Annotated in this window: 370 protein-coding genes, 2 tRNA genes and 1 riboswitch (2 of these 373 only partly in view); of the genes, 140 read left to right on the top strand and 232 right to left on the bottom strand. The window is 39.1% G+C overall.

The annotated features are described in order from the left end of the window. From ABDV71_RS05870 to ABDV71_RS05840, 7 genes are all read left to right on the top strand, one after another. On the top strand, nucleotides 1–46 hold the 3' portion of the coding sequence (locus ABDV71_RS05870; RefSeq protein ID WP_343531480.1) for an ATP-binding cassette domain-containing protein. Its footprint begins 1,439 nt before the window's first position; only the last 46 of its 1,485 coding nucleotides appear in the window; the start codon falls outside the window, past its left edge; it ends in the stop codon at nucleotides 44–46. 136 nt (nucleotides 47–182) lie between these two features. After that, nucleotides 183–1,259, top strand: coding sequence for a 3-isopropylmalate dehydrogenase (gene leuB, locus ABDV71_RS05865; RefSeq protein WP_343531479.1), 1,077 nt, complete (start codon nucleotides 183–185; stop codon nucleotides 1,257–1,259). 18 nt (nucleotides 1,260–1,277) lie between these two features. Beyond that, nucleotides 1,278–2,450 (top strand): 2-isopropylmalate synthase, encoded by a 1,173-nt coding sequence (locus ABDV71_RS05860; RefSeq protein WP_343531478.1) that lies wholly within the window; start codon nucleotides 1,278–1,280, stop codon nucleotides 2,448–2,450. Nucleotides 2,451–2,480: 30 nt separating this feature from the next. Continuing rightward, entirely contained in the window at nucleotides 2,481–3,731 is a 1,251-nt protein-coding gene (gene ilvA, locus ABDV71_RS05855) for a threonine ammonia-lyase IlvA (RefSeq protein ID WP_343531477.1), read from the top strand. Nucleotides 3,732–4,249: 518 nt separating this feature from the next. Then, a complete protein-coding gene (locus ABDV71_RS05850; protein WP_343531476.1) occupies nucleotides 4,250–4,666 on the top strand; it encodes a hypothetical protein in 417 nt (138 codons plus the stop codon). A 627-nt stretch (nucleotides 4,667–5,293) separates the two neighbouring features. Continuing rightward, nucleotides 5,294–8,416: a TonB-dependent receptor gene (locus ABDV71_RS05845; RefSeq protein ID WP_343531475.1), complete on the top strand. Its 3,123-nt coding sequence runs from the start codon at nucleotides 5,294–5,296 to the stop codon at nucleotides 8,414–8,416. Between the two features lie 12 nt (nucleotides 8,417–8,428). Further along, nucleotides 8,429–10,153 carry a RagB/SusD family nutrient uptake outer membrane protein gene (locus tag ABDV71_RS05840; protein ID WP_343531474.1) on the top strand — a complete coding sequence of 575 codons (1,725 nt, stop codon included), beginning with the start codon at nucleotides 8,429–8,431 and terminating at the stop codon, nucleotides 10,151–10,153. Between the two features lie 83 nt (nucleotides 10,154–10,236). Here ABDV71_RS05840 and ABDV71_RS05835 read toward each other — a convergent pair whose 3' ends face one another. From ABDV71_RS05835 to ABDV71_RS05820, 4 genes are all read right to left on the bottom strand, one after another. Beyond that, nucleotides 10,237–11,229, bottom strand: coding sequence for an ABC transporter ATP-binding protein (locus tag ABDV71_RS05835; RefSeq protein WP_343531473.1), 993 nt, complete (start codon nucleotides 11,227–11,229; stop codon nucleotides 10,237–10,239). 252 nt (nucleotides 11,230–11,481) lie between these two features. Further along, nucleotides 11,482–12,285 carry an outer membrane beta-barrel protein gene (locus ABDV71_RS05830; RefSeq protein ID WP_343531472.1) on the bottom strand — a complete coding sequence of 268 codons (804 nt, stop codon included), beginning with the start codon at nucleotides 12,283–12,285 and terminating at the stop codon, nucleotides 11,482–11,484. Nucleotides 12,286–12,362: 77 nt separating this feature from the next. Beyond that, nucleotides 12,363–13,121 carry a hypothetical protein gene (locus ABDV71_RS05825; protein WP_343531471.1) on the bottom strand — a complete coding sequence of 253 codons (759 nt, stop codon included), beginning with the start codon at nucleotides 13,119–13,121 and terminating at the stop codon, nucleotides 12,363–12,365. Continuing rightward, nucleotides 13,102–13,671: an RNA polymerase sigma factor gene (locus ABDV71_RS05820; protein WP_343531565.1), complete on the bottom strand. Its 570-nt coding sequence runs from the start codon at nucleotides 13,669–13,671 to the stop codon at nucleotides 13,102–13,104. Before ABDV71_RS05820 ends, ABDV71_RS05825 begins: the two co-directional genes overlap by 20 nt. A 381-nt stretch (nucleotides 13,672–14,052) precedes the next feature. Between ABDV71_RS05820 and ABDV71_RS05815 the strand changes: the two genes are divergently transcribed. After that, nucleotides 14,053–14,424: a DoxX family membrane protein gene (locus tag ABDV71_RS05815; protein WP_343531470.1), complete on the top strand. Its 372-nt coding sequence runs from the start codon at nucleotides 14,053–14,055 to the stop codon at nucleotides 14,422–14,424. Between the two features lie 44 nt (nucleotides 14,425–14,468). Continuing rightward, on the top strand, nucleotides 14,469–14,795 hold the full coding sequence (locus ABDV71_RS05810; protein WP_343531469.1) for a YegP family protein: 327 nt from the start codon (nucleotides 14,469–14,471) through the stop codon (nucleotides 14,793–14,795). Between the two features lie 57 nt (nucleotides 14,796–14,852). Here ABDV71_RS05810 and ABDV71_RS05805 read toward each other — a convergent pair whose 3' ends face one another. The 7 genes from ABDV71_RS05805 to ABDV71_RS05775 all read right to left on the bottom strand — a co-directional run bounded on the left by ABDV71_RS05805 (nucleotide 14,853) and on the right by ABDV71_RS05775 (nucleotide 22,645). Then, the gene (locus ABDV71_RS05805) at nucleotides 14,853–16,736 is read right to left on the bottom strand and encodes a mucoidy inhibitor MuiA family protein (RefSeq protein WP_343531468.1); all 1,884 of its coding nucleotides are present in this window, start codon (nucleotides 16,734–16,736) and stop codon (nucleotides 14,853–14,855) included. A 131-nt stretch (nucleotides 16,737–16,867) separates the two neighbouring features. Further along, complete coding sequence (gene lepB / locus ABDV71_RS05800) at nucleotides 16,868–18,061, bottom strand: signal peptidase I (protein ID WP_343531467.1); 1,194 nt, start codon at nucleotides 18,059–18,061, stop codon at nucleotides 16,868–16,870. Nucleotides 18,062–18,324: 263 nt separating this feature from the next. Further along, on the bottom strand, nucleotides 18,325–19,518 hold the full coding sequence (lepB, locus tag ABDV71_RS05795; RefSeq protein WP_343531466.1) for a signal peptidase I: 1,194 nt from the start codon (nucleotides 19,516–19,518) through the stop codon (nucleotides 18,325–18,327). A gap of 6 nt (nucleotides 19,519–19,524) precedes the next feature. Next, on the bottom strand, nucleotides 19,525–20,265 hold the full coding sequence (gene dapB, locus ABDV71_RS05790) for a 4-hydroxy-tetrahydrodipicolinate reductase (RefSeq protein ID WP_343531465.1): 741 nt from the start codon (nucleotides 20,263–20,265) through the stop codon (nucleotides 19,525–19,527). Continuing rightward, nucleotides 20,262–20,933 (bottom strand): DUF5683 domain-containing protein, encoded by a 672-nt coding sequence (locus ABDV71_RS05785; protein WP_343531464.1) that lies wholly within the window; start codon nucleotides 20,931–20,933, stop codon nucleotides 20,262–20,264. Before ABDV71_RS05785 ends, dapB begins: the two co-directional genes overlap by 4 nt. After that, a complete protein-coding gene (locus ABDV71_RS05780) occupies nucleotides 20,933–21,832 on the bottom strand; it encodes a ParB/RepB/Spo0J family partition protein (RefSeq protein ID WP_343531463.1) in 900 nt (299 codons plus the stop codon). The genes ABDV71_RS05785 and ABDV71_RS05780 overlap by 1 nt, the downstream gene beginning before the upstream one ends. Before the next feature lie 9 nt (nucleotides 21,833–21,841). After that, entirely contained in the window at nucleotides 21,842–22,645 is an 804-nt protein-coding gene (locus ABDV71_RS05775) for an AAA family ATPase (RefSeq protein ID WP_343531462.1), read from the bottom strand. Between the two features lie 177 nt (nucleotides 22,646–22,822). Between ABDV71_RS05775 and ABDV71_RS05770 the strand changes: the two genes are divergently transcribed. Continuing rightward, nucleotides 22,823–23,344 carry an NAD(P)H-dependent oxidoreductase gene (locus ABDV71_RS05770; RefSeq protein ID WP_343531461.1) on the top strand — a complete coding sequence of 174 codons (522 nt, stop codon included), beginning with the start codon at nucleotides 22,823–22,825 and terminating at the stop codon, nucleotides 23,342–23,344. Between the two features lie 130 nt (nucleotides 23,345–23,474). On the opposite strand, the gene ABDV71_RS05765 is transcribed toward ABDV71_RS05770, so the two are convergent. Together ABDV71_RS05765 and ABDV71_RS05760 are read right to left on the bottom strand one after the other, a co-directional pair. Next, nucleotides 23,475–24,545, bottom strand: coding sequence for a DUF2891 domain-containing protein (locus ABDV71_RS05765; RefSeq protein WP_343531460.1), 1,071 nt, complete (start codon nucleotides 24,543–24,545; stop codon nucleotides 23,475–23,477). Between the two features lie 102 nt (nucleotides 24,546–24,647). Continuing rightward, nucleotides 24,648–25,100 carry a hypothetical protein gene (locus ABDV71_RS05760; RefSeq protein ID WP_343531459.1) on the bottom strand — a complete coding sequence of 151 codons (453 nt, stop codon included), beginning with the start codon at nucleotides 25,098–25,100 and terminating at the stop codon, nucleotides 24,648–24,650. Between the two features lie 144 nt (nucleotides 25,101–25,244). Between ABDV71_RS05760 and ABDV71_RS05755 the strand changes: the two genes are divergently transcribed. Next, nucleotides 25,245–26,876, top strand: a complete 1,632-nt coding sequence (locus ABDV71_RS05755; protein WP_343531458.1) for an ABC transporter substrate-binding protein — start codon at nucleotides 25,245–25,247, stop codon at nucleotides 26,874–26,876. 14 nt (nucleotides 26,877–26,890) lie between these two features. On the opposite strand, the gene ABDV71_RS05750 is transcribed toward ABDV71_RS05755, so the two are convergent. The 8 genes from ABDV71_RS05750 to ABDV71_RS05715 all read right to left on the bottom strand — a co-directional run bounded on the left by ABDV71_RS05750 (nucleotide 26,891) and on the right by ABDV71_RS05715 (nucleotide 33,723). Next, nucleotides 26,891–27,109 (bottom strand): cysteine-rich CWC family protein, encoded by a 219-nt coding sequence (locus ABDV71_RS05750; RefSeq protein WP_113647172.1) that lies wholly within the window; start codon nucleotides 27,107–27,109, stop codon nucleotides 26,891–26,893. A gap of 182 nt (nucleotides 27,110–27,291) precedes the next feature. Further along, nucleotides 27,292–29,670: a ribonucleoside-diphosphate reductase subunit alpha gene (locus tag ABDV71_RS05745; RefSeq protein ID WP_343531456.1), complete on the bottom strand. Its 2,379-nt coding sequence runs from the start codon at nucleotides 29,668–29,670 to the stop codon at nucleotides 27,292–27,294. A gap of 143 nt (nucleotides 29,671–29,813) precedes the next feature. Continuing rightward, nucleotides 29,814–30,785, bottom strand: a complete 972-nt coding sequence (locus ABDV71_RS05740) for a ribonucleoside-diphosphate reductase small subunit (RefSeq protein WP_343531455.1) — start codon at nucleotides 30,783–30,785, stop codon at nucleotides 29,814–29,816. Nucleotides 30,786–31,163: 378 nt separating this feature from the next. Next, the gene (locus tag ABDV71_RS05735; RefSeq protein ID WP_343531454.1) at nucleotides 31,164–31,553 is read right to left on the bottom strand and encodes a septal ring lytic transglycosylase RlpA family protein; all 390 of its coding nucleotides are present in this window, start codon (nucleotides 31,551–31,553) and stop codon (nucleotides 31,164–31,166) included. Between the two features lie 149 nt (nucleotides 31,554–31,702). Then, a complete protein-coding gene (rplI, locus tag ABDV71_RS05730) occupies nucleotides 31,703–32,146 on the bottom strand; it encodes a 50S ribosomal protein L9 (protein ID WP_343531453.1) in 444 nt (147 codons plus the stop codon). Between the two features lie 10 nt (nucleotides 32,147–32,156). Then, nucleotides 32,157–32,420: a 30S ribosomal protein S18 gene (gene rpsR / locus ABDV71_RS05725; RefSeq protein WP_097132857.1), complete on the bottom strand. Its 264-nt coding sequence runs from the start codon at nucleotides 32,418–32,420 to the stop codon at nucleotides 32,157–32,159. Continuing rightward, nucleotides 32,420–32,779, bottom strand: a complete 360-nt coding sequence (gene rpsF, locus ABDV71_RS05720; protein ID WP_113647177.1) for a 30S ribosomal protein S6 — start codon at nucleotides 32,777–32,779, stop codon at nucleotides 32,420–32,422. Before rpsF ends, rpsR begins: the two co-directional genes overlap by 1 nt. Before the next feature lie 353 nt (nucleotides 32,780–33,132). After that, entirely contained in the window at nucleotides 33,133–33,723 is a 591-nt protein-coding gene (locus tag ABDV71_RS05715; RefSeq protein WP_343531452.1) for a hypothetical protein, read from the bottom strand. A gap of 173 nt (nucleotides 33,724–33,896) precedes the next feature. On the opposite strand from ABDV71_RS05715, the gene ABDV71_RS05710 reads away from it, so the two are divergent. Then, entirely contained in the window at nucleotides 33,897–34,766 is an 870-nt protein-coding gene (locus ABDV71_RS05710) for an AraC family transcriptional regulator (RefSeq protein WP_343531451.1), read from the top strand. A 123-nt stretch (nucleotides 34,767–34,889) separates the two neighbouring features. After that, nucleotides 34,890–36,710: a DNA polymerase III subunit gamma/tau gene (locus tag ABDV71_RS05705; protein WP_343531450.1), complete on the top strand. Its 1,821-nt coding sequence runs from the start codon at nucleotides 34,890–34,892 to the stop codon at nucleotides 36,708–36,710. On the opposite strand, the gene ABDV71_RS05700 is transcribed toward ABDV71_RS05705, so the two are convergent. Then, a complete protein-coding gene (locus ABDV71_RS05700; protein ID WP_343531449.1) occupies nucleotides 36,707–37,105 on the bottom strand; it encodes a hypothetical protein in 399 nt (132 codons plus the stop codon). The two genes, ABDV71_RS05705 and ABDV71_RS05700, sit on opposite strands and share 4 nt — an antisense overlap. 476 nt (nucleotides 37,106–37,581) lie before the next feature. Then, a complete protein-coding gene (locus ABDV71_RS05695; protein ID WP_343531448.1) occupies nucleotides 37,582–38,829 on the bottom strand; it encodes a hypothetical protein in 1,248 nt (415 codons plus the stop codon). 177 nt (nucleotides 38,830–39,006) lie between these two features. Between ABDV71_RS05695 and ABDV71_RS05690 the strand changes: the two genes are divergently transcribed. From ABDV71_RS05690 to ABDV71_RS05680, 3 genes are all read left to right on the top strand, one after another. Continuing rightward, nucleotides 39,007–39,492: a hypothetical protein gene (locus tag ABDV71_RS05690; protein ID WP_343531446.1), complete on the top strand. Its 486-nt coding sequence runs from the start codon at nucleotides 39,007–39,009 to the stop codon at nucleotides 39,490–39,492. An 82-nt stretch (nucleotides 39,493–39,574) separates the two neighbouring features. Further along, on the top strand, nucleotides 39,575–39,946 hold the full coding sequence (locus ABDV71_RS05685) for a hypothetical protein (protein WP_343531445.1): 372 nt from the start codon (nucleotides 39,575–39,577) through the stop codon (nucleotides 39,944–39,946). A gap of 174 nt (nucleotides 39,947–40,120) precedes the next feature. After that, a complete protein-coding gene (locus ABDV71_RS05680) occupies nucleotides 40,121–40,651 on the top strand; it encodes a ferritin (RefSeq protein ID WP_343531444.1) in 531 nt (176 codons plus the stop codon). A 287-nt stretch (nucleotides 40,652–40,938) separates the two neighbouring features. On the opposite strand, the gene ABDV71_RS05675 is transcribed toward ABDV71_RS05680, so the two are convergent. The 3 genes from ABDV71_RS05675 to ABDV71_RS05665 form a co-directional block, all read right to left on the bottom strand. Then, nucleotides 40,939–41,535, bottom strand: coding sequence for a DinB family protein (locus ABDV71_RS05675; protein WP_343531443.1), 597 nt, complete (start codon nucleotides 41,533–41,535; stop codon nucleotides 40,939–40,941). Between the two features lie 285 nt (nucleotides 41,536–41,820). Beyond that, nucleotides 41,821–42,420: a Crp/Fnr family transcriptional regulator gene (locus ABDV71_RS05670; RefSeq protein WP_343531441.1), complete on the bottom strand. Its 600-nt coding sequence runs from the start codon at nucleotides 42,418–42,420 to the stop codon at nucleotides 41,821–41,823. Beyond that, a complete protein-coding gene (locus ABDV71_RS05665) occupies nucleotides 42,402–45,344 on the bottom strand; it encodes an FAD-linked oxidase C-terminal domain-containing protein (protein ID WP_343531440.1) in 2,943 nt (980 codons plus the stop codon). The genes ABDV71_RS05670 and ABDV71_RS05665 overlap by 19 nt, the downstream gene beginning before the upstream one ends. 258 nt (nucleotides 45,345–45,602) lie before the next feature. On the opposite strand from ABDV71_RS05665, the gene ABDV71_RS05660 reads away from it, so the two are divergent. The 3 genes from ABDV71_RS05660 to ABDV71_RS05650 are packed head-to-tail and all read left to right on the top strand — an operon-like array spanning nucleotide 45,603 to nucleotide 49,200. Then, nucleotides 45,603–47,183, top strand: coding sequence for a helicase HerA-like domain-containing protein (locus ABDV71_RS05660; RefSeq protein WP_343531439.1), 1,581 nt, complete (start codon nucleotides 45,603–45,605; stop codon nucleotides 47,181–47,183). A 50-nt stretch (nucleotides 47,184–47,233) separates the two neighbouring features. After that, nucleotides 47,234–48,133 carry a sugar phosphate nucleotidyltransferase gene (locus tag ABDV71_RS05655; RefSeq protein ID WP_343531438.1) on the top strand — a complete coding sequence of 300 codons (900 nt, stop codon included), beginning with the start codon at nucleotides 47,234–47,236 and terminating at the stop codon, nucleotides 48,131–48,133. After that, nucleotides 48,124–49,200, top strand: a complete 1,077-nt coding sequence (locus ABDV71_RS05650) for an aminoglycoside phosphotransferase family protein (protein ID WP_343531437.1) — start codon at nucleotides 48,124–48,126, stop codon at nucleotides 49,198–49,200. Before ABDV71_RS05655 ends, ABDV71_RS05650 begins: the two co-directional genes overlap by 10 nt. A gap of 109 nt (nucleotides 49,201–49,309) precedes the next feature. On the opposite strand, the gene ABDV71_RS05645 is transcribed toward ABDV71_RS05650, so the two are convergent. From ABDV71_RS05645 to ABDV71_RS05620, 6 genes are all read right to left on the bottom strand, one after another. Continuing rightward, entirely contained in the window at nucleotides 49,310–50,590 is a 1,281-nt protein-coding gene (locus ABDV71_RS05645; protein ID WP_343531436.1) for a secretion protein HlyD, read from the bottom strand. A 33-nt stretch (nucleotides 50,591–50,623) separates the two neighbouring features. After that, nucleotides 50,624–52,828, bottom strand: a complete 2,205-nt coding sequence (locus ABDV71_RS05640; RefSeq protein ID WP_343531435.1) for a peptidase domain-containing ABC transporter — start codon at nucleotides 52,826–52,828, stop codon at nucleotides 50,624–50,626. Between the two features lie 9 nt (nucleotides 52,829–52,837). Next, nucleotides 52,838–54,031, bottom strand: a complete 1,194-nt coding sequence (locus tag ABDV71_RS05635; RefSeq protein ID WP_343531434.1) for a thioredoxin family protein — start codon at nucleotides 54,029–54,031, stop codon at nucleotides 52,838–52,840. Between the two features lie 428 nt (nucleotides 54,032–54,459). Next, the gene (locus ABDV71_RS05630) at nucleotides 54,460–56,055 is read right to left on the bottom strand and encodes a thioredoxin domain-containing protein (RefSeq protein ID WP_343531433.1); all 1,596 of its coding nucleotides are present in this window, start codon (nucleotides 56,053–56,055) and stop codon (nucleotides 54,460–54,462) included. 174 nt (nucleotides 56,056–56,229) lie between these two features. After that, nucleotides 56,230–58,137, bottom strand: a complete 1,908-nt coding sequence (gene dnaK / locus ABDV71_RS05625) for a molecular chaperone DnaK (protein WP_343531431.1) — start codon at nucleotides 58,135–58,137, stop codon at nucleotides 56,230–56,232. Nucleotides 58,138–58,572: 435 nt separating this feature from the next. Further along, nucleotides 58,573–59,772, bottom strand: coding sequence for an SAM-dependent methyltransferase (locus tag ABDV71_RS05620; protein ID WP_343531430.1), 1,200 nt, complete (start codon nucleotides 59,770–59,772; stop codon nucleotides 58,573–58,575). 266 nt (nucleotides 59,773–60,038) lie between these two features. Between ABDV71_RS05620 and pepE the strand changes: the two genes are divergently transcribed. After that, nucleotides 60,039–60,734 carry a dipeptidase PepE gene (gene pepE / locus ABDV71_RS05615; RefSeq protein WP_343531429.1) on the top strand — a complete coding sequence of 232 codons (696 nt, stop codon included), beginning with the start codon at nucleotides 60,039–60,041 and terminating at the stop codon, nucleotides 60,732–60,734. A 20-nt stretch (nucleotides 60,735–60,754) separates the two neighbouring features. Further along, nucleotides 60,755–61,318, top strand: coding sequence for a GNAT family N-acetyltransferase (locus ABDV71_RS05610; protein WP_343531427.1), 564 nt, complete (start codon nucleotides 60,755–60,757; stop codon nucleotides 61,316–61,318). Between the two features lie 83 nt (nucleotides 61,319–61,401). Here the strand turns inward: ABDV71_RS05610 and rplQ are convergent, their stop codons facing one another. From rplQ to ABDV71_RS05450, 32 genes are all read right to left on the bottom strand, one after another. After that, the gene (rplQ, locus tag ABDV71_RS05605; protein WP_343531426.1) at nucleotides 61,402–61,956 is read right to left on the bottom strand and encodes a 50S ribosomal protein L17; all 555 of its coding nucleotides are present in this window, start codon (nucleotides 61,954–61,956) and stop codon (nucleotides 61,402–61,404) included. Nucleotides 61,957–62,090: 134 nt separating this feature from the next. Next, complete coding sequence (locus ABDV71_RS05600) at nucleotides 62,091–63,083, bottom strand: DNA-directed RNA polymerase subunit alpha (protein ID WP_113649325.1); 993 nt, start codon at nucleotides 63,081–63,083, stop codon at nucleotides 62,091–62,093. 80 nt (nucleotides 63,084–63,163) lie between these two features. Beyond that, nucleotides 63,164–63,772 (bottom strand): 30S ribosomal protein S4, encoded by a 609-nt coding sequence (gene rpsD / locus ABDV71_RS05595; protein ID WP_343531425.1) that lies wholly within the window; start codon nucleotides 63,770–63,772, stop codon nucleotides 63,164–63,166. A 65-nt stretch (nucleotides 63,773–63,837) separates the two neighbouring features. After that, complete coding sequence (rpsK, locus tag ABDV71_RS05590) at nucleotides 63,838–64,227, bottom strand: 30S ribosomal protein S11 (protein ID WP_343531424.1); 390 nt, start codon at nucleotides 64,225–64,227, stop codon at nucleotides 63,838–63,840. 75 nt (nucleotides 64,228–64,302) lie between these two features. Further along, entirely contained in the window at nucleotides 64,303–64,680 is a 378-nt protein-coding gene (gene rpsM, locus ABDV71_RS05585; protein WP_113661946.1) for a 30S ribosomal protein S13, read from the bottom strand. Between the two features lie 74 nt (nucleotides 64,681–64,754). Then, nucleotides 64,755–64,871 (bottom strand): type B 50S ribosomal protein L36, encoded by a 117-nt coding sequence (ykgO, locus tag ABDV71_RS05580; protein ID WP_113649321.1) that lies wholly within the window; start codon nucleotides 64,869–64,871, stop codon nucleotides 64,755–64,757. Nucleotide 64,872: 1 nt separating this feature from the next. Next, nucleotides 64,873–65,091 (bottom strand): translation initiation factor IF-1, encoded by a 219-nt coding sequence (gene infA / locus ABDV71_RS05575; RefSeq protein ID WP_079643278.1) that lies wholly within the window; start codon nucleotides 65,089–65,091, stop codon nucleotides 64,873–64,875. A 72-nt stretch (nucleotides 65,092–65,163) separates the two neighbouring features. Further along, nucleotides 65,164–65,952, bottom strand: coding sequence for a type I methionyl aminopeptidase (gene map, locus ABDV71_RS05570; RefSeq protein WP_343531423.1), 789 nt, complete (start codon nucleotides 65,950–65,952; stop codon nucleotides 65,164–65,166). A gap of 20 nt (nucleotides 65,953–65,972) precedes the next feature. Then, complete coding sequence (gene secY / locus ABDV71_RS05565) at nucleotides 65,973–67,313, bottom strand: preprotein translocase subunit SecY (protein ID WP_343531422.1); 1,341 nt, start codon at nucleotides 67,311–67,313, stop codon at nucleotides 65,973–65,975. Between the two features lies 1 nt (nucleotide 67,314). Next, nucleotides 67,315–67,761 carry a 50S ribosomal protein L15 gene (rplO, locus tag ABDV71_RS05560; RefSeq protein ID WP_113638050.1) on the bottom strand — a complete coding sequence of 149 codons (447 nt, stop codon included), beginning with the start codon at nucleotides 67,759–67,761 and terminating at the stop codon, nucleotides 67,315–67,317. Nucleotides 67,762–67,869: 108 nt separating this feature from the next. Continuing rightward, the gene (rpmD, locus tag ABDV71_RS05555) at nucleotides 67,870–68,049 is read right to left on the bottom strand and encodes a 50S ribosomal protein L30 (protein WP_097132832.1); all 180 of its coding nucleotides are present in this window, start codon (nucleotides 68,047–68,049) and stop codon (nucleotides 67,870–67,872) included. 4 nt (nucleotides 68,050–68,053) lie between these two features. Continuing rightward, nucleotides 68,054–68,572, bottom strand: coding sequence for a 30S ribosomal protein S5 (rpsE, locus tag ABDV71_RS05550; RefSeq protein ID WP_113649317.1), 519 nt, complete (start codon nucleotides 68,570–68,572; stop codon nucleotides 68,054–68,056). Between the two features lie 17 nt (nucleotides 68,573–68,589). Beyond that, nucleotides 68,590–68,943: a 50S ribosomal protein L18 gene (gene rplR, locus ABDV71_RS05545; protein ID WP_343531421.1), complete on the bottom strand. Its 354-nt coding sequence runs from the start codon at nucleotides 68,941–68,943 to the stop codon at nucleotides 68,590–68,592. A gap of 5 nt (nucleotides 68,944–68,948) precedes the next feature. Next, nucleotides 68,949–69,506 (bottom strand): 50S ribosomal protein L6, encoded by a 558-nt coding sequence (gene rplF, locus ABDV71_RS05540; protein WP_343531420.1) that lies wholly within the window; start codon nucleotides 69,504–69,506, stop codon nucleotides 68,949–68,951. A gap of 15 nt (nucleotides 69,507–69,521) precedes the next feature. Beyond that, the gene (gene rpsH / locus ABDV71_RS05535; protein ID WP_343531564.1) at nucleotides 69,522–69,923 is read right to left on the bottom strand and encodes a 30S ribosomal protein S8; all 402 of its coding nucleotides are present in this window, start codon (nucleotides 69,921–69,923) and stop codon (nucleotides 69,522–69,524) included. A 162-nt stretch (nucleotides 69,924–70,085) separates the two neighbouring features. Further along, entirely contained in the window at nucleotides 70,086–70,355 is a 270-nt protein-coding gene (gene rpsN, locus ABDV71_RS05530) for a 30S ribosomal protein S14 (protein ID WP_113661953.1), read from the bottom strand. After that, complete coding sequence (gene rplE / locus ABDV71_RS05525) at nucleotides 70,355–70,921, bottom strand: 50S ribosomal protein L5 (protein WP_343531419.1); 567 nt, start codon at nucleotides 70,919–70,921, stop codon at nucleotides 70,355–70,357. The genes rpsN and rplE overlap by 1 nt, the downstream gene beginning before the upstream one ends. Then, nucleotides 70,921–71,262 (bottom strand): 50S ribosomal protein L24, encoded by a 342-nt coding sequence (gene rplX, locus ABDV71_RS05520; protein WP_343531418.1) that lies wholly within the window; start codon nucleotides 71,260–71,262, stop codon nucleotides 70,921–70,923. Before rplX ends, rplE begins: the two co-directional genes overlap by 1 nt. Nucleotide 71,263: 1 nt before the next feature. Continuing rightward, nucleotides 71,264–71,632: a 50S ribosomal protein L14 gene (gene rplN, locus ABDV71_RS05515; RefSeq protein ID WP_113638058.1), complete on the bottom strand. Its 369-nt coding sequence runs from the start codon at nucleotides 71,630–71,632 to the stop codon at nucleotides 71,264–71,266. A gap of 1 nt (nucleotide 71,633) precedes the next feature. Further along, nucleotides 71,634–71,888 (bottom strand): 30S ribosomal protein S17, encoded by a 255-nt coding sequence (gene rpsQ, locus ABDV71_RS05510; RefSeq protein WP_113661956.1) that lies wholly within the window; start codon nucleotides 71,886–71,888, stop codon nucleotides 71,634–71,636. Between the two features lie 13 nt (nucleotides 71,889–71,901). Further along, the gene (rpmC, locus tag ABDV71_RS05505) at nucleotides 71,902–72,114 is read right to left on the bottom strand and encodes a 50S ribosomal protein L29 (protein ID WP_343531417.1); all 213 of its coding nucleotides are present in this window, start codon (nucleotides 72,112–72,114) and stop codon (nucleotides 71,902–71,904) included. 74 nt (nucleotides 72,115–72,188) lie between these two features. Next, entirely contained in the window at nucleotides 72,189–72,611 is a 423-nt protein-coding gene (gene rplP / locus ABDV71_RS05500; RefSeq protein ID WP_113661958.1) for a 50S ribosomal protein L16, read from the bottom strand. A 34-nt stretch (nucleotides 72,612–72,645) separates the two neighbouring features. After that, nucleotides 72,646–73,479 carry a 30S ribosomal protein S3 gene (gene rpsC / locus ABDV71_RS05495; protein WP_113661959.1) on the bottom strand — a complete coding sequence of 278 codons (834 nt, stop codon included), beginning with the start codon at nucleotides 73,477–73,479 and terminating at the stop codon, nucleotides 72,646–72,648. A 5-nt stretch (nucleotides 73,480–73,484) separates the two neighbouring features. Beyond that, nucleotides 73,485–73,847 (bottom strand): 50S ribosomal protein L22, encoded by a 363-nt coding sequence (gene rplV, locus ABDV71_RS05490; protein ID WP_113649309.1) that lies wholly within the window; start codon nucleotides 73,845–73,847, stop codon nucleotides 73,485–73,487. A gap of 7 nt (nucleotides 73,848–73,854) precedes the next feature. Further along, entirely contained in the window at nucleotides 73,855–74,121 is a 267-nt protein-coding gene (rpsS, locus tag ABDV71_RS05485; RefSeq protein WP_113649308.1) for a 30S ribosomal protein S19, read from the bottom strand. Then, complete coding sequence (gene rplB, locus ABDV71_RS05480; protein WP_343531416.1) at nucleotides 74,121–74,945, bottom strand: 50S ribosomal protein L2; 825 nt, start codon at nucleotides 74,943–74,945, stop codon at nucleotides 74,121–74,123. Before rplB ends, rpsS begins: the two co-directional genes overlap by 1 nt. Nucleotides 74,946–74,970: 25 nt before the next feature. Beyond that, nucleotides 74,971–75,261: a 50S ribosomal protein L23 gene (gene rplW / locus ABDV71_RS05475; RefSeq protein ID WP_113661961.1), complete on the bottom strand. Its 291-nt coding sequence runs from the start codon at nucleotides 75,259–75,261 to the stop codon at nucleotides 74,971–74,973. Nucleotide 75,262: 1 nt separating this feature from the next. Then, entirely contained in the window at nucleotides 75,263–75,892 is a 630-nt protein-coding gene (rplD, locus tag ABDV71_RS05470; RefSeq protein WP_343531415.1) for a 50S ribosomal protein L4, read from the bottom strand. A gap of 5 nt (nucleotides 75,893–75,897) precedes the next feature. Further along, on the bottom strand, nucleotides 75,898–76,515 hold the full coding sequence (gene rplC / locus ABDV71_RS05465; protein WP_343531414.1) for a 50S ribosomal protein L3: 618 nt from the start codon (nucleotides 76,513–76,515) through the stop codon (nucleotides 75,898–75,900). 246 nt (nucleotides 76,516–76,761) lie between these two features. Continuing rightward, nucleotides 76,762–77,151 carry a DUF1634 domain-containing protein gene (locus ABDV71_RS05460; protein WP_343531413.1) on the bottom strand — a complete coding sequence of 130 codons (390 nt, stop codon included), beginning with the start codon at nucleotides 77,149–77,151 and terminating at the stop codon, nucleotides 76,762–76,764. A gap of 2 nt (nucleotides 77,152–77,153) precedes the next feature. Then, a complete protein-coding gene (locus ABDV71_RS05455; protein ID WP_343531412.1) occupies nucleotides 77,154–77,990 on the bottom strand; it encodes a sulfite exporter TauE/SafE family protein in 837 nt (278 codons plus the stop codon). Between the two features lie 480 nt (nucleotides 77,991–78,470). Further along, complete coding sequence (locus ABDV71_RS05450) at nucleotides 78,471–79,727, bottom strand: prephenate dehydrogenase (protein ID WP_343531411.1); 1,257 nt, start codon at nucleotides 79,725–79,727, stop codon at nucleotides 78,471–78,473. 163 nt (nucleotides 79,728–79,890) lie between these two features. On the opposite strand from ABDV71_RS05450, the gene ABDV71_RS05445 reads away from it, so the two are divergent. Continuing rightward, entirely contained in the window at nucleotides 79,891–80,568 is a 678-nt protein-coding gene (locus tag ABDV71_RS05445; RefSeq protein ID WP_343531410.1) for a hypothetical protein, read from the top strand. A gap of 21 nt (nucleotides 80,569–80,589) precedes the next feature. On the opposite strand, the gene ABDV71_RS05440 is transcribed toward ABDV71_RS05445, so the two are convergent. The 10 genes from ABDV71_RS05440 to ABDV71_RS05395 all read right to left on the bottom strand — a co-directional run bounded on the left by ABDV71_RS05440 (nucleotide 80,590) and on the right by ABDV71_RS05395 (nucleotide 96,529). Then, nucleotides 80,590–81,783 (bottom strand): M14 family zinc carboxypeptidase, encoded by a 1,194-nt coding sequence (locus ABDV71_RS05440; protein WP_343531409.1) that lies wholly within the window; start codon nucleotides 81,781–81,783, stop codon nucleotides 80,590–80,592. A 26-nt stretch (nucleotides 81,784–81,809) separates the two neighbouring features. Next, nucleotides 81,810–82,751, bottom strand: coding sequence for a hypothetical protein (locus ABDV71_RS05435; protein ID WP_343531408.1), 942 nt, complete (start codon nucleotides 82,749–82,751; stop codon nucleotides 81,810–81,812). A 16-nt stretch (nucleotides 82,752–82,767) separates the two neighbouring features. After that, the gene (locus ABDV71_RS05430) at nucleotides 82,768–83,433 is read right to left on the bottom strand and encodes a hypothetical protein (protein ID WP_343531407.1); all 666 of its coding nucleotides are present in this window, start codon (nucleotides 83,431–83,433) and stop codon (nucleotides 82,768–82,770) included. 132 nt (nucleotides 83,434–83,565) lie between these two features. Then, nucleotides 83,566–85,125 carry a RagB/SusD family nutrient uptake outer membrane protein gene (locus ABDV71_RS05425; protein ID WP_343531406.1) on the bottom strand — a complete coding sequence of 520 codons (1,560 nt, stop codon included), beginning with the start codon at nucleotides 85,123–85,125 and terminating at the stop codon, nucleotides 83,566–83,568. A gap of 12 nt (nucleotides 85,126–85,137) precedes the next feature. Then, the gene (locus ABDV71_RS05420; protein WP_343531405.1) at nucleotides 85,138–88,494 is read right to left on the bottom strand and encodes a SusC/RagA family TonB-linked outer membrane protein; all 3,357 of its coding nucleotides are present in this window, start codon (nucleotides 88,492–88,494) and stop codon (nucleotides 85,138–85,140) included. A gap of 208 nt (nucleotides 88,495–88,702) precedes the next feature. After that, nucleotides 88,703–89,905: a FecR domain-containing protein gene (locus ABDV71_RS05415; protein ID WP_343531404.1), complete on the bottom strand. Its 1,203-nt coding sequence runs from the start codon at nucleotides 89,903–89,905 to the stop codon at nucleotides 88,703–88,705. 22 nt (nucleotides 89,906–89,927) lie between these two features. Then, nucleotides 89,928–91,970: a T9SS type A sorting domain-containing protein gene (locus ABDV71_RS05410; RefSeq protein WP_343531403.1), complete on the bottom strand. Its 2,043-nt coding sequence runs from the start codon at nucleotides 91,968–91,970 to the stop codon at nucleotides 89,928–89,930. A 139-nt stretch (nucleotides 91,971–92,109) separates the two neighbouring features. Continuing rightward, nucleotides 92,110–92,703 (bottom strand): sigma-70 family RNA polymerase sigma factor, encoded by a 594-nt coding sequence (locus ABDV71_RS05405; protein ID WP_343531402.1) that lies wholly within the window; start codon nucleotides 92,701–92,703, stop codon nucleotides 92,110–92,112. Nucleotides 92,704–92,927: 224 nt separating this feature from the next. Further along, nucleotides 92,928–93,812, bottom strand: coding sequence for a PorP/SprF family type IX secretion system membrane protein (locus ABDV71_RS05400; RefSeq protein ID WP_343531401.1), 885 nt, complete (start codon nucleotides 93,810–93,812; stop codon nucleotides 92,928–92,930). Between the two features lie 47 nt (nucleotides 93,813–93,859). Next, nucleotides 93,860–96,529 carry a gliding motility-associated C-terminal domain-containing protein gene (locus ABDV71_RS05395; protein ID WP_343531400.1) on the bottom strand — a complete coding sequence of 890 codons (2,670 nt, stop codon included), beginning with the start codon at nucleotides 96,527–96,529 and terminating at the stop codon, nucleotides 93,860–93,862. A gap of 242 nt (nucleotides 96,530–96,771) precedes the next feature. Here ABDV71_RS05395 and ABDV71_RS05390 point away from each other — a divergent pair, with 242 nt between their 5' ends. Next, nucleotides 96,772–97,662 (top strand): hypothetical protein, encoded by an 891-nt coding sequence (locus ABDV71_RS05390; RefSeq protein ID WP_343531399.1) that lies wholly within the window; start codon nucleotides 96,772–96,774, stop codon nucleotides 97,660–97,662. Nucleotides 97,663–97,714: 52 nt separating this feature from the next. On the opposite strand, the gene ABDV71_RS05385 is transcribed toward ABDV71_RS05390, so the two are convergent. The 5 genes from ABDV71_RS05385 to ABDV71_RS05365 all read right to left on the bottom strand — a co-directional run bounded on the left by ABDV71_RS05385 (nucleotide 97,715) and on the right by ABDV71_RS05365 (nucleotide 111,793). Further along, nucleotides 97,715–99,394 carry an IPT/TIG domain-containing protein gene (locus ABDV71_RS05385; RefSeq protein ID WP_343531398.1) on the bottom strand — a complete coding sequence of 560 codons (1,680 nt, stop codon included), beginning with the start codon at nucleotides 99,392–99,394 and terminating at the stop codon, nucleotides 97,715–97,717. Between the two features lie 3 nt (nucleotides 99,395–99,397). Then, nucleotides 99,398–101,368, bottom strand: a complete 1,971-nt coding sequence (locus tag ABDV71_RS05380; RefSeq protein WP_343531397.1) for a hypothetical protein — start codon at nucleotides 101,366–101,368, stop codon at nucleotides 99,398–99,400. 97 nt (nucleotides 101,369–101,465) lie between these two features. Further along, nucleotides 101,466–107,957, bottom strand: a complete 6,492-nt coding sequence (locus tag ABDV71_RS05375) for a carboxypeptidase-like regulatory domain-containing protein (protein ID WP_343531396.1) — start codon at nucleotides 107,955–107,957, stop codon at nucleotides 101,466–101,468. Between the two features lie 2 nt (nucleotides 107,958–107,959). Then, entirely contained in the window at nucleotides 107,960–109,666 is a 1,707-nt protein-coding gene (locus ABDV71_RS05370; RefSeq protein ID WP_343531395.1) for a hypothetical protein, read from the bottom strand. Nucleotides 109,667–109,804: 138 nt separating this feature from the next. Beyond that, nucleotides 109,805–111,793 (bottom strand): tetratricopeptide repeat protein, encoded by a 1,989-nt coding sequence (locus tag ABDV71_RS05365; RefSeq protein WP_343531394.1) that lies wholly within the window; start codon nucleotides 111,791–111,793, stop codon nucleotides 109,805–109,807. 197 nt (nucleotides 111,794–111,990) lie between these two features. Between ABDV71_RS05365 and ABDV71_RS05360 the strand changes: the two genes are divergently transcribed. Then, complete coding sequence (locus ABDV71_RS05360; protein ID WP_343531393.1) at nucleotides 111,991–112,716, top strand: LytTR family DNA-binding domain-containing protein; 726 nt, start codon at nucleotides 111,991–111,993, stop codon at nucleotides 112,714–112,716. 81 nt (nucleotides 112,717–112,797) lie between these two features. On the opposite strand, the gene rpsJ is transcribed toward ABDV71_RS05360, so the two are convergent. The 5 genes from rpsJ to ABDV71_RS05335 form a co-directional block, all read right to left on the bottom strand. Next, on the bottom strand, nucleotides 112,798–113,103 hold the full coding sequence (gene rpsJ / locus ABDV71_RS05355) for a 30S ribosomal protein S10 (protein ID WP_084237698.1): 306 nt from the start codon (nucleotides 113,101–113,103) through the stop codon (nucleotides 112,798–112,800). A 147-nt stretch (nucleotides 113,104–113,250) separates the two neighbouring features. Next, nucleotides 113,251–115,374 carry an elongation factor G gene (fusA, locus tag ABDV71_RS05350; protein WP_343531392.1) on the bottom strand — a complete coding sequence of 708 codons (2,124 nt, stop codon included), beginning with the start codon at nucleotides 115,372–115,374 and terminating at the stop codon, nucleotides 113,251–113,253. Between the two features lie 89 nt (nucleotides 115,375–115,463). Further along, the gene (rpsG, locus tag ABDV71_RS05345; protein ID WP_113649283.1) at nucleotides 115,464–115,931 is read right to left on the bottom strand and encodes a 30S ribosomal protein S7; all 468 of its coding nucleotides are present in this window, start codon (nucleotides 115,929–115,931) and stop codon (nucleotides 115,464–115,466) included. 17 nt (nucleotides 115,932–115,948) lie between these two features. Beyond that, nucleotides 115,949–116,362 carry a 30S ribosomal protein S12 gene (gene rpsL, locus ABDV71_RS05340; RefSeq protein ID WP_010599925.1) on the bottom strand — a complete coding sequence of 138 codons (414 nt, stop codon included), beginning with the start codon at nucleotides 116,360–116,362 and terminating at the stop codon, nucleotides 115,949–115,951. Between the two features lie 407 nt (nucleotides 116,363–116,769). Next, nucleotides 116,770–117,228 (bottom strand): hypothetical protein, encoded by a 459-nt coding sequence (locus ABDV71_RS05335; RefSeq protein WP_343531391.1) that lies wholly within the window; start codon nucleotides 117,226–117,228, stop codon nucleotides 116,770–116,772. A 136-nt stretch (nucleotides 117,229–117,364) separates the two neighbouring features. Here ABDV71_RS05335 and ABDV71_RS05330 point away from each other — a divergent pair, with 136 nt between their 5' ends. After that, a complete protein-coding gene (locus ABDV71_RS05330) occupies nucleotides 117,365–118,777 on the top strand; it encodes a HAMP domain-containing sensor histidine kinase (protein WP_343531390.1) in 1,413 nt (470 codons plus the stop codon). Here the strand turns inward: ABDV71_RS05330 and ABDV71_RS05325 are convergent, their stop codons facing one another. The 8 genes from ABDV71_RS05325 to ABDV71_RS05290 form a co-directional block, all read right to left on the bottom strand. Continuing rightward, nucleotides 118,778–118,960, bottom strand: coding sequence for a hypothetical protein (locus ABDV71_RS05325; RefSeq protein WP_343531389.1), 183 nt, complete (start codon nucleotides 118,958–118,960; stop codon nucleotides 118,778–118,780). It lies immediately after the preceding gene. Between the two features lie 6 nt (nucleotides 118,961–118,966). After that, a complete protein-coding gene (locus tag ABDV71_RS05320; protein ID WP_343531388.1) occupies nucleotides 118,967–120,082 on the bottom strand; it encodes an acyloxyacyl hydrolase in 1,116 nt (371 codons plus the stop codon). A 36-nt stretch (nucleotides 120,083–120,118) separates the two neighbouring features. Further along, the gene (locus ABDV71_RS05315; RefSeq protein ID WP_343531387.1) at nucleotides 120,119–120,838 is read right to left on the bottom strand and encodes a ThuA domain-containing protein; all 720 of its coding nucleotides are present in this window, start codon (nucleotides 120,836–120,838) and stop codon (nucleotides 120,119–120,121) included. Between the two features lie 4 nt (nucleotides 120,839–120,842). Next, nucleotides 120,843–121,067, bottom strand: coding sequence for a VF530 family protein (locus ABDV71_RS05310; RefSeq protein WP_343531386.1), 225 nt, complete (start codon nucleotides 121,065–121,067; stop codon nucleotides 120,843–120,845). Between the two features lie 67 nt (nucleotides 121,068–121,134). Next, the gene (locus ABDV71_RS05305; protein WP_343531385.1) at nucleotides 121,135–123,945 is read right to left on the bottom strand and encodes an outer membrane beta-barrel protein; all 2,811 of its coding nucleotides are present in this window, start codon (nucleotides 123,943–123,945) and stop codon (nucleotides 121,135–121,137) included. 233 nt (nucleotides 123,946–124,178) lie between these two features. Beyond that, complete coding sequence (locus tag ABDV71_RS05300) at nucleotides 124,179–126,149, bottom strand: M1 family metallopeptidase (protein WP_343531384.1); 1,971 nt, start codon at nucleotides 126,147–126,149, stop codon at nucleotides 124,179–124,181. Between the two features lie 80 nt (nucleotides 126,150–126,229). Beyond that, nucleotides 126,230–126,946 carry a hypothetical protein gene (locus ABDV71_RS05295; RefSeq protein WP_343531383.1) on the bottom strand — a complete coding sequence of 239 codons (717 nt, stop codon included), beginning with the start codon at nucleotides 126,944–126,946 and terminating at the stop codon, nucleotides 126,230–126,232. A 60-nt stretch (nucleotides 126,947–127,006) separates the two neighbouring features. Continuing rightward, nucleotides 127,007–127,360, bottom strand: a complete 354-nt coding sequence (locus tag ABDV71_RS05290) for a Spx/MgsR family RNA polymerase-binding regulatory protein (RefSeq protein ID WP_343531382.1) — start codon at nucleotides 127,358–127,360, stop codon at nucleotides 127,007–127,009. A gap of 138 nt (nucleotides 127,361–127,498) precedes the next feature. On the opposite strand from ABDV71_RS05290, the gene ABDV71_RS05285 reads away from it, so the two are divergent. From ABDV71_RS05285 to ABDV71_RS05275, 3 genes are read left to right on the top strand one after another with little or no spacing between them, the layout of a single operon-like run. Further along, nucleotides 127,499–130,993 (top strand): response regulator, encoded by a 3,495-nt coding sequence (locus ABDV71_RS05285; RefSeq protein ID WP_343531381.1) that lies wholly within the window; start codon nucleotides 127,499–127,501, stop codon nucleotides 130,991–130,993. 5 nt (nucleotides 130,994–130,998) lie between these two features. Further along, on the top strand, nucleotides 130,999–131,820 hold the full coding sequence (locus ABDV71_RS05280) for a protein-glutamate O-methyltransferase CheR (protein ID WP_343531380.1): 822 nt from the start codon (nucleotides 130,999–131,001) through the stop codon (nucleotides 131,818–131,820). Between the two features lie 11 nt (nucleotides 131,821–131,831). Then, nucleotides 131,832–133,421 carry a response regulator gene (locus ABDV71_RS05275; RefSeq protein WP_343531379.1) on the top strand — a complete coding sequence of 530 codons (1,590 nt, stop codon included), beginning with the start codon at nucleotides 131,832–131,834 and terminating at the stop codon, nucleotides 133,419–133,421. A gap of 5 nt (nucleotides 133,422–133,426) precedes the next feature. Here the strand turns inward: ABDV71_RS05275 and pth are convergent, their stop codons facing one another. The 3 genes from pth to ABDV71_RS05260 form a co-directional block, all read right to left on the bottom strand. Then, nucleotides 133,427–133,987, bottom strand: coding sequence for an aminoacyl-tRNA hydrolase (gene pth / locus ABDV71_RS05270; RefSeq protein WP_343531378.1), 561 nt, complete (start codon nucleotides 133,985–133,987; stop codon nucleotides 133,427–133,429). Between the two features lie 159 nt (nucleotides 133,988–134,146). Further along, complete coding sequence (locus ABDV71_RS05265; protein ID WP_343531377.1) at nucleotides 134,147–134,725, bottom strand: 50S ribosomal protein L25/general stress protein Ctc; 579 nt, start codon at nucleotides 134,723–134,725, stop codon at nucleotides 134,147–134,149. An 89-nt stretch (nucleotides 134,726–134,814) separates the two neighbouring features. Beyond that, a complete protein-coding gene (locus ABDV71_RS05260) occupies nucleotides 134,815–135,756 on the bottom strand; it encodes a ribose-phosphate pyrophosphokinase (protein WP_343531376.1) in 942 nt (313 codons plus the stop codon). Nucleotides 135,757–136,134: 378 nt separating this feature from the next. Between ABDV71_RS05260 and ABDV71_RS05255 the strand changes: the two genes are divergently transcribed. Beyond that, nucleotides 136,135–139,254 carry a DUF2723 domain-containing protein gene (locus ABDV71_RS05255; RefSeq protein WP_343531375.1) on the top strand — a complete coding sequence of 1,040 codons (3,120 nt, stop codon included), beginning with the start codon at nucleotides 136,135–136,137 and terminating at the stop codon, nucleotides 139,252–139,254. A gap of 378 nt (nucleotides 139,255–139,632) precedes the next feature. On the opposite strand, the gene ABDV71_RS05250 is transcribed toward ABDV71_RS05255, so the two are convergent. From ABDV71_RS05250 to ABDV71_RS05225, 6 genes are all read right to left on the bottom strand, one after another. Then, a complete protein-coding gene (locus tag ABDV71_RS05250) occupies nucleotides 139,633–140,598 on the bottom strand; it encodes an acetyl-CoA carboxylase carboxyltransferase subunit alpha (protein WP_343531374.1) in 966 nt (321 codons plus the stop codon). 546 nt (nucleotides 140,599–141,144) lie between these two features. Next, nucleotides 141,145–142,734: a carboxypeptidase gene (locus ABDV71_RS05245; RefSeq protein WP_343531373.1), complete on the bottom strand. Its 1,590-nt coding sequence runs from the start codon at nucleotides 142,732–142,734 to the stop codon at nucleotides 141,145–141,147. 244 nt (nucleotides 142,735–142,978) lie between these two features. Beyond that, nucleotides 142,979–144,235 (bottom strand): ectonucleotide pyrophosphatase/phosphodiesterase, encoded by a 1,257-nt coding sequence (locus ABDV71_RS05240; RefSeq protein WP_343531372.1) that lies wholly within the window; start codon nucleotides 144,233–144,235, stop codon nucleotides 142,979–142,981. A 120-nt stretch (nucleotides 144,236–144,355) separates the two neighbouring features. Beyond that, nucleotides 144,356–145,627: a DUF1501 domain-containing protein gene (locus tag ABDV71_RS05235; protein ID WP_343531371.1), complete on the bottom strand. Its 1,272-nt coding sequence runs from the start codon at nucleotides 145,625–145,627 to the stop codon at nucleotides 144,356–144,358. Between the two features lie 8 nt (nucleotides 145,628–145,635). Next, entirely contained in the window at nucleotides 145,636–147,618 is a 1,983-nt protein-coding gene (locus ABDV71_RS05230; RefSeq protein ID WP_343531370.1) for a DUF1800 domain-containing protein, read from the bottom strand. A gap of 245 nt (nucleotides 147,619–147,863) precedes the next feature. Continuing rightward, nucleotides 147,864–149,057: a serine hydrolase domain-containing protein gene (locus ABDV71_RS05225; RefSeq protein WP_343531369.1), complete on the bottom strand. Its 1,194-nt coding sequence runs from the start codon at nucleotides 149,055–149,057 to the stop codon at nucleotides 147,864–147,866. Between the two features lie 193 nt (nucleotides 149,058–149,250). On the opposite strand from ABDV71_RS05225, the gene ABDV71_RS05220 reads away from it, so the two are divergent. Next, the gene (locus ABDV71_RS05220) at nucleotides 149,251–150,210 is read left to right on the top strand and encodes a GNAT family N-acetyltransferase (protein ID WP_343531368.1); all 960 of its coding nucleotides are present in this window, start codon (nucleotides 149,251–149,253) and stop codon (nucleotides 150,208–150,210) included. 169 nt (nucleotides 150,211–150,379) lie between these two features. Here the strand turns inward: ABDV71_RS05220 and ABDV71_RS05215 are convergent, their stop codons facing one another. Genes ABDV71_RS05215 through ABDV71_RS05205 form a run of 3 tightly spaced genes read right to left on the bottom strand, consistent with a single transcriptional unit; the run spans nucleotide 150,380 to nucleotide 156,099 of the window. Then, complete coding sequence (locus tag ABDV71_RS05215; RefSeq protein ID WP_343531367.1) at nucleotides 150,380–151,792, bottom strand: efflux transporter outer membrane subunit; 1,413 nt, start codon at nucleotides 151,790–151,792, stop codon at nucleotides 150,380–150,382. A gap of 2 nt (nucleotides 151,793–151,794) precedes the next feature. Continuing rightward, nucleotides 151,795–154,950 carry an efflux RND transporter permease subunit gene (locus ABDV71_RS05210; RefSeq protein ID WP_343531366.1) on the bottom strand — a complete coding sequence of 1,052 codons (3,156 nt, stop codon included), beginning with the start codon at nucleotides 154,948–154,950 and terminating at the stop codon, nucleotides 151,795–151,797. 33 nt (nucleotides 154,951–154,983) lie between these two features. Then, nucleotides 154,984–156,099 carry an efflux RND transporter periplasmic adaptor subunit gene (locus ABDV71_RS05205; protein ID WP_343531365.1) on the bottom strand — a complete coding sequence of 372 codons (1,116 nt, stop codon included), beginning with the start codon at nucleotides 156,097–156,099 and terminating at the stop codon, nucleotides 154,984–154,986. Nucleotides 156,100–156,586: 487 nt separating this feature from the next. On the opposite strand from ABDV71_RS05205, the gene ABDV71_RS05200 reads away from it, so the two are divergent. Next, nucleotides 156,587–157,396: a universal stress protein gene (locus ABDV71_RS05200; protein ID WP_343531364.1), complete on the top strand. Its 810-nt coding sequence runs from the start codon at nucleotides 156,587–156,589 to the stop codon at nucleotides 157,394–157,396. Between the two features lie 250 nt (nucleotides 157,397–157,646). Here ABDV71_RS05200 and ABDV71_RS05195 read toward each other — a convergent pair whose 3' ends face one another. Both ABDV71_RS05195 and ABDV71_RS05190 read right to left on the bottom strand, forming a co-directional pair. Beyond that, a complete protein-coding gene (locus ABDV71_RS05195; RefSeq protein WP_343531363.1) occupies nucleotides 157,647–158,399 on the bottom strand; it encodes a LytTR family DNA-binding domain-containing protein in 753 nt (250 codons plus the stop codon). Continuing rightward, nucleotides 158,389–159,495 (bottom strand): histidine kinase, encoded by a 1,107-nt coding sequence (locus ABDV71_RS05190; RefSeq protein WP_343531362.1) that lies wholly within the window; start codon nucleotides 159,493–159,495, stop codon nucleotides 158,389–158,391. The genes ABDV71_RS05195 and ABDV71_RS05190 overlap by 11 nt, the downstream gene beginning before the upstream one ends. Before the next feature lie 161 nt (nucleotides 159,496–159,656). Here ABDV71_RS05190 and ABDV71_RS05185 point away from each other — a divergent pair, with 161 nt between their 5' ends. Then, a complete protein-coding gene (locus tag ABDV71_RS05185; RefSeq protein ID WP_343531361.1) occupies nucleotides 159,657–160,340 on the top strand; it encodes a GNAT family N-acetyltransferase in 684 nt (227 codons plus the stop codon). A 21-nt stretch (nucleotides 160,341–160,361) separates the two neighbouring features. Here the strand turns inward: ABDV71_RS05185 and ABDV71_RS05180 are convergent, their stop codons facing one another. Together ABDV71_RS05180 and ABDV71_RS05175 are read right to left on the bottom strand one after the other, a co-directional pair. Next, nucleotides 160,362–161,240, bottom strand: coding sequence for a hypothetical protein (locus ABDV71_RS05180; RefSeq protein WP_343531360.1), 879 nt, complete (start codon nucleotides 161,238–161,240; stop codon nucleotides 160,362–160,364). A 101-nt stretch (nucleotides 161,241–161,341) separates the two neighbouring features. Further along, nucleotides 161,342–162,211 carry an AraC family transcriptional regulator gene (locus tag ABDV71_RS05175; RefSeq protein WP_343531359.1) on the bottom strand — a complete coding sequence of 290 codons (870 nt, stop codon included), beginning with the start codon at nucleotides 162,209–162,211 and terminating at the stop codon, nucleotides 161,342–161,344. A gap of 230 nt (nucleotides 162,212–162,441) precedes the next feature. On the opposite strand from ABDV71_RS05175, the gene ABDV71_RS05170 reads away from it, so the two are divergent. From ABDV71_RS05170 to ABDV71_RS05160, 3 genes are read left to right on the top strand one after another with little or no spacing between them, the layout of a single operon-like run. Then, nucleotides 162,442–163,203 carry a YafY family protein gene (locus tag ABDV71_RS05170; protein WP_343531358.1) on the top strand — a complete coding sequence of 254 codons (762 nt, stop codon included), beginning with the start codon at nucleotides 162,442–162,444 and terminating at the stop codon, nucleotides 163,201–163,203. A gap of 51 nt (nucleotides 163,204–163,254) precedes the next feature. After that, nucleotides 163,255–163,713 carry a GyrI-like domain-containing protein gene (locus tag ABDV71_RS05165; RefSeq protein ID WP_343531357.1) on the top strand — a complete coding sequence of 153 codons (459 nt, stop codon included), beginning with the start codon at nucleotides 163,255–163,257 and terminating at the stop codon, nucleotides 163,711–163,713. A 6-nt stretch (nucleotides 163,714–163,719) separates the two neighbouring features. Further along, complete coding sequence (locus tag ABDV71_RS05160) at nucleotides 163,720–164,085, top strand: DUF1801 domain-containing protein (protein ID WP_343531356.1); 366 nt, start codon at nucleotides 163,720–163,722, stop codon at nucleotides 164,083–164,085. A gap of 72 nt (nucleotides 164,086–164,157) precedes the next feature. Here the strand turns inward: ABDV71_RS05160 and ABDV71_RS05155 are convergent, their stop codons facing one another. From ABDV71_RS05155 to carA, 8 genes are all read right to left on the bottom strand, one after another. Continuing rightward, the gene (locus tag ABDV71_RS05155; RefSeq protein ID WP_343531355.1) at nucleotides 164,158–165,699 is read right to left on the bottom strand and encodes a T9SS type A sorting domain-containing protein; all 1,542 of its coding nucleotides are present in this window, start codon (nucleotides 165,697–165,699) and stop codon (nucleotides 164,158–164,160) included. A gap of 344 nt (nucleotides 165,700–166,043) precedes the next feature. Beyond that, nucleotides 166,044–166,688 carry a DNA alkylation repair protein gene (locus ABDV71_RS05150; protein ID WP_343531354.1) on the bottom strand — a complete coding sequence of 215 codons (645 nt, stop codon included), beginning with the start codon at nucleotides 166,686–166,688 and terminating at the stop codon, nucleotides 166,044–166,046. A 138-nt stretch (nucleotides 166,689–166,826) separates the two neighbouring features. Further along, complete coding sequence (locus tag ABDV71_RS05145; RefSeq protein ID WP_343531353.1) at nucleotides 166,827–167,855, bottom strand: S41 family peptidase; 1,029 nt, start codon at nucleotides 167,853–167,855, stop codon at nucleotides 166,827–166,829. A 253-nt stretch (nucleotides 167,856–168,108) separates the two neighbouring features. Further along, a tRNA-Pro gene (locus tag ABDV71_RS05140) sits at nucleotides 168,109–168,185 on the bottom strand. Between the two features lie 131 nt (nucleotides 168,186–168,316). Then, nucleotides 168,317–168,877: an NAD(P)H-dependent oxidoreductase gene (locus ABDV71_RS05135; RefSeq protein ID WP_343531352.1), complete on the bottom strand. Its 561-nt coding sequence runs from the start codon at nucleotides 168,875–168,877 to the stop codon at nucleotides 168,317–168,319. Between the two features lie 64 nt (nucleotides 168,878–168,941). Then, the gene (locus tag ABDV71_RS05130; protein WP_343531351.1) at nucleotides 168,942–170,075 is read right to left on the bottom strand and encodes an ABC transporter permease; all 1,134 of its coding nucleotides are present in this window, start codon (nucleotides 170,073–170,075) and stop codon (nucleotides 168,942–168,944) included. 46 nt (nucleotides 170,076–170,121) lie between these two features. Continuing rightward, nucleotides 170,122–170,886 (bottom strand): ABC transporter ATP-binding protein, encoded by a 765-nt coding sequence (locus ABDV71_RS05125; protein WP_343531350.1) that lies wholly within the window; start codon nucleotides 170,884–170,886, stop codon nucleotides 170,122–170,124. 235 nt (nucleotides 170,887–171,121) lie between these two features. Next, nucleotides 171,122–172,234 carry a glutamine-hydrolyzing carbamoyl-phosphate synthase small subunit gene (gene carA, locus ABDV71_RS05120; protein ID WP_343531349.1) on the bottom strand — a complete coding sequence of 371 codons (1,113 nt, stop codon included), beginning with the start codon at nucleotides 172,232–172,234 and terminating at the stop codon, nucleotides 171,122–171,124. A 342-nt stretch (nucleotides 172,235–172,576) separates the two neighbouring features. Here carA and panB point away from each other — a divergent pair, with 342 nt between their 5' ends. Then, a complete protein-coding gene (gene panB, locus ABDV71_RS05115; RefSeq protein WP_343531348.1) occupies nucleotides 172,577–173,392 on the top strand; it encodes a 3-methyl-2-oxobutanoate hydroxymethyltransferase in 816 nt (271 codons plus the stop codon). Nucleotides 173,393–173,613: 221 nt separating this feature from the next. Next, entirely contained in the window at nucleotides 173,614–174,300 is a 687-nt protein-coding gene (locus tag ABDV71_RS05110; protein ID WP_343531347.1) for an RluA family pseudouridine synthase, read from the top strand. 1 nt (nucleotide 174,301) lies between these two features. Here ABDV71_RS05110 and ABDV71_RS05105 read toward each other — a convergent pair whose 3' ends face one another. The 5 genes from ABDV71_RS05105 to ABDV71_RS05085 all read right to left on the bottom strand — a co-directional run bounded on the left by ABDV71_RS05105 (nucleotide 174,302) and on the right by ABDV71_RS05085 (nucleotide 176,963). Then, nucleotides 174,302–174,760 (bottom strand): hypothetical protein, encoded by a 459-nt coding sequence (locus ABDV71_RS05105; protein WP_343531346.1) that lies wholly within the window; start codon nucleotides 174,758–174,760, stop codon nucleotides 174,302–174,304. 67 nt (nucleotides 174,761–174,827) lie between these two features. Continuing rightward, nucleotides 174,828–175,565: an SDR family NAD(P)-dependent oxidoreductase gene (locus ABDV71_RS05100; RefSeq protein ID WP_343531345.1), complete on the bottom strand. Its 738-nt coding sequence runs from the start codon at nucleotides 175,563–175,565 to the stop codon at nucleotides 174,828–174,830. Next, a complete protein-coding gene (locus tag ABDV71_RS05095) occupies nucleotides 175,565–175,999 on the bottom strand; it encodes a DUF6691 family protein (protein WP_343531344.1) in 435 nt (144 codons plus the stop codon). The genes ABDV71_RS05100 and ABDV71_RS05095 overlap by 1 nt, the downstream gene beginning before the upstream one ends. Before the next feature lie 2 nt (nucleotides 176,000–176,001). Continuing rightward, a complete protein-coding gene (locus ABDV71_RS05090; RefSeq protein WP_343531343.1) occupies nucleotides 176,002–176,565 on the bottom strand; it encodes a YeeE/YedE thiosulfate transporter family protein in 564 nt (187 codons plus the stop codon). 50 nt (nucleotides 176,566–176,615) lie between these two features. Further along, nucleotides 176,616–176,963: a hypothetical protein gene (locus ABDV71_RS05085; RefSeq protein WP_343531342.1), complete on the bottom strand. Its 348-nt coding sequence runs from the start codon at nucleotides 176,961–176,963 to the stop codon at nucleotides 176,616–176,618. Between the two features lie 427 nt (nucleotides 176,964–177,390). Here ABDV71_RS05085 and eno point away from each other — a divergent pair, with 427 nt between their 5' ends. The 3 genes from eno (at nucleotide 177,391) to ABDV71_RS05070 (ending at nucleotide 179,638) form a co-directional block, all read left to right on the top strand. Continuing rightward, nucleotides 177,391–178,686, top strand: a complete 1,296-nt coding sequence (gene eno, locus ABDV71_RS05080) for a phosphopyruvate hydratase (protein WP_343531341.1) — start codon at nucleotides 177,391–177,393, stop codon at nucleotides 178,684–178,686. A 111-nt stretch (nucleotides 178,687–178,797) separates the two neighbouring features. After that, a complete protein-coding gene (locus ABDV71_RS05075) occupies nucleotides 178,798–179,097 on the top strand; it encodes a septum formation initiator family protein (RefSeq protein ID WP_343531340.1) in 300 nt (99 codons plus the stop codon). Nucleotides 179,098–179,137: 40 nt separating this feature from the next. Then, a complete protein-coding gene (locus ABDV71_RS05070; protein ID WP_343531339.1) occupies nucleotides 179,138–179,638 on the top strand; it encodes a hypothetical protein in 501 nt (166 codons plus the stop codon). 231 nt (nucleotides 179,639–179,869) lie between these two features. Here ABDV71_RS05070 and ABDV71_RS05065 read toward each other — a convergent pair whose 3' ends face one another. Next, nucleotides 179,870–180,481 (bottom strand): trimeric intracellular cation channel family protein, encoded by a 612-nt coding sequence (locus ABDV71_RS05065; protein WP_343531338.1) that lies wholly within the window; start codon nucleotides 180,479–180,481, stop codon nucleotides 179,870–179,872. A 2-nt stretch (nucleotides 180,482–180,483) separates the two neighbouring features. Next, on the bottom strand, nucleotides 180,484–182,568 hold the full coding sequence (locus ABDV71_RS05060; protein ID WP_343531337.1) for a hypothetical protein: 2,085 nt from the start codon (nucleotides 182,566–182,568) through the stop codon (nucleotides 180,484–180,486). Nucleotides 182,569–183,120: 552 nt separating this feature from the next. Here ABDV71_RS05060 and ABDV71_RS05055 point away from each other — a divergent pair. Next, a complete protein-coding gene (locus tag ABDV71_RS05055) occupies nucleotides 183,121–183,858 on the top strand; it encodes a L,D-transpeptidase family protein (RefSeq protein WP_343531336.1) in 738 nt (245 codons plus the stop codon). A gap of 43 nt (nucleotides 183,859–183,901) precedes the next feature. Here the strand turns inward: ABDV71_RS05055 and fabG are convergent, their stop codons facing one another. The 5 genes from fabG to ABDV71_RS05030 all read right to left on the bottom strand — a co-directional run bounded on the left by fabG (nucleotide 183,902) and on the right by ABDV71_RS05030 (nucleotide 187,570). Continuing rightward, a complete protein-coding gene (gene fabG / locus ABDV71_RS05050; protein ID WP_343531335.1) occupies nucleotides 183,902–184,645 on the bottom strand; it encodes a 3-oxoacyl-[acyl-carrier-protein] reductase in 744 nt (247 codons plus the stop codon). A gap of 85 nt (nucleotides 184,646–184,730) precedes the next feature. Continuing rightward, nucleotides 184,731–185,000, bottom strand: coding sequence for a GIY-YIG nuclease family protein (locus ABDV71_RS05045; protein WP_343531334.1), 270 nt, complete (start codon nucleotides 184,998–185,000; stop codon nucleotides 184,731–184,733). A 109-nt stretch (nucleotides 185,001–185,109) separates the two neighbouring features. Next, nucleotides 185,110–186,231, bottom strand: a complete 1,122-nt coding sequence (locus ABDV71_RS05040) for an agmatine deiminase family protein (RefSeq protein WP_343531333.1) — start codon at nucleotides 186,229–186,231, stop codon at nucleotides 185,110–185,112. Beyond that, nucleotides 186,231–186,584: a four helix bundle protein gene (locus ABDV71_RS05035; protein WP_343531332.1), complete on the bottom strand. Its 354-nt coding sequence runs from the start codon at nucleotides 186,582–186,584 to the stop codon at nucleotides 186,231–186,233. The genes ABDV71_RS05040 and ABDV71_RS05035 overlap by 1 nt, the downstream gene beginning before the upstream one ends. Nucleotides 186,585–186,694: 110 nt before the next feature. Next, nucleotides 186,695–187,570, bottom strand: a complete 876-nt coding sequence (locus ABDV71_RS05030; protein WP_343531331.1) for a carbon-nitrogen hydrolase — start codon at nucleotides 187,568–187,570, stop codon at nucleotides 186,695–186,697. Nucleotides 187,571–187,989: 419 nt separating this feature from the next. Between ABDV71_RS05030 and ABDV71_RS05025 the strand changes: the two genes are divergently transcribed. Continuing rightward, the gene (locus tag ABDV71_RS05025; RefSeq protein ID WP_343531330.1) at nucleotides 187,990–189,069 is read left to right on the top strand and encodes a TlpA disulfide reductase family protein; all 1,080 of its coding nucleotides are present in this window, start codon (nucleotides 187,990–187,992) and stop codon (nucleotides 189,067–189,069) included. Nucleotides 189,070–189,163: 94 nt separating this feature from the next. Here the strand turns inward: ABDV71_RS05025 and ABDV71_RS05020 are convergent, their stop codons facing one another. The 6 genes from ABDV71_RS05020 to ABDV71_RS04995 form a co-directional block, all read right to left on the bottom strand. Further along, nucleotides 189,164–190,144, bottom strand: a complete 981-nt coding sequence (locus tag ABDV71_RS05020) for a YpdA family putative bacillithiol disulfide reductase (protein ID WP_343531329.1) — start codon at nucleotides 190,142–190,144, stop codon at nucleotides 189,164–189,166. 137 nt (nucleotides 190,145–190,281) lie between these two features. Next, entirely contained in the window at nucleotides 190,282–191,697 is a 1,416-nt protein-coding gene (locus tag ABDV71_RS05015) for an MBL fold metallo-hydrolase (RefSeq protein ID WP_343531328.1), read from the bottom strand. A 298-nt stretch (nucleotides 191,698–191,995) separates the two neighbouring features. After that, complete coding sequence (locus ABDV71_RS05010; RefSeq protein WP_343531327.1) at nucleotides 191,996–193,012, bottom strand: type I asparaginase; 1,017 nt, start codon at nucleotides 193,010–193,012, stop codon at nucleotides 191,996–191,998. 476 nt (nucleotides 193,013–193,488) lie between these two features. After that, nucleotides 193,489–194,256: a TatD family hydrolase gene (locus tag ABDV71_RS05005; RefSeq protein ID WP_343531326.1), complete on the bottom strand. Its 768-nt coding sequence runs from the start codon at nucleotides 194,254–194,256 to the stop codon at nucleotides 193,489–193,491. A 105-nt stretch (nucleotides 194,257–194,361) separates the two neighbouring features. Further along, entirely contained in the window at nucleotides 194,362–195,381 is a 1,020-nt protein-coding gene (locus ABDV71_RS05000; protein ID WP_343531325.1) for an FKBP-type peptidyl-prolyl cis-trans isomerase, read from the bottom strand. A gap of 151 nt (nucleotides 195,382–195,532) precedes the next feature. Beyond that, nucleotides 195,533–196,543, bottom strand: coding sequence for a DHH family phosphoesterase (locus ABDV71_RS04995; RefSeq protein WP_343531324.1), 1,011 nt, complete (start codon nucleotides 196,541–196,543; stop codon nucleotides 195,533–195,535). Nucleotides 196,544–196,818: 275 nt separating this feature from the next. Between ABDV71_RS04995 and ABDV71_RS04990 the strand changes: the two genes are divergently transcribed. The 4 genes from ABDV71_RS04990 to ABDV71_RS04975 all read left to right on the top strand — a co-directional run bounded on the left by ABDV71_RS04990 (nucleotide 196,819) and on the right by ABDV71_RS04975 (nucleotide 199,055). After that, the gene (locus ABDV71_RS04990; protein WP_343531323.1) at nucleotides 196,819–197,238 is read left to right on the top strand and encodes a nucleoside-diphosphate kinase; all 420 of its coding nucleotides are present in this window, start codon (nucleotides 196,819–196,821) and stop codon (nucleotides 197,236–197,238) included. 118 nt (nucleotides 197,239–197,356) lie between these two features. Beyond that, the gene (locus tag ABDV71_RS04985) at nucleotides 197,357–198,136 is read left to right on the top strand and encodes an FKBP-type peptidyl-prolyl cis-trans isomerase (RefSeq protein ID WP_343531322.1); all 780 of its coding nucleotides are present in this window, start codon (nucleotides 197,357–197,359) and stop codon (nucleotides 198,134–198,136) included. Between the two features lie 80 nt (nucleotides 198,137–198,216). After that, nucleotides 198,217–198,819, top strand: a complete 603-nt coding sequence (locus ABDV71_RS04980) for a hypothetical protein (RefSeq protein WP_343531321.1) — start codon at nucleotides 198,217–198,219, stop codon at nucleotides 198,817–198,819. Nucleotides 198,820–198,878: 59 nt separating this feature from the next. After that, nucleotides 198,879–199,055 carry a hypothetical protein gene (locus ABDV71_RS04975; protein ID WP_343531320.1) on the top strand — a complete coding sequence of 59 codons (177 nt, stop codon included), beginning with the start codon at nucleotides 198,879–198,881 and terminating at the stop codon, nucleotides 199,053–199,055. A 1-nt stretch (nucleotide 199,056) separates the two neighbouring features. On the opposite strand, the gene ABDV71_RS04970 is transcribed toward ABDV71_RS04975, so the two are convergent. Then, nucleotides 199,057–199,347: a DUF721 domain-containing protein gene (locus tag ABDV71_RS04970; protein ID WP_113648093.1), complete on the bottom strand. Its 291-nt coding sequence runs from the start codon at nucleotides 199,345–199,347 to the stop codon at nucleotides 199,057–199,059. After that, complete coding sequence (recF, locus tag ABDV71_RS04965) at nucleotides 199,340–200,443, bottom strand: DNA replication and repair protein RecF (RefSeq protein ID WP_343531319.1); 1,104 nt, start codon at nucleotides 200,441–200,443, stop codon at nucleotides 199,340–199,342. The genes ABDV71_RS04970 and recF overlap by 8 nt, the downstream gene beginning before the upstream one ends. A 127-nt stretch (nucleotides 200,444–200,570) precedes the next feature. Here recF and ABDV71_RS04960 point away from each other — a divergent pair, with 127 nt between their 5' ends. From ABDV71_RS04960 to ytxJ, 3 genes are all read left to right on the top strand, one after another. After that, nucleotides 200,571–201,239 (top strand): tetratricopeptide repeat protein, encoded by a 669-nt coding sequence (locus ABDV71_RS04960; protein WP_343531318.1) that lies wholly within the window; start codon nucleotides 200,571–200,573, stop codon nucleotides 201,237–201,239. Between the two features lie 140 nt (nucleotides 201,240–201,379). Continuing rightward, on the top strand, nucleotides 201,380–201,871 hold the full coding sequence (gene ribH / locus ABDV71_RS04955; RefSeq protein ID WP_343531317.1) for a 6,7-dimethyl-8-ribityllumazine synthase: 492 nt from the start codon (nucleotides 201,380–201,382) through the stop codon (nucleotides 201,869–201,871). A 217-nt stretch (nucleotides 201,872–202,088) separates the two neighbouring features. Next, nucleotides 202,089–202,424: a bacillithiol system redox-active protein YtxJ gene (ytxJ, locus tag ABDV71_RS04950; RefSeq protein WP_343531316.1), complete on the top strand. Its 336-nt coding sequence runs from the start codon at nucleotides 202,089–202,091 to the stop codon at nucleotides 202,422–202,424. A 129-nt stretch (nucleotides 202,425–202,553) separates the two neighbouring features. On the opposite strand, the gene ABDV71_RS04945 is transcribed toward ytxJ, so the two are convergent. The 3 genes from ABDV71_RS04945 to ABDV71_RS04935 all read right to left on the bottom strand — a co-directional run bounded on the left by ABDV71_RS04945 (nucleotide 202,554) and on the right by ABDV71_RS04935 (nucleotide 205,586). Continuing rightward, nucleotides 202,554–204,071: a malate:quinone oxidoreductase gene (locus tag ABDV71_RS04945; RefSeq protein ID WP_343531315.1), complete on the bottom strand. Its 1,518-nt coding sequence runs from the start codon at nucleotides 204,069–204,071 to the stop codon at nucleotides 202,554–202,556. 45 nt (nucleotides 204,072–204,116) lie between these two features. Next, nucleotides 204,117–204,521: an OsmC family protein gene (locus ABDV71_RS04940; protein WP_343531314.1), complete on the bottom strand. Its 405-nt coding sequence runs from the start codon at nucleotides 204,519–204,521 to the stop codon at nucleotides 204,117–204,119. Nucleotides 204,522–204,692: 171 nt separating this feature from the next. After that, complete coding sequence (locus ABDV71_RS04935; protein WP_343531313.1) at nucleotides 204,693–205,586, bottom strand: helix-turn-helix domain-containing protein; 894 nt, start codon at nucleotides 205,584–205,586, stop codon at nucleotides 204,693–204,695. A 446-nt stretch (nucleotides 205,587–206,032) separates the two neighbouring features. Between ABDV71_RS04935 and ABDV71_RS04930 the strand changes: the two genes are divergently transcribed. From ABDV71_RS04930 to lipA, 13 genes are all read left to right on the top strand, one after another. After that, the gene (locus ABDV71_RS04930) at nucleotides 206,033–207,238 is read left to right on the top strand and encodes an aminotransferase class I/II-fold pyridoxal phosphate-dependent enzyme (RefSeq protein ID WP_343531312.1); all 1,206 of its coding nucleotides are present in this window, start codon (nucleotides 206,033–206,035) and stop codon (nucleotides 207,236–207,238) included. A gap of 1 nt (nucleotide 207,239) precedes the next feature. Further along, nucleotides 207,240–208,361, top strand: coding sequence for a hypothetical protein (locus ABDV71_RS04925; RefSeq protein WP_343531311.1), 1,122 nt, complete (start codon nucleotides 207,240–207,242; stop codon nucleotides 208,359–208,361). Between the two features lie 41 nt (nucleotides 208,362–208,402). Further along, nucleotides 208,403–209,395 (top strand): NAD(P)-dependent oxidoreductase, encoded by a 993-nt coding sequence (locus ABDV71_RS04920; RefSeq protein WP_343531310.1) that lies wholly within the window; start codon nucleotides 208,403–208,405, stop codon nucleotides 209,393–209,395. A gap of 120 nt (nucleotides 209,396–209,515) precedes the next feature. Beyond that, a complete protein-coding gene (locus ABDV71_RS04915) occupies nucleotides 209,516–210,829 on the top strand; it encodes an inositol-3-phosphate synthase (protein WP_343531309.1) in 1,314 nt (437 codons plus the stop codon). A 230-nt stretch (nucleotides 210,830–211,059) separates the two neighbouring features. Then, the gene (locus ABDV71_RS04910) at nucleotides 211,060–211,515 is read left to right on the top strand and encodes a phosphatidylglycerophosphatase A (protein ID WP_343531308.1); all 456 of its coding nucleotides are present in this window, start codon (nucleotides 211,060–211,062) and stop codon (nucleotides 211,513–211,515) included. 5 nt (nucleotides 211,516–211,520) lie between these two features. After that, nucleotides 211,521–211,895: a GtrA family protein gene (locus tag ABDV71_RS04905; protein ID WP_343531307.1), complete on the top strand. Its 375-nt coding sequence runs from the start codon at nucleotides 211,521–211,523 to the stop codon at nucleotides 211,893–211,895. Between the two features lie 2 nt (nucleotides 211,896–211,897). Next, the gene (locus tag ABDV71_RS04900) at nucleotides 211,898–214,456 is read left to right on the top strand and encodes a DUF5686 family protein (RefSeq protein ID WP_343531306.1); all 2,559 of its coding nucleotides are present in this window, start codon (nucleotides 211,898–211,900) and stop codon (nucleotides 214,454–214,456) included. A gap of 131 nt (nucleotides 214,457–214,587) precedes the next feature. Beyond that, nucleotides 214,588–215,877: a DUF4833 domain-containing protein gene (locus ABDV71_RS04895; protein ID WP_343531305.1), complete on the top strand. Its 1,290-nt coding sequence runs from the start codon at nucleotides 214,588–214,590 to the stop codon at nucleotides 215,875–215,877. Nucleotides 215,878–215,881: 4 nt separating this feature from the next. Next, on the top strand, nucleotides 215,882–216,508 hold the full coding sequence (locus tag ABDV71_RS04890; protein WP_343531304.1) for a sterol desaturase family protein: 627 nt from the start codon (nucleotides 215,882–215,884) through the stop codon (nucleotides 216,506–216,508). 80 nt (nucleotides 216,509–216,588) lie between these two features. Beyond that, nucleotides 216,589–217,530: a phosphatase PAP2 family protein gene (locus ABDV71_RS04885; RefSeq protein ID WP_343531303.1), complete on the top strand. Its 942-nt coding sequence runs from the start codon at nucleotides 216,589–216,591 to the stop codon at nucleotides 217,528–217,530. Next, nucleotides 217,530–217,964, top strand: a complete 435-nt coding sequence (locus tag ABDV71_RS04880) for a GNAT family N-acetyltransferase (RefSeq protein ID WP_343531302.1) — start codon at nucleotides 217,530–217,532, stop codon at nucleotides 217,962–217,964. The genes ABDV71_RS04885 and ABDV71_RS04880 overlap by 1 nt, the downstream gene beginning before the upstream one ends. Before the next feature lie 166 nt (nucleotides 217,965–218,130). Then, nucleotides 218,131–220,212 carry a tetratricopeptide repeat-containing sensor histidine kinase gene (locus ABDV71_RS04875; RefSeq protein ID WP_343531301.1) on the top strand — a complete coding sequence of 694 codons (2,082 nt, stop codon included), beginning with the start codon at nucleotides 218,131–218,133 and terminating at the stop codon, nucleotides 220,210–220,212. 93 nt (nucleotides 220,213–220,305) lie between these two features. Beyond that, nucleotides 220,306–221,199, top strand: a complete 894-nt coding sequence (gene lipA, locus ABDV71_RS04870; protein ID WP_113662079.1) for a lipoyl synthase — start codon at nucleotides 220,306–220,308, stop codon at nucleotides 221,197–221,199. A 416-nt stretch (nucleotides 221,200–221,615) separates the two neighbouring features. Here the strand turns inward: lipA and ABDV71_RS04865 are convergent, their stop codons facing one another. The 5 genes from ABDV71_RS04865 to ABDV71_RS04845 form a co-directional block, all read right to left on the bottom strand. Next, a complete protein-coding gene (locus ABDV71_RS04865) occupies nucleotides 221,616–226,004 on the bottom strand; it encodes a pectinesterase family protein (RefSeq protein WP_343531300.1) in 4,389 nt (1,462 codons plus the stop codon). A 75-nt stretch (nucleotides 226,005–226,079) separates the two neighbouring features. Then, complete coding sequence (locus ABDV71_RS04860) at nucleotides 226,080–229,700, bottom strand: T9SS type A sorting domain-containing protein (RefSeq protein WP_343531299.1); 3,621 nt, start codon at nucleotides 229,698–229,700, stop codon at nucleotides 226,080–226,082. A 75-nt stretch (nucleotides 229,701–229,775) separates the two neighbouring features. Next, nucleotides 229,776–230,837: a T9SS type A sorting domain-containing protein gene (locus tag ABDV71_RS04855; RefSeq protein WP_343531298.1), complete on the bottom strand. Its 1,062-nt coding sequence runs from the start codon at nucleotides 230,835–230,837 to the stop codon at nucleotides 229,776–229,778. Nucleotides 230,838–231,129: 292 nt separating this feature from the next. Further along, nucleotides 231,130–232,620, bottom strand: coding sequence for an NAD(P)H-hydrate dehydratase (locus ABDV71_RS04850; RefSeq protein ID WP_343531297.1), 1,491 nt, complete (start codon nucleotides 232,618–232,620; stop codon nucleotides 231,130–231,132). A gap of 22 nt (nucleotides 232,621–232,642) precedes the next feature. Beyond that, a complete protein-coding gene (locus ABDV71_RS04845) occupies nucleotides 232,643–234,559 on the bottom strand; it encodes an AAA family ATPase (RefSeq protein ID WP_343531296.1) in 1,917 nt (638 codons plus the stop codon). 750 nt (nucleotides 234,560–235,309) lie between these two features. Here ABDV71_RS04845 and yiaA point away from each other — a divergent pair. Both yiaA and ABDV71_RS04835 read left to right on the top strand, forming a co-directional pair. Then, on the top strand, nucleotides 235,310–235,717 hold the full coding sequence (gene yiaA, locus ABDV71_RS04840; RefSeq protein WP_343531295.1) for an inner membrane protein YiaA: 408 nt from the start codon (nucleotides 235,310–235,312) through the stop codon (nucleotides 235,715–235,717). Between the two features lie 164 nt (nucleotides 235,718–235,881). Further along, nucleotides 235,882–237,102 (top strand): cellulase family glycosylhydrolase, encoded by a 1,221-nt coding sequence (locus ABDV71_RS04835; protein ID WP_343531294.1) that lies wholly within the window; start codon nucleotides 235,882–235,884, stop codon nucleotides 237,100–237,102. A 108-nt stretch (nucleotides 237,103–237,210) separates the two neighbouring features. Here ABDV71_RS04835 and ABDV71_RS04830 read toward each other — a convergent pair whose 3' ends face one another. Continuing rightward, nucleotides 237,211–237,927: a LytTR family DNA-binding domain-containing protein gene (locus tag ABDV71_RS04830; protein WP_343531293.1), complete on the bottom strand. Its 717-nt coding sequence runs from the start codon at nucleotides 237,925–237,927 to the stop codon at nucleotides 237,211–237,213. After that, on the bottom strand, nucleotides 237,902–239,005 hold the full coding sequence (locus ABDV71_RS04825; protein ID WP_343531292.1) for a sensor histidine kinase: 1,104 nt from the start codon (nucleotides 239,003–239,005) through the stop codon (nucleotides 237,902–237,904). Before ABDV71_RS04825 ends, ABDV71_RS04830 begins: the two co-directional genes overlap by 26 nt. A 201-nt stretch (nucleotides 239,006–239,206) precedes the next feature. Between ABDV71_RS04825 and ABDV71_RS04820 the strand changes: the two genes are divergently transcribed. Continuing rightward, nucleotides 239,207–241,573, top strand: a complete 2,367-nt coding sequence (locus ABDV71_RS04820; protein WP_343531291.1) for a TonB-dependent receptor — start codon at nucleotides 239,207–239,209, stop codon at nucleotides 241,571–241,573. A 338-nt stretch (nucleotides 241,574–241,911) separates the two neighbouring features. Here ABDV71_RS04820 and uvrA read toward each other — a convergent pair whose 3' ends face one another. The 6 genes from uvrA to ABDV71_RS04790 all read right to left on the bottom strand — a co-directional run bounded on the left by uvrA (nucleotide 241,912) and on the right by ABDV71_RS04790 (nucleotide 264,982). Further along, a complete protein-coding gene (gene uvrA / locus ABDV71_RS04815) occupies nucleotides 241,912–244,755 on the bottom strand; it encodes an excinuclease ABC subunit UvrA (protein ID WP_343531290.1) in 2,844 nt (947 codons plus the stop codon). A gap of 711 nt (nucleotides 244,756–245,466) precedes the next feature. Next, nucleotides 245,467–250,593: a LamG-like jellyroll fold domain-containing protein gene (locus ABDV71_RS04810; RefSeq protein WP_343531289.1), complete on the bottom strand. Its 5,127-nt coding sequence runs from the start codon at nucleotides 250,591–250,593 to the stop codon at nucleotides 245,467–245,469. A gap of 198 nt (nucleotides 250,594–250,791) precedes the next feature. After that, nucleotides 250,792–251,715 (bottom strand): helix-turn-helix domain-containing protein, encoded by a 924-nt coding sequence (locus ABDV71_RS04805; RefSeq protein ID WP_343531288.1) that lies wholly within the window; start codon nucleotides 251,713–251,715, stop codon nucleotides 250,792–250,794. A 152-nt stretch (nucleotides 251,716–251,867) separates the two neighbouring features. Continuing rightward, nucleotides 251,868–261,989: a choice-of-anchor Q domain-containing protein gene (locus tag ABDV71_RS04800; protein WP_343531287.1), complete on the bottom strand. Its 10,122-nt coding sequence runs from the start codon at nucleotides 261,987–261,989 to the stop codon at nucleotides 251,868–251,870. Nucleotides 261,990–262,598: 609 nt separating this feature from the next. Continuing rightward, nucleotides 262,599–264,380, bottom strand: coding sequence for a hypothetical protein (locus ABDV71_RS04795; protein ID WP_343531286.1), 1,782 nt, complete (start codon nucleotides 264,378–264,380; stop codon nucleotides 262,599–262,601). A gap of 77 nt (nucleotides 264,381–264,457) precedes the next feature. Then, entirely contained in the window at nucleotides 264,458–264,982 is a 525-nt protein-coding gene (locus tag ABDV71_RS04790; RefSeq protein ID WP_343531285.1) for a hypothetical protein, read from the bottom strand. A gap of 507 nt (nucleotides 264,983–265,489) precedes the next feature. Here ABDV71_RS04790 and fabV point away from each other — a divergent pair. Then, nucleotides 265,490–266,692, top strand: a complete 1,203-nt coding sequence (gene fabV / locus ABDV71_RS04785) for an enoyl-ACP reductase FabV (RefSeq protein ID WP_343531284.1) — start codon at nucleotides 265,490–265,492, stop codon at nucleotides 266,690–266,692. A gap of 439 nt (nucleotides 266,693–267,131) precedes the next feature. Here fabV and ABDV71_RS04780 read toward each other — a convergent pair whose 3' ends face one another. Beyond that, nucleotides 267,132–268,655, bottom strand: coding sequence for a SulP family inorganic anion transporter (locus ABDV71_RS04780; RefSeq protein ID WP_343531283.1), 1,524 nt, complete (start codon nucleotides 268,653–268,655; stop codon nucleotides 267,132–267,134). Nucleotides 268,656–268,770: 115 nt separating this feature from the next. Here ABDV71_RS04780 and ABDV71_RS04775 point away from each other — a divergent pair, with 115 nt between their 5' ends. Continuing rightward, nucleotides 268,771–269,658, top strand: coding sequence for a pirin family protein (locus ABDV71_RS04775; protein ID WP_343531282.1), 888 nt, complete (start codon nucleotides 268,771–268,773; stop codon nucleotides 269,656–269,658). 39 nt (nucleotides 269,659–269,697) lie between these two features. After that, nucleotides 269,698–270,267, top strand: a complete 570-nt coding sequence (locus tag ABDV71_RS04770) for a hypothetical protein (RefSeq protein ID WP_343531281.1) — start codon at nucleotides 269,698–269,700, stop codon at nucleotides 270,265–270,267. Between the two features lie 352 nt (nucleotides 270,268–270,619). On the opposite strand, the gene ABDV71_RS04765 is transcribed toward ABDV71_RS04770, so the two are convergent. Next, complete coding sequence (locus tag ABDV71_RS04765; protein ID WP_343531280.1) at nucleotides 270,620–271,666, bottom strand: ferredoxin--NADP reductase; 1,047 nt, start codon at nucleotides 271,664–271,666, stop codon at nucleotides 270,620–270,622. Between the two features lie 427 nt (nucleotides 271,667–272,093). After that, nucleotides 272,094–272,876 (bottom strand): lytic transglycosylase domain-containing protein, encoded by a 783-nt coding sequence (locus tag ABDV71_RS04760; RefSeq protein ID WP_343531279.1) that lies wholly within the window; start codon nucleotides 272,874–272,876, stop codon nucleotides 272,094–272,096. Between the two features lie 228 nt (nucleotides 272,877–273,104). On the opposite strand from ABDV71_RS04760, the gene ABDV71_RS04755 reads away from it, so the two are divergent. Together ABDV71_RS04755 and ABDV71_RS04750 are read left to right on the top strand one after the other, a co-directional pair. Then, nucleotides 273,105–274,361 (top strand): pseudouridine synthase, encoded by a 1,257-nt coding sequence (locus ABDV71_RS04755; RefSeq protein ID WP_343531278.1) that lies wholly within the window; start codon nucleotides 273,105–273,107, stop codon nucleotides 274,359–274,361. A 76-nt stretch (nucleotides 274,362–274,437) separates the two neighbouring features. Beyond that, nucleotides 274,438–275,535, top strand: coding sequence for a lactonase family protein (locus ABDV71_RS04750; protein ID WP_343531277.1), 1,098 nt, complete (start codon nucleotides 274,438–274,440; stop codon nucleotides 275,533–275,535). 256 nt (nucleotides 275,536–275,791) lie between these two features. Here ABDV71_RS04750 and bshA read toward each other — a convergent pair whose 3' ends face one another. The 3 genes from bshA to tilS form a co-directional block, all read right to left on the bottom strand. After that, complete coding sequence (bshA, locus tag ABDV71_RS04745; RefSeq protein ID WP_343531276.1) at nucleotides 275,792–276,922, bottom strand: N-acetyl-alpha-D-glucosaminyl L-malate synthase BshA; 1,131 nt, start codon at nucleotides 276,920–276,922, stop codon at nucleotides 275,792–275,794. A 115-nt stretch (nucleotides 276,923–277,037) separates the two neighbouring features. Next, nucleotides 277,038–277,523 (bottom strand): hypothetical protein, encoded by a 486-nt coding sequence (locus ABDV71_RS04740; protein WP_343531275.1) that lies wholly within the window; start codon nucleotides 277,521–277,523, stop codon nucleotides 277,038–277,040. 3 nt (nucleotides 277,524–277,526) lie between these two features. After that, a complete protein-coding gene (tilS, locus tag ABDV71_RS04735) occupies nucleotides 277,527–278,855 on the bottom strand; it encodes a tRNA lysidine(34) synthetase TilS (protein ID WP_343531274.1) in 1,329 nt (442 codons plus the stop codon). Between the two features lie 70 nt (nucleotides 278,856–278,925). Between tilS and ABDV71_RS04730 the strand changes: the two genes are divergently transcribed. Then, a complete protein-coding gene (locus tag ABDV71_RS04730; RefSeq protein ID WP_343531273.1) occupies nucleotides 278,926–281,175 on the top strand; it encodes an OstA-like protein in 2,250 nt (749 codons plus the stop codon). Nucleotides 281,176–281,228: 53 nt separating this feature from the next. Here ABDV71_RS04730 and ABDV71_RS04725 read toward each other — a convergent pair whose 3' ends face one another. Then, complete coding sequence (locus ABDV71_RS04725; RefSeq protein ID WP_343531272.1) at nucleotides 281,229–282,194, bottom strand: 2-oxoglutarate and iron-dependent oxygenase domain-containing protein; 966 nt, start codon at nucleotides 282,192–282,194, stop codon at nucleotides 281,229–281,231. 233 nt (nucleotides 282,195–282,427) lie between these two features. Between ABDV71_RS04725 and msrA the strand changes: the two genes are divergently transcribed. Both msrA and ABDV71_RS04715 read left to right on the top strand, forming a co-directional pair. Next, nucleotides 282,428–283,027 (top strand): peptide-methionine (S)-S-oxide reductase MsrA, encoded by a 600-nt coding sequence (msrA, locus tag ABDV71_RS04720; protein ID WP_343531271.1) that lies wholly within the window; start codon nucleotides 282,428–282,430, stop codon nucleotides 283,025–283,027. 2 nt (nucleotides 283,028–283,029) lie between these two features. Beyond that, nucleotides 283,030–283,419: a DUF1398 family protein gene (locus tag ABDV71_RS04715; protein WP_343531270.1), complete on the top strand. Its 390-nt coding sequence runs from the start codon at nucleotides 283,030–283,032 to the stop codon at nucleotides 283,417–283,419. An 84-nt stretch (nucleotides 283,420–283,503) separates the two neighbouring features. Here ABDV71_RS04715 and ABDV71_RS04710 read toward each other — a convergent pair whose 3' ends face one another. Further along, nucleotides 283,504–284,460 (bottom strand): outer membrane beta-barrel protein, encoded by a 957-nt coding sequence (locus tag ABDV71_RS04710; protein ID WP_343531269.1) that lies wholly within the window; start codon nucleotides 284,458–284,460, stop codon nucleotides 283,504–283,506. Between the two features lie 203 nt (nucleotides 284,461–284,663). On the opposite strand from ABDV71_RS04710, the gene ABDV71_RS04705 reads away from it, so the two are divergent. The 4 genes from ABDV71_RS04705 (at nucleotide 284,664) to ABDV71_RS04690 (ending at nucleotide 288,473) form a co-directional block, all read left to right on the top strand. Beyond that, nucleotides 284,664–285,260 (top strand): TetR/AcrR family transcriptional regulator, encoded by a 597-nt coding sequence (locus ABDV71_RS04705; RefSeq protein ID WP_343531268.1) that lies wholly within the window; start codon nucleotides 284,664–284,666, stop codon nucleotides 285,258–285,260. A 4-nt stretch (nucleotides 285,261–285,264) separates the two neighbouring features. Beyond that, nucleotides 285,265–285,894: an NAD(P)H-dependent oxidoreductase gene (locus ABDV71_RS04700; protein ID WP_343531267.1), complete on the top strand. Its 630-nt coding sequence runs from the start codon at nucleotides 285,265–285,267 to the stop codon at nucleotides 285,892–285,894. 132 nt (nucleotides 285,895–286,026) lie between these two features. Next, nucleotides 286,027–287,109 carry a glutamate 5-kinase gene (gene proB / locus ABDV71_RS04695; protein ID WP_343531266.1) on the top strand — a complete coding sequence of 361 codons (1,083 nt, stop codon included), beginning with the start codon at nucleotides 286,027–286,029 and terminating at the stop codon, nucleotides 287,107–287,109. A gap of 119 nt (nucleotides 287,110–287,228) precedes the next feature. Continuing rightward, the gene (locus ABDV71_RS04690) at nucleotides 287,229–288,473 is read left to right on the top strand and encodes a glutamate-5-semialdehyde dehydrogenase (protein ID WP_343531265.1); all 1,245 of its coding nucleotides are present in this window, start codon (nucleotides 287,229–287,231) and stop codon (nucleotides 288,471–288,473) included. Nucleotides 288,474–288,544: 71 nt separating this feature from the next. Here the strand turns inward: ABDV71_RS04690 and ABDV71_RS04685 are convergent, their stop codons facing one another. The 3 genes from ABDV71_RS04685 to ABDV71_RS04675 all read right to left on the bottom strand — a co-directional run bounded on the left by ABDV71_RS04685 (nucleotide 288,545) and on the right by ABDV71_RS04675 (nucleotide 294,798). Beyond that, nucleotides 288,545–290,035 (bottom strand): family 10 glycosylhydrolase, encoded by a 1,491-nt coding sequence (locus ABDV71_RS04685; RefSeq protein ID WP_343531264.1) that lies wholly within the window; start codon nucleotides 290,033–290,035, stop codon nucleotides 288,545–288,547. A 199-nt stretch (nucleotides 290,036–290,234) separates the two neighbouring features. Further along, the gene (locus tag ABDV71_RS04680) at nucleotides 290,235–292,535 is read right to left on the bottom strand and encodes a glycoside hydrolase family 3 N-terminal domain-containing protein (protein ID WP_343531263.1); all 2,301 of its coding nucleotides are present in this window, start codon (nucleotides 292,533–292,535) and stop codon (nucleotides 290,235–290,237) included. A 13-nt stretch (nucleotides 292,536–292,548) separates the two neighbouring features. After that, entirely contained in the window at nucleotides 292,549–294,798 is a 2,250-nt protein-coding gene (locus tag ABDV71_RS04675) for a hypothetical protein (RefSeq protein ID WP_343531262.1), read from the bottom strand. A gap of 179 nt (nucleotides 294,799–294,977) precedes the next feature. On the opposite strand from ABDV71_RS04675, the gene ABDV71_RS04670 reads away from it, so the two are divergent. Beyond that, nucleotides 294,978–295,715 carry an NUDIX domain-containing protein gene (locus ABDV71_RS04670; RefSeq protein WP_343531261.1) on the top strand — a complete coding sequence of 246 codons (738 nt, stop codon included), beginning with the start codon at nucleotides 294,978–294,980 and terminating at the stop codon, nucleotides 295,713–295,715. Between the two features lie 164 nt (nucleotides 295,716–295,879). Here the strand turns inward: ABDV71_RS04670 and ABDV71_RS04665 are convergent, their stop codons facing one another. The 9 genes from ABDV71_RS04665 to murQ form a co-directional block, all read right to left on the bottom strand. Further along, nucleotides 295,880–298,327 (bottom strand): outer membrane beta-barrel protein, encoded by a 2,448-nt coding sequence (locus tag ABDV71_RS04665; protein WP_343531260.1) that lies wholly within the window; start codon nucleotides 298,325–298,327, stop codon nucleotides 295,880–295,882. 126 nt (nucleotides 298,328–298,453) lie between these two features. Further along, the gene (locus ABDV71_RS04660) at nucleotides 298,454–298,870 is read right to left on the bottom strand and encodes a tail fiber domain-containing protein (protein ID WP_343531259.1); all 417 of its coding nucleotides are present in this window, start codon (nucleotides 298,868–298,870) and stop codon (nucleotides 298,454–298,456) included. A gap of 120 nt (nucleotides 298,871–298,990) precedes the next feature. Continuing rightward, on the bottom strand, nucleotides 298,991–299,305 hold the full coding sequence (locus ABDV71_RS04655; protein ID WP_343531258.1) for a hypothetical protein: 315 nt from the start codon (nucleotides 299,303–299,305) through the stop codon (nucleotides 298,991–298,993). A 122-nt stretch (nucleotides 299,306–299,427) separates the two neighbouring features. Continuing rightward, nucleotides 299,428–300,381: a methylenetetrahydrofolate reductase gene (locus ABDV71_RS04650; protein ID WP_343531257.1), complete on the bottom strand. Its 954-nt coding sequence runs from the start codon at nucleotides 300,379–300,381 to the stop codon at nucleotides 299,428–299,430. 55 nt (nucleotides 300,382–300,436) lie between these two features. Then, nucleotides 300,437–300,739 carry a GIY-YIG nuclease family protein gene (locus tag ABDV71_RS04645; RefSeq protein WP_343531256.1) on the bottom strand — a complete coding sequence of 101 codons (303 nt, stop codon included), beginning with the start codon at nucleotides 300,737–300,739 and terminating at the stop codon, nucleotides 300,437–300,439. Nucleotides 300,740–300,804: 65 nt separating this feature from the next. After that, nucleotides 300,805–304,506, bottom strand: coding sequence for a methionine synthase (gene metH, locus ABDV71_RS04640; RefSeq protein ID WP_343531255.1), 3,702 nt, complete (start codon nucleotides 304,504–304,506; stop codon nucleotides 300,805–300,807). A gap of 151 nt (nucleotides 304,507–304,657) precedes the next feature. After that, nucleotides 304,658–304,761, bottom strand: a riboswitch (SAM riboswitch). A gap of 117 nt (nucleotides 304,762–304,878) precedes the next feature. Beyond that, on the bottom strand, nucleotides 304,879–305,634 hold the full coding sequence (locus ABDV71_RS04635; protein WP_343531254.1) for a Bax inhibitor-1/YccA family protein: 756 nt from the start codon (nucleotides 305,632–305,634) through the stop codon (nucleotides 304,879–304,881). 37 nt (nucleotides 305,635–305,671) lie between these two features. Beyond that, a complete protein-coding gene (locus ABDV71_RS04630; protein ID WP_343531253.1) occupies nucleotides 305,672–306,238 on the bottom strand; it encodes a hypothetical protein in 567 nt (188 codons plus the stop codon). Between the two features lie 124 nt (nucleotides 306,239–306,362). Continuing rightward, on the bottom strand, nucleotides 306,363–307,166 hold the full coding sequence (gene murQ, locus ABDV71_RS04625) for an N-acetylmuramic acid 6-phosphate etherase (protein ID WP_343531252.1): 804 nt from the start codon (nucleotides 307,164–307,166) through the stop codon (nucleotides 306,363–306,365). Between the two features lie 163 nt (nucleotides 307,167–307,329). Here murQ and ABDV71_RS04620 point away from each other — a divergent pair, with 163 nt between their 5' ends. The 5 genes from ABDV71_RS04620 (at nucleotide 307,330) to ABDV71_RS04600 (ending at nucleotide 314,689) form a co-directional block, all read left to right on the top strand. Next, the gene (locus tag ABDV71_RS04620; RefSeq protein WP_343531251.1) at nucleotides 307,330–308,937 is read left to right on the top strand and encodes a S41 family peptidase; all 1,608 of its coding nucleotides are present in this window, start codon (nucleotides 307,330–307,332) and stop codon (nucleotides 308,935–308,937) included. A gap of 691 nt (nucleotides 308,938–309,628) precedes the next feature. Beyond that, the gene (locus tag ABDV71_RS04615; protein ID WP_343531250.1) at nucleotides 309,629–309,976 is read left to right on the top strand and encodes a PadR family transcriptional regulator; all 348 of its coding nucleotides are present in this window, start codon (nucleotides 309,629–309,631) and stop codon (nucleotides 309,974–309,976) included. 45 nt (nucleotides 309,977–310,021) lie between these two features. Beyond that, the gene (locus ABDV71_RS04610; protein ID WP_343531249.1) at nucleotides 310,022–311,626 is read left to right on the top strand and encodes a PspC domain-containing protein; all 1,605 of its coding nucleotides are present in this window, start codon (nucleotides 310,022–310,024) and stop codon (nucleotides 311,624–311,626) included. A gap of 208 nt (nucleotides 311,627–311,834) precedes the next feature. Next, entirely contained in the window at nucleotides 311,835–314,285 is a 2,451-nt protein-coding gene (locus ABDV71_RS04605) for an outer membrane beta-barrel protein (protein WP_343531248.1), read from the top strand. 44 nt (nucleotides 314,286–314,329) lie between these two features. Continuing rightward, entirely contained in the window at nucleotides 314,330–314,689 is a 360-nt protein-coding gene (locus ABDV71_RS04600) for a hypothetical protein (protein ID WP_343531247.1), read from the top strand. Nucleotides 314,690–314,829: 140 nt separating this feature from the next. Here the strand turns inward: ABDV71_RS04600 and ABDV71_RS04595 are convergent, their stop codons facing one another. From ABDV71_RS04595 to ABDV71_RS04580, 4 genes are all read right to left on the bottom strand, one after another. Beyond that, nucleotides 314,830–317,547, bottom strand: coding sequence for a carboxypeptidase regulatory-like domain-containing protein (locus ABDV71_RS04595; protein WP_343531246.1), 2,718 nt, complete (start codon nucleotides 317,545–317,547; stop codon nucleotides 314,830–314,832). A 241-nt stretch (nucleotides 317,548–317,788) separates the two neighbouring features. Beyond that, a complete protein-coding gene (locus ABDV71_RS04590) occupies nucleotides 317,789–318,943 on the bottom strand; it encodes an NAD(P)/FAD-dependent oxidoreductase (RefSeq protein WP_343531245.1) in 1,155 nt (384 codons plus the stop codon). Between the two features lie 33 nt (nucleotides 318,944–318,976). Next, nucleotides 318,977–319,729 carry an AraC family transcriptional regulator gene (locus ABDV71_RS04585; RefSeq protein WP_343531244.1) on the bottom strand — a complete coding sequence of 251 codons (753 nt, stop codon included), beginning with the start codon at nucleotides 319,727–319,729 and terminating at the stop codon, nucleotides 318,977–318,979. Nucleotides 319,730–319,762: 33 nt separating this feature from the next. After that, the gene (locus ABDV71_RS04580) at nucleotides 319,763–320,161 is read right to left on the bottom strand and encodes a VOC family protein (protein ID WP_343531243.1); all 399 of its coding nucleotides are present in this window, start codon (nucleotides 320,159–320,161) and stop codon (nucleotides 319,763–319,765) included. Nucleotides 320,162–320,293: 132 nt separating this feature from the next. Between ABDV71_RS04580 and ABDV71_RS04575 the strand changes: the two genes are divergently transcribed. Further along, nucleotides 320,294–321,148, top strand: a complete 855-nt coding sequence (locus ABDV71_RS04575; RefSeq protein WP_343531242.1) for a hypothetical protein — start codon at nucleotides 320,294–320,296, stop codon at nucleotides 321,146–321,148. Between the two features lie 65 nt (nucleotides 321,149–321,213). On the opposite strand, the gene ABDV71_RS04570 is transcribed toward ABDV71_RS04575, so the two are convergent. From ABDV71_RS04570 to ABDV71_RS04535, 8 genes are all read right to left on the bottom strand, one after another. Next, nucleotides 321,214–322,098 carry a hypothetical protein gene (locus tag ABDV71_RS04570; RefSeq protein ID WP_343531241.1) on the bottom strand — a complete coding sequence of 295 codons (885 nt, stop codon included), beginning with the start codon at nucleotides 322,096–322,098 and terminating at the stop codon, nucleotides 321,214–321,216. Between the two features lie 52 nt (nucleotides 322,099–322,150). Next, nucleotides 322,151–322,555: a hypothetical protein gene (locus tag ABDV71_RS04565; protein WP_343531240.1), complete on the bottom strand. Its 405-nt coding sequence runs from the start codon at nucleotides 322,553–322,555 to the stop codon at nucleotides 322,151–322,153. A gap of 60 nt (nucleotides 322,556–322,615) precedes the next feature. Beyond that, a tRNA-Pro gene (locus tag ABDV71_RS04560) sits at nucleotides 322,616–322,689 on the bottom strand. Between the two features lie 22 nt (nucleotides 322,690–322,711). Further along, nucleotides 322,712–325,207, bottom strand: a complete 2,496-nt coding sequence (locus ABDV71_RS04555; RefSeq protein ID WP_343531239.1) for a YfhO family protein — start codon at nucleotides 325,205–325,207, stop codon at nucleotides 322,712–322,714. A gap of 83 nt (nucleotides 325,208–325,290) precedes the next feature. Then, nucleotides 325,291–326,214, bottom strand: coding sequence for an alpha/beta hydrolase (locus tag ABDV71_RS04550; protein WP_343531238.1), 924 nt, complete (start codon nucleotides 326,212–326,214; stop codon nucleotides 325,291–325,293). A gap of 62 nt (nucleotides 326,215–326,276) precedes the next feature. Next, nucleotides 326,277–327,351 (bottom strand): peptide chain release factor 2 gene (prfB, locus tag ABDV71_RS04545; protein ID WP_343531237.1). Its coding sequence is split into 2 segments (ribosomal slippage): nucleotides 326,277–327,290 and nucleotides 327,292–327,351, totalling 1,074 coding nucleotides; the frame shifts between segments, so codons are not numbered across the junction. 282 nt (nucleotides 327,352–327,633) lie between these two features. Then, the gene (locus ABDV71_RS04540; RefSeq protein WP_343531236.1) at nucleotides 327,634–328,938 is read right to left on the bottom strand and encodes an amidohydrolase; all 1,305 of its coding nucleotides are present in this window, start codon (nucleotides 328,936–328,938) and stop codon (nucleotides 327,634–327,636) included. Between the two features lie 138 nt (nucleotides 328,939–329,076). Further along, nucleotides 329,077–329,571, bottom strand: a complete 495-nt coding sequence (locus ABDV71_RS04535) for a hypothetical protein (protein ID WP_343531235.1) — start codon at nucleotides 329,569–329,571, stop codon at nucleotides 329,077–329,079. A gap of 185 nt (nucleotides 329,572–329,756) precedes the next feature. Here ABDV71_RS04535 and pgi point away from each other — a divergent pair, with 185 nt between their 5' ends. The 7 genes from pgi to ABDV71_RS04500 all read left to right on the top strand — a co-directional run bounded on the left by pgi (nucleotide 329,757) and on the right by ABDV71_RS04500 (nucleotide 335,869). Next, nucleotides 329,757–331,403, top strand: a complete 1,647-nt coding sequence (gene pgi / locus ABDV71_RS04530) for a glucose-6-phosphate isomerase (protein WP_343531234.1) — start codon at nucleotides 329,757–329,759, stop codon at nucleotides 331,401–331,403. 178 nt (nucleotides 331,404–331,581) lie between these two features. Then, on the top strand, nucleotides 331,582–332,136 hold the full coding sequence (locus ABDV71_RS04525; protein ID WP_343531233.1) for an RNA polymerase sigma factor: 555 nt from the start codon (nucleotides 331,582–331,584) through the stop codon (nucleotides 332,134–332,136). Between the two features lies 1 nt (nucleotide 332,137). Continuing rightward, nucleotides 332,138–333,301, top strand: a complete 1,164-nt coding sequence (locus ABDV71_RS04520) for an outer membrane beta-barrel protein (RefSeq protein WP_343531232.1) — start codon at nucleotides 332,138–332,140, stop codon at nucleotides 333,299–333,301. Nucleotides 333,302–333,330: 29 nt separating this feature from the next. Next, entirely contained in the window at nucleotides 333,331–333,696 is a 366-nt protein-coding gene (locus ABDV71_RS04515) for a cytochrome c (RefSeq protein ID WP_343531231.1), read from the top strand. A gap of 4 nt (nucleotides 333,697–333,700) precedes the next feature. After that, on the top strand, nucleotides 333,701–334,243 hold the full coding sequence (locus ABDV71_RS04510) for a YceI family protein (RefSeq protein ID WP_343531230.1): 543 nt from the start codon (nucleotides 333,701–333,703) through the stop codon (nucleotides 334,241–334,243). A 3-nt stretch (nucleotides 334,244–334,246) separates the two neighbouring features. Then, nucleotides 334,247–335,206 (top strand): DUF5777 family beta-barrel protein, encoded by a 960-nt coding sequence (locus tag ABDV71_RS04505; protein ID WP_343531229.1) that lies wholly within the window; start codon nucleotides 334,247–334,249, stop codon nucleotides 335,204–335,206. A gap of 138 nt (nucleotides 335,207–335,344) precedes the next feature. Further along, a complete protein-coding gene (locus ABDV71_RS04500; protein WP_343531228.1) occupies nucleotides 335,345–335,869 on the top strand; it encodes a DUF4251 domain-containing protein in 525 nt (174 codons plus the stop codon). Nucleotides 335,870–335,969: 100 nt separating this feature from the next. On the opposite strand, the gene ABDV71_RS04495 is transcribed toward ABDV71_RS04500, so the two are convergent. The 4 genes from ABDV71_RS04495 to ABDV71_RS04480 form a co-directional block, all read right to left on the bottom strand. Continuing rightward, nucleotides 335,970–337,046: a glutaminyl-peptide cyclotransferase gene (locus ABDV71_RS04495; protein ID WP_343531227.1), complete on the bottom strand. Its 1,077-nt coding sequence runs from the start codon at nucleotides 337,044–337,046 to the stop codon at nucleotides 335,970–335,972. Further along, nucleotides 337,024–337,389: a YraN family protein gene (locus ABDV71_RS04490; RefSeq protein ID WP_343531226.1), complete on the bottom strand. Its 366-nt coding sequence runs from the start codon at nucleotides 337,387–337,389 to the stop codon at nucleotides 337,024–337,026. Before ABDV71_RS04490 ends, ABDV71_RS04495 begins: the two co-directional genes overlap by 23 nt. 88 nt (nucleotides 337,390–337,477) lie before the next feature. Beyond that, nucleotides 337,478–339,442 carry a DNA primase gene (dnaG, locus tag ABDV71_RS04485; protein WP_343531225.1) on the bottom strand — a complete coding sequence of 655 codons (1,965 nt, stop codon included), beginning with the start codon at nucleotides 339,440–339,442 and terminating at the stop codon, nucleotides 337,478–337,480. A gap of 129 nt (nucleotides 339,443–339,571) precedes the next feature. Beyond that, nucleotides 339,572–340,234, bottom strand: a complete 663-nt coding sequence (locus tag ABDV71_RS04480; RefSeq protein WP_343531224.1) for a GDSL-type esterase/lipase family protein — start codon at nucleotides 340,232–340,234, stop codon at nucleotides 339,572–339,574. A gap of 96 nt (nucleotides 340,235–340,330) precedes the next feature. Here ABDV71_RS04480 and ABDV71_RS04475 point away from each other — a divergent pair, with 96 nt between their 5' ends. Next, the gene (locus tag ABDV71_RS04475) at nucleotides 340,331–340,831 is read left to right on the top strand and encodes a hypothetical protein (RefSeq protein WP_343531223.1); all 501 of its coding nucleotides are present in this window, start codon (nucleotides 340,331–340,333) and stop codon (nucleotides 340,829–340,831) included. 3 nt (nucleotides 340,832–340,834) lie between these two features. On the opposite strand, the gene ABDV71_RS04470 is transcribed toward ABDV71_RS04475, so the two are convergent. The 5 genes from ABDV71_RS04470 to ABDV71_RS04450 form a co-directional block, all read right to left on the bottom strand. Then, entirely contained in the window at nucleotides 340,835–341,785 is a 951-nt protein-coding gene (locus ABDV71_RS04470; protein ID WP_343531222.1) for a hypothetical protein, read from the bottom strand. A 77-nt stretch (nucleotides 341,786–341,862) separates the two neighbouring features. Continuing rightward, nucleotides 341,863–343,044 carry a M20 family metallopeptidase gene (locus ABDV71_RS04465; protein ID WP_343531221.1) on the bottom strand — a complete coding sequence of 394 codons (1,182 nt, stop codon included), beginning with the start codon at nucleotides 343,042–343,044 and terminating at the stop codon, nucleotides 341,863–341,865. Between the two features lie 99 nt (nucleotides 343,045–343,143). Next, nucleotides 343,144–343,572, bottom strand: coding sequence for an SPOR domain-containing protein (locus ABDV71_RS04460; protein WP_343531220.1), 429 nt, complete (start codon nucleotides 343,570–343,572; stop codon nucleotides 343,144–343,146). 318 nt (nucleotides 343,573–343,890) lie between these two features. Further along, on the bottom strand, nucleotides 343,891–347,193 hold the full coding sequence (secA, locus tag ABDV71_RS04455) for a preprotein translocase subunit SecA (RefSeq protein WP_343531219.1): 3,303 nt from the start codon (nucleotides 347,191–347,193) through the stop codon (nucleotides 343,891–343,893). A gap of 261 nt (nucleotides 347,194–347,454) precedes the next feature. Beyond that, the gene (locus ABDV71_RS04450) at nucleotides 347,455–347,757 is read right to left on the bottom strand and encodes a hypothetical protein (protein WP_343531218.1); all 303 of its coding nucleotides are present in this window, start codon (nucleotides 347,755–347,757) and stop codon (nucleotides 347,455–347,457) included. A gap of 367 nt (nucleotides 347,758–348,124) precedes the next feature. Between ABDV71_RS04450 and purD the strand changes: the two genes are divergently transcribed. Beyond that, entirely contained in the window at nucleotides 348,125–349,396 is a 1,272-nt protein-coding gene (purD, locus tag ABDV71_RS04445; RefSeq protein WP_343531217.1) for a phosphoribosylamine--glycine ligase, read from the top strand. 246 nt (nucleotides 349,397–349,642) lie between these two features. Further along, nucleotides 349,643–350,344 carry a hypothetical protein gene (locus ABDV71_RS04440; protein ID WP_343531216.1) on the top strand — a complete coding sequence of 234 codons (702 nt, stop codon included), beginning with the start codon at nucleotides 349,643–349,645 and terminating at the stop codon, nucleotides 350,342–350,344. Nucleotides 350,345–350,717: 373 nt separating this feature from the next. On the opposite strand, the gene ABDV71_RS04435 is transcribed toward ABDV71_RS04440, so the two are convergent. Further along, entirely contained in the window at nucleotides 350,718–351,869 is a 1,152-nt protein-coding gene (locus tag ABDV71_RS04435; RefSeq protein WP_343531215.1) for a redoxin domain-containing protein, read from the bottom strand. Between the two features lie 101 nt (nucleotides 351,870–351,970). Next, entirely contained in the window at nucleotides 351,971–353,152 is a 1,182-nt protein-coding gene (locus ABDV71_RS04430) for a formimidoylglutamase (RefSeq protein WP_343531214.1), read from the bottom strand. Between the two features lie 130 nt (nucleotides 353,153–353,282). Between ABDV71_RS04430 and ABDV71_RS04425 the strand changes: the two genes are divergently transcribed. The 4 genes from ABDV71_RS04425 to ABDV71_RS04410 all read left to right on the top strand — a co-directional run bounded on the left by ABDV71_RS04425 (nucleotide 353,283) and on the right by ABDV71_RS04410 (nucleotide 358,035). Next, the gene (locus ABDV71_RS04425) at nucleotides 353,283–354,245 is read left to right on the top strand and encodes an NAD-dependent epimerase/dehydratase family protein (protein WP_343531213.1); all 963 of its coding nucleotides are present in this window, start codon (nucleotides 353,283–353,285) and stop codon (nucleotides 354,243–354,245) included. A gap of 7 nt (nucleotides 354,246–354,252) precedes the next feature. Further along, a complete protein-coding gene (locus tag ABDV71_RS04420; RefSeq protein WP_343531212.1) occupies nucleotides 354,253–355,551 on the top strand; it encodes an HAD-IB family phosphatase in 1,299 nt (432 codons plus the stop codon). Nucleotides 355,552–355,888: 337 nt separating this feature from the next. Further along, complete coding sequence (locus tag ABDV71_RS04415) at nucleotides 355,889–356,854, top strand: tryptophan 2,3-dioxygenase family protein (RefSeq protein ID WP_343531211.1); 966 nt, start codon at nucleotides 355,889–355,891, stop codon at nucleotides 356,852–356,854. Nucleotides 356,855–356,967: 113 nt separating this feature from the next. Beyond that, entirely contained in the window at nucleotides 356,968–358,035 is a 1,068-nt protein-coding gene (locus tag ABDV71_RS04410; RefSeq protein ID WP_343531210.1) for a branched-chain amino acid aminotransferase, read from the top strand. 70 nt (nucleotides 358,036–358,105) lie between these two features. On the opposite strand, the gene ABDV71_RS04405 is transcribed toward ABDV71_RS04410, so the two are convergent. The 6 genes from ABDV71_RS04405 to ABDV71_RS04380 all read right to left on the bottom strand — a co-directional run bounded on the left by ABDV71_RS04405 (nucleotide 358,106) and on the right by ABDV71_RS04380 (nucleotide 368,555). Then, entirely contained in the window at nucleotides 358,106–359,704 is a 1,599-nt protein-coding gene (locus tag ABDV71_RS04405) for a SusD/RagB family nutrient-binding outer membrane lipoprotein (RefSeq protein WP_343531209.1), read from the bottom strand. Nucleotides 359,705–359,722: 18 nt separating this feature from the next. Continuing rightward, entirely contained in the window at nucleotides 359,723–363,076 is a 3,354-nt protein-coding gene (locus ABDV71_RS04400; RefSeq protein ID WP_343531208.1) for a SusC/RagA family TonB-linked outer membrane protein, read from the bottom strand. 109 nt (nucleotides 363,077–363,185) lie between these two features. Continuing rightward, nucleotides 363,186–364,238, bottom strand: coding sequence for a FecR domain-containing protein (locus ABDV71_RS04395; RefSeq protein WP_343531207.1), 1,053 nt, complete (start codon nucleotides 364,236–364,238; stop codon nucleotides 363,186–363,188). Nucleotides 364,239–364,335: 97 nt separating this feature from the next. Beyond that, nucleotides 364,336–364,893: a sigma-70 family RNA polymerase sigma factor gene (locus ABDV71_RS04390; protein WP_343531206.1), complete on the bottom strand. Its 558-nt coding sequence runs from the start codon at nucleotides 364,891–364,893 to the stop codon at nucleotides 364,336–364,338. Nucleotides 364,894–364,953: 60 nt separating this feature from the next. Continuing rightward, complete coding sequence (locus ABDV71_RS04385) at nucleotides 364,954–366,753, bottom strand: hypothetical protein (protein WP_343531205.1); 1,800 nt, start codon at nucleotides 366,751–366,753, stop codon at nucleotides 364,954–364,956. Between the two features lie 95 nt (nucleotides 366,754–366,848). Continuing rightward, nucleotides 366,849–368,555 carry a hypothetical protein gene (locus tag ABDV71_RS04380; RefSeq protein WP_343531204.1) on the bottom strand — a complete coding sequence of 569 codons (1,707 nt, stop codon included), beginning with the start codon at nucleotides 368,553–368,555 and terminating at the stop codon, nucleotides 366,849–366,851. A 138-nt stretch (nucleotides 368,556–368,693) separates the two neighbouring features. Between ABDV71_RS04380 and ABDV71_RS04375 the strand changes: the two genes are divergently transcribed. The 9 genes from ABDV71_RS04375 (at nucleotide 368,694) to ABDV71_RS04335 (ending at nucleotide 380,585) form a co-directional block, all read left to right on the top strand. Then, nucleotides 368,694–370,232, top strand: a complete 1,539-nt coding sequence (locus ABDV71_RS04375; RefSeq protein WP_343531203.1) for a MiaB/RimO family radical SAM methylthiotransferase — start codon at nucleotides 368,694–368,696, stop codon at nucleotides 370,230–370,232. Nucleotides 370,233–370,311: 79 nt separating this feature from the next. After that, nucleotides 370,312–371,547 carry a sigma 54-interacting transcriptional regulator gene (locus ABDV71_RS04370; protein WP_343531202.1) on the top strand — a complete coding sequence of 412 codons (1,236 nt, stop codon included), beginning with the start codon at nucleotides 370,312–370,314 and terminating at the stop codon, nucleotides 371,545–371,547. 3 nt (nucleotides 371,548–371,550) lie between these two features. Continuing rightward, the gene (locus ABDV71_RS04365; protein ID WP_343531201.1) at nucleotides 371,551–372,060 is read left to right on the top strand and encodes an LptE family protein; all 510 of its coding nucleotides are present in this window, start codon (nucleotides 371,551–371,553) and stop codon (nucleotides 372,058–372,060) included. 33 nt (nucleotides 372,061–372,093) lie between these two features. Beyond that, nucleotides 372,094–373,479: a hypothetical protein gene (locus tag ABDV71_RS04360; RefSeq protein ID WP_343531200.1), complete on the top strand. Its 1,386-nt coding sequence runs from the start codon at nucleotides 372,094–372,096 to the stop codon at nucleotides 373,477–373,479. 14 nt (nucleotides 373,480–373,493) lie between these two features. Next, nucleotides 373,494–373,850 (top strand): preprotein translocase subunit SecG, encoded by a 357-nt coding sequence (gene secG / locus ABDV71_RS04355; RefSeq protein WP_343531199.1) that lies wholly within the window; start codon nucleotides 373,494–373,496, stop codon nucleotides 373,848–373,850. Nucleotides 373,851–373,946: 96 nt separating this feature from the next. Further along, nucleotides 373,947–376,598, top strand: a complete 2,652-nt coding sequence (locus ABDV71_RS04350) for a BamA/TamA family outer membrane protein (protein ID WP_343531198.1) — start codon at nucleotides 373,947–373,949, stop codon at nucleotides 376,596–376,598. A gap of 390 nt (nucleotides 376,599–376,988) precedes the next feature. Next, nucleotides 376,989–377,267, top strand: a complete 279-nt coding sequence (locus ABDV71_RS04345) for a co-chaperone GroES (protein WP_113647972.1) — start codon at nucleotides 376,989–376,991, stop codon at nucleotides 377,265–377,267. 126 nt (nucleotides 377,268–377,393) lie between these two features. Next, nucleotides 377,394–379,034, top strand: coding sequence for a chaperonin GroEL (groL, locus tag ABDV71_RS04340; RefSeq protein WP_343531197.1), 1,641 nt, complete (start codon nucleotides 377,394–377,396; stop codon nucleotides 379,032–379,034). Nucleotides 379,035–379,925: 891 nt separating this feature from the next. Then, on the top strand, nucleotides 379,926–380,585 hold the full coding sequence (locus tag ABDV71_RS04335) for an MgtC/SapB family protein (RefSeq protein WP_343531196.1): 660 nt from the start codon (nucleotides 379,926–379,928) through the stop codon (nucleotides 380,583–380,585). Here ABDV71_RS04335 and ABDV71_RS04330 read toward each other — a convergent pair. Together ABDV71_RS04330 and ABDV71_RS04325 are read right to left on the bottom strand one after the other, a co-directional pair. After that, on the bottom strand, nucleotides 380,568–381,461 hold the full coding sequence (locus tag ABDV71_RS04330; protein WP_343531195.1) for a HEPN domain-containing protein: 894 nt from the start codon (nucleotides 381,459–381,461) through the stop codon (nucleotides 380,568–380,570). The genes ABDV71_RS04335 and ABDV71_RS04330 overlap by 18 nt on opposite strands. Next, nucleotides 381,445–382,071 carry a hypothetical protein gene (locus tag ABDV71_RS04325; RefSeq protein ID WP_343531194.1) on the bottom strand — a complete coding sequence of 209 codons (627 nt, stop codon included), beginning with the start codon at nucleotides 382,069–382,071 and terminating at the stop codon, nucleotides 381,445–381,447. Before ABDV71_RS04325 ends, ABDV71_RS04330 begins: the two co-directional genes overlap by 17 nt. A 133-nt stretch (nucleotides 382,072–382,204) precedes the next feature. Between ABDV71_RS04325 and ABDV71_RS04320 the strand changes: the two genes are divergently transcribed. Then, a complete protein-coding gene (locus tag ABDV71_RS04320; RefSeq protein WP_343531193.1) occupies nucleotides 382,205–382,888 on the top strand; it encodes a S24 family peptidase in 684 nt (227 codons plus the stop codon). A 41-nt stretch (nucleotides 382,889–382,929) separates the two neighbouring features. After that, a complete protein-coding gene (locus tag ABDV71_RS04315; RefSeq protein WP_343531192.1) occupies nucleotides 382,930–384,357 on the top strand; it encodes an L-serine ammonia-lyase in 1,428 nt (475 codons plus the stop codon). Between the two features lie 62 nt (nucleotides 384,358–384,419). Here the strand turns inward: ABDV71_RS04315 and ABDV71_RS04310 are convergent, their stop codons facing one another. Genes ABDV71_RS04310 through ABDV71_RS04300 form a run of 3 tightly spaced genes read right to left on the bottom strand, consistent with a single transcriptional unit; the run spans nucleotide 384,420 to nucleotide 386,925 of the window. After that, nucleotides 384,420–385,037 carry an FMN-binding negative transcriptional regulator gene (locus ABDV71_RS04310; protein ID WP_343531191.1) on the bottom strand — a complete coding sequence of 206 codons (618 nt, stop codon included), beginning with the start codon at nucleotides 385,035–385,037 and terminating at the stop codon, nucleotides 384,420–384,422. A gap of 3 nt (nucleotides 385,038–385,040) precedes the next feature. Next, nucleotides 385,041–386,357: a carboxypeptidase-like regulatory domain-containing protein gene (locus tag ABDV71_RS04305; protein WP_343531190.1), complete on the bottom strand. Its 1,317-nt coding sequence runs from the start codon at nucleotides 386,355–386,357 to the stop codon at nucleotides 385,041–385,043. Then, on the bottom strand, nucleotides 386,347–386,925 hold the full coding sequence (locus ABDV71_RS04300; protein ID WP_343531189.1) for a sigma-70 family RNA polymerase sigma factor: 579 nt from the start codon (nucleotides 386,923–386,925) through the stop codon (nucleotides 386,347–386,349). Before ABDV71_RS04300 ends, ABDV71_RS04305 begins: the two co-directional genes overlap by 11 nt. 172 nt (nucleotides 386,926–387,097) lie before the next feature. On the opposite strand from ABDV71_RS04300, the gene ABDV71_RS04295 reads away from it, so the two are divergent. The 3 genes from ABDV71_RS04295 to ABDV71_RS04285 all read left to right on the top strand — a co-directional run bounded on the left by ABDV71_RS04295 (nucleotide 387,098) and on the right by ABDV71_RS04285 (nucleotide 390,691). Next, nucleotides 387,098–387,940: a DUF4349 domain-containing protein gene (locus tag ABDV71_RS04295; RefSeq protein ID WP_343531188.1), complete on the top strand. Its 843-nt coding sequence runs from the start codon at nucleotides 387,098–387,100 to the stop codon at nucleotides 387,938–387,940. A 72-nt stretch (nucleotides 387,941–388,012) separates the two neighbouring features. Beyond that, entirely contained in the window at nucleotides 388,013–389,920 is a 1,908-nt protein-coding gene (locus tag ABDV71_RS04290; RefSeq protein ID WP_343531187.1) for a von Willebrand factor type A domain-containing protein, read from the top strand. Between the two features lie 27 nt (nucleotides 389,921–389,947). Beyond that, nucleotides 389,948–390,691 carry a DUF4197 domain-containing protein gene (locus ABDV71_RS04285; RefSeq protein ID WP_343531186.1) on the top strand — a complete coding sequence of 248 codons (744 nt, stop codon included), beginning with the start codon at nucleotides 389,948–389,950 and terminating at the stop codon, nucleotides 390,689–390,691. Between the two features lie 518 nt (nucleotides 390,692–391,209). On the opposite strand, the gene ABDV71_RS04280 is transcribed toward ABDV71_RS04285, so the two are convergent. Further along, entirely contained in the window at nucleotides 391,210–392,757 is a 1,548-nt protein-coding gene (locus ABDV71_RS04280; RefSeq protein ID WP_343531185.1) for a trypsin-like peptidase domain-containing protein, read from the bottom strand. Nucleotides 392,758–392,990: 233 nt separating this feature from the next. Here ABDV71_RS04280 and dapF point away from each other — a divergent pair, with 233 nt between their 5' ends. From dapF to ABDV71_RS04255, 5 genes are all read left to right on the top strand, one after another. After that, entirely contained in the window at nucleotides 392,991–393,779 is a 789-nt protein-coding gene (gene dapF, locus ABDV71_RS04275; RefSeq protein ID WP_343531184.1) for a diaminopimelate epimerase, read from the top strand. Between the two features lie 233 nt (nucleotides 393,780–394,012). Next, nucleotides 394,013–394,585, top strand: a complete 573-nt coding sequence (locus ABDV71_RS04270; RefSeq protein ID WP_343531183.1) for a TetR/AcrR family transcriptional regulator — start codon at nucleotides 394,013–394,015, stop codon at nucleotides 394,583–394,585. Nucleotides 394,586–394,612: 27 nt separating this feature from the next. Continuing rightward, nucleotides 394,613–395,788: an efflux RND transporter periplasmic adaptor subunit gene (locus ABDV71_RS04265; protein ID WP_343531182.1), complete on the top strand. Its 1,176-nt coding sequence runs from the start codon at nucleotides 394,613–394,615 to the stop codon at nucleotides 395,786–395,788. A gap of 83 nt (nucleotides 395,789–395,871) precedes the next feature. Continuing rightward, nucleotides 395,872–399,045 (top strand): efflux RND transporter permease subunit, encoded by a 3,174-nt coding sequence (locus ABDV71_RS04260; RefSeq protein WP_343531181.1) that lies wholly within the window; start codon nucleotides 395,872–395,874, stop codon nucleotides 399,043–399,045. Between the two features lie 14 nt (nucleotides 399,046–399,059). Continuing rightward, nucleotides 399,060–400,469 carry an efflux transporter outer membrane subunit gene (locus ABDV71_RS04255; protein WP_343531180.1) on the top strand — a complete coding sequence of 470 codons (1,410 nt, stop codon included), beginning with the start codon at nucleotides 399,060–399,062 and terminating at the stop codon, nucleotides 400,467–400,469. A 402-nt stretch (nucleotides 400,470–400,871) separates the two neighbouring features. Here the strand turns inward: ABDV71_RS04255 and ABDV71_RS04250 are convergent, their stop codons facing one another. Then, on the bottom strand, nucleotides 400,872–403,163 hold the full coding sequence (locus ABDV71_RS04250; protein ID WP_343531179.1) for a helix-turn-helix domain-containing protein: 2,292 nt from the start codon (nucleotides 403,161–403,163) through the stop codon (nucleotides 400,872–400,874). 1 nt (nucleotide 403,164) lies between these two features. Then, nucleotides 403,165–404,991 (bottom strand): DUF4153 domain-containing protein, encoded by a 1,827-nt coding sequence (locus tag ABDV71_RS04245; protein WP_343531178.1) that lies wholly within the window; start codon nucleotides 404,989–404,991, stop codon nucleotides 403,165–403,167. Between the two features lie 133 nt (nucleotides 404,992–405,124). Between ABDV71_RS04245 and ABDV71_RS04240 the strand changes: the two genes are divergently transcribed. Continuing rightward, nucleotides 405,125–407,905, top strand: coding sequence for an outer membrane beta-barrel family protein (locus ABDV71_RS04240; RefSeq protein WP_343531177.1), 2,781 nt, complete (start codon nucleotides 405,125–405,127; stop codon nucleotides 407,903–407,905). A 16-nt stretch (nucleotides 407,906–407,921) separates the two neighbouring features. After that, nucleotides 407,922–408,707, top strand: coding sequence for a GLPGLI family protein (locus ABDV71_RS04235; protein ID WP_343531176.1), 786 nt, complete (start codon nucleotides 407,922–407,924; stop codon nucleotides 408,705–408,707). A 37-nt stretch (nucleotides 408,708–408,744) separates the two neighbouring features. Here ABDV71_RS04235 and ABDV71_RS04230 read toward each other — a convergent pair whose 3' ends face one another. From ABDV71_RS04230 to ABDV71_RS04220, 3 genes are all read right to left on the bottom strand, one after another. Beyond that, on the bottom strand, nucleotides 408,745–409,440 hold the full coding sequence (locus tag ABDV71_RS04230) for a response regulator transcription factor (RefSeq protein ID WP_343531175.1): 696 nt from the start codon (nucleotides 409,438–409,440) through the stop codon (nucleotides 408,745–408,747). A 1-nt stretch (nucleotide 409,441) separates the two neighbouring features. Next, nucleotides 409,442–411,286, bottom strand: coding sequence for a HAMP domain-containing sensor histidine kinase (locus ABDV71_RS04225; protein ID WP_343531174.1), 1,845 nt, complete (start codon nucleotides 411,284–411,286; stop codon nucleotides 409,442–409,444). Between the two features lie 226 nt (nucleotides 411,287–411,512). After that, nucleotides 411,513–411,884 carry a DUF3127 domain-containing protein gene (locus tag ABDV71_RS04220; protein ID WP_343531563.1) on the bottom strand — a complete coding sequence of 124 codons (372 nt, stop codon included), beginning with the start codon at nucleotides 411,882–411,884 and terminating at the stop codon, nucleotides 411,513–411,515. A 69-nt stretch (nucleotides 411,885–411,953) separates the two neighbouring features. Between ABDV71_RS04220 and ABDV71_RS04215 the strand changes: the two genes are divergently transcribed. The 8 genes from ABDV71_RS04215 (at nucleotide 411,954) to ABDV71_RS04180 (ending at nucleotide 419,753) form a co-directional block, all read left to right on the top strand. Continuing rightward, nucleotides 411,954–413,141 carry a class I SAM-dependent RNA methyltransferase gene (locus tag ABDV71_RS04215; protein WP_343531173.1) on the top strand — a complete coding sequence of 396 codons (1,188 nt, stop codon included), beginning with the start codon at nucleotides 411,954–411,956 and terminating at the stop codon, nucleotides 413,139–413,141. Nucleotides 413,142–413,253: 112 nt separating this feature from the next. Further along, nucleotides 413,254–413,490, top strand: coding sequence for a helix-turn-helix transcriptional regulator (locus tag ABDV71_RS04210; RefSeq protein WP_343531172.1), 237 nt, complete (start codon nucleotides 413,254–413,256; stop codon nucleotides 413,488–413,490). A 146-nt stretch (nucleotides 413,491–413,636) separates the two neighbouring features. Further along, nucleotides 413,637–414,284 (top strand): HD domain-containing protein, encoded by a 648-nt coding sequence (locus tag ABDV71_RS04205; RefSeq protein WP_343531171.1) that lies wholly within the window; start codon nucleotides 413,637–413,639, stop codon nucleotides 414,282–414,284. Between the two features lie 48 nt (nucleotides 414,285–414,332). Next, nucleotides 414,333–415,589 carry a putative DNA modification/repair radical SAM protein gene (locus ABDV71_RS04200; RefSeq protein ID WP_343531170.1) on the top strand — a complete coding sequence of 419 codons (1,257 nt, stop codon included), beginning with the start codon at nucleotides 414,333–414,335 and terminating at the stop codon, nucleotides 415,587–415,589. A 133-nt stretch (nucleotides 415,590–415,722) separates the two neighbouring features. Then, a complete protein-coding gene (locus ABDV71_RS04195) occupies nucleotides 415,723–416,478 on the top strand; it encodes a TIGR03915 family putative DNA repair protein (protein ID WP_343531169.1) in 756 nt (251 codons plus the stop codon). Nucleotides 416,479–416,612: 134 nt separating this feature from the next. Next, a complete protein-coding gene (locus ABDV71_RS04190; RefSeq protein ID WP_343531168.1) occupies nucleotides 416,613–417,665 on the top strand; it encodes an ATP-binding protein in 1,053 nt (350 codons plus the stop codon). A 146-nt stretch (nucleotides 417,666–417,811) separates the two neighbouring features. Beyond that, nucleotides 417,812–418,453 (top strand): DUF47 family protein, encoded by a 642-nt coding sequence (locus ABDV71_RS04185; protein ID WP_343531167.1) that lies wholly within the window; start codon nucleotides 417,812–417,814, stop codon nucleotides 418,451–418,453. Between the two features lie 7 nt (nucleotides 418,454–418,460). Continuing rightward, nucleotides 418,461–419,753, top strand: coding sequence for an inorganic phosphate transporter (locus ABDV71_RS04180; RefSeq protein ID WP_343531166.1), 1,293 nt, complete (start codon nucleotides 418,461–418,463; stop codon nucleotides 419,751–419,753). A gap of 155 nt (nucleotides 419,754–419,908) precedes the next feature. On the opposite strand, the gene ABDV71_RS04175 is transcribed toward ABDV71_RS04180, so the two are convergent. The 3 genes from ABDV71_RS04175 to ABDV71_RS04165 form a co-directional block, all read right to left on the bottom strand. After that, nucleotides 419,909–420,445, bottom strand: a complete 537-nt coding sequence (locus tag ABDV71_RS04175; RefSeq protein ID WP_343531165.1) for an ATP-binding protein — start codon at nucleotides 420,443–420,445, stop codon at nucleotides 419,909–419,911. Continuing rightward, nucleotides 420,429–421,046 carry a nicotinamide riboside transporter PnuC gene (gene pnuC / locus ABDV71_RS04170; protein ID WP_343531164.1) on the bottom strand — a complete coding sequence of 206 codons (618 nt, stop codon included), beginning with the start codon at nucleotides 421,044–421,046 and terminating at the stop codon, nucleotides 420,429–420,431. Before pnuC ends, ABDV71_RS04175 begins: the two co-directional genes overlap by 17 nt. 554 nt (nucleotides 421,047–421,600) lie before the next feature. Next, nucleotides 421,601–422,920 (bottom strand): sorbosone dehydrogenase family protein, encoded by a 1,320-nt coding sequence (locus tag ABDV71_RS04165; protein ID WP_343531163.1) that lies wholly within the window; start codon nucleotides 422,918–422,920, stop codon nucleotides 421,601–421,603. Between the two features lie 319 nt (nucleotides 422,921–423,239). Here ABDV71_RS04165 and carB point away from each other — a divergent pair, with 319 nt between their 5' ends. After that, complete coding sequence (carB, locus tag ABDV71_RS04160) at nucleotides 423,240–426,137, top strand: carbamoyl-phosphate synthase large subunit (protein WP_343531162.1); 2,898 nt, start codon at nucleotides 423,240–423,242, stop codon at nucleotides 426,135–426,137. A 210-nt stretch (nucleotides 426,138–426,347) separates the two neighbouring features. Here carB and ABDV71_RS04155 read toward each other — a convergent pair whose 3' ends face one another. Genes ABDV71_RS04155 through ABDV71_RS04145 form a run of 3 tightly spaced genes read right to left on the bottom strand, consistent with a single transcriptional unit; the run spans nucleotide 426,348 to nucleotide 428,785 of the window. Beyond that, on the bottom strand, nucleotides 426,348–427,268 hold the full coding sequence (locus ABDV71_RS04155) for a DUF3137 domain-containing protein (RefSeq protein WP_343531161.1): 921 nt from the start codon (nucleotides 427,266–427,268) through the stop codon (nucleotides 426,348–426,350). Nucleotides 427,269–427,283: 15 nt separating this feature from the next. After that, complete coding sequence (locus ABDV71_RS04150; RefSeq protein ID WP_343531160.1) at nucleotides 427,284–428,228, bottom strand: DUF3137 domain-containing protein; 945 nt, start codon at nucleotides 428,226–428,228, stop codon at nucleotides 427,284–427,286. Continuing rightward, nucleotides 428,228–428,785 carry a LemA family protein gene (locus ABDV71_RS04145; RefSeq protein WP_343531159.1) on the bottom strand — a complete coding sequence of 186 codons (558 nt, stop codon included), beginning with the start codon at nucleotides 428,783–428,785 and terminating at the stop codon, nucleotides 428,228–428,230. The genes ABDV71_RS04150 and ABDV71_RS04145 overlap by 1 nt, the downstream gene beginning before the upstream one ends. 556 nt (nucleotides 428,786–429,341) lie before the next feature. On the opposite strand from ABDV71_RS04145, the gene ABDV71_RS04140 reads away from it, so the two are divergent. Beyond that, nucleotides 429,342–430,922: a peptide chain release factor 3 gene (locus tag ABDV71_RS04140; RefSeq protein WP_343531158.1), complete on the top strand. Its 1,581-nt coding sequence runs from the start codon at nucleotides 429,342–429,344 to the stop codon at nucleotides 430,920–430,922. 33 nt (nucleotides 430,923–430,955) lie between these two features. Here the strand turns inward: ABDV71_RS04140 and ABDV71_RS04135 are convergent, their stop codons facing one another. Beyond that, entirely contained in the window at nucleotides 430,956–432,113 is a 1,158-nt protein-coding gene (locus ABDV71_RS04135; RefSeq protein ID WP_343531157.1) for a hypothetical protein, read from the bottom strand. Between the two features lie 345 nt (nucleotides 432,114–432,458). Between ABDV71_RS04135 and dctA the strand changes: the two genes are divergently transcribed. The 5 genes from dctA to ABDV71_RS04110 are packed head-to-tail and all read left to right on the top strand — an operon-like array spanning nucleotide 432,459 to nucleotide 438,100. Beyond that, a complete protein-coding gene (dctA, locus tag ABDV71_RS04130; protein WP_343531156.1) occupies nucleotides 432,459–433,706 on the top strand; it encodes a C4-dicarboxylate transporter DctA in 1,248 nt (415 codons plus the stop codon). 38 nt (nucleotides 433,707–433,744) lie between these two features. After that, nucleotides 433,745–434,632, top strand: a complete 888-nt coding sequence (locus tag ABDV71_RS04125) for a hypothetical protein (RefSeq protein WP_343531155.1) — start codon at nucleotides 433,745–433,747, stop codon at nucleotides 434,630–434,632. Between the two features lie 6 nt (nucleotides 434,633–434,638). Continuing rightward, a complete protein-coding gene (locus ABDV71_RS04120; protein ID WP_343531154.1) occupies nucleotides 434,639–436,000 on the top strand; it encodes a hypothetical protein in 1,362 nt (453 codons plus the stop codon). A gap of 19 nt (nucleotides 436,001–436,019) precedes the next feature. Beyond that, nucleotides 436,020–437,288 carry a hypothetical protein gene (locus ABDV71_RS04115; protein ID WP_343531153.1) on the top strand — a complete coding sequence of 423 codons (1,269 nt, stop codon included), beginning with the start codon at nucleotides 436,020–436,022 and terminating at the stop codon, nucleotides 437,286–437,288. 41 nt (nucleotides 437,289–437,329) lie between these two features. Further along, nucleotides 437,330–438,100: a lamin tail domain-containing protein gene (locus ABDV71_RS04110; protein WP_343531152.1), complete on the top strand. Its 771-nt coding sequence runs from the start codon at nucleotides 437,330–437,332 to the stop codon at nucleotides 438,098–438,100. Between the two features lie 303 nt (nucleotides 438,101–438,403). Here the strand turns inward: ABDV71_RS04110 and ABDV71_RS04105 are convergent, their stop codons facing one another. The 5 genes from ABDV71_RS04105 to ABDV71_RS04085 all read right to left on the bottom strand — a co-directional run bounded on the left by ABDV71_RS04105 (nucleotide 438,404) and on the right by ABDV71_RS04085 (nucleotide 447,830). After that, the gene (locus ABDV71_RS04105) at nucleotides 438,404–441,886 is read right to left on the bottom strand and encodes a hypothetical protein (protein WP_343531151.1); all 3,483 of its coding nucleotides are present in this window, start codon (nucleotides 441,884–441,886) and stop codon (nucleotides 438,404–438,406) included. Then, entirely contained in the window at nucleotides 441,849–445,547 is a 3,699-nt protein-coding gene (locus ABDV71_RS04100; protein ID WP_343531562.1) for an ATP-binding protein, read from the bottom strand. Before ABDV71_RS04100 ends, ABDV71_RS04105 begins: the two co-directional genes overlap by 38 nt. A 190-nt stretch (nucleotides 445,548–445,737) precedes the next feature. After that, nucleotides 445,738–446,622, bottom strand: coding sequence for an ACP S-malonyltransferase (gene fabD, locus ABDV71_RS04095; protein ID WP_343531150.1), 885 nt, complete (start codon nucleotides 446,620–446,622; stop codon nucleotides 445,738–445,740). 152 nt (nucleotides 446,623–446,774) lie between these two features. Next, complete coding sequence (gene folE / locus ABDV71_RS04090; protein ID WP_343531149.1) at nucleotides 446,775–447,407, bottom strand: GTP cyclohydrolase I FolE; 633 nt, start codon at nucleotides 447,405–447,407, stop codon at nucleotides 446,775–446,777. 12 nt (nucleotides 447,408–447,419) lie between these two features. Further along, on the bottom strand, nucleotides 447,420–447,830 hold the full coding sequence (locus ABDV71_RS04085) for a 6-carboxytetrahydropterin synthase (protein WP_343531148.1): 411 nt from the start codon (nucleotides 447,828–447,830) through the stop codon (nucleotides 447,420–447,422). A gap of 340 nt (nucleotides 447,831–448,170) precedes the next feature. On the opposite strand from ABDV71_RS04085, the gene mqnB reads away from it, so the two are divergent. The 3 genes from mqnB to ABDV71_RS04070 all read left to right on the top strand — a co-directional run bounded on the left by mqnB (nucleotide 448,171) and on the right by ABDV71_RS04070 (nucleotide 450,708). After that, the gene (gene mqnB / locus ABDV71_RS04080) at nucleotides 448,171–448,797 is read left to right on the top strand and encodes a futalosine hydrolase (protein WP_343531147.1); all 627 of its coding nucleotides are present in this window, start codon (nucleotides 448,171–448,173) and stop codon (nucleotides 448,795–448,797) included. A gap of 5 nt (nucleotides 448,798–448,802) precedes the next feature. Further along, nucleotides 448,803–449,663: a sulfurtransferase gene (locus ABDV71_RS04075; protein WP_343531146.1), complete on the top strand. Its 861-nt coding sequence runs from the start codon at nucleotides 448,803–448,805 to the stop codon at nucleotides 449,661–449,663. Between the two features lie 190 nt (nucleotides 449,664–449,853). Continuing rightward, nucleotides 449,854–450,708, top strand: a complete 855-nt coding sequence (locus tag ABDV71_RS04070) for a 1,4-dihydroxy-6-naphthoate synthase (RefSeq protein ID WP_343531145.1) — start codon at nucleotides 449,854–449,856, stop codon at nucleotides 450,706–450,708. A 214-nt stretch (nucleotides 450,709–450,922) separates the two neighbouring features. Here ABDV71_RS04070 and ABDV71_RS04065 read toward each other — a convergent pair whose 3' ends face one another. The 7 genes from ABDV71_RS04065 to ABDV71_RS04035 form a co-directional block, all read right to left on the bottom strand. Further along, nucleotides 450,923–451,306, bottom strand: coding sequence for a hypothetical protein (locus ABDV71_RS04065; protein WP_113647922.1), 384 nt, complete (start codon nucleotides 451,304–451,306; stop codon nucleotides 450,923–450,925). Between the two features lie 3 nt (nucleotides 451,307–451,309). Continuing rightward, complete coding sequence (locus ABDV71_RS04060) at nucleotides 451,310–452,545, bottom strand: ABC transporter permease (RefSeq protein ID WP_343531144.1); 1,236 nt, start codon at nucleotides 452,543–452,545, stop codon at nucleotides 451,310–451,312. Nucleotides 452,546–452,577: 32 nt separating this feature from the next. Beyond that, nucleotides 452,578–453,216 (bottom strand): MBL fold metallo-hydrolase, encoded by a 639-nt coding sequence (locus ABDV71_RS04055; protein ID WP_343531143.1) that lies wholly within the window; start codon nucleotides 453,214–453,216, stop codon nucleotides 452,578–452,580. Nucleotides 453,217–453,286: 70 nt separating this feature from the next. Then, entirely contained in the window at nucleotides 453,287–453,877 is a 591-nt protein-coding gene (locus ABDV71_RS04050; protein ID WP_343531142.1) for a gliding motility lipoprotein GldD, read from the bottom strand. 142 nt (nucleotides 453,878–454,019) lie between these two features. Continuing rightward, on the bottom strand, nucleotides 454,020–454,766 hold the full coding sequence (locus tag ABDV71_RS04045) for a shikimate dehydrogenase (RefSeq protein WP_343531141.1): 747 nt from the start codon (nucleotides 454,764–454,766) through the stop codon (nucleotides 454,020–454,022). Between the two features lie 78 nt (nucleotides 454,767–454,844). Continuing rightward, nucleotides 454,845–455,606: a phosphosulfolactate synthase gene (locus tag ABDV71_RS04040; protein ID WP_343531140.1), complete on the bottom strand. Its 762-nt coding sequence runs from the start codon at nucleotides 455,604–455,606 to the stop codon at nucleotides 454,845–454,847. Nucleotides 455,607–455,750: 144 nt separating this feature from the next. After that, entirely contained in the window at nucleotides 455,751–457,154 is a 1,404-nt protein-coding gene (locus ABDV71_RS04035) for a tetratricopeptide repeat protein (protein ID WP_343531139.1), read from the bottom strand. 240 nt (nucleotides 457,155–457,394) lie between these two features. On the opposite strand from ABDV71_RS04035, the gene ABDV71_RS04030 reads away from it, so the two are divergent. Continuing rightward, entirely contained in the window at nucleotides 457,395–457,862 is a 468-nt protein-coding gene (locus tag ABDV71_RS04030) for a hypothetical protein (protein WP_343531138.1), read from the top strand. Between the two features lie 132 nt (nucleotides 457,863–457,994). Continuing rightward, nucleotides 457,995–459,536 (top strand): aldehyde dehydrogenase family protein, encoded by a 1,542-nt coding sequence (locus ABDV71_RS04025; RefSeq protein WP_343531137.1) that lies wholly within the window; start codon nucleotides 457,995–457,997, stop codon nucleotides 459,534–459,536. Nucleotides 459,537–459,626: 90 nt separating this feature from the next. Here the strand turns inward: ABDV71_RS04025 and ABDV71_RS04020 are convergent, their stop codons facing one another. Further along, a complete protein-coding gene (locus ABDV71_RS04020) occupies nucleotides 459,627–460,289 on the bottom strand; it encodes a DUF2807 domain-containing protein (protein ID WP_343531136.1) in 663 nt (220 codons plus the stop codon). Between the two features lie 703 nt (nucleotides 460,290–460,992). On the opposite strand from ABDV71_RS04020, the gene ABDV71_RS04015 reads away from it, so the two are divergent. After that, nucleotides 460,993–461,373: the beginning of an SNF2-related protein gene (locus ABDV71_RS04015; RefSeq protein ID WP_343531135.1), read on the top strand. 2,517 nt of this gene lie beyond the right edge of the window; the window shows 381 of its 2,898 coding nt (coding positions 1–381); its start codon is at nucleotides 460,993–460,995; the stop codon falls past the right edge of the window.

Below are 461,373 nucleotides of genomic sequence, written 5' to 3'. Positions count from 1 at the left end.
CATTTATAAACAGAGAACGTACAAAGAAGAATTAGAAAGCGTATAGCACAGCCCGTAAATAACCCGTCATTTCGAACGAGGAACGAGGAGAAATCTCACGGCCAATTTCTTGATGCTAGATTTCTCCCTAAGGTCGAAATGACGACATAGCAATAAGTAGTACGCTCAAAAACATACAAATAATGAAAAAACACATTTTAGTAATACCTGGCGATGGCATTGGACAAGAAGTTACCCAATGGGGAAAAGCTGCTCTAGCGCAAATCGCAAAAAAATTTGGTCACGAATTTACTTTTGATGAGGCCCTCATGGGACATGCAGCTATTGAAGTTACAGGCAATCCCCTACCTGATGAAACCTTAGAAAAAGCACGTAAAAGTGATGCCATCTTGTTCGGAGCCATTGGTCATGTCATGTACGACAACGACCCATCGCTAAAAGTCAGACCAGAGCAAGGTTTACTTAAAATCAGGAAAGAGCTAGGTTTATATGCGAATCTGCGTCCTATTTTACTATTTGATGAGTTGCTGGAAGCCTCGAGCATCAAAGCACACATCTTAAAAGGAACTGATATTTTGTTTTTCAGAGAGTTAACCGGTGACGTTTACTTCGGAGAAAAAAATCGTTCAGAAGACAGAAATACAGCTTCAGATTTAATGATTTACCACAGATATGAAGTGGAACGCATTGCCCATAAAGCTTTCCAAGCAGCACAACAACGCAGCAAAAAACTATGTTCGGTTGATAAAGCCAACGTCTTGGAAAGTTCCCGCTTATGGCGCGAAACCGTACAAGAAATTGCCAAACAATATCCTGAGGTAGAAACGGAGCACATGTTTATCGACAATGCAGCCATGCAGCTGATTAAAAATCCGAAGAAATTTGATGTGGTCTTAACTGCCAACCTTTTTGGCGATATCCTAACAGATGAGGCTTCGCAAATTGCTGGCTCAATGGGCATGTTAGCCTCTGCTTCTGTGGGCGATGGCGTAGGTTTCTATGAGCCCATTCACGGTTCGGCACATGACATTGCTGGCAAAAACTTGGCAAACCCACTGGCTTCTATCCTATCGGCAGCGCTAATGTTAGAAATCAGCTTTGGATTAACAGAAGAAGCCAAAACATTGGTTAAAGCTGTAGACCAAGCCCTGAAAGACGGCTACAGAACTGGCGATATTGCCGACCAAAATACCGAAGCGAGCAAAGTATTAGGCACCCAAGAAATGGGACAATTAGTATTAAAGTATTTAGCACAATAACCTCTAACCCTTAAAACTATGTTACACGACCCAAATAGAGTACACATTTTTGACACTACCTTGCGTGATGGCGAGCAGGTGCCAGGTTGCCAATTGAGCACACCTCAAAAAATCGAAATTGCAAAATCGTTGGAACTACTAGGTGTAGACGTTATCGAGGCAGGTTTTCCTGTTTCTAGTCCTGGCGATTTTAACAGCGTAATTGAAATTTCTAAAGCAGTTAACGACCCTATTATTTGCGCGTTGACCAGAGCTAACAAAAACGATATTGATGTTGCCGCCAATGCTTTACGTTATGCAAAAAGACCTCGTATCCATACGGGTATAGGTTCTTCTGACATGCATATCAAAACCAAATTCAACAGCACTAGAGAGGAAATTTTAGAACGTGCCGTTGAAGCGGTTAAATATGCTAAGAAATACGTAGAGGATGTTGAATTTTACGCAGAAGATGCTGGCCGTGCAGATATTGAGTATTTAGCCAAAATGATTGAGGCTGTAATTGCCGCTGGTGCAACCGTCGTAAATATTCCTGACACTAACGGCTACTGCCTACCAGACCAATACGGTTCAAAAATTCTTTATTTAAAAGAAAACGTAAAAAACATTGATAAAGCAATTATCTCTTGTCACTGCCACAACGACTTAGGATTGGCTACTGCCAACTCCATTGCTGGTTTGCAAAATGGTGCCCGTCAGGTTGAATGTACCATTAACGGTATCGGCGAACGTGCTGGTAATACCTCAATGGAAGAGGTAGTGATGATTTTGAAAACCCATAAAGTATTAGGTTTACATACCAATATCAACACCCAAGGCATTTACGAAATTAGTCACCAGGTACGTAGCCAAATGAACATGCCGGTACAGCCCAATAAGGCAATTGTTGGCGCCAACGCATTTGCCCATAGTTCGGGTATCCACCAAGATGGTTTCTTGAAAAACCGTGAGAACTATGAAATCATTAGGCCAGAAGATGTTGGTTTCCCAGATGCCACCATCGTATTAACCGCTAGAAGTGGAAGACATGCCTTAAAACATCATTTAGATAGACTAGGGCACAGCTTAGATAAAGAACAATTAGCGATAGTTTATACGGCATTTTTAGATCTAGCAGATAAAAAGCAAGGGATAGAAGACACAGACTTAAATCAATTAGTGTCTTTACATTTAGCTACAAAGTTAAACTAATAAAATTTAAAGCCCTTTGGGGTTAAAACAATGGAATCAACAATAGAACATACTTTCGACTTCGATCAGGCATTTGCCACCTTACAAGGCGTTGTAAAAAGAACACCTTTAGAATTTAACACGGGACTTTCGTTAAAGTACAATGCCAATATTTATTTGAAGAGAGAGGATTTACAAATTGTACGTTCTTATAAATTACGTGGTGCCTATAATAAAATCAGCGGTTTAAATCCCGACCAATTAAAGAATGGGGTGGTATGTGCCAGTGCTGGTAACCATGCACAGGGTGTAGCCTATTCGTGCAAGAAACTAGGTATCAAAGGGGTAATTTTTATGCCAGAAATTACCCCAAAACAAAAAATTACGCAAGTAAATATGTTTGGTGGCGACCATATAGAAGTAGTTTTGGTTGGCGACACCTTTGATGATTGCTTAAAAGAAGCCTTAACTTATTGCGAAGAAAAATCAGCAACATTTATCCCTCCTTTTGATGACGAAAAAGTAATTGAAGGACAAGCGACCGTAATGATGGAAATTTATCAGGACCTACCTGATCTAGATGCCATTGTGGTTCCTATTGGTGGTGGTGGTTTGGCCTCTGGTGTTACAGCCTATCTGCAAACGGTTAAGCCTAGTGTTAAAGTTTTTGGCGTTGAGCCTTTGGGGGCACCTTCATTAAGCGAAGCCCTAAAACATGGTGGTCCTGTAACCGTCGAAAACATTGAACGCTTTGTAGATGGCGCGGCGGTTAAAAGAATGGGCTGGATTACCTACAAATATTGCAGTGATTTATTGAGCTCTACTTATCTAATTCCAGAAGGACAAATTTGCACCACCATATTAAAGCTGTATAATGAAGATGCCATTGTAGTTGAACCTGCTGGGGCCTTATCTGTAGCAGCCTTAGAACAGGTAAAAGATCAAATTGTAGGCAAAACTGTAGTATGTGTAGTGAGTGGTGGTAACAACGACATTGAGCGCATGCAGGAAATCAAAGAGAAGTCTTTACTTTTCGAAGGATTAAAGCATTATTTTATTGTACGTTTTCCGCAGCGCCCAGGAGCTTTAAAGCTTTTTGTAAATGAAGTTTTGGGGCCTCAAGATGATATTACCCGTTTTGAATTCATTAAGAAAACTAACCGTGAAAACGGACCGGCTTTAGTTGGTGTAGAGTTAGCTAAAAAAGAAGATTACGCAGGTATTTTACAACGTTTAAAGGAATTCAAGTTTGATGTGATTGAACTGAACCAAGATGCCACACTGTTTGAATATTTGGTTTAACCATTATCCTTCATTGCACGGAGAAACGACAACGTAATCTTACAACGGTATGTCATTCCGACGTTAGGAGGAATCTGTTATTCAGTGTTATTCGCATAAAGATTCTTCGCTTCGCTCAGAATGACAGAAAGATTGCCTCCGTACATTGCAGTGACCAAATGTAGCAGCAGAAACTTTTCCATTATTATTTTATACAAAGTGAATAGGAGACTAATATTGTCTCCTATTTTTATTTAAAATGCTCCCAAAAAACATTCATTTCAACAACTAAATTGTGTATCATTCAAAAAATAATTAAACATTTTTTTGTTACAAACCATCAGAAAAACAGCTCAAAAAGAGCTAAAACAAAGCTTTATAATTTTTGTTTGTCAATTTTTGGTTTTTGGTACAGCACTTACTAAAGTTTTGGCAACAGTTTTGATATATGCATAATAACACACAAATGAAATTTGAATTTGAAATATCCTAGCGCACACACGTAGGAGTTTCTAAACCAAAAACAAACAACACACAAGATGAAAAAACTAACCCTACTCCTACTTTGCATTGCCACACTAGGTTTGGTATCATGCCAGAAAGACACCATTATCAATCAAGAATTAAAAGCGAAAACATACAATTACGAAATTAAAACTTCAGATTGGAGGAGAAATTCAGATGGAAGCTACACCGCATCATGGATAAACAAAAAATTTGATGCCATCACCTTAGAAGATGAAGGTGTAATGGTCTATTTTGAACATCCAGTAAAACAAAGTAGCTTTATTCAGTTACCTTACACTTTTAATTATAGTGCTTACAGCTATGAATTATTTAATGGTGGTATTAACTTTGACGTACAAGACACCAATAATTTGATGAACAGTGTTCCACCAAATTATAACATACTAGTAAAGGTTGTAGTAGTCCCTTCGGAATACGAACCCAACTAAATTCCAAAAATTGGACTTTCAAAAAGGGGCGATGTTAAAAACATCGCCCCTTTTTTATAAAACATTTTTATCATTCAATAACTCTTCAATACTTCCTGAATTTTCTCGCCTTATTCTTTTTTGTTATAAAATCAATTTATAACACAGAACAGAAGGCTAACAACATCCTTATCCATTCCTCAAAAATCAAACGTTTGCGTTTAAAAACACACGAGAAAGTTACACATATATGCATATTTCACCTTATCCAAGCCAAAAGAATATATCGTGTCATTTGTCACCAGAAAAACATGGTGCCCAACGCAAGCGTTTGCGCTAAGTTTTAATTAAAACCTTACTTCTTCAAGCTTTAGATTTGCTAATACTTACTAACCAAACTATTAGACAGAACCAAACCTTCATTAACGTATGACCTAAGGTCCTTTTTCAATTGATAAGGAGAGGTTAAACTAAAAGCGAATGTTAGTCAACATTTAGGAGGTCTTTATTGCCTTCAAACATATGATTACGATTACTAACTAACCCACAATTAATAATAAACAACCAGCTTACAAAAAACACTAACTCTTATGAAGCAAACGGCTTCAACAACTAACTAGAGCCTTAAGAACAAAACTTTCAGTTCCAATGAAACAAAAGACAAACCAAACAAGAAACAATCAATTACAGAGATTAAAAGGAGGTAAACCTTTACATCTCTTTTTTGCTACTATGAAGGTTGCCACCATACTCGCAATAGGTATACCAACCTTCGCAAATGCAAAAGCTGTCATTGTTAATAAACATTTGAATGACATAGAGACAACTCCAATCCAACAAACCGTTTCAGGTACCATTAAAGATAACAACGGAATTGGTATACCTGGAGTTACTGTAACCGTAAAGGGGACTACAAAAGTTACCTCAACAGACAATACTGGTAATTTTAGCATACAAGCTAAAACGGGAGATGTTTTGGTCATTAACTTTATTGGTTATACTACTAAGGAGGTTACCGTAACAGGAGCTTCATTAGGGAATATCACCCTTAGCGAATCCTCTGAAACTTTGGGCGAACTGGTAGTAGTTGGTTACTCGGTTCAGAAAAAAGAAAGTCTTACCGGTGCTTTGAGTACCATCAGTGGCGAAAAGCTAAAAAATGTAACCTCACCTAACGTACAAAATTTACTTGCTGGTAAAGCACCTGGCGTATTCGTTGCTCCAGGCTCTGGCAGACCTGGTAGTGCAGGTTCGGTAATTATCCGTGGACAAGCTACCTTAAATGGCACCACCAACCCTCTTTGGGTAATAGACGGGGTTATTGTAGGCTCAAGCCCTGGCGAAATAAACCCAGAGGATATAGAAAACATCACCACGCTAAAAGATGCAGCTTCAACTGCCATCTATGGTTCTCAAGGTGCAAATGGGGTTATTATAGTAACCACAAAAAGAGCTAAAACCGGACAAATGACGATAGATATTGCTTCTAGAACTGGTGTTACCAACCTTACTAATGGTAACTTGGAGGTAATGAACGGCGCAGAATTGTATGATTACTTTGCTTCCTTTACTAACGCCAACACCATTAGCTTTCCACGTTGGAAACCAGAATTGCGCAATAGCAATTTTAGCTGGTGGGATTTGGCTACCAGACAGGGCTTTAACCAAAACCACAATATCACTTTTCAGGGCGGAACTGAGAAACTACAATCACTACTATCCATTGGTTTTTACGACGAATCTGGAGCGGTGAGAGGATATGATTACGAACGTTACAACTTTAGGTTAAACTCTACTTATAAACCTTTCGAATGGTTGACCATTAAACCATCTATTGTAGGTTCTCGCCGTGCGGTTGATGATAGACAATATTCAGTAACCTCTATGTATTCCAATTTGCCCTGGGATAGTCCTTACGATGCCAATGGTAATTTAGTACCCCACCGTTCTAGCCTTTGGGTAAACAGTGTAGGCACCAACTATCTTTATGATTTGCAATGGAACCACGGAGCTAATACCAATTATGAGTTTATGGGAAATTTCGATTTCGACATCAAAATCAACAAAAATTTCACCTTTGCCTCAGTTAACAACTACAGATTTAACACCTATTCTTCTAACAGCTATACCGATCCTCGCTCAAATGCTGGCGGAGGTATAGTAATGGGGCGTATCACCGAATATAGATCTGAATACGCACGACGCTATACTAACCAGATCTTGCGTTATAACGACTCATGGGGAAAACATAGCCTTAATGCCTTAGCGGGCTATGAATTTAACGATTATAGAGGTAAAACACTAGACGCTTACGGAACAGGTATTGTAGCTGGCTTTGAAGTATTGGATGTGACCTCAAAACCAGAGCGAACCAAAGGTGGAATAAGTGAATGGGCAGTACAATCGTTGTTATTTAACTCCAACTATGCTTATGATGGCAAATACTTGGCACAGGTATCACTACGTAGAGATGGAGCTTCAAATTTTGGCAAAAAATATGGTAACTTCTTCTCTGTAAGTGCTGGTTGGAACATCAACCGCGAAGAATGGTTTCAAGTAAAGCAAATTAACACCTTTAAACTTCGTGCTGCTTATGGTACAGTAGGTAACCGTCCTAGTGCATTATATCCACAATACGATTTATATGCGGTAAACCCAGCAGCGGGATACAATGGTGTTCCAGGACTTTTAATTAGCCAAGTGGGTAATAAAAATCTAACTTGGGAGCAAACCTATACTACCGGTGCAGGTTTAGATGTAAACGCATTTAACAACAGACTAAGATTAACGTTTGATTATTATATCAAGAAAACCGACGACATCTTGTACAACGTGCCAATTTCAGGCTTAACAGGGGTAACCTCAATATGGCAAAATGTAGGTAAAATGAAAAATAAAGGGATAGAAGTGGCACTTGGTGGCGATATTATCCGTACTAAAGATTTATCATGGAGCCTTGATGTAAACCTAGGCCACAATACCAACAAACTGACCGATATTTTCAAAACCAGAAATTTGGATGGTACCTACACGGCTAAGCCTATCACCATTGGCGACCAATTAGGTGTAGCAGGTTCTGCTAGCCGACGATTGGAAATAGGCATACCAGTTGATACTTATTACATGCCACAATGGGCAGGCGTAAATCCTGCCGATGGTAAGCCAATGTGGTACATCGTTACCAAAGATGCTAATGGCAATGAAACAGGAAGAACAACTACCAGTGACTATTCAAAAGCAACCCAAGAAAAAATAGGCAAAGCATCACCAGATGTATTTGGTGGAATTAACACTTCGTTTACTTGGAAAAATTTTGACGTAAATGCAGTTTTTGGTTATTCTATCGGAGGTCAATTATATAACTATTCACGCCAAGAGTATGATTCAGATGGAACCTACAACGATAGGAACCAAATGAAATTAATGGACGGCTGGAACAGATGGCAAAAACCTGGCGATGTGGCTACTCACCCTAGGGCAATGGCCAATAACCAAGACAACGGAAATAAAACTTCATCACGTTACTTAGAGAGCAGTGACTTTTTCAGAATGCGTTCGTTGGCTTTAGGATATAACTTCAATCTAAAAAAATACAAGGTTAGAAACTTAAGAGTTTACCTATCCGGAGAAAACTTATTTGTACTTACCAAATATTCAGGCGTAGATCCAGAGATTCCTGTATCTGATGACGGAACTATACTTTTCTCTGCAGGCCCAGGGGTATATCCAATGACCAGAAAATTCATGTTTGGACTTAATGTTTCATTCTAAAGAAGACAAAAAATGAAAAAGATATTAGCGATAATTTTTACAACAATAGCCCTATCATCTTGTGAAATTGATAGAGCACCATACGGATCCATGGAAGCCGAAAGGATCAACAAAAACCCAGAAGAATCTATTGATGGTTTATTAAATGGGGTATATGCCCAACTTAAAGCGTGGTCTGACCCAATGCACCGCTTAGGCGAATATGCTGGTGATAATATCATGATCAGAGGTTCATCCACAGATGCTTTTTACGAGTTTATTTCTTTTTCCAGAACACCTAATAACGGAAGGTTAACTACGTTTTGGGATAGTGGCTACAAAGCCATTGCACAGGCATCAAACATCATTAACATGATTCCGGCTGGGAAAAATGCAGCGCTCGACAGCAAATTGGGAGAATGCTATTACGTTCGTGGTATGATGTATTTTTATTTGGTTCGCGCTTTTGGACGTCCATACTATCAAAGTCCAGAAACTAACCTAGGCGTGCCAATTGTAAACGGTACACCTCCCGATGTGATCAATGCCAATTTGCCTGATCGATCAACAGTGAAAGCAACTTATGAGCAAGTAATTGCCGATCTGAAAAAAGCGGAAGAATTAATCACTGTAAATAAAGGGCCAATTTTTGCTTCTAAAGGTGCTGCACAAGCTATGCTTTCAAGAGTATACCTTTACATGAGCGGAACTTACGATAATCCAAATCAAACCTATGCGCAATTGGCTGTAGATTATGCTAATAAGGTAATCAGTGCTTCGAGCACCTATAGTTTATTACCAAGAGAGCAGTTTATGAAATACAACACTTTTACTCCAGAAAACAATAAAGAAACCATTTTTGCCATCAAACGTGTTGCGGCTGAATTCTCTGGTTTCGACCATTATTATGGCGTAGGTGGCATGTATTCGAATATTGGCGGTATGGGCTGGGGCGAAATGTATGCCAGTGCCAAATACATCAGCTTGCTAAATGAAACTGGCAGAAACGACTGGAGACCTGACAGCTATAAAATAGTAGATGCTAGAGCCGCATTTATTGAACCTACTTATTCAAAAAATACTTCAGGTGCTTATACCGAGGTTTTCAGATTCATTAAAGAAGATGCAGGCAATGTCTTGAACTATGCACAGTTAACAACAGTTCGTAACGGTGGTGTGATCAGTTGTGTAGAAGGTACCAGCCCAAATCAGGTATCATATACCCTTACTCCTATTAATGCTACGCAAGGTATTTATTCAATCAATTACAAAGATGGAAAAACGTACACTGGCTATATCGACTATTTCATTACATTAAACCGTGCCTATCCTCAATTTTATATTGTGAAATGTTCTAGAGAGGGGGAAGATTCTCAATTACATTCGCCAGTAATTAGCAGATTGGGCGAGGTTTATTTGAATAGAGCTGAAGCTTATGCCAAATTACAGAACTATGGCTTAGCACTTAACGACCTGAATACCATTAGAAATCGTTCTATCGTTAATGGAGGTTATGCTTCTCTCGATGCAACTAACGCAGGCGACAGAATTGATAAGGAAAGACAGTTGGAATTGGCCTATCAAGCAGAACGTAGTTTTGATGTTTTCAGAAATGGGAAACCACTTAGCCGCCCATATCCTGGTCCTCAAAACCAAACTACAAATATTGCTGCTACAGACTTTAGAGTGGTTTATTATATCCCTCAAAGTGCTATCAACTCATATCCAGGAAAATTAACTCAAAATCCTACTCAATAAAAATGTAGTTAAGGCCACAGATGCACAGATAGATATCTGATTAATCAGCATAAAATTTGTGTATCTGTGGTTAGTTAATAATGTTAAAATTCCAAAAAGCGGCCAATGTTTACATAAACTTGGTCGTTTTTTTTATGCTCGCCACTGTTCAGTTGCAAGGCCCTAATGTGCACTCCATTTCTTTCCAAAAGCAGTTCATCATAAAAGCCTTTGTAGTAAATATCTCTCACATTAAATTTCTTGGCCGACCAGCTCGCTTTTAGCTCAACCCATTCCGGATAAAAACAAATCTGCTCCTTAGTAACCTTAAGTTCTAACTGTTGTGCCTGTTGTTTAGAAAGTACGACAGCATTGCCCAACATCTTGGCAGTGTAGGTACTCGTTGGATAATTATATACTTCTCTTGGTTTACCTTCCTGCTGCAACCTTCCGTCTTTTAAAATCACCAAACGATCTGCCATGAACAAACCATCCGTAGCATCATGTGAAACCATAATAATGGTCAGTCCTGTTTCTTTAGAAAGGCGCTTGATGTCTGCCCGCAACTGATTTTTTAAAATAGCATCAACTTGCGAAAAAGGCTCGTCCAGCAACAGTACTTTAGTATCACTTACCAACGCTTTGGCAATGGCTACCCTCTGTTGTTCGCCCCCGCTCAGCTCAATAATCTTTTTGTTTTTTAAAGCGGTAATGCGCAGATGTTCCATTACCTCCATGGCTTTCTGCTGCTTTAAAGCCACATTGGTGTTTGAAAGCATAGAGGCAATATTATCGTATACCTTTGCATAAATGTTCAACGAAAAATCCTGCGTCACCATCTTCATATCGGCATGACCGGGAATAAGCTGTTCATCAGGTCCCTTCACACGCTTCCCATTGAATAGTACCTCGCCCCCATCTACCTTTAGCAGACCATAAATAGATTTTAATAAAGTGGATTTCCCACTGCCGCTCTCGCCAATAATGGCTACAATTTCTCCGACTTGAATATTGAAACTAACATCAAAAATACCAGATAATTGCTCAACCTGATGTTGTTTCGTTAAATTCCGTATGCTTAAGACTTGTTCACTCACGGTATAAAGATAGAGAAAGTCGGGAAGTAATGAAGTCAGGAAAGTCCGAAAGTTCTGGAGATGGAAAGTTGGGAAGCAAGGTAGATGGAAGTCCGAAAGTTGTATGCCGGCTCACTTAATAGACTAAGAACTTTTCGGACTTGCGGACTTCAAACAAAAAATCCTGCTTCTTTTTACAGAAACAGGATTGGTTCACTTGTGAGTATTAGTTTGTTTGGTTTTTATGCTATATCTAGTTTTCTGGCTTCCAGACTAGTTCAATCCAAAGGTTAAACCAAATGCCATGCTTTTTAATCCTTTTTGTGCTGAGGTTTCAAACATATCGTTGGCATAATATTTAGCGAATAAACCTAGACCTCCGTAGCCAATTCGTACAGTGCCTCCGTAACGGAAAGGTGCAAAGTGATAATCGTCTTTTATTTTTACTTTACCAAATTCGTCGCTGATCTGTTTAACTTTTCCACCAAGTAAAAATCCTATTTCTGGGCCAACTACAAATCTAAAGCGCTTACCATGATTATTTTCTTTAGTTCTAAATTCAAAATTTAACGGGACATGCACGTAACTACTAGAGAAACGGTTTTTGCTAAAAATCACATCCTCTTCCTTATACTCTAAAGTTGGTTTGTTTTTAAGGATGGTAATATCCCTATCTAAACGGATATGTGTCCAGTCAAAACCACCTGCCAAATAAATTTTAAAGTGGTTGCTAAATCTATAGCCAAACTGTAAAACGTCGAAAGAGATAGTACTTGTTTTCCAAGGCTTATAATCTAGGAAATCATTAACCGGCGACAAAGTAAAGCTTCCATTATCAATCAATTTAGCCAAACCGATATCCAAACGCGTAAAAGTAATCCCACCTACAAAGCGCCCCTTATTTTGATCAACCTTACCTGTGCTATCTTTCTTTTCACCTATGGTAATCCCAACGCCATAATTGATTTCAAACTTTTTGCGTGTAACGCTATCTTTAACCTCTTGTGCCTTTAAGCTTCCTGCTGCTATAAAAGTAAGTCCACTTACCAATATGGCTTTTAAAATTAGATGTTTCATTTGTGTGCTTGTTTATGTATTAAAGGTTGGAAGACCTAACGTTGCAACTTATTTCTATTCCTTTAAATTATTTTATTCTATTTTTTCTTATTCAACTTAACAAAACCAATGTTCAAACCTATTATCGATGAGTTATCATCGTCGTCCGTATTAAACTTGATCAGTTTCTTTTCTCTTTTATCAACCTTTTCAACCACATAATTGATCAAATCGCCCATGTTTCGTATCCCCTTTTTATTGGTCTCAATAGCTTGTTCTGGAGCATCTTCCTCAATGGTTTTCTCTACATTGGCAGCAATCATGTCATTGCTATGTTCTGAAACATTGTTTACTACTGGAACCACATTTGCCGAGTAGGCTACATCCAAAGCTTTTACATCTGCTCGTTTAATAGGTAGATGCTCGTTTTGTACAGATGGTTGCTCCGGAGTCATATTTTTTTCTGGCACCTCTACCAATTGTGCCATAACCGCTTGCGGCACCTCTCTTTGTTTAAGGCTACGGTTAGCTACGGTATGTGGCTTCACCTGTGTTGGTTCTACTGTTTGTGTTATTTCGTCCACAAAAACAGGCTGTTCTACTACAGGTTTTACTTCTGCAACCGTTGTAGCTGTATTTTGCAGATAAATCTTTTCGCCGCTTTGTGTAAATATAAGTACCGATGCCACCACCGCCACACTGGCAGCCGCTACCCACATGAATGGGAACGTGCGTTTACGCTTGGCAACTAATTGTCCTTCAATATTGGCCCATAAATTTGCCGAAGGTTCAACCTCAGCATTCATAAATTTGTCTCTAAACAAATTATCAAAATCATTATCCGGCATGTGTTGCATAACCAAAGCCCTCCAATTTTAAAATTTCCTGTTGTAAGATCGCCCTAGCTCTCGAAAGTTGCGATTTGCTTGCACCCTCTGTAATTCCCAATGTTTCGGCAATTTCCTTGTGCGAATACCCCTCAATCACGTACATATTAAATACCATCCTATAGCCGTCGGCCAGTTTCTGGATTAGTTTCATCAAATCCTGCATCCCTAAACTGCTAAAATCAAAACCACTCGAAGGTTGCTCATAAGCATCTTCAATAGGTACCACATTTAGTGAGCGCAAATTTTTTCGGTAGCTTTCAATGGCTGTATTGACCATAATACGACGTATCCATCCCTCAAATGACCCTTCTCCCTTAAACTCCCTTACCTTTTGAAAAATTTTTACATAACCCATCTGCAATACATCCTCGGCCTCCATCCTATCTTTAGCATATCGCATGCAAACCGCCAACATTTTCGACGCAGTTTGCCTATAGAGCATTTCTTGCATCTGCCTGTTGCCGGCCTTACAGCCTTCCATCAGCTCATCTAACGTATATATTTTAGCCACCTTCATTTGTTTGCTTGCATAAGGTAGATGTATATTTCTACCCAAAGGTTGCAAGCAGGTTAAAAAAATTTATTTTTTTCAAAGAAGTACGATTGCGTCATTAGTTGGCATAGCCGTTTATATTCTTTGAAAAGCAAAAATAGCAGTTCTTTGGTTATTTCGGCCCCGCTTTTTGTTTCTCCCGATGAAAAATCGGAATCCACTTCAATCGGGTTTAATTTGCACCGCTTAAAGCTTGCCGAAAAATAAAAAAATTAAGTTTTAGCCCTTTCAATCATTATTCACAATAAATTATTATATCTCTAAAAATTAAGCGATTAGCCTCATATATTTTCTAATCATTTTTATTTAACTTTATTAAACAAGTCAATAATTAAAACTAAAGTAATGAAAATTGTAAAGCTTATTTTATGTGTTCTTTTTGGACTAATGTTCATTAACGCAGGACTCGACAAGTTTTTTCACTACATGCAAGTACCTAAAATGGAAGGCGAAATCTTAGCAGTAGGCATGGCAATGGGTACTATTAAATGGTTAATTCCTCTAGTAGCCACTATAGAGTTATTAGGTGGCTTATTATTTGCCATTCCCAAAACCCGTGCTTTGGGAGCCATTGTCATTTTTCCAGTAATGGTGGGCATCATGTTACATAATGCGATTTATATGCCCGAAGGTTTAGGAATTGCCGGTGTGCTTTTCGTAATTAATCTATGGATGATTTTTGACAATTGGAATAAATACAAACCAATGGTTTCTTAACCATTGATCATAACACCGAATTTCTATTCTAAACATAAAACAATATGGGAAAATTTGTAATTTCAAAAAGGACGAACGGAGAGTACCAGTTCAACCTAAAAGCAAACAACGGACAGGTTATTTTAACCAGCGAAGGTTATTCCTCGAAAGCAGGTTGTGAAAACGGTATCGAGTCGGTACGCAAAAACTCTCAAGACGGCAATAAGTTTGAGAAAAAAACGGCATCCAATGGAAAATACCATTTCAATTTAAAAGCTACAAATGGACAAGTGATTGGTAGCAGTCAAATGTATGCCGACGAAGGTGGAAGAAACAATGGCATAGAGTCGGTTAAAACTAATGCACCCGACGCTACTGTAGTGGAGGAATAAAAATTCTTATAAGACTTACGAAGCCATAAAAGCTTCGTAAGTCTATCAAAATAATCCCTACTCAATATTAACCGGCCTATTTTTAGGATATTTCACCTGATATTTCAAGTCCAGCTTTTTCTGCTCATTAGGCTGTAACAAAAACTGCCAAATTAACTTCCCATTATTTTCGTCCAATTTGGCTTTCGAAAGCTCCTGCTTCTCAATACTAATATCGCTATTGGTTGAAACTGGAATCTGGTCCTCAATCGTTAAATTAATGGCTTGGCTTTTTCTGTTCTTCACATCAATTACAAAATGTCGGGCATCCTTTTGCGATGAACCAATAAACTGTCTTTCCGTATATCCTTTTTGCTTTTCACGTTTTACGGAAACGTTTTTATCTACGCCTAAAGATATGGTCAGCGTATCTGCCTGCTGCACGTCCAATAGTGTTTTACCCAAATAAGTTCCCTCAAAGAAAATATTGGCTTCGCCACTAATAAAGTTCACGTCATTAAAATCGGTAATCTTCGCTGTTAAAAAAGCATCCGCAGATACTTTTGGCACCGCATAATATTCATATGCCGCTTTAAAATCATAGTTGCCAATATCTACCGCAGCCTGTTTGCCATCGCTCAAAATAGTATAGGGCATTTTAATTTCAAAGCTAATATTAGTCTGTTTTTCAACGCTGGCTACTTCCAAGGGTACAGAAGAAATTGAGCCCAGCCTACCATTACTCACCTCAATCCCAGGCATTCGCCCTTGCAAAGCATCGTAAACTTTTTGACTACTTCCTGTTACTACCACTTCATGCAAAGCTTTTGTATCTGGCTTCATTCTCACATTTAACTGTCCGTAGGTAGCCGCTAGCTCCTGTGGTTCATAACCAATGTAAGAAAACTCTAATTTATTTGCACCAGCAGGCATCTGAATCGAATAATTGCCATCTTGATCGGTTACTGTACCCACCGACGAGTTTTTAACCCTTATAGCTGCTCCCGGCAGGGCAGCGTTATTGGTATAATCTACCACTTTGCCCTTAACTAAATTTGATGCCGCCGCTGTGGGGTTAAAAAGCGAATATCCGGCACTTAAATATCCCAATAAATAGGTCGGCAATTTGGGTTTTTCATTATGATCAGAGGGATTTCCAGAAGACAAGGTCAGCTTTACATTTTTCCAATCTTCGCCCGAGTTTTGGCTCACATTAGCTTTATAAACCAACTGTATTGGACTGGCCACATCAATAGCCCTAATGTCGTAAGTTGGATACCAACTGGCATTTTTCACCAAATAGGTTAAACTAAATTTACCTTTGGTGGCAGCTTTGGCCGAAACCTTAACCACTACATCGCTAGCATTGCCAATGGGCTTGCCATCAACTTCCGCAATTTGTCTGTTTAATTTTTGGAGTTGTTCCTCCAGTTGGCCTATTTCTTTTTCTATCGAAATTTGCTTGGCCTTTGCTTCGCTCAAACGTTGTTTCTGAAAATCCAATGCCGCTTTAAGCTTAACCAAATCGTAATTTACATTTGGCCCCATTACCGTTTGGTTCTTCATCAGCATTTCCTCTTCGGATTTGTAAACGGCAATTTCATTTCTCAAGGTAATGATCTTGTCGGCAATTCCTTCCGATTTTGCTTCCAATGCTTGCTTTTGTTCCGATTTTTTCTTTTCTAACAGAAAATTATTTTGGCGCGTAACCGATAGAATGGTAAAACTCCCGTCGCCCTTCGCTTGTAAACTTTGGGTTTCAATACTAGAGGAAAGTCCCGAAAAAACAAGAAGGCTTACCCCTTGGGGCAACTCTACCATATCTGATTGACGTTGCACCTGTGCACCGCTCATGAACACGGTAACGCCAGCTATTTTTGAATTAACATTGATTTGATTGTCTTGGGCAAAAGCCGCGATATTGAGAAAGAGCAGCAATGCAGAAAGTATATTTTTACTCATGTTGATTAAGTTTTATATCAACATGATGCAAGGTCATATCATTTTGCATAACGTAGGTATAAAAAGCATCACTTTTGGGTGATGCTTTCTACAATTGATGCTGAAATAAATTCAGCATGACGAATCTCTAGTTAATGGATGCCTTTCAAAAGCCTACTCCATCTTATTTTATTAAAGAATGAAGCTTCGCTATCTAAGCTCAACCAAATAAACAGTGCCTTGCCTACAACATGATCTTCAGGTAAAAAGCCCCAGTAACGGGAGTCTTTAGAATTATGTCTATTATCACCCATCATCCAGTAATAGTTCATTTTAAAGGTATATGATTTAGCAATTTTATCATTGATATACCATTCATTACCTTTTTTTTCCACCTTATTTCCTTCATAAGTTCTGATGGCCCTATAATACATTGGCATGGTCAAGCTATCAAGTTTAACTGTCCAACCCTTTTTAGGAATAACCACCGGACCAAAGTTGTCTATATTCCATTTGTAATTCTTATCATTTGGAAATAGGTCATCTTCTTCTGTTTCTGGCTTTACTTCAAGTGACACCTCTTCTACAAAATCATACTTTTTTAACTCCTTAGCCATTTCAGCCGTTCCATTGGCAACATATTGCCTTTCATCTAATTGTATCAGCTCGCCCGTTTTAAATCCTAAATCATCTAATAATTTCAGGTTAACATCGGCCGTTTTAAATCGAATCCTATAAGGCATTTGTGCGGTATTGCTAAAAACAGAAATCTTTCCGTTTACACTTACAATACCATGTTTTGAACTCACGGTATCTCCTGCAATGCCAATACATCTTTTAATGATATTTTCTCTTTTATCAACAGGTCTTGACGTAATGGTATACTGATCATTAATCGATTTCCAACCATATTCTTTAACCAGCTCATAATAACTTGGCTCTTGGTTTTCAATTGCCACGGTATCACCAACCGGAAGATTGAAAACCACGATGTCATTCCGCTTAATATCCTGCAGTCCGGGTAACCTCCTATATTTCCATTGAACACCATCCCAATAGGCTTTTGTATCAATTAAGGGCATGGTATGATGTGCAAAGGGAAAGGCCACGGGAGTCATGGGCACACGTGCGCCATAGTTCACCTTACTTACAAAAAGGAAATCGCCAACTAAAAGTGAGCGTTCCATAGAGCCTGAGGGAATGGTATAGGCCTCAATAAAAAATACACGGATAATCGTTGCGGCTACTACGGCAAATACAATGGCATCAACCCATTCTCTGGTTCTGCTTTTCTTTTGTTTTGGCTTGTCAGAATTATTTTTCTTTCGCCATAATCTTAAGTTCATCAATAGGAAAGTTTAGTTTCCTTATTAGAGATTCTCTGTTTCCTTTTGTTACAAAGCCAGTTACAACACTCCGAAAAACGAGGCCTTAATCAGCTTGCTTGATGAAATACCCCAAGACTTGCGAAGTTTTGGAACGATAAAACCCTCTACAAATTTAAGACTTACGAAGTTTTGAAAACTTCGTAAGTCTAATTTAAAGCCGGGCCACAAAAAAAGCATCACCTATTAAGATGATGCTTTTTTCTAATTGGTTGGTATGCTTTTTAATGGATGCCTTTAAAAATCCTGCTCCATCTTATTTTACTGAAAAACGAACCTTCACTATCTATACTTAACCAAATAAATAATGCCTTTCCTACAATGTGGTCTTCTGGAACAAAGCCCCAGTAGCGCGAATCGGCAGAAGCATGACGGTTATCGCCCATCATCCAGTAATAATTCATTTTGAAGGTATAGGTAGTCGCCTTTTGACCATTTAACATCCAGTCGTTACCTACCTTTTCCAATTTATTTCCTTCATAAATACGAATAGCTCTTTCATATAATGGCATGTTTAAGCTATCTAAAGTAACTGTCCATCCTTTTTTAGGGACTACAAATGGGCCATAGTTATCCAAATTCCATTTTCTGTTTTTATCATGAGGGAAAATCAATGGATCATACTCGTCTGGAGTAGTTAATTCTTCAGTCACTGATTTAATATAGGGAGATTTTTTCAATTCCTTAATCAAATCAGGCGTTCCTTCAAATCTGAAAACCGTTGGTAATGCCGTAGCTCCAATTTTGAAGCCCATGTCTTCAAAAAGCTTTAAATTTACCTCTGAAGTATTAAATTCTACATTGTACCCAAATCCACCTGTACCTACTAACGGCGATGGTGTACCGTTTACTACAGCTAAACCATTCCTCATCGCAATAGTATCACCAGCAATGGCTATACAACGCTTAATAAAATTCTCACGCTTATCAACTGGTCTGCTTACTACTTTAAATTGCGACCATATAGATTCTCTACTTTCTCCTCTTAGCTGCATTTGATAATAGTTATCATCTTGCCTTTCCAACACTACGGTATCTCCCTCCGGAAAATTGAAAACCACTACGTCATTGCGCTTGATTTCTTGGAAACCGGGTAATCTTCTGTATTTCCATTGTACGCCATCCCAATAAGCTTTGGTTCCAAAAAAAGGCATGGTATGGTGCGCAAATGGGAATGCTACCGGTGTCATGGGTACACGAGCACCATAATTTACCTTACTTACAAAAAGGAAATCGCCAACCAAAAGCGAGCGTTCCATAGAACCTGAAGGGATGGTATAGGCCTCTATAAAAAACACGCGGATAATCGTTGCGGCCACCACTGCAAACACAATGGCATCAACCCACTCTCTGGTTTTTGTTTTTTTCTTTTTAGGCTTATCTGAATCTTTTCTTTTTTGCCAGAATTTCCAATTCATTTCTTTCTATTTAAAATTAAATATATCAGCTATGCTGTAAAAACCTTTTTTATTTTGCAGCCATTCTGCGGCTACTACTGCACCCAAAGCGAAACCTGCCCTGCTATGTGCGGTGTGTTTAATCTCAATATCATCAACCTCCGAACTGTATACCACGGTATGAGTGCCTGGTACATTCTCAATTCGAAGTGATTCGATAAGGAGTTGGTCATTTCTCAATTTCTCTGAAATTGGCGTTCCTTCCAATTCGTTAACCCATTCCTTTTTGCTATCTATCTCCTCAATAATTCCTTCGGCAATGGTCATGGCCGTACCGCTTGGTGCATCCAATTTTTGGGTATGATGTATTTCTTCCACCTGCACTTCATAGGCAGGATAATTATTCATCAGCTTGGCCAACACCTTATTTAAATGAAAAAAGATATTGACCCCAATACTAAAATTAGAGCCATAAAGCAATGTATTGTTACTGGCTTCGCAATCGTTCTTAATTCGTTGCAATTCGCCATACCAACCTGTTGTGCCTACCACTACGGGTACGTTAGCTTCAAAACATTTATAAATATTGTCAACTGCAGCATGAGGTGCACTAAAGTCGATGGCCACATCGGCCTTTTTCAGGTTTTCGACAGTGAAATCATCCAGATTCTCAATTCCAATTTTAAGCACAATCTCGTGCCCTCTCTCCATGGAAAAGCGTTCGATAATTTGGCCCATTTTGCCATAGCCTAAAAGTGCTATCTTCATAATCTAAGCGTAAGTTTTAATGCCGGTGCAATATTGCTGTAGCCGTACATAGTGTTTGTGTTGATGATAGAAGGCGATAACTTGATTGATAAAGTTTCGTCGACATTGAAATATTTTAAACGAGCGGTTACATAGGCATCCAAAACATTCAGTCCGTATAAACCTACCAAGGAGATGATGACCACTTCTCGGTTACGTCTATAAATGTTTTTAGCTACGGTAAGCGCATTTACATCCGGATATTGGGTTAACCCATTATTAGGGTCAGGAGTTCCATTATGTGCCTGCCTATATTGTAATTCTCTAAGAAATCGCTTATAATTATTGTTGTTGTCGATATATGACATCACCAACATCGTTCCTCCAGCATAAATAGCTCCAATTTTACCAATGAGGTAAATTTTTTGGCCTACTCTTTTGCCTTGAGTCCTACCGTTCTTCACATCGTCAACCACTAAACCATAGTTATAGAGCTGTCCAAGTCCGGGAAATATCAGGGAGCGGTACACTGCTTTTTTTCCCGCTATTTTGCCTTGGTTGACATATTTTGCAGGAGCAATCGTATCTAATTTAGCTGTAGTATCTTGCTTTACAGGACTCACGGGATTTTGCGCATTTACATAAGCAAATGCGAAACATATAACCACAGAAAGCAAGAATGCTCGCATTACCAATCTAACAGTTCTAAAATTCGATTAAGATCATCGTTGCTCACAAAAGGAATTTCAATAGCTCCCTTGCCATTGTCTTTTACCTTTAGTTTAACGTTGGTTGCAAATTTTGAGGCTAGATCATTCTGTAGCTTTTGGTATTCAAAAGAAACTGCTTCTACTTTGGTCGGGGTTTTTACTTGCACATGGTGAATGCCGCGTACCAGTTCCTCTACCTTACGTACAGAAAGTCCTTTATCAATAATTTCCTGATGGATAAAAAGCTGCTTTTCTTCATCTTCCACCGAAATAAGGGCACGGGCGTGTCCCATCGATATTTTATTATCGCGAATGGAGGCCTGAATAGCTGGTGGTAATTTTAGCAAACGTAGATAATTGGCTACCGTGGTACGGTTTTTACCCACACGTTCACCTAATTGCTCCGCCTTTAGGTTACATTCGTCTATCATTTGTTGAAAGCTCAATGCCACTTCAATGGCATTCAGATTTTCACGTTGAATGTTTTCAATCAACGCCATTTCCAACATTTGCTGGTTATCCGCTGTACGGATATAGGCTGGGATTTCTGTTAAACCAGCAAGTTTAGAAGCTCTAAATCTACGTTCACCAGAAATCAATTGATATTTATCACCGTTTTTACGTACGGTAATAGGTTGAATCAATCCTTGTACCTTAATGGAGTCAGATAGTTCATTAAGTGCTACCTGATCAAACTCGGTACGCGGCTGATAAGGGTTTGTTTCAATATCAGCAATACTAATATGGCTAATACTGCCTACCTGCGGTGCTGCAGGTGCAGTTTCTACGGTAGGCTTAACGGCGTTTACCGTTTCATTATCATCCAAAAGAGCACTTAATCCTTTGCCTAATCCGGTTTTTCTTTGAAAAGATGTCATCTATATATGTTAAATACTTGCCGTTTTTACTTCCTGCTCTTCATCAAGCAATCCGTTTTTACGAACAATTTCTCTTGCTAAGTTTAAATAGTTGATTGCGCCCTTACTGTTGGCATCATGCATAATTACCGATATGCCGTAGCTTGGAGCTTCACTTAAACGGGTGTTACGCTGAATAATGGTTTCGAATACCAAATCTTGGAAGTGTGTTTTTACTTCTTCAACCACTTGGTTAGATAAGCGCAGCCTTACATCGTACATGGTTAAAAGAATCCCTTCTATTTCCAATGCTGGATTTAACCTATTTTGTACAATTTTGATGGTATTCAATAATTTGCCTAAACCTTCTAACGCGAAATACTCGCACTGAACCGGAATAATTACTGAATCGGCAGCAGTTAAGGAGTTAATGGTAATTAAACCCAATGATGGAGAACAATCGATAATGATAAAATCATATTGATCTCTTACTTTATCTAACACCGCTTTCATTTTATACTCGCGATCGGTAAGATTAATCATCTCGATTTCGGCACCTACTAAATCAATATGCGCCGGTAACAGTTCAAGGTTTGGCGTTTCCGTTTTTACAATGGCCTCGCTTGGTTCAACATCATTGATAATGCATTCGTAAATGCTGTTTTTGATGTTTCTTGGGTCAAAGCCAATGCCCGAAGTAGAGTTAGCCTGTGGGTCTGCGTCAACCAAAAGCGTTCTATATTCCAAAACGGCCAAACTAGCTGCTAAATTAATAGATGAAGTGGTTTTACCTACTCCTCCTTTTTGGTTTGCTAAAGCAATTATCTTACTCATTTATTCTCCTTGAAAACGCCACAACTTGTAATGGCTTAATTTTAAACTAAAAATCTTTAAAAAATGCTATTTTTGTGATGTTTAGGCATTTTTTAACAATTAGCTAAGATACGAACTAAAACTAAATATTAGTATCGGTGCTGTTTGTGTTTTACACATCTTATTAACAATTTTTCCATGGTAACCATCATCGCCGGCACTAATAGAACCAATAGCAATACGCTAAAAGTTGCCAAATATTATCAAAAGGAACTGGCTAAAAAGGGCTTACAAACCTCATTGCTTGACCTAAAAGATCTTCCAGCAAATTTTATTGCCGAGGATTTATATGGAAAAAAATCTGAAGCCTTTGAAAAGATACAAGAATTAATGACCAATACAAGTAAGTTTTTGTTCGTGATTCCTGAATATAATGGCAGCTATCCTGGTGTATTGAAAGCATTGATTGATGCTTGTGCTTTCCCTGAAAGCTTCTATGATAAAAAAGCTTGTTTGGTTGGTATTTCCTCTGGAAAATATGGCAATATTAGAGGGATTGAGCATTTCAATGGTGTTTGCGCCTACCTGCACTTGCATGTCATGCCTCTTCGCTTGCATATTTCTTACATTAAACAGGAAATTAATGAAAATGACGAACTCTTTAAAGAGGATACGTTAAAGTTTACCGACCAACAGATGGATAAGTTTATTGCTTATTAGTCAGAAAAGTAGAAAGACGGAAAGTTGCCCTAGCCACTAGCTCAGGTTAATTGATTAATCGTTTATTTGGTTAACTGAACACTAGCTACTAATACCTAGCTCCTAATTCCTAAACACTAGTATCTAGTCCCTACTTTTGCGCCAATGCATAAACCGCGAATGAAGCCAACCAATGATCGCCGCCATAGTTTCCTTTAAAAATCAAAGGCAAGGCATTTGCCAAGAAATGATTAGCGGTATCTTCAAAATGCTTTTTAAGCGCATGACTTTTTGGAAGCTGGGCGGAAACACCTTTCATGCACCAAGCTCTAGTAAACGAAAGGCCAACTAAATGCACCGTTTGATAATCACTTAAGTCGCTAACAATGGGCATTTCACTAATACGGTTGATGCTTCTTTCTTCATAAAAATTATCCAACCATTTGATGAAATCATCTTTAGCCAAAACCCTACGCATCAGATCTGCTATTTCCAAACTTGGCGAAAAGAAGTCGGCTCCATCAGGCTCCATATAAGCGGGTGTTTTTTGATTATCTAGATAAAATGTTTTGGCTTTATCCATCAACTGTATTTCAAAAAGCTTATCGTTTACCGCCCTGGCCCAATCTATCGCAAAAACCAAGGCAAAGGCTGTATTTCCATGTACACCTGTACGGTTTGGATAAGTTTGCTTAGGCAAATAAGCTTTCCAAAGTTCTAAAATCTGCTTGGTTAATGGTTGCAGGGCTGCATGCCATTTTTTCGCCATAGGATTATCCCATTCATATAATTCTTGATCCAATTTTAGCAACCAGGCCCAACCGTAAGTACGTTCAAATATTTTAGCAAGCTCGTATTTCTGAAAATAATCAGCTTCGGCCTGCATATTTTGTAGGGTAAACGTCTTGTTAAGTTTAGCAATGATTTCTGCTTTGTTTTTCAGATTGGGATAAGTACGCAGCAAATGGACCAACATCCAATGTCCATGTACCGAGCTATGCCAATCAAAACAACCATAAAATGCCGGATGTAATTCTGCTGGGGTCAACTTAGCATCCACTGCCGAGTTAATACTATGTGCCGTTTTGTTAGGATATTCCTTATCCATGCACCCTAGAGGTAATACAGAAAGTTTTTCGGCTGTTTCTTTATCTAATTTAGGAACAGTTTGGGCGAAGCTTAAAGAAGAAAGCATTAGCAAGAACAGTAATATTTTTTTCATACAGTAGCTATGATATGTTATTAAGTAATCTATTTTTTGCAATTAACGCCTTTTCCCTTCGCTTCTTTATCTTTATTTCTTGCTCCTTTATCTCTGTTTCAACTAAACCGTAAATCTAATCCATTTATCCCCTTCATAGCCAAAAATAAAATGCCCTGGATGGATCATTTCAGCGATATCTTCCACTAGGGAAACTGCCTCAAGCAGTTTGCTGGTCTTATAATCATCTGCTAAAAGACAAACCCGGTTAAATTTCACCGCGGGCCATTCTTCACTCATCAATACCGGAGCTGTCCTCATCAAATCATCAAGCTGTTTTCCTTGCTCATGGAAAATAATGTAAACCGCCTCTAGTGGCGAGGTAGTCAGCACGGCCCCACCTAATTCGGCAAAAGGTGCCAGCTCAATGTGAGGTTGCCCAAGGGTATCCAAAAAACAAACAGGCACTTTGTCCATGAACTTGATTTTGTGTTCAACAATGGCCAAACGTTCCAACAATTCCTCTCGCAATTCTGCATTGTTTTCGGCATTTATAAGCTCACTTAAAGACGACATTTATTTATGTTATTAGTTTACGGAATAAATTAACCATTAAGAGATTAAGAATATTAAGAAAAAGTAGTTTTGTTACCTCGAAAACTTAATGTACCTTAACTTCTTAATGTTTCTAATTGTACAAAAATAGTATTTCCCTTTTCGATGCGTACCATTAAGCTCAATATATTTTGTTTTTGCTGTATCATTATTCTATTCTCATGTAAAAACAATAAGGATAACGACAAGAAAGTATTCAACATCAATCTCGACCAGAACCTTACCTCGCTAGATCCTGCTTTTGCCCGTAACCAAAACGCGGTTTGGATGATCAACCAAATTTTTAATGGGCTGGTGCAGGTTGATAAAGATTTAAATACGGTCCCTTGTATTGCCAAATCGTGGCAGATTTCTAATGATGGGCTCACTTATACTTTTAACCTGCGCAACGATGTTTTTTTTCAGGATGACCCTTTGTTTAAAAACGGTAAAGGCAGAAAGGTGGTAGCTGATGATTTTGCTTATAGTTTTTACCGACTGATTGATCCTAAAGTAGCTTCTTCTGGCGGTTGGATTTTTAGTGACAAGGTGAAGGACCGCAGCAGTTTTTTGGCTTTAAACGATAGCACATTCCAAGTAACACTGGTAAAACCCTTCCCTGCTTTTATGAACTTATTGACCGCCCAATATTGCTCTGTTGTGCCTAAAGAAGTGGTAGAACATTATGGAAAAGATTTTAGAAATCACCCTGTGGGCACCGGGCCCTTTAAATTTAAATATTGGAAAGAAGATGAGGTATTGGTATTGCTTAAAAACGAAAACTACTTTGAGAAAGATAGCTTGGGCAATCGCATGCCTTTTTTAGATGCAGTGAAGGTGACCTTCATCAACGATAAACAAAGCGCCTTCATGAATTTCCTTAAAAAGGAGCTAGATTTCTTTTACAGCGTTGATGGCAGCTACCGTGATGATATTTTAACCAAAAGTGGTCAAATGACCAGCAAATACAAAGGTGAATTCCAATTGATCAAGGGAGCCTATTTATGCACAGAGTATGTAGGTATATTGGTTGATACCAGCAAAAGCATTGTTAAAAACTCGCCACTACGGTTTAAAAAGGTTAGGCAGGCTATTAACTACGCCATTGACCGTAAAAAACTGATCAAGTACCTACGCAATAGTATTGGTACGCCAGCCACTTCGGGTTTTATTCCCAGAGGGATGCCGGGTTTTGACAGCACCAAGGTAAAAGGCTATGATTACAACCCTACTTTAGCGGCCAAATTACTGGCTGAAGCAGGTTTCGCGAATGGCAAAGGAATGCCAGAAATAAAATTGAGCACTTCAACCACTTATAAAGACCTGATTGAATTTATTCAAGGAGAATTGGGTAACATTGGCATTAAGGCAAAAGTGGACGTAAGCCCAAGCGCAAGCTTAAGAGACTTGATGTCGAAAAATGAGGTGGGCTTTTTTAGAGGGTCTTGGATTGCCGATTATCCTGATGGAGAGAATTACCTGTCGGTATTTTATTCCAAAAATAAAGTCCCTTTTGGTCCTAACTATACAGGATACTTTAACAAAGAATTTGACAAGCTTTTTGAACAAAGCTATTATGAAAATGACCCTAAGAAACGTTTTGAGCTTTACCACAAAATGGACAATATGGTATTAGAAAATGCTTCGGTAGTGCCAATTTTATATGACCAGTCTGTAGTGATGCTACAAAACAACATTAGCGGCTATGTGATTAATCCCTTAAGTTTAATGATTTTAAAAGGAGTGAAAAAGAGATAAGCGGTCTGTTTGAGTTAACCTAATTCTTCCCGATACTCTTGTTGTAACTCCAACAGGCATTTGGCGCAAAGACAACCGTCATACAGTTCACTCACGTATTGCACTTCGTTAATGCTTAGCTGCACCACGCTGCACTGGCATTTGGTATAGGCATTGGCCTTGCACTCAATAGCAGTCCCACATCGCTCGCAAGCAATAATTTCGTGTTTACTATGTTTTTGAATGTTGTTCATTAGTTCATTGGTTCACTAGTTCACTTGTCATGATGTAGAATACTAATTAACCAATGACAAATAAACCAATGAACTAAAGGCAAAAGTACGGACAAAAAAATAAGGTTCTGAACTTTCGTCCAAAACCTTACTTTATTATTGCGTTTACCTAAAGCTTTTCGCTTTCGGCTTTAAGCTTAAGATTAACCTGAACAGCTAATGCAACCTTCTTCCATGGTACAAACCGGACCAGAAATAATTTCTTCTGCTGGATTGTCGATCACTTCTGGAATAACTGCCTCAATAGCCTTTCCTGCTTGATTTTCTACCGTAAACTTAACCGCTTGGGAAGCTGCTTGTGTGCGTAGGTAGTACATACCTGTTTTCAATCCTTTTTTCCAAGCATAGAAATGCATTGAAGTTAGTTTTGAAGTATTTGGTGCATTGATAAATAAGTTTAATGATTGAGATTGGCAAATATATGCACCTCTATCAGCAGACATATCAATGATATTCTTCATCTTAATTTCCCAAACTGTTTTGTACAGTTCTTTGATATAATCAGGGATTTCTGGAATGTCTTGAATAGATCCGTTAGCCAAGATAATTCTATCTTTCATTTGAGGGCTCCACAAACCTAAAGCTACTAAGTCTTTCAATAAGTGTTTGTTTACCACGATAAACTCGCCACTTAATACACGACGGGTGTAAATATTTGAAGTATAAGGTTCAAAACACTCGTTGTTTCCTAAGATTTGAGAAGTTGAGGCAGTTGGCATTGGTGCTACCAATAATGAATTGTACACCCCTGTTTTTACCACACGTTTGCGTAATGCATCCCAATCCCAACGGTTGCTTTCTGGCGTAACGTTCCACAAGTCGAACTGGAATTTACCTTTAGAAAGTGGAGAACCTTTGAAAGTTTTGTATGGACCATGTTTCACTGCCAAATCAGCCGAAGCGGTCATTGCAGCAAAGTAGATGGTTTCAAAAATATCTTTGTTCAATTGTTTAGCGGCATCGCTTTCAAAAGGATAACGCATTAAGATAAATGCATCGGCCAAACCTTGTACCCCTAAACCAATTGGACGGTGGCGCAAGTTAGAGTTTTCTGCCTCTTTTACTGGGTAGTAGTTATAATCGATGATTTTATTCAAGTTCAAGGCAGCTTGGTAAGTTACCTCGTATAGTTTTTGATGATCAAACTCACCATTAATTACGAAACGAGGTAATGCCAATGAAGCTAAATTACAAACCGCTACTTCATCTTTAGAGGTATACTCGATGATCTCGGTACATAAGTTAGAAGATTTAATGGTTCCTAAGTTTTGTTGGTTCGATTTGCTATTTGCAGCATCTTTATACAATAAATAAGGAGTTCCGGTCTCAATTTGCGAATCTAAAATAGCAAACCAAAGTTCTTGTGCTTTTACTACTTTACGTGCTCTTCCTTCTTGCTCATATTTAACATATAACTTGTTGAATTCTTCGCTATGGCAATCTGCTAAACCTGGTGCCTCATCTGGAGAGAATAAGCTCCAATCGCCGTTCTCTTCTACACGTTGCATGAATAAGTCGGAAATCCAAAGCGCATAGAACAAGTCACGAGCACGCATCTCTTCTTTACCATGGTTTTTACGCAAATCCAAGAATTCGAAAACGTCAGCATGCCAAGGCTCTAAATAAATAGCAAAGGCACCTTTACGTTTACCGCCACCTTGGTCTACATAACGAGCAGTGTCATTAAATACACGCAACATTGGCACAATACCGTTGCTTGTACCGTTAGTACCACCAATATAAGCTCCTGTTGCACGGATATTGTGGATGCTTAGACCAATACCACCTGCGCTTTGAGAAATTTTAGCAGTTTGCTTTAAAGTATCATAAATACCTTCAATGCTGTCGTCTTGCATAGTTAACAAGAAACATGATGACATTTGAGGCTTTGGCGTAGCTGCATTGAATAACGTTGGTGTAGCATGTGTAAACCAACGCTCACTCATCAGGTTATAAGTAGCAATAGCGCTTTCAATATCCTCTTTGTGGATACCGATAGCCACACGCATAAACAAATGCTGAGGACGTTCTACGATTGCACCGTTAACTTTAAGTAAGTAAGATTTTTCTAATGTTTTGAAACCGAAATAATCAAAGCCAAAATCTCTGTCGTAAATAATGGTACTGTCCAAAATTTCAGCGTTGTCTTGGATTACTTTCCATACGTCATCAGCAATTAAGGCTGAATCTTTCCCTGTTTTTGGATCAATGTAGTTATACAATAGTTCCATTGTTTTGGAAAACGACTTTAACGTATTTTTGTGCAAGTTAGAAACGGCAATACGTGAAGCTAACAAAGCATAGTCAGGATGTTTAGTGGTTAAAGACGCTGCAGTTTCAGCTGCTAAGTTATCCAATTCGGAAGTGGTTACTCCATCGTACAAACCTTCAATCACTTTTCTAGCTACATCAATTGGATCTACCAGTTCAGCATTAAAACCATAGCACAGCTTCTCTATCCTAGCTGTAATTTTGTCAAATTTCACCGCTTCTCTGCGGCCATCTCTTTTTATTACAAACATCCTTACTAAATTTTATGGTGCATATCTACATAGCGGCACCCGGTTTCAAAATATATTTAATGAGTGACTTTTGAATTTTAAATGAGGGAATGTGAAGATTACTACCTTATTCAATCACTCTCTCATTCAAAATTCAATCATTTCTAAAAGTCTTCGTCTAATGAGAAAGCTTGCGCTTTATCTTCCGAGGCAGTTAATACACCGCTTTTTTGGTAATCGCCTACACGTTTCTCAAAGAAATTGGTTTTTCCTTGCAATGAAATCATTTCCATGAAATCGAAAGGATTGGTAGCGTTATAAATTTTAGCATAGCCCAATTCTCCCAACCATCTATCGGCCACAAATTCAATATATTGTTTCATTAAATCTGCATTCATGCCAATTAGTTTAACTGGTAACGCATCGCTAATAAAATCCTTCTCAATTTCTACTGCATCTTTAATAATGGTGTGTACCTGTTCTTGGCTAAGTTTATTTTGTAGCATGCTATATAATAAACATGCAAATTCACAATGCGAACCTTCATCTCTTGAGATTAATTCATTACTGAAGGTTAAGCCTGGCATCAAGCCACGTTTCTTTAACCAAAAGATTGAACAGAAACTACCACTAAAGAAAATACCTTCCACTGCGGCGAAAGCCACTAATCTTTCTGCAAAAGTTCCGTTCTCAATCCAGCGCAATGCCCATTCTGCTTTTTTCTTAACAGCAGGCACCGTTTCAATGGCATGGAAAAGTCTATCTTTTTCTTCTGGATCTTTTACATAAGTATCAATTAGCAAAGCATAGGTTTCAGAATGGATGTTCTCCATCATGATCTGGAAACCATAATAACAACGTGCTTCTGGAATTTGAACCTCGCTCATAAAGTTAACGGCAAGATTTTCATTCACAATACCGTCGCTGGCAGCAAAGAAAGCCAAAATATGAGAAATGAAATGACGCTCGCCACTATTCAAATTCTCCCAATGCTTGATGTCGTCAGACAAATCAATTTCTTCCGCCGTCCAAAAGCTAGCTTCTGCTTTCTTATACATCTCCCAAATAGCGGGATACTTAATTGGCAATAGCACAAAACGGTCCTTGTTTTCCTTTAATAATAATTCTTCTTCCATAAACTCTCTTTTTACGTTGTTAGAAAATGTCTTGCTGCAGCATAAATGATATTCTTTAACAGTGAAACCGCCTAACAAACCGTACTTAGTTTACATAATTAAAAAAGTTGGGGTTATCTACTTTTTAAAACGAACTAAATAGCAATCAGTTATAACAATAATTGGGGTGCTTTCTATTAAAGAACTTCGTATAACAAATATAAAAGTTAGGGCTTTTTTTGGGCTACAAAGTTGTTAACATGTGCTTGATTTTATGGGGATTTCCAATCAAAATTCTGTCATAAACAGGGAAGAAAAAAGCTAATTATTTCTTTTTAAGCACTTATGAAATAAAAGTGAGTGTTAATAATTTTAAAATGAGTCTAAATCCTAGCACTTTTACTCCTGCACATATGAGATTTCCACACGGGCATAACCTAGGCGATATATCCCTATTTCTTTGGCCGCAGCCTGCGAAATATCCAAAGAAAATTTCTTGCTGAAAGGCCCTCTATCGTTCACCCTTACCTGTACACTTTTACCGGTATGCAGGTTACGCACGGTAATTAAGGTACCAAAAGGCAAAGTACGGTGGGCTGCCGTAAATTTTTTGGCTCGATAGCGTTCACCACTGGTGGTTTTACGCCCTTCAAACTTTTTGGCATAATAAGTGGTGAAAATGATTTTCTTAATGGTATCGGGAGCTTTAGATACGATGTTTTGTGCCTGGGCGGCAAAAACAAACAGGCATAAGCACAGTAATAATCTAACAGGTTTACAATATCTCATTAATACTCTATTTAGATTGCGGCCTTTCCATTAAAGGAGGGATAGCAAATATAGCAAAACGCATCATTTATAAAAAGATAGACACTCTACATAAAAACAAAAGCCCCTTCAGCTTACTGAAGGGGCTTTGTATTTTGTATAAGCTAAAATTACTCAGCTACTACTTCGAAAGGAACTTTTACTTTCACTTCTTTGTGTAAGTTCAAGTTTGCGATGTACTCACCTAAAGTTTTAGGCTCAGTTTCGAAAGTAATACGACGACGGTCAACTTCAAAACCTTTAGCTTTTAATGCGTCAGCCACTTGGATAGTGTTAACCGCACCAAAGATTTTTCCAGTTTCGCCAGCTTTAGCACCAATGCTTAATTTAACATCAGCCAATTGAGCTGCGATACCTTCAGCGTCTTTTTTAATTTTCTCTTGTTTAAAAGCAGCCTGTTTAAGGTTTTCTGCTAATACTTTCTTTGCAGAAGGAGTTGCCAAAATTGCAAAGCCTTGTGGAATTAAGTAATTACGACCAAAACCAGGTTTTACCGTTACGATATCATCTTTCTCACCTAGTGATTTGATATCTTGCTTTAAAATAATTTCCATTGCTCAGCTCCTATTTTAATTGGTCAGTAACGAAAGGCAACAAACCGATGTGACGGGCACGTTTTACCGCTTGAGCCACTTTACGTTGAAATTTCAAAGAAGTACCAGTTAAACGACGAGGTAAAATTTTACCTTGCTCGTTAACGAACTTCAATAAGAAGTTTGCGTCTTTATAATCAATGTATTTGATGCCATTTTTCTTGAAACGGCAATATTTTTTTCTGTTATCCTCCACTTTTGGAGCAGTAACATATTGAATTTGATCTCTTGCCATTACGCTGTAGCCTCCTCTTTCTTAGTTTTGTTAAAAGCTCCGCTACGTTTTTTCTCGTTGTAGGCAACCGCATGACGGTCTAATCTTACAGTTAAGAAACGTAAAACACGCTCATCGCGTTTTAACTCTAGCTCTAACTTGTTAATGATTTCACCGTTAGATTTGTACTCTGTAAGGTGAAAGAATCCGTTTGCTTTTTTGTCAATCGGATACGCTAATTTTCTCAAACCCCAATTATCTTCTGCGATAATTTCGGCTCCGCTATCAGAAATGATGCCTTTAAATTTAGCAATTGCCTCTTTTGCAGCTTCTTCTGACAACAATGGGGTAAGAACGATAACAGTTTCGTACTGATTCATTGTTTTATTTAATTAATTTTTTAATCTGTTCCGCTTAAAACGGGCTGCAAATGTAACAATATATTTCTATAAATCAAAGCGTTGTTTTAAATAAAGAAGCTATAAATAAATACAACCACATAGAAACATAGGCATTATCCTTACCAGTTATAGGGCATGATTTTAAAGAAGGAAAAAACACGACATTTTTTTTAACACTATTTAGTTTACTATGTGTCTATGTGGTTCAATGATGTAGCTTTCAATTTTTAGAGATTGTAAACACATAAACACTATTTTTCATATTTCCTGAAAACAAAAAAAGCACCGCCATTTGGCAGTGCTTTCACTCTCTCGTATATAAGTTGCTAAAACTAAAGCTTAATCGTTTCCGAGAACTCTTGGTTCCCAGTTCTCACCACAAAAGTAAGCTGTTTTGAAGGTGTTCTGCTTACATCGTATTTCCTAACCACCTTTGCTTCGCTAGTGTACACATCTTCATGAAGCTTTTCATTAAATTCATTATAAACATCCACTTGCACCTCTCCCTCGCCCACACCATTTAGATTAAGCGTTACTAGATCTTTTTCTTTTGCTAAACTTGGCTTTTTAAAGATCTTTACAACAGGTGTAGCTACGATTGCACTATCAGCGGTAATCTCAATTTGGTAAGTTACCGTTTTTAAAGGCGATTCCATTTTAAGGGTATAAAGCCCCAAAGGTAAAGCACTTAAATCGTAAGTTTTGAATTTGTTACCAACTGTTTTTAACCTTTGCTCATAAAGCACCTCATCAGTAGACGAGTATAAAGTAAGGTCAATATTTTGGGATTCATTGGTGATAAAGCTCACCCATTTGTTATTCTCTTTTGCTACTTTAACTAAAAGTTCCATGTCATCGGCTTTGGCAACATTCGCCATGAATACCGAGAGGATTACTAAACTAAATCTGAATAAATTTTTCATTGCTGATTTATTTAAAACGTTAATACTTATTTAACAAGAGCAAATTTAGCTAGTATTCAGATGCTTATTATGTTTCATATTTCCCAGTATATATGCTATTTTAACCCTTAACATTAAATTAACAACAAAAACAATCAATAATCCATATAATTTGATTAATTTAGCGTTAAGAAATGAAAAAAATCAAACCTAGCTTCGAAGCTATTGAACCTTCCTTTGGAAGTTCCTTTTACTATTCGAGATACCTGCAGAACACCAACAACAAGGCTCACGTTTGGCATTACCATCCGGAAGTGGAAATGGTGTTTGTACATGGCGGCTCTGGAAAAAGGCAAATAGGCAGCCATATCTCCTATTATACTGATGGAGATTTGATATTGATTGGCAGCAACCTACCTCATTGTGGTTTTACCGATGAAACTACGGGCAACACTAATGAAGTAGTGATCCAGATGAAGCCAGATTTTTTGGGCACTGATTTTTTAACGCTTAAAGAAACCAAGGGCATTGCTACTTTATTTGAAAAAGCCAAGTACGGTATTGCTTTTGGTGACGACACCAAAAAACTTGTTGGCCCTATCCTTGAAAAGATGAACAACATGTGGCCATTTGAAAAATTGCTGGCTTTACTGGGCGTGCTACGAGAATTGGAACAGGCGTTTGATTATAAACTACTGAATGCCCAAAATTTTTCCCTAGAAATGCAGGCCCAGGACAACGACCGCATCAGCATGATCTTTAACTATGTGAAAGATCACTTTACCGAAGAGATTAGCTTGGAGCAGGTTGCCGAAATGGCCAGCATGACGGTACCTTCTTTTTGCAGGTACTTTAAAAAGATGACCAAAAAAACCTTTACCAAGTTTGTGAACGAGTACCGTGTGGTGCACGCTTCGAAACTTTTGGCCGAAAAAAGAACCAGCATTGCCAATATTAGCTACGAAAGTGGTTTCCACAACTTTAGCCACTTCAATAAAATATTTAAGGAGTTTACGGGAAAGAGCGCCTCGCAATACAGAAAGGAGTTGAAGTCTATAATATAATCATACAGTTGGCGGTTTCCAGTTCACAATTTTCAGTTGCCATACAACAAAGTGAAATAGCGACTTTTCAACATTCAAACTTTTCAACTCTGCAACAATCAAATTTTTGCTATTTTCGTGCCAATGGAAAATTTCATCGTTTCAGCCCGTAAATACCGCCCCGCCACGTTCGAAACCGTGGTTGGTCAGCAGCATATTACTGGAACTTTAAAAAACGCCATTAAAAACAATCAGCTGGCGCAAGCTTTTTTATTTTGCGGACCAAGGGGTGTGGGTAAAACCACTTGTGCCCGTATTTTGGCAAAAACCATTAACTGCACCAGTTTAACGCCCGAACAAGAAGCTTGTGGCACATGCGAAAGCTGTCAATCGTTCCAATCGGGGCATTCCTTTAACTTTCACGAGCTTGATGCCGCCTCTAACAACTCTGTTGACGACATTAGAAGTTTAATTGAGCAGGTAAGGATTCCGCCACAAGCAGGAAAATACAAAATCTATATTATTGATGAGGTTCACATGCTTTCAACAAGTGCGTTCAACGCCTTTTTGAAAACCTTGGAAGAACCACCTCCCTATGCTATTTTTATTTTAGCAACTACGGAGAAACATAAAATATTACCTACCATTCTGTCTCGCTGTCAAATTTTCGACTTCAACAGAATTCAGGTAGAAGATATTTCCAGCCACTTGGCAAAAATTGCGGAACGAGAAAACATTGCTACAGACAATGACGGCCTGCATATTATTGCACAAAAAGCTGACGGTGGCTTGCGTGATGCACTTTCGATGTTTGACCAAATTGTTAGTTACACCAATAGGAATGTGACCTATAAGGCGGTAATTGACAATCTGAACATTTTAGATTACGATTATTATTTTAAGTTAACGGATTATATTACCGGCGGCGATGTAAGCAACACCTTATTATTATTTAATGAGATTTTGAATAATGGTTTTGACGGCAACAACTTTATTAATGGTTTGGCCGGCCACTTCAGAAACTTATTGGTAGGCAAGGACAACCAAACCATCAAGCTGCTCGAGGTGAGCGAAAATATTAAGCAGAAATATTTGGCGCAAAGTAACGGCACTAATTTGGGTTTCATTTTAACGTCGCTAAACTTGGCCAACCAGTGCGACCTTAACTACAAGAACAGCAAAAATCAGCGGCTTCAGGTAGAGCTGGCACTGATTAAAATGTGTCACATTCCTTCGGTAATTCAACTCGCCAATACAGCAACTGACCTAGATCAGGATAAAAAAAAAACTTTAGTTAAAAACGATATTCCTGCTTCAGCACCTGCTCAACGACCGGCCGTTGCACCTGCCCAACAAGTGCCCGTTGCCGCTCCAGTAGAGAAAAAAGAGCAACCAGCAGTAGCTCCTAAAACAGCGGAAACTGTCCCACCAAAAATAGAAGTTCCAAAAACTAGTGCGCCTACCGCTTCATCTATTAAGATAAAGCCTTTGCCAAAAAGCACTTCGGGATCTTTAATTCCTTCGCTTACCGATTTGAACAGCGGAATGGATTTAGATGACGAAGACAAGGGGCCACAATATGTAAGAGGAAATGAAAAACAAGCTTTTAGCCAGGCTCAATTTATGGCTTGCTGGCAACAATATGCGCAAAAAGCTAAAAAGGAAGACAAAATACACTTGTTTACCTTGTTAACGAGTAACGAGCCTATTTTGGACGGCATACATGTAACCGTTCTGATTGAAAATATTGCGCTAGAAAGTACACTACAAGACGAAAAAATCGACTTGCTCAACTTCCTTCGTGGAAACCTGAACAATTTCGATATACAGATATTCCCTAAACGGGTAGAGCCCAAGCAAAGCGACCGTATTTATACCAATAAGGATAAATATGCCTATCTGGTTGAAAAAAATCCGCAGCTGGAAGAGTTTCGCCAACGTTTTAATTTAGATCTGCTCCCTTAACCTGGCAAATCATTTTTCGGATAGCCTTCCTCATCCAAATCATCTCTAAAATCTTCTTCAGTTTGCGCCAAAATTTTATCTGCAGGATCAAGCAGTACACTTTCGCCTGTTTCATCAACTCGCATGCCGTTATCCTCTAATTGTTCGTCAACCTGTCCCTTTGGATCATACTCATTTCCCACGTAAGGATTAGATTCGTCGTAAGTAGAAATACTATCTTCGCCATTTGGAGCCGAAGTATCGTAAGGCAGGGGGTGATCGTAGCTTGACTCTTCTCCCTTTACGTCAAATTCGAAACTATTTTTATCCCTATTATAAGACAGTTCGTTGAAATCTTTGGTTTCGCCCAAATCGCTATCATGTAGCTTGTCTTTGGCTGGTTTTTGATTATCCATGGTCTATTTATTTAGTAATAGATAAACCTTAATTATTTGGGTTTTGTTTTGATAATGACGTTAATCATTTTTCTAAATAGCAGCGCAGTTGCAGTCGCTTTTTTGGAACTATCGTACTGCATTCCGCTGCAATCTTTTTGTTTGTCTTCAGCGCTGTCATTCCTCGTTCCTCGGAATCTCTTTCTTTCCTGCTGTGTTCTGATATCCTTCGCTGTGCTCTGGATGACAAAAAGGCAAAAACAAAAAGTATTTCCGCTACAATCAGGGCTAAGTGGCTAGGACGCTACACTAATCCAAGTTTTACAAAGCAATATGCCACCTTTAAACCAAACCTCGTAGGTTTAACTTCCATTTGTTATTGTTCTTCAATAGTAAAGTTGAGGGCTTCGCCGTTCCGAAACCTACGAGGTTTTTAAAAAGCAACAGCTAAACCTACGAAGGTTTAGAACCTAAATTGCAAAAACCTTTTTTAGAAATTATCTATTATACGGCCTTTCGTTAATCCAATTCAATTTTCTGTCTATCAATTCGAATTTCATTTTGGTCAAATTAATAGTTAAAGAATCATCATATAGCTTACCTTTTAAAAACAGCTTATCCCCCTCTCTTTTATAATCCAAATGATGTTTTGTATTAGGGTCATTATCAAAAACAAAAGTCATCTTTTTCTTCGTTGTATCAGTGGATATATCTACGTGCTCAAAGCCATTCACATCCTTGATGCCTCCATACTCTGGGGTTTGTAACAATAAAAGGTCCCATTTATTGATATTACTTTTACCTGCAACCTTAAATTCATCTACTTTATATGCCCCATACAAAGGCGATTTCGGTGCTCCTTCTCCATATTGGCGATAACCAGAAATCACCGTTGTGATGCCAGCCACCAGAGTAAAGCTTATTAGTAAATATTTAAGGGTATACTTTGCAATTCTTTTCCATCCACTTACAATTAATGGTGCATCTAAAGTTCTCAAAACCGTTGGCGCACCTTTAAAGAATAAATTAAATAAACGACCCATATTAGGCACCAACAAGAATAAACACATGACCACTAAAGCCGTAGATACTATTTTAACAGGAACGTCGTAGAAATAATTTACAGCCATTACATTGGCCGTGGTCATTAAAGTAATGATTGCACCAACGGTAACCGTTCTTCTGAAAAGAAGTAAGCCTGCCAATAATTCGGCTATGCCCATAAAGAGATTATACCCTTTAGAAAAACCCAGAAAAGTCCATGCCAAACCCATGGGTGAAGATTCACCATATGTGGAAATTAGCCTATACAAATTAGGTGGTGGAAATTGCAGTTGCACCACTTTCACCAAGCCATAATTGATTAACATTAAGCCAACATAAAAACGAACGCCTACGGTAATCCAATAATACAAACGATTATAATTTTCCCGCTTGGTATCCAAAACCGACCAAATCAAAGTGATCACAACACTTAAAACAGCTATAAAACACAATACCAGGTAATCATAAGTAGTATCTCCACTTCCATTGGTAAACACGGTTATGGGATAAGGGAGATGAAAAACATTTTCGCCTAACCACGGTATAAATTTATACATGATTGCATTTTGCATTTGGCCAACAAAATAGAATAATGGAAACGTGCCATTATTAAAGAAGAACATGAACAAGAACAAGATGCAAAAGGCAAATCTAAACATCAACTTCTCGAGAAAAGTCCATTGTAAAGCGATGGTATCCATAAATTTAGAAGGTTAACAAATTAAAGAAACGATATTTGACTTGTAAATCCAAGCAACACAAAACAATACGCCACCTTTAAATAATACGCTTATAAACTTTTGACGCCTATGGGTTTTGATTCAAAAATTGTCTATTTGGAAAAGACATGTTATATTTAACTAAGCAATTAGTTCATTATGAACAAGGCAAAATATATCATCATATTATTATTGTGTTTATTTAGCTATCTGATATTTACACAAATCCTATTTGCCGAAAACAACCTCATCGTATTAAAAGGCTCCCTAAATAAAACCCATCAATTTACGAAGAAGGAGAAAAACGGTAAGCAAGAAACTGAGTACGCCTACCTAACCTTCATGTTAAACGGCAGCAATAAGTTTTTTATTCTCAAATTAAATGTGGACTCGGTAAAGCAAGGGTTCAACATCTTCTCTGGTATCAACAAATCATTAAAATACGCTGGCCAAATTAAGGTCAAAATAAAAAAGTCAGATGTGTTAGAGGTGCGGCCTATCGTATATGAAGTATATGCAGACGAACAAAATATTTACCAACGAAATAAAAAACCATTTAGTAATACCTACCTATTTGTTATTTTGGGTTTAAACTTATTGATCATGATCATTCTATCTATTCCTCGCCCCTACAGAAACCGCTAGAAACCCTACGCGACATAAGTTTTATATTTTTATTTGTATTAAATCTAAATAATACTACTTTTGTATAAATATTTAACCTACTGTGCAAAAAATAGAAGAAGCATTATTTCCTGTTGCCACGTTTGAAGAAGTGTTTGCTACCCAAAGTGGCGCTATCTTCCAATCGGATTCAGAAAATTGCTGGTATGTTGATTTTGCAGGGAAATTAGCCCGCTTTGACTACAGAAATCTTCTTAAACTTAAAAAAGCAGTTTATCAGGTTGACATTGAAGAAAAGCTTTTGAGCAGCGACAAAACTGCTGATGTAGAGATTATTTTCATTTGCGCTTGCGACCACTCTTATGTACTTTCTTTATTGGAAATCATCAAACTCAAAGAACTGCTACAAGGCACCTTTGTAATGTTGGAACTTAACCACATTATCCACGACTGCCTTTATCGTTTAGTTTCTTAAAACTAAGACTTAGACTCTTTCCATATTATTAATAATTTCTTTTACAGAACATTATCGCTGTAACTTTGTAGTGTCAAAGGAAATAATTCACGAAACAAAATGACCTTTTACACAGTTTACAAACTGACTCTATCATAGCGTTTCACTACCGTTAAAAACTAAAGACACAAGGAAATGAAAGATATTATGCGTGTAAAGTGTTTACTATCATCAGACGTAGAAACACTGATCAACCAACAAATAAAAAAAGAAGCACATTCATCGTCTATTTACTTATCAATGGCTTCATGGTGCAACAGAAATGGTTACGATTTTTCTGCTGATTATTTCTTTAAACAAGCAGAAGAGGAAAGACAGCACCAATTGAAATTCTTCAAATATGTATTGGACATGGGCGGAACTGCAATTTCTCCGGACGTAACCAATATCAAGCAAGAGTACAACTCTTTCCGTGAAGTATTTGAAGAGGCTTTGGAACAAGAAATCAGCGTAACGCAATCTATTAAAAACATTGCCGCTCGTTGCCATAAGGAGCAAGATTATGTTACTTTGGAATTTTTGAACTGGTTCTTTAGAGAACAACGTGAAGAAGAGTACAAAGCACGTAGAGCGCTAGAATTGTTCGACGTAATTGGCGAAGAAGGAACGGGAAGATGGCAAATTGACAAGCACGTTGGCCAAATTTCTTACGACAGCGAAGCCTAATTAAAGTTAGAAGTAGAAAGTCAAAAGTTAAAATCTACGATAGTAACTATTTGGCTAGCTAAATAAATTTCACAACAAAACAATAATTAAAGGTGTGTACAACAAGTATGCGCCTTTTTTGTTTAATTTGAAATATAAGCCACAAATACACAGATAAAATCTCCAAATCCTCATAAAATCTGTGCATCTGCGGCTAAACATCACTTATGTCTAAAAAAGATAAAAAGAAAAAAGGCTCGAAACAGGACAAAAAGGACAAGAAAAAGAAAAACTGTTGCGAGAAATACCTAAGGGGCAAGCGCTGCAAAAACTGTCCTTTCGGTTAGGGCATTGTTATGGGCACGCTGTATGTTTCTAATTTGATGAATATGACGTTCATTGTGCATCACCATAAAAGCCAGCACATCACCCAATCTTAATTTAACCAACTTATTGATTGAAATAGGAATTTTGATTTTATTCACATCTACCCTTTCAAATGCCCTGATATACTTTAAAAAGGTTTCCTGTTGATTGATAAATTCCGTCACTTCTGCATAAACATCTGCTACCTTAGGTTGGTGCTGCTTGGCCGCCTTATATTTCTTATTGCCATTTTTTATATCCATTAACCCTATAAAATAAGTACCCAACCAGCTAGGAACATAAGCTGCTAAAGACATCTCGTTAGGTTTGGCTAAAACAGCTTTCATTTTGGGCAGGTAATAATGTCCGTAAGTATTCAAATGGGCCAAACATTGCGCGATGTTCCAACTTTGTTCATCTACAGCAAAAGTAAGGGCCTTTTCATCTAAATTTTGATATTGTTCAATAGCTAGATTTAAAATTGCTTCGGTACGTTGATATAAATCTGTTATAAATGCTTTCTTTTCTATTGCTTTCATCTATTTCATTCATTAATTGAACAAAGATATTTTAGCACAACAGCTTAATTGTTGGTATTTACCAAGATTAACTTGAGTTAGAGATAAACATTTTATAATTTTCATTATCTCCAATCTCAGCAAGTACTCTTCGTTCTACTAAAAACGAAGCCTGTTTGGCATGCACTCTTATGTGTCTATGTGGTTGTATTTTTTCTTTACCAAAAATGCAAAAGCTTCCTAGATGAACCACATGGGAACATAGTAGACCTGCGAAGCATTCCTTATCCCCGAACTAACATAAAGTTATATTTTCACCCTGTTCATCAGCTTACTGAAGTTGGTGGCATCTATTCCTAAATAACTGGCCAAGTACTTATGAGGAACCAAGCTAAGGATATGTGGGCTTCGCTTTAACAAGCTTCTGAACTTCTCTTCGGACGACATTAACTGTAGTTCGGCCAAACGGTCCAAAACCCCTCCCAGTGCTCTGCTTACTCCCAAATTAATCATTTGAGCAATTTCACTGTTAGCGAGCATTATTCTTTTTATTTCTAATGCTGGAGCTCTTAAAAAAGAGGAGGGAGTTAAAGTTTCATAAAAGAATTGGGATGGTTGCTCGGTCATCATAGCATTGAGTACCCCGCCAAAAGATGGCGCATAGGTAAAAATCAGCGTGGCTTCTTTCCCTTCACTATTCAAGGCATATACTCGCTGTACCCCTTCTAGCACAAAGTAAAGATACCTTTCCTGCTCCCCTTGATGGGTCAAGACTTCCTTTCTTTCGGCATGGTAAGTTTTCCAAGGCGACAGAAATTCTGCAAGGCTACTAACAGACAATGAGAAATGCTTTTTTACATAAGCCTCTAGCACACCAATATGTTGGTCTAATTCAGCGCTTCCCATAAAATCTCCACTGGATGTTTCGCAATCTTCTGCGCTCCATCTTTAATTTGATGCCTACAGCTTGTTCCTGCAGCGGCAATAATGGTATCGTCTTTTTGTTTACGCACTTCGGGCAGTAGCACCAGCTCTGCAACTTTCATAGAAACTTCGTAATGTTCGGCTTCGTAACCAAAAGAGCCCGCCATGCCGCAACAGCCTGAAGGAATCAGTTCCACTTTATAATTGCTAGGCATCGACAATATTTTCTCGGTTGGCGCAAGGGCATTCAATGACTTTTGATAGCAGTGGCCATGTAGTTTGATCAATTGATAGTCTGACGTGAACTGATCGGCCTTAATTTTATCTGCTTCAAACTCATTCAATAAAAACTCCTCTACCAAAAATGAGTTCTGCGCTAGGTGTTTGGCTTTCTGCACCAAATTGGCATCTACCAATTCAGGATATTCATCTCTAAACGTAAGCAGTGCCGACGGTTCTACGCCTAGCAAAGGTGCATCTATGTTTACTACTTCTGCAAGCAATGTTACGTTCTTATTGGCTAAAGCTTTCGCCTCACGCAACAAACCTTTTGAAAGATAGGTACGACCACTTTCCAAATGTGCTGGAATAATCACTTCGTAGCCCAATTTCTCGAGGAGCTTAATAGTGGTTATTCCAATTTCCACATCGTTATAATTGGTAAACTCGTCACAAAATAAATAAACCTTGCGGTCTGTAGTTTTTGGAGCTTGTTTTTTATCATATTGTTGTTTCCAACTGCGCAAAGTGGTCTTCCCTACTTTTGGCAATGAACGGTCTGGAGCAAAGCCAACTACTTTTTTAATCAACTTCCCTGTAAAGTTATTGCTGATTAATGCATTATAAATAGAAGGGACAATAGCTGCCAAACGTTGTGATTTGGTAAAATTGGCAATCATTTTGGTACGGAAAGGCACCCCATTCGCATCATAATAGTGCTGCAAGAATTCCGCTTTCATTTTGGCCACATCCACACTTGAAGGGCATTCTGATTTACAGGCTTTACAGCTCAAACATAAATCCATCACGTCCTTAATTTCCTCGTGATTAAATGGATTATCGCCCGTATCGTTGCTTAGAAATTGCCTTAAAATATTTGCACGTGCTCTTGTGGTATCTTTTTCTTGACGAGTAGCCATATACGACGGACACATGGTACCACCGCTGATATGGGTTTTCCTACAATCGCCAGAACCTGAGCATTTTTCTGCCAACCTTAAGATGCTTTCGCTCTTCGAAAAATCGAAAATGGTTTTTATAGGCTTAATCTGCTTGTCGGCTTCATAACGCAAAAATTCGTTCATTGGTGGCGTATCCACTATTTTGTTGGCATTAAATACCCCCAGTGGATCAAACAGTTGTTTTACTTCTTTCAAGAGTTCATAAACTTCTGCCCCCAATACATCTTTAATAAACTCGCCCCTTAAACGACCGTCGCCATGCTCACCGCTTAAGGAACCTTGATGCTTTTTCACTAGTGCCGCTGTTTCTTTCAAAACTGTTCTAAAAAGCTCTTTTCCTTCTGAGGTTTTAAGATTAATCATGGGTTCCACATGCAGCTCGCCAGCTCCGGCATGCGCATAATAAGATGCTTTTAGGTTGTATTTATCTAAAATCTGTTGAAGTTCCTCAATATAAACCGGTAAATCTTCAGGAGCTACGGCACAATCTTCTATCAGGTTTACCGGTTGATTATCACCAGGTAAATTTCTGATTAGTCCCAATCCAGCTTTTCTAACATCCCAAGCCAATTTAGTTTGTTGACCATACACTACCGGATAGGCATAACCTAAACCTGCCAACTTTAAATCGGCAATTAAAGCAGAAGTTTTAACATCAATTTCTTGTTGGGTTTCGGCAAAAAACTCAACCATGAGTAAAGCTTCGGGCTCACCCTCAATAAAAAAACGGTTATGTTGGTATACTGGATGGCCTTTGGTAAAGTCCATAATGTACTTATCTACCAACTCAGAAGCCATCGGCTGATGTTTCAAGATGATGATATTGGCCAACAGCGACTCTGCCAAAGAATTAAAATGTACACAAACCAATGCCTCTTGTTTAGGTGGCAAAGGCAGTAACTTTAATTTGGCCTCGGTCACAAAAACCAGGGTACCTTCTGAGCCAGCAATTAGCTCACACATGTTGAAATTTTCCTTTCCCTCTTCTGGAACAAGAAAATCTAAAGCATAACCGGTGTTTCGTCTAGTAAGGGTTTTCTTGGGATAGCCCTTCTCTATAGCTTCAATATTTTGTGGTTGATTAACCAACTCCGAAACTCCTTTATAAATTACGCCTTCCAAGCTATTCAGCTGGGCCTTTTCGGCAACCTTTGCAAGGGGTATTTCCTTAAATTCCACTTCTTGTCCATTACTCAAAAAGCCTTTTACTTCCAATAGATTTTGGCGAGTATCGCCCCACACAATAGAGTGCAGACCACAGGAATTATTCCCAATCATACCGCCAATCATGGCCCTGTTTGCCGTAGAAGTTTCTGGACCAAACATTAAGCCAAAAGGCTTTAGGGCAACATTCAGATCATCTCTAATTACACCTGGCTGCACCCTTACATATCGTTCCTCTTCATTGATTTCTAATATTTGATTCAAATATTTAGAGATATCTACAATTAATCCGTTACCTACCACCTGTCCTGCCAATGATGTTCCAGCAGCTCTTGGGATAAGCGTCAAATGATGTTCATTAGCAAAATCAATAAGAACTTTGATATCAGCAGTAGTTTTAGGGACAGCCACCGCCAAGGGTTTCTCTTGATAAACCGACGCATCCGTTGAATAAACAAGCTTTTGCGCTTCGTGAGCGGCTGATTGGTCGTAAAATAATTCTCCGCTAAAGCTAGTGCTTAGCTTTTGGAATGGGGCCGAAAGATGAGTATGATTTGACACAATGTAAAATTAAGCATTTTCGTAATGTTTTTTTTAAAATAAAAACTGCAAAAAACTGCACAAACCAGTAAATAAATTGAATGTGCTTTTTTACAATATTTATTATCACCCTCTTTAAATATTTAAGGTGTCCTAGATTATTCCTACACTATATTCAATCAACCTAGGTCTTTCCCCTATCCCATCTCTTAATGTTTTATAATTATTTAACACAATTTCTAATTGATTTTTGCTAATTTGAGATCTCAAAATAAGCTTATGAGTGACAACCAAAATACCTTTATCGAAAAAATAAAAGCCTCTTATTCACCAAGTGGCGAATATATTTATCTGGGCGCTGCGATGTTAGATGGTTTAGCCTTGGCAGCCGCCGAAGTAAATCTTCCCTTACGCATGATGAACCGACATGGTCTTATTGCCGGTGCTACCGGAACAGGAAAAACAAGAACCTTGCAATTACTAGCCGAACAGCTATCCGATGCAGGCGTCCCTGTTTTTATGCTAGATGTTAAGGGTGATCTTTCTGGCCTATACCAACCAGGAAGTACCAATCCGAAAATTGAAGAGCGAGCACAGCAACTCAACAAACCTTTTACACCAAGCGGTTTCCCTATCGAAATATATTCCCTAACAGGGAAATTGGGTGCTCAAATGCGTGCTACGGTAACCGAGTTTGGCCCGGTATTACTTTCTAAAATATTGGAGCTTAACGACACGCAATCGGGTGTTTTGGCAGTATTATTCAAATACGCCGATGACCATAAAATGCCTGTGGTAGACCTAAATGATTTGAAGAAACTACTTGGCTATCTTGCCGAAGGCGAAGGTGCAAAAGAAATCAAGGCTAGCTATGGATCAATTTCTACCGCTACCTCAAGCACTATACTCCGAAAAATTGTAGCTATAGAGCAACAAGGTTTGGGGGGAATTTTTGGTGAAACCTCTTTCGATATCCAAGACTTATTCAATCGTGTAGACGGCAAAGGGGTAATCAGTCTATTGAACATTGCCGATGTACAAAGCCAACCAGTACTTTATTCAACTTTCTTATTAAGTCTTTTGGCCGAAATTTATCAAACGATGCCCGAAGCCGGAGATTTAGACAAACCTAAATTGGTTTTCTTTTTTGACGAAGCACATTTATTATTTAATGATGCTCCGAAAGCTTTCTTAGAGCAAATCAATACGATTATCAGGTTAATCCGTTCAAAAGGAATTGGTGTATTCTTCTGTACACAATCACCTATGGACATCCCAGAGAGTGTACTTTCACAATTGGGTAACAGGGTGCAGCATGCCTTGAGAGCATTTACTCCTAATGACGTAGATGCCTTAAAGAAAACGGTAAATACCTACCCAAAATCGGAATTTTATGCCATCGATAAGGTCCTGACTTCTCTAGGTACCGGTCAGGCACTCATTACCGTACTGAATGAAAAAGGTATTCCCACCGAAGTTGCAGCAACATTGCTTACACCTCCTCGTGCAGTAATGGGACCAATGGCCGCAATAGATTGTGAAAAGCTTATGCAGGGAAGTCCCCTATTTAGTAAATACAAAGAAACGGTAGACCCAATCAGTGCTTATGAAATGCTGACCGATAAAATAAACGAAACACAAGCGAATGAGAATAAGGTAAAAGCTGAAGAAGAGGAACGTAAAAGAATTGAGCAGGAAAGCAAACCAAAACCAGGCGAAAAGAGTTTAGTGGAAGAGATTATGGGAGCCACCATTACTAGACAGATAGGGAAAGAAATTGTTCGCGGCATTTTTGGAATGCTGACGGGCAAAAAAACTCGCTCAACTAAATCATCTGGGGGTGGGCTTTTTGGATTCTAAAACTTAACTTTGGCCCACAACTAAATATTCATTTAAAAACTAAACAGTTAATGAAACCTACTTTATTGATCTTGGCTGCCGGAATGGCTAGCCGCTACGGTAGCATGAAACAAATTGACGGTTTTGGTCCTAATGGAGAGACCATCATCGATTATTCTATATATGACGCAATTAAAGCCGGATTTGGTAAAGTTGTATTTATCATTAAAGAAGAATTTGCCGACAACTTTAAAGCCATTTTTGACGAGAAACTAAAAGGGAAAATTGAAGTAGACTATGTTTACCAAAACTTTGACCTCAAACAATTTGGTATCGACGAAGAGATTTACCGTGAAAAACCATGGGGAACGGCACATGCTATCCTTTCGGGCAGAAAAACGATTAAAGAACCTTTCTGTGTAATTAACGCTGATGATTTCTACGGTTATGATGCCTTCAAAAAAATGGCCGATTTCCTTACTTCGGAAATTAATGATGCCAATTATGCTATTATCGGCTATAAAATTGGCAAAACCCTATCTGACTTTGGTTCGGTATCAAGAGGTGTATGCAAAGCTGATGAAGCAGGTAATTTGACCGAGATTGTAGAACGTACAAAGGTATACAAAAAAGGTGATACCATTGTGTACGAAGAGGATGGCAAAGAATACCCATTAGAATTCGAAACCCCAGTATCTATGAACTTTTGGGGGTTTACTCCAGCCGTTTTTAAAATTACCGAAGATCTCTTTAGAACCTTCGCCATGGAGAATAAGGACAAACCTAAAGCTGAATTCTTTATTCCTTTAATAGGCGAGCATCTGGTAAGCACCCAAAAGGCTTCTTTTAAAGTAGTGCCAACCGACAATCAATGGTTTGGCGTTACATATAAAGAAGACAAGCCGTTGGTTCAAGCAAGTATTGATGAACTTATCAAAAATGGCAACTACCCAGAGAAGCTATGGAATTAACAATTGATGAAAGTATTTTAAAATCTTACGGGCTCAATAACCAAAGCATTAAAATACAACAAATAGGTTCTGGGCACATCAACAGAACCTATTTACTAACACAAACAGCTGGTGAGCAAAAAAAATATGTACTACAAGAAATCAATACACATGTTTTTAGCAACCCGGAAGCCGTTGCCAATAACATAAAGCAGATTGCCGATTTTTTAGCACATAATTTCCCTAATTACCTTTTCCCTGCCCCATTAGCAACCAACAAAGGTGATACCATGGTGGTACATCAAGGTGCATTTTGGCGTTTAAGCCGCTTTGTTGACAACACCATTGCATTAGATACTTTAACGGCCCCACAACAAGCCTATCAAGCGGCGAAGCAATTTGGAAAACTTAGCAAACTGCTTAACGATTTTGATAGCAGTAAATTAGAAGCAGCCATTGTAGGTTTTCATGACCTTGTTTTACGTTTCGACCAATTCCAAACTGCTTTGGCCAAAAGTTCTCCTATACTACGAGAACAGGCTGAAAAAGAAATTGAAACCGCACTAGGCTTTAAATCTATCCTCACGGAATATCAATCATTAAAAGATAGTTTACCTGACAGGGTGATGCATCACGATACCAAAATCAATAATGTATTGCTAGCACAAAATACTTATGAAGGGGTTTGCGTAATTGATTTAGACACACTAATGCCGGGCAAGTTTATTTCTGACCTTGGCGATATGATGCGTACTTACCTTTGTGAGTTTTCCGAAAATGAAATAGACCTTTCCAAAATCACCATACGCAAAGATTATTTTGCGGCCATGATAGAAGGTTATTTATCTGAAATGGGAGATATGCTTACCACTTCGGAAAAAAACGCAATCTTATTTAGCGGAAAGTATATCATTTACATGCAAGCTCTCCGCTTTTTGGCCGATTTCCTTAATGGAAGTATCTATTATCCGATTAGCTATCCTTTGCAAAACTTAGACAGAACCAAAAACCAATTTAAGCTACTTATTGAATTGGTTAAAAATGAAGATGAACTTATCTTGATTATAGAAAAAAATTTAGCACAGTAGAAAATAAAAGCATTCCAATGTAGACCGGAGTGCTTTTTTATATTTTCAATCTTACTTTATATCTTCCAAGCCTGTGACTTTTTTTCTTTCTGCACTTACTTAATGGACGTTATTGCTCAAACAGCTTATTGATGTTTCTCAAAAATCGTTGTAACAATGAACTCTCCTTTGTAATGATTTCTGCATCTGCCATCATACCTTGTTTAAGTAAAATCGGGGTTTTTAAATCATTTTTCTGAAATTCTTTGAAATCAATCTTTGCAAAAAACACACTATCTTTTAGGGCCACCTCGGTCACATAGCTTATCTTTCCGTTAATTGCACCATATTCTTCAAATGGATAACTATGAAGTTTGATTAATACCCGCTGCCCCAACCCAACCTTTCCCATATTGTATTGGGGAATTTGCATTTCACCAAAAAAATTGGAGTTGCCTGGATTAATGATAAATAGTTCCTGATTGACACCTACATTCTGATTTTCCTGTAAAATACCTACATAACTTACCGTACCAGCTGTAGTAGCACTAATTACATAGTTACGCAACCAGCTTTCAGTTTCTGTAATCATACTGTTCAACGACTGTATAAATTTACTCTGTTCTTCTCTAATGGTATTTTCAAGTGTGGCCAACTCCTTTTGTTTGGCCAAATAACTAGTATTGTTGTTAATTAATGCTGTTGCTGTTTGCTCTAAAGGATACTTCCCTGAAAGGTATTTGTTTTCCTGTTGTTTAAATTCACTATTGGAGATTACATTTTTGCTCTTAAGCTTTTTATAATTTTCATACTCTTCCGCTATATTGGCAAATTCTTGCTGTTGAATCTGCTTTTGTTTCAATATCTGTTGTTGTAGTTTACCAAGTTCATTTAAGTCTTGCTGTAGATAGTTTTTTTGCGACAAATAAAAGCCCCCATGTTGGGTAGCAGAAAACCTTAAGAATTCTTGGTAAAAACTCTGGTAAGCGCCTTGAAGTTCGCCTAAATTCAGACCATCAGGTAGCTGCTTTATATTAACTTCTTCTATACCTACTTTTTGGCTCAATATAGCCAAGTAAGATTTAAGTTTAAGCACATCATCATGCTTTGCAGTACTTTCAATATAGGCAAGAGCTTGGTTACTTACTACCGATTGATTATCGTTCACCAAAATTTTAACCAATTTGCCTTGCTGATGGGCAATTACCCCTTTTGCGGCATTAAGTGCATTTACTTTAAGCGGGGCTTTTACAATATCAGGATAACGAATAAAAGCGGAGCCCAAAATAATGGCAAGTAAAATACAGAAAACCAAAGTAATTCCCCAGCGTAATATCCATCTTGGTACCGCAGTGATAATTTCATTTATTTCCTCACTATTCCGATTCAGTATTTCTTCACGTAATGGCATATATGATATTTTTTCCCTGAAAGTTTTGGACGATTAATCTCCCAACTCCAGTTGATTTTTAACTAAATGATAATAATCTCCACGCTGCTTAACAAGATGTTCGTGTGTTCCTTCCTCAATAATTTTACCTTTATCCAAAACCACAATATTATCAGCATTTTTAACCGTACTTAAACGATGCGCGACTACAACAACGGTTTTTCCTTTAAAAAAATCCTCTAAGTTTTGCATAATTATGCTTTCATTATTGGCATCCAAAGCGTTAGTAGCTTCATCAAAAAAGATATAAGCTGGATCTTTGTAAACTGCCCGGGCAATCAGTATTCTCTGTTTCTGTCCTTGGCTAATTCCATTACCCTCCGCTCCAATTTTTGTATTTAGTCCTAACGGCAAACTTTCTATCAGATCACTGATATTGGCTATTTTAATAGCATGCAGCAACTTTTCCATATTTGGATATTCATCTGCAACAGCAATATTTTTGGCAATGGTGTCTGAAAAAATAAAACCATCTTGCATCACCGTTCCACATTGATTGCGCCAATAACCATAACTAATTTGATCCAAGTAACCTGCCCCCACCTTGATCTCTCCTTTTTGAGGAATATAAAATCTCAACAGTAGTTTCAAAATAGTAGTTTTCCCACTACCGCTCATTCCTACAATGGCAGTAGTTTTACCCTGTGGGATATGCAAGTCAATATTATTTAATACCGGTTCGTTACCTGCTCCTGGATAAGTAAAACCAATATTCTGTAGGCTAATGGAATGATTGATAGGTAATGTTTTTACAAAGGTCTTATCCGTAGGCTCCTCGTCTTCCATTTGATGAACTTCATTTAATCTTTCCAAACTGATTTTCGCATCTTGCATTTGCTGGATAAAACCAAGTAGTTGTTCAATAGGGCTATTTACCTGACCAACGATATACTGAACGGCCATCATTCCGCCCAATGTTAATTGACCGTCTATTACCGCCTTAGCAACCAAAAAAGTAATTAATATATTTTTACCTTCATTAATAAAAAAAGCACCGGCTTGTTGTACCTGCCCCAACGAAAGACTTTTAATACTAAACCTAAACAAACCCGCCTGCAAATGCTCCCACTCCCAACGTTTCTGTTGTTCGCAGTTGTTCAGTTTTATTTCCTGCATCCCCCCTATCAATTGTACAATAGAACTCTGGTTTTTAGAAGAAATATCAAATCTTTTAAAATCAAGTGCTCTACGTTTCTTTAAAAAAGCAATTACCCACAGAGAATAAAGTACACTACTAACTAGAAAAACAAAAAATATATTGGTGTTATAATAGGCCAAAACCAATGTAAAAAACAACAGGTTAAATAGCGAAAAAATAGTAGTTAAAGTAGAACCGGTTAAAAAACTTTCAATACGTCTTTGATCATTCATGCGCTGCATGATATCCCCTGTCATTTTGGTATCGAAAAACCCCATTGGCAATTTCATTAGCTTAATAAGAAAATCTGTAAGGATTGAGATATTAACCCTTGTGCTAATGTGAAGCAATATCCAAGAGCGGATAAAATCTACGCTCATACGTCCAATAAACAACATGGTTTGTGCAATTAGCACAATGTAAACAAAGTTGAGGTTCCTCGTATTAATGCCAACGTCAACAACTGATTGTGTAAGAAAAGGGACTATCAACTGCAGCAAACTACCGACACCAAGACCTATAAAAAGCTGCACAATGAGCTGTTTATAACGATAAAGATAGCGTAGCAGGAAACTAAAATTTAAAGCTTCACTTTTATCACCCTCTTGTTCGTAAAATTGTGGGGTGGGCGACAATATCAAGGCAATGCCCTGGCTATGCCCATTGTTATGTGTACTCAGCCAATGTTGCAAAAATTCTTCTTCAGTATATTTAATCAGTCCCTTGGCAGGATCAGCGATATGCCAAATATTTCTCTTTGAAGAAGATTTAGCAGGAGCTTTAAAAAGTACGACAAAATGGTTTTGATCCCAATGCAAAATAACGGGCAACTCTGTTTCCCTTAGTTGTTGTAAGCTTAAACGACTACCCATGGTACGAAAACCTATTTTTTCCGCAGCCTCACTAATGCCAAACAGGGACACCCCTTCTTTATTGATACCAGCAATATCCCGTAATTTTTGCAAGCTGAAATTTTTACCATAATGCTTGGCTATCATGCGTAAGCAAGTAGGACCACAGTCCATTTGGTCGGGTTGTTTATAAAAGGGGAAGTTTTTCAAATTCAGTAATTATTTTCTATTTGCTTTAGCGAACAAAGCTTCGTAACGTTTTGCATACCCTGCATTATCATCTGCATTTCTAAGTCCTACTGCCCATTTTAAAGCGTAATTGAGGTTTTGATAATCTTCACAAAATGATATGAAGTATTGTGCCCAAGTATCGATTAGTGATAAATCGACCTGTGCATTTCCATTATAATACTCCCATAAAGAGAGGTTTAGATTCTTCCAGTCCTTTAGCCATCGATAATAAGCAGTTTTAGTATTGATCATCATTATTGCTGCTTGCTCAGGATATTTAGAACTGATCGTGTTTTTTATGCTATCCCAATCAACCTCATGATTTATTTGCCCTACATACGTTATCATACCAGAAGATGTTATTTCTTTTTTCCCTCCTTTTCTAAGTACGGGAACAATTTCTTCATCAAATACAATATCATTTATAATTTTAATCCTCGAGTCCTTACCGATAATCGAATCTACCTTAGCCGGATAATTAAGAAAAATACTATATCCAACGTCTTTACTGCTCGATAGACTTTGACTGATAAGCTCTATATTTTGTTTAGTTTGTAGGTTACTCTGTATTTTAAGATAAGCCTGAATATATTCGGGTAATCTTTTAAAATCATATACAGACCTTGCAGCTCCAATTAACTTCTTTAGAAAAACGGTATCCCTACTACCTTTTTCAAACGATTTCTGCATATTGATATATTGAGTCTCTTTATGCAACGCTTTACTTGCTTCCGCTATAAAACCATCAATATTATCATTTCCGCCTTTTATTACATGGACTAACTCTCCATCAGCATCCAAGAACAGGTAGGTAGGATATGAAGCTATAGCATATTCTTTTTCTATTCTCTGAGCCTCTTGATACCATTTTTTTACAATTTGACTATCCTTTGAAGTTCTGTCAATCTGAACTGCTACATTAATAAAATTTTCATTGAAAAAATCGCCAACCCGTTTATGAGTAAATACCCCCTCGGCCATTTGTTTGCATGGAGCACACCATGTAGTATAACAATCTACAAAAATATACTTGTCTTCTTTTCTTGCTTTCTCTGTAATCTGTTTCCAAGTTAATTCGCTTTCAAACGCTATACCCACAACCTTTTGTGCCAGACAATTTTTTCCAAAGAATAATAGCAGTAGAAAAAACTTCACACCTATAACAGTCCGCTTTTTAATCATCTTCTAAAAAATAAAAAACATAAGGAATAAGCATAAATGCCTATTCCTTATTGCATGCTATGAGCACTTAGTCAATGTTCCTCCGCTAGGACAAGTATGAGTTTCTGGGGTAGCACTGGAATCACAAGTGCTACATCCAGTTGGATTTGTATAGCAACATTTATATCCTTTTCCTCCTACTCCATCATCCTCCACCATTTCAGGAATAGTATTACCACCTAATACTTTTTTCATCTCAGCTCTGCTGAGTAAATTTTGCTTGTTCATAATTTTTGTAAATTTGATTGTTTAAGTTTTTGCAGGCCTTCCACGCTGGCCTGCATACGGCGGTAAAGGTGAACGCCCTTACTCGTTGTTGGGGCAGTGTCGCTTGCAATCGTGCTGCCCTTTTTTCCCTTTCAAATAAGGTTGTTCGAACAAGGGATATCTTAATTGATCAAGTACTGGATATCTTCTAACCTATATGGTTCTGGCAGTTTATATCCATTAATCAATATAGTGGGTGTAGAGGTAATTTCGGCCATTTCACACCATAGCTTTTGTTTTTTACTGGCGTCATTAACTTCATCTCCAATATGAATTTGATAATCTTTCGCCCAATCTTCATATTTCTTCTCACGTTGCGCATACCAATGATTCAACGCCTTTTCAACTAACGCCACATTATTCGTTAAACTTAATGCGGTAACATGGCGTGCTACCTTTGTTCTTTGGTCATCATCATGGTCTGCAGTGGTGAATACAATTTTAAGCTGTATATCATCCCTAGTTTTCAGCCATTTGTCTAAAGTTTCATGCGCTTTTGCACAAGGTCCACAAAACGGATTGCTCACCATAGTGATAATTGTAGGAGCTTCGGCATTGCCCAAAGTAATTGGTGCCAGTTCATTAGGCACTGCATAACGTGGTTGCTTAGTTAGGGCATGGGTAAATAGCTCACTGTTATACTTAAATTTCTTTAATTGTCCTTTAAGCAATTTATATTCTGCCTCTTTCTGGAATATTGGTTTTAAAATGGACCAAAACAATACTGGAGCGATGAAACATAAAGCTAATAAAGGCAAAATGGCAAAACTCAAAGCAGAGAAACCAAAGCTTAATGGCGAAAGACCAAAACTCAGAGCAACAATCAATTCCAGCCACAAAACAGCCTGTACCGTGCAGCACAACACACACCAATTCTTATGATTGTATTGGTAAGAGATAGACCAAAAAGTATATGGTAAAGAGAATACGTTCAACCAAACAATAAGGGGTAACGACGAGGGAACTAAAAGTAAAGACAAAAAACTACCTGCAAAATAGAAAAAACCTACTTCACTCCAGCTTAACCATGAAGTAGCCTTTGCTGCATCAGATTTTAAAATGCCATTACAATTGTTCTTTTTCCCTAAGCTACATAAATTTTGTATGAGAGGATTATTAGCATTGATACTATGAGCCAACAATAAAACAGAAATACCTATCCCGATAATTTTGAGCAACAACAACAATCCATAACCTACACCCATTTCTTTAAAATTGGCCGCTAGCAAAACTGTAATAACAATTGCTAAAATTGCCGCCGGTATTTTTAAATTCGAAATGGTCTGCTGTAATTGTTTACCAACATATCCTTCTTCGCCGCTTTCCTTTCCTACCTCTGCATATAGTAAAATACCACTCCATTTTTTTAAAAATTCCTCTTCAGTTATTTCCTTTCTCTTGAAATTTTCATCGCTATAAATTACCTTACCATTTACTATTTGATGAACCAGCATAAACAAGCCTCCATTAGCTGGAGTTTGTGCAATAAAAGGGAATTGTAGTTCTTCAGCTTTATATTCTTCCTTAGCTATACGATAAGCTGCATTTGGGATATACCATTCATTAAAGCAATCACTTACGGCCATTAAGCTCGGAAAATCTGGATGGTCTTCTAATTGATGAGTTAGGGTTTGAGTACTTATTTTTATCCCCAACTCTTTTAATAAGAGCCTAGGGACTTCAACCGCGTTAGCGATTGAGCGAGCAATTAATTTCATAAACTTTGGTTAGTTAAACCAATTTACTTAGTAAAAAATAAAAATGGCAAAGTGTGCAAAATTTGCACACTTTGCCATTCAGCAATTAAAAACCTTCGTTTACAAGCTTATAGCAAAGTATCAAAAAAAAAGTCCTGATATTACTACCAGGACTTCTCATTTTATAAGCTACGCTTATTTCTTATCGTCGTCTTTTACCTCTTCGTAATCAACATCAGTTACGGTATCGCCACCTTGTTGAGGCTCAGCTTGTGCTGCACCCTCTTGAGGTTGTCCTTCCTGACCTGCTTTATACATTTCTTCCGAAGCAGCATTCCATGCATTTTGCAATTCAGCTTGTGCAGCATCAATCTCTGCAAAGTTACGAGCAGCATGCGCATCTTTCAGTTTCTTCAAGCCATCTTCAATTGGAGCTTTTTTATCAGCAGATAATTTATCGCCAAACTCTTTCAATTGTTTCTCGGTAGAGAAAATCAATGCATCAGCAGCGTTGATTTTATCCGCCTCTTCTTTAGCTTGTTTATCCGCTTCAGCATTAGCTTCAGCCTCTTGCTTCATTTTTTGGATCTCAGCATCAGTTAAACCTGAAGAAGCTTCGATACGGATTTTTTGCTCTTTACCAGTGGCTTTATCTTTTGCACTTACGTGTAAGATACCGTTAGCGTCAATATCAAAAGCTACTTCAATTTGAGGCACACCGCGAGGCGCTGGTGGAATTCCATCTAACATGAAACGGCCAATTGTACGGTTTTGAGTTGCCATTGGACGCTCGCCTTGTAAAATGTGGATTTCTACAGAAGGTTGGTTATCAGCCGCAGTAGAGAAAGTTTCTGTCTTCTTAGTTGGAATGGTTGTATTCGACTCAATTAATTTGGTCATTACTCCACCCATGGTCTCAATACCTAATGACAATGGCGTAACGTCTAATAACAATACGTCTTTCACATCACCAGTCAACACACCTCCTTGAATAGCAGCACCAATCGCTACCACCTCATCAGGGTTTACACCTTTCGAAGGTTCTTTACCAAAGAAAGCTTTTACGGCATCCTGAATAGCAGGAATACGAGTTGAACCACCTACCAAGATAATTTCGTCAATATCACCTACTGATAAACCGGCATTTTTCAAAGCTGATTTACAAGGATCAATAGTGCGTTTGATCAAATCACCAGCTAACTGCTCAAATTTAGCGCGGCTTAAAGTACGCACCAAGTGTTTAGGGCCGCTAGCATCAGCAGTAATATAAGGCAAGTTAATTTCAGTTGAAGTAGTGCTCGAAAGCTCAATTTTAGCTTTTTCAGCAGCTTCCTTTAAACGTTGCAACGCCATTGGATCTCTATGTAAGTCCATACCGTTCTCGTTTTTAAACTCGTCAGCCAACCACTCAATCAAAACATGATCAAAGTCATCACCACCTAAGTGAGTATCACCATCAGTAGCTTTTACTTCAAATACACCATCACCAAGCTCCAATACAGAAACGTCGTGAGTACCACCACCGCAGTCAAACACTACAATTTTCATGTCCTTATGAGCTTTATCTAAGCCATAGGCCAAAGCTGCTGCAGTAGGTTCGTTAATAATACGTTTTACCTGCAAGCCTGCAATTTCACCAGCTTCTTTAGTTGCCTGACGTTGTGCGTCGTTAAAGTAAGCAGGAACGGTAATTACAGCCTCTGTAACCTCTTGGCCCAAGAAATCCTCAGCAGTTTTTTTCATTTTCTGTAAAACCATTGCCGAAATTTCCTGAGGAGTATATTTTCTATCATCAATTTCAACACGAGGTGTGTTGTTATCACCTTTAACCACTTTATAAGGCACTCTGGCAACTTCTTTTTCCACTTCGTTAAAGCTGCTACCCATAAAGCGTTTGATAGAATAAATCGTTTTTGTTGGGTTTGTGATTGCCTGACGTTTTGCAGGCTCGCCTACCTTGCGCTCGCCGTTTTCCGTAAAAGCAACAATAGATGGCGTAGTACGTTTACCCTCGCTATTTGCAATAACCACAGGCTCATTACCCTCCATTACAGCAACACAAGAGTTCGTAGTTCCTAAGTCTATACCAATTATTTTTCCCATTTTAATATATATTTTCTTAATTATTTTTTCGTTCTATTTCTTATTAACAAGCGATGTGCCAATAGGGTTTTGGCAGAATTTTGTCAAAAAAAGCGGTAAAAATGTAAACAGATATCCCAAAATATGCTGACAGCTTGGCAGAAAACAATTAAAATAAAAGCGTTAATTTTTAGAAAAGCAAAGCTTGGATCTTATCGATTTCGATAGCCCCCGCTGTACGCTGCTATCTTTTGTTTGATTGACATCCTGAACGTGAGTGAAGGATCTGTAAGCTAGAGCATCATACAAGTAGAATTCTTCGCTATGCTCTGAATGACACAAAACCCAATAAAAAGGATATCCGCTGCCATCAGGTTTAAAACACAGCAGCTTATACTACAAATAAGGCAACATAGTCAAAAACCTGTGTTATTGTGGATTTACAATGAGTAACGCCTAGATTTCCAGTAAACGCTCCAAATGATGGTAGCCAATACCAAAATATTGCTTGGTCTCTTTAATCCTTTGCAATACTTCATCCTTGTTTCTTGTTCCTTGTTCTTTACTCCTTAATCCTTGCTCTTTATTTTTAATTCCTACCACCAGCACATTTTTAGGCGTATGCACATCCGACACAAATTCAAATACCTTAGTTTTGTAGCCAAAATACTCCAAAATCAAGGCTCGTAACCCATCAGTTACCATTTCAGCCTGACGCTCCAAGAATATCCCATGCTTGGTCAAGAAATTTAACTCATTCTTCACTTTTCCTTTCTCCATTTCTCTACGAATCTGTTTATGGCAGCAAGGAGCCACCACAATTAAATCAGCATTAGCTTTAATTCCCTTATAAATGGCGTCGTCTGTAGCGGTATCACAGGCATGTAAAGCAATTAAAAGATTTATTGCTTCAGCGTCATAACTTTCAATCGTTCCTTCTACAAAAGAAAGTTGCTCAAACTTCGCATTAACCGCAATCTTATTACACAAATCCACCAAATCCTTTCTAAACTCAACCCCAACCACATTGGCCTTTTGCTGGTGGTTAAGCAAATAATCGTACAGCGCAAAAGTAAGGTAGCCCTTACCCGAACCCATATCAACCACGTTTTTAATGTTGCCTTTGGGAAATTCCTTAATTAAAGAGCTTAAGATTTCGATATATTGGTTAATCTGCTTGTACTTATCCTGAGCATTTTTAAACACCATTCCTTGCTCATCGGTAAGTCCCAGTTCATGAAGGTAAAGGTTGTCTTTTGCTAAAATCAATCGTTTCTTTTCTTTGTTATGAGACAAATCAGCTTCCTTTTTTTCTTCCAGTTGCCTGGTTCTTAAACGAAAGCTTCCTTTAGCAGTTCTCTCCAAGATTGTTTCTTCATTGACAGAAAATAAAGTAGCCACATTGAAATCACCAGCCAAATACCCTTCAATAAGTAATACCCCCTCTTCAATCTCAAAGTTTTTGAAAATATCTCGCGTTTTGTATCTATAATTGAAGGCCAATAACTGCTTGTTCTTAATCAAAACAGGTTTAACATATAGCTGTTTCAAACCCTCCTCTGTACCTTTGTAGTTACCCAAAGCTAACTTTACAAAAGTCGATTCCGCTATCACTTTTTTAATCTCATTTACAAAGGTTGTTTCGTGCTGATCCATCTTGATTAATACTGAAATGCAAAAATACGATTATACCTATAATAAATCGTCATGAGATAGTTAGTCCTAGCACCCACTTCGATTATCGTGATTACCAGCTTAACTGGCAATCGTAATGCGATCATAGACCATATCCGCTTTAAGATTATCTTCGATGAGCAAGTGGTTCCCGCCTTCGCCGGAATGATGTACAACGGAAAGTCATTTCTAAATTAAACACAGTAAATTTAGCTTCGTTATATTTGAAAAGAATTAATTAAACCTTTATGAATATTATTCTTGCTTCTACCTCCACCCTATTTGGCGAAACCTACCTAGCCTATCTTAAACCGGCACTTGTTAACCTTTATGAGGGAGTAAATGAAATTATTTTTATTCCTTTCGCTCGTCCAGGCGGAATTTCCCATGATGATTACACTGCAAAGGCTGCAGGTTTCTTTTCGGAGCTAGGCATTAAGGTTAAAGGTCTCCATGAATTTGAAGACAAAGTTACAGCAATTGAAGATGCTCAAGGTTTTTTTACTGGAGGAGGCAATACTTTTCTATTGGTAAAAACGCTACACGAGCTTAACTTGATGAGCATCTTAAAAACAAATATAGAAAATGGGAAACCATATTTGGGCTGCAGTGCCGGAACCAACATTGGAGGTTTAAATATGAAAACAACTAATGACATGCCTATTGTTTATCCTCCAAGCTTTGATTGCATGGGCCTAGTGCCGTTCAATATCAACCCACATTACTTAGATCCCCAACCGGAATTAAAGCATAACGGAGAAACCAGAGAGACTAGAATATTAGAATTTCTAACCCAAAATAACATTAAAGTGATTGGCTTGAGAGAAGGAAATTGGATCAGAAGAATCAATGACAAGATTACCCTAGAAGGTAATCTACAAGCGAGAATATTCGAACAAGGCAAAGCACCCTACGAAATTGGACCAGGGAGCATTTTGTCATAAAACGAAACTAAAATTCGATTATGTTGATTAGAAACGCAAAACGTGAAGAATCTAAAATCATTGCTAATTACATCTTCTTAGCGATGGAGGAAATTGCTTATCAATTTATAGGTGAGAAGTCAGCTGAAAAGGCGTTGCAATTTCTAAGTAGTTTGACAGAAGAAAACGGTAATCAATATTCCTATGAAAATTGCTGGGTGGTTGAATGTGAAAATGAAATTGTAGCTGCTGCATTGGTATACAATGGTGCGAAATTACACGAACTAAGAGAACCAGTGGCTCGAAAAATAAAATCGATGTTTAAACAAGACTTCAACCCTGAAGACGAAACTGAGGCTGGAGAATATTATATTGATTGTGTTGGAGTAAATCCAAACCAACAGGGAAAAGGCATTGGGTCAAAGATATTTCAATTTCTAATTGATGAATATGTTCTCCAACAAAATGAAACACTTGGTTTATTAGTGGACCAAGAGAATCCTAATGCCAAAAGATTGTATTTAAAATTAGGCTTTGAAGTTGTTGGCGAAAAAACTTTGGCGGGCAAAAAGTTGGAGCATCTCCAATTTAAAAAAAGAAGCTAACCACATTTAACAGGCAAAACACCTAAAAACAAAAAACCCCTTTAGGAAATCCTAGAGGGGTTAAGCATAATAAGTTAGTTACACTACGCTTTTTGCTCTTCTGCATCATCAGCAGCTGGTGCTTCAGGGGCTGCCTCTTCAGCAACTTCCTCTTTAACTTCAGCAACTGGAGCTGTTTCTTCTTTAACTTCTGCAGCAGGTGCGTCAGCTTTTTTAGCTTTTGATCTTCCTCTACGAGTAGTTTTCTTCTCAGCAGCAGCTGTATCTTTTCCGTATACTTCGTTGTAGTCTACCAATTCGATTAACGCCATTTCAGCGTTATCACCTAAACGGTTGTTTAACTTGATGATACGAGTATAACCACCTGGACGGTTAGCAACTTTAGCTGCAACGTCACGGAACAACTCTGTTACTACTTCTTTGTCTTTCAAGTAAGCAAATACCGTACGACGTGAGTGAGTAGTATCGTTTTTAGATTTAGTGATGATTGGCTCTACATAAACACGCAAAGCTTTAGCTTTAGCTAGTGTAGTAGTGATTCTCTTGTGAGTGATCAAAGAAGAAGCCATATTAGCCAACATCGCTTTTCTGTGCGAAGTAGTTCTTCCTAAGTGATTGTGTTTTTTACCGTGTCTCATTTTTTTGTTTATAAAGTGTGTACCGTCTCTTTGAACTTAATCTGAGGGAATTACACACAGTGAATTAATTTTAATTCTTTAGTAATATGTTATAAGTTATACGTGATACGTAAAACTTACAACCTATAACTTTCTTACTCTTCGTCTAACTTAAATTTAGAAAGGTTCATTCCAAACGATAATTGTTTAGATTTTACCAATTCTTGGATTTCAGTTAATGACTTTTTACCGAAGTTTCTGAATTTTAACATATCAGCAACATCGTAAGATACTAAATCAGCCAAAGTACGGATATCCGCTGCTTTTAAGCAGTTCAATGCACGTACTGAAAGATCTAGATCTACCAATTCGGTTTTAAGGATTTTACGCATGTGTAAGATTTCCTCGTCAACTTCCTTAGTTTCTTCTTTAGCTTGAGATTCCAATACCAAGTTCTCATCGGAGAACAACATGAAGTGTTGGATCAAAATTTTAGCTGCCTCTTTCAAAGCTTCTTCCGGATGGATAGAACCATCTGTAGAAATATCTAAAATCAATTTCTCATAGTCAGTCTTTTGCTCAACACGATAGTTTTCAATCGTGTATTTTACATTCTTCATTGGGGTGAAAATCGAGTCGATTGCAATCACACCAACTACACTATCAGAAACTTTATTCTCTTCTGCTGGTACATAACCACGTCCTTTGTTTACAGTTAACTCAACTTCCAAAGTAACGTTTTTCTCCATGTTACAAACAACCATTTCCGGGTTCAACACCTCGAAATTGTTTGAAAACTTGGTAATATCTCCCGCTAGGAATTGTTCTTGACCATTTACAATGATAAAGATTTTCTCAGAATCACCAGATTCACCAGTTTTCTTGAAACGAACTTGTTTCAAGTTAAGGATGATCTCTGTTAAATCTTCAACTACACCTTTGATAGTAGAAAACTCATGAGAAACGCCTGAAAAACGAATGCTGGTAATAGCATAGCCTTCCAAAGAAGAAAGTAAAATTCTTCTTAGGGCGTTACCAATTGTTACACCGAAACCGGGCTCTAAAGGACGAAATTCAAATTGACCATCGAAATCAGTTGATTTCTGCATGATTACCTTATCTGGCTTCTGAAATGCTAAAATTGCCATTTATTAATGTTTTTAGATCGTTTATTAATGTTGTGTAACGTAAAAACAGTTGAAGCCCAATAGGGCTTCAACCAAGTCTATTACTTAGAGTACAACTCTACAATAAGGTTTTCCTTAATGTTTTCAGGAATCTCATCACGGTTAGGGTATGATAAGAATTTACCTGATAATTCTTTAGCGTTCCAATCTAACCAAGAGTGCTTGTTGATTGCTCTGCCAGCTACTGAATTTGAAATCGCTTCAAGAGATTTTGATTTCTCTCTTACTGCAACAACATCACCAGCTTTTAATTGATATGATGGGATATTTACTAACTCACCGTTTACAGTAATGTGCTTGTGGCTAACCAACTGACGAGCACCTGAACGGCTAGGAGCAATACCTAATCTGTATACTGTATTGTCTAAACGTGCCTCTAACAATTGTAACAAGTTATCACCAGTGATACCTTGACGTGATGAAGCTTTAGTAAACAAGTTACGGAACTGCTTTTCTAATACACCGTAAGTGTATTTTACTTTTTGCTTCTCCATTAACTGTACTGCGTACTCAGACTGCTTTCCTCTTCTTTTTGAGGCACCGTGTTGCCCTGGAGGATAGTTTTTTCTTTCTAATGCTTTATCAGGGCCGAAAATTGGCTCTCTAAATTTACGGGCGATTTTGGACTTTGGTCCGGTATATCTTGCCATTGTTTTTGATTTTAAAGTATCATGCAACCTGTAGCTGCAGACTCTTAGCTTTAAAAATTAATTGATTAAACTCTTCTTTTCTTAGGAGGACGACATCCGTTGTGAGGAAGTGGAGTGATGTCTTTAATAGACAAAACTTCAATACCTGCTACTTGTAAAGTTCTGATTGCAGATTCACGACCTGAACCAGGACCTTTAACAAATACGTCAACTTTACGCAAGCCTAAATCATGAGCTACTTTACCGCAATCAGATGCAGCTTGACCAGCAGCATAAGGCGTGTTCTTTTTAGAACCTTTGAAGCCCATTTTACCAGCTGAAGACCATGAAATGGTTTGACCGTTGTTATTTGTTAAAGTAACGATGATGTTGTTGAACGTAGCATTGATGTGAGCTTGGCCAACTGGCTCAATCACAACAAGACGTTTTTTGGTAACTTTTTTACTTTTAGCCATGTTATTTTTTAACGATTTGACTTACGAACTTGAACTAACTCAGTAATCCCCTACCGTAAATCTGTAATCTAATTATTATTTAGATGCCTTTTTCTTGTTAGCAACTGTTTTTCTCTTTCCTTTACGAGTACGAGAGTTGTTTTTAGTACGTTGACCACGAACTGGCAAACCTTTTCTATGACGAAGACCTCTGTAGCAACCGATATCCATTAAACGCTTGATGTTTAATTGAACCTCCGAACGCAAAGCACCTTCTACTTTGATTTGGTCGTTGATAATGGTACGGATTGCAGACAACTCATCGTCTGACCAATCTTGTACTTTTTTATTGAAATCGATCCCTGCTTGGGTCAAAATGTTTTGAGCAGTTGATCTACCTACACCGTAGATGTAAGTTAGTCCGATCTCGCCTCTCTTGTTTCTTGGTAAATCAATACCTGATATCCTTGCCATATTTGTAAATTGTTTTTAAATGAACGACCGAACGGCGGGCCACCGTTGTACGGAATCGTTCCTAATGTTTTTAATTAACCTTGACGTTGTTTAAACTTAGGGTTTTTCTTGTTGATTACGTAAAGTTTGCCATTGCGACGAATAACCTTACAATCAGCACTACGCTTTTTAATTGATGACCTAACTTTCATTTTATTTGTATCTATAAGTGATTCGACCTTTTGTTAAATCGTAAGGCGACATCTCCAGTTTAACTTTATCTCCAGGCAAAATTTTGATGTAATGCATCCTCATTTTACCTGATATGTGCGCAATAATCTCATGCCCATTTTCAAGTTCTACCCTGAACATTGCATTCGATAATGCTTCTTTTATTACTCCGTCTTGCTCAATTGAGGCTTGTTTAGCCATATTCTATTGATTTTTACTTAATTAGCTGTCCACTAAACAGGGTTGCAAAATTAAATATTTTTTTTGAAATTTTTAACTTTTTTCTTTTAAAACTTCTTCAATCACCGAAAAAGTACTTAAAACATCTGCTTTACCCTTTTTTATTGCAACAGTGTGTTCAAAATGTGCCGATGGTTTATTGTCTTTTGTTGTTACCGTCCAACCATCTGACCAGAATTTAACCGCTGCTGTTCCCGCGTTGATCATGGGTTCAATGGCTAACACCATTCCTTCTTCCAGTTTCATTCCGCTTCCACGTTTACCATAGTTGGGAACTTCTGGTTTTTCGTGAAGCTGAACGCCAACCCCATGTCCTACCAATTCTCTCACCACTCCAAAACCATTGGCCTCGGCATGGGCTTGCACTGCATGGGCAATGTCGCCTATACGCATACCTACCACTGCCTTCTCAATTGCAAAGGCCAAGCACTCTTGTGTGACCTTTACCAGTTGCTTACGCTCTTCATCTATTTCACCTATAGAAAAAGTGTAAGCCGAGTCGCCAAAATAGTTGTTCTTGATTACGCCACAGTCTACCGATATCAAATCACCCTCTTGGATGACATAATCGTTAGGAAAGCCGTGAACGACTTGTTCGTTAGGAGAAATGCAAAGAGAATTAGGGAAACCACCGTAATTAAGAAAAGCTGGCACAGCTCCGTGATCTTTGATGAACTCGTATGCCAGCTTATCTAATGATATAGTTGTAATTCCCGGTTTGATTACCTTCGCCACTTCGGCAAGGGTTTTTGAAACCAGTAATGAACTTTCCCTAATTAGCTCAATCTCTTCTTGAGATTTGTAATGGATCTTCTTAGACATGCAATCTTATTGTTGCTTGCTTATAATGCAGCTCCGCTGGTACTTGTTACAGTTGGAACTCCCGAACGTCCGGTTACTCTTCCTGTTTTCATTAAACCATCGTAGTGACGCATTAATAAATAGCTTTCAATCTGTTGCAAAGTATCTAATACTACCCCTACCAAAATCAACAATGAAGTACCACCAAAGAAATGGGCAAACTCTTGTTGAATACCAACCTTAACGGCAATTGACGGAAGAATAGCAATAGCTGCCAAGAACAACGATCCAGGGAAAGTGATCTTAGAAATTACTTCATCAATAAAAGATGAAGTAGCCAAACCAGGTTTTACACCCGGAATGAAACCGCCATTTTTCTTCATGTCATCAGACATTTGAGTCGGGTTAACGGTAATTGCAGTATAGAAGAATGTGAATGCAATAATTAAAAACGCAAACGTTAAACTATAAGTTAACGAAGTAATATCCGAATATTGGTGCAACCAACTTTCCTGCAAATTAGGGAATAGTCCAATCAATGCACTCGGAACAAACATCAAAGCCTGAGCAAAGATGATTGGCATAACACCAGCTGCATTTACCTTCAACGGAATGTATTGTCTAACGCCACCTACTTGTTTGTTACCTACAATACGCTTAGCATATTGCACAGGCACTTTACGAACACCTTGTACAATTAGGATAGTAAACATGATGATTGCATACAATGCTACAATCTCTAATACCAATCTAATTAAACCGCCGTCATTACCTGCAAATACAGAACTGATTTCTTGGCTAATTGCAATAGGCAAACGAGCAATGATACCTACCATGATGATCAAAGACGTACCATTACCGATACCTTTATCAGTAATTTTTTCGCCCAACCACATCACAAATAAGGTACCCGCTGTAAGCACAATTGCCGACAAGAAATAGAAAGTAGTATGGTCAATCACAATTGCTTCTGGAGTAATTTGTGTTTTCACATAACCAATTGCTTGTACAATAGTAATGGCCACTGTTAGGTAACGAGTGTACTGCGTTAATTTTTTACGTCCGCTTTCACCCTCTTTCTGCATTTTTTGGAACGTAGGCACCGCAATTCCCAATAACTGCACCACAATTGAGGCAGAGATATAAGGCATTACACCTAACGCAACGATTGACGCTTTAGAGAATGCACCCCCAGCGAACATATCTAATAAACCTAATAGACCTGATTTTTGTGCATTTGATAGTTGAGCAGGATCGACACCTGGCAATACCACCTGACAAACTAGTCTATAGATTACAAGAATCATAAGCGTAAATAAAATACGCCCTTTTAATTCTTCAATTTTCCAAATATTACTTAAAGTAGTAAGTAGCTTCTTCATTTTATAGTTTTACGATTGAGCCTCCAGCAGCTTCGATAGCTTTTTGTGCACTTGCAGAAAAAGCGTGAGCTGTAACTTCTAATTTAGCTTTAACTTCGCCACGACCTAAGATTTTCACTAAGTCGTTTTTTGAAGCTAAACCATGCTCCTGCAATGTAGCAAAATTTATGGTGCTTAAGCTAAATTTTTCTGCTAATCCTTGTAATACGTCTAAGTTTACACCTACGTATTCAGTACGGTTAATTGGTTTGAAACCAACTTTAGGTACACGACGTTGTAAAGGCATTTGACCGCCTTCGAAACCAACTTTGGTTGAAGTACCTGAACGTGAGCCAGCTCCTTTGTGACCACGGGTTGAAGTACCTCCGCGACCAGAACCTTGACCGCGACCTATTCTTTTACTAGTTTTTACAGAACCTTTTGCAGGTTTTAAATTACTTAAGTTCATTTTTGAAACTTATTGTGTTGCCCCTTCGCTTTCACTAATCAGGAAACAACGATTAAACAAAAAAAATTTGCCTAAGATATAAATCTTAAGCAAATTCCGATAATAAATTTATATAGCTTCGATAGCTACTAAGTGATTAACTTTTCTAACCATGCCGATGATTGCTGCATTAGCCTCAACCTCAACACTTTGGTTTAATTTACTCAAACCTAAAGCTTTCATGGTTCTTTTTTGGCGCTCGCTTCTGTCGATAACGCTTTTTACCTGAGTGATTTTAATTTTCGCCATGATCTTATCCGTTAAAAACTTTGTTTAAATCAACACCACGGTTTTGTGCTACGGTGTAAGCATCACGCATTTTGGTTAATGCATCAACTGTAGCTTTTACCACGTTGTGAGGATTTGATGAACCTTTTGATTTTGCCAATACGTTGTGGATACCAGCACTTTCTAGCACGGCACGCATCGCACCACCAGCAATTACTCCAGTACCTACAGCAGCAGGCTTAATTAATACAAAACCACCAGAGTACTTACCGATTTGCTCGTGAGGTACAGTACCGTTCAAAATAGGAACTTTTACCAAGTTCTTTTTTGCATCGTCTACACCTTTTGCGATAGCCTCAGTTACCTCTTTAGCTTTGCCTAATCCGTAACCTACAACGCCGTTCTCATCACCTACAACTACGATAGCTGAAAAGCTGAAAGTACGACCTCCTTTGGTTACTTTAGCAACACGTTGGATGCTCACTAAGCGATCTTTTAATTCAATCTCGCTAGTTTTTACTCTTTTTATATTGATAGTTGACATTATATCTTATTTAATGATTAAAATACTAGACCACCTTCGCGGGCACCTTCTGCCAACGATTTAACACGACCATGGTATAGGTAACCATTTCTGTCGAAAACAACTTCTTTAACACCAGCTGCAATTGCTTTTTCGGCAACTAATTTACCTACTGCTACTGATTGCTCAGATTTGTTTCCTGAAGCATTGAAATCTTTAGATAAAGATGATGCTGCAACTATAGTTTTACCAGTTTCATCGTTAATGATTTGAGCATAAATACCTTTATTGCTTCTATAAACTGATAAACGTGGACGGTTTTCAGAGCCAGCAAGTCTTTTTCTGATACCTTTTTTAATACGCTCTCTGCGTGATAATTTTTTTCCTGCCATTTTAATTATTTTTTAGAAGCTGATTTACCTGCTTTTCTTCTTAACACTTCACCTACAAACTTGATACCTTTACCTTTGTAAGGCTCTGGAGCACGTAACGAACGGATTTTCGCTGCTACTTGACCGATCAATTGTTTGTCGATGCTCTCTAAAATAATTTTAGGAGTTTGACCTTTTTCTGATGTGGTCGTTACTTTAATTTCTTGAGGTAATTGGAACACGTAGTGGTGAGAATAACCTAATACTAAATCTAAGGTTTGACCTTGATTTGAGGCACGGTAACCAACACCTACTAATTCTTGCTCTAATTTATAACCTTGTGTTACGCCTACAACCATGTTATTGATCAATGAACGATACAAACCGTGTAAGGCTCTGTGTCTTTTTTGATCTGTTGGACGTTGTACGGTTAAAACACCTTCTTCTTGTGAGATAGTGATATCTTTATCTACTAACTGGGTTAACTCTCCTTTAGGACCTTTTACGGTTACTAAATTGTTGTTATCAACGGTAACGGTTACTCCAGCCGGGATGCTAATTGGGGCTTTTCCTATTCTTGACATTGCGTTATCCTCCTATTAATAAACGTGACACAATACCTCACCACCAATGTTCAATTTGGCTGCTTCTTTATCGGTCATTACACCTTTAGAAGTAGATAAGATTGCGATACCTAAACCATTTAATACTCTTGGCATGTTTTCAACGCCTGCATACTGTCTCAAACCTGGCTTGCTGATACGGGTTAACGTACGGATAGCTGGGATTTTAGTGATTGCATTATATTTTAACGCAATTTTAATCACTCCTTGAGCATTAGTGTCTTCAAACTTGTAGTTTGCAATGTAACCTTTGTCGAAAAGAACTTTAGTGATTTCCTTTTTAAGGTTAGAAGCGGGAATTTCTACGATTCTGTGATTTGCTTTAATAGCATTTCTTAATCTTGTAAGATAATCCGCTATTGGATCTGTATTCATTATTATTGAATTGTGATAGTGGTTTCCGTACGCGTCACCCGACTTCTGGACCTACTATCGGTTAATATTCTATTTTGTAGCTATATGCTAATGAGCTATAAGCTGTAAGGGCTGCAAAAATACAACTTACAACTTATAACTCAAAAACTTATATCACTTAAATAATTACCAGCTAGCTTTTCTAACTCCCGGTATCTTACCTTCTAAAGCCATTTCACGGAAAGTTACCCTTGAAATACCGAAGGTACGCATGTAACCACGAGGACGGCCAGTTAACTTGCAACGGTTGTGTAAACGCACAGCCGAAGAGTTTTTAGGTAATTTATCTAACGCTGCGTAATCGCCGGCTGCTTTCAATGCTGCACGTTTCTCAGCATATTTAGCTACCATTTTCTGGCGTTTAACTTCGCGAGCTTTTACTCCTTCTTTTGCCATTATTGTTCTGCTTTTTGATTTTTAAATGGTAATCCAAATTGTTTTAAAAGTTCCAACGCTTCAACATCAGTTCCAGCAGTAGTTACGAAAGTAATATCCATACCTAAAATTTTGTTGATTTTGTCGATGTTGATCTCTGGGAAAATGATTTGCTCAGTAACACCTAAAGTATAGTTACCTTTTCCATCAAATCCTTTATCGTTGATACCTTTGAAATCACGGATACGAGGCAAAGCCACAGAAATCAATCTGTCTAAGAACTCATACATGTTGTTATCACGTAAAGTTACACGTACACCAATTGGCATACCTTTACGTAATTTAAAGTTTGAGATATCTTTTTTAGACTTAGCACTAACCGCTTGTTGACCAGTGATGGTAGACAATTCAAGGATAGAGCTATCAATGATTTTCTTGTCAGCTACAGAGTAACGACCAACACCTTGGTTGATAGAAATTTTCTGCAACTTAGGAACCTGCATAACAGTTTTGTAGTTGAACTTATCTTTAAGAGCACCTACAATTTCCTCTTTATATTTGCTTTTTAATCTTGGTACGTATGCCATTATTTAATTTCCTCCCCTGAAACTTTAGCAACTCTAACTAATTTTCCGTCGGCATTTAATTTACGGCCAACACGAGTAGTTTTACCAGATTTTGGATCAACCAACTGAACGTTTGAAATATGAAGAGCAGCCTCTTTTTTAATTATACCGCCATTTGGGCTAGCAGCACTTGGCTTAGTGTGTTTAGATACAAGGTTTACACCTTCTACTACCACTCTGTTTTGAGATACAAGTACTTCTTGTACTTTACCTTGTTGTCCTTTAGAGTCGCCAGCAATAACTTTTACTAGGTCGCCTTTACGGATTTTTAATTTTGCCGGTTTGTTAACTTTGTTTCCCATTTTATAATACCTCCGGTGCTAATGATACAATTTTCATGAATTGTTTTTCACGCAGTTCTCTTGCTACTGGGCCAAAGATACGTGTGCCACGAGGCTCGTCTTGGTTGTTTAACAATACGGCTGCATTATCGTCAAAACGGATATAAGAACCATCTTTACGACGGATTTCTTTTTTAGTTCTAACTACTACTGCTTTAGAAACAGTTCCTTTTTTGATATTGCCTGAAGGCAAAGCACTTTTAACTGTTACAACAATTTTATCGCCAATTGATGCATAACGTTTGCCAGTACCACCAAGTACACGGATAACCAATACTTGTTTTGCGCCGCTATTGTCGGCTACGTTTAATCTTGATTCCTGTTGTACCATCTTATTTAGCTTTTTCTAAAATTTGTACCAATCTCCAGTTCTTGTTTTTACTCAATGGACGAGTTTCCATGATTTCTACAGTATCACCGATACCGCATTCGTTTTTCTCGTCATGAGCCATAAATTTGGTAGTTTTCTTCACGAACTTACCATAGATTGGGTGCTTCACTTTACGCTCCACTGCAACTACAACAGATTTATCCATTTTGTTGCTTACTACCAACCCGATTCTTGTTTTTCTTAAATTTCTTTCCATTGGGCTCTAAAAATTATTTAGTTTCTGTAGCTACTGCTGCTTTTTTAACAGCAGACAATTCAGTGTTTAAACGGGCTATAGTTTTTCTAGCCGCAGTAATACGGTTAGGATTTTCGATAGCCGAAATGGTATGCGCAAACTTCAACTTTGTTAAGTTTTGTTTTTCTTCCGCAATCTTAGCTACTAATTCTTCTTGAGAAAGCCCTTTGATTTCTGAGTTTTTCATCTTCTTATTTTTTATATGATGGGTCTAGCGGTTATAATAACAAGTTACTTACAACATTGATCCCATCTCTCTTTTTATGCTTCTACGTAATCTCTACGTACTACAAATTTGGTTTGAACAGGTAATTTCTGTGCAGCAAGTCTTAATGCTTCTTTAGCAATTGCCATAGGCACACCTTCTGCTTCGAAAAGGATACGTCCCGGTCTCACTACTGCTACCCAGTATTCAGGAGCACCTTTACCTTTACCCATACGTACCTCAGCTGGTTTTTTCGTTACCGGTTTGTCCGGGAAAATTCTGATCCAAACTTGACCTTCACGTTTCATGTAACGAGTTACCGCGATACGTGCTGCCTCGATTTGGCGACTTGTGATCCAAGTAGCTTCTAAAGACTTGATACCAAAAGATCCGAATGATAGCTCAGCACCACGAGTTGCTAAACCCTTCATCCTGCCTTTTTGCATCTTTCTGAACTTGGTTCTTTTTGGCTGTAACATTTTATTTAAATATTATCGTTGAACGATTTGTTAACTATTTGCGTGGGCCTCTGTTGTTGCCACCGCCTCTATTATCTCTTCCGCCTTGACCAGGACGACCGCCACCGCGTTTGTCGTTATTCCTTCTGTCGCCGCCGCCTCTGTTATCTCTTCCGCCATCGCGTCCGCCGAAGTTACCTTCTGGTCTGCCACCTTTACCAGGTGCGTTGTTTGCTGCGCCAATGTTTGGAGAAAGATCACGTTTACCGTATACTTCACCTTTACAGATCCATACTTTAATACCTATTTTACCGTAAGTAGTTAAAGCTTCTGCTAAAGCGTAGTCGATATCGGCACGGAAAGTATGCAAAGGAATTCTTCCTTCTTTGTACTGTTCTGTACGAGCCATCTCAGCACCACCTAAACGGCCAGAAGTCATGATTTTGATACCTTCTGCTCCCATTCTCATGGTTGATGCGATTGATGATTTCATTGCTCTACGGAACGAAATCCTAGCTTCTAATTGTTTTGCAACACCTTCTGCTACCAATTGAGCATCAAGCTCTGGACGTTTGATCTCGAAAATGTTGATTTGAATTTCCTTTTTAGTCAATTTCTTCAACTCTTCTTTGATCTTGTCAACTTCTTGGCCAGCTTTACCGATTACAATTCCTGGACGTGCTGTGTGAATAGTAACAGTGATACGTTTTAAGGTACGCTCGATTACTACTTTAGAAACACCGCCCTTTGCAATACGAGCTGAAAGGTATTTTCTGATTTTTTCGTCCTCAACTAATTTATCAGCATAGTTGTTGCCACCGAACCAGTTAGAATCCCAACCTCTGATGATTCCTAACCTGTTACCTATTGGATGTGCTTTTTGTCCCATTTCTGTTAATTAGTTTGAGTTTCAACGTTTTTACTATCTACTACAAGGGTTACGTGGTTTGAACGTTTACGAATTCTATAACCACGGCCTTGAGGTGCTGGTCTCAATCTTTTTAATTGACGACCACCGTCAACCATAATCGATTTAACGAATAATTGGCTTTCTTCAGGGCGAGAACCAGAGTTTTTTTGCTCCCAATTGTTGATGGCAGACAATAAAAGTTTTTCAACTCTTATAGCAGCTTCTTTATTGGTGTACTTCAAAATCTGTAATGCTTTCTCAACACGCTCACCTCTGATAAGATCCACAACTAAACGCATCTTACGCGGTGAAGTTGGGCAATTGTTTAATTTCGCTACTGCTTCCATCTTTTAATTATTTTTTCTTTTCAGAGTGGCCTCTAAAGGTTCTAGTTGGAGCGAACTCCCCTAGCTTGTGGCCAACCATGTTTTCTGTTACGTATACTGGTATAAATTTATTGCCGTTGTGCACAGCAAATGTGTGACCAACGAAATCTGGTGAGATCATTGATCTACGTGACCAAGTTTTGATTACAGTCCTTTTGCCTGAATCATTCATAGAGTTTACTTTTCTCTCTACGTTATGGTCAATATAAGGTCCTTTTTTAATTGAACGAGCCATTATTTCTTCCTTTTCTCTATGATGAAACGATTTGAGTATTTCTTAAGTGAACGAGTTTTGAAGCCTTTAGCTAAAACACCGTTTCTTGAGCGTGGGTGACCACCAGATGATCTACCCTCACCACCACCCATTGGGTGATCTACAGGGTTCATCGCTACTGGACGAGTACGAGGACGACGACCAACCCAACGGCTGCGACCTGCTTTACCCAACACTTCGTTTGCATGATCAGAGTTAGAAACTGTACCAATAGTGGCAAGACAAGTAACTAAGATAGATCTTACTTCACCTGAAGGTAATTTGATGGTAGCATATTTACCGTCTCTTGCTGCTAATTGTGCATAAGATCCAGCGCTACGTGCTAATTGAGCACCTTTACCTGGGTGTAATTCTAAATTGTGGATGATAGAACCTAAAGGGATGTTCGCTAATTTCAAAGTATTACCTACTTCTGGAGTAGCTTTATCACCCGAAAGCACTGTTTGTCCTACTTGCAACCCTTCTGGTGCAATGATATAACGCTTCTCGCCGTCTGCATAGTTTAATAATGCAATACGTGCGGTACGGTTTGGATCGTACTCAATAGTAGCTACAACTGCAGGGATATCAAACTTATCACGTTTAAAGTCAATTAAACGGTAAGATTTTTTATGACCACCGCCGATATAGCGCATTGTCATTTTACCTGTATTGTTACGTCCTCCCGATTTCTTAGAAGATACAACCAATGATTTTTCGGGCTTGGTTGCTGTAATCTCCGTAAAGCTTGCGCCTACCCTAAAACGGGTTCCCGGAGTGACTGGTTTAAATTTTCTTAAGCCCATAGTTATTAATTATTCAATTTTTATATTAAATATTCGCGTAATAATCTATTGTTTCGCCATCTTTCAATGTAACAATAGCTTTTTTGTATTTAGGGCTACGGCCAGTTACTAAACCTGCTTTAGTGTTTCTGGTTTTTGCCTTACCTTGTACTACCATTGTGTTTAGGGCTACGATGGTTACACCATACATTTGCTCAATGGCTTTCTTAATCTGCAATTTGTTAGCTCTGTGATCTACTTGGAAAGTAAAACGGTTAGCTTTTTCAGTCAATGCAGATGCTTTTTCGGTTAAAATTGGTCTTTGTAAGATTTCCATATTACTTGGCAAATGCCTCCTCCAATGTTTTAAGCGAGTTAGCAGTTAACAAAAGTTTACCAGCGTTCAACACATCATATGTGTTTAAATCACCAGCAGTAATCACTTTAGTTTTCTGGATATTTCTGCTTGATAAATAAATATTGTTGTTTTGCTCTGGTAACACTAACAAAGTTTTCTCGTTTGCTAAGTTTAGTGCGCTTACCAAGTTCACATAGTTTTTAGTTTTGATGCTATCAAAATTGAAGTCTTCTAAAACCACGATGCTGTTATCTTGTGCTTTATAAGCTAAAGCTGATTTACGAGCCAATGATTTTAGTTTTTTGTTCAATTTAAAACTATAGTCGCGAGGTTGAGGACCAAAAACACGGCCACCACCATTGAATAATGGCGATTTAATGCTTCCGGCACGTGCACCACCAGTACCTTTTTGTTTGTATAATTTACGGGTAGAACCAGCAATTTCGTTACGTTGCTTAGATTTGTGAGTACCTTGACGTTGGTTGGCCAAATACTGTTTTACATCTAAATAAATCGCGTGGTCGTTTGGTGTAACACCAAATACCGACTCAGGAAGTTGCACCTTGGCACCTGTCTCTTTTCCTGAAATGTTTACTACTTTAACTTCCATCTTGCTTACTTATCTAAGATTACGTAAGAACCTTTAGCTCCTGGAATGGAACCACTAACTACCACTAGGTTTTGCTCAGCGTAAACTTTCAACACTTGTAAGTTTTGAACTTTCACTCTATCACCACCTGTTCTACCAGCCATACGCATTCCTTTGAATACACGTGAAGGCCATGAAGACGCTCCCAATGAACCTGGTGCACGCATTCTGTTATGCTGACCGTGAGTTTGACCACCCACACCGGCAAAACCATGACGTTTTACAACACCTTGGAAACCTTTACCTTTTGAAGTTCCCACAACATCAACATAGTCACCTTCGTTGAAGATGTCTACAGTAACTGTGTCACCTAAGTTTAAAGCATTTTCAAACTCAGAGAACTCAACAAGTTTACGTTTTGGAGTTGTGTTCGCTTTAGCGTAATGACCTTTTAGAGGTTGCGTTACGTTTTTTTCTTTTGCTTCATCAAATCCCAACTGGATTGACGAATAACCGTCTTTTTCTTCGGTTTTAACTTGTGTAACTACACAAGGCCCAGCCTCGATTACAGTACAAGGAATGTTTCTTCCTTCTGCATCGAAAATACTGGTCATTCCTACTTTTTTTCCAATAATTCCTGACATTTCTTTAATTAAGTTAACACCCATCGAAGCAGTAGGGCTTCGTTCAAGGTGGATATACAATCCCCGCAAAGGGACGGCAAAGATAGACAAGAATTATTAATTTTCAAATAGTTAGCTAAAAAAAATTTAACCTTTAACAGTCCTCAGATTTTGAGCGATAGATTCGACTGTTATTTTTTGATGAAAATCAAACTTAAAAAACCTAATAAATTGGTTAATAGAACATTATTGAGATTTGATTTGATTCTAGTGAGCAAAACCTCCGCTCAAACTGATCATGATAATAGAAAGGACTATTAAACCTATCAATACATAGAGATAATCTTTTTCAATAAAGAAGCTGACTACCGCCATGATTACTCTTGCAATTGGCGTAAAAATCAACATTAAAAGTCCGAATTGTACAATTGCTACTCCTTTAAAAGTAACTACTTCTTCAAAAATTGCCGCCACGGTTTTAAGTGATACTTTATTGATATCGAATACGGCATAGTCGATTTTTTCACGTCCATGATCGAAAAGATAAATGATACCACCCAGTATCACGATGCCCATAGAAATATAGACTCCGGTCCGAAGTAAGTTACCTACAAGGGTTTGAATGTCTTTATCGGTGATTTGTTTTGTCTCTTGCATTATTAGAATCCACCAGAAAGTCCTTTATAAATCATTTGTATGGCCAAGATGGTTACTACCACTGCAAATACAATTTTCAATTTATCGGTTTTAGCCTTTACCAATACTTTTGCTCCAACAGTTGCCCCTATCAATACACCAATGCAAACAGGCATAGCAATTCCTGGATCTATTTGTCCACGATGCAAATAAACTACTGCACTTGCCGCAGCGGTAACCCCCATCATAAAATTGCTGGTAGTGGTAGATACTTTAAAGGGCAAACGCATGATATTATCCATGGCAATTACTTTTAACGCACCGCTACCAATGCCCAACAAACCCGACAAGGTACCTGCAAACAGCATCATAAAAAAGCCACCCGCTACATTTTTCACGGCATAAGGTGTTTCTACTCCTTGATTTGGGTAGGAACCGTTCAGTTTGAAAAATTTAGCACCTTTACTGCTATAGTCCAAAGTTGTATGGTCTACCTTCTTTTTCAAGGTCATCATTGAGGAGAATATCAGGATACAGCCAAAAATAACGGCCACATAAGCTGCATTCAAATAAACCGCAATAACCGCTCCTAAGATAGCTCCAACGGTAGTGGCAATTTCAAGGAACATGCCTATCCTCATATTGGTCAGTCCTTCTTTTACGTAGGCGGCAGCGGAACCCGTAGAAGTGGCAATTACCGAAATAATAGAAGCACCAATAGCATAGTGAATATCAACCCCTAACCCTAAAGTCAATAGAGGGATAATGATAACACCACCTCCAAGACCGGTCAAGGAACCTAAAAAGCCTGCTAAAAAAGCTCCCAGAAGTACTATTATGGTAAAAATTAATACCGACATGGCGGCAAATATAAACCACTTCCATTGGCTTTATGCAATAAAAAAGCAATAAAAGAATGTCTATAGAATACTTAGATTTTATAGGTTAATCGTCGAAACTGTTGGTTTGGTTAATCGAAAAAGAGTTATTAAGCTATTGTTTTCGCTGTTTACAAGCTAACTTGAAGTAGGTTAGAAAAAACACTTTCTACATATTACATTCAGACTTTTAAATTCAAAAAATCATTTTCCGCCTACTATTTTCGGCCCTGTCGCTTGAAACCATTGTATATATGCTTTGTATGTCCCTATGTGGTTCATTTAACTTTTAAGGGTTGTAAACTCGAAAATTGTTGTTAAAAAATACAACCACATAGAAACATGGAGCATCATTTTTAAATTATAGGGAGGCCGGCTGATTTTAGTAAAACGAAGAGGGTATGCTAGGGCTGCAGATAACGAAAAATCATAAAGCATAATCCTGAACTTGCGTTAATGAACTCAGGTCATCAATTGCTTGATCATTTCAGAACTAAGCTCTCTTCCAGCTAACAACCTATTGCTAAAAAAAGATTTAGCGGCTTCGAAATGTGCCTTATAGCCTTTCATATCTCCGTAACCGATTATGGAAGCCCATTCATGTACCGCCGTATGAAATTCGAGGTCGTCCTTCCTCATGTCCTTATCATAAAGGGCTGCCAATATAGTTTCTTCTAGTAGCTCTTCGTTTTTAAAAAGATATTCGGCGATGCCTAAACGCAAACGGAAAGGCGGTGTTTGGCAAATCAAATTATCGTAGGGATTAACATTCATTGCATGCCAAGCACAAACCATACTTAAAATGCTCAAGTGCGAATTTGGCTTTCTTTGATGGGTCTTATCTGCCAAGCTAAAGGCTCCCATCATTTCAGCGTTCAATAACATGGGTTTTTCATGGTCACTAAACACAAAGCTTTTGGCAGCATTTATTTTATTTCTAAAAGCTGTCTCTTTCTCTCCTATCATTAAAGCAAATAGGTCACTTTCCGTTTTGGCATATTCCCTTACCTGGGCTTGCGCATAAGGATTTAAAATGGCCAGTCCAGCGTAAATATGCGATTTGTAACTAAAGATTCGAAGCGTGGTCAATATTTTAATATTATCAATTCCGCCGGCATAAACTGGATTATCCCAAGGATAAAAGCCCGCATTTTTCCATGCAGAGCCCATACTTTCAAAACCCATATGTGTTACTGCTTGTGTGTCGGCCACTATTTTATCATGTAATCGATAACTATCCATTTCAATGATGTTGGAGCCTAACGCTTCATAAACTTTTAAAGCCTTTTGATAAACTTCATTTGTAGCTCTGTGACGAATAACCACCAGTGTTTGTCCTTCTGTATTAAAACCTGGGCCATGCAACGAATGACTGGTCACAATATGTGCATCTGTTGGCAAGTGTTTTTCAAAGGCAGCGATTTCGGGATGTTTTACGGAAGTTTGTCCCCCGACAATGGCTCCATATTTAGTAGACTTAGCAAATAAAGCTACCACCTCGTCAATTTTTTCCGCTTCTACGGCATAGATTATAAAATCTGATTTCCTAGAAACTTCGTGACCATCTGCTAAAACTTCTATGTTTAGAGATAAAAGCTCTTGTTGAAGTTCTTTCAACCGTTGGGGCACATCAGTTCCACAAACTTCATATCCGGCTTTGGTAAACGCTAGTGCATATAATTTGCCCATATCGCCTAAACCTATTATTCCTATGTGCATGCTACAAATTTATCATCGCATGATCATAAAAAAAATGACCCGAATCAATTGATTTCTTGATTAAACATCCTAACTTGAGCGAAATTAACGAAACATGCCAAGCTGATTGGCTATAATATTTATCTAATTATACTGTTTTAGTATAAACGATATTTACTAGATTATGAGACAAACCTTACTTTCTATCACTAGCATTTTATCTTTTACCTTTTGTTTTGGTAATGTTTTTGCCCAAACCCAAACACCTACCACCGTTCAAAAACCGATTGCCAATACCGTTAGAACGGGTGCCTGGGAACGCGATTCAATTAAAAATACCGACCCAAGTTTAAATGGACAATATCAATTTATGCTATCTCGTACCAGAACTTCGCCCGATGGTTATAAGATGGTAGCAAAATATAGGCTAGACCAGCTTTGGAAAAATGTGAGCGATACGTTGAGAAAAGAGCGGGCTGAAAGAAAAAGTCTTCAACAAAAACTTACCGAACAGGGAAAGACAGTTAATTATTTAAAGACTGAAATTTCCGGGAAAGATGCTTCAATAAATGAGAATACCAATAAATTAAACGAGATTAAATTTTTAGGTATCTCTTTTGATAAGGGTACTTACAACATTATTGTTTGGAGCATCATAGGGGTTTTAGTGATTGCATTAATCATCGTTGTTGCTCGTTCTGGAAAAAGTATCAGCGAAGCTAAACATCGTTCGCAATTATACAACGAAATTTCAGATGAATACCAAGCTTACAAATCGAAAGCCGTAGAAAAGGAACGTAAATTAGCGAGGGAGCTTCAGGATGAACGCAATAAATTGGAAGAGCTGAACAACAGGCGTTAGTTTCTATTACTAATTTATCACTTACTTTTGTAATTCCATCATAAGCACTTCTGCCACTTTGGTTGCTTTTTGCTTAATATATGCACGTGGCGTATTGTCTCCTACTTCGTAGGTCAGGGCTTCCGCATTTAAAACTTTACCCAACCAGGCTTTGGAAACATTCCCTCCATTTCCCGACGGTTTGACGACGGTTTTGTTCGCTCCCTCGAAATCATGCAGCCCTTTCACCCAAGCGTTGGTCAAACCTGGTTGATTAGTATCGGCTCTGTCTTCATTGGTGTATAGCACATCGTTGTAGGTAGAATGGAAGTCTAAAGCAAAATAGACTTTGGCATCTTGTTTTTTTACCTTAGTTAGCAAATAGTCCCTCACCGCTCTGGTTTCTGGCTGTTTAAAATCAATCCAATCTCTATTTAAATCCACTCCAGCAAAACTGTGTCGCCAATTGCCTTCATCCACTCCGTCTGGATTAATCATTGGAATGATTACCAGTTCATATTTTTTGATAAAGTCCTCTGCAAGTCGAGTATTTCCCAAGAGTGTTTCTACGAATTGGACCATAGCAAAATAGCCAGAAATTTCAGGCGGATGTTGGCGACTAAGTATCACTACGATTTTCTTTCCATCGCTTTTCTTAGAATTTAGCGCTATGATTGGTTTGCCTCCAATACTATAACCAATCACCTTTTTGTCGAGGGAGTATTTTCTTGCCAGTTGGTCCATCCACTGATAGGATTGATTTGAAGCAATTATCTCCTGCGCAGCTACCAATAAAGTGTCTTTTGATAAGGCCAATTTGAAGGATGCTTGGTTTTTTTCTTCACTCAATTTAACTTCGTTCAAGGTTTCCCATTGCACTCCGTCTGAACTTATTTTTGGCTGATATCGATGTTTATTCTCCGGGTATAACAGGTTGACATAAATATTTTTTTGTCCTTTGGACCAAACCTTAAATGCAAACCAAGGGCTTTGATTGATGGGTTTGTTTTCAGGTGCTATGGTAATATTAAAGGTGCTATCGTTCACTTTGCTCAATTGATTAAGCCTTGCCGACGGAAAATCGTTACTGAAGCTTATTCCTTCGTTTTGAAAATTAAATACCTTTTTTTCTTGAAGTTTAATTTTAATCAACGACGAATTCACCATTGTGCTTTGGTTTACTGTAGCTTTTTTTACAGAACAGCTCTGTAATGCCAACAAAAACATTGCACTCATATAGCATGGGTAAGCGATTTTCAATTTCATTTGTCTAAAAATAATCCGTAATGACTCTGCATGTATTTAATAATAGCATCCGCAATTTTAGTTCCTGATGCTTTGCGCTCAGTTGGGTTGTTCCTTAAATTGGGGCCGTGTGTTTCTAATTGTATGGCTGAAACTGCTCCTCCATTTTTAGAACCATAGGCTAAGGTACAATAACCTCCATTAAAATAGTCATCGGAATTGGGTTTTGGATCTTGTTTACTAGGTACCGCCCTAATCCCTTCATTTTCTAGGAGGGTTCCAAAAGCATAATCTCCCCTAATCAATTGCGAGAAAGGATATGCTGAAATGGTTGAAAGATGGTAAATGCTCGAAGTAGAAGCTAAACTATTCAGCCCAGCATCTGTCCCATTTAGATTAGTTTTAGATACAATATAACCTACTTCGATCCGAGGAATGCTATGGCCATGTCCATGCATATCCAAAAATAAGCCCTTGCCTACATTTTTTTGTACCATATCCTGTGCGCCTTTTAAGAAAGCATGATATTGTCTCCAAAGCTGGTTTGCGGCTTCTGTTTTATGATAAGCTTCTTCTAATGCTCTATTGGGTTCCATTCTGGACCTTGCTACGTCGTTAATGATGACATGTGGGTGTAAGCCTGTTTTTCTATACAAAGCATCGGCAATTTCAGTGGTCAACGCAGATACATATAAATCTCTAACGGTTACTGCATCGGGGTGATCTCTTAGTGGCCAATTATCGGGAATAATGGTTCCATCGTGGGGCGAAGCCAAAATAATTGGTGATTTCAGATCTCCGACGATAAATTTTACATAGTTGTTGGAACCGTAAACCGTAGTATTGGGCTGATAGCTAACTGTTCCAGATGGTTCCTTTTCGCCGTTGACATGCTTGCTCTTTTTACAGGATAGGATGAACAAACACATACCAATATATAGTAAACTGATCTTTTTCATTTGTTTTAAGCTTTGATTAAATAAGTGATTTCTTACCCCAAGTCGCTAAAATCTCTCCCACAATATTTCCGATGCCATAGGCAGGGTCTTCTTTGATATTTCTACCCCATTTAAATGGTTTAGGCACCTTATTATCGTGCCTGTAGCCTCTAATGTGTGTAAATTCATGTGCAATATGGCGGGCTAGTCTTCGTGCTAATTCTCCCTTTTCCTGTAGCCAATAATCATAAGTAGTAAATTGATGATTGCAGGCATAAGAGGCTCCCATGGTTCCTTTTTTATCGCCATTGTTTCTAATATTGATGAGGAGTTTTACTTCCTTTTCCTTCAATAGGTTTTGATAAACAGTCTCTCCAGTGATACGACCAGTTTTTTCATCGTAAACAGTTAAAAAGCAAGCTTTCTTTGATTTGCTATAAGCAGAATCATTATAACTTTGCTTAAACAAGGCATTTTTGAATTCATTTGAGTTGAAAACTTTTTCCAATAAGAACTGTGCTTTTTTGATGGTATCTGCAAAACCTTCTGGCACTTTTGCTCCTTCTTCTACTTTATAGGATACATCGAGTTTAAAGTTGGCAGTATCAGTTTGTTTTTTTGATTTACCTAATGATGGGGTCGCAAAAATATTAATGGCTAACAGCGCCAAAAAGATTAATAATAAAAGTCCTATTTTTTTCATTTTCCTCATTTTAAGGTTAATCATTAGTGATTTTCAGAGGTAATATAAGACAGAGGTTAGGTGCTGAAATAACGAGGAGGAGCATTTTACTCCCCCTGTTAAAAACATATTTGACTAAATTATTTAGCGGTTTTAAGGATTTTGTTTCATGTATGGATTGGCTTGCATTTCACGTCTTGGAATTAAAAACTGCCAACGTACATTGTCCGCATTTATAGGTGTAGTAACACCCACATTAGCCAATGTTGTTGTTGAGCCAGTTCCACTCCTATCCAAGGACAATTTTAATCTCTTAAGATCCAGGAATCGGAAGCCTTCGCCCCATAGTTCAATTCTTCTCTGCATCATGATCAAGCCATTGTTGTCATTTCCAATATCCGAGATATTGTCTGGGCGTGTATAGTTGGGATCTCTATTCTTGGCCAAAACATCGATAATGTCTGCAGCCTCATTAATAAAACCAAGTTTTGCTTTTGCTTCGGCAGCAATCAGATACATTTCCGCTACACGCATATAAGGAATATCGCCCGCACTTACCGCAGGATCAGATACTACAAACTTTTTCTGCATATAAAGCGCTCTAGTTTGGGAAGTTACTGGCTGTCCTGTAGAAGCATCTATCACTCCTGGAAAATTAACGTAATCATTAATATTATCGCAGAATAATTTTTTCCTAATGTCTGTATTGGCTAAAGAATTATAAAGAGAAATACTGATTTTTTTAGGGTTTGACCTGGTATGTGAGGAGTTAAAGTTAGAAGACATATAGGCAAAGAAAGAACCATAAGAAGGCAGTTGCTCTGGCAATTGATGTGCTCCCCACATCCACTCAGAGTTTTTCATGTCACTAAATCCATCTAAATATGCCGAGTTCGACATCAATGGATATCCTTTTAATGCTTCTTGTGCATAATAAGCGGCATCAGTCCAGTTTTGTTGGGTCAAAGCTACACGGGCTTTAATTCCCTGGGCCACACTTTTATCAATATGAGTTCTATATAATCCTCTTGGCGGCGCCCCGTCCAATAAAGCAATTGCCTGATCCAGATCTTTGTTAACTTGTATGTATACCTCTTCTACGGTATTCCTAGGTTGTGGATCTAAGGAATATTTGGTAACTACCGGCACTCCCAACTGTACTCTAGCTGAGGTGGTATTTGGAGACTGTATATCAGATAGTGTTGTTTTATCATATCTCATCCCAAAAAGCTGCACCAACATGAAATGTGCCCAACCTCTTAAGGCCAAACACTCTCCTTTAATTACATTTTTTTGAGCTTCTGTAGCATCTGGAACCTTATCAATACCTTCTAATAGAATATTAGCATTGGCAATGATGCGGTAATAAAGCCTATAAGAAAAATAAGGCAAATCATTCAATTCCGAACGATGGTCTGTCCATCGGTAGGCACCCCTAAAATATACGGTACCGGTAGCCGTATGTACAATGTCTTCACCCATGAAATCCATCACAATCATTATAGCAGGATGACCATCTTGCTCCTGATCTGAATATTGCATGTAAGTGGCACGGTAAATCCCATTAAGTGCAACTTTTACGTTGTTGATGTTATCGAAGATTTTAGCTGCATCTATCTGATCAGATGGCGTGGTATCTAAATAACTCTTTTTGCACGAGCCTAAAGTGAGCAAAAAGATAAGGACTGTTAAAACTGATAAATATCTTTTCATTATTGACAAATTCTATAATGTGATGTTAAGACCAAAGCTTACAATACGAGAAGGCGCATAGGTATACTCGGCATCCCCAGTATAGGTTTGCGTTGGGTCCATCCCCTTTCTCGCGGAAGTAATAAATAAATTTTCGCCATTTACGTAAGCTTTAACATTGGTAAGTTTTAACCTACTCAATAGCTTTTTAGGAAAATTGTAAGTGACTGAAACCGTACGTAAATTCAGGTAATCTGATTTTGTTAGCCAACGATCCGTATCTGAAATGGTAGTTGCAGTACTTAAAGCAGGGATATCGGTGATGTCACCTGGTTTTTGCCAACGTTTCAACATATCTACATGTAACGCCCTACCGTTGGTGGTGGTTCCTCCTCTAAACATTAAAGAGCGGTAGTCATTATCAAAGGTGTACCCTCCCACTTGATAGATCATCAATGCTTGCAATGACCAGCTTTTATAAGTAAATGTATTATTGATACTACCAAAGAAATCAGGAATAGCACTACCTGCATAATAATAAGCCGCATTGCTAATAGACGTAGTATAAGTTTGGCCGTTGTAAGTTGCCGGTGATACTGTTTTATCAACAGGTACATATAAATTGCTACCTGTTTGTGGATCTACGGCTACCCAATCTCTTAACCAAAATTCGTATAGCGATTTACCTGTTTCATATTTTTTAGTCCCACTAACTCTTCCTTCATAAGATGATGGCAGCGAAAGAATTTTATTCCTAAAGGTGCTCCAGTTCACGTCAACATTCCATTTAAAACCTTTGGTTTTAATTGGCACACCATTAAGTTGTACTTCTATCCCTTCATTACGCATGCTTCCAAAATTATCGTTGTAGGTAAGCAAACCAGAAGTTAGAGGTAAAGTTACAGCAAACAATAGGTTACTTGACTGACGGCGGAAGGCTTCGACTGTACCTCCAAACCTGTTATTAAGCACCGAAAACTCAACTGCTACGTCGGCATTTTGATTGGATTCCCAAACCAAGTTTTGATTTCCTGCTTGAGTAAGTAAGGCCCCAGGCTCAGTTCCATTATTATAACCTAAATCATATAGACGTTGATAAGTAAAGTAACTGCCCGTACGGTCGTTACCCACCTCGCCATAAGAAGCTCTGATTTTAAGCGCATTTACCCATTTCACTTTGAAGAAAGGCTCCCTGTCGATATTATAGGCGCCACTCACCGACCAAAAATTACCCCTTCTACTTTTTGGAGAGAATCTTGAGGAACCATCTCTTCTGAATGATCCGGAGAATAGGTAACGGCCTTTGTAGCTATAGTCTATTTTAGAAAGGTAACCTTCGGTTTTATAATCTCTATCATAAGAACTCAAAGCGGTAGTAGTAGTCATATTGTCCAACACTGGTAATCCAGAAACTCCTTCACTACGTCGAGAACCTGAAAGGTAATCGTAATAGTTCAAGTAGTTTTCGTGACCAACTAACACGCTAATTTTATGTTTATCAATGGTTTTGCTCCAAGTCAAAAGCTGATTAAAGTTCAAATAGGTAGTTAAGGTATTGGTTCTGGTGGTTCTTCCCACGCCCACTGCATCGCCCATTACACTGTTGTCGTACACGTTGCTGCGATAATTTCCAAGGTTAAAGCTAAAGGTGGAAGTAAACTTGAAATCCTTCCAAAAATTAGCCTCTACATTGGTTACCCCATTTAATGAATTTCTTCTTACCTGGTTTACATTATATAATGTTTCGTAAACCACGTTTCTTCCAGTGAAAAGAGGTCTGTAATCTCCAGGATCATAAATTTTATTCCCATTTCCATCCAAAATATAAGCACCTGTAACCGCGTCATGTTTGAAAACTGGATAAATTGGAGCCAGAATAAGATCAATATAAAATGGATTTTCATTAATTCCGCTACTTTCATTCGCCTGATCTGATTTAGTGTAAGTTCCAAACAAGTTCAAGCCAAACTTCAACCAACTCATTGGGCTAGAATTAACCCTTAATCTACCTGAAAAGCGTTTAAAATCTGAACCAATTACATAACCATTTTCATCTAAATAATTTAAAGACACATAATGATCGGTTTTACCTGCACCGCCACTTAAAGAAAGTGACAAATCGGTTCTCATTCCTACCCTCTCTAATTCGTTCCTAAATCGCACATCGTCCGGATAAAGTAATTTGGCTTTGGGATTGATTAAACCATTTTGTAATACAATCTCATCATCTGCTACATTGAAAGGATTCCATCCCACGTAATTTTTCAAATCGTTAGTAGCACTAGCTGCACTACCTGAAGTTCCATTTTTTAAGGCTTCCCAAACCACAGGAAAATATTGATAGGCATCTAAAGTCTCGTAATTAGGAAGCCCTCTTTCCGAGAATGCGTGGGTAAGTTTCGCCGTAATGTTACTTTTTCCGTTATTTATTCCTCTTTTAGTGGTAATTAACACCACACCATTAGCTGCTCTAGAACCATACAGGGCAGTAGCCGAAGCATCTTTTAGGATAGAAATATTATCAATATCTTCAGGATTGATATTGCTGATTACTCCTTCGTATGGCGCACCATCCAAAATATAAAGTGGGGCATTATCTCCTGTTACAGAACCAAATCCCCTAATACGAAGGTCTGGTCCTTCACCAGGTTGACCACTCCCTGCAGTAGTTTGCACCCCTGGAGAAGCACCTACAATGGCTGAATTAAGGTTACTGATTGGCCTTTGCTCAATATCTTTTGCCGAAATTTTAGTTACAGAATTGGTAAGTTCATTTCTTGTGGTGGTTCCAAACGCGATAACGACTTCATCTAACTGCTTACTATCTTTGGCTAAGGCAACTTGGTATTTATTAAGTGCTGTTAAAGTAATTTCTTTGGTTACATAACCGATGTAACTTAACACTAAAACTTTATCATTGGCTTTTACATTAATTGAAAAATTTCCTTCCCCGTTGGTCATTGTCCCAACGGCAGAACCTTTAACTCTTATGGAAACACCTAATAAGGGAATCCCATCTTCAGCATCTGTAATGTTACCGGTGATGATACGGTCCTGTTGCACAGTAGTTCCGGCGGATGTAGTTTCGTGACTCAGTATCGTTGGTTTCAAAGAGATGATTTTATCGTCAATGGTATAACTTAACGACATTCCTTTCAATACCGAGCTCAATACTACGTCAATAGGTGTATTGGAAAAATTTGCAGAGACTTTCTTGTCGTCAGACACTTCTTTACTGTTGTAAATAAAGTAGTAGCCCGTTTGCGACCTTAGCTCCTTAAATACTTCTTTTAAGGTGATGTTTTGTTTTTTAATACTTACGTTTTGCCCTAGGGTTTTGGCACTTACATGCAAGCTAAAAACAAATACAATTACGGCAATGATTCTCATAACCAGTAAGGCTTTTTTAAATAGTTGTTTTTGTTTGGTCGAAAAATCGCTGCTAAAAATAGCGCACGACAATCTACAATGTATTTTTTCTTTCATACATTTGTATATAAGGGATTTGAATAAATAGTGTTCGTTCTAGTTTATTATTTGTTTGGCCCACTGCTTTTCTCGGTTGCCGCCGGGAAAAGCTCTTTTGCCCTGATTATTTCTACTTTGTCATTTTCTTTTGGCAAGTAATTACATTGTTTTCTACTCCAAAAACTACATCTCCAGTTAATTCAAGTGCTTTTAATACCTTTGAAACATTCGCATTTCTTGGAATTACCCCAGTAAAAGAAATGTCTGGCTTTTCGCCCTCGTATTCAACCTTGACGTTATACCAGCGCATTAGTTCTTTCATGATTTCATCGATATTGGTGTTATTAAATACAAACAGATCATTTTTCCAGGCCATTACTTCTTCGACATTGGCCAAACGTTGTTTGGTATCCTCACTTCTTTCAGTATATAAAATTTGCTTTCCTGGGCTTAGTAACTCCGAGTGACCGCTTTTACTAAATTGCACAGACCCTTCCAATAAGGTAAGTTCCGAGCGATATTCATCTGGATAGGCCATCACATTGAAGTGAGTGCCCAATACTTTGATTTCGGCACTGCCATTCACCACATAAAATGGTCTTTTTTGATCTTTCTCAATTTCAAAATAAGCTTCGCCCTTAATTTCTACCTTGCGGGCATCCTTATCAAAAGCTACAGGGAATTTAATCGATGATGAAGCGTTAAGCCATACCTTACTACCATCAGACAACACCACGCTAAACTTCCCTCCTGCCGGAGTTGCCAAAGTGTTGATTTTTTGAGTCTCCTCTTTGCTACTACCTTTTACCAAATAAACGATTTGTCCTTTGGCGTCTTTCTCGATAGAAATATCACCTTGTGTAGCTAATTTTCCACCAGTGCTATTATCCAAGGTAATGGTTGAACCATCTGCGAGGGTTAAAATCGCTTTATTGCCGCCAGGCAAAACATCATTATGATAGGCTAAGGGTGCTTTTTTTACTATGCCCTTCTGGCTAACGTAGTAAAGTGAAAAGCTTCCTAGCACGAATAGAGCTGCGGCCGCAGCATATTTCCAAAAAGGGAATCGCTTACGACCATCCGACTTTTTTGGGCCAGTGATGTTAGCGTACATACCATCCCAATCTATTTCATGTACCAAAGCATCAGATTGAACTTTTTTATTATGTTCATCCATAAAGGTTAGTACTTGTTCCTTTGTTTCTGGATTATTGATGTAAGCAAACAGTTCTACATACTCTTCTTCTGTAATGCTTTTATCTACATACTTTTGGAAAAGTTCATTTAATCTGTTATTTGCTCCTTGTGTCATCTGATGCGCTTGATTGTTCATGTTTACAATTATTGTCGTTAATTTATTTCACAACCAATAATTTCTGCTTTTCTGCATTGGGTTTGCCTTTATTGATCCACAAAATGTAAGTGCCGGCTGGGATATTAGCCAGGTCGAACTTTACACTTCCTTTTGTACCCGTTTGAGCGTAGTTATTGGTTAATAAGGTTTTTCCTGTCAAAGATATTAGATTTAGAGAATTGACCTCATTTGATGAAGACGGATCTACCCAAATATATGCTTTGGCAGGATTAGGATATACGGTATTTTTTTCTTGGGCTAATTCGAAGGTTACAGCTCCAACTCCTAAAATTGTAGGCGTACCATTGTAATCGTATTGTGTTAGGCGGTAATAGTTAGTACCTGCTAAAGGCGCAAAATCAGTTACCGAATAGCTTAGTGCGGTAGCACTATTTCCAGCACCGGCAACTTCTTTAAAAAAAGTAAGATTACTTGCTGAGGTTCCTCTCTCGATCACAAATTTTCGGTTGTTTTGCTCACTAGCTGTTTTCCAAGTTAACAAAGAGGTTGAACCATTTTTTACCGCGTTATAAGAAAGTAAGCTAACAGGTAAAGTTCCCTGATATTCATACGCTCCTAAGTCAATTTCACTATGTTTTAGACGAAGATTTCCAGCCAAATCAGTATCTGTGGTCACATCACCTATTTCGTTATACAAAACTTGGCTACCTTTTTCTGTCGCAGCTCCTTCTATCAAGTTTAGAAAGTTTGGATCTGTTGAAACAATACTAGCAAATAACGAAGTTGGTGAAGGATTTACAATATTTCCATCAACACCATTAGTACCGTACACCTGACTAAGTGTATTTTTCATACTTAATGTAACAGTATTTCTAAAGATATCGCCATTTCCAGCTACAGTAGTATTTGAATTAAAAATGCTGTTGTATAATTTAACGCTTGATGAAGCAGAATTGGCCAAATGTAAGGCACCTCCACCTGTTCCTGCTTTTACATCATTTGCGTAAAAAGTAGCATTTGAAATAGAAAGTATAGAACCTGATGAATTGAAAAAGGCGCTTCCCCCTAAGGTACCGTTTGACTCATTACCCGAGAATACGGAGTTTAATATCTTAATCTCATTTTGTTCTCCTGCGGTTGTAGAACCAAAAGAAAATACGGCACCGCCATTACCCGTAGAACTATTACCAATAAATCTACAGTTAAAAAAATTCAACTTGCTCAAATTAGAAGCATAAATGGCACCACCTGCTGCACCTGCTTCATTTTGCACGAAAGAAACATTTTTAAATGTGGCACTAACAATACCTAATGTGGTTGACCCAAAACTGTATATCGCCCCACCATTATTGGCAGCACAGGTATTATTTTTAAATTCGACATTAGTAAACGAAAGAGAGCCACTATAGAAAAGATATACGGCACCAGAACTTTGATCTGACGAGCTGTTATAGTTATCTTCTATCTTTAGATTAGAAAATGTAGCATTGTTAGCATAATATAGAATGATCCCTGCAGCTCTAGAGCTAGGAATGCTACGTGTATTTACGGTTACCACAACCGCATTATTAGGTGCTGTGCTATTAACACCCGTGCCTGTTGCGTAACCTTTAGTAATGGTAAAACCATCCAAAGCTGCTCCAGTCATATCATTTGCGCCAATCACCACGTGATAAGTATTGTCAGTGTCAATAGCTGTACTGCCTATGTTACCGCTTAATATTGACGGATTTACAGCAAAATCTCGGGCAACTATTGAAGTTTGACCTACCGCGAAACCTCCATAAATTTTGACGCCAGCTCTCATCACAAACGAATTACGTCGATCATTAGGTGTAATTGTTCCCGTAGCATCTGCTCGGCGAGTTGGAAGATAAGTACCCGCACTTACCCAAACCTGACGATTAGGGGACGTCGCTTCATCAAGTGCAGCCAGCTCATCTATCATCAGTTGCAAATCGCCGGAAGCGCTGCCCCAGCTTGTACCATTGCCAGTGCCACCAGCCGTAACATAGCGGATGGTTTGCGCATAAAGGGAATGACAACTGAGCGCAATTAGAAGGAGTAAGTAAAATTTCTTCATAAATTGTTGGTTAGGTTTGTTGTTTGTCTTATATAGACTGCCAACTTTTAACGATGGACCGTTAAAAACCAACTTTTTGAAAAAAAATTATTGAACACTGTATTTTTAAGATAAAACAGGCCAAAAGAACAATGAAACTTTAGAAAATCAGTTTCCAAAGCAATAGCAATGACACTACAATATGATGTTTTGAAATATGGTATTTGAGATGTTTAAGTACTTCAACAATCACATTTTTAACGCGACTTTTAGAAAGTCCAACCGCTTGGGCAATCTCTTCATGGCTCATGTGCTGATTACGGCTCATATTAAAAATTTCCTGTTTTTGTAGCGAAAGGGTCTGTAAAACTTTATTGATTAAAAAAACGCTCTCTTTAAGATTGATCTGATCTTCGATATTATTTAAACTAACTGAAGTATTTATCCAAGCGTTGGTAATGGTCTTTTCCGTTCTACTGACTTTGTTGAGATAATCATAGGTCTTGTTACGAGCAATGGTGTAGATATAGTTACGTGGATGCTCAATGGAAAGCAGCTTTTCTCGATTTTGCCAAATGACCAAAAAAGTTTCCTGCACTATTTCCTCTGCATCAGCCTTGCTGTGGACAAAGGAATCTACAAAAGCCAAAATTTTGCCCCGATAAAGGCTAAACATCTTGTTAAATGCCAAAGAATTTCCATCATAGATTTCCTTTAACAATAGCTTCTCTGCTGTTAAATCGTACAAGGCCATTAAAATAAATATGAACTGATATCCTCCGGAAAGTATATCAGTTAGTTTGTGGTTTAGGTTATTATAAAATTAGCAATCCTTGCTCAAGATCCAAAACATTTTCGTTTTACTTATATAACTTTTTTGATAAAAACGCAAAAAAGCAGACAGTTTTCCCCTGACTACTCAAATTATTTTTTACAAAAAAAAGAGAACCTCGCAAAATGAGGCTCTCCTTAGAACTTTTATTTAGATAGATTAACTTTTAAACCTAATTCTACACCACCATAAGTGTATTTTTTCAGGTTATTGTTTATTGGCAACGAATATGACGCCTGCATTTGGTATTTTTTCAATATGTTAAAGCCCAATCCAAAGGACAAGCTGTTACTACTGTGATAAAAAGCCAAAAGATTAAATTTATCTTCGGCAAATCGAGCATTTACCCCAACATCAATTACATTGTCGTAGCCATCAAGGCCGCGATACAACACTTTAGGTGTTAATTTGATTGGACCATCTAACACCTGATAAGCTGCCGACACATAAAATGTACTGTAGTTATAGCCATCATTCACATTTTCTGAATAGATAAGGCTACGCAAATTCGGTGCTACAGCGCTCAGACTTAACTTTTCATCTTCATAACTCACCCCTAAATCTCCATCAAAAATATAACCCTGTTCGTTAAATTGTTGTGGGATTAAATCAGTTCCATCTCCAATAATATCGCTCATGTTTATTTTAAGTGATGATACTCCGGCCGACAATCCAAACCTTAAGTTTCCAGTTTCTGATGTCTTTACGTTATAAGCATAGGAAGCCGAAAATCTGTTGACATTTAAAAGTCCATCCTTATCAGTAACTACTGATAGTCCGAAACCATTTTTCCCTAAGCCGTAATCAACAGTAATGGTATTAGCAACACTTTGCCCGTTACTTCCAGTTAAGTTGTTTTTGTAAGAAAGCCCCACATTTAAACCCGCCCTTTTTCCCGCCGCTGCTGGATTGTACAGATACTCATTCAAATAGTACATCGACATTGGCGGACTTACCTGCGCCTTCAACTCAAAAGAGACAAAAAATAAGATGGCAGCAATAATGATATATGTAGTTTGTTTAGTTTTCATTGTTGTTTGGTTAAGCAAATTCCTTAATTCTAAAGCAGCAGCTCTTATTATCTTCCTTTCAAAATGGTTAACGTTCCTTTAATTGGTTTTAAACCCGCACCAATATTGATTTCGTAATAATAGGTCCCTGTGTTTAAAGGAGTCCCATTATAACTTCCGTCCCAATCACTTTGATAATTTGCCTTTTTAAATACGGTCTTACCAGTCTTATCATACACGGTTACCTCGTTCTTAGGATACATCAAACTCAAATCTGTAACAATCCATAAATCATTCTTCCCATCGCCGTTAGGCGTAAGAAGGTTATTTGCAATGACCGAGCCGCTATACAGTTTAAGGGTAACCGTAGTTTGCGGACTAGGGTTACTCGTACCCAAGCTATTACTAGCCACTACATGGAAAGTATGTTTTCCTGGAGCTAGCTCATCGATAAAAGTGTAAACCCACTCACCTTTATCATTTGACGTGGCCGTTACCGGGTACTCTTTATTATCTACATAGATGGTAATTACACTCAGAGGTTCTGCCAATCCGCTCAATTTTGGCCTGAAACTAGTCAATACACCGTTTGCTACCTTGGCAACAATAGGTGCTTGTGGATCTTCCATCAGGTTGTTCACAGAAATAATTACCCTCATTACCTGATCATCACCGACATCATTAAATACTTTAATGGTTAAATTGAAGCTTTTTATTTTTTCATAATCTACTTCTGTACTTTTATTGACGGTAATATTTCCCGTGGCGGCATTAATTGCAAATGCATCATTAACGTTACCGCTCATAATGGTCCAGTTAGAAAGCACGCCCGGTAAACTCGATACAGGTTTTGCCACGAAAGTTCCATTTGGAGAATTTTCATCTATGGCAACTTGCAAAGGCGGAACCGGAGCAGCACCATCAAACTCATAAGCACCCAAATCCAAAATGAGATTATTAACCCTCGAATTGCCTGCTAAATCAGTAGTAACGCCAGTAGGCAAAAGGTTATTTTGTCCAGCGTCTATAGCAGGGCTAAAATCTTGCAAACGTAAAAAATCAGGGCTATTAGGATCTTCACTTTCAAAAACCGGATCTTGCCCTACTATGTTATCATCTACACCATTAGTACCATATACATCGGTCATCGAAGACTTTATGGTTAGGTTTGCTGCTGTTGCAGTAAAAAAATCAACCGTAGTAGCATCAGTAGCCTGATTTTTATATACAATACTATTGTACACCGTAGCCTGTCCAGATGCGGTTACATAGACTGCTCCACCTTTAAAAGCCGTGGCTTTATTTGCATAAAAAGTAGCATTGTGGATTACTGGCGCAGCATTGGTAGAAACATAGATGGCTCCACCGCCAAGCGAATTACTTGCTGCTTCGTTATTATAGAATAGGTTACTGATCAATACGGGGCTCGCTAAATTACCTGCTACGCCGAATAAATAAATGGCCCCACCACTAGTTGCCGCTTTATTTCCTATAAATTTATTATTGTTCATTTGTGGGCTGTTGGCATTTAAATAAAGTGCACCCGCAGTAGTTGTAGCTTCATTATTTAAAAATGTCAGACCATTTAATACAGAAGGTAGTGTACTTGTTCCCAAATATATTGCGCCAGAAGAACTAGCCTTGTTTCCAGTAAAAGTACTTTCCGTTAAATTAAGGGTACCTGCCGTAAAATAAACCGCACCACCTGAACCTACCGAACTATTATTACTAAAAGTAGATTTGCTAATGGTAATGGTAGTAGCTAAACCATTGTTAATGGCTCCGCCATTAGTAGTTGCCGTATTATTAATGAAATTACATTCGTTAAAGGTCATGCTTGCCGAAGCAGAAAACATATGAATAGCACCTCCCGTAGTGGAAGATTTATTTCCATCGAAAGTACATCTCTCAAAAACTGGAGAAGCCGCTGTAGAAGCTACCACCGCACCTCCCGCCGTTGATTCGTTACCAATAAATTCAACCTCGGTAAATACTGGTTTAGAAGGAGTGGCTACGGCACTAAAGATAAAAATTGCACCGGCATTTGTACTTAAAGTTTTGTTATTGATAAACTTCACCTTCGTATAAGTTGGCGAGCCATATAAAATGTATATCGCACCAGCACTTTGGTCGGTTGACCCATTTACGTTATCTCTGATAATTAAATTTTCGTAAGCAGCGCTACTGTAATAATTAATAATGCCAGGAGAACGACTTGGAGGAATCACATTTCCATTTACTGTAATACCTCCCGTAGTACCTGTTCCACTAGTATAGCCTTTACTTACGGTGAAGCCATCTAACTTGGCAGTTCCCAAGTCGCCCGAAGCTACGACTACGTGGTAAGCATTATCAGTATCAATAGTTTCATCACCAAGATTACCGCTCAAAATAGTCACATTGGTATTGAAATTTCTTTGTAGTCTCGAGGTTTCCGTACCTGCAAAACCACCATAGATGGAAATATCTTTCTTTAAAACAAAGGCATTGTATCTGTCATTAGGCGTAACTGTAGCTACCGCATCAGCTTTACGGTTTGGTTTATAGGTACCTGCCGCTACCCAAATCTCATTCCCCGCTGCCGAAGCATTGATCACCGCCTGCAAATCTCCCGACGCTGCTGTCCAACTAGAACCATCGCCAGTGCCTCCTGGTTTTACATATCTAATTGTTTGTGCCGCCGCATCTACCCCCACCAATAGCGAGAAGAAAATAAGCAATAAGTAAAGTTTTCTCATATGAACTGCTAGTTTGTTAGTTGTTAGGTTGGTTCTAAAAAAATGCTCATTCTGTTTCTGACGAGTTTTTTCTTTCAAACTATATGATAGACTGTTACAAAATACAACAGGACCATTTTTATATGATTTTTTTTCAGAAGATATAAAATCGACAATTAACGCACTATTTTCGGTACCTTTTCAGGCAGCGGAAGTCTATAGTAAAAGCATTATGCTTTTATGACCTACTAAAATTTACATCAATGAGATTTTTTAAACTAAGCTTATTGCTATTATTGGTTTCGAGCTTTGCTTATGCCCAAAAATGGGAAGTTGGCAAAACCTACACCGACCAGGAAAAATGGACGGAGTTTACCGTCGGCAATTTACCGTTAATTATCAGCGTGCCTCATGGCGGCACCATTAGCCTAGCTGATGAAGCCACTCGTGATTGCAAAGGCGCGGTTACAGTTACCGATTCGAAAACGATTGAATTGGTAAAGGAAATTGAAAAAGTATTTTTAGAGAAATACAATGCGAGGCCTTTCATTATCCTTTCTAACCTTTCGAGGAAACATTTAGACCAAAACAGAGATATCGACGAAGCAACTTGCGGCAACAAGTCATTGGAAAAAACTTGGCATCAATTTCACGACAATATTGATACTGCCATTGCTTTAGCTGTTAAAAAATTTGGCAAAGCGATATATATTGACCTGCATGGACATGGGCATACCAAACAAAGATTAGAACTAGGATACAATTTAACGGCCAATGAACTAAGAAAAACAGACGCGGAAAAGAACCAATTGACGGAAAAATCTTCGATGGTTAATTTGCTTGCCAGCAATAAAAACCTAGACCTTGTACAATTATTGACTGGCGAGAATGCTTTCGGAACACTAATTACCTCCTCAGGTTTTGATGCAGTACCATCCAAACAAGATGTTGCTCCTTTAGAAGAGGATAAATATTTTAATGGTGGCTACAACACCAAAAGATACACTTCTACTAAATATCCTAATGTATTTGGCTGGCAGATAGAAAGCAATTTTAAAGGTGTGCGTGATGCCGCTGGCCGACCAGCTTTTGCAAAAGCTTTTGTTGAAACAATGACCCAATATTTCAAAATACATCTGAAGACCTCATTTTAGCACTTAAAAAGCAAAACGCCCCGAAATTTCGGGGCGCTTGCATTTTGTTAACCTAATTGACCTGAAAATAATTGAAAAATTTCTCTTTAGTACCCATTCTACTGTTCACCCTTACCTCTACTCCGTAGGTTAAATCATCGATATAATTATCGGTAAAAGTTGCCACCAATTGATTGTCTGACCAAGTGACTGCAGGCTGCACGTTCAGATAATTTTTTACGCCATTTTGTATTCTGTACACCCTTACCGAACGATTTTGATCTACGACGCTCCCAAAACCATCGCCAGTGATGGTAATGGTCCTACTCCCATTAACAGAAGCATAATTAAAATCACTTATATTTATATTCCTTTGGAAAGCCAATATAAAACTACCCCATTTATTATTTACCCTAATATCGTATCTGTTTTTAATAAAGGAGTTGGATTGGGTAGTGGTGACTACCGCAGCATTCCCGTTTACAGCAGCTCCATAGTTTGCTCCATCTATCAGAAGTTCAAAGTTGGCATTAGGGGCAGTTGCATTAAAGTGATTTCCGCTAACATTAAATATGAAATTATATAAACCTGCTGTTAATGGCACTATCGTACACGTAGCGGATAGTATAACAGGCTCTAAATATGTGAAACTTAAATTTCCGTTCGGGTAGCTGGCTTCTACATTTTGCAAGAAAATTTTTATTTGTTGGGTATTTTCTTGAGAAGACACAAAATTAGGTACCGTGAAGGTAACATTGTCATCGGCTACTGCAGTAACTTGTGCGTTTTGGGTACCAACCGTTACCCTAATCCTACTTGCATCGGTTCCAAAGCTGCCTCCTTTAATACTTACACTTGCGCCATCAATACCTGACACAGTTCTTAAGACTGGAGAAGTTTGATTTAAGCTATTGGCCACTATGTTTCTTAGGTAAGTGAACGCAATAGGATTACTGTTGATGCCATCAACGGTTACGATGATATTGCCATTGCTTGATGCTGGCACCCGCACATCTAATGTCGTACTACTTGCGGAAACAACGGCCGCGTTTACTCCATTGAAGGTAACTACTGGTGTAGCCCCTGCATCAAAGTATTTCCCGGTCAATCGTACCATATCTCCTTCAAAGGCCGTGTTTTTATCAATATTTTCAATATATGGAACGAACCTAAATACAGCACCAATATTCCCAACACCATTGGCTTTGACTTGAACAGCGCCATTTTTTGTGTAAGGTAATATAGCTTTTAGCTGTGTAACGCTCGATGCGGTAACGGCAGCTTTTATACCATTAATCGACACCTCGTTATTGGCTGCAACAGTAGAAAATTTACTGCCGTTGATGGTGATTTCAGTTCCGGCAACTCCAGTCAATGGGCTAATGCCCGCAATGATTGGTGCTTCATAATCATAAGTAAAAACTGGTCCAGAAATTACCTTAGCCCCTATTTTCAGACTAACATTTCCGGTACCCGCTTCGGAAGGAACAGAGGTTAAAATTACGTTACTGGTTGAGTTGCCAACAATGGTACCCTGTTTATTATTGAAAAACACGACAGCCTGATTGTTTATCTCAGGAAAATTACGTCCATAAATTCTGACAGGTGTATTTTCAGTGCCCCTTTCAGGACGTATACTATCAATCACCATCTGATTATCTACCTCTATATCATCATACTTTTTAGCGCATTGCATCAATCCAACCGCAATTAGCAGCAAGATGAAGCTTTTGATATGGATAATTTTTTTCATCGCTTAATTTCTTCTTATTGATTTTTCTACACTTGGATTACTTGTACCAAGCTTATTTTTTACCACAATGCGATAGAGATACAGCATACCTTTTTGCGCAGAAGTATCTAAATAACTATCGGTTTCCGCTTCACCAATTGCTCGATATCCGGTTTCTGTACTCGATTTCCGATAAACCACATGACTTACTTTTAATTCGGAATGTGCTGGCCAGCTTAAGTATACTCCTTGAGGTTTGTTCAGCAGATATAAATCAGCTGGAGGCGACAATAACTGATCGCCAGAAATGCTGATATTGGTAAGCGGAGAAAGCACACTTTGATTATTGGCCGTATTAACGGCACTCACGGCATAACTATAAGCATTGCCTGCTGTTGCCGTGCTATCTTCAAAATAAGCTAAATTGATGATTGCGGGACTTAACAGTTTAAATTCCTTTTCATTTTTGTTCTTCCGGTATAATCTATAGCCAATCAAGTTATCATACTTTTCGATTACATTGTCCCAATTCAGTTTTACCATCCCTTCTGCATATCTGGCATTTATCCCAGAGGGATACGGAACGAATGCTACTTTCAAAGGCTTAAATGGAACCAAGACGGATAGGTCACTCATTTTTTGAGAAATATTCATCAACTTAATTCCATACCAATAAGTTGCTTCGCCATCAAGGTTAGATAAGGAATCTACATAGATGTTAGTCCTTAAACCGCCAGAAACAAGTTGCATATTATCTTTTGAAGTGCCTCGATATACATAATAGGCAAATTGATCAACTTCCGGGTTGACATCCCAATACAGTTTTACCTGTGCGGTACTGTCCTGCCAAACCTTTAAACCTTGTGGTGCCATAGGAATTTCATTGGCATTTTTAACAGCAATGCTGGCCGTTGCAGGCGAAAGCATAGCATATCCCTTTACATTAACCAAAGTGGGCCTGATCTGGTAATGATAAACCACATTAGGCAATATCGCCCTGTCGAAATAACTTGTATCATTGGGTGACAACGTTGCAACTTCTACAAAACCCACATTGCTTTTCCTCGATTTTAAGATTTGGATGCCAGTGTAAACGCCCTCATTAGGCAAAGTTGACCAAGAAAGCCAAGCTCCCTTTAAACTGTCTTTAATTTTAAAATCGGAGATATTTTTTATTTTACTGAATGACCTGCTTAATGCTGTAGCTGTATCTGACGGCAAACCTTGGTTACCTGCAAAGTCTTCGGGAATTAAATAATATTGATATAAACGACCTGCAGCTACATTCTCTTGATAGTAAGTCTTAGAACTGTCCGCTACATCATAAATTAAAGTAGTGCTAGGCATTAACTGAAAAGCCTTTTCCGTATTTGCTCTGCGATAAACTTTACCCATAAAAGCTGGGGTACCTTGTAGTTTCGTGGCCCACGAAATCTGTACGGCACTATCTGTACTTACCAAATCCTGTAGTTCGTATTTAGCGAAAGGAACGCGTGCAATTTCTCCCAGTTTCTGTACAAACAAATTAGACTCTTGATCTTTAACATCCACCCTCACTACTTTGTAGGTAGTGGCAGGCTGATTGTTTTTGATGTCATTATCTTGCCAAAGTGCACCTATTCCAGTTAAAAAATCTTTGGATAGGAACATAAAACCGATTTTTTTTGGATCACCACTTAATAGGCCGCGATAAGCTTCTTCATCGGTTTTAGCATTAAAGGCATTTTTGATCTGCTGGGCCGTGCCTTCGCCCACCCTCTTCACAAACTCGGTGTAAGACGAGGGAAAGGTTAAAGTTTGTATTTTCTTGAAATTACCATTTCCTTTTTCGTCCTTATAAACGTCGAAACGCTTAACGGAACCAAGATACATATTGAACGAATTTTTATTATCGCCAGTGGCAATAAAACCATATACTGCATTTGGGCCTGGCATTACATTGCCCATTGGTACACCCAAAGCTTTATTTTCTTGTCTATTTTGGGCCTTTGCCATTAAACAAAAACATGTTAAAATGATCACTAACGTCTTCATATCCTTATTTTTTCCTTACCTATTTTTATTTTAGAAGTACGGTTCCTATCCTTCGATTTTAATTACATAATGGCGTACCACCCACAAAAACTCCTAAGCTTAAACCCGAATTTTGCTTATAGGAAATGGATGCTCCTCCAGATGCACATAGTTTAAATCCGGCACAAAATGGTTTGATTGTCCAATCGTTACAATCTGGATTACAGCCTCCCACCTTTAAGCTTACTGAGCCTGCAGCCCTACCGCCAACAAACCATCCATCGGTTTCATTTCGGCCACCCATAAACTCGTAACAGGCCTTATAACCGAATCCTGCACAAGCAATTTTTGCTACACAGAAATCAAAACCTCCACCAAATCGGCCGCTTAGCCCCAATAAATAATTGTTTTCGGCAAAGTTGAGTACTAGTTTGGCATTGGCTTCGGTGTAATACCATAAATGTGCACTGGCTATCAAGAAATCAAAACCTATGGCTCGGTCTTCTGGAATACCCATTTTTGCAGTGGTGTTGATGTAAACACCAGAAAATACATCTCGCACGTAACGGCTGTCTACATTCCGGAAATAGTAACTTATCCTATCGCCACGATTGGCTGGATTTTTCAGTCCGACGGCTAAAGCAAATTCGCCGTTAGACTGAATGAGCTTAAATAGATTGGCTTCTATACCACAACCTAAGAAGACAAAACGATCATCATTTTTTACACTAACCACTAAGTCCCCCTGTAACTTAGCTGATGCCAATCCTTTTATGGGTTCCACCTGTACATCTACCGCTATGGTGAAAACCTGTTGCGGAATATCCAGCTTGATACTTGCGTTGGCCAAATTAAGTGCCGTACCGACTACTACAGATCCATAACCTTCTATTACCGGGCCACTTCGTACCGTTAGCCCAATAGGATCTAGCTTCACAATTGCCCCCAAATTGGCAATAGAAAGCGCACCGTTAATGTCTACCATGAAATCTTTGGTGGCCGTGTTATATTGGAATCCGCCACCTACACGTTCAATGGTTACAAACCCTATGGGAATAACCACACCCGCACTAAACTTGGCCCCAAAGTCAATTCCTCCGTTTACTTTAAAATAATGGAAATCAATAGCGGCATTAACCGGTGTTCCGGGAATAAGCAACTTCCCTGCTCCCGCAAAACCGTTGTCTTTCATTTCCACTTCTACTTCCGTTTTTATCACCGGAATGTCTAGCGAGGCTTTGATTTTACCAACAGACACGCTAACGCCACCGCCATTATTCTTGAAAGAAATATCAGCTACAGAAAGTGATAACATAGGTACATCTACAGAAAATGCCCCTTGTATCCCGATAAATGGCATACTACCTGTATTATCGAACTTAATGGCCTGTACTTTTAGCTTGGCAAATGTTAAGTCGGCAGTGAAATTAGTTGGTGCGTCAACCAAGAAACGGCCATTGGTATGTACTTCGAAAACCGGAATATTGATTTCGGAAGTAATGAACTTGCTAAACTTAATTTTAGCTGAACCACCTAATTTGTAAACACTTGATTGATTAGGTACTTGGCCAAATGAGATGGCTGAATTTCCTCTTTTTAAATTGACGATATTGAACACATTGATTCCATTATCAGGAATGCTGAACCTACCGCCAAAAAATGCATCATTACTAATAGATAGATTAGAGAAATCAATAGTTGAGGTGCCAGATGCGGGGACCTTAATGACCAGGTTTCCTCCAATTTTAAAGCCATCTTCATTAAATAGTAGTGAGGCTATGTTTGCGTTCCAATCAGCAATTTTAATCGCCGGCAGATTGGTTTGCGCCATATTTACTCTACGTATTGAAAGATCGGTTCCAACTAAAAATTCTTCAATTTTAAATGTCGCGGCTTTTATTGGGCCCAAATCTGGCGTTTGCAAATTACCTGCGAAATGTAATCCTTCTTTATCTATATATGATTGAGCATTGTTTGCTATAAATTTGAAACCATACACTTTTCCCTGCCAACTTTCCTGAAGTCCTTTGATTTGATATTTTGTAACCGCTGTAGAACTGCCATTAGATGAAAAAGCCGTAATAATACTACTTGGCAAATTTTCAGGCACCAGTTTCACAAGATCATTTTGCATTGACCAGCCTCTGTTACCTTGTATCTGACTCATATTTGCCATCAGCTCTCCAGTAATTTTACCCCCAGCGCCATCAGCTTCTACCACTAAGCTGTTGCTAGCTTTTAGGGTTACCGGAATGAAATTCATCAGTTTGAAATTAAGACCAAGCTCATCGGTGGCTATCTTATTCCCTTCGGGAATGGCATTTCCCTGCGCATTGAAACTTACTTTGACATCGCTAAACTTCAACTGAATTTCTTGTGAGGTTTTTAAATCGGCAAAGGATGGTTTTAAATTTACAAATGCACCCGAAATGCGATATCCATTTCCTTCGGCAGTCATTTTATCTAATTCAACATCGAAACCTAAAATGGTAGAAATATTTTTTCCTCCACCATCGCCCATTTCAAAATCGAGCTGAATAGGTTGGTTAACGGCATTAGCAGCGGCAGTTTTTGAAACATAACCAGATTTGGATGCTTTTAGTTGGAAATTCCCTTTGGGGATGAAGAATATATAGGCGCCAGTCGCATCAGTAGTTGTAGTAAGATATGGCTTTTCTTCTACTTTAATATTAACCGATGGAACAGCCGTTCCATTGCTACGCACAAATCCGCTCACACTAATGCCTTTTTGCAGTTTAATTGTTCTTGGCTGTTCATCTCCGGTTTCGTTAATGAGCAAACTTTCCTCTGTAGTTACATACCCGCTTCCTACCGGAGGGACTACCGTCACTTTGGCATCACCCCCAAATCCAACATAAAACCATTCGCCTTTATTATCAGTTTTGGCCAACGTATCAAACAATTTAATGGTGGCGTTTGCTATTGGGTTGTTGGTGGTTTCGTCTATAATTTTAAACCTAATTTTCCCCTGTTTCTTTTTAAGGAAGCCAACATCACCTAAGTCTATAGAATTGAGGCTATTTACGCCATAGTTAGAACCTGTAAGTACATCGTTATAAATTTCTGCAGCTGCATTGAGGGCCGCATGATCTGTGATTTTACTACTCGAAGTAAAACTAGCAGAAGAGTAGTTGACCATTTGCCCGCTTCCATTTGTGATATTGGAAATATTAGGGCCTGTTTGTGCCGTAAAGTTGCTTAAACCCAAAGCATTAATTTTTTGGTTACTTTGTGAGCTTGCTACCCCAAACATTAAAGGAGAAAAGGTATTGGTATTACTTAGGGCATTTTTAACTGTCGGGGTATTGATCAATTGCAGTGTTAAATCAAGTGAATTAGCTTGTGTATTTTTCACTTCCCTACCTCGAGTATCTTCAAACACGTTTACAACTTGAACCAAGTGCTGTCCTTGCAAGATATTTCCCGGTAATTGCGCTGTCCCGGCATTACCTGATCCACTATTTTTTTCGGGAACAACCACTTGGATATCGGCATCGGCATATCCTTCTTTTTTAATTAGTAAACGATGTTTTCCTGCGAAGTAAGTAGCGGTAAACAAACCATTTTGCCCAGTAGTGAAAAAATCTGTAGAACCTGCAAAATTTAATCTGGCATTATTAATTGGTTGTTTATTTTCCGACACTACCCTACCCACAATTTGTACTAGCTCAGGTTTAATTTTAAAGGAAACGTCTTTCTGTTCACCGTACATGATTCTATTGATCACCATTTCATTACCCGGTGTTACTTGCAAGTTTTTAAACTCATTGGGTAATCTCAATAATCTTACAGTAAAGGTTTTGCCTTCTTTTAACTTAGGTAAATTAGGGATGGTATAATACCCTGCACTATCAGTAGTTGCAGAATAAGGTCCGTTGATGTACTGCGTAACCGGAGGCACGCTGATACCTGTTTGAAAGTTGCTCCCTAGTTGTCCACCTCCTAAAACAGATGAGGTTACCGAACTTGCATAATAGGAACTTGCAGTGGAGCTGACCAAACTATTTCCTTGCTGCGCAGAAGAATTGACTTGTTGCACGGTGTTGTTCGCCATTGATATTCCATTCACTAAAGTCATTTGATAAGATGTACCTAATGTACTTTGCATCGTACCGATCATAACTATTTGTTGTTCTACGTCATCTTGGTTAAACTCAACTTTTACAACAGCACCTTTTACGCCAGCAAAACCATTTTTGAGTACCAATTGCACTGAACCAGATACCGACGGTGGAGCAGCAACCAAACTGTAAGTGGGTTTAACATGTACCACATTCGTTGATGACAAAGCCACCTCTGCTACTCGAAGGCCTCCGCTAATTTTATTGGTATTTGTACCTGAACTTATTTGTACCGTATAATTTACTTGGTGAAATAACTTTCCAAACTTAAATTGTGCGGCGCTTTTAGCCGTTGTACTGTCAGCTGCAACCAACACCATATTCTTGCCATTTATGCGCTCTTTAAGCTTTTTTTCTGGCGATAAGTTTCCATCTTCATCCAAGAAAGGATAGGCCACTGCATCAGCTTCTTCACGATATATTTTCACCACTACCTTCTTGTTATCATTAGCAGTTCCATCAATATTTGGCAATTCTACTTTAGGCGAGTACCGATAGGTTTGTGCCAAGCAAATAATCTCTCCTAAATCTACATCTGGATTTTCCAACTGAGCTATTGGGATTATTTTAGTTTGTTCAAGCACTCCTTTGCTGATCACCACTTTTACCTGGCTAAATCGCTTTCCTCCCAAATAATCAGGATGGGTAAAATCGATAGCGAAATTCCCCTCACTATCTGTACGTCCTGATGCGATAAGGTTAGGTTCCAGTGTTGTTGGAGAAAAATTTGGTAAGGTATTGTTTTGCACTTGGATAGCATTTCCTGTAGCATTAGTACCTTTTACCCCTGTTGATGGCGTAGTGGGTTGCGTTGATGTAGCTTTAGATGGTTTTACATTGTTACCTGAGCTTGGGGTAAATGCGCCCAACCAAGCAACTTCATCTTTCTCCTGCTTGTCTTTTTCTTTATTCAAATTGGTATTAAAACCATTTAAAGTCATTTGTACTTCGCTAGGCACACCAATAATTTTAACAGTCGCTCCTGCAAACGGCTTTTTATCAGCTGGGGTAGACATTGAAACTTCATAACCAAAATCGAGCGCCTTTTGCCCCGTTACGAAAATATAAGACGACAATGGATTATTTTGCAACATGCCTCCGGTTACCGAATTTACATAAGCATTGCTACCTACAGCAGCCACCAAAGTACGATCAATGCTCATTGCATTTTGTAAATTCTGCGGGTTATCTGTTAGCGGATTAAAGGCATTGTAAACAAGCCCTCCAATTACCTGTCCCGTTGCCGGCCTATTGCTTCCAGAACTTGATGGAGCGGGTTGGCCGGTACCTGGGCTATTACCACCTATATTAAGGGTTTGAACTGCTAATCCACCTGTCGGAAAACTGGCTGGCATTTGTGCAACGGTGCCGAATGAATTATTGTTGACCGAATTTGCAAGAATGCTACCCGCACCTGCCACACTGATACCACCAACTCCTATAGCTCCCCTATAATTTTGCTCACTAGCCCTGAAAGCCCATAAAGCTTTGCCTTTGATGCTATTGGTGGTCATAGGCTTTTTAGGCCTTACTTCTTCTTTAGTTGTCGGGGTTTCCTTATTTGCTGCAGTTTGAGAAAGGTAGCTGAACGAAATTACCTGACTAATGCCATTATTTCTAAAAGTGAAACCACCACTTGGATCTAATGCCTGAACTGCAAGAACATATTTGCGACCAGGAGTTAACTGGGGATCTGCCGGACTATATACATAGGCATTCCCCATCACTTCTTTCTCAAAAAAGTAGGGTGCCACTGCGCTTAAATAAGCATCGTTTGGATTTCGATTACCCAATACTTCTATAATCCTAATCTTATATCTTACCGAAGGAGGAGCTCCTGGAGGAGTGGTCCAATTAATTGCGAAAATATTCCCAACAGTTGATTTTAGCTCATCGCCCTCCATTGGTTTGATAATTAGAGGAGGCTCTAAGCTTGTAATGCTAAATCTATTACTACAACCAATAGGCTCGTCGGCACTAAGTGGTGTATTTGTGGTATAATCAAAAGCTTGCATACACACTTGATAAGTGCCTTCGGGCAAACCATTCCCTCTTATAAACTGATCTTTGGTCATTCCTGTATAGGTCAATTGGTTATAATCAAACAGTGTAACCAGATCGGCACCGTTTAAATTCCGAACCTGACCTGGAGCCAAGGTAATGGGCGTTGGGCTTTTGTAGTTTCTGCCTACTTCTAGCCTAATGCCATTATCGCCCACTACCGAAGCGCGTAGTTGGATTTGCTGCGTGCCTGCAGATTGATTGGTTAGGGTAATCAATACCTGCTGTGGCCTTGCCTCGTAATCGGTAATGCGATGTGGATAAGGAGGCAAAATTCGAATGGAAACACCTACCTGCGCCATTAGAACTGGTACAAATACAAATATCGCTACTAAAGCAAATACTACAGAACAAGCTAATTTCTTCATAACTAAAATTTTAACTGATAAGCTAATTCACCCCTTAACTCGGTATATTTTTGTTGTAACCCGACTGAACTGGCTGGCGAGTTGTGCAGAAAATAAAATCCGAAATCTAAATGATGGCCTTTTCTAACCTGATATTTGGCATTTAAAGAACTGTTATAGATCATGCTTTTACCCAGTTCCTGTTTGCCAAAAGTCACTGCGTGATTAGTTGATAACCGAAGCAAGGATTTTAATAGCGCCATGTCGCCGCCAAGCGAAAACCCCGAATAAGTTTGTTCGATGCCCATTCCGCTTAACTGCATGGCGTTAACTCCTACATTCAAATTCAAACCTTTTTTAAGGAAACCAATGCTGTAATTTGCCATCAACTGCTTTGTATCCATGTTGCGGCTAACGGCATTATTAGCAAAAAATTGATTAAAATCGTTGAGGTTACTTAATATGGCAGACATAGAAATCATGTGACTATAGTTTTCGGTACTGAAAGTGTACCTTGGCATTAAACTGTACATCTGGGTAGTCTGTACAATTTTTAAACTATCGGCAAATCGAACCGTGTTCGGACTTTGGTTATTGGAATAGTTGCTGTAGCTGGCATCGAGCCCAAACTTATCGTTGAGTTGCAGCGTAGCATTTCCAGCACCGATGAATCTTTTATTGGTTGCATTTTTTTGGTTCTGGAGATTATCTTTCTGGATACCAATGCTACCATTAAAACTGATTTTATTTTTCCAGGCCACAAATGAGGGTGCAATGGTCCAAGCTTCTAAATCGGAGGTGATAAAATAGGTGCCCATCGATTTGAATTCTGGCTCAATACGACGATAGTTTAGTTTTAAGCCATATTGCTTGCTTCGATAGCCTATACCTGCACTAAAAGCAGTATAAAGTTCACTGGTAGCATTTACTGAAGCAAACCTTCTGATTTTTTTCAGTATCGGGTCTTCCAAAGTATCTGGTATGTTGCTATAAATATTCCGAGTGTATAAACTCACAGCGCCCTCACTTTCTATCATGAAGTATTTTAAGAAAGAGATTTGTCCTTTATAGCCTAAAACGGAATTCCCAGCAGGAGCTATTGGGTTGAATTGTGTATTTAGCTGACCTTTCGAAAATCCTAGGCTATCATCTTTGGCCCTTAAATAACTGATGTCGAAAAAACTCTTTGCTGTCCCATATCCTACTTTCACGGCATAACCTTTCCTAGTAAATGCCTGTGGGGCTAAGGATTGAGTTTCGGTATTAATTACGGTAGCTTTATTTAGTCGTCCGTACATAAACCCTAGTCGAAATTTTCCAGGATTTAACTCTACTCCTGCACCCAACATGGTATGTCCCCCTAAAGTGTAAGGCGAAAAGCTAAGATTGCGATAACCCGCATGTAGGGTAATCCATTTATAGGTTGGGCTAATACCAAATTGGTTAAAAGGCTGTTGAAAGTTTGTTTTTTTATCGGTATAGGTAACCGTGAAAGGAATGTCCCAACCGTAAAGGCTAAGCGTTGGACTTCCACTAATGATCAACGAAAGTGGATTGCGTCTTTGGGGAGCACCATTCATTTGGTAACCAATGGTACGGATTTCTAATGCTCCGCTATAACTAAATGGCTTTTGGTTCTTTAGGTTCGACAGATCTTGAGCATTAGCTTTGCTTCCAATGACCAGCAATGAGAGCGTAAAAACCAACTGTATCTTAATGAGTTTACACATGCGCTTAATCTTTGATTTTCAAAGCAGTACAGCTGCTTATCAATTCAAAGAAACGCCATTATTAAACTCTAAAAATCTCTATCGAGCAAATACAGATTTTCAACTAGTAAGATTACTGATTGAGTGAGTGAGTTAACTTTATTCAGTTGTTGGAACAAAAACCATTGGGAGTTTCAATACTGCAGTACATCCACCAGTTTCATTTTCAACCAGATGAAAAACTGCTTTGCCATTTTCAATAATGTTGTTTACCATCTCCAACCGATCAGAAATAGACTCTAAACCAATTGATTTTTCCTTAAACGGGTTTGCTTTCCGCGTTCCTTTTGATGCTTCCAAGCCCACCCCATTGTCTTCAACAGTAAAAACAAGCTGACCTTCCAGTTCTTCAAGTTTAACACGCAAAATTCCATTTTTCTCTTTCAGGTTACGAAGACCATGATGGATTGCATTTTCAATCAGGGGTTGTACCAACATAGGCGGTACGAGTAAAGTATTTGAGTGAGTGGCATTGCTTTCAAAAGAATAAGTAAATTCATCGTTAAATCGCATCGCCTCCAACTCCACATATAGTTTTAATGCCTTCCATTCCTTATCCAAAGGGACCATACTCTGTGTAGAGTTCTCCAAAATCAGCCTACTTAAACCTGCAAATTTCTGAATTAACTTAGCGGCCACGGCTGGCTCACTATCCATAATATAATATTCGATACTGTTGAGTACGTTAAAAATGAAATGAGGGTTCATTTGCGATCTAATGGCTTTGAGTTCACTTTCACATAACTTGTTAAGGTGTTGTAGTTCATTAGCTCTTCGCTCAGCTTCCTGGTTTTCTAAGTAATGCTTAAGCTTCAATCCCCTTAAACGAGACCGGAATAAGAATACACCAATCAACGCAATTAACAATATCGCTGCAATGGCGAAATACAATTTGTAGGCCCTAAATTTTAAGGTATTCAGTTCTATTTTTTTGTCTCGCAAATCCACCTCTTTTTGTGCTTCTAAACGAGCTATTTTATTCTTCATTTGTTGAGAATAAAGCGAATCGTTTAACTCGGAGTATCTCCTGAAATTATCATAGGCTTTTTTGAAATTGCCACGTTGTTCATCAACTTCGGCCAACGTCCCATAAAAATAGCTTTCCCAGTCTTTGCTCTTTGACTGTATGGAAATTGCCAAGCCTCTTTTAATTTCTCTTTCAGCAAGGTCCAATAGTTGCAGTTTATTTTTCGGCAAATCTGCACTTTTAGTTTTACTGGCCAAACCGTCTCTGGCAATACTTAAATAGGTATAACCTATATTGCCCAAATTCATCATTGAGTTGTAGTGCTTTGGGTTGATTTCTTCAAATATTTTCTGCGCCTCCAATTGATAAGAAAGTATTTTTTCGTAGTCTGGCACGTAAAGGATTGCCATTTCAGATAGCACAATGGCCTGCCCTATTTTATTCCCATGTTCCTTATAAACCTCAACTGATTGCAGATAGTACTTTTCTGCCTCCTTAGGTTTCCCCTCCATTGAATAATTATTGGCAATAGCGCTTAATGTACTCGCTACTTTTTCATAATTGTTTATCTTTTTATATATCTTAAGTGCTTGCTGCTGATATTCATGAGCTTTTGCAAAATTATTTTGTTTAAAATTAACTAATCCCAAATTCAACAAGCCTGTAGCAATAAGATTGTCTCTTTTACTCAATTCGGCGGCTTTGAAAGAAAGTAGATAATTTTCCATTGCATCTACCAAATTTCCTTGGTTACTATAAAAGGTGCCAATATTATTATACGCCTGTGCTTCGAGTCCTTTATCTTTTATTTTAAGTGCGATATCAAGTGCCTTCTCATAGTTCTCTAAAATACCCGTCTTATCGGCTCTATGGCTCATGGCTTCGCCTCTACCGATGTAGCAATAGCCCAAACCATATTTCCAATTCAGTTTTTGAGATAACTCAATGCCTTCGTTAAACAAACTAATTGCCTTCTTATAATCGTCATACTGATACTCCATACCTAAAGCGTGTAGTATTTTTATCCGATTAGTGTCCTGTTTGGCAATGCGAAGTTTGGTCTCAAGTGAGTCAATCGCCTTACGACCGTGCTGCTGCGCAGATATTGAGAAACCTAACATCAGCAAACTTATTATTAACGATAACCTCCTGTTTAACATGGCTTTATTTTTTATCAAATTAAGAAAAATGATTGATTAAGCCCATGTTTTATTACTAAATTAGAGTATCAATTGGCTCATTAAAAGCCGTACTATACTCAATCAGACAGAAAAGGTATAGCAACTTTGGGGATATTTGCTTGCAAACTGAGATGAAAATGACTGCCGTAATATTAGATGATGAAGTACGTGGGAGCAAGCTGCTGCAACAAAAATTGTCAGCTTATACTAATCAGCTTGAGGTCGTGGCAATTTATAACGACCCGCTAGAAGCGCTGGCAAACATTAGGGAAGTAAATCCGGATGTACTTTTCTTAGATGTTGAAATGCCGGAGCTTGACGGCTTTCAGTTTTTGGAAAAGTTAGGTTCAATCTCTTTTGAAGTCATCTTTGTAACAGCTTACAATTCTTATACACTCAATGCATTACGTATAAATGCTTTGGATTACTTATTAAAGCCAGTTGCCGACGATGAGCTTGCTGCAGCTGTAAAACGCCTTACCACACAACTATCGCAAAAACAAGCGCTAAAGGCAAATCCAGCCCGTAGGCTCCCATACAACAATAAGGTAGCGCTTTCTACTGCCGAGGGCGTTTATCTAATCAAAAAAGAAGACATTATTAGGGTAGAAGCCATGAGTAATTATAGTGTATTCTTTCTCACAGAAAACAAGAAGATAATGGTTTCTAAAACCTTGAAAGAGTTTGAGGCTGTTTTAGATGATATCTTTTTTTTAAGGGTAAACCGTTCAGCTATCATCAATCTGGAATATGTAACCAAGTATCGTAAAGGCGAAGGTGGCACCCTTGAGCTGAGCGACGGTTCTGAAATAGAAGTTTCGGCATCAAGAAAAGAGTCGGTATTAGAGCGGTTATTTGACTAAGACAAATGGGATTGTCGATATAAATAAAAAATCCCCGATTGAAAATTCAATCGGGGATTTTTTATTGTTGTATTAAAATCATTAAACTTTGATTTCTACTTCAACACCGCTAGGCAATTCAAGCTTCATTAAAGCATCAACTGTTTTTGAGTTTGAGCTATAAATATCTAAAAGACGTTTATAAGCACACAATTGGAACTGCTCACGAGCTTTCTTGTTTACGTGTGGTGAACGCAATACAGTGAAAACTTTTTTCTCTGTTGGCAACGGAATAGGTCCGCTAACTACTGCGCCTGTAGGCTTTACAGTTTTTACGATTTTCTCAGCAGATTTGTCTACCAAATTGTAATCGTAAGATTTTAATTTGATTCTAATTCTTTGGCTCATCTTATTTATTTAATTAAACCGATAGTTAGAGCTATTAATAACTAACGGCGGATTTATTTTTGAATTAAGGATAAAGGAACAAGGATTAAAGACCATATTGCATAGGCCTCATATCTTTTATCCTTGCTCTTTGCTCCTTTATCTTAATTAGTCTTCGATACCTTTAACTTTACCTTTAGACTTAGCAACAACTTCGTCTTGTACGTTTTTAGGTGCCGCTTCATAGTGGTCAAACTCCATTGTTGAAGTTGCACGACCTGAAGTGATAGTACGTAATTGAGTTACATAACCAAACATTTCCGAAAGTGGAACGTGTGCTTTGATTACTTGCGCACCGTTACGAGTATCCAAACCTTGCATTTGTCCACGACGACGGTTCAAGTCACCCATTACATCACCCATGTTTTCTTCTGGAGTTAAAACTTCAATTTTCATGATTGGCTCCATCAACACTGGTTTACACTTAGGCAATGCCTCACGGTAAGCCATTTTAGCAGCTAATTCGAAAGATAAAGCATCAGAGTCAACCGCGTGGAAAGACCCATCGATCAAACGAACTTTCATTCCTGATAATGGGTAACCAGCTAACACACCATTGCTCATTGAAGCTTCAAAACCTTTTTGAACTGAAGGGATATACTCTTTAGGAATAGCACCACCCACAATCTCGTTAACGAATTGAAGAGCTGATTTAGAGTTATCAAAATCTTCGTCTGCTGGAGAAATCACCACTTTGATATCAGCGAATTTACCACGACCACCTGATTGTTTTTTGTAAACTTCACGGTGTTCTGTAGAACCATGGATAGACTCTTTATAAGCTACTTGAGGAGCTCCTTGGTTAACTTCTACTTTGAATTCACGTTTTAAACGGTCAATTAAGATATCTAAGTGAAGCTCACCCATACCAGAGATTACCGTTTGACCAGTATCTTCATCAGTTTTTACTACGAAAGTTGGATCCTCTTCAGCTAATTTACCTAAAGCAATACCTAACTTATCTACGTCAGCTTGAGTTTTAGGCTCAATTGCTAAACCAATAACCGGCTCAGGGAAAGTCATCGACTCTAACACGATAGGGTGTTTTTCGTCCGATAAAGTATCTCCTGTTTTAATATCTTTAAAGCCTACTACCGCACCAATATCACCAGCTTCGATGAAAGGAATAGGGTTTTGCTTGTTAGCGTGCATTTGGAAGATACGAGAGATACGCTCTTTGTTACCTGAACGAGTGTTCAATACATAAGAACCAGCATCTAACTTACCAGAATAAGCACGGATAAAGCACAAACGACCTACGAATGGGTCAGTAGCGATTTTGAAACCTAATGCTGCGAAAGGCTCGTTTACAGAAGGTTTACGAGAAATTTCTTCACCTGTATCTGGGTTAGTTCCTTTTACTGCCTCTTGATCAAGTGGCGAAGGCAATAACTCCATTACTAGATCCAACATCGTTTGTACACCTTTGTTTTTGAAAGATGAACCACAAACCATAGGTACAATAGCGTTATCTAATACAGCCGCACGTAAAGCATCTAAAATTTCACGCTCAGTTAATGAGTTAGGATCTTCGAAGAATTTCTCCATCAAAGACTCATCGTAAGAAGCTACTGCTTCCAATAATTTCTCACGGTACTCGGCAACCTCGTCTACCATATCATCAGGAATTGGCACTTCAGTAAAGGTCATTCCTTTATCATGCTCATTCCAAACAATACCACGATTGTTGATCAAATCAACTACACCTTTAAAGCTATCTTCAGCACCGATAGGCAATTGCAATGCAACTGCATCAGAACCTAACATATCTTTAACTTGCTTAACTACTTTTAAGAAGTCAGCACCTGAACGGTCCATTTTGTTAACGAAACCGATACGTGGTACTTTATAGTTATCAGCTAGTCTCCAGTTGGTTTCAGACTGAGGCTCAACACCATCAACTGCTGAAAACAAGAAAACTAAACCATCAAGTACACGTAACGAACGGTTTACCTCTACGGTAAAATCCACGTGTCCAGGGGTATCAATAACGTTTACTTGGTATTTGTTGTTACGGTAGTTCCAGAAAACGGTAGTAGCAGCAGAAGTAATGGTTATCCCACGTTCAGCCTCTTGTACCATCCAGTCCATGGTTGATGCACCTTCGTGTACCTCACCAATTTTGTGGTTTACACCAGCATAATAAAGGATACGCTCGGTAGTAGTTGTTTTACCAGCATCGATGTGTGCAGCGATACCAATATTTCTTGTAAATTTTAAATCTCTTGACATCTTGTTTTGATATATGATTACACCGATTAAAAGATTTCACAGATATCAATCAGTGTAATCCAAAAATCAGTGTAATCAATTTATTTTTCTTAGAATCTGAAGTGAGAGAATGCTTTGTTGGCTTCAGCCATTTTGTGCGTATCCTCTTTTTTCTTAACTGCTGCACCTTCACCTTTAGCTGCCGCTACCATTTCACCAGCTAATTTCTCTTTCATGGTTTTTTCACCACGCTTACGCGAGTAGTTGATTAACCATTTCATACCCAATGCAGTTTTACGCTCTGGACGCACTTCTGTAGGTACTTGGAAGTTTGCACCACCCACACGACGAGATTTAACCTCTACAGCAGGGCTGATGTTTGCTAATGCACGTTTGAAGATTTCCAATCCGTTCTCACCTGATTTTTTCTCAGCCAATTCTACAGCATCATAAAAAATAGCGTAAGCGATAGATTTTTTACCGTCAAACATCATGTTGTTTACAAATCTTGTAACCTGAACATCGTTAAATTTAGGATCAGGAAGAATAATTCTCTTTTTCGGTTTTGACTTTCTCATTTCTTATTTCCTCCTAATTATTTCTTTTTACCTTTTGCAGGAGCCGCTGCTGCTTGTCCTGGTTTAGGGCGTTTAGTACCATATTTACTACGACGTTGGTTACGACCAGCTACACCTGATGTATCTAAAGCACCACGGATGATGTGGTAACGTACACCTGGTAAATCTTTCACACGACCACCACGGATCAAAACGATTGAGTGCTCTTGTAAGTTGTGACCTTCACCTGGAATGTAGGCATTCACCTCTTTACCATTGGTTAAACGTACACGGGCAACTTTACGCATTGCAGAGTTTGGTTTCTTAGGGGTAGTAGTGTATACACGGGTACACACGCCTCTTCGCTGTGGACAGCTGTCCAACGCTGGAGATTTACTCTTAAACTCCAGTGCTACTCTACCTTTTCTAACTAATTGTTGAATGGTTGGCATTTCTTGCTTTTTGTTTCTATTATTTATTTAATTTCCTTGCCGTTAGCAGTTTATAACTAGCCTACATTAAGGGACTGCAAAAGTAGAACAATTTCTTTTAACTATCAAGAGGTTACGATAAAAATTTTCTCATTTAAAAATACCTTAACACAAAATTTGCTTCAACTTAAAATAAGCGTACATTTTAGAAGAAAAGCAATTATAGTAGTTCTTGGCTTACAACAGTCCCGCTTTCTGTTACAATCTTTTTGTTTCCCCTTCACAAACCTTGCAGGTTTTGAAAACCTTGGAGGTTTCCTCTCGCTTACAAAAAGTATTTCCACCCCAATCGGGTTTATGATGAAAGATTGAATAAAAAACACCCCGCAAATTACCGCGAGGTGTCAACATTAGATTTCAATAAGTATTTAATTACAGTCTTTAAAGCTTTCTTTAATTTCCTTTAGCTTTGCCACCAACTTTTTCAACGTACTTGGTGCATTACCGTATTCAAAGGTCACTTTCTTAATTTTACCATCTATTTTCAGGGCCACCCATTCTGCTCCACCGTCTGCACAATCAGGGCAGCCAATTACTTCTGGCAACTTCTCAAAATCGTGTTGATTAACTAATTTCTTTAACTCGTTCAGTTCCTCCTCCGTCATCTTCTTCGTACAAGTCTTTATATCAGAATTAGTCTCGTGCTTTCTCTTAGAGAATTTCACTTCGTTTACACTCACAGCAATATCGTTCACACAATAGCCCACGCACATTCCAAAAGAGGTACCATAACCTATTTCCCGAATATTAGTATTTCCATTCTTCTCGCAAGAATTAAAACTAAAGATGGCCGCAATCAAAGCAATAAAAGCAAACGTATTTTTCATTTTTTATCTGTTTAAAACAATACGCTTGATTTATCTCAAACGCTACAAAAAGATTTGCCCATACTTTTGAGAACTAAATGGTTACTTTTTATATATTTAACTCATAAACCAAAAACCGCTCTCTTATTGCGCTCAAATGAATGTTGTTGTAAAATCAACCAAACGCATTATATATAACTATGTAATCTGCATATTTATTTCCATTGCTTTAATTGTTGGCCTTAACCACTATGGGCTCAAGGCGATAGATGGCATCAGGGCATTTACTTCTGGCGAGTCTATTTATATGAAGGCACAACAAGAAGCCTCTAGGCAACTTACCAATTATGTGTTCACCGCAAACCCCGAATATTACGCTAATTTTCTAACACAGCTTCAAGTACCTATTAATGATAGTTTGGCGAGGATATCTTTAGATAGCAACCTTCATCATTCTATCTCAAAAAAACATTTGCTATTGGGAAAAAATATTCCGGAAGACTTGGACAATATCATTTGGGTTTATCGAAATTTTAAATCGCTTTCCCAATTTAAAAAAGCCATTAGCATTTGGAAAGATGCAGATCAACTGATAATAAGTCTTGAAAACCAAGGGAAAGCAATTGATAAACAAATCAAACAGAAAACCATTTTTAATCCCGCAGAAAAGGAGCAATTGGCCCGAGGCATAGATAAAACCTGCAAATTGCTTACTCAAAAAGGTAATGAGTTCGACGAAACGCTTACTGAAAACTCAAGGCTGGTTAATAAAGCAGTACTTACCATCAATACATTAATGGCATTTATCATTTTCATCTGCATTGTTGGTATTTCTGTAAAATACATCCACAAGATATCGGTGTTGCAAAAAGACACTTTGGCACAAAACAAAGCGCTTCTGAAAACAAATGAGGAAATGGACCTTTTTACGCATAGCGTGTCACATGACCTTAGGTCCCCCATTACTTCGCTGAAGGGCATTATAGCCTTAGCCGAACTAGAAGAAGAAGAGAAGCAACGTAATGAATATTTTTCCCTGATGAAGCGGATACTTTCTCGACAGGACGACTTTATCTTGAAAATAATTCAGTTTTCCAAAAACAAGCGGACAGATTTACATATCCATGAAATACATTTGCCTTCTTTCTTCGAGCATCTTGTACAAGATCTTGAGCATAGTAGCGACATCGAGATAGACATTAAGCTGGATGTTGAAAACACTGTCATTTGCATTGACGCCTTCAGGCTGGACATTATCTGTAAGAATCTTATCTCTAATGCAATCAAATATGCGGATCCAAAGAAAGCAGCTCCTTTTATCAAAATTTCTGCAAAGACCCAAAAAGGATTGTTGAACTTAGTTTTTGAAGATAATGGCATCGGTATTGACCTAGAGCATCAACAAAAAATATTCAACATGTTTTATGTAACCACTCATCAGAATAAGGGCAGCGGCATTGGGCTTTACTTGGTTAAAGAAATGATTAACAAACTAGGTGGCGAAATCAAAGTAAGTTCTTCCAATGGCAACGGAAGCTCATTTACGATTACCATACCTACTCTGGCTTAGTTACTTTTTAATAGTAATGACACGACCTGTTACCAAAGTAAAGCTATAGATACGATACAACCCGTCATCAGTCATTTCAATACCTTCTACCAAACCAGTTTTACTAAAGGTATCAGTTACCAAATCGCCCTTTTTGATGTCGTTGAGTACTTCCAACGGTGTTTCTTCTGTCAATCTAATCATGCTATCTTATCTGGTGAACATCAATCCAAAACCTACATAATCCGCTTCAGTTTGGTGAATGTATATTTTCGACTGTAAGCCCAGCCAATTATTCAACTTGTACCTTACTCCCGCCGTCCAGTAAGTTTTAACTGGCAACAAACTATTGTAATGTATATAGTAGCCATATTTTGCTATAAAAGCTAATTTCCCCATCCATAGATCAGGACCAATAGCAGCTCCAACACGCCACCTATCTAAAGATGACGCCTTGGACTGAAAAGTTTCTAAAATTCGATTGGGGTCATATATAGTGTAGTAGTAAACGGCGTCAATCCCTGCACCTATAGCCAAATAAGATGTTAGATGATAATTATAGCCTCCATACAAACCTGTTTTATACAAACCATCTCTACTTTGGTACACTCCCCGTCTTCCTATGTTAATCCCAAAATCAAAGCTGTGCTTTTTGTAGCCTTCATCTTCAAAGGATGTCGTTTTTACTTCAATATTATTATTTAAAGCCCTAATTACACTTAGGCCAACACTTACTGTATTTAATCCATTATTTGGAACACGGGTGCCTCCATTTGAATAATGCAATATATCCAAATTAGCAGAAATGGCTGTTTTTTCGTTGATAGGCACACTAGCCTTTAAGCCCGCTTTAAGCCCAAAATTAAGTCGGCTGCCCACTATTGGATTTTGGTTGCTATACCATGATTCGCCAGCATACAGTATTCCGAAACCTGGTGTAAAGGCCAATTCAACTTTGTTTAAATCAAGAAGAGGAAAAGTCAATCCCCCTAACAAGCTATAGGCATCACCAAACTCTCCCTTTTGCGGATTTGCAATCCGGGTAACATTGGTCATGTGCTTGTAGTTGAAAATAACGTCAATGCTTTTTATGCCCAAATCGCTAGACCATTTCTTTGGACTCCTGTTCACATTGTAATGATAAATCAACTCCCCGCCATAGGTAGCCCCTTGCAGAAAATTTTTATCAGCACTAAAATTATCAATTGACCTTTGCAAATTTAACTCCAAGCTATGTGAATTACGCTGGGCATAAACAGAAGGTGCTACACTTATAGAAACAAAGAAAATAATGAGCTTGACAAAAGCAACAGAACGAATAGGCATTGTTTTAAACGGTTTTATATCTCCCAAAAATATAAATTATTTGCGCATAGCCCATTTAATCCCGGCTAAAAGCTGTTTGAGGAACAATGCATTAGAATAGGTTTCGGCGGCATGACCTAAACCGGTGTAGAACACTCTTCCACCTTCAAATTTATGATACCATACCATTGGATGATCATTACCCATTTTACCGCCCTTATAGGAGCTCTCATCCACACTTACCAATACTTTTACATTAGGGTTAAATGATTTGAAATTATACCATTCATCAGTATGTAGCCAATTTTCAGGAATTCCCTTCATTAATTTATCTTTAGGATTTACCGATACCAGTTTGGCCTGTTGAACTTTTGGGTGGTCAGTAAAAAAGGCACCTATCATTTTCCCGTACCATTCCCATTCGAAGCAAAAATCAGTAGCCGCATGTATGCCGACCAACCCACCACCTTTATTGATATAGCTTTTGAGTGCCTGTTTCTGCTCCTCTGTAAAAACATTAGAGCCAGTTGGATTTAAAAAAACCAATGCTTTATATTTCGATAGATTTTCTAAAGTGAAGCTATTTACACTTTCTGTAGTATCTACTTCAAAACTATTATTTGCCCCAAGGGCTTTAATGGCAATAATACCTTCTTTAATGGATTGATGACGAAAACTCTTCGTTAATGAAAAAACGAGCACCTTGTCTTTTGCATTAAGTTCATTGGGTTGAAAAAACAAGGTTAGCACTACAAATATGGCAAGTACACTTTTCATCATCTTAGTTTTTAAATGTTTCAATATAAAGTTGTTCAACTTGTTTTCTTGCCCATTCTTGTTTACGCAAAAATTTTAGGCTTGAAGCAACACTAGGATCCTTAATGAAGCAATTAAAACGTAAAAGATAACCAAGCTCTGCCCATCCATAATGTTCGCTCAAGCGAGTAACAATGTGCTCTAGCGTTTTACCGTGCAAAGGATTATTTTTCTGTTCAATATGGCTCATGTACAAAGTTAAAAGGATTGACATAAATGCAAAGCAGCATTTGCCAATCCTTTTAGTTTTACATGTTTTAACCAACCGTATTCCGAGGGTTTGACCGTGTATTGGTAGCCCCTGCTCTGGAAATTTTATAGTTTAACGACAGATAGAAATAGCGGGTAATGGTATTGAAGCGAACATCCTCCATGCGGCTTGCATTTACGGTCCTGTCAATATTTGTATTTTGGTTCAGAATATCAAAACCTCTGATTGCCAAAGTAATTTTACGCTTCATTAAAAACTGTTCCAATCCTGCGTTTAGCAAAAAAACGTTGTTATTGAACCCATCGGCCCTACCTGCAGTACCGTTATGCTGTAATTCAGCACTAATACGTAGGTTCTTCACAAATTCCCAACTTAAACTTGCATTATTGAAAAAACTAAAATATTTGTTATCAATTGCCGCAGGCTGTGAGTTGTTCACTTTGCTATATTGTACCCCCAGATAGATACCTGTATTTAACTTATCATCTATATCATAACTGAAGTTGGTATTTGGTCCAATGTTATATCTGTTGGTGATATTTTTTTCTTCATTGATGAAGGAAGAAGTATGTGACATAAAGAGGTTAAGTCCATATCCCATTCTTAAGCCTTTAATTTTAGTAGGTTGACCAAAGAAAGTTCCAGTTCTGATAAAATAGTTTCCATCTACATTTCTAGGCTGTACTTGCTGGCCACCCTTTACATAATTTATACTACTACCGATGTCATCAAAAGCATAGTTAATTAAGAAATAGCCATTCCAGTATTTATTGTTATCGGCGCTAAATGTATTGAAATTGATAGCCATACGATGATTTTTAACCGCCTCTAGATTTGGATTACCAATTCTTTGATATACTGGATTAGTGTTGTTTTGTATAGGTTGCAAATCATTAACAGAAGGCAGGTTCACCGAAGAGTTATAATTTAATTGTATGGTATGATTGGCTTTATTCTTAAAATTGATGGTCAATCGTGGTAAAATATTGTAATATTTTCTATCCAGATGGTTGGTATTTACGCCCGCGTTACTGAAAGTTGTGGCGTCCAAACCTGTTTGCTGTAATCCAAAGCCAAAATTATAAGTCCATTGCGTACGGGTGTGGATGAATCCAAATCGAGCAGCCTGCAACCAGTTTTTATTGTCGATGCTATTTGATAAATCGGGAACAACCGTTTCATATCTATCGGTAACTTCGTTATAATTAAAAGTTAGCTGCTGCGCATCTACCATACTTTGATTATAGATATAGCCTGCATTAGCACTCCATTTCTTACTCAACTGACGCATGTAGTTAAGGTTAGCCGTATAGGTTTTCGCCACATTTTCTTGGTCAGCTTGTTGATCAAGAAGCGTAGGGTCTGGTGTCCCGCTGGTATAGTCGGTAATCAAATATTTATTTATCCAATTTGCATGATAAGTATTTTGGGTTCCATTTAACCTTAATGAAATAGAGCCTTTGCCAAAACGACGAAGCACAGAAAATTCTCCAAAGAGTGCAGGTGTATTATTTTTTTGATTGAAATATTGACGTCCATCATTACTTTTTCCAGCGGCATCAAATGCTGATTTGAAGTTTCTATCATTAATGTTGGTTGTATAATTGAGAATAACATTAGGCCTAAATGTAATATCTGTCAATGAATCTGGATGATATTCTAACCTAAAATTAAATCGATGGGCTTCATTGTCAGAGTTACGGTTCAAAACTTCCGAAGTACGAAGTACATCATCTTTGTTAACGTCCTGAATACTCGAGAACCTATCGCCTATGCCTTTTGAAAAATAGGTAAAATAACTGCCGCTAATGGCCAGTTTATTATTTTTACCCCAGCTGTTGCTATAATTAAGCCCTCCACTGTGAGTAGTTACCTCTCCAATTGCACTATTATCGAACACACCAGAACCACCAATAGTAGTACGACCATTGTTTACATTGATAGAAAAACTGCCCCCTGCAGGTGGAGCAAAAATATTCCCAATGTTTCCGCCTGTAAAGCTATTAAGGTCCTCAATCTGGAAACTGGCATTGCTCACGTTATTGCTCATTCCTAATACAGCGAATTGTAGGTTCTTGTTGAAATGATTTGCGCTCAGGTAACTGTTATATCGATCCGTAGTACCTCCTGATAGGTTCGCATTTCCAAACCAGCCTTTCTTTTTATCTTCCTTGATGATCAGGTTTAATACCTTTTCACGCTGCCCATCATCTACTCCAGTAGCTTTTGCCTCCAATGTTTTACTATCAACTACCTGCACCTTAGCAATGGCATCTGCTGGTAGGTTTTTGGTCGCTGTTTTAGGATCCGTGCCAAAAAAGTCCTTACCGTCAACTGTTAACCTAGAAACCTTTTGCCCCTGTACCAGAATATTACCATCTCTATCTATCTCTACTCCAGGAAGCTTCTTCAATAGCTCCTCAACAGCCGCGTTAGGTTGCGTTTTAAATGCTCCAGCGTTATATTCGATGGTATCTGGCTTAATTTTCACATTAGCTTGCTGCCCAGTTACGTTTACTTCTTTTAAAGAGACAGCATCTTCAGTCATTGTTAAAGTTCCCAATTCCAAATTTTTAGCGTTTATTTCAATGGGCTTAACAATCGCTTTATACCCCAAAGCTGATATTTTGAGTACATACTTGCCGTTCTTTAAGTCCTTCAATAAAAAATCTCCATTATGGCCAGTAAGTGCCCCATTTCTTTTAGTGGAGTCTGATTGCTCGGTCAATAGCACCGCGGCATAACCAATAGGCTCATTGTTAGCAGTAGATAAAACTCGTCCACTTAACTGATGATTTTGTGCGAAGACTTTCGTAGTTAATAGGCAGCAGAGAATTAAAAATAAGCTCTTTTTCATTAAAGTTGTTTTGGTTAATAAAGCTGTATGGATACAACTTCAATAACAAGACGCAGAACCAAATAAAATGTGACACTTTTTTGAAAAATAAATTTTAAAAAGACGCCAAGTCAAAAAATTATTGCTTTTAAGCTAGCCCTATTTCTTATTTAATTTATTTTTTCGGAGATATACTTCTAACAAAAAATCCCGCAAGTAAACTTACGGGATTTAAGTATTTTAATTGAACTGTATCAATTACCTGCGGTCCATTTGTTATTTTCAACGTTACTGTCTGGCAAAACTTGTTGTGGATCTAACACGACTTCAACAACTTCTTCGGTTGTTGGATATCTTACGATCCAGCTAGTATTTTTCATCCAAACATCAACTGGAACCTTTATGATATCGGTTTTCCCACTTTTGGTTTTGATACCCAAAATAATCGGCATTGGCATTTTATCCAAGTTATCTACCTTGATAGTGTAACCTGTAAAGGTATTGTTTTTCAATTCCTTCACTTCAGCAATTCCCTGATCCATTTTCCAATTGTTGAGGAACCAACTTTTCCAAAACCAGCTCAAATCCTCTCCTGCTGCATTTTCCATCGTGCGGAAAAAATCATAAGGCGTTGGGTGTTTATAAGCCCAATTGTGGATATACTGTCTGAAAGCGAAATCAAAGCGGTCTTTACCTAAAATTTGGTCTCTAAGAATATGTAATGCCCAGCTTGGTTTAAAATATAAGTTAACCCCAATGTTAGGCTCTGCCATTCCATCTGGCATCAACATCATGTTTTCGTATTTCGGGTTTCCTATAATCGATTTGCCCACAGCATTCATATTCATGGTACGTGGTTTATATTCGCCATTGTTAAATTCAGTACTTGAAAGGTCGTTAATAAATGTATTGAAGCCTTCATCCATCCAACCGAATTTACGCTCATTAGAACCTACAATCATTGGGAACCAAATGTGTCCAAACTCATGGTCAATTACTCCCCAGGCATCTCCCTTTTTAGCTTTCCATCCGCAGAATACAATGCCAGGATATTCCATACCTCCAATATTAGACGCTACGTTTACTGCCATTGGGTATGGATATTCATACCACATTTTTGAGTAGTGCTCAATTGAAGCCTTTACATATTCTACTCCTCTTCCGTAGCTATCGGCACCATTACTTTCCACAGGATGAGCTGAAACGGCCAGAGATTTTTTACCGCTTGGCAAATTAATTCTTGCAGCATCCAATACAAAAGCTTTTGATGAAGCCCAAGCAGCATCACGTGTATTGGTCATTTTAAATTTCCAAGTCAATTTATCTTTTGCCGGACGAGATTTTGGATCTGTTACTTCCGCTTCCGATCTAATATGAATAGTTTTATCACTATTTTTTGCTTCGTTCCAGCGCTTAAATTGCTCGGCGGTAAATACCTCTTGTGGATTTAATAACTCGCCCGAGCCCATTACAATATGGCTTGCAGGCACTGTTACGTCGAAGGTGATATCACCATACTCGCAATAAAACTCTCCAGCTCCCCAATAAGGTAAAGTATTCCAGCCTAGTACATCATCGTACACACACATGCGAGGGAACCACTGTGCAATCGCAAAAATCTCTCCGTTTTGCGTAGTCAAATGCCCAGTTCTATCAGACCCTAATACTGGAACCGTATAAGAATAATCCATTTTGATGACCACAATGTCTCCATTTGCAGCCATAGGTTGGTCCAAACGGATCTGCATACGGGTATCTTCAACCAATGAAGTAAATTTTACAGGTTTTAATTTTTGAGAAACAGAAACATTACTGATTTCATAACCACCTTTAAATTTTTCCCCTTGAGCTCCATATCTACTGCGGGCAGGTGTAATCGCTAAGCCTCTAGATTTTTCATCAAATGAATTTTGATCTAATTGCAACCACAAATAAGGCAACTTCTCCGGGCTGTTGTTTTTATAGGTGATGGTAATGGTGGCTTTAACACGATTGGTTGCCTCATCTAGACTTGCACTAATGTTATAGTCAACCCTATTTTGCCAATATTTGGCGCCAGGAGCACCACTGGCGGAGCGGTATTCGTTTCCATTTTGAGTATAAAAAAGAGGCCCAAAAGCTTCTTCGGGCACATACTTAGCTGCTGGTTTATCCTGAGCAAAACTCAATTGCCCACATACAAGGGTTAGCAAGACCACTAAGGTTCTAGAAATTGTTTTCCGCATGTTTATGTTTGATATTTTGACGCTAAGTTATCTGAAAAGAAACAATATGCAAAAATGGCACACGAATATTACCAATCTTTCTAATTATTGCCTTTCAACTTAGGTAATGATGGTAGCTTACGAGCATCTGCTGGCAATTTTTGCCATTCGCTAAAGGTGGTAGCAATATAAAGTGTATAATTAAATGGCTTTTCGGCTTTTACCTGTTCTATTGTTGGACGATACATGCCAATGTAATCATCTAAATCCTTCTCTTTATATTTTACCAATTTCTGAATTACTTCTTTGTTAAAGTTTTTGGAAATCTCTTCGTTAATATCTGCCTCTTCTTCTAACTGTTGTTCTTTTTCTTGCTGCCTACGCCATTTGCCATACCCTAAGCCTAATCGTAATCCACCTCTATTTTTGGAATAATCCACTCTTCGAGCTGGTGTAGCTTCTGGATCCTTGGTATCCAAAAATGGAGAAACTTTGGTGGTCGTGATATTTACAGGATTCAAATTGTTGATCGCCATCCTTAAATAGGTATTCTTAGGAAAAAGATTAACCAAATAAATAGTGTCTGTTTGGTACCCTACTAGCGCATAAGTAAGTAAATCGCCTGTTTTAGCAGGAATAGCATAATGTCCATCTTTATCAGTAACTACCACTGCTTTTGTGGTGAGATTGCGTACAGCAACTCCCTGCAAAGCCGTACTACGCTGATCGTTGTCGAAAACGTTACCTGTCATAAAAGTCTGCGCCTGTACAAAAAAAGGCAACAACAACAAAACCAATAGAGATAGTTTCTTTAACATATTCAAATTTAATGTGCTTTATTCACTAAGCAGTTCTTTTAACAAAATTTAACACACCCATTACTTTCCAAAGAACCCCTGATATTCATCTTCCTTAAAACCAAGCAAAACGGCCTTTTCATTCACCTCAACAATTGGTCGCTTAATGGCACTAGTATTGGCTGTTAAGTAAGCAATAGTATGATCAGGCGAATTGATTTCAGCCTGCTCTTCTTTGCTTAATTTTTTAAAAGTAAGGCCTGCCTTGTTAATGACCTTTTCCCATCCAAAAACATTAAACCATTCTGTAAGTTTAGCAGGAGTAACACCTTTTTTCTTAAAATCGTGAAACTCATATGCTACATCATTATTTTTTAGCCAATCTTGCGCTTTCTTAACTGTATTACAATTGGGGATACCGTATAGTTTTGTCATTTTTATTTGCATTAGCTGGCTAAGTTAGCAAAAACAGTTGCTTTGAGTGCCACTTATCTATACCGTAAATTATTTTACATTATCTCAATACTCCTTTTATAACTATCTTAGCCCATATTTTTCTAAAAGAAATAGCATATGCTCAAATTTTCCTTTAAGCAGCAAATACTCACTGGCTTTGCCGTCTCTCTTCTTTTTGTATTGATTTCCTCCATAGCCTCTTATCTCAGCATAAGGTCTTTAAATGACAGTTACGGTTGGATTGACCATACACAAGAAGTAACCAAAACTGCAGAACGTTTGGAAATTGAACTTTTAAATGCTGAGACCGGCCTTAGAGGTTATGTTTTAACTGAGAAAGAATATTATCGTGAGCCTTACGTAAAGAGTATTGATAAAATAATGCCCTTAATTGATAAACTTCAAAATTTAGTAAGCGACAACAAGCCCCAAGAGGCAAAGATTGACAGCATGGCTGTATATGCAGCGCTTAAGGTTACCGACATGAAACAGATCATGACGAAAGCGGGCACACTTGGCTTTGAGGCGGCAAAACAACAAATTTTAACAGACAAAGGGCGCATTTACAAGAACAAGCTGCTACAATTTGCGGATCATATGGTAACCGAAGAGTACCGTTTATTGGATAAAAGAAGGCAGACTATGTCCGCAAGAAGTAGCCAAACCATTGCTATTGTTAGTTTAAGCTCACTGGTTATTTTTGGTTTAATCCTATTCTTGTTAAGATATATCAGAAAGACTTTTGACCAGCAAAAAGAGACGGAAAAACACATATTACTCACCAATGCAGAGCTAAAGGACCTTTCTACAAAAAATGAACAACATAACTGGATGTTGAGTAGTGAAGCAAAAGTAAATGATGTGATGAGGGGCGAATTTGACATGAATCAACTTGCCGAGAATATCATCACATCCATTTGCAATATTTTGAACTATCCAATTGGTGTATTTTACCTAGCTAATCGCTCACAAAAAACACTAACTGTTAGAGGAGCTTTTGCTATCCATGAAAACCTCGCTGACAGAAAATACCATTTCGGAGAGAGTTTGGCTGGACAGACTGCTCTAGAAAAGAAAACACGAATACTCACACCTGTTCCTGATGGGTATATGAAAATTAGCTCTGTTTTAGGGAATGCCAGTCCAAGCCATATTTTATGTTTGCCTATATTATTTGAAGAGGAAACCATAGCTGTTTTAGAGATTGGCCTTTTGGCCGAACCTACTGAGGTGCATATTACATTTTTAGAAAAAATCTCTAATGACATTGGTATTGCCGTAAACAGTATGGTGGCCAAGGTTAAGTTACAAGAGCTTTTCGAAAAAACCCAGCAACAGGCAGAGGAACTGATCAGTCAACAAGAAGAACTACGTGTAACCAACGAAGATCTTATCCATAAAACCGAGGAGCTACAGGCTTCCGAAGAAGAATTAAGGGTACAGCAGGAAGAATTACAACAAGCTAATTCGGAACTGGAAGAGAAAGCTCAATTACTTGAAGAAAAAAATGCATCCATTAACCAGGCCAAAGAGGCTATTGGCCTAAAAGCGGCGGAGCTTGAACTGAGCAGTAAATATAAATCGGAGTTTTTAGCCAACATGAGCCATGAACTACGTACGCCGTTAAATAGTATCTTAATTCTAGCCAGGATTTTAAAGGAGAACAAACTTAACAATTTGTCTGAAGAGCAAATCAAATATGCGGGAGTAATCCATAATGCTGGTTCAGATCTATTGGCTCTGATCAATGACATTTTAGATCTTTCGAAAATAGAATCGGGCAAGGTAGACCTACTTATTGAACAGATTAAGCCTAGAGTAATCAAAAGTCAAATTGAAGCCCTATTCAATGAACTTGCAAAACAAAAAGATATTCAGTTTGAATTTAAGATCAATGAAGACCTTCCTAATGCTATTGCAACCGATCAAACAAGATTAGAGCAGATCATTAAAAACCTATTGTCCAATGCCTTTAAATTTACCAGAAAAGGTGGCCATGTGACCGTTGAAGTTGGCTTAGCTCAAAAAGAACAAGTTAAATACAATAAATCACTTTTAGAACTGGATCAAAATCTGATTTATTTCGCTGTCACTGATAGTGGAATAGGTATCCCTAAGGATAAGCAGCAAATCATTTTTGAAGCCTTTCAACAAGAAGATGGCTCTACCAGCAGAAAATATGGAGGCACTGGTCTTGGGCTTTCTATCAGCAGAGAGCTCGCCAATTTATTAGGTGGAGAAATCCAATTAAAAAGCGAAGTGGGTGTTGGCAGCACGTTCACATTACTGATTCCTCAGGATTTGGCTATAGAAGGAGCCCTAAAAACCGTTACAGAAAAAGAAATGGCTATAGATTTTCCTTCAGAAGATAGCTCATCTCTGCCTGAAAATATGGAAACCGTTCCGCTAAAGCTAAGCAATGGCAATAAACTATTGATTGTTGAAGATGATGAAAACTTTGCCGAAATCTTAAAAGCCTATGCTATTGAAAAAGGTTTTGAACCCATTTTGGCACATAGTGGAGATAAAGGGCTTGAACTGGCCACTAACGAATTGCCTGATGCCATTGTATTGGATGTAATGCTGCCAGTAATGGACGGATGGACCATTTTGAAGAAACTAAAGGCAAACCCAGCCACACAACACATTCCTATCCACATGATGTCGGCCGGAGATGAAAAGCCCGCAAAAGCTAAAAAAGAAGGTGCCATTGGTTTCCTTAAAAAACCGGTAGAAAAAGAAAAACTGGACAATGCCTTCGAACTGCTTTCCAACCAGTATAAATACAATTTTCACAACGTATTGGTTATAGAAGACCAAGTATTGCAAAGCAATGAACTTACAGAGCAATTAATTAAGAAAGGCGCCAAGGTATCGCAAGCGTATACGGGCTCAGAGGCAAGACAAATGTTGGAAGAAAGTGTTTTCGACTGCATTATCTTGGATTTGAAACTACCTGACATATCAGGATTTGACTTGCTTGATGAGATTAAATCTAATCCAGATACTAAAAATGTTCCGGTAATTATCAATACTGCCATGGAACTCGACAAAGATAAAATGGCCAGTATCATGCGCTACTCACAGGCCATGGTGTTAAAGAGCAATAAATCTAACGACAGATTGCTAGATGAAGTGAGCCTGTTCATGAACAAACTGCAAGCAGATACTCCAGCTCGAGAGGAATCCCATAAAATAACAAAGACACCAAAAAACTACGCACCAACTATTGAAAAAGCATTAGAAAATAAAACGATTTTAATTACCGACGACGATATGCGAAACATCTTCGCTTTATCATCAGCATTACAAGACTATAAAATCAAGGTAATTATTGCCAATAATGGCATTGAAGCTTTAGAAAAGCTAGAAGAACATACTGAAATAGATTTAGTGCTAATGGATATCATGATGCCAGAAATGGATGGTTATGAGGCCATGAGAAAAATTAGGGCACAAAGGCATTGGGCCAATCTACCTGTAATTGCGCTTACTGCTAAAGCAATGAAAAGCGACCGCGAAAAATGTATTGAAGCAGGTGCCAGCGACTATATTTCCAAACCAGTTGATATCGACAAGCTCTTATCAATGCTAAGGGTTTGGTTAAGCTAAAAGATATGACAAAAGACGCTATTACAGACGAACAATTAGAAGATATTATTTTTGTCACCAGAAATATCTATGGATTTGATTTCGATGGATACTCTAGAGCATCTCTAAAAAGAAGAATCAATAGAATTATGGTGCTCAAAAGATTAGATTTTTTTGATTTAAGAAGCACCCTGACCAACAACAAGGACTTTTTTCACGATTTTTTGAATGAAGTTACCGTGAATGTGACTGAAATGTTTCGCGATCCAAAATTTTTCAAATCAGTAAAAGAGCAGGTTATTCCCTACCTTAGCTCCTATCAGCACATTAAAGTTTGGAATGCTGGTTGCTCTACTGGCGAAGAATTGTACTCTTTTGCTATATTATTTGAAGAGCAGGGTTTATATAAGCGTAGTTTTTTTTACGGCACAGATATTAACCACAAGGTATTGGAAATCGCAAAAGAGGGCATTTATGACCTGCAAAAAATGAAGCAATATTCCGAAAACTACCTTGCGTTAGGAGGTGGCAAATCCTTGGCCAATTATTATGTTGCGCAATATGATGCTGCCTCTATTTCCCGACAATTAAAAAAAAATGTACTGTTCTCCATGCACAATTTAGTTTCAGATGGTCCTTTTAACGAATTTCAGATCATCTCCTGCAGAAATGTGCTGATCTATTTTAACCCAGAGCTACAGAGAAGTGTTATCAATCTTTTCTATGAAAGCCTAGCTAATTTTGGCTTCCTCTGCCTGGGCGGAAAAGAAACTATCCGTGACCCACAACTGGCCAAAAAGTTTAAAGCAGTAGATAAAAAGAACAACATTTACCAAAAAATTAATTAATTTCCCTAAAAATGAGCAAGATAAACCTTTTAATTGTAGACGACAGGCAGGAAAACATCATTGCCCTAGAAGCCCTTTTAAATAGGAATGACATCAACATTATTACTACTACTTCTCCAAATGATGCACTTCGCATTTGTTGGGAAAAGGAGATTGCTATAGCACTTGTTGACGTACAGATGCCAGAAATGAATGGCTTTGAACTTGTAGAAATCCTTAAGAATAATACACGCACACAAGATATACTCATCATTTTTGTAACTGCAATTTCTACGGAACCTAAATACGCGATCAAAGGGTTAACCGCTGGTGCTGTCGATTATCTTTACAAACCGCTAGATCCATATATTACTTCGGCCAAGGTCGATTCATTTATACAATTGGTAAAAACCCAAATTGAAATCAAAACCAAAAACCTTCAGCTGGAAAAAATACAGGCCGATTTAATTAAGGCCAAAGAAGAAGCTGAGCAAGGTAAAAGAGCAAAAGAAAACTTTATGGCTAACATGAGCCATGAAATACGCACACCTATCAATGGAATTATTGGCCTGGTTCACTTACTCAAAAGAGAAAAACTGACCGATGAGCAAAACGAAATTGTCAATCTACTGGATGTGTCTTCAAACTCATTGCTGGGGGTAATCAACGATATCTTAGATCTTTCGAAAATAGAAGCTGGCAAATACAGCATCAACTTTGCGGAAACCGACATTAGAGACCTTGTTACAAAAGCAGCCAACCTACTTAACATTAAAGCCATTGAAAAAAACATTGGCCTAAAGTTGCTAATTGATGAAAGAGTTCCTCAATTTATCATGGCAGATTCATTACGCCTAAACCAAATTTTCATGAATTTGCTAAGCAATGCTGTTAAATTTACCAATGAAGGCGAGGTAGTTTTTAAAGTGGAGATTCTAGAAGAAAAGCCTAATAATGCTTTCCTTAGGTTTTCAATCATTGATACGGGCATCGGAATTTCTCCAGAAAACATCGAAACCATTTTCCATTCTTTTGAACAAGTGGAAAATGTACATACCAGAGTTTACGGCGGCACTGGATTAGGTTTGTCCATTGTTAAAAAATTGGCAGAACTAAAAGGTGGTGAGCTTGATGTGAAAAGTGAACTTGGAAAAGGCAGTACCTTCTCGTTCTCCAAATGGTACAATGTGATAGAAAAAGAAGATAAAATAAAAGTAAATAAGACCTCAGAGCAATTAACAGCACTTACGGGTTTGAAAATTCTAGTAGCCGAAGATAATTCTATCAACGTATTTCTTATTGTAAAAATCTTGAACGATTGGAAGGTACAAACCACTGTAGTAACCAATGGTGCAGCGGCATTAGAGGCCTTGGAGAAAGAACATTTTGATCTGATATTGATGGATACCTATATGCCAGTAATGAATGGATTGGAAGCCATCAAGAAAATTAGAAATGGCCACATTCCAGGCAAGGAGAAAACCCCTATTATTTCTTTCTCTGCGGGCGTACTTGACCACGATAAAGAAACAGCTAAAGAGGTAGGTGCTGATGATATCATTGGCAAGCCATTTAAAATTGATGTCTTGCATGAAAAAATCAGCAGCCTTACTAAAAGATAAGACGATTACTTGTTGAACAAGGTCATGGTTTGAGCCGCACCTATGGTTGCAAAACTTTTAATCATACTTACTGCCCTGTTGATCAACACGGGCAGTTCTTTTTTTTCATTTTTATCAAATTGACCAAGAACAAACTCCGCTTGCCTACCTTTCGGAAAATCATCCCCTATTCCAAAACGTAAGCGGGCATAGTTCTGCCCACCACATACCTCTTCAATGCTTTTTAGACCATTATGACCCGCGCTGCTGCCCTGCAATTTCATTCTCAATTTACCTAATGGCAAAGCCAAATCATCTACCAAAACCAATACATTTTCAGGTGCTATCTTCAATTCTTTCATCCAATAGTTAACCGCTTTTCCACTCAGGTTCATGTAGGTAGTAGGCTTAATTACATGTAGCTTTTTCCCTTTATGAGACACTTCTGCATGATAGGCCAATCTGCCATGTTCAAAACTACCCTCCAAACCAGCCACCAGCTCGTCGGCGATATCAAAGCCTATGTTATGACGCGTTCCTACATATTCGGCACCAATGTTGCCCAAACCTACGATCAAGAATTTCATGCGGGCAAAGGTAAGGAGTTAAGCGTTAAAAGTTGAAAGTTACGAACTAAAAGTTGTTGGCAAACAGCCATAGATATTCAAAAATCTATTTAAAAAAAATGGCATCCCGTAATGGGATGCCATCTTATTCTGTAAATCAAAGATTCTTAAATCTCCAGATTATTTACCTTTAGCAGCGTTTTCTGCTTGTTTCAATGCTCTAGACATTCCTACTGATACGATAGTATCTTCTGGAGTGTTAGTTACAAAGTAATCACCTTTCTCTAGATCGCGAACACGGAATAAGTTACCTACTTCCATTTTAGCAATACTTACTTCAACTACCTGAGGCATGTTTTTAGGCAATGCTTTTACACGTAGCTTACGTAATTTTTGAACTAATTTACCACCCATTTTAACGCCTGGAGAAGTTCCAGTCAATTTAACAGGGATTTCCATCGTGATTTCTTTGTCATCAAATAATTGAAGAAAATCAACGTGCAACAATAAATCAGTTAATGGGTGAAACTGAGTATCTTTAACGATAGCTTTTACAGCTTTACCATCAAGAGTAATCTCAACAAAGTTAGCTTCTGGTGAGTAGATAGCTCCGTTTAGATCAGTTCTGGTAATAGCAAAGTGAACTTGCTCTTTACCACCATACAATACTGCGGGAACTTTACCTTCGTAACGAAGCTCTTTAGCATCGCGTTTCCCTACGTTCTCTCTAAGAGAACCGCTAATAGCGATAGTTTTCATGTTATATATATTTATTTATTTATTTATTGTTTAATTGGGCAACTGTTTAATCGGTTAACCGAATAACCAATTCTACAATTAACCTTTAATTACACTCTAAAAAGCTCACTAATTGAGCCGTATTCATTTACGCTGGAAATAGCCTTTGCAAACAATTTAGCAGTACTCAACTGTCTAATTTTCGGGCTTTCTTGTCTCAAAGGAATTGTATCCGTTACAATCAGTTCCTCAAGTACCGAGTTTTCGATGGTTTCGTATGCTTTACCAGAAAGCACCGGATGCGTACATACCGCTCTTACACTTTTGGCACCATTATCCATAATCAGCTGCGCTGCCTTAGCTAACGTTCCTGCTGTGTCACAAATATCATCAATCAACACAATATCCTGTCCGGTAACATCACCAATAATCGACATTGATTCGATTTCATTGGCACGTTTACGACGTTTATCACAAATCACCACTTCAGCATTGAAGAACTTAGCAAAAGTTCTCGCTCTATACGAACCGCCCATGTCCGGAGAAGCAATGGTTAAGTTTTCCAGACCCAAGCTTTTGATATAAGGAACAAAAATTACCGCCCCATCCAAATGATCTACTGGAATATCAAAAAATCCTTGAATTTGCGCCGCATGCAAATCCATGGTCATAATGCGATGGATACCTGCTGCTTTCAACAAATTGGCAACCAGTTTAGCGCCAATGGCCACACGTGGTTTATCCTTTCTATCCTGACGGGCCAAACCATAGTAAGGAACTACTGCTGTAATGTAATGTGCCGATGCTCTACGAGCGGCATCAACCATTAACAAAAGCTCCACTAAATTATCACTAGGCTGGTGAGTTGATTGAACAAGGAAAACATCACTACCTCTAACCGATTCATCAAATGAGGGCTGGAATTCGCCATCGCTAAATTTACTTAGGGTAACATTACCAAGAGGCTTACCGTATTCTTCAGCTATTTTGCTAGCAAGGTCTTTGGTTCCACTTCCAGCAAAAATTTTAACAGGGTTAAATTGCAATGGCATGATTTGCGGGTATCAATGCTTGTTAATAAAAAATCGGGTTGCGGTTTTATTCACAACCCGAAGTGATTTTGTTGTCCGACCTGGATTCGAACCAAGACAAACGGTACCAAAAACCGTTGTACTACCCTTATACTATCGGACAATCTCCATTTTCAAGCGTGTTGCTGAAAGGGAATGCAAATGTACGCACATTTTTGATACTTGCAAATATCTTGCGCAAAAAAATTTAAAATATTTCTTACACCTACTGATTGTCAGATATATTTAGTTATTTTTTGTTAAATAAGATTAATCGCTAACTCCTATATCAATCTATTTCTTTATTTTCGGCAGCATTTAATGCATCAAAACCAAGGGTTAAGAAATCATATCAGAAATATGAACTATTCAAAAGTAAATAATGTTATTGGCTGGGCCTGTTTCCTTATCGCCACTATTACTTATGTTTTAACACTAGAACCAACCGTAAGCTTTTGGGACTGCGGTGAGTTTATCGCCTCTGCCTATAAAATGCAGGTGGTACATCAACCGGGCGCTCCTTTATTTTTAATGATTGAACGCTTCTTCTCTCTATTGGCCATGGGCGATACTTCTAAAATCGCTTACTTTATGAACTTCGGTTCTGCGGTAGCTAGTGGAGCAACCATCCTTTTCTTATTTTGGACCATTACGGCATTAGCCAAAAAGGTATTGGTTAAAAAAGGAGAAGAAATTTCAAGCGCAACCTTAATTACCATTATGGGTGCAGGCGTAGTTGGAGCCTTAGCTTATACCTATTCAGATAGCTTTTGGTTTTCGGCGGTAGAAGCCGAGGTTTATGCACTTTCATCTTTATTCACTGCTATCGTATTTTGGGGCATCTTAAAATGGGAGGCCGTTGCTGAGGAACCAAAATCAGACCGTTGGTTATTGTTCATTGCCTACATCATGGGTTTATCTATCGGGATACACCTACTTAACCTTTTAACTATTCCAGCAATTGCTTTTGTATATTACTTTAAGAAAACGGAGAAACCTACTAGCGCTGGAATTTTCAAGACCTTAGGTATCGGCATTCTTATCTTGGCTTTTGTACAATATGGCATTATCCAATATCTCGTTTCTTTTGGTGCTTATTTCGATTTATTTTTTGTAAATACCCTAGGTTTAGGCTTCGGCACGGGCGTGTTATTTTTTGCTGTTCTACTTATTGGAGGCTTGGTTTGGGGCATCAAATACTCTATCAAACACCAAAAAAGAATTTTAAACCTATCATTATTATCAACAGTACTGATCATTTTTGGCTATGCTTCATTTGCGATGATCTTAATCAGAGCGCAAGCAAAACCAAATTTGAATAATAGTGACCCAGACAATGCTTTCTCTTTCTTAAGCTACCTGAACCGTGAACAATATGGTGATAGACCCCTGCTTTTTGGCCCTAACTATAACTCTATCCCTAAATATAAGGATGATGGTTCTTCGCCTATTTATGTAGAAACTGGTAAATCTTATCGTAAGGGCGACACTAAATATGAAGTTTCGGGTACTAGAACTAAACGCATCTATGGAGAGAACGAAGCTTTCCCAGATAGTATCCGTAGGCTTCAACACGAAGTTTTATTCCCTCGTATGTACAGCGATGAGGAAAGGCATATTAACTATTACAAAGACATGATGGGCTTTGGTGATGACCATTTCCCTAATTTCATAGACAATATAGGCTTCTTCATGCGCTATCAAGTTGGCTTTATGTACATGCGTTATTTTCTATGGAATTTTGCCGGTCGCCAAAATGAAGAGCAAGGACAGGGCAGCCTTTATGAAGGTCAATGGATCAGCGGTGTAAAACCCGTTGATGCGATGTTATATGGTGACCAGAGCAACTTGCCTCCATCAATCAAAGAAAGTAATTCATACAATCGCTTTTATTTCCTTCCTTTAATACTAGGTGTTATTGGCGCTGTTTGGCATTTTGGCCGTCATCCTAAAGATGCTGGCATTATTGGCCTTCTATTCTTCTTTACGGGCTTAGCCATTGTGCTTTACCTTAACCAAAAACCTTTGGAACCAAGGGAAAGAGATTATGCCTACGTAGGTTCTTTCTATGCCTTTGCCATATGGATAGGCCTAGGCGTTATTGCCATAAGAGAATGGATATTTAAGAAAATAGACCCAAAAACCGGTGCTATTGCCGCCAGTATAATAGGTTTGCTTATTGCGCCTGTGTTAATGGCAAAAGAAGGTTGGAATGATCACGACCGCTCTACCAAAACCTTAGCCAGAGATATTGCCATTAGCTATATGGAATCTTGTGCACCAAACGCGATCTTATTCACTTATGGTGACAATGACACCTACCCTCTTTGGTATGCCCAAGAGGTGGAAGGAATTAGACCTGATATTAGATTGGTGAACTTAAGTTTGTTTGATACAGATTGGTATATCAATGGAATGAAGCGCAAAGTGCACGAATCAGAGGCTTTACCGATTTCCATGACAGAAAAACAATATGTTTCTGGTGTTAGGGATGTCATGTATTATAAAGAGATGAACATTGCAGAGCCTGTTGAGCTAAAACAGATTGTAGACCTGTTATTATCTGATGATGCTGAGGATAAACTTCCGCTACAAGATGGGACTTCTACCAACTTTATTCCTACTAAGAAATTTAAGTTAACGGTAAACCCACAGGATGTAATTAATACCAAGACTTTACCTGCCAGTCGTGCAGGAGAGATTGTGCCAAGTTTGGATTGGACCTTTAACAAAGGCTATGTAACTAAGGGAACTTTGGCCATGCTTGATATTTTGGCCCACAATAACTGGAAACGCCCAATTTATTTTGCCAGCACGGTACCTTCAGATCAATTTAATGGCTTGGATAAATACTTATACAGCGAAGGTTTAGCTTTAAGGTTATTGCCTTTAGATCCAACGAAAAGAGATGAGTCTGAGCAACCAATAAATTTGGAGCCAATGTATGAACATGTAATGAACAAGTTCAAATGGGGCAATATTAAAAATGCGAAGTATATAGATATCCAATCTGCCGATGATATTTCTATTTTCAACAATATCTTTAACAATTTAACCACTGGTTTAATTAAAGCAGGCAGATTAGAAGATGCTAAAAAGGTGATGAAGAGATACGATGAGGTAATTCCGAGTAAAATTTATAGCATGCGCGCATCAATGGGTGCTGCAACTATGGCGCAAAATCTTTATATTTTGGGCGAGACAGAAAAAGCTAATCAGTTAATTAAAAAATATGCGGATTATATTGGTAAAGAAATTACCTACCTAGGTGATGTGACCAAAAGCAAGAACAGACTAGTTGGAGATGATCCAATTAGAATGGGCTTGTTCTATGGATTAATGCCAATGGCTAAAGTGGCTACTCAGTATAATCAACCTAAATTAGCTAAGGATCTAGAGAATCAAATCAAGACTTTGTTCAATCATGGTGGTTTTGCTCAATATTTCGGAGAGCTGCCTCCTGATTTCATGAAACTATAAAATTAGATTTTAAATAAAAGAGCCGCTTGAATTATTCAAGCGGCTTTTTTGTTGCTTTCTATGTTTTCCCCTGAGGTAAACAAAAGAGGTATCTTTTCTACGTATCATGAATCATATACATCCGTAAAATTGCTGTCATGTCGAGGTTACGAGACATCTACTTATAATTACGCTAAGATTCTTCGCTATGCTCAGAATGACAAAGCGCTTTAATTTAACAAACGGGACTTATGGCATGGAAGATTTTTACGCTATCAAGTCGTTTCAGAAATCATAGAAAATAATTTATAATCATAGAGAGTTCTGTGATTCGAATTCACACCCATAAAAAAAGCACAACCATTTCTGATTGTGCTTCTCTAAAAATATATAGATTTTTTATCCTTCGTTTACCACACCCATTGCACAGAATTTATCAATCCTTTTAGCAATCAGTTTATCAGTATCTATCTTTTTAAGTGATTTTAAATCATCCAAAATTTGTGCTTTTAGGGTTTCGGCCATTTCTTCTGGATTTTGGTGTGCTCCACCTAGAGGTTCTTTCACTACTCCGTCGATCAATTTGTTTTTGAACATGTCCTCAGAAGTAAGCTTTAAACATTCCGCAGCTTTCTCTTTGAAATCCCAGCTTCTCCATAAAATAGATGAGCAAGATTCAGGAGAAATTACAGAGTACCAAGTGTGCTCAAGCATGTAAACCTTGTCGCCGATACCGATACCAAGAGCACCGCCAGAAGCACCCTCACCTACAATAAAGCAAATGATTGGCACTTTCAACACAGACATTTCCAAAAGGTTACGAGCGATTGCTTCTCCTTGCCCACGTTCTTCGGCTTCTAGACCCGGGTAAGCACCCATGGTATCAATAAATGAAATAACTGGCTTATTGAATTTCTCGGCCAAACGCATTAAGCGCAGGGCTTTTCTATATCCTTCGGGGTTAGCCATACCGAAATTGCGATATTGACGCTCTTTGGTATTTTTACCTTTTTGGTGACCAATGATCATCACAGTTTGTCCATCAATGGTCGCAAAGCCACCAATAATGGCCTTATCGTCCTTTACCGTTCTATCGCCATGAAGCTCAATAAAATCGTCACAGATGGCATTGATATAGTCTAATGTTTGCGGACGCTCTGCGTGACGGGACATTTGAACTTTTTGCCAACCAGTTAGATTTGAATAAAGATCATTACTAGTTTGCTCGGCCTTTTCTTCAAGCTCTGCCAGCGTTGCCGACATATCAACCTTGGTTTTATCGGCTATTTGCTTCACCTTATCAATTTGTTGGTACAAATCCGACAAAGGTTTTTCGAAATCAAAAGATGTTTTCAGTTGTTGCATATGGGGCGGTAAAATTAAGCATTTATCTGCAAACAATTAACAATAAAATTTAATGCTCAATTTTATGGAATAATGATCTTACGGAAAGATAGGATAATCCGACCGCCAAAAGCAAACAACATACACCGAATAAAATCATGACGTTTGATTCTCGCTGTACAAATTCAACCCCTCTAACTGCAGCATAAATAGCCACCACTAAACTGATAAAAGTCCTAAATATCTTCATTAAGAGATAATGGTTAGTGTTTTATTTTCTTTTATTCGAAAAGATAGCTAAAATGGTGTGATTTTCAAAGTTGGATTTAACTTTATGACACTTCAAAACAAAAATTAGGTTGTGCATCTGTTATTGCAAGCACTTGTAAAACAGCCATGATTGAAGTGAAAATACTTTTTGTTAGGTGACATAAAAACAAGCCTAGAAGGTTTTAAAACCTTCTAGGCTTGGGCAACAACAATCACAAAAAGATTGCAACGAAAAGCCTGTCTATGGTAAGCAGGCGAAACTACCGTTTATAGCTGTAGCTTCATTGTGCTTCGAAATTAAAACTTGGCTGGCTGTCCTTGTTTAGGTGTCGATTTTTTGATGAACTCGCGGATATGATCATTTCCAAGTGCTAAATCTACCTTACGTAGATACATCATGTGACCACTTTCGTAACCTTCCCAGCTCATTCTGTCTTTCAATTTACCGCTTGGGTCCATTTGCCACATGTTATACTTGGCGTTGAAATAATCGCAAGCACCATCATAATAACCTGATTGTACCAAGACGTGCAAGTATGGATTTTGCGCCATGGCAGCTCTTAAATTTTCACCGGTATTGTCACCAGTTCTATCCCAAGGGTTTACAGGGCCAAACATATTATATTTTAAATCTGTCTTGTAATTTAGCTCATTACGTAAATACATGTTGATTGCTGGCGTAAAAGAATGCAGCCATGAGGTAAGCTCCGCATTATAATCAGGACGATCTCCCGCATCAGACCTATCAATGCCTTTGTACCTCGAATCTAAACGACCAACGGTAAATCCTTTATCTCTCAATAGTTCCTTCCAAAATAAATTAGTAGAAATGTTAAGGTTGTTTTGTAAAATCACTTTTTCAGGAAGCCCCGAGAAACGAGCCATTTTAGCAGCCATTTTCTTTTTTTCTTCGGCAGAAATAAATCCTCCCCTAGCCATCGCAGGCATGAGTTCGTTAATGGTGAAAGCTTCTACCTCAGGCAGCATGTCGGTAAGCTTTTTAGATTGCAGATCTGCAGGTAGTGCCTTATGATACCAAGCGGTTGCCGCGAAATAAGGCAAACGTAAGGCAGCATCCATTACACCGCCTCTTTCGATACCCAATTCTGTTGGCGATACCAAAACCACGCCGTTTAAATACATCCAATGGTTACTTTGCAATTCTAATGCTAAACCGGAAACACGGGTAGTACCGTAGCTTTCTCCGATTAGATATTTTGGCGATGCCCATCTGTTGGTACGGGTAACGAAGGTATTGATCCACTCGGCCAAGTATTTAATATCTGCTCTTACTCCGAAAAATTTATTGGTCGGCACATCTTTGCTTACTGCTCTGGAATAACCAGTGTTTACAGGATCTATATAAACAATGTCGGCCACGTCTAATATAGAAGTACTATTGTCTTTGTAACCATAAGGTTGTACAGGGTAACCCTCGTCGTCAATTTTGAGCACTACAGGTCCAGTATAAGCAATATGCATCCAAACTGATGCCGAGCCTGGCCCACCGTTAAATGAAATGACCAACGGCCTACTGTCTCTGTTTGAAACATCGGTTCTTTCATAATAGGTATAGAATAAGCCTGCAAGTGTTTTGCCTTCTTCATCCCACACGGGTAAAGTTCCCGCAGTTGCTTTGTAAGGCACCGTTTTACCGTTGATGGTTACCGTATGATTGGTTACCACAGCACTTTCTGGAACAATATTTCGGGACGCAATGTTATTATTTACTTTTAATGCAGGCTCCTCTTTTGTTGCTGGTGCATTTGTAGCACTAGGGGTAGCTCCTCTTTGGGGATTAGCTCCTTGTGATGATTGTGGGCGTTGCGCAAATACAGCATTTGAGAGCACCAATGCTAAGCTAGCGATGGTAATGGTTTTCTTCATTTTTGATAAGGTTTAAGGTTGTCGACAATAAATATCTGCAATGTGAGGAGTAAACACCTAATCAGCACTAAAATGTTACCAATCTTGACGAACAGTTCTATTCGTCATCTTAACTACGGAAGAATTTAGGATTCGACAGGTTTTTCCTGAGACATACATATTTTTAAGATCTCTCCGCTACGGTCGAGATGACGAACGATGAAGAGTTACTGCAATATTTATTCTACAGCATCCTGAAAACATGTTATTTCAAAATAGGCGCTAGCACTTTAATATCCCCATCTATTTTATGATCAAAGGATAAGCCTAAAATCTTTGCCAATAATGGATAGACGTTTACATTCTCGAATGGCTGAATGGTTAATCCCTCCTTAAAAGCCGGTCCCCAGGCATAAAAAACCGCCTGCATATCAGGCATCTCATTATCAAAACCATGTTTGCCAATCGTAGTAGGTTTCCCTGTTAAATTGAAAATTTTGGGCAATCGTGGAATCAGAATAATATCTCCAATCCTACCATCTTTATTATCTTTCGCTCTATAATGCCAGCGCTTGGGCATTTTATTGGTGAGATACACATCAAAATCCACTGCCTCTTTTTTTAAACTCCGATAAAGCGGTTTGATATTTTTTTTGTCCTTGGCATAAATCTGCAGAAGGGCATCGCCGTTAGGGACTATAAATTTTTCTTCATCAATTATTGACGGCAAGGTCATAGTATTCGTATTGTCGGCATTGGTCATGCCATGATCAGATACAAACACAAAATTCACCTCCAGTCCAACATCTTTGGTAAGCTTAACCATTTCTCCCACACAATCATCTACTAATTTAACCGCAGCAGCAGTTTCCTTCGAATCGGCACCAAAATGATGGCCTGCAACATCTACTTCAGGGAAATAAAAATTAATCAGATGTGGTCGTTTTTCTTCTGGCAACAATAGCCAGTTTTTCACCGCTTCAATGCGGACGTCCATCGGAATTCTGTTATTAAAATTATACCAGTACGTTGGTCTAACTCCTAGAACGGCCGTTTCCGAACCCAACCAATAAAATGCTGCTGATAGCATTTTCTGCTGTTCTGCCAACACCCAAATAGGCACACCACCATACCAAGTACTATCTTTAACAGCCTTGGGGTCAGTTTTCACATAAATCTGTCCCTTTTTTGGGTCGTAAAACGAATTATTAACGATACCATGCCTTGAAGGGTACATTCCCGTAACCAGGGTATAATGATTGGAAAAGGTCACTGATGGGAACGAGGGCTTCATGGCAATTGCTTTCACCCCTTTTTCTCTTAGCGCCAGTAAATTTTTCGCCTGATATTTCTCTGCATAATCATGTCTAAAACCGTCGGCCGAAATAAAAATCACATAAGGCTTTTTGGTCTGTTCAATGCTATTTTGTCGTCCAGGTTCTATTTGCTGAGAAAGATCTTGTGCCAATAAGCTCTGACAGAATAAGGCTAACAAAAGAAGGGATGCTATATATTTTTTCATCTCTGATTCTATTTGACAAAAATAGCTTAAATTATAAAAAGCCCTGCAATTATTCTGCGTACAAAAAAGTCCAAAAGATTGCTCCTTTGGACTTCATTGATCATGCGATATAATACTTTTCTATGCTCTCATTACCCCAATTTTCTTGCCATCAAAATCAGGAAATAGCACTTTATCATTGGAGATGCCCAAATGGGTATCAGCCACTTCACTAAATACACTTCTAAAATCGGTAGTTACGGCTAAATCTCTGCCATCTTCCAAATTCTCTTTAGATAATGGATTAACTAAACCATGAACCAAACCTCCATTTACGCCATTGCCCAAAATAAAATTACAAGATCCACGGCCATGATCGGTACCACCAGTACCATTTTGAGCCACTGTACGACCAAACTCTGTCATTGTCATCACGGTTACTTCATCTTGGTATTTAGACAAATCATTCCAAAAAGCCATGATACAGTTACTCAAATCATTTACGTTACGAGCGAAAACACCAGTATCTTTACCTTGGTTGAAGTGTGTATCCCAACCTCCCGATTCGGCAAAAGCGACTTCCATTCCCACATCCATTTTGATCAATTGCGCAATTTGCTTTAAGGAATTGCCAAGAGAAGTAGTTGGATAAACCACATTATTTTCTGGTTTATAACTTCTTACATCCGTTTTTTGAAGCATTTTAATGGCATCAAAACTTTCTTTGCCCGTATTTTTTAATAAGCTAGAAGAAGTTTGATCATACAAATCTTCGAAACTTTTTGAAGCCATCTTAGCTCCAGCTACATTGCCCCGCATTTGGATATTAAAATCGGCAAGGTTCCTGATGGCTACGGCGGGATTTTCCCCATAAAAGGACCTCGGTAGTGAAGATGTGATGCTTACTCCCTGGAAAGGTGTAGCCGCATCATGCCCCAATAAACCAACGGCCCTATTCAACCAACCGCTTGATGTTCCTTTTTTGAACGGTGTACCCGATTCCATGAAATCCTGAGCATCGAAATGTGAACGTGTATTATTTGGCGATCCAATTCCGTGCACAATGCCTAATCTTCTTTCTCTGAACATAGGTTCGAAGGCTGCCATAGCCGGATGTAGTCCAAACCTGCCATCCAAATCAATCAAAGGTTTTTCGTTACCATTTCCTTTGGCGGCGGTCATAAACAACGATGGTCTTACAGCCTTTAGAAAATCGTCCGTAAAAGGAGTTACCGCCATGAGGCCATCCATGGCACCTCTTTGGAAAATACATACCAAAATTTTTCTTTTCTTAAATAATGATGGATTTACAGTACTTGCTACCGCATCGGCTAAAAATCCAGGGATACCTCCCAGCCCTATTCCAAATAAAGCTAGTCCACCTGCTTTTAAAAATCCTCTTCTAGAAACCATATCTTTAACTATTTACGTTGAAACTCTGGTGAACCAATAATTACGCCCACTACTTGCGCCAGCATGGTATTGTTGCCCGCCTGTTGTTTAATGGCAGGGTTTTCTAGTGCTTTCTTGCCATTCCCCAACCTCATCTTCTCTCCTTTTTCAGGCTTCATGCCCATCTGCTGATCGGTCATCTCGTTATTTTGCTTATTTGCACTATTTTGCTCCGCTGCTTGAGCTACTTTCTGTTGTAAGTTAGGGTCATTAAGCATAGGCTTTAATCTTGCTACCGTTTGTCCTAGCTGTCTTTCCGGCATGATCAATTTACTGTAGGTTAGCAATGCTGCTTCTACGCTTTCAGGTTCTTTATGATTGTTCAGTGCCGCTAAGTTCAAGCTTACCCCTGGAATTCTTTGCGAGGCCAATGCCAAGCCAAAATTCATTCGGTTAAGTAAAGAGCCTGTATTGATCCAATATTGGCCGTTATCTGGGAAACCTGTTGGTGCTTGGTAGTAATACATTTGTTGCCCCATTCTGTTGATCCAGGTATACAGTTCATAAGGTTGGGTAATTTGAGCATCCAAGCTGCGTACAGCACTCATGGCCAATTCAAACGGCGATTTTGTTTTTTCACGAAGCGCATCATCTGACCAAAATTCAGGTGAATTCACCATAGTGATCAACACACTTTTGATATCGCCTTTAGAAGAGGTGAACGTTTTTGCCATTTTATCAATCAATGAAGCTGGAGGTGTATCACTTACAAAACGCACGGCTAATTTTTTAGAGATAAATTTTGCAGTAGATTGGTGATGTGCAAGCATTTTTAATAATTCTACGCCTTCATCATATCCGCCACCAGCAGGAAATTTTTTACCTAATACCATTTTTTCTCCATTATCATGCCTATTGGCATTAAAGAAGAAATCTCCATCTAGTACAAATCCTTTATCTCTTAATCCGCTAGCACCTAAACGATCAATTATATTTTTGTTACCCGCACCATAACCTTCTTTTCCCAATGGGGCAACAGTCCAACCGGTTAATACTCTAGCGGCTTGGGTCACATCACTCTGGGTATAGCCGCCATCAACACCAAGGGTATGAAGTTCCATTACTTCGCGAGCGTAGTTCTCATTTAAACCACCTTGCTTTTTCTTTTGCTGGATCTGCTGTTTAATTTTGTTAATTCGGTCTTTATTCTTCTTTTTCTGCTCAGCGTTCATTCTATTGCTATCCACCATCGACATCATATCCTGATCTTCCATGGGCACATTTACACCCGAGCTTGAAAAATTGTCCAAATACATCAGCATTGCTGGAGATTTAGCTGTTTTTAATAGAATATCCTCAAAGTTTCCGAATACGTTTGGCCTGATTACATCACGCTCATAAGCTGGCACAAAACTGGCACATTGATTTTTATTCAGAGCTACATTAAAGTGGTTGAACCAAAAGTCGGTCATCAACTCTCTCAACTGGTTTTGTCCGTAAGCGGCCCTTAATATTTTTTGACTGATGAATTGTCTGTATAACTCTTGCAAGGGACGGTAACCTTTGTCTTTCATGAATGCTTGGATAGCTTCACGTTGGGCTTTATTATTGCCGTTGTTCAATGAATCTTTATGAATGTAACCATCTCTCACAGCCCAACGGTTAATTCTAGCTCCCTGAGGGAAAACATCTTCTACTTCGCTATTGGTAAAGTTGATGGCATCATATTTAGCAAGCATTTGATCTAATTCCTTATCGTCGATGTTGCCTTCCAATTGTTTTTTAAGCCATTTATCTAAGCCCATTTTAGTAATTTCTTCTACTTGTCCAGGTTCGGCACCGTAGGTAAAACGACTTAGCAGGTGGGCCGCAGCTTGCTCGGTGGTCAATCCGGCCTTTTTATAAGGCATAGCAATTTTGTCGGCTCCCATTATTCGCACAAATGAGGAGAATACGATGGCGCAACAGAATAAAATTACGCACAAGTAAAAATTACGAATATTACTTTTCATATCTTTTGGTCTAGTTCTTCTTTAAGACATCGAAAGTTTCAGAAAGGATTAATGAACCTATCATTTTTTTTACACAAACTTTCAAAAACAGCCTTAGCACTTATAAAACAGCCATTTATATTTTTAGTTTTTCTAAGTTGAACTTATAGATTTGGATAAGTAAAAGCAATTTGGATTTAAAACCTGCAAATATCGTATATCATCGAAAGACAAGATTGTATAATGATAGTCAAAATTAAGATGCTTCATTTTTCTTTTTGTTGAAAAGGAATATACCCCTGCCATTTCCAAGGAATGCAATTGTCACCTATTAAAGTTTCCAACAGTGCCTGAAAAATCTTCTCTCCATTTTCGCTGTTCACCATAATAATGATTGAAGTACCTTTGTTGGGGAAATTAATATTATAGTTACGCCACGAACCTCCATTTCCTTCTTTAAAGAAAGCTTTTCCATAAGGGCATTGTAATAAACCCCAGCCTATTCCATAAGATAATTTGACCGCATCATTTTCGTGAGTGGTTTCGTAAGTAATAGGTGGAAATTGAGTAACCGAATGAATACGGATTTGCGGTGAAAGCATCTCCTGATACATTTCTCCATCCAACCCTTTCTGCTGCATCACCTGCTCAATAAATTTAGCATAATCGGCAATGGTGGTCACCAAAGACCCACCCGCTACAGGCTCGCTACGTTTTCGTTTTTGATCAATATAACCATTCTCCAAGTGGCCAACGGCTACGTTATCATCTCCAAAGGATTCATGCCAAGTATAACCCGTACGTGTCATGTGCAACGGCTGGAATATTTTCTCTTGTGCTAACTGCTCTATATTTTTATTGGTAATTTCTTCCACTACCAATTGCAACAATCTAAAGCCTTCACCAGAATAAGCATATTTACTGCCTGGAGTAAAATAGATTTTGATGGTACCCAACGAATCTGGTTCATTAGTAATGGGATTGAACCACTTTACATTTGGCAAGCCCGTGGTATGGCTCAAGCACATTCTGGCAGTAATGAACTTCCAACGATCGTCATTCCTTAAATCGGCAAAGTAAGGATAGTTGGCGATGGGCTTTTTTAGATATTGATAAAGTGGTCGATCTAATTCGATGACCTTTTCTTCTACCAACTTCATCATTAAATATCCAAACACGGCTTTACTGAAAGATGCTCCATAAACAATGGTGGCAGTATCCATCAAAGCATTTTGAGGTTTGTTTTTAAAACCATAGGATTTCACCAACACAGCTTTGTTGTTATTAAGGATAGCCAAGTTCAAGCCTTCGATTTTAGCTAAGCCCATAAGTCTTTTCACAGTACTGTCAATTTTAGCTGTTGAAATTTTGCTGCCATCAAGCTTTTTAACTTCATTAACTTGAGCAAAAAGCAAATTTCCTAAAAGACAAATAAAAACAGTTAAACATCTGAATTTCATATCGTATCATTTTTGTTTACCCAAAGTTCTATGCTATTTCTTATTCTTTCAACGTCACCTTCCCGTCACCTTCCCGACATTTTAGCACCTTACCTGTTATTGAGCACCAGATCTACAATCTTTCTTCAAAATTTGCATTTCAAAATATTAATTTTCAATTTTACATAACCAGTTATGTAATTAGATATATAAAATGAGCAGCTTTTTTGAGAAAACAGGGAAAATGGCACTAGGGAGCAGGTTAAGAATGCTTACTTCGAGGTTTACTGATGATGCCACTGAGATTTACAAACTATACGACTTGTCTTTATCGCCCAAATGGTTTCCCGTATTTTTTACCTTAACGGAGCAGAATGAAAAAACCATTACCGAAATTGCCGAAGAAATAGGCCACTCTCAACCATCAGTCACTAAAATCATCAAGGAAATGACCGCTGATGGGTTGGTTACTTCGAATTTAAAATCGACCGATAAGCGCACCAACGTAGTTAAGCTTAGCAAAAAGGGCCAATTACTTTCTGAAAAGCTAAAAGTACAGTTAGTAGATGTTGAAGCAGCCGTTGAAACCTTAACTGCTGAAGCGAGACACAACCTTTGGGAGGCCATTGCGGAATGGGAATTCTTATTAGATCACAAATCGCTTTTGCGCAGGGTGAACGAGGAGAAGAAATTGAGGGAAAGCAAAGATGTACGTATTGTACCCTATGAAGACAAGTATCAATCGGATTTTAAAGCATTGAACGAGGAGTGGATTTCTACCTATTTCAAAATGGAAGAGGCCGATTACAAGGCTTTGGATAATCCACAAACTTACATTTTGGATAGAGGAGGGAAAATTTTTGTAGCACTTTATCAAAATGAACCGGTTGGCGTGTGTGCATTGATTAAAATGGACGATCCTGATTACGATTTTGAGATGGCCAAAATGGCAGTTTCGCCAAAAGCGCAAGGCAAAAATATTGGCTGGTTGTTGGGCAATGCCATTGTAGAGGCTACTAAAGAACTTGGCGGTAAAAAGCTATACCTCGAAAGTAATACTTTATTGAAACCTGCCATTAGTTTGTACCATAAATTAGGATTCAAAAAGGTTGTGAGCAGGGCCACGCCTTATGCACGTGCCAACATACAGATGGAATTGGTGTTAGATAATTAGGTTGAACTTTTCTTCCCCTTGCGTATGTCCTGGCCATTAAAGAAGGCAGAATATTAGGTTTCTCCGCTACGATTGAGATGCCGATATAGGGACACCAAATAGAAATCATAAAAATGGCCCGTGCTACATCCATAGCTTGGGCCATTAACTAAACAACTATTCAAACAAACTACTCTACTCCTCCTCCTAGGGCACGATACAAATCAATCTTTGCATCAGCTTTTTCTTTTTGGAGAGATATTACTTCTAATTCATTCTGTAATGCATTGTTTTGCGCTACAATTACTTCCAAATAGGTAGCCATACCACTACGGTATAGCAGCAGCGCATTCTTTACCGCTTTATTTAAGGAGACTTGCTTTTCATCTACCAAGATCATTCGTTCTGTGGCGTGGCTCGATTTAACCATCGCATCAGATACTTCTCCTACGGCCAGCATCATTGATTGGCGGAACAGTTCCGCTGATTTTTGCTGCTCCAATTTGGCGATTTCATAATTCGTTCTCAATTCCTTTTTTCTAAAAAGTGGCTGTGCAATGTTGCCACCAATGTTTTTCACCAATGACCCCGGCAAATCAAACCAGTTGTTAAACTGATAAGAGTTAGCGCCTATGGATGGCGTAATGCTAATGCTTGGGTACATGGCCGCCTTGGCTAATCCAGTATTGGCATTGGCCGAAACCACCGCATACTCCGCAGCTTTCAAATCTGGCCTTCTACTCAATAGCTTTGCTGGTACTCCATCAGGAAAAACATCACCAATATCTGCCGTTTTAAAGGCAAAATTCCTCGCAATACTTTTAGGGTAATCGCCACACAAAATACTCAAGGCATTTTCCTGTATCGCGATATTCTGCTTGGCCAAGGGAACTAATAGTTCAGCCGTTTTTTTCTGCGCTACGGCTTGTTCTACACCCAAAGAGTTTACCTGTCCAGCCTGAAACTGCAATTGGATCATCCTTAGGGTACTGTCGCCAAGTACAATGTTACGCTCTGCTACTTTTAATTGTTCATCAAGAGCAAGTAAGTTATAATAGGCTTGGGCCACTTGTGCGATGATCCTGGTTTTTAGGGCCGAAAGGTTTTCCTTTTGCATGAAGTAATTGGCTCTTGCTGCCTCTTTCTGCATTTTGGCCTTACCCCAAATATCGGCTTCCCATGAAAGGGAAAGGTTGGCACTGTAATCATCTAAATAACTGCTCCCCACAAACTGCTGACTAAGCGATCCATTCAATGAGTTTTTAGACTGGTATATTCTGGAAGCGCTCACGCTCAGATCCACCGTAGGCAACAAACCTAACTTTGCCTGCTTAAATGAAAGCTCCAATTGCTCCATATTGAGCATGGCCACAGCTACATCTTTATTTTTTTCCAATGCCTGATTGATCAGTGTAACTAGCTGCTGATCTTTAAAAAAGGCTCTCCATGGCAACAGCACCGTATCGCCAGTAAGGGCCGTTGTGGTACGGTAGGTTTCGGGAGTTGCCAAGTTGGGGCGCTGGTATTTTTTACCCACCGCACACGATGACAGGACCATTGCTCCTACTGCACAAACGATGATATGATTTAAAACTCGTTTCATAATTAATGATTTAATTCAGGTTGAGGCAATGGCTTTTTACTCGATACCTTTTCCTGTAAATATTGGAACAGTATATACAGCAATGGAATAACAAATACCCCAAAAATTACTCCGGTTAACATCCCGATTGCTGCTCCGGTACTGATCGATCTATTTCCCATGGCCGAACCTCCGGTAGCAATCATTAAGGGAATCATCCCCACAATAAAGGCTAGGGAAGTCATGATGATTGGCCTTAACCTAGATTTGGCTCCGTCAATGGCCGAATCTTTAATGGATAGCCCCGATGCTCTGCGTTGCACAGCAAATTCTACTATCAGAATGGCGTTTTTGGCCAGCAAGCCTACCAACATGATCAAACCTACCTGCACATAAATATTGTTGTCTAACCCAATAGCTTTGATGCCACCAAAAGCACCCAACACTCCTGTTGGGATAGACAATAGCACGGCTAACGGCAACAGATAACTCTCGTATTGTGCTGCCAACAGGAAATACACAAACAGTAAACAAAGTGATAAAATCACTAAGGTTTGTGCCCCCGAAGATTTCTCTTCCAAGCTTAAACCTGTCCACTCGTAACCAAAGTCCGAAGGCAATTTGCTCAATACATTCTTCTCCAAGTTGTCCATAATGTCGCCACTGCTGGTACCAGGAGTAGGCATTACGTTAATGGTTAGGGCATTGTACAAATTATATCTGCTCATTGACTCTGGCCCGTAAACTTTATGCAGGCTTACCAATCCTTTTACAGGCACCATTTGGTTTTGGTCGTTCCTTACAAAAATTTCATTGAACGCATCTTCATCGGCGCGGAACACACCATCGGCTTTTACACTTACCCGGTAAAACTTACCAAATCTGGTAAAGTTTAGGCTTTGATCTCCAGAAAAATAAACCTGTATGGTCTGCATAATATCGCCCACATTCAATCCCATTTGGCTAGCTTTATCTTCATCAACTTCTATCTCAAATTGTGGGAAATCGGCTCGGAAAGTAGTATAGGCATATTGTACCCCCGGTTGCTGCATGATCTGTCCCATTACCTTATCGGCCATGGCCTTTAAGGCGGCAGCGTCTTTACCCGTTTTGTCCTGCAGTACAATTTCGGCACCACTGGTAACGCCGTAACCTTCTACGGGAGGCATCCTGAATACCATCACCGAACCTTCTTTAATGCCTGCCAACTGGGCCGAAACATTCGCGGTAATCTGATCGATATCCTGTACTGCTCCGCGTTCCTTTTTTGGTTTTAGTTTCACGAAACCTAAACCGTAAGCTGGACTGGCACTATTTGACAAGATATTGTAACCAGTAATGTTTGCTACACTTTCTACGGCTTCGTTTCCTTTAAAGATGTTATCAATTTTCTTGGCAACTTCTGTGGTACGATCTAAAGCGGTACCTGGAGGCATGCTTAAACTAAACACCATAAAGCCGTCATCTTCCATAGGCACAAAACTTTTTGGCGTACTTACCATTAGGAAAATAGCAATAGCACTAATACCCACGGTTAAACCCGCACCCAACCATTTCTTTTTGATCAAGAAGCTAAGTCCTTTGATATAACGATTGGTCAGGTTATCAAAACCGGCATTGAAAGCGGTAAAGAAACGTTTTTTAAACCCACGCTCCGCAGGCTGGTTTGCATGCTCGCCCGCATGATTGTTTTTTAGCAATAAAGCACAAAGGGCTGGCGTAAGTGTTAAGGCATTTACGGCCGAAATGATAATGGCAATAGCCAGGGTATAGGCAAACTGCTTGTAAAAAATACCCGATGACCCCGTCATGAAACCAATGGGGATAAATACCGCCGACATTACCAAAGTGATCGAAATTACCGCTCCCGTAATTTCGCCCATGGCAGTATGGGTAGCTTCTTTACCTGATAGATTAGAACCTTCCATTTTACTATGTACGGCCTCAACCACTACAATGGCATCATCTACCACAATACCAATAGCCAGCACCAAAGCAAATAGGGTAAGGATGTTAATGGTAAAGCCAAACACCAATAGGAAAAAGAATGTACCAATAATGGCTACGGGCACGGCAATGGCCGGAATAATGGTTGACCGGAAATCCTGCAAGAACAGGAACACCACGATAAATACCAAGATGAAGGCTTCGATCAGGGTAGATTTTACCTGACTAGTGGCTTCATCCAAACGTTCCTTGGTACTCATGAGCTTACCATACTTAATGCCCGGAGGGAATGCCTTGGCTGCTTTTTCAAGCTCGGCATTTACCCCAATTTCAATGGCATTGGCATTGGAACCCGTAGTTTGCAGGATGGCTGCGGTTACCGCATTTTTACCGTTCGAGGTACTGTTACCGCCATAATAAATGGAACCAAATTCAATTCGGGCCACATCTTTTAAACGTACCAATTCCCCACCATTTCGTTTTACAATGATGTTCTCGTATTCCGTGGTTTGGTTCTTCTTGCCTTTATAACGCATTACATATTCCAATGGTGCGTTAGATTCAGAACCGAGTTTACCCGGAGCCGACTCCACACTTTGACGTGAAATGGCCGTGTTGATGTCTGAAGGAATCAAACCATAGCTGGCCATTTTTTGTGGATTAAGCCACACCCGCATCGAATAGTCTTTTGAACCAAACAACTGTACCTGCCCCACACCCGGTACCCTTTTTATTTGGGGCACCATGTTAATGTTGATGTAGTTTTGCAGGAAAGTCTCATCATATTTATGGTTATCCTCGGTGTAAACATCGAAGATCATGATCATACTATTTTGCTGCTTAGAGGTGGTTAATCCCATTTGCACTACCTCTTGCGGAAGAATAGGCGTAGCTTGTTGCACCCTGTTCTGTACGTTTACCGCAGCCTGATCGGGGTTAACACCTTGCTTAAAAATAACCGAAATGGAGAATGAACCGTCGTTACTGGCGGTTGATTTGATATACTCCATTTGTTCTACCCCGTTGATCTGTTCTTCCAGCGGCGTTACTACCGAACGGATCACCGACTCGCTATTTCCTCCTGGATAACTTCCCATAACGGTAACCGTTGGCGGAGAGATATCGGGGAACCTTGTTACTGGCAGCCTCGTTAGTCCAATGATTCCCAAAATCACCAGTACTACAGAGATTACCGTGGCCAATACTGGCCTATCTATAATTCTCTTTAACATAAAATGCTTTTTAAAACGATGTAATGTCTTGCGTTATTTAGCAACAGTAGGTACTACCTTTACGCCTTCGGCGAGGGCATCTATACTATTAATTGCTATTTTTTCGCCTTTGGCCACACCTGATTTTACAATATAGTTATCGCCAGACCTGCCCACAACTTCAATGGCTTTCATGGCTACCTTATTGCTATCAGCCAGTGTAAATACGAAGAATTTGTCCTGCACATCTTTTACACTTGCCATAGGCACGGTCAAGGCATCTCTTAGTTTTTTGGTAAGAATCACACGACCTGCACCGCCCGAGCGCAACAATTTGTCGGGGTTGGGGAAAACCGCCTTTAAGGCAATACTTCCAGTGCTTCTTTCAATGTTACCGCTTGCCAATTCTAATTTACCTTGATGGGCATAGGGCTTTCCGTCGGCCATCACTAGGCTTACCGTATTCATCCCCACATCGGTTTTACGATCTTGGTTAAAGGCAATAAAATCGGCCTCACTCATGGAGAAATACACCAATACTTGATCTATTTCAGATAGTGTAGTTAATGGTGCGACATCTGCCGGTGTCACCAAATTACCAATACGGTTAGGTATCCTGCCAATGTAACCGCTTACGGGTGCCTTAATAATGGCGAAATCGGCATTGATCTGTGAAGAACCCAAAGCTGCTTTGGCTTGGGCCACTTGTGCAGTAGCCGCATCGTAATTTGCTTGCGCCGTTTTCAACTGCACATCCGAAACTACTTTTTCAGCCACTAGGGGCTTAATTTTCTCTACCTCTATTTTAGCATTCGCCTGTGCAGCTAGTGCGGCTTTCACATTCGCCTGGCTATTGTTTACCTGTTCATTAAAAACATCGCCTTTGATTTTAAACAGGGATTGCCCTTTTCTAACGTAGTCGCCTTCTTTTACATAAATGGTTTCCAGGTAACCGCTTACTTGTGCTTTTACCTCTACGTTTACCGTTCCCTCGATCATACCAGGGTAACGCTTTTCAATTGAAGCATCGGCTAGTCCGAGCGTCATGAAATCTGTATTTACTGGCGGCATCTCAAAGCCCTGCTGTGGTTGTCCACACGCAGACAGCAATATAGAGATTACCAGTAAAAGCCCATGAGCTCCTCTCTTTGTTGTATCCTTTTGTAACATTTTATTTTCAATTAATTTTTCGGTGCAAAAAAAACAGTTTTACAGTGCTTTTAAATGCAAATGTGACCGAAACGGAAAAATTGGCTTCCGAAGTGAAAATAGCTTTAGCCCAAGTGTTTTAATACCCTGTAGTAGCCAAGGAAGCAGATACCTGCCTATCATCGTTAACTTAAGCCTATACATTTCAGTAGGCAAACGTCTTCATTTGAGCCGTCAATTTTTCCGTTTCGGGAACTTAAAATATCTAGCGAAGCCTAGTCGTTTTATTTTTACGTAATCAGGTATTTTATTAAATAGATCATGATGAAAAATTTAATCGTAGAGAGGCTTTCGCCTTAAATTATATTGCCCAATAACAGAGAAATCGAGGCCATTGGCATTTAGGTTTCTGTTTTAAACTTATCCATTTACACACAGATGGGAACTGCCAGACATTTTACATGCTGGCGGTTTTTCCTATTTTTAATTTTCTCAATGCTAAAAAAAAATGAAAACCATTATTGTTGCTACTGATTTTTCGGCCGAAGCAGATCACGCCATGACCTATGCCGCTGCCGCAGCTGCCGAAAGAGGCTATAAGCTGGTGCTTTACAACCTTTACAATACTTCTATCCACGCCATGAATGCACGCGTATCGGGCAGTGAAATGGACAAGATTTTGACGTGGAGACATGATAAGCTGAAAGAGATTGCCGAGCTGATTAGCGGTATTTACCACATTAAAACCGACATCCATTTTGCTTCTGGCGATTTCTATGAAGAACTGGTAGGCTGTATCCATTTGCATAGGGCGGACTTGTTGGTGATGGGAATGCCAGAAAAATCATTGGAGCAAGACTTATTGGGGAACACTACTACCCAAGTAATCGACAGGTTAAAGTTTCCTACTTTATCGGTTCCGCTACAAGCCCAATACAAAAGTATTAAACACATTCTCTTTGCTTGCGATATTACCCGAGGCATACACGCCAAAATATTGAATGATGTAAAAGTATTGGCTGAAGATTTTGGTGCCACAGTAGAGGTTTTCCATGTGAGACAAAAAGCCGAAGATTTTTCAAATACCGAAGAGCTAAGTTTGGTAGATCATTCATTGGCACAGGTTGACCATTTTTACAAGCAGGTACAGTCTTCAAAAATCATTAAAGCTATTGAAGATGAAATCATAGCATCACAAACGGATTTATTGGTAATGGTCCCATACCGACATGGTTTTTGGGATAGTTTATTACGAAAAAGCAAAACCAGGGTAATGGCTTCCGGCAATAGTGTGCCGTTGTTATCACTTCCTTTGTAGTACGGAGTTACAATTTTTCGGGTAAGAAATACGCCGTCATTTCGACGACGAAGGAGGAGAAATCTAGCATAAAGCCATCAAGTTTCAGATTTTACTTCGTAACTGCGTCGTGATCTGCCTTTGATCGAAATTATTTTGACTGGTTGTTAGATTTCCCCTTATAGTCGAAATGACGGGGAGAGGAACGTTATTGCGTCCTAATAAACCAATGACTAATGAACTATTAGCTACCTAACCACTAGTTCCTAAATTAACAATCCATCCATTGCTTTAACGCCGCAGCTTTTTCCCTACTCACAATCACTTCCATATCACTATTTTTTAAAGCTACCTTAATTTTTCCATTAAAGTGATTGTGCAATTGGGCGATGGCATTAACGTGGATAATGCATTGTCTGTTAGCCCTGAAAAACAAATGCGGATCTAGCTGTTGATCCAGTTCCTCCATTGTATGCGGCAAAGCCACTTCGGCACCGTCCTGCAACCTTGCCTTGGTCACTTTAAATTCTAAAAAAAAATAATGTACATCGCTCACCGAAACAGCCTTATAACCATCTTTAAAAGGAATCAAAAATCGGCTTCTATGTTCCTTGGGTTGCAAATATCGCACTAGGTCTTCGATAGATTGTTGGTTGCTAAAAGAGTGGTTTTGCTCTACTTTTTCCAAAGCCAGCGCCAATTCTTCGTGCTCTACGGGTTTCAGCAAATAATCTACACTATTGTACTTAAAGGCCTTAACAGCGTACTCATCATAGGCGGTGGTAAAAATAATAGGGCAAGTGATGTTTGCTTTCTCAAAGATTTCGAAACTTAGACCATCGGATAGCCTTACATCCATCATTACCAAATCGGGCATGGGCGAATTTGACAGCCAATCGACCGTTTCCTGCACACTTTCCAGCACGGCCAAAATGGTTGCTTGTGGCCTGATCATACCTATGAGGCGCTTCAGGCGATCGGCATTTAACTTTTCATCTTCAATGATCAGGATGTTATTGTTCATAATCCATAAGGTGAATAATTACTTTATAGGTAGATTGATCTTTCACTATTTCTGGCAGTTTTCCCTGCAATAGCTGAAACCTGTTCATAATATTGGGAAGCCCAATACCAAAGGAACGCAAATTTTGGTTTTCTATTAGAGATAATGAATTTTCAACCACCAAAATATGGCTTTCTCTAGTGTATATCTTGATGTTTAGGGGGTTGTTTTTGCTGGTAGCATTGTGTTTGAGGGCATTTTCGATGAGTAGTTGTAGGGTAAGTGGCGGCAAATACAGCAGTTTGCTCTGTGGAGCAACATCAATATCGAAGGTAATGCCTGAACCTATGCGATATTTAATCAAGAAGATGTATGAATCTAAGAATTTAAGCTCTTCGTCTAAAGACACAGTATTCTTCTTAGAGTTCACCAAAAGAAACCGGTAAACCCTCGAAAACCGTTCGGAATATTCGTAGCCCAACTGCTGGTCTTCCAAAATCAGTTCTGAAAGAATACTTAAACTGTTAAAGATAAAATGGGGATCTAATTGGAGCTTCAGTGCATTTAACTGGGCTTCTACAGAGGCCTGCTTTAGTTCCGATTCCCTGAGCTTATGCTGGGCCACCCTCATTTCGGAGTTTTTCCAGTTGGCTACCAAATAACTTCCCGTGTTAATGGCAATCAGGGTAAAGGAGATCATGGTACTTACCACGCCCCATTGCATCAGGTTCTTGATGTCTTCGCTGGAGGGATCGCCCAAATGTTCCTTTTCAATAAATACAATAAAGGCAATGTCGAGGAAAATTATAACCATTACTGCCAACATATTGAAGAGGGCCTCGGTCATGAGACGTTTCAGGGGCTGGTCTGTCCAAGGCAGCTTTTTGTTTAAGCGTGAATGGATAAAGATAGAGGCTTCTGAAACCAAGAAGCAGAAGACCAAAGACACCATCCACTCGGTTAAAAGCTTCCAAAAGCTCCTGTGAAAATATTCCTGCCAAAAAGAGTCGTAAGGGTCTAATAAAAAAGAAACTAGGTAAAAGAGCACAAAAGCCAGAGGTACAAAAACGGCCCGTTTTGCTTTGTTGCTTAAAAATGTCCTTTCGGTTTTTGGCATCTATTTAATCGTGTACTGTTTTGCTGCTACAAAGGTAGCAGTTCATCTGCCCAACTAGCGCTTTTTTTCACCGAAGTGTAAAAATTTCAGACTAAAGTGAAGAAACCAGTGGCTTAAAGATCCAGTTTAGATATGTTAGATGAAAATTACCTAATCCGAAAATGAAAGCTGATGCCCTAGATAATCCCATATGGAATTCGTTGACCACCACCCACCAACCCTATTGCCTCAATTTAGAAGGCTTTAGGTTTTATCATCCCGAGTATTGCCCTTTTGGCGCTCTAGGTCATGAAGACTTCAATACCGATGTGCTACTGGCCTATGCCAATTTAGCTCATGATTTCTTTATAGTGGGCGACCGGCCCACCACACATCCGAAAGATTTACAACTGAAGAATGAGTTAGTATGTAACCAAATGGTACTTAACAACTCCATCTCATTTGACCATAAAGAAGAGATTGTTCTGTTAAATGGCACTTACCAGCAGGACTTGATTGCCTTGGTTAACTTGGTACAACCGGGCTACTTTAAACATAAAACTCCCGATTTGGGCAACTACTACGGCATCTTCAAAAATGATGAACTGGTTGCCGTAACGGGCGAAAGAATGAAAATGCCTCAGGCTACGGAAATTAGTGCCGTAGTTACTCATCCCGAACATTCGGGCAAAGGCTATGCAAAACAATTGGTTGCTTTTGTGGCCAACCAAATTGTCCAAGAAGGCAAGTTGCCCTTTTTACACGTCGCAGAAAAAAATACGGGTGCAATAGCACTTTATGAAAAACTGGGTTTTGTAACCAGAAGGAAAATAAGCTTTTGGAACTATGGTAAAGCTGCCATTTAATTTATCACAAAAGAGTTATCATTATATTTCAGTAAGCTTCTGATGTTCAGAAGAGCGATTGATATATACAAACATGAGAAATGTAAAGATGGCGTAAAAGACAAGATTGGCCGACCCTACAAAATTTAAAATCACTGACAAGCCAAAGCACAGCATTACAAAAGTGAGAATTGTAACTACCAAGGCATAGTTCAGCCATAGCTTAGACACAGTTTGTCTAAATTCACCTTTTATCAAACTGATGATCAATAGCACGGGTACCAACAACTCCAACACTCCCAATACATAAATCATGAAAGGTATACCTCCCGGCAGCGAAGCAATAAAACTATCTTTAAACATACCAATATATCGTACAATAACAGCTTCGCCTCCAAAAATTTTTGCCCATCCAGGAAAACCCATTGTATAAAATAGAACAGCATATAATGGTAATAAAGCTATATTGTTCAATAACAGCGATGATTGTTGGCCATTTGTTTCATTGATGCGTGAGAAAACTAGATACAGAAGCGTGGTAAAGAAAAAAAGAAGCGCTGCCCCTTGCTGATTTGACACACTTCTCATCAAAAAGCCATACAAAGCTACCGTACAAATAGCTACCCAAATGGCATATTTTAAAACATAAGCCTTACTTAAATTCAAAGTTTCTCTTTTAATGATCGAAACTAAAAACAAACCCGCAGTAACAAGACTTGATATGCCAATTGCTTTAAAGAAATTGGTTTGACCTATCGTGATCACTTTCAATGGCTCTTTTGAAGCAATATTTAGATAGGAAAGCAAAAAATCTGCAGTTCCAAATAATAGACCTAGGCTATGGCACAGCATAAATAAGAAAATCAAAATAGCCACAAGCGTGGTGGAAACATGCATAAGATCAAACCGCTTATTTTCCATATTAATATTTTTTAAGGGTCAATAAAAATTTTTACAAATTTAATTCCAAGCAACATGCCTTCTCTTATACTTAACCGTTAAAAGATGGTAAAAATGCGAAATTAACCCAATTGCATTTGTCGGAATGCAGAAGGCGTAGTGCCCGCATGAGTTTTAAAGAATTTCACAAAGTTGGTAGCTTCTTTAAACCCTAACCGGAAAGCAATCTCATTAATGGTAAGTGTATCAAAGCTGAGCAAGCGTTTAATCTCCAAACAAAGCCGCTCGTTTAACCAAGATTTAGGTGAAACATCTTCTTCTTGGGAAAAGGCAAGCTGAAGAGCACGTGGAGTAACATTAAGCTGATCCGCATATTGTTTAACAGTCCACTGTTCATAGAGATGTTGGTTACAAAGCCATTTAAAATCAGATATGAGCTTTTGCTGCGGACTAAGTACTATTTGCTTTTGCTGTGGCTGATATAAACCTTCGGCAATTAGCATGATGTTATAAAGGTAATGATGTAAAATATCTGCCTGATGACCATGAGCAGGTCTTTTTAACTCATCAACTATAAAATGATATAGGACTTCCAACTCCTTATGTCTTTTGCCCACGTCAAAATAAGGTAGTTTCAAAGGATCTTGAAAAAGTGGAGAATGATTTAAAAAATTCTTGTCAATTGCGGTACGACAGAAAAAATCTTCGGTAAATACAATCGTAACACCATCATAAGTTTCAAGTTTATCAAAATGATGCACTTGTCCCTTTCCAATAAAAAGAATATGTCCAGGGATTACCGATATGGTATTAAAATCAACAGAATGGCTACCATGGCCTTCTGTAAAAAGAAATATCATATAAAAATCAGTGCGGTGTGGCTGAAATAGCTGATGAGGCGTTCTGCTTAAGCGCTCCCTAATGGTAGTTGCGTTAATCTTTTGGACTGGATTGAACGTATGCAAAAAAGGGTACCGCTTTAAATTTTTCATAAGCTTGAGGTATGATTTAAACTTTATTTCCTATCAATTTAAATTTTTCGATTTGAAGTAGCACCAATTTATTAATTTTTACTTTTTATATATCAGCATCTTAAATGGTCCGGAAAAACGTTTTGACATTCTTCTTTTCATATTAATACATTACTTAAAATTATCAACATCATCCTACTTATCTAAAACAGCCTCTTATTATTTTTTGCTAAAAAACTAATAGCTTTACTTTGGCTAAAATATTAGGCCACTGCTCAGCCAAAAAACCAATGATTGACCATAAAGATACCAAACGGCTTTCGCGTTTGACGGCAATTTTAACGCAATTGCAAACGAAACGGATCATCACAGCTTCGGAGCTTGCCAACAAGTTTGAGGTAAGCCATAGAACCATTTACAGAGATATTAAAGCACTGGAGCAGGCAGGAGTTCCTATTTTAACGGAAAATGGGAAAGGCTATACTTTAATGGAGGGCTACAGGATTCCACCCGTAATGTTTACCGAAAGCGAGGCCAATGCTTTAATTACCGCAGAAAAAATAATACTCAAAAACAAGGATGCTTCGCTGGTAAGGGAATATACAGAAGCGATCAACAAAATAAAATCTGTTTTACGCAGCAACACCAAAGAAAAAACCAATCTGCTATCTGATCGTATGGCGTTCAGGTCTAACGACAGCCAACGAACTAGCAACTATCTTTCCACACTGCAATTGGCCTTAACAAATTTCAATCTGGTTAAAATAAAATATCACTCCCCTGAAACCAACCAAACGACAGATAGGACCATTGAACCTTTTGCTATTTACAGCACGCAAGACAATTGGCTATTGATTGCATTTTGCCAGTTACGACAAGATTTTAGGGCTTTCCGTTTAGACAGGATACAGCACCAACAAACCTTGCTCGAACAATTTGAGCCGCACCAAATAAGCTTACAGGAATACTTTGAAATCTGTAAGGCAAAACAATTAACCCAACCCTTGACATAGGGTTGTCTCAGCCCCATTTTAGTTTTGTTTTTCATTTAAAAACAGGATAAAATGAATAGCATAAAAATGGAGCCGTTTAATATTATCGGCATTTCGGTAAGAACTACAAATGAAAATGGTAAAGCAGTCAAAGATATTGCAGGTTTATGGGGCAAATGGATGAGTGAAAATATGGCGGAGGCCATACCGAACAAAGTGGATGGGACCATATACTCTTTGTATACCGATTATGAAGCCGACCATACCAAGCCATACACGGCAATATTGGGCTGTAAGGTAACCAGCCTTAACTATGTTCCCGAGGGAATGGTAGGCAGGACTTTTGATGGTGGAGAATATGTAAAACTGTTGGCCAAAGGAAACCTAATGGAGGACTTGATCGTTAACAAATGGACCGAAATTTGGGCAATGGACCTAAACAGAGCCTTTACTGTCGACTTTGAAGTTTTTGGGGAAAAGGCCCAAAATCCGGCAGATGCCGAAGTTGATTTTTTAATTGCCATCAAATAAAACCTAATGCAAGAAGAGCTTCAAAACTATTACCTCAGCCAAAAAGAGCCTAATAAAAGCTGTCTGCTTGCCCTGCGGGACATTATTCTTGACCAAGACAGCAATATTACGGAAACACGGAAATGGGGCATGCCCTGCTTCTGCTATCAGAAGAAAATGTTCTGCTATTTGTGGACAGATAAAAAAACAGACGAGCCTTATATCCTTATGGTAGAAGGGAAATATCTAGACCATCCGAAATTAGAAACAGGTGACCGCTCCCGAATGAAGATCTTTAGGATTGATCCGATTGACGATCTGCCTGTTAAAACTATCATTGGTATTTTACAACAGGCATTGGACCTTTACAGGTCGGGGAGGATAAAGGCTTGAGCAATGGTTTAATATTACCACCGTCCTCGGCTATTCAAGAACGGTGGTAATCATTTTCAAAAAATAGTCAGGCTAGTTTTTGATGACTTTTTCAAAAACCCAACCTGTTTTTCCTTTTAGCCCAACAAGATAGATTCCTTTTGCCATTCCGTTCAGGTCCATTTCCAACGAAGTTGTTCCAGTACCCAAACTGAGCGTACGAACCAGCTTCCCATCAGGCCCCAGCAATTTTGCATCTGAATACACACCTGCTTCAAAGCTCAATTTCAGTTTGTCTACCACCGGATTTGGATGTACTATAATGGCAGATTTGGTGAGCGTAAAACTAACCGATTTAGTTTCCAGCTCGTTCTCTTTTCCGTCTATATCCACCTGCACCAAACGGTAATAATTATTCCCCAATAACGGCTTTCTATCTACCAGGTTATATAAAGCACCTGAGCCTATCCCCCCCTTCCCGCTTACAGTTTCCAACATTTTCCAATCCCCACCTTCACCACGGTGCCACACAACAAAGCCCTTGTTATTGATTTCTGAAGCCGTACGCCAGTCTAAACGTACTCCCGTTCCCTCTATTTTCGCTGTAAAGTCTAACAGGCCCACAGGCAATACAATAGGAGTTATTGGGCCTCTCAATGGACTTTCCACCGCCGTTCCATTCAATGCTCCATCCCTTGGCGTCACTTCAAATGAAATATATTTATTAATGTCTGCGGCTACCAGCACATAGTTCTTTCCCGTTGCCGAAGCAATTGCCGTCTTGTTCAGTCCAGAACCATTATCCGAACGGTACCACTTGAAAGTAGAACCACTTTCGGAGTTACTTTCAGGGTCACTATAGCTATAATTTCCTGTTAAGGTTTGTCCTTCCTTTAAGGTTCCTGTATTGGTCACGTTACTTGCTGTAGGCGCCGTATTTGCTGGTGCACTCAACAACCGGAAATTATCAAAGGCCAAAGCTCCCGGAATACCGTTGTTAAGGAAGATACTGAACTTTAGGTCTAGCAATGTCCCCGTATCGGAAATTGTTCCAGTTAGGTCAGCTAGTGTATTGTTCAAAATCGTTCCATCGCCCACCATATCATTATCAGTGTCTATCGCCATTTTGCCCCCAGCTGCAGTTACACTGTTCGGGTAAATTCCCAAAATCTTTTTCCAAGCCCCTCCATCCACACGGTATTCTATTGTCATGTAATCCATTACATAACCCTCCGATGCAGTATTAAAGAATATACCCTGAAATACCCCATCGCTATTCGCTCCAAACAAGCCCTTAAAGGAAAGACCTGTTTTCCCAGCAATATTAATCCCAGAATAGGTGATTGATTGCGCTGGAGAAATTGTATTCTGCGCTCCACAACCGGGTCCACGGTCAATGTCCATAGCACCAAAATATTTGGTCCCCGCATATCCGGTAAATGCTGTTGACCAAGTAATATCCGAACCATCAGTCCTTTTAAAAAAACCCGAGGAGCACTTGAATTCCGCCACAGACATCGTTCGACTACCAGCGGAGGGTGAACCCGCATCCTCAAAATTATCTGACCAAAAGACCTGTGCACCTACGTTCAACGAGCCGAGAAGCACCAAAAGCGTTAAAATCTGTTTTTTCATTTTATTCTGTATTTATTTTCATTACGATTATCGATCGCCAGAAATCACTCCAAAACATACCTTTCCATTGGCACTTGGGAGCGTTATTTTTATTTACACTAAGATAAGTCCCTTTACCAGCCCCGCTGTAGTACTATTTTATCCATTTAACCAAGCTCAAATGATAAAAAAACATTAGTGCAGCCCATAAAAAAAGATGCCTAAGCATCTTTTATAAATTGAATAGAAAAAAAGGGATTACTTATTTGCCGTGACCTTTCTTGATCAAAGAACCGAATCTTTTCTAGGACTCTATACCACACCCCCCCCCATCATCGGAGAGACGAAGCCATAACCACATAAAATTATAAGTTTCGCTTGGCGGCTTCCATAGAGATAAATTCTGGCAAATAATTAGGGGTACAGCCTTTGGATACCATTTCACCTTTGTATAGCCCTGTTTTTTCTCCTATGGCAACACAACGGTCACGATATTTTTTGTCATATACACCAATCCAACCTGCGGTGAAGTTCATGGCCCATTGAACCTCTGGCTGCTCCCCAACTATTCGTGCTTCTATTGCGGCAAGTAGGTATTCGGTATTTTCGGGAGGGGTTTGCCCTACCCACCTCAACCGCCCTTGATAATACCAAAAAACTCGTCTTTGCAATGCAGATGGGCTGTTTTCCCAAGATTGTATCAATTCAATTAATCTTTTGTCCTTAGCAAGTTGATTAGCCATTAGCCAGTCGATCAATTGAAGTCTTTCATCAAATGGATGAATTTGAATATCGCGATCGAGTTTGGCAATCAGATCCTTGGTTAGTGCTTTGCTATCCATGATCAAAATCGATAGCTGTCTTGGCATAAACTTTTCAGTTGCCCAAAGCTCCATCGACAAGGAATGGTTCTTCTTAATTTCCTTGGCAATTTTCCTCAAATCTCCAAGTTTGGTCCGGCTGTTGATTTGCGCTAGGATACCCTCCGCTTTTGCTGACAATTTTATCATACTATCTGATACAGGCATTCATAAAATTAATGATAATTTAAGCATTGGGGATATTAATGTTTAAACCAGTTTGGCTGGAGCCTATCTTGACACTAAAAGAAAATTAGAAAAGTTAAATCTCAATAATATTGTGTTTAACTAGTGAACCCAATTTTTACTAGCTTTAAACAGCTTTAATGCTTTACGAATTTTAGCATCTTTATCAATATTTTCAAAATTGTCTCCGTTTAAAATTTCGAAATCTGGAACGATGCTATTCTTATAGATTTTGTGATTTCTATCTATAACATAGTCTGTAGAAAGGTTTATAGCTGCCGCTTTTCCAATTTCAAATCCCTGAACCGCAGTTGTATAATTGGCCGTTGGTTCTCCCACTAAATACACGTTGGGTCTTCCTATAAAAGAAATTGCGGTCATTTCACCAGCACTTGCGGTATAACCACTTGTTAGAATTACAATTGGAGTATGAGTCTTATCGGGATAATTTAATCGGGATTTTCTTTCCAATAAGATTTCATCAATCAAAAGACGATTACCCTTTATCTCCCAACTTCCAGTGGATTTATTTTGAGCATTCCTAAATCCGCCAAAAATCACATCGTTACCAATAAATTCTTTAAGGGCCAACATTATCGGATACATGTTCCCCCCGGTATTAACCCGTAGATCAACTATCCATCCCTTAATATTCTTAGAATCAATGAGGTTTATATTCGAAACAATATCATTTGCAATACTGTCTACTTTCTTAAAACCAAAATCATTATTTCCCGGAATCCTGATGTAACCATAACGGCCATCAATAAGTTGACTATTAACTTTGGTTTCCGTTCTTAATTTTGCTTTTAAATACGGATTAACATAGGAGGACTTCTTACTCCAACCATAAGTCTTTCCCTTGTACTTTAAGCCGCCATGGTAATCGTTAAGGCTCTTGAAAACTTCCTCAAATAAAGGCGCAACCTCATCAATTGTAGCTAGGTTTCTCGATTTTTCGTAGAGAACACTTTTAACCGAATCTATATTTTCCGCATGGATAGAATTCGATTTTATTATTTCTATAGACTTGTCCAAGAACAATTTAACACTATCATTTTTAAATGTCTGAGCGGTAGAGGATTTCACGAAGAAGAAAGAAAAGAAAACTGCTAAAATATATCTGTGCATAGCTAAAATTTGTCTGAATTATATCTAACAAAGATATCAGATAAGAAATACTACTGCAAAACTAGCTGATATTTCTAAAACCAAAAAACCTTTGCTGGGTATAATTTGAGAGGTTTTTAGGTTTCTTAGTTGAGACGGAAAATTCCTTTACCCCTTCAAAACCTTTACCAGAAACTCCTTTGACTCAAGCCCAGTTGCTTCCTGACGTCTTGAAATAAAAAAGCCCTCGCTTTCGCAAGGGCTTTGATTTTATTGGTCGGGGTGGCAGGATTCGAACCTACGACCTCCACATCCCAAATGTGGCGCGATACCGGGCTACGCTACACCCCGATGGTGGTATCACCTTTTTCTCCATCATTTAACCCGAGGATTTCCTGACGAGGCTGCAAAGATAAACATTTTAAAACACCATGCAAACGATTTTAAAAAATGTTTTAATTATTGATAGCTAAAAAATAAAATTAAGCCTCTGCCGCCTGCTTGGCTTTGATCCAATACAACAACTCGTTAACAAAAACACCAGCTTTTTTATCCATTGCTTCTGGATCTGCAGGTACCCCTTCTTCGTTAAAGGTTTTATCAATAGTAGGTACAGGGAACATGGCGGGAACCGTTAAGGCTCCTATTTTCCACAAACTAAACTGTAGCGAGGTAATGACCTGTGAGCCGCCAAAAGCACCTGCAGAAACCGTTGCAATAGCTACGGGCTTGCGCCTCCATTCGGCATATAATAAATCGATTACGTTCTTTAAGCTTGCCGGATAGCCTCCGTTATATTCTGGCGTAACAATGATCACGCCTGTGGCCTCTTCAATTTGCTTGGCAAAGGATAACATCTTTTCCGTAGGATTTTCAATAAACCGCAACCTCTCCTCAAAGAGAGGGAAATCATAAGCATCCAGATCTAGGATGGTCACTTCGCCCAGTTTCCTTTCCTCTAAAAAACGCTTAAAATACAGGGCAACACTATGGCTTTTGCGGCCCCTTCTAACACTCGCAGAGATAATAGCTATTTTTGACATTTGATTTTGAATTAACAGTTAACCGCTAATTTAACCAAATATCCGGTGGGTTGTTTGATAAAAATTACTCCCACTTAAAAGTTTTTACTGCCACTGCATAAATACCTATGCCCCAAAGCAACATGATTAAGATCTGTTGCCTCACATCCCAAAGGTTAGCCCCTTCAAAAGCTACCTTACGCATGGCATCATTTAAATAAGTTAGAGGCAAGGCCCTGCTGATCGGCTGTAACCATGAAGGAAAAGCATTGATGGAAAAGAAAGTGCCCGACAATAAAAACTGCGGTAAGGTAATAATATTGGAAATGGGCGGAATAGTGCTTTCGCTTTTGGCCAAGCCTGATACCACAAAACCGAAACCCATAAAAACTATCACTCCAATGGTGGCCAGCACCAACATATTGAGCACCGTGAGCGCTCCATTGATCAAAGTGAATTGAAAACAGAAATGTCCGATAAGAATGATGAATAAAGCCCCTAATAGCGCAAAGCCAATACGGGCAATTGCTTCGCCCAAAACAATACTCGAGCGTCTAACAGGTGTTGCGAAAAAGCGTTTGATTACCAGGTTCTGCCTCAAGGCAAAAAAGATAAATGCCGTACCAAACACCCCCGTGCTCAATAACGAAAAGCCTAACTGTCCGGGCAAAATAAAATCAATGGTGCGATGCAATCGCCCAGTAATCGTAGTGGCCCTAATTTCAGTAACCGCTGGTTTTTGATTTACTGTATTTAGCTGGTGGGCAATGTCATTAAGCACCGACCGTAGTACATTACCATTGGTTAAAGAAGCCGAAGTATATTTCACATTGGTAAAATAGGCCGGCAAACCATTAGGGTTCTTTTCTACGCTGATCAGGGCATCATAAGATCCCTTCTCCAAGCTTTTATCAATATTTTCCTGCGTATCGTTTTTGGTTAGACGGATCACGCTTGTTTTTTCGAGGGCAATGATTACGGGGTTATTCAGATCCGAGCCTGGGGCCACCGCTACATCCAGCTTTATGCCGCCACCGCCAATAAAACCAAACACAATAATAAATATCAAAGGAAAAGCGAGTGTAAAAATCACCGCCGAAGGGCTACGGGTAATAGATCTGAAACTTGCTTTGGCCAGGGCCAAGGTAGCTTTTGTATGATTGTACCCCCTAGCCCCTAAAGGGGAGTTTGATTTTGTATCTTCCATATTATTCTTCATGATTATAAGTTTGTATTTTAAAAGTCCCCACTAGGGGATTTAGGGGTTATTCTCTCCATTCCTTGCCCGTAAGGCTAATAAAAACATCTTCCAAGTTTGCCTTTTTCACTTCCTTCTTCCGTTCAAAACCACTGGCAATCAAATTATCGATCAGTTTGTCGGGCGTATCGAGGGCAATAATTTTTCCTGCTTCCACAAAAGCTACCCTATCGCATAACTGTTCGGCCTCGTCCATATAGTGTGTAGTTAACACTACCGTAGTACCACTGTTTCTAATTTCAGTGATCAAATCCCATAAATTTCTACGAGCTTGTGGATCTAGTCCTGTGGTAGGTTCATCCAAAAAGATGATTTTTGGAGAATTAATCAGCGTAGTAGCAATAGAGAAACGTTGTTTCTGTCCGCCAGAAAGCTCTTTATATTTCGCTTTAGCTTTATCCTGCAAGTTCACTTTGGCCAACATTTCCATTGGGCTAATATTGGTTCCATACAAGCCTGCAAAAAGTTCCAGCAGCTCTACCAAGTTCAAATTGGGATAATAACCTGCGGCCTGCAATTGAACGCCAATAATTTGTTTAATGGCACTTGCGTTCGTGCCAATGTTCAAACCATCAACCATAACCTCGCCGCTGGTCTTGCTGCGCAAAGTCTCTATAATTTCCAAGGTGGTGGTTTTACCGGCACCATTAGGACCTAGTAAGCCAAATATCTCGTTTTCATAAACTTCAAACGAAAGCCCCTGCACCGCCTTAAAGTCGTCGTAATGCTTTACTAAATTGCTTACGCTAATAATTGCTTTTCTATCTGTCATCAGTATAAAAGTAAGAAGCTTGCGCTAAACCCTGAATGTTTTTCCGCTAATTGGAATGATTATGAGGATGAAATGATGATTTAACTCGGTAATTGGTTAGTTGGTTTTTTGGATGGTTGGTTGTTTAGTACTTAAAACCCCTTCAAACTAAAAAGGATGCTTGCCTAACAAACATCCTTAAGTATTATTTATTAAAAGGCTTTACACCTTCCAACTTTCTACCTTTAACCTCATATTACCAAACTAAATCACCTTTGATCATGCTTAAAAAGTCGTCAAAAAGATAACGAGAATCGTGTGGACCAGGTGAACTTTCTGGGTGGTACTGTACAGAGAAAGCCTTTTTGCCTTTCACACGGATACCCTCGATTGAGTCGTCGTTCAAGTTAATATGGGTAATCTCCACTTTGTCCGATTTTTTAACCTCCTCTGGAATTACACCAAACCCGTGGTTTTGAGAAGTTACCTCGCAGTGGTTTTTAATGATATTTTTAACCGGGTGGTTTAAACCACGGTGACCGTTAAACATTTTCATGGTACCAATACCATTAGCTTCTGCCAACAATTGGTGACCTAAACAAATCCCGAACATTGGCTTATCGGCAGCCAAAATAGCTTTCACTGTTTCAATAGCATAAGGCATTGCACTAGGATCGCCAGGGCCGTTTGAGATAAAATAACCATCAGCACCCCAAGTATTCATTTCTTCGAAAGTAGTTTTTGCAGGGAATACCTTTACATAGATTTCTCTATCATCAAAATTGCGAAGAATGTTCTTTTTAATCCCAAGATCCAAAGCAGCCACTTTAACTGGTGCTTCAGGGTTGCCATAGTAGTAAGGCTCTTTGGTAGAAACTACCGACGAAAGCTCCAAACCATCCATTGGCGGCACCTCTTCCAATTTCCTTCTCAACTCCTGCAAGTCGGTAATTTCCGAAGAAATGATGGCATTCATTGCTCCCTTGTTACGGATGTGACGTACCAAAGCACGCGTATCGATATCAGAAATACCCACAATGTTTTCACTCTCGAAATTATCTTGGATTGATTCCGTAGCTTGCTTTCTCGAATAGTTGATGTTGTAATTTTTGCAGACCAAACCCGCAATCTTAATTCCGTCAGATTCTACCTCATCGCGGTGCATACCATAATTACCAATATGCGCATTGGTAGTTACCATAATCTGCCCAAAATAAGAAGGATCCGTAAAAACTTCCTGATAGCCCGTCATACCTGTGTTAAAGCAGATCTCACCAGTAGTAGTTCCTATTTTTCCAGCAGCCTTGCCATAAAAAACGGTGCCATCGGCCAATAACAAAATCGCTGGTAACTTAGTGTAGTTAGTCATTTAAATTACAATAAAAATTGGGGATAAAAAAAGACAATAAAGAAAGAGAGTTTTTAACGGACAAGCCGCTTTTCCTAGATGATAAAACCTTCTGTTTGAACTCTCTCATTTCGGAGTACAAAGGTATGTTTTTTAGGCGGTTCTTTTCAAGATTTTTTTCAAAAAAATTATGAAGCCTAAAGATGGTTAATTGGCTAATTGTTGAAATGGGTTAATTGACTAGCCATTCAACAGATAATAAGTACTATATAACTGATACCTAGCACCTAACTCCTAGCCACAGGCTACTAACCACTTTTTTAAAAAATAAACCCTAATTTTGTGTGCACTAAAACAAAAATCATGTCGGTAAACAAAGAAATAAAGCGTGTAACCACGCATATTTTACAAGAGATGAAGCAGCGCAAAGAAAAAATTGCCATGCTTACCGCTTACGACTATTCTATGGCCACCATTTTAGATGACGCAGGCCTAGATGTTTTATTAGTGGGCGACTCGGCCTCTAATGTAATGGCCGGACACGAAACTACCCTGCCCATTACCCTTGACCAAATGATCTATCACGCCCAATCAGTAGTGCGTGGTGCTAGCAGAGCTTTTGTGGTGGTCGACCTACCTTTCGGTTCCTATCAGGGTAACTCTAAAGAAGCCCTGAACTCGGCCATCCGCATCATGAAAGAATCTGGCGCACACGGTGTGAAGCTCGAAGGTGGTGTAGAAGTTGTCGAATCCATTCAGCGTATTATCACAGCGGGCATTCCAGTAATGGGCCACTTGGGCCTTACTCCGCAATCTATTTATAAATTTGGCACCTATACTGTTAGGGCCAAGGATGAAGCCGAAGCCAATAAACTCAAGTCAGACGTGTTGGCACTAGAACAAGCCGGATGTTTCAGCATTGTGCTCGAAAAAATCCCCGCCAAGTTAGCCAAAGAAGCAACCGAGAGCCTGCAGATACCAACCATTGGCATTGGTGCCGGCCCCCACTGCGACGGCCAGGTATTAGTAGTAAACGATATGATTGGCTTAACCAAAGGCTTCAGACCCCGCTTTTTGCGCCAGTACCTTAACCTTTACGAAGGCATCAAGGAAGCGGCACAATCTTACATCAACGATGTAAAAGCGAATGATTTCCCTAACGAAAAAGAGCAATATTAGTTGAAATAAGGATAAGGAACAAAGGGCAAGGAGTAAAGACTTTTGGAAAGCATTTTTTTGCTTATCGGTTAAATCGGTCCCGCCTGCCTACCGCAGGCAGGCTTTTCATTCCAACCTTTTTGTTATTGTCATCCTGAGCCTGTAGAAGGGCAACAAAAAGGGTTTCCACTACAATCGTAGACCACAAACACACTACTAAAAACTAAAACTAACCACTATCAATGGCCATTACCGACGCAGACATCCTTTACGAAGACAATCACTTAATTGCTGTGAATAAAAGAGCGGGCGATATTGTACAAGTTGACGAAACTGGGGACGAACCTTTGGATGAGCAGGTAAAAAAATACATTGCTGCCAAATACGATAAACCGGGAGGTGCGTTTTTGGGAGTAGTTCACCGTTTAGACAGGCCCGTAAGCGGCCTGATCCTATTTGCCAAAACCAGTAAAGCACTGGATAGGATGAATGCCATTTTCAAAAACCGCGAAATCAAAAAAACCTATTTTGCAGTGGTAAGGAAAAAGCCTGCCAAACCACAGGGCAAACTAGTTGATTGGCTAATCAAAAACCCTAAAAAAAATGTAGTTACAGCTTATGACCACCAAGTACAAGGAAGTCAATATTGTGAACTAGATTACCAATTATTGGCCGAGATAGATGGTTACTACTTATTGCGGGTAAACCCACTCACCGGACGCTCACATCAGATAAGGGTCCAATTGTCCAATATGGGCTGCCCCATAGTTGGCGACAATAAATACGGCTATCCACGCGGCAGCAAAAAAGGCAGCATATGCCTACATGCTCGTCAATTGGAGTTTATTCATCCCGTAAAAAAAGAACCGGTAAAAATATTTGCCAAGCTACCTAAAGATGGCTTTTGGGAAAAATTCGAGAAGTTTTAGATTATTTACAAGGAACTTTCTCAAAAACCATAGCATTACTAAAACCCAGTTTTTTAAGGTCTTTAAAGCTAGCTTTTCCATCCTTCTCTTCTACCTCACCAAAGCCCTCTAACAGCTGGTTGTCCTTCTTTAAGAAAACCACCTGCCTCACTGATTTTTGTCCTTCCGAATCGAAGGTGTAAGCAGCGATCAGAGTATCTCCGTGCATTTCACCCTCAATAGTTCCCATGTTTTTATCTTTCTCAAACCATTTGTAACGCAATTCTCCGGTAGACACTATCCCCGTAGTAATCAAGGTAAGTTCTGCAGTGTCCCTTCCTTTGATGTAAGCATAACAGGTTTGTTCGGCAACAGGAATATTTGCCAACGAATCTATTTTTGCCTTATCTCCAGTAATTTTGGTAGGCTGGCTGCATGCCGCTAGGCAAGCAAGCGCCAACAATACAATAATAACTCTCATCTTTTATGTCAGTTTTAGCTGATTAAAAGAACATCAAAATTTCAAAAATGTTTTCAACTGGGTTTTACTAAACACCCTCTACCCTTAAAATAGAGCCACTGGCGATTGTTTTATCATGGTCCATCTCATAAATACGCTCCCCTACCGAAATAATATTGTTCAGTCCTCCATCGGTCTTCAATGCCACAAACCGTTCTACATCTTTAAAATCATCCTTGTCACTTTTACGGATCTGGGCTTGCATATCAGTATCTACCACTCCTGGAGCAATGGCCAATACTTTTACGCCATTAGCTACATCCTGTTGTTCTAACGCCAAGTTCTGCGTTAACATATTTAGGGCCGCTTTACTCCCACAATAAGTTGACCAACCATAATAAGGTTTCAGTGCAGCTCCCGAGCTAATGTTTAAAATAGATTTCTCTGTTGAAAAATGACGGGTATATCTCATAAAGGCAGCACTGCAGATATAGGGAACCACTGTATTCAGTTTAAACACCTGTTCAATCACTTTCGCTTCCAGTTTTTCAAGCGGTCCAATTTGCCCTAAGGTACCTGCATTATTGATAAAGGTAATTTTAGAAATTTCATCGGCATTCAACAAGTCAAAAATAGACCCCAACTCCTGTTCCACTTTGTCTGTTTGGGTAAGGTCAAAAGAAACTTGCGTAACACCTTTAACACTAAGCTCATGGTCTATACTTCGTGCTATCGAAAAAACATGTACTCCTTTGGCCAAATAAGCTTCAATAATCCCCCTACCGATTCCCTTGCTTCCTCCCGTAATAATAAGTATCTGCTTCATTAATGAGGTAGTTTCTCTTTGATTAAACCATAAAACCAAGTCCCTGCAATAGCGCTCAATAAAGTCACAACAACTACAGTAGCACCTGTTCCAATTTGCGCAAATAATGGTCCGGGACAAGCTCCGGTAAGTGCCCATCCAAAGCCAAACAATAGGCCACCGTAGACCTGTCCTTTGTTAAATTGCTTTGGCTGCAAGCTAATTGGCTCGCCGCTCAAACTCTTTATCTTAAATTTCTTGATCAGAAAAACAGAAAGCATACCCACCAACACAGCACTTCCAATCACACCGTACATATGAAAAGACTGCAGCCTGAACATTTCCTGTATCCTAAACCAGCTCACAATTTCGGCCTTAACAAATACAATCCCAAACAATACACCCAATATCAAATACTTTAGGTTCCCCAAACCTTTTGTCCTTTTATTCTTCATGGCTATAACGATAAGATAACTGGCAATAATAGGTTAGCCATCACAAAACCGCCAACCATGAAACAAATAGTAGCCACCAAAGAAGGCCATTGTAAGTTAGACAGTCCCATAATAGCATGCCCACTGGTGCAACCACCAGCATATCTGGTTCCAAAGCCCACCAAAAAGCCACCAAACACCATCAACAAAAATCCTTTTAGCGTAAACAAAGAAGTCCAGTTCATCAACTGTACCGGAACCAATTGGCTATAATCATCAACCCCATAAGATTTTAATTCATTTGCCAATTTTGGATTTACCTGTACCGGATTAGGATTGGCCAGAAAATGAGCCGCAATGAAGCCACCAATTAAAATACCGGCCACAAAGAATAAATTCCAAGCCTCCTTTTTCCAATCGTATTTAAAAAATGAGATATTAGCTGGAATACAGGCGGCACAAATATGTCTTAACGATGAGCTGATGCCAAACGATTTATTTCCTAGCAACAATAAAGCTGGAACAGTAAGCCCGATCAAGGGTCCTGCAATGTACCAAGGCCAGGGCCGTGTAATAAAATCAAACATATTTGAGGTAATTTTTAACAAAGTTAGAAAACCCCTCAAATCATAAAGAATTATTCCTTTTTCATTAGAACCACTTCATCGTCTCCAGCTAAGGTATATCCATATTCATAACAGAAAATGTATACTTTGCCCGCATCGGTAAGATGATAGTGCGTATGATAATCAAAATCAAATCCCTTTTTTGCCAAGTTCTCTCGCTTTACATTAGCTTGTCCACTAGCGGATTCCTCGCGTAAAAGTTTTCTATTTTTATTTAAAATCTGGTTTAATTTCCTTACAAATTCGCCGTCCACACTTTTGCGTCTGTTGTTGTAATTATTCCTACACTGGTCATCACAAAACTTCTTGTCTGCACGGCCCTTAATTTCGTTATGGCAATCTAAGCAAAATCGAATCATAGGCTTATCGGCTTTTTACATAATAAAAATACGAATAAATTTCGGTCCTAATGCGCAATAACTGGGTTTATTCGAATATAAACGTTTATAAACGATTAATATCCGAGTATTCTTTTTAATAAATCGATTTTTGTTTCGTGAATGGCTTTTCAACCATTAGCAAACTACCTACGTACGAATATAAAATTAATAATTGTGGAACCAACACATCACTTCTAAGTATCCTAGAAGGACGATATCCAGTAATTTTCATCTACCTACGCATTAGGCAGTTATTTTAGGGTAACTGCCTTTTTTACACCCTTTACTTCCATAAAAAATATAGCCAATTGATTAGGTAAGTTTAAAAAATGTTATAACTTTGAAAAACCCCTAGCTAATTGTACTTTTTACACTAAGGGTATTTTTAATTCAAAACAAGTATAAAATGAGTTTAATAATCGATGTCCATGCAAGACAGATCCTCGATTCTAGAGGAAATCCAACTATTGAAGTAGAAGTAATGACGGAAAACGGTTTTATGGGCCGTGCAGCAGTTCCTTCAGGCGCAAGTACTGGCCAGTACGAGGCGGTTGAATTACGTGATGGAGATAAGAAAACCTACTTAGGCAAAGGTGTTTTAAAAGCAGTAGAGAACGTAAATACCAAAATTGCCCAAGCTTTGCAGGGAGTAGATGTTTTTGAGCAAAATTTAATCGATAAATTAATGATAGACCTAGATGGCACCGAAAACAAGGGAAATCTGGGAGCTAATGCCATATTAGGCGTTTCTTTGGCCGTAGCTAAAGCTGCTGCAAAAGAGAGTCGCCAGCCTTTATACCGCTACATCGGTGGTGTTAATGCCAATACTTTGCCAATTCCAATGATGAACATCATCAATGGTGGTTCACACTCGGATGCACCTATTGCTTTCCAAGAGTTTATGATCATGCCTGTTGGCGCTCCTTCTTTCTCTGAAGCTTTACGTTGGGGTACCGAGGTTTTCCATAACTTGAAAGCTATTTTACACGACAGGGGCTTATCAACTGCTGTTGGTGACGAAGGTGGCTTTGCTCCTACTTTTGAAGGAACTGAAGACGCGATCGAAACCGTATTAAAAGCAATTGAAAAAGCTGGCTACAAACCAGGTTCTGATATTTGTCTAGCACTTGACTGTGCTTCTTCTGAATTCTACAAAGACGGAAAATACGATTACACTAAATTTGAAGGCGACAAAGGTGCTGTTCGCAGCAGTTCTGAGCAAGCTTCTTATTTGGCTGAATTGACCCAAAAATATCCAATCATTTCTATTGAAGATGGCATGGATGAAAATGACTGGGATGGTTGGAAAGAATTAACCGAGAAAGTTGGCGCAACGGTACAATTAGTAGGCGATGACTTGTTCGTAACCAACGTAAAACGTTTGCAACAAGGTATCGATACTCATACCGCTAACTCAATTTTGGTTAAAGTAAACCAAATTGGTTCATTAACAGAAACCATTAACGCGGTGAGCTTGGCGCAAACCAATGGCTATACTTCGGTAATGAGTCACCGTTCAGGCGAAACTGAAGATACGACCATTGCGGATCTAGCAGTAGCTTTAAACTGTGGACAAATCAAAACTGGTTCTGCTTCACGTTCTGATAGGATTGCAAAATACAATCAATTATTGCGTATTGAGGAAGAACTTGGCGATGCCGCAAAATTTATTGGTAAGAACTTCAAATTCGCGAAGAAATAAGAATTGACTTAGCACTTCAATAAAGTGTTAACAAGTTGAAAAATCCATTTGCAAAACATCCGAAGATTTAAAAACTTCGGATGTTTTTATTTTAAGCTATCTTTGCAGCATATGAAACGATTATTAGATCTTTTCCGGAACAAATACTTTATTGCCATTGCTGCGTTTGCAGTATGGATGCTGTTTTTTGATAAAAATGACATCATTGCCCAATATGAATATAGCGTTCAGGTTAAAAAGCTTCAACAGGAAAAGGATTTCTATGCCAAAGAAACTGCTTTGGTAAAAAAAGACCTGAAAGAATTGGACAGCAACTTAAACAGTGCAGAGAAATTTGCTCGCGAAAAGTACTTCATGAAAAAAGCAAATGAAGATGTTTTTGTAATTGTTAGGGAAGAAACAAAAAAGTAATCTCTTTTTATTATTTTAGTTCAAAATTACTTCCAACCTCATGAGGAAAACCTTTTTGTTTATTTTCCTTTTCTCTTGTTTTCAAGCCACCTCTAGCTTCGGGCAAGAACTTCCCAATCTTAAGAATATAAAGCTAAACAAAAGGGCAAGCTATAAACATGCGGAGTCGACAATAGGCAAGGTAGTAGATTATCTTTTCCAAACACCCTTGCAAAAGAAAAACAAATCTAGGAATGAAGCAGGCAGATTCTTGGTAGATTGGATGAATGGAACACCTGATTATGCTTTTTATTTGGAAGAAAAAGAAACTAGTTTCTTCAACACCAACTCGGATTTCCTGTTAATGTATATGGCAGCGTTAACGAAATTTTCTCTAGCACACCCCACCGAAAAAGAACAACGGCAACAAGCTTTGGGGGCTATGCAGTTGGTATTGCCTTATTTATACGAACAAAGTGATAAAAAAAACTGGTCTAAAGAGTTATGGCAATTGTACGATGCTTCCAAAAATGGACAACTTAAAGAATATCTTTATCCATAAATTTTCTGTCTAAAGTGCTACTCCATCATCTCGACTGCAGCCTGTACTGATACTTCGGCAGAGAGATCTTTGGACTATACAAGACCTCGAAGAGGTCAGATATTTATAAAAAACTGACGCCATGATACGACTCTGTAGGAGTCGTATTCACCTGGACATCTTTGAGTTATAAAGATTGAAATCCTTCGGACTTTTGTTCAAATCCACTAGAGTAAGTCTAACATTACTCCATCAATAACCAAACCTAGGCAAGGCCAGCTTATATTTTACCACTAAAATTCTAAGCGTAACAATAAACACAATCACTGCAATTTTAGCAATATCGGCAGCTAAACCAAAATAAAGCAGACCAAAATACAAGCCTCCTCCAGCTATGCAGGCGGTGGCATATATTTCCTTTCTAAAAATAAGAGGAATGGTATTCAATAACGTGTCTCGAATGATCCCACCAAAACAACCCGTAATGGTCCCCAAGGCAATACACATTCCTGGCTCCAGTCCAAAAACAATTCCTTTTTGCACGCCTACCAAAGTAAACAAGCCCAAACCTAGGGAGTCGAACAAAAACAGGGTAACCTTAAATTTTTTGATATGGTGTTTGAAAAACAAAGTCAGAATAGAGGTGACCAAGATGAGCAAACAGTAATTCACGTCTCGCATCCAAGCTACAGGAGTATCACCCAATAACAAATCTCTTACGGTACCACCACCAATAGAAGTTACAAAAGCAATAATGAGTACTCCAAAAGGGTCCAAACGCTTTTGTACCGCAGCAAAAGTACCCGATATGGCAAAAGCGACGGTACCCAATACCTCAATAATGTCGGTGGTGTCGATATTCATGACTATGCTTCGCCGTTACGTTTTCTAAAAAACCATTCTGCACTTAATAAAAGTAAGATAAGGCCAAAAATCCACTTGAGGTTAATCATCTCCTCGTATCTTCTATCTTCATAGGTAATGGTTTTTACCTTTCCGCTTTTCTCTAGTTCATTCGCAATATCCAATAAATTGGCAGGCATGTACATTTTGCCCTGTGTTTGTTGGGCCATGGTGTTTAACAACTGATGGTTAGCCGTAGTTTGTTGATACTCGCTGATCATAGCATTTACAAAAAATGCACCGTTTGCCGTGTACTTTTTATCGCCCAAACTAGTGGAAGCGATATAAGAATAATTGCCTTGAGGTAAATTTCCTGCATCTAATTGATAACCGCTACCCATTTTTGAGAAAGTGTAGTTGTAAACTTTCCCTTCTGTATTTTTCAATTGTACTTTTACTTCGGAATTGTTTACGGGTTCGAAAGCATCGTTATACAAGGTAGCATTAAGCACTACGCTCTCATTCTCTTCGAAAGTACTTTTGCTGGTGTAAACCTTGAACTTTCTTTTATCATCCTTTACCGATAAATATTGTACGGTTTTAGAAATCAGCTCGGCTACCAAGGGATAGCTATTTTCATTTTTGGCTTCCTCTAATTTCCATTTCCAAAGTCCTTCACCAATTAAAAAACCTAGTTTCTTTCCATTGTCATCAGTAAAAAACAACATTGGACTTTGAGTATTTACCTTGCCTATGCGTTGGTTCAATACCGCGGTGTAATTCCCCTTAATCATCATATTTGAAAAAGGAATTTGCAATGGGTCATAGGTTTCAAGCTGCTTTAACGCTTCAGTATTGATGTTGTAGCTGGTAAAATTCTCTTGATAATAAGGAAACACCTCCTGCAAGCTTCCTGTAGCCCTGGCAAAACTCACCTGCTGCTGGATTTGACTAAAAGCTGAAAGGTTACTTTGTGCACCTACAATATACCATGTGGCTATTTTTTGCTCACGCAACTTACCTATTAACGAACTTGCCGAATAGTTTAATGCCGGCAATTGATAAAGGATGGCCAAACTGTACTTAGACAAATCTACCTTTTCCAGTTCCTCTGCCAAGGCAAGTGTTACTTCATAATGCTGATTGAGTTCGATAGCTTGCTTTAAAGTCGCCAAATCTGGATGAGCTGAGGCTGAAGCCAACAGAATTTTTTGTCTGCCATCCATCACTTCCACAAAAATAGTTTGGCTATTATTCTTCGTAGTAATTTCGTTTTTAACCTCACCTAGATGAATGGTATAGCGATGAATACCAACCTTATTGGCTTTTAACTTGATTTGTGCATCCTTTACAAAACTGGCGCTGTTGATGTCAATAGTCTGTTCGGCTACTTGCTTACCATTTTCCAGCACAGATAGCTTGGTGTTTTCCCCCTTGCTTTCGAAAGCCTGAACCTGTACATCCAAAGTAAATTCATTATCTAGGTAAACGATATTGTTATAGTTGACATTTGCCACCAGCACATCTCTTTTAGGAATGGTATCGCCAAGGGCAATGGTATACACTGGAGCTTTGATTTTATTGAGCTCGTATAACGGATTGCCCCCTCTATTGAAAATACCATCGCTCGCAATAATGATGGCGCCTACATTTCGGTTCAAAAGTTCATCATTTAAACGATTAACCAATGCCGTACCATTAGTTACCTGATGTGTGCCTGTAAATTCAAATCCAGATTTTACGCTATCGCCAAAAGTATAGGTTTTTACTTCATATCTTTCTCCAAGCTTGGTAGCCAAAGCCTTTAGATCCTCTTCATATTTTTTGGCATTAAAACCAGCAGGTTGTATGGCTTTAACCGATATGGAATTATCATTTGCAATAACAATGACCGGTTTTTCGGGCGTATGGCTAACCCTACGTACCAAAGGTGCAAATAACAAAAAGGCAAGAACGGCTACCGCCAAAGCCCTCACCAAGGCTAAGGTATTGCGAGTTCTTTTACCTAGATTTTTATTAGTGCCATATAAAATCCATGCATATAGCATACCCAGGCCAACGCAGCCAAGAAAAATAAGAAAGGTTGAAAAAGACAGGAAATTTGCCATATGCTTAACTGTAAAGATGCTACATTAAGTTGAAAGGAAAAAGTTAAAAGTTAAAAGAGCAACGATTGAAGAATAAAGAGTAAGGAACAAAGAGCAAAGGTTTGAAACTGCTGTGCAATGTTTTTGTTTCAATAGCCCAGATTGCAGCGCCTGCCTGCGGTAGGCAGGGAAATACTTTTTGTTCTCTTACTGTCATTCTGAACGTTAGTGAAGAATCTGTACGTTTTCGCACATCAGAAGTAGATTCCTCCCCGATATATCGGGGCAGGCTGTTCCTCGGAATGACAGGCAAACTGTCAAAAAGATTGGAGCGTAAAGCTGGACTGGCGGAGGATAGCAGCAGGTTTATTGCGCTTCGGAAGCTAACAGCTAGATTTCTCGCTTAAGCTCGAAATGACGGACGGACATATAAGGGGAAACAGCGAGGATTAAAGAACAAGGAGTAAGGAGCAGCAATTAAAGAAGAAGAATTCAACTGAGGTTCCAAACAACAAACCATCCAAAAAACTAAACAACTAAAATTGTAAATTGCATACAAATCAACAGACGCAAATGAAACTACTAATTGCTTTTACCTTAGTTATCCTCATGAGTTTTTCTACTTCCGCACAAAATGGCTTTAAGCAACAACAACTAAAATTTGAGCGGGTTAAAGCTGCTTACGACTTAAAATGGGCATCTTTAGAAAAGGATTTAAAACAGGCTGGTTTTGATAAAAGCTACCAATTGTACATTGCCGCTTATAAAGGCGAAGGGAAAGTAGAACTGTGGTTAAAAGGGAGAAACAAATCTACCTTTAGTTTATTTAAAACCTACGCTTTTTGTGCCCATTCGGGAATGTTGGGACCAAAGCTAATGGAAGGTGACCTACAAACACCAGAAGGTTATTACTATATCAATGTATTTAACCCAATGAGTAATTTTCATTTATCGCTAGGCGTTGATTATCCAAATGAGGTTGACAAAGCCAGAACAGGGAAAGATAGAAAAACAGGAGGAGATATTTATATCCACGGAGATTGTGTTACTGTAGGTTGTATTCCTTTAACGGATGATAAAATCAAGGAAGTGTATTTGTTGGCGATGGAAGCCAAAGACCAAGGGCAGACTCAAATTCCCGTTAACATATTTCCTTTCAGAATGACGAAGGCAAACCTAGAAAAATACGGGCCAAAATACCCTCAAAACTTAGCCCTATGGAAGACGCTTCAAGCAGGCTATTTGTATTTTGAGCAACACAAGACCTTGCCTAAGGTGAGCCAAGTAAACGGAAATTATGTGGTAAAATAAAAGCCCTCCAACTGGAAGGCTTTATTCTATTTATTCCTTAATCTTATAGCATTCCGCCACAAACAGAAAGTGTTTGTCCGGTCACATAAGCACTCATATCTGATGCCAAGAACACGCAAACATTAGCAATGTCAATGGTTTCGCCAGCACGTTTCATTGGAATATCTTTTTCCCAACCAGCTACTACTGCAGGGTCTAACACTTCAGTCATTTCAGTTTTGATAAAACCTGGAGCCACTACGTTAGCACGGATATTACGTGAACCTAATTCTTTAGCTACCGATTTGGTAAAGCCAATAATTCCCGCTTTAGAAGCAGCGTAGTTAGCTTGTCCGGCATTACCCTGTACTCCTACTACCGAGCTCATGTTAATGAAAACACCTTTGCGGTTTTTCATCATCACTTTAGAAGCAGCTTTAGTTACATTAAATACCGATTTCAGGTTAACGTTCATTACATCATCCCAGTTTTCTTCGCTCATACGCATCAACAAGCCGTCTTTAGTAATACCAGCATTGTTTACCACCACGTCAATAGTTCCAAAATCAGCTACAATATCATTGATCAATTGTTCTGCTTCATCAAATTTAGAAGCATCAGAACGGTATCCTTTTACCTTGGTGCCAAAGCTCTGTAATTCTTGCTCCAAAGCTTGTCCTTTTTCTACGGATGACAAGTAGGTAAAAGCAACATTAGCACCTTGCTTGGCAAATTCTTCGGCAATTTTTCTACCTATTCCTTTTGATGCACCTGTTACCAGTGCCGTTTTTCCTTCTAGTAATTTCATTTATGAAATGTGTATGGTTGAGTTGAATGTTTTATTTGTCGTTTGTGTCAGTCTGAGCTTGTCGAAGACTATTTGCACAAAGTTATTATTTCTTTTTAAGGTTGGATAATCTTTTTATCTCCTCCCAATTTTCTTCAAACAATGCCTCTTTCTTCTTTCTACTCCATCCTTTAAGCTGTTTTTCAAATGCTATTGCGTCCTCTATTAACGTAAACCTTTGATAGAATTTAAGGATTAATGGCCGTCTAGTGAAAGTATACGCTTTTGGGTCATAACCACTGTTATGTTGCTCTAGTCTAACTTCCAAATCATTGGTTACGCCTACATAATAGCTACCATCTGAGCATTCTAACACGTAACAAGCGTAGTCCCTTTTGTCAATCTGAGACTGTCGAATACCTTACTCCGGTATTATCCTTCGACAAGCTCAGGATGACAAAACAAGTGGTCTATTCAAACACAAACTAAACTGCCGGCTCCTGTTGGCTTAAGCAATGGAAGCTACCCAAGCCCCAAATAATATCTGTTGAATCAATACCAATTACCTCACGGTCTGGAAATGCCTTTTGTATAATTTCTAAAGCAATTTTATCATTTACATCCCTAAAGGTTGGCACAATTACCGCAGCATTTGCAATGTAAAAATTGGCGTATGAAGCTGGCAACCTAGTATCTTCATAAATTACTGGCGAAGGCATTGGCAATTCAATGATATTTAACTTTCTGCCATCCAACAAAGTCATTTCCTTTAAGCGCTCTAAGTTTTCTTTCAATAGCAGATAATTTTCATCCAAAGGATTACTTTCCACTACCGTAAGCACCGTATCTTCATTCACAAAACGAGTAATATCATCAATATGGCCATCTGTATCATCGCCTACAATACCATCACCCACCCACAAAATTTGCGACGCACCATAAAACTCCATCAAATAGGTTTCTATCTGTTCTTTGGTTAAATGAGGGTTTCTATTCTCATTCAGCAAGCAGGCTTCGCTTGTTAAAATAGTCCCAGCGCCGTTAAATTCTACCGAACCACCTTCCATCACAATATCAGGTGTAAATAACGGCAAATTGAAATGCTCAGCAATTTTGGTCGGCACTACATCATCCAAGTCATAGGGAGGATATTTATCTCCCCAAGCATTATAGCCCCAATCTACCACTGCTTTCTCATTTCCTTTTAACACAAAAGCAGGCCCATGGTCACGACACCAAGCATCGTTGGTTTCGTTAAAATAAAATTCTATCTGGCTTAAATCGGCCCTTACCTTTTCCAATTGCGAAATGGCAAAAGCTTTCATTTCCTCATCTTTTACGTTAATCCGCACCTTTTCACCCTTGGCAACCGCCTTAATGAATAAGCAATAAGGCTCATAAATGGTGTCTATTTTCCCAGGCCACGAAGCTTCCTTATGAGGCCAACTTAACCACGTAGCTTCATGCTTAGCCCATTCGGCTGGGAAGGTATAGCCTTTTGCCTTCGGTGTTTCAGAAAGTTGGAAAGTCGGGAAGTCAGAAAGTCTAGAAGTATGAGATTTTGAAAGACTAGCTGTATTAGATTTATGGTGTGCTTTATCAGACATTAGCTTAATGATTTTATAAGACCATTAATCATTACAAGAACTTCTTCACAAGCTGAATAAAGTTCTTCAAAACGGTCTTCTAATATATATTTTCTTCTTTTAGCGAGATGCAAACAACCAACAACTTCAATATCAGACCTTAATGCGTAACGCAGAAATCTGATAAATTCAGCATTACTTTGTCCTGTGCTTCCTTCTGCAATATTTAGCGAAATGGAGTCTGCAGCTCTTTTTATTTGCGAGTTTAGGATATAAATTTCTTCTCTAGGAAATGTTTTAGTCAGTTGGTCAATCTCGTCAGCTAGGTCCAAAGCTTTTTGCCAGACTTTTAGTTTTTCAAATTTAAATGACATAGGCTGTATTTTAGATAAAATGAAGATACAACTTTGTCTTGAAAAACTCTTTCGGACTTCCCGGCTATAATCTTCCCAACTTTCTAACTATAATCTTTTCCGACTTATAACTACTCTCCGTCCAGATACCTCTTCGTAATCGGTTGGTAAGAATCAATTCTTCTGTCTCTTAGGAAAGGCCAGTGCTTGCGGATATAGTCGCTTTGTGTAAGGTCAATATCAACTACTTCTGTTTCCTCTTCATCATGCGAAGCTAAATACAACAATTTACCTTGTGCGTTAGTCGCAAAACTACCGCCCCAAAACTTCATGCGCCCTTCTTGCTCAAAACCCACACGGTTTACAGAGATTACTGGCAAGCCGTTAGCTACTGAATGCGAACGTTGGATAGTTTGCCAAGCATTGTATTGATCTTTATTGGTTTCTTCGTCTTGAGTAGTATCCCAGCCAATAGCGGTTGGATAGAACATAATTTCAGCCCCCATCAAAGCCGTTATACGCGATGCTTCTGGATACCATTGATCCCAACAAATTAAGACACCAATTTTAGCAAACTTGGTTTGAAAAACCTTGTAGCCTAAATCGCCAGGCGTAAAGTAAAATTTCTCGTAATAAGCAGGATCATCTGGGATGTGCATTTTACGATATTTGCCCAAATAACTACCATCAGCATCTAAAACCGCAGTAGTATTGTGGTATAAACCTTCAGCTCTTTTTTCAAACAACGAGGCAATAATCACTACGCCCAATTCCTTAGCCACTACTTGTAAAGCATCGGTAGAAGGGCCAGGAATGGCCTCCGCTAAATCGAAGTTATCGTAATCTTCTACATCGCAAAAATATAGCGAGGTAAAAAGCTCCTGTAAACACACAATTTGGGCACCTTTTGCAGCAGCTTCCCTTACTTTTACGATAGCTTTATCTAAATTTTCTTGCTTATCCGCGGTACAGCTCATCTGCACCATACCTACTTTTACTTTGCTCATATCTTCAAAAATGATTGAATGAGTGAATGGAAAAAAATGATTGAATTAAGCACTCGCTACCATTCAGTCATCCAAAATTCAGTCATTTTAAAATTAAAGTGCAAAGTTAGGCAAAAACGGCGATATTTTTTTAGAAAAGCAGAGCCTTCGCAAAGCCCCCCCCGAAAGTCGGGCTTTACGCCTCAATCTTTTTGTCATCAGTACTGTCCAAACCTCATAGGTTTTAAAAACCTATGAGGTTTCTCTCCTCGCCCCACCACAAAAAGTATTTCCCTGCCTACCGCAGGCAGGCGCTGCAATCCCGTTTATATCACAGGCATTACTGCATCAAACCCAAACTATTTTATATTTTTATGCAGAGCTAAAGAGCCGTGCAACATTTTTAGCCAATCGAACTCTTTAAAATAAAAATCTCTGGAATGAATAAGACCATCGTACTCGCATTACTACTATTTACCAACGTTATTGCATTTGCCCAAAACTTCAAAATTGAAGGCACTGTTGAAGGCATTGAAAATGGCTCTTGGTTATACCTAAGGTTAAGCTCGCCTCAAGACCTAATTGATTCTACACAAGTAGCAAACGGAAAGTTTATCTTAACAGGGAAGCTCGCCGAACCCGCCACACAAGTAGTATTACACACAAAGAAATATACCAACTACGTCTTTTTCTGGCTCGAAAATAAAAATATCACCATGGCTCTTAAAGATGGAGAGTTCAAAAAAGGGATGATTAAAGGATCGGCTACACAAATAGAGAATGAAGAAATCCAAAAAATAATCCAACCGATTGGCCTTAAAGAAGACAGTTTAAGAGCAGCTTTTAGTAAAAGTACAGACCCTAATCTTAAAAGTGAGCTTCGAAAACAAATCGCAAATATCAAGAACGAAGAATATACCGCTTACTTCAACTACGCAAAAACACACCCAAATTCGTTAGTCATTGCTAACATTACGGATGTATATACCACTACTTGGGGGAAAGAAAAAACTAAAAACATCTATGATTTATTTTCATCTTCCATTCAAAAAACAAATTACGCAAAAAACATCAATAGCTTTTTAACACTAAACCAAGAGGTAAAAATTGGCGGCAAATACGTTGATTTCGAACAGACCAATGCCAACGGAAAAAAGATAAAACTATCAGATGTTAAGGGTAAATACATCCTACTTGAATTTTGGGGCTCTTGGTGTGGTCCGTGCAGGGAAGACAACCCTGAACTGGTAAAAACCTACAACGCTTACAAAGCAAAAGGATTCGAAATTTTGGGCGTTGCGGCCGACAATAATAAAGCGCAATGGCTAAAAGCAATCAAAGATGACAATCTTCCTTGGGAAAATGTATGTGATTTAAAAGGAGATAAAAATGAAGCGGGCTTGATTTATGGCATCAATGCTTATCCTACCAATTACTTGATTGATGAGAATGGAATCATCATCGCAAAAGATCTCAGAGGGAAAAAACTCTCAGAAAAACTAGCAGAACTGTTACCTTAGCAGCCATCCGTCGTCTCGACGGGGGCACAGCCAAATGGAGAGGGCTTTGGATAGTGTTCTATAAGGCGCTTTAAATTAAGACTACAGTACCATACTAGTTACGCTTAGCCGCGATATCCTTTATAATTTGCTCTGCGTGAATACGAGAATTTTCAATAAACCATTTGTGGGTATCCATGCCACCACAAACTACACCGGCGAGATATAAACCGGGAAGATTGGTTTCCATGGTTTCTGCATTATGGATTGGCGTTTGGTTTTCATCTAAGGTAACCCCTAGTTTTTCCAGCAACTTAAAATTAGGTTGATAACCTGTCATTGCGGCCACAAAATCATTCTCAATTTCTATGTCGCCTTCTGGCGTTGAAATAACTGCAGTTTGTTCCTTTACCTCTTTTAGGTTACTTTCGAAATAAGCTTTAATAGAGCCTTCCTTAATACGATTTTCGATATCAGGACGCACCCAGTATTTCACATTCGGCCCCATATCATTACCACGAATTACCATTGTTACTTCGGCACCCTTTCTAAAAGTTTCCAAAGCCACATCTACAGATGAATTGTTCGCCCCAACGACCAATACTTTACTGAAAGCATAATAGTGCGGGTCTTTATAATAATGAATAACTTTTGGTAAATCTTCACCCGGAATGTTCATCAAATTAGGAACATCGTAGAAACCAGTGGCAATAATTACATTTTCAGCTTCGTAATTTGCCTTGGCAGTTTCAACTTGAAACAAACCATTTTCCTGCTTTTGACAAGAAAACACTTCTTCAAACAACTTTACGTTCAGCTGGAACTTTTCTGTTACGCGTCTGTAGTATTCCAAAGCTTCATTTCGGTTTGGCTTTGGATTAATGCTTACGAAGGGTACCCCTCCTATTTCCAAACGTTCGGAGGTGGAAAAGAAAGTCATGAACACGGGATAATTATAAAGGCTGTTTACTAAAGTGCCCTTATCAATAATAACATAACTTTTTCCTGCTTTTTGCGCTTCAATTCCACAGGCTAAACCTATTGGTCCAGCACCGATAATTAAGACCTCGAAATGTTGTTTTTCTGATGTTGCCAAATGATGATTCTTTAAAAATAAAACCTGATTACAGTAAACTTGTTATGATTACAATTACCAAAAAACCTCGTAGATTTCAGAGGACCGTGCCATTTTAAAACCTACGAGGTCTATCCTCTAGCAATGATCGAACTAGTTTAAGCTTTTGCCAGCTTGCTTGGGCAAACAAAATCGGTTCTTTTCAACGACGTATTTTTAATAGCGCCGTAACCTCCCGCTACATCTACCACTTTATCAATACCACGAGCTTTTAGGATAGAAGCCGCAATCATGGAACGATAACCGCCCGCACAATGGATATAATAGGTTTTATTATCTTCTATTTCGTGTGTCCAATCGTTAATATAATCCAAGGGACGAGAATGTGTAAACTCCAAATGCTCTGATTCATATTCTCCGGGCTTGCGAACATCTAATGCTAAAATGGATTGGTCTTCTTCGTAAGCCTGTTCAAATTCGACTGCAGAAATAGAAGTCACCTGATCGGTCTGTTTTCCTGCATCTTTCCATGCTTGGATACCACCTTCCAAATATCCAATAGTATTGTCGTAGCCTACACGTGCTAAACGGGTGATCGCTTCTTCCGCTTTACCTTCATCGGTAATCAATAAAATATTTTGCTTTAAATCTGGAATTAATGCACCCACCCAAGGAGCAAATTGACCATTTAAACCAATATTGATGGAATTAGGCACAAAAGCTTGTGCAAAAACCTGCGGATCGCGTGTGTCTAGCATTAATGCGCCACTTTGGTTCGCCAAATCTTCAAAAGCTTGCGGCAACAGTGACTTAAGCCCTTTTTGATAAACCTCATCGATACTTTCATACCCGCCTTTGTTCATGGCCGCATTTTTAGCAAAATATTGTGGAGGAGGCAAAATACCATCGGTCACTTCTTTAATGAACTGCTCTTTAGTTTCAGCTTTTAGCGCGTAATTTACCTGTTTTTGATGTCCTAAAGTATCAAAAGTTTCCTTGCTCATGTTTTTACCACAAGCAGATCCAGCGCCATGACCAGGATAAACAATGACCTCATCAGCTAGCGGCTTAATTTTATCATTCAATGAATCGTAAAGTAAACCTGCAAGGTCATTCATGGTAAGTGTTCCCTTCTGCGCCAAATCTGGTCGGCCTACATCCCCAATAAAAAGGGTATCCCCTGTAAAAATGCAATGATTTCTACCTTGCGCATCCGTCAATAAATAAGTGGTTGACTCGAGTGTATGACCTGGTGTATGTAAAGCGGTAATGGTTACTTCGCCTATTTTAAACTGTTCTCCATCGGTAGCAATATGCGCTTCGAAAGAGGTAGTAGCAGTTGGCCCATAAACAATAGTAGCTCCTGATTTCTCGGCTAAGTCAACGTGCCCTGACACAAAATCGGCATGGAAATGGGTTTCGAAGATGTACTTTATTTTAGCACCGTTTTGCGATGCTTTCATTAAGTAAGGCTCTACTTCTCGGAGCGGATCAATAATGGCTGCTTCGCCATTGCTCTCAATATAATAGGCTGCCTCTGCCAAACATCCAGTGTAAATTTGTTCTATCTTCATTTCTATAAGTATAAGCTAGGATGAGCAATTCACCTGCCAATCCCATACAAAAATAAGATTAATGCCTTGTTTATCGAATGATGATGGTGATAATTGCAGAAGTTTTACTTTAATTCAAAAGAAAATCTACAACAAAAGCCAAAATAGCAACCGCCCAGCCAGTAAGAAGCAATATTATTCCATTCTTTTTATATTGCTTGTTATCGTGGTCTAAAAATAGATAAACAAATAGAAAAATGCCACCGACAGTAGCGGTAAGACATCCAGAAATTTGAATAAGAAAAGTGAACATCTCCTGTTAGTTGGTTAACTCTCCAGCAATAGGAGTTTCCATTTGTTGCTTGATTTCTTCAGCACTTAAACCAGCTCCTAAAAGATACATCAACTTGGTTACCGCTGTTTCAAAAGTCATATCGTAACCACTCAGCACGCCCATTTTTTTAAGTTCACTACTCGTCTCATACATTCCTAGCTGCACCGACCCTCTTAAACATTGCGAGATATCAACGATAATTTTCCCATCCTTGATCGCTTCTGCTAAGGCGTTGATAAACCACTCTGCTGTGGTGGTATTACCCGAGCCAAAAGTTTCCAGCACAATAGCCTTCACCTTTGATTTGGTTACGGCCATTACGACTTCCTCGGTCATTCCAGGATACGCTTTCAACACGCCAATGTTAGCGTCGGATTTAGTTTGGATGTAAAAAGGCTCTGTGGGAACAGGTAAAATTTCTTTATGAAAAAAGGTAAGCTGAACACCTGCTTCTGCCAAAATCGGATAATTGGGCGAGCGAAAGGCTTCGAATTTTTCGGTATTGAATTTAATAGACCTATTGCCTCGGAACAGTTGATTATCAAAATAGATACATACTTCTGGCACTACCGCTTTCCCCTTTTCTTTCGTCGCGGCAATTTCGAGGGCAGTAATCAGGTTTTCCTTTGCGTCAGTCCTAATTTCGCCAATAGGTAATTGAGAACCCGTTAAAATAACTGGCTTAGCCAAGTTTTTAAGCATAAAGCTTAATGCCGATGCGGTAAAGGACATCGTGTCAGAGCCATGCAAAATTACAAAACCATCAAATTCTTCATAGTTATCCCTAATCAATTCTGCAATAACGTTCCAATGACTGGGATGCATGTTAGAAGAATCGATAATCGGTGTAAAGGAGTGTACGGAAAGCCGGTAGTTCAGCCGAGCAAGCTCGGGAACATTATCTTTAATCTGCTCAAAATCGAATGGAATTAAGGCGCCTGTTGCAGCATCGTTTACCATTCCAATGGTTCCACCTGTGTAGATGATTAGTATCTTGGTCATTAAAGTACAGCTATGGTTTTGTTTTACAAATTAAACAACAATCGCACAGCTTTTTAAATCACAAAAGATATTTATCAAATAATTAACTATTTGGGCAATAGATTGAGAAAAGTATAAGCAGATTGGTTATTTATGCAGAAATCCGTAACTGTTGCTACATAATTAGCTACGTTAGGTTAGATAAATGCATCGTAGCTAGCGAACGAAACCAAAAACCGACAGTCCAAAACATTAATACCCCGGCCCCAATGTAGAATGCACTTCAATGGCCATACCGATTACAACGTTGGATAATTCATTTACTTCCATAGTATTTCATAGCTAGCTAGTGAAGTAAATTTACCTTTTTGTTAATTGTTAAAAAAGTATTCAACTTCCAAGAAAAAAATCTTTGCGTTACTTTGCGAAAACTTCAAAAATCTTTGCGGTAAAATTTAACCGCTAAGAATAGAAGAGCAACGCTAAGAGCGCAAAGGCTAGATTCCAAAAATTGATTTAGAATTCCCTGTAGTAATTTCAGCAACCTCTTCTAAGCTTATACCATAAACATCCGCTACTTTTTGTGCAATATGCACCAAATAGCTACTCTCATTTGGCTTGCCTCTAAAAGGAACGGGCGCTAAATATGGAGAATCTGTTTCTAGTACAACATACTGTATAGGAACATCGGCTAAAACCAAATCCAAACCAGCCTTTTTATAGGTAAGTACGCCGCCAATTCCTAAATAAAATCCAAGTTCAATGGCTCTGTTAGCCTGTGCCAAATCGCCAGTAAAGCAATGAAAAATACCACGCATTTTATCGTGCCTACACTCTTCCAATACTTCAAAGACTTCACTAAAAGCTTCGCGGCAATGAATCACAAATGGCAAGTCCAATTGTTTAGCCCATTCTATTTGTTGTATAAAAGCATCCTGTTGAATAGCTAACGTTGTTTTATCCCAGTAAAGGTCAATACCAATTTCTCCAATTGCGTAAATCTCCCGACCAGCAATGCTCTGATAAATTTCTGCCAACACCTCTTGATAACCTTCCTTTACATCGCAAGGATGAAGGCCTGCCATAGCAAAGCAATTTTCGGGATAGCTCTTTACCATCTCATCAATCATTGCTATAGAAGCCACATCTACATTGGGCAAGAACAGACGTTTTACACCATTGTCGAAACAACGCTGCATTTGCGCTGCTCGTTTATCTAAATCTTTCTCGTAATACTGATGGGTATGGGTATCGGTAAGTAACATGGCACAAAGATAGCTGATTGGTTGGTTTCTTGTTCAGGTGAAGAAAAAACTTGGGCATAAAAAAAGCTGCCCTAAGGACAGCTTTTTTATTATTCAGTATTTTGATTAGTGCTTGTGACCATCGTTTGCAGAGTGTCCTGCTGCTGGAGCAACTGGTGCCGGAGCTGGAGCCGGAGTTGTACCTGCTTTGGGTTTAATTACATCAACAACTTCAATTTCGAATACCAATGGGCTATATGGTCCGATTGGGCCTCCGCCTTGTTCACCATATCCTAATTTAGAAGGGATGATGGCAGTGATTTTACCACCTTTACCTACTAATTTGATTGCCTCTGTGAAACCTGGAACGGTACCACCTACCACCATTTTAGTTGGACCATATGGTCTGCCTGGTTGATGTACTTTAGCTTCTTTAGCTATTTTTTCATCGCTAGTATCAAAAATCTTGTATTTTTTGTCTTCGCCTTTTTTAGTGAATTTACCAGTATAGTTTACAGAAACCGTATCGCCATCAACAGCTTTTTCGCCACTTCCCGGAGCAGTAATTACATATTGTAAACCGCTAGCAGAGGTTTGAACTTTTAAGTTGTTGTCGTCAATATAAGTTTTGATTTTAGCTGGCTCAGCAGCTTTCTTCTTATCCATGTCAGCTTTGTAGTCTGCTTGGAAGAAATCACCAGCACGTTTTTGGAAAGTCGAATCTGCTTCTTTAGGTCCTTTTTTGAAAACCTTTTCAATTTTCACGGTAAACACAATGTATTTATCATTTTTGAACATTTCTGGCTTAGGTTGTTTGCTATGGAAAGCCATGGTATCCAAATTGATTTTGAAAGTTGCGCTATCACCTTCTCCGAAAAGGGTTAGCACATCTTGCATATCGCCAGCGTATTGTTTTTTGCCTACAGGGAAAATTTGCGCTTGCTCACTATCGTAAGTGCTGCCCAAAACTGAATCTCTTTCATTTTTTTGGATAAAGTTCAATTTTACCACATCACCTTCTTGAATTTTCTCTTTGCCTCCCGACTTGTGGATTTTGTACAACAAGCCTCCCGGACCTTTTTTCTCCGTGTTACAAGCTGCTAAACCCACCGTAGCCGCTAGCAGAATTACTAAACTTTTTTTCATTTATTGTTTTAAATTGTCTTTAGTGTGACTTATCCAGCAAAAGCACGAATACCTTATTTACTGGTTTTTATTATTTTATATTTTGCATTAAAAGCCCGCTAAGTTAACGAGCTTTCTGATTATTTCTATATTTATTTGTTTATTTTCTAAACTATTGCAATAGTTGTGTCTTATACTCGGGCAGTATGGCTTTAAAATCGGCAATGGTTTCTATTAAACCTTTGTCGGAAGCACCACCAGCGGCATTTCTATGACCACCTCCCTGAAAGTATTTCTTACAGATCTCATTTGCTGGAAAATCGCCAGTTGAACGTAGCGATAATTTAACTCGGTCTGTTCTTTCGATGATAAAAGCAGCAAGTTTTATTCCATTGATTGAAAGCGCGTAGTTAACAATTCCCTCTGTATCACCTGTTACAATTTGATACCTTTCTAGTTCTTCTTTGGTTGCGCTAATAATTGCGGTGTTATATTCCCTAAGGATTTCCAATTTGTTAGATAGACAGTAGCCCAAAAACTTCAATCGGTTTTCAGACACATTATCATACACCAACTGATGGATGCGCCAATGTTCAGCTCCAAGATCAATTAAATCGGCGGCAATACGGTAAACCGTTGAGGTGGCCGAAGGGAAGCGGAAAGAGCCCGAATCAGTCATGATACCCGTGTAAAGACAGGTGGCAACATCCTTATTCACTTTATCCGGTTCTTCCATTACATTTACGATGAAATCGTACACTAATTGGGCGGCAGCACAGGCGTTGATGTCCCAATGGCGGTAGTCATCAAAATCTTCTGGTTCCAAATGGTGATCAATCATTAACTTGATTGACGAGCTATTTCTGATGTGCTCGCCCAGTTCATTGATACGGCCCAACGTATTGAAATCTAAGCAAAAAATCATTTTAGCCTCATTCACCAAGTTTACTGATTTTTCCACTTGCTCAGTATAGATGATAACATCGGAATTGTTGGGCATCCAATGTAAAAACTCAGGATAGTCTGTTGGGGTAATTAAGCTAACATGATGCCCTTTTTGGATTAGGTAAGCATATAATCCTAATGATGAACCCATGGCATCACCATCTGGCTTATGGTGTGTGGTAATCACAATCTGCTGAGGCGTTGAAAGTAGTTCTTTAAGTTCTGGTACCGATATCATAATCTATAGCTTGCGAAGTTACTGATTTATTGGTTAACTGTTAAATTGATGGATTTGTTTAGATGCTGCTTTAACAAACCTCATAGGATTGGGAGCGGAGAATCTTCTTTAGTTGTCAGTATGTTTAACGTTTAGGTAGTCTCATCGAAACTCGGGGTGACAAACTGTCGAACAAATTGCTAATAAAAGTGTTTTGCTATGACCATTTAAAGTTTTCTTAGGCTCTCTATTAATTATTTACACCAATAATTGTACTTTTGCAAAAAATTATAAAAATGAGCACAAATAGAACTTTTACTATGATTAAACCGGATGCTGTTGCTAACGGTCACATTGGTTCAATCATAAATGATATCACTAACGCAGGTTTCAAAATTATTGCCTTAAAATACACTCAACTTTCTGCTGAAAAAGCTGGCGAGTTTTATGCAGTTCACAAAGAGCGTCCTTTCTACAATGATTTAGTAAGCTTTATGTCTTCAGGACCAATTGTAGCTGCTATTTTAGAGAAAGACAATGCAATTGAAGAATTTAGAAAATTGATCGGTGCTACCAACCCGGCTGAAGCTGCTGAAGGCACTATCCGTCAGAAATATGCTAAATCAATTGACGCTAATGCTATCCACGGTTCTGATTCGGACGAGAACGCTCAAATTGAAGGCGATTTCTTCTTTACTGCTGACGAGCGTTTTTAATCGCATTGATAGAGAATTTTTCTAGAAAGCTTTACTCATCGGAATAAAGTAAAAATATCATAAGCACCTTTTTTGGGTGCTTATTTTTTATTGTATCTTTCGCTTTTTAACATAAACAATGAAGAAACTATTTTTAGTAGCATTAGCTTCTGCCGCAGTTTTTAACGCCACTGCGCAGACCAAAACCAAAACCACTCCTGTTAAGGCCAAAACCGCTACCAGCAAAACTGCCGCTAAACCAATTGTCCTAAAAACCAAGTTAGATTCGGCAAGTTACGCTTTTGGTATTGCAATGGGCGGCAACCTAAAATCTGGCGGATTAGAAAGTTTAAACTACGACCTGCTAAACAAAGGCCTAAAAGATGCTTTTAACAAAGACGCCAAACCACTGATGAACGAGCAGGCTTCTCAGATGGCAATTAGCAGTTTATTTGAAAGTTTAAGCAAAGTGCGTGAAGCAAAAGAAAGAGTTAAATTTGAGCCAACCATTAAAGAAGGTGAAACTTTTTTAGCACAAAACAAAACCAAGCCTGGCATTAAAACAACAGCAAGCGGGCTACAATACGAGGTGCTTAATCCAGGTACAGGTGCGCAGCCTAAAGCAACAGACCAGGTAACCGTGCACTATAAAGGCACCCTGCTTAACGGCTTTGAATTTGATAGTTCATACAAACGCGAACAGCCAGCTACTTTTGGTTTAAACCAAGTAATTCCAGGTTGGACAGAAGGTGTTCAATTAATGAAAGAAGGCTCGAAATATAGATTTTTCATCCCCTACAAATTAGCTTATGGCGCTAGGGGCGCTGGCCAAGATATCCCTCCTTACAGCACTTTGATTTTTGAAGTGGAACTGATAAAGGTTGGAGAGCCTGCAAAGGAGAAAGAAAAAGAGCAATAGAATTATATTGCAACAGCGTATACGTTTTAGACTTACAAAGTGTTAAAAACTTTGTAAGTCTTTTTTTATAAAAATCATATATGAAATTTCTAGAAAAGCTGCAGAACCTGCTCCCTATTGGCTACTTATATTTAATCATCCTTGGGCTAATTAAGGAAAGTATGTTATTCAACAAACTTGGTATTAATATTTTGAAATATTCATCTATTACAGATATCTTGATTAGCCCAATAGCTGACATCACCTCTAAGTTGGGCATCTTTATTTCGATAGTTACCTTCATATTTATTTTATTCCTATTAATGCTGCTGATCATTAAAAACAGCCATAAAAAGTGGATACAAAAAATAGTAACCATGAGGGATAAGGAAGTGCAAATAAGCAAATCTGAAGTCACTAAAAAAATCTACAAGTTTTTCTTGATCCTGGTAGCTTTCGAACTATTTTCCATTTTCATTGGATTAGGCCTTGGTCAGGGTAATCGTGAAGCTGCAGCTATCAAAAATAACAAGGTCCAATACAATTATCAGATCAATTTTAATGACGATAAAAAGGAAGACATCTATTTAATAGACGTTAACAGCTCCTATTATTTTTATGTCAGCAAAGGCGATAAACGTATAAAAATAGCACCACTAGGTTCTGTAAAAAACCTAGTGCTCATTAGCAACGAAAATCTATAAATCTTTTCTCCAAACCTTTTCTTTTGTTTTAGTGTTAGGTTAACAAAAACACTTAGCATATGAAAAAATTGATGCCCCTTGCTCTTGTTGCCTTATTGGCTAGCACATTGAGCAGCTGTGAATTGGTTGAAGGTATTTTTAAAGCCGGTATGTGGACTGGCGTAATTCTGGTAGTGGTAGTAGTTGCCATCATTATATGGATAGCTGCAAAACTTTTTGGTGGAAGTAAGGACTAGCCTATAGAAACACAATATCAGTAATTACCTGTGAGCCTGCTTTTTCGTTGAGCTTGTCTACAATGGCGCTTTTCACAATCAGTAATTCATTTTTAACCACCGATGATTCGATTCTCACGAACAGTTTGCGCTGGTGTATATAAATTTGTTTGGTTCTATTGGCTACCGCAGTGCCCATAATTTCGGGCCACATGGCTACCACTCCTGTTTCGTCGAACTTGCCACGCAATTTGTAATGGGCCAGCAGTTTATCAATAGCCTGTTTTAAGGTAATATCGTTAGGTTTACGCATGGCTTACACTCCCTTCGCTTACTTCAAATAAATCAACGTCGATGGCAATTTGTTCAAATACTTTGGCCACTCTCTGCTTGTCGGTGTCGGTAATGAAAATCTGTCCAAAATCATGATGTGAAACCATTTCCATCAATTTGTGTATACGGTTTTGGTCTAATTTATCGAAAATATCATCAAGCAATAGCAAAGGCTTAAAGTCTTTAAATTTTTGCAGGTAACTATATTGGGCGAGCTTTAAAGCAATCAAAAATGACTTTTGTTGACCCTGAGACCCAAATTTCTTCATGGACATACCTGCGATCTCAAACTGCAGCTCGTCTTTATGAATACCTACGGTAGTGCGTTCCAGCAACCTGTCCTTTTCTATGGCTTGCGCTAGCAAAGTTTCAAAGCTTTGTTCGTTCAACTGCGATTGATAGCTCAAGGCAACCTGCTCGGCATTATTGGTCAAAAACTGATAATGCTTATCAAAAAGGGGAATAAAATTCAGCAAAAACTGCTTACGTTTCTCAAATATGATATTTCCAGAGTTCACTAGTTGTTCATCCAAAATTTGCAGTAATGCTACATCCAAGGTTCTAGTGATTGCCACTTGCTTAAGCAGTGCATTTCTGTTAAGCAGATGTTTGTTATAGGTAATAAGTTCGTCAAGATACCTGCTGTCGGTTTGTGAAATCACATTATCTATAAACCTACGCCTTTCCTCACTTCCATCCATAATGAGATTAATATCGTAGGGGGAAATCATCACAACTGGAAACAAACCTATGTGATCAGCCAGCTTATCGTACTCCTTTTTGTTACGTTTGAAAGATTTCTTTTGGTTCTTTTTTAGTCCGCATGAAATTTTTTCTGCCTTTTCTTCACGAATAAAATCGCCCTGGACCAAAAACAACTCCTCTCCTGTTTTAATCTGTTGGCTATCGATGGGATTGAAATAGCTTTTACATAAACAAAGGTAGTGTATGGCATCAAGCAAGTTGGTTTTACCCGCACCATTATTACCCACAAAAGCGATTACCGAATTCGAAAAAACCAAATCGGCAGCATTGTAATTTTTAAAGTTTAAAAGGGTAAGATTTTTAAGCCACATAACAGAGAGGCCAAAGTTACCCATTTTTACAGTAGCTTATATACTTAACTTTAATTAAATGATTTAAAAAGAGTTGATACTTTAAATGAAAAATGTATTTTTGCAATCCTTTAATTTTAAACTAAAAATGTCTGCAACAGAGAAAGAAACAGCACAACCAGTAAAAAAAGGTTCATTTATACAAGAAAACACTAAAAGTTTAGCTTTTATTGCTGGAGCGATAATCGTTTTAATCGGTATTTTCATCTGGTATCAAGGAGTGTATTTAAAAAACAGAGCTGAAGAGGCTGCCAACCAAATGTTCAAAGCTGAACAATTTGTAGGGGTTGATTCATTGGCCAACAAAGCCATTAACGGCGAAGGTGGTTATCCTGGTTTAGAAAAAATTGCAGAAGAATACGAGAACACTAAATCTGCCAACTTGGCCAACCTTTATTTAGGCGGTATTTACTTGCGCAAAGGCGAGTACAAAAAAGCAGTTGATGCTTTGAGCAAATACAGTGCGACTGGCAGTCCAATTGCAGACCCATTGGCTCTTGGTCTTTTAGGTGATGCTTATAGTGAGCTAAAGGACTACAAACAAGCTTCAACTTACTACAAAAAAGCAATTGACAAGTCTTCCAATAAATTCACTTCACCTATGTTCCTTAAAAAATTAGGTTTGGTAAACGAAACTTTAAAAGACTATAAAGGTGCTGAAGAGGCTTATACTAAAATCAAAACGCAATTCCCTGAAAGTGCGGAAGCGCAAATGATTGATTCGTACATCGCTAGAGCAGCAGCTCAAACAAAATAATTCTTCCGAAAGAATAAAAAAAGGCCTTCAAATTCGGAGGCCTTTTTTTATTATCGATAATTATGGCAAAACAAGAGTTTGCAAAGCGTCAAACTTTTCAACTTTCGGGTAAATAAACAATAAAAAACTATCTTTGCTATATGGCAACACACCTTAAAAACCTTTCAGATTTTTCACATACGACTATCCCATCGGGCAAAGGCTATAAAATAGCGATTATTGTTGCCGAGTGGAATGCAAACATTACCGGAGCACTTTACCGAGGCGCTTTTGACACCCTTCTTAAGCACGAAGTTGAAGAAGCTGATATTATTTCGTTGAGTGTACCTGGCACTTTCGAGCTTACTGGTGCTGCCGATATTCTTTTAAACAAAAGAAAAGATATTGACGCCGTTATTTGTATTGGCTGTGTGATCCAAGGTGATACCAAACACTTCGATTTTATTTGCGATGCAGCAGCGCATGGAATTACTAATGTGGGCATTAAATATAGCAAACCCGTAATTTTTGGGGTACTTACTACCAATGATGAGCAACAAGCCATTGATAGAGCTGGTGGCAAGCATGGTAACAAAGGAGATGAGGCAGCCATTACTGCATTGAAAATGGTAGAATATTCGTTAAGCCTTTAGACTTAAATAGTATCAGCATTTCAAAACTTTCAACTTTCGATGTACAACTTATAACTTTTTTGTAACTTAGGTTTCGAAAAACAATCATTTAAAATGAAGAAAATAGCTATTCTATTGTTATTTGCGTTCTGCGCCATCGCAGTATTAGAATCGTGCTCAAACCGCTTATGCCCTGCTTTTAGCTCTTACCCAGAGGCTAAAGGAAGGAGAAGGTAATATGAAGGATTGGATACAGTTAAATCAAATTTCTCAAATTGACGATATTAAGGCAGCTCGAGGCTATCACTTAATTTTTAAGCATAGCACCCGCTGCTCCATCAGTATGATGGCTAAAAGAACCTTCGAAAGATATTGGGATGTAATACCTGATAGCACAAGTCTTTATTTCTTAGATTTGATTAGCCACCGAGATATTTCCGCATATATTGCCGAAACTTTTCATGTTCATCATGAATCTCCACAAATATTGCTCATTAAAGATGGTGAATGTATTTTAGATGCTTCGCATGGAGATATATCTGCAGATGAAGTTGCAGAAGTGATTAACGGCTAGAAATTTCCATCTATTCTCAGACATTTCTTTTATTTCTAAGATACTGAAATACGAAGATCTAACTTTTAACAGTTAGAAAACCAAATAGAAAAGCTCCGAAATAAATTCGGAGCTTTTCTTTTATGTAGCTTACACTATTGCAGTTTCGTTTAACTTCAATGCGGCTGAAGTACGTTGGCGTGTTTCTTGGCAAAGCTCATTGTCTTCGGCAAGTTTTTGTCCGTAGCTTGGAATCATCTCTCTGATTTTACTTTGCCAATCGGCTGTTTGCATTTGCTTTTTAAAGCATTTGCCCATCAATTCGAGCATGATAGAAACAGCCGTTGAAGCACCTGGTGAGGCACCTAATAAGGCCGCAATAGAACCATCGCCAGCGCTAACCACTTCAGTACCAAATTCCAAAATACCGCCACCACTTGGCTTCTTCTTAATTACCTGAACACGCTGTCCCGCAATTTCCAATTCCCAATCTTTAATATCGGCATCTGGCATATATTCCCTCAATGCCTCAAATCTATCTTCCGGCGATTGACGAACTTGCTCAATCAGATATTTAGTAAGGTCGATACTCTTCAGGCCTGCTGAAATCATTGGGCGAATATTGCTAAACTTAATGGAAGCCGCTAAATCAAAATAAGAACCATTTTTAAGGAATTTTGTAGAAAAACCGGCGTAAGGCCCAAATAACAAAGCTTGTTTTCCGTTAATGATTCGGGTATCTAAGTGTGGTACCGACATCGGTGGAGCTCCTACAGCCGCCTTCCCATAAACCTTAGCATGATGACGTGCAATTACCTCCTCGTTAGTACACTTCAACCATTGACCGCTTACCGGGAAACCTCCAAAGCCTTTACCCTCTTTAATGTTAGATTTTTCCAATAGCAGCAAAGAACCACCCCCTGCACCAATAAATACAAATTTGGCTAAGCGTCTTTTTCTTTTCCCGCTATCTAAATTCTTCACTTTTACTTCCCATGTTCCGTCATCCTGCTTGTCCAGATCACGTATTTCGTGGTGAAAATGAAGGGCAACCTTATCTTGTTTCGCTAGGTAATTAAACATTTCCCTAGTTAGGGAACCAAAATTAACATCGGTACCCAAATCCATCTTAGTAGCAGCAATAGGCTCCTTTTCATCTCTGCCTTCCATTACCAACGGAATCCATTCCTTAATTTCTGAAGGATTTTCGCTGTATTGCATCTCACTGAACAGATTGCAGGCTTTAAGATTGTTGTAGCGGGTTTTTAGATAGTCGACGTTCTTTTTACCCCATACAAAGCTAAGGTGAGGAATGTTCCTGATGAATGAGCAAGGATCTTTAAGGATCCCCTTATCCAGCAAATAAGTCCAGAACTGTTTAGAAACCTCGAAAGATTCAGCGATGGAAACCGCCTTTTTCACGTCAACTGTACCGTTAGCTTTTTGCGGTGTATAATTGAGTTCGCAAAATGCCGAGTGGCCAGTTCCTGCGTTGTTCCACGCATCAGAACTCTCAGCGGCCGCAACGTCTAAACGCTCGTAAATTTCTATGCTTAAATCAGGATTAAGCTCTTTGAGCAGTACGCCAAGCGTTGCGCTCATGATGCCCGCCCCAATTAAAATAACATCTGCGTCGGTTTCAACAACCGTCTTTTTTTTTCTACTCATTTTAAACCAAATATAAATACCTGCCGTAGCCAGCAGGGGAATATGCTAATAACTAAACGTTATTTCTTGCTTAATATCAGGGTGTAGGCTATATGCCACCGGACAGGTTTTAGCTGACCTTTCGATAATTGTCTTTTCTTTTTCCGTGTAGTTGTTTGCCGGAAAATGAAGTTCAACATGTATTTCGCTCACCCTACGCGGATTTTCAGCCATCACTTTGGTAATTTCCGCCTTAGTTCCATCAATATTAAAACCGTGATTTCTTGCCGCTATACCTACAATGGTCAGCATGCAATTGCCCAAAGAGGTGGCCAATAGATCGGTTGGCGAAAAAGCCTCCCCCTTCCCTTGGTTATCCGTAGGCGCATCGGTAATAATTTCCTTACCCGACTTCAAATGAATCGAAGTAGTTCTTAAATCTCCGGTGTAAGTTATTTCTGATGTTTTCATAACTCAAATTTTCGCAAATTTAGTGCTTAAAATCAAAAAATTATGTAATAAAAATGAAGTTTTGTTTACTATTTTACATTTACTTTAAAAAGCTTTCCAAAATCCATTTTCCGCGCCACCGCCTTTTTTAACATTTCGGTAAAAAACACCACTGTTAGACCCTTGTTTTTATTAAAATGGCGGATTTATGGCCACTGTACTATTTGATTTGTAAACCGAAGGCGAAATGCCCGTGTATTTCTTAAAAAACTTCCCAAAAAAAGATTGGTCACTAAAACGCAACTCATCTGCCACTTGCGAAACATTCATCAAATGTGAAGAAAGCAGCACTTTTGCCTCGTTAATTACCATTTCGTCAATAATTTCGCCAGCAGTTTTACCAGTAACCGTCTTTACTACCTGCGACAGATGTCTAGAAGTCACAAACAGTTCTTTTGCATAATGCTGCACCTGTTTTTCCTTTTTAAAGTTTTCGCTCAATAAATTGAGGAAATTTGTGGTCAACTCTTCCTGCCTATTCAACTTTACGGGAATAAAAACACGGTACTTGCTGTATACAATAAGAATTTCATAAAGCACAGAGATGAAACTATGGCGTATTACATCCTTAAAATGGGGAGTGGTTTCTGGTAAGTTAATTTTCTTCTTTAAAGATTTTAGGGAGAAAACCAGGTCCTCAAATTCCTCATCGTTTAAGGAAAACTTATGGACCAAATCGGTAGAAAACAGATGTACAATTTCGGCTCCATTCAAAAACACGCCTTGTTCTTTCAAATATTCCTTTTTGAAGCCCATGCTAATGAACTCAAAATCATCAGACATTTCGTATAGCTCGCATAAGCTTCCGGGAGTAACCAAATACACATCCTTCGCCTTCATGCAGTTTTTCACAAAATTGTTCTGAAAAACAAAATGCCCTTTCTGCACTACAATCACAGCAAACGAATTAGACCTAAAAGGCTCATTAAATGTCATAAAAGGTTTAATCTCAGCAGCGGTAAGCACATTCATATTGCCTCCATTAATGCCTTCCTCCAAACACCTCTCCTCTACTCTGTTCATCATTGTTTACAGCTTTTGTATATAGATAACCGCACAACTACGTTATATGTTATGCAAACGCTACAAAGTTCCACAAAGAATTACATAATTACCAACTATAAATTACATAATTTTAAATATAAGAAATGACAAAAGCACTGCCTATTATCTTTAAAACAGGAAAAAATCGTTGATTTAAGTGTAAACACCGTTTTGTTTGCTAAATGTCAGATTTACCAAAATCATACTTTTTGACCAATAAGCAATACTTTTGTACCACTCCCTTGGGTTAAAACTTTTATTAAATTTGCGGGATTTTATTAATTCTCATTTATTAAATCGTTAAATTTATGTTATTAAGGAGAGTAACATGTTTAACGTAAGTTAAGTCTAACACAAATTTGGAGTGTTATTCTTTTAACATCAAGAGAATTATTATCAAACTACAAATGACCTAATTGCATAAAAATATGCGTAAAAAATTACAAGATAGAATAGCTTCGTTTCAAGACGCCAAAATTATTAAAGAAAGAGGTCTATATCCATATTTCCGTTCTATCGACTCTGCACAGGACACAGAAGTAATGATCAACGGAAAAGAAGTATTGATGTTTGGCTCCAACTCATACCTTGGGCTAACCAACCATCCTAAAATTAAAGAAGCCTCGCAAAAAGCCATCGAAAAATACGGTACCGGATGCGCAGGGTCAAGATTTTTAAACGGAACCTTAGATATCCATTTAGAACTCGAAAGCCGTTTAGCTGCTTACGTTGGCAAAGAGGCCGCCGTATTGTTCAGCACGGGCTTTCAGGTAAATCTTGGTGTAATTTCTTGTTTGTTAGACAGAAATGACTACCTAATTTTAGATGAATACGACCACGCTTCTATCATCGATGGTAGCCGTTTGTCGTTTTCACGTTCTATCAAATATGCGCACAATGACATGAATGATTTGCGTGCAAAACTAAGTCGACTACCTGAAGATGCCGCCAAACTAATTGTTTCGGATGGTATATTTAGCATGGAAGGTGATTTGGTAAACTTACCAGAAATGGTAAAAATTGCCGATGAGTTCGGTGCAAATATCATGATGGATGACGCCCACAGTTTAGGTGTAATTGGATTTAATGGCGCAGGTACTGCATCACACTTTAACCTTACGGATAAGGTTGATTTGATCATGGGTACTTTCAGTAAATCCCTAGCTTCATTGGGTGGTTTTATTGCTGCTGATGAGGATACCATCGAGTTCATTAAACATAGAGCCCGTTCATTAATGTTCAGCGCAAGTATGCCACCTGCTGCCGTGGCAAGTGTAATTGCCGCTTTGGACATTATAGAATCAGAGCCAGAAAGAATTGATAAATTATGGGCTAACACCAACTACGCCAAAAAGTTATTGCTTGATGCAGGCTTTGAAATTGGTCATCCGGAAAGCCCAATCCTACCTATCTACATTAGAGATAACGAAAAGACCTTCTTAATCACCAACATCCTACAAGAAAACGGCATTTTTGTAAACCCCGTGGTTTCTCCAGCCGTACCTTCGGACGCATCATTAATTAGGTTCTCTTTAATGGCTACGCACTCTTTTGAACAGATAGAAAAAGCTATCGACAAACTGAAACTAGCCTTTAAGGAAGCAAGTGTAAACTTAGTAGGGGCATCGTTATAAAATGGCACAAATTATACCCGTAACAGATAAAAAGCTGTTAGCAAAGTTCATCGATTTCCCTCATGAACTATATAAAAACGATCCTTTCTACGTAGCTGAATTGCATATTGCACAACGCGATATGCTAACTCCTGGCAAGCATCCATTTCACGACCATGCTAAAATGCAATTGTTTTTGGCGGTAGATGGCGAAAAAATAGTGGGTAGAATTGCAGCGATTATTAATGGCAACCACAACACCATTAAAAACGTAAAAGAAGGTTTTTTTGGTTTTTTTGATACCATCAACGATAAGGCGGTCAGCAAATTATTATTAGATGCTGCGCAAAACTGGCTAAAAGAGCATGGACAAACTTCGGTGATGGGCCCGGTTAACTTCTCCACCAACGATATCTGTGGTTTGTTGGTTAAAGGCTTTGATGGTCCACCAGTAGCTATGATGCCTTACAACGCCCCTTATTATCTACCACTCCTAGAGGATTTCGGATTTACCAAAAAAGTAGATTTAAGAGCCTATAAGTACACCGCTGGAAATTATAACGACAGATCTGTAAGCTTGTTAGAAGGACTGGAAAACAGGCTGAAAAGAAGCAATATCATCATCAGAAAAATAAACCTTAAGAAATTTAAGGAAGAAGCGGCTGCCCTTCGGGAAGTATATAACAGTGCCTGGGATAAAAACCTTGGGTTTGTGCCGATGACCGACAGAGAGTTTGATTACACGGCCAACGACTTGAAAATGGTTTTAGATACCGACTTCTGTTACATCGCAGAGCAGGAAGGCAAATTAGTGGGATTTGCTCTGGCCATTCCAGACATCAATCAAATCCTTATCAAAATTAAACGAGGCCGCTTGTTCCCAACTGGTTTATTGAAGCTGTTGTTGGGCAAGAAAAAAATCAACGGCATCCGTATTTTACTGCTAGGCGTAGTTGATGGCTATAGAAAACTAGGTATTGAGGCTTGTTTGTACGGCAGAATCATCAAAGCGTTTAAAGCAAGAAATTTCCAATATGCGGAAGCGAGCTGGACTTTGGAAGACAACGACATGGTGAACCGTCCGATCGAAAACATAGGTGGCAAACTTTACCGAGAATACAGGATACTGGAAAAAGCAATATAAGCAAACACTAAAGCTCCAAAGGGCAAGTGTGACAAAGAGACATGAGCAAAAAGGTATTGATTACAGGCGCAAGCGGATTTGTGGGCTATCATTTAATTGTTACGGCAATTGAATGCGGCTTAGAAGTATACGCAGCCGTTCGCCCCAACAGCAATGTCTCCCACCTTAAAGAGTTAAATGTCAACTACGTTCAATTAAACTTTGACGCAGTTGATGAACTCAAAGCCACATTGGAAGAAAAGCAGTATGCTTATATTATACATGCTGCAGGCACCACAAAGGCAAAAACCTTACAGGAGTACAATAGGGTTAATGCCGAATACAGCAGGAACTTGGCACTAGCAGCCTCGCTGGTAAATTATACCGTCGAAAAATTTGTATTTGTAAGTAGCCTAGCGGCCATTGGTCCAATTGCTGATTTTAACACCACCATTGGCGACGATGCTATTGCCCAACCTGTTACCTTTTACGGTTTGAGCAAAAAGTTGGCAGAAGAATATCTCAAGGAGATTGAAAATTTGCCTTTGGTAACCGTTAGACCAACCGCCGTATATGGCCCGAGAGAGAAGGACATTTTTATCCTTTTCAAAACGATTAACAGCGGATTAGAACCTTACATTGGAAGGTTTAACCAACAATTGAGTTTCATTTATGTGAAGGACTTGGCAGAGATTATTATCCGTTTATTGAAATCGGATATTGTCCACAAAACCTACAACATTACCGATGGTTTGACCTATGATAGATATGCTTTAGCCGAGGGACTGAAAAAAGCACTGCACAAAAAAACGTTGAAAGTGCACATTCCTTTGGGAATTATAAAAGGTTTAGCTGGTTTTATGGATACCATTTATGCCAGAAGCAGCAAAACGCCAACGATAAACAAAGAAAAAATAAAAGAGCTGACCGCCCCCAATTGGGCCTGCAATATCGAAAACTTGAAAAGAGACCTGCAGTTTGAGCCCCAATATAATTTGGAGAGGGGTTTAGCTGAGACCGTGAAGTGGTATAAAGCAAACCATTGGTTGAAATAAATAAAGTTTTAAGTTGAAAGTACAAAGTTGCGTGTGAAAAGTTTAAAGTACGAAGTCTAAATACTAGGTACTCATTACTAAATACTAATAATAGATATAAACACATAATAAATAACAATAATGAAAAAGCAAGTAGAAGGAGCTAATGGGAAATTAGGTATCATGATGCCTGGCCTAGGTGCTGTAGCTACTACCATGATTGCTGGTGTAGTTGCTGCTAGAAGAGGTCTATCTAAACCTATTGGATCTTTAACACAAATGGGAACTATCCGTGTTGGTAAAAGAACAGACAATAACGAGCCGTTAATTAAAGACTTTGTTCCCCTAGCGAAATTAGAAGACTTAGCATTTGGTGGTTGGGATGTGTATGAAGATAATGTGTACGATGCTGCAATGAAAGCAAAGGTTATTGATGGACATCTTTTGTATGACATCAAAGATGAGTTAGAGGCCATCAAACCTTACAAAGCTGCATTCGACAAAAACTACGTTAAAAACTTAGACGGAACTTACGTTAAGGAAGCTGCTACAAAATGGGATTTGGCTCAACAAGTCATTGAAGATATCAAAGACTTTAAAGCTAAAAACAATTGCGAGCGTATTGTATTGGTATGGTGCGGTTCTACAGAGATTTATTTAGAGCCAAGTGCTGTTCACCAAACTTTGGCTGCTTTTGAGCAAGGTTTAAAAGACAACGACGCGAACATTGCACCAAGTATGATTTATGCTTATGCAGCGTTGAAATTAGGTTATGCTTATGCAAACGGAGCACCTAACTTAACTGTTGACATTCCTGCAATGTTAGAACTGGCTAAACAAACCCAAACGCCAGTAGCTGGTAAAGATTTTAAAACTGGTCAAACCTTAATGAAAACTGTTTTGGCACCAGGTTTAATGGCACGTTCATTAGGTGTACGTGGCTGGTTTTCGGACAATATCTTAGGTAACCGCGACGGTTTGGTATTGGATGACCCTGATAACTTCAAAACTAAGGAAGTATCTAAATTAGGGGTATTGGAAGATATCTTTAAGCCTGAAGCAAACCCTGATTTGTATGGTGATATGTACCACAAAATCCGTATCAACTACTATCCTCCTCACGGTGATAATAAAGAGAGCTGGGATAACATCGATATCTTCGGTTGGATGGGTTACAAAATGCAAATCAAGATCAACTTCTTGTGCCGCGACTCTATCCTAGCTGCACCTATCGTTTTAGACTTGGCTTTATTCTCGGATTTAGCTAAACGTGCTGGCATGAGTGGCATCCAAGAGTGGTTATCGTTCTACTTGAAATCTCCTCAAACTAAAGAGGGATTGCGTCCAGAGAACGATATCTTTAAACAATTAGAAAAATTACATAATACATTACGTTACATCATGGGTGAAGAGTTGATCACTCATTTGGGACTTGATTATTACGAAGAAAACTAGTTAAATAAAATTAAGGGTTTTGCTGGCCCAAAGAGTAAGACAGCTTAGGTAATTTCCAAGTTACTTAAGCTGTTTTTCAAAGCATTATCTTTTTGTCTGCAAATTGTAATTTACTCCTTGACACCCAAAAAACTTGCGTGGAAACTTTGGGTTTAAAAAAAGTTTCCATAGTTTTGAGCCGTTAAAAAAAATAGAAAGTGAATTACTTTAAACCCTGAGAAATTGAAACAGTGATATTTCACAAAATCATATCAACCAGCCTGGGAATTGGGTATATAGGTAAGGGAGCTGGCACTTATGCCGCTATTTTCACCTGCCTATTATGGTACTTTTTCCTGGCAGGCCAATATGAACCGAAGCTTGCCCCGGCTTTAATTACCCTGTTAATTACCTTACAAGGAATTAGAAGTTCAAACGAAGTAGAAGTGCTTTGGGGCAAAGACCATAACCGAGTGGTTATAGATGAAGTTGCAGGGATGTGCATTTCATTACTTTTTGTTCCAGTAACCATTGAATATGTAGTAACTGGTTTAATATTGTTCAGATTTTTCGACATTCTTAAACCTCTAGGTATTCGCAAGCTGGAAAAATGGCCGGGTGGATGGGGCGTAATGGCCGACGATGTTTTGTCGGGTATTTATGCAAATATCGTCCTGCAGATAATAATTTTCTTCAACATATTTTAAAGAAAATGTTAACCTTTTTAAAAGCACAAGCTTCGTCACTAACGGCAACGTTGGTTGATTATTTGACCACATGGTTTTGTGTGAGCTTTTTGGGGGTTTGGTATGTTGCAGGAAGTGTAACAGGAACAGTTGTTGGGGGCTGTGTAAACTTCTACATGGGGCGTAATTGGGTCTTTAATTCTAGCAATAAAGACATCAGGCCTCAAATTGTGAAGTACATTTTGGTGTGGTGCGGCAATCTTATCATTGTCACCACAGGAGTTTACATACTCACTCATTTTTTAAGCATTAACTATATGCTTTCGAAGATTCTCGTTTCTGGGTTAATCGGTACTATTTACAATTACTTCATGCAGAAGCAATTCATTTTCACGCAGTAAAAATGAAAAAGACATATAAAATATTAATTTATGCACTAATTTTTTTAGGTGCTACTGTAACGGGTGTATCAACGGCATTTGCCCAAAAAACCATCATTACAGGAACCGTTAGAGACGCTGTAACTAAGGAAACGCTCCCTTATGTGTCGATTTTTTTTAACGACACTCGTATTGGTACCCAAACCGATATTGATGGGAATTTCAAAATCAGCACCAACGAAGATTACAACCAGCTTAAGTTTAATTATGTTGGCTACGAGGTTTTAATAAAGAACATTGTGGTGGGGCAAACCCAAAAACTAGATGTGCTTCTAAAATCCAATGCCCAATCGTTGAATGAAGTGACCATTATAGCGGGTAAGAGAAGATATTCGAACAAGAACAACCCAGCAGTTGAATTGATCAGGCAGGTGATTGAACACAAAAACGAAAACCAACCCAAAGCCTACGAAACGGTACAGTATAAGGAATACGAAAAGATGTTGTTCTCCATGAGCAATATCTCTGAGAAATTCAGGAACAAACGCATGTTCAGGAACTATCAATTTCTTTTCCAAGAACAGGATTCTACACAAATTGGTGGTAAAAACCTACTTCCTATTTATATCCAGGAGAAACTGGCCGATCAATATTTAAGTTTCTCTCCAGATAAAAGCAAAACGGTTGTATTGGCCGAAAAGCAAGTACAATTTGACAATAGGTACATTGATAATCAAGGAATGAAAGCCTACTTCGACAGAATGTACCAAAATATCAATATCTACGACAACAACATCTCTGTAATGAGTAACGATTTTTTGAGCCCTATCGCCAATTCTTCGCCAACTTTCTATAAGTTCTTCATTACCGATACCTTAAAGAATCAAACCCCTAATGTAATTGAACTTTCTTTTACGCCTCGCAACAAGGGCGACATGTTGTTCGAAGGAAAAATATACATTACCATGGATGGCAACTATGCCGTACAAAGGGCTTCATTTGGGGTGAACAAAAACATCAACCTTAACTTTGTAAGGGCGATGCAAATTGATCTGGATTTTGAAAAGAACGTAGATAAACGTTACTACCTCAGCAAAAGCACGCTTATTGCAGATTTTGGAATCAATAAAAACAAAGGTTTGGGCTTTACTGGCGAACGTAGCGTCAACTATAAAGAGTACAAGACCAATATTGAAATTCCAGATACCGTTTTCTCAGGCAAAAAAATTGAGATACTTGCCGGTGCAGAAAAAAGGTCAGATGATTTTTGGAAGAAAAATCGCTTGGATTCGATTCCCGAAAAGCAACTGAAAATTTATGGCAATATTGATACCCTACAGAACCTACCTTCTTTTAAACGTACCATGCAAATCGTAACCTTGCTATTTGCAGGTTATCAAAACTTGGGACCTTATGAAATTGGCCCTGTAAATACGTTTTATAGCTTCAACAATGTAGAAGGTTTCCGTTTACGTTTGGGTGGACGTACCACGCCCGAATTGAGCAAAAGATATTATTTTGAAAATTATGCTGCTTATGGGTTTAAGGATGAAAAATGGAAATTTTTCCTATCGGCCACTTATTCTTTGAACAACAAATCCATTTACAAATTCCCTCAAAACTACATCAGGGCCAGTTTTCAAAGAGATACCAAAATACCTGGGCAGGAACTACAGTTTGTACAAGAAGACAACTTTTTACTATCGTTTAAACGTGGTGTAAACGACATGTTACTTTACAATGATTTTTATCGTGTAGATTATGTAAGGGAGTTTGAAAATCGTTTCTCTTATACCGTTGGTTTCAAGAAATGGTCGCAAACACCTGCTGGAGGACTTGTTTACAGTGATGCTGGCAGCAACTCTAATATCAATAGGTTAACCACTAGCGAGTTTAGTGTGGGCTTGAGATACGCTAAGAATGAGAAGTTCTATCAAGGCAAAATATATCGTACGCCTATTATCGACAGGTACCCTATCTATAATTTAAAATATACCATGGGCGTTAAAGGCCTTTTGGGTGGTGAGTACAACTACCACAATATTATGGGTAGCATAGACAAGCGTTTTTATGTATCGCAATTAGGATTTACCGACGTACGATTAGAGGCTGGTTATATTTCTGGAAAATTACCTTTCCCTTTATTAGCGGTACATCGTGCCAACCAAACCTACGCTTACCAACTGAATTCATACAACTTAATGAACTTCCTTGAGTTTGTGAGTGACCATTACGCAAGTATAAATATTGACCATAGTTTTAACGGATTTTTTCTAAATAAGATACCTTTGTTAAATAAATTGAAATTGCGTGAAATTATATCGTTCAAAGCCATTTACGGGGGATTAAGAGACGAAAACAATCCAGAGAAGACCAATACAGGCATCTATAAAATGCCTACTTACGAAAACGGGATGCAAAGGACCTACTCTTTAAACAAGGAACCTTATATGGAAGGTAGCGTTGGTTTAGGCAATATTTTCAAACTAATTAGGGTAGATTTGGTTAAAAGATTTAACTATCTCAATAACCCAGAGGTTTCTGAGTGGGGAATTAGAACGCGAGTTAAACTTGACTTTTAAATATGGAAAGTACGTCATTTCGAGCGAAACAAAGTGTAGTCGAGAAATCTTTAAGCAAGTTGAAAGATTTCTCCATTCCGCTGCGCTCCAGTCGAAATGACGAAAAACATATTTGCTATAACATTTAAAAGATGAAGCTAAGAGATAACCTTCAACAAGGCATTTATAAAGTGATCAATCCTTTTGTAAAAGGATTGATTAAAATTGGGCTTACACCCAATATGGTAACCACTATTGGTTTGATATTGAATATTGGTGTAGCTGTTATTTTTATCATGGGGGCAGAGAAAGCTAACCGTGGAGAATTGGAATACGTGGGCTGGGCTGGTGCATTAGTGCTATTTGCTGGTTTATTTGATATGCTAGATGGCCAAGTGGCTCGTTTGGGTAACATGAGCTCGAAATTTGGCGCACTATATGATTCTGTATTAGATCGCTATAGCGAAATGGTGATGTTTTTGGGTATTTGTTATTACCTCATTTCGCACCATTATTTTTTAAGTTCGTTATTTGCTTTCATTGCCTTGATTGGCTCTATGATGGTGAGCTACACCCGTGCCCGTGCCGAAGGTTTAGGTGTAGAGTGCAAAGGCGGTTTAATGCAACGTCCAGAACGTGTAGTCACCATTGGTGTTTTTGCCATTGCCTGCGGTATTGCCTATAATTTCTTGGGTGGAGATTACAAAGTTTTTGTTCCTGGCATTAAGTTCCATGTGTTCGAAACCATGACTATTTTCACTTTACCTATTGCCATTATGGCGGTATTGACCAATATTACTGCGGTGAACAGGCTAAGAGAAGCTAAAAAGGCTTTAGATGCACAGGATTTCCTAAAAGCCAATCAGAACAAAGCAGCTTTGGTAGCTGGCATCGTTTTATTTGCTGGCTTAGCTTTTGGAACTTCTGCAAACTTACAAGCACAGCAAGTACCAGATGGCGACCCATCACCACTTACTTTCCCCGTACCCAAAAACATCGACAATCAGTTGTTTTATGTACAACGCGACCCGAACATCAATACCATTATCTGCCAATTGAATTTGGATGAAGATGGTCAGCCTATCAAAGATAAACCAGTAAATGTATTTTGGATGCGCTACGCAGATAAGGAAGGGAAAAAAGACCTGAATTATATCCAACGTAAATTTGCTTATGGCATACAAACCAAAGATATCGGTAACGGAAATTTTGAGCTGCGTTTCGTATCCTACAAAAAATTCCCTTTATTGCTTACCAAGTCTACGGTAGATAAAAAATATCATGTATACGTAACCGCCAATAATAAAAAGATTTTGTTGGACAGAATCTTCTTGAGGATTGAGGGTGGTTCATTTTGGCTACCTAATGTAAAATATGTTGAATTGAAAGGTTACGAGGCCAATAACCCTAGCAAGGCGGTGACCGAAAGAATAAAAGTGTAAGATCATGGCAAAGAATTTTATTTCAAACTCTAAGGAATCTATTAGAATGTTTAAGAGCGACTTGCTAGAGCCGCTTTCGAAAGTAAAGTATTATGTGCCCCTACTTATTTATGTCCCTTTGATTTTTTTCTTGGCATGGAAAGCACTGTTTGACGTAAACACGCCGGTGTTAGAATTTTTCGGATGGTTGGCTTTCGGTCTTTTCATTTGGACCATTACCGAGTATGTATTACACCGTTGGATTTTCCATTTCTACCCAACTAGTAAATGGGGCAAACGCATCCATTTTATTTTCCATGGGGTACACCACGACTATCCTAATGATGCGAACCGTTTGGTTATGCCACCATCGGCAAGTATTCCATTAGCTTTAGGTTTTTATTTTCTGTTCGATTGGCTTTTGCCAGACACCAAAGTCTATTCATTTTTTATTGGTTTCATTGGTGGCTATCTATTTTACGACATGGTACATTATGCGCTTCATCATGCCAATTTCAAAAGTGGATTTTGGAAAACATTAAAACATCACCATATGCTACATCATTACCAAGATGCCTCTAAGGGTTTTGGAGTAAGCTGGATGTTTTGGGATGGGATATTCAGGTCGGGATTTGAAAAGAAAAACGATTAACACAACCCACTCTGGCTATGCCATCTTCCCCAAAGGGCAGAGAGGGAATAACAAGCCCTAATAAAACAAACAACAAAATAATGACGTCAGATATTCCTTCTGAGGAACTAAAAAGAAACTTAAAGAAAGACCTGCCATTAACGCTCGGCATTTCGGCACTTTACCTCATCATTTCCTATTTTTTAGTGGGCTACAAAACTGACCAATTGGTTTTAATTGGGATTTTTAACGCTTTGTATTACTTATCGGCTATTACTCGAAAATTCATCATAGGCTTTTCCATTTTCATTGTGTACTGGATTATCTATGACTATATGAAGGCCTTCCCCAACTATAATTACAATCCAGTACATATTGCAGATCTTTACAATTTTGAAAAGAGTATTTTTGGTATAGAGCAAGGTAAATTAGTGCTTACCCCAAATGAGTATTGGTTGTTACATACCAACGCATTTTTAGATGTATTAACAGGCTTTTTCTACCTGATGTGGATTCCAGTTCCATTAGCATTTGCCGCCTATCTGTTCTTTACCAACAAAAAACACTTCTTATATTTTCTATTTACTTTTGTTTGGGCAAATTTATTGGGCTTTGTGGTGTACTACCTCTATCCTGCTGCCCCGCCTTGGTATGTGCAACAGCATGGTTTTGACTTTATAGCGGGTACTCCTGGAAATACTGCAGGCTTAGCTCGTTTTGATTATTTCTTTAACATCGAACTCTTCAAATCAATTTACGCTAAAGGCTCAAACGTGTTTGCGGCCATGCCATCACTACACTCCGCTTATCCACTTATTGTGGTTTATTATGCCTTTAAAGGTAAATTTAAAAAAGCCAATATCTTCTTCGTGATAGTCATGGTAGGTATATGGTTTGCCGCGGTTTACACCAGCCATCATTATTTGGCAGATGTATTGGCAGGCATTACCACTGCTCTTGTGGGTATATTTTCATTTAATTGGCTAAAAGAGCGAAAACCATTAGCTAACTTTATTGAGCGCATGTTAAAACTCATTTCCTAATGGAGATCATTCAACTCAATACAGTTACCGAAAGCCAAGCACTTGAAATTCATGTCCTAAGTAATCAACTGGGATATGAAAATGATACGGTTCTTCTGTTCAACAGGCTAAAACAAATTGTAAAGCTAAACGACCATGCCGTATTCATAGCCAAACAAAATGACAAAATAGTTGGCTGGCTACATTGCTTAGTTTGCCTTAGGGTAGAGAGCCCCTTGTTTGTAGAAGTAACAGGATTAGTGGTAGACGAACATATGAGGGGCCAACAAATTGGTAAAAAGCTTATTGAAGCCAGTAAACATTGGGGTCGTCATCAAAATATTTCTATCATGCGTGTCCGCTGCAACGTAATTCGTATAGAAAGTCACCGTTTTTACCAAACGTTGGGTTTCATTAGCAACAAGGAGCAAAAGGTATTTGAAATGAACCTATAATTTCCATTTACCTACACGAAGCAAAGGCTATTTCTTTCTAGTTATCAAATCATTACAAATTAATTTATTTTCTCAGTTAATTTCGGCTCTCTGTTTTCTTCACACATTCAAGGAATATTTTTTTATATTTATCGAGTATTTCCCCAAACAAACGAAGAACCTCTTTATGATGCCTAGCACCGCCAAAAAACAACATTTGCTGTTTTGCATGCTCATGCTTTGTATTGGCGTTATGGCAAAGGCGCAAACTTCCAAAATTGACGATTTGATAAGCCAATGGGACAAAAACAGCCCCGATACTACCCAAATTAAAATTTTGAGAAAGCTATCTGCAGCCTATACTTCAGTTGACCCAATAAAAAAGTTCTACTACGCCAATCAATACCTGCAATTGGCCAAAAAAAACAACATCGATTCTTCCGTTTCAAATGCCTATTTGGATATGGGGATTGCCTATGCGATAAGAAGTCAGCTAGACAGCGGCTTATATTATTTTAGGTTAGGTCACGAAATAGCCAAAGAAAGCAACTATCTCTCGGGAATTGCTCGCGGCTATGTAAATATTGGTTTTATTTTAGACCGTCAGGATAAGAAAAAAGAGTCGGCAAAACATTATGAAGAATCATTAAAAATCTATCGAAAGCTCAATAACAAGAAAGGCATTAATCAATGCATCATGAACTTGGGCTCGCTTTATTTTGATTTGGGCGAGTATAAAACAGCGGATGCTTATTTTCATCAGGTATTAGACAACGTAAGGGAAACACCAAATGACCAGACAGGCTTGGCCAATGCACTTTTTTCATTGGGCAATTCAAACAGAAAGCTTGGTAATCAGCAAAAATCGTTGGAGTATTTTCGACAAAGTTTAGCCATTCGCGAAAAAATAGGCGACTTAAACGGCATTGCCCTTAGCAATTGGGGCATCGGTTTGGTGATGAACAACACCAACAAATTTGAACAGGCCTTAGCTCACTTGAATGTTGCGTTGGAAAACAACCGAAAAACGAAGAATGTATATCAAGAGGCTATTGTTTTAATGTCTATCTCCCATGCCTATCTGCATTTGGAAGATTATAAAAAAGCAGAAGAAAACGTTCAGCTTGCACTCGAAAAGGCTAAGGAAGCTGAATCGAAAACTCTAGTAGTACAGGCCCTTGAAAATCTGGTAAAGATAGAGGCGGCACAGAAAAAATTTGACCTAGCCTTAAAACATCAAGCTGATTATATGGCTATTAATGATAGCCTCAATAATTCAAGAACCAAGAAAGAGGTTATTTTAAACGATCTGAACAGGGTAAATACCGACAATAAAAATCTAGAAAAACACAATCAGAAAATCACCGAAAAAATTACTGATTATGCAATTATTATTGTCATTATCACCATTTTGCTACTGATTGTTGCCGTTTTATTGCTACTGTACTACAAGCGAAACTCGCAGAATAAAAATGCCAACATGTTGCTTCAAAAGCAGAAACAAGAAATTGCAGAAGTTAACGAGGAGTTGAAAACTCAAATGGAAATCGTGAATGCTCAAAATGTGGAACTTGAAAAACTCAACAGCGTAAAAAACAAGTTCTTCTCCATCGTTTCGCACGATTTAAGGGCTCCAATCAATTCCTTAAAAGGGCTTTTTGAATTGTACCGCAATGGCCATTTGAACGAGGAGGAACTTGGCGATCTACTCAGTAGATTGGAAGACACCATTTACAATACGGCTTCTTTCTTAGACAATCTGTTGGAATGGTCAAAAAGCCAATTAGACGGCATTACGGTTAACCCTATTCATGTAGGGCTCCATCAAATTATAGCCCACAATATTAAACTGATGGAATCCCAAATTAGGACAAAATTAATCAAGATTCAAAACAATGTGCCAACCGAAGCGCTGGCCTTTGTAGATATGAATATGATTCATGTGGTTATTAGGAACTTGCTCTCCAACGCTATTAAGTTCTGCAATGCTAATGACGAGGTTGTTTTTGAAGCCATATTGGATAATGAAAACATTATTTGTACCATTCGCGACACTGGCCCTGGTATTAGCAACATTGATTTGGAAAATCTATTCAACTTAGCCCATATGCCCAACACGGGTACCGCGGGCGAAAAGGGCTACCACATTGGGTTGATTTTATGCCAAGACATGATTGTTCAAAATCATGGCAGCTTAAAAGTAGAAAGTCAGTTGGGAAAAGGCACTACCTTTTACATCACCCTTCCCACAAGTTCAAACAACCCATAATTGAGGATAAATCTGCAAATCGTCAATTAAACATTACAAGCTACCAACATTCAATCGTTACAACAATTAATAAAGATTGTTTAACTTTGTATTATGATTGAACTTCCAGTTGTAGCGCCAGTTACCGAAAAAGCACGTAAACCTGATTGGCTAAGGGTTAAATTACCTGTGGGTAAAGAATATGCACAAGTAAGAAGTTTAGTGGATACGCATAAGCTGCATACCATTTGCGAAAGCGGTAATTGTCCTAATATGGGCGAGTGTTGGGGTGCAGGTACAGCAACCTTCATGATTTTGGGGAACATTTGTACCCGCTCGTGTTCTTTTTGTGCTGTAGCAACAGGCCGTCCTTTGGCGGTTGACACCGATGAACCTAACCGAGTGGCCAATTCGGTGAAGTTAATGGGTGTAAAACATTGCGTAATTACTTCGGTTGACCGTGATGACTTAAAAGATGGCGGCTCTATTATTTGGGCAGAAACTTTACAAGCCATCAGACGTGAAAGCCCAATCACTACCCTAGAAACTTTAATCCCTGACTTTAAAGGTCAATGGGATAATCTATACAGAGTTTTAGAAGAAAGACCTGAGGTTGTTTCTCACAACATGGAAACGGTTAGACGTTTGACCAGACAGGTTCGTATTCAAGCGAAGTACGACAGAAGCTTGGAATGCCTTAAAAGAATTTCGGAATTTGGTTTACGCACTAAAACTGGTATCATGCTAGGTTTAGGTGAAACAGAGGAAGATGTTTTTGAAGCCATGGATGACTTAGTTGCGAATGGTGTACATATCTTAACTTTAGGACAGTACCTACAACCTACCAAAGCTCATCATCCTGTTGTTGACTGGATCCATCCAGACCAATTTGCTAAATACAAAGAAGTAGGTTTGGCAAAAGGTTTGAAATATGTGGAAAGTGGTCCATTGGTACGTTCTTCTTATCACGCAGAAAAACACCTTTTTGACATTGAAGGAATAGCGTAAGAGCAGGTTTTTTATGATTAAAGAATAAGGAGCAAGGGATAAAGACCGTGTTCCTTAGGTATTTTGCTAGTATTTACTTTACTACCGCTTCGCAGATAAACTTTTATTCATTGTTGATACCATTGAGTTTACTATGTGCCTATGTGGTTCATTTAGAAAGTTTTTGGTAAAAAAAACAACCACATAGACACGTAAGAGTGCATACCAAATAGTCCCGTTTTTAGCAGAACGAAGAGGCTTTACTGAGGCTCGAGATCATGAAAAATTACAAAATACCTAGCCCTCGCCTTACTTTAGATTCTATTCACAAAAAAACACCCCTAGCATTATTGCCAGAGGTGCTCCTTCGTTTGTTGATTTAGAATGGGATGAAATTTACTGCAGAAAAAGCAAAGCCAGCAATGGCAAGCCCTTAATTATTTTCTGATGATTTTAAGTGTCTGTTTATTACCCTCGTTAAAGAGGTTGATGAAGTATAAACCTTTTGGAAGCTTACTGAAGTCCAAAGTAGTGCTATTCTCCCCTTTTTTAGCCCATTGACTTATTTGTTTTCGCCCCTGCAGATCATAAACCACCACTTCGCTATTTGCGGATAAGGTGGCAAACTTAAGTGTGGCTAAACTTTCCGTTGGGTTTGGATAAGCGGCTAAACTCATTCCCAAATCTTGGATTTCTACCAAACTTACCTCGCTAAAAGTTACCTTTCCATCTTTATCATATTGCTTTAATTGATAATAGCTTTTGCCCGTTAATGGCGAGCGATCTATAAAGCTATATTGATGTTCGCCTGCCGTATTTTTTGAGCTTTGTACATTCACCACTTCAAATGCTGAAATTTCGGTCCTACGTAATACTTCAAACTTATCCGTATTTCTCTCATTAGCAGTTTTCCAATTAATGCTTACCTGCGGGTTGGTATTTGTACCTGATTTTTTTGCTTCAAAAGAAAGTAAATCCAAAGGCAACACACCATCGTTAACTACCACAAATGGACTAAACTGGCTAATGTTATTGATGGTAGCGGTATAAGGATTAGTGCCAGCAAGCGTAGCGGCGTAACCCACATAAGCACCTGCATGATAATTGGCTACGGATATAGGTGAACTGGCTGAAAAGCCAGCATTATGGTTTACAGCAGTCCATTGAAACTGAAGATTAGCATTTGCTCCTGCACCTGATGGCGTAATATTCCATTGCAGGTTTACCGAGTTGGAAGGATTAAATGGTAGAGTATTATCTATCCCTGTTTTTAAGCTTACTGAAAAATCATTGCTGGTTCCCGTATTGCTAATGTTTAAAGGCGAATAACCTACACTGGTTCCCAACGGAATTAGGGTATTAGTGGAACCTATATTTTTCACAATCAAACTGCCCGTTCCATTGGTGATGACATAACCTGTTGCGGTATTATCTCTGGTGATACTATTTACGGTTAATGAGTTATTACCTAAGGTTAAAATTCCGGCTTCTACCGTGAGGTTGTCTGAAACCACTGACGATTGTAGCATATAGTTCCCTACCACATCAATGGTTAGGTTTTTCAGTAAAGTAGTGGCATCGTTATACTTATATATGCCCGTTGTTCCTTTCAAATTCAATTTTATCGAGGCAGCCGAGTTTGATTCGAATGTCCCGCTATTCACCACAAAATCACCTGCTACATTCAATATTGCATTTACCGTCCCATTTTCTCTCACAACTACTCTGCCCCCATTTTGCTCATAACTTCCCAGGCCAATAGTCCCATTGGTATTTAATAAAGCCAGGTAAGTAGTTCCTGTACTGTTTACCGTAAATTTACCGCGTATGTTAGCTGTTAAATTCCCCTGAAAAGCATAATAATTGGTTTGCCCTGTATTGTTCCAAATCACGTTATAATAACTCATTGTGTTTTTCAATATTCCCGTTTGAGAAGTTGTAATTCCCGAAATCAAAAAGGTAGAACCATCTTCGAAAGTAATTACCGCAGGCATGGTGTTTGAATTGGCTGCATGCTCATAAACTCCGCCATCTTTTACGGTTACATAATTATAATTCACTGAAGATTTATTAGTAAGCTTTCCTTTGATGAATACATTACTTCCTGTTTGGTCAACTTTTAGGGTACCGTTGTTGGTTACCGAACCATTAATGATCAAATCATATTTACCATCGTTATTTACGATACCGTTATTTTCAAACTCGCCATCTATTTGATAAAGCTGGTCTCGGTGAATGTTTAAAGTTTTACCATTTTCTACAATCAGCTTACCACCGTCTCTTACCACGATGGAATTGACATACCCATAAGAGCCACTTTGTGCAGTGGTTAAATCAGTGCCATTAGGAGCAATCACGGTGTGATTAGCTTGAATAAAAGAAGTTTGTCCCGTACCAAAGTGCGGAATGGTTGGTGCTGTTGACCATATGCCAGACACCATTTTTTGCCAAATACTGGAATCTAACCATGAGCCGCTGCTAACCGTTCTGTAATCTCCTTCTTTGGCCGCTAGCCCAACATCTCCTTTGATATCTACATTTTTAAGGGTGACATACCTAGTAGCACTTGAACTTCCAGTTCTAAAGTATAGCCTAAATTTTAGTTCCTGACTAGGCGATATCATTACACCGGCGGCACCGTTTAAAGCAAAAGCATATCTTTTTGCGCCTGTATTCTGATTGTCCAATAGCCAAGTGCCATCTGCGAAAGTTGGATAGCTACCAGTAACCACTAAAGGACTCCCGTTTAACAATCCAGATTTCAATAGTGTGCTGGTCACAAAATTATCGGTTGAGTACTCGATGGCGAAATTTCCAGTAGTATTAAAAACGGCCAAGTTAAACAAAATAGAATCTGCTCTTATCTCGTACGTTGAACTTGGTTTTACCGTGATTTCAATGTGCTTGGTCTTATCAGTCATGTTCTTTAAGCCATTGTCGGTTTGCCAGCTCCCGCCATCAGCGGCAGGTGCAAATTGTACGCCCGAAGCAATAGAGAAAGGCACATTATTCCCACTTGCTTGGCTAGATAAAATATAACTTTTTAAATCCAAGGTAGCAGAGGTCACGCCCTCTCTTAAATAAGAAGCATTCACATTTTGAGTAAAATTGAGGCTTGCGATACCTTTGCTATTTACCAAAGGCTGATTTAAGGTTTCGCCACTCGCAGCAATGCTTTTATTATGACTGCCCGTTCCAGAAACAAAGGTCACATTCCCCGAATAAAGCCCCGCAGCACTTGCATTTAAACGCACCAAAACAGATTTGGAAGCCAATAAACCATTGGTAACCGTAAGCAATAGCGGGCTCGAATTACCTTTCCATGTTACGCCGTTATCCGCACTTACCTCGAAATTAACAGGAGGTGTCACCGTAACATCTGTTTGTAGATATTCACCACTCAGTGTGAGCACTTGTGTTGCCGAAGGCTTATCTATCCCTTGCTTAAATGCTTGCAATGAACCTGTCAAATTCATTACAGGTATTGCAGCTATCGTAGCACTTTCCGAACGCACCGTTCCACTTGCAGAACTGGCTTCTACATAATACTCGTAAGTAGACATAGATGGGGGAACCGTTTCTTTTCCAGTGCTTGGTGCATAGGCAACATTCACGTCGTTGCCGGTAATGGTTTGTTCATTTACCAAAGCTGGGCTACCACCATTTGTAATGCGATACAACCGATAGGTCACATTATTTTCTGGCCAGTTTAAATTCCATTTAAAAGTAAGCTCGGTTCCTGTTTTGGTATACTTGAAATTGGAAATAGCCAACCTATTTGCTGGCACGGCATTGCCATCCAAAAAAACAGCATAAGGGTCCCAAACTACATTATTCCTATCCTTAAAAACCACATTGTTATCCAAATACTCGGCAACTTCACCAGCGTTTAATTGCTTAGACCAACTTACCCTCGAAGCTACACTTAAGGGGTTTCCTGCCATATCCATGGAATTGTATTCGGCGTAAATAATTTTAATTACATCGGTACCCGCATCCCAAATTGACCATCCTTCTGGTTTAACCACATTACTCATTTTGGTGTTTACAAATACCGTTGCCGAGGTTGCCTTTGGTTCAGCCGTGGCCGCATCATTTTGCCAAGGTCGGCCCAATACGTATTTTGTAGTACCTCTATTGGCTATAATCTCACAGTTTCTGAACAACAAACCTTTGCTTTCTCTGGTATTAGAAGCCGTGATATAACTGCTTGCCTGATTATCTACCCTATCTCTCGGATAAATAGTGCACTCGTCAAATACTGTTTTGGCGTTACCAAAAATAAAATCGACCACGCCTTCAATGTAGCATTTGTACAACGACTGGGGGTATTTAGAATTGTAGGACAGAAAAGTATCTTGTCCACCTAAAAACCTGCAATTTTTGAAAGAGGCCCTATCACCACTCACATTAATCGCCAAAGCTTGTGGCGCATCGCCAGTCGTATTTTCGAAGGTGATATGCGCCGCACTAAAATCATCAGCATTGATGATTACCGAAGCCGAATTTGCGGTACCATAAGTACCACCCCCAGGGATATTCTTCCCGTTGTAGTTGTTATAGGTGATGATGGTTTTGGCCACATCTTCTCCAATAAATTGGATGAAGGGCTTTGCAATGGTTAAGTTTTCATAATAAACTCCCTTTTTGATGAATATCCGATAAGGAGATGTTGCGTTAGATGGTGCAGCATTTAATGCCGCCTGAATAGTAGTGTAATTACCTGCACCACTTGGGTCTACAGTAGCCTGATATTGAGCCCCTACCTTAAAGGCTACCAAGCATAACACCATGCCGAAAATTGTTTTTAAAAGATGCCTTTTCATTTTTTATGTTCATGAATTTGGAGAAAAAGGGAGCAGCCATTGGGCACTCCCTTTGATGTACCGAGAATTAGGATTTTATTTCTTAATGACTTTTACTTGCTGTTGCCGCCCGTCTATATTTACTTTGATGATATAGAATCCATTCGCTAAGTGAGCGAGGTTTACACGGGTATCCGCTTGTCCTTTGGTCAATTTCTGCGAACTTTTTTGCTGCCCCTGTGTATCATAAACACTTAGGGTTCCTACGTTTTTAACAATCGCATGTTCTACTATAATTAAACCACTGGTAGGATTTGGATAGGCACGGAATTCGGTCGCTATTGCAGGAAGATTAATATTTTTTATTTCGCTAAAAGTGGTTTGACCATCTTTATCGTATTGTTTTAGTTGATAATAACTATTGCCAGATAAAGGTGTACGGTCTGTAAAATTGTATTGGTGTTCGCCTGCAGTATTATAAGTGGTTTGTGTATTGACAACTACAAAATCTCCTTCGTCGCCCTTTCTCAATACTTCAAATTTTTCGGTATTGCGCTCATTAGCTGTTTTCCAAGTTACATTTACTTGAGGGCTTGTTGCTGTTCCCGATTTTTTAGCTTCGAAGCTCAATAAATCTAGAGGTAGTACATCTGGGAACCAATCTACCTTATCAGCCCCTGCATAAATAGGCACCAATACCCTTACTACTGAAGCAGGAAGTGCAGTGTAACTGTAATAAGTAGCTGGATCAAAAACACTACCAGGGTTCAACTCATCAAATTTTACCGATCGCCCCCCAGGATTTAACATGGCCGGATTAATTTGAGCCGTAATCACCGGCAAACCAGAATCATCATATTCGTTACCAACCTGTTTCAAACCAACGGCGGGCTTATTTCCTGTTTTTGAGGTAAAAGTATCATCGGTGTTGTTGCCAAAAACAGCTTTAAAATCTGCAGAGGTTCTATCGGCGTACATTCCCCAACGTGTATTCAGGTAGAAGTTATTTTCGGCAAGTACATTGGCTCCAATAGCCGCTGCAATTCCATAAAGTTTTACGCCATTACTTAAACAGTTCAATACGTGTACTTCACCAAATCTCACCCTAGGATTCCTTGAGTTGGTATTCAGAAAATGATTGGCATAGTGAGTTACTTTTAAGCGGCCTACATCTTTACTTGCATTATTATCAGAGTGCCCAATCAATCCTGTTTTCCAGCTATTGCGATAAAGGGTCCAGGAAATAGTGATATAACTTGCGCCGTCTTTAATGTCAATCCCTCCATCAGGATGTTCCGAATCAGTAGGCATTGTGGTAGGATGTCCAACGGTACAGTGGTCTACCCAAATGTGGTTGGTTTCAGTGTTACCGATGTTAATGCCATCATCGTAGTAATCTTGAAAAGAAATATTTCTGATGATGATATTTTGACTTCTTTTAACATTGATGCCGAATTTAAACACCACATTTTTACGTCCAATGATGGTTAAGTTAGCCTGCTCCTGAATGTCGAGCATATGGTTTCCCCAAACACTAATTGATGGGCTTAAAGTCACATCTTCATAAACACCTGGCTCCAAAACGATGGTCAACGGACTTGCGTCCATGTATTTATATCTTATTCTATTGTAAAGGGTTTGTGCTAGTTTATTAAACTCTGCCGGGCCATTGATATAAATGGTTTTTTTGGTAAAACCTGGTACTACAGCATCGCCTCCTGTAGTTGGCCCGGTAAAACCATCAGCAGTAATGGATGCAAAACCTACAGGTTGTTTGAAGTCGATGTTCAGGTTATCGGTAAAAGTAGCCGTGATATTTTTATGGCTATTTACAGTGATTACTTGTGAAGTGGCATTACCTGTTAAATCACCAGACCAGCCTTGAAAGGTAGAGCCTAGTACAGAACTTGCCGTAACCGTTACCTGTGTACCATCGGCATATTCGCCCCCAGCAGGATTAAGTACCACACTACCAATCCCTACCGTAGTCACGTTAACTTTGTAAGTACTGATGACCCTAAAATTAGCCGTTACGGTTTTATTGCTATTCATTACTAAAGTAGCCGGATTGGCATTTCCTGTTAAATCTCCTGTCCAGTTATCTAATTTCAGCGCGGGCTTATCTTCCGCCAAAAGGGTCACGGTTTCGCCCGAAAAATAGCTATTGCCTACCCTGCTTGGACTTAATGCTACCGTTCCACCATTAGTAGTCATTACGTTTAAAGTATAGGAAGCACATTGTGCGCCCGATAAATCCAATCGGTCTAAATTTGGTCCATCGGTAGTTTCCCAAGTCAGTTTAATTTTATTGACCCCTGCATTAAGGTTTACCGAAACAATGGCCTCAGTCCAATCGGTAAAAGTAGGCGTACGAGGAAAATCGACATTCTGTACAAAAATATCGTTTACATACAAGGCCGCTGTACGATTTTCGTCCTTAGCAAAAGCGTATCTCAATTTTGCCGTTTGTACCCCTGCTTGTTGGTTACATACCGTGAAAGTAATTTGGTTTTCACCACCTGCTAAAAAGTCGATAAATCCTGAGCCCGTAAAACCTGTATGTTGTGTATCCACTTTACCTGTAAAGTCCGCTTGTTCAGCTTCGTAAGCTGTAAAAGTGAGGTTAGGGTCAACAATAGCCACCGTAACAGTCCATGATTTGGTACTGCCATTTTGAGCAGTTACCACATAATTTACTGGGGCACTAAAGTTCTGAGCACTATTAGTGGCGGGATTGGCAGAGGCAAATGGTGATACCTGAAAAGTAACAGGCGTTAAAGCGGCTAAGCTAGTGCCAAGCGGCATGGTGACCAAAATTTGCCCTGTATTGCTATTGATAGAAGCATTTCCAATTTGGCTGTTAGAAAGTTTAAAGGCAGTTATCTCCTTTTCTGTAGACTGCACTACAGTGGTGATTACGGTCCAGCTTTTAGTGGTTGTACCGTCTTGAGCTGTTACTACATAAGTTACAGGGTTGGCAAAATCACGAGCGGCGGTAGCCAAAGGGCTAACCGTTGCACCGTTAGAAATAGTGAAAGTGCTAGGCATTACATTGGTTAAACTTACTCCTGTAGCTACATTGATGTTAATGGTTCCCGCAGCATAGTTAATGGTTTCATTACCTACTTGACCTGGAAGCTTAAAAGCAATCACTTCAACATCGGAACTAATGGTAATGGCAGCAGATGCCACCGTTAACCCATCAATATCATTGTCATTAGCCGTGGCATTTACAATTCTAATTCTTCTGATATCTGCTGCCGAAATAGACGAACTTTGGGTAAAATTTACCGTATATAAACCTGCCGTACAGCCAGCGGCGGTAGACGTGGCGGTAGAAATTTGCACCCAGTCAGCTTCTGTAATGGTAGCTAAGTCTGATTTTGTTGTGGCATAAAAAGTAAGTGTCCTCACTGAGGTCCTACTGTTATTAAAAGTAAGTGTAGAAACGCCATTGTTAAACAACGGGGTAATGGCGTATGAATTTTCCCCTCCTATAAATCTAAAACCATAAGTTCCATCACATTTTGTAGTGGAACGGTAGGCGCCTTTTACAGCCCATGTTCCAGAAACCAAATTAGCCGAGGTCTCAGTAGTTGGTTTAGTAGTAGGCAGTCCAGTTTCAAAACTTTCGGTAAAGTAGTTCGTTTGCGCCCTTGAAAACTGAGCTAGCAAAAAAAGGAGACAAATCGTAAATAATAGTTTCAATTTCTTCATAACAGGGATTTGGTTAGGACATAGTACGCCCATACCGTCTTAAAAGGCGGTACAGAATATGCTACGTTTTAGAGGTTATTTTTTGATGAACTTGTGCGATTGTGATTGTCCGTTGGCTTCGTACACCAGCAAATAAGTGCCCGAAGTTAGAGCAGCCACATTAATGGTCGTAGAAGCGGTTCCTTGTTTAGCGTTGGCCTTGATCAGCGAACGACCGTCTAAACCTACGACCTTTAACACAGCTGCACTTTTAGCATTGTCGTGACTGACAATCAATTCATTACTTACAGGATTTGGGCGCAGACTTAAGCTGATGCCTTCTATTTTTACATGGGCAATTTCGCTGTAAGTATACTTGCCATCCCTATCACGTTGTTTCAAACGATAATAAGAGCTACCAGCCAAAGGCGATTTATCCGTAAAGCTGTAATCATGTGTGCCTGCTACATTTTTGCTGAGCACCGTGGTTACTGTTGAAAAGTCCGTGTCATCAGCTTTTCTTTCCACTACAAAGTCTTGTGTGTTCACTTCATTGGTGGTTTTCCAGCTCAAGTTTACGGTTTTGCCTAGGGCATCAGGTTTTGCCGAAAAAGAGAGTAATTCCAGCGGTAAAAAATCAGATGGTAAGGTGTAGTCAGAAAATCCGGCTGCTACGTAATATAAACGAGCCGTGCTAGAAGTACGTTTAATTTGCACAAATTTAGCTCCTCCATTAGGGATGGTAAATTCGGCCAATACGCCAGGTGCTGTTGCTCCTGCAGCCATGGTATGGGTTAGTGTGCCATCAATACTTGATGCATTTGCACCATAGGAAACAGTAATTCCCGATACACTCGAGTTTCCAGTACCTCTATATTGTACAGAAATTTTAGTGATATTACCTGTTGACAATGAGGTTAGCGCAATATTTCTGGTAGAGTTGTTTAGCGTGTAATAAAAAAAGCCAGAAGTACCATCTGCTACCACTCCAGTGGTTTCATAATCAAGCTTGATGTTGTTTTGGGTAGTGGTTCCAGAAACTACTTCGGTAGTGGTAGTGGTTGCTGGGCCAGGAACTTTATAGGTAAGCTCTTGTGCTTTTGAGGTTAAAGAAAAGAGCATACAAAGGCATGCGAAAAAAGGTAAAGTTTTTTTCATAACAATTAGGTTTACAAATTTGGTCAGGTAATTTTGGAGTGTTGTTACCCCGCATGCAAAAGGCTATAAAACACTTCTTTATCCAAAATCTATTACAGATTTAAGAAATTGTTTTTTCTAAAGAAAGAGAAAACTGTGCAATCGTTCTCGGAAAAAAAAGTGCTTTTAACCACCAAAAACACTACAGAAGCATATAAAAACAAAGGTAATTTTAATGGAAAAGTGAGAATTTTGCGATTATTTTTTTTCTCCAGACCACAATATCAATTAAAAATATCCGTTGCAAAAGCTGCTACTGATCATATTCCTTTAAGATTTTAGGAATAGCTTTGAAAAGCGTAGATGCAGAAATTACACCGTGACTTTTTGCCAAAGCGTCGCCAGTTTTACCATGCAAATATACACCTAAAATAGCAGCCTCCGCACTGGCATGTCCTTGCGCCATAAAGCTCGTAATCATTCCCGTTAAAACATCGCCCATGCCGCCTTGCGCCATGGCTGGATTGCCCGTTGGATTAATGCAAACATCACCTGTTGGCAAACAAACAAAAGTATATTGATTTTTAAGGACAATGATTATTTGTAGTACATGGGCTTTTTGTCTAGCGGTTTCCACACGTTGCCACCAGTTTTGATGTTCGCCAAACAGGCGGTCAAACTCTTTTAAATGTGGGGTAATGATACTTTTTTGTGGTATTTTCTCCAACAACTCTTTGCGACCGGCAATGATATTAAGCGCATCAGCATCTAGTACCAGAGTTTGGTTTTGGGCAAGTAAATATTCAAGCAATTGGGTTTGGTCTTTGTCCACACCAAGCCCTGGTCCAACGGCAATTGCCTGATATTTGTTCAATGTTGTTTTTTGAAGTGCTTCTCTACTTAAAAACATCGCCTCTGGCAAACTTACGTTTAAAGCGGTTAAGCCACTTTGTGGGATACAGGTGGTTACCAAACCAACACCACTATGCAAGCAGGCTCCTGTGGCAAGTAATGCTGCGCCCATAGTTTCGGTATTACCGGCAAGGACTAATGCGTGTCCGTAGGTGCCTTTATGGGAAAAACTTTCACGGGGTTTTAAGGTATCGTTAACAAATTGATTGGTAATTAATTTCCAATGGCTGGGCAAACTTTGGATATAAGCTTCCTTTAATCCGATAGGCACCACTTTAAACCTATTCAAAGCTTTGGTACTTTCTGGGAAGAAGAAATTGATTTTTGGTAGTTGAAAACTAATGGTTAGATCTGCCTTGATGCCCTGATAAGGCTGTTGTATTTCCCCTTCGCTGCTAAAGCCGGTAGGTACATCTACCGATATAACCGTTGCTCCAGATTCATTGATCAATGACACTAATTCAGCATATGCTCCGCTTAAAGGTTTATTTAAACCGGAACCCAAGAGTGCATCTACCACGATTTCATCTTTCAAAAGTTCCAACTCATTAGGGCGGGTCAAGATAGCAATAGATTGATTCGTCTTTTTCAATCGCTCAAGGTTGAGCAGGTAATCTGCTGATGAGCTTTGGGAAAATTGAGTTAACAACACACGAATATTTGAAAAGCCTTTATCTCTTAATATCCTGGCAATAGCCAGACCGTCTCCACCATTATTTCCCTGCCCACAAGCTACCAAAACAGCTCGTTGTTGATTGGGATAAGCCATCATAAAAGTTTCCACGAAAGCCACAGCAGCCTGTTCCATCAAATCAATGGAAGAAATGGGTTGTTGCTGGATGGTGTAAGCATCAACGGCTCTAATTTGTGAAGCAGTAAGCAGATTTTTCATCCATGTTAACGATTAAGATTTCTTAAAACAACTGTAACGTAACCGCTTCTTGTGCATTGGAACTGTTCTCCTGAACTTTCTTTTGCTTGGTTCGTTGTTTAACAATCCACTCTTGATAATCCTCCGTTTTCAATTGCGCTTCTAACAACCCCGAGCCAATGTGCATTAAAGTGATACAGTTATCGATCTGTTGTCTTACTTTTTGTAACTGATGTTGTATTTGTTGTTGTATTTTATTTTTTGGCTTTACCCTTACCAATTTTAATATCGGATTGAGGGCCTTTATAGCCAGTTCTTTTGCAAAATAGGTGTTTGCCGCTACTATCCTTGACTGAAGCGTTGCCTGTTCTACAAAACCACCTTGCTGATGTAAAAGTTTCACTTGCGTTTGAAACTTTTCTATCAGTATCGCCAAAGCCGAAACACTCGTAATGATTTCAGAGAGTTGGGTTTTAAACATTGGGATATTTGCTTTGTTGATTTCTGGGTCATTGTCAATCAAATTAAGCTCGTAAATGATATGATTGAAACGGAAGTGATTAAGTACCAATTGTAGGATAAACTTTTCTTGTGCCTCCACCTTCATTTGGTCTAACTGCTCCAAATTGAGCGGTTTCATAAAGTTAATCACTTCATTGTTGGACCTTAAGCTATCCTTATTGATTTTAGATTTTAGCACCAATCCATCCAAGGTTCTTACCCTACTTAAAGCCACATAAACCTGTCCAGCAATAAACGATTTTCCTGCATCGATAATAGCATGGTCGAAAGTTAAGCCTTGGCTTTTATGGATGGTCACTGCCCAGGCCAATTTAATGGGATATTGTAAAAATTCGCCCACCTGATTTTGGGAAACCTGTTCTTCATCGTCCAATTTATATTCAAATGATTGCCAAGAGCTCTTGGTGAGCAGTAATAACTCCTCTTCATCAGTAAAAGCAACATAAATGTCATCATGGACAATCGATTTAATCTTGCCTATTTTTCCATTATAAAATTTTCTGTCTTCGCCCGTATCGTTCTTGATGAACATAATTTGCGCCCCAACTTTTAACACCAGTTGTTGCTCTGCCTGTAAACCCAATTCCTTAAAATCGCCATTTACCTCGGCATCAAAAGTATAGACCTCTCCCTCCAGTTCATCCAACTTTTGCTTGTTGATTAAATTGGCTTCTGCATTATGCGAAGTAATAATAATGGGATTAATTTCCTGACTATCTTTAAATTCAGGATCAAAGCGTTGATTGAGCAGTGCTAAACTTTCGTCATTAATCTGGTTACTTCTGATGTCGTTCAATATGTTGATAAAAGTTTCTTCTGTTTGTCTAAATACCTTTGTCAGTTCAATCTGCAACAACGGATGTTGACGCACAACAATCGAATCAAAGAAGTAGGGCGACGGATATGCCTTGCTTAAAAATGCCCAATCCTCACGTTTGGTTACCGGGGGAAGTTGGTATAGATCGCCAATCAATAAAAGCTGTAAGCCACCAAAAGGGCTGCTATTTTTCCTCACAGAACGCAACAATGCATCCAATACATCCATTACATCGCAACGCACCATCGACACCTCATCAATCACCAATAATTCCAGTTCGTTAAAAAGCTTTAATTTATCGTTGGTGTAACTCAAATCGTTTACTACCGAACGAATGGAAACAAAGCCTTCCTGTAAGTTATGCAAACCAACATCACCTGGAAAAAAGGAACCCGGAGGTAGTTGAAAAAAAGAGTTGATAGTGGTTCCCTTTGCATTCATTGCGGCAACTCCCGTAGGTGCAACAATGGCCATTTTCTTCGAACTTTCTTTTTTTATTCGTTTGAGCAGGGTTGTTTTTCCCGTACCCGCTTTACCTGTCAAAAAAATAGATTGATTGGTATACTCAATAAACTCGAAAACTTTATCTGCAATAGGATTTTCCGCCACTACTTTGTCCATAACACAAATCTAGCTAAATTAATTAGCAAGAGGAATTTTTCCTTGCCATAGATGCACAGATATATCCTTTTTAAGATTAGATTTAATAATTATAGCTATCAAATCTGTGCATCTTTGGCTTTACTAAGTTTGTCATAGACAAACAGATAGTCCATGAGATCAAATAATCCAATTTTTTCGTAAAACAGCAAATTGCCAACGGGCCTTAACTAAGGCTTAATAGTCTCCTTCAGTTTTTTTTCTAGGTCCTCTATGGAACCTTCATCGCTAGCACCTCGATATCTGCCAATTATTTCACCTTGTTGATTAATTAGAATAAGTGTTGGTATGGATGCAATGGAATAGACTCCCCTTAAGGTATCGTCCTCGAAGGAAGTTCAATTTCTTTTTGACTTCCTGGCTCCAGATTTTAGTATAAGTTAATAATAGGACAAGAAATGGAATTAGTCTGTTCATCTCAGATATTTTATAACTAAAAATTTAGTTATAAAATACTAATTACTTTCTAATTATCCATTAAATTAGGAAACCAGGAAATTAATAGAACCGCTACAGGTAAAAACTCTAGCGCTTTTTTTGCAACCAAAAAAGTTTTTTGCCAAAAATGCACAGATAAAAAAGCTATAAGAATAGAAATACCTGTGTATTGTGACCTCCTACTATTTGTCATAATATCAAAAATCCTGTAACAATTAATCACCCCGAAAGTCTCTACTGCAATTGTTAAATGACTAACCAAAATTTAAAACAATGACTCAAAAACCTTCAAATGCCTTTATTGCAGCCTCTTGGATTGCTTTGGGCGTAGGCATGATCGGCTTTATTATTGGCCTCTGGCGCTCAGACATGCTCCTCAACGAAAAAGGTTATTATTTTGCCGTATTGATGTTCGGTTTATTTGCGGTAATCTCTCTGCAAAAAGCAGTAAGAGATAAGCTGGAAAACATTCCAGTAACTGAACTTTACTATGGCATTAGCTGGTTTGCTACCTTGTTAACCATTGCCCTGCTTATTATTGGGTTATGGAATGCAGAATTGCTGCCCAGCGAAAAGGGCTTTTATGCCTTTGCTTTTCTGCTTGCCTTGTTTGGCGCCATTACGGTACAAAAAAACACCAGAGATGGCCAAATTGCAAAAGGAAAACACCCATTGAATTAAGAAACCACAAAAATTAATGGAAGCGCTGCAGGTAAAACTTGTAGCGCTTTTTTTACGCGTAGCCAAACACACTTAGTGTAAAAAACACACTTAAGTAAAATTTTGATTACCTGTTATTTAATCAGTATTCATTAACTATTTTTAGTTAACCAGATATCAAACACATGAAACCATTTAAACTGCTCATTTTCTTACTAGTGCCTATGATTGCCGCAGCACAAGGCAAATTTTTCTCTGTTAAAGGCAAAGACATTATTGACCCCGCGGGAAACCCGATGGTATTAAAGGGAACCAACTTAGGGAATTGGTTGGTACCGGAAGGCTACATGTTCAAATTCAAGGATGTGTCGTCACCAAAAATGATTAACCAAATGTTGGCCGAATTGATTGGTCCAGATAAAACTGCCGAATTTTGGGAAAAGTACTTGAACAACTACATTACCCAAGCGGATATTCAATACTTAAAACGTAGTGGAATGAATTCCATCCGTATTCCTTTTCACTACAAAATGTTCACTACCGAAAGCTATTTGGGCTCCAATAATGCAAACAGGGGATTTGAACTTTTAGATAAAGTAATTAAATGGTGCAAAGAGGAGAACCTTCCCGTGATTTTAGATATGCACTGCGCTCCTGGTGGACAAACGGGTGATAACATTGACGACAGCGATGGTTATCCGTTTTTGTTTGAAAGTCCAAAAAGCCAAGCGCTTACCATTGCCATTTGGAAAAAAATAGCACAACGCTACAAGAATGAACCCGCTGTTTTAGGCTATGATTTATTAAACGAACCTATTGCACATTATTTCGACACCAAAACTTTAAATATACACCTCGAACCTTTGTATAAAACCATTACCGCCGAGGTTAGAAAAGTGGATAAAAACCATATCATCTTTTTAGGTGGCGCACAATGGAACTCTAATTTTAAAGTTTTCGGTGCTCCATTCGACAGCAAATTGGTTTACAGCTTCCATAAATATTGGACCGCCACTACGCAGGACGTTATTCAAGAATATTTGGATTTTAGAGATAAATACAATGTGCCTATCCATGTGGGTGAAACGGGGGAAAATAACGATCAGTGGATATTGGAGTTTAGAACCTTAGTGGAGAAACACCAGATTAGCTGGCATTTTTGGCCTTACAAAAAGATGGATGCCAAAGCAGGAATAGCCAGTTTCCCTCGACCTGAAAACTACGACCTGATCATTAAATATGCCGACCAAGCCAAAGCAAGTTTTGCCGATATTAGAAAGTACGCCCCAAAAGACCGTGCAGCTATTGAAGCGGTTTTAAACCAATTGCTGGAAAACTGCAAGTTTGAAAATGCCACCACTAATGATGGCTATTTAAAAGGTTTGGGTTTAAAAGAGGGAAAGTAAGTAAAAAGTTTCCTATAGAAACCGATGAGATTCCTCGTAACCTCGGAATGACAACACAATTCTTTCCTAGTGTGTCATTGCCAATTTGAGTTAGCAATGACGCACTATTTATTTAGCAGGAGAGAAACTACCTTTCAACGTTTGAAAAACATATTCTTTGTAATTGGTGCCAATGGGAATTTCCCGAACACCAATTTCAACATCGTTCATGGTAAAGGCTGTAATTTTTTTCTGATTGACCATATATGAGCGATGGATTCGCAGAAAGGACCAAGGCTTCAATTCCTGCTCCATGTCGCTAATTTTATATTTAGCAGTGATTTGCTGATTGACACAGTGAATCACGATATAATCTTTTAAACTCTCTAGGTAAAGAATATCATCCACGTTTAATTTATGAAACTTCCCACCAGCTTTGATATAAATACACTCGTCGGATTTGGGTATCGCTTTTAACGGTTGCTGTACTTTTGTTGTTCTCAAATACCTATCTATCGCCTTAAAAAAGCGGTCGAAAGTAATGGGCTTTAACAGGTAATCTACAATATCCAAATCATATCCATCTACAGCATATTCTCTATAAGCGGTGGTGATAATGACTGCGGGCGGGTTTTTAAGTGTCCTCAAAAAATCAATTCCAGTAAGTTGTGGCATTTTAATATCCAAGAACAAAAGGTCTATGGTCTCGGCCCTCAACACCTCTAAAGCTTTAATAGCATTACTACAGGTAGCTACCGCCTCAAACAAATCCAGTTTTTCTAAATGGGTTTGAAGCAGCTGTATCGCCAAAGGTTCATCATCAACTAAAAGACATCTTACTTTCATCACTCACTTGGACTTTGATTGTTTTCAAATCAGCTATGCTCAATAAAGTTACAAAGGTATTTTCATTAATGTAGGTTTTAAATTCGTGGTTTCGGGGATAGATCAGCACCAATTGCTTTCTAACGTTTTCTAAACCAATACCATTTTTAGGCAGCTCTTCATTACTGGGCACAAAGGAATTAGAAACGATAAAACAAAAGCTTCCTTTGCTTAGCCTCAGTTCAATGTCAATGATCGGAGTTCCAATGTCTTCACCTGCACCATGTTTAAAGGCATTTTCTACTATAGACAATAAAACCAAAGGGGCAATGTCCAAATCCTCGTCAATAGTGTGTTTAAAATTAACCACCAAACGTTCGTCATATCGCAACTTCTCAAGGTCTATATAATTCTTTAATAAGGTAATTTCTGTAGATATGGGTACCGATTTGCCTTTACAACGGTAAAGTACATGATCTAAAATTTCCGACAGGCCAGCAATAGATTTAGAGGTTACTGGCGAATTAATCAATGACAATGAATAAATATTGTTAAGGGTATTAAATAGAAAATGTGGGTTTAATTGTGCTTTTAAGGCATGAAGCTCAGCTTCTGCTTTTTCCTTTTCCAATACCAGTGTGCGTTGCTTAATCAAATATCGGTCTTTAACCAGTTTAAGGAAACCAAAAATCCAAGCCAATGAAAAATTTTGTAGAAAATAGACAACTACTAATATTCTTAAGTCGGTAAGGATTTCCCAAATAGATTCTTGCTCAAAAGGTGGTTTACGAATAATGGGTTCTAATACATGCACCACCATAATACGAGAGAATGCACTAATCACATAACTACCAACAATGAAATAAACCATTGTCACCAAATAGTTATCATCCTTAAGTAGCTTTGGAATAATAAAATAGGCTACAAAATAACAAGCCATCATATAAAACGTTAGGCAAAATGCATTATCGATTAACGCCTCCCCCAGGCTCATCCCCTCTGGAACTTGGGGAACAATGAAAACCACTAACCAAAATATGATATGGCTAGAAACTCGGTAAACCGTACTATAACGTATCGCTTTATCTAAAATGGACATTAACCAAATATACTATTCGTTTAAATGCAAAAGATGGTTGTAGATGAATGTTCACAAAAAACATCCGAATAGGCTAAAATTGTAGATAAAACTGAATCATATTGATATATGGACTATACAGCTAAATTTTAATAGTATATATCTATAGATTTCTTTTGATATATGGATCAGGCACATCTTTGGGACATCAAATGTCAAAAAATGAAGATTACAAAGATAATTGCATGGCTACTATTATTATGCTGTTCCTTACTAAGCGTTGCACAAGAACCAAAGATAGTAACTATTAAGGGAAGGGTACTGGAAAATGAAACGCAATTGCCCATAGAAGGTGCCGGTGTTACCGTGTTAGCCTTCACAAACCAAAAAGCAGCTAGCGTAGCGACCAATAAAAACGGAGAATTCAATATTCAAATTGCTGCTGGCACCTACCATATTAAAATAGAATTTATTTCCTTTAAACCCATTTTATTAGAAAACAAAACGATAGATAAGGATACCGAACTCGGCAATTTAGCCTTACATACCGACATAAAGTTGTTAAAAGCGGTAGATGTTGTCGGCGAAAAATCATCGGTATCCTTGGATTTGGATAAAAAGACTTTCAATGTGGGCAAAGATCTGCTTTCCAAAGGGGGAAATGCCAACGACATTTTGAGCAATGTACCCTCGGTTAATGTGGATGCAAACGGAACTATTAGCTTAAGAGGCAATAGCGGGGTAAGAATACTAATCAACGGTAAACCCTCGATGATTTCGGCCAACAATGGCTTGGAGCAAATTCCCGCTAGCAGTATTGAAAAGGTAGAAGTAATTACCAATCCCTCGGCCAAATATGAAGCACAGGGGGGCGCGGGCATCATTAATATTGTGCTCAAGAAAAATAGTCTATCTGGATTAAACGCATCGATACAAGCGGGAATTGGCGACCCAACCAATTACAACGGTAATGTTAACGCCAGTTTCAAAACAGAAAAATTCAACCTGTTTAGCAATGTGGGTGTGCGTTTTAGAAATCTTTACCTTAAAGACGAGCGCTTACAAACCACGCAGAGCAATGGTGTAAAAAATGTGCTTCGACAAAACAACCTCAACAACAGACGTGATGATGCCTACAACTTTTACATTGGTGGCGACTACTATTTCGATGCAAAAAACACACTTACAGGAAGTTTTTATCACAGCACACTTATCCTTAACAATAAAATCAACTATCACTACAATTATTTCGATGGCAACAATACCAACGATAGCACCATATACCGTTTTGAACACTATAAAGAACCTAAGAAATATAACCAACTAGAGTTAAGCTATGTGAAAACTTTCGACAAAAAGGACAAAAGCTGGACAACGAGTTTGCGCTACGATTTCTGGAATGACGATGAAAACCAGAACATCAATCAACAAAAACTGTTGCCTACAGGAACACCAGAAAGCAATCTCATCACCAAAAACATCGAAAGCAGCAACGACATTTATATCCAAAGCGACTATAACACCAAATTAGGTGAAAACGGAAAATTTGAAGTGGGAGTAAGAAGTGACCTCAGAGCTATTAAAAGTGATTATTGGGCGATTGCCAATGGGATTGCCCTACCTCAATACAATAACAAACTAAGCTACGATGAAAATTTGGTAAGTGCCTATGTGCAAGTGGGACATAAAATCAAGAAATGGAATTACCTTTTAGGGCTGAGGAGTGAACTGTCTTTGATTGGTATTTCTGACCGAGCAGGTACTTTTAATGACAAGAAGCATTACATTGACCTTTTTCCTACCTTGCATTTAGTTTACGCCCTGCAAAAAAGCACCGATTTGCAGTTAAGCTATAGCAGAAGAATCAACCGCCCTGAATTTTGGCAGTTAAATCCGTTTGGGGGGCTGTCTGATACTCGTTATCTTACTATCGGCAACCCCGACCTAGACCCTACCTACAGCAATTCGTTTGAATTGGCTCTACTAAAAAAATGGGACAAATTTACCCTAACCCCTTCCGTTTACTACGCCCATACCAAAAACTACTTCCAATATGTACTTAAACAAACAGCCGATGGTTTCTTCTTGAATACGCCTATCAATCTGGACAAGGAAGAAAGATATGGCGTAGAAATTTCCAGTACCTACAACCCGTTTAATTGGTGGCGTTTATCGTTCAATTTTAATTACTACGGTTTTAAACAGCAAGGGGAGTTTGAAGGAAAACAATATGGGACCGAGAATCAAACTTGGACCAGCCAGTTGAATAGCAAAATAAAACTACCGAAGAATTTGTCCATTGAAACCATCTTTAGCTACAGAGGTAAATTTCAAGATATCCAATCTATCAATAAGGCAGTATACCGATTAAACATTGCCCTAAGCAAGGATATTCTAAATGAAAAAATGACCTTGAATTTAGCGGCCAACAACCTATTGAATACGCTTATTGACCGTCGGGAGCTTCACACGCCGAGCTACCAATTACAGTCTACAGCCTATGGCTTGGGCAGGGTATTTAACGCAACTGTAGTTTATCGTTTCAATAGAAAAAAAGGAGACAAAGACAGATTGCCAGAGGAAAATTAAATAATTTGATGATTGGATAATTAGCTCATTCCGTTGCTGACCCGTCATTGCCAACTCGATTGGCAATCGTAATGCTACACGCTTAGTAAGGCAGACCCTGAAATAAATTCAGGGTGACGGTATATGGATGCTCCGTCATGCTGAATTTATTTCAGCATCAGCTTTTAGGATGTTTTCATCCTCGTTTCCAAACCACTAAAAAATCTTAAAAATGAATCTCTAACTTTATCTTTTACCTACAGATTCTCCTTTACCGAATAGTCCGTACAGGTTATGCTCGGGATGACAAGGTACAAGAGACCGCTCGCAATCCGTAACTCATAATCCACAACCCAATACTACCCTTCCATCTCCTTTTTCAAGAACTTACCTGTTAAGCTAATTGGGTTTTCAATCAATCCTTCCGGTGTACCTTCAAAGATGATTTTACCGCCACCGGCACCGCCTTCTTCACCCAAATCAATTACCCAATCGGCTACTTTAACCACATCCAAGTTATGCTCAATCACCAATACGGTATTACCCTTATCTACCAATTCATTCAATACACCAAGCAATACGTTAATATCCTCAAAGTGTAATCCAGTAGTTGGCTCATCTAGAATGTAGAAGGTTTTACCGGTATCTTTTTTAGAAAGTTCTGTAGCTAGTTTCACACGTTGCGCCTCACCTCCTGATAAGGTGGTCGATGCCTGCCCCAAACGGATATAGCCTAAACCAACATCATTCAAGGTTTTAATTTTACGGTAAATAGAAGGCATGTGCTCAAAGAACTGACAAGCATCTTCGATGCTCATATCCAACACATCGCTAATCGATTTTCCCTTATAGCGAACTTCTAAAGTTTCACGGTTGTATCTTCTGCCACCACACTCTTCACAAGGCACCTGCACATCTGGCAAGAAATTCATTTCAATCACCTTCATTCCTGCCCCTTGGCAAGTTTCGCAACGTCCACCCTTTACATTGAAAGAGAAACGACCAGGTTTGTAGCCCCTAATCTTCGCCTCTGGCAAAGCCACAAACAAATTCCTGATGTCAGAAAAAACGCCTGTATAAGTAGAAGGATTAGAACGAGGGGTACGACCAATAGGTGCTTGGTCAATTTCAATTACCTTATCAATTTCCTTTAAGCCTGCAATCTTCTCATAAGGCAAAGGTTTTTTCTTCGCTCTAAAAAAGTGATGGTTTAAAATCGGATATAAAGTTTCGGTAATTAAGCTGGATTTACCACTGCCCGAAACACCTGTTACGGCAATAAACTTACCTAACGGGAAATCTACCGAAACATCTTTTAGGTTATGTCCAGATGCTTTGATAATCGACAATTGATGTCCATTACCTTCCCTACGTTTTTTAGGGACTTCTATTCCCTTTTTACCATTTAGATAGGCTGCAGTTAGGGTGTTCGATTTTAAGATTTGAGCAGGTGTACCCTGTGCTACCACCGTACCTCCATGCACACCAGCCGAAGGGCCAATATCAATCACATGGTCGGCTTCCAAAATCATGTCCTTATCGTGCTCCACCACCAAAACGGTATTGCCTAAATCACGCAGGTTTTTCAAGGCTGTAATTAACCTTTCGTTATCACGTTGGTGCAAACCAATACTTGGCTCGTCCAAAATGTACATCACGTTCATCAGCTGTGAACCAATTTGTGTGGCCAAGCGAATACGTTGTGCTTCGCCCCCAGAAAGGGTACGCGAAGTACGGTCTAAAGTCAAATAGTTCAAGCCCACATCCAGCAAGAAGCCAATACGAGCTCTAATTTCTTTCAATATTTCTTTAGCAATGGTGTTTTGGCGTTCGCTCAATCGCTCTTCTACTCCATCAAACCATTTGTGCAGGTTATTGATATCCATCTCCGCCAATTCGAAGATGTTTTTCCCATCTACTTTAAAATGTAGACTTTCTTTTTTCAATCTTGCTCCGTGACAGGTTGGGCAAGTTTCCAATCTTCTGAAAGCTTCCATATCATCTGCTGCGCCCTCGCCCCTTTTCTCTTGCTGCTCTTCCAACAGTTTAATGATACCATCAAAGGTCACTTGGTAATTCTGTACGTTCCATTTGTTATAGGCCACTTCCACCGAAATCAAATCAGGCGCACCGTTCAAAATCAAATCAATGGCCTCATCTCCCAGTTTTTCCAAAGGGGCAGATAAAGAGAAATTATATTTTTTACCCAAGGCTTTTAATACTTGGAAAACCCAAATATCACGATACTCCCCTAACGGCAATAAGCCTCCATTCAAAATGCTGAGCTTCATGTTAGGCATGATAGATTTTTTGTCTACCACAAAAATGTATCCCAAGCCATCGCAAGTTTCACAAGCTCCATAAGGCGAGTTGAACGAAAAACTATTTGGTTGTGGTTCATCGTAAGAAATACCAGTAGTTGGGCACATCAAAAACTTACTGAAATGTGCTACGTTATTATCCTTATCACTAATCTTGATGATGCCTTTTCCCAAGCGCATAGCGGTTTGAATGCTATCCAATAAACGCTTGTGGTCTTTAGGGTCAACGATCAAGCGGTCAACTACAATTTCAATATCGTGTATTTTGTACCTGTCCACTTGCATTTTAGCCACAATATCTTTGATTTCTCCATCCACGCGAACCTTTACATAGCCTTGCTTACGAATTTGTTCAAACAACTCACGGTAGTGGCCCTTACGACCTTTTACCACAGGTGCTAATATGTTTACGGCCGATTTCTCAAACTTTTTGTAGATGTTCTGCAGAATTTGGTCTTCGCTCATGCGCTCCATTTTTTCGCCAGTATTGTACGAAAAAGCTTCGCCTACACGGGCGTAAAGCAAACGCATGAAATCGTAAATCTCAGTAATGGTACCTACGGTTGAGCGGGGGTTTTTGCTGGTGGTTTTTTGCTCAATGGCAATTACGGGGCTTAGTCCCGAAACCTTGTCCACATCTGGACGCTCCATGCCACCCATAAACTGACGCGAATAGGCACTAAATGTTTCCATGTAGCGGCGCTGTCCCTCGGCATAAATGGTATCAAATGCCAATGATGATTTACCACTGCCACTTAAGCCAGTAACCACCACCATTTTATTCCTTGGGAAACTTACATCTATATTTTTCAGATTGTGCACCCTTGCACCATATACCTCTACATCCTTTTGCTCGCCCAAATCTACATGCTTGTTCGCCATATATTATTCGCTCCGTTTTAAAAAATAGCTTGCAAAATTAACGAAATAAAAGCACAAAAGCTATTGACTTTCAGAGAATGAAACAAGATGGCCCTTTGTTTTACAACCAGATGAGAAGCGCCATAAAACTGCTGTAAAAAACGGTAGTTTTTGAACCCTGTCACTTCGAGTTTCGAGGAGTCTCCCCTCCACACATTATCTTGAGATTCTTCACTACGTTCAGAATGACAAGCGTATAATTCCTCCCCCTTCCCTCCTCAAAGAGGGGGATATAGCCAGTGCAAAACAAACCTCAAAAGCATATAGCTAAAATACAGTACAAAAGAAAAATAGTAACAGTCCCTCTTATGCACCCTGTCATTCCGAGGCTACGAGGAATCTCCTCCTATTCATCATTCAAAAGAGATTCTTCACTGCGTTCAGAATGACAAAACGCATAAAAAAAGAAAAGTGAATTAAACAATATCTCACAAATTGGCACTAAATCCCCAAAAGTACAACTCTCTCCCTCACAGGGAGAGAAACCGCACAGCGGAGAGAGGGTAGCTGACTAAAATCCTTTACTACCACCCCGAACGCGGCACATAGCAAGAATAAGTAAAACGGGTCAAACCTCTCCCTAACCCTCTCCTTAAAAAGGAGAGGGAATTGGACAGTAAAATATAAATAACAAAGTGCACCTTTTAACTCACAACCCGTAACCCATAATTCCTACTGCTTAATCACTTTTTTAGTAACGCTTTCACTAATACCAGTCAATTTCACGAAATATACGCCTACGGGGTACGATGTTAAATCTATTTCCAATCCATCATCTTTAGTTTTTAAAGCGATAACATCCAGTATTTTTCCTTCTACGCTAGTTACCGTTAACTTGGTATATTTCCCTGTGGAAAAACTAAGCATCACCTTACCTTTAGTTGGATTAGGGTAAAGCTGCACACCTGAAACAGAAAGTGCAAAGTTCAACACACGCTCGCCCAGCTCGGTAGGCTTGCCATCTAAATCTACCTGCACCAAACGATAATAGTTATTGCCTTTTAAAGGGGCTTTATCATAATGGGTATACGATGAGCCAATTCCTTTGGCACTCACATCATCTAATTTTACAAATTGCTTATCATCGCCACTGCGGTAAATTTCAAAGCCTTTGTTATTCTGTTCGGAAGCAGTTTGCCATAAAAGCTTGGCATAGTTACCTTCTATTTTTGCGGTATAGGTGGTTAACACTACTGGCAACACGGGCTCCAAAGTAGTAGCGGTAACTATTTCCGACAAAGCTCCCTGACCTGTAACACTGGCCTTTTCAGCTTTTACCCGATAGTAATAATTAGTAAGTGCAGTTAACCCGGTAATATCTTTGTACAAAGCATTCACTGTGAATGGCGAACCCACAATAGGTTGTGTAAAAGCATTATCGGTAGCCACTTCTAATACATAATTTTCTACCACTCCCACTGCTGGTGCGGCCCAAGTGGCCCTAAATTGTTTATCGGTAATACCAACAGCTGCAGTAGTCTGTGGCACTACCTGCGCATAGCTCTCTATCCAATTGGAAGCATTACCCTGCAATTCAAAATACTTTAAACTACCATGATAAGCATTATTCCCTTGATTGGTAAGCACATCGCTTTGGCTATTGCTTGCCTGGTCAAAATTATAGTAAGCTACCAAGGCTGTTAGGTTTGAAATGCTGTTCAACATATCCACCTTAATTTCTGCCGCTGTTAATGCAGCACTATAAATCTTTACTTCGTCAATACTTCCTTTGAAATAGGTATTTTCCGACGCATTTTTACCAATAGTGATGTAATGTGTAGCATCAAGCAATACCGCTTCATCGGTTAAAGTGCCATTGCCTACCTCTTTCCCATTGGCATAAATTTTATAGCCCGAAGGCGAAACCACATAAGCTACATGCAACCAACGATTAATTGTATAGCTGTAATTGGCATCGGCGGTGTTCGTCATCCACGCAGTCCCTTTTCCAATATCACCATGTATCTTATTTCCTCCCGTCAATTGCATGTCGAAAGTATTATCGCCACCTTCTCTGGTGCTGAAAATATGCATCGCCTTAGTGGCATGTTCGGGTTTCACCCAAGCCATTACCGTAAAATTCCCTTTCACCACCGTAGCTTGGGGCTGCATCACCACATGGTCGTCGCCACCATCAAAATTCAGGGCATTTCCTGGAGGGCTGAAGGTCTGTAAAGTAACCGCTATGGCTGGAGAAAATGCTCCTTGTTCAGTAACACTTTGCTTATCTGCCGCTACTCGGTAATAGTAAGTGGCATTCGCCGCCAAACCTGTAATTGTTTTTGTTTGCCCAGCTACCATAAAAGGTGAGCCAGCCACAGGTGTGGTAAATTCTGCATCGGTAGCTACCTCTAGCACATAGCCATTATCTACAATTCCCAATTGAGGGTATCCCCAACGAGCTTCAAAAGAGGATGACGACAAACTGATGGGCACTGCTGCTGACGGCAATACCATCGCATAGCTTTCCACCCAATTGCTATTGCTTCCATTTAAATCAAACCCACTCAACACACCATTCCGTGCATTGGCACCTTGGTCTTCCAATATGGTTTTTGAGGCATTATTTAGAGCAGAGGCGCCTTCATCAAAATTATAATGTGTTTCCAGATTAAGCGGCAAAGTAGTCGTAGCGTTCATCATTTCTTTATTGATTTCTTCTGCGCTCAATGCTTTGTTGTAAATTCTCACCTCATCCATATCGCCTTTGAAATAGGTATTTTCTGTTCCGCTAAAACCCAGCTGCAAAAGATGATTAGCATCCATTAACAAGGGAGTGCCCGAAAAAGCACCACTTTGCTTAAGACTTCCATTCACATAAATTTGATAGCCCGTAGCAGATACCGCATAGGCAATATGCATCCATCTGCCAGCACTGTAATCATAAGTCACATCGGCTGTATTGCTCAACCAAGCATTGGCAGATCCTATATTGGCATGTATGGTATTACCTTGTTTCAATTGCAGGTCAAAACCATAACCTCCAGCAAACTTAGTGCTCAATACATGCATGGTTTTGGTAAAATCTGTAGGACGTACCCAAGCCTGTACGGTAAAAGCACCCGACACCGTATTGCTGCTATTAAAAGTAATTTTATCATCTACGCCATCAAAATTCAAAGCCGCTACCAGTTCTTGGATTTCATAAGCACCCATATCAATACCTACACCAAGCACCCTTTTATTACCGCCCAAATCTTTAGTAATCGTAGAGATATTAGGCAATTCGGCATTACCATAGTAGCTGGTACTCCCTGCATCAATGGCTGGGCTGCCGCTTCTCAATTGATAATTACCATTTGAGTCCTTAAATTGAGGGTCGGCCGCAATATTACCAGTCCCTAAAAAACCTCCCTGCACTAGACTATATTCCACTGTAGTGGCTCCTGGGTCACCAATTCCATTATTATTACCCCATATAATGGAGTTACGAATCTTGCTCGAAGAGTTGCTATAATGATAAATACCAGCTCCATTATCAGCGGTATTTTTAGTGATGGTTACGTTGGTTAAAACAGGTACGCTGGTATATCCATTATAAATCGCTCCGCCATCTATTCCTGTATTGTTGGCAAGCAGTACATTGGTTAAAATAGGAGATGACTCTTCATTATAAATTCCACCACCTTCATTGAACACTTGCAACGCATGATTATCAGTAATGATGACATTCGTTAAAATTGCGTGTGAGCCTCCTTTATTACACATCCCTCCACCAGAGTAGCCTGTGTTACCATCGATAACAACATTATTTAGCTGGGGAAATGAATTATTATAGCTAGCGATACCCCCGCCTAAACTTGACGCATTTACACCTGTTGCTCTATTTTGAGTGACCAATACATTTTCGATGATGGGCGATGAGTTTCCATAATTGGCAATACCTCCACCGCCAAAAGAAGTCGAATTCCCCAACACCCTCAGATTAGATAATTTAGGGGATGATTGCGAACTATTAATCCCTCCACCATTGGCATGGAATATTGTAATGCCATTAACAGACAATTGCGAAAACGCATTTCCATTTGCATTTCCTCCACGAACCGTAAATCCATCAAGTTTTGCGATACCTACCGGACCTACACTAAGCACCACATGATAAGCGTTTTCACTATTGTTAAGGATTAATAAACTTAAACCCTTTCCGGAAACCACATCATCCTGATTAAAATCACCTGTCAAAATACTTCTATTGGCAGTGATGCTGAGGTCTCTTTCACTCAAGGAATTTTCAGTACCTGCTAAACCACCATACACCTCTACATCTGCTTTCAACAAAAAGGCATTGTTGCGGTCGTTGGCCGTAATATTATTGATATCATTTGCTTTCCGTTTGGGAATGTAAGTACCCTTTGCCACCCATACCATGTCATATGTAGATGAATTGTTGATCATTAACTGCAAATCGTCTGAAGCATTTGCCCACGATGAACCATCTTTATTACCAGCGCCATTTTGGGTAACATAACGAGTGGTTGGATTAACCCGGTTAATGGATAATGTATAAGTTCTATTGGATGCACCATCGGTAACTTTTACTTCAAGAGTATTGATCCCTAAGTTTAAGGGAATAGTAGGAGATAAAACTCCACTAGTGAGTGCAGTGAAACTGCCGCCATTCAACTTCATTTCTATAATCGAACTCGAATTGGGTTGTGCAGCCAATAACTGAAAATCTGCATTGGCAGTAATGGCGGTGTAAGTAAATTGAGTGGCGCTAAAGACTGGAGAGATGTTAATATTGCTGATGGAAAGCGTATTCAAATAATCAAACGCTAAAGCAGTGGTCACTTTTGTAACGGCACTATAAGCTCCTTTTTGGGCAATCCCTGTATTTTTTTGAGCAGATATCCTGTAGTAATAATCTGTACCTGACAAAAGTCCCGAAATGTTCTGCGATGTTCCAGTGACCGTAAATGGCGAACCTGCAATAGGATTATTAAAACTTGAATTGGTGGCTACTTCCAACACATACTGTTCGGCAACACCATTGGTTGGTGCTTGCCAATTGAGCGTAAAACCTGAGCTGGAAATATTACTTGGCAATGCTGAATTAGGAATAACCATTGCGTAGCTTTCTACCCAATTGCTGGTAGCTCCTGTAAGCGCAAAATTTGTGAGGGTACCATCGTAGCTATTTCCACTTAAATCGGTTAAAGTAGTAGCCGATTGGTTAAAATCATAATGTGCCACCAAACTTGCTGGTGCTGCTACCGAGCTGTTCATCATTTCGGCAACCAGTTCCAAATCATTTAAAGCACTACTAAACACCTTTACTTCATCAATATTCCCTTGAAAATAAGTGGTCTCGCTGGCGTTTTTCCCAATAACAATCCGATGGGTATTATTCAATAGCAGAGGTGTACCACTTAGTGAGCTAGTCACCATCAAATTACCATTTACATAAATTTTATACGCAGTTGGCGTGATCACATACGCCACGTGTAGCCATTTTCCTACGGCATAACTATAGTTGGCATCTGCCGAAGTCGTAAGAAAAGAAGTTCCATTCCCAATATCACCATGTACTTTGTTGCCACCTGTAAGCTGCATATCAAACCCAAATTCAGCAGGTTCCCTAGAACTAAAAATATGCATGGCTTTGGTGGCATGCTCAGGCTTCACCCAAGCCATCACCGTGAAACTCCCTTTAATTTCTACATTTTTGGTGGGTACCGTAACATAGTCATTAACCCCATCAAAATGAAGGGATGTTCCTTGTGCTTGAAGCTCTATATTGAAAAATAAAATCCATAGGAGCACACATGCTGTTTTGCAATAGTTATTAAAGCGATACATGATTAAGTTTTTAGTTTGTAAGCTGTTAATCAGCCCATCGTGGTTTATCGGCACAAAAGTAAACTTCACACACCGTGTCCTGTAATTTTAAACCCCAAAACTTTGTCCAGTTTTATAAAACTGGACAAAGTTTTCAAAAACTACACTTCATATATCTCAGAAAAATTCTAGAATTGACCATCTATATATTTACTTAAACTATATAGAGGATGATGATAACGTGCTTCTATACTCTGCAGGACTTACGCCTACAATTTTTTTAAAAGCATTGTAAAATGCACTGCGTGAAGCAAACCCCGTTTGTTTGGCCAATGCCTCAATGGTAAAGTTACGCATGGCCTCGGTGTCGGCCATTTGCAGCTGGATGCTCTTGATTCGTTGTCCATTTACAAAATCAGCAAAAGTCATTTTGTAGACATTGTTGAATATAGCGGAAAGCTTGTGGGTACTGCTTGACAAGGTGTAGGCTACTTTCTCCAAACTCAAATCAGTTGTTTTAAAAGCTTCCTGCATTATAATATAATCTTCAATTTTTGCACACCAATCTTCAGTTTCTCTATCTTTTTGCAAAGAAAGCTGATGTTGTTTTTGCACCCGCAGCAAGGTCTGTAATTTCATATCCAACATGGAAGCTACTAAGTGTAAGGGCAAACGTTCGATGTATCCAGGTTTGGTGTTTACAAAATAAAGATAGCGTTCTTTGGCATTCCCTACCCTTATGATATGTGTGCGTTCTTGTGCATCTCTGTAATACTGTTCTACCATTACCCTAAAAAGGTAATTCATGTCAAAGTATTTGGAAAACAGTTCTTGCAAGTCATCATTATGCATAGCAATGAGTTCCGAGTCTTCTACCGCAATAATTGCTTCTTGCGATGGCACTACTCCATGTAAACCAGAAATAGAACTTACAAACTCATTATCAATAGAAATATAGGTCACAATTTCCTTTTGCTGATGAATGGTTTGTCCCATCATTGCTCCACGTTTAATAAAATACATATACTGGCATCGCTCGCCTTCTTTCAATAAAATCGTATCCTTTTTAACTTTCAGACTTACTGTTTTTTCATAAAAAGCAGTGGCCAATTCTTTACTGATTGGATAGATGGCGCCCAACATTGTCAAAATATAGGCGACATCTTCTGTAGGAGCTTTTTGTAACGCATTACGCTAGATATATCAACAAATATATTCTTTTATTCATGTTTCCTAAAAAACGATTTCAGCATAAGCAGTTAGTAGTATTACTACGCTTTTAACTTAATTTGTTTTTATTGCTTAATCACTTTCTTCGTTACACTTTCACTGCCGCCCACCAACCGCACAAAATACACCCCTACTGGATATTGTGCCAAGTCTATCTGAGTTTTATCATCTTGTGGCTTCAACGCTATAATGTTCAACACTTTTCCTTCTACGCTGCTCACCGTTAGCTTCGTGTATTTTCCAGCAGCAAAGCTCAACATGGCTTCTCCTTTGGTTGGGTTGGGATAAAGCTGAATACCTTGCGCAGAAAGCTCGAAGTTGAGCACACGTTCTCCCAGTTCGGCAGGTTTGCCATTCAAATCTACCTGTACCAAACGGTAATAGTTGTTACCTTTTAAAGGCTGTCTGTCGTAAAAAACATAGCTATTAGCTACCGAACTCGTGCCATGACCATTTACCTCTCCCAATTTTGCAAAAGCTTTATCGTCACCACTGCGGTAAACTACAAAGTTCTTGTTGTTCTGCTCGCTCGCTGTTTTCCACTCCAATTTAGCAGCATTTCCTTCGACCGTGGCTTTATAACTAATCAAGTTTACAGGAAGTGGTGGCTCGGCAACCAACAACGACTGTACTTGAGACGTAGCTGCGAAGTAGTTCCCATTACCCAACTGCGAAGCGGTAATATCTGCGGTACCCGCTCCTTTAATTTTAACCATCCATACACCAGCACTTTGATATACCTCGGCCACATTGGTATCGCTACTGCTGAAACTCAATGACAGCCCGCTGCTACTATTGGCAACAACTACAAAATCTGGACTTGTGGTAAGTTTAGCTGTTAAAGCTGCAAAACTGATGGTTTGACTAGCCTTATCTACTGTTAAAGTCTGTTGCACGCTAGTTGCAGCATTGTAGTTGGCATTGCCCAATTGCGAAGCGGTGATGGTAGTGCTACCTGCGCCAACAATCGTAACCGTATTGCCTGTAATGGTGGCCACTAACGGATTGGAACTCGTGTAAGTTATCGCATTACCAGATGCTCCGCCTGTGACACTTAAGTTAAAGGCCGCATCGCCATAGGTTTTATTTGCCAAGGCCGCAAAGCTGATGGTTTGGTCTGCTTTGTCTACCGTTAAAGTCTGCTGAACATTAGTCGCAGCATTGTAATTGGCATTGCCTAATTGTGAGGCGGTAATGGTCGTACTACCTACTCCTACAATGGTGACGGTATTGCCCGAAACGGTTGCTACCAAAGGATTGGAACTGGTATAGGTCACCGCATTACCAGATGCTCCGCCTGTGGCACTTAAGTTAAAGTCCGCATCGCCATAGGTTTTATTTGCCAAGGCCGCAAAGCTGATGGCTTGGCCTGCTTTGTCTACCGTTAAAGTCTGCTGAACATTAGTCGCAGCATTGTAATTGGCATTGCCTAATTGTGAGGCGGTAATGGTCGTACTACCTACTCCTACAATGGTGACGGTATTGCCCGAAATGGTTGCTACCAAAGGATTGGAACTGGTATAGGTCACCGCATTACCAGATGCGCCGCCTGTGGCACTTAAGTTAAAGGCCGCATCGCCATAGGTTTTATTTGCCAAGGCCGCAAAGCTGATGGCTTGGCCTGCTTTGTCTACCGTTAAAGTCTGTTGCACGCTAGTTGCAGCATTGTAGTTGGCATTGCCCAATTGTGAGGCGGTGATGGTAGTGCTACCTGCGCCAACAATGGTAACCGTATTGCCTGTAATGGTGGCCACCAATGGATTGGAACTAGTATAGATCACCGCATTACCAGATGCTCCGCCTGTGGCACTTAAGTTAAAGGCCGCATCGCCATAGGTTTTATTGGCCAGGGCAGCAAAGCTGATGGTTTGGCTAGCCTTATCTACCGTTAAAGTCTGTTGCACGCTAGTTGCAGCATTGTAGTTGGTATTGCCCAATTGCGAAGCGGTGATGGTGGTATTCCCTGCGCCAACAATGGTTACCGTATTACCCACAATGGTGGCCACTAACGGATTGGAACTCGTGTAAGTCACCGCATTACCAGATGCTCCGCCTGTGGCACTTAAGTTAAAGGCCGCATCGCCATAGGTTTTATTGGCCAAGGCTGCAAAGCTGATGGTTTGGCCTGCTTTGTCTACCGTTAAAGTCTGCTGAACATTAGTTGCAGCATTGTAATTGGCATTGCCCAATTGTGAGGCGGTAATGGTAGTGCTACCTGTGCCAACAATCGTAACCGTATTGCCTGTAATGGTGGCCACCAATGGATTGGAACTGGTATAGGTCACCGCATTACCAGATGCTCCACCTGTGGCGCTTAAGCTAAAGTCCGCATCGCCATAGATTTTATTTGCCAAGGCCGCAAAACTGATGGTTTGATCAGTTTTGTTAACGGTTAGTATTAATGAAATACTGCCTGCAGCATAGTTTCCTGTCGCAGCCTGCGCAGCGGTGATGGTCGTAGTACCGGTACCAACAATGGTAATGGTACTTCCGCTAATTGTAGCAACATTTTCATCGCTACTGGTATAAGTAAAGGCACCGTCGCTATTCGTGGTTGGTGCAGCAAGTGTAAAATCTGCATCGCCAAAGGTTTTGGTAATATTAGCAAAATCAGCTAAGGTGGTTACCAAAACACCCTGATATTCATAAGCTCCCATGTCAATTGCACCATTGGTTGCATAGTTGAAAACCCTTAAGTTTCCAGCAAGATCTTTGGTGCCAGCACTTAAACTCGTATATAGATTATTATTTCCTTTATTAATGGCAGGACTTGTGCTTTTTAGGGTATAATCGGCATTTACCTCATCATTAAAAATATCTGCCCCGGTTAAGCTACCCGCATTGATATTGCCATTCGTATTGTCAGACGAGCCTTTCAATAAAGAATAACTAGCAATATACCCAGCGCCCGAAATATTATCCCAAACAATACTGTTTTGTAAAACAGGTGCTCCACTGGAAACCACAGCAAAAGCCATATTGCCATTGTTCACAAAAGTTGTATTGGCAAAGGTTCCATCTGAATCGTGGATCACAATACCGCCACCACCAGAGGATGCTTTATTTTCATACATGATACTTCCTTTCACATTAACATTGGCCCCGGAGTAATTGTACATACCACCTCCAATACCACCTGAGTTAGCATAAATCTTACTGTTAATGATGGTAGGTGAAGCTTGCTCATTCATTACTCCCGCTCCCTGGGTTCCTGCATTTACGGTGAAGCTGCAATTTTCTACCATTGGCGAAGCAGTATGGTTGTACATTCCACCTCCATTAGCCCTGCTCGCTGAAACACCATTTACAGTAATGGTATTATTTCCGTTGGCATTCCCACCTTTTATGGTAAAGCCATCTAGTTTTGCATTACCCAAATCACCTGCGGCCAATACGACGTGGTGGTTATTATCTGTATTGTTAGTTATGCTGAGCGAAGTTCCAGAACCAGTCACCACATCATCTCCATTTACATCGCCACTCAAAATAGTCCCGCCTGCCCCATAAATCCTTACCTTGGTTAAATCATCAATACCATTGCTAGGGTCAAAGCCTCCATAAAGCAGTACATTTTTCACCAGTACAAAAGCATTATCACGTCCACCATCTAACACATAATTTGCATTTGCAGCATTATAAGCTGGCTTGTGAGTTCCTTTAGCCACATATATTTTCAAAGGTGTGGCATCAAAAACAGTTGGATTCAAATGATACATTTTCCTGGCCCATTTCAATGCATCGGCAAGTGAGGGACTGGCATTTGCCCATGATGACCCTTCGTCTGTTCCCGTTGCCGCAGCATCTACATAAAGAATGTTATTATTATCGGGAACCAGCTCTTGATATTCATAAGCTCCCATATCAATGGTTGTACCAGACAAACGCTTATTCCCCAACAAATCTTTATCCGTTAAATTACCGCCATTACTGGTGTACAGCAAATTGTTCCCTACGCCAATAGCTGGACTTTCATCATGTAAAACATAATTTCCAGCGCTAACGGGAGCTATGGCGAAAGCAGTTGGGTTAGCATACTTAGGGTCTACATCCAAATTGCCAGTTCCAGTAAATCCTCCTTGTATTACACTATAACTTACACTAGTCACCGCATCAATTTGATAAGAAACTTTTATCCTTACTTGGTCAATGTAAGATATCACGGTAGGCAGCAATAAACCAGAAGCTCTTGAAGTAACAGCAATAGCTACTCCAAAATCATTAGCGTTTACATCGGCAGGCGTTAAGGTAAGTCCCCAAAGGTCTGTATTGGTACCATAAGTAAACGCTGTTTCTGTTGTAGGCCAATTGACACCTGTATTGGCGTGGTTTGTTCCTGTCACTTGGTTGTTTTTAAGCAACCTGAAATCCAAATCTCTAGTAAAATTACCACCTGTATTATCGCTAGAAAATTTTCGGATTTCCACTTCAACCCCCAATATTTCTGCATTAGGTGGTATATTAAAACCTAATCCTTTTACTGCTAAAAAATTACTATTTCTTATGGTGCCTGAAATCAACATTGCTGCATTTGACATGGTTGCATAGCTATTATTATCGGTAAGCGCATTACCAGGATTATCCCAAGGATCAGTACCTGTACTATTATCATTAATGGCCACCATAGGGTTTTGATAATCTGGTGCTTCTACGGTCGTATTTTCTATAATACCACCACTATTACCGTAAACCACTGCATTTCCTATCACAGGTGAGGAAAGATTGTGATAAATCGCTGCATTTGCAGTCCCCGTACCGTTATTACCCGCCACGGTGGCATTTAATAATTTAGGTGCTGAATAGGCACTGTACATAGCTGCCGCACTGGCATTTCCCGAGGTTTTATTCCCAGTAATTAAAGTATTGGTAATTACTGGTGCAGCGGAATAGTTGTAAATACCTGCACCAGTATGATCTGCTGTAGCCGTATGTCCTGAAATGATACAATTGGTAATTTTAGGTGAAGCTCCCTGATTATAAATCCCCGCTCCTCTATCTTGATAGATGGTTTGACCATTCACTACAATGGTACTCGCCGTATTGGCATGACCATTAATAATGCTAAATCCATCTAATATAGCCGAACCTATATTGCCTACACCAAGCACTACGTGGTGTGTGTTATCCGCATTTGCAGTAATGGTCAATGTTGTTTCGTCGTTACCATTTAAATCGCCACTAAGAATGGTCCGATTAGCCACCAGCTTAAGATTACGTTCGCTTAAACTGCTTTCTGTTCCCGCGAAACCACCATACAACTCCACGTTTTTAACTAGCATAAAGGCATTGTCACGTCCTCCATCAGCAGTAAAATTTGCATCGGCAGCGTGATATGTTGGTTTGTAAGTACCCTTAGCTACATATATTTTTAGTGGCGTAGCATCAAAAACCGTCGCATCAGCATTGTACTTTGTCCTAGCCCATTGCAATACATCTGCCAGCGAAGTCACTGCATTTGCCCAGGAGTTTCCTGCACCTGTACCCGTAGCTGCGGCATTTACATAAACCACATGATTAGCATCAGGCAATACATCAAAACTTTGATATTCATAGGCTCCTCGATCAATCACACCACCTGTCGCGTATCTATATACCCTAGCATTGCCTGCCACATCTAAGGTTGTGGCATCTAAACCTGTATACAACGCATTACTTCCTGTATTAGCCGCTGGACTAAAGCTTTGCAGGGTATAATCGCCCACAATAAACGGAGCGGTACTAAAAGCTGGTGCATTGGTAAACAGAGGGTCTACATCTGTATTTCCTGTTCCAACGTAACCTCCCTGTACAATGCTATAAGCTACTGTTGGCGTACTATTGCTATTTATAATTCCATCACTGTTTCCGTAAATGATTGCATTGCTAATGACAGGCGAAGACGAAGAGCTATTATAGATACCACCACCCCAATTCGTAAAGCCAGCCTTATTTCCAGCAATAGTACAGTTAATTAACTTAGGAGATGAAGCACCATTATATATCGCTCCTGCGTATCGAACAGAGGTATTGCCATAAAAAACGCAATTCTTAACTGTAGTTGCAGCCGCTATTACATTATACATCCCTGCACCTGAGCTATTGCCTGTACTGGTATTGCCCTTAAACACACAATTAGTCACTGTAGGTGAAGCACCCTGGTTCATCATGCCTCCACCTCCAGAAGCACTTACCGTATTGCTCACAAATGTGCAGTTGCTAATAATAGCTGATGAAGATGAATAGTTAAACACGCCTCCACCACCGCTTACACTTGCAGAGTTGGACGTAAAAGCACAGCCAATAATGCTTGGCGAAGACCCTGTATTAAAGATACCACCGCCTCCACCAGAGGCATTGGAAGTAAATGTACTGTTGCTAATGTTAGCGGCTGATGATTGTTCGTTAAAAATACCACCTCCGTAAGTACTGGAGGTATTGTTTGAAAAACTACAATCAGTAATTATAGGGGACGAAGCGGTATTAAAGATTGCCCCGCCACTAGCTGAAGTTGCTTTATTTCCAGAGAAATTACAATTCGTGATGGTAGACGAAGAAGAGGTTGAATTAGTGATCGCTCCGCCGAAATCATTTGCTGTATTTTCTGTAAAAGTACAGCCGGTGATATTAGGTTTAGAAGATGAATAATTATTGATTGCACCTCCGCTATTCGCCCTGTTTCTAAAAAAAGTACAATTGCTAATGGTGGGCGAAGAGTTATTATAATTACTAATCCCCCCTCCGCCGTCAGCAGTATTTCCAGAAAATGTACAATTGCTAATGGTAGGTGCCGAGTTGTAATAGTTACATATACCGCCTCCTATAGTTGCTGAATTTGCTGCAAACAAACAGTTGTTAATGGTAACTGATGACCCATAATTATACATTCCGCCACCCCAAGTTTGGCCGCTTCCACCTTTGATCGAAAAACCATCGATGACCGAAGCTGCACTTAAGTTTATACTAGAAACTACATAACTTCCATTACCTTGCAAAAGCGTACTATCTGCAGCCATAGAACCAAATACCCGTTGGTTGATTTGGGTTTCGGTGCCTGCAAATCCACCATACATTTTCACGCCTTCTTTCATCGCAAAACTTTGCCCACTTGCAGGTTGATAGGTCCCTTTGGCTACCCATATTTGTTGGATATTGGTATTAGTGGTAGCCGCAGTAAGCACCTCCGATAATTCTGGAGCGGCATTAGTCCAACTGTTTCCACTAAAATTACCCGCACCATTTTGTTTGACATAGATGATGCCATTCGCATCTGGTGTAATGGGTACAACAAGATTGTAACTGCTTTCGAAAGCGCCAAGGTCAATCGTTCCTTTCTGCAAACGGTCATTACCCGCCAAATCTTTATCGCTGCTTAAGCTGTTGTTATTAACATCGCCATCAAAGGCTTCATAAAGACTATTGCTACCGGTACCCACTGCGGGGCTGCCATTCTTCAAAGTGTAAATACCATTACCATCATCTGTAAAAATATTGGTCGATGTTAGGCTACTTGCATCAATATTGCCATTGCTTGTTACAGAAGAGCCTTTAACGAGGGAATAATTTGCATTATAATTTCCAGAAACCGTTCCCCATACAATACTATTTTGGAACTCTGGAGTTGAGTTTGCATCGGAATAAACACCTCCAACACCATTATTGGCTAAGGTAGCATTCATCAACTTCGGCGAGGTCGAAATATTATATAAGCCAACTCCAGTGGCATCATTGGGTGTTGAGTTTCCAACGATAGCCGAGTTCACAAGCAATACGGTAGTAGATGATGTAATATAGACACCACTACCTCTGGTATTGGTACCGTTAACAATATTTCCACTGATGGTACAATTAGTGATTTGAACCAAGGGGCATGATGAATTGGATATGGCTCCACCACTAGCGTTAGCACTATTGGTTACCGAATTTCCGTTAATCGTGCAATTAAAAAGGCGTACGGTACTCGTTGAATTATACAATGCCCCGCCCGAATTGCCCGTAACCTTATTTGCATTGATCGTACAATTGTTAAATGTTAACGTAGAACCAGAATTAATCATACCAGCCCCATTTACTGCTGAATTATCGCTAATTGAACAATCATTAAGGATCAGCGTAGAAGAATAATTGGCCATACCACCCCCACCGCTACCACTATTCTGCAAATTGAGTTTGATGGTGCAATTAGTAAGCGTTACAGACGACAAAAGATTATAAATACCACCTCCAAAATAGTAACCTATATTTTTAGACATGACGCAATTGGTAATGGTTGAATTGGAAGAACGGCTATATATACCGCCCCCATTGAAGTTGGCCAAATTTTGTGTAAAAGCGCAGTTGGCTAGTGTTGGTGACGATTCTTGATTATACATACCTCCACCTGAAGCTTGATCCGTCGTAACGGTATTGATGGTGGTTTGACCAGAAGAATTATTGGCACTTCCACCTTTGACGGTAAAACCATCTAACCTTGCCGTTTCAACATCTCCTATCGACACCAACACGTGATAATTATTTTCAGTGTTATTGGTGATGCTTAATGTATTCCCCGAACCACTCACCACATCATTGTCATTAACATCGCCACTTAATACGGTACCGTTCGTTGGAAACTCATTAGCCGCAGTTGGCAAAACACGTGTATTGAGGTTAGTATTTCCGCTACTAGGATCAAAACCACCGTAAAGCTGTACGTTTTTAACCATTACAAAAGCATTATCCCTACCGCCATTAGCGTAGTTGCTCCCGTCTACCGCACTATAAAGTGGTTTATAAGTACCTTTTGCGACATAAATTTTAAGCGGGCTAGCTGTAGTGAAATTGTTCTGTTGCCTTGCCCATTTTAATGCATCTGCCAATTGCGGAATAGCATTTGTCCAACTGGTCCCACTACCGTCTCCAGTTTGTATATTCACATCTACATATACGATATTGTTCCCATCAGGTGCAATAGCAGCACTTTGAAATTCGTAGGCGCCCAAATCGACACTATTCCCTGATAACCTCGGTTGACCTGCTATATCTATAGAGACACTATTTAGGCTGTTATTCCCTTTGTTAACTGCTGGACTGCTAATCTTTAAAGCGAAATTACCCGCAGCAGCATCCATAAATTTAGGATCCTGATTATAAATCACACCAGTATTACAAGTTCCACCAACAGGACACGATGCACCTTGTACCAACGAGTAATTCACTTGGATTTCACCTCCACTGGCGGTTTTATCAAAAAAGGCAGTATTACCGTAAACAATAGAATTATTAAGGATAATTGGCCTAAAACCAGCATTCCAAAAACGAGCATATAGTGCCGCGCTACCCGTATTATTGTAAAAAGTACAATTGGTAACAATGAGGTTATTTGCCACTTGATCACCATAACCAATGGCACTACCCGCATTGGAGGTATTTCCAGCAAATAGGCAATTACTGATATAAGCATTACTTGATATACCACTGCCATTATAATAAATTGCTCCACCTGCGGCGGTACTGGCAGTATTATTTTTAAACGTACAATTGCTGATGTTTGGCACGGATTGAGTATTGTAATAAATGCCACCGCCTGTTACTGCCGTATTATTGTTAAAAGTGCAGCTCTTAATGACAGGCGATGACAGTACATTGTATATGGCCCCACCATAGGTAGCGCCATTATTATTAGAGAAAATGCAATTAGTAATCACGGGTGGTGTAGAACATTGGTAGTTATATATTGCACCCGCTCCATATGTTGCCGTATTTGCCAAGAACGTACAATTAATCACCGAAGGAGAACTACTGGCATTGTACATTCCAGCACCTGCAACTACACCTGCTCCCCCAGTTACTGTAAAGCCATCTAAAACAGCAGCATTTGTTAGCCCATTCAATTCATTTTTGATGACATAACTACCATTACCTTGTAAGGTAGTCACATTGCCGGTCCAATTACGAGCACTCAACGTTCCCTCGTTACCAACAAAACCACCGTATATTTTCACCCCTTCTTTCATGGCAAAAAATTGACCACTTGCTGGCTGATAGGTCCCTGCAGCTACCCAAACTTCATCACCAGCGGAAGATGCATTAACGGCAGTCTGGAAATTGGTATAGGCATTTGCCCAACTGTTGCCATTATTGGCACCAGTGGCATTAGCTTTTACATAGCGCGTGGTTTGGGCATAGCTTTGTATCACTACAAAACATAAGAACAGGAGAGTGTACTTCTTCATATTTTTAAAATAAATTCTTCAAGAGTAGCTTGCTACTTTACTCACCACAAGGTAAGTTTCAAGTATATTTTTATGAGGATAGAAAGGGGGGATAATTTGGGGTACAATTTTAGATATGGTTAATAGTCCTCCCCCTACCCCCTCAAAGAGGGGATATTAGCGAATGCAAACACATCGCTGTACTATTTAGCTAAATTGAAAAAAGAAAATAGTAGTAGTAACCCATATCTCCCTTTGGAGGGAGACCAAGAGGGAGGAATACTTAACAAACAGGAGCAACATATCCTCCCCCTACCCCCTCAAAGAGGGGGACATTAGCGAGTGAAAGCACATTCAAATAATAGTAGTATTAATCAAATTAGAGAAAGGAAAATAGTAGCAGTAACCCATATCTCCCTTTGGAGGGAGACCAAGAGGGAGGAATAATTAACAAACAGGAGCAACATATCCTCCCCCTACCCCCTCGAAGAGGGGGATATTAGCGAGTGAAAGCACATTCAAATATTAGTAGTATTAATCAAATTGCAGAAAGGAAAATAGTAGCAGTAACTTATATCTCCCTTTGGAGGAGATCAAAAGCGGGGTAATTAGCAAGTTTAAGAGTCCATGTCACAAGGTATTGACCACAGTTTCCAAGGCAATGTCTTCAGTAATATCTATTTTTTTACGCAATCGCTGTCTAGTTTTTTTAATGGTATCTGCATTTACACCTAAAATTGCAGCGATTTCTTTAGTTCCTAATTGTAATTTAGTCAGCGCACACAGTCTGGTTTCAGCAGGGGTTAAATTTGGATAGGTTGTCTTCAGTTTAATAAAAAAGCCCGCATGTACCTTTTCAAATAGCTCTCTAAACTCATGCCATTGCTCTTCAGTTAAAATAGTAGAATCGTTAAGCCTTTGTAAAAACAGAAGTTCCTCATCTGGATCGACCACACTTTGCTGCAGCAGCTGCATTTCTGTCTGCACCTGATCCAACAGGGCTGTTTTTTGTTGCAGGTTTTCTACATAACTATTTAACATCTCCGTGGCATGTTTCAGCTCGGCCTCTATTTTTTCCTTTTCTGCTTGCAAAATCACTTCTTTCTTTTCAAGAAAAGCTTTGTCCTTTTTTCGTTTCAGCGACTGCCTATTGTAGACCAGCAAAAAGATAATGACCAATAAAATGGTAGCGGCAACCAAAAAGTATTGTTTCAACAAAGCGGTGTGCTTTTCTTTCTCAAGCAGCTTTATTTCACTGCTGTGTTGTTCGGCTTCCAATAACTGCTGAATAGCAACATTATTGGACAGTTGCACCCTACGGTCAATACTATCACGCACTCCATCGGCCAACTTACGATAGTACAGAGATTGCTGGGCATTTCCCTTCCCTTCCCACGCTCGGGAAAAGATATTATATAAATAGCCCAATTTGATATAATCTTCTACCTGTATATTTCCTGGTTTGGTATGATAGGTGTCATCAGCATCCTTCAACCGTTTTAATGCCTCATCATAACGTTTATAAAAAACAGCAATGTCTGCCAGCCCCATCAGTGCTTCGGCAATACAGGTTTTATCTTTGGAAATTAAACTGTACTTATAATAATGTTCAAAAAAAGGAAGAGCACCTGAATAATCGTGCGCTTTAAGGTGAAGGTTGCCTATATTTCCAGAAATAATACCCATCCAAGCGGTATCTCGGGTGGCTACAGCCTTGGCTTTGGCCAGTAAAAAATAATGTTTGGCACTATCAGGCTGATACAACTCCCGATAGCTCAACCCAAGGGTATTAAGGATATATATATCTACCACAGGTCTGTTTTTCGGATATTTTAAAGCAGTTTGCAAATGTTTTAAGGCCTCATGATAATTACGCAAATGATAATATACAAAGGCCAGACGGTACAACAAATAGCCAGGTTCTTCTATTTGCCCATAACCGATATGCTGAAATACATAATTAGCCTTGAGCATATAGGAAAGTGCAGTACTATACTTTCCTTTAATGAAATAATAATAGCCCAAATGATGGGAAAACTCGGCTGCCTGCAGTGTTTGCCGATTAAGCTCCGCCATTTTAATCCCCCGCTTCATGCTGTTAACACCCAAGCTATCCTGGTTAATTTTAATGGCCTGATATTGCCCTCGATAAAAAACAACTGCCGCCAAACAAACTTTATCATCTGCTTTTGTGGCTCGTTGCTGCAAGTCTTCAAAGGCTTTGAAAGCTTTTACACTGTCATATTGCCTAACGTTACGATAATACCAATTGCTAAGTGCAGCCAGTTTCTTCAAACCTTCATTGTTTAAAAGAGTATCGCCATTTTTATTTTGGCTAAAGGCTTGAAAAAATCCCAATAAAAAGAACAGGCATATAACTAGCTGTTTCTTAATAAGGGATATTGGCGTCATGATGAAATAGTTATGACCAAAAGTAACAAGAACAATACACAGTAGCAAATACAATCAAATGCAAAAGGGAGTTAAAATTAACTCCCTTCATATGCGTAAACCATTTGTTGCTTTGCTTTTAACTTGCCCAACACTCTTTTGAGATGTCCTTGTAGCAAGTCGTGCTCATTATCCACCACTGTAATTGAAGCCGCCTTTTGGTAATGCTGCTTTGCCAGGGCAAAATTTTGACGTTGCTCTTCGTAAACGCCAATCATTTCGTAAATCCTGGCAAGGTTAACTCCTGGTACTTCAAGTGCCTTGGTGGTTACCTGTTCTATTTTTTTATGTAATTGGAGCGTAACCAATAATTTGAGGTAATCTTCATACAGATCTGGAATAGTTTCATCCAAGTCCATTCCTGTTTGATAGTAATAACCCGCGGCTTTATAATCCTTAATATAATAATGATAAATAATTCCTAAGCCATAATATGCTCTGGCATAAGTATCATCAGTAACGATCAACTCTTTAAGCAAGTGCATTGCCTTTGGGGTTTCGCCGTAATTAAGCTCATCCATTGCCTGTAGATATTTTTCTTCTACAGTGTATAAAATGTCCATATATAATATTGTGTCCTGATGTTTCCACCAGATAATTTTTAATTGTGATAATAATTGAAATGCGTTTTTAGAAAAGAAATGCTAGTAGCCCGAGATAAAACTAAAGTCAATATCCAAGCTACCTGGCCAAATAGACTGGCTAGCGCATTGATTTTGGATATGTATTAGACGTAGCATGATTTTAATATTTCGGCAAATATAGTAAATATTTAAAAATTAAGGATTTAAAAATTGAGGCGTTAGGAGATAAAGGATATCAACGATTACCACAACCATTGTAAAATAAACCTTGGCGAAGTGGTTATGGCAAAATGGTGCGTAGCGTAATGAAGCCATTTGAACGGAGCAAAGGGCTACATTGGCCAAGAGCTACAGGTTTCGCTTTTCCAAAAAATATCGAGCGATAAGGACAATCAAGCGACGGCTACTTTCTAAATTTGCAGAGCACAAAAAAATAGGTAGCTTTGACGAAGGATTGCCAGCAATTGGCATTATAATAACAAGATTATGATTATTGAACCTAGAATGCGTGGTTTTATTTGTTTAACGGCCCATCCAGATGGCGCTGCACAAAACGTTAAAAACCAAATTGAATACGTAAAATCTAAAGGAGCTATCAATGGCCCTAAGCGTGTATTGGTAATTGGTGCTTCAACTGGCTTTGGCTTAGCCTCTAGAATAACTGCGGCTTACGGCTCTGGAGCTTCTACCATCGGCGTTTATTTCGAAAAAGAACCTAAAGAGGGCAAAACTGCTTCTCCTGGATGGTACAATACTGCAGCATTTGAAAAACAAGCCATTGCAGATGGCTTATATGCCAAAAGTGTTAACGGCGATGCCTTCTCTAATGAAGTAAAACAACAAGTTATTGATTTGATCAAAGCGGATTGGGGACAAGTAGATTTAATTATCTATAGCTTGGCTTCTCCAGTAAGAACCAAACCAAAAACTGGCGTAACTCACCGTTCGACCTTAAAACCTATTGGCGGTACTTTTAGCGACAAAACGGTTGATTTCCATACCGGCATTGTATCACAAGTGAGCATTGAGCCTGCAAACGAAGAAGAAATTGAAAATACCATTGCCGTAATGGGTGGTGAAGATTGGGAAATGTGGATAGATGACCTAAAAGCAGCTGGAGCTTTGGCCGAGGGTGCAACTACAGTGGCTTATTCATACATCGGTCCAAAAGTTACCGAAGCGGTTTACCGCAAAGGTACCATTGGCCGTGCTAAAGACCATTTGGAAGCAACGGCATTTACCATTAGCGATAAATTGGCTGACCTTAACGGTAAAGCCTACGTTTCGGTAAATAAAGCATTAGTAACCCAAGCAAGTTCAGCTATCCCTGTAATTCCACTATACATTTCTTTCTTGTACAAAACGATGAAAGAAATGGGTATTCATGAAGGTTGTATTGAGCAGATCCAACGTTTATTTAATGAAAGACTTTATACTGGCGGAGATGTTCCTGTGGACGAAAAAGGTCGTATCAGAATTGATGATTGGGAAATGCGTGAAGATGTACAAGCTAAAGTAGCTGAACTTTGGAAAACTGCCGATACAGAAACTTTACCAGCAACTGGCGATTTAGCGGGTTACAAACACGATTTCTTAAATCTTTTTGGGTTTGATGTGGAAGGTGTAGACTACCAAGCTGAAGCTAATGAAATGGTTGAAATCCCTGGATTGCAACAAGTACAGGCTTAATTGAATGTGATGATCAGCTGATGGTTTAATTAGCTAATTCAAATGTATAGAACGTCATTTCAGCTAACTGAAATGGCGTTTTTTATTGGCCAATTATCTCATCAATAAATTAGCTAATGTGCAAATATGATGATAAGCCAATGTTAATAGCAGCGTAATCCCGAACAACATTAACTAGGGGGACTTTTAGATTTTATCCTATATTCTCAAGACCTCGAAGAGGTCAAATACCTATAAAAAACTTACTAAAGATGATGCGACTCCTTAGGAGTCGTATGCTTTTGGAACGTTTGTACTATAACTATCGAAATCCTTCTGATTTTTGTTCAAGCACTACCGAGCATTCCATATCGTGATCCTTACAACGTATCGTTCCTCACTGAAAGAGCATTTTTTCGTCGACCAATTATCTCATTAACAAATCTGCTAATTAACTAATTTACTTATCCGCCACTTTATACGTTGGGTCGTCAATATTTACTTCGATGATATTTCCAGCATTTCTTAACAACAATCTGCTATCGGCACTCAAATGCCTTAGCGTAACTTTCTTATTCAGTTTACGGTAACGCTCGGTAATTTTATGGACGGCATCAATGGCACTCATATCACTAATTCTACTGTCCTTAAAATCTATCACCACCATTTCAGGATCGTCCTGAACATCAAATTTTTCTAAAAAAGCCGCGGTAGAACCAAAGAATAAAGGCCCATAAATCTCGTAGTGCTTCACCCCGTCCTCATCAATGTGCTTTTTGGCTCTAATCCGTCTAGCACTTTCCCAAGCAAAAACCAATGCCGATAAAATGACTCCTATTAAAACAGCAAGTGCCAAATTATGCATCAACACTGTTACTGCGGCCACGACCACTCCAATAAAAATATCAGATTTTGGCATTTTGTTAATCACCCTTAAACTACCCCATTCAAAAGTGCCAATGGCCACCATCATCATTACACCTACCAAAGCTGCCATAGGTAATTTCCCGATAACAGGAGCCCCCACCAATATAATGAGCAAAATGGTAAAGGCCGCAATAATAGCCGACAGCCTTGCCCTAGCCCCAGCAGATAAATTGACCAAGGTTTGAGCAATCATGGGGCAACCACCCATCCCGAAAAAGAAACCATTTAGGATATTAGCACTTCCCTGCGCTACACATTCCCTATTCCCATTGCCTTTATTACCCACAATCTCATCTACCAAATTCAAGGTGAGCAAACCTTCGGTTAAACCTACCATGGCCATAATTAAGCCAAAGGGAAACACAATTTGCAAGGTTTCGAAGTTAAAAGGCACTTGTGGAATATGAAAAGGTGGCAAACCACCTGCTACCGAAGCAATATCACTCACCGTTTTGGTTTGAACACCACCAATTAGCACCACACCAAAAACTGCCAAAATAGCCACTAACGAAGCGGGAACCGCCTTGGTAATTTTGGGCCAAAGCCACACAATGGCAATAGTTAAAGCCACCAAGCCCAACATGGTATATAATGCCGAACCGCTCAGCCATTCACCAGTTTCCCTCACCTTAAATTGGTCCAGCTGCGACATGAAAATCACAATGGCCAAGCCATTCACAAAACCATACATTACCGATTGGGGTACCAACCTCACAAACTTGCCCAACTTAAAAACACCCACCGTAATTTGAATGATACCTGCTACCACTACGGCGGCAAACACATACTCCAATCCGTGCAATTTCATTAAAGCAATGAGGGTAATTACCGTTGCACCAGCTCCGCCCGAAACGAGTCCAGGTCTACCTCCAAGTATCGCTGTGACCAAGCCCATGATAAAAGCAGCGTACAAACCTGTGAGTGGAGGAAAACCAGCCAGTATCGCAAACGACAACGACTCGGGAATCATGGTCATTGCAACGGTTAAGCCGGCCAAAATCTCATTCTTATAATTGATCGGCTGCTTAAAATCAAAAAGAGAAAATGCCTGCTTCATGTTGGAATTTAAACCGCTAAATTACTTAAAGGTTTTTAAGGAAGAGATTAAAGAAGAAAATCGACTTTTTAGAGGCCTTTTAAGTATATTTGTTTAAACAGTAAAACCCAAAAACATGTCGAACATACAACTGATCATTGAAGAGAGACCAAGCGATATTGGTAATTTTTTGGTAGGCAGATTATTGCCCTTTAGAGAGAAGCGATTGGTAGGTCCTTTTTGTTTTATTGACCACATGGGTCCCGCTGCCATGAACGATCATCAGAACATCGACATCCCCCCTCATCCGCACATTGGTTTATCGACGTTGACCTATTTGTTTGAAGGTGCCATTATGCACCGCGATGGTTTAGGTACCGCAGTAGAGATTAATCCAGGGCAAGTGAATTGGATGACAGCAGGGAAGGGCATCGCCCACTCCGAGCGTACTCCCGAAAGGTTAAGACATAGCGATAAGTTTTTACATGGTTTACAAATTTGGGTGGCATTGCCAAAACACCTAGAACAAATGGACCCAGAGTTTTTTCATGCCGATGGCAATGACATTCCTACTTGGCAAGAAGATGGTGTAGATTTTAAGTTGATTGCAGGGGAAGCTTTCGGTAAAAAATCGCCAATTCCTGTTTACAGTCCGCTTTACTTTATAGAAATCAAGAACAAGGAAGAAAAGACTTTAAGCATAGGAAACCAGCTATTTGGTGAAAGCGGTCTGTATATTTTAGAAGGTGGTGTAAGCAGTGAAGGCAATACTTTTGGGCCAAAGAACTTCTTGGTAGCCAAAGACAGCAAACTTTGTGAATTTACTTTGGAACCTAATAGCACGGTTTATATTTTCGGCGGGGAGCCTTTCCCAGAAGAACGTTTTATTTACTGGAATTTTGTAGCCAGTAGCCGGGAACGGATTGAAGAAGCAAAAGAGATGTGGCTAAAGCAGGAATTTGCTCCTGTACCAGGTGAAACTGAATTTGTGCCCTTGCCTCCGCAAACGAGGAATGTGAAGTAGTTTTTAGTGCATATGAAGCGTAAAGCACTAATTATCTTCATGACCATTTTCTTCTTAATCATCAATACTTTAGGTTATTGGGAAGGAAAATTGGGTTTACTAGCTTTTCCTTTATATACGGTTCTTTTTTTCTGTTATCCTTTATTAGCGGTATTATTGATTAGCCAGCTATTTCTACTGATCAAGGAGAAGTTTACAGATAAACAGCGTTTAATTATTACAATAACATTAGCTGGAATTTTAGTCTTAACCTTCTTTAATCCACATGGCTTCATCAACTTTGACAAATTAAAGGGAGAAGACTTACTAATTGCAGATTATGAAGGTGCCGCAAATTGTCGATCTGTTTTAAAATTTAAAGCAAATAATAAATTTATTGACAGAAGCATTTGTTTTGGCATAAATGAAATTGAAGGAGAGTATTATAGGAAAGGAGATACTTTATTTTTTCGAAATACCAAACCCACAAGTAATGAAAAGTATGATGAATTTGCAGTGATTAAATTATTCGATTCTCCAAATGGGATTTATATCGGAAATTTAACCTCATACAAAAACAAAAAAGATTCAGTAGGCCATCGATTTGACATTACCCTAAACAAATTTTAAAGTTTCATATAGGGAATTGAAGTAAAATTCCTTTTGTCATTCTGAGTGTAACGAAGACCGCATAGCAGCTACGAAGTAAATCTTCTTTTTATTGCAGGACAGTACTTCGTATTCATTTCCTCCCCCTACCCTCCCGAAGCATCGGGATAGACACTCAAAGAGGGGGATATGCAGAAATTACCAATACAATAATGGCTTCATGCAGATGTAACCATAGCACAAATTCCCTTTGAGCAATGCCCTTTTCTCCCTTTGGAGAGCCCGTTCCGATACTTCGGAAGATATTAAGAGGGAGGTTCTAAATAAGAGGGCATGACGCTAGATTCCTCCTATCGTCGGAATGACAAAAATGTTAGGTCCAAGTAATCGTCGTATCGTTCTCCGTGGGATGTCCCGTGCAAACCAACACCCTGCCTTTGGCTATTTCATCATCAGTAAGCACCTCGTTATAATCCATTCTTACACCACCCGAAATGCAGGTAGCCGCACAAGTACTGCAAACACCGCCACTACAACTATAAGGAATTTTTATCTTGTGTTCCAGGGCTACATCTAAAATCCTTTTAGGCCAAGGAACCTCCAAATGATGGGTTTCTCCCTGAAAGATCAAATTAATGGAATAGGTATTTTTATCGATGACTTTTTCTGTCGTATCATCCTCATCTACCTCATCTTCCGGCAACACAAAAGTTTCCCGTTTAACCTGATGTGGCTTGTAGCCAATTCCTAGAATAGAAATACGACAAACATCCATATAATCTACTGGACCGCAGGTGTAAAACAAGGCATCTTCTTTGGCAAAAGCCAAATGCGTTCTTACTAATTCCTGTACCAAAAAGCCATTTAAGCGAGCTCTTAATAGATTTTTAGAGTTACTGAACAAAAAGATCAGCTCCAACCGATCAGGATAAATCTGTTGCCAAGCTTTCAGTTCGTCAATAAATAAAGTATCTGCTGCGGAGCGGCTACTGTAAATCAATACAATTTTGGATTGCTTTTCGGCAACCAAAGCCGTCTTTAGAATAGAAAACAAAGGGGTAATTCCTACTCCCGCTGCAAACAGGAACACTGTTCTTTGCTGGTCAACTTCTGGCTCATAAAAGAACAGCCCATTAGGCTCGGTTACTTCCACGATATCGCCTGCAGCGATTTGATGATGCAAGAAGCGTGAAATTTCGCCATTTTCTACCAGCTTTACCGCGATGGCCAAAGGTTCGTCTACCACAGGCGAGCTATAAAAAGAATAGGAACGTCTCAATTCCTTTCCGTTAAGGGTAAATGACAAAGTAAGAAACTGCCCAGCCTTATAGATCAAACCTTCAACAGGCTCAAATATGATACTGATGACCTCATTTACTTCCTGACGTACCGCCGCGACCTTTAAATGTTGTAGAGACATATTCCAAAAGTAGAAAGTTAAAAGTAAAAAGGCGAAAATGCCATTAAATAAGCCACAGATGCACAGATTATTTTATTAGCCTCGATAATGCAAGTTGGTTTAAACAATATTTCCAAGTATCACATTCATACTTTTAGTTTCAAAATATCATTTTTTGTCACTATTTACGGTTCTGCCATTTGAAACCAATGCAGATAGAGTTTGCTATGTATCTATGTGGCTATATTTACTTTTAATAAATACAGACAGATAGTGGCATCATTTTAAAATTATAGTGGATATTTAAATGCACAGATTATTTATTGACCCAAACGGACATCTTCATATTTGTGCATCTGTGACAAAAAACCTATAAACGAAAAAAGCGGCCTCCTTTATTTCGGAAACCGCTTTTAAAATGCTTATAAAAAAGCTATACCAATTCTCACTATTCTACCGTAGTAGCATTTGTTTCTTCTGTTTGCTTGAAAGCAATTAATGCTTTCTGGTTTTTATAACCGTTTCGGTTAGGATTTTCTAAGATTTCCTTCATTGAAATTAGTTTGTACACGTACGCACCTGTTTCGCGATTGAGTTTCATCTTAAAATAATTATCCTGCTTCTGGCGGTTAATTTGTCGGCGCATGTGATTGTCACCAACATTGTAAGCTGCGGCAACCAAAGTCCAACTATCAAAAACGTCATAAAGTTCTTTGATATACTTGGCTGCTGCAATGGTAGATTTTTTGAGATTATATCGCTCATCAACCTTACTATTTACCTTTAGGCCATACATACGGGCGGTACCAGGCATAAACTGCCAAAAACCAGCCGCACCTTTTGGTGAAACGCCTGCTCTTAAGCCCGACTCCACTAAAGGAACATACTTAAAATCATTAGGTATGCCATAGGCCGCCAAAATTGGTTCTATTACAGGGAACCATTCTGCTGCTTTTTTATGCAAACGCGTAGTCTGCAAATTTTCATATGAAAATGAAGCCAAAGTCCTCTTCATTTTGTGAGTTACCTTAGTATCGCCAATTGGCAATGTTTCTTCGGCAAACTCTAGTTGAGCTATTGAAAATACCGGCTCTTCGGTCTTTTTTTCACTATTGGTATAGTTATCTTTCTTAAGATTTTCTACTTTGGTTGGTAGCTTATAAGCAAACACTTTGGCCATAACCAGTAATCCTAAAATTACCGTACATGGAATGAGGTGTTTCTTTAACATCTTCCTCCTTTTTTAGTTAACACTTAATACTTGGTGCGCAAAGGTACATTTTATTTATTTAATTATCAAGCACTTACAAAAACAAGTGCAAAAATCGGCATTTAAAACACCGTGAGGCTAGATTTTTTAAGAGCAACTTTCAGCAAAAAACACTACATTTTACAATTGCTAATCCATACAAATTTGCTAACTTTGCAGCCGCATTAATTATGCGGTTAAAAGCGTATCATGACAAATAGTAACAAAGGGAAAAGTCGGGATGACAAGTCCAATGCTGGCAAGCGTACTGGAGAACGTAAAGAACGTGGAGAGTATAGAGAACGTGGGGAGCGCACTGAACGTAACCAACGTACCGAGCCAAGAGAACGCACTGAGCGTAGTGGAGCAAGAAGAAGTAATGCTTCGGAAGAAAGACCTAAAAGATTTAACGAAAATAGCGACAAACCGCGTTTCGATAATAAAGACAAAAAGGACTTCAAATCTAAAACTGGCAGACCTGCCAAAAATAATTTCGACAATCAAGATGGTTTCAAAAAATCCTTCGACAACAAAGAAGGTAAAAGAAGCTATGTAAAAAAAGACAGTTACGCCAAAGATGGTGCAGCTGCCAAGTTTGGCGATAGAAAAACTGGTGACAGAAAAGATAACCGTTATGGCGATAATCGCCCTTTCAGAAAAAGAGAAGAAAGCGGTTTCAAAAATAAAAAAGAGGATAAAGGCGAACGTGTTGCTCCAACATTAAGAAGCAGGAAATCAAAAGCTGAAGACGACCTTATTCGTTTGAACCGTTACATTGCTAATGCCGGGATCTGTTCTCGTCGTAAAGCCGATGAGCTGATTGAAGCTGGTGTAGTTAGCGTAAATGGCAAAGTCATTAACGAACTGGGCTTTAAGGTAGACCCTTATAAAGACGAAGTAAGATACAATGGTGAACTGCTTAAGCGTGAAAAGAGAGTATATGTACTTTTAAACAAGCCTAAAGATTATATCACCACCACCGAGGACCCACAAGAACGTAAAACGGTAATGCATTTGGTTGAGAAAGCTAGCCGCGAGCGTATTTACCCAGTTGGCCGTTTAGACAGGAATACTACAGGTTTGTTGTTAATGACCAATGATGGTGAATTAGCCGACAGGTTATCGCACCCTAGAAACGGTATTACCAAAATCTATCAGGTAGAGTTAAACAGAAATCTTACCCAAGGCGATTTCAACAAAATTCAATTTGGCTTAGAGCTGGAAGATGGCTTTATTAAACCAGATAACATTTCTTATGTTGCCGGCGCAAGCAAAAACGAAGTGGGTATACAAATCCATAGCGGAAAGAACAGAATTGTACGCCGTATTTTCGAACACCTTGGCTATGATGTAGTGAAGCTTGACCGTGTGGTTTATGGCAACTTGACCAAAAAGGACCTTCCACGTGGAAGATGGAGATATCTGGAAGAACACGAATTGATACAGATCAAGCACCTGATCAAATAAAACGATTTGAAATGCGCAGAGTTAAACTTTGCGCATTTTTTATTTATTGCTATCTTTCTCAAAAAAACCAAAAATCATGCTCAAGAAACTTTCGCTTTTAACACTATTTTGCTACGGCTCATTATTGGCACTAGCGCAAAATCATAAACTTATTGTTGGCACTTATACCAAAGGCACCAGCGAAGGAATTTATGTATATGATTTTAATAGCAAAACAGCGGATGTGAAGCAGTTGAGCGTGATTAAAAACATCGCCAATCCAAGTTATGTAGCTTTAAGCAAAAATAACGATGCAATTTATAGCGTGTCGGAAGTTGGCGCCAACAGTGCAGCGGCAGCTTTTAAGTTTAACCCCAAAACCAACGAAGGCACTTTAATCAATAAAGAAGCAACCAAAGGTGCCGACCCGTGTTTCGTTCTTAGTGATGGCAAGCATGTATTTACCGCAAATTATAGCGGTGGCAGCATCAGCGTTTTTGGTATCAAGGCGGATGGTTCACTTACCGCTGTAAAACAACTGGTGCAACATACCGGAAGCGGCCCCGACAAGCGACAAACAAGCGCCCATGTACATCAAACATTATTTTCTCCAGACGGAAAGTATATCATTTCGACCGATTTGGGCGAAGATAAGATATATGTTTACAGTTATCAGGCTAATGCCGAAAAACCATTAACCCTAAAACATAGTATAAGCACTAACCCAGGTTCTGGCCCCCGTCATATCGCTTTTAGCCCTAATGGGAAATTTGCTTATTTGGCACACGAATTCAATGGTAAAATCAGTGTTTTCAGTTACGCAGACGGTAATTTCAAATTAATAGAAGAGGTAGCTACAGCTGCTAATGATTTTAAAGGTAGAATTGACGCCGCCGACATCCATATTTCTGCAGATGGCAAATTTTTATATGAAAGTAACCGTGGTGACGCCAATAACATCAGCGTTTTTGCCGTACAAAAAGATGGTAAGATAAAACATGTTGAAACAGTAAGTACCTTGGGTAAAGGTCCTCGTAACTTCAGCATTGACCCAAGCGGCAATTATTTATTGGTAGGACATCAGTATTCTAATGATATCATCATTTTTCAAAGAAATGCTAAAATAGGAAAATTAACCGATACGAAAAAGCGAATTGCAGTAGGATCCCCTGTCTGTTTAATTTTTGGCAAATAGACTAAACAATAGCATCATTACCATAACAAAAGCTCCTACACTTCAACATGTAGGAGCTTTTGTTATTAACCTGAGTTCGATTATTATTCAGTTGATTTTTAATGAAATAATACCAACTTTGTTCTGCTGACCCTGAAATAAATTCAGGGTGGCGTCAGATGGGCGATTCGTCATGCTGAATTTATTTCAGCATCAGTTTTAGGAACTTGTTTTGACAAATTTAATAATCGACCCGAGGTTATTACCTTATTGGCATCTATTTATTCCCCGCAATCACCTCTTCATAAAAAGCAACATATTGTGGCAGTATCTTCTTTAGATCAAAGTCCTTTGCTCTAGTAAGTGCGTTTTCCTTAAAATAATCTAAGGTCTTTTGGTTGCTCAAGATCGTCACCGCTTTGTTTGCCATATCTTCCACATCCCCCACTTCACATAGGTAACCGCAGAAATCATCGATATTAAGTTCAGGCAAACCTCCTGCGTTAGACGAAATGACAGGCACTTTACAGGCCATAGCCTCCAACGCCGCAAGACCAAAGCTTTCATTCTCTGAAGGGATGATAAACAAGTCTGACACCGATAAAATTTCTTCTACAGCATCTTGTTTACCCAAAAACCTTACGCTATCGCAAATATCAAGTTCTCTGCATAACTGCTCATTGGCCGAACGCTCAGGTCCATCGCCCACCATCAACAATTTAGCAGGGATTTTCTCCAGCACTTTGTGGAACATCCTAATCACGTCCTCTGTACGCTTTACTTTCCTAAAGTTAGAAGTATGGATAAGGATACGCTCATTATTAGGAGCTATCGCTTTTTTGAAGTGGTCTTTGGGCTGTAGGCTAAAGCGGTTAAAATCGATAAAGTTAGGAATTACCCTAATGTCTTTCGAAATGTCAAAATGGCGATAGGTATCTTCCTTTAAATCTTCGGAAACCGTAGTCACCCCATCACTTTGATTGATCGAAAAAGTAACTACCGGCTTGTAAGTAGCGTCTTTACCCACCAAAGTGATATCTGTACCGTGCAAAGTAGTTACAAAAGGAATATTAATTCCATAAGTAGCCAAAATTTGCTTGGCCATAAAGGCTGCCGAAGCATGTGGAATGGCGTAATGCACATGCAGAATATCCAACTGCTCAAAACGTACTACATCTACCAATTTACTGGCCAAAGCAGACTCATAAGGAGCATAATCAAATAAGGGATAATCCCTTACAGAAACTTCATGATAAAATAAATTGGCAGAAAAAAAGTCGAGCCTCGCAGGCTGGCTATATGTGATAAAATGTACCTGATGTCCTTCATTAGCTAGGGCTTTGCCCAGCTCGGTAGCTACCACTCCACTACCTCCAAAGGTAGGGTAACAAACTATTCCTATTTTCATCCGTTGGTTGTAACGCAATCTCTATGTTCAAGATTCACAAAGGCAAATGTAGCTGATATCCTATTTAAAGATTGTTATTTCTGGGTAATAATATGGTTAGAAAAATATGGCATTTTTACTCCGACCGCATCTCATTTTGCAACACAAGATACATCTCATTGGGTCTTTGGGTACCAATGTAATATTCTAGACCATCTCTATCGGTAAGTACAATGGCATCCTTGCCAGATGAAAAAAACCGGACTGTTCCGTTTTTATGAAGATTATAAACTGGATTGTTGAAGAAAAACCTGCTGTAAGTGGCCTTACGGATGTTGACAATTTTATTGAGGTCTATTTCAACCTTCTTTGCAGTCCACAAACCATCTATCCGTACCTTTTTGTTTTCGATGACCGTTTTATACTGCACCATGAATAGCAGAATAATAGACACGCCAATAATACCAAAACCAACAACCAGGAACAAGTCAACGGTGTTGTCCCTATCCCTTTCGTAAACATACACTGCAAAACAGAATGCAGCCATAATTAATCGTATAGAGATACGGATATAATCGCGACCGATGTACTGTTTTTCTATAAAGGTATACCTTCCGTCCATTTATCAGTTTAATAATTCGAATATAGCAACTTTTTTTGTTGTTGTGCGTACTTTATATCTTTCGTCTTGTCGCAAACCGGCCACCCATATCATTTCTCCATTACCGTTAATCAACAACGGTACTTTAGCTTTTTGTGGCAGAGGCACTTTTTCATCCACCAAAAAATTGCTTAGTTTTTTTTGAGACTTCATCCCCAAGGGTATAAACTTGTCTCCATCTTGCCTATAGCGAATCACCAAGGGAAAAACCAGCAAATTGGCATCTACATGGGCAACATTTTTATCTCCATTAAAGATACTTTCTTCGGCAAACCTCAATTTAATCCTCTGATCAAAGCCAATGGAAACCTCTCCTTTTGTATGCAAATAGAAAACCTCATCGCAGGTTTGATTTAAAGGAGATATCAACAGCTTTTCCCTATCGATAATCAACTGATGCATGCTACTATAAAACGAGGTTCCGCTTTGTTTATGTAAAGAAGATAAAATTTCGTCGACCACAGAAGAGCTGAAATGAAAAGGTCTTAACAACTCGAAAAAAAGCAGTTTCTGCGGCTTCAAGGCAGTTACATCTTTAATAGCTATTGAAATGACTTCGCCCTCTTTTTTGAACAACCGACTACAGGTTTGCATCACTACCTGCTGTAGCAATTCCTCTGTTTCAGCAAAGCGAGCAATATTTTCTGCAAAGGTTTCTTCCAATTTAGGATTGATTTCCCGCAGGTGCGGAATGACTTCCAAACGTATCTTGTTACGAGCGTACTTACTACTTAAGTTCGAGCTATCCTCTACATAAGCCAAATGATGGTCATCAACCAATTGATCAATTTCCTGCCTTGATAAAAAGAGTAATGGCCTAATCAAATGCCCACGCTTTGGCAAAATACCATGCATACCGCTAATGCCTGTACCCCTAACCAAATTCAGCAATACGGTTTCAACAGCATCATTTTGATGGTGGGCTACAGCAATAAACGCGTAATTGTGTTCCTGCCTCAATTGCTCGAACCAATCATACCGCAGCTGCCTAGCTGCCATTTGGGTTGAGATTTTATGTTGCTCAGAAAAACCTTTGGTATCAAAGTGCACTACATGTAAAGGCACCTGCATTTCTTCGGCCAATAGCTTCACAAACAGCTCATCACGCTGTGATTCATCGGCCCGCAAATTAAAGTTGCAATGCGCCATACTAAATCTAAAGCCAGCCTGTTTAAATAGCTGTGTCATCAGTACAGAATCCTTGCCGCCACTTACGGCCAGCAGCACGTGGTCTGAGGCCCCAAAAAGCTGATGCCTTAAAACATGGTCTATAAATTGCTGTACTGGTAACATTGCTCAAAAATATCTATAAATTCATGAAGCACATAAGTATAGCTGAAAAATAAAACCTTAAATTTGTATCGTGCAAAAGTTTCGCCTTTTATTTCTTTTATTGGTTAGTCCATTATTATTGTTTGCCCAAGCTCGTACGCAAATCAAACTGGAAACAGCAGAACGTGCTTCTGGCATCACCAAAGCCGATGTTAGTTATCTCCGGAAACCTGTTTTCAGCCATGATGGTGCCATCTTAAAATGTGATAGTGCAGTACTTTATGGAGGAAGTCGGAATTTTTTCGAAGCCTTCGGCAACGTACACATTAACCAAGGTGACACACTGAACATTTATTCAGATTTTTTGAATTACGATGGTAACGCCAAAAAAGCTCATTTAGATAAAAATGTTAAGCTAATCGATAGAGAGAATACACTTACCTCTAACGTGTTGGATTATGACATGGTGGCCAAAATTGGAAAGTATACTACTGGTGGCAAGCTGGTCAACAAAGATGCTACCATTACCAGTAAAAGAGGAGTTTATTTTTCCAACTACCGAGATGTATATTTCACAAAGGATGTATTGATTGTCACTGCGGAAAAAACAATCATTAATTCAGATAGCTTGCGTTACAATACAGGTACAAATTGGACTTATTTTTACGGCCCAACCAATATTAAAAATAAAGAAGATAAGCTTTATACAGAAGACGGCGCCTACAATACTAAAAGCGAAAATGCCTATTTCGGGAAAAAAAACTTATATACCAATGGTAGCCGCTCTTTAAAAGGAGACAGTTTGTATTATTATGGTAAACGAGGTTACGGTAAAGCGGTAAGAAACATTGTTTTTAGAGACACTAAAGACCAAACCGTTTTGTACGGGCAATTGGGAGAATACTACAGAGACGAAGAACGCATTATTGCTACTCAAAAAGCTTACGTAGGTTTAGGGACAAAAGATAGTGTTACCATTAACAATAAGAAAAGACCCGACACACTTTGGTTAGCCGCAGATACCTTAGAAAGTCAGCGAGCATTGGTTAAAACCCTTAAGCTACTGAGCCGACCTGTAGTGAAAAAAGACAATGAAATTGGTGCAGAAGACGAAAAGGAAAAGGCAGAAAAAGACAAGGAAAAGGCGGAAGCCAAAAAGCTATTGCAACAACAATCCGAAGATTTAAAGAAAGGCAGTACGCCTACAAACGATAAAAAGCTAAGCAGAAAAGAACGAAAGAAATTAGAAGAAGAGGCTAAAAAGCAAAAAGTTAAAGACCCACCGCTTATTGATAGCTTGCTGGCCAATAAAAATAAACTACGACAGGATAGCCTCCTCGCCGATAGCCTTGCCAAGTTGAAGAAGATTATGCCTGTGGCAAAAGCTGATTCAGTAAAAAGCACCTTAGAAAAGGCAGCTACTACCAAAGCTAAGAACGTACCCGCTGCCACAAAAGCCAATACAGCAAATGCCACTAAAGCAATGGCTGGCCAAGTAGCGAAACCTTTAATGGCAGACAGCGCCATTAATCCAGCAGACACAGTAAGGGCAAGGATTATTAAAGCTTACCATAATGTGAGAGTATATAAGTCAAACATGCAGGCAAAGGCTGATTCCCTGTTTTATAATGCTGCCGATTCATCTTTGCGCTGGTATAAAAATCCAATTTTATGGTCTGATGGTAGCCAACAAACAGGCGACACCATCCATGTTTTCTTTAAAAACAATAAAATCCATAATTTTCAGGTACTACAAAATGGCTTCATTGTTAACATAGAAGGCGACTCGACCAAGTTCAACCAAGTAAAGGGAAAAGTGATTACCGGCTTTTTTGTAGATGGCGAGATGCGTAACATGTATGTAGATGGCAATGCCGAAAGTATTTATTACTCCAAAGACAACAAAGGTAACTACGACAATGTAAACCAAACGGTGAGCAGTCGTTTACGTTTTAGGTTTTTGAACAAGGAACTTACTCATATTGTAACCGTTAGAGAAGTAGAAGGGGCAGTAGACCCTATGGATAAATTAGAAAAGGAGCCACTGCTAACAGGCTTTATTTGGAAACCAGAACTTAGGCCAACCAGCAAGGCGGATATTATTAGAGGAACACCTACAACCAAGCCAAAAGCAGGAAGTACTCCAACAAAAAAAGTACCGCCAAGTAATAATAAAGGGAAAAGCACAGCGACTAATCCTGTAAAAGCACCAGTAAAGCCTGCTGAAAAGACAGTATTAAAACAAGCCGCTGCAGCATCTAATGAAATTCAGAAATTGCTACCGAAAACTACCGACTCCATTAAATCCATTAAAATAGATAGCTTGAAAAAGCGGAACTAAATAAAAAAGGCGACCAGAAATGGCCGCCTTTTTTATTTAGCATTAGATATTGATTACATTTTCTTCAAACCAATTTCTTGCAAGCGTTCATCTAGGTATTCACCAGCAGTCATATCGCTATAAACTTTTGGATGTGCAGCATCAATGCAGCTTTCCAAGCTGGTTAAATCCATGTTACTGCGTGGATGTAAGAAAAACGGCACTGAAAAACGAGAAGTCTTCATCAATTCACGTGGCGGGTTCACTACCCGATGTGTAGTTGAACGCAATTTGTTATTGGTTAAACGTTGCAACATATCGCCTACGTTTACCACAATATCAGTATGGTGCGCTTTAATTGGCAACCATTCGTTACTACGGGTTAATACCTCCAAACCATCGGCGCTGGCACCAATCAATAAAGTAATTAAGTTAATATCCTCATGCGCACCTGCACGAACTGCGTCCGCGGCAATCGAATCAGGATCTTCAATGGGGAAATAATGGATACCTCTTAAAATAGAATTTCCATTATGTACGTGTTGGTCAAAGTAATCGATAGGCAAGCCTAAGTAAGTAGCAATGGCACGCAACAAGTGCTTTCCATTCTCCTCCAATTTTTGATAAATCTCTCTGGTTACCGTATTAAATTCCGGAATTTCGTCAACTACCTCATTATCTGGATATTCATTTTTAATCGGATCACCGTCGGTAACAGTTTGACCAATTTGCCAGAATTCTTTTAAATCGGCAGTTTTTGCGCCTTTTGCAGTTTCTTTACCGGCACTGGTATAGCCACGTTGGCCTGCAAGTTCAGGCTTCTCGTATTTACGTTTGGTTTCAACTGGCAGTGCGAATAACTCTTTGATGTTTTTATAGAGTTTATCTATCAGCTCCTGACTTACACCATGATTAGTGATCGTAACAAAGCCCGAATCGTTAAAAGCTTTGCCAAGTTCGTCAGAAAATTTTTTACGTTGTTCCTCTGTTCCGTTAATGTAGGTGTTTAAATCTAAACACGGGATATAAGGTGTTGACATATCTTTATTTTTAATGTTCAAGTTAAATTTAGAAAAGATATGTTAACAAACCTCAATTATTTGAATTTAATCACCATAAAAAACTAAAAACAAACACTTTAAGTTATTAACACCAGTCTTTATTCGCTTCAAAGTGTTAACAAGTTATATTCTAAGCCACTTGTCATTTTTAAGGCGTCAAGAAACTTTTGCGCCAGCTTTTACGTATAATTACATATTAAGAATTTCAAAAAATGAAAACTGTAATGATGACTTCTTTAATCCTCTTTTCGATACTTGGTGCTGATGCGCAAAAACCAAAATTAGAAAAAGCAACTTTTGGCATGGGATGTTTTTGGTGTACCGAAGCTGTTTTCCAACGACTGAATGGCGTGTACAATGTAAAATCAGGTTATGAAGGAGGTAACATTCCCAATCCAACCTACGATGAAGTTTGTAGCGGAACAACCAATCATGCAGAGGTGATTGAACTTGAGTTTGACCCTAAAAAAATTTCCTTTGATGAACTACTGGAAGTATTTTGGAAACTACACGACCCTACCACTTTAAACAGACAAGGAGCTGATGTTGGCACGCAATATCGTTCGGTGATTTTTTACCATAACGAACAGCAAAAAGCAACTGCAGAGAAGTACAAAGCTTTGCTGAATAAAGAAAATGCATTTGGCAAACCTGTAGTGACTACGCTGGAGAAAGCCCAAACCTTTTATGTTGCAGAAAACTACCATCAAGATTATTTCCTCAGAAATGGCGAGCAGCCGTATTGTAGGATTGTCATTTTGCCAAAAATGGATAAATTAGAAAAATTATTCAAGTCTAAATTAAAGCATTAAGAATGTTTACCGTAGCGGCAATTGAACAGGCACACGACAAAGTAAAATCGGGCGCCGATTTCCCAAAGTATATTCAAGAAATTAAGGCAATGGGTGTTTTAAGTTTCGAAACTTGGGTAAAAGATAGCCATACCGAATATTTTGGTGCCAATGCCTTTCAAACTTCTTCAGCACCTCAATATGAAAATCTTTCCATTTCGAAAACGACTGATAAAGACAAATTTATCAGTCAGCTGAAAATACACCAACAAGGAGGCACAGATTACTATACTTTTTGTAAAGACTGTGCCGAAACTGGCATCGAAAAATGGATTATGGATTTAGAAAAAATGACCTGTACTTATTTTGACCAAACAGGTCATGAGATTTTGGTAGAAAAAATTCCTGCTTAGAAAAAACTTTGTCAGACTGAGCTTGTCGAAGTCTAACATTTCGACAAGCTCAGTCTGACAATATAAGCTCAATGTGACAATCGTTTAAAATCCAATTTTAAGTCCTACATTCATCCCCAAGCCACCAATGTTAATGTACGACCTTAAGTCATCTCCTCTTTTGTTAGGGTCATAATTGGCATTTCCTGGTACGTTAGAATTTTGATCTATTTTTTTATGATAATCAGTATAACGTTGCGCGGTAGGCAGATCATTCATGGTAATTGGCACCTTGGTCCCCACAAGGGTTGTACCCGTTCCTTCAAACTTGCGAACCTCTTTTTCCTTACTACTTACGGATACGTTACGATACTCGACTTCACTAAAGAAACTGATATTTTTACCAATAGGCACGCTAAATCCTGCTGCACCCAAAAATCCAATAGTCGGCCTCGGCTTAATCCGCTCTTCCCTGGTAAGCTCAACAGCTCTTAAAGCCGGATTAATTTCGCTGGCAATGGTTCCCGTTTGATCATTAACATTTGTTTTAATTTCCAAATAACCATATACCGGCACAACCGCCCCAATTTTCAAATAAGGCCTGAAGTTTTTACTGGTAGGCACATGAAAAACCAAGGTTGGCGTTAAATCCAATGCTTTCACCTGTCCGCTAGAGTGAACAGACAGCAATACATTTCCATTATTGGCATTATATCCCGTTTGGCGTGCCATGGTATTTCTCTCGCTTTGGAAATAATTAACACCCATTTCAAAAGCAACTACCGGACTAAACCTAAATCCTCCTGTTAAGCCTGCTCTCCAGCCTTGCCCAAAAGAGCCTGTGATGGCTTCTTCGGAAACCAAAGTTTGTGCTCCCGTTAAAGGATTAATATTAAACACCCTATCCCTCGGCTGTAACTCGCCCACGTTGGGAAACTCCACAGGCGTAACTTTAATAAAATAACTTCCAGCAGGTTTAATATAGAACCCCCTACCCTCCTGTGCCAAAGCGGCCACGGCAGCCGACACCATTAACACAGCCAACAATACTACTTTTTTCATAACCGTTCATTTTAAATAAAAAGCTTCGACATTTATATACAGGCATTTAAAAACTATGCTTGCATAGAAAACAACCCGTATTTTGAGCAAATTGTTTTCATAAAGTGAGATTTACTTCTATCATTTTTTAGTCAAAAACAATGAAAGGTCTTTTAGCTAACAGTGTTAACTTTTACTTTTGCTAACAGTGTTAACCTAATTAAATGTTAGTTAAAACGGATAGACAGAAGCAAAAAGAACTGACCAAGAATGCCATTCTTAAAGCCACAGAACAAATTGTGCTACAGGAAGGCTGGCAGGCGGTATCCATCAGAAAAATAGCTGATGCAATAGGATACAGCTTGCCAGTGGTGTACAACCATTTTGAGAGTAAGGATGCTATTCAGGGAGAATTTGTGAAACAGGGCTTTTTGATGCTCGCAATGGCCATGCAAAGCACCAAAGAAAAATATACCAGCCCTGAGGAACAGCTTACCCAGATGGCACTAAGCTATTTTGAGTTTGCGTTCAGTAATGCTGCCTATTACAGGATGATGTTCGGACTCGGCATCCCCAATTGCCAAAAAGCAAGAGAGATTACCGAGATTGGAAACTTTAGCTGTATTCTTATTGAGGTCATCAGTAGCTTGATGAAAGAAACGGATGAGCAGCGCAGATTCCTTAAATTCCACACGCTTTGGTCAATCCTCCATGGATTAACTTCCATCAATATGGTGAACCTAACCGCCGCTCCAGATGAAATGCAACAGCAAATTCTTTTGGATGCCATACAAGGATTTATTAAAAATATCAATCGCTAAAAAAATGAGCTTAATTGAAGCATTAAACTGGCGTTATGCCACTAAAAAAATGAACGGACAAGCCGTTCCCCAAGAAAAAGTAGATCAAATTCTAGAAGCAGCACGCTTAGCGCCTTCTTCATCTGGACTGCAACCTTTTAAGGTAATTGTAGTTACTGACCCTGAATTGAAACAAACCTTACGTACTCATTCTTTCGACCAATCACAAATTGTTGATGCGTCACACGTATTGGTTTTTGCCGCTTGGGACAACTATACAGAAGAACGCATCGACGAAGCATTCAACCTAATGAATAGTGAAAGGGGCCTACCCGCCGAAGCAACTGCGGATTACGTAGCGCGCCTAAAAAGCATGTATTTACCTAGAGAAGCTCAAGTGAATTTTGAGCACGCTGCTCGTCAGGCCTACATCTCTTTTGGAACTGCTATTGCTGAAGCGGCTTTGTTAAAAGTTGATGCCACGCCAATGGAAGGTTTTGACAACGCAAAATATGACGAGGTTCTAAAATTAAATGAGCAAGGCCTAAAAAGTGTAACCGTGTTACCTTTGGGCTATCGCGACACAGAAAACGATTGGTTAGTTGGATTGAAAAAAGTGCGTCAACCAAAAAGCAGTTTCTTGATCGAAAAATAATATCACATTTAGATGATTTACAACGGTCACATAGCAAAACTATGCGACCGTTTTTATTAATTTTTCAATTAAACACACAATCGACTAAAAAAATACTACTTATTTGGTAGATTAGCCTTTTTATTTTCAATCATGCCCTTACCTTACCAAAAAGTAGTTGTCAAAATAGGTTCAAATGTAATTACCCAAGCCAATGGATTACCCGACACCGCTCGCATTAAACATCTGGTAGAACAGATTGCCCAAATTAAGCAAAAGGGCATTGAAGTGATTCTCGTTTCATCTGGTGCCGTAGCTTCAGGCAGAAGCTTAATCAAAGTATCGGAAAAACAGGATGCTGTGGCAACCAGACAGCTGTTGGCAGCCATTGGGCAGGTAAAGCTGATCAATACCTATTCAGATTTTTTTGGAGCGCACGAAATGACTTGTGCCCAAGTGTTGGTGACCAAAGAAGATTTTAGGGATAGGGTACATTACCTGAACATGAAAAACTGCATGCAAATTTTACTACAAAACGGGGTAATCCCAGTAGTGAATGAAAACGACGTGGTTTCGGTAACAGAGCTGATGTTTACCGATAACGATGAGCTAGCCGGACTTATCGCCTCCATGATGAATGCCGATGCGCTTTTCATCTTATCCAACGTAGACGGTATTTATACGGGCGACCCTAAGCTAGCACATAGCAAGGTGATTGAAAAGATAAATACGGGAACAGCAACTGATTTTAGCAGTTTTGTAAGCACTGGGAAATCGCAGTTTGGCAGAGGCGGAATGATTACCAAATCTACCATTGCCCAAAAAGTAGCTAAGCTTGGCATCAATGTGCACATTAGCAATGGTAAAACCGACCATATTCTTACTTCATTATTAGACGGCAATGTGGTGCACACTCATTTTGTGGCTGACAAGATCAAATCAGGGCAGAAAAAATGGATTGCACATGCCGAAACCGCTGCTACTGGAGTGGTACAATTAAATGATGGTGCCAAAACAGTTCTTACTTCTGGTAAGGCAACCAGCCTACTTCCAGTTGGAATTATCGCCGTTAAAGCTGATTTTAAAAAAGGCGACATCATCAAGGTTATTGATGAGAATGAAAAATTAATAGGCCTGGGCATTGCCAAGTACGGCTCAGATAAAGCACGTGAACGAATTGGCCAAAAGAACCAAAAGCCCTTGGTACATTACGACTATTTTTATGCAGCGATATAAGGGGTTAGTGACTAGTGACTAGGAATTAGTGGCTAGTAGCAGGGAGCAAAGAATAAGGAGCAAGGAGTAAAGACTTGGTTTCTAAAAAACTAAACAACAAACCAACCAGAAACCTAAAGATGAAACAATATTTTGAAAACGCAAAACAGGCTACCAGAACCATGGTTTCGCTCAATAAGGAAACCATTAACCTTTTATTGAATAAACTGGCAGAGGCGCTAGTGGCACAAAGCGAATTTATTTTAGCTGAAAACCAAAAGGACTTGAATCGCATGCCCGAAAGCGACCCTAAATATGACCGTCTAAAACTTACGGGGCAACGCATTAAGGATATTGCGGGCGATGTGAAAAATGTAGCTTCATTGAATAGTCCATTGGGCGACTTAATCCATGAAAAAACATTGCCCAATAACCTCAACATCAAAAAAGTAAGGGTGCCACTTGGTGTAGTTGGTGTCATTTACGAAGCACGCCCCAATGTTACCGTAGATGTTTTTGCCTTATGCTTCAAAACTGGAAATGTAGCCGTACTAAAAGGTGGCAGCGATGCGGAGTATTCTAACGCCGCAATTTGCAAGGTCATACAAGAGGTTTTAGCAAAACATCAAATCAATCCCAATGTATTGACTTTATTGCCTGCTGACAGAAGTGCGGCCGAAGCACTGTTAAATGCTGTAAACGATGTAGATGTACTGATTCCAAGAGGAAGCCAATCGCTGATTAATTACGTTCGTGAAAACAGCAAAATTCCCGTGATTGAAACCGGAGCAGGGATTGTACACACCTTTTTTGATGCATCGGCCAACTTAGAGAAAGGGCAGCTAATTATTGCCAATGCAAAAACCCGTAGGGTAAGTGTTTGTAATGCATTGGATTGCGTATTGATCCATCAAGAACGCACTAAGGACATTTCCCAACTTCTATCGCCTTTGGCTCAAAAAGAAGTAGAGCTTTATGCCGATGAAACAAGCTACAAAGCGTTAAAAGAAAGTTATCCAGAATCGCTATTGCACCCAGCGCAACCAGAACATTTCGGTACCGAATTTTTATCATTGAAATTGGCTGTTAAAGTCGTAAACGATATAAATGAAGCCTTAGATCATATTGCAACCTATAGTTCAAAGCATAGTGAAGCAATTATTAGTGAGGATGCCGAAAATATAGCCTTATTTTTAAATCAGGTAGATGCCGCAGCGGTTTACGCCAATGTTTCTACTGCATTTACAGATGGGGGCCAATTTGGATTAGGCGCAGAAATTGGGATCAGCACTCAAAAGCTCCATGCCCGTGGACCAATGGCTTTAGAAGAATTGACCAGCTACAAGTGGCTGGTTACTGGCGATGGGCAAGTGAGAAACCCTTAACGAAAAGTCTATAAACAAAAAACTTGCGAAGTTTTGAAAAATCGCAAGTTTATAAAGTCTCCTATAGGCTCTTATAAAGTGATGATTTCGCCATCACTTTCATTTCCGGTTCTACCCACGGCAGTTACCTTAATTGCTTTCAAACCAGCTACTGCTTTGGTTTTAGGATTTACTTCCATTTGTTTTGGCACTTGAAAGAAACTGCTCTTCGCATTCAACGTTCTGTAAGTCCATTTATCACCATATTGTGTATAAACCACATATTTAAATACTTCCTTTTCATTTTTTACCGCCCACTTTAAGTAAAGATCATTGCCTCTATCTTCGTGAACTGTGGTTGGAGCTTGAGGAGCTTTTTTACTTAGCCAAGGCGATTCTGGCACTAAAGCCTCTTCTTTATAAGGTCCGGCCAACAAGTCATTACGCAGGCTTTCATGCTTGGTTAAGGCCCCAATACTCCAATGTGCAACGCCTGGTGATTTAGAAACAATTCCTCGGGCAATCATGATCTGATTGATGATCTCGTCGCTGTTTTTTTCACCACCACCAATGCCGCTATTTAAACCTGGCCACAAGTGTCTTCCTTTAGTGTTTTCACTTTCCCACCAATTCAATAATACCGGAAAACTCAAAGGAACGTTATTGATTTGCCAATACAATTGCGGCATAAAATAATCTATCCAACCTTTGTTTAGCCAAAGTTTAGCATCCGCATATAATTTATCGTATTGATCCATTCCTCTAATGGATTCCGGATAACCAGGACGCCAAATACCAAACGGGCTGATACCGAATTTCACGAACTTCTTCTCTGCTTTAATCTCTTTATAGATACGCTTTACAAACTTGTTTACCTGGTCCCTACGCCAATCTCCTCTGGACAATTTACCACCGTTTTTTTGATAAGCTGCATAGCTGTCGTCATCAGGAAAATCTGCTCCGCCATTGTATTCGGCATATGGATAAAAGTAATCGTCAAAATGTACGCCATCAATATCATAACGTTTCACAATATCTTTAACTACGGAGGAAGCTAAATCTTGTGTTCCTTTCTTTGAAGGATCAAACCACCAATAGCCTTGTTTTAACTTCACCACCAAATCAGGGTGTTTTTTCACTACAGACAAATCACTCACTGGTCCTCCAGCAGTATGGTGTGCACGATAAGGATTTAACCAAACGTGAAGTTCCATACCACGTTCATGGGCAGCTTTCACCCAAAACTCCAGAGGATCATAATAAGGATTTGGGGCCTGTCCCTGCACCCCGGTAAGATAGTATGACCAAGGCTCTATATCACTTTTATAAAAAGCATCTGCCTGTGGCCTGATTTGAAAAATTACGGCATTGAAATTATTCTTCTGCAACATATCCAACAAAGCGATGGCTTCATCCTGTTGCTGCTGAGTAGTTAGACCTGGTTTACTTGGCCAATTGATATTAGCTACGCTGGCTACCCAGGCCGCCCTAAATTCACGTTGTATTTTTGGACCATTATTGATTTGTGCGCTTGCTTGTAAAGAAGCAAAAACAAATAAAAGGAGAAGTAGTTTTTTAAGCATGGTATTCTAACAATTTACTTCAATGATAATAATAAATTACCACAATACCGCAAACATCCGCAAAACACTTCATTTAAACGCATGTTCTTTAAAAAAAGTCCACTCTAAATAAAGTGGACTTTTTTAGGTTGCCCCTAAAATTCGGAATGAGTATGATGAAAATTTTTAATGACCAGACGGAACGGTGGTTGTCGGGCAATTAGTTCTTTTTATATCGTTCTATTCTTGCATCTTTAATGACACCTTTCCAATTTAAGCCGAAGCCAAAATCGTAAACATTTCCATCCGCATCTTTATGACATTCCATATCAAACGGTACATCTTCTTTTTGCAGTTCTACGGTTTTCATGTTAGCGGGCATTTGTACCGGCAATAATCCGGAAGGTTCCGCCTTACCAGAAATGATATCTAAAACTGCCTGAGAGGAAACACCAAAGTTTAGTACAATTCCATCAGCAACAGCTTCAAATTCATTAAAAATCATTGGCTTACTAGCAGAAACCGATACAATTACAGGTTTGCCTTTCATCATTTCTTTCGTGTCCAAAATAGTTTGCAAATCCATCGTATTACTAGCTACAGTTGACTTATTTTTAAATGAACGATCTTTGATGGTTGGGTCTACCACCGGGTCACCCGCTGCGATACTTTTTTCTCTCGCATCTACTGCAGTATAAGCTCCATATTGCAAGCTAATGGGTACATAGCCATTGTTCCCTTGTTTACGATCGGCAGCACTATACCCCCCATCTGCACTTTGCGGACTGCTAACAAAGACAATTGCAAAATCTGCTTTTGCTGGATCAGCAGTAAGCTGATAATATTTCTTCAGCACATTGGTATCTATCGGATATTCAAATTTTGCTTGTTGATAGTTACCCCACCAATCTTTGGCTGCCGGCGTGTAAATTTTGGGCACATATACTGTTTTCTTCACCTGAACAGGGAGCACCGACTGATGGTTTTTCAATAATACCACCGACTTCACCTGTGCTTCGTAACCCGCTTTCATAAACGCTGGTTGACCAACCGTTGCCTGACTTTCATCCGCATTTAAATAAGGGTTTTCGAATAAGCCTACACGGAAAATATTCTTTAACAAACGAATCCCAGAAGCTTCAAACCGTGCCCTAAAGGCTTTTTCGCCAAACTGCTTTACGCCCATTTGATAAGCTTCCAGTAACGGGGCTATCACATTATTTCCTCCAAATTGATCTACACCTGCCAATAAAACTTGGTAGTGTCTTTCCGCGATAGACAATTTTTCTACTCCCCAAGGTTTACCTGCAAAATCACCTGGTGTTTTACCTTCGTCGCCAGTAATCAACCAATCGGTACATACTACTCCGTCGTATTTGTATTTCTCTCTCAACAAATCGGTAATGATATATTTGCTAAAACCGTTGGCCACTGTGTCCTTACCATGAGAAATGGTATAGTAAGGCATTACTGCTGAAGCTGCCCCCGTTTTACCTTTCAGTTTAAAAGCACCATTCACAAATGGGTTTACGTGCTCTTGGAAGTTATTCCCTGGATAAACAGCGAATTTACCCATGGCCCAGTGCCCATCACGCCCACCTTCTTCTGGTCCACCGCTTGGCCAATGTTTCACCATTGCATTTACGCTATTATATCCCCAACCATTCTTAATTTCAGCTTTACCTGTTGAAGTTTGGAACCCATCGATGTAAGCTCTTGCCATATCTGTAGTTAGCTTGCTGCTTTCGCCAAAAGTCATGTTGATGCGATACCAACGCGGTTCTGTACCCAAATCAATTTGTGGAGATAGCGCTGTGGCAATACCCAAAGCCCTGTATTCTTTAGCTGCAATTTCACCAAACTGTTGTACAATATTAGGATCGAAAGTTGCTGCCATGGCCAAACCGTCAGGCCATAGCGAAATTTGACCGCCAGCGCCTTCATTAAATTCCGTAGTCGCTTTAGCCGTGTGTCTTGGATCGGTACTGTTGTTTGCTGGAATACCCAAACCCAATCCCTCTACAAATGCCTGCGCATTGTTGTTCCATAGTGCCGCATCTTTGGGAGATGAAACGGTAGTGATCAACACATGGCGCAGGTTATCGTTCTTTAAAAATGCCTTCTGCTGATCGGTCAAATCGTAAGCTTTTGCTCCACTTTTTGCAAAAGTTTTACCATTATACATTCCAGCCCTAATGCCCGTTTCGGCTCCAGGAATTGATTGATGGATACTGTACAGCATCAAACCTGCAATTTGCTCTACCGACATTTGTTTCACCAAATCCTTTGCTCTTTCCTCTGCACTCAATCTCCAATCTTCGTACTTGTCTAGCTTTCCGTTTTTGTTAAGATCTTTAAATTTCAATCCGCCAATGGTTAAAATCTTTACACCTGATTGTGGAGAGTAACCTAGGGTAGCACCCTTTTTGTTTTCAACTAATGAATAGTTCTGTTGTGCACTTAAACCTTGTGCCGTCATTAAAAATGCAGCCAAAGCAAAATATCTATATCTTTTATTCATAACAAGTTATTACTTAAAATTTGAAATTCACAGAGGCCTCTACTGTAAAAGGTCTGATGTATGAACTGGTTAATAATTGTCCGTAATAAGGACTTGCATCAGTAGCTAACTCAGTACCGTTAATAGTGCCCTTAGCTCCACGTTGGTTTAACGGATTCACCACGGTTAAACCACCTCCAACAGACTTATTGAATTGATAGTTTACACCCGCGAAAGTTTCCCACCATCCTTTAAAGAACAAGGCATTGGTTAAGTTGGCATATTGCTTACTGAAATAACGTAAGCTAGCCCAAGCTCTGAATTTTTGATTGGTAGTAGTGTAGCTAGGGTCAATTTCCATTAACACTTTAGAGATTTGCAATACACTTTTTCCATTGTAGCTATAGTTGTTTCCAAACGCGCTAAAGTTGTAGTTTTTGTACACTGGATCTTGAATGGTTAGCAAGTAGTGCAAGCTGAAATTCCTTACTGGTTTAGCCACAATATCTGTGGTCCATCCTTTAGTTTGAATATCATAGAAAACTGGTGTCAATTGGTTTTGCGTAACGTTTGAAGGGTTAACTAGGTTTAAGCGGGTTTGATAGTTATTCCTGGTCAAATAGGTTAAAGCCGAAACGATACTGATTTTAGGATGGTTGAAGAATACTCCCGCACTGGCGTAAGGACTTTTTGTTTTTGCAAAGTTTGGGGTATAAGCCGCCGAATAGTCTTCCAAGTTTCCGTTCTTCTCGGTATAAATCAAATCAGCAATCACCCCAAAGTTTTTACCCAAGTTATAAACTGCGTTCACCGAGGCACCAATGTGGAACCAGTTATGGTCGAACGGCGTTAAGGTTTTTCCTACAATGGTATAGCCTACGCCACGAGGATCCAAAGAGTAATTCCCTTTCATTTTGTGATAACGGAAGTTTAAGCCGTAGCTTAATTTAAACTTATCGTTCACTTGCCAATCGTCGGTAGCATAAGCGGTAATTTTATTTTCTATCCCGCTGTGATAGTTGGCACCTACGTTGTAATTGTAATAACCATATTGATCTGTTTTGGCAAATGATGAAGTAAGGGCATTGTAGTTAGTCAACTGTCGTGGTTGCGCAGCCACTTCTTGATAGTAGAAAGTTTGGTTAAAGGCAAACTGTCCTTCATCAAAATAAGCTTCTGTTAAACCAAATCTCCACTTGTGGTTATTCTTATTTTTCAATACTTCAAATCTCGATTGAAAGCTGTTCAGCTCTGTGTCGGGCGAAGTAAAAGCTAAAACCGATTGAACGGTACCCAAATAAGGCGTTCCATCCATGTAGGTAAAGCCATCGGTAACCGAAGCTACTTTAGACGAAGTTGGCACAATTAACTGTGTAGTGTTAAAACTCTTGTGGAAACGCAAAGTGTATTTAAACTTCCAATCGTTGCCCAATTGGTAACTTCCCAACAAATCGATATTGTGCGATCTGGTATTCAAATCATTGCCCATATCAAGGTTGTAGTACTCGCCATTCAGCGCATTTAAAACCCTCACTTTTCCTTCACGAAGGATATAAGAATCTCTACCTACCCTAAAATTATCCAATTCGCTAATACTTCCTCCTTCTTGGTATCTAAAAGCAGCATAGTTAGTTAAAACCAAAGATTTGGCATACTTATAAAGGATACTGATTTCGCCTTTACCATTTTTAAATCTCTTGGTAATTCCTGCTCTATAGATTTGCGTTTTATCTGAATAGTTGGTAAAGCCAACATCAAAAGATTGTGGATCATAATTTTGGAAAATCCCTGCAGAGTAGCTCCATGATTTGTCTTTGGAAAGTGGCCCAGAAACATTCAGGTCTCCTTTTAACCAACCGAAGTGGCTACCTGCTAAGTTTCCTGTAATTTCCGTTTTCTCCGTACCCAACTTGGTATAAGAATTTACGGCAAAGCCAAAATCGGCAGTGGTGATACTGGTTTCTTTTAAACCCAGCAAACCTGTTTTACTCAAACTTACACTACTTCTCCAAGTTCGGTTAGGTAGCTCTGGCCAAAAATAATAAACTACAGGCAGGTCATTTTCTAGAATGGTTGTACCCCCTACACTGCTTGGCAAACCAACATTCACTTCTCTAGGCCCACTATTGTTGGCGGCATTTAACATGACATTCCTGTTTTCCTCTTCCTTCTTCTCTACAATTTTCTTTACAGTAATGGAATCTTTCTTGAGAACGTTTTGTGCAAATGCGGGCACACAGTACATCGCCAAAAGCGATAGTAGGATTTTCTTTAATGTGTTCATCACAATTTAATGATTTGGTATTTCTTAAAATTTTATGAAGTAAGAAAAGGAATGGGAATCGGCGTATTTGGTTAGTCGATCGAAATTCTTATTGCTTCATTATGAAGCAATGATACTTGGTTTGTTTTAGAAAAGCAAATAATTTGCTTTAAATCACTAAAAAATATTACATTGACAGGATGCAGATAAAAGAAGTAATTGAGTCGAGCAAGAGACATTGGAAAACGGCATTACCGCATTTATCGATCGATTGCGTGGTTTTTGGCTTTGACCAAAAGCGATTGAACGTGCTTTTGTTGAAGTTAAAGGACAATGCCAACAATTGGATACTTCCTGGTGGTTATGTCCTGAAAGAAGAAGCTCTTGATGACGCTGCAAAAAGAATTTTAAAAGAGCGAAGTGGTGCGGACAAGATTTTCCTGAATACTTTTAACGTGTTTGGAAATCTTAATCGTTCTGAAGGATATTTTAAGGAGTATGATGATGATTTATGGCATAAACAACGATTTGTTACCATTGGTTATTATGCATTGGTAGATCATAAAATTGTAACCCCTATAGTTGATGCTTCTTCAGAAGATTGCAGATGGATGCCTATTGATGAGTTGCCAGAAATGGTAATGGACCATAAGAATATTATTGAAAATGCTTTGGCTACCTTAAGGGAACAGATCAGATATAAGCCGATTGGATACAACTTGCTTCCAGAAGAATTTACCATGCCTGAGCTTCAGAATTTATACGAAGCGATATTAGGCTACAAGCTGAATAGAGGCAACTTCTATCGTAGAATTATGCGCTATAATATTTTAAAAAGACTGGATAAGGAACGAAAAGGTGGTGCACATAAAGCACCAATTCTTTATAGTTTTGATAAGGATAATTACCAAAAAGCTTTAAGTGAATTTGGTTGGTAGGGATAACTCCTTGCCGTCATTCAGTTTAACCGCACTACTATAACCCGTTCCCGTCATTTCGAACGAGGAACGAGGAGAAATCTAGCACCCTATAAACTACTCGTTAGATTTTACTACGTAGATTTTCAATTCTCCTAAGGTCGAAATGACGGGTAAGCTACTACTTACTTTATCCTATTCTGAATATCTTCACTTCCTGTTTTACGTTCTCGGTTCTCGAATTGCTTTCCGAAGCGATAAGTAAAGGAAAGAATAGCTCTTCTGCTATCAATCCATATCCTACTGTACATATTGATATTCTGATAGCGGGTATCATTTCGGAAATTGTTGGTCTGAAAAATATCATTGATAGCTAACTTAATACTTCCCTTATCGTTCAACACACTCTTTTGGAAAGCCGCTGAAATTGCCCAGTATGATCGTTCCGAGATGATTCCGTACACCGATTTGGAGTTATAGAAAGCATTCAGCTCTGCCCCAAAACCTTTCACAATTTTAAAGGAGTTTTGAGTATTTGCACTAAAGCTAGTCTGTTTGTTCTTTCCTTCTTCCAAATCGTATTCATTGCGGAATACATTGGCAAAACTGGTTCCCGACCACCATTTGAAATAGTCTATTTGTGCAGTGAAGCTAAACCCATAATTGATCAATCTTGAAAGATTTCTGGGCTGTTCGAAGGTAGTGTTAGTGGCATCGTTCTGCCCTGTTACCCAAGTAATCACATCCGTAGTGCGACTATAATTCATAGAGGTCGTAAATTTGTTTTTATACACATGACCAAATACCACATTTTGTGTAACCTCCGGTTTTAAATAGGGGTTTCCTTCGTAATACAAAGATGGATCCCTAAACATTCGGAATGGATTTAAGGCACCATAATTTGGTCTTTCAACCCTCCGGCTGTAAGAAAGCTGTAATTGGTTATTAGCGTTTAACTCCTGCCCCAGTGCTACACTAGGGAACAATTGAAAATAATCTCTAACGAACACCTGTCGGGTAGTAATTTGATTGCCTTTGGTATGGGTATACTCGCCGCGAAGTCCAGCTTGTAAAGAGGTTTTACCCAACCTGGCCATTACGTTCAAATAACCAGCGTGAATTTGTTCCTTGTATTTAAAATGATTGCTTGAGGTAGCATCGTACTCCCAATTTCCATTTAAAAACTGATGATATACCAAGTTATTATCCGCCTGAATAAAAGAACTTTTAGCTCCTGCCTCCCATTTAACCGCATCATTGATTACATCCGTATAATCTGTTTTGGCTACAAAAACATCTGTTTTAGCGGGAACTGTCCCAATCCTTCTGGCCATTTCCCCATCAGGTAAAGTGCTATTAGGTTTCGTATAGGTATCTAAATTTAAGTTTGAACTAAAACGGTTCGGCGCAAAATCTAAATCAGCCGAAAGCTCCCTTCCTTTTTTTGCAAAGCGATGTTGGTAATTGAGGTTATAGGTAAGACTCTGCCAGCTTTGCCTATCATAGTTTTTGGTGAGCATGTAGCTTAATAAAGCTCCTTGCTGATTTCGCATCAAATTACTGGTTTGGCTATCGTGAATGTATTTTCCCAGGTTACCATTTACCAATAAACCAATGGTGTTATTGCTATCAATCTCATAATCAATCCCTGCTCGGAAGTTATGCGTGTTCAAAGGTTCATTGGTTTCTGTACGTTGGGTTGAAGTTCTTGATAAGCTAGGCTGGACATCTGAAAAACGTCTGATAAAGTCCAAATATTCGGTTTCTCCACGATAAGCGTAATTATAATTTCCATAGAAATTGATTTTTGAAGTGCGATAGTTAAGGTTAAAGCCACTGCCATATCTTGCGTTACGACCAGCTCCGCCATTAAAATTTACCGATCCATTTAAACCTCCTGCCAAGCCTTTCTTCATCACAATATTGATGATGCCGGCATTACCCGCAGCATCATATTTGGAAGAAGGATTGTTCATGATCTCTATTTTAGAAATAGAAGAAGAATTGGTGGCTTTTAACAAGGTGGCAAGTTCCGTAGCACTTAAGTAGGTCATCTTGCCATTCATCATTACATTTACCCCGGTTCTACCTTTAAGTGATATTTTACCATCACTATCAATTTTCACTCCTGGAGCACGTTCCAACAATTCCAAAGCAGTATTTCCTTCGGCCAAAATGCTATTTTCTACATTTAAAGTCATCTTATCCATGCTCTGCTCAATTACCTTTTTCTGCCCGCTTACTACTACCGCACTTAACTGTTGCGCATCGTCTTTTAATTGGATATTAGAAAAAGTAATTTGAGCATTTACCGCATTGAGCTCGAAATTGGGTATGGTATGGTTTTGGTGCCCCATACTAGAAATTACGATTTTATATTTCCCATGAGGCACTTTAGCAAAGGAGAAACGTCCAAGTGAATCGGTAAGTACACCTTTATAAATTTTCTCATCAGTATGTTTTAAAGCCACTGAAGCATATTCCACGGGCTGATTATTGGCCGTTTTCACTTGACCAGAGATATTCCCAGTACTTTGGGCTTTTGTTGATATAGTCCAAAAAACGATGGAAAGCGTGACACTTATGATAATTCTAAAAAATTTGATTCCGTCTAAATTCCTATGCATCTTCATTATATCTACCGTTAAAAATCTATTATCTTATCAAAAGATATTTCTTCGGCAAATATATATTTATTTAGACTAATTAAAAACAATTACCATAAACATAAAAAATCCCGATTAAATCGGGATTTCTAATTATTTTGATTTTGCACTTCTCAACTGATTGATTTCCTTTTTCAGGGCTTCTATCTGTAACTGTTGTTCTTTAATGCTACCTACTAAAAGCGGAATGAGGGTTTCGTAATCTACCACTGGAACAGTGGCTGTTTTGGTGCTGTTCTTTCCAGCGGTGTATGTTTTTTGCTGATTCACCACCAACTCCGGAGCAACTTTAGCAACTTCTTCTACCGCAAATCCACTTTGCTTTTGCGTGCTTAATTTCAATTTGCCAGCCCAATCTTTATCGTAACTAAAATTGATTGGTGTAAGCTTTAAAACGGTATTTAGTGAATTGTTGATTGAAGTAATTTCAGTTTGTTTAACTGTTTGCGCATTTGTGTTAAGTGCAAAGCCAACCATGGCAATAGCACCTAATAAAAGTGATTTTTTCATTTTAATTTGTGGATGATAATGAAACAATCATGATTGACCAGTCAATCACAATGGCTTCATTGTTTATACATTTATATCTATAAGAAAATTTGGCAATGGTTTGATTTTTCGGCTGTAGTTTTACGCAAAATCGGGAGGAGGTGTCATTAATTGAAGGTAGGCTTCTGGAAGTGCAGTCTCGACGCAATCTTTTAAGTTTACCATAATTGAGGTGACTGGCTTTAAATGGTAGCGCATTTTTTCCAGCAGGAAAAGATGATGGGACGTTTCTTTTACATTTTCCTCTCCACTTTCCGTGTTGTCATCATTGGTATCGGTTATTTCCGTTTGCTCGGCCACCTTATTATCCATTACAAAAACATGCGCACTATATACCAAGCCTAGCAAAAAAAGTAGGCAAAGCATTGTTAGGCTTCTAAGTTTCTGTTTTTTCATTCAGCAAATATAAATCTTCATTTTTACTATGCAGGCATAGCTTTGTAAGATAACTGTCTAATTTTAAAAAGGTTTTGTATTTTTTATATTACCTAAAATTAGGGCTGCTTCTTAGGACCCATCTAAAAAACAGCTTTTGCAATTTCTTTGGTTTGATCTGGTTTCCCCATGGTGTAGAAATGCAACACGGGAGCTCCAAATTCAATCAATTCTTTGCATTGCTTAATCATCGCAGCTGTTCCTATTTCTTTGGCTTCTACATTGGTTTTAGCATGCGATAGGGCATCTGTCAATTCATCCGGCAGATCAATATGAAATATTTTAGGTAAAGCTGTTAGCTGTCCCAAGGTACTAATTGGTTTCAGACCAGGAATAATAGGCACGTTGATTCCATTTTCCCTACATTTCCTTACAAACTCAAAATATTTCTGGTTATCAAAAAACATCTGGGTTACAATAAATTCAGCACCCATGTCTACCTTTTGTTTCAGGTATTTGAAATCTGTGTTGAGGTTAGGTGCCTCGAAATGTTTCTCCGGATAACCCGCTACGCCAATGCAGAAATCACTTTTAAAGGTTTCTACATCTTCATGCAGGAATTTTCCATCATTGTGATTTTTAATATGCTGGATTAGATCAGTAGCATAAGCGTGTCCGCCTGGTGTTGGCACAAAAGAACTGTCCGCTTTACGGGCGTCGCCTCTTAGCGCCAATACATTGTCAATCCCCAAAAATTGCAGATCTATCAATGCATTTTCTGTTTCTTCTTTGGTAAAACCACCACAAATCAAGTGTGGTACGGCATCAATTTTATACTTATGGATAATGGCAGCACAAATGGCAATAGTTCCAGGACGCTTGCGATAGGAAACTTTTTGCAATAGACCATTAGGCTGCTCTTTGTAGATATAATCTTCTCTTAACGAAGTTACATCTATGAAAGGGGGTTGAAATTCTAACAAAGGTTCTATACCGTCGTAAATCCAGTCGATACTTTGGCCTTTTATTGGCGGTAAAAGTTCAAATGAGAATAAGGTTTTACCCTTTGCGTTTTTAATATGTTCTGTAATTTTCATTAGTTGGTTTAGCGCTGTCATGCTGAGGTACGAAGCATCTCTATCCTATCAGCATTTAATTATCTTCTAATATTTCATTGTTAAGAAACTTCCAATCTTTATTTTCCGTTTCTATCAATAAGTTTTTCTTCATTCTAGTCCATCCTTTGAGCTCTTTTTCTCTTTCAATTGCATGTTGTATGAACTGAAATCTTTCGAAATAGACTAAAAAGTAACAATTATATTTTTTAGTAAAAGCTATTTTGCTATCTCCATTCACATGTTGCTTTAACCTCGTTTCTAAATCATTGGTTACTCCAATGTATAAAACTGTTTTATTTTTATTTGTCAGGATGTAAACAAAATAATTATGTTGCATAGGTTCAGTTTTTCATTGGTTACAGATCCTTCGCTATGCTCAGGATGACAAGTACAAAATGACAACTAGTAAGCCAAATTAGGTGCCAACCACCTTTCCACTTCCTCTATTTCCAAGTTTTTCCTTATTGCATAATCCTCCACTTGTTCTTTGCTGATCTTTCCTAGACCAAAATACTTCGATTCTGGGTGAGAAAAATAAAAACCACTTACTGCCGCTGTTGGGTACATCGCATAGCTTTCGGTAATGCGTAAACCAATTTTCTCCTCAGCCTCTAGCAGAGCAAACAAGGTTCCTTTTTCGGTATGTTCTGGACAAGCTGGGTAACCTGGGGCTGGACGAATACCTACATATTGTTCCTTGATCAAATCTGCATTGGTGAAATTCTCGTCTTTGGCATAACCCCAATAATCCTTACGGACTAATTCATGCAACTTCTCAGCGAAGGCTTCTGCTAAACGATCGGCCAAAGCTTTAACCATGATGCTATTGTAATCGTCGTAGTTTTTTTCATACTGGGCCACTAGCTCGTCACAACCGATACCCGCAGTTAGTGCAAAACCTCCAAAATAATCTTCTACTCCGCTCTCTTCCGAAGCAATAAAATCAGACAGGGCGTAATAAGGCTGTCCATCTACTTTCTCTGCCTGTTGGCGCAAAGTATGGATACGTACTTTTTCGGCCTTGCCATTTTTTAATTCTGGTGTAACCTTCAAGGTGCTACTCGCTACCTCAAGTTCTATATCATCGCCGATGGCATGCGCAGGCCAAAAACCAAATACCGCTTTTGCTTTTAATAACTTTTCATCAACAATACGCTTTAATAATACTTGCGCATCATCGAAAAGCTTTTTAGCTTCATCACCAACATTCTTGTCTTCAAAAATACGAGGATAGCTTCCTCTCAATTCCCAGGTATGGAAAAAAGGTGTCCAATCGATGTAAGGCAATAACTCTTCCAAAGGAAAATCTTCCAGCACTTTTGTACCAATAAACTTTGGGGCGGGTGCCACCTGAGATAAATCTATTTGAAACTTATTTTCCCTCGCTTCGTCCAAAGTTTTAAAGCGTTTATCAGAACGTTTGTTCAAATGCGCTTCACGGGCTTTATCATACTCGGCCTTGATTTGATTGATGTAGGAATCTCTCAATTCGCCGTTCATTAAAGTACTACAAACGGTTACACTTCTAGAGGCATCCAATACATGAATGGCAGGTCCCGAATAATTAGGGGCAATTTTTACTGCAGCGTGAATACGAGAAGTAGTGGCTCCACCAACAATCAAAGGAATGGTAAATCCTTCGCGTTCCATTTCCTTGGCAAAGTGCACCATTTCATCCAATGATGGCGTAATTAAGCCACTTAAACCAATAATGTCGGCATTAATTTCTTTAGCTTTTTTAATGATTTCCTGTGCAGGTACCATTACGCCCATATCAACTATTTCGAAGTTATTACAAGCCAAAACAACGCCTACAATATTCTTTCCGATATCGTGCACGTCACCTTTTACAGTCGCCATTAATATTTTACCAGCCGATGAGCTTTGCCCAGCATCAGGATTAGCAAGTTTTTCTTCTTCAATAAATGGCAGTAAATAGGCAACTGCCTTCTTCATCACCCTTGCAGATTTCACCACTTGAGGTAAGAACATTTTACCAGCTCCGAACAAGTCGCCTACAATGTTCATTCCATCCATCAATGGGCCTTCAATCACCTGCAATGGTCGGTCATATTTTTGTCGAGCTTCCTCTACATCATCATCCAAAAACTCTACAATGCCTTTCACCAACGAGTGCGACAAGCGTTCTTCTACCGTTCCTTGTCGCCAAGCTTCGTCTTTCACTACCACTTTGCCTTTATTTTTTACCGTTTCGGCAAATTCCACCAATCTTTCGGTGGCATCTTCTCTACGATTTAGGAGTACATCTTCTACTCTTTCTAAAAGCTCAGGTTCAATTTCTTGGTAAACCTCCAACATTCCTGCGTTTACAATCCCCATATCCAATCCGGCATGGATAGCATGGTACAAAAATGCCGAGTGCATGGCTTCACGCACCACATTGTTCCCTCTAAAAGAGAAGGATATATTAGAGACCCCACCACTTACTTTGGCATAAGGTAAATTTTGCTTGATCCAGCGAGTGGCCTCAATAAAGTCTACCGCGTAGTTATTGTGTTCTTCTAATCCGGTAGCTACCGTTAAAATATTAGGGTCGAAGATGATATCTTGTGGTGGGAAACCAATTTCATTCACCAAAATATCGTAACTACGTTTACAGATTTCTATTCTGCGTTGGTAATTATCTGCCTGTCCCTGTTCGTCAAAAGCCATCACCACTACTGCCGCTCCATAACGCATGATTTTACGGGCGTTACTTTTGAAAGCTTCCTCTCCTTCTTTTAATGAAATGGAGTTAACAATGCCTTTGCCCTGTAAACATTTCAACCCAGCTTCAATCACTGTCCATTTAGATGAATCGACCATGATTGGCAATTTGGCGATATCTGGCTCAGAAGCAATTAAATTCAGGAATTTGGTCATGGCCGCTTCCGAATCAATCATCCCCTCATCCATATTTACGTCGATAATTTGCGCACCACCTTCTACCTGTTGTAGGGCTACGGCTAGTGCTGCTTCATAATCGCCACCTAAAATGAGTTTAGAGAATTTAGGCGAGCCCGTAATGTTGGTCCTTTCACCCACGTTCACAAAGATGCTTTCGGGCGTAATGGTTACCGGTTCTAAACCACTTAAACGTAAGTAAGGCTCGATAGCAGGAATTTTCCTTGGACTTGCTGTAGCCGCCTTTTTTGCAATGCAGCCAATATGGTCTGGCGTAGTTCCACAGCAACCACCTACAATATTTACAAAACCAGAGGTGATGAAATCATCTACCAAATGTGCGGTTTCATGTGGCAACTCGTCGTAAGCACCAAACTCATTAGGCAAACCTGCATTTGGATAGGCCGAAACATAGCAAGCGGCTTTAGCGGCCAATTCTTCAATATGTGGACGCATCTCTTTTGCCCCCAAGGCACAGTTGAAACCAATACTCAATGGATTGGCGTGAGCTACTGAATTTAAAAATGCCTCTGCGGTTTGTCCCGACAAGGTCCTTCCCGAAGCATCGGTAATGGTTCCCGAAATCATGATTTCGAGCTTTTTGCCCACTACTTCTTCATACTGTTTAATGGCAGCAATGGCCACTTTTGCATTTAGGGTATCGAAAATCGTTTCGATGAGCAGCACATCCGAACCTCCATCAACCAAGCCTCTGATTTGCTCATAGTAAGCCTCAAAAAGCTCATCGTATGAAATGGCCCTGAAACCTGGGTCGTTTACATCTGGCGAAAGTGAAAGGGTACGGTTGGTTGGACCAATAGCACCTGCTACAAAACATTTGCGATCAGGGTTTTTCGCCATGAATTCAACAGCTGCTTCTTTCGCAATTTTAGCGCCTTCGTAGCTCAACTCGTACGACAACTCTTCCATTTGGTAATCGGCCATGGAAATACGCTGTGTACTGAAAGTATTTGTTTCAATAATATCGGCACCAGCCTCTAAATACTCGGTGTGTATGGCTTTGATAATATCTGGCCGGGTGATGTTCAAAAGGTCGTTATTTCCTTTTACATCACAAACATGGTTAGCAAAACGCTCGCCCCTAAAATCCTCTTCGGTTAGGGTATAACGTTGGATCATGGTACCCATGGCACCATCTATAATTAAAATACGTTTCTCTAGTTCTTCTCTAATGCTCATAATAGTATTTAGTAGTTAGTACAAAGTATTTAGACAACACCTGTAACAACCACATTTAGCTTAGCATAAAGCACAGTAATACCTAATTACTAAATACTTAATACTAAATGCAAACGGCTTACTCTAAAAGAATGGAATGGATGTTCCTTTAAACTTATCTTCTCTCGCCACTGCTGAGATTAGAAATTAGCACCTTGTTGGCACAGGTTGCTAAGACTTCGCTGGGTCTATTCCCTCCGTCTTTCTTAATAAGCAATGCAAAGGTGCAACATCCGCTTATCATTTCCAAAAATATCAGTGATACAACCAAATAAAATTACAAAGGCCATGCAAATTTGCACGGCCTTCGATATAATATTTTGGAAAATGAGATTATTTTCTGCTTCCGAAGATACGCAACAAGAAAAGGAAGATATTCAAAAAGTCTAAATATAAAGACAATGCAGCTACAATAGCCATCTTTCTGCTCTCTACTTGCAGTGCTTGTTCACCGTTTGTTTCCAAACCTTCGCCAATTCTTTTAATTTTTTGCACGTCGTAAGCGGTTAATGCTGTAAATACCGCAATACCGATAAATGCCATTACCAAGCTAAATTGCTCGCTTTGTATGAACATATTAATCAAACTTGCAATCACCAAGCCGATAACACCTACCATTAAAATAGGCCCAAACTTACTTAAATCGATATTGGTAGTATAGCCCATAAATGCCATAATACCAAATATTCCCGCAGCAGCCGCAAAACAGCTTACCACAGAACCAGTGGTGTATGCCAAAAGAATAAAGCTTAAGCTAATTCCTGTTAATACAGAATATAAAATGAAAATACCTACCAAGGCACCATATGACAATCTACTCAACCCAAATCCCATAGTAAGCACTAAGCCTAGTGGGGCAAACATAGCGATATATCCAAAAATAGACATTCCACCTTTACCGGTTACTGGATCATATGTAATTAGATATTGTAATAATCCCTCGTTGGTACTAAATAAATAAGCTGCAACTGTTGAGAGACTTAACGCCACAAACATCCAAGTGAAAACGTTGGCAAAGAATTTTTTAGAAACCGATTTTTCTTGTACAAAAACCGATTGGTCTTGATATTGATAATTTTGTTGTTCCATTATTAATTTAAATTGGTAAACGGATAAAAATACAATTTTAGTTTAATCTTTTTGTCAGTAGTTCCTCAACTTTTTTGTAAAACTGTAGTGGTTTTAGTTTTCTCCAGTGTAGGTCATCCAATTCGCCACCAAAGTTGATGTAATAATCAATACTGTGGTCTCTAAATTCTCTAATCACATGCTCATGAAAATTGACCCCCGCAATCCAACCATCTTCCACCTCTTGAAACCACTCTTCATAGTAGCTATCATCTGAGGCATGGAAATTCAAAACATTCTCTCCAATGAGGATAAATTTATTGATCCCCTCGTCTATCATCAACTCCAAAATTTCTCTTTTTAAAATCATGATATCATTGGTGATGGCGTCATTCCACTCCCCTATCAATTCGATAATGGTGTATTGCCTATCATAATCAACATAGAGCACTTTAAGGTAAAGCGTGTTAGAACCAAAATGGTCCCATTGGGGATGAATTAGAAAATTATACAGTTGCTTGTCGTAATAAAACTCCGAGTATTCAGTATTAAAAAAAGGCGAACGCTCGTCTTCAGCAGCGATATAGTCGTCTCTCCATTGATAGTATGGTTCAATTTCGTGCATGAGGCGAATTTACGATTTTAGAATGACGAAATAGCTTAAAAAAGTAAGCCACAGATACACAGAATTTTTCTTATCAAAAAGAATATCTGTATATCTGTGGCTAAAAATATAATCTTATCGAAAGCTATCTGCTAGCTTCTACGGCTTTACGCACACTGCCATACTTTGTTAAAAGTTCAGCAGCCTGTTCTTCTCCAATATTCAATTCTTCCATTACCATATGCGTACCCCTATCCACCAATTTGTGGTTAGTTAACTGCATATCTACCATTTTATTTCCCTTAACACGTCCCAACTGGATCATTACGGTAGTACTTAACATATTGAGCACTAATTTTTGCGCCGTTCCCGATTTCATGCGAGTTGAGCCTGTTAAAAATTCTGGTCCGACAACCACTTCCACAGGATAATCAGATGCGGCAACTACTGGTCCACCTTCATTACAGATGATACAACCCGTTAATACGCCATGCTTTCTGGCCTCTAGTAAACCGCCAACCACATAAGGGGTAGTACCAGATGCAGCCAAACCTACTAGTGAATCTTTTTCATTGATATCATACTCCTGAAGATCGATCCAAGCTTGCTTGTCATCATCTTCGGCAAACTCTACCGCTTTACGAATAGCGCTATCGCCACCGGCAATAATTCCTACCACCCAGTCGAATGGCACACCAAAAGTTGGAGGGCACTCCGATGCGTCAACTACGCCTAATCTTCCGCTAGTTCCTGCACCAATATAAAATAACCTACCCCCATTTTTCATTCGTTCGGCAACAGCTGTAGCTAGTTTCTCTATTTGCGGTAAAGCCTTCTCAACGGCCAGAGGTACAAGTTTATCCTCTTCGTTAATGCCTTTCAAAACTTCAATTACCGACATTTTATCAATGTCTTTGTATTTAGATTCCTGTTCGGTTACTCTTTTCATTTATATTTAAAAATAGGTTTTTCTTCTCACAAATTTGCACATAACCGCAATTTCTTGCAAGAATTTTCAAATATCGGCATAAATTATTAAAAAACTAAATTGTAATTTATACGTTCTTTTTTTACTAGCAAGTAATTTTAGTACCTTTGCACTATCCAAACTGATGAAAAAAAGTACTAGCCTCAACTTATTGATTGCGTTGGCCTATTGCGTAACGTTAATTGGCGGCATGTATTTGGGCTACAGATTTTTAAAAGACCAAGGCTTTCAGGTACAAAAGGACATCAGGTATGCCAATACCGAGGAAGAAAAAGTCGAAGATATCATCCACATCATCAAGAAAAAATATGTTGACGACATCAATGCAGATAGTTTAAAACATTTGCCCATCGATAGTCTTCTTCATCAACTAGACCCACATAGTGCCTACCTACCCCCTACCGAAGCGTTTGAACTTTCTGAGGCTTTAGATGGCAATTTTGAAGGTGTAGGCGTTGAATATTATATCCTGAACGATACTTTATTGGTGACCAATGTGATTAAAGATGGCCCAGCTTTTTCGAGCGGTATTAGACAAGGTGACAAAATCTTAAAAGTAGATACAACGGTAGTGAGCGGCCGCAGTTTGCCAAGGTCGGCCATGATGGGAAAAATAAAAGGCAAAAAAGGTACGACGGTACAATTGACCATTTTACATCCCGGAACAAGTACTCCAGTACTACTCAATGTAAAACGTGGCAAGGTGGAAGTAAGCAGCATTGATGCTGCCTACATGATAAATCCCGAAACGGCCTACATCAGAATTAGCAAGTTTGGTGCTACTACCGATGCTGATTTTGGCAATACTGTTAAAAACCTTAAGGCTAAGGGCATGAAGAAAATGGTGCTGGACCTAAGGGACAATGGCGGTGGCTATCTTACTGCAGCCACCTCGTTAGCTAACCAGTTTTTGCCCGAAAATAAATTGATTGTATACACCCAAGGCAAACACGACCCTCGTACAGATTACTTTACTACAGGCGGTGGTGAATTTGAGCAAGGGAAACTGGCAGTACTCATCAACGAAAACTCTGCCTCGGCCAGTGAGATTTTTGCAGGAGCCATACAAGACCTTAACCGAGGTATCATTATAGGCCGCAGATCTTTTGGCAAGGGCTTGGTACAAGAACAGTTTGCCTTTGAAGATGGTTCGGCACTTAACCTAACTATTGCCCGCTACTACACACCTTTAGGCCGAAGCATACAAAAGCCCTACAAAAGAGGCTACAAAGCTTACCAAAATGACCTGGAAGACAGGTATAATAGTGGCGAGCTTACCTCTGATGCTCCCAAGGCCGACAGCTTGATGAACAATATGCCATATATCCTTAAAGATGGCAAAAAAATATTTGCAGGTGGGGGCATCCAGCCTGATATTTATGTAAAACTGGACACCATTGGCTACAACAAATTTTATGCAACCCTTTTACAGAAAAAGGTATTTATAGACTTTGTGTTTGATGTACTGGCCGACCGCTATACGGCCGATTACCTGAATAAAACCGTGAGCATTTTCAATATCTCTGATAAGGATTATGTAGATTTTCTTAAATACGCTGAGAGCAAAAAAATCGCCATCGACACCAAACAACTTATTGCCTCAAAACCACTCATTTACAAAAATTTAAAGCTGATGCTTTATAAATATTATTTGGGTGATAATGGCTACTACAAGGCGCACAATTTAAGTGATGCAATGATCAAACAGGCCCTAACTTATTTGGGCTCGTAGTTATCATTTTCCTTAAAACGCCAAGTTTTTTAATTAGAAAAAGAACGTTAGCTCATTTCAATAAATTTTAGCCCCGCTATCCACTCCAAGTCCTCATTTGCTATGCTCCATGTGGGCTTTCGTTACTATCGGGCTCATTTTATCAAAGATATTGCTGTAAAGGTTAACATGCTTTGTCTCTTCTGAATTGAACTGATTTTAATTTTCTTCTTTGCGTTCCTTTGCGAAACATCATAAAACCTTTGCGTTAAGATTTTAACCGCTAAGAAAGGAAAGTGACGCTGAAAACGCAAAGACATAAATAGTTGATATGCAGAGTTAATAACCCGATAGCAGCCCCTATCTGCAGTAGGCAAGGAAATACTTTTTGCATAACGGAAAACCTCATAGGTTTATTGGTCATGCTGTATAATTAAAGCTATGAGGTTGTGCATCGCCAGCAAAAACATTACAGCGAATAGCGGGGCTTTCGGGACAAGAACGTTTCAAAATCCACATAAAACCAGTACATTTTTTATAAAAATCAACTGGCCTTTCTCCGTATTTTCGTTCATTTTCGAAAATTCTCAAAAAATCCTCACTTCACAAATAAAAATTATTTACCTGTAAATCAGACACTTAATACCAATTAAAAAATATTTTATAGTACTATGTATTGCATAGTACATTATTAAACATATATCTTTGTATTATGATAGCAGAGAATACGCAAACCCAAATGCGCAAAGGCATACTCGAATACTGTGTGCTTTTAATCATCTCCCGAGGAGAGATTTATGCGTCCGATATAATTGCCGAACTGAAACGGGCAAAACTACTGGTAGTAGAGGGTACTTTATATCCTCTTCTTACACGTTTGAAGAATAACGGCTTACTAAGCTATAATTGGGTCGAATCAACCTCAGGACCACCACGCAAATACTACGTGCTTACGCCAGAAGGTCGCCAGATCCTTACCCAATTAGATACCACCTGGCAAGAGCTGGTTTATGCCATTACGACCTCGCAACAAGGAGCCAACCCAACAACTGAACAATAAACAAAGAACAAACGCCAGTGGCTCGCCACTATAAAAAATAAGACCATGAACAAGACAATCATCATCAACATAGGCAACTCCATCATCCATATTGAGGAAGAGGCATATGAAATATTAATGGTTTACCTTAATGAGATTAAACAGCATTTTGCTAAAAGTGCAGACGATTTCGAAATTGTTAAGGATATTGAAAATCGTATCGCCGAAATGTTTGCAGAGATATTGCAAAAAGGGCAAAAGCAAGTGATTGACGTTGCTGATGTACAAGGCGTAATTGCACAAATGGGCAGCGTACAGGATTTTGTTGACGAGGAAGAAGAAGTAAAAGTTGACAGCCAATATGGTAATTACACCAGTCCTAAAAAACTATACCGTGATACGGACGAGGGTGTAATTGCAGGCGTGTGTGCAGGTTTGTCGCACTACCTTAACATGGAAGCTCGTTGGTTACGCTTAGCATTTTTCCTATTAATGTTTGTAGCAGGAACAGGAATTTTAGTTTATCTGATCCTTTGGATTGCCATTCCTAGAGCTGCCACCAGGTCCGAACGAATGGAAATGAAAGGTGAAGCCACCAATTTATATGGCTACAAAAAAAGTTTTGATGAAGAACTTGCTGCTTTAAAAGCCAACATGAAATCGGCTAATGATCATTTAGCACCAGTAGTAAAAAAATCAAGCAACTTCATTGCCGACATTGTTAAAATGTTTGGCCAATTGATCAGGGGGATTTTTAAAATTTTCGGAAAAGGCATTGCCATCTTCATCATTGTATTTGGTTTTGGCTGCTTAATTGGATTGATTGTTTTTTTGGGGATGTTACTTGGTTTTTGGGACGATAGTGCTTACCAAACCTTCCCTTTAAGTGTAATAAACACTCCTTTTAGAGAGGGCTTAATTGTTAATGCCTTCCTTACCTTCTTCATCCCTATTTTGGCCCTGGTACTTTTTGCCTTAAAGGTGATCAACAACAGAATTGAGATCAGCAAATACATTTGGTTTGCCTTATTGATCATATGGTTAATAGGTGCAGGTGCTTCTGGATTTTATACAGCTAAAATTTTGGGCGAGTTTAAGGAAGAAGCACAACTAGTGCAACATACTGAACTAAAACAGTACCAAACTTACGTTATTGATGTAGACAAAAGCATGGTATTTAACCAAGAAGATAGTATTCGCTACCATTTGCAGGACATGAACATTGGCAACAAAATCATAGTTGACAATTATGATAACGGCCCATTTAGAGACCCAAGAAGTGTAAGCTTTGAAATTGTTAAGAGCCATGATAGTAAAGCGTCTATTACGGCTACTTATGAAGCACAGGGCAGAGATTTCCAAACGGCCTTGAAACATGCGCAAAACATTGATTACAAATTTGTTCAAAAAGACTCTTCTTTAGTATTCAGTCCTAATATACAGCTTAAGAAAAACATGCCTTGGCGTGACCAAAGTGTACGTATCCAATTAAGAATCCCTGTTGGCAGCCGCGTATTGGTTAATGAGAACACCCATAGGTACTGGAGCTTTTACCAATACTATTGGTGCCGCGACAACCAAGGCACATACAATGAACCTTACCGCGAATCAATCATGACCGAAGACGGATTGAAATGCAGATACGATCTTGAAAATCCAGAAAACCAATAAATAACAATATCATCGGGTATCGGTAAATCAAAAAAGAACAAGCTTACTGATACCTGATCACTCAACCATTTTTTATCCCCTAAAATGTCTTCCGAAAAGGAGGAGGGCTATTGTATTGTCTTAAAAAAAGTAGCGACTAGGTATTAATCACCAGCAAATATCAATAACCAACTAGTGGCCAGTGCCTAAACCTTAAAAAGAAAAAAACATGAAAAAAATATTACTATTAATAACATGCCTACTGGCATGGGGGGGTTCCTTTGCCCAAAAAAAAGGAAACCTCAGCGGCAAAATAGTTACCGAAACCAACGAACCTTTGCCTTATAGCTTGGTAAAATTAGTTAACGTGGCCGATACCACGAAAACGACGGAGGTTTCTGCCAATTTAGATGGCCTTTACCAATTTCAAAATGTTAACGAAGGCCAATATTTAGTACGTGTTAAAATGGTGGGCTACCAAGCTTATAGCAGCCAAAAATTTAGTTTTAATGGCAACGACCTACAACTACCGACCGTTAAAATGCAAAGTACCAGCAAGCAATTGAAAGAGGTAAGTGTGGTAGGACAGAAACCATTTGTTGAGCGCAAGGCGGACAAAACGGTGCTAAATGTAGAAAACAATGCCACCGCAGCTGGGAATAGTGTATTAGAACTTTTGGAGAAGGCTCCAGGAGTAACCATAGACCGCCAAACAGAACAAATTAAACTGAACAATAAAGCAGGTATTACGGTGATGGTAGATGGTAAAACCAATTATTTATCTGGCGCCGACATTACAACTGTTTTGAGTAATATGACCAGCGATCAAGTGGCCAGCATTGAATTGATTACCAACCCTTCTTCTAAATATGATGCTGCCGGTAATGCAGGAATCATTAACATTAGGCTGAAAAGAAACAAAAACTTTGGCACCAATGGCAGTGCTGTGCTTAATACCGGATGGGGAGGTGTTAAAGATGGTCCTAACAATTTATACAGACACAGTGCCAACCTTAATTTAAACCACAGAACTGAGCAATGGAATATTTTTGGCAATACGACCTACAACACCCGCTCGAGCTTTAACGAAACCTTACTGGCCAGAACTGCCAACACCCCCTCCATGCTCACTACTTTTGATCAATCATTCAATCGTAAACAAAAAAGCCCAGGTTACTCGGCCAAAATTGGTACAGATTATTATGCTTCTAAAAAGACGGTACTAGGGATAATGGTGGATTTTGCTACCATTAAAAATGATATGGTGGGGCTTAGCAATGCCAATGTAAATGAATACCAAGGCAACACCCATACACTAAGCTACATTAAACAGAACAATGGCAACAATAGCAAACTGAAAAATTTTACTGCCAATTTCAATATTAAGCATGATCTGGACAAGGAAGATGCGAACATCACTTTCGACGTTGATTATGCAGGCTACAGCATGGATCGAAACGACAATTTTGATGCTCGTTATCTTAATACTGCACAGCAAGAAACCAATAGCTCTAATCTACGTAACATTGTTGATGCCAAGATAGATGTGATTGCTGCCAAAACGGATTTTTCATGGCCATTTTCTAAAACCCTAAAGTTTGAAGCAGGATTAAAAAGCAGCTTTGTAAATACCAACAATGACTTCATTTCTGAGCAATTGAGCAACGGTTCATGGTCTGATGTTTTAGGCCGTTCCAACCTTTTCATCTACAAAGAAAACATTAATGCTGCTTACACCAACCTTTCTAAAAACTGGAAAAAATGGGAATTACAACTAGGCTTAAGAACTGAACATACACATAGCAAGGGACATTCAGTTACCAGCAATAAAATTGTCGACCGCAATTACGTTTCCTTATTCCCTTCTATTTTCCTTAAACAAGAGTTGAGCAAAAATCATAGCTTCAATTACTCTTATAGCCGTCGTATTGACCGTCCAAGCTACCAACAACTAAACCCATTTGTACAATATTTGGACCCTTACACCATTGATAGTGGCAACCCTTATCTTAATGCCCAATTTACTGACAATTTTGAATTTGCCTATAATTTCAAGGAGTTCTCATTATCGTTTAACTATGCTGATGTGAGGGGAATGATTACACAAGTAAGCCGACAAAATGATGCCACTAGGCAGATAGAGGTTCAACGCCAAAACTTCGGCCATGCCAACTTGTATAATGCCAATTTGTTTGTGCCACTTAAAATCACGAAGCAATGGAGCATGCAAACTAATCTTGGAGCGAATTATCAAAATTATGAGGACGGAACTTTAGTAGGTGCTCAATTTCAAAAATCGAAGGTTTCCTTCAATTTCAATACTTCCCAATCCTTTATTTTCTCTAAAACATTTAGGGCCGAACTGAGCTTTTGGTACGATTCGCCAAGAATAAGAGGTGTAGAAGAAACCACCATTGCACAATATGCGCTCAACCTAGGGATACAGAAAAGCCTTATGGAAAACAGATTAAAGTTACGCTTGAGCGTAGATGACATTTTAAACACCAATTACTGGGAAGGCCGCATGAAATATCAGAATGTTGATATGTATGTAACCAATCACTATGTGAATAGAAGGGCTTCCTTTAGCATTAACTATAGTTTCGGTAATCAACAGGTGAAATCAGCACGTAACAGAAAAACATCACTTGAAGACATTAAAGGTCGTACGGGTGGATAGTTCGCATGAAAAATAATCACGTTTAAAGTTTTAAAAACAGTGAAATGAAAAGAATAATGTTATTAATGGTAATGATGACCATGATTTATGCCTGTAACCGAGGTCGCACTTCTGTTAGGGTAAGTAAAACAGCTAGCCGTTATGAGATGGTGGCAGTATATCCGGAACGAAAAACTGAAAAGGTGTTGGCTGTTTTAAAGGATTCTTTTAAGGACCAGGACAGTTTATTGTTGAGCAAAGACCTGAACGGCGGCAAAGAAGTAAATTTAGCCAATGGGGCTGTCTTTTATCTTCGTTTTAATCCCGGCAAATTGGAGATGGAATTGTTGCGCTCAAAGAATAGTACCGTTGGCCTTGAGTTTTTTGATAAGATGGTGCGTAGGGTTAAAAGTGTAGTGAATTAAAATGATAAATAATTAAAAGAAAACCACCTTAGGCATCTTATAGCATTTTAGGGATAACGCATACATCCTTAAATGGCCTTAAATGCCCTAGGTGGTTAGCTAAAGATTCTTCGCTAAGCTCTCTGAATGAAAAGATACCGCTATTTTACGACGTACCTCATTACATTACGGCCAACATTACCATTTTTATCTATCCCCTCTACCACTACCCTATAGTTTCCTTTACCGTCGGCATTGTTAAATTCAAAGCTAACATTCCCTTTTTCATCGGTAACCAGCTTAGGGTTCCAATAAATGGTAGTTCTTAAATCGTTATTGGTAATTGGCGCATTTGGTGCATATTTTGGGGCATAGAACTCTCGTTCTTTACTATATCCTTGTGGGGTATATTTCACTTCATATTTTTTAGGAAGCATATCCAAAAAGTCTTGCTTCGATATTTTTTCGCCCTTTGGTATTTTTTTGGTGTTAATGACCAGCACGCCCCGAGTTCCATGCATCCTATCTACCGTACCCAGCGGATCATTCAAGAAAACTTCTATCGATTCTACATCTGTTGCACCAATGGTATTGATTGCGTTAACATCTACAAACATTCCATTGAGAAAGATAGCTACAGGCACACGAGTACCAGCATTGTAGTCTCTGGTGATATAAAATTTTTGCTCTTGAAAATCGTAGGTTAAACTTGGCACCTGCATTTTCACACATTCCAACAATACGTTACATCCCTCCAACCTTGCTCCATCAATAAAACGATCTGGAATTTGGCTCAAGCCCGAAAGTGCAGGATGATCCGCATGGCTTGGACGCTTGATCGCCCCCCCTTTAATTTCTACGGTTTTCAATGTGCGCATAAAGCGATACTGTCTTTGGCTATTGGTCAGGTAAGAAGCCATGGCCGTATCAATGTTCTCTATTTCATCTGGCGCATGCATGTTAGTTCCCCTAGCAGCACTTGGGCTTCCATCAAGCATGATCATCAAATTGTTATAGTTAGGGTTGTAACGTGCACTAATTACCACCTGCGATGAATCGGGGAATACCAGATCTTTAAAACTGAACACCCCAACGTTACTGGTAATGGTTTGTGCCGAAATAGGTTTACCTGTCACCATCATACGCAATGATCCTTTTTTGATGGGCATTCCGGTCAAATCACGCAAAGTGCCAGAAATGCTGATTCCTTGTTCTGGCAGTAAAAAGATTTTAGGGTAGTTTCCGGCCAATATTTCCTTGTAGGCAAACCTTCTATAACCTTGAGTTAACATTAATTTGTCCAATTCTCCAAGTTTCTTTTCATCAGGTTTATTAAAATAGTAGTTAGGCTTTTCTACATAGCCCTTTAAATCTGAAGTAAGCAACAGGGAGCTAAGAATAGTGGTTTCATTGTTTTCGTCACTTGGAACCTTACTTTCGTCGGTTACACTTACAGAAAAATCACCCGCAACAGGTTGTCCCTTACTTTTGGTGTCAAGGCTTATTTTCACTTTTTGACGAGGTTTGTAAGCGGGCAGATCTGCTTTAAGGGTCAAGTTTACGGCATCTTTATGCAGCACAAATACCAAACGTTCGCTTACTGGCTCGCTCTTTTCATTAAATAGCGTAAGCTGTGCAATGCCCGATGGAAAGTTTTGCTTAGGAATCTTAACGGTTATCACTTGATTTTTAAGACTCATTTGTGCGCCGTAGGCCACATTGTTACTGTTTTGCCCAACTAAATAAAATGACTTTTCTTTATTGGCCTCAAAAAATGTGGTACTGGCTAAAATACGCAGGCTAATCACATCAGCAACTGTAGGATTACTCGCCTGTAGGGTAATTCCTTCAACGGCCTTAGGCAAATCAATGGTTTTGCTCAAACCATCTTTACTGGTATACTTTAATTTATAGCTTTTACCGGCTTCCGGTGTCATGAAGAAACTGCCAATTCCTGCAAAACTAGAAGCAAAATTACCTACTTCGTTATTTTGCTCATCAAAGATATTACCCTTTACATCGGTACCTAAACCATTTGGCAATACCGCTTTAAAGCCTACCTGATTTGGGATACCCACAATAAGCTCCCCACCTTCCGGGAACAGCTGAAAATCAATTCCATTATCATTTTGCCTGATGTTGAAACTAGCACTGGCCAATTCTTTATCGGCCACGCTCACATCGGCCACCAAGGTCCCTTTCTTAATGGGATCTCCGGGTTTACTCGTGATTGTTACCATTAAATAGCCATTGGCATCGGTAGTGCCGCGGCCACTGCTAAACACGTCGTAATTATGGAACATACGCCAGTTCACTGTTTTATTGGCCAAAGGCTTTTTGCTGGTGTCCTTAAACTGGATACGGGCAGTTGTTTTAATGGCCTTTTCGGTAGCTGTGTTGGTGTAGCTAATATTGGTCAGCAATTGTTTGTCTATGGCTTCCCCTATCAATATGTTTTTAGAGAAGAAATAATCCGCATCAAAATTAAGCATCCATAAGGTATAGGCCCTCACGTAATAATTACCCTGCTTATAACTATTCATTGACAGCGGAATGTTACCATAGGCAACACTATTTTTTACGGGAAGCTTTAAGGTTTGCACCAATGAGTCCACTGCATTATACACTTCTACGTAAACTATTTTACTCAATGGCGAAGGGATAGTACCCTGCGTAGTTACGTAAGCCTTAAACCAAATGGTATCGGCCACGGCATAATAAGGTTTATCGAAATGCAGATATACCTTTTCTTGTGGTTGCTCCTCGTTAAGTCGCTTAGTTTTATTAATAATGGTATTGAGTGTGGCGGTATCTTGTTGGGCGTAGGCCGATGTGATGCTAAGGCAAAATAACAGGACTAGGAATTTAATTGCTTTCATTAATACACAGTTTGCTTAGTGCTACGTGTGCTAAATATAGGATTTATTGCCTAACTAGGGGGCTTTTGTAACGAAGTTTAACAAAATTTTACATTCATAGAAAATTAGGGAACTTCATTTCGAAGTTACAATCTCATCCTATTTCACCTAATTTTGGAGGTTATTTTTTAATTGTAAAATCTCATACATTCCCTTAATAGTACCGTATTTCTACGGTAAGCAAGCTAATCATAAAGCTCTATTACCCACCTTTCACATCATTAAACATCGATAACAAGCTATTCACAGCATCTTTTGAATGTAACATTTCAGTACTTTGCAAAGTCATTTCGGTCACTTCAGCACCTCTTTTTAACATTTGCTTTTCATAATGGCTTAAAGCCTCAACTACAGTTTCAAAATTGGGATTGGTTAAGCATTCTGCCAATTCAAAAGCATCCTGCATCGCCATATTCACTCCCTCACCTGCATAAGGAGGCATACGATGTGCCGCATCTCCAATAAGCGTGATATTCGACTGGGTTTCCCAAATTTGGTCTAATGGAAAATGATATTGTGGGCGTGGCACAAACCACATCTCATCACTCGCAAAAAGTTCCTTCCAAAGATCATCCCAATTGGCGAAATCATCTTTAAACCAATCAAAAACTTGTTGTTTATCACTAAAATCTATCCCGCTTTGTACTACCCAATTTTCGGGGACTTTGCAACCTGTATAAAAAGACAAACTACCTTCTCCTTTTGCACTTAAGATCAAAGATCGTTCTGTTCCCATAGCAAAAACTTTACCGCCATTTACCAGTTTCCAAAGCTGGGGCGCATTTTTAGCAGCATGATAAATATTACCTTCTACAATCGTTACGCCTGAGTATACTGGTGGGATCGAATTAAGGTAAGGTCTAATTTTCGAATTGGCTCCATCTGCGGCAATCACCAAATCGGCATAAGTACTAGTACCATTTTTAAAATGCAAAAGCCAGCCTTCTCCTTGCTTTTCCATCGACGTAAATTGACTGTTCCACACCATGGTGCCTGGATTTAAAGATTGGATCAACAGATCTCTCAAAGGGGCTCTATCAATTTCAGGCCGGTGCTCACCATCATCTTCGGAATCATGATCGTTCATATGGATGTTTGCGTGTTGATCTAACACTCGCATCTTTCCTGCCTCTGGTCGGTAATTGGCATAAAATTCTTCTAATAAATTTGCACGACGAAGCGCTTCCAAACCTGATTCTTCATGTAAGTCTAAAGTAGCACCTTGTTGCCGTGCTGTTTCATCAGCATCACGTTCATAGACTTTTGCCACTACATTTTGAACTTGCAAAAGTTTTGCTAGAGTTAATCCACCCGGACCACCGCCCACAATGGCAATTTGTTTATTTTGTAATAACATACCGTTAAATCATTTAATTACGGCACAAAATTACTAGGTATCTAAAGTTGATAATTGGATAAATCGGTCGTCTTGATTTTTCTTTAGTTCTTTTGGGGAAACACCCGATAGCTTTTTAACTTCCCTGATAAAATGCGACTGGTCGGCAAAATTATGCTCAGGGAACAGCTTTCCTTCTTTTATGTGTTGGAGAGATGCACGAAAGCGTAAGATATTACAATAGACTTTTAAGCTAAGCCCCAATTGCTGATTAAAATAGCGGTTGATCTGACGACTGCTCCAAAATACCTTTTCAGAAAGTTGTTTTACACTTAAAGCCCCATTTGAAGCATAAATGAGGTCAAATAGTTTCCGTTTCCTATTGTCTATTTCAGCAGGTAAAAGCAATCGGATTTTCTCTGCGGCTTTTTTACAACAATGCTCAAAATTATGCAAATCATCTGCACTGAAATTCCAAAAATCTACAGGCATATTTTGCGTTTTACCTAGCAAATGGGCAAAGGAACCTTGAAAAAGATATTCAACAGCCAAGGGCTTAAAACTAATGGCAAAAGTAGTACGTCGAGCCGCAATATTGGCTTTACCAGGCCGCGTTTCTATTCCCAATAAAGTCACATGAAAAGCTAGTGTGGCACTTTGCGAGAAAAACAAATCAATACGCCCATCAGGTAATACCACCACTTCTTTTTCCTCATCTGATTGGTTCTGCAGATACCAGAAACTCTCTACAAAATCGTCAAGAAAAGGCGGCGGCTTAAGAATTTCGTAATGCAAATTATTGTCCATTAAGCCTAAGATATCAAATTAAGCACATACTCTTTACATCCCTTGTAAAGACAGCACGTTGAATTTATGCCCATCGGGATCGGCAAAAGCGCAGAAATAGTAACCGTTATATCTTCCCGGTTCCTGAAAAATATCGGCACCTGCCTTACGGGCATCTTCGGCCCACTGGTTTACTTCCTCATCAGTATCTGCAGCAAGACTAAAGATCACTTCATTCCCTTCTTTGGCCAAGGCAAATGTTCCCTGCATATTAGACAGCAATGCTTCTTTTTGGAAGAAATGAATGATGAAGTTGTCATCGCCAAATAGGAAACTTGCCAAATCTGGCGCTTTATGATGTCCATTGGGTGTAAAACCTAATTGGGTGTAAAAAGCCCTGGTACGCTCCACATCTTCTACCGCTAGGTTGGCCCAAATCTTTTTCGTTTTCATATTGTTGTTGTTTAGGTGATTAAATAACAGGGGTATTTTGCTTTTGTTTGTTTATTGCTGTTACCTAAATAAGGATATTGGGTTAACACGGGAATTGATTACCTTAGGTTTGTTTCTCAAACCGCTCCTACTATGATCAAATCAATATATTTAATTTTACTTGCAAGCATCACCGTCAATGTTTATAGTCAAAAAAAGAAAGCATTACCTATTCTAAAGTCAAACAAAGATACATTGGACATTAGGTTCGACGATTATTTAGATGAGCAATCCTGGATCTTATCTCCCAAAGAGAAAATCGATGTATTAAAATTACCCATAAAAGATACGCCCAAAAAGGTAACCTTTATTTCGGAACTCGATTCGATTTCGTTTACCGTAAAAGTTGGCGACACCTATGATTTCTTTATTTTTAATGGTATCAAAAAGTATCATACGAGAATAAAAGGAATCCCAGATTATTTTACCTATAAAAATGATTCTTTGGCCGAGGTTAATATCCAATGCCTAAAAACCAATTTACTTTCTGTTGCCCAACGAAATAAAAACTATCCCTTTAATAAGGCAAAAAGAATTGAATTGATTTCTTTCATTGATCCTGTTACTAATTTCACAACAGGTCTTCCCGCAAAAAATGGGAAACTAGATCAAGCTAAAATTCGCGAACAGAAAACACTCAATATTGACCAAATTAATAAGCTCACTGATATTCTATTTAATATAGGGAGAACCCCAGTGCCTAATCTTGCCTATACCATGGTTGACATAGGGGCTAGTTGCTATGAACCCAGAAACGGAATCGTCTTTTTTGATTCGAATAATCGTGTTTTTGAATATGTAGAGATTTGTTTTGGTTGCCGACGCAGTCGCGTTAGCTCAAAGCGAGTAAAAGTTGGCGATGAATGTGAGCAAAAACATGACATATTACGTGATTTCTTTTTGGAGCAGGGCCTTAAATTCGGAACAGTCAGGGAGGAGATAGATTAGACGATTTTGTTCATTTTACTACTATTTAAACCGCTAGAAAACTACCTAAATTCATTCATTTATCACTAATATCCCTTCCCGGTAAACCAATCATACCCCTCTATCTTCCTATATTCTTTTGGCAAAGCCTTCAACCGCTTTCTAAACTTCTCCCCTTTATCATAGGGTCTAACATTTGAGCTAATGATCATCCCTGTTTTCTTGCCTTTACTGTTTTTTTCGTAATAGATGTATTCTACCGTATCTACTCTTTCTCCTTTCCATTTATACTTGTACAATTCGGTTTCCCCTGGATGGCCATAGCATACTCCCCTAATAAGTTTTTCATTTGGCGAGAAAGTCGGATTGATGAATTCAACTTGCTTGGAAAAGCTTTGTTGATTTGGCCGAATTAAATACACACTACTAAAGGCTTTTAAACAACAACCAGTACTACCATAAGTATTTACCACAAAGTCTTTTAATCCATCTCCGTTGATATCTCTAATGGTGTCGCTCACATAGGTATTAATATGTTCTTGATGGGTAAGTACTCTTTCATATTGGTTCTTATTTTTAGAATAAACATCTATAAAAATCCCACTTCGGTCACTTCTTCGAATCATCAGGTGCGGTTGATTTGTGCTAAAAAAATAATCCGAATTCACCTTAACGTTTACGACATGCCCGCTATCAATAAACGCATCGTATGATCTTTCAAATCTGTTCTTAATGATATTTTCAATGGCAATTTTTAGCGATTCATCAAGCACTTTCGCCAATGCTAAACTATCCGCCCTTTCTTGCGCATCAATTGCTTTTCTCCTTTCGAATTGTTCTTCCTTTAGAGGTTTTGCTTGAACGGTACCCTTCAAGGCTGTTCTTTTCTTTTTATCTTGATTGGTTTGACCACAAGAGAACAAGATACCTACTAGCAAGATTAAGGATAAGAAGCGCTTTACAGATTTCATTTAAGCTAATTTTTGATATTAACGAACTACAAACTACTAGCAAAACATTAGCCTATCTTTCATTGATCACTTCTTGACCATTAAAAATCGGCGATGATTTAAATTTTGAGCAGATGAAGCAGCCGATAAAGACACCTAAGATTGAAGCCAAAATATCCTTATAATCGAAAACATTGTTTTTAAATACGCTCCCCTGAATGAGTTCATAACCCACAAGTCCTACCGCTACAAACAAAGCATGTTTCTGTAAGCTTATTTTTTGCTCCTGAACAAAATAGAGCAACACTATAATCAATCCTGCAAAGAAGTTTGGCGAAGAATCTGCAATGCCAAAGTCGTTGATATTATTGGCGTAAATATATTCCCTGTAAGTTGATTTAAATATAATTGCAATAAAGGAAAGCAGAATAATGATCAGCCATAAATATTTGCTTTGCGAGAATGGTTTAAGTTTCATTTGTAGTTTAATAAATATCTATGTAAGACAAAAAGCCGCTGATTTTTCAACGGCTTTTCGTCGGGATGACTGGATTCGAACCAGCGACCACTAGCACCCCATGCTAGTACGCTACCGGGCTGCGCTACATCCCGATGGTGCGTTAAGCACCAATATTTAAGCTGTTGCTTTTTTCTTTTTGTTTTCGCTATAACCAGCAAAGCCAAGGCATAAAACCAATAAAATGGTACCTGCCAATGAAATTTTCTCTCCTAAATAATACGATCTAGGTTCAAATTTAAATTCCACTTTATGGTTACCTGCTTCTAGCTGAGCAGCACGCAATACGTAGTCGGCTCTGAAATAAGGTTTTTGAACACCATCTACATACATATTCCAGCCTTTGTCATAATAAATTTCTGAGAACACCGCAATCACGTCACGCGGAGCACTGTAGCTGTATTCAATATGATCAGGATGGTATTTCTCCATTTTGATAAAAGCACTTGGATCAGCTCCTAAACGGGTAGTATCTAATAATTTTTTATACTGTTCGTCTACGATTACTTCAACTTTAGGATCAAAGCTACTGATGGCTTTCATCTCTTCATCAGAATTCTTTACAAACTGTACGCTCTTCACTAGCCATGCATTACCTAAGGCAGTAGCATTTCTGTTCATACGGTATGACCCGTTTTGAGGGTCTTGTGTAATGAAATACCTGGTGTTAAGCATATCCAACACATCTTGGTTAACGCTCTTGCTAAACTGATGTTGGATCAGTTCATCATATCTTTTCAACTTAGCCGCATGGTAACCACCAATGGTTTTATGGAAGTTAGAGGTGCTGGCATCGTTAAAGGTATTAATGGTTTGATCAAACACACGATAATTAGGGTCCTTATCGCTAGAAATCAAATGGTCAATATCCCTAGGTTGGAAATAATTAGTAAGCGTTGATTTGCTTTCGAAGTTTTTGCTATTTAAATACTTGCGATCCACTTGCCACATATCAATTAATACTGCAAAGGCCAATAAACCGAAGGCCAATTGTGCATTTAATTTTTTGGTGATAAAGGCCCAAACAATAGCATAGCCAATAGCAACGAACAAGAAAGCTCTAAATGCATCAGCTCTGGCAATTGCAATCCTGTCTTGTACAAGGGCGTTGGCTAACTTTTGCGCTGCTGACGCATTGTTCTGCAAAGCTTGCGTTAACGCCTGTACGATATCGGCGTGGTTACTGGTTTTAAAACTAAAGAACAACGTTGGCACGATGGCTACAATTAAGGCAAAACCGCCTGTAATTGCGGCAGACCAAGTTAATTTCTTCACTAATTCCTTTTGCTCCAATTTGCTCTCCTGTGCTTCCTTTAAGGCCAGGAAAGCCAAAATAGGCACCATTAAGCCTACTACAGCCAAAATAGATTCCACTGCCCTGAATTTATTATAAAGCGGGAAGTAATTGAAGAACAAATCAGATACGAATGGGAAGTTTTTACCAAACGATAATAGCATGAACAATACCGTAGTAGCTAAAATCCACCATTTTAAGCGGCTACGTACAATGAACAAACCAAAGATGTACAAGAAGCATACAATGGCTCCAAAGTAATAACCCCCTGAAGTTCCCGGCTTTTCGCCCCAGTATTCTTGCATATTAAAACTACCTGCCAACTGCTGAATAATTTGAGTGGTTTGTGTTGGGTCACCCCCCGAAAAATCAGCAGCCACTGCCTTATACATATTGCTTTCTGGTTTTACTAATTCATCAATACCAGAAGCACCACCATATAGGTTAGGGATAAGGAAAGTAAAACTTTCGCCCACGCCTTGGCTCCACATATAAGCGTAATCTTTGCTCATACCCGATTTTTCCTTGCTGATGGTATCGGTCAGGTTAGATTTGCCCCTGTTGGTTTCTCCCGCATATTCAGAAGTAGTCCATAACAAGCTGGCATTGATCATTACGGCTAAAATTACCGAACCTGCCAAATAGCCAATGGCTTTACCAAAAGCCGGTAAGGTTTTATTTTTATAGGCTTGATATAATTCTATTCCTACCAAAATCAACAGCGAAAGGAATAGATAATACGTCATCTGAACGTGGTTGGCCCTAATTTCTAAGGCTAAAAACAACGCGGTCAAGCTGGCGCCCAATAAATAACGCCCTCGTAAAGTGATAAAAAGACTGGCAATAATAGGGGCAAAAAAGCCAATAGCTAGGGCTTTATTACTGTGACCTGTAGCAATTAGCACAAAATTATAGGTGGTAAAAGCAAAGGCTATGGCCCCCGCAGCGGCTAGCCAAGGATTTACCTTTAGGGTGATAAAAAGAAAATAAGCCCCAACCAATAAAAGCAACACCGTACCCACCGGGTTTGGAAGTGCTTTGGTAATTAAAGCGATACCATAAGTAGCTCCATTGTAGGCATATTGTACCCAAATTTGATAGGCGGGCATACCGCCAAACATTTGGTTGGTCCAAAGTGGCCCCTTGCCATCTTTCTCTTTATACTCCATGATTTCCTTTTGCATGGCTTTAGATTGGATGACATCGCTTTGCGCTGGTGCCTTACCCTGCAAAACTGGACTGAAATAGATAAAGCAGATGATTACAAATGCTGCTAGAATGGCAATATGAATACCATTTTTGTTTAACCAATTATTCATTAAGGTTATTTTAATTTTAAACTAAGTCTCAAAAATAGAAATTTGATACAGATTTGGAAGAAAAACTTTGTTAGCCCAAAAGCTTACCATTTATTAGCCTGCATCCAATTTTTTAAACGTTCAAACCAATCATCTTTGGTGGTTTTGTTATACAAGCCAAAGCCATGCCCACCGGCTTGGTAAGCATGTAGTTCTGTTGCCACACCATTTTTCACCAAAGCTTCGTTATACCTCATGCTATTTTGTACAGGCACCGTTTTGTCGGTATTGGCATGTACCAAAAAGGCTGGGGGTGTTTGTGCATTCACCTGATATTCCGAAGAAAAGTATTTCCGTTGTTGATCTGTGGGTGTTTCTCCCAATAAGTTCTTTACCGACCCTGCGTGGGCGTACTGTCCAAAGTTAATTACTGGATAAATTAGGATGGAAAAACTAGGGCGTAAGCTGATGTTCTCTTGATTATCAATTTTCATATCGGCATAGTGCACACTGGCGCTCGAAGCCAAATGCCCTCCTGCTGAAAAGCCCATGATACCTATTTTATTAGGATCAATGTTCCATAAAGCTGCATTTTTTCTTACCAAGTAAACGGCCTGTAAAGCATCCTGCATTGGCCCTAAGGCTTTATCTTTCATGATTAGATCGCTTGGCAAACGATATTTCAACACAAAAGCAGTCACTCCAATTTCCTGAAATTTCCTGGCGACGTCATGTCCTTCTTTATCAATGGCCAAAATACTATAACCACCACCCGGACAAATAATTACCGCCGTGCCGTTTGGCTTTGCGGGCTGGTAGACATATAGTTCTGGCTTAGATACTTTACTTGTTCTAACAACTTTGTCTTCACGAGTAGTGGTTTCCTCTATATAATCGGCAGGAGTTGGTTTTGCCCCCGGAATAGCTCCTCCATATAATGATATTGCTTGTTGGGCATTAGCATTTATAGTAACCAATAAGAGAAAAGTTAATAGTCCGAAGTTCCTAAAGCTGGAAGATATGATCATTGTTAAATAGTTAATAATTTGGGGCGAAATCGTAGCTCGTAAATCTAATATCGTAAATCCAATTAAAATTCCATCAAATAAGCTTTTAAAAACTCGTTGATATCTCCGTTAAGCACCGCATCAGGGTTAGAGGTTTGGTAATTGGTACGATGATCTTTTACCCTCCTATCATCTAACACATAACTTCTAATTTGCGAGCCCCACTCAATTTTCTTTTTGCTTCCCTCTATAGCTGCCGTAGCTTCCATTCGTTTGCGCATTTCTATTTCGTACAATTGCGATTTTAATAAACGGATGGCATTTTCCTTATTCTGCAGCTGTGACCTGGACTCTTGGTTTTTAATGATGATTCCTGATGGTTTATGGTACAAACGCACCGCAGTTTCCACTTTGTTTACGTTCTGTCCACCAGCACCGCCCGAACGGAAAGTTTCAAACTCAATGTCGGCAGGGTTAACTTCTATTTCGATGGTATCATCAACCAAAGGATAAACGTATACAGAGGCAAAAGAGGTATGGCGACGTGCATTCGAATCGAATGGAGAGATACGTACCAAACGATGTACGCCATTTTCACCTTTCAAATAACCATAAGCAAACTCCCCACTAATTTCTAAAGTCACAGTTTTTACGCCAGCCACCTCTCCTTCTTGGTAATCTTGCTCACTAACTTTATAGCCGTTCTTTTCGGCCCACATAATGTACATACGCATCAGCATACTGGCCCAATCGCAACTTTCAGTACCACCAGCGCCTGCAGTAATCTGCAATACGGCGTTTAATTGGTCTTCCTTACTGTTGAGCATATTTTTCAGCTCAAGCTCTTCTATTGTTTTTAACGCTTGCTGATATTGCTCTTCTACTTCTTCCTCGGTAGCATCGCCGCTTTGTTGGAAATCATAAAGCACCGCGGTATCGTCATAGGCAGCACTAGCTTGTGCAAAACCTTCTGTCCATTTTTTCTTAGTGCTAATTTGGGCTAATAGTTGTTCCGCTTTTTTTGGATTGTCCCAAAAATTAGGGTCGAGGGTTATTTTTTCTTCCTCGCTTATTTGATATAAAAGCTCATCAACGTCAAAGATGCCTCCTCAGAGAAGCTAGTCTATCTCTTAAATCCTGCAACTGTTCTTTAGTCATAAGGGCAAATATAGGAATTTTACCATCTAAGACACCTAAGTTCATCTAAGTGATAACACCAAAAAACATTAAGAAGTTTAAGGAATAGCATTATAAAATCTAAGATATCTAAAGTGGTTAATCATTTTAAACCACCTAAGACACCTAAGGTCATTTAAGCGAAACAAAAAACATTAAAGCACTATAAGACCTTAGTGTTTCATGCCTTAATGGTTCAAAAACTAAAATGTTCTAAAATGTCTAAGGTGGTTAACTAGTCGACAACAAACAACAATTGACAAATCACTTCTTCTTCATCCCCATATAATCCAGCGTTAAATTACACAAGGCTTTTACTCCTAAATTGAAACTGCTTTCATCAATGAAAAAATCAGGGGTATGGTGTGATGATGCTTTTAATGGGTCTTGTCCTTTGGGCATTGCTCCTAAAAAGAAGAACAAGCCTGGTACTTTCTCTTGATAAAAAGAAAAATCTTCCGCTCCTGTTACTGGAGGTTTTAGTTTTACGTTATCTGTACCTGCGGTATATTGTAACGTAGGCAGCATTTTTTCTGTTAAAGCGATATCATTAAATGTTACCGGATAATGTGAACTATAAGGAATCAACACCTCAGCTTTTGCTCCCGCAGCTTCGGCAGTTTTGGTCGCAATGGCTTTGATGCGTTCAATAAACATTGCCTCGTCTTCCTTGGTAAAATTACGAATGGTTCCCAACATCTCTACTTTTTCGGGAATAATATTCGACCTCACACCGCCTTGGATGCTACCAATGGTAACCACTCCCGGATTTTCGGTAACATTCAAACTCCTGCTTACAATGGTCTGCAGGTTATTTACAATTTGCGCTGATACAACAATAGGATCAATACTACTCCATGGATATGCTCCATGTGCCTGTCTTCCGGTAATCGTAATTTTCATGTCGTTTACCGCGGCCATGGTTCCTCCAGGCTTATAAGTTAACTGGCCAACGGGGGTTTGTGAGTTAATATGCAGTCCAAAAACCACATCCACTTTAGGGTTCTCCAACACGCCTTCCTTCACCATCAGTTCAGCACCTCCCTCTTCACCTACAGGGGCCCCTTCTTCTGCAGGCTGAAAAATAAACTTCACCGTACCTACTAAATCTTTTTTCATTCCGGTAAGCACTTCGGCTACGCCCATTAAAATAGCCACATGCGAATCGTGACCACAGGCATGCATGGTACCCACCTCTTGACCATTATAGGTCGTTCGTACTTTAGAGGCAAATGGTAAGTTTACACGTTCGGTAACTGGCAAACCATCCATATCGGCACGTAAAGCAACTACCGGACCGGGCTTTCCACCTTTTAACAATGCCACTACGCCTGTTTTTGCTACGCCTGTTTTTACTTCTAAACCTAAAGCCTGCAAATGCTTGGCAATAATACCCGCGGTACGGGTTTCCTGATTACCCAATTCTGGATGTTGATGAAAATCCCTACGCCAATCAATCACTTTCTGAGTAATTGCTTCGGTCCGTTTGGCCGCATCTATTTTTAGGTTATTGTTTTGGGCGGCAGCAAACAAAGGTAATGCCGCACTTAAAAGTAAAAGTTTCTTCATATTGCTGAGGTTTCCTACAAGATAGTAATTTTTAATTACTGCAAAAGAAGTATGGAAATCAACCGAAGTCGATTTCCACCATCTAAATTAGACTGTTACACCAAAACAAAGCTTCAAAGAGCGTCATCTGGTAAATTGTTAAAACAAACCTTTCAACTTATCCAAAAGTCCTCCTTCACCATTTTCACCTTTACTTCCACCGCCCAATAGGTCTTTAACATCATTGAAATCAAACTTACCGTCGGCACCGCCGAACTTGCTTAAAATGTCTTGCAGGTTAAATGAACTGTCATTAGGATCTGTTGCCTTATTGAAAAACTTAGACAGCACTGTAGGAATTAGGGATGCCCCTATGCTCTTCGCAGTTTCTGCATTAATACCTAAACCTCCCAACTTATCCGTGAAACTGGAGGTTGCCTGTTCCAACACATTTCCGCCAGCACCATTTCCTTGCGTAAAAGAACTGATCAGGTCGGTGATATTACCCGACCCTATTTTATCCTTCAAAACCTCTACAATGGAACCCGAAGCAGCTTGGATTACCTGCTCGTTTTTTTCATTTGGCACTTGAGCATTGTCAATTACCAATTCTTGGGAATTATCCCTTACTAATTGTTCTAGATTTTCTAACATAGGTGCATCTTTTAAATTCTATCTAATATAGTTAAAACCATGATAATGAGCATTATTTTTTTCAATACCTAGGAAGAACCAATTCCATAATCACCATTTCTACTAGGATAACTAAGGATTCGTAGCTTTATTAATTAGCATATAAAATTCAGTTTTGTATTTTTACCGAACTAAAACTCCATGCTATGTTGCCAAAAATCAATTTTACGACTACTAGGGCTTATCAATACCTAGCCGATCATTACATCAACATTAACCAAACGGACTTGAAAGCTTTATTTGCTGAAGATTCCGACCGTTTCAATAAGTTTTCGGTGCTGTTTGAAGACATCTTGTTTGACTATTCAAAGAATAGGGTAAACGATGAAACCATGGCGCTACTTGTTCAGCTGGCCAAAGAGTGTAAGTTAGATGAGGCGATAAAAGCCATGTTCAATGGCGAAAAAATCAACGAGACAGAAGGAAGGGAAGTACTGCACATTGCCCTGCGCAACCAAAGCAATACTCCTATTTTAGCAGATGGTAAAGATGTAATGCCTGAGGTAAATGCGGTTTTGGCAAAGATGGAAAAATTTAGCAACGCAATCATTTCTGGCGAATGGAAAGGCTATACGGGCAAACAGATTACCGATGTGGTCAATATTGGCATTGGCGGTTCAGATCTAGGTCCTGTAATGGTAACCGAAGCTTTAAAACACTATAAAACGAGATTAAACCTACATTTTGTTTCAAACGTTGATGGCACTCACATTGCCGAAACATTAAAGGTTGTAAATCCAGAGACCACCCTATTTTTAGTGGCCTCGAAAACTTTTACCACACAAGAAACCATGAGCAATGCCAATACGGCAAGAAGTTGGTTCCTTAACCAAGGGGCTACAGAAGCCGATATTGCCAAGCATTTTGCAGCCTTGTCTACCAATGCCAAGGATGTAGCTGCTTTTGGAATTGATACCGAAAATATGTTCGAGTTTTGGGATTGGGTTGGCGGCCGTTATTCGCTATGGAGCGCCATTGGACTTTCTATTAGCTTGGGTATTGGTTTCGACAACTTTAAGCAATTATTAGCAGGTGCGCACGCTACCGACAAGCATTTTTCGACTGCTCCTTTCGAAGAAAACGTACCTGTGATTTTGGCTATGTTAGGCGTGTGGTATATCAATTTCTTTGGAGCCGAAACACAAGCCATTTTACCATACGACCAATATTTGCACCGCTTTGCGGCCTACTTCCAACAAGGGGATATGGAAAGCAACGGCAAATATGTTGATCGCAATGGCGAGATTGTAATGTATGAAACCGGACCAGTAATTTGGGGCGAACCTGGTACCAATGGACAACATGCTTTTTATCAACTGATACACCAGGGCACTAAATTAATTCCTTCCGATTTTATTGCGCCAGCTCAGAGCTTAAATCCTTTGGGCGACCACCATCCTATTTTGCTTTCGAACTTTTTTGCACAGACGGAGGCATTAATGAATGGTAAAGACGAGGAAGAAGTAGTGGCCGAACTTCAAAAAGCGGGCAAAACCCACGAGCAGATTGCTAAACTTGCTCCTTTTAAAGTTTTTGAAGGCAATAGACCTACCAACTCTATTTTGCTTAAAAAAGTAACTCCATATAGTTTAGGAAGCTTAATTGCCATTTACGAACATAAAATATTTGTACAGGGGATTATTTGGAACATCTTCAGCTTTGATCAATGGGGCGTAGAACTTGGCAAGCAGCTTGCGCAAAAGATACAGCCAGAGTTAAAAGATAATGAACCCGTAAATTCACATGACTCGTCAACAAACGGATTGATCAATCAATACAAAAACTGGAGATAGACTTAAATAAAGTAATTATATCCCATCATAAATCGCCTTTCAGTATGCCATAAGAGCTATTTGAAAGGCGATTTTTCTTTTAACTCGAAATTTCTGAGTAAATTTCTTTAGGTATAGGCAACCTTTTATTTACAAATACCGTAATCGTATATACAAAACAAAAACTATTGATTGTATTTTGCTTTCTACAGAATTAATTAGCGGCTGTATAAAAAAAGACAGGAAAAGCCAAAAAGAGCTTTACCACCTATACTATGGCTATTCAATGAGGATTTGTCTACGTTACGCCCAAAATAAAGATGAAGCCATTGAAATGCTAAACGATGGCTTTATGAAGGTTTTCATGAATATAAAGCGTTACGACAAGTCCCGACCATTTAATGCTTGGATCAGCACAATTATGATCAATACCTCAATTGATTATTATAGAAATCGAATAAAACAAATGGAAATGGAAGAACTAAACGCCAAACATGAAATGGAAGATAGTGAAAACATTCTTTCCCATTTAAACTATGAAGACATTATTCTATTAGTACAAAAACTATCTTATGCCTATAGAACGGTGTTTAATCTTTTTGTTATTGACGGCTATTCACATGAAGAGATTTCAGAGATGTTGTCCATTTCTGTTGGCACTTCAAAATCAAATCTCTTTAAGGCTAGGGAAAATTTAAAAAAAATGCTGGTTGAAGAAACTGCTTTCACTAATAAACAAACCAGAGCGTATTGAAATGAAAGATTTAAACGATAAAGATTTTGACCAAACCTTTAAACAAAGAGTAACGGAAACGTTCCCTGAGTTTGAAGAAGAAGCATGGTTAAAAATGGAACAGAAATTAAACAGAAAAGATCGTCTAGTATTTTTTAGAAATGCCAGCATTATACTTTTGTTTCTTTCTTTTGGTTTAGGCCTTTATTTCCTTCCGCAAAAAGACCAAAAAAACAGCACAAAACCACAAAATACCATTGTTAAAAATGAGATTCCAAAAAATAGCAATGCCGGGTCATCAACTCCTTCAATCCCCCATTCGACATTAAACTCCCAACCTACTTCCCCAATAGCTAACGTTAATACTAAAACCATTGAAAACATTCAAGCCATTAAACAATCTGCTATACCATTTTTAACCGTAGATAGCCAAAATTTAAGTAGCCCACCAATTACTTTTCTTACTGAAAACAAACAAATTGCAATCAATAATTTTGTTCCAAGTGATTTTACAATTGACCAAACGCTCAATACCACTGTAGCTGTTACAGATAACATTAAGCCTGACGGAAAACTGATAGATAAAAACAAAAAGGCTCGCAAAATACCTATTAGTTTAGCAATTAGTACCGGACCCGATTTTAACTCTGCAGGTACCATTATAGGCGGAAAGACAAGTGCTAGTTTTGGTTTAAGTGTGGGAATTGGAATTACAAAAAAAATAAGCTTACAAACTGGCTTAAGTTATGGAGCTAAAAACTATAGTGCACAAGGCTATGACTATACTTTTAACAACCCTAATGTTCAATCGTCGATAGCAAGTATCCAGGCAAAATGTAAAGTACTGGAAGTTCCTTTACGTGCTTCCTACACCGCTTTTGAAAACCAAAACCAAAGCATTGATTTTAACGGTGGCCTATCTAGTTATTTTATGCTAAAAGAAAATTATGTGTACAAATACAAAGATGTTAATCGAAATGACCGAACGAGGGAATTTACAAATGAAAACCAGCACTTTCTGAGCGTTCTCGACTTATCAGCAACTTACAACATTAAGCTAAAAAACACCAAAATGGCCTTAGGTATTGAACCTTATGTAAAAATACCTTTAAGTGGGATTGGCGAAGGAAATGTCCCATTAAAATCAAGCGGCATAGCATTTAAACTACGCTATCACATTCGCTAAAAACAATACAAACTTTAAATAATATCATCATGAAAAAAATTGAATTTTATTTCTATGGGCTTGCTATTGCCCTAGCTTTCGCCTCATGTTCTAAAAAACAAGCCGAAGAGATCAAGCCAACGCCAACCAACCCTGGTGGGCCCGAGGTAACCACAGCAAATGTAAGCTACAGTAATTATGTTGGCAATTTGATCCAAACCAAATGTAGCGGGTGCCATGGCGCAAACGGAGAAGGAAATAGTACCTGGGCATTTACGGGTTACGAATCGGTAAAAAATGACAATCGCATCAAAAATGCCACTTTAGTTACCATGCGCATGCCAAAAGGTGGCAGTTTAAGTGCTAAAGAAAAAGAATTGTTAGCAGCTTGGTTTGACAGAAACATGCCACAATAAGACGATGAACAAGCTCATTTTTACTTTAACATTTGTTTTGGCCCTTACTGGAGTGAGGGCACAAACATTAGTAAGCAAGGCTGTTACCACTTCATTTTTTTCTTCTACTCCCATAGAAGACATTGAAGCAATTAGTAAAACAGGAGCCTCAGCAATAAACACACAAACGGGAGATATTCTTGTAAAAATCAGCAACACAACGTTTGATTTTAAAAAGAAGCTGATGCAGGAACATTTTAACGAGAATTATATGGAAAGCGACAAATATCCTGTATCCACCTTTAAAGGTAAGATAATAGGCGCTGTTGATTATACTAAGCCTGGCACTTACCAGGCTTCAGCTAAAGGCGACCTAATCATTCATGGTGTAGCCAAAAGCTATGAAGTGCCCATCAAAGTCATTGTAGCAAATAATGGTGTTAACGCAACAACCTCTTTTTGGGTCCGAATGGAAGATCACAAAATAAAGATTCCCAGAATAGTCATCAAGAATATCGCCGAAGCAGTAGAGGTCAAAATTTCGGTCTTATATCAACCTAAAAAATAAATTATGAAATCTTTATTGAATAGAACTTGTTACCTCGTTATGGTATTGTTTGTAGCTAAACTTCCCATTGCCAGTGCTCAAGATTCCTTGGCAAATATGCTTGAGTTGCCCAAAGTTAGCTCACGTGTTTCGGCAACCTTTAAATCTCCAAAACTAATTAATATCCATACGATTGAAACCGTCCATAAAAATGAATTGGATTTTAGAGTAGACCATCGTTTTGGCGATATTGCTGGTAGTGCAGGCGGAATTAAGAATTTCTACGGATTAGACCAATCAACCGACATCAGGATTGGTTTTGATTACGGCCTGAGTGACCGACTAAACATAGGCTTTGCCAGAGCAAAAGGCTTTGGCTTGGTGACGCAATTGTACGAAGGGAACATCAAATATAGATTGCTTACTCAAACTTCTGATGATAGCTTGCCAATTAGCGTTACTTTATTTGGAAGCTCCACGGTATCGGCAGTAAAAGCCAGTGCCGATCCCACTTTGGCAAATGCATTTGATGGCTTTTCCGATAGGCTTACTTATGTGGTGCAGGCCGTACTGGCAAGAAAGTTCAGCCCTAATTTTTCTTTATTGATCATGCCTTCCTATGTACATCGTAATTTTACGGCTTTTGGTGATCAAAATGATTTGTTTGCCATGTCTGTTGGCGGACGTATAAAAATTACAAAGCGCATGGCTTTTGTAGCAGATTATACTGTTCCTTTTAGAGATAAAGGTAAGAAAGCTTACCTAGAAGCAGTTTCAGCACAACAACTGTATCATATATTAGGGGCAGGTTTAGAATTTGATACTGGCGGGCATATTTTTCACTTAAACTTTACCAATGCCACAGCAATTCAAGAATCGCAGTTTATAACCAATACCAACACGACATGGACAAAAGGACAATACCGATGGGGGTTCAGCATTGCCAGAAGGTTTTCCCTTGGCGGAAAAAAGTCTGACAAATAATTATTGAATTCGTTTTGTAGTGTGAATGGCTTTATTACCCATACAAACAAGCTGTTTTATTTGAACCGTTTATAAACTTTTATGGATTTCACTTGTTTTGGTCATCATAGAGCTGTAATTTGATTAAACAGCATAAACATGAATAGGTTAAACACATTATTGATCACTGCATTTACCTTGGTTGGATTAAATGCAGTTGCCCAAACAGATAAAGCAACTACTGCGAAAATTGTAGAAGCCAAAACATACACTTTTGTAGCCAGGTCGGTAACGCCCTTAAATACTCAGGATATTAGCATGGTAATGAGTAAAATTCCAGGAGCTATGCAAGGCGGCACCATCAATCTTTCAGAAACGTATTATGAAGTGAGGGTAACACCAGACAGCGTTGTAGCATTTTTACCTTATTATGGAAGGTCATACAATGCACCTATTAACCAAACTGAGGGAGGGATTAAATTTACTTCCAAAAAGTTTGAATATAAATCGATCAAAGGCAAAAAAAGAGGCTGGGATACTTTAGTACAAACCAAAGATGTTCCTGAAAACTATCGCTTGGCTTTTAGTATTAGCGATGAAGGTTATGTGTCACTCTCTCTGAACAGTAATAACAAACAATCTGTTTCCTATCAAGGCTATTTGAAAGAAAACGGAGATAAATAATAAATACAAAAGCCACTTTTGAAAGAGTGGCTTTTGTATTTACAGCAGGGTAATTATCCACTGTTTTTCATATACCTTTCTTTATAACAGATCAGAAAAGTTATTTCTTCACTTCGAGTTTAATCTCAAACAGATTTGGCCATTTTTTTCCTGTAACAAACAAACGTTTTGTCGCAACGTCATAAGCAATTCCATTGAGTACATTATTGCCAATTTCCTCATCCGTTTTAAAATAGTTTTTAGGAACCAATTTAGAAAGGTCAACTTCTGCTTCTACAACACCTGTTTTCAAATCAATAATCACAATTCTGTTAGCGCCATAAACATTGGCATATAGTTTCCCGTCAATATACTCAAGTTCGTTTAAACGCTCTACAGGGCCTTTATTATCGTAAACCTCAATAAATCCCTCTTCTTTATAGTTTTGGGCGTTCATTTTCCAAATACGGTTAGAACCATCACTACGTAACAACTGTTTGCCATCGTAAGTAAGTCCCCAGCCTTCGGCACTGCTCTGGTATGGGAAAGTGCCGATCTCTTCTAATGAATTGGCATCGTATATCAAACCTACATTTTCTTGCCAAGTAAGCACAATGATTTTGTCTCCCACTTTTACAGAACCTTCTCCAAAATACTCAGGTTTTAAAGGCACGGATTTGATGGCTTTTCCATTAGCTAAATCAACCCATCGCAACTGGGATAGTCCTTTACGCCCCGTACTCTCTAGCAACTTACCCTCTACAAAGCTTAGTCCTTGTGTATAGGAAGAAGTATCATGAGGAAAAGTATTCACCAAAGTATATTTTAACTTTTGCGGCTTTTTATCGGTGGTTAAAATAATGTTGTTGGTAACTGTATCTATCTGATTGCTTGTTTTTACAATGGCAGTCAGCATTCTATAGCCCAGTGGCAGATTCTGTGTATCTAACCAAACAAATTCCCTGGTGCTTTTCTCTGCAAATGGCTTTCCGTCTATCAAATAGCTGATGTTTTGCACTTCTGTTTTTTCGGGAATGTCAAGCTCCACCTTAACAGGTTTTCCAGCATGGAAGCTCTCACCCTGCAGCGGATTTTTAAAAGTAATGTAATTAGCTACCTTGTTATTGCAGGCAAACTGGAAAAAAGAAACACCTCCTAATAAGGTGATAAATATTTTACGTGTAAGGCCAAAAAGCATCTTCGATATGGTTGATGTTAAACGTATTATTTTTGGTTAAAAGCACAGCGATAATGTCAAACCTAATTTCGCCTTGATGATCCATGATTTCAATATAAGCCTGCGCTGCCAACTCTAATTGTCGCTGTTTAGCCGAACTTACAGAATCTTCGGGCATGCCAAAGGCCACCGAACTGCGTGTTTTAACTTCTATAAAGATAATGGTATTTGAGTGAAGCGCAATAATATCTACCTCAGCTTTGCCGAAAGTCCAGTTTTCATCTAAAATTTCATATCCCTTTTGTTGGAGAAACTGTACCGCCTCTTTTTCGCCAGCCTTGCCTCTATCGTTGTGGATTGCCATTTTTTGAAATTTTGATTGATTGAGTTTTGAATGAGTAAGTACCCTCATATAACTCATTCAATCAGTCACTCATTTTATTATTCAATCATTATTTTACAATTACCGAGCCCAAAAACTTTGAGATGGTACGTTCTACGTTTTTCACTTGCATAAAGCGTCCTTGCAGTGCTTCAAGATTAACCTCATCACGTTCGTCTTTCATTTGGTTCATCAAATCAGTAAGCATTTTATCTACCTTACGTTTTTTAAGATGATATAGGCCTCCCAACACTGCAGCCTTAATATTCTGGCTTTCATCTTTAACATAGATCTGGTGTTTGTTCAACCAGTTCTCGCTTAAGTTGTATGGCGAAGTGGTTAAGGTGATGGCCAAGTTGGCAATGTCTCCGTCTTCGCTCCTTAAAAATTGATTAATGGTTGGCAACTGGCCATTTTCCAATTCAGTACGATAATAATCGATTACACGGTTACACAAATCATTATCAAAGCTAACATCGCTAAGGTTTTGGATAATGAAAGAACCAACGTACATGTTATCTGTCTGTTCCCAAGTCGCCAATTCGTGGCCAAAGGTAAGCAACAATCTCACTATTTCATGTTCCTGCAGCAGATCAGAACTAATTTGTTCCGTTGTATTCTGCATGGGTACCGCCGCAGGTCCTTCTTCCGCAAAAAGGTCATCTGGCGGCATATCTGGATGACCAAAGCTAGATGACTTTGGCGCAGTAGAAGTAGCCGCTTTTTTACTCTTGGCCAGCTTGATTGCATTCAGCTCGGTAAGTAATACCCGCTCTTCGATTTCCAAGAGATGACTACATTCCCTTACAAAGACAGAGGCCTTGATATTATCAGGTATCTTAGCAATACTCTCTACAATATCCCTTATGATTCCTGCCCGCTTGATAGGGTCTTTTCCTGCTTCGGCCAGTAAAATATTGGCTTTGTATAGGATAAAATCTTGTCGCTGCTCCTCAATGTAGGTTTTAAATGCACCAGCACCAACTTTGTGCATATACGAATCGGGGTCATCGCCATCTGGGAAAGAAACTACTTTTACGTTCAGTCCCTCTTCCAAAATCATATCCAACCCACGCAAAGAGGCTTTGATTCCCGCTGCATCACCATCATACAAAATGGTAACGTTTTGGGTAAACCTACTAATGAGCTTTATTTGTTCAATGGTTAGCGACGTTCCCGATGAGGCAACTACGTTTTCGATATAGGCTTGATGGACAGCCAAAACATCGGCGTAACCTTCTACCAAATAGCAGTTATCCTGATCACGAATGGCTTTTTTGGCATGATACAAACCATAAAGCACATTTGATTTGTGATAGATATCGCTCTCTGGTGAATTAACGTATTTGGGTACGTTTTTATCTGTTTTTAAAGTACGCCCACCAAAACCAATTACCCTACCTGTAAAGTTGTGGATAGGAAACATGACACGGCCACGGAACCTATCGTACAGTTTTCCTTTATCATTTCTGATGGAAAGGCCTGTTTTTTCTAGATACTCTTCGGCATGTTGGTTTTTGACCGCCTCTTGGGTAAGTGCATCCCAAACATCGGGCGAGTAACCCAAGTTGAATTTTTTGACGATGTCTTCCCTAAAACCACGCTCCTTAAAATAGCTAAGGCCTATGGCTTTACCATCATCACTATTCCAAAGTTGCTCTTCGAAATAGCTGGCAGCAAATTGTGAAACAATGTAAAGACTTTCCCTTGCGCTGTTTAGCTCAATTTGTTCTTTACTTTCTACCGTTTCTTCAACTTCAATATTGTACTTGGTAGCAAGGTATTTTAAGGCTTCCGGATAAGTGTACTTTTCATGATCCATTACAAAACGTACTGAATCACCTGCCACGCCACATCCAAAACATTTGTAGATGCCCTTGTTTACCGAAACGTGAAACGAAGGTGTTTTTTCGCCATGGAAAGGACAGTTACCAATTAAGCTGGAACCACGTTTTTTAAGGTGCACGAAATCGCCAACCACTTCTTCAATACGTGCGGTTTCCTTAATCTTCTCTATGGTTTCTGCTGTAATCATTTCTCGCTAATCCCTTCCTAAATGGGACTTCAAATTTAGCATTTTTTACCATCATCGACCGCTAAGAAATGTCAGAAATCTGTACCATATGAAAGAACAAGTTCTCAATGGCGCAGATCACCATATCTCTTACAGCTTAACGAAAGGCAACATTTGCTCAGCCACAAATAAATTGCCTTGGTCATTTAAGTGTACGCGATCGGTAGTTAAAATACCTTTTTCCAAATCCTGCTCGTTATTCTTTTCTTCGTAACTGGTAAAGGCCTTTCTTAAATCGCAAAGTGGAAGATTGTTTTTAGTAGCCAACTCTCTAATACCCGTTGAATATTTATCCAATTCGGTATCCAATTCATTCGTCCCTGTTTTTTTCTCTCCAATTACCGATGGCGTACATAATACTATTTTACTACCGGTGGCTTTGATCTTATCAATCAATGCCTGATAAAACTTGATGTATTTAGGATAGTCTGTTCCTGTTCTTGAACTTTGTTTGTGCCAAACATCATTAATTCCGACATAAATGAATACCAAATCTGGCTTTTTCGCTAATACGTCTTCTTCCAAACGCAAATAAAGATCATAAACCTTATTGCCTCCAATACCAGCACCAATCAGTTCAAATTTATTGGTGTCTACCTGTTTTTTAAGCATATTAATATAACCACTTGCTTTTGTAGCTCCTTGCTGGGTAATAGAGTCTCCAAAAAACACCACACGTTTACGGTTAGATTTCATAGCAATTAGAAGAAAAATGGCGCAAGCCATTACTGATAGTTTTAAAATGGTTTTCATTCATCAATTTTTTATGTTCTAAAGTTAATTGTTTGACTGTAAATATCAACATAGCATTTATTTTCTATCTTTGGTTAAATTTTTCGACCCATACTCATGAAATTATTGGCCAAATCGTCATTTGTTTTTTTACTAACTCTTCTTTTTATCAATGTTGCTTTTGCCCAAAAGAAAAGAGCGCCTTTTACAGCATTAGTTTTTGTTGAAGGGAGCCAAAAAGTTCATGGGAAAATTACAGCTATTAATGAAACGGAACTGGTATTGGTTGATAAGAGAGATGTTTCCCATTCGGTTGCCTACCAAAAAATAAATCGCATCAAAGTTTACAAGCACCGTAGCGATGTGGGTTATGCCGTAATTACCGGAGCTTTGGCAGCGGGTACTATCGCCGCGGCTCAATCTATTGACGATGCTAACGTAGCTATATTGGTTGGTGTTGGCGGAACAGCGGCCGTAGTTAGTTTAAGTATGATTTTACATAACGTAATTCATGGTGCCGAGCTAAAAATAGATGCCAAGAAAGAAAAAATAGACTACGAGAACATGTCGCAAAAACTAAGCAAGTATCTGGTTAACGATGCCTCATTGAAGCCCTAGCTACTACTTCCCTTTTCCCAAGCGATAGTCTTTGTGTAGTACCAAAAAGCTCGCTCTTTCTTCTTTTTTAAACGGATAGTCCCAATTACCTTGATAGGTGATTTTCGTAGGCAGTTTTACTTCATCAAAATAGCTCATTTCGATATTCATCTGCACATCAAAGTCGAATAGCATATTGCTATATTTCATATCCACGTAACGACCCAGAATTTCAAAGTTACGTTTATCAAAAATAGTGACCAATTCCTTGATCATGATTCCATCTTTCGTCCATTTTGACAGATCCGGTTTCACGGAAACTTTAAAGCGATAAACGGGAATAGAATCTAAATAAGTACCACTATGGAAAGCATAATCATAGTATTGACGCATGTTTGCAGTAAAAATCTCTGTTTTGCTTCCAATAAATGGTATACCTTTAATAGGCCTTCCTGGATTAAATATTAAGGTTTTTAGTTTATCCTTATAACCCTCATTGGTACTTTTTTTACCTTTCTCCGTACTTGGAGCAGAATTGGGCACAAAATCAGTGTTATAGGCATTCATAAAAATATAATCGAACATCTCCACCGTGTACAACTGGTATTTGCCATTCTTTTTATACACCTTACCATTATCTTCCTTCACCAGATATTCCATTTTATACGGGCCATCATTGTTATGACGTATCTTCCGATAGATGCGACCATCAACTTGATTTTTCTTATCATAAGTGAATACTCTATTTTCGGCAATGAAGGTATATTTTTTCATATTTCGGAAAGCCTGATAGAAACTGGTATCATTGATAATGGCATCGATAAAAGTTTCAATATTCAATCGTTTTGCCTTGATGTTTACTACCGAATCAAGTGTAATGGTTTTGATGGTGTCGGGATTAAAACGAGGAATTTGCTGTGCCTTGGTTTCAACAAAGAACAGTAGCGAAAGAATAACGAAATAATATCTCTTCATGATCAAAATTAAAGCTAAAGTAAAAGGCAAATGCTTTTTACTTTAGCAATTTATATGCCTAACATTTATTTGACAAGTTAATTGCCCAATTGTTTCAAGGCCAAATAAGCCATTAAACCGGTAGAGGTTTTTAAGGCATCTTCATCGATATCAAAATTCGGTGTATGTACTGAATAAGTCGTTCCTTTAGCCGAATTTCCAGTTCCCAAACGATAAAAACAAGCATCGGTCACCTGCGAATAATAGGCAAAATCTTCGGCAGCCATCCAAATATCTAAGTCTATAACGTTCTCCTTTCCAAGATATTCTTCGGCATTTGCTCTGGCATTATCGGTTAATTTTTCTTCGTTAATTAAAAACGGATAACCTCTGTGGATATCGAAATGGCAACTTCCGCCCATACTCTCTGCGATTCCTTCTGCCATTTTTTTCATCAAACGATGTGCGTCATTTCTCCATTCCTCGTTCAGTGTTCTAAAAGTTCCTTCTAATTTTACTTCGTTCGGGATTACATTAGTAGCTCCATTAGCATTTACTTTGCCAAAAGACAGCACTGATGGCAAGCGGGGATCGGCATTTCTACTTACGATTTGTTGTAGGGCTACAATAATATGGGCAGTAATCAATACAGGATCTATGTTTTGGTGTGGCTGTGCGCCGTGTCCGCCTTTTCCGGTAACCGTTACATACAATTCATCTGTGGAGGCCATATAAATTCCCGAGCGGAAACCTACTTTTCCAGTTTCTATTAAAGGCATTACATGCTGTCCAATGATGGCTTGCGGTGCAGGATTTTGCAATACTCCTTCTTTGATCATGATACTTGCACCACCTGGTAACAACTCTTCTGCTGGTTGAAAAACCAATTTGACGGTTCCAGCAAAATCATCTTTCATTTGGTTAAGAATGTAAGCGGTGCCTAACAACGATGAGGTGTGCACATCATGTCCACAGGCATGCATCACGCCTTCATTTTTTGATTTGTATGGTTTGTCATTTGCTTCGTTAATAGGCAATGCATCCATATCGGCACGCAAAGCGATAACTTGATCAGAAGCTTTAGCCCCTGTAATTAAACCTACCACTCCAGTATTGGCCATTTCCGTAAAAGGAATTCCCCAACTGGTCAATTTATCTTTAACATACTTTGAAGTTTCGTACTCATGAAAAGACAATTCGGGATTGGCGTGTATATGTTGACGAAAACCTACCACTTCATTAAATATTTGAGCGGATAGTTCTTGTATTTTTTGTTTCATTGTTATTTAGTTTTTTGGATGGTTAGTTGGTTTGTTTCTTGGCTTGGCATACTTCTCGGTTAACCGATTAAACAGTTTCAACAATTAACCAATTTAAATCTATTGTTCTAAAATTGGTGCGTTTATCTTTTCTCTAAAAATAAACAAGGTTGGATAGCTGGGCCGCAGTTCGTTTAAAAATTTCTGAGCCTCTAGCCTAGTCCGATAATCGCCCACCCGCAAGTAATAGTTAGGCTCTTTGTAAGTAATATAGGTGTTGAGTTTGGGATAGCTTGCCTTAAATTTTGCTTGCTCGGAAAATGCCTCACGTCTATCGGCACCGTAATAAATTTGTACGCGGTAACCCATTGAGGAAACAATGGCTGTTCCTGACGGACTTGTTGTGGTTGGTCTCGCTTTGTTCAGTTCTATACGTTTTGCAATCAAACTATCTATCAAAGGATCTTTTACCACAATTACCTCACCTTTGTTTTGCGCAAAAGAGGCATAGGTTATAAATAGGGAAGAAATCAAAAATAAAATTCTCATACTCAAAGATTGCCGCGTCGTTCCTCCTCGCAATGACGAAATGTTTAGGTTTGCAAAAATCGACATTCTAAACTGCTAATACAAATCTCTTTAGCAGCAATAAATATTGTTTAGTCGAAATTCGTCAGGAAATGTGTGAACATTCCTTTTCAATATTAAAATATTTTCAAACTAGCCAACTTCCTATCGTCGAAATGACAGGGAATAATTTAAAGATTAAAAGCACAAAAAAGCCCCAAGTGTTAAAACACTTGGGGCTTTTATTTTTTTAAGACTTTCGAAGTTTTATAAACTTCATAAGTCTAGGTAATACTTCTATTATGCGTTTGCTCCGTGGCAGTTTTTAAACTTCTTGCCACTTCCACAAGGGCAAGGTTCGTTACGTCCAACGGTTGCTTCCTTTCTAATCGGCTGCAAAGGCTGAGGCTCACGGGTATCACCTACTAAATCCAAGTCAGATTGATCACCGTACTCCTGTTTGGTTGCATTCAACTTAGGTTGAGGTTTTGGGGCAACCGCTTCTCTTACTTGCTCAGGCTCCTGTTGCATCGGGATACCACCTTTAAACAAGAAACTCACTACTTCTTTGTTCACCACATTAAGCATGTTTTTGAACAAGTTAAAAGCTTCCATTTTGTAGATGATCAATGGATCTTTTTGTTCATAAACTGCATTTTGTACCGATTGCTTCAACTCATCCATTTCACGCAAGTGCTCTTTCCAGCTATCATCAATTAAAGCCAATACGATGGTTTTCTCGAAAGATTTGGTAATTTCCTTACCGTTGTTCTCAATCGCCTTTTTAAGTTCCACTGGAACTTGGATATGGCGGATACCATCTGTAAAAGGAACCACAATTTGCTCAATCACATCACCTCTATCTGCAAATACTTGTTGCAATACTGGCATCGCTTGGTTCACAACCGCTTCCGATTTGCGGATATAGAAAGTCGTTACTTCCTCAAATAACTTATCTGTTAAATCGTGGATTTTTTTGCTGTTGAATTCTTGTTCAGTGATTTCAGTATCTACCGAGAAGTTTTTGATTACTTCTAGCTTAAAGCCTTCGTAGTTCGATTCTTCTTTATATTCGGTTACGATATCTTCGGCAACATCAAAAATCATGTTGTTCATATCAACGTCCAAACGTTCACCAAATAAGGCATTACGACGCTTAGCATAAATTACCGAACGTTGTGAGTTCATCACATCATCATACTCCAACAAGCGCTTACGTACACCGAAGTTGTTTTCTTCTACTTTCTTCTGCGCTCTCTCAATCGAGTTGGTAATCATTGAGTGTTGAATTACCTCACCCTCTTCGATACCCATACGCACCATGATGTTAGAGATACGCTCTGAACCGAATAAACGCATCAAGTTATCCTCTAAAGATACAAAGAACTGCGAAGTACCTGGGTCACCTTGACGACCTGAACGACCACGCAACTGTCTGTCTACACGACGAGACTCGTGACGCTCTGTACCAATAATGGCCAAACCTCCAGCTTCTTTAACTCCTGGGCCCAACTTAATGTCGGTACCACGACCAGCCATGTTGGTAGCAATCGTTACCTGACCTGCCTGACCTGCTTCAGCTACAATATCCGCTTCTTTTTGATGCATCTTCGCATTCAATACATTGTGCTTAATGCCCCTCAATTTGAGCATACGGCTTAACAATTCCGAAATTTCTACCGAGGTAGTACCCACCAATACTGGTCGGCCAGCTTCCGTTAATTTTACGATTTCTTCGGCTACCGCGTTATATTTCTCTCTTACCGTACGGTAAACGTAATCTTGTTCGTCTTTTCTAGAAATTACCCTGTTGGTAGGAATTTCCACTACGTCCAACTTATAGATTGACCAAAACTCGCCAGCTTCCGTAGTTGCTGTACCCGTCATACCACAAAGTTTATGGTACATACGGAAATAGTTTTGCAAAGTAACTGTTGCATAAGTTTGTGAAGCATCTTCTACTTTCACATTCTCTTTTGCCTCAATTGCTTGATGTAAACCATCTGAATAACGACGGCCTTCCATAATACGGCCAGTTTGCTCATCTACAATTTTAACCTTGCCCTCATCAATAATGTATTCTACATCTTTCTCGAATAAGGCATAAGCTTTTAACAATTGGTTGATTGAGTGCACACGTTCTGCTTTCACTGCATAATCACGCATTAAAGCATCTTTTTGTGCAATTTTTTCTTCATTGCTCAAGCTCGATTTTTCGATTTCGGCAATTTCAGTTCCCACATCTGGCAACACAAAGAAACTTGGGTCTTCACCGGTTTGGGTGATCAACTCAATTCCTTTTTCCGTCAGCTCTACTTGGTTATTTTTCTCATCAATATGGAAAAACAACTCAGCATCTACTTTAGGCATGTTCTTAGACTGATCTGCCATGTAGTAGTTTTCTGTTTTAAGTAAGGTTTGCTTGTTGTTACCTTCACTTAAGAACTTGATTAAGGCCTTAGTTTTAGGCAAACCACGGTGTGCACGCAATAACGCTAAACCACCTTCACCTTCTTCTGTACCTACATTACCGCTGTTGATTAAGTTTTTTGCCGAGTTTAAAGCTTGTGTTACATAGGCTTTTTGTGCGTTTACCAAACGTTCAATACGTGGTTTCAACTCGTGGAACTCGTGTTGGTCGCCAAAAGGAACTGGTCCCGAAATAATCAATGGTGTACGGGCATCATCAATTAAAACTGAATCGACCTCATCAACCATAGCAAAATGCAACTTACGTTGTACCAGTTGCTCTGGTGTTTGCGACATATTGTCACGCAAGTAATCGAAACCAAACTCATTATTGGTACCGTAAGTAATATCTGCTAAATATGCTTTTCTTCTTTCTTCAGAATTTGGTTGGTGTTTATCGATACAATCTACACTTAAACCATGGAACTCGAACAATGGGCCATTCCACTCACTATCACGACGAGCAAGATAATCGTTCACCGTTACAATGTGTACACCCTGTCCGGCCAATGCATTTAAATAAGCGGGCAAGGTACTCACCAAGGTTTTTCCTTCACCAGTAGCCATTTCGGCAATTTTACCGCTGTGCAACACCATACCTCCGATCAACTGAACATCATAATGCACCATGTTCCACGCCACTTGGTTACCTGCAGCTTCCCATTTATTGGCCCATAAAGCTTTGTCGCCAACAATTTTAACATTGTTTTTTCTGGTAGCCAATTCCCTATCAAATTCGGTAGCGCTTACTTCCAACGTTTCATTTTCGCTTAAACGACGTGAGGTTTCTTTAACTACGGCAAAAGCTTGTGGCAATATTTGTTGCAATACTTTTTCCAACTCTACATTACGCTCTTTACCCAAGGCATCAACCTCATCGTATAAATTGGTTTTTTCTTGCAATGAAAGCTCAGCGCTTTCTGCCTGTGTTTTTAAATTGGCAATTTTTTCATCGATGCCAGCCAATGCCGAAGCAATGGTTGCCTTAAATTCAATGGTCTTATTTCTAAGTTCATCATTACTTAACGAAGCCAACTTTGCATATTCCTCGTTAATTTGCGCTACAATAGGCTGTAGCGCCTTTATATCTCTTTCTGATTTGCTTCCAAAAATCTTGGCTAAAAATCCTAACATGTTTATTCTGTTGTTAAATGGTATTATTGTTTTAATTGGTTAATTGTTGAAAATGGGTTAACTGTATTCGGTTAATTGCTTCGAAAATTGCCAGTCACCAGGCTTCAACAATTGTATTTCGTAAATCTCTACCTACCATAGCAGGTAAAATCGTAAAAGAACATACAACAACCAAGCCATACCCTTAACACAGGTCAACTTGACAGCTGTAGCGTTTTCTCTTCGCTATTAACGAAATAACGTGTTTGGGTTTTAACAGCGCTAGGGGCTATTGTTCCTCGGATTTTCTAACGTAACCGAATAAGCAAGAGGCTGATTACGGACATTGTACTTGATACAGTTTTCGCCAGAAAGCACTCCAATGGCACTCAACTGGTTATTAGACAGGATAAAATGCGGCAGATCTTGCAAATCCTGTATCGAACGAATAGAACTTTGCTCTGAAGTGGTTTGCTGCTTGGCGCAATAACGCTCGGTCAAATAACGAGTCCCTTCCACACGGTCGGCTTTAGCCAAGTGGGAAAGACTGAAAAACACAAGCGATATGGTGACAAGATGCCTCATTATTGCGGCAAATCTAGTTTTATTCTTTTATAATCAGAAATTTGATTTCGGACTCAAAGGCTTTTAGCCATACCAAAGCCCTTATTCCTTCTATAATAAAAGGCCACAATTGTCGATATATTTACCATAATCAGCTTTTTATTCGATTAATTATTCGGCCTTAATTCACTATTTGTGGTCATTTATTTACTCGCTATTGAAAATAAAAAGCGAAAAACTAGATATCCGAGCAAAAGCCTAGAGCTCGAAAATCAAATTTTCCATCATCGAAGCTCGGCTTGGTGCTCCCCGAACAGAAATCCTCAACTTTTACTTCCACTTTTAACTTTTTATACCCCTCGTAAGCAGAAAGCAATATCTTTGCGTTATGAATATCTTACTAATAGGTTCTGGCGGAAGAGAATGTGCTTTTGCCTGGAAATTAAGCCAATCGGAAAAATGCGACAAACTGATCATTGCTCCGGGCAATGCAGGCACTGCCAACTACGGAAAAAACGTAAACATTAATCCCAACGATTTTGAAGCAATAAAAGCACTTGCTTTGAAAGAACAGATTGACATGTTGGTAGTTGGTCCCGAAGAGCCTCTGGTATTAGGTATCCACGATTTTTTTGTCAATGATGAAGAGCTGGCTCATATTCCGGTAATCGGCCCTAAAAAAGAGGGTGCTGTATTAGAAGGAAGCAAGGATTTCTCTAAACAATTTATGGATCGCCATCACATCCCTACGGCAAAATCCAAATCGTTCACCAACGAAAACCTAAATGAGGGCCTAGCTTATTTAGCTCAACATAGCCTTCCTATTGTACTCAAAGCTGATGGGCTTGCTGCAGGCAAAGGTGTTTTGATCATTGATAATCACCAAGAAGCACAAGATGAGTTAAGATTAATGCTTGACGGCAAGTTTGGCAAAGCTGGCTCTACCGTAGTAGTTGAAGAATTTTTAACAGGTATTGAATTATCGGTATTCGTATTAACCGATGGAAAAAATTATGTGACTTTGCCCGAAGCGAAAGATTACAAGCGCATTGGCCAAGGTGATACCGGACTAAACACTGGCGGCATGGGCTCTGTTTCTCCTGTTCCTTTTGCCGATACTACTTTTTTAAATAAGATCGAAGAGCAGATCATTAAACCTACAGTAAATGGTTTAGCCAGCGAGGGTATCGATTATACAGGTTTTATCTTTTTCGGGTTGATCAAAGTAGGCGATGACCCATATGTGATCGAATACAATTGCCGAATGGGCGATCCCGAAACGGAAAGCGTTATTCCAAGAATCGAGAATGACCTGCTTGAACTCTTTATCGCTAGTGCCAACAAGGAACTTGGCAATTACCAAATTAAGATCAGCCCTAAAAATGCTGCTACGGTAATGATCGTGGCAGGAGGATACCCAGGCGAATACGAAAAAGGCAAAGCCATTTCCGGTTTAGAGAACATCAGAGATTCATATGCCTTTCACGCAGGTACCACATTAGAAGGTGGCATTGTTAAAACCAACGGCGGCAGGGTTTTAGCCATTAGCAGCGTAAAAGACACCCAGTTTGAAGCATTACAAAGTGCTACTGCTGATGCTGCCAGAATATATTTTGATGGCAAATATTTCAGAGAAGACATTGGCTTTGACCTTATATAATCTCAATTTGAGGTAATAATTTCTCATTTATCAACATTTATTCGTAAACTTGTAGTTACAAGGTGCGATTATCCACATCCCGATTAGGTCTATCGCGGTAGCACTGGTCGGGATTTTTTTTATTGCAACTACCTATTTGGCTAATTGGCACATTTTTTTGTTACAAAATAGAACAACCAAAACTGTAGCTTGACCAACAACCTAAATAAACCATTTTATTGCGCTTTCCTCCTATTGGGAATGCTCATGCTCCCTTTTTTAGGTTTTTCTCAGCAAGAACAACCTAAGAGAGTTACAGTAGTAGTTACCGCCAAAGAAATTACGCCCCAAAAAGATGTAGTGCAATTACCTGCGGATAATGTTCCCACTACCGTTAACAGCAAACCCAAAGCAATATTTAGTAAAAAGGTTTCAACTTATGCTTCCACAAAAACTGCTGCCCCTACTAAAGCTCAACCCCATAAAACTGTTGCGCCGAAACCCAAAGTAATCAGTACCCCAAATCCAAAAAACAACATAGTTGCCAAAGAAAAAACCATAGCCAAGCCAACAGTAAAGCCCAATAGCACACCAAAACCCGTTGTTACACCTCCAATAAAAAAAGAGGAGGCGATAGCCAAGACCAAACCGGTTATCAAAGCAGAAAAGGAGAAAGCTAAGGCTGAAGAAGAAATTCTGGCACCCGCACCAATTACCGGCGCTGCTTTACCTAGCAATAGCAAAGTGGAAACAACTACACCTGATAAAGACGAAGCTATTGTAAAAACCGAAAGCAACAAAGATACACCGCAACTCTCGCCAGACGGGCAAACAAATTCGACCAGCTATATTTGGATTGGCATTTTCTTGATCATTGCAGGCGTTGTGCTAGGCCTTCTCTTTGGCAAGCCGGCATTCCTTATCTCATTTGTGGGTGTAGTTTTTGTAGCATTGGGAATGATCATATAAACATCTCTTTACTCCCGCACACAAAGAGACACATCGAGCAAGACAACTCTCAAACTTGTTTACTCCATAAATCACCATAATAGACAAAAATAATGTTGTATGTGATTTATTTCTTTTTAATACAATCCTCGATGGATAAACGAACCACATAGGCACATAACAAAGCCCATTGCAATAAAAAGACTTTGGTTTATCTTTCTTAAACAGTATCCGCCATAATCACTAAAACAACTCTCCTATTGTGCCTATATTATCCTTTAAACCACATCACAAATTCAACAGCGTTAGAACTAGCTATTAGCATGACACCTTATTACAAAAAAAGGCTTCTACCCTTAAGTAGAAGCCCTTCATAGACACCTTTCGAAAGGTCTTATTTTGTTTTTTTATCTAAAACTTCAGCAAGCTTTTTGTGTAAAGCACCACCTCTTAAGTCTTTTGCGATAATTTTACCGCTTGGATCAACCAAGAAATTTGCAGGAATACCTCTGATGCCCCAAGCTGTAGATACTTCGTTTGCCCAGCCTTGCATGTCTGATACATGTGTCCAAGTTAATTTGTCATCTTCCACAGCTTTCAACCACTGTTCTTTGGTTGTTTTAGTGCTACCACCATCCAAAGAAACGCCAAGAATAGTAAAGTTTTTATCTTTGAATTTAGCAAAAGCAGCCACTACATTTGGGTTCTCATTACGGCAAGGACCGCACCAAGAAGCCCAGAAATCAATTAGCACATACTTACCTTTAAAATCAGATAGTTTTACCGCTTTACCATTTGGATCGTTCTGTGTAAAATCCATCGCCATTACGCCCACTGCAGTTTTTTTAGTGGCTTCAATAGTTTTAGGGATGCTCTGTCCAGTTTTGGTTGCCTTCAATTCAGGTGAAAGCGTAGCATATAACTTTTCAACCTCACCAACTACCTTGTCATTTGAAGCTAAAGAACCTAATTGAACTAGGCTGATATACGATTTTGGATTGTTTTTAACAAAGCTTAAATAGACAGGAGTTTTTTGGTCTCTAACCGCGTTGTACTTTTCCATAAAAACATCCATTACGGCCTCATCTTCTTTTTGCTCTTTGGTGTATTTAGCATACTCCTCGTTAAGCGCTTTTTCCTTTTCAGCGAAAGGTTTCAACAAAGCATTCAATTTTGCGTTGTCAATGTTTACCGGAGAACCACCAGCCACTGCCGATTTCAAGCTATCAGCGCTGTTGATGGTGATATTTCCTGGTTCAATGTATAAACCGGTGAAATCCATATTACGGGTATTAGCCCCTTTTTTATATGGATTTACATTATTGAACAAATTGCCCATTACCGGCGAGGTTACTTTGCCTTTGAACTCAAAAGAGCCATTGTTTACAATAGCCGAATCGGTTACTCGCTGTCCATTTTCGGCATAAACGAGATATACTTTATTGCCATTGGCTACCGATTTTGTAGTACCCTTTAAGGTAAAATCCGATTGAGCCATTAATGCTACTGGAGCCAGCAATAAGGCAGATAGAATTACTTTTTTCATTGTTTAAAGTGTTAGTGATATAAGGTTCCTATAGAACTTATTCGTTTAGTATAATAAGTTGTTATTCAAATATACGAATATCTAAGTTTTGTTGGTCAATCTTAGATGAGTTTTTGATAAGTGCGCCACCACAGGTCTGGCATTTCACCTTTAACTGCCGTATTATAATCATCATAACGACAAGGAACCAAGTGAAAACGTTCATTTTTAGAGCCGTTTGCAGGATAAGGCACTTGCATCCACCATCTATCGGATTTTTTGCTCTTCACAAAATTCACTTCTGTAGCACCATCGTTCACCGTAGCTCTGTAAATAATATATTGTGATTTTGGTGTTAACGGAAAATCTTTCTTTCTGGCATAATATCCATCTACAAAATACCACACCATTTGCGAGAGCAGCATAGCCGTTTGGCTCCCTTTGTCAAAAGCCGGGTTAAACTCATAAAAACCAATAGATGTCAGTTTATCACTCATTCCCGCGTATCGGGCAATACGGCAAGCATCTTCACCGTAAAAACCATTGGGCACCATATTCATATTGCCACAGGCATCACTTGAGCGAATAGCGCCCATATCAAAGCTCACCATGTTGGCATTACGGATTACGGGTTCCGAAACAGATAAATCCGAAACAAATTCACCCAAACGGTGCACATCAAAATAAAGCTTGTCCATAACGCGTAAACTATCTTGGCTTACAAAATAAGTTTGATAGCCCATGTTACTATAATTGAACAGGTAATTAGGCTGGTGTAGAAAAATTTTGCTCAAATAACTTTGCGAGGTGGTTGCCACTCCTTCTGAATCGTCCTCATCTATATCAAAACGATTATCCACCACCAATAAATCAACTTTTTGCTCTAAATGCTCATAGCCCATGTATTGTGCATAGGTCAAGTCTTGCCCACCACCAATAATAATGGGAACAATGTTGAGTTTCACCAATTCGGCAACAACTGTTTTTAAAGCAAAATAGGTATCCGAAATTTCTTGTCCGGCAATGATATTTCCCAAGTCTACCATCTTGGTATTCACCTGCCCTTCGTTGAGCAGATAAAACTGTTCACGAAAATAATCGGGAGCCAAAGAGCAACCATTATTGTGTACCGCTCCCCTATCGTCCTTTACACCTAAAATCGCCAAATCGTACTTGCCCTCTTCCAAATCTGGAAAAGTGTCGGTAAAAAATTCTACCTTCATCCCCAACTGACTGGTTAAGAAACCTTTCTTAGGCGTAAATTTTTCTGGGTCTATTGGCGAAAAAAAATCGGACAAAGTCATAAAGCTATTTAAATGTTTGCCCCCAAATATCTATTTTTGGGCGCATATATTAAGAGCCTGTTTAAAATTATGTTTTAAATACGCCTTGTTTCGTTAAAAAGCAGGCTCCAGCATTCTTTAAAAAAATGAAATGATACTTGTTACAGGCGCTACGGGTTTTCTAGGGGCAGAATTGGTGAAGCAGCTTACCGACAACAATATAGCGGTGCGAGCGATTAAAAGAAACAGCTCAATTATTCCAACCCTGCTACAGAACAATCCATTGGTTACTTGGCATTTGGCCGATGTGAATGAGACCGAAAGCCTTGCCGATGCTTTTGAGGGCATCACCCAAGTTTATCATTGCGCAGCAACTGTATCATTTAACCCTAAAGATAAACCCCAACTTTTTAAGATCAACATTGAGGGCACGGCCAATATTGTTAACCTTTGCATGGAAAACAATGTGCGTTTATTGCACGTAAGCTCCATTGCAGCTTTGGGCATTGCCAAGGAAGGCCAACTCATTACCGAGAAGCATTTCTGGGAATATGACCCCAAAGCCCACAACTATGCCATTTCAAAATATGAAGGCGAAATGGAAGTTTGGCGTGGCATAGCCGAAGGATTGGATGCCGTAGTGGTAAATCCGGCAGTAATTATTGGCAAAAATACCGGTTATAATGGCAGTGGAGCCATTTTTAAATTGGTAAAAGATGGCCTTAGGTTTTACACCGACGGTGCCACGGGCATTGTGGATGTAGAAGATGTGGCCAAAGCCATGGTTTTGCTGATGAATAGTGAAATCACCGCCGAGCGCTTTACCTTAAGCGCCGACAACTTGCACTACAAAGACTTTTTTGCACAAATTGCTCAGGGCTTTGGAATCAAAGCGCCATCTATAGAAGCAAAACCTTGGATGTTGGGCATTGCATGGAGAGCCGCTAAACTCGCTTCAGTTTTCACGGGCAAAGCCCCCGACCTGACCAAAGATGCGGCCCGCAGCAGTTTCAACCTCAGCTATTACAGCAACCAAAAAATAAAAGATACCCTAAACTTCGAATTTAAATCCCTAGACCAAAGCATTGCAGAAGTATGCAAGGCCTTGAAATAAACTCCAGATGAAACAGCAGAACTTTTACATCATTGATTTTGACAGCACATTTACCCAAGTTGAAGCCTTAGACGAATTAGCCCGTATTTCCTTAGCCAAGCACCCAGAGCGTGAGGCGATTTATCAAAAGATAGAAGATTATACCAACCTGGCTATGGAAGGCAAACTATCATTTTCGGAAAGCTTAGCCCAACGCGTAAAACTGCTCGAAGCCAATGAAGAACATCTGCAAAAACTCATCAAACATCTAAAAAAGAAAGTATCAAAATCTTTTTCCCGCAATGCGGATTTCTTTAAAAAACACGCAGATGAGGTGCTAATTGTCTCGGGAGGTTTTAAAGAGTTTATTACCCCGGTGGTAAGCCAATATCATATTAAAAAGGAAAATATTTATGCCAATACCTTTGTAACCACTGGTGATGGCAAAATTATAGATTACGACCATTCCAATCCTCTAAGTGAAGAAGGAGGCAAAGTAAAATTGATGCAGCAATTAAACCTACAAGGCGATCTGTACGGTATTGGTGATGGCTATTCTGATTTTCAGCTTCGCGAAAGTGGTTTGATTAAAAAATTCTATGCCTTTACGGAGAATATTGCTAGAGAAAGCATTGTCACCAAAGCCGACCACGTTACACCTAGTTTCGATGAGTTTCTATACGTAAACAATTTGCCAAGGGCAATATCTTACCCTAAAAACAGAATCTTGTGCCTGGTTGTTGGTGATGTTCCTCCCGACACGATCAACTTCCTTAAAAAAGATGGTTTCTCTATTCGCCATAAAACCGAATTTGAAGAGAAATACGTAGGTGATGTAGGCATGATGATTTTAGCCAACGGCGAAAAAATTGAAGAGGAGAAGCTAAAAAGAGCGGTTAAGCTTAAAACGATTGGGTATTTGGGCAATGCCAAGAACAAATTATCATTGCAAACCTGTAATGAAATGGGCATTGTAGTTTTTGATGATGCCAAAACAAACCCAAGAAATTCGTTATTTATCCCTAAACGTGTGGCCGATTTCATGAACAAGGGCACCACTTATTTAAGCTGTAATTTTCCAAACTTACAATTGCCTGCCATCGATAAATCACACCGATTGATCCACATCCATAAAAACGTACCGGGCATTATGGCAAAAATCAATACTATTTTTGCAAAGCATAACATCAATATTGTAGGTCAGTTTTTGATGACCAATAGCACCATCGGCTATGCCATTACCGATATTAATACGGAGTACGATAAGCAATTATTCAAGTCATTGAAAAAAATTGAGCATACCATAAAATTTAGGGTATTGTATTAACTTTAAGTGTTATTTAACAAGCTAATTGTCATTCCGAGGAACGAGGAATCTCTTTCATACATTCTTTGGCGATTCTTCGCTACCGATAAATCGGTACAAGTTACGCTCTGAATGACAAAATGCCTAAAACAACGTCATGTTATCTTCATCGTGGATACGGATTTTCAATTTTAGTCTTATCATAGATAGGCCCAGCTAGTTACTGTCTTTTAAAACAGAACTGCACTTTGCAGAAATTAATTCCTCCCCCTACCCTCTCCAAAGGGGAACATACAGACGTAAACACATGTTGCCTATTTTGGCGCGAGGCAATCAAAAAACTTAAAAGACAAAACAAATGGAACTTACTCCACAAATCAAAGAAAAACTAACCCTGCTTCAAGAAAAATACGAAGCCATGGGCCAAGATATGGTCTCTTACCTTGATGGCCTTTTATACGCCGATTTCCTCACTTATTGGGATTACATTCACTTGGATACTTTGTTAAGCTTGCAAAGCCCCAAAACACCCTTTCCTGATGAGGAGATTTTCATCATGTACCACCAAATTACGGAGCTGTATTTCAAGCTATCGTTACATGAATGCAGGCAAATTGCAGAACATGAAAGTTTAACTGCCAAGTTTTTTACTGAGCGTGTAAAAAGAATAAATGCTTATTTCAATGCACTCACTACCTCTTTTGAAGTGATGGTGAACGGTATGGAAAAAGAACAGTTCCTGAAATTCCGCATGTCGCTATTACCAGCCAGTGGTTTTCAAAGTGGGCAATACCGCATGATAGAAATATCAGCCACAGATTTCACCCAGTTGGTAGATAAAAGCAAAAGAGAGGAACTAGCAACGGCTAGCATTGAAAAAAAATTTGAATATATCTACTGGAAATTTGGTGCTACCGAGCTCGCTACGGGCAAACAGACTTTAACCTTAAAGCAGTTTATCAATAAATATGCTGCCCAGTTTTTAGCATTGGCAAAAGAAAGGGAACACAGCAACTTTGCCTCACTATATAAACTATTGGAAACCAATGGTGAAGATGTAAGTGAGCTGGCAGAAGAATTGCGTAAGCTAGACCTTTATGTAAACGTTGAGTGGCCTTTGTCCCATTATAAATCGGCCGTAAGATACCTGGAAAAAGACCCTGTAGATATTGCTGCAACCGGAGGAACCAATTGGCAAAAGTATCTACCTCCTCGTTTCCAAAAAAGAATTTTCTACCCGTTCTTGTGGACTGGAGAACAGATGGACGAATGGGGAAAAGGATGGGTACTTAGTGTGTTGCAAACACTAAAAAACAAACATTAAATCTTCGCAAAAGCTTAAAAAGCACTTGATTTTTAGTACTTTTGCAGCAAATAAACACGAGGTTGCCTGAAAAAGTAATTGAAATTCAGGCCTTCCTTAAAAAATGTTATAAAATGACCGAAACATTAGACATCAAAGTAACAAAGGTTGAGCAAACTCGCCTTACCGTTACTGATTTTTCGCAATTGCCATTCGGTAAAGTATTTACCGATCACATGTTTTTGTGCGACTATCAGGATGGTGAATGGAAAAATCCTAGAGTAGTTCCTTATGGTCCAATTCCTATGAGCCCTGCCATTTCTGCCCTGCATTACGGACAGGCTATTTTCGAAGGTATTAAAGCCTATCGACTGCCTGACGGCAAAATCAGCATTTTTAGAGCGGACAAGAACTTCCTGCGTTTCAATAAATCGGCAAAAAGAATGGCGATGGCCGAAGTTCCTGAAGAAATTTTCATGCAGGGAATGGCTACGTTAATCAATATTGATGAGAAATGGGTACCCGCTCAAGAAGATTATGCCCTTTACATTAGACCAGTGATGTATGCTACTGACCCATATCTAGGTGTTAAAGCTTCGGATACTTATACTTTCGCTATTTTAACTACCCCTACTGGAAAATATTACAATAAAGCTTTAAGGGTTAAAATTGAAACAGAATTTACTCGTGCTGACGATGGTGGTGTAGGTTTTGCAAAAACGGCAGGTAACTATGCTCGTTCATTATATCCATTTGAGGTAGCTAAACAAGAAGGTTTTGACCAATTAATTTGGACTGATGCCCAAACTCACGAGTTTATTGAAGAAGCCGGAACGGCAAACTTAATGTTTGTAATTGATGGTAAATTAATTACTCCAGCAGTAAGAACTACCGTTTTAGATGGCGTAACCAGAGATACTATTATCCAATTGGCTAAAGCTGATGGTGTTGAAGTAGAAGAAAGAAGGCTTTCAGTAAAAGAAATTATTGAAGGTATCGAAAGCGGTAGATTAACCGAGGCTTTTGCTGCTGGAACTGCTGCTACGGTAACCCACATTGGCGAAATCAACTATCAAGGTAAAGATTATACTTTGACTGATCCTGCTACCAGAACCGTTTCTAATAGCATTGCTAAAAAGTTGAACGATATTAAATATGGTTTAGCTCCAGATACTTTTGGTTGGAATTGGGTAATTTCTTAATCCTTTTTCTTTCTAAAAAATAAAAGGCTTCGAGATGTTCGAAGCCTTTTTAATATATGATAGTTGAGCGTTATTGTTTATCCCACCAAACTCTGCCTTTCAAATTATCACCCCCTACAACCGCAGCAGCAGCCTCACGATAATTTACACCATTTTTTGCGGCCTCCTCTACAGGGTATGGGAAACGACGAGGAATGGTTCCGTTAGTTGCATTACCAGGGAAAACCACTGGTGTTAATGCAGGGAAACCAGTTCTTCTCCAGTTGCTCCAAGTTTCATAAAAATCTAGTTGTATATTACTTTGCAGCCAATATTGAGTATTGATTTGCTGCAAACCAGTTCCAGCATTATAAGCATTTGCAAGCAAATAAGTATCCGCAGCAGTCCCCGGAATAGCCATGCTTGCATCATAAGGGGTTAAACCTGTAATACCCGCTTTTACACCATTATTAAAATGCGTAGCTGCACTACCGCCTATACCCCAGCGTTGAGCAGCTTCTGCAAGCAACAATTCTGTTTGGGCATATGATAGGATAAAGGTGATGCCGTTTCTCTTCAACATATTTGGATGCGGTGAAGAATAATCGGGCATAGTAGTATAAAAAGGATCAGAACTAATATTTTGGCTGGGAACACTACTTAAATCCTTACCGTTAGGCATACCTTTTTGTACCAAAGGATTGGCATCAAAGTTTGCATTTTGATCTTTAGAACCATCGCTTAAATACAATTTGGTTACTGCAACTTTACCTAAACGAGGATCTGCAGTGTTTTTTAACAAATCGATAAAGGTTTTAGACCATTTCACGTAGTAATGCTCCTGTCCACCATCACCCAATAGTACTTGGCTATTTCTGTTCTGAGTTACCCTTGACCCGCTCACATCATGTGCAAGAATGGCATCATCTGCATTAGAAGTAAGTGTTTTGCCAATGGCCTTAGTTGCATAAGTTCTAGCGGTATTTTCATCTATCTTTACCAAACGCATCGCCAAACGCAACATAAATGAATTACCGAAACGCTTCCACTTTTCGATGTCACCTTTGTAGATTACATCACCAGCTACTTTATCTCCAGCTGGATTCAAAGCATTGGTCGCTTCATCTACTTCTTTTAGCAAATCCATATAAATGGCTTGCTGCTTATCATATTTCGGTGTGTAGTTACTGGTATAATAACCTTGGCCGGCTTGCGAATAAGGAACATCACCATATAAATCTGTCAAACGGGCAAAAATTACGGCTTTCCAAATACGGGCAACATTATGTAAGTTACTGTATTTCGCGTTTCCTTTTGTAAATTCAACGGCATCTACAATTGGGCGTACCTGTTCTATGTATGCACCAACTGCAGCATTACCCCAGTAAGCGGCCGTATAGCCTTCATTCAGCATATATTTGTCGCCTGCCCAATAACTCACCACGGTAGACAGGCCCTGCATCATGGTAGAACAATAAATCAGATTTCCCCTCCAAGTATCATAGGAGAAATCGATACTGCCTGTATAAGTTAATTGCGCTGTAGACAGTGTGTAGTTTGGGTCGAAGTTACTTGGTCCATATGCTACCGGATCGGTATTGATTTCTTTGAAATCCTTGGTACAACCTGCGCCAAGAAACAATACAAAGATCGCTAGCAAACTATATTTATTAAGAATGTTTGTTTTCATGTCAATCGTTTTTAGGTTTTAAAACTTAACGTTTAGGTTTAATCCAAAGGTTCTAACTGGAGGCACACCTCCCAATTCAAGGCCAGGGAAAGTTGCGTTGTAGCTAGATTCTGGATCGATGTTATCGGTCCTCTTCATCAGAATAGCTAAGTTTCTTGCTACGAAACTCACGTTAAGTCCTTGAATTTTGTTGTTGAACATTTTAGCTGGAAAATTATACCCTAATACAATCTGTCTCAACTTAATAAAGCTGGCATCTTGTACAAAACGAAAGGAAGTATTATTCGCGGTATTTTCGTAATATTTAGCTGCGGTTACATTTCCTGGTGCATCTAAAGCCTCTCTGTTTGCCAAAGTGGATTGATGCAAGCCAAAGATATATCCATAGTAATCGGTAGCAGAAAAGATTTTACCACCCCATTTACCATCGATTAAAATAGATAGGTTAATGCCCTTGTAGTTGAACTCGTTGTTCCAACCTGCAAACCATTTATTGTACGCAGATCCATAAGCCTTTAAATCTCCTCTTGCGGGTCCGTTTGCATCCTCTACAATTTTACCATTGGCATCATATTTATAATCATAAGCCATGATTTGAGAAGCTGCCTTACCTGGGATATTTTGTAAAAAACCCACTCCAGAACGAGAGGTAGCAATCAACTGATTATCTACACCTTCTGCTAGAGAAATCACTTTATTATTGTTGTAAGTAGCATTTAGTGAAGACGTCCACATAAAGTCTTTTGTTTTTACCGGCTGCCCCGACAACAACATTTCCCACCCTTTATTTTCTATTTCACCAGCATTTAATACCGCTCCAGCATAACCCGTAGTGCTAGATGTGGTTACAAATGAGATTTCATTCTTAGAACGTTTTTTGTACCAAGTTAAATCTAAATTCAACCTACTGTTAAGAAAACGCAACTCTGTACCAAATTCTAATTCCGATGCTTCTGATGCAATCAATGATGCATTAGGGATGTTCGTATTCGTAATGATGCCCAATGGTGAGCCATTCAAGTTTTGGCTCATGAAATTATAGGTCAATGCGGTTTGATAAGGATCTGTAGCTTGCCCTACAATTGCATAACCTGCTCTAATTTTACCAAAGTTTAATACTGATGGTTTCCAAAGTTCCGAGAATACGAACGAGGCATTAACTGATGGATAAATGATATACAGTTTATTGTCTTTAACTGGCGTGGCCAAAGTACTGAACCAATCAGAACGGGCACTTCCAGTCAAATAAAATAAATCTTTATAGCTAAACTCTAAGGTTCCGTAGGCAGATTGCGTTTCTGAATGGCTTTCGCTATAGTTTACAGATTTATTTTTAGCATTTAAGATATTGTACACGCCAAAAACTGCGAAATCAGTTCCATTATTGGTCATTTGAGAAACATCTGTTTTACGATAACTTGCTCCCAAATTAGGGGTTAAGAAAAAGTCATCGGTCAATGTGAATGTTTTACCGACTAACACATCTGCGTTAATATCAGAAAACTTGGTTGCTTGTTCTGCAATTTTACCATTGGCATAATAACCGGTCCCTGACGGCACCACGTTTTTATAAGTATCATTGTAGTTATCCTGACCTACCCTAGCCTGTATAAACAAACCATGATCTAAAGTATATTTGGCAGTAATCGAACTTAACAAACGATTACGCTTAGTGTTGTTCACAAATTCATAAGCCGCAAACCAAGGGTTAGTAGCATACACATTGCCCGAATTGTATAGTTTCTCACTTTGGTCAGCATTTCGCCAAGGTTTCAAACTATTAATGTTAATGCTGGTTGGCAAAAATATGGCATTATAGTTGGCATTACCAGCACCGTCTGAAACCATAGGTCTGTTTTTTACCTGCTCTAAAATATAATTTGCACGGGCATCAATACTTAAACGCTTAATTGGCGTAAAAATACCAGCAAAGTTAAACGACTGTCTATTTAGGCCCGAATTAGGCACAATCGAATTATTATTTACGTCGCTTCCCGATAAGCGAATGCTTCCGCCATCAAAGCTTTTGTTAAGTGCTAAGGTATTGGTCCAGGTACCACCTGTTTTGTAAAAATCCTCGATATTATCTTTTTGGGCAGAATAAGGTCTACTTACGCCATCAAACTGGATCACATCGCTTCCATCTAGCTTAGCTCCCCAGCTCGAACCACCTACTTGAGCAGCTCCAGCGGCTGTAGTCGGTTTCCTGCCATTAGCGCCTTGGCCATAAATGTATTGCCAGTTGGTGCGGTCAACCACCTGCTCTGCCACATAATTGCTATTGAAATCAATCCCACTTCCTTTACCACTTTTGGTCGTAATTAAGATTACCCCTCCTTTTGCACGATAACCATACAATGCTGCTGCTGCTGCGCCTTTTAGTACCGAAATACTTTCGATATCATCGGGGTTAAGGTTTCCTACAGCATCTCCCAAATCTGGAGCATTATCCCATTGGCTACCTTTATTTCCATTAGGATTGGAATTATTTAAACCTACGGGTTTATTTTCCATAGGCACGCCATTGATTACGTACAACGGTTGGTTGCTTTGGCTTAAGCTGGATACACCACGGATAGTTACTGCTGTTGCTGCACCAGCACCACCACTGGTGCTCGCAATGTCAAGTCCCGGCACCTTGCCCGATAATGAGTTCATCAGGTTGTTCTCTCTTGCTTTCGTCAAATCCTCCCCTCTTACTTCACTAACAGCATAACCCAGCGCTCTTTTTTCGCGTTTGATCCCCAAGGCAGTAACTACTACCTCGCCCAATTGCTTCAGGTCTTCTTGTAAAACAACTTCCAAGGTTTTGTTGCCTCCTACAGCAACTTCTTGGGATGAAAACCCCTCATAAGAAACAACCAAAACTGCATTTTCTGGCACTATAATGGAAAACTTTCCATCTACATCTGTAGAAGTACCGCGGCTAGTCCCCTTAACCCTTACGGTGGCCCCTGGCAATGGAAATCCTTTTCCATCTTTGACACTACCTCTTATGGGCGAATCTTTAACCCTGCTAATGACAACAAGCCCAAGGTCGGAAACCGAATAACTTAGTTTGGTGTGCTCTAAAATTTCGCTCAGCACATCGGTCACTGGAGCGTTGTTCACCTTAATGCTTACATCTTTGTTGATGGGGACATAATTTGAGCTGTAAACGAAACGGTATTTGCTCTTCTCTTCGATGAGCTTTAACACATTCGAAAGCTTGGCTTTCTTTACATCGAGCGAAATTTTCTCCTGCGAGAAAACCGATGCAGAAACGTTTAAACAGGTAATGAACACCACTAAAAAAGACAGTTTCATTAGGATGATAAATTTAAAGAGCTCTCTGTACCTAAAACGCTCTTGCGGTAAGTAATAATAAATCATATGTTTGTGTTTTGGTTGCGGTTTGTGGCAGCCAGTGTTTTAGCGAACACTGCCATAAATACATCAAAAAATTTGTAAAGGGCGATGCGTCAACATCGTCCTTTCTTTCTTATTTTGATATCTTAATTTGATCTCCTTTTATTTCGTAATTAAATTTTTCTACTTGTTGTAAGGCGTCCAATACCTCCTTAATTGTTTCGTTACTAAAAGTTGCCGTGAAACGGTATTTTTCTATTTCAGGGCTAACAAATGTGATGTTTACATTGTACCATTTTTCTAGAATGGATTTTATTTCTCCGAAATCTTGATCTAAGATTTCTATTTTATTCTGTACCCAGGCAGTTTCTACCACTGTGCTGTCTCTTGCCAGTTGATAATGGTCTATGGTAATTTCTGGGTGCGAGATTTTCAGTTGTCGTTTTTGCTGAGGCAACATGGTGGCAGCCACCGTCTTTTTATACAGGGTAATTTTTTGGCTTGGCTTTAAGGTGATAATTCCACCTCCATTTACAGGCTGCATGGTAATTAAACCACGAATCAAGGTAGCTTCAGAAGTAATTTCATCTGGATAAGCCTTTACGTTAAATGCCGTTCCCAGTACGTTGATCTCAAATTCAGAGGTTTTAACTTTAAAGGGCTTCTTACTATGGGTAACGTCAAAATAACCTTCTCCCTGCAAAGAAACTAAACGATTACCTTTATTGAATTGCTCATCTAACTTAAGCGTACTTTTTGAATTTAACCAAACGGTTGAGCCATCGGGAAGCGTTACTTTTTTACGTTCTCCTGCTTTGGTTTGATAAGTTTGAGCATAGATTACTGGTTCGGGCTTTTGTTCAGCAAAAAAGATGGAACCTAATCCTATCACAAGCAACACCGCAGCTGCAATTGACCACCAAATTCTTCTTGGCCTTAAAGGAACTACCTTAGGCTGCTCAAACCCTTCCTGAAATGCCAGTATTCTTTCGTTCAACTTTGCCTTGTTGCCGCTCAAAAGTCTATAAAGCTTCTCGGCCTCGGCTATTGTTTTTTGTTGCTCTGGATGTTGCGAAATATATTTGCTCCAATAATCAATAGATAATTGATCTGTACCAGCACAATAGTGCTGGAATGTTGCATCAATTAAAAAGTCTTCGGGCTCGAATTTGCTTCTATCTATCATTTTATTTTACGCCTTTTAATAGACAGTGCCTCAAATCAGTTTTTTTTCCTAAAGATTTTTTAACTTTTTTTTAACGTTATGAAAAATACCGCTGATTTTAGAAACTATTCAGCTCCTTGCGCAATACCTTAAGGGCATCGTAAATGGTATTATAGGCCGTTTTAATGGTCTGATTGGTTTGATCGGCAATTTGCTCGTAGCTCAGTCCTTCAAAAAACTTTAGATGAATCAATTGCTTTTGTCTAAAGGTGAGTTTGGCCAGTGCTTGTTTAAGTTGGTAACGTACAATTTCATCGCTTTGCACCTTTACAATAAACTCTTCATAGCTCATTTCCATCCACTCGCCTTCGTCTCCGGCTTTAAAAAGTGCCTCGTGGATTTTTCGTTCCCTCTCTAATAGGCGTAAGAGTCTTCTTTTTAGGAAGGTTCTAAGATAGGCTTCTACATTTTCTACCCGAGCTAGGTTTTCCCTCTTCTCCCAAATAGAGGTAAAAACATGGTCGGTGGCCTGACCTGATAAATCTGTATTGCCACAAACCCTTACCCCAAAATTAACCAGACGATAGTAAAGCGCCTTGTATAAATCAAAGAATGCGTCACGGTCGCCCATGCAAATTCTTTCCCACAATAACTGATTAGCTAGTTGGTTATCCATTTGGTTAGTTAACTCGCAATATAAAATGTTTATCGCTGAATAAAAAATTCAGCAATTAGTTTATCTGTTTTTTAAACGCTCAGACTTCCGCAGCTCTCTCCTCATCCTTCGTTTTTCTCGCTCATCTTTCATGTTTTCAAATTTGGAAACATACCCCTTGATTTCCGCTATTTTCTCTGGCGTAAAACCCACACTATACTTTACTCCCTGAAATAGGGTTTTCCAAATAAAATTGAAGAAAGAACCCGTTGGCTTACGTTTGTAGTTAATTGGCGCCACAGTGAATTTTCCATCGTCCGAGGGATTATCAGAATGAATAATGATGGCGTTGGCCAGTAAGGACAAAAGCCCCAAACGTTGTAATCTTTGTCCACCTTCATGCTGCTTCATCAGTCCTAACGACAAATCGTTGTACACAAATTTCACTCTTCCTGTGGCCACATCTTCGTTGGCCTTAATGTCAAATGCCAGTTTACGGATCAGGCAGTTTTTTACTTGGACCATGGCCAGCGGCCTAGTAATATAGTTGAGCTGCCTACCATCCATATCCTGTAATTGACCTTGATATGAAAAATCAGCTTTTGGTGCTGTAGTATTAAATTTAAAGTTAACAGTTAATTTACCTTGCTCCATCAAATGGCTCACCAAATTAGCTTCTATAATGGGGTCTATTTTTTTATACTTTGCTTGGTTAGTTACGTTGCTGATCACTCCTGAAGTATTGTTAAAACTAATTCGACCCCTTTGCTTACTTTTTCTGTCAAACTCCGCATAGCTGATGTCCAGTTTTTGTAACAGAACTTTCTTTAACGTAATTGGAATTTTGATTTTCTGCAATAACTGATGAGGGAATCTACCTGTTTTATCCTTCACTAGCTTGGGGTAGGAATTGTCGTTAAATACGGACAGGAAACCATTAGCGATATGCATTTGATCAGCCAGCACCTCTCCTCGTTTAATATACGAGCTTAAGTTAATGCCCGATAAATCAATATTGTTAAGCTGCAGGGAATAACGATCTTTAGCATAACCGCTAACCTTTGCAAACTCCTCTTCTGAATAACGAGGCGTTAAGGCAAACTCTTTAATATTCACCTTTTTTGCAGAGGCACTAAATTCGAACTGACTGGCCTTGATATAATACATGCTATCCGGCGTAGCATAGGTATAATTGTTGAGATATACATAGGCATCTTTCAATAAATAAAATCGGCTTTTATCTTCCGCAGAAGTCGAATCAATCAACCAATCTTTTAAGGTAATGGTAAGATTAGAAACGGTATCTGATTCTACTGTCGAATCGTTTTTGTTTACATATTTAAAACTGGCATTTTTAAAATCAATGGTCCTGATGTGCAAAGCTTTAAAGATAGACTTAATGTAATCATATGGTGATTTCTCCGGTCTTGGCGGTTTATTTTCGTTAAAAGCAAAAGACCTATTCACCATGGTGATGTGTGGTTGATCGAACAATAATAAATCTATCTCCAATTGTTGATTGAAATAGATTTTAAAGGGGTGAAATTTCTTGATGCTCAATTTTTCAAGATCAATATAGTACAAATTGTTAGGTGCCTTTTGTTCATCAACCAGCTTTTGGTAGGCAACGGTATCAGGCACTAACCTTACCTTGGTTAAAGAGGCGTTTCCTGTCAGCGGATTAACATGTACCTGATCAAAATGAATATCGTAAAGACCATTTGTAGCTTTTTTAACAATAGCACCTAGTTCTTGCTGTACAAGAGGTTTTATTTTTCCCGAGATATACCATGAAACTCCCAGTATTACGAGTATTAAAAACAGGAAAGCAAATGAAATGTACTTAAACTTTCTGCTTTTGATGATTTTTTTAAACGTCATGGGAGTTAAAACGGGGTTAACAACCCAAGATACGGAATTTATTTTTACACAGACAGTTTAAATACCCTTCCAAAGGCCACACCTGGTGCTGAATATTACTTTTTCTTTGGCTCTGGCATTTTTTTCATGGGCACTATGCCTATGCCCGCAGCTTCTCTCATTCCCTTAAATACCGTCTTCCACATCAAATTAAAGAAGGACGCTTGAGGCACTCGTTCATGGGTAACGGTCACCTTTCTGGCTTTTTCTCCTGGAATATTATCATCCTTGATCAAAAGTGTATTGGCCAAAAAGGACAATAAACCTTTCTTCTTTTCTTTCCCGTTCTCATCTTCGCTCAGCATTTTGATTTTTAAATCAGTATAGAAAAAATTGACTACTCCTTTTGAACCACCGCTACTCGCTGAAACATCAAAATAGGCACTGGTCACTTTTCCGCTTTCTATGGCTATTTGTCCTAAGGGCTTGGAAATTTCATTCAGTGATTTTAAGTCAAAAGCTTTTACGGTACCTTTATATTGAAATGCCGCATTTTTAGCAGTGAGGTTAAAATCTATTTTAACGTTCATTTCAGCAGCCCCCATCACGTAGGTCGTCAAATCTGCATAAGCATGGTTTTGCGACGAAAGCCTAGCGCTATCGTTAGTTAAGTTACTAACTACTCCATTTAAACTGTTGAGCTTAATTGTTCCAATCTCCTTTGTTTTGGGATTATACTCACCATATGCCACATCCACTTTGGCAATTTTTAAACGTTCAACAATGGTTGGAATAGGCAATCTACGCAATGCCACGTGCGGGAAGTTCCGAGCCTTATCAATATTAGGTGGCGGCAATTCTCTGTTCATGAAAACATCTACCTTGGCTGGACCCAAATTCACTTCTTTTACATACAGTTCACCATTGTTATTTAAGCCCACATAATCTATTCCCGCCAAACTAATCTTTTGAAAATTCAAATCATATCTATCCTTTTGCGTGCTGTATCTCCTACTGAAAGCCAGCTTTGGATACATGGGAACCATTTTAAAACCTCTTATCTCCAAATCTTTTCCTGTAACTGAGCCCCTCAAAGTATCGAGCTTTAAGGTGTACATTTTATCTTTCGTTACCGACTGATATCCCAACAATTCAAACCCAATATTTTTACTATGAAAAACTCTGGTGGTATCAAACTGTGACAACGAATCAATCAAGATGTCTTTTACGTTAATTGAAAGATGTTTTACTGAATTTAATTTTTGCTTGCCATTATAATAATCGAAATTGGCATCCTGCACCTTTATCTGCCCCACCGAAATAGACTTTAATGATTTTGAAATTAACTCATATAAAGTCTGTTCTTTTTTTGAAGTAACCTTGCGCTTAGGCACTTTATGGTAAATCATATCAATAGAAGGCTGGTCCAGAATAATCGCTGTCAAGGATACTTTCTTTTTAAAATATGCGGTTAATATACCCACTCTGGATATTTTCAAATGCGCCAGTTTAATCTTAAAAAGATGTGCTGGGGCTTCTTCACCAACTCGTAATTGATTGAAAACGGCAGTGTCTGGCATCAAACTAATGCTATCCAACACAGCGGTTCCTGTAAGCAAATTGAGATGAATGTCCTTAAAGTTGATTTGATACAAACCCTTTGAAGCCTCTTTTACCCCATCTTTGATTTTTGTGGTTAAAGTAGGTTTCCATTTGGCACTTAAAACTAATGCTACAATACCTAGCAAAATAACGATTGCTCCAACAACACCGCCAGCCCAATACCAAAATTTACGCCTACGATAGAATGCCTGTTTATCCATAAGATTTCCGTTAGTACCTCTAAAGACAAAATCAGGGCCTTATTGTTTGTGATGATAAAGAGATTGTAAAATTACTGCCATTCTGTCATTTTTGATTAATTTTTTGTACTTTTGAAGCCCATAAAAAACAATTTGTTGATGATTGATTTCAAGCTTCAGGATAAAACACATGATGAATCTCGCCAAGGAGAAGCGTTGGTATTAGATAAAAAAGGTGACGGTAAAAAGCTTTACATAGAAAGCTACGGTTGTCAAATGAATTTTGCGGATAGCGAAATTGTGGCCTCTATCCTTTCCGAAACTGGCTTTGAAACTACTTCCGACTATCATAATGCAGATGTAATCTTCATTAATACCTGTTCTATCCGAGAAAATGCCGAGCAGCGTGTCCGCAACAGGCTATCGCAGTTTGGCGTGGAGAAACGTAAAAATCCAAAATTAGTGGTAGGCGTTTTAGGTTGTATGGCCGAGCGTTTAAAATCTAAGTTCTTGGAAGAAGAAAAGTTGGTGGATGTAGTAGTTGGCCCCGATGCTTATCGTGATCTACCAAAGTTGATTACCGAAGTGGAAGATGGCCGTAAAGCGGTAAACGTGATTTTATCTCGCGAAGAAACTTATGCAGATATTAGCCCTGTTCGTTTAACCGGCAACGGAATTAGTGCATTTATTTCCATTACCCGTGGCTGCGATAACATGTGCTCATTCTGCGTGGTGCCTTTCACTCGTGGCCGTGAACGCAGCAGAGATCCCAAAACAATTGTGAATGAAGCCATTCATCTTTTTGAGCAAGGCTATCGCGAAGTGACCTTATTAGGTCAAAACGTAGATTCGTATCACTGGAAAGATGGACAGGAAGTAAAAAGCAAAGCTGACGACTTACAAGACGACATGAATACCTTAACGGGTGATGCCTTGCTGGAGGCTTTGGTAAACAAAACCGACTTGCCTGAAAAACGCGGCGACCATAGCCATGACGCATTGGAAGGCAGCGTAAACTTTGCACAATTAATGGCCATGGTTGCCGAAATAAGCCCTGAACTAAGGGTCCGCTTCTCCACCTCGCACCCTAAAGATATTACCGATGAGGTATTGCATACCATTGCCAAATATGACAATATTTGCAACTATATTCACCTACCGGTGCAAAGCGGCAACAGCAGGATTTTAAAACTCATGAACCGTACCTACGACCGTGAGTGGTATATGGACCGTGTAGATGCCATTAAACGTATTATTCCTGGTTGTGCAATCTCAACTGATATCATTACCGGTTTCTGTACCGAAACAGAAGAAGAACACCAAGAAACATTAAGCATGATGGATTATGTAGTTTATAGCTTTGCTTACCAGTTTGCTTATTCTGAACGTCCGGGAACATTGGCCGCACGTAAATACAAAGATGATATTCCTGAAGAAGTAAAAATGAGGCGTTTAAATGACATCATTCAAAAGCAACAGGAAGGTTCACACACTTACATTAAGAATTTTGTGGGCAAAACCGTCAAAGTACTGATTGAAGGTTTCTCTAAAAAATCTGACAAGGAATACAGGGGCCGTAACGATGAGAACGTGATGGTGGTTTTTCCCGTAACAGACAATGTGAAGCCCGGTGAGTATGCAAATGTTTTAATAGAACGTTGCACCATTGCTACTTTAATAGGTAGAGTGGTTGATTAAGTTACCTGTTACGAATTTTGTGTTACAAATACTCAATTCAAAACACATAACACAAAACTTGTAACCCATAACATTAAATATGGATACACAAAGCATCAAACAACGTTTCGGCATCATTGGCAATTCGCCTTTGTTGAACCGAGCGATAGATACAGCTAGTCAAGTTGCTCCTACGGATATGTCGGTGTTAATCACCGGCGAAAGTGGAAGTGGTAAAGAAGTTTTTTCTCATATTATCCATCAACTGAGCACTCGCAAGCATGGAAGTTTCATTGCTGTAAACTGCGGTGCTATTCCAGAAGGAACCATTGACTCAGAATTATTTGGTCACGAAAAAGGCTCTTTTACTGGAGCCCATGAAGCCCGTAAAGGTTATTTTGAAGTAGCCAACGGCGGTACCATTTTTTTAGATGAGGTTGCCGAATTACCATTGGGCACACAGGCCCGTTTGCTTCGCATACTTGAAAGTGGTGAATACCTTCGTGTAGGCTCCTCTAAAGTACAAAAAACAGATGTAAGGATCATTGCCGCTACCAATGTTGACGTTTATGAAAGTGTACGAAAAGGCAAATTCCGTGAAGATTTGTACTATCGTTTAAACACTGTGCCGTTGCGCATCCCACCGCTAAGGGAGCGCAAGGATGATATTTACCTGCTTTTCAGAAAATTTGTTTCTGATTTTAGCAATAAATACCGTACCCCAGGCATACAGTTAGACAATGAAGCAGTACAAATGCTTAGTAATTATAGTTGGCCAGGAAACGTTAGGCAATTAAAAAACATTGCCGAGCAAATCTGCGTGCTTGAAAAAGATAGAAATGTAGATGCCCAGGCTTTACTCAACTACATTCCTAATGAGCAGAACAATAATCTGCCAATGGCGGTAAACAGCAATAGTAAAGAAGATTTCTCAGAACGTGACATTCTGTACAAAGTATTGTTCGACATGAAAAAGGACATGGTAGAACTCAAAAAACTTGTTGCAGAAATCATCCAAAATGGTGGCGGTAACATGGCCCATGTCATTGCCGATAACCCGCAGTACATTAACCAGCTTTATCAGGATGTTGATTTGAATAATCATTCAACGGAACCAACGTTAACGATTAAGCATCCTTCGCAAAACATGCCTAATGACTTTAATTTCGCCCATGATGCGGAGGAAGTTGAAGAATCGTTATCATTGGTGGATAAGGAATCGGATTTGATAAAAAAAGCGCTGAAGAAACATAAAGGCAAACGTAAATTTGCGGCGCAAGAGCTTGGCATTTCCGAACGTACACTTTATAGAAAAATAAAAGAGTTAAATCTTTAACAGATGAAAAAATTATTGTTTTCCCTAGCAATTGTGGCAGTAATAGCAGGCTGTAGTTACAAATTTAATGGCGCCTCTATTCCTCCTGCAATGAAAACCCTTAACGTAAGGTTTTTTGAAAACATTGCACCATTGGTAGTACCCACATTGGCCCAAACTTTTACCGAAGATCTAAAGGAACGTATCCGTACACAAAGTAGGCTCAGCATTACCCAAAACGATGCCGACGCGATTATTGAAGGCAGAATTACAGGATATGATATTAAACCTGTGGCATTTACCGACAACAGGCAGCCAACCGCTGGCGCTACCCGCCTAACCATTACCGTAGAGGTAAAATATACCAATAATCTCGATACCGGAAAGGTAAAAACAAGCTTCAGCGAATCATTTAGTGCATTCACTGAATTTCCAGCAAACCAAAACTTACAGACCCAAGAACAGGCTTTAATTAAAAAGGTAACTACACAGCTTACAGAGAACATTTTTAACCGTGCTTTTGCACAATGGTAAATAAAATGTATTTTCAATTGTTAACTTAGCGCAATGGAGTTGAATATAGAGAAAACGCAACAACTGGAAAAACTACTTGCTAAGCCAACTTTGGCCACACAAGAACATATCCCATTTTTGCAAAATCTCATCGAAGATTATCCCTATTTCCAACCACTACACTTATTGCTCGCAAAGGCTAGTAATGGCCATAACACTCAACAAAATGCGCTAACCAAAGCTGCCCTTTATACCAACGGCAGTATTTTGCACCGCGTATTGCATGAGCCACAACAACTACAGCCCGTTGAGGAAATTAAGATTGTTACTTACCCAAATTGGAACAATCAACAACAGCTATATATAGCGTCCAAAAATAGTAGCGAAACACCTGTAGCGCCGGTTACAATTACCGAAGCTCCTGAAATTGAAAATTTGGAACCCCTTCCTCATGAAGTGATCATTAAGGAACCAAGCAAGGCACAGGAAAAATTAGAAGTCGTTGAAGACGTTAAGCCAATAGTTACGGAAAAAGTCACGGTGCAAGATTTTGTAGCCCCAGAAATCGAAAACCTGGAGCCCTTACCAAGTGAAGTGATCAAGGTTTGTGACCCAACACCAGAAACCAATGACGATACCGCACCTCAAGAAGACAAGGAAACTGATGACCAGGAAACTTTTGAAGAAATTGGCGAAGTAACCCTTACCCACGAACATTTATCACAGCCCGAAACCGAAGAGGCAACGGTTGAAGAAGAGGTGATCATTGATGATTCCGTAAATACCGTAACTGACCAAAACGAAAGCTTAGCAGAAGCGAACTTTTTTGCTTTTGAACCAAGCTTTGAAACAGAAACCGTTCAAGAAGAAGTACAAGAAACGCAGGAAATAGAGCAACTTCCGGTAACCATTCAACCAGAAAACATCGTTGAAGAAGTGTCTGACGAGCATATCATTAGCAAGTATGACGATGACAAGCTTCCCTTTACCTTTTTATGGTGGTTGGCCAAAACACGTAAGGACCACGAGCAGATTTTTAGGCCTTTTGCCTCTCCAGCAAAAACAAGTTCACCAACGCAAGACCTACAACAGCAATATGTTGAGAATATTTTTCACATACAAGCACCTTTTGAACCTGGAAAGGAAGTAGAAGTTCCAACAACCGAAAAACCGACGAAAGAAAGTAAAATTATCGATTCGTTCATTAAAAACGACCCTCAAATAAAGGCACTTAAGCCTCATCAGATCAATAACGAAAACAAAGCTAAACGAAGTGCCGAGGACAATTACGACATGGTATCTGAAACTTTAGCACAAATCTATATCGAGCAAATGCTTTATCACAAGGCGATAGATACTTATCAAAAATTAAGTTTGAAATTTCCAGAAAAAAGCCGTTACTTTGCCGACCTTATACAATCTTTGGAAAAGAAAATTTAAAATTATTATACGATATGTTAATCTTATTTATTGTTTTATTGGTAATTGTATGCGTAGCACTAGGTCTATTTGTATTGATACAAAACCCTAAAGGTGGCGGTTTAGCTACCGGTGGTGCTAGCAGTAACATGTTTGGCGTACAACGTACTGGCGATGTACTAGAAAAAGGAACTTGGGTTTTATTAGCCCTAATTGTAGTATTCTCTTTAGCGATTACAGCAATGAGCAAATCAGGTTCAACTACTGGTACAGGTTCAAAAATTGATGAGCATATCAATAAAGCAGCTACTCCATCACCAATTGGTAGCGGTTTACCTACCAAACAAGCTCCAGCTACAACACCTAAAGCTGCTGATACTAACAAAAAATAGATTTCTGTAAAACGAAATATAAATGTAAGCTCCTTAACTTAACCGTTAAGGAGTTTTTTTGTTGAAGACTTTTGGCAAGCCCCTACCCTATCACCAATGTTAGATTGCCAGCCAGCATTTATTTTCTATATTTGGGAAAGTCATTGTGTATTCTTGAAAAAACTACTCCTAATTGTTTTCAGCAACCTGCTTTTTTACAGCTTGGCGAGCGCACAAAACAGGGCCGATAGTATACAAATTACCGTTGCTCCTGCCTACAATGATGCTAGCAAGCTTCATCGTTTTTTCTTTGGCGAAAATTATCGCAAAACATGGGCAGCTCCAGTTAAAATCAGGATATTTAAGATACAGCAGGAAAAAGGGGGACTAAAAATCGTGAAACTGGGCGGTGGTATGCAAACCCGTTCCTTACGGCTAGAAGATAATGCCGGGCGTCAATATGTGCTGCGCACCTTGCAAAAATATCCAGAGAGGGCATTGCCCCCAAATCTTAAGGAAACCATTGCCAAAGATATTTTGCAAGACCAGGTAACTACGGCCAATCCCTTTGCCGCACTTACCGTTCCCCCATTGGCCAATGCCCTTAACATCCCGCACATGAACCCCGAAGTGGTTTATGTGGCCGACGACCCGGGCTTGGGCGAATACCAAAAAGATTTTGCCAACCAGGTTTTTCTTTTCGAGGAACGAATTCCAGACGATAGTGAAAAAAGCGTCAATACCGATAAGCTGATCAAAAACCTGCAAAAGGACAATGATGAACTGATAGACCAAAAAACAGTGTTAAGGGCACGTTTATTGGACATGCTACTGGGCGATTGGGACCGACATGAAGACCAGTGGAGATGGGACAAGAGCAAAGCGGGCAAACAAACTATATACACCCCCATTCCCCGAGATCGCGACCAGGTGTATTATCAAACGTCGGGTGTTTTTCCTTGGATTGTGTCACATCAATGGCTAAAATCTAAATTCCAGCCGTACGAAAATGAAATTAGGGATATTAACGGATGGAATTTTAATGCAAGGTATTTTGACCGTTCGTTTTTAAATGCCCTTAGCCAACAAGATTGGGAAGAGCAAATTGCCTATGTGCAACAACACCTCCCCGATTCGCTCGTTTATCGTGCCATGAAACGGATGCCTCCTGCAGCGTATGAAATTTCGGGAAAGCAACTGGCCGAAACCTTTATCCAAAGGCGAAACCACTTAGCCAAACAGGCTATGGAATACTATCAGTTTATTTCAATTTACGTTGACATTCCGGCCACCGATAAGCATGAAAAGCTGACATTGGATTATCGCGAAAATGGTGAAATAGCGGTGGCCATCTATAAAACCAAAAAAGAGGGCAATGTAGAAGGGATTATTTACCAGCGCACATTTAATCCTCAAATCACTAAAGAAATCAGGTTATATGGTTTCGGGGGCAACAACGCCTTTGAAATAAAAGGCCAGCACAAATCGAGCATTAAGGTACGCTTAATAGGTGGACAAGATTCAGATTCCTACCAAATTGACAACGATTTTGCAAATGCCAACAAACTGTTGATATATGATGATAAAGGAAGTAAAAACAACTTGCCTAACAAAAAACTGGCAACACTTAAGTTATCAAACGACACCGCAGTTCACAGTTATAGCCGTAAAAGCTTTGCTTACGACAGGTTTGAAATAGTAGTACTGCCCGAATACAATAACGATAACGGAGTGTCATTAAATTTTGGTTTTAGGGATACCAAGCACGGTTTTAGAAAAGAACCTTATGCCTTTAAACATGAATTGATTGCCAATTACTCCATTCCCCGAAAATCGTTCTCTATAGCTTACGAAGCCGACTGGAAAAAGCTTATCGGCAATTACGACCTCAACATCAGAGCATCATCGCAAGGTCCCAACAACGTGGGCAACTTTTTTGGCGTAGGCAACAACTCCCAATTTAAGGCTTACCTGCCTGATGACGATGGCGAGTTTGATAACGATCAGGATGACAAAATCCCATTTTTCCGTAACCGATATGATTTGGTAGATGCCGATATTAGCTTAAAACGTCGCTTTGGTAATTTTGAGCTGAGCGCTGGAATCAGCAACCAGTTTTATAACAGCGCCTACTCCAATAACAGCAACAAGTTTTTGGGTCTTTATCAAAACTCATTTCCTAACGAAAATGTTTTTAATACCAAATGGTACACTGGCATAAAGCTTATGGCCATTTATGATACGAGGAACAATCTCCTGACACCTACCAAGGGTGTTTATTGGCAAACTACGCTCAGGGCACTTCAGCAATTAAACGAAAACCACTTGCGCTCCGGGTCTTTCCATACCGATTTTACGGCCTACCTTAATCCCGACGGGCACGGAAGTTTTGTAATTGCCAATCGTAGTGGTGTAGCGGCCAACGCTGGCGATCCCGCATTTTTTCAGATGGTTAAACTGGGAGGTTCCGTTAACTTAAGGGGCTTTTATAGAAGTAGATTTACGGGCACATCATTGGCATTTAACAACCTTGAGCTAAGGTTAAAGATTCTTGATTTTAATTCCTATCTTTTCCCTGGCAAAGTTGGTTTAATTGGGTTTCACGATATTGGACGGGTGTGGTCAAAAGGCATCCAGTCCAACACTTGGCACAATGGATACGGTGGCGGTATATTCTTCTCCCCTGCCGATCTTCTTTTATTACAGGCGGTGGTGGGTACCTCGAAAGAAAGCACCATGACCTATGTGGGAATGGGCTTCCGTTTTTAGCTAAAGTATTTTTGTAATTATTTCGCTCGTTTTATTAAAAATCTCTAGAGATTCCTCCTAGTCGGAATGACAAAATAGAATTACGAATACGTTGATACTACCTATGTCCTTTTTGTCATTCTGAGCGCAGCGAAGAATCTCATTGTAGATAGGAGACTGGGAAGCAACTATGTAGTAAATCCCAATAATACTTATTTATAACCGCAAAGAAAAAGAAGATGGACGCTAAGAACGCAAAGCTGTCACTCTGACACCCAAAAAATAAGCTATATTTACCCCAACTGTCAAAGCGGTGAAATTTTGTCAACCCAAAACCACTTGGCACAAAAACTGATGACAGGTATACTGTTAATTTAAACATTTTAAAATCAAAATAATATTATTAGAGTTATGGCTTTAAATTTAAAACCAATTGGAGACAGGATTGTGGTAGAAGCTGCACCTGCTGAAGAAAAAACAGCTTCTGGTATCTATATCCCTGATACTGCAAAAGAAAAACCTCAACAAGGAACAGTAGTTGCTGTTGGCGCTGGTAAAAAAGATGAACCAATGACTGTAAAAGTTGGCGACGTAGTGCTTTATGGCAAATTTGCTGGTACTGAAGTATCTCACGAAGGAAAAGAGTATTTAATTATGCGTGAAAGCGACATTTACGCTGTAATTGGATAACATTTAATGATTAAATGACTGAATTTCGAATGAGTAAATTCAGCATAAATCAGAAGTAATTATTAAAGAAATCGAGGGAATATTTAATCATTCACTCATACAATCATTCAAAATTTCATTAAAGAAATGGCAAAACAAGTAAAATATAACGTTGAAGCTCGTGACGCACTGAAAAAAGGTGTTGACACTTTAGCAAATGCAGTAAAAGTAACTTTAGGTCCAAAAGGACGTAACGTAATTATCGATAAAAAATTCGGCTCACCAGCCATCACTAAAGATGGTGTTTCGGTAGCTAAAGAAATCGATTTGAAAGATCCAATTGAGAACATGGGTGCTCAAATGGTAAAAGAAGTAGCTTCTAAAACTGCTGACATTGCAGGTGACGGAACTACTACTGCCACTGTTTTAGCGCAAGCAATCGTAGCTGCTGGTATTAAAAACGTTGCTGCTGGTGCAAATCCAATGGATTTGAAACGTGGTATCGACAAAGCGGTGACTACTGTAGTAGCTAACTTGAAAGAGCAATCACAAGCAGTTGGCGAAGACAACAACAAAATCAAACAAGTGGCTTCAATTTCTGCGAACAACGACGAGGTAATTGGTTCGTTAATTGCAGAAGCGATGCAAAAAGTAGGTAAAGACGGTGTAATTACTGTTGAAGAAGCAAAAGGTACTGAAACCGAAGTTAAAACGGTTGAAGGTATGCAATTCGACAGAGGTTACCTTTCTCCATACTTTGTAACCAATGCAGATAAAATGGAAGCTGAGTTAGATGCTCCTTTTATTTTGATCTACGACAAAAAAATCAGCAACATGAAAGAATTGTTGCCAGTATTGGAAAAAACTGTTCAAACTGGTAAGCCGCTTTTAATTATTGCTGAAGATCTAGATGGCGAAGCTTTAGCTACCTTGGTAGTTAACAAAATCCGTGGCTCACTGAAAGTTGCTGCTGTTAAAGCTCCTGGCTTTGGCGACAGAAGAAAAGCAATGTTAGAAGACATCGCTATCTTAACTGGCGGTACCGTAATTTCTGAAGAAAGAGGTTACAAATTAGAAAATGCCGATTTAACTTACCTAGGTACTGCAGAAAAAGTAGTGATTGACAAAGACAATACTACTGTAATCAATGGTTCTGGTAAAACTGAAGATATTAAAGCTCGTGTGGGCCAAATTAAAGCGCAAATCGAGACGACTACTTCAGACTACGATAAAGAAAAATTACAAGAGCGTTTAGCTAAACTTTCTGGTGGTGTTGCTGTACTTTACGTAGGTGCTGCTTCAGAAGTTGAAATGAAAGAGAAAAAAGACCGTGTTGACGATGCTTTACATGCCACTCGTGCAGCGGTAGAAGAAGGTATTGTTGCTGGTGGTGGTGTTGCTTTCATCCGTGCGGTAGAAGCTTTAGCTAACCTAAAAGGCGACAACGACGATGAAACTACTGGTATTGCCATCGTTAAACGTGCAATCGAAGAGCCTTTGCGTCAAATCTGCGAAAACGCAGGTATTGAAGGTTCAATCGTGGTACAAAAAGTAAAAGAAGGCAAAGCTGATTTTGGTTACAATGCACGTACCGATGCTTATGAGAACTTAATTGGTGCTGGTGTTATCGACCCAACTAAAGTATCTCGTGTAGCTTTGGAAAATGCAGCTTCAATTGCGGCAATGTTGTTAACTACCGAGGTAGTATTAGCAGATGAGCCAGAAGAAGCAGGTGCTGGTGCACACGCACACCCTCCAATGGGCGGTGGCATGGGCGGCATGATGTAAGATTATTCCGACATTGCTGTCATTCAGAGCGAAGCGAAGAATCTCTTAAAGATTCCTCCTATCGTCGGAATGACAAAACATACAAAAATCCCTCAGAGCGAAAGTTTTGAGGGATTTTTTTTAATAGAGTTTCGTCATTTCGACCGCAGCGTAGCGAGTGGAGAATTGAAAATCAACGAAGTTAAATCTAACTCCCAGTACTAGAAGCGCAAACCCAATGCTACTATCTCCAGAAAGTCCTCCTGTCCCCACTTTCTTCGGAAGCTTTTTGCTTCAATATTTTTTGTTCAATCCCTTGTCATCCTGAGCTTGTCGAAGGATATTCCATAGCCAACAGATGCTTCGTTCCTCAGCATGGCAGCATGTTCAAGAACAGTAAAACAAAAAAGTATTTCCCTGCCCACCCAGACAGGCGCTGCAATCAGGGCTAGTTAAACAAAACATTGCACAACACCCCAAAGCATTGCAACTTATTTAAACCTCGTAGGTTTTAAAAACCTGCGAGGTTTCCTACTAAAACTGCTTACTTTCTTCCACGTACAACCTCATAGGTTTAATATAAATAACGCCTATTAAACCAATACAACTGAGTTAGATGATTATTTAATTGATTTTCTAGCGAAATGATACCATATTTTGTTTTGCTGACCCTGAAATAAATTCAGGGTGACGTCAGATGGACGGTTCGTCATGATGTCCCGAACATTCGGGGCAGCATCAGCTTTACGAGCTGTTTTGACAAATTTTAATAATAGAACTGAGATTATAAGGTTTTCATCTCCATACTACCCCCTTTCTCGATAATCCCAACTTACGGATTAAAACACTTTTCCGACTTGCGGACTAAAAAAAACTTTTCACTTTTTACTTTTTACTTTCTACATTTAACCTATGTGGGAAATACTAGGCGATAGAAACCAATTTTTAACGATAGCAGAAGTCAACAAATTTTTATTGACCATTTTGCTATGTGGCATTATTGGTGCCGAACGTGAGTACCGCAGCAAATCAGCGGGTTTAAAAACCATGATCATGATCGGCCTAGGCTCTGCCCTATTCACCGTACTTTCCGTTAAAATAGGCGATGTTAGTCACGATAGGATTGCCTCTAACATTGTAACAGGCATTGGCTTTTTGGGAGCTGGGGTAATTTTTAAGGAAGAGAACCGCGTAAAAGGCCTAACCACCGCCTGCGTAATATGGATCGTTGCCGCCATTGGCATGGCTGTAGGATCGGGTTATTTTATACAGGCCATTGGCGTAACCGGCGTAGTGCTTATCTCGTTACTGGTGTTCCCTTATGTAGAAAACATTGCCGAGCGCCGCTTTACCAAACGCACCTACCGCATAGCCAAAAGGTACCAAAACAAAGATTTGGACAACTATGAACTGATCTTTAAACAGCATAAACTAAAACCCAGCCGTGGCAAGCACCAACTAGCCAACGGCATTATTACAGGCACTTGGGACGCCGTAGGAAGCCCAGCAAACCATCACGAATTTGTGGAAGCCATGTTGCAGGACAGCAGTATCCTAGAGTTCGATTTCTAGCGACACTAAGCCTTCCAAAGTTCCTTTTTCCATCGTGTTCATCATGCTAGCGTATAAATCAAAGGCCGTACTATGCAGTTCCCAAACCTTTTGGCGAAGCCACAGCACCATTTCCTTATCCACTCTGTACTCCCTATTATATCTAGCTTCGCAGTAACCCTTCTCTAGGAAATCCAAATAAAAAAGTTCTTCCTCTTCCTCCTTAGAAAAAATACCAATAAGCTTAGAAGCGCCTCTTCTAATGTTCTTTCTTAGGGTACTTAAAGAATGGCATTTCATATCTTTCCCCCTAAGTAAATTAAGAAAACATCTATACGTAAGTTCAACCGATTGCTGAAGCATAAATACAGCCAACTCCAGTTGCCTATTCCCAACGTAGTAAGATGCCCCATCAAAAAAAGAGCAGGCCCGCTTCATTTCTGCGTTAAACAGTACATCTAAATAAGCTTTTCTATTTTGATAAACTTGCGCATTGACAACCGGCAGTTGATTAGACACACTTTTTCGGTAAATCAAATTTTCTTCGGCGCAAGCAGTTCCGTAAAATAAATTGCCCTCGCAAATCTGTTGGTTTAAATGTCCGAAGGTATGCAACGTACAATAGCTATTTTCATATCCAAGTAAGCTGATATCAATAATGTCATCAAAAATTTCCAGTTTTCTACCACAGCCTTTTTCAAGTACAATAATCAAGTCCAACGCATCATTACCCTTACTCAAATTATAAATGCTCCCTACGGGAATGGCTTGCTTAAGTAACGTAATTACCCCTTCAAAACTTACCAATGTAAATTCGTTAACAGGCAATACTCGGCTTTCTGCCCCTTCGGTGCACACCGTATTCAGCGCACCCATATCGTCAGTTTTTAACCTCATTATCCGTGGCAGGTAGTCGTTCAAATCCTAAAATTTCCTTTTCGTAAATCAGCCAGCAGCAAATCAATGTCTTCACTATATACTTATATCGCTTTCCTCCTTTAACATCTTCATCAAATTCGCATTTGCAAAAGGCCAGCTTAAGCCATTCATATAATGCCGCCTGACATTCATTCAAAGTGGCTTTTTTGAACACATTTTTAATCCCCAAGTAAGGGTCTTTGATTTCAACATCCGTTAAATAATGTGTTATTTTTTGGTCGTTCAGCTTACCCCCACTCATCCCAGCGTAATGCTCTTTATTGGCAACTTGAAAAAATCTTATACCAGTTTGATCAATTACCCAAGCAGCATTTAATACGTTGCTAAAAAGCTCTCTATCGTAAATGGCATTAGCAGGGCTAGATTTTATCCGTTTTAAACTAATAGCACACCTATACATCTTTTTAAGCTCCGCTAAATGCCCTTTAATATCTGATGCGCTGAAAAAATCGCTGAAAACCATGTAGGGATCTAAGTAGCCGCCAAAAATAAGTGTTGCTAGTTTTGCCTTCTTGTATTTGCTACGATACAAAAACGTTAATTCAGTGGGTAGTTTTAAAGGTTCCATAGGTTTATTTTTGTTTAATGATTTCCAAAGGTTCTCTATATTGTAGATGATGATTTTATAGTTTTTAGTTATTTTATTATATTGGCTAGTAACTACAGATCATCTACACCAATTTACAAACATATTTATATAAATGCAAACTATTTTGAAAAACAATTCAAATATTTTTGAGAGAATGATGGCTTTGGCGAGTTCTGCAGGTTGCAAAAACGCAAATGAACTGTCAAAACATCTTGGCTACAAAAGTCCTGAGAAACTTTATAGGCTTGAACGTGATAAGGATGCAAAACCTTCTGCGGATATTTTAATCGACTTTGCTGATAAGTTTGATAATGTAAACATGAATTGGGTGTTAACAGGACTTGGAGAACCATATTACTCAAATAACAATACACAAGGTAAAGCGGCTAGTGTCCCTTATTACAATTTTGACCTCAATGATTCTGATATCACCAACTTAACGTTGATGGAGGAAAAACCAGAATACTTTGTCAACTATCGCCCTTTTAACGATTGCACTGCTTATTTACCTGTTTTTGGAGATAGCATGTATCCTAAATACGCCTCTGGAGAAATTGTTGCCGTAAAGGAAATTACCAATTTTGATGTGATACAATGGGGAGAGGCTTATGTAATAATGACCGGCGAAAACACCAACAGTGTAAAATCCATCAAACTATTACACGAACATCCCGACCCAAATAAAATTATTCTAAGGTCGTCAAATCCAAACTTTAAGGGCGATACCATACTCTATAAAAAAGATATTAGTTCCCTATACATCATTAAGGGCAAAATCACCCGTAATATGATATAACGCTGATAGCGTTTTGTATTAAAAAGTTCATAGCTTTGTATATGCCCAATGAACAAATTTCGGTTTTCGACATCTTTAAGATAGGAATTGGCCCATCAAGCTCCCATACTTTGGGACCTTGGAGAGCTGCGCAACAGTTTACCAATAGTTTAGCTGCGCAAGGCGTATTGGCTGATGTGGAACAGGTAAAAATTTTACTTTATGGCTCCTTAGCTAAAACAGGCAAAGGCCATGGTACCGATATTGCCATTTTATTGGGTCTAGCTGGTGGCGACCCCGTAACGTTTGATGTAAACGCCATTGATAGCACCGTTGCCCAAATTAAAGATGAGCAGAAATTAATGCTTTCAGGGCACTTCAACATCGATTTTTCCTATCAGGATGACTTGATTTTTCTTTTCTCTGAAAGTCTACCTTTTCACCCTAATGCCGTAACCTTCCAGGCCTTTCTATCCAACGGCAAAGCCGTTTCCGAAACCTATTATAGCATTGGTGGCGGTTTTGTAGTAAAGGAAGGCCAAGACAGTAGTGAGAAAGAGCAGGTTGACCTGCCATTTCCGGTCGAAAAAGCTAGCGAACTTTTACATTGGTGCCTAACTACTGGTTTAAAGGTCAGTGAAATTGTCATGGAAAATGAGGCGGCTTGGCGACCAGAAGCTGAAACTAAAAAAGGTATTCTACAACATTACAAAGTAATTAAGGAATGCATTTATAGAGGTTGTCATACTTCGGGCTTTTTACCTGGCGGTTTAGATGTTGCCCGTAGGGCCGCAAAACTTAACCAACGTTTAATTGGGGAACAAACTTATAGCGATTATGATACCTGGACCACTGCAATTCGTAACGGAGGCAATGGCTTTAACTATATATTGGATTGGGTAAGTTGCTTTGCCCTAGCGGTAAATGAAGAAAACGCCGCTTTTGGCCGAGTGGTTACCGCCCCTACCAATGGTGCATCGGGCGTTATCCCTGCCGTGCTGCAATATTTCATTACCTTTTGCAACGGTTATACCGAAGATAAAATTATACAGTTTATTGCCTGTGCCAGCGAAATTGGCAGCATCTTTAAAAAAGGGGCAACCATTTCCGCAGCCATGGGTGGCTGTCAGGCCGAGATTGGCGTATCGTCGGCAATGGCTGCAGCAGCTTTAACAGAATGTTTGGGAGGTTCGCAAAGACAGGTACTTATGGCCGCAGAAATTGCTATGGAACACCATTTGGGCCTCACCTGCGATCCTATTGGAGGCTTGGTACAAATTCCCTGTATTGAACGTAACACCATGGGAGCCATAAAAGCCATCACCGCAAGCCAATTGGCACTACAAAGCAATCCGGATAAAGCCAAGGTAAGCTTAGATGCCGTGGTAAATACCATGTGGGAAACCGCTTTGGACATGAATGCCAAATACAAAGAAACATCAGATGGTGGTTTGGCAACGAAAGTTCCTATTAGTTTGCCTGAGTGTTAGTAGAGTTGAAAGTTCAAGTTCAAAGCAAAAACCTGCGGAACAATCAGCGTATATCTGCGGGATTAACTCGAAGAACTATTCCTCATCTGCTTTGCCACCTCATGCGCCTGCACGTCATCACTCTGCGACAAGTACTCCATAATATTTTCCCTATTGCCTTGTGGATGATTTTGGCTCAGCTTAAAAACGCCTTCCAGCTCGGTTACCATAATTTCAAAACCAACTATTGCCTTTAAATGATGGGAAATATATTCATCAGACATTTGATGGAATGCCGAAGGGCTATGGTGTGGCTCGTATTGATTGGTCAAATCTTCTACCACCTTTCTGGTTCCTGCTTCATCTAACAACTTAACAGTACCCCTAGCTTGCACACTACTATAGTTCCAGGTAGAAGCTGAAGCCGGATCTTCATAAACCGAAGCACTCACATAGGCGTGCGCTCCATGAAATAAAGCCAGCACATGTTCATTTGCCGAAAAAGCCAAATGATGTTTGGTTTTCCTCATCACATGGCCTATCAATTTAATTTCGTTTCCTACAATTTTTACTTGAAGCGGAACTTGGGTAGCCGCAGGAATGTTATTATTTGCACCAATCAACACCGCAAAAGGATGGGCCTGCATGAAAGCAATGAGCTTATCCCTATCTTTCTCCAAAAAATGGCCAACTCTGTACACGATTTAAAATTTAATAGTAACAGTTCCTTTATTGCTCAACTTTGAGTTGTAATTCCATTTAGGGCCATTCTTCAATAAACGAATAGCCTCGTCCTCAAACGCCCTATCCTGACCTTTAAGAATTTTGATATTGGTAGGTCTACCATCTTTGCCAACGCTAAAACCAAGTTCAACGGACAGTCCGCTATTGCTGAAAAGCTTGTTGTTATTTTTAAGATAATCTTCAAAAATTTCCCAGCCTCCTTTTGGCTGAGAAAGCATTTCGTTCTCTTTTTCCACCGCTGACACCACAACTACCGAATCATTTTTTGTAGATTCTTTAACTGTATTTTTTTTATTAGCAATGTAACCACTGGCCACCACAACCTCATTCAAAGAGCTATGGGCTTCATCTAATCTAATATTCAAATTTTGATTAGCTTTTGCTTCAATATTTTTCTTATCGTAGCCAATTGATGCTACTTCTAAAGATACCTTGTCTGCTTTCTTGTCTGTAGGCAATACAAACTCACCACTAACATTGGTAATTGCCCTTGCATCCTCGCCTACCATTTTCACGTTGGCACCAGGAATAGGTCTGCCCATATAATCTACCACTTTCCCTCTAACGGTGGCATAACCAGTTTGTATCTGAACACCTTCCACCCTGCCTTCCAAAGCTTGTACCGGAGGAACTGGAGCCGATTGAACCGGACCTACTACCGACATTGGGCTTTCTGTATGTTCACGTTTAAATTTTGCCACGGCAGGTTGCTTATCCAACAAAACAGGATCTGGTGCAGAAGCCACTACGGCGCTCTTTGAACGGTTACTTGCAATGGCTTGGCCACCTTTATTTAAGGTTTTGTCCAATGCTTGCTCTACTTTCTGTTTGTCCATAACCGCTACAGTTGCTGGTGCAACCACAGTATCTGCTGATGGTGTTGCCGCAGCTACCTGAGGATTTAGGTCAATTTCTATATTTTTTGCTTTGTTGGCTGCTATTTCTGCTTGTTGCTGGCGTTGGTTTTCACGCATCCAAAACAGTACACTCACTGTTAAAAACAATACCGCCGCAGTTGCCGCAATACTTAAACGATGCGAGGCTATACGCCACATCTTACGCTCTACAGGTTTTTCGGCTACACGTTCCTGTAATTGTTTTTGTAAGATAGAAAGAGTTTGGGTACGCTTTTTGGCCTCTGTTAAACCAGCTAAAGCTTGGGCAACAAAAGGGTCTTCAAGCGAAATACGCTCTACCTTATGCATCATACCGGCGTCCAACTTCCCCTCAAGGTAGTCGTCCAGTATTTCAATATCTAACCATTCGTTATTGCCCACTGTTTTTCTCTATACAAATTTTCAAATTCCGTTTACCATTTTGGATATAGCTTTTCACTTTCAGCATATCATATCCCGTAATATCGGCAACTTCTTTATAGCATTTTTCTTGAAGATAGAATAAATCTACGCTTCTTCGTTGTTCTTCCGAAAGGGTTTCCATACACTTTTCCATGATGGTTAACTGTGTTTCTTTTGTGTCGTCGATATCTAGATGCACAAAGTCACTGTTTTCCACAAAATTATCTTCCATGGTTACCGTCGGGTTCCTAGACGACTTCCGCAAGGCCATTAAACAATGGTTACGGGTAAGTACATGCAGCCAACTTTTAAAATTTTGCACCTGATGTATGCGCAGCTTTGAAACCAGTTCTTCAAAAATCTGCATTACGGCATCTTTACTTGGCTCCTCAGCCTTAAAATAGTTGAAGCAAACACCATATACCAAATGCATGTACTTGTTATAAAGTTTACCTAGCACTTCCAAATCACCACTTTTTTGATAAGCGGCAACCAGCGACAAATCGTCTTGCTCTTCAATCCTAGATGTATTCTTAATAAACCTCAAACGTGTAGTAATGCCTAAATTTCTTTCAAGTATAAAAATATTTTTCGAGAAGGGTATGGAAAATTATGTCATTACACATCTAGCCTTTAAATGAAAAGTTCCAAAGCGGAAAAGCAGGGAGACGGGAGAGCGAACTTTTCATTTACCTATCGTCCATCAAAAATTAATTGATATGAGAGCCAATTTTTTAATACTAAACTGCCTACTGGCAATTTTATGTTCATGCACTTCCAAACAAGAAGAAGCTAATGAACCTGCGACAACCGAGGCGATAGCCATGATGGCTCCAGCAGTTGCACAGGACAAAGAGCTTGTAGTAACGAGTATACCTGAAGCCTCAAGCAACAACTTTACTAAACAAAAGAAAATTATTAAAGATGGAAGCATTACCGTTAAAACCGACAACATCAACACCAGCAAAAAGGGAATTGACGACTTATTAAAAAAACTACAGGCCTATTATGAAACCGAAGACTTACAAAATAATGATGAGGCCATTTCATACAACCTTAAAATTCGCGTACCATCTGCCAATTTTGAAAAGTTAATTTCAACACTAGAAAACGGCAACGATGAAATACAGAGCAAAAATATACAGGCTAGGGATGTGACTGAAGAATTTGTGGACATTGAAACTCGTTTGGCCAATAAACGCGATTACCTAAAACGATACAAAGAATTACTCTCAAGAGCACAAACCGTTAAGGATATCCTGACAGTAGAGGAAAACATCAGAAACCTTCAAGAAGAAATCGAAAGCAAGGAAGGTCGGTTAAAGTATTTAAGTGACCAAGTTGCATTGAGTACGCTGAACATCCATCTTTTTAAAGAAAAAGAGTCGACAGGCAAATATCAGGATAGTTTCTTAGGAAGAACCAAAACATCTTTTAAAAATGGCTGGGCATCAATCGTTGATCTTGTGCTTTGGGCTATAGGAATCTGGCCTTATCTCATTACTGCAACCGTCGCTTTTTTTATTACCCGCCGAATCATCAAAACCCGTAAAAACAAATAAACCCAGCAAGCTAGAAAGGCCTACTAGTTATTGCTAACCCAAGTCCAATTATTCACCATAAGTAATTTTAAAATGAAAACCTTACTTACTTCCATTGTTATCTCGCTATTCTTTTTGGGATATCAAGCCGCTCCTACCAGACAAATTACTGGTACCGTGGTTAGTGCCGCTGGTGGGACAGCTTTACCCGATGTAGTGGTCAAAAGCTTGCCCAGCAAAACCAGTGTGCTTACCAATGCCAAAGGCAAATACAGTTTAAATGTGCCGAATACCGATACGCATTTGCTCATCAGCTCGATCGGCTTTAAAACCCAGAACATTAAACTGGGTAAACAGAATGTTATCGACATTAAATTAGAAGAGGACATTAATGCCCTACGAGAAATTGCCGTGGTGGGTTATGGTGTACATGCCAAAAAATCAATTACGGCTTCATCTTCTAGATTTATGGGTGCACCAGGATCACAAAGCAGCGCACCAAGAATGAGAGTTCAAAATGATGGAGCAGGCTATTATCCTCGCCCTCAAAACACCGAAAACTATGCACATATTACCGAAAATGCTTTTAAAAAAGCTGGTGATAACCCGCTTTCCACCTTCTCCATAGATGTTGATGCCGCTTCCTATAGCAACATACGCAGGTTCATTAACACGGGCAATTTACCTTCAAAAGATGCGGTTAGAATTGAAGAAATGATCAATTATTTTGATTATGACTATGAACAACCCAAAGGTGAAGATCCAGTGAACATTGTTACCGAAATTGGCGCTGCCCCTTGGAACCCACAACATCGATTGGTCCACATCGGCCTTCAGGCCAAAACCATTCCCAACCAACACCTACCCGCCTCGAACTTGGTCTTCTTAATTGATGTATCAGGCTCTATGGAAGACTCCAACAAATTACCATTACTAGTTAGCTCCCTACGTCTACTTACGGATAACTTACGCGAACAGGATAAAGTGGCCATTGTGGTTTATGCAGGCAATTCAGGCTTGGTATTGCCATCTACCTCTGGCGAAAACAAACAAGCCATTAAAGATGCCCTAAACAAATTGAGCGCCGGCGGTTCTACCGCTGGCGGGGCTGGCATTAAACTGGCCTACAAAGTAGCTGCCGATAATTTTATTAAAGGTGGCAACAACAGAATTATTTTGGCCACCGATGGAGATTTTAATGTAGGTGCCAGCAGCGATGCAGACATGCAAACCCTTATTGAAGAAAAGCGCAAAAGTGGCGTATTCTTAACCGTATTGGGTTTTGGTATGGGCAACTATAAGGATAGCAAAATGGAAGTGCTTGCCAACAAGGGCAATGGCAACTATGCCTACATTGATAATATTAACGAAGCCAGAAAGGTATTGATCAATGAGTTTGGCGGAACGCTTTTCACCGTAGCTAAAGATGTAAAACTACAGATTGAATTTAATCCCAAAAAAGTACAGGCCTACCGTTTAATCGGCTATGAAAACCGCTTGTTGAACAACGAAGATTTTAACGACGACCAAAAAGACGCCGGTGAAATGGGTGCCGGCCATACCGTTACTGCTCTTTATGAAATTATTCCTGTTGGTGTAGAAAGTAAGTTCATTAAAAAAACCGATGACCTCAAATATCAGAAAAACTCCTCATCCTCTAATTACGCTAATGAGATGCTCACGGTTAAACTTCGCTATAAAGAACCTGACGGGAATAAAAGTAAATTATTGCAACAGGCAATACTTGACAAGTACCAAGACAAGCTGAGCAAAACGAGCGACAACTTTAGGTTTTCGGCCTCGGTGGCCATGCTGGGCATGCTGCTACGCCAATCAGAATTTGTACAGGAAAGCAGTTTTGAACAAACCATTGCCTTAGCACAAGGAGCAAAAGGTGTAGATAAAGAAGGCTACCGAGCAGAATACATCAAATTAGCGAAGAGTGCACAATTAATGGCAAAAGATTTACGTAATTTTGCCAGAGTAGGTAGCGATAAATAATCGCTACCTTAGTTAATTAGCATTTAAATGAGAAAAATCGGATTATTCCTACTTGCCGCATCAGCGTTATCTTTAAACAGCTGCGATGCACAAAGCCAAGGTAAATTAGGCAACATTTTAAATAAAGTAGCTACTGGTGCTACTGGCACGCCTACAAGTTTAGAAATAGGAAACGCCTTAAAACAGGCCCTAGAAATAGGTACCTCTGCCGGGGCAGATAAACTGTCGGCCAAGGATGGCTTTTTTGGCAATATGGCCATTAAGATCCTGTTTCCTACGGAAGCACAAAAAGTAGAAAAAGGTTTACGCAGTTTGGGTTTAAACTCTCTGGCCGACAATGTAATTTTAAGTTTGAACCGTGCCGCGGAAGATGCCGCAAAGGAAGCCAAACCTATTTTTGTAAATGCCATTAAGCAAATGACCATTGCCGATGCCACCAACATTTTGCTTGGCAATAGCAAGGATGCCGCTACCCAATATTTCAAAAGGGTAACCACGGCCCAGCTAACCGAAAAGTTTTCGCCAGTAATTGCCAATAGCTTAGGCAAGGTTGGCGCAACCAAATATTGGGGCGATGCTGCTGCTGCCTACAACAAAATCCCTTTGGTAAAACCGGTAAACACCAATTTGACTAGCTACGTAACCGAGAAGGCCATTGAAGGTATGTTTGTTCAGGTAGCACAGGAAGAACTAAAAATCAGGGATAATGTAGGCGCCCGTTCTACTAGCTTGCTACAAAAGGTATTTGGCTATGCCGACACCAAAAAGTAATACACACATTTGTTGATTTGTTAATAAAATCTTGACAGAACAAAACCAATTTTTTGCTAGCTTGTTATACGAAAACAAAGTAGATAAAAAAGTCCTGTGAGTGGGCTATCCGCGTAGGGCAGGCACAGCATAAATAGGTTAACTATGATAAGAAGCATCCAATATTTGGATGCTTCTTTTTGTTTTTACGGGCTGTATATTAGTTATTAAAAAAGTCAACCCATCTTTGCGTTCTTCGTGTGACTCTTTTTCCCCTTTGCGGTTATTTTTTTAACGCAAAGATTTTTTTAAGAATTCGCAAAGAACGCAAAGGTAAATCCCTCCCCCATGTGAAAAGAAACACGTAGCAGCTTGTGCCATCCTGAGCCTGTCGGAGGATTTATGGCACTAGAAAGAGACTTCGATAACTTGTCCCGATTATTCGGGAAACTTAGGGCGACAACAAATAAAAGAAAATGACAACAAAAAGAGGATACCCATTACGAGTATCCTCTAACAAAATCATCTATGTGTTGTGATTAGTTTCCGTTGAACGAGAAGGTAACGGCTCCCTCTTCACTTACTCCTGAAATGGTAGTTCTACCATCTCTAGAAGTTGGTAACGCTTTCTCAATATCTGCGGTACTACCCACTGCTATACCATTTACTTTGGTAATCACTAGGCCTTTTTTAACACCCCAGTAGTCGAACAACTGACCAGGAACCACGTTAGTTACTACCACACCGTTTTTCACACCATATTTAGCTTTCAACGCATCTGATGCTGGGGCAAAGCTTGCACCCAATTTGCTGATGCTAGCGCCAGTAGTTTTATTTTCAGTTTTAGCGGTTAAGGCTACTGAGCTTTCGCCTTTTAGGATTACGTTAACGTTTTTAGTAGAACCATCTTCTTTTAGAACTGTTAAAGCTACCTTGTCGCCAGGACTCATACGACCAATGCGCTCTTGTAGATCTGGGGAATCATAGATAGCTAAGCCTTCCACTTTTTTAATGATATCACCCTTTTTAATACCCGCAGCTGCAGCAGCACCATTAGGCATTACATCGCTTACATATAAACCAGTATTTTCTTTTACTTTAAGTTCTTCGGCAACATCAGCATCTAGGGCTACAAAGTTAACGCCAATATAGCCGCGTTTTACCGAACCAAATTTCTTGAAGTCTTCCAAAATTTTCTTAGCCAAGTTCACTGGAATAGCGAAACCGTAACCTTCGTTTCTACCTGTTTGTGAAGCGATAGCAGCGTTGATACCTACTAGTTCCCCATTGGCATTTACCAAGGCGCCGCCACTGTTACCAGGGTTAATGGCCGCATCTGTTTGAATAAAAGATTCGATAGAGTTATTGGTACGTGTTGGTTTTTGCCCCGTTCTTCTGTATTCGTCATACTCTTCTTCAGTCATCATACCGCTTTCGCGGTTTAAGATACCGATGTTACGGGCCTTAGCACTTACAATACCAGCAGTAACGGTAGTTTGTAAATCAAGAGGGAAACCTACGGCCAAAACCCACTCGCCTACCTGTACATTGTCTGAATTACCCATTTTCACATAAGGCAAATCGTTAGCATCTACTTTAATTAATGCCAAATCAGTGTTGGCATCTTTACCAATTACTTTTGCAGTTACTTTACGTCTGTTGGCTAAAATCACCTCAATTTTGTCGGCCTTGTCTACCACGTGGTTATTGGTTACGATATATCCGTCTGGCGTTAAAATTACTCCAGAACCCGAAGCTGCCTGTGGCTGACGTGGCCCACGTTGCATGCCACCACCAAAACCAAAGAACTGTTCAAACATATCTTCCATTCCTCCACCGCTTCTGCTAGATTTATTTTCGTAGGTCGTCTTAATGTGCACTACCGCTGGCGATACCGTCGCCGCAGCCTGCACAAAATCAGGAGCCCCGGCCGAAGATGCTCTTACCACATTGCTTGCGAACATGGTATTTTGCTTGTCGGCCAATGTTGAATGATCACTTGGGCGCTCTAATAATTTATAGGCGCCAATTGCTGCTGCACCGCCTAAAAAAGAAGCGGCCAAAACAATCAATCCTATTTTTTTCATTTGCATAATTATTTTACTTTTTAGGTATGAAATCGTTCTGGATAAATCCCCAACGACTTCATGGTTATTGTATGTTGTGTATTATACTGAAATACATTTCAAATTTAATACCATATGAACGATATTTGTATCATAATCACGTCTAAAGGCATGTTAAAAAATGTTAAAAGCCATTACAACAGTATGTTGACGTTTTTTGCTTAACGATTGTTACAAATTTACTGCATTTCATCATGAAAATTAAGTTCTATAAATACCAAGGTGCCGGAAACGATTTTGTTTTGATTGACCACAGAGAAAGTCCCTTAAAAAACATTGATACTGGGCTTGTGGCCAAACTTTGCGATCGTAGGTTTGGTATTGGAGCCGACGGCCTGATGTTTCTTTTAAGCCACCCTAACTATGATTTTGAAATGGTTTACCATAATGCCGATGGCAACGTGGGCAGCATGTGTGGCAATGGCGGCAGATGTATTGTGGCTTTCGCCAAGCATTTGGGCGTTATTGACAGTGAAACTAATTTTTTGGCAGTTGATGGCCCTCATTATGCCAAAATTTCAGCCGAAGGCAACTGGGTTGAACTACAAATGATCGATGTAGATAATGTTCAACTAGATGGGGAAGCTTTTGTACTGAATACCGGCTCTCCTCATTATGTAAAAGAGGTAAGCAGCTTAGCTCAAATGGATGTTTATACCGAAGGCTATAATATTCGCAACAACGAAACCTACAAACACGAGGGCATTAATGTTAATTTTATAGAACAAAAACCCGATCATTTGTTTGTACGCACGTTTGAACGTGGCGTAGAAGATGAAACCTACGCCTGCGGAACAGGTGTTACTGCGGTAGCTATGGCCATGGCCAAAAAGCAAAATCAGATAGGTAAAATTGAAACCCCTATTAAAGTATTAGGTGGTAATCTGCAAATCAACTTTAATTATGATGGCCATAGGTTTACCGATGTATTTTTATGCGGCCCAGCAGAAAGGGTTTTTGAAGGTGAAATCGATCAGCTTTAGCTTCCTATAAAGTTAATACTGCTTATTTATTTACCAATTAGATCCCAACGGGCTGTTTTTCCTCATTATAGGTTCAAAGAGCTAGAGCTTCGATGTAACATAGTTCATAAGTCCTACTCTATTTGTAACAAAATTTAATCAAATGATTAAATGAGATTTCCCTGACTTTTAAAAGACATTCCGAATCTACTTTTGTTAACAAAATTGTTAAACACAAAAGTTAATCGCCCGCTTTGAATAAAGAAGAACTCATTAAACAAACCGCAAAGGACTTATTCTTCAACAAAGGATACCTGCATGCTACTACGCAAGAAATAGCCGATGCAGCTGGTGTTAACCGTTCGCTCATTAATTATTATTTCCGTTCAAGGGATTTGCTTTTTCAAACGGTATACCGTGAAGCAGTAGAAAGTTTAAAATCGCAGTTGGACAAAGTCCTGTACGATAAAATTCCTTTCAAGGAAAAATTAAGTATTTTTATAGATGTTTACATGAAGGAACTACTGAAATACCCTTACCGGGAGTCGTTCCTCATTACCGAAATATGCAGTAAGAACTTTGCCCTTAAGGAAAAGAAGAAAAGTGCGGCCCTAGCCCATTTCCTCAAAGAAATTGGAGAAGAGATGGAAAAAGGCACCCTTAAAAAAGGAGATCCGATACATTTTGTGTTTGATTTGTTTGCGTTAATGTCCTTCCCCGTAATTATGACGCCACTGTACCAAAAGCTGCTAGACATCTCCAAAGAAAAATACAAAGCCCTGATTGCCGAAAGAAAGCAATTGATTTTAGAAAAAATTTTTAATTAAAAACCTTCAATTCTCAACATATATATAATGAAACAATCCTCACTTTTATTCTCGCTAATGGGCATTACAGGCCTATTTATAGCATCATGCAGTTCAGGTGGCAAAGACCCTAAAGCTGCTGCAGGCAAACCTAGCGGCCCGCAAGCCTATCCAGTGGTGGAAATTAACGAGCTTAATACCACTTTGGAGAGCGACTACCCAGCTACCTTGGAAGGACAACAAAACGTAGATATTAGACCAAAAATTGATGGCTTCATCGAAAAGATATACGTAGATGAAGGTGCCACTGTAAAATTGGGCCAGCCATTGTTTAAAATTAATGCGCCACAGTACGAGCAAGCAGTTAGAACTGCCGAAGCGGCCATTAGAAGTGCCGAAGCTGACGTAAACGCCGCACAGCTACAGTACAACAAAACCAAGCCATTGGTAGAGAAAGATATCATCAGCAAGTTTGATTTAGAAAACGCAGCCTTAACCTTAACATCTAGAAAAGCGGCATTGGCACAAGCTAAAGCGGCATTGGTAAATGCAAAGGTTAATTTAGGGTATACCGTGGTGAGCAGTCCTGCTAATGGTGTGATTGGAACCATTCCATACAAAGTTGGTGCTTTGGTAAGCAGTACTAGCCAACAGGCTTTAACTACGGTTTCGAGCATCAGTAAAGTTTACGCATACTTTTCATTGAACGAAAAACAATTGCTACAAATTTCAAGAGATACTAAAGGCCGCACGTTGGAAGATAAAATCAAGCAAATCCCAAGTGTTACCTTGGTATTGGCAGATGGCTCTATTTATCCAGAGCAGGGCAAAATTGAAACCATCAGCGGACAAATCAATACGCAAACTGGTTCATCTAGCCTAAGAGCAACTTTCCCTAACCCAAATGGCCTGCTACGTTCGGGTTCTAGTGCTTCTATTCGTATTCCTCAGCATTTGCAAAACGCATTATTGGTTCCCCAAAAATCAACTACAGACATTCAAGGCAAAAAGTTTGTGTATTTGGTTAATGACACTGGCGGTGTAAAAAGCACCAATATCGAAATTATGGAATTGACCAAAGGCAATTTTTATGTGGTAACCAAAGGCCTAAAAGCTGGTGATAAGTTTGTTTTGGAAGGTTTTGCTTCTCTAAAAGATGGAGACAAAGTAAAACCTGCACCTAAGCCAGCTGACTCTGTATTTGCTGATGCTAAAAATAAATAAGTTATTTTTTGTTGTAAAGCTGAAATACTGCAAGATGAACAACGCTTCAGCTTTACAATCTTCAAACATTCCAACAAAATCTTATGTTTAAGAAATTTATCGAAAGGCCCGTACTTTCTACCGTAGTCTCTATCATTATTTTAATTTTAGGGGTTTTAGGTATTATAACGCTGCCTATTTCGCAATATCCAGAAATTGCACCACCAACGGTACAGGTTTCTGCCTCCTACCAAGGTGCCAACGCCGACGTAGTAATGAGTAGTGTGGTAGTGCCGTTGGAAGAGCAAATTAACGGTGTGGAAGACATGACCTATATGACTTCTTCTGCCGGTAACGATGGCTCGGCAACCATTACCGTTAACTTTAAGTTGGGTACTAATCCAGATTTGGCGGCAGTAAACGTACAAAACCGTGTGGCCCGTGCCACCAGTTTATTACCTGCCGAGGTAACAAGAGCTGGGGTAATTACTGCCAAAAGACAATCCAGTAACGTATTGATTTTTGGCTTGTACAGTGACGATCCTTCTTACGACCAAAAGTTCTTGCAGAACTATGCTGAAATCAACATCATCCCTCAGATCAAAAGGGTAACTGGTGTGGGCGACGTGAACGCCTTTGGTCAATCTATTTATACCATGCGCTTGTGGCTAAAGCCTGATGTGATGGCGGCCTATGGCCTAGTTCCTAGTGATATCAGTGCAGCCTTGGCCGATCAAAACATTGAAGCGGCCCCAGGACAATTAGGTGAGCAGGCTAAACAATCTTTCCAATATACTTTAAAATATACTGGAAGGCTAAAAGATGAAATCCAATTTGGTGATATCATTATTAGAACGGCTGAGAATGGACAAGTTTTAAAACTGAAAGATATTGCCCGTATCGAGCTAGGCGCCCAAAGTTATGCCTCATCAGTAAAACTGAACGGAAAAGCAGCTCTAGGCTTTGCCGTGAACCAAACTGCAGGATCAAATGCAAAAGAAGTAATTGATGGTGCACTAAAAGCATTGGAAACCGCTAAAGGTGATTTCCCTAAGGGGATTAACTATGAAGTTTTAACTAATGTTAACGATTTCCTTGATGCCTCTATCGAAAAAGTATTACACACTTTAGTGGAAGCCTTTATCCTTGTGTTTATCGTAGTATTTATTTTCCTCCAGGATTTTAAATCTACTTTAATCCCGGCCATTTCAGTACCAGTAGCTATTGTAGGTACTTTCTTCTTCCTAAGTTTATTTGGCTTTACCATTAACTTGCTTACGCTCTTCGCACTCGTGCTCGCCATTGGTATTGTGGTGGATGATGCCATTGTGGTAGTAGAGGCCGTGCACGCCAAGTTGGACAAGGGCTATAAATCGGCCAGGAAAGCTACCCTTGATGCCATGGACGAGATTACTGGTGCCATCATCTCTATTACCTTGGTAATGGCTGCGGTGTTTGTTCCCGTAAGTTTTATCAGTGGTTCATCGGGTGTTTTCTTTAAACAGTTTGGTTTAACACTAGCCATTTCCATTATTCTTTCGGCCATTAATGCCTTAACTTTAAGTCCAGCATTATGTGCTTTGCTACTTAAACCGCACAAAGACGACCACGAAGAGAAAAAAGGCTTCATGAAACGTTTTTATGCCGCTTTCAATACTTCGTTTGATACCATGACCCGTAAGTACAAAGGCTCGGTTTATTTCTTATCGAAGAAAAAATGGCTTGCAGGCTTAGGTTTATTTGCTTTCGTAGCGGCATTTGTTTGGGCTTTTAATACGACTCCAAAAGGCTTTGTACCTAACGAAGATTTAGGTGCGATCATGTCTGATATTTCCCTACCTCCTGGAACTTCTCAAGAACGTACCGATGAAGTAGTAAGTAAAATTGACAGTATTGTAAGAACTGTTCCAGAGGTGAGACTTACGCTTAAAGTAGTAGGTAGAGCCATGATTAGCGGTACGGGAAGTTCATACGGGATGGTTATTAGCCGTTTAAAACCTTGGGACGAACGTAAGCGTGATGTTAAAACCATTATTGGAGAATTGTTTGCCAAAACAGCGAACATGAAAGAGGCTAAAATTATCTTCTTTGCTCCTCCAACCATCCAAGGTTTTGGTACTGGTGGTGGTTTCGAATTCCAATTGCAGGACAAAACTGGTGGTACCATCAACAATTTCTCGCAAATTGCCAATCAGTTTTTGGCGGCGCTTAATCAGCGTCCAGAAATACAGTATGCGGCAACCTCGTTTAACCCTAACTTCCCTCAATATCTGATTACCGCCAATGTGGCCAAGATTAAACAAGCTGGCTTAAACGTAAATGATGTAATGAGTGTTATGCAAGGTTATTTTGGCGGGGTTTACGCTTCTAACTTTAATAAGTTCGGCAAGCAGTACAGGGTGGTTTACCAAGCTGACCCACAATATCGTGCTAACTTGGAAAGCTTGAACAAAGTATATGTACGCACTCCAAGTGGCATGGCCCCAATTACGGGTTTCATTTCTACCGAAAGGGTGTATGGACCACAAGCCATTTCAAGGTTTAACCTTTATACCTCTATTGCTGTTACCGGTAACCCCAAGCCAGGCTTTAGTTCGGGCGACGCCTTGAAAGCAGTACAAGAAGAAGCTGCCAAGATATTGCCACAGGGATATGGATATGAGTTCTCTGGTTTATCAAGAGAAGAGCAATCTAGCGGAAATCAAACCGTGTTCATTTTCTTATTGTGTTTGATTTTCGTTTACTTCCTGCTTTGTGCACAGTACGAAAGTTATGTATTACCATTGGCGGTAATTTTATCACTTCCAGTTGGTTTGGCTGGGGTATTTATTTTCGATAAGATTTTTGGTATCGACAACAATATCTACACCCAAATTACCCTCATCATGTTGATTGGACTTTTGGCCAAAAACGCGATTTTGATTGTGGAATTTGCCGTAGAACGAAGAAGAAAGGGAATGACGATCTTACAAGCAGCACTTGAAGGAGCAACAGCGAGGTTAAGGCCAATCCTGATGACCTCATTTGCCTTTATCTTGGGTATTTTACCTTTGATGTTATCTTTCGGCGTAGGTGCCGCAGGTAATAACTCCATTGGTACGGGTGCTGTAGGGGGTATGTTATTCGGAACCATATTTGGGGTTTTCGTTATCCCAGTACTATTCATTGTTTTCCAAACCCTACAAGAGAAAGTGAGCAGTAAATCTCCTTTTGACCCTAGCGTGTTGGAACAACAAACTCACCTGAATTTTGAACAATTAAAAGACCCTGAGGCATAATTCAGCTTATTAACATGACACGAAATCAGAAAATATCGATATTTATCACAGGTTCCCTACTTTTAAGTTTAGGGGCCTGTGTTACACAAAAATATGAGCGACCTGCCGAATTGAAAACGGAAGGGCTATACAGAGATGCAAACAGCACCGATACCACCAGCATTGCAGATCTGCCCACCTCTACTTTGTTTACCGACCCTAAGTTGCAGGCATTGATCAAAGAAGGCATTGAAAATAATCTTGACCTTAAAAGTGCTATTGAGCGCATGAAAAGTGCAGAAGCAAATTTAAGATTGAGCAAAGCAGCATTTTTACCTAGTTTAAGTGCAGATCTTTCGGCTGCCGACAACAAGCAATCCAGAGCGGCATTGAACTTTCCCCCAGGAATTAACATCAATACCGAAACACAGCTATATAGAGCGCAATTAAGTGCTTCTTGGGAAATTGATGTATGGGGAAAATTAGGAAGCGCAAAACGCTCGGCAGTGGCTTCGTTTTTACAAACAGATGCGGCAAAACGTGCGGTACAAACCCAATTGGTAAGTTCCATTGCCAATAGCTACTATACTTTACTAGCCCTTGATTTACAATTGAAAATAACGGAGCAAACACTGGAAAGCCGTATCAAGAATGTGGATGCTATCAAATCTTTAAAAGAAGCAGGTATTGTTACTGGTGCTGCAGTAGTACAAAGTGAGGCCAACAGATATGCTGCCGAGGTAACTATCCCTGATTTGAAAAGAAGTATTAGGGAGACAGAGAATGCGCTTAACGTTCTTTTAGGTAAAGGTCCGGGTGCGGTAAACAGAGGTACTTTGGAGGCACAACAAGACTACAAAGACTTAAAAGTTGGCATTCCATCTTTATTGCTTAAAAACAGGCCTGATGTGGAACAAGCGGAGTTTGCTTTTAAAGTAGCTTTTGAAAACACCAATTTAGCAAAGACTTATTTCTATCCGCAGTTAACTTTAACAGCTAATGGCGGTATTTCATCGTTAACCATAGAGAACCTTTTCACCAATTCTATCTTTTACAATTTTGCGGCAGGTTTAACACAACCCATTTTTAACAGAGGTCAAAACAAAGCAAGATTAACTTCTGCCAAAGCAGCACAACAGGAATCTTTCTTTACTTTCCAAAAAACAATATTGAATGCTGGTTCGGAAGTTTCCAATGCCCTTTATGCTTATCAAGCGGCAGTAGAAAAAGAAACTTCTAGGGCAAAACAAATTGCCTCATTAGAAAAAGCAGTTGATTATACCAAAGAGTTATTAAAATATAGTTCTGCAACCAACTATACTGACGTTTTAACTTCAGAGCAAAGTTTGCTAGCCGCTCAATTGAGCGGTGTTAACGATAGGTTACAAAAGTTGCAATCTATTGTAAATTTGTACCGCGCCCTTGGTGGTGGTTGGAAAGAGTAAGCGCAAATACTCCCTATTATAATTTAAAGCTCCGAGTTTTGCTCGGAGCTTTTTTGATTCTATACGTCTTTCTAAACTCCATGTCATTTCGATTGAAGCGTAGCGGAACAGAGAAATCTTTGGATTTGCTAACCTGAGTTCTATTATTATTCAGTTGATTTTTAATGAAATAATGCCAACTTTGTTCTATTGACCTGAAATAAATTTAGGGTGACGTCAGATGGGCGATTCGTCATGCTGAATTTATTTCAGCATCAGTTTTAAGGACTTGTTTTGACAAATTTAATAATCGAACTGAGGTTCTTAGATGTAACAACATAGTTTTTAGATTTCTCCTATCGTCGAAATGACATGTTGCAATTAAAAATCGGGGTTGGCTATGCCTTGAAATGACGGTTAAGACTACTCTCCTTCAGCCAAAAAAGCGGCAATAGCGATTTTGATTTCACCAAAATCATAAGCTTTACCTACATGGTCACGGATTTCGTTAAGCTTCACACTTTTTAAATCTCTGATGGCTTTTAACAGTACCTCCAGTTTCTGTTTTGGAATGACTTTATCAGCACTGATTTCTTGTTGCACAATATAATGTGCCAAATGTCCTTCGATAGTTCCTCGGGTCATTTTTCGTTCCAAGGCAATTTCAGTTGGGGTTTTACCTTCTTTGAACAAAGCCAAAGTCACTTCCTTGGTATCTATCTTTGGCTGTTTTTCCTTAGCTACTTTTTTCTTGCTACGAGGTTTTTGCTCATCTCCCGCCCTTTCCAGTTCTTCTTTATTAGGCAAACTATATGCTTTGCGCATTTGCTCTTCCCGTTTTGCCAAACCGTATAACTCGTTTAACTCGTCCTTACCAATATCTTGATTGTTGGCTTTGGCATTTAGCATAGCATTTGCCCGCACAATTTTCTTGAACTGCTCATAAAACATGGCTTCTACATCTATCAGTTCATACAAATATTCCTTGGTTTGCTTTTGCTGCTTTACGGCTTCTATATGTTCAAAAACTGCCGCACTTTGCGCCACTAAAATGGGGCTAAAATAATTTCCAGCAGCGGCAGTACGCTCTATCATATGGGTTAGATCCGCCGACTGCCCCAGCTGTATCCATTTGTCAATCTGCTTCAAAAATTTATCGGCATGCACTTTTGCAGCCATTAGTTCCTGCTGCAACTTTACGGCCCAAGATAAATGCGTTTGTTTAACGGAACGTTTTTCATCTTTACTGTAACTGAATACATGCTCGTAAATAAAGTTATCCAACAGGGTAAAATCAAAAGCCTGCATCAATAATTGCTTCAAAAACAGTTCGGCCTCTTTGGTAATTTGGCTTTGCAGGCTTTCCTGTTGGTCCTTGGTACGAGAATAATAGGCCACATTTTGATCTGCCTTTAGCCCTCGGCTGTTGAGATTGGAGGTCAGTATCAATCCGTCCAAAGTTCGTAATCGTGAGAGCGCCACATAAATTTGTCCTGGGGCAAAAGCATCGCCAATATCTACAATAGCCCTATCAAAAGTTAAACCTTGGCTTTTGTGTACGGTGATGGCCCAAGCTAGTTTTAGAGGATATTGCGTAAAGGTTCCAATTTCTTCTTCTTCTATTTCATTGGTGTGTTTGTTGGTGGTATATCTAATATTTTTCCAAACATACTGCTCAATGATTATCGGATATTTATTCCCTTCGGGCAGCACTTCAATAAAATCATCGCCCAACTTGCTTACTACAGCAAGTTTCCCATTAAAAAATCGCTGCTCTCCCTTTGGGTCATTTTTAACAAACATTACTTGCGCCCCCACTTTTAGCTCTAAAGTTTTTTCAATGGGATAAGCACTTTCCGCAAACTCTTTGTCGATGGTAGCTTGGTAGAAATACGATTTACCTTCCAGCTCATTCAAACTGCTACGGTTCATGGCATCGGCCTTACTGTTGTGCGTAGTAAGGGTAATGTAATTATCGTTGAGGTCGGGTTTAAAATTGGCCTGATAATGTTGCTTTAGCAAGGCGATATCCTGCTCGGTGGTAATGTTATTTCGTAAGTTGTTCAGCAAATCCACAAAAACCTGGTCAGACTGACGGTAGATTTTCTCCAACTCGATATAGATTGGCGGATTGGGTTTTAAGCTCAAGGCATCAAAGAAAAAAGGGCTCTGATAAAATTTGCTCAATAGCTCCTGCTCCTGATTTTTAACTACTGGCGGAAGTTGGTACAAATCGCCAATAAAAAGCACTTGTACTCCACCGAAAGCGTGGTTATTCTTCCTTATAAAGCGTAGCACAAAATCAATGGCATCCAGCAAATCGGCACGGAGCATACTCACCTCATCAATCACCAAAAGCTCCATATCTAACAAAATACGTCGTTTGATGGCGTTCATGCTTAAATGCCTTACCAAACTCTTAGGCGTATTGTAAGGCACACCTGATGGCAAATGCTGACCAGGAATAATACGCGGCACAAAAGCACCAAAAGGCAATTGAAAAAGCGAATGAATAGTCACGCCTGACGCGTTAATTGCTGCAATACCCGTAGGTGCCACAATCACCGCTCGTTTGTGTGTTTTGGCAATAATGTTCCTTAAAAAGGTCGTTTTTCCAGTCCCTGCCTTTCCCGTAAGAAAAATATGCCGCGAAGTATGGTTAATAAATCTAGCGGCAAGTTCGGCAGGTTGTTGTAGATGTTCGTTTTCTTCCAAATCAGTTCTTTTTTATCAATAGGTAGCCGCCAAAATTTAGCCAATTGAAAGTCCTCTCGTCCCTTCGGTAATTTCCGCTAAGATCTCTTGCCACAAAAGTAAAATTATATTTTCGGGTTTCCTGCTTCATTTGCAATAAGGTAGATGGTACAGAGAAAGTTTCATGCCCAGTTTTCTTGAAGCTTTTCTGCTCGTTTTGCCGCACTAATTGCCTTGCCAAGCTGTCAACATTAAACACTACGGCTTCTTTGCCAGCAATTTTCACAGTGAGCTTTTCTACCTTCTTTTGAGGATGTCCTTTTCTATCTTTCCTTTCTCCCTTTTCAATTTCAAATTTCTCACCATTAAAGGTTTTTGGCTCTTGCGAGTAGTCATTCAAATCCATTAACCCATCATATCCCCGTACATTAACAACACTTTCTTCGTTGGTAAAAGTCACGTATTTGGCCCAAGCAGAATTGTCCATATCCTTCACTTTTAAAAGCGCAAATGCTGTATCTACTTTTTCACTTTCTATTTCATAGTTAGGGGACTTATTTTTCTCTGCTTTTGCATAAATCTTCTTTTCAATTTCATTGAGATTTGCAGTGGTAAAACTATGCAACGACGTAAGCCCGTGTCTGTCTACCAAGTAACGCACCACACTAGGTATTTCCTCTTTCTCTTCTTGGCTTTTGCTATCCATTAAATTTCTCAATCGGGAAATTTGGGAAGCTTTTGAAACCGAAAATGCACTTTGTGGCCCATAAATAGCCAATATTGCTACCACAAACAAACTAATGGGAATTACCTTAATATTCTGCTTTTTACTAAACAAAAAGTAAGCTGTAATGCCTGTAAGCCAAGCCGCCAAAATGATTAAAATATATCGAGACTCTGTAATTCCGTAATTACCTACTCGCTTAATTACCGCCAAAATGAGCAATACGATCAGCGGAACCATCATCAGATAAAAAAAGCGAAAAAACAATTTCATCCAGCCATTCCCATCCTTCTCCCTAATAGGATAAATTAACAGTAGCGACAGGATACCGAACACTGCATAACCCAAAATTAGCGTAGATACCAAGCCCTTAGGCAGTTCCCAGTTGATGGCTATTTTAACTTCATACACCAGTAAAATTGCCAGGTAAATAGTCATTAAAGGAATCAGCACGTATTGGGTAAATATCTTCAGGCCTTTGGGGTAACTCTGCTCCTCTTCTAACGATTGGAAATTTGAAGGTACTCCTGCCAAAAAGAATATAGTCATAAAGCCAGCGCTCAGTACGATAAAAAGTCTGAGGTAGACATCTGATTTAATCGTTACATTAAACAGCCCGTCAATGGCAAATAATGCAATGGCCAAACCCGCGAAAAGTACCGCCGCATAAAAAGCCGATATCAGAACCCTTAAAAACAAGGTTTTATTATACTGCCAAAAACCATTTAAATTCCCTCTTTTTATAAAAGGCGCAAACGCCACCAACAAGTGAAAGGCAAAAGCAAAAAGTGCAACCCTAAAAATATCTGTTAAATACCTGAAAGGGTCTATTAGAAAATATAGCCCTGCTAATAAAGCTAGTGCCAACACTCTCAGCAACCATTTGGATGTAGAACTTAGGGCATGGCTCTCTGCATAAGTATCCAATGCCAGTAGCAAGGTTAATCCCAAATTGCAAAAAAGCAATAATTTAATAAGGCCTTGGTTCTGTTCCATTATGACCCCGGTTCCAGCAAGATGACACCACAGGCCTGTAGCCACCAAGGCAAGTAAAACTTGTAATGGGAAACGGGTGACAACGCTTTTAAAGTTTTGCAAAAGCACACTTACTGAGGGTAATTTCATCGCTTAAGAATTTTAAATCGTTCACTCTAAGATAGCTAACTCCTCCAACTATCTTAAAAAATGTTAAAAATAGCGTTTTAAGTTGTAAACTATTTTTTTAGTTCATACTTTAGTAGCACACCAAACTATTAAGATGAAAAGAACGTTACTCCTATTAGCGCTGATACTGACATTCTCCGTAGCTCGTTCACAAACAAATTCCATTAAAGGCGTTGTTGCTGATATTTCTTCTAATGTCAAATTACATAATGCAACTGTTAGCGTTTTAAATGCCAAAGATTCAACCCTATATAAGTTCACTAGAGCTAATGCAGAGGGTAATTTCAGCTTTCCCAACATGAAAAATGGGAACTTTATCCTTTTGATTACCTATCCTGAATATGCTGATTTTGTGAATAAGTTCAGTTTGGATTCAGCCAACAGGTCAATCGATTTTAAAGCAATCGATATGAAAACCAAAGCCAAATTGCTGAACGAAGTCATTATTAAAGGACAAGCCGCCGCCATTAAGATTAAAGGCGATACCACTGAATTTAATGCCTCTGCCTATAAGATACAGCCAAATGACCGAGTAGAGGATTTATTAAAAAAATTCCCAGGGGTAACTGTCGATGCCCAGGGCAAAATTACCGCTCAAGGCAAAGCAGTAGAAAAAGTATTGGTGGATGGCGAAGAATTCTTTGGTGACGACCCGACTTTGGTGACCAAAAACTTAAGAGCCGACATGGTAGATAAGGTGCAGTTGTTTGAGAAATCAAGCGACCAAGCTGCTTTTACAGGTGTTGATGATGGCCAAAAGAAGCAGACCTTAAACATTGTACTGAAAGAGGATAAAAAACAAGGCTACTTTGGCAAAATTGATGCTGGTTATGGTACTGATGATTTTTATCAGATACAAGCTATGTTTAACAAATTCAAGAAAAAAGAGAAGATAGCGGGCTATTTCACTTCGAGTAATACAGGCAAAACTGGGTTGGGATGGGATGACGCAGGCAAGTATGGTTCCAGTAGCAACATGGAAATGACCGATGATGGGATGATTTTCATGTCGAGCAGTGACGAACTTGACGGTGGCGGCCGTTACTGGGGCGAAGGTATTCCAGTTGCCCACAATGGCGGCGTACACTACGAGAATAAGTGGAACAACGACAAAGAAAGTATCAATACCAACTACAAGGCTGGTTCCCTTAATGTGAAAATCAATAAAAATACCATTAACCAGCGTAACCTTCCTGATGCTATTTTTAATACCAATAGCACTGCCAATACCGAAAACGATATGTTTAGGCAAAAAATTGATGCCACCTATAACATCAAACTGGATACCACTTCTAACTTAAAAGTAACGATAGATGGTACGTTGAAGAACTCACAAAGTGATGTTATCGACAAGTCGACAGGTAGAAGAGGCGACAATTCGTTATTAAATACCGCAGACAGAACAACAAATAATGACACCAAACAGCAAGTGTTTAATTTAAGTGCCTTTTATACCAAAAAACTGAAAAAAGCTGGACGTAATTTTTCAATCAACTTAAGTCAAGCTTACAATAAATCTAACAGCGATGGTTTTTTAAAGTCAACTAACAGATTCTTCGATGAAAATGAAGATTTAACCAGCACCGAAAAAATTGACCAGCTGAAAGACAATAGCATTTTAACAAATCGCTTATCGTCCAATGTTACCTTTACCGAACCGCTAAGTAAATCGCTTAGTTTAGTTGCTAATTATGGATTAACTTACACCATCAACAAAGCAGATAGAATAACTTATGACGCTTCTACCCCTGGTGTTTACGACCAATTTAACAGTGAGTTCAGTAACAACTTTCAAGCTGACCAATTGCTAAACCAAGTAGGAGCTATTTTTAACTACAAAAAAGGGAAAACGGTAATTAACCTTGGTACAAAAACAAGTTTCATCAATTTTGACCAAACAGAAGTTTACAGCAACCAAAGGTTAAAAAGGAATTTCACTAATTGGTTACCTCAAGCATCCTATCAATACAAGTTTTCGGCTCAAAAGTCTTTCAGCATTAACTATAATGGCTCAAATACACAACCTAGTGTAAATCAATTACAACCTGTAAGGACCAACGACGACCCATTGAACATTGTTGAGGGTAACGACCAACTAAAACCTGCTTACAATAACCGATTCAATATTAGATATAACACATACAAGGTACTTACCAGCCGAAATTTCTACGTAAGTGGGGGGTTCAATTTCACCAACAATCAAATTGTAAGCAACAATACTACTGATGATGGCGGCAAAACCACCTACAGAACAGTGAACTTAGAAGATAAATTGCCGTATAACTATAATGCTTACATGGGCTATTCAAGGAAGTTTGCCTTTCTGGGCAATATGAATGCAGGCTTAAACCTAGGCGGAAATGGATCTCGTTCTTATAATTACGTAAATGGCAACCTAAACGTAACCGATAACCAAAGCATTAGCCCTTCACTAAACTTAAGCAGCTACGGAGACAAAAATCAGTTTTATATGTCTTTTGGCCCTAGATATTTCGTGCAAGAGTCTTCTTTACAAAGACAGGCCAATAACAAAGGGTGGGGCTATAATGGCTACATGGACCTAAGTTTCAAACTCCCTAAAAAAATCACCATTAGGTCTGATGCCGAATACACTTACCAGCCTAGTTCAGCTTCATTTGACAATAGCTTTGAACGTTTCGTAATCAATGCAGCCATAACCAAAGCATTTTTCAAAGAAGAGAGCTTGAAAGTAATGTTAAGTGCAAACGACATCTTAAAACAAAACATTGGCTTCTCAAGGTCGGCATCAACCAACTCAATTACCCAAACCAGTTACAATAACATCAGCCGTTATTTCATGTTCTCATTAATATGGGATTTTAACAAGATGGGTGGCGCTCCAAAAACAAACTAATTTAACCTACAGACAAATGAAAATACTAAAATATATCCTCGCCGCTTCCTTCACTTTTTTGGTACTGGACAGCAGCGCACAACATGCCCGTTTTGTTACACAGGGCACTATTGAATACGAAAAACGTGTAAACGCCTATGCTTTAATTAAGCAACAGCTTAAATCGTGGGGAGAGGACAATAGCTTCAGCACTCAAGCATTGGAAAGCTACCAAAAGAACAATCCACAATTTAAAGTACAAAAAAGTAAGTTGTTATTTAACAATCAAACTACTGCATTTTTGCCAGTTGAGGAAAACACACCAGTATCTAACAACTGGTTTTCCAATATGATTGAATTTCAACAAACTAACAGCATTTTAAGCGATTTGAATACTGGCACTAGCAAAACACAAAAGAAAATTTACGAAGAGACTTATCTTGTGAGTGATAGCATTAGGAAAATCAATTGGAAAATTACCGATGAATTCAGAAATATCGCTGGCTATAATTGCCGCAGAGCAAATGCATTGGTCATGGACTCTGTATATGTAGTAGCTTTTTACAGCGAGGAAATAGCCGTTAGCGGAGGGCCCGAATCTTTTAGCGGTTTGCCAGGAATGATTTTAGGCTTGGCTCTTCCGCACGACCACGTTACTTGGTTTGCCACATCGGTAACGGATGAAGCAGTTAGCCCTGATAAGTTAAAGATACCTACCAAAGGAAAACCACTTAACCACAAACAATTGTACGATATTTTAAAAGGGGCATTAAAAGGCTGGGGAAAATCGGCCTACCAAACCTTTAAATGGGCTATGCTCTAAAGTAGCGTTACTTAAAAAATATAAAAAGGCTATAAGCTTAGTTTACCACTAGCTTGTAGCCTTTTCCATGTACATTGATTATTTCTACTTTAGGATCTTCTTTAAGATATTTACGCAGCTTGCTCAAAAACACATCCATACTGCGGCCGTTAAAGTAATTATCATCGTGCCAAATACTAAGCAGGGCCTCTTCCCTTGTAAGTACCCCATTTTTCTTTAAGCACAATAGACGTAACAATTCGGCCTCTTTAGTAGATAACTTTTGTTGTCCACCATCAAAATGAATAATTTGGGTAGTATAGTCGAACCTATAATTACCAATCTCAAACTGGCTAGGAGCTTCTTCTTGTACTGCATTTTGCTTTAAAGATGCTCTTTTCAAAAGTGCATTGATACGAAGCAAGAGTTCCTCTATCCTGAAAGGTTTGGTAATATAGTCATCCCCGCCTAAATCATAAGCCAACGACTTGTCCTCCATCATGGATTTTGCTGTAGCAAAAATGATAGGCACATGCTCATTAGCTTTTCTAATTTCCTTGCCTAAAGTAAAACCATCCTTTTTAGGCATCATCACGTCCAGTATACAAAGGTCAAATTCATCCTTAGCGAAAGCCTTAAATCCCTCCTCGCCATCGGTGCAAAGCACCACTTCAAAATTGCCTTTAATTTGTAGGTAGTCTTGCAGTAACAACCCTAAATTAGGATCATCTTCAACCAAAAGTATCTTCTTCATATCAATTGTTTAATTTAAATGGTATATGGATGGTAAACGTCGTTCCCTTATCTTTCTCACTGTTCACTTTGATGCTTCCACTCATTTGAGCAATAATATCATTCACATAGCTTAAGCCTAAACCAAAGCCCTTTACGTCGTGCAAATTGCCAGTATGCACTCTATAAAACTGATCAAAGATACGTTTGGTTTGTTCTTTGGTCATTCCGATGCCTTCGTCGCTTATTTCTATGTCAATGCCATTTGTTTGGTTTCTAGTTTTAATGGTAATTTTAGGATCTGACGGACTGTATTTATTTGCATTGTCAATCAGGTTATAAATTACATTAGATAAGTGCAGCTCATCACCAATAAGCACGTCCTTTTCCGCATCCAATGCCAAAGTAACTTCAGCATTTTTTTTCTGCAATTGAAGGCTCATACTATCTACCACCAAAGAGATGAGCTCATTCATGGCTACCGGCTGGCGCTCTAATTTCAACTCTTTCTTATCCAATTTCGCAACGCTTAGTACTCGCTCAATATGGTTACCCAATCGTACGTTTTCATCATAAATAATGCCCGCCAATCTATTGATTCTAGCTTTATCCGCATTCAGGTCCGGATCTTTTAAAGCTTCGCTGGCGATCATAATGGTAGCCACGGGTGTTTTAAACTCGTGGGTCATGTTATTGATGAAATCGGTTTTCATCTCCGATAGTTTCTTTTGCCTAATAATTGCATAAATGGTATAGGCAAAGATGAAAATCAAGACCAATAATAAACCCACTGAAGAAATAAGCGTGACAAACATGTTGTTAAAAATCAACGAGTTTTTATTAGGAAAGCTCACGTACAGCATCCCGGGGTCTTTGATCATCAAATCATTACTAAAAATGATTTTGCTAAAGGTATTTTTAGGCAATGCTTCACCTTGCTGGAGGGATACATTACGATAGATCACCTTATCTGTATTTTTAGAAGGTGTAACCCAGTAGTTATAGTCCAAGTTAATATTCTTGCTCAGCAGCTCTCGCTTAATGAGCGTATCCAGATTTTCCTGGCTGGGCATTCTTTGCTCCAAGGGAATATCTTTATTGGCTATCTCCTTTGCTACATCCTGTACTAAACTTACATTTCCTGCATTAAACAGCGCCACCGTATCGGCATACAATTTTTCCAGCTCAACCCTATATTTATATTCGGCCTTGGCATCTTCCAATTTGAACTTGGTTTTCAGCTCAGGGTCAATACTTGGAAAAGCAATAAATTGAGGAAAGCCCGTAGCGGGATGAAAAGCCAGATACCTAATGGTGTCGGGCAATTTATTAGGGTTAATAACCGCTCGCTTCCTAAAAAAAGATGGCGTAATGTTACGGCTCAATAAAATACCGTTAGGCCCTTTAATATCATTTACATTTAACCTTAACGTATTCTTGTCGCTAGGATTAGGGTTTGAAAGGTTTGCATAATCTTCTTCGCTTATGACTACTGGCGAGGTGAAATTTTCCCTAATTAAACTATCCTGTAAGCCTATATAGTCAAAAATTTGCTGACGTTGTTTGATTTTCCTAAGAACCTCATTTTCTTTAAAACGTACTTTAAAAGCAACAATACTATCAGTTTGCATCCTGATATTTTTATTTTTCTGCTCCTGAAATTCTACGTCTTTTCGATTGATATGCCCAATCACGTTTTTCTTCTGTATCTTATTAACGACCGTGCTTAATGCTTGGTTTACATCCTGCTCGAAAAGCTGTGATTTTAGGTTATAAGATTCCCTGATGTAATACATCTGCATTACAAAAACACCCAACAACGCAAAGGTCATTAGCGCGGTTATTATCCAAAGGCTCCTCTTTTTCATGCCAGTTCAATTCAAAGTTAACGAACACTTTAGTAAACACAGCTACCCTTAACACTTTTTAACAGTACAATGAACTTCGCAGAAAAGCTCATTTCCAGCGACTAACAGTCCAAAGGATGATGCAAAATGCTCAATCACGGCTACAACTTTTAGTGATAGGGAAATAAAAAAGCCACCTGGTCTTCCAAGCGGCTTCTAATTATCATTGTTTTCTTAAAAAGCGATATTAAAAAGGCAAGTCATCATCCTCGCCAGCAGCGGTATTAACATCAACCGGAGCAGCATATTGCGGCGCATCAGCAGCTGTAGGAGCAGTACCTGTTAATGTGGTAAGGCGCCATACGACCAAACTGTTAAAATACGAAGTAACACCATCTTTGTTAGTCCACGGACGGCCACGTAAATTAAATGAAACTTCAATTTCATCTCCAGGCTTTAAGCTATCAAATAAAGCTGTTTTATCTTGCAAAGCTTCAAATCTGATATATTCCGGATAAGTCGGATTTTCTGCGTATTCTACAATTAAATCACGTTTCTTAAACGTCTCGCTCACTTGCTGTATGGCACCGATTTCGTGTACCTTCCCTTTAATTTCCATATCAATACTAATATATTTCTCTTCTTCCATCCAAATCTCTATATTTTTATTGATAACTTCGCAAATCATATGACACAAGTTTTCCACACCAAGAGCAAGGTAATTATCACCTGCAATAAAAGACTATCGTCCTACCTTCAAACAGAAGTAGAAGAACTAGGTTATACTATTGAAAGAGCCTTTTCTACTGGCGTAGAGCTTAACATTACTCTTACCGAGTGTATAAAACTTAACCTTAACCTACGCTGTGCAAGTCAAATTTTGTATAGCTTAAAAAGTTTCGAAGCCAAAAATCCTGAAGAGCTTTACCAAACTTTAGTGGACATTGCCTGGGAAGAACTTATTGATTTTTCTGGCTATTTTTCTGTGACTTCAAATGTTGACAATCCTTTTATTACCACCCCACTTTTTGCTAATCTAAAAGTTAAGGATGCCATTGTAGATCGTATTAAAGCAAAAAAGGGCATTCGTCCAAATAGTGGTTCAGACGCCAATAAAACAGTAGTTCATCTGTATTGGAAAGACCAAAATGCCACCATATTTATCGATACTAGCGGAGAAACATTAAGCAAACATGGCTATCGAAAAATACCAGGAAAAGCGCCAATGCTGGAAGCTTTAGCAACTAGTGTGATTATGGCTACCAAATGGGACAGAAAATCACCTTTTGTTAATCCCATGTGTGGTTCAGGTACGTTAGCAATAGAAGCTGCTTTGTTGGCGACCAACCGCCGCCCTGGTTTATATCGCATGAATTATGGTTTTATGCATGTTATGGGCTATGATGAGGAGGTGTTTTTTCAAGAAAGACGAATCCTAAAAGACCAAGTGATTAAAAACATTGACCTGCAAATCATTGCTTCCGATCTTTCTGAAGATGCCGTAGAAGTAAGCAAGAAAAATGCTAAAACCGCTGGTGTTGACCAAATTATCCAGTTTGAGATTGGAGATTTTGCAGAAACCAATATACCAGAAGGCCAAAAAGGTGTGGTAGTTTTTAACCCTGAATACGGCGAAAGATTGGGCACACATACCAAGCTGGAGCTTACCTATAAACGCATGGGCGATTTTATGAAAACCAATTGCAAAGGCTATTATGGCTATATTTTCACAGGCAATCCTGATTTGGCGAAAAAAATTGGTTTAAAGGCAGATAGAAAGATAGAATTCTATAATGGAAAACTAGATTGCAGAATGCTGGAATACGAGCTTTATGATGGCAGTAAACGCCCTGAAAATGAGCGCCCCAATCGATAGGGACAACTTTCCTTTCAACACACAAAAAAGTTGTAAACAGATGATTACTAGGCGATAAACTTGCAAATAGCAAAATATTTGTATAGTTTTATCCCAACTAACTATCTGCCCCATGAACGAAAAATACAAAAAAGAGATGCAACGCATCGCTGTCAGAATCAGAAAGGTTCGCGAGTTCAAAAAAATTTCTCAACAAGATCTGGCTTCTAAAATCGGAATTTCCCAAAATGCCTATAGCAAACTTGAATTGGGATATAGTAAAATCAGCCTGGATCGACTTTTCCTCATCGCCAAACTGCTTGATGTAGACACCATAGAGCTATTAGCCTCTAAGCGCGGGGCCTACTAGCAATTTGTGGAACCGAACAAAATGCTCAATGAACTAGGAACATTGAGCATTTCTTTTTATTTAGCAGTCAGTCTTTTATCTTTATGTGACTTTTTTTCACAAGCCTAAGTTCAAGAAGCTAAAAGCAATCCCTTACTTTAGCGCTTATGCAGCAGATTTTAGACCTTACCATCAATTTTGTTAAAAACACCCTTGCCGATGCCGAAGCTGGCCACGATTGGTTCCACATTGAACGTGTCTATAAAACGGCGAAGCACATCAACAGTACTGAACAAGCTGATGAATTGATCGTAGCCTTAGCCGCGCTTTTACATGACATTGCGGATAGCAAATTTAATGGCGGTGATGAAGAAATTGGCCCCCAAAAAGCTGGCGATTTCTTAGCAAGCATTGGCCTTGATGCAAAAATCATTGAAGAGGTAAAACTAATCATCAAAAACCTTTCTTTTAAAGCAAGCTTTGAAGAAATATCCTATTTCTCTAAAGAATTGGATGTAGTGCAGGATGCAGACAGGCTGGATGCCATTGGCGCCATTGGCATAGCCAGGGCATTTACTTACGGAGGTTTTAAGAATAGAGTATTGTACAATCCTGAAATCAAACCAAATCTGCAGATGAATAAAGAACAATACAAAAACACCACCTCCCCTACCATTAACCACTTTTACGAAAAACTTCTGTTGCTAAAAGATCTGATGAGAACGGAAACAGGTAAAGCCATGGCCGAACAAAGGCACCAGTTTATGGTGACCTACCTAGAACAGTTCTATGCAGAATGGGACGGCAAGAAATAACTAAAAATATTAGCTATTTTACTATATTTGTTAGCAAAATAGCTAATCATGTCCGAAAGGTTAATTCAAAAACTCAATGTACTTGCCGATGCTGCAAAATATGATGTGTCTTGCTCATCAAGCGGTAGCGACAGAAAGAACACCAATAAAGGTCTCGGTAATGGACATCAATCCGGTATTTGTCACACATACACCGAGGATGGCCGTTGTGTATCCCTTTTAAAAATACTCCTTACCAACCACTGCATATTCGATTGCGCCTACTGTGTTTCAAGACGTAGCAATGATATTGAACGAGCTGCGTTTACGGTAGATGAAGTAGTGGAACTGACGATGAATTTTTATCGAAGAAATTACATCGAAGGGCTATTTCTAAGCTCCGGAATTTTCAAGAATGCAGATTTCACCATGGAACGACTGCTTCGGGTGGTTAAAAAATTAAGACTTGAGGAAAACTACAACGGCTATATCCACCTAAAAACCATTCCCGGAGCTAGTGATGAATTGATTACCGAAGCTGGATTGTATGCAGATCGCATGAGCATCAATTTAGAAATGCCCACAGAAGTAGGTTTAAAACTTTTGGCTCCTGAAAAAAGCCACCAAGACGTGATCAAGCCTTTGGGTTTTGTCAAAAACCAAATTGTACAATTTAAAGAAGAAAAGAAACTCATCAAGAGTGTGCCCAAGTTTGTACCTGCGGGGCAAAGCACCCAAATGGTGATAGGCGCAACGCCAGAAACCGACAAGGACATTATGTACACCGCGGCCAATTTTTACAGGAACTTTTCCCTAAAACGAGTTTATTATTCTGGCTATATCCCTATCAGCAATGATAGCAGAATGCCTATTTTGGGCACAAAACCACCCCTTTTGAGAGAAAACAGATTGTACCAAACGGATTGGCTCATGCGTTTTTATGGATTTGATGTAAAAGAGCTGTTAAATGACACCAATCCACATTTAGATACTGACATCGACCCCAAATTAAGTTGGGCCTTACGCAACATGCACTTATTTCCTATAGACATTAACACCGCCGACTATCAGATGATTTTACGCATTCCGGGTATTGGTGTTGGCTCTGCACAAAAAATCATACAGGCCCGCAAATTTGGAAAACTTTATATCCATCAGCTAAAGAAAATCGGCATTGCCTATAACAGAGCTAAACACTTTATTACTTGCGCCGATACCTCTTTTCAGTTGAAAGATTTTCAGTCGCACCAAATTAAGGGGTTTATTTTAGCGGAAAGCCAGAGCAAATATCTGAAGACACCAAACGAGCAGCTTTTACTTTTTTAATGATGTTTAACATTAAGTTTTTTTGCCTGCCCCGCTTCATTACCACCTTAGACATTTAAGAACATTTTAGTTCTCTGGACTGTACTTAGATGAACTTAGGTGTCTTTGATGGCCTATAATGTTGTTTACAATTATGATTTACATTTTCGATGGAACTTTAGAAGGCTTACTCACCGCAGTATTCGAATGGTTTGAAAGGAAGCCAGGGCCAACAACCCTGAGATCCAACAAAATCCATCAGCCAGATGTCTTCATCCCTAGCTTTGATGTATTAACCGATAGGGAAAAAGCAGACCGGGTATGGAAAGGCCTCGCAAAAAAACTGGACAGGACTTGGATGCGCAGGGTTTATTGCGCCTATCTTTCCGAACTCCCCGACATCCATCATGACCTTTTTCAATTTATCATCTATATATTTCAAAGCCCCAATGGCGCCGAGCAAAATTATGGGCATCCGCAAGTGCTGAGCATTACGCAAACTACCAGAAAGGTAGAACGGGAAAAGCACAGAATGGAAGCCTTTATCCGTTTTCAGAAGACAGCCGATGGAATGTTCTATTGTGGCATAGATCCTGACTTTAATGTAATTCCTTTATTGATTAATCATTTTAAAAACCGATACGCAGATCAGCAATGGATCATTTACGACCTTAAAAGACACTACGGTATTTTTTATGACCTCCAAACGGTAGAGGAAATTGAAATGGATATAGACATTAGCCTGCTGAAAAAAACGAACCAAAATTTATTAGATGAGAAGGAAAATCTATATGCAGATTTATGGAAAAACTATTTCAAGAGCACCAACATTGTAGCGAGAAAAAACACCAAACTGCACACCCAACATGTGCCCAAACGCTATTGGAAATATCTGACGGAAAAATTATAGCCAAGGTGTTAACATTATCTTAACTTATTAGCTGTAATTTAGCAATATGAAACCGAGGTACGGCATTCATTACCTAAAAATAATTACCGTTGTACCGAGCTCTCATCAACCATCGAAAACAAAAAACGAAATAGATGAAATTTAGTGTACTGGTTTTAATTACAGCACTTGCCGTGGGTCTATCCATAGGGCTAGTGAACTACCACTTTCAGGGAAGCTGGTACTATCTACTGATCTCTTTCGGGATTTCTTTTGGAACCAGTTTTTTGGTTTTCTACTATTTGCTCGAAAAATACATTTATAGTAAAATCAAACTTATTTATAAGTTAATCCACAATCTAAAGCTTGGCAAAGACCTCAAAGAAGCTCTTGGTGAGTATGTAAGCTCAGACCCCATTAACGACGTACAGCAGGAAGTAGAAGAATGGGCAGGCGCCAAGAAGAAAGAAATTGAACTGTTAAAAAAGCAGGAGCAATTTAGAAGAGAGTTCCTATCCAATGTATCCCATGAATTTAAAACACCTTTATTTGCCATACAAGGCTATATAGAAACGCTTCAAGATTGTATTTCTGATGACCCTGAGATGGCCGTAAAGTTCCTAAAGAAAGCAGAAAATAACATTGAACGCTTAAGCTATCTGATTAAGGATTTAGATTCCATCTCCAAATTAGAAACGGGAGAAATCCCCATTGACTACGTCCGATTTGACATTGTTCCTCTAATAAAGGAGGTCCTCGATATCTTGGAAGATAAAGCGACCAATAACAAAACCAAGTTCATCTTTAAGGACAAATACACCACGCCTACCATGGTTTATGCGGATAGAGAGAAAATTAGACAGGTATTGATCAACCTTATTCAGAACTCCATCAAATACGGTAAAGAAAATGGCTCTACTTCTGTAAAGATCTTTGAGTTACACGACCAATACCTTATAGAAGTCACCGATGACGGAATGGGCATTGAAGAAAAGCATCTACCGCGTTTATTTGAACGATTTTACAGAATAGACTCCCACCGCTCTAGAAAAGAAGGTGGCACTGGATTAGGTTTGGCCATCGTAAAACATATTCTAGAAGCACACCAGCAAACTATTTCGGTACGTAGTACACCAAGCATTGGGACCACTTTTGCTTTTACCCTTCAAAAAAATAACGAGCCTTTGTTGAACTACGGTAAAAAATAATCCAACGCATTTCCTTATTTAAGATTAATAGGAGCCATTTTATTCGGCTACAATCCGTTATCGCTTAACAATCAAGTAAAATTGTCGCCAAAGTTAACATTAACTTAACATTGCGGTTTTACTTTTGCATCATATTTAAAATAAGTATGAGCAATATATTTAGCTTCTTTACCCCTAAAGACAAAAAGTTCCAGCCATTATTTGAACAAGCAGGGAGCAACGTTAGGAAAATTGCAGAAGCACTTTTAGTAGTAGTAACTACCGACGACATCGAAAAAAGAAAAGAAGCCATTAAAGAGGTTGAGCGTTTGGAGCACGTAGGTGACGATATTACACACACCATCTTTATTGAGTTGAGCAAGAACTTTATCACTCCTTTTGATAGAGAAGACATCCACTCATTGGCCAGTGCTATTGACGATATTGCAGATTATATTCATGCATCAGCTGGAAATATTGAACTCTACAACGTAACCAACATTGGTGAGCCAATGGTAAAACTTGCTGAGTTATTGGTTGAAATGTGTACAGACCTTGAAAAAGCCATCAAGGAATTAAGAAGCTTTAAAAACATCAGAGTGATTGCGGATGCTTGCGTTAGAATTAACAGTGCAGAAAACCAAGCTGATTACACTTGTAACCTTGCCATTGCCCGTTTGTTCGAGTTTGAAACCAATGCTATAGAATTAATTAAGCAAAAAGAGGTATTACAAACCTTAGAAATTGCGACTGATAAATGTGAAGATGCGGCCAACGTGCTAGAATCTATCTTGGTTAAAAACGCATAAGATCATTATGACCATACTTCTCTTAATTATTGTTTTAGCCCTCATCTTTGATTACATCAATGGTTTTCATGATGCAGCTAATGCAATTGCAACCATCGTAGCTACAAAGGTGCTTACACCTTTTCAAGCTGTAGTATGGGCTGCATTTTTTAACTTTTTGGCCTATTGGGTGTTTGGTTTCGGCGTTGCCGATACTGTTGCAAAAACAGCCAACACCATGGAAATTAACCTCACTGTAATTCTAGCTGGGGTTATTGCGGCTATTATTTGGAACTTACTAACCTGGTGGTTCGGTATTCCTTCTAGTTCATCCCACACTTTAATTGGCGGTTTTGCAGGTGCTGCTGTGGCTCATGCGGGCTTAGATGTTGTAAACTGGTACAAAGAAGGCAAAGCTGGCGAAATGCCAACAGGCGTTTTGGTAATTGTAGGCTTTATTGTGTTAGCTCCATTAATTGGTGCTATTGTTTCCTACTGTATTTCAGTTTGGCTATTACACTCGGCAAAAAAGAGCATCGGCCCGAAGCTTTTTACGCTTGGACTGATGATTGCCACTGTTGTTTTTGTATACTACCAAATGATTCCTTATGATAAGATCCACAAACCCCGTTTCGAATCTCATTTTTGGAGCATAGTATTTGAATCGCATAACATCAAGTGGTTCTTAGTGGCATTCATTGTACTTACCATTAGCTCATTCTGTTTAATCTTCAGTTTCTTAAGCCACCATCAATCAACTAAATGGCTTAGAAAAATGCAATTATTATCATCTGCAGCCTTCAGTTTAGGCCATGGCGGTAACGATTCGCAAAAAGTAATGGGAATTATCGCAGCGGCAGTATTGGTTTATGTCCATCAAAGTGGTGTTTCTATGAGCAGCATGCCAGACTGGCTACATGTAGTATTACCTTCTAAAGATGCCAACGGCGAAGAGATTGCGGCACACATGCCAGCGTGGATTCCTTTAGCTTGTTATACCGCCATTTCAGTAGGAACTTTAAGTGGTGGATGGAAAATCGTAAAAACGATGGGTTCTAAAATCACTAAAGTAACACCATTTGAAGGGGTAACTGCAGAAACTGCAGGTGCATTGACACTTTACTTTACTGAGCATTTGAAAATCCCTGTAAGTACTACCCATACCATTACGGGTTCTATCATTGGTTCTGGTTTAACCAAAGGAACTTCTGCAGTTAAATGGGGGGTTACTGTTAAACTGGTTTGGGCCTGGGTATTAACCATTCCAGTATCAGCAGCTTTGGCGGCAATCTTATATTACATTTTAAGTCTGTTTATCTAATAGACACGACAACATAAAAAAGGGGGCTATTGCATATAGCCCCCTTTTTTTATACAAGTTTTTACCTCCTGAAAATGCCCCCTAAATAAATTCATTGCATAGCTTTCTGCTTCGCTACGGGCCAACATCAATTTTGACGCTCTAGATAGGCAATCTCAGACAGCGCTAAGTAAAAACTCATCAATCGCTTCAACAGCATTCTTGAAACGCTCTTCTCCTATACCCGATACTACAGCATATTTAGCACCTAACGCCTTAAGTTCCTTATGCCAAACTTCCATAAAATGTTCCCTTTGGTTGGGAAAGTCTCTCAAAGGATCATCTTGCCAAGGCAGGTCTATATCTAGCAGAATGTAGAAGTCGTAAGGACGGTTTTTAAGGGCGTCCAAAACAATCTCCGGCGTATGTCCAAAAAATGCATCACTCCAAATCTTTACTGTTAAAAAGGTAGTATCACATATCACAAAATCCTTTTCGGTCATTGCTAATACCGACTGTTCAAGAGCCAACTGGCCATGGAACATATTCACTTCATCTTGCAATGTACAGGGTTCCTTTAATGCTTCACAATAATAACGTGCGTATTCCGGCACCCAAGGCACTTCGTAATATTTAGCCAACTGCATAGAGATAGTAGATTTCCCAGTGCTTTCGGGGCCAACAATGGCCACTTTTTTAATTTGCTTGTTCACGATAAGTCTTTCTCCAATCTAGATACCCATTTAAAGCTATAATTACTAAAATAGCATATAGTACGGCATAAAGATTCAGTTCTTTGTAAATTAACAAGGGTACATAACAAATATCAACCACAATCCACAAAATCCAATTCTCTAGGATTTTTCTAGTGAGCATGATCTGCGCCACGAAACTCATCGCCGTGCAAAAACCATCTTCATAGGGGACGTTTGTAGGAGTGTAGTGATCTAAAAAATAACCCAGTACAGCGGTGAGAACTGCAATAGACAGGATGGCATAAATCCAATGTCTCCAACCAATACTAACTACAGGCTTCGTGTCTTCTTTTTTCTTCTTCAGCCAAAACCACCAACCATAAAAAGCGGTGAAAAGAAAATAAAATTGTAACGCAAAATCGCCAAACAGATGGCTCTCGAAAAAAAGGATGGCACTGATTACAATACTCAAGATAGAAACCGGCCAATTCCATATATTTTCTCTAGCCGCTAGATAAATACAGGCTATTGTACTTACAAAGCCTAGCCACTCCAACCATGGGGTGTGCTGAAACTGCTGAAGCAATTGTTGCCAAAAATTGGCTTCGAGGATTAACATTAATCAAATATAGACTGTATTTTTCTTTTAGCCACAGATGCGCAGATTTTTTCTCAAAACATCTATCTCTCATTAGCATATCGTAAGGTATTGGGCAATAGTCGGCCAACTTTATTAAAAATCTGTGAATCCGTAGACAACCAAAAAGGTCTATAAAAAAGAATTCCGGTAGGGAACAACCCCTACCGGAAAATAAACCAAACAAACTATTTATGAAGAATACCCTCTTGCGAGGATGCTTTAGATCAAATTTTCAATTTTAATTGCTGTCTTAATCATCAATCTGTTTCAACAACAACTATAAAACTCCATTTGTTTCCTTTTATTACAACATTTTTGCCAATCTTTAAAAATCGTCTATTTCATGACGCTAACATGACCTTTTAGAGTACCACACTGTGTTTAAAGTACACTATAGCATTTTTTGTTTCTTTAAAACTTTTAAGATTAATCATTTTATAAAGCTGACGTTTTTACACTAATAGTCAAATGTGACATGACACATAGCCCTATAAAACAGACAGTGTAGTATAAAACAGACAAATTATACTATTTTATCTCGCAGTAACTCGCCAAATAATACCACTTACATCATCTGCCACCAGAAGCGCCCCATCAGGAGCAACTGCAACCCCTACAGGTCTACCATAAACCTCGCTCCTATCTGCGTTAGCAATAAACCCTGTTAAAAAATCTTGCAGTGGCCCGGTTAGTCTTCCATTTTTAAATGGCACGAAGGCTACTTTATAGCCACTAAATTTTGAACGGTTCCAAGAACCATGCTGTCCAATAAAAGCCCCTCCTTGATATTTTGCAGGAAATTTATTATTAGTGTAAAACGCCAAACCCAATGAGGCAGTATGCGAACCCACCGCAACGTCGGGCGCTATGCTTTTCTTCACCAATTCTGGGTTGGCACCTTTTAATCGAGGGTCTTCGTGTTGTCCAAAGTATGCGTAGGGCCAGCCATAAAATGCACCTTCTTTAACGCTAGTGATATAATCGGGCACCAAATCGTCGCCTAAACCATCGCGTTCATTTACCGCAGTCCACAACATGTTGGTGGTAGGTGCCCAATCCATTCCTACAGGATTACGTAAGCCACTGGCAAAAATACGTTCACCTGTACCATCTGGGCTTACTTCTAAAATAGCAGCTCTTCTTGCTTCATGCTCCATTCCATTTTCACCCACATTACTACCAGACCCAACGGAAATATAAATCTTATCCTTGTTCTTGCCCACCAAAAGATTTCTTGTCCAATGGTTATTATAGCCGCCAGCGGGCAAGTCCACTATCTTTTTACCCACTCCTGTAATTTTAGTATCGCCAGCTTTATAAGGGAAAACCCACAGTCCATCGGTATTTGCTACATAAAAGGAATTTCCAATGAAAGCCATTCCGTACGGCTGGTTCAATCCAGATAAAAACGTAGTTCTAACTTCAGGAACACCATCTTGGTTACTATCTCTAAATAATAAGATGGTATTTACACTTTTGCCTGAAACTTCAGATTTTGCCTTTCCCGAAATTTTATTGACTACTTGCTCAGCTACACTACGTTCTGAATTAGACAAAGCCACCAAAATATCTCCATTTGGAGCAATCACAATATTTCGAGGACTTTTCATCTGATCAGCAAATTTGCTTACTACAAAGCCAACTGGTGCCTGTGGTGTTTTATTGGCTGGCCATTCGATTACTTTGCTAAAATTATTTTTTGAAGCCGTAGTATCTGGCTCCGGCAGGTTCAAGGTATCTACATCCGTAGCGGCATGCAATGTGTCGGCAGTCTCGGCTTTTTGATTAGAACTGTTGCAAGCAGCAAGCAATGAGGCAGAAAGAATTAGAAAGGGCAGGGATTTTGTTCTCATATCTTTAGTTTTTTAAGCACTGCTTATTTAAACAGCCAAGTGATGAAGTTGTTTTCAAGCCAGCTAGTTACACAAATAAAGCAGGCAAGGTCCTTCCCACAAAAACCTCTCTTGGGAAAAGCAGAACAACCCTCGTTAAATGACTTATTCTTCATCATTTTAGCATCTCAATATATTTTAAAATAATCGCCAAAAAATTGATCCGCAAATTGTATCTTTGCATCCCGACAGAGATGTTGGGATTTTCGTTTCATAGCAGAGGAATTCTCCCAGCTATCGGTCATTTAGACTATCACTTTAGACTTTTTAAAAATCCCACATGCCTAAAGACACTTCCATCAATTCAGTATTGATTATCGGATCTGGACCTATTATTATTGGACAAGCCTGCGAATTTGATTACTCTGGTTCACAAGCTGCACTTTCTTTGAAAGAAGAAGGAGTTAAAGTTTCGATCATTAACTCTAATCCGGCTACCATTATGACCGACAAGGTAATTGGTGACCATGTTTATTTAAAACCTCTAACACTCGAATCGATTGACGAGATTTTAACTGAACACAAAAACAATCCTAATTTACCTACTATTGATGCGGTTTTGCCTACTATGGGCGGACAAACTGCACTGAACCTTTGCGTAGATGCTGAGGAAAGAGGTTTATGGAAAAAACACAACGTTAGGATCATTGGCGTTGATGTTGCTGCGATTGACAAAACTGAAAACAGAGAGTCTTTCCGCCAATTAATGGTTGATATAGGCGTTGGTGTTGCTACTTCAAAAATTGCCAATTCATTTTTAGAGGGTAAAGAAGCAGCACAAGAAATTGGCTTTCCATTGGTAATTCGCCCTTCTTATACCTTGGGTGGCTACGGTGGTGGTTTTGTTCACAAAAAGGAAGAATTTGACGCAGCTCTTAAACGCGGTTTAGAAGCTTCTCCAACACACGAAGTTTTGGTAGAGCAAGCGGTTTTAGGCTGGAAAGAATATGAGCTGGAGCTATTGAGAGATAGCAACGATAACGTAATCATCATTTGTTCTATCGAGAACTTTGACCCAATGGGCATCCACACGGGAGACTCGATTACAGTTGCTCCTGCAATGACCTTATCAGACCGTTGTTACCAAGAAATGCGTAACCAAGCCATTAAAATGATGCGTGCTATTGGTAATTTTGCAGGTGGTTGTAACGTACAGTTCTCTGTAAACCCAGATAATGATGAAATTATCGCTATCGAGATCAACCCACGCGTATCTCGCTCATCAGCATTGGCAAGTAAAGCTACAGGTTATCCAATTGCAAAGATTGCTGCTAAATTGGCTATCGGCTACAACTTGGATGAAATAGAAAACCAAATTACAAAAACGACTTCAGCTTATTTTGAACCGACTTTAGATTACGTAATTGTAAAAATACCTCGCTTCAACTTCGATAAATTTAAAGGTGCCAACATGGAACTTGGCTTGCAGATGAAGGCTGTAGGTGAGGTAATGGGTATTGGCCGCAGTTTTAACGAGGCTTTACAAAAAGCTTGTCAAAGTTTAGAGATTGGCCGTGCTGGTATTGGTTCAGATGGTCGTCAAAAGCGCGATATCGAAGAAATCATGCATGGCTTACAACATCCAAGCTGGAACCGTGTGTTCTTAATTAAGGATGCGATGAGCATGGGTGTGCCATTGGAGTCTATTCGCAAAGCGACCAAGATTGATAAATGGTTCTTAAACCAAATACAAGAGTTGGTAACGTTAGAAACTGAGTTGAAACGCTACTCGTTAAATAATATCCCTAGAGATTTTTTCTTCAACCTTAAACAAAAAGGCTTCTCTGATGTTCAAATTGCCTTTATTTTAGGTAATGTAACGGAGGACGATGTTTACAACCGTCGTAAGGAACTGAACATTAGAAGAGCTTATAAAATGGTAGATACTTGTGCTGCCGAATTTGCTGCTCAAACGCCATATTTCTACTCTACTTTTGAAGAGGCTCCACAGCAAATCTCTCTAGTAACTGGAGAGGTTTTATCGGATGGAGATGAACTTGGCACCAACGAATCTATTGTATCTGACAAAAAGAAAGTAATTGTATTAGGTTCAGGCCCTAATCGTATTGGTCAAGGTATTGAGTTCGATTACTCTTGCGTTCACGGTTTATTAGCGGCAAAAGAAAACAACTTCGAGGCCATCATGATCAACTGTAATCCTGAAACGGTAAGTACAGATTTTAACATGGCCAACAAGCTTTACTTCGAGCCTGTTTTCTGGGAGCATGTACGTGAAATCATCGATTTAGAGAACCCAATTGGTGTAATTGTTCAGCTAGGTGGTCAAACTGCCCTTAAAATGGCGGAAAAACTGCATGAAAATAACATCCGCATTATCGGTACTTCTTATGAAGACATGGATATTGCCGAAGATCGTGGTAGTTTCTCTGATTTATTGAAAGAATTAGATATTCCTTATCCAAAATACGGCGTTGCTGAAAATGCTGAGGAAGCGATTAAAGTAGCTAACGAAGTAGGTTATCCTGTGCTGGTTCGCCCTAGTTATGTATTAGGTGGGCAAGGCATGAGCATTGTAATCAATGACGAAGACTTAGAAAAAGCCGTAGTTAAATTACTAGGTGATTTACCAGGCAATCGTGTGTTGATTGACCATTTCTTGGACAGGGCTGAAGAAACTGAATCAGACTCGATTTGCGACGGACAAGATGTGCATATTGTTGGCTTAATGGAGCACATTGAGCCTGCAGGTATCCATTCAGGCGACTCAAGTGCGGTATTGCCCCCATTCAGCTTGTCTGACAAGGTAATTGCCGACATGGAAAATTACTCGAAGAAAATTGCCAAAGCCCTAAATGTAATTGGTCTATTGAACATCCAGTTTGCAGTGAAAGATGAGAAAGTATATGTGATTGAGGCCAACCCTCGTGCATCACGTACGGTACCTTTCATTGCTAAAGCCTACGATGTACCTTACATCAACATTGCAGCGAGAATTATGTTAGGAGTAAACAAGTTGAAAGACTTTAACATTGAGCGTAAACTAAAAGGATTTGCCATTAAAGAGCCTGTATTCTCTTACAATAAATTCCCTGAAGTAGCGAAAGAATTAGGCCCGGAAATGAAATCTACTGGTGAGGCGATCCGTTTTATCAAAGATTTAGAAGACCCTTACTTCTTACAGCTAGTGAAAGATAAATCAATGTATTTGTCTAAATAGAACAAGGATTAAAGAGCAAAGAATAAAGACCAAGTCCCTTAGCGTGAGTTAAGGGACTTTTTTGTTATCAAACCAAGGAAGTTGTCACATTGAGCTCGTCGAAATGTAATTCGAAGCGTAAATACAGCGGAAAGCAGGGCTATTTAACTTTAATAACTTACGAAGTTTTAAAAACTTCGTAAGTTTAAATTGGGCTAGGCAGCAAGCAAACTATTGTTTAGTCCAAATGCGGGTATTTAAATCCAACTCTTCCACTATACCATACATGAGTTTTAAAATCTCTATGTCTTTTTTTAACAAATCTTCACTTAGCAGCGATTTAAAAACTGGCGGTTCAAAATAATCATGGTTTAAGGGAAACGCGATATATATGTTTGACCAAACAAAAGACACGAAAATAGTTGAATCTGCATATTGATTAAGAACCAAAAGTTTCTCCATCATGGCAGGAGTTAACAGGTAACGAGCTTCTATTTGATTACTTGTTTGAGTGAAAAAGGTATTGTTAAAGTCGGTATTCTCCAAATTTACAACTCTAGCATCTCCCGAAACCTGCCTGCTTACCCAATTAACGGCACTTCCGGTATAACTTTGGGGTCTAATCAATGTTAAGCCATCAAAATGCTTGTTAAAACTTGCACAAAAAAATATGCCCTTAAAAATATCTTCATACCCTCGGCCTCTATGAACCTGCGCTCCTACTTCTGCAAAATGGATGGTAGTTTTACCTATTTCGCCATACACCAAGTCTTCGGTTTTATAAGCGTCGGGCTTCTCTCCAAACAAAAAGCTATCTACAAAATCAGTAGGACTTATGCCAGAATTTGGATTGACTTGCAAATTACCATCAATACCTTCAAGCATATTTACAATAACCCCTTGTTTATAGATCGACCTATATTGCTTTCTATCCTTATTTCCTAAACTGAACATTATACTTCCTATTACGATAAGTATCAGTATCTCAATAAAGGCCACAAGAACCGCCCCCAAACAGAAACAAATCACAAACGTGATTATCCCTAAACCTATACACCAATATGCAGCGTAGTATTTTCTAGCAATTTTCAGTCGAACAGTTTCCAGCTCTTCCAATAAAACCTGAATTTGAGAGGGTTGATACGTTGACATTTGAGATTGAATTTATTACCGTTTAGTCCAAATACGGGTGTTTAAATCTAACTCTTCTACCACGTGCAGCATTAACCTTAGCATATTCAAATCCTTTTTCAGCACTTCGGCGTTTAATAATGATTTAAAGATGGGTGCTTCGAAGTAATTATGATTTAAAGGGAATGCGATATAAACACTAGACCAAATAAAGGATACGGAGATGGTAGAATTGGCATATTGGTTTAGCTCCAACAGCTTCTCCATCAAGGAAGGTGTTAAAATATAACGAGCTTCTACCTGGTCGCCGCTTTCGGTAATAAACATCTTGTCGAAGTTTACATTCTCCAACTCAACAATACGCTTATTGCCCATTACATTTTGAGAAAACCATTTTCCAAAAGCACCTCCAAAGCCTTTAGGCCTTACTACCGTTAGTCCGTTAAAATTTTTATTGAAGTCTGCACAAAAGATAATCCCTTTAAAAATGTCGTGCCATTGGGTTTGCTTCCCATTTTTAGTTTGGGTCTCGGTTTTATACTCTGCATGGACTTCGGCAAAATGGATTTGTGTTTTATCTATTTGACCATACACCAAATCTTCTGTTTTATATCGGTCTGGAGTTTGCGAAAACAAATAGCTATTGATGAAATCGCCCTCACTTATGCCTGATAGGGGGTTGATTTGCAAGCTTTCGTTCAAATGTTTTAAAGCAGCGCCAATAATCTTGTACTTAAATTCTAGCTTATACTCCTTCGTTTTTCTATTAACCAAGGCCAGCATCACAAAGCCGACTATTAATCCAACAATAAGCAAAAGTATTCCAACTTCTACCACACCAAATAGAGAAACGACAAGCAGACAAGAGGCGCCAATGCCCATACTCCAATAAGCCCTGGCATGCCGCTTTGCAATGTACAGTCGGGATGCTTCCAGTTCATTAAAAACTGAAACCATTTCTGGACGGCTATGAAGTTGCATTAGTTATTGAATAGTTCTTTTGCGCTAATGTTCTTGCGTTCTTCGGCTGGGATTTCTAATACAGGCATAGTTTGGTAGCCCATCATTCCTGCAAAAATACTGCTCGGGAACATCATCACTGCATTGTTATAACTGGTCACCGCAGCATTATAAGTTCTTCGGGCAGCAGCAATTTGCTCTTCGCTTTCTGTCCACGTACTTTGTAAATTAATGAAGTTGGTATTCGCCTTTAAGTCGGGATAGTTTTCTACGTTCACCATTACTCCTCTTACGGCCGTACCAAGTTGTTGGTCTAATTGGACTTTTTCGGCATCAGATAGGTTTGCATTTGTACCCTGCGTACGCATTTGCGTGATTTTGGTCAACGTTTCGCTTTCGTACTGCATGTACTGCTTAATGGTTTCCACTAAATTTGGAATCAGGTCGTAACGTTTTTTCAGCATAACATCAATGGCAGAGAACGCATTGGTTACTTGGTTCTTTTTCCCAATCAAAGAGTTGTAAACGCCTATACCGATAAGCAATACAATGATGGCAATAATTCCTAAAATAATCATAGTAAGTTGGTTTAAATGCTAATATACAAGATTGAGGCGTAAAAATTAAGGATTTGTTGATTGCTTTTATACTTTAGGAAACCTACGAAGATTTATGCACCAAAACTTTTTGGCAAACCTCGCTAGTGTAAGTTCCCTCCTATTGTCGAGATGATGTTGATCCGAGCATGTCCTTTTGGAGAGTTTATTTCGAATGTTCGGAAGGGAAGGGGGAGGTTTATATTTTATGCACAGAAGTTTGTAAACTAAACCCGATTGAAGTAAAATCCTTTTTGTTCTTGGAAAAACCTCATAGGCTTCCTTTTCATCATGCCGATAAACCTATGAGGTTTGGGAAGATGGCAAAAAAAGATTGAACGGAAAGCGGGACTTTCGGAGCAGAAGAACCATAGCCTTTGCTTTTCTAAAACAAAGGCTTACACTCGTTTTCTACCCTCATGCTTTTTACTTACCTTTGCGCCAATGAAACATTACACGGCTATATTATTTAAGCTAAACGCTCTCAGGTTTTTATAACCATTGCCGTATTATTCTAAGTTTCAAAAATCCAATTTGTATGCTTCACCCAGAGATAGAGAAAAGAAAAACATTTGCTATTATTAGTCACCCCGATGCTGGTAAAACTACCCTTACAGAAAAGTTCCTGCTTTTTGGGGGTGCCATTAACACCGCTGGAGCCGTAAAAAGAAATAAGGCCAACCAAAGCAACACCTCCGATTTTATGGAAATTGAGCGCCAACGTGGTATTTCCGTGGCTACTTCGGTAATGGGGTTTGAATACAGTGGCAAACGCATCAACATTTTAGATACCCCGGGCCACAAGGACTTTGCGGAAGACACTTACCGTACACTTTCGGCGGTTGACAGTGTAGTTTTGGTAGTTGACTGCGTAAAAGGTGTGGAGGAACAGACTGAAAAACTGATGTCGGTTTGTAGAATGCGTAACACGCCAGTAATCATCTTCATCAACAAAATGGACCGTGAGGGTAAGGAAGCATTTGATTTGTTGGATGAAATTGAGGAAAAACTAAACATCAGTTTGTGTCCGCAATCATGGCCAATTGGACAAGGACACACTTTTAAAGGTGTTTATAGCATTTACCATAACCAATTGAACCTTTTCCATTCCGATAAAACCAAAGTAACGGATTCGGTAGTAAAGGTGAACGATTTGAATGACGCTGCGTTGCTAGATTATCTACAAGAAAAAGAAGTAAGCACCTTAAAAGACGAGACAGAGTTGGTGAACGGTGTTTATGGAGATTTGGATATCTCCCTATATAAAGAAGGTTTGTTAGCACCAGTATTCTTCGGGTCTGCCATTAACAACTTTGGTATTAAAGAGCTTTTAGATACGTTTATTGAAATTGCACCTAGCCCAAAACATCGCGAAGCCGAGGAGCGTGACGTGTTGGTGGAAGAGAAAAATTTTAGCGGTTTCGTATTTAAAATCCATGCTAACTTAGATCCTAAACACCGCGACAGAATTGCCTTTTTACGTATTTGTTCGGGCAAATTTGAACGCAACAAGTTCTATTACCACACCCGTCAGGATAAGAAAATGAAATTTGCCAACCCTATGGACTTTATGGCCAACGAGAAAAGCTTGGTAGAAGAGGCTTGGCCAGGAGACGTGGTAGGTTTATATGACAGTGGTAACTTTAAAATTGGCGATACCTTAACTGAAGGAGAAAAATTGCAGTTTAAAGGTATTCCTAGCTTCTCTCCTGCCATATTTAAAGAGGTAGAGAATATGGACCCAATGCGTACCAAACAGTTGGAAAAAGGTATTGAGCAATTAACAGATGAAGGGGTTGCCCAACTTTTTGTGATGCAACCAGGTAACCGTAAAGTAATTGGTGCAGTGGGCGAATTACAGTTTGAGGTAATTAATTTCCGTTTGGAACATGAGTACGGTGCAAAATGTCGTTTCCGTACCTTAACTTATAGCCGTTCACGTTGGGTAACTTCTGATGACAGGAAGAAATTAGACGAGTTTGTGAAACGTAAGCAACAACATATTGGAACAGACAAGGAAGGAAATCCAGTTTATTTATCAGATAATGATTTTATGATTGAGATGACCAAACGTGATTATCCCGATATTGATTTCCACACTACAAGTGAACACAAATAAAAAGACTGGCCTTTCGAAATTTCGAAAGGCTTTTTAGTTTTTCAAGATGGTCACACTATCTGGATACCTCAATAAGATACTGCTTTCATCTATCAGTTTTTTCAAGGTCTCATCTTTGATGGTATCTAGCAGTTCATTTCTAAGGTAAAAGGTCCTATCGCCCTTGCCGTTTTTCCATTGTACAATTTTGCAATTGCAAGCATGGTTATCCATCGTGTTAATCACCTCTTTAATTTCACCACCACGCCCCTGTTTAATATAAACCTCACGTATACCAATGATATCGTTGTTTTCACCTGCATCAAAATTCCAAGAGGCAGAAACCACCATGATTTTATCTTTATTTTTAGCTAGCCGCATTAATGAAAGTCGCGGTGCCTCTATTTTATTTTCACTGCCTTTCACATACGAACGGATAGAAACTACTTGCGGACTTTCATATTGCATGTATCCGTAGTGATCAAATCCAGCACCATATCTGGTGAACACAAAATAGCCATCTTTATATTTTACGTTCATGATGTTCCTTACAAATTTATGGTAACGGTTTTTATCAGACTTACGAGCTTGCGGAGAACCGATATATACCATCCAAATCCCTTCCAAGCTATCTATTTCCGCTTGGCTGGGCTGATAGGGCGTAATCACCAAATCTTCCTTTAAAGCTGACATTTTATGACTGGTATCTATCCATTTGAAAATCGCTATGCCAAGCAAAACCAATAAAATAAGAATAAGAGATAAACTAATTTTTCTTTGGCGACCGGGGCTTGTTTTATGGTTGGATTGATCCTCCAACTCGTTAGCAATTAAATTCGGATCCAATATATTTTCCTCAAATTTATTGCGGGCAACGCCATACAAATAAATATAACAGGCATCTACCAAAAACGGACGGGGCTTTGCCACCAATCCATTAAAAGCATCTTTAATTTGACCGCCGGTGATGTCGTATTTTAAATAAGGGTATTCGGTTGCTTTTGAATTACGGTCTTCTGGATATGGACTATGCCCAAATTCATCAGAAGTATAAGGTAGTTGATTACTAATACCACTCAGCATCTTGGCGATGTCTTCATAGTTCCTACGATTGGTATTTAAGTTCAGCTTATTCCCTGTCTCTAATTCATATTTCTTAAAAACTTGTCGCAGTAAATACTCGATCTCATCCTTCCCAGATTTTAATGCCATACGTGATATTCTTCTATTCAAACATTAAACACGTTAGCAAATTGGTACGTGTTTCTATTTTCAGCTTGGTTATTGAACCTTAAAGATATTAATAAAAAGCACAAATCAACAATAGCTCAACAGCAATAAAAACAAAACAAACGCCTATATATCAAAAAGATATGAATTTTTCCGAAAAACATGAGTGATTTTCAGAAATCAAAAATAAATTTTCTAAAACCATTTTGATGGCTAAACGGGCTACTACTTCTCTAACTTTAGTTTAAAACCAACTGGCCTAAACGGCATCCAAAAGCCTACAGCTTGTTGAACAAACCAAATATTAACCTAATAAAAAGAACTCCATTGAAGTATCTTAAAATCTTGTATGTACAGGTCTTAATAGCCATTGTATTAGGCGTAATTGTAGGACATTTTTTCCCCGGCTTTTCCGTAACTGCCAAACTACTGGCCGATATGTTCATTAATATGATCAAGATGATTATCGCACCTGTGATTTTCATTAGTATTGTATTGGGCATTGCCGGCGCTGGCGATTTAAAAAAGGTAGGTAGAGTAGGTGTAAAAGGCCTCATCTATTTCGAGATAGTAACTACTGCCGCTATTGTAATTGGTTTAATTGTAGGTAATGTGATTAAACCTGGTAGCGGTGTTCAAAGCAATGCTGTACATGCAGAGCCCGCAACAAAGGCCGCATCTTCGGTGGGTATTGACTGGACAGAATTCATCAAACATATTGTGCCAGATAATGCTATCGCCGCTTTTGCCAAAGGCGATATTATCCAAGTGCTGTTTTTCGGGATTTTATTTGCCGTAGCACTTGCAAAAATGGGCGAAAAAGGCAAATCGGTGATTGCAGGTTTTGAGAAGATTAACAAAATCCTGTTCAACATCTTGCACATGGTGATTAAAGTTTCACCCATTGGTGCCTTTGGCGGAATGGCCTACACCATCGGAAAATTCGGTTTCTCTACCCTGTTTGTACTGGGCAAATTACTCATCACTTTCTACATCACAGGCTTCCTGTTTATTTTCGTTATCCTTTACCTCATTTTAAAGTTCAATGGTTTTAGTTTATGGAAGTTGTTAGGCTATATCAAAGCAGAATTGTTGATTGTACTAGGCTCGAGCAGTAGCGAAGCGGTATTGCCAAACATTATGGAAAAACTGGAAAAAGCAGGTTGTAGTCGTAATGTAGTTGGTTTAATCATCCCTTCTGGATATAGCTTCAATTTAGATGGAACCAGTATCTATTTAAGTTTGGCCATCATCTTTTTAGCGCAGGTATTTGGCGTTAACTTAACCCTAGGGCAAGAACTTACCGTGATAGGTATTTTACTTTTAACGAGCAAAGGCGCTGCTGGCGTTACGGGAAGCGGTTTCTTGGTGTTAACCTCTACCCTAACCATCCTTAATATTATTCCATTGGAAGGTATGGCCTTGCTGGTGGGCGTAGATAGGTTTATGAGCGAAGGCAGGGCCATTATCAACGTGATTGGTAACACCGTAGCCACCGTAATCATTTCTAAAAGCGAAAAAGAAATTGATATGCAACAATATCGCCGAATTGTGGAGAAAGTGGAACAAGCATAAAACCATTGGTTATTTTTATCACTTTAAAAATAAAAGTTATGAAATATTTCTTGTGTTTAACATTCATCGTCCTATCTAGTATTGCCACTTCTTTTGCTCAAATCAACAGCAATACAGTTGGTAAACAAATGTTTTATTTTGACAATAAAGGCAAGCTTAAAAGCCCCATTAAGGTGTTTTATTTTAGCCCAAAAAACAGCAACCCCGATATGCCTATTGTGGTGATGCTTCATGGAGCAAATCGAGATGCATCGGCTTACATGGATGATTTGGTAAATGCCGCAACGGTTTTTGGTTGTAGGATTATTGCACCAGAATTTGATCAAGAAGATTATCGTGGCGCTGAAAAATATAACCTCGGCAATGTGTACGAAAAGAATAAAAAAACTTTTTTAAGCCCCGAAAAATGGAGCTTTTCTTTAATTGAACCTTTGTTTGACCACGTGGTGGGACAAATTAAAAGCAACAACAAAGGATATTATCTATACGGCCACTCTGGAGGTGCACAGTTTGTACATCGCTTTTTAATGTTTGTAAACCAAACCCGTGTCATTAAAGCCGCCTTTGCTAATGCAGGTTGGTACACTCTTCCTGACATGAATACTGAATTCCCTTTTGGCATCAAAAATTCTCCCGTAGACCAAGCGCAGCTTGCTCGCTTTTTTGCTACCAAAGTGTATGTGTTACTAGGCATGAACGACACCTTAACCGACGAGAAATCATACAATACTACAGATGAAGCCGAAGCGCAGGGAAAAACCCGTTTTGAGCGTGGCCAGTACTACTACAAAGCGGTAAAGGCCAAAGCCGAAGAAATGAAACTTCCTTTAAACTGGACGGAGATATTTGTTCCTAATGTGGGCCACGATAATGGCAACATGGGAAAGTTCGCCTTTGCTAATTTCTTTATGAACATCCAACAATAACCAAATATGACCAAACAAACAAAACTCATCACACTGATAGGGATATGTCTTTGTTTTTGCATGGCACAATTTGCTTTTGCGCAGAGCGATGAACTCTACACCAGAGATTCGACCTATACATTCAGTGAAACCTCAGGGAACGTAAGTCTGTTGAGGTTAAAAAAAGGCTATCTCCTAGGCGATGGGATTACCTTTATTTCGGGAAAGGGAAATTTTAACCTTAGCCCTTCCCTGCAAACCCTTTACGCGGTGAACACCACCAATAAAAACTTATCATCGCCAAGCTCCACCTTTGCCATTAATAGAGCGAGGTTAAATGTGTTTTCAAACCTATTCGACAACAAGGTAAGTTTATCTGCAAGATTAAATTTTGCCGCAAACTATGCCAGTGTCACCACAGGCAACAGGTCTTTTAACACCGTGCTTCAAGAAGCAAATATCGAGTATCGTCCCAATCGGACACACGTGTTTAATTTTGGCTTAAGAGCCGATTATATTGATGGCAGGGAAACAAGGATAGAAGGAGAAAGCATTGGCTTTATTGACCGAAGCTTAGTATCTGATGCCTTTGATGCGATATTCGACTTCGGGATTCGCTATAAAGGAAATTATAGGTTAGGCGGAAAGCATTTACTAAAACCTTACCTCTCATTTACTACTGGCGATGGCAGAAGTGCCTTACAAAAAAACTACGGCGGCTTTAAATACGGCGTCCGATTAGATTATCTACCATTCGACAAGTTTTCTCGTGGTGGCGAATTTTATATGGATGATTTGTACCGAGAAGAAAAACCAAAGCTGGTGGTTGGCGTAGTTTACAGTTATAATGACGGAGCAACCTCTGCTAAAGGAACCAATGGTGGTCGCTGGCTATACGGCGATGCCAATCAGAATATATTACTGCCAAGTTATAGCAAATTTGGTGCAGATTACCTTTTTAAATACAATGGATGGTATTCGATGGGGGGTTTTGTACTCACCCAAGCCAAAGTTCCATCGAACATTGCAGGTGAATTCAGGTTAGATGGTTCTTTTAATGCCTATGCCACCTCGCAAACGGCACAACAAATTAAAGACAGGGTATTATCGCGATTGAACTTGGGTAAGGGCTTTAATGTGCAAGCTGGTTATCTATTCCCTATTGATTGGGCGGTTGGCGCAAGGTACTCTACCTTAAACGAAAATAATGTTAGTGCTTCTTTTTCTGATTACGACAGGAGCTACACTTTCGTGACCACCAAATATTTATCGGGCCATGCGTTAAAAATACAGTTTGAGCTGGGATATAGCCAACTGAAAGAAGCCTTAAAAACAAGTACGCAAAACGGCAATTACTACAGCCAACTACAATTTACCATTCAACTATAACTCTAAAATATTCTGAGATATGAAAAAAATATTATTTTTCTTTTGCCTTGCATTCACATTCACCAATAGCGATGTAATGGGGCAACTTGTGCAGCCTGATTCCACGTTTACCTACATCAATGGGGAGGGCACTTTTATCAAATTGGGCAAAGGCGAAGGCACAGTGATTAATTTATTAAGTGCACTTCAATCGGGTGTACAATACAGCCGTCTTGATTCCCTATCTAAAAAAACCAACAATAGCAAAATGAGCCTAAACTTGGCCAGAATATACTTAACCGCTACCAATGCGAGATATGGTGTATCGGCAGGTATGGTAACCGATTTTACGGGAACGTCGCCCATTTTGGAAGGTTGGATTGCCTACGATTTTAACAAAAGGGTTAAATTGGTTTTAGGACAGAAACAAACCCACACCAATAACCGTTTGGCCATGGGTGATGAACGTTATGCGCAAACGATGGGACAAACCATTGCAGGAAAATCCAATGATGGCATTGCCTATGGTGGTTTGATGCAAAACTTTGTGGGTGCTACCCGTGAAGGAGGTTTGTTTGTAGAAACGAATTTCAGCATTAACGAGATGAGAATTTACCCTTCTTTTTCCATCACCACTGGCGAAGGACAAAACTTTTTTACCTCACAAGGCAACATGGGTTTTAAATATGGCGGTAGGTTAGACATCATGCCTTTGGGAGATTTCACTAAAAACAATGCCTATATCGCTCATGATATTTATCGCGAAGCAAAACCCAAATTAGCCATTGGTATAGCCGCAAGTTACAACCAAAAAGCGAGTAACCCAATAGGTAGTGAAACAGGATTAATTACGGGAATTTACGACAAGGCTGGAGTGGCTAAATTTGCAGACTACCGAAAATTGGTGGCAGATTTTGCCTTTAAAACTTCAGGTTTTGCATTAATTGGCGAGTATGTAGTGAGCACGGTAACAGGTAAGGATTTATTTACCAATGTAGCAGCCACCAACCAATTAACCGCCGAAGTAGCCAGTTCTTATTATAACATTGGTCAAGCATTCAACATCCAATCATCTTATGTATTTAAATCTGGGTGGGCCGTTGATGGTAGATATGCGATAGTGAAACCTGAGTTTAACATTGCTGGCTCAAAAATTACCGACCAAAAATGGGCCAGCTTTGGCATCAATAAATTCATTAAAAACAATGCTTTAAGAATTGGGATCAATACCAACTACATTGAGAACAGCTCGCCTACTTTTAGCTCCAAAAAATGGATTAATAATTTAGCGGTTCAAATTGTTTTATAAGCGATTCATTGTCCTTTTTATCATTATTAAAGAAACAAAACATGAAAACATATTTTCCAATTATACTTTTCATCATCACGGTTTTTTGTGGTTGCTCTTCTGAAATTGAGTTTACGCCAATTACCCCTCCCGTGGCAAATGACAATTCCGATTTATTGATTTCGGAAATCTCCACGGCAATCAACACCGATGCAAATGCGGCAGGTACACGACCGCATTACGTAGAAATTTACAACGGCACCACCGCCAGTGTAGACTTAACCAGCTATGCCATTGGCTATATGGCCAGTACCGATGCCAACACCCTAGTGAACTGGACCTTCCCTACTGGAAATTTCTTCCTGCTATCTACCTCTTTAGCAAAAGGCAAATGTTATGTGATTGCTTCGCCTCAAGCAGACCCTACAGCAATCAAAAGTGACATTACTTGGGGCACTACCAGTACTACAAATGCCAATGCCAGCGTACCCTTACAATTAAGTGGAAATAGCGCCATTGCCTTGCTGAAAAAAGATGCTGCAGGCACCATTACGCTTAGTGGAAATACCTACAAAATTATTGATGTATTTGGTAGTCCGCAGGTAGCTAGGGTAACCAGCACAGGTTCAAGCAGTGCCCGCAATAATTTTATGTGGACCGTAGCAGGCGAGGTTGCGGATACACGCAACAGAACATTTTTCAGAAAAGCGACTGTTCATAATCCTACTACAGATTGGGCAAAAGCTAAAGGAACAACGGTTACAGACAGTGAGTGGCAAATTTCAGGCGATAGGGCTTGGGATTATACCAATATTGGCTTGCCGACTAAATAAGTTGATTCTCTTGGGTTAAATGATGATAACTTTGGTTTATTAATTGTTTAAACATATAGCTGGCCCTGAAATGAATTTATTACATAGCTTTCCGCTTCGCTACAGGTCAGGGTGACGCAAATCAATGCTCCGTCATGCTGAATTTAGTTCAGCATCAGTTTAAGAGAAATTCTTAATACACTAGTTATCTAACTCAAGTTACTAAATGAAAAAAATGCGAAAGCGAAATTTATTCGTTTTCGCATTTCGTTTTTAAAACCAACAACGATAAAGCAAAATACTCCTACAACTCGAACAATCAGACTAAAAATATGCCCTCACCTGCATATTTCCAGTATGCACGGTATTTACCGCTGGCGATTTGCGACCTTCATAGCTAATATTTAGCTGTACGCCATTGCCAATGGTTCTTTGCAGCGCCAAACCCCAAGTATAGTTATTGCCCACTTGCAATCCTGATAGCATCTCATAACCAATAGTGCTATTGCCGTTGCCTGTAAACTTATTATTGATGTAACTAATTTTTCCAGTAAGCACACCTCTTTTCAATACGTTATAACGACTTTCTGTAGTGAAAGTGATATTGGTATTCTTCTCCCCTCCTAGTGCCTCAGTATTACGCTGATTGCCATATACGCCAAGAAAAGTAAGCCTAAAATCTGTATTAAACTGATAGTTGAACTCGGGTAACAAATCCAAATAAGTGATTTGGTAATTACGCTGTGAAAATAGTTCCGATTGATATTTTTTACGCCCTTGGTTAACAGTCAAATTAAGATTGGCACTTCGCACGGGCGAAGTTCTTATCCGTAGTCCTGTCTCGTTACGCTTACGACTATCAAAGCCATTGCTCAAAAAGCTCCTTCCGCCATCGGTAAGGTAATTAAAGTCTACGCCAAACTTCGGATTATTTCTATCAAAAAACAGTGTGTTCCTCAAAAAAGAACTTAACGACACTAGATTTTCGGCATCAATTCCTGTATTAAAGGGATTATAAACCTCCAAGCCTTTGCTTGCTAAAATCTTTCGGTCTATTTTATAAGAAAGTTGGTTGGTGAATTTGCCCAATAATTTGTTAAAACCTTTTGAGCCTTTCAAAATAGCACTTGGGGTAACCCTAATGCTTTGGTTAATCCCTGTGAAATTGGTGCGAATATATTCGGTACCTGCTGTAAAAACACGGATGTATTTGGCTTGGTCGGGAAAACGGGAAATCTCAAATTCGTTCAGTTCCTTAATGCCATTGCCATTGTAATCGTTCCAAGCATAAACACCTTGCCCAGGCAGTACTTCCAAATAGGTAATTTCTCTTCGGGGTTCCTGTCCGTTTCCTACCTCGTAGTACAGCGATGTATTGATAAAACCTTTCAATGCATTCAAGTTATAATCTAATCTGCCCACTAAGCTTTCATCGCTGTTTATCGAGGCAAAACCATTAGTATAATCTGTTTTACGGTAGCCCGAAGTTAGGCTCAGCACCGAATTGGCATTTTTGGTTAAATCTACCCCAAAATTTACATTTTGAGAATGGGAGCTATTCAGCAATTGAGTACCTCTAGGCAATTGGTCCTGTCTGTAACTATAATCCAGTTTGTATCGATTGCTTTGACCTGCCTTACTTTGCAGATACAATTTATAGATGTGATAAGAGAAGCTATTCCCCGTTAAAACATCAGTTTGCTTGTCGCTAGTGAGATTATGCTGCTGTTCAAATACAAATCCCGCAACCAGACTATAAATCTCTCTATTCACATCTAAATAGTGTTTAAAGAAAGTACCTTTGTTAGCTGTAGCATCAGAATTCAACAAACTACCATCGTACTTTAAACCATATTTCCCTTGTTTGTACAAAGCGCTCACCTTATGTAAATAGCCTTGATATTGCGCTTCTCTACTGAAAGTATTCAATGTATACGAAATATGTTGCTGCTGATTATTGTACAGTTGTACACCTGCCGAGAACAAATGCTCTGTTGCGGGAACGGTAATGGCATCAAGGTTAAAATCACGATTAAACTCCACCATCCTATACCTTTCAATAGGTTTAAAAGTTTTGCTCACGTACTCATAATTAGCCGATGTATTGAGTTTTAAGCCCTTTTGGTTAAGCTCAAATGGATGTAGCGCATCTAGCTTTAAACCATACCCACTTACGTTGGCAACGCTTTTATTGGCAAATAAGTTGACATTGTTATTGCTGATGGCAAACTCGCTGCTGAAAATACTCTGCTTTTTTGGTTTATAATTGGCCGCAATGGTAATAAGCTGTTGTTGTTTTGGGGTAATCAATAAAGTAATGGGCTCATAACTTCCCTGTGAAAGGCCGCCCACTGGTTCTACAAATTCATAAACCTTTCCGTTTGCTGCCGATTGGTTATTGATGCGATAATTACCCTTTCCTTCACCCACATAAGAAAAACCTACCCGATACTTGGCCAAAGCTGGGTCGGTAGAATAGCGATAGTACTCAATGCCGCCAACAGACACCAGCTTTTCATACAAAATTTCATTTTCGTTAAAAGGTACTTCGGTTACATTTGGATAGTAGGCTTGCGAAATGTTTTGCCCTAAGCCAGCCATAAACTGCTTTTGAGCATCATTTAGGGTTTGAAGGAAAGGCTGGTTCCGATTATCTTTCTCGTTATAATAGTTCAGTCTAAAAGCAAGCTGTTGGGTTTCTATCTTTTGATTTAAATAGGTTAACGAACGTGAATAATTCTTATCAGAATATTCAAACTCCACCGAAATACGGGTATTGAGATTAATAAGCTGTTTGGCGGTAAAGGTAATTTCGGCGGTATTATAATCAATCACATAATCATTGTCTTGGCCACGTAACAAAGGTACGCCATCAATATAAACACGCTCCGTTCCCGCAATGACCACAATGTAAGTTTCACCATTATTTCCTGTTAAGCGATAAGGCCCTTGGTTGCCTTCCTGCCCCATGATTTGGTTGCGGGCCGAACGGCCTTTAGCCACCGCAGCAGCCACCGTAGTACTAAAACGAATACCTTTCTCCGTTTTAAACTGATGGTTTATCATAGCACCCTGCGTGCGCTTATAAAAGTTCATGAAATAACTATCTGGACGCCTCAACTCGTAATCGCCAGCGGTGAGTACTGTGCTATCTTTTTTAATCTGCACAAACACTCGGTCAAACTCGTTCAATTGCTGGGTATTTCCTTCGGGCTGAATGGGTAGGTTATCATCAGAAATGGCTGCTAGAATTTCAATGTCGTTGGCAATTTTACCCGACATTTGCAGCACCATATTAGAGTTAACGGAAAGGTTTTGATTGTTACCAAACATAATTCCTCTGGAAATACTTCCACTTTTGTTCAGTCCTTTCATGGAGAACAGTGTGTTTTCTACCGTTTGGGGTTTGTAAATGTAACTATCAGTACCACTGATTACCGACTGCTCTAACTTTTTAAGGTCTTTGTGCTGATAGGTTTTAGAGAAAAGAATAGGAAAAACCTTGTAACGCAATTCCAAAGAAACACCCTCGGTCCCATTCCATAAAAAGGTTGCCTTGCCATAATCTATTTGATAAAGCGAGGTGTCTACATTAACATTTTCATTATACCTGGCGCTGAATGATTGGGGAACGATACTCAAACTATCCAATGAAATGACAGCGCGGGAAGTTGTTATTTTTTTGAATCTTTGATTAGTGTTGAGCTGTGCTTTTAGTTCAGTACTTATCAAGACGAGTAAAAACGATATGAGGCCCCATTTGAGCATTTTAAACCAAAGGGAAAGTAAGGTAGAATATTGTACCATTATTTAACACCGACGTGAATTCTACTTTTCCGCCAGCATTTTCTATCGCTTGTTTAACGAAGGCCAAGCCCAAACCCGTTCCCGATGATTTAGTGGTAAAGTTGGCCCTGAAAATACTACTATGCAAGTTAGGATCAATACCTTTCCCATTGTCTTCTACCTCCACAAAAGCCTGCTTTTCATCGTTGACAATATGTACTTTGATTACACATTTTTCTTTGCCATCTGCAGCTTCTATCGCATTTTTGAATAAGTTATTAAATGATCTTAGCAATTGGTCTTTATCACCTAAAACCAAAACTTCCTTGTTGCTTCTATTCAGCACATGGATTTCTACATGATCTACCGAACTGAAAACCTCCTTAGCCTGTTCAATAATTGGCACCAAAGCAATATGCTCCAATTTGGTATCTGGCATTTTAGCAAAATTCGAGAACTCTGATGCAATGGTGGCCAAGCTATCAATTTGCTCTACAAAAGATTTGTTAAAGCTGGCAAATTTCTTTTCAAAATTAGGGTCTTTTTCTCTCCAAGACTTTTCTAAAAGTTGTACCCCTAATTTTAGCGGGGTTAAAGGGTTTTTAATTTCATGGGCTACCTGCTTTGCCATTTCCCGCCATGCACTTTCTCTTTCGCTCCTAGCCAGTTTATTAGCACTAATCTCCAGTTCGGCAATCATTTTATTGTATTCCTTAATCAATACCCCAATCTCATCCTGTCTATGCCAAACAATAGGCTGATTGGTCTGCCCCAGTTTCGTTCGCCTAATATTTTCCTGAATAAAGGTCAATGGGCTTGTAATTTGATTGGCCAAGAAAACCGCCAATACTCCAATGAGCACAAATACCAAAGCATAAATATTAATCAGGGTATTAATGAATAGGCCAATTTTTGCCTGATAATCTTCTTCATTTGAATAGTAAGGTACACTTAAATAGCCCACCACTTGGTTGTTAACATTTCTAATGGGCGCATAAGCTGCAGCATAAGTAAAATCTCCAATTTTTTCTACTGGATTAATATATTCCGATTTTTGTTGTACCGCCAGCTGCATGTAGGCCATAGGCCCCATCTTACGCCCAATAATTCCTAAATCATATAGTTTTGGCAAAGAAGTTAGATATAGATTACCTTCGATATCAAAAAGATTAAGATAAACGCCATTCACATCTGCAAACTGGTTAAATTCAAATTGTGATTCGCTATTATTACTAATAGTTCCCGGCAGAGCAATATGCTTTTCATAAGCCAGCTGTACCTTCCTTAATTTTTCCCTAACCTGCTCTGTTTGCTGTTCCAAATATTGGTGCCTAATGTTAAAGAAAGTCGTCCATCCTACAATAACCAAAGTGGCAACTACCGAAAGTACAATGGAAAACTGTATACGTGTTTTATAGAGAATTTTGTTGGCATTGATCATCAAATACCTATTCAAGTTAAATAGGCCTCCACGACTGTCACTAATATTTACCGCCAGCCAGGTAATGATATACACAAGTACACCAAAAATGATAAAAATCAAAAAGAAGAAGGACAGTGTGGCCAAACGGACTGTAAAATCTACTTTCTCAATACTAATGACAATTAAACGATTATTTGCGGGCTTATATACTGCATGGCTGTAAGAACCCGCATTGGTATATTCATTTACAAATTCGATGTTATCTCTTTCGCCTTTGAACACCGTATTGAACATTGGGTAAACATATTTGCCCGACTGTCCAAAAAGCTGATTTTGTTTATAAAATGCCAACGAATAATTACTCAGATCTTCATCGCTTTTTAACTTTCCGTCAATAAGCAAATCTGGGAAAAAGCTACTGTAGTCGTAAGGTCGTGAAGTCAGCTCCACAACCATAGTTCCCAAAAAACTATCGCCATCAAAAACCGGAATGATCCCAAAATAATTCTGAAAGCCAAAGGTATCGTTAACCCTATAAAAATAATTTGCCTGCTGTGTTTTAACCGCCCCAAATTTCACCAAGTTCTTATACTTGTTAATAGGTAAACTTTCGGCACTTTTAAGGGACTGGTCGTTACTATTATACTCGAAAATCTTGTATTCAAACCTGGATAAATAGCCATCGAGATAATTCTTGGAGATATAATTATGAAAATTGGAGGTTTGTATTAATAAAGGTTGCTTGAAATAGCTCACCACTTGTGAATCGATAGTTAGACCATGCTCCAAAAGCTCTATCGCGTTCATCACTTTAGGATCATCTTCATTCATCAATTTCCTAGCAATGCCAGAACGGGTGGTTCTTTCCTTTATATCTTCAAATTTGATGTATTTGATAGAAGTAATGGTAGCCATGCATAAAAATATGACAGCCATTACCGACACCGACAGCCTACTTTTTTGCGTATAATGATTGTAACCAATCATGAATATGAGTAGCGCATACACAAGATAAAAGACCGTGTAGTCTATTACTAGCATATAAATGGTATAACCTACCAACAAAATCAAAAACACATACAGTTTTTGGCGAATGCTGATTACAAATTGGTTGCAAAGTGCCACCATTGCACTCACAATCAAATAAATGTTAAGCCATACCAAACAGAGAATAAAGATGCTGAGCCAACTTATCCATCCTAAATTAATAATGTTACTAATATTGAAATCTATCTTTGAATAGTACACTACTCCAAAAAATAGGTCCTCGGTTAAAAAGCCCAATCCACCTAATAGCGCCGCAAAAAAAACAAAGAGAAAATAGTTTGCGATTTTATTATGGGACATCCACTTAGGCAATCGATATTCTTTTCGATGTGCATATATAAAAATCCAGATGCACGTAAATGCCAATACGTTCAAAAGTAAATCACCTAGGGAAGGTAAAAAGTCGCTTTCCGCATAAATACTCGGATCAAAGACTTTAAGGTCAAATTGATGGTTGAACCAAAAAAACTTTAAATCAGTTATCCTTAGGGCAACAAAATAAAAAATAACTAAAAAAGTGCCCCAGAGTAATCTTCCACTTCTGGCCAACGCCAGACCACATGAGTTGACAAACAGGCTTACAAAAACTACCCCAATAATCCATAGCCATAGCTCTGAACTGGTATAAATATTATCTGTATAGTTATTGCTAAGTTTAACCGTGAAGAGGTAATCTTTGTTAAGGCTAAAAATCTCTGTGGTTTCCTTATCGGTAAATGAAGCTATTTCTAGCGTTTTTTTATCGTAAAGCCCTGGCCAAATTTCATTCTTCAGGTATTGGTTTTCAATACTGTATTGCGCTTTTACGGTAATCATAAAAACAAATACATAGTGACCTACCGTTTTTTTAATTAGCTCGTAATAACCATTGGACAGCAGCACGAGAGAAGTTCCTTCCTTCAGCTTTTCTATATTTGATGGCAGCGCCCTATAAGTACTCCAGTATTCTAATTCATGGTTTTTATAGACAAAAACATTGACCCCGCTCTCCCTATAAGTGGCGATAAAGCTATTAGCCAAACTCTCATCGACGCTAAATTTCTTCAGCTCTTCTAATTTTACAGGTAACGTAAGATAGTCGTATACTATTCGTTCTCTTGCCAATAAATTCTCCTGCAGTTCATTGGCTTCATGGTGCAACAGGTCTTGACGGGTAATTGAGTTACGCAACGATATTGCCGTTACAAAACAGCAAAGACCTAGTAGCAACATCAATAACCTAATTTTTATTCCTGTATTCAAATTCGGCAGCTTTAAAATATAAATATACAGAATTGGGCTTGTCTAAAAAGCAAAATCTTTATTCCCGGCGTATAAACACAGAAAAAGTTATCCCTTAAATGAGGATAACTTTTTCCATATCTATTGAAGTTGCCTATGCAACTTATGATTAATTTAACAGTTATGCAACTGTTGCACTACTGGTTTGAACATCTCTGCTCACTTTTTTAACCAATCCCTGTAGCACATTACCTGGTCCTACTTCTACGAAATCATTCCCGCCATCTGCAATCATATTGGTAGCCGTTTGTGTCCATCTAACAGCTCCAGTAAGCTGGGCAATTAAATTTTCTTTAATCACGGCCGGGTCGTTAGTTGGCAATGCATTTACATTTTGATATATAGGACAAACTGGCGCATTAATTTCGGTTGCTTCAATAGCCGCCTGTAATTCTACTTTTGCGGGTTCCATTAATGGTGAATGGAACGCACCACCTACATTGAGTTTTAAAGCTCTTTTTGCACCTGCTGCTGTTAATTTCTCACAAGCTTTATCAACCCCTTCAATAGTTCCAGAGATCACCAATTGACCAGGGCAGTTGTAATTTGCGGGCACGACTATCTCTTCTATTTCAGCGCAAATCTGCTCCACCACCTCATCGGCCAGGCCCAAAATGGCGGCCATGGTAGACGGTTGAATTTCACAAGCTTTTTGCATCGCATTAGCACGAGCGATGACCAATTTCAAACCATCTTCAAATGATAAGGCATTAGCAGCAACCAAGGCCGAAAATTCACCCAAAGAGTGCCCCGCAACCATCTCTGGCTGAAAATCATCACCTAAAACTTTAGCCAATATTACCGAGTGCAAGAAAATTGCAGGCTGAGTTACATTGGTTTGTTTTAATTCTTCATCAGTTCCGCTGAACATGATCTCGCTAATACGGAAACCAATAATTTCATTTGCCTTTTCAAAAAGTTCTTTAGCCAATGGACTGTTTTCGTACAAATCTTTGCCCATGCCTACAAACTGAGCACCTTGCCCAGGAAAAATATATGCCTTCATACCCTTTAAATATTGTTGGTTATTTTATTGTTAAATTGATGGAAAGACAAGCTACCACCTAAAAACCGTATTGCATTATTCCGCAATTTACGGTAAAATCGTATTTCGTAAATCCATACCTGCCACAGCAGGCAAGGTAAAATCGTAAATCCTTAATCCAAGCTTGCGGTAATTAACCTTAAAAACTCGGCTCTGGTTTTATCGTTTTTCATAAACTCACCAGTAAATGCCGAAGTGGTAGTTACCGAATTTTGTTTTTGCACACCACGCATAGCCATACATAAGTGTTTACATTCAATTACCACCGCAACACCAGCAGGAGACAAGGTATTTTGGATACAATCCCTGATTTCGTTGGTTAAACGTTCCTGTACCTGTAAACGACGAGCAAAAGCATCAACCACTCTTGGAATTTTGCTCAAGCCCACAATATGTCCATTTGGGATATAAGCAATATGTGCTTTACCAAAAAACGGCAACATATGGTGTTCACACATCGAGAAAACCTCAATATCCTTTACCACTACCATTTGGCTATAATCCTCTTTAAACATGGCCGACTTCAAAATCTGCTCCGGCTTAATGTCATAACCATGCGTAAGATATTGCAAAGCCTTGGCCACACGCTCAGGAGTTTTCACCAAACCTTCTCGTTCTGGATCTTCCCCCAAACGTCCCAAAATATCTTTGTAATGTACCGCTACTGCATTAATCTTATCTTCGTCATATCGATCTATTTTTTGGTAGCCCAATAGTTCTTCTTCGTGGTCGTGTTCGTGTGCCATAAATGAGATGTATTAGCCGAAATATTCGACGTAGTTATTATCTGTTTCGTAAATTTTAATGCAATGAAGTTGGGCTCCACTCTCGCCAACATGAGGTGCCAATATATCCCAAATGGCAATAGCCAAATTCTCTGTAGATGCCAATTTGCCTTTCATGAAATCCACATCCAGGTTAAGATTCTTATGGTCTACCTTATCAATTACATGTTTGTTGACAACCTGTTTCAGCCATTTTAAATCCACCAAAAAACCAGTTTCCGGATTTACTTCACCCTTAACCGTTACAAATAGCTGGTAGTTATGTCCATGCCAGTTCGGGTTTGCACATTTGCCAAAAACCGCAGTGTTTTCATCCTCACTCCAATCAGGACGGGCAAGTTTATGAGCGGCATTAAAGCTCTCCCTACGTGTAATATAAATCATCTTTAAAAAATAAAATGCAAATATACAGATAAAGTCAATAGACTGCCGTTGATATTGCCCCGAAGTTAAAATATGAATATGTGCTTACTATTGGAAAAGCAATGTATACTTAGCATGGCAAAGTCAGTCCCACTTTCCGCTACCATCTTTTTGTTTGCCCTTGTTGTCATTCCGAGGAACGAGGAATCTATTCCTAAACAGCTCAGCCAAACAGATCCTTCACTAACGTTCAGGATGACACAAGAAAACAAAAAGTATTTCCACTTCAATCGGGTTTAACTCACAAAATACTATGGCAATCGCTCACAAAACATCCAGAAAATAATCGTTACTTAGCACTATGAAAACTTTGGTAGTGGCAGCAACCCAAGCTGAAATAGCACCCACGCTAGCACATTTTGGAATTGCTTCAAACAACTTTATCGAAACCGAAAATTTTGACCTACTCATAACCGGTGTAGGTATGGTAGCTACCGCTTTTGCATTGGGACAAAAGTTAAACAATAAATATACGCTAGTACTCAATGTGGGCATTGCTGGCAGTTTCGACAGAGAAATTAGCTTAGGAGAAGTAGTAAATATCACCCACGACACTTTTGCTGAATTAGGTGCCGAAGACCATGACAATTTCATCACCTTACCGCAATTAGGCTTTGGCGAAAATTCTTTTTCCCCCACCACCGAAACAGCACTGACCTTAAGAGAAGTGAAAGGTATTACCGTAAACAAAGTGCATGGCAATGCTCAAAGTATCGAAAAAACTATTCAACTACACCAACCCCAAACAGAAAGCATGGAAGGTGCCGCTGTTTTTTATGCTTGTCAGCAATTAAACATTCCTGTTTTGCAAATCCGCAGCATTTCTAATTACGTAGAACCTCGCAACAGAGAAAGCTGGAAAATCGGTTTAGCCGTTAAAAACTTGAATGATTGGTTAATCGGCTTCATCAATAAGTCTTCTAACTAAGCATTATGGCAAATCAAAATGCACCTAGCCCAATTATCAAAGTAGATGAACTAAAACTGCTTACCGAAAAATCTCACGACCTAGTGATTGTAGATGTAAGCAATGAAAAGAATGCTAAGGAAAATTATCTTCAAAGACATTTAGACAACGCCATATTTCTCGATTTAAACACAGATCTTGCTGATATCAAAACAGACTTGGCTCTTGGCGGACGGCATCCGTTACCACAAATAGCAAATTTTCTAGACGTTCTATCGCGTATCGGCATCTCGCCAGATACTCACATCATCATTTACGACCACAAAAACGGCGCAAATGCAGCCGCAAGATTTTGGTGGATGATGAAAGCTATCGGGCACAAAAATGTACAGGTTTTAGATGGCGGTTTTCAGGAAGCCGAAAAAAGAAACTATCCAATTAATGGCCATGTTCCAGTTCCTAAAAAAGTGGGCAATTATCCAAGTATCACGCATTGGCAGCTACCAACAAACAATTTAGAAGAAGTAGATTTAGCATCAAGGAGCAAAAGCCACTTAATTATAGATGTACGAGAAAAACCTCGCTACGATGGAGAATTTGAACCCATTGATTTAATTGCGGGACATATTCCCAATGCCATAAATATTCCCTTCGTAGATAATCTTGAAGAAGGAGGATTGTTTAAAGCTCCCAAAAAGCTAAAGGCAAAATATCAGGAAGTATTTAAAGAATTCGACAACGGTAAAATCATCGTTCATTGTGGCTCCGGCGTAACAGCATGTCATTCACTATTGGCCATGTCATACGCAGGGTTTGGTATTCCTAAATTATATCCTGGCTCATGGAGCGAATGGAGCAGAAATAATAAACCAATTGAAAAGCTTTAAACTTTTTAAACCTTAATCTAAAACGGGGAGTTTGTTTAAAAAAAACTATCTGCTATAATTGAAAAATAATGCCCCTATGTGTCTATATGTTTGTATTTATTAAAAAGGAAATATAACCACATAGACACATAGTAAAAATAATTGAAGCTCAAATGACGCTTAAATTTATTTCATCACGTAAATTTACCGCATGGAACTTACCCTTGGTTTTTCGCCCTGCCCTAACGACACCTTCATTTTTGATGCCTTAATTCACAGCAAAATAGATACAGAAGGCTTAAGCTTCAAAGTATTTTTTGATGATGTAGAAACCTTAAACCAAAAGGCTCTACGCGGCGAGCTAGACATTACCAAGTTGAGTTTTCATGCCTTTGCTTACGTTGCCGAGCAATACGCCTTGCTAGATGCAGGTAGCGCTTTAGGTTTTGGCGTTGGTCCTTTGTTAATTTGCAAAAAGGAAAACGCAGAGCGCATAGAAAGCCAGCTAAAAAATGGAAGCTTTGAACTAAAAACTGGCATCCCAGGCAAATACACCACGGCTAATTTTTTATTAGGCGTAGCCTATCCGCAGCTCACCAATAAACAAGAAATGGTATTTTCGGAAATTGAAGATGCCTTATTAAATGATGAAATAGACCTTGGCCTAATTATTCATGAAAACCGTTTTACCTACCAAGCCAAAGGACTGCACAAAGTGATTGACTTAGGTGCTTATTGGGAAGAATTTTCAGGTTGTGCCATTCCATTAGGAGGCATTGTGGTGAACAGAAATTTACCTTTGGATATTCAAGAAAAGGTTAACCGATTAGTAAGGAAATCGGTAGAATATGCTTTTGAAAATCCTAAATCGGGCATTGAATTTATCCGCGAGCATGCGCAGGCCATGGAGGAAGAAGTGATGTATAAACATATCGAGCTATACGTTAATCAATACTCGGTAGATTTGGGTACTGAAGGCCGCAAAGCAGTTGACACCTTGTTCGATATCGCTACCAAAAATGAGATTATCCCTCCGATAGGAAAGAGTTTGTATGTGAATGCTTAGGATACTTTAAGATAAAGGAACAAGGATTAAAGAGCAAGGATTAGTTGTAATCACTATCTCTCACGTACTGTCATGCTAAATTTATCGAAACAGCTGAAACCACTTAAAAAATCCTTCGCTTCACTCTGGATGACAAACTAGAATTGCTTCCTACATTGCAATAACGAACATTCCTACTTTTTCAGAAAAATAACCCCTAGCAACTATCCCCTAATTACTGATTACAAGGCCCTTCAGGTATTTCTTTGCTCATCTTGAGCACTTTGGTCACCACCATCGTAGAGTCATAGCCCCCAGTAACAGTAGTAGTGTCTGATTTTACCAAATGGCATTCCACTTCTATATACACTGGGGTGTAGGGTTTTTCGAAACCTAAGTTGGTATATTCCAGTTCCAAGTTCTTTGCGCTATCGGCCACCCAGTACTCACGCCCCTCATCACAATCGGTAAACGATTTTACTTCTGGACCATAGCTATACAGGCCTTTTAAAGTTAAAGATTTACCTTTTTCTTGCTCTGAACCTTTGTTACCACTACAAGCCCATAAAAGCCCCATGGCCAACAATACTACACAAACTAACTTTTTCCTGGTACACATATGCTAGAGATCTTGGTTAATACGATCTATCTTTTTAACGCTTAAATTTGATGCCAAACCTGCCGCTATAAAAGAAAAAAAACTTACAGTGGCAAAAACCAGCACAAAATCTTTCCACTTTAGGGCAATAGGGTAAGCATTAGAAAACATAAAATTTGCATCTCCCATTTTAACCCAGCCAAAACGCTGTTGAAGCAAGCAAAAAATCAATCCTATTAACACCCCAAAGATACAACCTGTAAGTGTTATCATCATACCTTCTGCTAAAAAAATTCGCTTTATTAGCCTCTTTCCCGCCCCAAGGCTACTTAGCACCGATATATCTTTTTGCTTGTCGATGACTAACATGGTTAACGAGCCAATGATATTAAAAATTGCGATGATCAGAATAAAGGTCAGTATAATGTACACCATCCATTTTTCAGAACCTAACACATTATAAAGCGCCTGATTTTGCTCAATCCTATTTTTCACTACATAGCTACTGCCCAAATCACTCTCTACCTTTTTTTTAAAGGCTTCGGCATCCACTCCCGTGTTTACATTAATTTCAATAGCAGAAACGTCATTAGGCTCGCCAAGTAGCTCTCTAGCAAAGCTAAGAGGAACGATGAGGAGATTATCAAAATCTTGCTGTACTTCAAAAATGCCAGCTGGCGAAATACTCAACATGGTGAAATCGTCCATAGGATTGGCCGAATTTCCTTGGGTGCCTTTTTTAGGCGAATAAATCTGTAATTGTTCAAAGGGGTCAGCAGGATTTACACTTAGGAATGCCTGCAATGCAGAACCTAGCACAGCTTGTGGCTGGCCAACCCTATTCTCCAGTACAAAAGTCCCCTCAACCATAATGGTATCCAAACTTTTGTTTTTAAGGAAATCATTACTAACACCTTTAATCATTGCCGGCGTTTGCTTACTGTCGTACCTCACCAATGCATTTTCGCTTAATACTTCGGTAAACGAATAAACCTTTTCATCCTTTCTCAATTGATTGAAATATGTGGTATTGGGATTAAAGGTTTTTCCTTTGGCAGGTATAACCACCACTTGCGGAGTGATGCTGTTAAACATCTTCAATACCATTTCCTCAAAGCCGTTAAATACGGATAGGATAATAATCAACGCAGCACTGCCCACCAAGACACCCACCATTGAAATGGCCGAGATGATATTGATGGCATTGGTAGACTTCTTAGCAAAAAGATACCTACGAGCGATATAGAGTGCTGTGTTCACCTAGTAAAGATAAGTTTAGTGGCAATAAAATGTTACACCAAAAACGGATTGTTTAATTTTTCGTAGCCAATGGTAGTACTTGGACCATGTCCCGGATGAACCTCACAATCGTTTGGCAATACAAATACATTATTTTTAATGCTATTAATAAGTTGTTGGTGGTTACCACCAGGTAAATCCGTACGGCCGATACTTCTATAAAACAATACATCGCCACCAATGAGGAAGTTCTCATTTTTAGCATAAAAACATAAATGTGCTGGCGAATGACCTGGCGCAAAAATCAATTCTAACTGGCTATTTCCAAAGGATATGGTACCTGTTTCTTCTAAAAATATCTCTGGCTCCGGCGAAACTTCATATTGAAACCCCATTTGAGGCGCATAACTTACCACACGGTGCAACAAGGGTAATTCTCCTTTATGAAACTGTGGTTTCAGCCCCCATTGATCAAACACGAATTTATTACCTAATACGTGATCAATATGGCAATGTGTATTCAACAACAATACAGGTTTTAGTCCATTATCCTTAATAAACCGAACCAACTCATTCTGTTCACTTCCTTCGTACATTCCAGGATCGATAATAACACACTCACTGGTTTCATCGAATAAAACGTAAGTATTTTCTCGATATGGATTAAAAGTGAATTGTTGGATATTGATCATAATTAATGGTTAAAAAATTGAAAGGTTTAAATGCCGGAACGTTGCAACGTTGCAACATTACAACTTAAATTTACTTCTTCCATCTAAAGCTGGCAATTAAACTATCAATATCCTGTTTGATAAACTTAACCACTGGCTGAATGGAGTCGTATTGCGGGCGTTCATTGAAATATAACGCGCCACGTAGATAATGGTTTACGCTATCGGTGAGGAAAAACTGTACAGAAGAAGCGGTATTACCTTCTATACTATAATAAATGCCATAAACTTTTTTATCTGGATAGTTGATAATACGCTGATCAATGGCATCGGCCTTTATGGTATGCTTCATAGCCAAACTACGAGCATTTTCGGTCATTTCATTATAGGTCTCTGGCGAGAAAACATCGTAATAAGTGATGTGCAACACCCCATTAAAAGGCGTAAAATCTAGATTTTTCCAACAAGATTGGGCATTCTTATCCGTATCAGTCGTTAATTTGGCATAAGTTGGATAGTTGAAACTATAGGCACATTCCTCGTTAAAAACCTGATACTTTCTCTCTGGGAAATGAATCCGAAAATAGCCTTTGGGTTTAGGTGTAGCTACCTTTTCACCATTGCAAGCAAATAAGCTAGCCAATAATGCGGTCAGACAAAAATTTCGAATCGATGTACTCATATGATGAATTTTGAATGATTGAGTTTTAAATGATTGGAATATTTTAGCACTATCATTTGTCCATCTGAGCATTCCGTCATTATCTATAATTATTGAATAATTAAATTAAATGATCGAATATATTAATTCTAGCATCCTCTCATTACTTATCGTTCCAAATATCCCAAGAACGCTCTGCCTGTAAATGTAACATTTCTAATCCGTTCTTTATAGCTGCTCCTTGCGCTTTAGCTTTGGTCAAAAATTGAGTTTCTTCGGGGTTGTAAACTAAGTCGTACGCTAAATGCTGCTCACTAAGATGTTGATAGGGAATTGGCGGAAACGAATCAATGTTAGGAAACATGCCCAAAGGGGTTGTATTTACTAAGATAGTATGCTCCTCCAGCACATCTTTGGTTACGCTAGAGTATAACACCGCATTTGGCTGTGCATTTCTAACTACTGAAATAAATGGAATCTGCAGCTTATTGAATACGTATTTCACCGCCATTGCAGCCCCACCATCGCCAAATATTAAAGCCTTTTTGTGGTGAACCTTTAACAAAGGTTTCAAAGATTCTTCGAAACCATAAACATCAGTATTATATCCCTTTAAACGAGGTTTATCTCCTGATTGATCAATAGAGATGCAGTTCACCGCACCAATTTTTTCAGCAGCATCATCCAATTCTGTCATAAAAGGCATTACACTCACCTTGTGTGGAATAGTTACGTTCAAGCCGCAAAGCAAAGGATCAGCCTCAATTAAATCGAGCATATCTTTTGCCTGAGGTATAGGATGAAGTTCATACTTGCAATCGTTGATTCCCTCAGCTTTAAATTTATCAGCAAAAAACTGCTTAGAAAACGACGCCGACAGAGGAAAACCGATTAAACCAAAAGTTCTCATAAAAGTAGTTTGTATTGCACTGATTTCTGCGGGAATAACTTCATTATTTCGAAGCCATTTCTCGCAAAAATGTATTTATTATTTGTTCAAGAAATAATCAAAAGTATCACCACGTAGGCCCAAACGAATTGTTTCCAAAGGAATTACCTCCGCAGGAGCAATATTACCTAAATTAACGTTGGTGCCAATCAATTTAATGAACCACACTTGTTGCTCCTTTTGCGGGGCTTCCCATATAATACGCTCATCAGGAATCTGGGTCAAAATTTCATCTACCAAGCCTTCCCTTACCTCTCCGGTACCACGATAAATACCCACATTTCCGCCTTCTCTTGCTTCGGCAATTACCTTCCAAGACCCTGCTTCAATTTCGGCCTTCATTAACTGAATCCATTTGTATGGAGCAAAAATTTTAGTAGCATCTTTAGAACCTACTTCAGAAATTACCGTAACCTGTTTAGCTAATTTGGCAATGTACTCGCACTTCTCTTCGTGAACAATATCCATTGAACCGTCAGAAACCTCTGCATATTCCATCCCGTATTGGTCTAACACACGCTGATAATCTTCAAATTGGTTTCTAATGGCAAAAGCTTCAAAAAGAGTCCCCCCAAAATATACAGGAATACCTGCACTACGGTATAAAGCGAGCTTTTCTTTTAGATTTGGAGTAACAAAAGAGGTTGCCCAACCTAGTTTTACAATATCCGTATGTACGCCAGCAACTTCTATAAAATCTTCAACCTGCCTTAAACTTAAGCCCTTGTCCATTACCATGGTAATTCCTTTTTGGCGTGGCTTGCTAGTACGTTCAGGAATGTTGTTTAAAGTATAATTCATCTATTTTGTGTTGTATTTCCATCATCGATGATGGAGCTTTCATTGAATACGCAACAACACAAGGGTTTATTGCATATCCAATCGGCTGCAAAGTTAAAAAACTCTGCCTTTTTTTAGGCACACACCAAGTTTAAGTTTTTGTTTTTATTTGATGTATTTACTGATAATGGTAACAATTGTGCTATTATTTGACAATTGCGGTAGGTATTCGAACAAGATATAGTGCTTTTGCGGATCTATTTGCAAAGCATTTTCCAAATAATCTACCCCCTCCTGACTTTTGCCCAAAGCAAACATGTAGGCTACCATTCTGTAATATAGTTCTGCGGCATCTGGATTGTTCTTAATGGCTTCGGCCATGGTTTCGGAAGCTTCAACCAACTTACCTTGCTCATAAAGCACTGTCGAAAAATCCAACCATGCCTCTACATCAACGGGATTAAACTCTACTACTTTGTAATAAGCTTCTATCGATTCATCTATTTGGCCAAGTTTATAATGGGCATCAGCCATCGCGAACCAAAAATCCGCATTTTCTTCATCAAGATCCAGGGCTTTTTTGTAGAAATGTAACGATTCGAAATAACGTTCCTCAAAGTTCAAGGTCACACCAATCCCAAACCAGGCATCTGCCATTTTAGGGTCCATTTTCACCGACTTCTTATAGTAAGACCTAGCCTCTCCCATTTGCTCCAATTTCTCATAACATTCTCCAATGGCACAATAGGTGTCGGCATTAGGAGGCTCATACTCAAAGGTCTGCTTATAAACTTCAATGGCCTCTTCATACTTATCAAGTTGCACTAGAGCGTTTCCTTTGTTAAAATAAGCTGAAGCAAAGTTTTCCTTTATTAAAATGGCATAGTCATAAGCATCAATGGCTTTTTCAAAAAGCTCTAGCTTATGATAAGAATTGGCTAAATTATACCAAGCAGCGTACGAGTAAGGGTCATTATCGATATACTCTTGATAAAACTGAATACTTTCCTCTTGCTTGTCCAAAATATCATAACAGAATGCAAGCTCATAAAGCCCGTCCTTGTTCTCCATATTTTGCTCTAAGCTACGCTTAATGTAAATAATTGCATTTTCGTAGTCGTGCATATTTTGATACACGTATGCAATTTGCAATAAAATTTCGTCGGTGGTTTCAGCCAAGGTGAGTGCCTTTTCGTAATTCTCCAAGGCTTCCGAATGGCGATCCATGTTCTGATATATATTTCCTCTCAGCACATAGATATCCGCTTCGGACGGCTCCAACATTTCTGCTTTTTCAAGCGCCGCAAAAGCACGATCTACCTGATTGGTAAACAATAGTAATTGCGCCTGCTTCACCAAAAAAACGGCTGCATAAGGGTGCTGATTCAACGCATAGTCAATCACTTGCAGTGCCTTTACAGGATCATTCTTTTCGATATAATTGTCAATTATATATTCAAAAGCTTGCGCATCAAAAAAATACTGATCCTCATTACGGATCATCTCTTCATAACGTTCTACTGAATTTTGCGCATCTTCATTAAATTCAAATTCAAATTCTTCTTCCATATCTTTGAATATTTAAAAGAACAGTCCCTGTTTGTTTAGCATTACATCATAAGTTTACGCTATTTATTAAACAGCACAGCAAAATAATTATCAACATACACACAATATGCAGCTCAAATGTTTATAAATAAAAGATTTAGGCAATCTAAGGTGTGGATGTCTTGCAACGCCAGAGGGGCTCTTTCTTTACTTCAATACAAATTTCGATATATTTAGTTTTAAATCAGTAAAACTAAAGTCATGAATTACCTAAGATTTGCGCTTATTTTGGCACTATTCACCTTTACAAATACAGTTTACGGACAAAAAAACAGCCAAGAAGAAGGCATTAAAAAAGCTATTAACTCGTTGTTTGATGGCATGCGCAAATCGGATAGTACCTTAATGAGGTCTGCCTTTAACCAAGGTGCCATTTTACAAACCATTGTTAAAACCAAAGCGGGAAATAACGAGGTAAGAAGCACAGATTTAAATCTTTTCATTAGCAGCATTGGAAAACCCCATTCATCGGTGTACGACGAAAGAATTGTATTCACAAAAATTTTAATAGATGATGGCTTAGCCAGTGTTTGGACCGATTACAAATTTTATATCAGCGATAAATTTAGTCATTGCGGGGTAAACTCTTTTCAATTGGTGAAAATAGGTGCCGAGTGGAAAATTACCTACCTGATAGATACCAGAAGAAAGGAAAACTGTAATCCTTAGCGCAGTTAACCGTACATAGATTTTTATTTAATGGGGTTCAAAAATCTATGCATCCGTAGCAAATTCGATAAAGTCCCAATTATCTCTCTTATTTTTTGTTGATTTGTATTATCCTTATCAAAAACAGTATATATGAAACCAGATATCAGTTCGATTTTAGCCCAATTGGGCATCGCAGGATTTAATCCATCATACAGTACCGGAAGTAAATGGAGCCATGCAGCAGATGGACCACATATCCATAGCATGTCGCCAGTGGATGATGAAAAAATCGCTTCGGTTTTTGCAGCCTCCATGAAGGAATATGACCATGTGATCAGTACCGCCCAAGAAGCGTACAAATATTGGAGCAAAGTGCCCGCTCCAAAACGTGGTGAAATAGTGCGCCAACTGGGTGATGCTTTAAGGAAACAAAAAACTGCTTTAGGCACACTTGTGTCTTATGAAATGGGGAAAAGCTTACAGGAAGGATTAGGCGAGGTGCAAGAAATGATTGACATCTGCGATTTTGCGGTAGGACTTTCCCGCCAGCTATATGGCTTAACCATGCACAGTGAAAGGCCAAGCCACCGGATGTACGAGCAATGGCATCCACTAGGAGTAGTGGGTATTATTTCGGCCTTTAATTTTCCTGTGGCGGTATGGAGCTGGAATGCTGCATTGGCCTGGGTTTGCGGAAATGTATGCGTTTGGAAACCATCAGAAAAAACACCAATTACGGCAATTGCCTGTCAACGAATTGTGGAAGAGGTTTTTGCTGCTAATGATATCCCAGAGGGTGTTTCTTGTTTGATTATTGGCGACAGAGAAATTGGCGAACTGTTAAGTAACGACACTAGAGTTCCTTTAATTTCGGCCACCGGCTCAACTAGAATGGGCAAATCAGTAGCCATGTCGGTAGCCAACCGTTTAGGGAAAAGCATTTTGGAACTGGGTGGTAATAACTCCATCATTATCTCCAAAGATGCAGACTTAGATATGTCTTTAATTGGGGCTGTTTTTGGCGCTGTAGGTACAGCAGGGCAACGTTGTACTACTACACGCAGGCTTATCATCCACGAAAGTGTTTATGAAACCTTTAAAACCAAATTGGTAAAAGCTTATGGCCAATTGCGCATTGGCAATCCTCTAGACCAGAGTAACCATGTGGGTCCGCTAATTGATAAAGATGCCGTGAAAGCCTATCTTACTTCCATTGAAAAATGTAAGGCCGAAGGCGGTAATTTTGTGGTAGAGGGCGGCGTATTAGAAGGTGACGCTTATCACTCTGGCTGCTATGTAAAACCTTGTATTGCCGAAGTGGAAAATCATTATGAGATTGTACAACACGAAACTTTCGCACCAATTCTTTACCTCATTAAATACAATGATTTAGAAGAAGCTATTGCTTTACAAAACGGTGTTCCCCAAGGCCTGTCATCAGCTATTATGACCTTAAACTTAAGGGAAGCGGAGCTTTTCCTTTCGGCACAGGGCTCTGACTGCGGCATTGCCAATGTAAACATTGGCACTTCGGGTGCAGAGATTGGAGGTGCTTTTGGTGGTGAAAAAGAAACTGGTGGAGGTAGAGAGAGTGGTTCTGATGCTTGGAAAGCCTATATGCGCCGACAAACCAATACCATCAACTATTCTGATACTCTGCCATTGGCGCAAGGAATCAAGTTCGATTTGTAATCTTGGATATACATTAAAAAACCAAAAAGGGCAGTTCAATAATTGAACTGCCCTTTTATATTTATATAGAGCCCTTTGCGGGAGCGGATTTTATTTTGCCAATTCAGCGGCAGCAATACTTTCCAAAGTAGGAGCCACAACTTTAGCTTGGGCAACATATTTAGGAGCAATAGATTTGATATCTGAAGTACCTGCTACAAACTGTCCTGTGCTCATTTTTGCTGAAGTTCCCATTAAGGCGAAGTGCTCTTCAGTTGAACCGCTTAATTTTAAGCTAGCGTTGTCGGTTACCGAAGTGTTTAAACTCACTGTTTTAGCGTTGATATCAGCAGTAGCTCTATCTTTTAACACTACATCCAATGTAAGGAAACTCACTTTACCGAAAGTTTTTACCGTTGCATTATCGCCAGCCTCGATAGCTGTTAAGTTGCGTACATAAACTGTTACCGATAGTGGTTCTTTTTCGAAAGAGCTGATGCGCAACACACCGTCTTTTTGTTGTACCAACGCATTTTTAGAATAGTAGCTGTCGTACACTTTTACACTTTCGGTTGGTGCCTGTACCACAAACACTTCAACATTGCCAGATACTACAATTTTGTTGATGTTTTTTACCTCGTTTAAAATGGTAAAGTTTTTTTCTTTAGCGCTATTGTTGTTGTTAATTTTACCGCTTTCATTTGCGAAAGCTGAGCTGCTCATTACTACTAAACCTAATACAGCTGCGAATAAATTTTTAATAGAAGTTTTCATGATGTTCTTATTTTAATGTCTTTAATTTCTTTTTTGGTGCCATCCATTTTGGAAAGCTTTCGATAATAAGACATGCTGAACGACAAAAGGTTGCACGCATATTTATTGTTTTATACCACAGGCAAGTAACCCTAGACCAACGCCTGTAATTTTTCGACGAACGCCCTCCTATTTTTTTAAGATTCTGTCTTTAACTTAGCGTAATTAAGACGGAGATGGATTCTTTCTGAAAAAGAAAGTTGGTATTGCATGGCCAGTGCAGTCCCGCTTATTGCCTGTGCCGTTATCCCTGTCATCCTGAGCCTGTCGAAGGATAACTATAGCGCCAACGCTTCGACAAGCTCAGCGTGACAAACAAAAAGTATTTACACTTCAATCGGGTTTAGCATGCTCCAACCTGTGCAGTATACCTGCCAACTAAACCCGACAGCAATGGAAAACCCGCAAGCGAGCAAAGCGAGTGTGGATTTGAAATGAATAGCGGGACTAAACTTAAATAGTTACAGTATATTGCTTTTCAAATAAAACTTACACGAACAGCTTTGTCAATCTTTATTTAGTGTCTCCGTGTGATAAGCTTGACAAAGTTAGGCCTGTGCGGTGTGTAACATAATTTTTAGGCATTGCTTTGAAAAAACAAGTATTTGCTGTAAGTTTAAAATTTTTTAACAGCTTACCTTTTAATTGTTTTAGCCTTTAATAAATGTTACGAGTAAATAGTTCAGCACCCTGTCAGATTGTGTATTCTTTATGCAAACACGATTATCTGGGCTATTTAATTGAACCACATATTGTTCAGCTCAATCCGCAAGGCGATTTTTCGTTAACCTATCAGCGCTTATTTACGCACACGGCGCAAGAATTTGCCAAACATTTAACGGAACTGGATTTTAAATTGATCAAAATCCTTGATGAAACTGAACAAGATTTCATCATCAAAAAATATTACAAAAAAGCCATTAGGCCCTTCGAGTTTTTCAGCAAGTTTTACGACCAAAAATTTTACGATTCGGTACGTCCCAAAATTGAAAAAAAACTAACCGAAGTCCTAGAAATCCTTAAAACAAAGGGCGGACTTTACTTG

Source organism: Pedobacter sp. (assembly GCF_039594775.1).
Classification (GTDB): Bacteria; Bacteroidota; Bacteroidia; order Sphingobacteriales; family Sphingobacteriaceae; genus Pedobacter.
This window is presented reverse-complemented; position numbering and strand designations above follow the sequence as displayed.

Bases quoted from the DNA above. Each gene is read 5' to 3' on its own strand.
- ABDV71_RS04165 (WP_343531163.1), bottom strand. From the start codon at position 422,920: ATGAGAACAAAATCCCTGCCCTTTCTAATTCTTTCTGCCTCATTGCTT.
- ABDV71_RS04765 (WP_343531280.1), bottom strand. From the start codon at position 271,666: ATGTCTCTACAACATTTAAAGGTCGCGGCGGTACGTCAGGAAGTAAAT.
- ABDV71_RS04975 (WP_343531320.1), top strand. From the start codon at position 198,879: ATGAAAAAATTGATGCCCCTTGCTCTTGTTGCCTTATTGGCTAGCACA.
- ABDV71_RS04770 (WP_343531281.1), top strand. From the start codon at position 269,698: ATGACCATTTTCTTCTTAATCATCAATACTTTAGGTTATTGGGAAGGA.
- ABDV71_RS05205 (WP_343531365.1), bottom strand. From the start codon at position 156,099: ATGTTACAAAAGGATACAACAAAGAGAGGAGCTCATGGGCTTTTACTG.
- ABDV71_RS05410 (WP_343531403.1), bottom strand. From the start codon at position 91,970: ATGAAGAAATTTTACTTACTCCTTCTAATTGCGCTCAGTTGTCATTCC.
- ABDV71_RS05230 (WP_343531370.1), bottom strand. From the start codon at position 147,618: ATGAAAAGTAATATTCGTAATTTTTACTTGTGCGTAATTTTATTCTGT.
- ABDV71_RS04450 (WP_343531218.1), bottom strand. From the start codon at position 347,757: ATGAGGCATCTTGTCACCATATCGCTTGTGTTTTTCAGTCTTTCCCAC.
- ABDV71_RS04055 (WP_343531143.1), bottom strand. From the start codon at position 453,216: ATGATCAATATCCAACAATTCACTTTTAATCCATATCGAGAAAATACT.
- ABDV71_RS05635 (WP_343531434.1), bottom strand. From the start codon at position 54,031: ATGATTAAAAAGCGGACTGTTATAGGTGTGAAGTTTTTTCTACTGCTA.
- ABDV71_RS05710 (WP_343531451.1), top strand. From the start codon at position 33,897: ATGAAAAAAATCAAACCTAGCTTCGAAGCTATTGAACCTTCCTTTGGA.
- ABDV71_RS04940 (WP_343531314.1), bottom strand. From the start codon at position 204,521: ATGAAAACATCAGAAATAACTTACACCGGAGATTTAAGAACTACTTCG.
- ABDV71_RS04230 (WP_343531175.1), bottom strand. From the start codon at position 409,440: ATGAAGAAGATACTTTTGGTTGAAGATGATCCTAATTTAGGGTTGTTA.
- ABDV71_RS04620 (WP_343531251.1), top strand. From the start codon at position 307,330: ATGAAAAAAAGTACTAGCCTCAACTTATTGATTGCGTTGGCCTATTGC.
- ABDV71_RS05745 (WP_343531456.1), bottom strand. From the start codon at position 29,670: ATGTTTGTAATAAAAAGAGATGGCCGCAGAGAAGCGGTGAAATTTGAC.
- ABDV71_RS04850 (WP_343531297.1), bottom strand. From the start codon at position 232,620: ATGAAAAATCTGCTTACTGCTTCACAAATTAGAGCCGTTGATGCTTAC.
- ABDV71_RS04945 (WP_343531315.1), bottom strand. From the start codon at position 204,071: ATGAGTAGAAAAAAAAAGACGGTTGTTGAAACCGACGCAGATGTTATT.
- ABDV71_RS04235 (WP_343531176.1), top strand. From the start codon at position 407,922: ATGAAAATACTAAAATATATCCTCGCCGCTTCCTTCACTTTTTTGGTA.
- metH (WP_343531255.1), bottom strand. From the start codon at position 304,506: ATGAGCATTAGAGAAGAACTAGAGAAACGTATTTTAATTATAGATGGT.
- rplB (WP_343531416.1), bottom strand. From the start codon at position 74,945: ATGGGCTTAAGAAAATTTAAACCAGTCACTCCGGGAACCCGTTTTAGG.
- ABDV71_RS04395 (WP_343531207.1), bottom strand. From the start codon at position 364,238: ATGATAGATAGAAGCAAATTCGAGCCCGAAGACTTTTTAATTGATGCA.
- ABDV71_RS05810 (WP_343531469.1), top strand. From the start codon at position 14,469: ATGGGAAAATTTGTAATTTCAAAAAGGACGAACGGAGAGTACCAGTTC.
- yiaA (WP_343531295.1), top strand. From the start codon at position 235,310: ATGACTCAAAAACCTTCAAATGCCTTTATTGCAGCCTCTTGGATTGCT.
- rpmD (WP_097132832.1), bottom strand. From the start codon at position 68,049: ATGGCGAAAATTAAAATCACTCAGGTAAAAAGCGTTATCGACAGAAGC.
- ABDV71_RS04855 (WP_343531298.1), bottom strand. From the start codon at position 230,837: ATGAAAAAAACTTTACCTTTTTTCGCATGCCTTTGTATGCTCTTTTCT.
- ABDV71_RS05445 (WP_343531410.1), top strand. From the start codon at position 79,891: ATGAGACAAACCTTACTTTCTATCACTAGCATTTTATCTTTTACCTTT.
- ABDV71_RS04655 (WP_343531258.1), bottom strand. From the start codon at position 299,305: ATGAAAAAACAGAAACTTAGAAGCCTAACAATGCTTTGCCTACTTTTT.
- ABDV71_RS05455 (WP_343531412.1), bottom strand. From the start codon at position 77,990: ATGTCGGTATTAATTTTTACCATAATAGTACTTCTGGGAGCTTTTTTA.
- ABDV71_RS05075 (WP_343531340.1), top strand. From the start codon at position 178,798: ATGAAACGATTATTAGATCTTTTCCGGAACAAATACTTTATTGCCATT.
- rpsC (WP_113661959.1), bottom strand. From the start codon at position 73,479: ATGGGACAAAAAGCACATCCAATAGGTAACAGGTTAGGAATCATCAGA.
- ABDV71_RS05755 (WP_343531458.1), top strand. From the start codon at position 25,245: ATGCGTACCATTAAGCTCAATATATTTTGTTTTTGCTGTATCATTATT.
- ABDV71_RS04020 (WP_343531136.1), bottom strand. From the start codon at position 460,289: ATGAAAACTTCTATTAAAAATTTATTCGCAGCTGTATTAGGTTTAGTA.
- ABDV71_RS04605 (WP_343531248.1), top strand. From the start codon at position 311,835: ATGAAAAAAATATTACTATTAATAACATGCCTACTGGCATGGGGGGGT.
- rplQ (WP_343531426.1), bottom strand. From the start codon at position 61,956: ATGAGACACGGTAAAAAACACAATCACTTAGGAAGAACTACTTCGCAC.
- ABDV71_RS04510 (WP_343531230.1), top strand. From the start codon at position 333,701: ATGAACAAGCTCATTTTTACTTTAACATTTGTTTTGGCCCTTACTGGA.
- ABDV71_RS05850 (WP_343531476.1), top strand. From the start codon at position 4,250: ATGAAAAAACTAACCCTACTCCTACTTTGCATTGCCACACTAGGTTTG.
- carA (WP_343531349.1), bottom strand. From the start codon at position 172,234: ATGACTAACTACACTAAGTTACCAGCGATTTTGTTATTGGCCGATGGC.
- ABDV71_RS04265 (WP_343531182.1), top strand. From the start codon at position 394,613: ATGAAACAATCCTCACTTTTATTCTCGCTAATGGGCATTACAGGCCTA.
- ribH (WP_343531317.1), top strand. From the start codon at position 201,380: ATGGCAACACACCTTAAAAACCTTTCAGATTTTTCACATACGACTATC.
- ABDV71_RS05280 (WP_343531380.1), top strand. From the start codon at position 130,999: ATGACAAAAGACGCTATTACAGACGAACAATTAGAAGATATTATTTTT.
- ABDV71_RS05430 (WP_343531407.1), bottom strand. From the start codon at position 83,433: ATGAAAAAAATAGGACTTTTATTATTAATCTTTTTGGCGCTGTTAGCC.
- ABDV71_RS05650 (WP_343531437.1), top strand. From the start codon at position 48,124: ATGGAATTAACAATTGATGAAAGTATTTTAAAATCTTACGGGCTCAAT.
- ABDV71_RS04920 (WP_343531310.1), top strand. From the start codon at position 208,403: ATGAGCAAAAAGGTATTGATTACAGGCGCAAGCGGATTTGTGGGCTAT.
- ABDV71_RS04490 (WP_343531226.1), bottom strand. From the start codon at position 337,389: ATGGCAATCCACAACGATAGAGGCAAGGCTGGCGAAAAAGAGGCGGTA.
- ABDV71_RS04480 (WP_343531224.1), bottom strand. From the start codon at position 340,234: ATGAAAACCATTTTAAAACTATCAGTAATGGCTTGCGCCATTTTTCTT.
- ABDV71_RS04790 (WP_343531285.1), bottom strand. From the start codon at position 264,982: ATGGACATTTTATACACTGTAGAAGAAAAATATCTACAGGCAATGGAT.
- ABDV71_RS04325 (WP_343531194.1), bottom strand. From the start codon at position 382,071: ATGGAACCTTTAAAACTACCCACTGAATTAACGTTTTTGTATCGTAGC.
- ABDV71_RS05245 (WP_343531373.1), bottom strand. From the start codon at position 142,734: ATGAAGAAAACCATTACCATCGCTAGCTTAGCATTGGTGCTCTCAAAT.
- ABDV71_RS05440 (WP_343531409.1), bottom strand. From the start codon at position 81,783: ATGAGTGCAATGTTTTTGTTGGCATTACAGAGCTGTTCTGTAAAAAAA.
- pgi (WP_343531234.1), top strand. From the start codon at position 329,757: ATGTTGCCAAAAATCAATTTTACGACTACTAGGGCTTATCAATACCTA.
- secA (WP_343531219.1), bottom strand. From the start codon at position 347,193: ATGTTAGGATTTTTAGCCAAGATTTTTGGAAGCAAATCAGAAAGAGAT.
- ABDV71_RS05220 (WP_343531368.1), top strand. From the start codon at position 149,251: ATGAGCAGCTTTTTTGAGAAAACAGGGAAAATGGCACTAGGGAGCAGG.
- ABDV71_RS05715 (WP_343531452.1), bottom strand. From the start codon at position 33,723: ATGAAAAATTTATTCAGATTTAGTTTAGTAATCCTCTCGGTATTCATG.
- ABDV71_RS05025 (WP_343531330.1), top strand. From the start codon at position 187,990: ATGAATAAGACCATCGTACTCGCATTACTACTATTTACCAACGTTATT.
- ABDV71_RS04105 (WP_343531151.1), bottom strand. From the start codon at position 441,886: ATGGTACAATATTCTACCTTACTTTCCCTTTGGTTTAAAATGCTCAAA.
- ABDV71_RS05090 (WP_343531343.1), bottom strand. From the start codon at position 176,565: ATGTTTGATTTTATTACACGGCCCTGGCCTTGGTACATTGCAGGACCC.
- ABDV71_RS05400 (WP_343531401.1), bottom strand. From the start codon at position 93,812: ATGAAAACTAAACAAACTACATATATCATTATTGCTGCCATCTTATTT.
- ABDV71_RS04385 (WP_343531205.1), bottom strand. From the start codon at position 366,753: ATGACGTTTAAAAAAATCATCAAAAGCAGAAAGTTTAAGTACATTTCA.
- lipA (WP_113662079.1), top strand. From the start codon at position 220,306: ATGATTGAACTTCCAGTTGTAGCGCCAGTTACCGAAAAAGCACGTAAA.
- ABDV71_RS04260 (WP_343531181.1), top strand. From the start codon at position 395,872: ATGTTTAAGAAATTTATCGAAAGGCCCGTACTTTCTACCGTAGTCTCT.
- ABDV71_RS05815 (WP_343531470.1), top strand. From the start codon at position 14,053: ATGAAAATTGTAAAGCTTATTTTATGTGTTCTTTTTGGACTAATGTTC.
- ABDV71_RS04575 (WP_343531242.1), top strand. From the start codon at position 320,294: ATGATCAAATCAATATATTTAATTTTACTTGCAAGCATCACCGTCAAT.
- ABDV71_RS04700 (WP_343531267.1), top strand. From the start codon at position 285,265: ATGAGCTTAATTGAAGCATTAAACTGGCGTTATGCCACTAAAAAAATG.
- ABDV71_RS05110 (WP_343531347.1), top strand. From the start codon at position 173,614: ATGGCCATTACCGACGCAGACATCCTTTACGAAGACAATCACTTAATT.
- rplN (WP_113638058.1), bottom strand. From the start codon at position 71,632: ATGGTACAACAGGAATCAAGATTAAACGTAGCCGACAATAGCGGCGCA.
- ABDV71_RS05845 (WP_343531475.1), top strand. From the start codon at position 5,294: ATGAAACAAAAGACAAACCAAACAAGAAACAATCAATTACAGAGATTA.
- ABDV71_RS05065 (WP_343531338.1), bottom strand. From the start codon at position 180,481: ATGAATATCGACACCACCGACATTATTGAGGTATTGGGTACCGTCGCT.
- ABDV71_RS05035 (WP_343531332.1), bottom strand. From the start codon at position 186,584: ATGTCATTTAAATTTGAAAAACTAAAAGTCTGGCAAAAAGCTTTGGAC.
- ABDV71_RS05645 (WP_343531436.1), bottom strand. From the start codon at position 50,590: ATGCCATTACGTGAAGAAATACTGAATCGGAATAGTGAGGAAATAAAT.
- ABDV71_RS05215 (WP_343531367.1), bottom strand. From the start codon at position 151,792: ATGAAACGAGTTTTAAATCATATCATCGTTTGTGCAGTAGGAGCAATG.
- ABDV71_RS04740 (WP_343531275.1), bottom strand. From the start codon at position 277,523: ATGGACGGAAGGTATACCTTTATAGAAAAACAGTACATCGGTCGCGAT.
- ABDV71_RS04515 (WP_343531231.1), top strand. From the start codon at position 333,331: ATGAAAAAAATTGAATTTTATTTCTATGGGCTTGCTATTGCCCTAGCT.
- ABDV71_RS04335 (WP_343531196.1), top strand. From the start codon at position 379,926: ATGTGGGAAATACTAGGCGATAGAAACCAATTTTTAACGATAGCAGAA.
- ABDV71_RS04190 (WP_343531168.1), top strand. From the start codon at position 416,613: ATGAAATTTAGTGTACTGGTTTTAATTACAGCACTTGCCGTGGGTCTA.
- ABDV71_RS04045 (WP_343531141.1), bottom strand. From the start codon at position 454,766: ATGAGAACTTTTGGTTTAATCGGTTTTCCTCTGTCGGCGTCGTTTTCT.
- ABDV71_RS04345 (WP_113647972.1), top strand. From the start codon at position 376,989: ATGGCTTTAAATTTAAAACCAATTGGAGACAGGATTGTGGTAGAAGCT.
- ABDV71_RS04540 (WP_343531236.1), bottom strand. From the start codon at position 328,938: ATGAAGAAACTTTTACTTTTAAGTGCGGCATTACCTTTGTTTGCTGCC.
- ABDV71_RS05150 (WP_343531354.1), bottom strand. From the start codon at position 166,688: ATGATAAAATTGTCAGCAAAAGCGGAGGGTATCCTAGCGCAAATCAAC.
- ABDV71_RS05765 (WP_343531460.1), bottom strand. From the start codon at position 24,545: ATGAAAAAAATATTACTGTTCTTGCTAATGCTTTCTTCTTTAAGCTTC.
- murQ (WP_343531252.1), bottom strand. From the start codon at position 307,166: ATGAAAAGAGTAACCGAACAGGAATCTAAATACAAAGACATTGATAAA.
- ABDV71_RS05460 (WP_343531413.1), bottom strand. From the start codon at position 77,151: ATGCAAGAGACAAAACAAATCACCGATAAAGACATTCAAACCCTTGTA.
- ABDV71_RS05750 (WP_113647172.1), bottom strand. From the start codon at position 27,109: ATGAACAACATTCAAAAACATAGTAAACACGAAATTATTGCTTGCGAG.
- ABDV71_RS05250 (WP_343531374.1), bottom strand. From the start codon at position 140,598: ATGCAACAACTGAAAACATCTTTTGATTTCGAAAAACCTTTGTCGGAT.
- ABDV71_RS04245 (WP_343531178.1), bottom strand. From the start codon at position 404,991: ATGAAATTACCCTCAGTAAGTGTGCTTTTGCAAAACTTTAAAAGCGTT.
- ABDV71_RS04665 (WP_343531260.1), bottom strand. From the start codon at position 298,327: ATGAAGATGCATAGGAATTTAGACGGAATCAAATTTTTTAGAATTATC.
- ABDV71_RS04775 (WP_343531282.1), top strand. From the start codon at position 268,771: ATGTCGAACATACAACTGATCATTGAAGAGAGACCAAGCGATATTGGT.
- rplF (WP_343531420.1), bottom strand. From the start codon at position 69,506: ATGTCAAGAATAGGAAAAGCCCCAATTAGCATCCCGGCTGGAGTAACC.
- ilvA (WP_343531477.1), top strand. From the start codon at position 2,481: ATGGAATCAACAATAGAACATACTTTCGACTTCGATCAGGCATTTGCC.
- ABDV71_RS04210 (WP_343531172.1), top strand. From the start codon at position 413,254: ATGAACGAAAAATACAAAAAAGAGATGCAACGCATCGCTGTCAGAATC.
- ABDV71_RS04885 (WP_343531303.1), top strand. From the start codon at position 216,589: ATGACGTCAGATATTCCTTCTGAGGAACTAAAAAGAAACTTAAAGAAA.
- rpsF (WP_113647177.1), bottom strand. From the start codon at position 32,779: ATGAATCAGTACGAAACTGTTATCGTTCTTACCCCATTGTTGTCAGAA.
- ABDV71_RS04420 (WP_343531212.1), top strand. From the start codon at position 354,253: ATGAAACAGCAGAACTTTTACATCATTGATTTTGACAGCACATTTACC.
- ABDV71_RS05315 (WP_343531387.1), bottom strand. From the start codon at position 120,838: ATGAAAAGTGTACTTGCCATATTTGTAGTGCTAACCTTGTTTTTTCAA.
- ABDV71_RS04180 (WP_343531166.1), top strand. From the start codon at position 418,461: ATGACCATACTTCTCTTAATTATTGTTTTAGCCCTCATCTTTGATTAC.
- ABDV71_RS04925 (WP_343531311.1), top strand. From the start codon at position 207,240: ATGGCACAAATTATACCCGTAACAGATAAAAAGCTGTTAGCAAAGTTC.
- rplP (WP_113661958.1), bottom strand. From the start codon at position 72,611: ATGTTACAGCCAAAAAGAACCAAGTTCAGAAAGATGCAAAAAGGCAGG.
- ABDV71_RS04630 (WP_343531253.1), bottom strand. From the start codon at position 306,238: ATGCACGAAATTGAACCATACTATCAATGGAGAGACGACTATATCGCT.
- ABDV71_RS04990 (WP_343531323.1), top strand. From the start codon at position 196,819: ATGAGCACAAATAGAACTTTTACTATGATTAAACCGGATGCTGTTGCT.
- rpsD (WP_343531425.1), bottom strand. From the start codon at position 63,772: ATGGCAAGATATACCGGACCAAAGTCCAAAATCGCCCGTAAATTTAGA.
- ABDV71_RS04285 (WP_343531186.1), top strand. From the start codon at position 389,948: ATGAGAAAAATCGGATTATTCCTACTTGCCGCATCAGCGTTATCTTTA.
- ABDV71_RS04980 (WP_343531321.1), top strand. From the start codon at position 198,217: ATGAAATTTCTAGAAAAGCTGCAGAACCTGCTCCCTATTGGCTACTTA.
- ABDV71_RS04905 (WP_343531307.1), top strand. From the start codon at position 211,521: ATGTTAACCTTTTTAAAAGCACAAGCTTCGTCACTAACGGCAACGTTG.
- ABDV71_RS04610 (WP_343531249.1), top strand. From the start codon at position 310,022: ATGAACAAGACAATCATCATCAACATAGGCAACTCCATCATCCATATT.
- ABDV71_RS04320 (WP_343531193.1), top strand. From the start codon at position 382,205: ATGCAAACTATTTTGAAAAACAATTCAAATATTTTTGAGAGAATGATG.
- ABDV71_RS05860 (WP_343531478.1), top strand. From the start codon at position 1,278: ATGTTACACGACCCAAATAGAGTACACATTTTTGACACTACCTTGCGT.
- ABDV71_RS04120 (WP_343531154.1), top strand. From the start codon at position 434,639: ATGACCAAACAAACAAAACTCATCACACTGATAGGGATATGTCTTTGT.
- ABDV71_RS05395 (WP_343531400.1), bottom strand. From the start codon at position 96,529: ATGAGAAAACTTTACTTATTGCTTATTTTCTTCTCGCTATTGGTGGGG.
- purD (WP_343531217.1), top strand. From the start codon at position 348,125: ATGAATATCTTACTAATAGGTTCTGGCGGAAGAGAATGTGCTTTTGCC.
- ABDV71_RS05600 (WP_113649325.1), bottom strand. From the start codon at position 63,083: ATGGCAATTTTAGCATTTCAGAAGCCAGATAAGGTAATCATGCAGAAA.
- ABDV71_RS04040 (WP_343531140.1), bottom strand. From the start codon at position 455,606: ATGAATTATACTTTAAACAACATTCCTGAACGTACTAGCAAGCCACGC.
- ABDV71_RS04475 (WP_343531223.1), top strand. From the start codon at position 340,331: ATGAAATTATTGGCCAAATCGTCATTTGTTTTTTTACTAACTCTTCTT.
- ABDV71_RS05145 (WP_343531353.1), bottom strand. From the start codon at position 167,855: ATGCACAGATATATTTTAGCAGTTTTCTTTTCTTTCTTCTTCGTGAAA.
- ABDV71_RS04715 (WP_343531270.1), top strand. From the start codon at position 283,030: ATGTTTACCGTAGCGGCAATTGAACAGGCACACGACAAAGTAAAATCG.
- ABDV71_RS04825 (WP_343531292.1), bottom strand. From the start codon at position 239,005: ATGTCCATTTTAGATAAAGCGATACGTTATAGTACGGTTTACCGAGTT.
- ABDV71_RS05335 (WP_343531391.1), bottom strand. From the start codon at position 117,228: ATGAAAAATACGTTTGCTTTTATTGCTTTGATTGCGGCCATCTTTAGT.
- ABDV71_RS04100 (WP_343531562.1), bottom strand. From the start codon at position 445,547: ATGTTGCTACTAGGTCTTTGCTGTTTTGTAACGGCAATATCGTTGCGT.
- ABDV71_RS05690 (WP_343531446.1), top strand. From the start codon at position 39,007: ATGAACAAGGCAAAATATATCATCATATTATTATTGTGTTTATTTAGC.
- rpsQ (WP_113661956.1), bottom strand. From the start codon at position 71,888: ATGGAAAGAAATTTAAGAAAAACAAGAATCGGGTTGGTAGTAAGCAAC.
- ABDV71_RS04460 (WP_343531220.1), bottom strand. From the start codon at position 343,572: ATGAGAATTTTATTTTTGATTTCTTCCCTATTTATAACCTATGCCTCT.
- recF (WP_343531319.1), bottom strand. From the start codon at position 200,443: ATGTGGCTTAAAAATCTTACCCTTTTAAACTTTAAAAATTACAATGCT.
- rplW (WP_113661961.1), bottom strand. From the start codon at position 75,261: ATGGAAATCTTACAAAGACCAATTTTAACCGAAAAAGCATCTGCATTG.
- fabV (WP_343531284.1), top strand. From the start codon at position 265,490: ATGATTATTGAACCTAGAATGCGTGGTTTTATTTGTTTAACGGCCCAT.
- rpsS (WP_113649308.1), bottom strand. From the start codon at position 74,121: ATGGCTCGTTCAATTAAAAAAGGACCTTATATTGACCATAACGTAGAG.
- ABDV71_RS04425 (WP_343531213.1), top strand. From the start codon at position 353,283: ATGATACTTGTTACAGGCGCTACGGGTTTTCTAGGGGCAGAATTGGTG.
- ABDV71_RS05320 (WP_343531388.1), bottom strand. From the start codon at position 120,082: ATGCCTATTCGTTCTGTTGCTTTTGTCAAGCTCATTATTTTCTTTGTT.
- ABDV71_RS04140 (WP_343531158.1), top strand. From the start codon at position 429,342: ATGCTTCACCCAGAGATAGAGAAAAGAAAAACATTTGCTATTATTAGT.
- rpsM (WP_113661946.1), bottom strand. From the start codon at position 64,680: ATGGCAAGGATATCAGGTATTGATTTACCAAGAAACAAGAGAGGCGAG.
- ABDV71_RS05655 (WP_343531438.1), top strand. From the start codon at position 47,234: ATGAAACCTACTTTATTGATCTTGGCTGCCGGAATGGCTAGCCGCTAC.
- ABDV71_RS04215 (WP_343531173.1), top strand. From the start codon at position 411,954: ATGACACAAGTTTTCCACACCAAGAGCAAGGTAATTATCACCTGCAAT.
- folE (WP_343531149.1), bottom strand. From the start codon at position 447,407: ATGGCACACGAACACGACCACGAAGAAGAACTATTGGGCTACCAAAAA.
- ABDV71_RS05130 (WP_343531351.1), bottom strand. From the start codon at position 170,075: ATGAAGAATAATATGGAAGATACAAAATCAAACTCCCCTTTAGGGGCT.
- ABDV71_RS04185 (WP_343531167.1), top strand. From the start codon at position 417,812: ATGAGCAATATATTTAGCTTCTTTACCCCTAAAGACAAAAAGTTCCAG.
- ABDV71_RS05290 (WP_343531382.1), bottom strand. From the start codon at position 127,360: ATGACAAAACTATACGGTATCCCCAATTGTAATACAGTTAAGAAAGCG.
- ABDV71_RS05265 (WP_343531377.1), bottom strand. From the start codon at position 134,725: ATGAAAACTATCGCTATTAGCGGTTCTCTTAGAGAGAACGTAGGGAAA.
- ABDV71_RS05015 (WP_343531328.1), bottom strand. From the start codon at position 191,697: ATGAAGATAGAACAAATTTACACTGGATGTTTGGCAGAGGCAGCCTAT.
- ABDV71_RS04590 (WP_343531245.1), bottom strand. From the start codon at position 318,943: ATGTTATTACAAAATAAACAAATTGCCATTGTGGGCGGTGGTCCGGGT.
- ABDV71_RS05380 (WP_343531397.1), bottom strand. From the start codon at position 101,368: ATGGCAAAGGCCCAAAATAGACAAGAAAATAAAGCTTTGGGTGTACCA.
- ABDV71_RS04255 (WP_343531180.1), top strand. From the start codon at position 399,060: ATGACACGAAATCAGAAAATATCGATATTTATCACAGGTTCCCTACTT.
- ABDV71_RS05305 (WP_343531385.1), bottom strand. From the start codon at position 123,945: ATGAAAAAGAGCTTATTTTTAATTCTCTGCTGCCTATTAACTACGAAA.
- rplR (WP_343531421.1), bottom strand. From the start codon at position 68,943: ATGGCAGGAAAAAAATTATCACGCAGAGAGCGTATTAAAAAAGGTATC.
- rplI (WP_343531453.1), bottom strand. From the start codon at position 32,146: ATGGAAATTATTTTAAAGCAAGATATCAAATCACTAGGTGAGAAAGAT.
- pth (WP_343531378.1), bottom strand. From the start codon at position 133,987: ATGAAATTCTTGATCGTAGGTTTGGGCAACATTGGTGCCGAATATGTA.
- ABDV71_RS04110 (WP_343531152.1), top strand. From the start codon at position 437,330: ATGAAAACATATTTTCCAATTATACTTTTCATCATCACGGTTTTTTGT.
- ABDV71_RS04595 (WP_343531246.1), bottom strand. From the start codon at position 317,547: ATGAAAGCAATTAAATTCCTAGTCCTGTTATTTTGCCTTAGCATCACA.
- ABDV71_RS05325 (WP_343531389.1), bottom strand. From the start codon at position 118,960: ATGATTAGATTGACAGAAGAAACACCGTTGGAAGTACTCAACGACATC.
- rplE (WP_343531419.1), bottom strand. From the start codon at position 70,921: ATGGCATACGTACCAAGATTAAAAAGCAAATATAAAGAGGAAATTGTA.
- msrA (WP_343531271.1), top strand. From the start codon at position 282,428: ATGAAAACTGTAATGATGACTTCTTTAATCCTCTTTTCGATACTTGGT.
- ABDV71_RS04375 (WP_343531203.1), top strand. From the start codon at position 368,694: ATGATTGATTTCAAGCTTCAGGATAAAACACATGATGAATCTCGCCAA.
- ABDV71_RS04145 (WP_343531159.1), bottom strand. From the start codon at position 428,785: ATGATTATTTTAGGAATTATTGCCATCATTGTATTGCTTATCGGTATA.
- ABDV71_RS04875 (WP_343531301.1), top strand. From the start codon at position 218,131: ATGATGCCTAGCACCGCCAAAAAACAACATTTGCTGTTTTGCATGCTC.
- ABDV71_RS05390 (WP_343531399.1), top strand. From the start codon at position 96,772: ATGAGATTTTTTAAACTAAGCTTATTGCTATTATTGGTTTCGAGCTTT.
- ABDV71_RS04470 (WP_343531222.1), bottom strand. From the start codon at position 341,785: ATGAAGAGATATTATTTCGTTATTCTTTCGCTACTGTTCTTTGTTGAA.
- ABDV71_RS05770 (WP_343531461.1), top strand. From the start codon at position 22,823: ATGGTAACCATCATCGCCGGCACTAATAGAACCAATAGCAATACGCTA.
- ABDV71_RS04860 (WP_343531299.1), bottom strand. From the start codon at position 229,700: ATGAAGAAATTGAAACTATTATTTACGATTTGTCTCCTTTTTTTGCTA.
- ytxJ (WP_343531316.1), top strand. From the start codon at position 202,089: ATGAAGGATTGGATACAGTTAAATCAAATTTCTCAAATTGACGATATT.
- ABDV71_RS04225 (WP_343531174.1), bottom strand. From the start codon at position 411,286: ATGAAAAAGAGGAGCCTTTGGATAATAACCGCGCTAATGACCTTTGCG.
- fabD (WP_343531150.1), bottom strand. From the start codon at position 446,622: ATGAAGGCATATATTTTTCCTGGGCAAGGTGCTCAGTTTGTAGGCATG.
- secY (WP_343531422.1), bottom strand. From the start codon at position 67,313: ATGAAGAAGCTACTTACTACTTTAAGTAATATTTGGAAAATTGAAGAA.
- pepE (WP_343531429.1), top strand. From the start codon at position 60,039: ATGAATATTATTCTTGCTTCTACCTCCACCCTATTTGGCGAAACCTAC.
- ABDV71_RS04125 (WP_343531155.1), top strand. From the start codon at position 433,745: ATGAAATATTTCTTGTGTTTAACATTCATCGTCCTATCTAGTATTGCC.
- ABDV71_RS04150 (WP_343531160.1), bottom strand. From the start codon at position 428,228: ATGCAACTTCATAGCCGTCCAGAAATGGTTTCAGTTTTTAATGAACTG.
- ABDV71_RS05375 (WP_343531396.1), bottom strand. From the start codon at position 107,957: ATGAAGAAATTAGCTTGTTCTGTAGTATTTGCTTTAGTAGCGATATTT.
- ABDV71_RS04035 (WP_343531139.1), bottom strand. From the start codon at position 457,154: ATGGAAGAAGAATTTGAATTTGAATTTAATGAAGATGCGCAAAATTCA.
- ABDV71_RS04520 (WP_343531232.1), top strand. From the start codon at position 332,138: ATGAAAGATTTAAACGATAAAGATTTTGACCAAACCTTTAAACAAAGA.
- ABDV71_RS05735 (WP_343531454.1), bottom strand. From the start codon at position 31,553: ATGAGATATTGTAAACCTGTTAGATTATTACTGTGCTTATGCCTGTTT.
- ABDV71_RS05370 (WP_343531395.1), bottom strand. From the start codon at position 109,666: ATGTGTAAACTCATTAAGATACAGTTGGTTTTTACGCTCTCATTGCTG.
- rplV (WP_113649309.1), bottom strand. From the start codon at position 73,847: ATGGAAGCAGTAGCGAAATTAAACAATTGCCCAACTTCACCGCGTAAG.
- ABDV71_RS04660 (WP_343531259.1), bottom strand. From the start codon at position 298,870: ATGAAAAAATCACTTTTATTAGGTGCTATTGCCATGGTTGGCTTTGCA.
- ABDV71_RS04600 (WP_343531247.1), top strand. From the start codon at position 314,330: ATGAAAAGAATAATGTTATTAATGGTAATGATGACCATGATTTATGCC.
- ABDV71_RS04895 (WP_343531305.1), top strand. From the start codon at position 214,588: ATGAAGCTAAGAGATAACCTTCAACAAGGCATTTATAAAGTGATCAAT.
- ABDV71_RS04115 (WP_343531153.1), top strand. From the start codon at position 436,020: ATGAAAAAAATATTATTTTTCTTTTGCCTTGCATTCACATTCACCAAT.
- ABDV71_RS05425 (WP_343531406.1), bottom strand. From the start codon at position 85,125: ATGAAAAGATATTTATCAGTTTTAACAGTCCTTATCTTTTTGCTCACT.
- ABDV71_RS04390 (WP_343531206.1), bottom strand. From the start codon at position 364,893: ATGGATAACCAACTAGCTAATCAGTTATTGTGGGAAAGAATTTGCATG.
- panB (WP_343531348.1), top strand. From the start codon at position 172,577: ATGTCGGTAAACAAAGAAATAAAGCGTGTAACCACGCATATTTTACAA.
- ABDV71_RS04500 (WP_343531228.1), top strand. From the start codon at position 335,345: ATGAATAGGTTAAACACATTATTGATCACTGCATTTACCTTGGTTGGA.
- dnaG (WP_343531225.1), bottom strand. From the start codon at position 339,442: ATGATTACAGCAGAAACCATAGAGAAGATTAAGGAAACCGCACGTATT.
- ABDV71_RS04065 (WP_113647922.1), bottom strand. From the start codon at position 451,306: ATGTGTACCAGGAAAAAGTTAGTTTGTGTAGTATTGTTGGCCATGGGG.
- rpmC (WP_343531417.1), bottom strand. From the start codon at position 72,114: ATGAAAAACTCAGAAATCAAAGGGCTTTCTCAAGAAGAATTAGTAGCT.
- ABDV71_RS04650 (WP_343531257.1), bottom strand. From the start codon at position 300,381: ATGAAAATTACAGAACATATTAAAAACGCAAAGGGTAAAACCTTATTC.
- ABDV71_RS04085 (WP_343531148.1), bottom strand. From the start codon at position 447,830: ATGATTTATATTACACGTAGGGAGAGCTTTAATGCCGCTCATAAACTT.
- ABDV71_RS04725 (WP_343531272.1), bottom strand. From the start codon at position 282,194: ATGTCAACACCTTATATCCCGTGTTTAGATTTAAACACCTACATTAAC.
- rpsK (WP_343531424.1), bottom strand. From the start codon at position 64,227: ATGGCTAAAAGTAAAAAAGTTACCAAAAAACGTCTTGTTGTGATTGAG.
- ABDV71_RS05450 (WP_343531411.1), bottom strand. From the start codon at position 79,727: ATGCACATAGGAATAATAGGTTTAGGCGATATGGGCAAATTATATGCA.
- ABDV71_RS05175 (WP_343531359.1), bottom strand. From the start codon at position 162,211: ATGAAAAATTTAAAGCGGTACCCTTTTTTGCATACGTTCAATCCAGTC.
- carB (WP_343531162.1), top strand. From the start codon at position 423,240: ATGCCTAAAGACACTTCCATCAATTCAGTATTGATTATCGGATCTGGA.
- ABDV71_RS04025 (WP_343531137.1), top strand. From the start codon at position 457,995: ATGAAACCAGATATCAGTTCGATTTTAGCCCAATTGGGCATCGCAGGA.
- ABDV71_RS05125 (WP_343531350.1), bottom strand. From the start codon at position 170,886: ATGACAGATAGAAAAGCAATTATTAGCGTAAGCAATTTAGTAAAGCAT.
- ABDV71_RS04780 (WP_343531283.1), bottom strand. From the start codon at position 268,655: ATGAAGCAGGCATTTTCTCTTTTTGATTTTAAGCAGCCGATCAATTAT.
- ABDV71_RS04995 (WP_343531324.1), bottom strand. From the start codon at position 196,543: ATGATATCGGTACCAGAACTTAAAGAACTACTTTCAACGCCTCAGCAG.
- ABDV71_RS04970 (WP_113648093.1), bottom strand. From the start codon at position 199,347: ATGCGTAAACCTAACGATATTACCTTAAAACAGGCTATTGATAAACTG.
- ABDV71_RS04555 (WP_343531239.1), bottom strand. From the start codon at position 325,207: ATGAATAATTGGTTAAACAAAAATGGTATTCATATTGCCATTCTAGCA.
- ABDV71_RS04240 (WP_343531177.1), top strand. From the start codon at position 405,125: ATGAAAAGAACGTTACTCCTATTAGCGCTGATACTGACATTCTCCGTA.
- ABDV71_RS04890 (WP_343531304.1), top strand. From the start codon at position 215,882: ATGGCAAAGAATTTTATTTCAAACTCTAAGGAATCTATTAGAATGTTT.
- ABDV71_RS05385 (WP_343531398.1), bottom strand. From the start codon at position 99,394: ATGAAAAAAATTATCCATATCAAAAGCTTCATCTTGCTGCTAATTGCG.
- ABDV71_RS05030 (WP_343531331.1), bottom strand. From the start codon at position 187,570: ATGAGCAAAGTAAAAGTAGGTATGGTGCAGATGAGCTGTACCGCGGAT.
- ABDV71_RS05060 (WP_343531337.1), bottom strand. From the start codon at position 182,568: ATGGCAAATTTCCTGTCTTTTTCAACCTTTCTTATTTTTCTTGGCTGC.
- ABDV71_RS04705 (WP_343531268.1), top strand. From the start codon at position 284,664: ATGTTAGTTAAAACGGATAGACAGAAGCAAAAAGAACTGACCAAGAAT.
- ABDV71_RS04830 (WP_343531293.1), bottom strand. From the start codon at position 237,927: ATGAAAGTAAGATGTCTTTTAGTTGATGATGAACCTTTGGCGATACAG.
- ABDV71_RS04550 (WP_343531238.1), bottom strand. From the start codon at position 326,214: ATGATCATATCTTCCAGCTTTAGGAACTTCGGACTATTAACTTTTCTC.
- ABDV71_RS05180 (WP_343531360.1), bottom strand. From the start codon at position 161,240: ATGGAAAATAAGCGGTTTGATCTTATGCATGTTTCCACCACGCTTGTG.
- ABDV71_RS04360 (WP_343531200.1), top strand. From the start codon at position 372,094: ATGGAGTTGAATATAGAGAAAACGCAACAACTGGAAAAACTACTTGCT.
- lepB (WP_343531467.1), bottom strand. From the start codon at position 18,061: ATGAACTTAAGATTATGGCGAAAGAAAAATAATTCTGACAAGCCAAAA.
- ABDV71_RS04750 (WP_343531277.1), top strand. From the start codon at position 274,438: ATGCTCAAGAAACTTTCGCTTTTAACACTATTTTGCTACGGCTCATTA.
- pnuC (WP_343531164.1), bottom strand. From the start codon at position 421,046: ATGTTAATCCTCGAAGCCAATTTTTGGCAACAATTGCTTCAGCAGTTT.
- ABDV71_RS05420 (WP_343531405.1), bottom strand. From the start codon at position 88,494: ATGAGAATCATTGCCGTAATTGTATTTGTTTTTAGCTTGCATGTAAGT.
- ABDV71_RS04410 (WP_343531210.1), top strand. From the start codon at position 356,968: ATGACCGAAACATTAGACATCAAAGTAACAAAGGTTGAGCAAACTCGC.
- ABDV71_RS05680 (WP_343531444.1), top strand. From the start codon at position 40,121: ATGAAAGATATTATGCGTGTAAAGTGTTTACTATCATCAGACGTAGAA.
- rplO (WP_113638050.1), bottom strand. From the start codon at position 67,761: ATGAACTTAAGTAATTTAAAACCTGCAAAAGGTTCTGTAAAAACTAGT.
- bshA (WP_343531276.1), bottom strand. From the start codon at position 276,922: ATGAAAATAGGAATAGTTTGTTACCCTACCTTTGGAGGTAGTGGAGTG.
- ABDV71_RS05775 (WP_343531462.1), bottom strand. From the start codon at position 22,645: ATGAGTAAGATAATTGCTTTAGCAAACCAAAAAGGAGGAGTAGGTAAA.
- ABDV71_RS05105 (WP_343531346.1), bottom strand. From the start codon at position 174,760: ATGAGAGTTATTATTGTATTGTTGGCGCTTGCTTGCCTAGCGGCATGC.
- ABDV71_RS05040 (WP_343531333.1), bottom strand. From the start codon at position 186,231: ATGTCTGATAAAGCACACCATAAATCTAATACAGCTAGTCTTTCAAAA.
- ABDV71_RS04615 (WP_343531250.1), top strand. From the start codon at position 309,629: ATGATAGCAGAGAATACGCAAACCCAAATGCGCAAAGGCATACTCGAA.
- ABDV71_RS04370 (WP_343531202.1), top strand. From the start codon at position 370,312: ATGGATACACAAAGCATCAAACAACGTTTCGGCATCATTGGCAATTCG.
- ABDV71_RS04030 (WP_343531138.1), top strand. From the start codon at position 457,395: ATGAATTACCTAAGATTTGCGCTTATTTTGGCACTATTCACCTTTACA.
- ABDV71_RS05620 (WP_343531430.1), bottom strand. From the start codon at position 59,772: ATGGATCAGCACGAAACAACCTTTGTAAATGAGATTAAAAAAGTGATA.
- ABDV71_RS04805 (WP_343531288.1), bottom strand. From the start codon at position 251,715: ATGTTGGGCGCCATCTATCCAATCAGTAAAGAATTGGCCACTGCTTTT.
- ABDV71_RS05365 (WP_343531394.1), bottom strand. From the start codon at position 111,793: ATGTTAGGTTTCTCAATATCTGCGCAGCAGCACGGTCGTAAGGCGATT.
- ABDV71_RS05160 (WP_343531356.1), top strand. From the start codon at position 163,720: ATGCAAGAAGAGCTTCAAAACTATTACCTCAGCCAAAAAGAGCCTAAT.
- ABDV71_RS04075 (WP_343531146.1), top strand. From the start codon at position 448,803: ATGGCAAATCAAAATGCACCTAGCCCAATTATCAAAGTAGATGAACTA.
- ABDV71_RS04580 (WP_343531243.1), bottom strand. From the start codon at position 320,161: ATGAAAACGAAAAAGATTTGGGCCAACCTAGCGGTAGAAGATGTGGAG.
- ABDV71_RS04535 (WP_343531235.1), bottom strand. From the start codon at position 329,571: ATGTTAGAAAATCTAGAACAATTAGTAAGGGATAATTCCCAAGAATTG.
- ABDV71_RS04505 (WP_343531229.1), top strand. From the start codon at position 334,247: ATGAAATCTTTATTGAATAGAACTTGTTACCTCGTTATGGTATTGTTT.
- ABDV71_RS05825 (WP_343531471.1), bottom strand. From the start codon at position 13,121: ATGCAACACATGCCGGATAATGATTTTGATAATTTGTTTAGAGACAAA.
- ABDV71_RS04960 (WP_343531318.1), top strand. From the start codon at position 200,571: ATGTCTGCAACAGAGAAAGAAACAGCACAACCAGTAAAAAAAGGTTCA.
- ABDV71_RS04690 (WP_343531265.1), top strand. From the start codon at position 287,229: ATGAAACAATATTTTGAAAACGCAAAACAGGCTACCAGAACCATGGTT.
- ABDV71_RS05760 (WP_343531459.1), bottom strand. From the start codon at position 25,100: ATGTCGTCTTTAAGTGAGCTTATAAATGCCGAAAACAATGCAGAATTG.
- ABDV71_RS05695 (WP_343531448.1), bottom strand. From the start codon at position 38,829: ATGGATACCATCGCTTTACAATGGACTTTTCTCGAGAAGTTGATGTTT.
- ABDV71_RS04675 (WP_343531262.1), bottom strand. From the start codon at position 294,798: ATGAACACATTAAAGAAAATCCTACTATCGCTTTTGGCGATGTACTGT.
- ABDV71_RS04865 (WP_343531300.1), bottom strand. From the start codon at position 226,004: ATGAAAAGGCATCTTTTAAAAACAATTTTCGGCATGGTGTTATGCTTG.
- fusA (WP_343531392.1), bottom strand. From the start codon at position 115,374: ATGTCAAGAGATTTAAAATTTACAAGAAATATTGGTATCGCTGCACAC.
- ABDV71_RS05225 (WP_343531369.1), bottom strand. From the start codon at position 149,057: ATGAAATTCAGATGTTTAACTGTTTTTATTTGTCTTTTAGGAAATTTG.
- ABDV71_RS04670 (WP_343531261.1), top strand. From the start codon at position 294,978: ATGCAGATAAAAGAAGTAATTGAGTCGAGCAAGAGACATTGGAAAACG.
- eno (WP_343531341.1), top strand. From the start codon at position 177,391: ATGAGTTTAATAATCGATGTCCATGCAAGACAGATCCTCGATTCTAGA.
- ABDV71_RS04645 (WP_343531256.1), bottom strand. From the start codon at position 300,739: ATGCAACATAATTATTTTGTTTACATCCTGACAAATAAAAATAAAACA.
- ABDV71_RS05780 (WP_343531463.1), bottom strand. From the start codon at position 21,832: ATGACATCTTTTCAAAGAAAAACCGGATTAGGCAAAGGATTAAGTGCT.
- ABDV71_RS05195 (WP_343531363.1), bottom strand. From the start codon at position 158,399: ATGAACAATAACATCCTGATCATTGAAGATGAAAAGTTAAATGCCGAT.
- ABDV71_RS04435 (WP_343531215.1), bottom strand. From the start codon at position 351,869: ATGAAAAAAGTAATTCTATCTGCCTTATTGCTGGCTCCAGTAGCATTA.
- ABDV71_RS04200 (WP_343531170.1), top strand. From the start codon at position 414,333: ATGTCCGAAAGGTTAATTCAAAAACTCAATGTACTTGCCGATGCTGCA.
- ABDV71_RS05055 (WP_343531336.1), top strand. From the start codon at position 183,121: ATGAAACTACTAATTGCTTTTACCTTAGTTATCCTCATGAGTTTTTCT.
- ABDV71_RS05135 (WP_343531352.1), bottom strand. From the start codon at position 168,877: ATGTCAAAAATAGCTATTATCTCTGCGAGTGTTAGAAGGGGCCGCAAA.
- ABDV71_RS04290 (WP_343531187.1), top strand. From the start codon at position 388,013: ATGAAAACCTTACTTACTTCCATTGTTATCTCGCTATTCTTTTTGGGA.
- ABDV71_RS04415 (WP_343531211.1), top strand. From the start codon at position 355,889: ATGGAACTTACTCCACAAATCAAAGAAAAACTAACCCTGCTTCAAGAA.
- ABDV71_RS05740 (WP_343531455.1), bottom strand. From the start codon at position 30,785: ATGGAAGAAGAATTATTATTAAAGGAAAACAAGGACCGTTTTGTGCTA.
- ABDV71_RS05095 (WP_343531344.1), bottom strand. From the start codon at position 175,999: ATGAAGAATAAAAGGACAAAAGGTTTGGGGAACCTAAAGTATTTGATA.
- ABDV71_RS05165 (WP_343531357.1), top strand. From the start codon at position 163,255: ATGAATAGCATAAAAATGGAGCCGTTTAATATTATCGGCATTTCGGTA.
- ABDV71_RS05285 (WP_343531381.1), top strand. From the start codon at position 127,499: ATGCTCAAATTTTCCTTTAAGCAGCAAATACTCACTGGCTTTGCCGTC.
- ABDV71_RS04495 (WP_343531227.1), bottom strand. From the start codon at position 337,046: ATGCTTTTTGGCCTTACACGTAAAATATTTATCACCTTATTAGGAGGT.
- ABDV71_RS05190 (WP_343531362.1), bottom strand. From the start codon at position 159,495: ATGCCAAAAACCGAAAGGACATTTTTAAGCAACAAAGCAAAACGGGCC.
- secG (WP_343531199.1), top strand. From the start codon at position 373,494: ATGTTAATCTTATTTATTGTTTTATTGGTAATTGTATGCGTAGCACTA.
- ABDV71_RS05155 (WP_343531355.1), bottom strand. From the start codon at position 165,699: ATGAAAAAACAGATTTTAACGCTTTTGGTGCTTCTCGGCTCGTTGAAC.
- ABDV71_RS04440 (WP_343531216.1), top strand. From the start codon at position 349,643: ATGCTCCCTTTTTTAGGTTTTTCTCAGCAAGAACAACCTAAGAGAGTT.
- ABDV71_RS04220 (WP_343531563.1), bottom strand. From the start codon at position 411,884: ATGGAAATTAAAGGGAAGGTACACGAAATCGGTGCCATACAGCAAGTG.
- ABDV71_RS05830 (WP_343531472.1), bottom strand. From the start codon at position 12,285: ATGAAACATCTAATTTTAAAAGCCATATTGGTAAGTGGACTTACTTTT.
- rplX (WP_343531418.1), bottom strand. From the start codon at position 71,262: ATGGGAAACAAAGTTAACAAACCGGCAAAATTAAAAATCCGTAAAGGC.
- ABDV71_RS05235 (WP_343531371.1), bottom strand. From the start codon at position 145,627: ATGGTTTCTAGAAGAGGATTTTTAAAAGCAGGTGGACTAGCTTTATTT.
- ABDV71_RS04685 (WP_343531264.1), bottom strand. From the start codon at position 290,035: ATGCTTAAAAAACTACTTCTCCTTTTATTTGTTTTTGCTTCTTTACAA.
- infA (WP_079643278.1), bottom strand. From the start codon at position 65,091: ATGGCTAAACAAGCCTCAATTGAGCAAGACGGAGTAATAAAAGAAGCA.
- rplC (WP_343531414.1), bottom strand. From the start codon at position 76,515: ATGTCAGGAATTATTGGAAAAAAAGTAGGAATGACCAGTATTTTCGAT.
- ABDV71_RS04930 (WP_343531312.1), top strand. From the start codon at position 206,033: ATGCGTAAAAAATTACAAGATAGAATAGCTTCGTTTCAAGACGCCAAA.
- ABDV71_RS05010 (WP_343531327.1), bottom strand. From the start codon at position 193,012: ATGACCAAGATACTAATCATCTACACAGGTGGAACCATTGGAATGGTA.
- ABDV71_RS05300 (WP_343531384.1), bottom strand. From the start codon at position 126,149: ATGCGGAAAACAATTTCTAGAACCTTAGTGGTCTTGCTAACCCTTGTA.
- ABDV71_RS04315 (WP_343531192.1), top strand. From the start codon at position 382,930: ATGCCCAATGAACAAATTTCGGTTTTCGACATCTTTAAGATAGGAATT.
- ABDV71_RS05260 (WP_343531376.1), bottom strand. From the start codon at position 135,756: ATGCCATTGCAATTTAACCCTGTTAAAATTTTTGCTGGAAGTGGAACC.
- ABDV71_RS05185 (WP_343531361.1), top strand. From the start codon at position 159,657: ATGAAAGCTGATGCCCTAGATAATCCCATATGGAATTCGTTGACCACC.
- dapB (WP_343531465.1), bottom strand. From the start codon at position 20,265: ATGAAGATAGCACTTTTAGGCTATGGCAAAATGGGCCAAATTATCGAA.
- ABDV71_RS04635 (WP_343531254.1), bottom strand. From the start codon at position 305,634: ATGGAACAACAAAATTATCAATATCAAGACCAATCGGTTTTTGTACAA.
- ABDV71_RS05610 (WP_343531427.1), top strand. From the start codon at position 60,755: ATGTTGATTAGAAACGCAAAACGTGAAGAATCTAAAATCATTGCTAAT.
- ABDV71_RS05630 (WP_343531433.1), bottom strand. From the start codon at position 56,055: ATGAAATTAATTGCTCGCTCAATCGCTAACGCGGTTGAAGTCCCTAGG.
- ABDV71_RS05700 (WP_343531449.1), bottom strand. From the start codon at position 37,105: ATGGATAATCAAAAACCAGCCAAAGACAAGCTACATGATAGCGATTTG.
- ABDV71_RS05210 (WP_343531366.1), bottom strand. From the start codon at position 154,950: ATGTTAAAGAGAATTATAGATAGGCCAGTATTGGCCACGGTAATCTCT.
- ABDV71_RS04810 (WP_343531289.1), bottom strand. From the start codon at position 250,593: ATGTATCGCTTTAATAACTATTGCAAAACAGCATGTGTGCTCCTATGG.
- ABDV71_RS05240 (WP_343531372.1), bottom strand. From the start codon at position 144,235: ATGAAAAAATATATAGCATCCCTTCTTTTGTTAGCCTTATTCTGTCAG.
- ABDV71_RS04820 (WP_343531291.1), top strand. From the start codon at position 239,207: ATGAAGATTACAAAGATAATTGCATGGCTACTATTATTATGCTGTTCC.
- rpsE (WP_113649317.1), bottom strand. From the start codon at position 68,572: ATGTCAACTATCAATATAAAAAGAGTAAAAACTAGCGAGATTGAATTA.
- ABDV71_RS05330 (WP_343531390.1), top strand. From the start codon at position 117,365: ATGAATGTTGTTGTAAAATCAACCAAACGCATTATATATAACTATGTA.
- ABDV71_RS04050 (WP_343531142.1), bottom strand. From the start codon at position 453,877: ATGAGTACATCGATTCGAAATTTTTGTCTGACCGCATTATTGGCTAGC.
- ABDV71_RS05785 (WP_343531464.1), bottom strand. From the start codon at position 20,933: ATGCGAGCATTCTTGCTTTCTGTGGTTATATGTTTCGCATTTGCTTAT.
- ABDV71_RS05670 (WP_343531441.1), bottom strand. From the start codon at position 42,420: ATGGGAAGCGCTGAATTAGACCAACATATTGGTGTGCTAGAGGCTTAT.
- rpsJ (WP_084237698.1), bottom strand. From the start codon at position 113,103: ATGAGCCAAAGAATTAGAATCAAATTAAAATCTTACGATTACAATTTG.
- ABDV71_RS05310 (WP_343531386.1), bottom strand. From the start codon at position 121,067: ATGAGCCATATTGAACAGAAAAATAATCCTTTGCACGGTAAAACGCTA.
- ABDV71_RS04465 (WP_343531221.1), bottom strand. From the start codon at position 343,044: ATGAAACAAAAAATACAAGAACTATCCGCTCAAATATTTAATGAAGTG.
- ABDV71_RS05255 (WP_343531375.1), top strand. From the start codon at position 136,135: ATGAACTATTCAAAAGTAAATAATGTTATTGGCTGGGCCTGTTTCCTT.
- ABDV71_RS04985 (WP_343531322.1), top strand. From the start codon at position 197,357: ATGAAGAAACTATTTTTAGTAGCATTAGCTTCTGCCGCAGTTTTTAAC.
- rpsR (WP_097132857.1), bottom strand. From the start codon at position 32,420: ATGGCAAGAGATCAAATTCAATATGTTACTGCTCCAAAAGTGGAGGAT.
- dapF (WP_343531184.1), top strand. From the start codon at position 392,991: ATGAAAATTAAGTTCTATAAATACCAAGGTGCCGGAAACGATTTTGTT.
- ABDV71_RS05275 (WP_343531379.1), top strand. From the start codon at position 131,832: ATGAGCAAGATAAACCTTTTAATTGTAGACGACAGGCAGGAAAACATC.
- ABDV71_RS04880 (WP_343531302.1), top strand. From the start codon at position 217,530: ATGGAGATCATTCAACTCAATACAGTTACCGAAAGCCAAGCACTTGAA.
- ABDV71_RS05415 (WP_343531404.1), bottom strand. From the start codon at position 89,905: ATGAACAATCAAGCGCATCAGATGACACAAGGAGCAAATAACAGATTA.
- ABDV71_RS05675 (WP_343531443.1), bottom strand. From the start codon at position 41,535: ATGAAAGCAATAGAAAAGAAAGCATTTATAACAGATTTATATCAACGT.
- ABDV71_RS04570 (WP_343531241.1), bottom strand. From the start codon at position 322,098: ATGAAATCTGTAAAGCGCTTCTTATCCTTAATCTTGCTAGTAGGTATC.
- ABDV71_RS05705 (WP_343531450.1), top strand. From the start codon at position 34,890: ATGGAAAATTTCATCGTTTCAGCCCGTAAATACCGCCCCGCCACGTTC.
- dnaK (WP_343531431.1), bottom strand. From the start codon at position 58,137: ATGGGAAAAATAATTGGTATAGACTTAGGAACTACGAACTCTTGTGTT.
- ABDV71_RS04295 (WP_343531188.1), top strand. From the start codon at position 387,098: ATGAGAGCCAATTTTTTAATACTAAACTGCCTACTGGCAATTTTATGT.
- ABDV71_RS04680 (WP_343531263.1), bottom strand. From the start codon at position 292,535: ATGAATAAAAGATATAGATATTTTGCTTTGGCTGCATTTTTAATGACG.
- ABDV71_RS04330 (WP_343531195.1), bottom strand. From the start codon at position 381,461: ATGAGGTTAAAAACTGACGATATGGGTGCGCTGAATACGGTGTGCACC.
- ABDV71_RS04155 (WP_343531161.1), bottom strand. From the start codon at position 427,268: ATGTCAACGTATCAACCCTCTCAAATTCAGGTTTTATTGGAAGAGCTG.
- ABDV71_RS04710 (WP_343531269.1), bottom strand. From the start codon at position 284,460: ATGAAAAAAGTAGTATTGTTGGCTGTGTTAATGGTGTCGGCTGCCGTG.
- ABDV71_RS04585 (WP_343531244.1), bottom strand. From the start codon at position 319,729: ATGGACAATAATTTGCATTACGAAATTCTTAAGCCGCCGCCTTTTCTT.
- lepB (WP_343531466.1), bottom strand. From the start codon at position 19,518: ATGAATTGGAAATTCTGGCAAAAAAGAAAAGATTCAGATAAGCCTAAA.
- ABDV71_RS05840 (WP_343531474.1), top strand. From the start codon at position 8,429: ATGAAAAAGATATTAGCGATAATTTTTACAACAATAGCCCTATCATCT.
- ABDV71_RS04400 (WP_343531208.1), bottom strand. From the start codon at position 363,076: ATGATTTATTATTACTTACCGCAAGAGCGTTTTAGGTACAGAGAGCTC.
- ABDV71_RS04070 (WP_343531145.1), top strand. From the start codon at position 449,854: ATGGAACTTACCCTTGGTTTTTCGCCCTGCCCTAACGACACCTTCATT.
- ABDV71_RS04760 (WP_343531279.1), bottom strand. From the start codon at position 272,876: ATGTTAAAGAAACACCTCATTCCATGTACGGTAATTTTAGGATTACTG.
- ABDV71_RS04900 (WP_343531306.1), top strand. From the start codon at position 211,898: ATGAAAAAGACATATAAAATATTAATTTATGCACTAATTTTTTTAGGT.
- ABDV71_RS04565 (WP_343531240.1), bottom strand. From the start codon at position 322,555: ATGAAACTTAAACCATTCTCGCAAAGCAAATATTTATGGCTGATCATT.
- ABDV71_RS05820 (WP_343531565.1), bottom strand. From the start codon at position 13,671: ATGAAGGTGGCTAAAATATATACGTTAGATGAGCTGATGGAAGGCTGT.
- ABDV71_RS05005 (WP_343531326.1), bottom strand. From the start codon at position 194,256: ATGTTACTTACCGATACCCATACCCATCAGTATTACGAGAAAGATTTA.
- leuB (WP_343531479.1), top strand. From the start codon at position 183: ATGAAAAAACACATTTTAGTAATACCTGGCGATGGCATTGGACAAGAA.
- ABDV71_RS04280 (WP_343531185.1), bottom strand. From the start codon at position 392,757: ATGAAAAAAATAGGATTGATTGTTTTGGCCGCTTCTTTTTTAGGCGGT.
- rplD (WP_343531415.1), bottom strand. From the start codon at position 75,892: ATGGAAGTTAAAGTAGTAAACATTTCAGGAAAAGAGACAGGTGCCAAG.
- ABDV71_RS04135 (WP_343531157.1), bottom strand. From the start codon at position 432,113: ATGGCATTAAAATCTGGGAAGGATGAGATCGAGTATTTACTGCGACAA.
- ABDV71_RS04915 (WP_343531309.1), top strand. From the start codon at position 209,516: ATGAAAAAGCAAGTAGAAGGAGCTAATGGGAAATTAGGTATCATGATG.
- ABDV71_RS04430 (WP_343531214.1), bottom strand. From the start codon at position 353,152: ATGACTTTGTCCGATTTTTTTTCGCCAATAGACCCAGAAAAATTTACG.
- ABDV71_RS05085 (WP_343531342.1), bottom strand. From the start codon at position 176,963: ATGATTCGATTTTGCTTAGATTGCCATAACGAAATTAAGGGCCGTGCA.
- ABDV71_RS05100 (WP_343531345.1), bottom strand. From the start codon at position 175,565: ATGAAGCAGATACTTATTATTACGGGAGGAAGCAAGGGAATCGGTAGG.
- ABDV71_RS05805 (WP_343531468.1), bottom strand. From the start codon at position 16,736: ATGAGTAAAAATATACTTTCTGCATTGCTGCTCTTTCTCAATATCGCG.
- fabG (WP_343531335.1), bottom strand. From the start codon at position 184,645: ATGAAATTACTAGAAGGAAAAACGGCACTGGTAACAGGTGCATCAAAA.
- uvrA (WP_343531290.1), bottom strand. From the start codon at position 244,755: ATGGCGAACAAGCATGTAGATTTGGGCGAGCAAAAGGATGTAGAGGTA.
- mqnB (WP_343531147.1), top strand. From the start codon at position 448,171: ATGAAAACTTTGGTAGTGGCAGCAACCCAAGCTGAAATAGCACCCACG.
- ABDV71_RS05435 (WP_343531408.1), bottom strand. From the start codon at position 82,751: ATGAAAAAGATCAGTTTACTATATATTGGTATGTGTTTGTTCATCCTA.
- ABDV71_RS04405 (WP_343531209.1), bottom strand. From the start codon at position 359,704: ATGAAAACAAACATTCTTAATAAATATAGTTTGCTAGCGATCTTTGTA.
- ABDV71_RS04935 (WP_343531313.1), bottom strand. From the start codon at position 205,586: ATGATGAACAGAGTAGAGGAGAGGTGTTTGGAGGAAGGCATTAATGGA.
- ABDV71_RS04755 (WP_343531278.1), top strand. From the start codon at position 273,105: ATGACAAATAGTAACAAAGGGAAAAGTCGGGATGACAAGTCCAATGCT.
- ABDV71_RS05200 (WP_343531364.1), top strand. From the start codon at position 156,587: ATGAAAACCATTATTGTTGCTACTGATTTTTCGGCCGAAGCAGATCAC.
- ABDV71_RS05295 (WP_343531383.1), bottom strand. From the start codon at position 126,946: ATGTTAAAGAAACTATCTCTATTGGTTTTGTTGTTGTTGCCTTTTTTT.
- ABDV71_RS04845 (WP_343531296.1), bottom strand. From the start codon at position 234,559: ATGGACAAAGTAGTGGCGGAAAATCCTATTGCAGATAAAGTTTTCGAG.
- ABDV71_RS04365 (WP_343531201.1), top strand. From the start codon at position 371,551: ATGAAAAAATTATTGTTTTCCCTAGCAATTGTGGCAGTAATAGCAGGC.
- map (WP_343531423.1), bottom strand. From the start codon at position 65,952: ATGTCTAAGAAGATCCATTACAAATCTCAAGAAGAGATTGAGCTAATT.
- tilS (WP_343531274.1), bottom strand. From the start codon at position 278,855: ATGTTACCAGTACAGCAATTTATAGACCATGTTTTAAGGCATCAGCTT.
- ABDV71_RS05360 (WP_343531393.1), top strand. From the start codon at position 111,991: ATGACTGCCGTAATATTAGATGATGAAGTACGTGGGAGCAAGCTGCTG.
- ABDV71_RS04205 (WP_343531171.1), top strand. From the start codon at position 413,637: ATGCAGCAGATTTTAGACCTTACCATCAATTTTGTTAAAAACACCCTT.
- ABDV71_RS04195 (WP_343531169.1), top strand. From the start codon at position 415,723: ATGATTTACATTTTCGATGGAACTTTAGAAGGCTTACTCACCGCAGTA.
- groL (WP_343531197.1), top strand. From the start codon at position 377,394: ATGGCAAAACAAGTAAAATATAACGTTGAAGCTCGTGACGCACTGAAA.
- ABDV71_RS04795 (WP_343531286.1), bottom strand. From the start codon at position 264,380: ATGACGCCAATATCCCTTATTAAGAAACAGCTAGTTATATGCCTGTTC.
- ABDV71_RS04350 (WP_343531198.1), top strand. From the start codon at position 373,947: ATGTTAGATTGCCAGCCAGCATTTATTTTCTATATTTGGGAAAGTCAT.
- ABDV71_RS04800 (WP_343531287.1), bottom strand. From the start codon at position 261,989: ATGAAGAAGTACACTCTCCTGTTCTTATGTTTTGTAGTGATACAAAGC.
- rpsG (WP_113649283.1), bottom strand. From the start codon at position 115,931: ATGAGAAAGTCAAAACCGAAAAAGAGAATTATTCTTCCTGATCCTAAA.
- ABDV71_RS05000 (WP_343531325.1), bottom strand. From the start codon at position 195,381: ATGAAAAAAAGTTTAGTAATTCTGCTAGCGGCTACGGTGGGTTTAGCA.
- ykgO (WP_113649321.1), bottom strand. From the start codon at position 64,871: ATGAAAGTTAGGTCATCAATTAAAAAGCGTAGTGCTGATTGTAAGGTT.
- rpsN (WP_113661953.1), bottom strand. From the start codon at position 70,355: ATGGCAAAAGAAGGAGTAAAAGCTCGCGAAGTTAAACGCCAGAAAATG.
- proB (WP_343531266.1), top strand. From the start codon at position 286,027: ATGCCCTTACCTTACCAAAAAGTAGTTGTCAAAATAGGTTCAAATGTA.
- ABDV71_RS05405 (WP_343531402.1), bottom strand. From the start codon at position 92,703: ATGGCCTTGTACGATTTAACAGCAGAGAAGCTATTGTTAAAGGAAATC.
- rpsL (WP_010599925.1), bottom strand. From the start codon at position 116,362: ATGCCAACCATTCAACAATTAGTTAGAAAAGGTAGAGTAGCACTGGAG.
- ABDV71_RS04380 (WP_343531204.1), bottom strand. From the start codon at position 368,555: ATGGATAAACAGGCATTCTATCGTAGGCGTAAATTTTGGTATTGGGCT.
- ABDV71_RS04835 (WP_343531294.1), top strand. From the start codon at position 235,882: ATGAAACCATTTAAACTGCTCATTTTCTTACTAGTGCCTATGATTGCC.
- ABDV71_RS05660 (WP_343531439.1), top strand. From the start codon at position 45,603: ATGAGTGACAACCAAAATACCTTTATCGAAAAAATAAAAGCCTCTTAT.
- ABDV71_RS05070 (WP_343531339.1), top strand. From the start codon at position 179,138: ATGAGGAAAACCTTTTTGTTTATTTTCCTTTTCTCTTGTTTTCAAGCC.